454 protein-coding genes, 7 tRNA genes and 1 pseudogene (1 of these 462 only partly in view) are annotated in these 437,330 nt (G+C 68.8%); 188 read left to right on the top strand and 274 right to left on the bottom strand.

Annotated features, from left to right (window positions below; translation table 11 throughout):
- The first annotated feature begins 164 nt into the window (after positions 1-164).
- Positions 165-1,121: a glucokinase gene (locus VEC11_RS10925; RefSeq protein ID WP_464131050.1), complete on the top strand. Its 957-nt coding sequence runs from the start codon at positions 165-167 to the stop codon at positions 1,119-1,121.
- Between the two features lie 6 nt (positions 1,122-1,127).
- Here VEC11_RS10925 and VEC11_RS10920 read toward each other — a convergent pair whose 3' ends face one another.
- Complete coding sequence (locus VEC11_RS10920; RefSeq protein ID WP_464131047.1) at positions 1,128-1,910, bottom strand: SDR family NAD(P)-dependent oxidoreductase; 783 nt, start codon at positions 1,908-1,910, stop codon at positions 1,128-1,130.
- Positions 1,911-1,980: 70 nt separating this feature from the next.
- Entirely contained in the window at positions 1,981-3,096 is a 1,116-nt protein-coding gene (locus VEC11_RS10915; RefSeq protein ID WP_464131043.1) for a hypothetical protein, read from the bottom strand.
- Between the two features lie 175 nt (positions 3,097-3,271).
- On the opposite strand from VEC11_RS10915, the gene VEC11_RS10910 reads away from it, so the two are divergent.
- Positions 3,272-5,059 carry a B12-binding domain-containing radical SAM protein gene (locus tag VEC11_RS10910; protein ID WP_464131041.1) on the top strand — a complete coding sequence of 596 codons (1,788 nt, stop codon included), beginning with the start codon at positions 3,272-3,274 and terminating at the stop codon, positions 5,057-5,059.
- 54 nt (positions 5,060-5,113) lie between these two features.
- Complete coding sequence (locus VEC11_RS10905) at positions 5,114-5,350, top strand: DUF6356 family protein (RefSeq protein WP_464131039.1); 237 nt, start codon at positions 5,114-5,116, stop codon at positions 5,348-5,350.
- A gap of 18 nt (positions 5,351-5,368) precedes the next feature.
- On the opposite strand, the gene VEC11_RS10900 is transcribed toward VEC11_RS10905, so the two are convergent.
- Positions 5,369-5,653, bottom strand: coding sequence for a hypothetical protein (locus tag VEC11_RS10900; protein ID WP_464131036.1), 285 nt, complete (start codon positions 5,651-5,653; stop codon positions 5,369-5,371).
- A gap of 160 nt (positions 5,654-5,813) precedes the next feature.
- On the bottom strand, positions 5,814-7,403 hold the full coding sequence (locus VEC11_RS10895) for a phytoene desaturase family protein (RefSeq protein ID WP_464131032.1): 1,590 nt from the start codon (positions 7,401-7,403) through the stop codon (positions 5,814-5,816).
- 64 nt (positions 7,404-7,467) lie between these two features.
- Here VEC11_RS10895 and VEC11_RS10890 point away from each other — a divergent pair, with 64 nt between their 5' ends.
- Positions 7,468-8,016, top strand: a complete 549-nt coding sequence (locus VEC11_RS10890; protein ID WP_464131028.1) for a manganese efflux pump MntP — start codon at positions 7,468-7,470, stop codon at positions 8,014-8,016.
- Here VEC11_RS10890 and VEC11_RS10885 read toward each other — a convergent pair.
- Positions 8,013-8,480 (bottom strand): Lrp/AsnC family transcriptional regulator, encoded by a 468-nt coding sequence (locus VEC11_RS10885; protein WP_464131025.1) that lies wholly within the window; start codon positions 8,478-8,480, stop codon positions 8,013-8,015. The genes VEC11_RS10890 and VEC11_RS10885 overlap by 4 nt on opposite strands.
- A 120-nt stretch (positions 8,481-8,600) precedes the next feature.
- Here VEC11_RS10885 and VEC11_RS10880 point away from each other — a divergent pair, with 120 nt between their 5' ends.
- Both VEC11_RS10880 and VEC11_RS10875 read left to right on the top strand, forming a co-directional pair.
- Positions 8,601-9,947, top strand: a complete 1,347-nt coding sequence (locus VEC11_RS10880) for a S41 family peptidase (protein ID WP_464131021.1) — start codon at positions 8,601-8,603, stop codon at positions 9,945-9,947.
- Positions 9,948-10,030: 83 nt separating this feature from the next.
- On the top strand, positions 10,031-10,357 hold the full coding sequence (locus VEC11_RS10875) for a hypothetical protein (RefSeq protein ID WP_464131019.1): 327 nt from the start codon (positions 10,031-10,033) through the stop codon (positions 10,355-10,357).
- Between the two features lie 55 nt (positions 10,358-10,412).
- On the opposite strand, the gene gorA is transcribed toward VEC11_RS10875, so the two are convergent.
- Both gorA and pgi read right to left on the bottom strand, forming a co-directional pair.
- On the bottom strand, positions 10,413-11,762 hold the full coding sequence (gene gorA / locus VEC11_RS10870; protein WP_464131017.1) for a glutathione-disulfide reductase: 1,350 nt from the start codon (positions 11,760-11,762) through the stop codon (positions 10,413-10,415).
- A complete protein-coding gene (gene pgi, locus VEC11_RS10865; RefSeq protein ID WP_464131012.1) occupies positions 11,759-13,267 on the bottom strand; it encodes a glucose-6-phosphate isomerase in 1,509 nt (502 codons plus the stop codon). The genes gorA and pgi overlap by 4 nt, the downstream gene beginning before the upstream one ends.
- Before the next feature lie 76 nt (positions 13,268-13,343).
- On the opposite strand from pgi, the gene VEC11_RS10860 reads away from it, so the two are divergent.
- The 7 genes from VEC11_RS10860 (at position 13,344) to VEC11_RS10830 (ending at position 18,119) form a co-directional block, all read left to right on the top strand.
- Complete coding sequence (locus VEC11_RS10860) at positions 13,344-13,757, top strand: MarR family winged helix-turn-helix transcriptional regulator (RefSeq protein ID WP_464131009.1); 414 nt, start codon at positions 13,344-13,346, stop codon at positions 13,755-13,757.
- Positions 13,754-14,950, top strand: a complete 1,197-nt coding sequence (locus VEC11_RS10855; RefSeq protein ID WP_464131007.1) for an MFS transporter — start codon at positions 13,754-13,756, stop codon at positions 14,948-14,950. The genes VEC11_RS10860 and VEC11_RS10855 overlap by 4 nt, the downstream gene beginning before the upstream one ends.
- The gene (locus tag VEC11_RS10850; protein WP_464131005.1) at positions 14,947-15,072 is read left to right on the top strand and encodes a hypothetical protein; all 126 of its coding nucleotides are present in this window, start codon (positions 14,947-14,949) and stop codon (positions 15,070-15,072) included. Before VEC11_RS10855 ends, VEC11_RS10850 begins: the two co-directional genes overlap by 4 nt.
- A 78-nt stretch (positions 15,073-15,150) precedes the next feature.
- Positions 15,151-16,104 (top strand): signal peptidase I, encoded by a 954-nt coding sequence (gene lepB / locus VEC11_RS10845; RefSeq protein WP_464131003.1) that lies wholly within the window; start codon positions 15,151-15,153, stop codon positions 16,102-16,104.
- Positions 16,105-16,117: 13 nt separating this feature from the next.
- The gene (gene rnc, locus VEC11_RS10840) at positions 16,118-16,780 is read left to right on the top strand and encodes a ribonuclease III (protein WP_464131001.1); all 663 of its coding nucleotides are present in this window, start codon (positions 16,118-16,120) and stop codon (positions 16,778-16,780) included.
- Positions 16,777-17,670 carry a GTPase Era gene (era, locus tag VEC11_RS10835; protein ID WP_464130999.1) on the top strand — a complete coding sequence of 298 codons (894 nt, stop codon included), beginning with the start codon at positions 16,777-16,779 and terminating at the stop codon, positions 17,668-17,670. The genes rnc and era overlap by 4 nt, the downstream gene beginning before the upstream one ends.
- A 5-nt stretch (positions 17,671-17,675) precedes the next feature.
- A complete protein-coding gene (locus tag VEC11_RS10830) occupies positions 17,676-18,119 on the top strand; it encodes a hypothetical protein (protein ID WP_464130997.1) in 444 nt (147 codons plus the stop codon).
- A gap of 13 nt (positions 18,120-18,132) precedes the next feature.
- On the opposite strand, the gene VEC11_RS10825 is transcribed toward VEC11_RS10830, so the two are convergent.
- Positions 18,133-18,474 (bottom strand): GFA family protein, encoded by a 342-nt coding sequence (locus tag VEC11_RS10825; RefSeq protein ID WP_464130995.1) that lies wholly within the window; start codon positions 18,472-18,474, stop codon positions 18,133-18,135.
- The gene (locus VEC11_RS10820) at positions 18,461-19,171 is read right to left on the bottom strand and encodes an NAD-dependent deacylase (RefSeq protein WP_464130993.1); all 711 of its coding nucleotides are present in this window, start codon (positions 19,169-19,171) and stop codon (positions 18,461-18,463) included. The genes VEC11_RS10825 and VEC11_RS10820 overlap by 14 nt, the downstream gene beginning before the upstream one ends.
- Before the next feature lie 99 nt (positions 19,172-19,270).
- Between VEC11_RS10820 and VEC11_RS10815 the strand changes: the two genes are divergently transcribed.
- Both VEC11_RS10815 and VEC11_RS10810 read left to right on the top strand, forming a co-directional pair.
- Entirely contained in the window at positions 19,271-19,711 is a 441-nt protein-coding gene (locus VEC11_RS10815; RefSeq protein WP_464130991.1) for an MAPEG family protein, read from the top strand.
- A gap of 188 nt (positions 19,712-19,899) precedes the next feature.
- On the top strand, positions 19,900-20,610 hold the full coding sequence (locus VEC11_RS10810; RefSeq protein ID WP_464130988.1) for a L,D-transpeptidase family protein: 711 nt from the start codon (positions 19,900-19,902) through the stop codon (positions 20,608-20,610).
- Here VEC11_RS10810 and VEC11_RS10805 read toward each other — a convergent pair.
- The 7 genes from VEC11_RS10805 to VEC11_RS10775 all read right to left on the bottom strand — a co-directional run bounded on the left by VEC11_RS10805 (position 20,607) and on the right by VEC11_RS10775 (position 28,532).
- A complete protein-coding gene (locus VEC11_RS10805) occupies positions 20,607-21,758 on the bottom strand; it encodes a class I SAM-dependent RNA methyltransferase (RefSeq protein WP_464130986.1) in 1,152 nt (383 codons plus the stop codon). The genes VEC11_RS10810 and VEC11_RS10805 overlap by 4 nt on opposite strands.
- A complete protein-coding gene (locus tag VEC11_RS10800; protein WP_464130984.1) occupies positions 21,749-23,122 on the bottom strand; it encodes an NAD(P)H-hydrate dehydratase in 1,374 nt (457 codons plus the stop codon). Before VEC11_RS10800 ends, VEC11_RS10805 begins: the two co-directional genes overlap by 10 nt.
- Positions 23,119-23,493, bottom strand: a complete 375-nt coding sequence (locus tag VEC11_RS10795; RefSeq protein ID WP_464130982.1) for a hypothetical protein — start codon at positions 23,491-23,493, stop codon at positions 23,119-23,121. The genes VEC11_RS10800 and VEC11_RS10795 overlap by 4 nt, the downstream gene beginning before the upstream one ends.
- A gap of 13 nt (positions 23,494-23,506) precedes the next feature.
- Positions 23,507-24,229 (bottom strand): enoyl-CoA hydratase/isomerase family protein, encoded by a 723-nt coding sequence (locus VEC11_RS10790; RefSeq protein WP_464130980.1) that lies wholly within the window; start codon positions 24,227-24,229, stop codon positions 23,507-23,509.
- Positions 24,230-24,485: 256 nt separating this feature from the next.
- Complete coding sequence (locus VEC11_RS10785; RefSeq protein ID WP_464130978.1) at positions 24,486-25,244, bottom strand: 4-(cytidine 5'-diphospho)-2-C-methyl-D-erythritol kinase; 759 nt, start codon at positions 25,242-25,244, stop codon at positions 24,486-24,488.
- A complete protein-coding gene (locus tag VEC11_RS10780; protein WP_464130975.1) occupies positions 25,244-26,785 on the bottom strand; it encodes a tetratricopeptide repeat protein in 1,542 nt (513 codons plus the stop codon). Before VEC11_RS10780 ends, VEC11_RS10785 begins: the two co-directional genes overlap by 1 nt.
- Positions 26,786-26,885: 100 nt before the next feature.
- Entirely contained in the window at positions 26,886-28,532 is a 1,647-nt protein-coding gene (locus tag VEC11_RS10775; RefSeq protein WP_464130973.1) for an electron transfer flavoprotein-ubiquinone oxidoreductase, read from the bottom strand.
- 125 nt (positions 28,533-28,657) lie between these two features.
- On the opposite strand from VEC11_RS10775, the gene VEC11_RS10770 reads away from it, so the two are divergent.
- The 3 genes from VEC11_RS10770 (at position 28,658) to VEC11_RS10760 (ending at position 31,959) form a co-directional block, all read left to right on the top strand.
- Entirely contained in the window at positions 28,658-29,356 is a 699-nt protein-coding gene (locus VEC11_RS10770) for a uracil-DNA glycosylase family protein (protein ID WP_464130971.1), read from the top strand.
- Positions 29,353-31,125, top strand: coding sequence for a lytic transglycosylase domain-containing protein (locus VEC11_RS10765; protein WP_464130968.1), 1,773 nt, complete (start codon positions 29,353-29,355; stop codon positions 31,123-31,125). Before VEC11_RS10770 ends, VEC11_RS10765 begins: the two co-directional genes overlap by 4 nt.
- Positions 31,126-31,192: 67 nt before the next feature.
- A protein-coding gene (locus tag VEC11_RS10760) for an IS5 family transposase (protein WP_464130965.1) occupies positions 31,193-31,959 on the top strand; the annotation gives its coding sequence in 2 pieces (ribosomal slippage) (positions 31,193-31,517 and positions 31,517-31,959; 768 coding nt in all).
- Here the strand turns inward: VEC11_RS10760 and VEC11_RS10755 are convergent.
- Positions 31,956-32,540 carry a hypothetical protein gene (locus VEC11_RS10755; protein WP_464130962.1) on the bottom strand — a complete coding sequence of 195 codons (585 nt, stop codon included), beginning with the start codon at positions 32,538-32,540 and terminating at the stop codon, positions 31,956-31,958. The genes VEC11_RS10760 and VEC11_RS10755 overlap by 4 nt on opposite strands.
- A 103-nt stretch (positions 32,541-32,643) precedes the next feature.
- Here VEC11_RS10755 and VEC11_RS10750 point away from each other — a divergent pair, with 103 nt between their 5' ends.
- Entirely contained in the window at positions 32,644-33,720 is a 1,077-nt protein-coding gene (locus VEC11_RS10750) for a PA0069 family radical SAM protein (protein WP_464130959.1), read from the top strand.
- A 56-nt stretch (positions 33,721-33,776) separates the two neighbouring features.
- On the opposite strand, the gene VEC11_RS10745 is transcribed toward VEC11_RS10750, so the two are convergent.
- From VEC11_RS10745 to gatC, 7 genes are all read right to left on the bottom strand, one after another.
- On the bottom strand, positions 33,777-34,025 hold the full coding sequence (locus VEC11_RS10745) for a hypothetical protein (protein WP_464130957.1): 249 nt from the start codon (positions 34,023-34,025) through the stop codon (positions 33,777-33,779).
- 112 nt (positions 34,026-34,137) lie between these two features.
- Positions 34,138-34,818: an outer membrane protein gene (locus tag VEC11_RS10740; protein ID WP_464130954.1), complete on the bottom strand. Its 681-nt coding sequence runs from the start codon at positions 34,816-34,818 to the stop codon at positions 34,138-34,140.
- A gap of 117 nt (positions 34,819-34,935) precedes the next feature.
- On the bottom strand, positions 34,936-35,328 hold the full coding sequence (locus VEC11_RS10735) for a hypothetical protein (RefSeq protein ID WP_464130950.1): 393 nt from the start codon (positions 35,326-35,328) through the stop codon (positions 34,936-34,938).
- Positions 35,325-36,788: an Asp-tRNA(Asn)/Glu-tRNA(Gln) amidotransferase subunit GatB gene (gene gatB / locus VEC11_RS10730; protein ID WP_464130946.1), complete on the bottom strand. Its 1,464-nt coding sequence runs from the start codon at positions 36,786-36,788 to the stop codon at positions 35,325-35,327. The genes VEC11_RS10735 and gatB overlap by 4 nt, the downstream gene beginning before the upstream one ends.
- Before the next feature lie 39 nt (positions 36,789-36,827).
- Positions 36,828-38,009 (bottom strand): acyltransferase family protein, encoded by a 1,182-nt coding sequence (locus tag VEC11_RS10725; protein WP_464130942.1) that lies wholly within the window; start codon positions 38,007-38,009, stop codon positions 36,828-36,830.
- The gene (gatA, locus tag VEC11_RS10720; RefSeq protein ID WP_464130939.1) at positions 38,003-39,484 is read right to left on the bottom strand and encodes an Asp-tRNA(Asn)/Glu-tRNA(Gln) amidotransferase subunit GatA; all 1,482 of its coding nucleotides are present in this window, start codon (positions 39,482-39,484) and stop codon (positions 38,003-38,005) included. The genes VEC11_RS10725 and gatA overlap by 7 nt, the downstream gene beginning before the upstream one ends.
- Positions 39,481-39,768 (bottom strand): Asp-tRNA(Asn)/Glu-tRNA(Gln) amidotransferase subunit GatC, encoded by a 288-nt coding sequence (gene gatC, locus VEC11_RS10715; protein ID WP_464130935.1) that lies wholly within the window; start codon positions 39,766-39,768, stop codon positions 39,481-39,483. Before gatC ends, gatA begins: the two co-directional genes overlap by 4 nt.
- A 77-nt stretch (positions 39,769-39,845) precedes the next feature.
- On the opposite strand from gatC, the gene VEC11_RS10710 reads away from it, so the two are divergent.
- Positions 39,846-40,994, top strand: coding sequence for a DUF3089 domain-containing protein (locus tag VEC11_RS10710; RefSeq protein ID WP_464130930.1), 1,149 nt, complete (start codon positions 39,846-39,848; stop codon positions 40,992-40,994).
- Positions 40,991-41,455, top strand: a complete 465-nt coding sequence (ruvX, locus tag VEC11_RS10705; protein WP_464130928.1) for a Holliday junction resolvase RuvX — start codon at positions 40,991-40,993, stop codon at positions 41,453-41,455. The genes VEC11_RS10710 and ruvX overlap by 4 nt, the downstream gene beginning before the upstream one ends.
- Here the strand turns inward: ruvX and VEC11_RS10700 are convergent.
- Positions 41,452-41,598, bottom strand: a complete 147-nt coding sequence (locus VEC11_RS10700; protein ID WP_464130925.1) for a hypothetical protein — start codon at positions 41,596-41,598, stop codon at positions 41,452-41,454. The two genes, ruvX and VEC11_RS10700, sit on opposite strands and share 4 nt — an antisense overlap.
- A gap of 223 nt (positions 41,599-41,821) precedes the next feature.
- Here VEC11_RS10700 and VEC11_RS10695 point away from each other — a divergent pair, with 223 nt between their 5' ends.
- Together VEC11_RS10695 and VEC11_RS10690 are read left to right on the top strand one after the other, a co-directional pair.
- Entirely contained in the window at positions 41,822-42,292 is a 471-nt protein-coding gene (locus tag VEC11_RS10695; protein WP_464130922.1) for a hypothetical protein, read from the top strand.
- 50 nt (positions 42,293-42,342) lie between these two features.
- Positions 42,343-43,272 carry an aspartate carbamoyltransferase catalytic subunit gene (locus VEC11_RS10690; protein ID WP_464130919.1) on the top strand — a complete coding sequence of 310 codons (930 nt, stop codon included), beginning with the start codon at positions 42,343-42,345 and terminating at the stop codon, positions 43,270-43,272.
- A 95-nt stretch (positions 43,273-43,367) separates the two neighbouring features.
- On the opposite strand, the gene VEC11_RS10685 is transcribed toward VEC11_RS10690, so the two are convergent.
- Genes VEC11_RS10685 through VEC11_RS10675 form a run of 3 tightly spaced genes read right to left on the bottom strand, consistent with a single transcriptional unit; the run spans position 43,368 to position 46,303 of the window.
- Positions 43,368-44,921, bottom strand: a complete 1,554-nt coding sequence (locus VEC11_RS10685) for an SPOR domain-containing protein (protein WP_464130915.1) — start codon at positions 44,919-44,921, stop codon at positions 43,368-43,370.
- 25 nt (positions 44,922-44,946) lie between these two features.
- Positions 44,947-45,570 carry a hypothetical protein gene (locus VEC11_RS10680; RefSeq protein ID WP_464130911.1) on the bottom strand — a complete coding sequence of 208 codons (624 nt, stop codon included), beginning with the start codon at positions 45,568-45,570 and terminating at the stop codon, positions 44,947-44,949.
- A gap of 10 nt (positions 45,571-45,580) precedes the next feature.
- Positions 45,581-46,303, bottom strand: coding sequence for an AAA family ATPase (locus tag VEC11_RS10675; protein WP_464130908.1), 723 nt, complete (start codon positions 46,301-46,303; stop codon positions 45,581-45,583).
- 202 nt (positions 46,304-46,505) lie between these two features.
- Here VEC11_RS10675 and VEC11_RS10670 point away from each other — a divergent pair, with 202 nt between their 5' ends.
- Positions 46,506-47,486, top strand: a complete 981-nt coding sequence (locus VEC11_RS10670) for an SPOR domain-containing protein (RefSeq protein WP_464130904.1) — start codon at positions 46,506-46,508, stop codon at positions 47,484-47,486.
- Positions 47,487-47,538: 52 nt separating this feature from the next.
- Positions 47,539-47,859, top strand: coding sequence for a hypothetical protein (locus VEC11_RS10665; protein ID WP_464130900.1), 321 nt, complete (start codon positions 47,539-47,541; stop codon positions 47,857-47,859).
- Here the strand turns inward: VEC11_RS10665 and serB are convergent.
- On the bottom strand, positions 47,856-48,725 hold the full coding sequence (gene serB / locus VEC11_RS10660) for a phosphoserine phosphatase SerB (RefSeq protein WP_464130896.1): 870 nt from the start codon (positions 48,723-48,725) through the stop codon (positions 47,856-47,858). The genes VEC11_RS10665 and serB overlap by 4 nt on opposite strands.
- Here serB and miaA point away from each other — a divergent pair.
- The 3 genes from miaA (at position 48,718) to VEC11_RS10645 (ending at position 51,731) form a co-directional block, all read left to right on the top strand.
- Positions 48,718-49,665 (top strand): tRNA (adenosine(37)-N6)-dimethylallyltransferase MiaA, encoded by a 948-nt coding sequence (gene miaA, locus VEC11_RS10655; RefSeq protein WP_464130892.1) that lies wholly within the window; start codon positions 48,718-48,720, stop codon positions 49,663-49,665. The genes serB and miaA overlap by 8 nt on opposite strands.
- Before the next feature lie 45 nt (positions 49,666-49,710).
- Positions 49,711-50,688, top strand: a complete 978-nt coding sequence (gene ilvC / locus VEC11_RS10650) for a ketol-acid reductoisomerase (RefSeq protein ID WP_464130889.1) — start codon at positions 49,711-49,713, stop codon at positions 50,686-50,688.
- Between the two features lie 95 nt (positions 50,689-50,783).
- Positions 50,784-51,731 (top strand): class I SAM-dependent methyltransferase, encoded by a 948-nt coding sequence (locus VEC11_RS10645; RefSeq protein WP_464130885.1) that lies wholly within the window; start codon positions 50,784-50,786, stop codon positions 51,729-51,731.
- Between the two features lie 10 nt (positions 51,732-51,741).
- Here VEC11_RS10645 and VEC11_RS10640 read toward each other — a convergent pair whose 3' ends face one another.
- Both VEC11_RS10640 and mutL read right to left on the bottom strand, forming a co-directional pair.
- Positions 51,742-52,107, bottom strand: coding sequence for a hypothetical protein (locus tag VEC11_RS10640; RefSeq protein ID WP_464130881.1), 366 nt, complete (start codon positions 52,105-52,107; stop codon positions 51,742-51,744).
- The gene (gene mutL, locus VEC11_RS10635; RefSeq protein ID WP_464130879.1) at positions 52,107-53,879 is read right to left on the bottom strand and encodes a DNA mismatch repair endonuclease MutL; all 1,773 of its coding nucleotides are present in this window, start codon (positions 53,877-53,879) and stop codon (positions 52,107-52,109) included. The genes VEC11_RS10640 and mutL overlap by 1 nt, the downstream gene beginning before the upstream one ends.
- Before the next feature lie 141 nt (positions 53,880-54,020).
- Here mutL and VEC11_RS10630 point away from each other — a divergent pair, with 141 nt between their 5' ends.
- The 12 genes from VEC11_RS10630 (at position 54,021) to VEC11_RS10575 (ending at position 66,021) form a co-directional block, all read left to right on the top strand.
- On the top strand, positions 54,021-55,064 hold the full coding sequence (locus VEC11_RS10630; protein ID WP_464130877.1) for a rod shape-determining protein: 1,044 nt from the start codon (positions 54,021-54,023) through the stop codon (positions 55,062-55,064).
- A gap of 20 nt (positions 55,065-55,084) precedes the next feature.
- Complete coding sequence (mreC, locus tag VEC11_RS10625) at positions 55,085-56,092, top strand: rod shape-determining protein MreC (protein ID WP_464130875.1); 1,008 nt, start codon at positions 55,085-55,087, stop codon at positions 56,090-56,092.
- A complete protein-coding gene (locus VEC11_RS10620) occupies positions 56,089-56,607 on the top strand; it encodes a rod shape-determining protein MreD (RefSeq protein WP_464130871.1) in 519 nt (172 codons plus the stop codon). The genes mreC and VEC11_RS10620 overlap by 4 nt, the downstream gene beginning before the upstream one ends.
- Positions 56,604-58,550: a penicillin-binding protein 2 gene (gene mrdA, locus VEC11_RS10615; RefSeq protein ID WP_464130867.1), complete on the top strand. Its 1,947-nt coding sequence runs from the start codon at positions 56,604-56,606 to the stop codon at positions 58,548-58,550. Before VEC11_RS10620 ends, mrdA begins: the two co-directional genes overlap by 4 nt.
- Positions 58,550-59,668 (top strand): rod shape-determining protein RodA, encoded by a 1,119-nt coding sequence (gene rodA / locus VEC11_RS10610; RefSeq protein ID WP_464131220.1) that lies wholly within the window; start codon positions 58,550-58,552, stop codon positions 59,666-59,668. Before mrdA ends, rodA begins: the two co-directional genes overlap by 1 nt.
- 63 nt (positions 59,669-59,731) lie before the next feature.
- Positions 59,732-59,807 (top strand) — tRNA-Lys (locus VEC11_RS10605).
- 97 nt (positions 59,808-59,904) lie between these two features.
- Entirely contained in the window at positions 59,905-60,681 is a 777-nt protein-coding gene (locus VEC11_RS10600; protein ID WP_464130863.1) for a DUF4129 domain-containing protein, read from the top strand.
- Complete coding sequence (locus VEC11_RS10595) at positions 60,678-61,877, top strand: hypothetical protein (RefSeq protein WP_464130858.1); 1,200 nt, start codon at positions 60,678-60,680, stop codon at positions 61,875-61,877. The genes VEC11_RS10600 and VEC11_RS10595 overlap by 4 nt, the downstream gene beginning before the upstream one ends.
- Positions 61,874-62,830, top strand: a complete 957-nt coding sequence (locus VEC11_RS10590; protein ID WP_464130854.1) for an AAA family ATPase — start codon at positions 61,874-61,876, stop codon at positions 62,828-62,830. Before VEC11_RS10595 ends, VEC11_RS10590 begins: the two co-directional genes overlap by 4 nt.
- Entirely contained in the window at positions 62,827-64,140 is a 1,314-nt protein-coding gene (locus VEC11_RS10585) for a DUF58 domain-containing protein (protein ID WP_464130851.1), read from the top strand. Before VEC11_RS10590 ends, VEC11_RS10585 begins: the two co-directional genes overlap by 4 nt.
- The gene (locus tag VEC11_RS10580) at positions 64,137-65,135 is read left to right on the top strand and encodes a stage II sporulation protein M (RefSeq protein WP_464130849.1); all 999 of its coding nucleotides are present in this window, start codon (positions 64,137-64,139) and stop codon (positions 65,133-65,135) included. Before VEC11_RS10585 ends, VEC11_RS10580 begins: the two co-directional genes overlap by 4 nt.
- Entirely contained in the window at positions 65,128-66,021 is an 894-nt protein-coding gene (locus VEC11_RS10575) for an RDD family protein (protein ID WP_464130847.1), read from the top strand. Before VEC11_RS10580 ends, VEC11_RS10575 begins: the two co-directional genes overlap by 8 nt.
- On the opposite strand, the gene VEC11_RS10570 is transcribed toward VEC11_RS10575, so the two are convergent.
- The gene (locus tag VEC11_RS10570; protein WP_464130843.1) at positions 66,018-66,968 is read right to left on the bottom strand and encodes an aldo/keto reductase family protein; all 951 of its coding nucleotides are present in this window, start codon (positions 66,966-66,968) and stop codon (positions 66,018-66,020) included. The genes VEC11_RS10575 and VEC11_RS10570 overlap by 4 nt on opposite strands.
- A 14-nt stretch (positions 66,969-66,982) precedes the next feature.
- On the bottom strand, positions 66,983-67,939 hold the full coding sequence (locus VEC11_RS10565) for a zinc-dependent alcohol dehydrogenase family protein (protein WP_464130839.1): 957 nt from the start codon (positions 67,937-67,939) through the stop codon (positions 66,983-66,985).
- 49 nt (positions 67,940-67,988) lie between these two features.
- On the opposite strand from VEC11_RS10565, the gene VEC11_RS10560 reads away from it, so the two are divergent.
- Positions 67,989-68,957 (top strand): NAD(P)H-dependent flavin oxidoreductase, encoded by a 969-nt coding sequence (locus VEC11_RS10560; RefSeq protein ID WP_464130835.1) that lies wholly within the window; start codon positions 67,989-67,991, stop codon positions 68,955-68,957.
- Here the strand turns inward: VEC11_RS10560 and VEC11_RS10555 are convergent, their stop codons facing one another.
- Positions 68,958-69,608 (bottom strand): DsbA family protein, encoded by a 651-nt coding sequence (locus VEC11_RS10555; protein WP_464130831.1) that lies wholly within the window; start codon positions 69,606-69,608, stop codon positions 68,958-68,960.
- Positions 69,609-69,612: 4 nt separating this feature from the next.
- Positions 69,613-70,641, bottom strand: coding sequence for an aspartate-semialdehyde dehydrogenase (locus VEC11_RS10550; RefSeq protein WP_464130826.1), 1,029 nt, complete (start codon positions 70,639-70,641; stop codon positions 69,613-69,615).
- A gap of 97 nt (positions 70,642-70,738) precedes the next feature.
- On the opposite strand from VEC11_RS10550, the gene VEC11_RS10545 reads away from it, so the two are divergent.
- The 9 genes from VEC11_RS10545 (at position 70,739) to VEC11_RS10505 (ending at position 81,032) form a co-directional block, all read left to right on the top strand.
- Positions 70,739-72,982: a M20/M25/M40 family metallo-hydrolase gene (locus VEC11_RS10545; RefSeq protein WP_464130821.1), complete on the top strand. Its 2,244-nt coding sequence runs from the start codon at positions 70,739-70,741 to the stop codon at positions 72,980-72,982.
- A 35-nt stretch (positions 72,983-73,017) separates the two neighbouring features.
- Positions 73,018-74,340 (top strand): replication-associated recombination protein A, encoded by a 1,323-nt coding sequence (locus tag VEC11_RS10540; protein ID WP_464130817.1) that lies wholly within the window; start codon positions 73,018-73,020, stop codon positions 74,338-74,340.
- On the top strand, positions 74,321-75,769 hold the full coding sequence (locus VEC11_RS10535; protein WP_464130814.1) for a serine hydrolase domain-containing protein: 1,449 nt from the start codon (positions 74,321-74,323) through the stop codon (positions 75,767-75,769). Before VEC11_RS10540 ends, VEC11_RS10535 begins: the two co-directional genes overlap by 20 nt.
- Complete coding sequence (locus tag VEC11_RS10530; RefSeq protein ID WP_464130812.1) at positions 75,766-76,125, top strand: MmcQ/YjbR family DNA-binding protein; 360 nt, start codon at positions 75,766-75,768, stop codon at positions 76,123-76,125. The genes VEC11_RS10535 and VEC11_RS10530 overlap by 4 nt, the downstream gene beginning before the upstream one ends.
- A 127-nt stretch (positions 76,126-76,252) precedes the next feature.
- Complete coding sequence (locus VEC11_RS10525; RefSeq protein ID WP_464130810.1) at positions 76,253-77,644, top strand: hypothetical protein; 1,392 nt, start codon at positions 76,253-76,255, stop codon at positions 77,642-77,644.
- Positions 77,645-77,709: 65 nt separating this feature from the next.
- Positions 77,710-78,603, top strand: a complete 894-nt coding sequence (locus VEC11_RS10520) for a hypothetical protein (protein WP_464130808.1) — start codon at positions 77,710-77,712, stop codon at positions 78,601-78,603.
- Between the two features lie 28 nt (positions 78,604-78,631).
- Positions 78,632-79,510: a dienelactone hydrolase family protein gene (locus VEC11_RS10515; RefSeq protein ID WP_464130806.1), complete on the top strand. Its 879-nt coding sequence runs from the start codon at positions 78,632-78,634 to the stop codon at positions 79,508-79,510.
- 52 nt (positions 79,511-79,562) lie between these two features.
- A tRNA-Thr gene (locus tag VEC11_RS10510) sits at positions 79,563-79,638 on the top strand.
- A gap of 38 nt (positions 79,639-79,676) precedes the next feature.
- Complete coding sequence (locus VEC11_RS10505; RefSeq protein ID WP_464130804.1) at positions 79,677-81,032, top strand: methyltransferase regulatory domain-containing protein; 1,356 nt, start codon at positions 79,677-79,679, stop codon at positions 81,030-81,032.
- 9 nt (positions 81,033-81,041) lie between these two features.
- On the opposite strand, the gene VEC11_RS10500 is transcribed toward VEC11_RS10505, so the two are convergent.
- Genes VEC11_RS10500 through VEC11_RS10485 form a run of 4 tightly spaced genes read right to left on the bottom strand, consistent with a single transcriptional unit; the run spans position 81,042 to position 81,810 of the window.
- A complete protein-coding gene (locus tag VEC11_RS10500) occupies positions 81,042-81,239 on the bottom strand; it encodes a hypothetical protein (protein ID WP_464130802.1) in 198 nt (65 codons plus the stop codon).
- 27 nt (positions 81,240-81,266) lie between these two features.
- Positions 81,267-81,449, bottom strand: a complete 183-nt coding sequence (locus VEC11_RS10495; protein ID WP_464130799.1) for a hypothetical protein — start codon at positions 81,447-81,449, stop codon at positions 81,267-81,269.
- Positions 81,450-81,459: 10 nt separating this feature from the next.
- On the bottom strand, positions 81,460-81,594 hold the full coding sequence (locus VEC11_RS10490) for a hypothetical protein (protein ID WP_464130794.1): 135 nt from the start codon (positions 81,592-81,594) through the stop codon (positions 81,460-81,462).
- A 33-nt stretch (positions 81,595-81,627) separates the two neighbouring features.
- Positions 81,628-81,810, bottom strand: coding sequence for a hypothetical protein (locus VEC11_RS10485; RefSeq protein WP_464130792.1), 183 nt, complete (start codon positions 81,808-81,810; stop codon positions 81,628-81,630).
- A 200-nt stretch (positions 81,811-82,010) separates the two neighbouring features.
- On the opposite strand from VEC11_RS10485, the gene VEC11_RS10480 reads away from it, so the two are divergent.
- From VEC11_RS10480 to VEC11_RS10455, 6 genes are all read left to right on the top strand, one after another.
- Positions 82,011-83,255: an NHLP bacteriocin system secretion protein gene (locus tag VEC11_RS10480; RefSeq protein WP_464130790.1), complete on the top strand. Its 1,245-nt coding sequence runs from the start codon at positions 82,011-82,013 to the stop codon at positions 83,253-83,255.
- Positions 83,256-85,391, top strand: a complete 2,136-nt coding sequence (locus tag VEC11_RS10475) for an NHLP family bacteriocin export ABC transporter peptidase/permease/ATPase subunit (protein ID WP_464130787.1) — start codon at positions 83,256-83,258, stop codon at positions 85,389-85,391.
- Entirely contained in the window at positions 85,391-87,850 is a 2,460-nt protein-coding gene (locus VEC11_RS10470; protein ID WP_464130783.1) for an ATP-binding cassette domain-containing protein, read from the top strand. The genes VEC11_RS10475 and VEC11_RS10470 overlap by 1 nt, the downstream gene beginning before the upstream one ends.
- Before the next feature lies 1 nt (position 87,851).
- The gene (locus VEC11_RS10465; RefSeq protein ID WP_464130781.1) at positions 87,852-88,358 is read left to right on the top strand and encodes a cyclic nucleotide-binding domain-containing protein; all 507 of its coding nucleotides are present in this window, start codon (positions 87,852-87,854) and stop codon (positions 88,356-88,358) included.
- A gap of 80 nt (positions 88,359-88,438) precedes the next feature.
- Entirely contained in the window at positions 88,439-88,765 is a 327-nt protein-coding gene (locus VEC11_RS10460; protein ID WP_464130777.1) for a DUF485 domain-containing protein, read from the top strand.
- Positions 88,762-90,378: a cation acetate symporter gene (locus tag VEC11_RS10455; protein WP_464130774.1), complete on the top strand. Its 1,617-nt coding sequence runs from the start codon at positions 88,762-88,764 to the stop codon at positions 90,376-90,378. Before VEC11_RS10460 ends, VEC11_RS10455 begins: the two co-directional genes overlap by 4 nt.
- Here VEC11_RS10455 and VEC11_RS10450 read toward each other — a convergent pair.
- Both VEC11_RS10450 and uxaC read right to left on the bottom strand, forming a co-directional pair.
- Positions 90,367-91,692 (bottom strand): mannitol dehydrogenase family protein, encoded by a 1,326-nt coding sequence (locus tag VEC11_RS10450; protein ID WP_464130770.1) that lies wholly within the window; start codon positions 91,690-91,692, stop codon positions 90,367-90,369. The two genes, VEC11_RS10455 and VEC11_RS10450, sit on opposite strands and share 12 nt — an antisense overlap.
- Positions 91,689-93,104 (bottom strand): glucuronate isomerase, encoded by a 1,416-nt coding sequence (gene uxaC, locus VEC11_RS10445; RefSeq protein WP_464130766.1) that lies wholly within the window; start codon positions 93,102-93,104, stop codon positions 91,689-91,691. Before uxaC ends, VEC11_RS10450 begins: the two co-directional genes overlap by 4 nt.
- 50 nt (positions 93,105-93,154) lie before the next feature.
- Between uxaC and VEC11_RS10440 the strand changes: the two genes are divergently transcribed.
- On the top strand, positions 93,155-93,568 hold the full coding sequence (locus VEC11_RS10440; protein ID WP_464130764.1) for a hypothetical protein: 414 nt from the start codon (positions 93,155-93,157) through the stop codon (positions 93,566-93,568).
- Here the strand turns inward: VEC11_RS10440 and VEC11_RS10435 are convergent.
- Positions 93,565-94,572 carry a PfkB family carbohydrate kinase gene (locus VEC11_RS10435; RefSeq protein WP_464130762.1) on the bottom strand — a complete coding sequence of 336 codons (1,008 nt, stop codon included), beginning with the start codon at positions 94,570-94,572 and terminating at the stop codon, positions 93,565-93,567. The genes VEC11_RS10440 and VEC11_RS10435 overlap by 4 nt on opposite strands.
- 209 nt (positions 94,573-94,781) lie before the next feature.
- On the opposite strand from VEC11_RS10435, the gene VEC11_RS10430 reads away from it, so the two are divergent.
- On the top strand, positions 94,782-95,153 hold the full coding sequence (locus VEC11_RS10430; protein ID WP_464130760.1) for an OmpA family protein: 372 nt from the start codon (positions 94,782-94,784) through the stop codon (positions 95,151-95,153).
- Positions 95,154-95,211: 58 nt separating this feature from the next.
- Positions 95,212-95,553 (top strand): TFIIB-type zinc ribbon-containing protein, encoded by a 342-nt coding sequence (locus tag VEC11_RS10425; protein WP_464130757.1) that lies wholly within the window; start codon positions 95,212-95,214, stop codon positions 95,551-95,553.
- Between the two features lie 24 nt (positions 95,554-95,577).
- Here VEC11_RS10425 and VEC11_RS10420 read toward each other — a convergent pair whose 3' ends face one another.
- A complete protein-coding gene (locus tag VEC11_RS10420; RefSeq protein WP_464130754.1) occupies positions 95,578-95,817 on the bottom strand; it encodes a hypothetical protein in 240 nt (79 codons plus the stop codon).
- A 164-nt stretch (positions 95,818-95,981) separates the two neighbouring features.
- Here VEC11_RS10420 and cysD point away from each other — a divergent pair, with 164 nt between their 5' ends.
- Together cysD and cysC are read left to right on the top strand one after the other, a co-directional pair.
- On the top strand, positions 95,982-96,884 hold the full coding sequence (gene cysD / locus VEC11_RS10415) for a sulfate adenylyltransferase subunit CysD (protein ID WP_464131218.1): 903 nt from the start codon (positions 95,982-95,984) through the stop codon (positions 96,882-96,884).
- Positions 96,884-98,680, top strand: coding sequence for an adenylyl-sulfate kinase (gene cysC, locus VEC11_RS10410; protein WP_464130751.1), 1,797 nt, complete (start codon positions 96,884-96,886; stop codon positions 98,678-98,680). Before cysD ends, cysC begins: the two co-directional genes overlap by 1 nt.
- Here cysC and VEC11_RS10405 read toward each other — a convergent pair.
- Positions 98,677-99,024, bottom strand: coding sequence for a hypothetical protein (locus VEC11_RS10405; RefSeq protein WP_464130747.1), 348 nt, complete (start codon positions 99,022-99,024; stop codon positions 98,677-98,679). The two genes, cysC and VEC11_RS10405, sit on opposite strands and share 4 nt — an antisense overlap.
- Positions 99,025-99,325: 301 nt before the next feature.
- Between VEC11_RS10405 and VEC11_RS10400 the strand changes: the two genes are divergently transcribed.
- Entirely contained in the window at positions 99,326-100,486 is a 1,161-nt protein-coding gene (locus VEC11_RS10400; RefSeq protein WP_464130743.1) for a TIGR03032 family protein, read from the top strand.
- A 3-nt stretch (positions 100,487-100,489) separates the two neighbouring features.
- Here the strand turns inward: VEC11_RS10400 and VEC11_RS10395 are convergent, their stop codons facing one another.
- Genes VEC11_RS10395 through VEC11_RS10385 form a run of 3 tightly spaced genes read right to left on the bottom strand, consistent with a single transcriptional unit; the run spans position 100,490 to position 106,537 of the window.
- On the bottom strand, positions 100,490-100,999 hold the full coding sequence (locus VEC11_RS10395; RefSeq protein ID WP_464130739.1) for a hypothetical protein: 510 nt from the start codon (positions 100,997-100,999) through the stop codon (positions 100,490-100,492).
- Complete coding sequence (locus VEC11_RS10390) at positions 100,996-101,508, bottom strand: hypothetical protein (RefSeq protein WP_464130736.1); 513 nt, start codon at positions 101,506-101,508, stop codon at positions 100,996-100,998. The genes VEC11_RS10395 and VEC11_RS10390 overlap by 4 nt, the downstream gene beginning before the upstream one ends.
- A 13-nt stretch (positions 101,509-101,521) precedes the next feature.
- Positions 101,522-106,537, bottom strand: a complete 5,016-nt coding sequence (locus tag VEC11_RS10385; protein WP_464130733.1) for an autotransporter outer membrane beta-barrel domain-containing protein — start codon at positions 106,535-106,537, stop codon at positions 101,522-101,524.
- 224 nt (positions 106,538-106,761) lie between these two features.
- Between VEC11_RS10385 and VEC11_RS10380 the strand changes: the two genes are divergently transcribed.
- The 9 genes from VEC11_RS10380 to VEC11_RS10340 all read left to right on the top strand — a co-directional run bounded on the left by VEC11_RS10380 (position 106,762) and on the right by VEC11_RS10340 (position 115,205).
- Positions 106,762-109,053 carry a bifunctional salicylyl-CoA 5-hydroxylase/oxidoreductase gene (locus VEC11_RS10380; protein ID WP_464130729.1) on the top strand — a complete coding sequence of 764 codons (2,292 nt, stop codon included), beginning with the start codon at positions 106,762-106,764 and terminating at the stop codon, positions 109,051-109,053.
- Complete coding sequence (locus VEC11_RS10375) at positions 109,050-109,763, top strand: SDR family NAD(P)-dependent oxidoreductase (RefSeq protein ID WP_464130724.1); 714 nt, start codon at positions 109,050-109,052, stop codon at positions 109,761-109,763. Before VEC11_RS10380 ends, VEC11_RS10375 begins: the two co-directional genes overlap by 4 nt.
- Entirely contained in the window at positions 109,760-110,251 is a 492-nt protein-coding gene (locus VEC11_RS10370; protein ID WP_464130721.1) for a MarR family winged helix-turn-helix transcriptional regulator, read from the top strand. The genes VEC11_RS10375 and VEC11_RS10370 overlap by 4 nt, the downstream gene beginning before the upstream one ends.
- Complete coding sequence (locus VEC11_RS10365) at positions 110,241-111,044, top strand: enoyl-CoA hydratase family protein (protein ID WP_464130716.1); 804 nt, start codon at positions 110,241-110,243, stop codon at positions 111,042-111,044. Before VEC11_RS10370 ends, VEC11_RS10365 begins: the two co-directional genes overlap by 11 nt.
- On the top strand, positions 111,044-112,210 hold the full coding sequence (locus tag VEC11_RS10360; protein ID WP_464130712.1) for an acyl-CoA dehydrogenase family protein: 1,167 nt from the start codon (positions 111,044-111,046) through the stop codon (positions 112,208-112,210). The genes VEC11_RS10365 and VEC11_RS10360 overlap by 1 nt, the downstream gene beginning before the upstream one ends.
- Positions 112,207-112,599 (top strand): RidA family protein, encoded by a 393-nt coding sequence (locus tag VEC11_RS10355; protein WP_464130708.1) that lies wholly within the window; start codon positions 112,207-112,209, stop codon positions 112,597-112,599. Before VEC11_RS10360 ends, VEC11_RS10355 begins: the two co-directional genes overlap by 4 nt.
- Positions 112,596-114,155: an AMP-binding protein gene (locus VEC11_RS10350; protein WP_464130705.1), complete on the top strand. Its 1,560-nt coding sequence runs from the start codon at positions 112,596-112,598 to the stop codon at positions 114,153-114,155. Before VEC11_RS10355 ends, VEC11_RS10350 begins: the two co-directional genes overlap by 4 nt.
- Before the next feature lie 79 nt (positions 114,156-114,234).
- On the top strand, positions 114,235-114,693 hold the full coding sequence (locus VEC11_RS10345; protein ID WP_464130701.1) for a hypothetical protein: 459 nt from the start codon (positions 114,235-114,237) through the stop codon (positions 114,691-114,693).
- A gap of 56 nt (positions 114,694-114,749) precedes the next feature.
- On the top strand, positions 114,750-115,205 hold the full coding sequence (locus VEC11_RS10340) for a hypothetical protein (protein WP_464130697.1): 456 nt from the start codon (positions 114,750-114,752) through the stop codon (positions 115,203-115,205).
- Positions 115,206-115,213: 8 nt separating this feature from the next.
- Here the strand turns inward: VEC11_RS10340 and VEC11_RS10335 are convergent, their stop codons facing one another.
- A complete protein-coding gene (locus VEC11_RS10335; protein ID WP_464130693.1) occupies positions 115,214-115,831 on the bottom strand; it encodes a glutathione S-transferase family protein in 618 nt (205 codons plus the stop codon).
- Positions 115,832-115,930: 99 nt separating this feature from the next.
- Entirely contained in the window at positions 115,931-116,908 is a 978-nt protein-coding gene (locus tag VEC11_RS10330) for an NAD(P)H-quinone oxidoreductase (protein WP_464130690.1), read from the bottom strand.
- A 107-nt stretch (positions 116,909-117,015) separates the two neighbouring features.
- Here VEC11_RS10330 and VEC11_RS10325 point away from each other — a divergent pair, with 107 nt between their 5' ends.
- The 4 genes from VEC11_RS10325 to VEC11_RS10310 all read left to right on the top strand — a co-directional run bounded on the left by VEC11_RS10325 (position 117,016) and on the right by VEC11_RS10310 (position 121,338).
- On the top strand, positions 117,016-117,213 hold the full coding sequence (locus tag VEC11_RS10325) for a DUF1192 domain-containing protein (RefSeq protein ID WP_464130688.1): 198 nt from the start codon (positions 117,016-117,018) through the stop codon (positions 117,211-117,213).
- Between the two features lie 124 nt (positions 117,214-117,337).
- Positions 117,338-119,674: an ATP-dependent Clp protease ATP-binding subunit ClpA gene (gene clpA, locus VEC11_RS10320; protein ID WP_464130685.1), complete on the top strand. Its 2,337-nt coding sequence runs from the start codon at positions 117,338-117,340 to the stop codon at positions 119,672-119,674.
- 130 nt (positions 119,675-119,804) lie between these two features.
- Positions 119,805-120,425, top strand: a complete 621-nt coding sequence (locus VEC11_RS10315) for a glutathione S-transferase family protein (protein WP_464130682.1) — start codon at positions 119,805-119,807, stop codon at positions 120,423-120,425.
- 25 nt (positions 120,426-120,450) lie between these two features.
- A complete protein-coding gene (locus tag VEC11_RS10310) occupies positions 120,451-121,338 on the top strand; it encodes a dienelactone hydrolase family protein (RefSeq protein WP_464130678.1) in 888 nt (295 codons plus the stop codon).
- On the opposite strand, the gene VEC11_RS10305 is transcribed toward VEC11_RS10310, so the two are convergent.
- From VEC11_RS10305 to VEC11_RS10295, 3 genes are all read right to left on the bottom strand, one after another.
- On the bottom strand, positions 121,339-122,352 hold the full coding sequence (locus tag VEC11_RS10305; RefSeq protein ID WP_464130675.1) for a hypothetical protein: 1,014 nt from the start codon (positions 122,350-122,352) through the stop codon (positions 121,339-121,341).
- Positions 122,349-122,951 carry an RNA polymerase sigma factor gene (locus VEC11_RS10300; protein WP_464130671.1) on the bottom strand — a complete coding sequence of 201 codons (603 nt, stop codon included), beginning with the start codon at positions 122,949-122,951 and terminating at the stop codon, positions 122,349-122,351. The genes VEC11_RS10305 and VEC11_RS10300 overlap by 4 nt, the downstream gene beginning before the upstream one ends.
- 127 nt (positions 122,952-123,078) lie before the next feature.
- Positions 123,079-123,834 carry a Bax inhibitor-1/YccA family protein gene (locus VEC11_RS10295; RefSeq protein ID WP_464130667.1) on the bottom strand — a complete coding sequence of 252 codons (756 nt, stop codon included), beginning with the start codon at positions 123,832-123,834 and terminating at the stop codon, positions 123,079-123,081.
- Positions 123,835-123,983: 149 nt separating this feature from the next.
- On the opposite strand from VEC11_RS10295, the gene thpR reads away from it, so the two are divergent.
- Positions 123,984-124,517 (top strand): RNA 2',3'-cyclic phosphodiesterase, encoded by a 534-nt coding sequence (gene thpR, locus VEC11_RS10290; RefSeq protein ID WP_464130664.1) that lies wholly within the window; start codon positions 123,984-123,986, stop codon positions 124,515-124,517.
- Here the strand turns inward: thpR and VEC11_RS10285 are convergent.
- The 6 genes from VEC11_RS10285 to VEC11_RS10260 all read right to left on the bottom strand — a co-directional run bounded on the left by VEC11_RS10285 (position 124,502) and on the right by VEC11_RS10260 (position 128,469).
- Positions 124,502-125,173 carry an SdpI family protein gene (locus tag VEC11_RS10285; RefSeq protein ID WP_464130661.1) on the bottom strand — a complete coding sequence of 224 codons (672 nt, stop codon included), beginning with the start codon at positions 125,171-125,173 and terminating at the stop codon, positions 124,502-124,504. The genes thpR and VEC11_RS10285 overlap by 16 nt on opposite strands.
- Positions 125,170-125,451 carry an autorepressor SdpR family transcription factor gene (locus VEC11_RS10280; RefSeq protein ID WP_464130658.1) on the bottom strand — a complete coding sequence of 94 codons (282 nt, stop codon included), beginning with the start codon at positions 125,449-125,451 and terminating at the stop codon, positions 125,170-125,172. Before VEC11_RS10280 ends, VEC11_RS10285 begins: the two co-directional genes overlap by 4 nt.
- A complete protein-coding gene (locus tag VEC11_RS10275; protein ID WP_464130654.1) occupies positions 125,448-126,395 on the bottom strand; it encodes an alpha/beta hydrolase in 948 nt (315 codons plus the stop codon). Before VEC11_RS10275 ends, VEC11_RS10280 begins: the two co-directional genes overlap by 4 nt.
- Before the next feature lie 147 nt (positions 126,396-126,542).
- Entirely contained in the window at positions 126,543-127,352 is an 810-nt protein-coding gene (locus tag VEC11_RS10270; protein WP_464130651.1) for a fructosamine kinase family protein, read from the bottom strand.
- Entirely contained in the window at positions 127,349-127,999 is a 651-nt protein-coding gene (locus VEC11_RS10265) for a glutathione S-transferase family protein (protein WP_464130649.1), read from the bottom strand. The genes VEC11_RS10270 and VEC11_RS10265 overlap by 4 nt, the downstream gene beginning before the upstream one ends.
- On the bottom strand, positions 127,996-128,469 hold the full coding sequence (locus VEC11_RS10260; RefSeq protein ID WP_464130646.1) for a low molecular weight protein-tyrosine-phosphatase: 474 nt from the start codon (positions 128,467-128,469) through the stop codon (positions 127,996-127,998). Before VEC11_RS10260 ends, VEC11_RS10265 begins: the two co-directional genes overlap by 4 nt.
- A 75-nt stretch (positions 128,470-128,544) precedes the next feature.
- Between VEC11_RS10260 and VEC11_RS10255 the strand changes: the two genes are divergently transcribed.
- Positions 128,545-130,161: a spinster family MFS transporter gene (locus tag VEC11_RS10255; RefSeq protein WP_464130645.1), complete on the top strand. Its 1,617-nt coding sequence runs from the start codon at positions 128,545-128,547 to the stop codon at positions 130,159-130,161.
- Between the two features lie 10 nt (positions 130,162-130,171).
- On the opposite strand, the gene VEC11_RS10250 is transcribed toward VEC11_RS10255, so the two are convergent.
- The 13 genes from VEC11_RS10250 to VEC11_RS10190 form a co-directional block, all read right to left on the bottom strand.
- A complete protein-coding gene (locus VEC11_RS10250; protein ID WP_464130644.1) occupies positions 130,172-130,711 on the bottom strand; it encodes a superoxide dismutase family protein in 540 nt (179 codons plus the stop codon).
- A gap of 60 nt (positions 130,712-130,771) precedes the next feature.
- On the bottom strand, positions 130,772-132,085 hold the full coding sequence (locus VEC11_RS10245; protein ID WP_464130643.1) for a UDP-glucose dehydrogenase family protein: 1,314 nt from the start codon (positions 132,083-132,085) through the stop codon (positions 130,772-130,774).
- 158 nt (positions 132,086-132,243) lie between these two features.
- Positions 132,244-133,470, bottom strand: a complete 1,227-nt coding sequence (locus VEC11_RS10240) for an OmpA family protein (RefSeq protein ID WP_464130642.1) — start codon at positions 133,468-133,470, stop codon at positions 132,244-132,246.
- A gap of 196 nt (positions 133,471-133,666) precedes the next feature.
- Positions 133,667-134,164 carry a DUF2793 domain-containing protein gene (locus VEC11_RS10235; protein ID WP_464130641.1) on the bottom strand — a complete coding sequence of 166 codons (498 nt, stop codon included), beginning with the start codon at positions 134,162-134,164 and terminating at the stop codon, positions 133,667-133,669.
- A gap of 15 nt (positions 134,165-134,179) precedes the next feature.
- The gene (locus tag VEC11_RS10230; RefSeq protein ID WP_464130640.1) at positions 134,180-136,315 is read right to left on the bottom strand and encodes a phage tail protein; all 2,136 of its coding nucleotides are present in this window, start codon (positions 136,313-136,315) and stop codon (positions 134,180-134,182) included.
- 2 nt (positions 136,316-136,317) lie between these two features.
- Entirely contained in the window at positions 136,318-136,701 is a 384-nt protein-coding gene (locus tag VEC11_RS10225) for an NlpC/P60 family protein (protein WP_464130639.1), read from the bottom strand.
- The gene (locus VEC11_RS10220; RefSeq protein ID WP_464130638.1) at positions 136,685-136,864 is read right to left on the bottom strand and encodes a hypothetical protein; all 180 of its coding nucleotides are present in this window, start codon (positions 136,862-136,864) and stop codon (positions 136,685-136,687) included. The genes VEC11_RS10225 and VEC11_RS10220 overlap by 17 nt, the downstream gene beginning before the upstream one ends.
- 29 nt (positions 136,865-136,893) lie before the next feature.
- Entirely contained in the window at positions 136,894-137,709 is an 816-nt protein-coding gene (locus VEC11_RS10215; protein WP_464130637.1) for a DUF2163 domain-containing protein, read from the bottom strand.
- A 3-nt stretch (positions 137,710-137,712) separates the two neighbouring features.
- Complete coding sequence (locus tag VEC11_RS10210) at positions 137,713-139,944, bottom strand: DUF2460 domain-containing protein (protein ID WP_464131216.1); 2,232 nt, start codon at positions 139,942-139,944, stop codon at positions 137,713-137,715.
- Positions 139,945-139,982: 38 nt separating this feature from the next.
- Positions 139,983-140,555: a tail tape measure protein gene (locus VEC11_RS10205; RefSeq protein ID WP_464130636.1), complete on the bottom strand. Its 573-nt coding sequence runs from the start codon at positions 140,553-140,555 to the stop codon at positions 139,983-139,985.
- Positions 140,545-140,736 carry a phage tail assembly chaperone gene (locus tag VEC11_RS10200; RefSeq protein ID WP_464130635.1) on the bottom strand — a complete coding sequence of 64 codons (192 nt, stop codon included), beginning with the start codon at positions 140,734-140,736 and terminating at the stop codon, positions 140,545-140,547. Before VEC11_RS10200 ends, VEC11_RS10205 begins: the two co-directional genes overlap by 11 nt.
- Complete coding sequence (locus VEC11_RS10195; protein WP_464130634.1) at positions 140,729-141,046, bottom strand: gene transfer agent family protein; 318 nt, start codon at positions 141,044-141,046, stop codon at positions 140,729-140,731. The genes VEC11_RS10200 and VEC11_RS10195 overlap by 8 nt, the downstream gene beginning before the upstream one ends.
- Positions 141,043-141,450 carry a phage major tail protein, TP901-1 family gene (locus VEC11_RS10190; RefSeq protein ID WP_464130633.1) on the bottom strand — a complete coding sequence of 136 codons (408 nt, stop codon included), beginning with the start codon at positions 141,448-141,450 and terminating at the stop codon, positions 141,043-141,045. The genes VEC11_RS10195 and VEC11_RS10190 overlap by 4 nt, the downstream gene beginning before the upstream one ends.
- Before the next feature lie 48 nt (positions 141,451-141,498).
- Here VEC11_RS10190 and VEC11_RS10185 point away from each other — a divergent pair, with 48 nt between their 5' ends.
- Entirely contained in the window at positions 141,499-141,963 is a 465-nt protein-coding gene (locus VEC11_RS10185; RefSeq protein ID WP_464130632.1) for a hypothetical protein, read from the top strand.
- Here the strand turns inward: VEC11_RS10185 and gp17 are convergent.
- The 27 genes from gp17 to VEC11_RS10050 all read right to left on the bottom strand — a co-directional run bounded on the left by gp17 (position 141,960) and on the right by VEC11_RS10050 (position 160,056).
- Positions 141,960-142,346, bottom strand: a complete 387-nt coding sequence (gene gp17 / locus VEC11_RS10180) for a tail completion protein gp17 (RefSeq protein WP_464130631.1) — start codon at positions 142,344-142,346, stop codon at positions 141,960-141,962. The genes VEC11_RS10185 and gp17 overlap by 4 nt on opposite strands.
- Positions 142,343-142,558: a hypothetical protein gene (locus VEC11_RS10175; RefSeq protein ID WP_464130630.1), complete on the bottom strand. Its 216-nt coding sequence runs from the start codon at positions 142,556-142,558 to the stop codon at positions 142,343-142,345. Before VEC11_RS10175 ends, gp17 begins: the two co-directional genes overlap by 4 nt.
- A 9-nt stretch (positions 142,559-142,567) precedes the next feature.
- Positions 142,568-143,110 carry a head-tail connector protein gene (locus VEC11_RS10170; protein WP_464130629.1) on the bottom strand — a complete coding sequence of 181 codons (543 nt, stop codon included), beginning with the start codon at positions 143,108-143,110 and terminating at the stop codon, positions 142,568-142,570.
- Complete coding sequence (locus VEC11_RS10165; RefSeq protein WP_464130628.1) at positions 143,110-143,388, bottom strand: phage fiber-tail adaptor protein; 279 nt, start codon at positions 143,386-143,388, stop codon at positions 143,110-143,112. Before VEC11_RS10165 ends, VEC11_RS10170 begins: the two co-directional genes overlap by 1 nt.
- A gap of 16 nt (positions 143,389-143,404) precedes the next feature.
- Positions 143,405-143,596: a hypothetical protein gene (locus VEC11_RS10160; RefSeq protein ID WP_464130627.1), complete on the bottom strand. Its 192-nt coding sequence runs from the start codon at positions 143,594-143,596 to the stop codon at positions 143,405-143,407.
- Entirely contained in the window at positions 143,596-144,336 is a 741-nt protein-coding gene (locus VEC11_RS10155) for a hypothetical protein (RefSeq protein ID WP_464130626.1), read from the bottom strand. The genes VEC11_RS10160 and VEC11_RS10155 overlap by 1 nt, the downstream gene beginning before the upstream one ends.
- Before the next feature lie 9 nt (positions 144,337-144,345).
- The gene (locus tag VEC11_RS10150) at positions 144,346-145,506 is read right to left on the bottom strand and encodes a phage major capsid protein (RefSeq protein ID WP_464131213.1); all 1,161 of its coding nucleotides are present in this window, start codon (positions 145,504-145,506) and stop codon (positions 144,346-144,348) included.
- 59 nt (positions 145,507-145,565) lie between these two features.
- Positions 145,566-145,970, bottom strand: coding sequence for an HK97 family phage prohead protease (locus tag VEC11_RS10145; protein WP_464130625.1), 405 nt, complete (start codon positions 145,968-145,970; stop codon positions 145,566-145,568).
- Entirely contained in the window at positions 145,967-146,272 is a 306-nt protein-coding gene (locus tag VEC11_RS10140; RefSeq protein ID WP_464130624.1) for a DUF6127 family protein, read from the bottom strand. Before VEC11_RS10140 ends, VEC11_RS10145 begins: the two co-directional genes overlap by 4 nt.
- Positions 146,269-147,393, bottom strand: coding sequence for a phage portal protein (locus VEC11_RS10135; RefSeq protein ID WP_464130623.1), 1,125 nt, complete (start codon positions 147,391-147,393; stop codon positions 146,269-146,271). The genes VEC11_RS10140 and VEC11_RS10135 overlap by 4 nt, the downstream gene beginning before the upstream one ends.
- An 18-nt stretch (positions 147,394-147,411) precedes the next feature.
- Entirely contained in the window at positions 147,412-147,798 is a 387-nt protein-coding gene (locus VEC11_RS10130) for a hypothetical protein (protein ID WP_464130622.1), read from the bottom strand.
- A 9-nt stretch (positions 147,799-147,807) separates the two neighbouring features.
- Positions 147,808-149,124, bottom strand: coding sequence for a DNA-packaging protein (locus VEC11_RS10125; RefSeq protein WP_464130621.1), 1,317 nt, complete (start codon positions 149,122-149,124; stop codon positions 147,808-147,810).
- A complete protein-coding gene (locus tag VEC11_RS10120) occupies positions 149,121-149,627 on the bottom strand; it encodes a hypothetical protein (RefSeq protein ID WP_464130620.1) in 507 nt (168 codons plus the stop codon). The genes VEC11_RS10125 and VEC11_RS10120 overlap by 4 nt, the downstream gene beginning before the upstream one ends.
- 165 nt (positions 149,628-149,792) lie before the next feature.
- A complete protein-coding gene (gene chrA, locus VEC11_RS10115) occupies positions 149,793-151,169 on the bottom strand; it encodes a chromate efflux transporter (protein ID WP_464130619.1) in 1,377 nt (458 codons plus the stop codon).
- Complete coding sequence (locus VEC11_RS10110; protein ID WP_464130618.1) at positions 151,166-152,182, bottom strand: ornithine cyclodeaminase family protein; 1,017 nt, start codon at positions 152,180-152,182, stop codon at positions 151,166-151,168. The genes chrA and VEC11_RS10110 overlap by 4 nt, the downstream gene beginning before the upstream one ends.
- A complete protein-coding gene (locus VEC11_RS10105) occupies positions 152,179-152,994 on the bottom strand; it encodes a chromate resistance protein ChrB domain-containing protein (protein ID WP_464130617.1) in 816 nt (271 codons plus the stop codon). The genes VEC11_RS10110 and VEC11_RS10105 overlap by 4 nt, the downstream gene beginning before the upstream one ends.
- A 126-nt stretch (positions 152,995-153,120) precedes the next feature.
- Positions 153,121-153,429, bottom strand: coding sequence for a UBP-type zinc finger domain-containing protein (locus tag VEC11_RS10100; RefSeq protein WP_464130616.1), 309 nt, complete (start codon positions 153,427-153,429; stop codon positions 153,121-153,123).
- An 11-nt stretch (positions 153,430-153,440) separates the two neighbouring features.
- Positions 153,441-153,866: a surface-adhesin E family protein gene (locus VEC11_RS10095; protein ID WP_464130615.1), complete on the bottom strand. Its 426-nt coding sequence runs from the start codon at positions 153,864-153,866 to the stop codon at positions 153,441-153,443.
- A gap of 46 nt (positions 153,867-153,912) precedes the next feature.
- Positions 153,913-154,299, bottom strand: a complete 387-nt coding sequence (locus VEC11_RS10090; RefSeq protein WP_464130614.1) for a surface-adhesin E family protein — start codon at positions 154,297-154,299, stop codon at positions 153,913-153,915.
- A complete protein-coding gene (locus VEC11_RS10085; RefSeq protein ID WP_464130613.1) occupies positions 154,296-154,682 on the bottom strand; it encodes a surface-adhesin E family protein in 387 nt (128 codons plus the stop codon). Before VEC11_RS10085 ends, VEC11_RS10090 begins: the two co-directional genes overlap by 4 nt.
- Complete coding sequence (locus VEC11_RS10080) at positions 154,679-155,257, bottom strand: YqaA family protein (protein WP_464130612.1); 579 nt, start codon at positions 155,255-155,257, stop codon at positions 154,679-154,681. Before VEC11_RS10080 ends, VEC11_RS10085 begins: the two co-directional genes overlap by 4 nt.
- Positions 155,258-155,357: 100 nt before the next feature.
- Entirely contained in the window at positions 155,358-155,513 is a 156-nt protein-coding gene (locus tag VEC11_RS10075; RefSeq protein ID WP_464130611.1) for a DUF3309 domain-containing protein, read from the bottom strand.
- Positions 155,514-155,593: 80 nt separating this feature from the next.
- Positions 155,594-155,995 (bottom strand): DOPA 4,5-dioxygenase family protein, encoded by a 402-nt coding sequence (locus VEC11_RS10070; protein ID WP_464130610.1) that lies wholly within the window; start codon positions 155,993-155,995, stop codon positions 155,594-155,596.
- 7 nt (positions 155,996-156,002) lie between these two features.
- The gene (locus VEC11_RS10065; RefSeq protein ID WP_464130609.1) at positions 156,003-156,650 is read right to left on the bottom strand and encodes a glutathione S-transferase family protein; all 648 of its coding nucleotides are present in this window, start codon (positions 156,648-156,650) and stop codon (positions 156,003-156,005) included.
- Positions 156,651-156,722: 72 nt separating this feature from the next.
- Positions 156,723-157,931: a tetratricopeptide repeat protein gene (locus tag VEC11_RS10060; protein ID WP_464130608.1), complete on the bottom strand. Its 1,209-nt coding sequence runs from the start codon at positions 157,929-157,931 to the stop codon at positions 156,723-156,725.
- A gap of 8 nt (positions 157,932-157,939) precedes the next feature.
- Positions 157,940-158,716 (bottom strand): hypothetical protein, encoded by a 777-nt coding sequence (locus VEC11_RS10055; protein ID WP_464130607.1) that lies wholly within the window; start codon positions 158,714-158,716, stop codon positions 157,940-157,942.
- Positions 158,716-160,056, bottom strand: coding sequence for a DUF418 domain-containing protein (locus tag VEC11_RS10050; RefSeq protein ID WP_464130606.1), 1,341 nt, complete (start codon positions 160,054-160,056; stop codon positions 158,716-158,718). The genes VEC11_RS10055 and VEC11_RS10050 overlap by 1 nt, the downstream gene beginning before the upstream one ends.
- Before the next feature lie 131 nt (positions 160,057-160,187).
- On the opposite strand from VEC11_RS10050, the gene VEC11_RS10045 reads away from it, so the two are divergent.
- A complete protein-coding gene (locus VEC11_RS10045) occupies positions 160,188-162,353 on the top strand; it encodes a calcium-binding protein (protein ID WP_464130605.1) in 2,166 nt (721 codons plus the stop codon).
- Between the two features lie 17 nt (positions 162,354-162,370).
- Here VEC11_RS10045 and VEC11_RS10040 read toward each other — a convergent pair whose 3' ends face one another.
- Positions 162,371-162,805 carry a DUF6456 domain-containing protein gene (locus tag VEC11_RS10040; protein ID WP_464131211.1) on the bottom strand — a complete coding sequence of 145 codons (435 nt, stop codon included), beginning with the start codon at positions 162,803-162,805 and terminating at the stop codon, positions 162,371-162,373.
- Positions 162,806-162,947: 142 nt separating this feature from the next.
- On the opposite strand from VEC11_RS10040, the gene VEC11_RS10035 reads away from it, so the two are divergent.
- The gene (locus VEC11_RS10035; protein WP_464130604.1) at positions 162,948-163,511 is read left to right on the top strand and encodes a helix-turn-helix domain-containing protein; all 564 of its coding nucleotides are present in this window, start codon (positions 162,948-162,950) and stop codon (positions 163,509-163,511) included.
- Between the two features lie 3 nt (positions 163,512-163,514).
- Here the strand turns inward: VEC11_RS10035 and VEC11_RS10030 are convergent, their stop codons facing one another.
- From VEC11_RS10030 to VEC11_RS09980, 11 genes are all read right to left on the bottom strand, one after another.
- Positions 163,515-163,922 (bottom strand): GFA family protein, encoded by a 408-nt coding sequence (locus VEC11_RS10030; protein WP_464130603.1) that lies wholly within the window; start codon positions 163,920-163,922, stop codon positions 163,515-163,517.
- A gap of 48 nt (positions 163,923-163,970) precedes the next feature.
- Positions 163,971-164,046, bottom strand: a tRNA-Val gene (locus VEC11_RS10025).
- A gap of 123 nt (positions 164,047-164,169) precedes the next feature.
- On the bottom strand, positions 164,170-164,988 hold the full coding sequence (locus VEC11_RS10020; protein WP_464130602.1) for a hypothetical protein: 819 nt from the start codon (positions 164,986-164,988) through the stop codon (positions 164,170-164,172).
- Positions 164,989-165,040: 52 nt separating this feature from the next.
- On the bottom strand, positions 165,041-165,871 hold the full coding sequence (locus VEC11_RS10015; protein ID WP_464130601.1) for a hypothetical protein: 831 nt from the start codon (positions 165,869-165,871) through the stop codon (positions 165,041-165,043).
- Positions 165,872-166,039: 168 nt separating this feature from the next.
- A complete protein-coding gene (locus tag VEC11_RS10010; protein WP_464131209.1) occupies positions 166,040-167,512 on the bottom strand; it encodes an NAD(P)(+) transhydrogenase (Re/Si-specific) subunit beta in 1,473 nt (490 codons plus the stop codon).
- Between the two features lie 22 nt (positions 167,513-167,534).
- Positions 167,535-167,816: an NAD(P) transhydrogenase subunit alpha part 2 gene (locus tag VEC11_RS10005; RefSeq protein WP_464130600.1), complete on the bottom strand. Its 282-nt coding sequence runs from the start codon at positions 167,814-167,816 to the stop codon at positions 167,535-167,537.
- A complete protein-coding gene (locus VEC11_RS10000; protein ID WP_464130599.1) occupies positions 167,816-168,208 on the bottom strand; it encodes a hypothetical protein in 393 nt (130 codons plus the stop codon). Before VEC11_RS10000 ends, VEC11_RS10005 begins: the two co-directional genes overlap by 1 nt.
- Entirely contained in the window at positions 168,205-168,588 is a 384-nt protein-coding gene (locus VEC11_RS09995; protein WP_464130598.1) for a hypothetical protein, read from the bottom strand. The genes VEC11_RS10000 and VEC11_RS09995 overlap by 4 nt, the downstream gene beginning before the upstream one ends.
- Positions 168,585-168,956: a hypothetical protein gene (locus VEC11_RS09990; RefSeq protein WP_464130597.1), complete on the bottom strand. Its 372-nt coding sequence runs from the start codon at positions 168,954-168,956 to the stop codon at positions 168,585-168,587. Before VEC11_RS09990 ends, VEC11_RS09995 begins: the two co-directional genes overlap by 4 nt.
- A complete protein-coding gene (locus tag VEC11_RS09985) occupies positions 168,953-170,083 on the bottom strand; it encodes a Re/Si-specific NAD(P)(+) transhydrogenase subunit alpha (RefSeq protein ID WP_464130596.1) in 1,131 nt (376 codons plus the stop codon). The genes VEC11_RS09990 and VEC11_RS09985 overlap by 4 nt, the downstream gene beginning before the upstream one ends.
- A 14-nt stretch (positions 170,084-170,097) precedes the next feature.
- Positions 170,098-170,232 (bottom strand): hypothetical protein, encoded by a 135-nt coding sequence (locus VEC11_RS09980; RefSeq protein WP_464130595.1) that lies wholly within the window; start codon positions 170,230-170,232, stop codon positions 170,098-170,100.
- Positions 170,233-170,372: 140 nt separating this feature from the next.
- Between VEC11_RS09980 and VEC11_RS09975 the strand changes: the two genes are divergently transcribed.
- From VEC11_RS09975 to VEC11_RS09950, 6 genes are all read left to right on the top strand, one after another.
- Entirely contained in the window at positions 170,373-171,833 is a 1,461-nt protein-coding gene (locus VEC11_RS09975) for a sigma-54-dependent transcriptional regulator (protein ID WP_464130594.1), read from the top strand.
- A 39-nt stretch (positions 171,834-171,872) separates the two neighbouring features.
- A complete protein-coding gene (locus VEC11_RS09970) occupies positions 171,873-172,634 on the top strand; it encodes an SDR family NAD(P)-dependent oxidoreductase (RefSeq protein ID WP_464130593.1) in 762 nt (253 codons plus the stop codon).
- Positions 172,615-173,394, top strand: a complete 780-nt coding sequence (locus VEC11_RS09965) for a phosphodiester glycosidase family protein (protein ID WP_464130592.1) — start codon at positions 172,615-172,617, stop codon at positions 173,392-173,394. The genes VEC11_RS09970 and VEC11_RS09965 overlap by 20 nt, the downstream gene beginning before the upstream one ends.
- Complete coding sequence (locus VEC11_RS09960; protein WP_464130591.1) at positions 173,394-173,759, top strand: GFA family protein; 366 nt, start codon at positions 173,394-173,396, stop codon at positions 173,757-173,759. Before VEC11_RS09965 ends, VEC11_RS09960 begins: the two co-directional genes overlap by 1 nt.
- Positions 173,760-173,823: 64 nt before the next feature.
- Entirely contained in the window at positions 173,824-174,468 is a 645-nt protein-coding gene (locus tag VEC11_RS09955; RefSeq protein ID WP_464130590.1) for an SRPBCC family protein, read from the top strand.
- Complete coding sequence (locus tag VEC11_RS09950; RefSeq protein WP_464130589.1) at positions 174,468-174,818, top strand: ArsR/SmtB family transcription factor; 351 nt, start codon at positions 174,468-174,470, stop codon at positions 174,816-174,818. Before VEC11_RS09955 ends, VEC11_RS09950 begins: the two co-directional genes overlap by 1 nt.
- On the opposite strand, the gene VEC11_RS09945 is transcribed toward VEC11_RS09950, so the two are convergent.
- From VEC11_RS09945 to VEC11_RS09935, 3 genes are read right to left on the bottom strand one after another with little or no spacing between them, the layout of a single operon-like run.
- Positions 174,815-175,831 (bottom strand): proline iminopeptidase-family hydrolase, encoded by a 1,017-nt coding sequence (locus tag VEC11_RS09945; RefSeq protein WP_464130588.1) that lies wholly within the window; start codon positions 175,829-175,831, stop codon positions 174,815-174,817. The two genes, VEC11_RS09950 and VEC11_RS09945, sit on opposite strands and share 4 nt — an antisense overlap.
- 25 nt (positions 175,832-175,856) lie before the next feature.
- Positions 175,857-176,873, bottom strand: coding sequence for an LLM class flavin-dependent oxidoreductase (locus VEC11_RS09940; protein WP_464130587.1), 1,017 nt, complete (start codon positions 176,871-176,873; stop codon positions 175,857-175,859).
- Entirely contained in the window at positions 176,870-177,820 is a 951-nt protein-coding gene (locus VEC11_RS09935) for an ATP-grasp domain-containing protein (protein WP_464130586.1), read from the bottom strand. The genes VEC11_RS09940 and VEC11_RS09935 overlap by 4 nt, the downstream gene beginning before the upstream one ends.
- 98 nt (positions 177,821-177,918) lie before the next feature.
- Between VEC11_RS09935 and VEC11_RS09930 the strand changes: the two are divergent.
- Positions 177,919-179,196: pseudogene (locus VEC11_RS09930) on the top strand (L,D-transpeptidase family protein); the annotation flags it as partial.
- Between the two features lie 154 nt (positions 179,197-179,350).
- Here VEC11_RS09930 and folP read toward each other — a convergent pair.
- From folP to VEC11_RS09915, 3 genes are all read right to left on the bottom strand, one after another.
- Positions 179,351-180,415 (bottom strand): dihydropteroate synthase, encoded by a 1,065-nt coding sequence (gene folP / locus VEC11_RS09925; RefSeq protein ID WP_464130585.1) that lies wholly within the window; start codon positions 180,413-180,415, stop codon positions 179,351-179,353.
- A gap of 19 nt (positions 180,416-180,434) precedes the next feature.
- Complete coding sequence (locus VEC11_RS09920) at positions 180,435-181,568, bottom strand: DNA methyltransferase (RefSeq protein ID WP_464130584.1); 1,134 nt, start codon at positions 181,566-181,568, stop codon at positions 180,435-180,437.
- Between the two features lie 183 nt (positions 181,569-181,751).
- Positions 181,752-182,354 carry a ribonuclease HII gene (locus tag VEC11_RS09915; RefSeq protein ID WP_464130583.1) on the bottom strand — a complete coding sequence of 201 codons (603 nt, stop codon included), beginning with the start codon at positions 182,352-182,354 and terminating at the stop codon, positions 181,752-181,754.
- 152 nt (positions 182,355-182,506) lie between these two features.
- Between VEC11_RS09915 and VEC11_RS09910 the strand changes: the two genes are divergently transcribed.
- A complete protein-coding gene (locus tag VEC11_RS09910; protein WP_464130582.1) occupies positions 182,507-182,950 on the top strand; it encodes a VOC family protein in 444 nt (147 codons plus the stop codon).
- Here the strand turns inward: VEC11_RS09910 and thiD are convergent.
- From thiD to glmM, 3 genes are read right to left on the bottom strand one after another with little or no spacing between them, the layout of a single operon-like run.
- Positions 182,947-183,792, bottom strand: coding sequence for a bifunctional hydroxymethylpyrimidine kinase/phosphomethylpyrimidine kinase (thiD, locus tag VEC11_RS09905; RefSeq protein WP_464130581.1), 846 nt, complete (start codon positions 183,790-183,792; stop codon positions 182,947-182,949). The genes VEC11_RS09910 and thiD overlap by 4 nt on opposite strands.
- Positions 183,789-184,013: a DUF1272 domain-containing protein gene (locus tag VEC11_RS09900; protein ID WP_464130580.1), complete on the bottom strand. Its 225-nt coding sequence runs from the start codon at positions 184,011-184,013 to the stop codon at positions 183,789-183,791. The genes thiD and VEC11_RS09900 overlap by 4 nt, the downstream gene beginning before the upstream one ends.
- Positions 184,013-185,347, bottom strand: a complete 1,335-nt coding sequence (glmM, locus tag VEC11_RS09895; protein ID WP_464130579.1) for a phosphoglucosamine mutase — start codon at positions 185,345-185,347, stop codon at positions 184,013-184,015. Before glmM ends, VEC11_RS09900 begins: the two co-directional genes overlap by 1 nt.
- A 92-nt stretch (positions 185,348-185,439) precedes the next feature.
- Between glmM and VEC11_RS09890 the strand changes: the two genes are divergently transcribed.
- Positions 185,440-186,723: a dicarboxylate/amino acid:cation symporter gene (locus tag VEC11_RS09890; RefSeq protein WP_464130578.1), complete on the top strand. Its 1,284-nt coding sequence runs from the start codon at positions 185,440-185,442 to the stop codon at positions 186,721-186,723.
- Here VEC11_RS09890 and VEC11_RS09885 read toward each other — a convergent pair.
- The 3 genes from VEC11_RS09885 to VEC11_RS09875 are packed head-to-tail and all read right to left on the bottom strand — an operon-like array spanning position 186,720 to position 191,169.
- On the bottom strand, positions 186,720-188,111 hold the full coding sequence (locus VEC11_RS09885) for an amidohydrolase family protein (RefSeq protein WP_464130577.1): 1,392 nt from the start codon (positions 188,109-188,111) through the stop codon (positions 186,720-186,722). The genes VEC11_RS09890 and VEC11_RS09885 overlap by 4 nt on opposite strands.
- The gene (locus VEC11_RS09880) at positions 188,108-189,520 is read right to left on the bottom strand and encodes an amidohydrolase (RefSeq protein WP_464130576.1); all 1,413 of its coding nucleotides are present in this window, start codon (positions 189,518-189,520) and stop codon (positions 188,108-188,110) included. Before VEC11_RS09880 ends, VEC11_RS09885 begins: the two co-directional genes overlap by 4 nt.
- On the bottom strand, positions 189,520-191,169 hold the full coding sequence (locus tag VEC11_RS09875; protein WP_464130575.1) for a peptide MFS transporter: 1,650 nt from the start codon (positions 191,167-191,169) through the stop codon (positions 189,520-189,522). The genes VEC11_RS09880 and VEC11_RS09875 overlap by 1 nt, the downstream gene beginning before the upstream one ends.
- A 115-nt stretch (positions 191,170-191,284) precedes the next feature.
- Between VEC11_RS09875 and VEC11_RS09870 the strand changes: the two genes are divergently transcribed.
- The 5 genes from VEC11_RS09870 to VEC11_RS09850 all read left to right on the top strand — a co-directional run bounded on the left by VEC11_RS09870 (position 191,285) and on the right by VEC11_RS09850 (position 194,504).
- Entirely contained in the window at positions 191,285-191,860 is a 576-nt protein-coding gene (locus VEC11_RS09870; protein WP_464130574.1) for a nitroreductase family protein, read from the top strand.
- Positions 191,861-191,924: 64 nt separating this feature from the next.
- Positions 191,925-192,281, top strand: a complete 357-nt coding sequence (locus VEC11_RS09865) for a GntR family transcriptional regulator (protein ID WP_464130573.1) — start codon at positions 191,925-191,927, stop codon at positions 192,279-192,281.
- A 298-nt stretch (positions 192,282-192,579) separates the two neighbouring features.
- Positions 192,580-192,720: a hypothetical protein gene (locus tag VEC11_RS09860; protein ID WP_464130572.1), complete on the top strand. Its 141-nt coding sequence runs from the start codon at positions 192,580-192,582 to the stop codon at positions 192,718-192,720.
- 86 nt (positions 192,721-192,806) lie between these two features.
- Positions 192,807-193,217 (top strand): hypothetical protein, encoded by a 411-nt coding sequence (locus VEC11_RS09855; protein ID WP_464130571.1) that lies wholly within the window; start codon positions 192,807-192,809, stop codon positions 193,215-193,217.
- A 135-nt stretch (positions 193,218-193,352) separates the two neighbouring features.
- Positions 193,353-194,504 (top strand): hypothetical protein, encoded by a 1,152-nt coding sequence (locus tag VEC11_RS09850; RefSeq protein WP_464130570.1) that lies wholly within the window; start codon positions 193,353-193,355, stop codon positions 194,502-194,504.
- 3 nt (positions 194,505-194,507) lie between these two features.
- On the opposite strand, the gene VEC11_RS09845 is transcribed toward VEC11_RS09850, so the two are convergent.
- Positions 194,508-196,214 carry an acyl-CoA dehydrogenase gene (locus tag VEC11_RS09845; RefSeq protein ID WP_464130569.1) on the bottom strand — a complete coding sequence of 569 codons (1,707 nt, stop codon included), beginning with the start codon at positions 196,212-196,214 and terminating at the stop codon, positions 194,508-194,510.
- Between the two features lie 50 nt (positions 196,215-196,264).
- Between VEC11_RS09845 and VEC11_RS09840 the strand changes: the two genes are divergently transcribed.
- Together VEC11_RS09840 and VEC11_RS09835 are read left to right on the top strand one after the other, a co-directional pair.
- On the top strand, positions 196,265-197,185 hold the full coding sequence (locus tag VEC11_RS09840) for an L-threonylcarbamoyladenylate synthase (RefSeq protein ID WP_464130568.1): 921 nt from the start codon (positions 196,265-196,267) through the stop codon (positions 197,183-197,185).
- Positions 197,182-198,381, top strand: a complete 1,200-nt coding sequence (locus VEC11_RS09835; protein ID WP_464130566.1) for a threonine synthase — start codon at positions 197,182-197,184, stop codon at positions 198,379-198,381. Before VEC11_RS09840 ends, VEC11_RS09835 begins: the two co-directional genes overlap by 4 nt.
- On the opposite strand, the gene msrA is transcribed toward VEC11_RS09835, so the two are convergent.
- Genes msrA through VEC11_RS09820 form a run of 3 tightly spaced genes read right to left on the bottom strand, consistent with a single transcriptional unit; the run spans position 198,378 to position 201,614 of the window.
- Positions 198,378-198,923 carry a peptide-methionine (S)-S-oxide reductase MsrA gene (msrA, locus tag VEC11_RS09830; RefSeq protein WP_464130565.1) on the bottom strand — a complete coding sequence of 182 codons (546 nt, stop codon included), beginning with the start codon at positions 198,921-198,923 and terminating at the stop codon, positions 198,378-198,380. The two genes, VEC11_RS09835 and msrA, sit on opposite strands and share 4 nt — an antisense overlap.
- A gap of 26 nt (positions 198,924-198,949) precedes the next feature.
- Positions 198,950-200,944 carry a PAS domain-containing sensor histidine kinase gene (locus VEC11_RS09825; protein WP_464130563.1) on the bottom strand — a complete coding sequence of 665 codons (1,995 nt, stop codon included), beginning with the start codon at positions 200,942-200,944 and terminating at the stop codon, positions 198,950-198,952.
- Positions 200,945-200,948: 4 nt separating this feature from the next.
- Positions 200,949-201,614 (bottom strand): response regulator transcription factor, encoded by a 666-nt coding sequence (locus VEC11_RS09820; RefSeq protein ID WP_464130562.1) that lies wholly within the window; start codon positions 201,612-201,614, stop codon positions 200,949-200,951.
- A 397-nt stretch (positions 201,615-202,011) separates the two neighbouring features.
- Between VEC11_RS09820 and VEC11_RS09815 the strand changes: the two genes are divergently transcribed.
- A complete protein-coding gene (locus VEC11_RS09815) occupies positions 202,012-202,647 on the top strand; it encodes a murein L,D-transpeptidase catalytic domain family protein (RefSeq protein WP_464130561.1) in 636 nt (211 codons plus the stop codon).
- 4 nt (positions 202,648-202,651) lie between these two features.
- Here the strand turns inward: VEC11_RS09815 and VEC11_RS09810 are convergent, their stop codons facing one another.
- From VEC11_RS09810 to VEC11_RS09780, 7 genes are all read right to left on the bottom strand, one after another.
- The gene (locus tag VEC11_RS09810; protein WP_464130560.1) at positions 202,652-204,169 is read right to left on the bottom strand and encodes an FAD-dependent oxidoreductase; all 1,518 of its coding nucleotides are present in this window, start codon (positions 204,167-204,169) and stop codon (positions 202,652-202,654) included.
- Between the two features lie 77 nt (positions 204,170-204,246).
- Positions 204,247-205,491, bottom strand: coding sequence for a L,D-transpeptidase family protein (locus VEC11_RS09805; protein ID WP_464130559.1), 1,245 nt, complete (start codon positions 205,489-205,491; stop codon positions 204,247-204,249).
- 96 nt (positions 205,492-205,587) lie between these two features.
- Complete coding sequence (locus VEC11_RS09800; protein WP_464130558.1) at positions 205,588-205,998, bottom strand: DUF4383 domain-containing protein; 411 nt, start codon at positions 205,996-205,998, stop codon at positions 205,588-205,590.
- A gap of 120 nt (positions 205,999-206,118) precedes the next feature.
- Positions 206,119-206,565, bottom strand: coding sequence for a DUF4383 domain-containing protein (locus VEC11_RS09795; protein ID WP_464130556.1), 447 nt, complete (start codon positions 206,563-206,565; stop codon positions 206,119-206,121).
- A gap of 49 nt (positions 206,566-206,614) precedes the next feature.
- Positions 206,615-208,156 carry a putative bifunctional diguanylate cyclase/phosphodiesterase gene (locus VEC11_RS09790; protein WP_464130555.1) on the bottom strand — a complete coding sequence of 514 codons (1,542 nt, stop codon included), beginning with the start codon at positions 208,154-208,156 and terminating at the stop codon, positions 206,615-206,617.
- Positions 208,157-208,251: 95 nt separating this feature from the next.
- Positions 208,252-209,688 carry an L-piperidine-6-carboxylate dehydrogenase gene (gene amaB, locus VEC11_RS09785; RefSeq protein ID WP_464130554.1) on the bottom strand — a complete coding sequence of 479 codons (1,437 nt, stop codon included), beginning with the start codon at positions 209,686-209,688 and terminating at the stop codon, positions 208,252-208,254.
- Positions 209,685-210,479, bottom strand: a complete 795-nt coding sequence (locus tag VEC11_RS09780; protein ID WP_464130553.1) for a DUF72 domain-containing protein — start codon at positions 210,477-210,479, stop codon at positions 209,685-209,687. The genes amaB and VEC11_RS09780 overlap by 4 nt, the downstream gene beginning before the upstream one ends.
- 88 nt (positions 210,480-210,567) lie before the next feature.
- Here VEC11_RS09780 and VEC11_RS09775 point away from each other — a divergent pair, with 88 nt between their 5' ends.
- On the top strand, positions 210,568-211,656 hold the full coding sequence (locus tag VEC11_RS09775; RefSeq protein WP_464130552.1) for a saccharopine dehydrogenase family protein: 1,089 nt from the start codon (positions 210,568-210,570) through the stop codon (positions 211,654-211,656).
- A 26-nt stretch (positions 211,657-211,682) separates the two neighbouring features.
- On the opposite strand, the gene VEC11_RS09770 is transcribed toward VEC11_RS09775, so the two are convergent.
- The gene (locus VEC11_RS09770) at positions 211,683-212,441 is read right to left on the bottom strand and encodes a helix-turn-helix domain-containing protein (RefSeq protein ID WP_464130551.1); all 759 of its coding nucleotides are present in this window, start codon (positions 212,439-212,441) and stop codon (positions 211,683-211,685) included.
- Between the two features lie 264 nt (positions 212,442-212,705).
- Here VEC11_RS09770 and VEC11_RS09765 point away from each other — a divergent pair, with 264 nt between their 5' ends.
- The 4 genes from VEC11_RS09765 to VEC11_RS09750 all read left to right on the top strand — a co-directional run bounded on the left by VEC11_RS09765 (position 212,706) and on the right by VEC11_RS09750 (position 216,953).
- Positions 212,706-212,897 carry a hypothetical protein gene (locus VEC11_RS09765; protein WP_464130548.1) on the top strand — a complete coding sequence of 64 codons (192 nt, stop codon included), beginning with the start codon at positions 212,706-212,708 and terminating at the stop codon, positions 212,895-212,897.
- A gap of 140 nt (positions 212,898-213,037) precedes the next feature.
- Positions 213,038-214,669 (top strand): DUF4153 domain-containing protein, encoded by a 1,632-nt coding sequence (locus VEC11_RS09760; protein WP_464130547.1) that lies wholly within the window; start codon positions 213,038-213,040, stop codon positions 214,667-214,669.
- A 14-nt stretch (positions 214,670-214,683) separates the two neighbouring features.
- Complete coding sequence (locus VEC11_RS09755) at positions 214,684-215,388, top strand: response regulator transcription factor (RefSeq protein ID WP_464130546.1); 705 nt, start codon at positions 214,684-214,686, stop codon at positions 215,386-215,388.
- Positions 215,385-216,953: a sensor histidine kinase gene (locus tag VEC11_RS09750; RefSeq protein ID WP_464130545.1), complete on the top strand. Its 1,569-nt coding sequence runs from the start codon at positions 215,385-215,387 to the stop codon at positions 216,951-216,953. Before VEC11_RS09755 ends, VEC11_RS09750 begins: the two co-directional genes overlap by 4 nt.
- A gap of 9 nt (positions 216,954-216,962) precedes the next feature.
- Here VEC11_RS09750 and VEC11_RS09745 read toward each other — a convergent pair whose 3' ends face one another.
- The 13 genes from VEC11_RS09745 to dxs form a co-directional block, all read right to left on the bottom strand.
- Positions 216,963-217,691, bottom strand: a complete 729-nt coding sequence (locus VEC11_RS09745) for a 2OG-Fe(II) oxygenase (RefSeq protein WP_464130543.1) — start codon at positions 217,689-217,691, stop codon at positions 216,963-216,965.
- A 94-nt stretch (positions 217,692-217,785) separates the two neighbouring features.
- A complete protein-coding gene (locus VEC11_RS09740; RefSeq protein ID WP_464130542.1) occupies positions 217,786-218,316 on the bottom strand; it encodes a dihydrofolate reductase family protein in 531 nt (176 codons plus the stop codon).
- A gap of 313 nt (positions 218,317-218,629) precedes the next feature.
- A tRNA-Gln gene (locus VEC11_RS09735) sits at positions 218,630-218,704 on the bottom strand.
- A 50-nt stretch (positions 218,705-218,754) separates the two neighbouring features.
- Positions 218,755-219,834, bottom strand: a complete 1,080-nt coding sequence (locus VEC11_RS09730; RefSeq protein WP_464130541.1) for a branched-chain amino acid aminotransferase — start codon at positions 219,832-219,834, stop codon at positions 218,755-218,757.
- 43 nt (positions 219,835-219,877) lie between these two features.
- Complete coding sequence (locus VEC11_RS09725) at positions 219,878-220,687, bottom strand: pyrroline-5-carboxylate reductase family protein (protein WP_464130540.1); 810 nt, start codon at positions 220,685-220,687, stop codon at positions 219,878-219,880.
- Between the two features lie 4 nt (positions 220,688-220,691).
- Positions 220,692-221,204: a type III secretion system chaperone family protein gene (locus VEC11_RS09720; RefSeq protein ID WP_464130539.1), complete on the bottom strand. Its 513-nt coding sequence runs from the start codon at positions 221,202-221,204 to the stop codon at positions 220,692-220,694.
- Between the two features lie 99 nt (positions 221,205-221,303).
- Positions 221,304-221,600, bottom strand: a complete 297-nt coding sequence (locus VEC11_RS09715; protein WP_464130538.1) for an accessory factor UbiK family protein — start codon at positions 221,598-221,600, stop codon at positions 221,304-221,306.
- A gap of 18 nt (positions 221,601-221,618) precedes the next feature.
- On the bottom strand, positions 221,619-222,188 hold the full coding sequence (locus VEC11_RS09710) for a TspO/MBR family protein (protein ID WP_464130537.1): 570 nt from the start codon (positions 222,186-222,188) through the stop codon (positions 221,619-221,621).
- 7 nt (positions 222,189-222,195) lie between these two features.
- Positions 222,196-225,306, bottom strand: a complete 3,111-nt coding sequence (locus VEC11_RS09705; protein WP_464130536.1) for an efflux RND transporter permease subunit — start codon at positions 225,304-225,306, stop codon at positions 222,196-222,198.
- 3 nt (positions 225,307-225,309) lie between these two features.
- Positions 225,310-226,359, bottom strand: a complete 1,050-nt coding sequence (locus VEC11_RS09700) for an efflux RND transporter periplasmic adaptor subunit (RefSeq protein ID WP_464131207.1) — start codon at positions 226,357-226,359, stop codon at positions 225,310-225,312.
- A 92-nt stretch (positions 226,360-226,451) separates the two neighbouring features.
- A complete protein-coding gene (locus VEC11_RS09695) occupies positions 226,452-227,204 on the bottom strand; it encodes a TlyA family RNA methyltransferase (protein WP_464130535.1) in 753 nt (250 codons plus the stop codon).
- A gap of 367 nt (positions 227,205-227,571) precedes the next feature.
- Positions 227,572-227,970 carry a hypothetical protein gene (locus tag VEC11_RS09690; RefSeq protein ID WP_464130534.1) on the bottom strand — a complete coding sequence of 133 codons (399 nt, stop codon included), beginning with the start codon at positions 227,968-227,970 and terminating at the stop codon, positions 227,572-227,574.
- A gap of 2 nt (positions 227,971-227,972) precedes the next feature.
- The gene (dxs, locus tag VEC11_RS09685; RefSeq protein WP_464130533.1) at positions 227,973-229,901 is read right to left on the bottom strand and encodes a 1-deoxy-D-xylulose-5-phosphate synthase; all 1,929 of its coding nucleotides are present in this window, start codon (positions 229,899-229,901) and stop codon (positions 227,973-227,975) included.
- 153 nt (positions 229,902-230,054) lie between these two features.
- Here dxs and VEC11_RS09680 point away from each other — a divergent pair, with 153 nt between their 5' ends.
- Positions 230,055-230,561 carry a hypothetical protein gene (locus tag VEC11_RS09680; RefSeq protein WP_464130532.1) on the top strand — a complete coding sequence of 169 codons (507 nt, stop codon included), beginning with the start codon at positions 230,055-230,057 and terminating at the stop codon, positions 230,559-230,561.
- A 17-nt stretch (positions 230,562-230,578) separates the two neighbouring features.
- Here the strand turns inward: VEC11_RS09680 and VEC11_RS09675 are convergent, their stop codons facing one another.
- The 3 genes from VEC11_RS09675 to VEC11_RS09665 all read right to left on the bottom strand — a co-directional run bounded on the left by VEC11_RS09675 (position 230,579) and on the right by VEC11_RS09665 (position 232,444).
- A complete protein-coding gene (locus tag VEC11_RS09675) occupies positions 230,579-231,382 on the bottom strand; it encodes a DUF899 family protein (RefSeq protein ID WP_464130530.1) in 804 nt (267 codons plus the stop codon).
- 82 nt (positions 231,383-231,464) lie between these two features.
- Positions 231,465-231,926: a Fur family transcriptional regulator gene (locus VEC11_RS09670; RefSeq protein ID WP_464130527.1), complete on the bottom strand. Its 462-nt coding sequence runs from the start codon at positions 231,924-231,926 to the stop codon at positions 231,465-231,467.
- Positions 231,927-232,075: 149 nt separating this feature from the next.
- Positions 232,076-232,444 carry a MerC domain-containing protein gene (locus VEC11_RS09665; protein WP_464130526.1) on the bottom strand — a complete coding sequence of 123 codons (369 nt, stop codon included), beginning with the start codon at positions 232,442-232,444 and terminating at the stop codon, positions 232,076-232,078.
- Positions 232,445-232,571: 127 nt separating this feature from the next.
- Here VEC11_RS09665 and VEC11_RS09660 point away from each other — a divergent pair, with 127 nt between their 5' ends.
- From VEC11_RS09660 to VEC11_RS09640, 5 genes are all read left to right on the top strand, one after another.
- Positions 232,572-233,618: a COX15/CtaA family protein gene (locus VEC11_RS09660; RefSeq protein ID WP_464130525.1), complete on the top strand. Its 1,047-nt coding sequence runs from the start codon at positions 232,572-232,574 to the stop codon at positions 233,616-233,618.
- Positions 233,615-233,935, top strand: a complete 321-nt coding sequence (cutA, locus tag VEC11_RS09655) for a divalent-cation tolerance protein CutA (protein ID WP_464130524.1) — start codon at positions 233,615-233,617, stop codon at positions 233,933-233,935. The genes VEC11_RS09660 and cutA overlap by 4 nt, the downstream gene beginning before the upstream one ends.
- A gap of 125 nt (positions 233,936-234,060) precedes the next feature.
- The gene (gene rplM, locus VEC11_RS09650) at positions 234,061-234,540 is read left to right on the top strand and encodes a 50S ribosomal protein L13 (RefSeq protein ID WP_464130523.1); all 480 of its coding nucleotides are present in this window, start codon (positions 234,061-234,063) and stop codon (positions 234,538-234,540) included.
- Positions 234,540-235,223 (top strand): 30S ribosomal protein S9, encoded by a 684-nt coding sequence (rpsI, locus tag VEC11_RS09645; protein ID WP_464130522.1) that lies wholly within the window; start codon positions 234,540-234,542, stop codon positions 235,221-235,223. Before rplM ends, rpsI begins: the two co-directional genes overlap by 1 nt.
- 104 nt (positions 235,224-235,327) lie before the next feature.
- The gene (locus VEC11_RS09640; RefSeq protein ID WP_464130519.1) at positions 235,328-236,083 is read left to right on the top strand and encodes a dimethylarginine dimethylaminohydrolase family protein; all 756 of its coding nucleotides are present in this window, start codon (positions 235,328-235,330) and stop codon (positions 236,081-236,083) included.
- Here the strand turns inward: VEC11_RS09640 and VEC11_RS09635 are convergent.
- The 3 genes from VEC11_RS09635 to VEC11_RS09625 form a co-directional block, all read right to left on the bottom strand.
- Entirely contained in the window at positions 236,067-237,719 is a 1,653-nt protein-coding gene (locus VEC11_RS09635; RefSeq protein ID WP_464130516.1) for a DUF4166 domain-containing protein, read from the bottom strand. The two genes, VEC11_RS09640 and VEC11_RS09635, sit on opposite strands and share 17 nt — an antisense overlap.
- Positions 237,716-237,973, bottom strand: a complete 258-nt coding sequence (locus VEC11_RS09630; protein WP_464130513.1) for a hypothetical protein — start codon at positions 237,971-237,973, stop codon at positions 237,716-237,718. Before VEC11_RS09630 ends, VEC11_RS09635 begins: the two co-directional genes overlap by 4 nt.
- A gap of 209 nt (positions 237,974-238,182) precedes the next feature.
- A complete protein-coding gene (locus VEC11_RS09625; RefSeq protein WP_464130511.1) occupies positions 238,183-240,057 on the bottom strand; it encodes a M3 family oligoendopeptidase in 1,875 nt (624 codons plus the stop codon).
- Between the two features lie 156 nt (positions 240,058-240,213).
- On the opposite strand from VEC11_RS09625, the gene VEC11_RS09620 reads away from it, so the two are divergent.
- The 3 genes from VEC11_RS09620 (at position 240,214) to VEC11_RS09610 (ending at position 243,416) form a co-directional block, all read left to right on the top strand.
- Entirely contained in the window at positions 240,214-240,480 is a 267-nt protein-coding gene (locus VEC11_RS09620) for a hypothetical protein (RefSeq protein WP_464130510.1), read from the top strand.
- Between the two features lie 74 nt (positions 240,481-240,554).
- Positions 240,555-243,293 carry a putative bifunctional diguanylate cyclase/phosphodiesterase gene (locus VEC11_RS09615; protein WP_464130509.1) on the top strand — a complete coding sequence of 913 codons (2,739 nt, stop codon included), beginning with the start codon at positions 240,555-240,557 and terminating at the stop codon, positions 243,291-243,293.
- Between the two features lie 49 nt (positions 243,294-243,342).
- Positions 243,343-243,416: transfer RNA gene (locus VEC11_RS09610), tRNA-Gly, on the top strand.
- 28 nt (positions 243,417-243,444) lie between these two features.
- Here VEC11_RS09610 and VEC11_RS09605 read toward each other — a convergent pair.
- The 4 genes from VEC11_RS09605 to VEC11_RS09590 are packed head-to-tail and all read right to left on the bottom strand — an operon-like array spanning position 243,445 to position 249,732.
- Positions 243,445-244,866: an efflux transporter outer membrane subunit gene (locus VEC11_RS09605; RefSeq protein WP_464130508.1), complete on the bottom strand. Its 1,422-nt coding sequence runs from the start codon at positions 244,864-244,866 to the stop codon at positions 243,445-243,447.
- 11 nt (positions 244,867-244,877) lie between these two features.
- The gene (locus tag VEC11_RS09600) at positions 244,878-248,048 is read right to left on the bottom strand and encodes an efflux RND transporter permease subunit (protein WP_464130507.1); all 3,171 of its coding nucleotides are present in this window, start codon (positions 248,046-248,048) and stop codon (positions 244,878-244,880) included.
- Positions 248,049-248,078: 30 nt separating this feature from the next.
- The gene (locus VEC11_RS09595) at positions 248,079-249,338 is read right to left on the bottom strand and encodes an efflux RND transporter periplasmic adaptor subunit (RefSeq protein ID WP_464130506.1); all 1,260 of its coding nucleotides are present in this window, start codon (positions 249,336-249,338) and stop codon (positions 248,079-248,081) included.
- A 22-nt stretch (positions 249,339-249,360) separates the two neighbouring features.
- On the bottom strand, positions 249,361-249,732 hold the full coding sequence (locus VEC11_RS09590) for a hypothetical protein (protein ID WP_464130505.1): 372 nt from the start codon (positions 249,730-249,732) through the stop codon (positions 249,361-249,363).
- A gap of 126 nt (positions 249,733-249,858) precedes the next feature.
- Here VEC11_RS09590 and VEC11_RS09585 point away from each other — a divergent pair, with 126 nt between their 5' ends.
- Positions 249,859-250,473, top strand: a complete 615-nt coding sequence (locus VEC11_RS09585; RefSeq protein ID WP_464130504.1) for a TetR/AcrR family transcriptional regulator — start codon at positions 249,859-249,861, stop codon at positions 250,471-250,473.
- 61 nt (positions 250,474-250,534) lie between these two features.
- On the opposite strand, the gene VEC11_RS09580 is transcribed toward VEC11_RS09585, so the two are convergent.
- Positions 250,535-250,948, bottom strand: coding sequence for a low affinity iron permease family protein (locus VEC11_RS09580; protein WP_464130503.1), 414 nt, complete (start codon positions 250,946-250,948; stop codon positions 250,535-250,537).
- A gap of 51 nt (positions 250,949-250,999) precedes the next feature.
- Positions 251,000-251,758 (bottom strand): competence/damage-inducible protein A, encoded by a 759-nt coding sequence (locus VEC11_RS09575; RefSeq protein WP_464130502.1) that lies wholly within the window; start codon positions 251,756-251,758, stop codon positions 251,000-251,002.
- 72 nt (positions 251,759-251,830) lie between these two features.
- Between VEC11_RS09575 and map the strand changes: the two genes are divergently transcribed.
- Positions 251,831-252,655, top strand: coding sequence for a type I methionyl aminopeptidase (gene map / locus VEC11_RS09570; protein WP_464130501.1), 825 nt, complete (start codon positions 251,831-251,833; stop codon positions 252,653-252,655).
- Between the two features lie 17 nt (positions 252,656-252,672).
- On the opposite strand, the gene VEC11_RS09565 is transcribed toward map, so the two are convergent.
- Entirely contained in the window at positions 252,673-253,068 is a 396-nt protein-coding gene (locus VEC11_RS09565) for a hypothetical protein (RefSeq protein WP_464130499.1), read from the bottom strand.
- A 180-nt stretch (positions 253,069-253,248) separates the two neighbouring features.
- On the opposite strand from VEC11_RS09565, the gene VEC11_RS09560 reads away from it, so the two are divergent.
- The 6 genes from VEC11_RS09560 to VEC11_RS09535 all read left to right on the top strand — a co-directional run bounded on the left by VEC11_RS09560 (position 253,249) and on the right by VEC11_RS09535 (position 257,328).
- Complete coding sequence (locus tag VEC11_RS09560) at positions 253,249-253,626, top strand: hypothetical protein (RefSeq protein WP_464130498.1); 378 nt, start codon at positions 253,249-253,251, stop codon at positions 253,624-253,626.
- Positions 253,627-253,680: 54 nt separating this feature from the next.
- Positions 253,681-254,019: a P-II family nitrogen regulator gene (locus VEC11_RS09555; RefSeq protein ID WP_464130497.1), complete on the top strand. Its 339-nt coding sequence runs from the start codon at positions 253,681-253,683 to the stop codon at positions 254,017-254,019.
- A gap of 37 nt (positions 254,020-254,056) precedes the next feature.
- Positions 254,057-254,266 carry a helix-turn-helix domain-containing protein gene (locus VEC11_RS09550; protein ID WP_464130496.1) on the top strand — a complete coding sequence of 70 codons (210 nt, stop codon included), beginning with the start codon at positions 254,057-254,059 and terminating at the stop codon, positions 254,264-254,266.
- Between the two features lie 133 nt (positions 254,267-254,399).
- Positions 254,400-255,812 (top strand): type I glutamate--ammonia ligase, encoded by a 1,413-nt coding sequence (glnA, locus tag VEC11_RS09545; RefSeq protein ID WP_464130495.1) that lies wholly within the window; start codon positions 254,400-254,402, stop codon positions 255,810-255,812.
- 71 nt (positions 255,813-255,883) lie between these two features.
- Positions 255,884-256,516 (top strand): DUF1326 domain-containing protein, encoded by a 633-nt coding sequence (locus VEC11_RS09540; RefSeq protein WP_464130494.1) that lies wholly within the window; start codon positions 255,884-255,886, stop codon positions 256,514-256,516.
- A complete protein-coding gene (locus VEC11_RS09535) occupies positions 256,516-257,328 on the top strand; it encodes a DUF2182 domain-containing protein (RefSeq protein ID WP_464130493.1) in 813 nt (270 codons plus the stop codon). The genes VEC11_RS09540 and VEC11_RS09535 overlap by 1 nt, the downstream gene beginning before the upstream one ends.
- A gap of 18 nt (positions 257,329-257,346) precedes the next feature.
- On the opposite strand, the gene VEC11_RS09530 is transcribed toward VEC11_RS09535, so the two are convergent.
- Together VEC11_RS09530 and VEC11_RS09525 are read right to left on the bottom strand one after the other, a co-directional pair.
- Entirely contained in the window at positions 257,347-258,639 is a 1,293-nt protein-coding gene (locus VEC11_RS09530) for an MFS transporter (protein WP_464130492.1), read from the bottom strand.
- A 160-nt stretch (positions 258,640-258,799) separates the two neighbouring features.
- A complete protein-coding gene (locus VEC11_RS09525; protein WP_464130491.1) occupies positions 258,800-259,015 on the bottom strand; it encodes a hypothetical protein in 216 nt (71 codons plus the stop codon).
- A 135-nt stretch (positions 259,016-259,150) separates the two neighbouring features.
- Between VEC11_RS09525 and VEC11_RS09520 the strand changes: the two genes are divergently transcribed.
- Positions 259,151-259,327 carry a hypothetical protein gene (locus tag VEC11_RS09520; RefSeq protein WP_464130490.1) on the top strand — a complete coding sequence of 59 codons (177 nt, stop codon included), beginning with the start codon at positions 259,151-259,153 and terminating at the stop codon, positions 259,325-259,327.
- On the opposite strand, the gene VEC11_RS09515 is transcribed toward VEC11_RS09520, so the two are convergent.
- Positions 259,328-259,978 carry a S24 family peptidase gene (locus VEC11_RS09515; protein WP_464130489.1) on the bottom strand — a complete coding sequence of 217 codons (651 nt, stop codon included), beginning with the start codon at positions 259,976-259,978 and terminating at the stop codon, positions 259,328-259,330. It abuts the gene before it with no gap.
- Positions 259,979-260,070: 92 nt separating this feature from the next.
- On the opposite strand from VEC11_RS09515, the gene VEC11_RS09510 reads away from it, so the two are divergent.
- Together VEC11_RS09510 and VEC11_RS09505 are read left to right on the top strand one after the other, a co-directional pair.
- Positions 260,071-260,253 carry a hypothetical protein gene (locus VEC11_RS09510; RefSeq protein WP_464130488.1) on the top strand — a complete coding sequence of 61 codons (183 nt, stop codon included), beginning with the start codon at positions 260,071-260,073 and terminating at the stop codon, positions 260,251-260,253.
- A complete protein-coding gene (locus VEC11_RS09505) occupies positions 260,250-260,570 on the top strand; it encodes a hypothetical protein (protein WP_464130487.1) in 321 nt (106 codons plus the stop codon). The genes VEC11_RS09510 and VEC11_RS09505 overlap by 4 nt, the downstream gene beginning before the upstream one ends.
- Here VEC11_RS09505 and VEC11_RS09500 read toward each other — a convergent pair.
- The gene (locus VEC11_RS09500; RefSeq protein WP_464130486.1) at positions 260,567-261,502 is read right to left on the bottom strand and encodes a hypothetical protein; all 936 of its coding nucleotides are present in this window, start codon (positions 261,500-261,502) and stop codon (positions 260,567-260,569) included. The two genes, VEC11_RS09505 and VEC11_RS09500, sit on opposite strands and share 4 nt — an antisense overlap.
- Positions 261,502-262,704: a TIGR04063 family PEP-CTERM/XrtA system glycosyltransferase gene (locus VEC11_RS09495; protein WP_464130485.1), complete on the bottom strand. Its 1,203-nt coding sequence runs from the start codon at positions 262,702-262,704 to the stop codon at positions 261,502-261,504. The genes VEC11_RS09500 and VEC11_RS09495 overlap by 1 nt, the downstream gene beginning before the upstream one ends.
- A gap of 91 nt (positions 262,705-262,795) precedes the next feature.
- Here VEC11_RS09495 and VEC11_RS09490 point away from each other — a divergent pair, with 91 nt between their 5' ends.
- The gene (locus tag VEC11_RS09490) at positions 262,796-262,957 is read left to right on the top strand and encodes a hypothetical protein (protein ID WP_464130484.1); all 162 of its coding nucleotides are present in this window, start codon (positions 262,796-262,798) and stop codon (positions 262,955-262,957) included.
- Positions 262,950-264,353: a DUF5935 domain-containing protein gene (locus VEC11_RS09485; protein WP_464130483.1), complete on the top strand. Its 1,404-nt coding sequence runs from the start codon at positions 262,950-262,952 to the stop codon at positions 264,351-264,353. Before VEC11_RS09490 ends, VEC11_RS09485 begins: the two co-directional genes overlap by 8 nt.
- Here the strand turns inward: VEC11_RS09485 and VEC11_RS09480 are convergent.
- Positions 264,350-264,901 carry a type 1 glutamine amidotransferase domain-containing protein gene (locus VEC11_RS09480; RefSeq protein ID WP_464130482.1) on the bottom strand — a complete coding sequence of 184 codons (552 nt, stop codon included), beginning with the start codon at positions 264,899-264,901 and terminating at the stop codon, positions 264,350-264,352. The genes VEC11_RS09485 and VEC11_RS09480 overlap by 4 nt on opposite strands.
- 98 nt (positions 264,902-264,999) lie before the next feature.
- Between VEC11_RS09480 and VEC11_RS09475 the strand changes: the two genes are divergently transcribed.
- Complete coding sequence (locus VEC11_RS09475; RefSeq protein ID WP_464130481.1) at positions 265,000-266,010, top strand: DNA topoisomerase IB; 1,011 nt, start codon at positions 265,000-265,002, stop codon at positions 266,008-266,010.
- A 1-nt stretch (position 266,011) separates the two neighbouring features.
- Positions 266,012-267,160, top strand: coding sequence for a mechanosensitive ion channel family protein (locus tag VEC11_RS09470; RefSeq protein ID WP_464130480.1), 1,149 nt, complete (start codon positions 266,012-266,014; stop codon positions 267,158-267,160).
- Here VEC11_RS09470 and VEC11_RS09465 read toward each other — a convergent pair.
- From VEC11_RS09465 to VEC11_RS09455, 3 genes are all read right to left on the bottom strand, one after another.
- Positions 267,144-267,824 (bottom strand): methyltransferase domain-containing protein, encoded by a 681-nt coding sequence (locus VEC11_RS09465; RefSeq protein WP_464130479.1) that lies wholly within the window; start codon positions 267,822-267,824, stop codon positions 267,144-267,146. The two genes, VEC11_RS09470 and VEC11_RS09465, sit on opposite strands and share 17 nt — an antisense overlap.
- A gap of 160 nt (positions 267,825-267,984) precedes the next feature.
- Complete coding sequence (locus VEC11_RS09460) at positions 267,985-268,467, bottom strand: hypothetical protein (RefSeq protein ID WP_464130478.1); 483 nt, start codon at positions 268,465-268,467, stop codon at positions 267,985-267,987.
- A 128-nt stretch (positions 268,468-268,595) separates the two neighbouring features.
- Complete coding sequence (locus VEC11_RS09455) at positions 268,596-271,574, bottom strand: L-glutamate gamma-semialdehyde dehydrogenase (protein ID WP_464130477.1); 2,979 nt, start codon at positions 271,572-271,574, stop codon at positions 268,596-268,598.
- A gap of 81 nt (positions 271,575-271,655) precedes the next feature.
- Between VEC11_RS09455 and VEC11_RS09450 the strand changes: the two genes are divergently transcribed.
- Genes VEC11_RS09450 through VEC11_RS09430 form a run of 5 tightly spaced genes read left to right on the top strand, consistent with a single transcriptional unit; the run spans position 271,656 to position 275,767 of the window.
- Positions 271,656-272,111 (top strand): MaoC family dehydratase, encoded by a 456-nt coding sequence (locus VEC11_RS09450; protein ID WP_464130476.1) that lies wholly within the window; start codon positions 271,656-271,658, stop codon positions 272,109-272,111.
- Positions 272,112-272,123: 12 nt separating this feature from the next.
- Positions 272,124-272,690, top strand: a complete 567-nt coding sequence (locus VEC11_RS09445; protein WP_464130475.1) for a carboxymuconolactone decarboxylase family protein — start codon at positions 272,124-272,126, stop codon at positions 272,688-272,690.
- Positions 272,687-273,865, top strand: a complete 1,179-nt coding sequence (locus VEC11_RS09440) for an acetyl-CoA C-acyltransferase (RefSeq protein WP_464130474.1) — start codon at positions 272,687-272,689, stop codon at positions 273,863-273,865. The genes VEC11_RS09445 and VEC11_RS09440 overlap by 4 nt, the downstream gene beginning before the upstream one ends.
- A 1-nt stretch (position 273,866) precedes the next feature.
- Complete coding sequence (locus VEC11_RS09435; protein WP_464130473.1) at positions 273,867-274,343, top strand: DUF805 domain-containing protein; 477 nt, start codon at positions 273,867-273,869, stop codon at positions 274,341-274,343.
- Positions 274,340-275,767 (top strand): MFS transporter, encoded by a 1,428-nt coding sequence (locus tag VEC11_RS09430; protein WP_464131205.1) that lies wholly within the window; start codon positions 274,340-274,342, stop codon positions 275,765-275,767. Before VEC11_RS09435 ends, VEC11_RS09430 begins: the two co-directional genes overlap by 4 nt.
- On the opposite strand, the gene VEC11_RS09425 is transcribed toward VEC11_RS09430, so the two are convergent.
- Positions 275,751-276,485 carry a queuosine precursor transporter gene (locus tag VEC11_RS09425; RefSeq protein WP_464130472.1) on the bottom strand — a complete coding sequence of 245 codons (735 nt, stop codon included), beginning with the start codon at positions 276,483-276,485 and terminating at the stop codon, positions 275,751-275,753. The two genes, VEC11_RS09430 and VEC11_RS09425, sit on opposite strands and share 17 nt — an antisense overlap.
- Positions 276,486-276,540: 55 nt before the next feature.
- On the opposite strand from VEC11_RS09425, the gene VEC11_RS09420 reads away from it, so the two are divergent.
- Positions 276,541-276,617, top strand: a tRNA-Arg gene (locus tag VEC11_RS09420).
- Positions 276,618-276,776: 159 nt separating this feature from the next.
- Positions 276,777-277,370, top strand: coding sequence for a hypothetical protein (locus VEC11_RS09415; protein ID WP_464130471.1), 594 nt, complete (start codon positions 276,777-276,779; stop codon positions 277,368-277,370).
- A 27-nt stretch (positions 277,371-277,397) separates the two neighbouring features.
- Here the strand turns inward: VEC11_RS09415 and VEC11_RS09410 are convergent, their stop codons facing one another.
- Together VEC11_RS09410 and pnuC are read right to left on the bottom strand one after the other, a co-directional pair.
- Positions 277,398-278,360, bottom strand: coding sequence for an AAA family ATPase (locus tag VEC11_RS09410; protein ID WP_464130470.1), 963 nt, complete (start codon positions 278,358-278,360; stop codon positions 277,398-277,400).
- The gene (gene pnuC, locus VEC11_RS09405; protein ID WP_464130469.1) at positions 278,357-278,956 is read right to left on the bottom strand and encodes a nicotinamide riboside transporter PnuC; all 600 of its coding nucleotides are present in this window, start codon (positions 278,954-278,956) and stop codon (positions 278,357-278,359) included. Before pnuC ends, VEC11_RS09410 begins: the two co-directional genes overlap by 4 nt.
- Before the next feature lie 52 nt (positions 278,957-279,008).
- Between pnuC and VEC11_RS09400 the strand changes: the two genes are divergently transcribed.
- A complete protein-coding gene (locus VEC11_RS09400) occupies positions 279,009-280,385 on the top strand; it encodes an alpha/beta hydrolase family protein (protein WP_464130468.1) in 1,377 nt (458 codons plus the stop codon).
- Positions 280,386-280,495: 110 nt separating this feature from the next.
- Here VEC11_RS09400 and VEC11_RS09395 read toward each other — a convergent pair whose 3' ends face one another.
- The 6 genes from VEC11_RS09395 to VEC11_RS09370 form a co-directional block, all read right to left on the bottom strand.
- Positions 280,496-281,701 carry an ABC transporter permease gene (locus VEC11_RS09395; protein WP_464130467.1) on the bottom strand — a complete coding sequence of 402 codons (1,206 nt, stop codon included), beginning with the start codon at positions 281,699-281,701 and terminating at the stop codon, positions 280,496-280,498.
- Positions 281,701-282,417, bottom strand: a complete 717-nt coding sequence (locus VEC11_RS09390; RefSeq protein ID WP_464130466.1) for an ABC transporter ATP-binding protein — start codon at positions 282,415-282,417, stop codon at positions 281,701-281,703. Before VEC11_RS09390 ends, VEC11_RS09395 begins: the two co-directional genes overlap by 1 nt.
- A complete protein-coding gene (locus VEC11_RS09385; protein ID WP_464130465.1) occupies positions 282,407-284,170 on the bottom strand; it encodes an efflux RND transporter periplasmic adaptor subunit in 1,764 nt (587 codons plus the stop codon). The genes VEC11_RS09390 and VEC11_RS09385 overlap by 11 nt, the downstream gene beginning before the upstream one ends.
- Positions 284,167-285,558: an efflux transporter outer membrane subunit gene (locus VEC11_RS09380; protein WP_464130464.1), complete on the bottom strand. Its 1,392-nt coding sequence runs from the start codon at positions 285,556-285,558 to the stop codon at positions 284,167-284,169. The genes VEC11_RS09385 and VEC11_RS09380 overlap by 4 nt, the downstream gene beginning before the upstream one ends.
- A 116-nt stretch (positions 285,559-285,674) precedes the next feature.
- Positions 285,675-286,259 carry a urate hydroxylase PuuD gene (locus VEC11_RS09375; RefSeq protein WP_464130463.1) on the bottom strand — a complete coding sequence of 195 codons (585 nt, stop codon included), beginning with the start codon at positions 286,257-286,259 and terminating at the stop codon, positions 285,675-285,677.
- 53 nt (positions 286,260-286,312) lie between these two features.
- The gene (locus VEC11_RS09370) at positions 286,313-287,014 is read right to left on the bottom strand and encodes a TIGR02117 family protein (RefSeq protein WP_464130462.1); all 702 of its coding nucleotides are present in this window, start codon (positions 287,012-287,014) and stop codon (positions 286,313-286,315) included.
- A 41-nt stretch (positions 287,015-287,055) separates the two neighbouring features.
- On the opposite strand from VEC11_RS09370, the gene VEC11_RS09365 reads away from it, so the two are divergent.
- Genes VEC11_RS09365 through VEC11_RS09355 form a run of 3 tightly spaced genes read left to right on the top strand, consistent with a single transcriptional unit; the run spans position 287,056 to position 289,431 of the window.
- On the top strand, positions 287,056-288,177 hold the full coding sequence (locus VEC11_RS09365; protein WP_464130460.1) for a glycerate kinase type-2 family protein: 1,122 nt from the start codon (positions 287,056-287,058) through the stop codon (positions 288,175-288,177).
- A 10-nt stretch (positions 288,178-288,187) separates the two neighbouring features.
- Complete coding sequence (gene mtnP, locus VEC11_RS09360; protein ID WP_464130459.1) at positions 288,188-289,054, top strand: S-methyl-5'-thioadenosine phosphorylase; 867 nt, start codon at positions 288,188-288,190, stop codon at positions 289,052-289,054.
- A complete protein-coding gene (locus VEC11_RS09355) occupies positions 289,051-289,431 on the top strand; it encodes a PaaI family thioesterase (RefSeq protein ID WP_464130458.1) in 381 nt (126 codons plus the stop codon). Before mtnP ends, VEC11_RS09355 begins: the two co-directional genes overlap by 4 nt.
- On the opposite strand, the gene VEC11_RS09350 is transcribed toward VEC11_RS09355, so the two are convergent.
- The 8 genes from VEC11_RS09350 to VEC11_RS09315 all read right to left on the bottom strand — a co-directional run bounded on the left by VEC11_RS09350 (position 289,428) and on the right by VEC11_RS09315 (position 298,368).
- Complete coding sequence (locus tag VEC11_RS09350) at positions 289,428-290,732, bottom strand: amidohydrolase (RefSeq protein ID WP_464130457.1); 1,305 nt, start codon at positions 290,730-290,732, stop codon at positions 289,428-289,430. The genes VEC11_RS09355 and VEC11_RS09350 overlap by 4 nt on opposite strands.
- 21 nt (positions 290,733-290,753) lie before the next feature.
- A complete protein-coding gene (locus VEC11_RS09345; RefSeq protein WP_464130456.1) occupies positions 290,754-291,896 on the bottom strand; it encodes an acyl-CoA dehydrogenase family protein in 1,143 nt (380 codons plus the stop codon).
- Between the two features lie 10 nt (positions 291,897-291,906).
- Positions 291,907-292,281: a hypothetical protein gene (locus VEC11_RS09340; protein ID WP_464130455.1), complete on the bottom strand. Its 375-nt coding sequence runs from the start codon at positions 292,279-292,281 to the stop codon at positions 291,907-291,909.
- Positions 292,281-293,126: a TIGR02587 family membrane protein gene (locus VEC11_RS09335; RefSeq protein ID WP_464130454.1), complete on the bottom strand. Its 846-nt coding sequence runs from the start codon at positions 293,124-293,126 to the stop codon at positions 292,281-292,283. Before VEC11_RS09335 ends, VEC11_RS09340 begins: the two co-directional genes overlap by 1 nt.
- Before the next feature lie 108 nt (positions 293,127-293,234).
- Positions 293,235-294,350 carry an acyl-CoA dehydrogenase family protein gene (locus tag VEC11_RS09330; protein WP_464130453.1) on the bottom strand — a complete coding sequence of 372 codons (1,116 nt, stop codon included), beginning with the start codon at positions 294,348-294,350 and terminating at the stop codon, positions 293,235-293,237.
- Between the two features lie 108 nt (positions 294,351-294,458).
- Entirely contained in the window at positions 294,459-295,622 is a 1,164-nt protein-coding gene (locus VEC11_RS09325) for an acyl-CoA dehydrogenase family protein (RefSeq protein WP_464130452.1), read from the bottom strand.
- Between the two features lie 54 nt (positions 295,623-295,676).
- Positions 295,677-297,140, bottom strand: a complete 1,464-nt coding sequence (locus VEC11_RS09320; protein ID WP_464130451.1) for a flavin-containing monooxygenase — start codon at positions 297,138-297,140, stop codon at positions 295,677-295,679.
- Positions 297,141-297,195: 55 nt separating this feature from the next.
- Positions 297,196-298,368, bottom strand: coding sequence for a tetratricopeptide repeat protein (locus VEC11_RS09315; protein ID WP_464130450.1), 1,173 nt, complete (start codon positions 298,366-298,368; stop codon positions 297,196-297,198).
- Between the two features lie 109 nt (positions 298,369-298,477).
- Here VEC11_RS09315 and VEC11_RS09310 point away from each other — a divergent pair, with 109 nt between their 5' ends.
- Positions 298,478-299,008 (top strand): phosphoribosyltransferase, encoded by a 531-nt coding sequence (locus VEC11_RS09310; protein WP_464130449.1) that lies wholly within the window; start codon positions 298,478-298,480, stop codon positions 299,006-299,008.
- Here VEC11_RS09310 and VEC11_RS09305 read toward each other — a convergent pair whose 3' ends face one another.
- The 9 genes from VEC11_RS09305 to VEC11_RS09265 all read right to left on the bottom strand — a co-directional run bounded on the left by VEC11_RS09305 (position 299,009) and on the right by VEC11_RS09265 (position 304,657).
- Complete coding sequence (locus VEC11_RS09305) at positions 299,009-299,269, bottom strand: hypothetical protein (RefSeq protein WP_464130448.1); 261 nt, start codon at positions 299,267-299,269, stop codon at positions 299,009-299,011.
- A gap of 69 nt (positions 299,270-299,338) precedes the next feature.
- On the bottom strand, positions 299,339-300,079 hold the full coding sequence (locus tag VEC11_RS09300) for a hypothetical protein (RefSeq protein ID WP_464130447.1): 741 nt from the start codon (positions 300,077-300,079) through the stop codon (positions 299,339-299,341).
- An 8-nt stretch (positions 300,080-300,087) separates the two neighbouring features.
- The gene (locus VEC11_RS09295) at positions 300,088-300,528 is read right to left on the bottom strand and encodes a hypothetical protein (RefSeq protein ID WP_464130446.1); all 441 of its coding nucleotides are present in this window, start codon (positions 300,526-300,528) and stop codon (positions 300,088-300,090) included.
- On the bottom strand, positions 300,525-301,589 hold the full coding sequence (rutA, locus tag VEC11_RS09290; protein ID WP_464130445.1) for a pyrimidine utilization protein A: 1,065 nt from the start codon (positions 301,587-301,589) through the stop codon (positions 300,525-300,527). The genes VEC11_RS09295 and rutA overlap by 4 nt, the downstream gene beginning before the upstream one ends.
- Before the next feature lie 3 nt (positions 301,590-301,592).
- On the bottom strand, positions 301,593-302,375 hold the full coding sequence (rutD, locus tag VEC11_RS09285) for a pyrimidine utilization protein D (protein WP_464130444.1): 783 nt from the start codon (positions 302,373-302,375) through the stop codon (positions 301,593-301,595).
- Between the two features lie 11 nt (positions 302,376-302,386).
- Entirely contained in the window at positions 302,387-302,770 is a 384-nt protein-coding gene (gene rutC, locus VEC11_RS09280) for a pyrimidine utilization protein C (RefSeq protein ID WP_464130443.1), read from the bottom strand.
- A 14-nt stretch (positions 302,771-302,784) separates the two neighbouring features.
- The gene (locus VEC11_RS09275; protein WP_464130442.1) at positions 302,785-303,261 is read right to left on the bottom strand and encodes a hypothetical protein; all 477 of its coding nucleotides are present in this window, start codon (positions 303,259-303,261) and stop codon (positions 302,785-302,787) included.
- Complete coding sequence (gene rutB, locus VEC11_RS09270; protein ID WP_464131203.1) at positions 303,258-303,980, bottom strand: pyrimidine utilization protein B; 723 nt, start codon at positions 303,978-303,980, stop codon at positions 303,258-303,260. Before rutB ends, VEC11_RS09275 begins: the two co-directional genes overlap by 4 nt.
- 71 nt (positions 303,981-304,051) lie before the next feature.
- Positions 304,052-304,657, bottom strand: coding sequence for a nitroreductase family protein (locus VEC11_RS09265; RefSeq protein ID WP_464130441.1), 606 nt, complete (start codon positions 304,655-304,657; stop codon positions 304,052-304,054).
- Positions 304,658-304,872: 215 nt separating this feature from the next.
- Here VEC11_RS09265 and VEC11_RS09260 point away from each other — a divergent pair, with 215 nt between their 5' ends.
- Positions 304,873-305,103 (top strand): hypothetical protein, encoded by a 231-nt coding sequence (locus tag VEC11_RS09260; RefSeq protein ID WP_464130440.1) that lies wholly within the window; start codon positions 304,873-304,875, stop codon positions 305,101-305,103.
- 10 nt (positions 305,104-305,113) lie between these two features.
- Here the strand turns inward: VEC11_RS09260 and VEC11_RS09255 are convergent, their stop codons facing one another.
- Positions 305,114-305,872: an ATP-binding protein gene (locus VEC11_RS09255; RefSeq protein ID WP_464130439.1), complete on the bottom strand. Its 759-nt coding sequence runs from the start codon at positions 305,870-305,872 to the stop codon at positions 305,114-305,116.
- A 259-nt stretch (positions 305,873-306,131) separates the two neighbouring features.
- On the opposite strand from VEC11_RS09255, the gene VEC11_RS09250 reads away from it, so the two are divergent.
- The 11 genes from VEC11_RS09250 (at position 306,132) to VEC11_RS09200 (ending at position 314,290) form a co-directional block, all read left to right on the top strand.
- Positions 306,132-307,199 carry an AraC family transcriptional regulator gene (locus VEC11_RS09250; RefSeq protein ID WP_464130438.1) on the top strand — a complete coding sequence of 356 codons (1,068 nt, stop codon included), beginning with the start codon at positions 306,132-306,134 and terminating at the stop codon, positions 307,197-307,199.
- A gap of 115 nt (positions 307,200-307,314) precedes the next feature.
- Positions 307,315-307,494 carry a hypothetical protein gene (locus VEC11_RS09245; RefSeq protein WP_464130437.1) on the top strand — a complete coding sequence of 60 codons (180 nt, stop codon included), beginning with the start codon at positions 307,315-307,317 and terminating at the stop codon, positions 307,492-307,494.
- Complete coding sequence (locus VEC11_RS09240) at positions 307,491-307,727, top strand: antitoxin Xre/MbcA/ParS toxin-binding domain-containing protein (RefSeq protein ID WP_464130434.1); 237 nt, start codon at positions 307,491-307,493, stop codon at positions 307,725-307,727. Before VEC11_RS09245 ends, VEC11_RS09240 begins: the two co-directional genes overlap by 4 nt.
- A complete protein-coding gene (locus tag VEC11_RS09235; RefSeq protein WP_464130433.1) occupies positions 307,724-307,906 on the top strand; it encodes a hypothetical protein in 183 nt (60 codons plus the stop codon). The genes VEC11_RS09240 and VEC11_RS09235 overlap by 4 nt, the downstream gene beginning before the upstream one ends.
- Positions 307,903-308,055 carry a hypothetical protein gene (locus VEC11_RS09230; RefSeq protein WP_464130432.1) on the top strand — a complete coding sequence of 51 codons (153 nt, stop codon included), beginning with the start codon at positions 307,903-307,905 and terminating at the stop codon, positions 308,053-308,055. The genes VEC11_RS09235 and VEC11_RS09230 overlap by 4 nt, the downstream gene beginning before the upstream one ends.
- Before the next feature lie 91 nt (positions 308,056-308,146).
- On the top strand, positions 308,147-309,382 hold the full coding sequence (locus VEC11_RS09225) for an acyl-CoA dehydrogenase family protein (protein ID WP_464130431.1): 1,236 nt from the start codon (positions 308,147-308,149) through the stop codon (positions 309,380-309,382).
- A gap of 132 nt (positions 309,383-309,514) precedes the next feature.
- Entirely contained in the window at positions 309,515-310,291 is a 777-nt protein-coding gene (locus VEC11_RS09220) for an SDR family NAD(P)-dependent oxidoreductase (RefSeq protein ID WP_464130430.1), read from the top strand.
- Between the two features lie 106 nt (positions 310,292-310,397).
- Positions 310,398-311,159, top strand: a complete 762-nt coding sequence (locus VEC11_RS09215; RefSeq protein WP_464130429.1) for an SDR family NAD(P)-dependent oxidoreductase — start codon at positions 310,398-310,400, stop codon at positions 311,157-311,159.
- 12 nt (positions 311,160-311,171) lie between these two features.
- Positions 311,172-311,573, top strand: a complete 402-nt coding sequence (locus VEC11_RS09210; protein ID WP_464130428.1) for a hypothetical protein — start codon at positions 311,172-311,174, stop codon at positions 311,571-311,573.
- A 63-nt stretch (positions 311,574-311,636) separates the two neighbouring features.
- Positions 311,637-313,682, top strand: a complete 2,046-nt coding sequence (locus VEC11_RS09205; protein WP_464130427.1) for a 3-hydroxyacyl-CoA dehydrogenase NAD-binding domain-containing protein — start codon at positions 311,637-311,639, stop codon at positions 313,680-313,682.
- A gap of 125 nt (positions 313,683-313,807) precedes the next feature.
- On the top strand, positions 313,808-314,290 hold the full coding sequence (locus VEC11_RS09200; protein WP_464130426.1) for a YybH family protein: 483 nt from the start codon (positions 313,808-313,810) through the stop codon (positions 314,288-314,290).
- On the opposite strand, the gene VEC11_RS09195 is transcribed toward VEC11_RS09200, so the two are convergent.
- From VEC11_RS09195 to VEC11_RS09140, 12 genes are all read right to left on the bottom strand, one after another.
- Entirely contained in the window at positions 314,259-315,335 is a 1,077-nt protein-coding gene (locus VEC11_RS09195; RefSeq protein WP_464130425.1) for an alpha/beta fold hydrolase, read from the bottom strand. The two genes, VEC11_RS09200 and VEC11_RS09195, sit on opposite strands and share 32 nt — an antisense overlap.
- A complete protein-coding gene (locus VEC11_RS09190) occupies positions 315,332-315,835 on the bottom strand; it encodes a hypothetical protein (RefSeq protein ID WP_464130424.1) in 504 nt (167 codons plus the stop codon). The genes VEC11_RS09195 and VEC11_RS09190 overlap by 4 nt, the downstream gene beginning before the upstream one ends.
- A 63-nt stretch (positions 315,836-315,898) precedes the next feature.
- Positions 315,899-316,261: an ArsC family reductase gene (locus tag VEC11_RS09185; protein ID WP_464130423.1), complete on the bottom strand. Its 363-nt coding sequence runs from the start codon at positions 316,259-316,261 to the stop codon at positions 315,899-315,901.
- Positions 316,262-316,310: 49 nt separating this feature from the next.
- The gene (locus tag VEC11_RS09180) at positions 316,311-316,682 is read right to left on the bottom strand and encodes a hypothetical protein (RefSeq protein ID WP_464130421.1); all 372 of its coding nucleotides are present in this window, start codon (positions 316,680-316,682) and stop codon (positions 316,311-316,313) included.
- Positions 316,683-316,690: 8 nt separating this feature from the next.
- Positions 316,691-317,287, bottom strand: a complete 597-nt coding sequence (locus VEC11_RS09175) for a DNA-3-methyladenine glycosylase I (RefSeq protein WP_464130420.1) — start codon at positions 317,285-317,287, stop codon at positions 316,691-316,693.
- 7 nt (positions 317,288-317,294) lie between these two features.
- Entirely contained in the window at positions 317,295-317,663 is a 369-nt protein-coding gene (locus VEC11_RS09170) for a cupin domain-containing protein (RefSeq protein WP_464130419.1), read from the bottom strand.
- Between the two features lie 61 nt (positions 317,664-317,724).
- Positions 317,725-318,105: a VOC family protein gene (locus tag VEC11_RS09165; RefSeq protein ID WP_464130417.1), complete on the bottom strand. Its 381-nt coding sequence runs from the start codon at positions 318,103-318,105 to the stop codon at positions 317,725-317,727.
- 7 nt (positions 318,106-318,112) lie between these two features.
- Positions 318,113-319,669 (bottom strand): glutamine-hydrolyzing GMP synthase, encoded by a 1,557-nt coding sequence (gene guaA / locus VEC11_RS09160; RefSeq protein WP_464130416.1) that lies wholly within the window; start codon positions 319,667-319,669, stop codon positions 318,113-318,115.
- Between the two features lie 52 nt (positions 319,670-319,721).
- On the bottom strand, positions 319,722-320,498 hold the full coding sequence (locus VEC11_RS09155) for a DUF4097 family beta strand repeat-containing protein (RefSeq protein WP_464130415.1): 777 nt from the start codon (positions 320,496-320,498) through the stop codon (positions 319,722-319,724).
- Between the two features lie 181 nt (positions 320,499-320,679).
- The gene (locus VEC11_RS09150) at positions 320,680-321,318 is read right to left on the bottom strand and encodes a DUF4337 domain-containing protein (protein WP_464130414.1); all 639 of its coding nucleotides are present in this window, start codon (positions 321,316-321,318) and stop codon (positions 320,680-320,682) included.
- A complete protein-coding gene (locus tag VEC11_RS09145) occupies positions 321,291-321,551 on the bottom strand; it encodes a hypothetical protein (RefSeq protein WP_464130413.1) in 261 nt (86 codons plus the stop codon). The genes VEC11_RS09150 and VEC11_RS09145 overlap by 28 nt, the downstream gene beginning before the upstream one ends.
- A 152-nt stretch (positions 321,552-321,703) precedes the next feature.
- Positions 321,704-322,543 (bottom strand): winged helix-turn-helix domain-containing protein, encoded by an 840-nt coding sequence (locus VEC11_RS09140; RefSeq protein ID WP_464130412.1) that lies wholly within the window; start codon positions 322,541-322,543, stop codon positions 321,704-321,706.
- A gap of 149 nt (positions 322,544-322,692) precedes the next feature.
- Here VEC11_RS09140 and VEC11_RS09135 point away from each other — a divergent pair, with 149 nt between their 5' ends.
- The 5 genes from VEC11_RS09135 to VEC11_RS09115 all read left to right on the top strand — a co-directional run bounded on the left by VEC11_RS09135 (position 322,693) and on the right by VEC11_RS09115 (position 326,605).
- Positions 322,693-324,618 carry a hypothetical protein gene (locus VEC11_RS09135; RefSeq protein ID WP_464130411.1) on the top strand — a complete coding sequence of 642 codons (1,926 nt, stop codon included), beginning with the start codon at positions 322,693-322,695 and terminating at the stop codon, positions 324,616-324,618.
- A 65-nt stretch (positions 324,619-324,683) separates the two neighbouring features.
- Entirely contained in the window at positions 324,684-325,031 is a 348-nt protein-coding gene (locus VEC11_RS09130) for an ArsR/SmtB family transcription factor (protein ID WP_464130410.1), read from the top strand.
- Positions 325,024-325,518, top strand: coding sequence for an SRPBCC family protein (locus VEC11_RS09125; protein ID WP_464130409.1), 495 nt, complete (start codon positions 325,024-325,026; stop codon positions 325,516-325,518). Before VEC11_RS09130 ends, VEC11_RS09125 begins: the two co-directional genes overlap by 8 nt.
- The gene (locus tag VEC11_RS09120) at positions 325,515-326,177 is read left to right on the top strand and encodes a dihydrofolate reductase family protein (RefSeq protein WP_464130407.1); all 663 of its coding nucleotides are present in this window, start codon (positions 325,515-325,517) and stop codon (positions 326,175-326,177) included. The genes VEC11_RS09125 and VEC11_RS09120 overlap by 4 nt, the downstream gene beginning before the upstream one ends.
- A complete protein-coding gene (locus VEC11_RS09115; protein WP_464130406.1) occupies positions 326,171-326,605 on the top strand; it encodes an SRPBCC family protein in 435 nt (144 codons plus the stop codon). The genes VEC11_RS09120 and VEC11_RS09115 overlap by 7 nt, the downstream gene beginning before the upstream one ends.
- A gap of 46 nt (positions 326,606-326,651) precedes the next feature.
- Here VEC11_RS09115 and VEC11_RS09110 read toward each other — a convergent pair whose 3' ends face one another.
- A complete protein-coding gene (locus VEC11_RS09110; RefSeq protein ID WP_464130405.1) occupies positions 326,652-327,209 on the bottom strand; it encodes a hypothetical protein in 558 nt (185 codons plus the stop codon).
- Positions 327,210-327,377: 168 nt separating this feature from the next.
- Between VEC11_RS09110 and VEC11_RS09105 the strand changes: the two genes are divergently transcribed.
- On the top strand, positions 327,378-328,541 hold the full coding sequence (locus VEC11_RS09105) for an acyl-CoA dehydrogenase family protein (RefSeq protein WP_464130404.1): 1,164 nt from the start codon (positions 327,378-327,380) through the stop codon (positions 328,539-328,541).
- Positions 328,542-328,624: 83 nt separating this feature from the next.
- Here VEC11_RS09105 and fghA read toward each other — a convergent pair whose 3' ends face one another.
- The 14 genes from fghA to VEC11_RS09035 all read right to left on the bottom strand — a co-directional run bounded on the left by fghA (position 328,625) and on the right by VEC11_RS09035 (position 342,068).
- Positions 328,625-329,455 (bottom strand): S-formylglutathione hydrolase, encoded by an 831-nt coding sequence (gene fghA, locus VEC11_RS09100; RefSeq protein ID WP_464131201.1) that lies wholly within the window; start codon positions 329,453-329,455, stop codon positions 328,625-328,627.
- Positions 329,456-329,457: 2 nt separating this feature from the next.
- Positions 329,458-329,853: a VOC family protein gene (locus VEC11_RS09095; RefSeq protein WP_464130403.1), complete on the bottom strand. Its 396-nt coding sequence runs from the start codon at positions 329,851-329,853 to the stop codon at positions 329,458-329,460.
- 14 nt (positions 329,854-329,867) lie between these two features.
- The gene (locus VEC11_RS09090; protein WP_464130402.1) at positions 329,868-330,980 is read right to left on the bottom strand and encodes an S-(hydroxymethyl)glutathione dehydrogenase/class III alcohol dehydrogenase; all 1,113 of its coding nucleotides are present in this window, start codon (positions 330,978-330,980) and stop codon (positions 329,868-329,870) included.
- A 37-nt stretch (positions 330,981-331,017) separates the two neighbouring features.
- Positions 331,018-331,707, bottom strand: a complete 690-nt coding sequence (locus tag VEC11_RS09085; RefSeq protein WP_464130401.1) for a glutamine amidotransferase-related protein — start codon at positions 331,705-331,707, stop codon at positions 331,018-331,020.
- Between the two features lie 199 nt (positions 331,708-331,906).
- Entirely contained in the window at positions 331,907-332,515 is a 609-nt protein-coding gene (locus VEC11_RS09080) for a hypothetical protein (RefSeq protein WP_464130400.1), read from the bottom strand.
- A 32-nt stretch (positions 332,516-332,547) separates the two neighbouring features.
- Entirely contained in the window at positions 332,548-333,780 is a 1,233-nt protein-coding gene (locus VEC11_RS09075) for an argininosuccinate synthase (RefSeq protein WP_464130399.1), read from the bottom strand.
- On the bottom strand, positions 333,777-334,259 hold the full coding sequence (argR, locus tag VEC11_RS09070; RefSeq protein ID WP_464130398.1) for an arginine repressor: 483 nt from the start codon (positions 334,257-334,259) through the stop codon (positions 333,777-333,779). The genes VEC11_RS09075 and argR overlap by 4 nt, the downstream gene beginning before the upstream one ends.
- A gap of 142 nt (positions 334,260-334,401) precedes the next feature.
- Positions 334,402-335,268, bottom strand: a complete 867-nt coding sequence (gene argF / locus VEC11_RS09065; RefSeq protein WP_464130397.1) for an ornithine carbamoyltransferase — start codon at positions 335,266-335,268, stop codon at positions 334,402-334,404.
- A complete protein-coding gene (gene argB / locus VEC11_RS09060) occupies positions 335,265-336,140 on the bottom strand; it encodes an acetylglutamate kinase (protein WP_464130396.1) in 876 nt (291 codons plus the stop codon). Before argB ends, argF begins: the two co-directional genes overlap by 4 nt.
- A 118-nt stretch (positions 336,141-336,258) precedes the next feature.
- On the bottom strand, positions 336,259-337,419 hold the full coding sequence (gene argJ, locus VEC11_RS09055; protein ID WP_464130394.1) for a bifunctional glutamate N-acetyltransferase/amino-acid acetyltransferase ArgJ: 1,161 nt from the start codon (positions 337,417-337,419) through the stop codon (positions 336,259-336,261).
- On the bottom strand, positions 337,416-338,417 hold the full coding sequence (gene argC / locus VEC11_RS09050; RefSeq protein ID WP_464130393.1) for an N-acetyl-gamma-glutamyl-phosphate reductase: 1,002 nt from the start codon (positions 338,415-338,417) through the stop codon (positions 337,416-337,418). The genes argJ and argC overlap by 4 nt, the downstream gene beginning before the upstream one ends.
- Positions 338,418-338,545: 128 nt before the next feature.
- The gene (locus VEC11_RS09045) at positions 338,546-338,800 is read right to left on the bottom strand and encodes a hypothetical protein (protein ID WP_464130392.1); all 255 of its coding nucleotides are present in this window, start codon (positions 338,798-338,800) and stop codon (positions 338,546-338,548) included.
- A gap of 99 nt (positions 338,801-338,899) precedes the next feature.
- Positions 338,900-340,726 (bottom strand): DUF885 domain-containing protein, encoded by a 1,827-nt coding sequence (locus VEC11_RS09040; protein WP_464130391.1) that lies wholly within the window; start codon positions 340,724-340,726, stop codon positions 338,900-338,902.
- Positions 340,727-340,754: 28 nt separating this feature from the next.
- Positions 340,755-342,068, bottom strand: coding sequence for a metal-dependent hydrolase family protein (locus VEC11_RS09035; RefSeq protein WP_464130390.1), 1,314 nt, complete (start codon positions 342,066-342,068; stop codon positions 340,755-340,757).
- Positions 342,069-342,310: 242 nt separating this feature from the next.
- On the opposite strand from VEC11_RS09035, the gene VEC11_RS09030 reads away from it, so the two are divergent.
- The 5 genes from VEC11_RS09030 (at position 342,311) to VEC11_RS09010 (ending at position 347,351) form a co-directional block, all read left to right on the top strand.
- Positions 342,311-344,695: a TonB-dependent receptor gene (locus VEC11_RS09030; protein WP_464130388.1), complete on the top strand. Its 2,385-nt coding sequence runs from the start codon at positions 342,311-342,313 to the stop codon at positions 344,693-344,695.
- 78 nt (positions 344,696-344,773) lie between these two features.
- On the top strand, positions 344,774-346,018 hold the full coding sequence (locus VEC11_RS09025) for an FAD-dependent oxidoreductase (RefSeq protein WP_464130387.1): 1,245 nt from the start codon (positions 344,774-344,776) through the stop codon (positions 346,016-346,018).
- A 41-nt stretch (positions 346,019-346,059) separates the two neighbouring features.
- Entirely contained in the window at positions 346,060-346,398 is a 339-nt protein-coding gene (locus VEC11_RS09020) for an ArsR/SmtB family transcription factor (RefSeq protein WP_464130386.1), read from the top strand.
- The gene (locus VEC11_RS09015) at positions 346,395-346,907 is read left to right on the top strand and encodes an SRPBCC family protein (protein WP_464130385.1); all 513 of its coding nucleotides are present in this window, start codon (positions 346,395-346,397) and stop codon (positions 346,905-346,907) included. Before VEC11_RS09020 ends, VEC11_RS09015 begins: the two co-directional genes overlap by 4 nt.
- A 9-nt stretch (positions 346,908-346,916) precedes the next feature.
- Complete coding sequence (locus tag VEC11_RS09010; protein ID WP_464130384.1) at positions 346,917-347,351, top strand: hypothetical protein; 435 nt, start codon at positions 346,917-346,919, stop codon at positions 347,349-347,351.
- On the opposite strand, the gene VEC11_RS09005 is transcribed toward VEC11_RS09010, so the two are convergent.
- Positions 347,320-348,999: a M28 family metallopeptidase gene (locus VEC11_RS09005; protein ID WP_464130383.1), complete on the bottom strand. Its 1,680-nt coding sequence runs from the start codon at positions 348,997-348,999 to the stop codon at positions 347,320-347,322. The two genes, VEC11_RS09010 and VEC11_RS09005, sit on opposite strands and share 32 nt — an antisense overlap.
- An 82-nt stretch (positions 349,000-349,081) precedes the next feature.
- On the opposite strand from VEC11_RS09005, the gene VEC11_RS09000 reads away from it, so the two are divergent.
- Both VEC11_RS09000 and VEC11_RS08995 read left to right on the top strand, forming a co-directional pair.
- Positions 349,082-351,262, top strand: coding sequence for a prolyl oligopeptidase family serine peptidase (locus VEC11_RS09000; RefSeq protein WP_464130382.1), 2,181 nt, complete (start codon positions 349,082-349,084; stop codon positions 351,260-351,262).
- Positions 351,262-351,786: a hypothetical protein gene (locus VEC11_RS08995; protein ID WP_464130380.1), complete on the top strand. Its 525-nt coding sequence runs from the start codon at positions 351,262-351,264 to the stop codon at positions 351,784-351,786. The genes VEC11_RS09000 and VEC11_RS08995 overlap by 1 nt, the downstream gene beginning before the upstream one ends.
- Positions 351,787-351,844: 58 nt before the next feature.
- On the opposite strand, the gene VEC11_RS08990 is transcribed toward VEC11_RS08995, so the two are convergent.
- Positions 351,845-351,919: transfer RNA gene (locus VEC11_RS08990), tRNA-Val, on the bottom strand.
- Between the two features lie 52 nt (positions 351,920-351,971).
- Complete coding sequence (gene cpdR, locus VEC11_RS08985) at positions 351,972-352,349, bottom strand: cell cycle two-component system response regulator CpdR (protein WP_464130379.1); 378 nt, start codon at positions 352,347-352,349, stop codon at positions 351,972-351,974.
- Positions 352,350-352,462: 113 nt separating this feature from the next.
- Here cpdR and VEC11_RS08980 point away from each other — a divergent pair, with 113 nt between their 5' ends.
- On the top strand, positions 352,463-353,338 hold the full coding sequence (locus tag VEC11_RS08980) for an N-formylglutamate amidohydrolase (protein ID WP_464130378.1): 876 nt from the start codon (positions 352,463-352,465) through the stop codon (positions 353,336-353,338).
- A 256-nt stretch (positions 353,339-353,594) separates the two neighbouring features.
- Here the strand turns inward: VEC11_RS08980 and VEC11_RS08975 are convergent, their stop codons facing one another.
- Together VEC11_RS08975 and VEC11_RS08970 are read right to left on the bottom strand one after the other, a co-directional pair.
- Positions 353,595-354,389, bottom strand: coding sequence for a SapC family protein (locus tag VEC11_RS08975; RefSeq protein WP_464130377.1), 795 nt, complete (start codon positions 354,387-354,389; stop codon positions 353,595-353,597).
- Positions 354,390-354,595: 206 nt separating this feature from the next.
- Positions 354,596-356,056 (bottom strand): FAD-binding oxidoreductase, encoded by a 1,461-nt coding sequence (locus tag VEC11_RS08970; protein ID WP_464130376.1) that lies wholly within the window; start codon positions 356,054-356,056, stop codon positions 354,596-354,598.
- 91 nt (positions 356,057-356,147) lie between these two features.
- Here VEC11_RS08970 and VEC11_RS08965 point away from each other — a divergent pair, with 91 nt between their 5' ends.
- The 3 genes from VEC11_RS08965 to VEC11_RS08955 all read left to right on the top strand — a co-directional run bounded on the left by VEC11_RS08965 (position 356,148) and on the right by VEC11_RS08955 (position 358,673).
- A complete protein-coding gene (locus tag VEC11_RS08965; protein ID WP_464130375.1) occupies positions 356,148-356,600 on the top strand; it encodes a hypothetical protein in 453 nt (150 codons plus the stop codon).
- A 105-nt stretch (positions 356,601-356,705) separates the two neighbouring features.
- Positions 356,706-358,076 carry a DEAD/DEAH box helicase gene (locus VEC11_RS08960; RefSeq protein WP_464130374.1) on the top strand — a complete coding sequence of 457 codons (1,371 nt, stop codon included), beginning with the start codon at positions 356,706-356,708 and terminating at the stop codon, positions 358,074-358,076.
- Positions 358,077-358,106: 30 nt separating this feature from the next.
- Positions 358,107-358,673, top strand: coding sequence for a cysteine hydrolase family protein (locus VEC11_RS08955; protein WP_464130373.1), 567 nt, complete (start codon positions 358,107-358,109; stop codon positions 358,671-358,673).
- Here VEC11_RS08955 and tgt read toward each other — a convergent pair.
- From tgt to VEC11_RS08940, 3 genes are all read right to left on the bottom strand, one after another.
- Positions 358,670-359,794, bottom strand: a complete 1,125-nt coding sequence (gene tgt / locus VEC11_RS08950; protein WP_464130372.1) for a tRNA guanosine(34) transglycosylase Tgt — start codon at positions 359,792-359,794, stop codon at positions 358,670-358,672. The genes VEC11_RS08955 and tgt overlap by 4 nt on opposite strands.
- Positions 359,795-360,063: 269 nt before the next feature.
- A complete protein-coding gene (locus tag VEC11_RS08945) occupies positions 360,064-360,447 on the bottom strand; it encodes a RidA family protein (protein ID WP_464130371.1) in 384 nt (127 codons plus the stop codon).
- Between the two features lie 177 nt (positions 360,448-360,624).
- The gene (locus tag VEC11_RS08940; RefSeq protein WP_464130370.1) at positions 360,625-361,545 is read right to left on the bottom strand and encodes a bifunctional helix-turn-helix transcriptional regulator/GNAT family N-acetyltransferase; all 921 of its coding nucleotides are present in this window, start codon (positions 361,543-361,545) and stop codon (positions 360,625-360,627) included.
- Positions 361,546-361,642: 97 nt separating this feature from the next.
- Between VEC11_RS08940 and VEC11_RS08935 the strand changes: the two genes are divergently transcribed.
- Positions 361,643-361,924 (top strand): DUF427 domain-containing protein, encoded by a 282-nt coding sequence (locus VEC11_RS08935; RefSeq protein ID WP_464130369.1) that lies wholly within the window; start codon positions 361,643-361,645, stop codon positions 361,922-361,924.
- Between the two features lie 160 nt (positions 361,925-362,084).
- On the top strand, positions 362,085-362,261 hold the full coding sequence (locus VEC11_RS08930; protein ID WP_464130368.1) for a hypothetical protein: 177 nt from the start codon (positions 362,085-362,087) through the stop codon (positions 362,259-362,261).
- A 3-nt stretch (positions 362,262-362,264) separates the two neighbouring features.
- Here VEC11_RS08930 and VEC11_RS08925 read toward each other — a convergent pair whose 3' ends face one another.
- The 9 genes from VEC11_RS08925 to VEC11_RS08885 form a co-directional block, all read right to left on the bottom strand.
- Complete coding sequence (locus VEC11_RS08925; RefSeq protein WP_464130367.1) at positions 362,265-362,996, bottom strand: tetratricopeptide repeat protein; 732 nt, start codon at positions 362,994-362,996, stop codon at positions 362,265-362,267.
- 74 nt (positions 362,997-363,070) lie between these two features.
- A complete protein-coding gene (locus tag VEC11_RS08920) occupies positions 363,071-363,529 on the bottom strand; it encodes a hypothetical protein (protein WP_464130366.1) in 459 nt (152 codons plus the stop codon).
- Between the two features lie 5 nt (positions 363,530-363,534).
- On the bottom strand, positions 363,535-364,569 hold the full coding sequence (gene queA, locus VEC11_RS08915; protein ID WP_464130365.1) for a tRNA preQ1(34) S-adenosylmethionine ribosyltransferase-isomerase QueA: 1,035 nt from the start codon (positions 364,567-364,569) through the stop codon (positions 363,535-363,537).
- Positions 364,570-364,579: 10 nt separating this feature from the next.
- Positions 364,580-365,443 (bottom strand): peptidylprolyl isomerase, encoded by an 864-nt coding sequence (locus VEC11_RS08910; RefSeq protein WP_464130363.1) that lies wholly within the window; start codon positions 365,441-365,443, stop codon positions 364,580-364,582.
- Positions 365,444-365,499: 56 nt separating this feature from the next.
- Entirely contained in the window at positions 365,500-366,015 is a 516-nt protein-coding gene (coaD, locus tag VEC11_RS08905) for a pantetheine-phosphate adenylyltransferase (protein ID WP_464131199.1), read from the bottom strand.
- A gap of 100 nt (positions 366,016-366,115) precedes the next feature.
- Positions 366,116-367,000, bottom strand: coding sequence for a polyprenyl synthetase family protein (locus VEC11_RS08900; RefSeq protein ID WP_464130362.1), 885 nt, complete (start codon positions 366,998-367,000; stop codon positions 366,116-366,118).
- A 6-nt stretch (positions 367,001-367,006) separates the two neighbouring features.
- Positions 367,007-367,258, bottom strand: coding sequence for an exodeoxyribonuclease VII small subunit (locus VEC11_RS08895; protein WP_464130361.1), 252 nt, complete (start codon positions 367,256-367,258; stop codon positions 367,007-367,009).
- Between the two features lie 43 nt (positions 367,259-367,301).
- The gene (locus VEC11_RS08890; RefSeq protein WP_464130360.1) at positions 367,302-368,279 is read right to left on the bottom strand and encodes an MBL fold metallo-hydrolase; all 978 of its coding nucleotides are present in this window, start codon (positions 368,277-368,279) and stop codon (positions 367,302-367,304) included.
- A gap of 118 nt (positions 368,280-368,397) precedes the next feature.
- Positions 368,398-369,087 (bottom strand): DUF1013 domain-containing protein, encoded by a 690-nt coding sequence (locus VEC11_RS08885; protein WP_464130359.1) that lies wholly within the window; start codon positions 369,085-369,087, stop codon positions 368,398-368,400.
- Between the two features lie 167 nt (positions 369,088-369,254).
- On the opposite strand from VEC11_RS08885, the gene VEC11_RS08880 reads away from it, so the two are divergent.
- The 4 genes from VEC11_RS08880 to VEC11_RS08865 all read left to right on the top strand — a co-directional run bounded on the left by VEC11_RS08880 (position 369,255) and on the right by VEC11_RS08865 (position 374,697).
- A complete protein-coding gene (locus VEC11_RS08880; RefSeq protein ID WP_464130358.1) occupies positions 369,255-369,791 on the top strand; it encodes a hypothetical protein in 537 nt (178 codons plus the stop codon).
- Between the two features lie 57 nt (positions 369,792-369,848).
- Positions 369,849-371,339: an AMP nucleosidase gene (locus tag VEC11_RS08875; protein WP_464130357.1), complete on the top strand. Its 1,491-nt coding sequence runs from the start codon at positions 369,849-369,851 to the stop codon at positions 371,337-371,339.
- Between the two features lie 192 nt (positions 371,340-371,531).
- Complete coding sequence (locus VEC11_RS08870) at positions 371,532-374,159, top strand: TonB-dependent receptor (RefSeq protein ID WP_464130356.1); 2,628 nt, start codon at positions 371,532-371,534, stop codon at positions 374,157-374,159.
- An 88-nt stretch (positions 374,160-374,247) separates the two neighbouring features.
- A complete protein-coding gene (locus VEC11_RS08865; protein ID WP_464130355.1) occupies positions 374,248-374,697 on the top strand; it encodes a cytidine deaminase in 450 nt (149 codons plus the stop codon).
- Here VEC11_RS08865 and VEC11_RS08860 read toward each other — a convergent pair.
- Positions 374,694-375,644, bottom strand: a complete 951-nt coding sequence (locus VEC11_RS08860) for an isopenicillin N synthase family dioxygenase (RefSeq protein WP_464130354.1) — start codon at positions 375,642-375,644, stop codon at positions 374,694-374,696. The two genes, VEC11_RS08865 and VEC11_RS08860, sit on opposite strands and share 4 nt — an antisense overlap.
- Before the next feature lie 31 nt (positions 375,645-375,675).
- The gene (locus VEC11_RS08855) at positions 375,676-376,284 is read right to left on the bottom strand and encodes a TetR/AcrR family transcriptional regulator (RefSeq protein WP_464130353.1); all 609 of its coding nucleotides are present in this window, start codon (positions 376,282-376,284) and stop codon (positions 375,676-375,678) included.
- 101 nt (positions 376,285-376,385) lie between these two features.
- Between VEC11_RS08855 and VEC11_RS08850 the strand changes: the two genes are divergently transcribed.
- Positions 376,386-377,141 carry a nitroreductase gene (locus VEC11_RS08850; RefSeq protein ID WP_464130352.1) on the top strand — a complete coding sequence of 252 codons (756 nt, stop codon included), beginning with the start codon at positions 376,386-376,388 and terminating at the stop codon, positions 377,139-377,141.
- 42 nt (positions 377,142-377,183) lie between these two features.
- Here the strand turns inward: VEC11_RS08850 and VEC11_RS08845 are convergent, their stop codons facing one another.
- From VEC11_RS08845 to VEC11_RS08835, 3 genes are read right to left on the bottom strand one after another with little or no spacing between them, the layout of a single operon-like run.
- Positions 377,184-378,662, bottom strand: coding sequence for a NupC/NupG family nucleoside CNT transporter (locus VEC11_RS08845; RefSeq protein ID WP_464130351.1), 1,479 nt, complete (start codon positions 378,660-378,662; stop codon positions 377,184-377,186).
- 57 nt (positions 378,663-378,719) lie between these two features.
- Positions 378,720-379,289 carry an LOG family protein gene (locus VEC11_RS08840; protein WP_464130350.1) on the bottom strand — a complete coding sequence of 190 codons (570 nt, stop codon included), beginning with the start codon at positions 379,287-379,289 and terminating at the stop codon, positions 378,720-378,722.
- Positions 379,286-380,290, bottom strand: a complete 1,005-nt coding sequence (locus VEC11_RS08835; protein ID WP_464130349.1) for an adenosine kinase — start codon at positions 380,288-380,290, stop codon at positions 379,286-379,288. The genes VEC11_RS08840 and VEC11_RS08835 overlap by 4 nt, the downstream gene beginning before the upstream one ends.
- A gap of 64 nt (positions 380,291-380,354) precedes the next feature.
- On the opposite strand from VEC11_RS08835, the gene VEC11_RS08830 reads away from it, so the two are divergent.
- Together VEC11_RS08830 and VEC11_RS08825 are read left to right on the top strand one after the other, a co-directional pair.
- Complete coding sequence (locus tag VEC11_RS08830; protein ID WP_464130348.1) at positions 380,355-380,996, top strand: queuosine precursor transporter; 642 nt, start codon at positions 380,355-380,357, stop codon at positions 380,994-380,996.
- A gap of 16 nt (positions 380,997-381,012) precedes the next feature.
- A complete protein-coding gene (locus tag VEC11_RS08825; protein ID WP_464130347.1) occupies positions 381,013-382,650 on the top strand; it encodes an alkaline phosphatase family protein in 1,638 nt (545 codons plus the stop codon).
- Here the strand turns inward: VEC11_RS08825 and VEC11_RS08820 are convergent.
- Genes VEC11_RS08820 through VEC11_RS08805 form a run of 4 tightly spaced genes read right to left on the bottom strand, consistent with a single transcriptional unit; the run spans position 382,647 to position 389,521 of the window.
- The gene (locus VEC11_RS08820; RefSeq protein ID WP_464130346.1) at positions 382,647-384,197 is read right to left on the bottom strand and encodes a pectate lyase; all 1,551 of its coding nucleotides are present in this window, start codon (positions 384,195-384,197) and stop codon (positions 382,647-382,649) included. The two genes, VEC11_RS08825 and VEC11_RS08820, sit on opposite strands and share 4 nt — an antisense overlap.
- Positions 384,194-385,189, bottom strand: coding sequence for an alpha/beta hydrolase (locus VEC11_RS08815; RefSeq protein ID WP_464130345.1), 996 nt, complete (start codon positions 385,187-385,189; stop codon positions 384,194-384,196). Before VEC11_RS08815 ends, VEC11_RS08820 begins: the two co-directional genes overlap by 4 nt.
- Entirely contained in the window at positions 385,186-386,553 is a 1,368-nt protein-coding gene (locus tag VEC11_RS08810; RefSeq protein ID WP_464130344.1) for a pectate lyase, read from the bottom strand. Before VEC11_RS08810 ends, VEC11_RS08815 begins: the two co-directional genes overlap by 4 nt.
- Entirely contained in the window at positions 386,534-389,521 is a 2,988-nt protein-coding gene (locus tag VEC11_RS08805; protein ID WP_464130343.1) for a TonB-dependent receptor, read from the bottom strand. Before VEC11_RS08805 ends, VEC11_RS08810 begins: the two co-directional genes overlap by 20 nt.
- Before the next feature lie 311 nt (positions 389,522-389,832).
- Between VEC11_RS08805 and VEC11_RS08800 the strand changes: the two genes are divergently transcribed.
- A complete protein-coding gene (locus VEC11_RS08800) occupies positions 389,833-391,191 on the top strand; it encodes a pectate lyase family protein (protein WP_464130342.1) in 1,359 nt (452 codons plus the stop codon).
- On the opposite strand, the gene VEC11_RS08795 is transcribed toward VEC11_RS08800, so the two are convergent.
- From VEC11_RS08795 to kduI, 3 genes are all read right to left on the bottom strand, one after another.
- Positions 391,188-392,621: a carboxylesterase/lipase family protein gene (locus VEC11_RS08795; protein WP_464130341.1), complete on the bottom strand. Its 1,434-nt coding sequence runs from the start codon at positions 392,619-392,621 to the stop codon at positions 391,188-391,190. The two genes, VEC11_RS08800 and VEC11_RS08795, sit on opposite strands and share 4 nt — an antisense overlap.
- Positions 392,606-393,358, bottom strand: a complete 753-nt coding sequence (gene kduD, locus VEC11_RS08790) for a 2-dehydro-3-deoxy-D-gluconate 5-dehydrogenase KduD (RefSeq protein ID WP_464130340.1) — start codon at positions 393,356-393,358, stop codon at positions 392,606-392,608. The genes VEC11_RS08795 and kduD overlap by 16 nt, the downstream gene beginning before the upstream one ends.
- 124 nt (positions 393,359-393,482) lie before the next feature.
- Positions 393,483-394,325 carry a 5-dehydro-4-deoxy-D-glucuronate isomerase gene (gene kduI, locus VEC11_RS08785; RefSeq protein ID WP_464130339.1) on the bottom strand — a complete coding sequence of 281 codons (843 nt, stop codon included), beginning with the start codon at positions 394,323-394,325 and terminating at the stop codon, positions 393,483-393,485.
- Between the two features lie 77 nt (positions 394,326-394,402).
- Here kduI and VEC11_RS08780 point away from each other — a divergent pair, with 77 nt between their 5' ends.
- Entirely contained in the window at positions 394,403-394,747 is a 345-nt protein-coding gene (locus tag VEC11_RS08780; protein ID WP_464130338.1) for a hypothetical protein, read from the top strand.
- Here the strand turns inward: VEC11_RS08780 and VEC11_RS08775 are convergent.
- Positions 394,744-395,805: a LacI family DNA-binding transcriptional regulator gene (locus VEC11_RS08775; protein WP_464130337.1), complete on the bottom strand. Its 1,062-nt coding sequence runs from the start codon at positions 395,803-395,805 to the stop codon at positions 394,744-394,746. The genes VEC11_RS08780 and VEC11_RS08775 overlap by 4 nt on opposite strands.
- 88 nt (positions 395,806-395,893) lie before the next feature.
- Between VEC11_RS08775 and eda the strand changes: the two genes are divergently transcribed.
- The 5 genes from eda (at position 395,894) to VEC11_RS08750 (ending at position 401,452) form a co-directional block, all read left to right on the top strand.
- Entirely contained in the window at positions 395,894-396,514 is a 621-nt protein-coding gene (gene eda / locus VEC11_RS08770; RefSeq protein ID WP_464130336.1) for a bifunctional 4-hydroxy-2-oxoglutarate aldolase/2-dehydro-3-deoxy-phosphogluconate aldolase, read from the top strand.
- An 81-nt stretch (positions 396,515-396,595) separates the two neighbouring features.
- The gene (locus VEC11_RS08765) at positions 396,596-397,384 is read left to right on the top strand and encodes a 2-keto-4-pentenoate hydratase (RefSeq protein WP_464130335.1); all 789 of its coding nucleotides are present in this window, start codon (positions 396,596-396,598) and stop codon (positions 397,382-397,384) included.
- Between the two features lie 27 nt (positions 397,385-397,411).
- The gene (locus VEC11_RS08760; RefSeq protein WP_464130334.1) at positions 397,412-398,698 is read left to right on the top strand and encodes an MFS transporter; all 1,287 of its coding nucleotides are present in this window, start codon (positions 397,412-397,414) and stop codon (positions 398,696-398,698) included.
- Positions 398,699-398,747: 49 nt separating this feature from the next.
- Entirely contained in the window at positions 398,748-399,887 is a 1,140-nt protein-coding gene (gene lldD, locus VEC11_RS08755; protein ID WP_464130333.1) for an FMN-dependent L-lactate dehydrogenase LldD, read from the top strand.
- Positions 399,888-399,979: 92 nt separating this feature from the next.
- Positions 399,980-401,452 (top strand): CYTH and CHAD domain-containing protein, encoded by a 1,473-nt coding sequence (locus VEC11_RS08750; protein WP_464130332.1) that lies wholly within the window; start codon positions 399,980-399,982, stop codon positions 401,450-401,452.
- Between the two features lie 139 nt (positions 401,453-401,591).
- Here the strand turns inward: VEC11_RS08750 and VEC11_RS08745 are convergent, their stop codons facing one another.
- From VEC11_RS08745 to VEC11_RS08725, 5 genes are all read right to left on the bottom strand, one after another.
- On the bottom strand, positions 401,592-404,315 hold the full coding sequence (locus VEC11_RS08745; protein ID WP_464130331.1) for a TonB-dependent receptor domain-containing protein: 2,724 nt from the start codon (positions 404,313-404,315) through the stop codon (positions 401,592-401,594).
- A gap of 37 nt (positions 404,316-404,352) precedes the next feature.
- On the bottom strand, positions 404,353-405,924 hold the full coding sequence (locus VEC11_RS08740; RefSeq protein ID WP_464130330.1) for a hypothetical protein: 1,572 nt from the start codon (positions 405,922-405,924) through the stop codon (positions 404,353-404,355).
- A 182-nt stretch (positions 405,925-406,106) separates the two neighbouring features.
- Positions 406,107-406,844 (bottom strand): PDZ domain-containing protein, encoded by a 738-nt coding sequence (locus tag VEC11_RS08735; RefSeq protein WP_464130329.1) that lies wholly within the window; start codon positions 406,842-406,844, stop codon positions 406,107-406,109.
- A gap of 44 nt (positions 406,845-406,888) precedes the next feature.
- Complete coding sequence (gene phoB, locus VEC11_RS08730) at positions 406,889-407,584, bottom strand: phosphate regulon transcriptional regulator PhoB (RefSeq protein ID WP_464130328.1); 696 nt, start codon at positions 407,582-407,584, stop codon at positions 406,889-406,891.
- Positions 407,585-407,676: 92 nt separating this feature from the next.
- Positions 407,677-409,731 (bottom strand): malate synthase G, encoded by a 2,055-nt coding sequence (locus VEC11_RS08725; RefSeq protein ID WP_464130327.1) that lies wholly within the window; start codon positions 409,729-409,731, stop codon positions 407,677-407,679.
- Positions 409,732-409,804: 73 nt separating this feature from the next.
- Between VEC11_RS08725 and VEC11_RS08720 the strand changes: the two genes are divergently transcribed.
- Positions 409,805-411,028, top strand: a complete 1,224-nt coding sequence (locus VEC11_RS08720; protein WP_464131197.1) for an NAD(P)/FAD-dependent oxidoreductase — start codon at positions 409,805-409,807, stop codon at positions 411,026-411,028.
- On the opposite strand, the gene VEC11_RS08715 is transcribed toward VEC11_RS08720, so the two are convergent.
- From VEC11_RS08715 to VEC11_RS08700, 4 genes are all read right to left on the bottom strand, one after another.
- Positions 411,025-414,246 carry an autotransporter outer membrane beta-barrel domain-containing protein gene (locus VEC11_RS08715; RefSeq protein WP_464130324.1) on the bottom strand — a complete coding sequence of 1,074 codons (3,222 nt, stop codon included), beginning with the start codon at positions 414,244-414,246 and terminating at the stop codon, positions 411,025-411,027. The genes VEC11_RS08720 and VEC11_RS08715 overlap by 4 nt on opposite strands.
- A gap of 229 nt (positions 414,247-414,475) precedes the next feature.
- Positions 414,476-416,917: a TonB-dependent receptor gene (locus VEC11_RS08710; RefSeq protein ID WP_464130323.1), complete on the bottom strand. Its 2,442-nt coding sequence runs from the start codon at positions 416,915-416,917 to the stop codon at positions 414,476-414,478.
- 22 nt (positions 416,918-416,939) lie between these two features.
- Positions 416,940-417,902, bottom strand: a complete 963-nt coding sequence (locus tag VEC11_RS08705; protein WP_464130321.1) for a FecR family protein — start codon at positions 417,900-417,902, stop codon at positions 416,940-416,942.
- Between the two features lie 36 nt (positions 417,903-417,938).
- On the bottom strand, positions 417,939-418,463 hold the full coding sequence (locus tag VEC11_RS08700; protein ID WP_464130320.1) for an RNA polymerase sigma factor: 525 nt from the start codon (positions 418,461-418,463) through the stop codon (positions 417,939-417,941).
- A 269-nt stretch (positions 418,464-418,732) separates the two neighbouring features.
- Between VEC11_RS08700 and VEC11_RS08695 the strand changes: the two genes are divergently transcribed.
- A complete protein-coding gene (locus tag VEC11_RS08695) occupies positions 418,733-419,431 on the top strand; it encodes a Crp/Fnr family transcriptional regulator (RefSeq protein WP_464130319.1) in 699 nt (232 codons plus the stop codon).
- On the opposite strand, the gene VEC11_RS08690 is transcribed toward VEC11_RS08695, so the two are convergent.
- The 9 genes from VEC11_RS08690 to paaK all read right to left on the bottom strand — a co-directional run bounded on the left by VEC11_RS08690 (position 419,420) and on the right by paaK (position 429,222).
- Positions 419,420-420,874 (bottom strand): tetratricopeptide repeat-containing protein, encoded by a 1,455-nt coding sequence (locus VEC11_RS08690; protein ID WP_464130318.1) that lies wholly within the window; start codon positions 420,872-420,874, stop codon positions 419,420-419,422. The two genes, VEC11_RS08695 and VEC11_RS08690, sit on opposite strands and share 12 nt — an antisense overlap.
- 20 nt (positions 420,875-420,894) lie before the next feature.
- Positions 420,895-421,560 (bottom strand): hypothetical protein, encoded by a 666-nt coding sequence (locus VEC11_RS08685; RefSeq protein ID WP_464130317.1) that lies wholly within the window; start codon positions 421,558-421,560, stop codon positions 420,895-420,897.
- Positions 421,561-421,624: 64 nt separating this feature from the next.
- Positions 421,625-422,338 carry a hypothetical protein gene (locus VEC11_RS08680; RefSeq protein ID WP_464130316.1) on the bottom strand — a complete coding sequence of 238 codons (714 nt, stop codon included), beginning with the start codon at positions 422,336-422,338 and terminating at the stop codon, positions 421,625-421,627.
- A gap of 1 nt (position 422,339) precedes the next feature.
- Positions 422,340-423,911 carry a toll/interleukin-1 receptor domain-containing protein gene (locus VEC11_RS08675; protein WP_464130315.1) on the bottom strand — a complete coding sequence of 524 codons (1,572 nt, stop codon included), beginning with the start codon at positions 423,909-423,911 and terminating at the stop codon, positions 422,340-422,342.
- 237 nt (positions 423,912-424,148) lie between these two features.
- Entirely contained in the window at positions 424,149-424,550 is a 402-nt protein-coding gene (locus tag VEC11_RS08670) for a VOC family protein (protein WP_464130314.1), read from the bottom strand.
- Between the two features lie 129 nt (positions 424,551-424,679).
- Positions 424,680-425,618, bottom strand: a complete 939-nt coding sequence (locus tag VEC11_RS08665; RefSeq protein WP_464130313.1) for an alpha/beta hydrolase — start codon at positions 425,616-425,618, stop codon at positions 424,680-424,682.
- Positions 425,619-425,628: 10 nt separating this feature from the next.
- Positions 425,629-426,705 carry a CaiB/BaiF CoA transferase family protein gene (locus tag VEC11_RS08660; RefSeq protein ID WP_464130312.1) on the bottom strand — a complete coding sequence of 359 codons (1,077 nt, stop codon included), beginning with the start codon at positions 426,703-426,705 and terminating at the stop codon, positions 425,629-425,631.
- Between the two features lie 2 nt (positions 426,706-426,707).
- Positions 426,708-427,868, bottom strand: a complete 1,161-nt coding sequence (locus VEC11_RS08655) for an acetyl-CoA C-acetyltransferase (RefSeq protein ID WP_464130311.1) — start codon at positions 427,866-427,868, stop codon at positions 426,708-426,710.
- Positions 427,869-427,929: 61 nt separating this feature from the next.
- Positions 427,930-429,222 (bottom strand): phenylacetate--CoA ligase PaaK, encoded by a 1,293-nt coding sequence (paaK, locus tag VEC11_RS08650; protein WP_464130310.1) that lies wholly within the window; start codon positions 429,220-429,222, stop codon positions 427,930-427,932.
- 130 nt (positions 429,223-429,352) lie between these two features.
- Between paaK and VEC11_RS08645 the strand changes: the two genes are divergently transcribed.
- Positions 429,353-430,234 (top strand): alpha/beta fold hydrolase, encoded by an 882-nt coding sequence (locus tag VEC11_RS08645; protein ID WP_464130308.1) that lies wholly within the window; start codon positions 429,353-429,355, stop codon positions 430,232-430,234.
- Between the two features lie 44 nt (positions 430,235-430,278).
- On the opposite strand, the gene VEC11_RS08640 is transcribed toward VEC11_RS08645, so the two are convergent.
- On the bottom strand, positions 430,279-431,745 hold the full coding sequence (locus VEC11_RS08640; protein ID WP_464130307.1) for a UxaA family hydrolase: 1,467 nt from the start codon (positions 431,743-431,745) through the stop codon (positions 430,279-430,281).
- A gap of 89 nt (positions 431,746-431,834) precedes the next feature.
- On the opposite strand from VEC11_RS08640, the gene dacB reads away from it, so the two are divergent.
- Positions 431,835-433,286 carry a D-alanyl-D-alanine carboxypeptidase/D-alanyl-D-alanine endopeptidase gene (gene dacB / locus VEC11_RS08635; protein WP_464130306.1) on the top strand — a complete coding sequence of 484 codons (1,452 nt, stop codon included), beginning with the start codon at positions 431,835-431,837 and terminating at the stop codon, positions 433,284-433,286.
- Between the two features lie 277 nt (positions 433,287-433,563).
- A complete protein-coding gene (locus VEC11_RS08630) occupies positions 433,564-436,407 on the top strand; it encodes a TonB-dependent receptor domain-containing protein (protein ID WP_464130304.1) in 2,844 nt (947 codons plus the stop codon).
- An 83-nt stretch (positions 436,408-436,490) separates the two neighbouring features.
- Here the strand turns inward: VEC11_RS08630 and VEC11_RS08625 are convergent, their stop codons facing one another.
- Positions 436,491-436,745, bottom strand: coding sequence for a hypothetical protein (locus tag VEC11_RS08625; protein WP_464130302.1), 255 nt, complete (start codon positions 436,743-436,745; stop codon positions 436,491-436,493).
- A gap of 148 nt (positions 436,746-436,893) precedes the next feature.
- Positions 436,894-437,330, bottom strand: the final stretch of a protein-coding gene (locus tag VEC11_RS08620) for an ATP-dependent DNA ligase (protein ID WP_464130301.1). 610 nt of this gene lie beyond the right edge of the window; only the last 437 of its 1,047 coding nucleotides appear in the window; its start codon lies beyond the right edge, outside the window — the gene reads right to left on this strand; its stop codon occupies positions 436,894-436,896.

The raw sequence follows: 437,330 nt of genomic DNA, 5'->3' as shown, positions 1-437,330 counted from the left end.
GGACGATGACGGTGGCCATGGCGTTTTGTCGGCGACCGTTCCGGCGGCGTCAAGACGCGACGACTTAATCTCGCGCAGGCATTTCCCGTTTCGCCACAGCCCCTTCCCTGCCCGTGCACGCTCGGATAGAGCCGCGCGATGACCCCGCAAGTCAGGCGTTCTCGATGAGGATCGTCGCCGGCGACATTGGCGGCACCCATGCCCGCTTCGCGCTCGCCGGGCTTGCGCCCGGCCGCCCTCCGCGGCTCGGCGAGATGCGCAAATACCGGACGCGCGACAGTGCCGGCCTCGCCGAGACCTGGGCCCGCTTCGCCCAGGATTGCGGCGGCAGCCTACCGGACGCGGCGTCGCTGGCGGTGGCGGCGCCGATCGAGGGCGACACGCTGACCTTCATGAATTCGCCGTGGCGGCTCGACCGGTTCGGCCTGAAGGCCGAGCTCGGCCTCGACAAGCTTCTTCTTCTGAACGACTTCGGCGCCGTTGCTCATACCATTTCGATGACGCCGGGCGAAGAATTCACGGCTATTTGCGGCCCCGGCGACCTGCCGGAGCAGGGCATTGCCAGCGTGATCGGGCCCGGCACCGGGCTCGGCGTCTCGCTGCTCGACCGCAGGTCCGGAGTCTCCGTGATCGAGACGGAGGCAGCCCATATCGGCTTCTGCCCGCTCGACCCCGAGGAAGAGGAGCTGGCCGATTTCCTGATCGCCCGCTACGGGCGCGCCTCGGTTGAGCGGGTGGTGTCCGGGCCCGGCCTGATCGACATCTACCAATTCCTCGGCGGCGGCGGGGCGCCCGATCCGAACCAGGCCGGCCTGCTCTGGGATGCCGCCATTGCCGGCAGCGACCCGCTCGCCGGGCGCGCACTCTCCATCCTCGTCCGCGCCTTCGGAGCAGCGGCCGGCGACATTGCCCTCGCCCATGGCGCGATGGGCGTCGCGCTCACCGGCGGCCTCGCCAACCGGATCGCGCACCTGCTGAAGAGCCCGCCTTTCGAGGCGCGCTTCACCGCCAAGGGCCGCTACCGCGAGCGCATGCAGCGCACGCCGGTCCGGCTGCTGACCTTCGCCGAGCCGGGTCTGCTCGGCGCCGCGGTCGCCTTCCAGCGCGAATTCGGCGCCTAGGGCCGCCTAGCGCGGCGCCATCCGGATCGCGCCGTCGAGCCGCACATATTCGCCGTTCAGATAGACACTCTCGGCCATGAACACGGCGAGCCGGCCATATTCCGCCGCCTGGCCGAGCCTTTTCGGGAAGGGCACCTGCGCGGCGAGCGCGTCCTTCACGTTTTGCGGCATCATCGCCACCATCGGCGTCTCGAACACGCCCGGGAGGATGGTGTTGACCCTGATCCCCTCGCCCATCAGGTCGCGCGCGATCGGCAGCGCCATGCCGAGAACGCCGGCCTTGGAGGCGGTATAGGCGGCCTGGCCGATCTGCCCGTCCTGCGCGGCGACCGAGGCGGTGTTGATGATCAGGCCCTTCTCGCCGTCGGCCATCGGTTCGGCATCGGCCATGCCGGCGGCCGAGGCGGCGAGCACGCGGAAGCTGCCGATCAGGTTGATCTGGATGGCGAGCTCGAACTGGTGGATCGGATAGCGCTTCACCGCGCCCGTCTCCTTGTCGCGGCCGACCGTCTTCATCGCATTGGCGACGCCCGCGCAATTGACGCAGATCCGCTCCTGGCCATGCGCCGCGCGCGCCCTGGCGAAGCCCGCGTCGACGCTCTCGTCGGAGGTCACGTCGACATGGCAGAAGATTCCGCCGATCTCCGCGGCGACCTTCTCGCCCTTCTCCGCATCGCGGTCGAAGATCGCGACCTTCACGCCCTTTTCGGCGAACGCCCGCGCCGTCGCCTCGCCGAGGCCGGAGGCGCCGCCGGTGACCACCGCGGCGATATTGCTGTCGAGTTTCATCTCTTGCTCCCTGAATGCGTCGCCGCGCTCCTGGACGAAGCGCCGCCCGGGAGCAAGCTGTGCGGTCGCCTCAGCCGCCGATCCGCATCCGCACCAGCTCCTCGGGCGAGCGGCGGCCGGGGCCGTTGGCCCGGCGGATGAAATCGGGGGTCACCCCGTGGATGCGCATCCGCACGATCTCCTCTGCGGCGATGTCCGCATAGCCGAGCCGGTGGAGCTCGCTCACATAGGCTTCATCGACGCCATGGTCGCGCATCCGCACGATCTCGTCGGTGCCGAAGCGATAGCCCGCGCTGCGCAGGGCCACGACGAAATCCGGCCGGACGCCATGGTCGCGCATCCGCGTCAGCTCGACCGTCGGAATGTCGCGAATGCCGGCCTGGGCCAGGGCGCGGATATAATCGGGCGTGACGCCGTGGTCGCGCAGCCGGATCATCTCCTCGGTGGAGAGCCGGCGATAGCCGAGCTGCCTGAGCTCGCCGACATAGTCCGCCGAAACGCCATGATCGCGCAGGCGGACGATTTCCTCGGCCGGGATGTCGCGGACGTCGTGACGGGCCAGCCCTTCGATATAGTCGGGTGTGACGCCGTGATCGCGCATGCGGATGAGCGCGGCGAGCCGGCCCACCCGGTAATTATGGCCGCCCATGTCGCGCAGATAGGCGAGCGTGACGCCATGATTGCCGGCCTGCGCCAGGTCCGTGGCAGTGGGCGTGTCGTAGCGCTGGCGCTGCAGCTCATCGAGGTAGGCATAACCGATATTGTTCAGGGTCATCGAGAATTGCTCGTCGACACTCGGCCGGCCGATGCCGCGCTCCGCAAGGGTCGCGGCGAAGCGCTCGTCGGCGAGGAAGCTGCATTCGCCGGTCCCCCGGCCGCGCCAGGCGGTGCCTTGGCAGGCGAGCGTGCCGGCGTCCCGGGCGACCCGGAAGCGGACCGGGCCGCTCTCGCCATCGAGCCGGTCGACGCCCAGGCCCTCGAGCATGGCAAGGTCGACCGTGCTGCTGCTGCGCCAATGGCTGTTGGCCGAACGGCGGCTGATCTCGAACTGGACCCGGCCGGGCGTGCCGCTCGGCGCGATCGTCCAGCTGAGCGTTTCCGCGGACCTGACAGCGGTGTCCGCGGGCTGGGCCGGACCGGCAGCCGGCACGAGGAGCAGGAGGGCGATGGCGAGGCTCGAGCGCATGATTGAATCTCCCCTGAGTCGGCGTTGGCCATGCAAGGAGCGCGCCAGGGAAGCGCCTCTCTTGGGGGAGCCGGTGGAGCCTCCGCGGCGTTCGCGAGCGGACAGCGCAGGCGTCCGGTTTCGGACATTATCGGCGCTCTAGGACTCCGGAGCGAAAACGCCTATGCCCTTGGCCATGCGGGAGAAGACCGAGCAGTTCGACTTCTACATGATCAAGCCGTCGCATTATGACGATGACGGCTACCCGATCGTCTGGTGGCGGACGATCCTGCCCTCCAACTCGCTGGCGGCGCTGAACGGCCTCGCCCGCGACGCCGACCGGCGGCGGGTGCTCGGGTCCGACGTCACCTTCAACCTGGTGCCGATTGACGAGTGCAACCAACATGTCGTGCCGGCGAAGATCGTGCGCGAGATCCGCAGGCGCGGGTCGAAGGCGCTGATCGGGCTGGTCGGCGTCCAGTCCAACCAGTTCCACCACGCGCTCGACCTCGCGCGCGAGTTCCGCGCGGCCGGCCTGCCGGTGGTGATCGGCGGCTTTCACGTCTCGGGCTGCCTCTCCATGCTGAAGGAGATCCCGCCGGAGATGCAGGAGGCGCTCGACCTCGGCTGCTCGCTCTTCGCCGGCGAGGCCGAGGAGGGCCGGCTCGACCAGGTGTTCCTGGATGCGTGGCACGGCGAGCTGAAGCCGATCTACAATTACCTCAAGGACCTGCCGAACATCGCCAACGTCCCGGTCCCATGGATGCCGAAGGAATCGCTGGAGCGGAATTCGGGGCAATGGTCGAGCTTCGATCTCGGCCGCGGCTGCCCGTTTCAGTGCAGCTTCTGCACGATCATCAACGTCCAGGGCCGCAAGAGCCGCTTTCGCACCGCCGACGATCTTGAGGGGATCATCCGCGAGAATCTGGCGCAGGGCATCAAGGCCTTCTTCATCACCGACGACAATCTGGCGCGGAACAAGGATTGGGAGAGTTTCTTCGACCGGCTGATCAAGCTGAACGAGGAGGAAGGGCTGAAGGCCAATCTCACCATCCAGGTCGACACGCTCTGCCACCGCATCCCGAACTTCATCGACAAGGCGAAGCGCGCCGGGGTGATGCGCGCCTTCGTCGGCCTGGAGAATATCAACCCGGACAATCTGCTCGCCGCGAACAAGCGGCAGAACAAGATCACCGAATATCGCCACCTCTTCCAGCAATGGCACGAGCGCGGCGTGTTCACCGTCGCGGGCTACATCCTCGGCTTCCCCGGCGACACCAGGGAGTCGATCCTGCGCGACATCGAGATCATCAAGCGCGAGCTGCCGATCGACATCCTCGAATTCTTCTTCCTGACCCCGCTGCCGGGCTCCGAGGACCATCTGAAGCTGCACCGGGCGGGCGCCTGGATGGATCCCGACCTCAACAAATATGATCTCCACCACCGCGTCTCGCATCACGACACCATGAGCGACGCGGAATGGGAGGAGGCCTATCGCGCCGCCTGGGACGCCTATTTCACCTGGGAGCATATGGAGACGGTGACCCGGCGCCATGCCCGGCTGAAGGGCGGGCGGCCGAAGAAGGCGCTCCAGTACATGGTCGAGTTCAAGTTGCTCTACGACAATGAGGGCGTGCACACGCTCGAGGGCGGCGTGATCCGCCGCAAGCGCCGCAAGTCCCGCCGCCCGACCATGAAGCGCGAGCCGGCTTTGCTCTTCTACCCCAAATTCGCCGTCGAGAGCGCGCGCAAGGCCTGGAGCTACTGGCGCGGCTTCCGCAAGGCGAAGGCGCTGCTGCAGACGATCGTCAACGATCCCGCCCGCTGGGACTATGACGACCTCGCCACCCGCCCGCTCTGCCACAACGAGCTCGAGGCGCTCGACCTGTTCCACGAGACCCGCGGCGGCGAGGCAGCGGTCGCGAAGCAGCAGCGGCAGGAGGCATTGCTCGAACAGGTGAAGGCGAGCCACGCGGCCGCCTGACTGGAACCGCAGCGCTCAACACGCTATGGCCCATGCGAGCGAGCGAGGCACCCAATGGCAGGCAATCCCTTCACCAGTCACCCCAAGGAAGTCGGCGAAACCTATGGCCAGCATTTCGGCCATGCCGCCTGGTTCGGGGTGCGCATGATCGGCGGCGGCCTGGCCTGCCTGGTTCATGCCGTGTTTCCGTTTCTGTGCGTCAAGACGGGCAGCCAGACGATGAACCGGCTGCATGCGAAGCTGCACGGCCGCGCCGAAAAGGCGAATTGGGAGCGCCACCCGATGATCTGATCCGCGCGCGGCGCGGGCCTAGAAGCGCAAGGACAGCCCGACGGCGGCGATGCCCCGGTGGCGGCGGCCGATGTCGGCCGTGCGCGAGATGGGCTCGGTATGGGTGCGTGGCCGCGCGGGCTCCGGCACGGAGAAGCGGCCGACACCGAAATGCATGTTGCCGGCCAGCGGCAGCCCGAGCCGGCCTTCCTGCATCGGTCCCGGCGGCGCGCGCCAGATGCGCGCGGGCGGAGCCTCGGCGCGGTGCTGGCTGTCGGCCTGCCGCGGTGCCGGCTGCGCCACGGCGGCTGTCGCCGTGAGCATCAGCAGGACCGGACCGGAGCACCAGCAGCGCATCGTCTGAACCCTTGGGCGTCTCGCCTCGTCGATTGGTGCGCAGTCAAGCGCCGCCCGAAATTACGGGTTCCAATCGTTACCGACCCGATCCGCCGATGGTCGGTGAACCGACCCGGGGCCGCGACGGCTAGAGCTTCAGCTTCCGCCGGTCGGCGAGCACCGCCCGCGCCGCATTGTGGCCCGGCGCGCCGGTGACGCCGCCGCCGGGATGGGCGCCGGCGCCGCAGAGGTAGAGCCCCTTGAGCGGCATGCGGTAATCGGCATTGCCGAGCATCGGCCGGTTCGAGAAGAGCTGGTCCAGTCCCATCTTGCCATGGAAGATGTCGCCGCCGATCAGGCCGAAACGGCGCTCCAGGTCCAGCGGCGAGAGCGCCAGCCGGCCGATGACGAGCTGCCTGAAGCCCGGCGCGTAGCGGTCGACATGGGCGATGATATGGTCAGCCGCCTCGTCCCGGCGCGCGTCCCAGCCGCCTTCCACCTGATAGGGGAAATGCTGGCAGAACAGGCTGGCGACATGTTGGCCCTCCGGAGCGAGGCTGTCGTCCAGGGTCGAGGGGATCAGCATCTCGACCACCGGCTCGCGCGACCAGCCCTCGCTGCGCGCGGTCAGGAAGGCGCGGTCCATATAGGAGAGCGAGGGCGCGATGATGATGCCGGCCGTCATATGGTCGCCCTGCCCCGGAAGGCTGGTGAAGCTCGGCAGGCCCGACAAAGCGACGTTCATCCGGAAAGTGGCGGATTCGCTCGCCCAGTGGGTCATGCGCCGCGTCGTCTCCGGCGAGACCGCGCCCTCGGGAAGCAGCTCGGTGAACAGCCTTTTCGGATGGACGCCCGAGACGACGGCCTTGGCGCGCCAGGTCTTGCCGCCTGCCACGACGCCGACGGCCCGGTCGCCCTCGACGATGACCTCCTCGACCGGCGCCTCGAGGACGATCTCGACGCCCTCCTCGCGCGCGGCCTTGGCCATCGCCTGGGTGATCGCGCCCATGCCGCCGACCGCATGGCCCCAGGCGCCCTCCACGCCCGCGGCCTCGCCGAAGACATGGTGGAGCAGCACATAGGCCGAGCCCGGCGCATAGGGGCTGGCATAATGGCCGACGACGGCGTCGAAGCCGAACAGCGCCTGGACGAGTTCGTGGCTGAAATAGCGGGTGAGAATGTCCGCTGCCGACTTGGTGAAGAAATCGACCAGATGGCGCTGCTGCTCCAGCCCCAGCCGGCCCACGCCGCCGCCGAGCTTGAGGAGGGCGAACAGGTCGCCGAGCCCGCCGCCGGCATTGGGCGGAGCGCGCAGCAGCCACTGGCGCAGCACGCCGACGACACCGTCAAGCGCGGCGGAATAGGCGTCGTAATTCTCGACGTCCTGCGGCGAATGGCGCGCAATCTCGCGCCGGGTCAGCCCGTCCCGCCCGAACAGCAGATAGTCCGCGCCCTCGGTCGGCAGGAAATTGTCGATTCTACGGAGCATAACCCTGAGGCCATGCTCGTAGAGCCGCATGTCGCGGATGATCCGGGGGTTGAGCAGGCTGACCGTGTAGCTCGCCGTCGAGTTGCGGAAGCCTGGATGGAATTCCTCCGTCACCGCCGCCCCGCCGACGACGAGTCGCGTCTCCAGCATCGTCACCTTCAGCCCGCGCTGCGCGAGGTAGAAGGCGCAGGTCAGGGCATTGTGCCCCGCCCCGATGATCAGGATGTCGCTCGTCCGCGTCTCGGTCATTACGGGCCTATCGCCGGTCGCGTGCTTGACTTCAAGGCCGTGCCCCTCTTGGAGGGCCGCGCCGATGATCGCCCTCGCCCTCCTCGCCCTCGCATTGGCCATGGACGCCTTCGCCGCTGCGCTTGCGCAGGGGGCGGCGGGCGCCGGGCGCGGGGCGGCGCTCCGGATCGGGGCGGCCTTCGGCTTCGCGCAGGGCGTCATGCCCCTGCTCGGCTGGGGGCTGGGGCTCGCTTTCGCCAGGGTATTGCAGGCGGTCGATCACTGGCTCGCCCTCATCCTGCTCTCCGCGCTCGGCCTGAAGATGCTGCGCGAGGCCTTTGGCGACGGCGAGGGCGCGCCGAGGCAGCTGTTCGGCTGGGCCCTGTTCACCTGCGCGATCGCGACCAGCATCGACGCGGCGGCAGCGGGGCTCACTTTGCCGGCGCTCGGCGTGCCGATCCTGCTCGCCGTCGCCGCGATCGGCGCGACCACGGCGATCCTCTCCTGGGGCGGGGTGCTCGCCGGCCGGGCGGCGGGGGCGCGGCTCGGCCGCTATGCCGGGGTCGCGGGCGGGCTGATCCTGATCGGCATCGGCGTGAAGATCTTCGTCGAGCACCAGTTCCTGGGAGGCTAGTCCTCGAGCGGCACTGCCAGGGTCGCCTTCACCCGGCTCTTCACGAACGTGGTCTCGAAGCGGCGGACGCCGGGCTGCTCGAGCAGCCGGGAGGCGAGCGCGTTATAGGCGTCCATGTCGGGCGCTACGACCAGGATCAGGATGTCGAAGGCGCCGGCGAGGTTGAGCACCAGCTGGACGTTCGGGCTGGCCGCGAGCCGCCGCCGGACCGCGTCCACCTCGTGCGGGGCGTGGCGCTCGAGCTGGATGTTGACCACCGCCTGCAGCGGATGGCCGGCCGCTTCCTCCGAGATCAAGGAGACGTCGGCGATGACGGCGCCGTTGCTCCTGAGCCGCCTGAGGCGCCGCGCGATCGCCGAGGGCGAGCGCCCGACCTGCTCGGCGAGCCGGTCGGCGGTCTGCAGATTGTCGCGCTGCAGGCAGGCGAGCAACTGCCTGTCCAGTCGGTCCAGCTTTGCCCGCATCCGCACCCTACCCCTGCAAACTTGCCAGAATCTGGCAAGACATTGCCCGTCTTTGCCCGAAATCGCCGGATGACCCAAGCCATAAGGCGGCTGGGGATTGTAAGCGTGGGAGCATCGACTATGCGGCGTTCGTCCGTCCTGGCCTTCTCGGCCGCCATTATCCTGTCAGCAGCCCTAGGGGCGGCCCAGCAGCCCGTCCGGGTCCCCGCGGGCGCCGCATCCGCCGCCGAGGCGCCGCTGCCGCCGCTCGACAGCCGCGCCGTCGTCGCCGACGTCCGCCGCGTCATCGCCGAGCGCTACGTGCTGCCCGAGCGGCGCCCGGCCCTCGACACGATCCTCGCGCGGGGCCTCGCCTCCGGTCGCTACAACGTCACCGATCCGGCCGAGCTGGCCCAGCGGATCAATGCCGACCTGGAGACGGCCGGCCGCGACCGCCACCTCAATTTCAGTCTCAACCCCCGCCAGGCCGCGATGCTCGCCGCCGGCCGCGCGCCCCAGCCGGACAATAGTGGCTATGAACGCCAGGTCCGCGCCGCCAATCACGGCGTCTCGGAGCTCCGCGTCCTGCCCGGCAACGTCCGCTACATGGCCTATGACGGCTTCATGTGGATCGGCGACGAGAGCGCCGCCGCGCTCGAGACGGCGATGCGCTTCCTCTCCGGTGGCGATGCGGTGATCATCGATCTCAGGCGCAATGGCGGCGGCAGCCCGCAGGCGGTGCAATATATCGTCAGCCATTTCCTGCCCGCCGGCCGGCCGCTCGTCACCTTCCACATGAACGGCAGCGCCTCGCCCGACCGCCTGGAGACGCTGGCGGAGCTTCCCGCCGGGCGCATGGTCGGCAAGCCGCTCTACGTGCTGATCAGCGGCGGCACCGCCTCCGCCGCGGAAGAATTTACCGGTCATGTCGGCGGCTACCGGCTCGGCGAGTTGATCGGCGAGAATACGGCGGGCGCGGGCTTCCGCAACGATCTCGTGCCGATCCAGGGCCGCTTCGTGCTCAGCGTCTCGGTCGGCCGCGCCGTGCTCGCTTCGACCGGCAGGGACTGGGAGGCAGTAGGACTGGCACCGACCGTGCCGGCCACACTCGCTGCAGCGCTCGATACGGCTCATGCGCTCGCGCTGCGGCGCCTTGCCGAAGCCGCGCCGGCGCCTGACCGGCCCCGGCTTGCCGCCCTGGTCGAGGCGATCACCGCCCGCGGTGAACGTCGAACGCCGGCCTTGCCGCTTGCCGCTTATGCCGGAAGCTATGGCGAGCAGCGCGTCGTCCTCGACGGCGACCGGCTTTACGTGCAGCGTGGACAACGCATGCGCGTGGCGCTGATCCCGTTGGGCGGCAACACGTTCGCTTTCGACAACAATCCTGGCATGCGGGCCGAAGCGGAGATCGAGGGCGACCGCGTGGTCGCTTTCGCGGTGGGCCCGGCCGGACAACCGCCGCAGGGTCGTTTCGCCCGCAACCCCTGAGACGGCCCGCGCCGATTTAACCCATTGCGGCACCGGGGAAACCGTATAAGCAGAGCGCTCCAAGAGTGGGGAGCAACCAAGTTATGAAGAAGCTGATGATGGCCGGCGCGCTGCTGGCCGCCGCCTTTACCGCGACGGCCGCCTGGGCAGCCGCCCAGGATTTCACGCTGAAGAACCGCACCGGCCACGTGATCGTGACCCTGAACGTCTCGCCGTCCAACTCCAACAACTGGGGCCCGGATATTCTCGGCCAGGAAGTGCTCGGCGACGGCGAGGATGCCGATGTGAGCTTCGACCGCGACGAGGATCAGTGCATGTGGGACATCCGCGTCACCTATGACGATGGCGACGTGAACGACGAACGCGGCATCAACCTCTGCGAGACCACGGAGGTTACCTTCACCGCCTGACGGGCTGAAGACGGCTTGAAGGGCCCTGCCGGCGACGGCGGGGCCCTTTTTCGTGTCAGCGCATCAGCACCAGCTCTTCCGACATGGTCGGGTGCAGGGCGACCGTCTCGTCGAACTGGCTCTTGGTCAGCCCGGCCTTGACCGCGATCGCGGCCACCTGGAGGATTTCCGGCGCGTCGGGGCCGATCATGTGGATGCCGACCACCTTCTCCGTCTCCTCGTCCACGATCAATTTGTAGAGCGAGCGCTCGTTGCGGCCGGCCAGCACGTTCTTCATCGGCCGGAAATCCGAGACATAGGTCTTGTAGGTGCCGAGCTTGTCGCGCGCCTGCCCTTCGCTGAGCCCGACGGAGGCGATGGGCGGATGGCTGAACACGGCCGAGGGGATGTTGGTATAATCCACCCGTGTCGGCTTGTTGCCGTACATCGTGTCGGCGAAAGCCTGGCCCTCGCGGATCGCGACCGGCGTGAGCTGCACCCGGTCGGTGACGTCGCCGATCGCATAGATGCTCGGCACGGAGGACTGGTTGTCGTCGTCGACCAGGATCGCGCGGTTCTTGCCGAGCTTCACGCCGACCTTTTCGAGCCCCAGCCCTTCCGTATTCGGCGATCGGCCGACCGCCCAGAGCAGGAGGTCAGCGTCGATCGGGCTGGAGCCCGCAAGATGGATGCGCAGGCTCCCGTCCTTGCGCTTCACGATCTTCTCGAAGGGGGCGTTGAACTTGAAGTTGATGCCCTTGGTCAGCGAGATTTGCAGCAGGCGGTCGCGGATCTGCTCGTCATAATGGCGCAGGATCCGGTCGCCGCGGTTCACGATCGTCACCTCGCAGGCGAATTCGTGAAGGATGCCGGCGAATTCGTTGGCGATATAGCCGCCGCCGGCAATCACCGCCCGCTTCGGCACGGCATCGAGATGGAACATCTCGTTGGAGGTCACGCCATGCTCGGCGCCCGGTACGTCCGGCACGGCCGGCCGCGCGCCCGTGGCGACGAGGATGGTCGCGGCGGTGAGCTTCGAGCCGTCCGCCAGCGTGATCTCGTTCGGCCCGGTGATGACCGCGCGCTGCTGGAAGATCTCGACCTCGTTGCGGTCGAGGATGTCGGTGTAGATCCCTTCCAGCCGCTCGACCTCGGCCAGCACATTGTCGCGCAGGGTCGGCCAGTCGAACCTGCAGCTCTTCACCCGCCAGCCGAAGCGCCGCGCATCCTGCAGGTCCTCGGCGAAATGCGCGCCGTAGACGAGCAGCTTCTTCGGCACGCAGCCGCGGATCACGCAGGTGCCCCCCATCCGATATTCCTCGGCGATGGCGACGCGGGCGCCATGGGCGGCGGAGACCCGCGCCGCGCGCACCCCGCCCGAGCCCGCGCCGATGACGAAGAGGTCGTAATCATAGGCTTTGGTCATTCGGTTTCGTCTCCAAAGGCGCGGCGCAGCAATGCTGCCGTGGACGCGTCGAAATCCGAGGCGCTCTGGTGATCGAGCTGCTTCGCCATCGCCTTGCCCAGCTCGACGCCGAACTGGTCGAACGGGTTGATGCCGAGCAAAGCGGCGTTGGCGAAGGTGCGATGCTCGTAGAAGGCGATCAGGGCGCCGAGCGTCGCGGGATCGAGCCGGTCGAGCAGGATCGTCGTCGAGGGCCGGTCGCCCGGATAGAAACGATGCGGATCCTCCGCGTCCCGCCCCGCCATCAGGGCAGCGCCCTGGCCGAAGGAGTTGAGCAGCAGCTGCCGGTGATGCTCGGGATCCAGCCGGTCGCCGGGCTCGACCGCGGCGACGAACTCGACCGGCACGAGATGCGTGCCCTGGTGGAGCAATTGGAAGACCGCATGCTGGGCGTCGGTGCCGACGCCGCCCCAGGTGATCGGCGCCGTCGCCCGCGTCACCGGCCGGCCGTCAAGCCCGACCCCCTTGCCGTTCGATTCCATCTCCAGCTGCTGGAGGTAATCGGGGAGCAGCCGGAGGCGCTCGTCATAGGCGAAGACGGCGCGGGTCTCGGCGCCGCGGATGTTGGCGTAGTAGCGGTCGACGAAGGCGGCGAGGACGGGCGCATTGGCCGCGAGCGGCGCGAAGCGGAAATGGCGGTCCATCGCCGCCGCGCCCTCGAGCAGGCTCTCGAACGCATCCCAGCCGAGCGCGAGCGCCGCCGGGAAGCCGATCGAGGACCAGAGCGAATAGCGGCCGCCAACGCTCTCCGCGAAAGGCAGGATCCGGGTCTCGTCCACGCCCCATGCGATCGCCTTGTCCGGTGCGGCGGTGAGCGCGACTACCCGGCCGTAGGGATCGTCGACGCCGGCCTCCTCCAGCCATTGCAGCGCCGAGGCGGCGTTCAGCATCGTCTCGGTCGTCGTGAAGGTCTTGGAAGCGATCGCGATCAGAGTCGCGTGCGGGTCGAAGCGGGCAAACGCCTCCTCGAGCGCGACGCCATCAACATTGGAGACGATCGCCGTATCGTAGCGCCCGGCATCCCTGCCCAAGGCATCAATCAAGAGCTTGGGTCCCAAAGCCGAACCACCGATGCCGATATGGAGGACATGCCGCACCGGCCCGAACGCCTCCGCCTCGATCGCATCGATCAGGGCGCGCATGCGGGTGTGCAGGCCCTGGGCATGGGCGACGCTCTCCGGCGCCCCCTGCCCGCGCTCGGCCGTATGCCCGGCGGCGCGGCCCTCGGTCGGGTTGACGGTTGCGCCCGCGAACAGGGCGTCCCGCCGTGCCGCCAGGCCGGTTTCCTCGGCGAGCCCGAGGAAGGCGGCCAGCGTGTCGTCCGAAAGATGCGTCTTGGCGAAGTCGAAATGCACGCCGGCCTCGCCGAGACTCAGCCGTTCGACGCGGTCCGGCTCGGCGACGAACAACTCCTGCAGCATCGGTTGCGGGGCGGCGGCGAGGCGAGTCCAGGCGGTTTCGGTCATGACGGGCGTGTATCTAGGGATGTGAACCGGCCCTGCCTAGCTTGACTGGCAGAATATACGTGCATATACACGCAAAATGCTCAGCACGACCTGCGCCTGCAACAAGCTCCGCCGCTCGGCGCGCATCCTGGGCGGCGTCTATGACGAGGCGCTCGCCCCGCTCGGGCTCAGCGTCGCCCAATTCTCGCTGCTGCGCATGCTGGAGCGCGCCGGACCCTGTTCGCTCACCGAATTCGGGGCGGCGACGGGTTATGACCGGACCACGCTCAACCGCACGCTCGCCCCGCTCGAGCGGGCCGGCCTCGTCGCCTGCTGCTGCGGCGACGACAAACGGACGCGGATCGTCGAGATCACGCCGGCGGCGCGAGCGGTGATCCGCAAGGGGCGGCCGCTTTGGGAAGAGGCGCAGGCGAAGGTCGACGCCGCGCTCGGCGGCGAGCGGGACAGGCTGTTCGGCCTGCTCGACCGCATAGAAGGATTGCGTGCATGACCATGAAGCGCCCCTGGATCGTGATCGCCTGCGCGGCTTTCATCGTCACCCTGGCGATGGGCGTCCGCCAGGCCTTCGGCCTGTTCCTGCCGCCGATGAGCATCGAGCTGGGCATCGACCGCGGCACGTTCGGCCTCGCCATCGCCATCTCCAACCTTGTCTTCGGCCTCGCCCAGCCCTTCATCGGCGCGCTCGGCGACAAGCATGGCGCGGGCCGCGTCGTCTTCTTCGGAGGCCTGCTCTACGCTCTGGGCCTGCTCGGTTCGGCCTGGGTCGGCAGCGCGCTGGGCCTGCACCTGACCCTGGGCTTCGTCGTCGGCGTGGCGCTGGCGGCAACGACCTTCGTCGTCGTGCTCGGCGCGGTCGGCCGCGTCGTCCCGCCCGAGCGCCGCTCGCTCGCCTTCGGCATCGTCACCGCCGGCGGCTCGCTCGGCCAGTTCCTCGTCGTTCCCTTCGCCGCGAAATTGCTCGGCGACCTCGGCTATCATCTCGCTTTGATCGTGCTCGCCGGCCTGGTCGCCCTCTGCGCGGTGCTGGCGCTCGGCGTCGCCGGCAAGCCCGCCGCCCCCGCGGCGGCGGAGCCGCGCCAGTCGCTGAAGGAAGCGCTGCGCGAAGCCGCGGGCAATCGCTCCTACTGGCTGCTCAACGCCGGCTTCTTCGTCTGCGGCTTCCACATCGCCTTCATCGCCACCCACTTCCCTGCCTATCTGGCCGACCAGGGGCTGGGCCTGACCGTCGGCGCGACCGCGCTTGCCCTGGTCGGGCTGTTCAACATCTTCGGCTCCTATCTGTTCGGTCTCTCGGGCGACTTCTGGAAGAAGCATTATGTGCTGTCGGGCCTCTACGCCGCGCGGGGCGTCGCCATCGCCCTGTTCCTGGTGCTGCCGCTGACTTCCACGACCGCGCTCGTCTTCGCCGCGATCATGGGCTTCCTCTGGCTCGGCACCGTGCCGCTGACCTCGGGCCTGGTCGGGCAGATTTTCGGCGTGCGCTATCTCTCGACGCTCTATGGCATCGTCTTCCTCTCCCATCAGGTCGGCAGCTTCTTCGGCGCCTGGGCCGCGGGCTGGCTCTTCGATCGCACGGGGAGCTACGACGCGGCCTGGACCGCCTCGATCCTGCTCGCTTTGTTCGCGGCCTTGGTCCACCTCCCGATCCGCGACGTGCCCGTCGCAAGGCTGCGGACCGCATGAGGCGGCACGCTGTCTGGCTGGCGCCGCTGGCGCTGCTGCCGTTCGGCGCCCTGGGCCTCTGGCTCTGGGCGGACCAGGCCACGACGATCTGGCTGACGGGATTTTTCGCCGCCTGCCTTTGACCTTAGGCGTGTTAGCTCCATATAACACCTGGAACGGCGGTGCTTGACCGGCCGGGAAGCCCAAGCGAAAGCAGCGCCATGGACGAGACCACGCCAAGACCCGCCACCGAGCCGGCCGGCACGCCCCCCCGTGAGCCCTTGGCGCCCGAGCCCGTGGCCGCCGAGCGTGCGGCCGACGGCGCTGCTCCCGCCGCGCCGGCCAGGCCGGTCAAGGTGAAGAAGGAGGAGACGTGGTGGGACACGATCCGCTTCCTCATCTACCTGTTCCTGGGCGCGGTGCTGCTCCGGACCTTCCTGTTCGCGCCCTTCTCGATCCCCTCGGGCTCGATGCTGCCCAACCTGCTGGTCGGCGACTATCTGTTCGTGTCGAAATGGTCCTATGGCTATTCGCGCTATTCCTTCCCCTTCCACCCGATCGACTTCCAGGGCCGCATCCTGGGCGGCGTGCCGGAGCGGGGCGACGTCGTCGTCTTCCGCCACCCGACGACCGGCGAGGACTGGGTGAAGCGTGTGATCGGCCTGCCCGGCGACACGATCGAGGTGCGCGGCGGCCAGGTGATCCTGAACGGCCAGCCGATCCCGCGCCAGCAGATCGACGCGTTCGACCTGCCGGTCAGCCCGAACAGCCCCTGCCGCCCCGCGCAGAGCGTGCGCGTCGACGCCGCCCATCCCGACATCGTGGTGCGCGAGGAGGGCCGGCCCGACGGCGCCCATTGCCTCTATCCGCGCTTCCGCGAGACCCTGCCCGGCGGCCGCACCTACGAGGTGCTCGACCAGGGCGAATCGATCGGCGACAATTTCGGCCCGATCACGGTGCCGGCCGGCCATCTCTTCATGATGGGCGACAATCGCGACGATTCGATGGACAGCCGCTTCTCCACCGACCAGCTCGGCGTCGGCTTCCTGCCGATCGACAATGCGCTGGGCCGCGCCACGATCGGCTTCTGGTCGACCGACGGCTCGGCCGAATGGCTGAAGCCCTGGACCTGGTTCACCGCCGCGCGCTGGAGCCGGATCGGCGGGACCTACTGATGGCCTGCCGCTGATGGAGAGGCTCGAGGCCTGGCTGGAGGAGAAGCTCGGCCACAGGCCCGTCAATCTCGGCCTGTTCGAACGCGCCCTCACCCATGCCAGCCATGGCGAGGACAATTACGAGCGGCTCGAATTCCTCGGCGACCGCGTGCTCGGCTTCACCATCGCCGACTGGCTCTACGGCCTGTTCCCGGACGAGCCCGAGGGCAAGCTCTCGCGCCGGCTCAACGTCCTCGTCTCGCGCGGCACCTGCGCGGAGATCGCCCGCGAGCTCGAGGTCGCGCCGCACCTGACGCTCGGCAAGCAGGCCCTCGCCGACGGGGCGTTCGAGAGCGACAACATCCTCGGCGACACGGTCGAATCGCTGATCGGCGCGCTCTGGCTCGACGGTGGGCTGGAGGCGGCGCGCCGCTTCATCCGCGCCGCCTGGGCGGACCGCGTCGACAGCCGCGACAAGGCGCCCAAGCATCCCAAGTCCGCGCTGCAGGAATGGGCGGCGGCCAACAACCGCAAGCCGCCGGCCTATGAGATCGTTGGTCGCTCGGGCCCCCATCACGCGCCGACCTTCGTCGTGAAGGTTTCGATCAAGGGCGTGGGCGACGCGGAGGCGGAAGGGCTCAACAAGCAGGAGGCCGAGACCGCCGCGGCGGAGGCGCTGCTGGAGAAGCTCGCATGAACCAGCGTTTCGGCACCGTCGCCGTGGTCGGCGCGCCCAATGCAGGCAAGTCGACCCTGGTCAATGCTCTGGTCGGCCAGAAGGTCGCTATCGTCACCCCCAAGGCGCAGACCACGCGCACCCGGCTGATGGGCATCGCGATCGCGGGCGACAGCCAGATATTGCTCACCGACACGCCCGGCATCTTCGAGCCGAAGCGCCGGCTCGACCGGGCGATGGTCGCAGCCGCCTGGGGCAGCGCGCAGGATGCGGACCTGATCGCGCTCGTCGTCGATGCCGCCGCCGGGATCACGCGCAACATCTCCGCCATGCTCGACCGGCTCGCCGAGCGGCGAGAGCCCAGGATCCTGGTCCTCAACAAGGTCGATCTCGTCCGGAAGGAGGAGTTGCTGGTCCTCGCCACGCAGTTCGGAGAGCGCGGCAGCTTCGAGGAAATCTACATGATCTCCGCCTCCACCGGCGACGGCGTCGCCGAGCTGAAGGCGGCGCTCGCCGCGCGCGTGCCCGAAGGCCCCTGGCATTTCCCCGAGGACCAGGTCTCCGACGCCACCGACCGGATGATGGCCGCCGAGATCACCCGCGAGCAGCTCTACCATCAGCTCCACGCCGAGCTGCCTTATGCGAGCGCGATCGAGACCGAGAAATATGAGGAGCGCAAGGACGGGTCGATCGCCATCCACCAGCAGATCCTCGTCGGCCGCGACAGCCAGAAGGCGATCGTCCTTGGCAAGGGCGGCGCCCGCATCAAGCAGATCGGCGAGGCCGCCCGCAGGGAGCTGGCCGAGGCGTTCGGCCGCAAGGTCCACCTCTTCCTGCACGTGAAGGTGAATCCCCGCTGGGAGGAGGATCGCGGCCTCTATCGCGAGATCGGACTGGACTGGGTGGAGTGAACGGGATGACCACTTTCCTGCCTTTCCTCGCCTCGCTCGCCGCCGCCATGCAGCCGGCGGAGCAGGCGCCGAACGTCACGCACGGCATTTTCTACGCGCAGGAAAACGGCCGGCCAGAGATCAGCGAGACCAATGTGATCCCGCTCCGGACGGGCCAATGCTATGGCTGGGCGCTCCGCGTCGAGCCGGAGCAACGCAGCGTGACGATCCGCGAGGTCTTCGAGCTGCCGGCTCCGGGCAACTGGAACGTTGGGAACCAGATGTCGGCGGTCGCGCGCAATGCGCGGACGGCGGTGACCGAGTTCGAGGCGCCGCTGGGCGAGGGGCTGATCACGCACGGCTGGTGCGTGGCCGAGGGCGATCCGGCGGGGCCGCACCGGATCCGTGTCTATCATGGCGAGACCTTGTTGCACGACTTCCGCTTCACCGTCCGGGCAGACAGCCATTGAGCGGGGCGCACCGCTACCAGCTCGCGCCGTCGATCAACCGGCGCGGCAGCGGCTCCCACACCGCCGGATCGAACAGGCGCAGGTTGACGCCCATCCGCTCATAGGCGGGATCGCGCGGCGACCAGTGGCTGGTGCAGCCGCATTGCCCGCAATGCCAGGTGGTCAGGGTCGCGTCGCCCTGGACGTAGCCGACCAGCCGCGCGTCGGGATCGCGGACTTCGACCTGGTCCGGCCGGTAATAACCCCAGAGACCGCCGAGGCGCCGGCACATGGAGCAATTGCAGCTGCCGAGATCCTCGGGCGGTCCGGGCAAACTGACGCGGACGGCGCCGCAATGGCAACTACCCTCGATCATCCAGCATCTCCTCCACCCAGGCCGGCACCAGCTCGCCTGCCCTGCCGATCCGGCTCTCGTTGAACAGATAGGAGCCGAGGCTCGGCTCCAGGTTCATCTCCAGCGTCCGGGCGCCGACATATTTCGCGGTCTGGACGAAGCCGGCGGCGGGATAGACGTTGCCGGAGGTGCCGATCGAAACGAACAGGTCCGCCTCCATCAGCGCGCGATCGATCCGCTCCATCTCGTAGGGCATCTCGCCGAACCAGACGATGTCGGGCCGGACCTGACCCGGAACGCCGCATTCCGGGCACATGGCATGGCCGCCCATGCCGCCCTCCCAGGCCATGCGCGCGTCGCAGGCGCGGCACCAGCCGGACTTGAGCTCGCCATGCATGTGCAGCAGCCGCTTCGCCCCGGCCCGCTCGTGCAGGTCGTCGACATTCTGCGTGACGATCAGCAGCCCGCCCGGCCATTCCGCATCGAGCCGGGCCAGAGCGCGGTGCGCCGCATTGGGCTCGACCCGCGCCAGATTCTCGCGCCGCGCATCGTAGAAGCGATGGACCAGCACCGGATCGCGGGCGAAGGCTTCGGGCGTCGCGACGTCCTCGACCCGATGCCCCTCCCAGAGCCCGTCCGGCCCACGGAAGGTGGCGAGCCCGGACTCCGCCGAGATGCCGGCGCCGGTCAGAATGACGATATTGTGGATCTCGCGCATCGCCCGATCCTAGGCGGCGCGGCGGCCGTCGAGAAGGCCGGTTGCAGCGCCGGTCGTTCTGGCGCACCTTCCCGCCTTCTCCGGGGGGAGTCACGACACATGCAGCATATCCCGATCCTCGCGCCCGTGGTGGCGCTCGTCGACTGGACGCTCGTCATGCAGATCTGGATGTACGCCACCCGCCTGCCGGCGATGCGGCGCATGGGGATCGACCTCAAGGGCCGGCGCGGCGGCCGCGGCGCGCAGCTGGACGGCGTGCTCGCGGACGAAGTCCAGTGGAAGGCGCATAATTACAACCATCTGCTGGAACAGCCGACGCTCTTCTACGCAATCGCGCTCACGCTTGCCCTGACCGGCGGCGGGCTGAAGTGGAGCCTGTGGCTGGCCTGGGCCTATGTCGGCCTGCGCGTGCTGCACAGCCTGATCCAGGCGACGAGCAATGTCGTGCGCTGGCGCTTCCTGGTCTTCTCGCTGGCGTCGCTCGTGCTGCTCGCCCTGACCGTCCACACCGGGATGATCCTGCTGCATCTCTACGGCTGACGATTCGCGTCGGCCGGCGCTTCGGCTCTGCAATTCGTCGCGCCAGCGCGTCATTTCGTCGCTGCAACACAAGTTAAACGACAAGTCGGAGGCCTTTGACGCGGCGCAGCAGCGCGCTGCGCCGGGATGATTATTGCCCACTCCCAAGACGAACGGGCCGGAAGCCCGACGTCTCAGGGAGAAGTAAGATGAAGTTCGCCAAGACCCTTTCCATGTGCGCCAGCGTGTTCGCGCTGACCGTCGTCGCGCTGCCTGTCGCCTCGTCGGCACAGCAGCAGGCCGAGCCTGCGCCGGCCGCGCCGATCGTCGCCCCCGACGCCGCCGCCCAGACGGCGGGTGCCGGCCTTGTGCAGCCTGCGGTCGTCCAGATCGAGGCCGAGCGGCAGGCGCAGCAGCGCGCCCAGCTGGTCGCCGACGCGGCCGACCTGGATCCGGGCGAGTTCGTGTTCCGGCCGGAGCTGGCGCCGACGGGTGCCGTCGAGATCGTGGTGAGCATTCCGCAGCAGCGCGCCTACATCTATCGCGCCAACACGCTGATCGGCGTGAGCACCGTCTCGACCGGCATGCGGGGCCACCGCACGCCGACGGGCCGCTACCCGATCATGGAGAAGCGCCGCACGCACTTCTCCAACCTGTACAACAATGCGCCGATGCCCTTCATGCAGCGGCTCACCATGGGCGGGATCGCGCTCCACGCGGGCCAGATCCCGGGTTACCCGGCTTCGCACGGCTGCGTCCGCTTCCCCTACGAGATGGCGCGCAACGTGTTCGGCGTGACCCAGGTCCGCTCGGTGGTGCACATCATCGCTGACTCGCCGACGCCGGAGACCGCTCTGCAGGTCGCCCGTGGCGAGCGTCCGCGGATGCCGATGGAAGAGCCGGTGCGGGGTACCCGCTAAGGCCTGACGAAAGCGGCGGCCAGTTCCACATGGGTTGACCAGCGGAACTGGCCGACCGGCTTCACCCAGAGGAGCCGGTAGCCGCCGTCGACAAGTTCCCTCGCGTCCCGCGCAAAGGTGTTGGGATTGCAGGACACGTAAGCGAGCCGGGGCACAGTGGACGCGGCCAGATGTGGCGCCAGCTCCTTTGCCCCGGCTCGTGGCGGATCGAGGACGACCGCTTCGAAGCGGTCCAGCTCGGCCACGTCGAGCGGCCTCCTGAACAGGTCGCGATGGTCGGCGAATATGCCGCGCCCCGCCCCCTTCAGGGCCAGCACCGCATCCCGCGCGCCTTCTGCCGCATAGACCTTGCCGGAGAGCGCCAGCGCGAAGGTGCCGAGACCGGCGAACAGGTCGGCGATGATCGCCGCATCCCCCACCGCCTCGCGCACCGCCGCGACCAGGGCCGCCTCCCCCTCTGCCGTCGCCTGCAGGAACGCCCCGTGGGGCAACGCGACTGGCGTGCCCGAAAGCGTGATCGTGACGGGCTCCGGCTCCCAGAGCGTCTGCGGGCCGTACCCGTCGTCCAGCGCGAGCCGGGCCAGCTTCTGGTCCCGCGCGAAGGCGATCATCGCCTCCGTCGCTTCGAGGCCCTCGACGCTGACGCCTTCGAGCATGAGGTCCACGCCCTGGTCGGCCAGGGTCATCGTCACGCCCGCCCGCCCCTTGAGCAGCCGTCGCAGCGGCGCGACCAGGGCGAACAGCTCGGGGCGCAGGATGTGGCATTCGCGCATGTCGACGATGCGGTGGCTCGCCTCGGCGTTGAAGCCGATCAGGCCTCCGGCCGCCTTCAGCGACGTTCGCCGCCTGCTGCGCGGGGGGGACAGGTGGGGGTCGAGAATGTCCGGGGCCGACAGGCCCTGCTGGGCAAGCGCCGAGGCGATTCGGTCCTTCAGGAAATCGGCATAAGTCGCATCGTCGACATGCTGGAGCTGGCAGCCGCCGCATTCCGGGAAATGCCGGCAGGGCGGCGCCTGATGGTGCGGGCCGGGCGCGACCTCGCCGGTCTCCGTAACGCTGTCGCCCGGCGCGGTCAGCGGGAAGAAGCGCCCGCTCTCCGTCACTCCGTCCCCGCGCGCGGCGAGGCGGACGATCGTCTCTACAGGCATTCGGTCCGCGCCGCCTGCAGCCGCACGAGCAGATCGTCGGCAATCAGGCCGGGGCCGGCCTGCTCGGCCGCGCGCTTGTGCAGCCAGACGCCGGCGCAGGCCGCCTCGAACGCCGGCAGTCCGCCCGCGCGGATTGCCGCGATCGCCCCGGCGAGCACGTCACCCGTGCCCGCGCTCGCCAGCCAGTGCGGCGAGGCGGCAATGGCGGCGCGGCCATCGGGCGCTGCGACGACCGTGTCGGGCCCTTTGTAGACGATGACGGCGCCGCACCAGGCGGCGGCCGCGCGCGCCTGCTCGACCTTGCTGCCGGAGCGCTCCCCGAACAGGGCGCGGAACTCGCCCTCATGCGGGGTCAGGATCGCGTCACGCAGGTCGGCCGGGCCTCTTTCCCCGAGCAGCCGCAAGGCGCCCGCGTCCAGCACCAGCGGATGCGCCGTGCCGAGCACCGCCTCGAGCAGCCCCTGCGCCTCGCCGTCGGCAATCAGGCCGGGACCCAGCAGCAGCGCGCCGATGCGCGGATCGTCCAGCCGGGCCAAAGGGTCGCCGGGCGTCTGGACCACGGCCGCGGACACACCGTCGACGAGCTTGCGGGCCTGCAGCCGCACCGCGCCGGCGCCGGTTCTTGCCGCGGCCTCCGCCGCCAGCACGCTCGCCCCCGGCATGCCACCCGCAATGACCGTCACCAGTCCGCGCGAGAATTTGTGGGCGTCGGGACCGGGCGCGGCCAGCGCCGGACGGCCGATCTCCACGAGGCGGCTCGCCGCCTCGATCCCGATATCGGCGATCACCAGCCGGCCCATGTGCCGCGCGGCAGGCTGCAGCAGATGCGAGGGCTTCAGCGTCTGGAAGGTAATGGTGAGATCGTAGTCCGGGACGGCGGAGAGGATCGCGCCGTCGTCGGTCGCGGCGCCGCTCGGCAGGTCGACGGCAATACGAACACCGGCCCGCGCGGCCAATCGGCCCAGCACCTCCGATATGCCGGCATCGAGCGGCCGGGCGAGCCCCGTTCCGAACAGCGCGTCGACCAGCAAGTTGGCCGGACCGGCCTGCATGAGGCTTTCGACCGGACCGGTCCAGCTCGCCCGCGCCGCCATCGCCGCCGGCGTTTTCGGCTCGCCCAGCGCCGCCACCCGCACCGGCACGTCGCGCGCGGCGAGCTCGCGGGCGATCACATAGCCGTCCCCGCCATTATTGCCCGGTCCGCACAGGACGAGCGTCGGCAGCGGCCCGGCGAAGCGCCAGATCGCCTCGGCCGCGCTCTTCCCTGCCCGCTCCATCAATTCCTCGACCGGCGTCCCCGCTTCGATCGCAGCCTCCTCCGCAGCGCGCATCTCGGCCGCCGTCAGGATGGTTCGACCGGTCATTGCGTGCCGGCGGGCAGGCGGAAGCGGTCGCCACCAATCTCGACTTCGGTGCCGGCCGGACCGCGCGGGGTCACGTTGGCCGCCTCGGCCCCGTCGGCCGCGCTGATCCGCCCGTCGCGGCCGACCAGCAGGCGGCGGAAGCCCCCGTCGGCCTTGCGGATGGTGAGGACCCGGCCGCGCGGGCCTTCCGCGATCTCCACCGTGCAGGCCCGTTCGAACGCCGCCGCGCCGGCCGGCCGGCACTCGATCCGGTTGTCCGGCTCGCCCGCCGGCGGCGCGGCGGCGCCGTTGGTGGGGCTGGCGGGCGGATCGGCAGGCGCGCCGCCGCATGCGGCGAGCAGGAGGAGGGCGGCGAGGAGCAGGGGTCTCATGGCGCGGTCCTTATCATTTCCGCCGCAACGCTTCGAGCCGCCGCGCCGCTTCCTCTCCGGCCAGCATGGCGTCGAAGCGCGCATCCATGTCCGCATCCTTGCGCACATTCTCGGCCGCGAGCGCAATCGCCTGCTTGAGCGCCCTCAGGCTTTCGGGGTCATTGGCCAGGATCGCCTCGATCACCTCCGTCTCGCTGCGGCTGTGATAGTCGGCAAGCCCGATCTCGACGGCCTCGCCGCCATAGACCTTGCCGGCGGTGAACAGCATCCGCGCCGCATGGCCCGGGCCGATCAGGGCGACCAGCCGGTGCACGTCCTCCTGCGGGTAGGAAATGCCGATCTTGGCCGGCGTGATCGCAAATTCCGAGACGTTGGCGGCGACGCGGATGTCGCAGGCGATGGCGAGCGCGACACCCGCGCCGTAGCAGGCGCCCTCGACGACAGCGAGTGTCGGGATGGCGAGGCCGCGCAGCGCATCGAGCGCCGTGCGCATGTCCTCGCGGAAGCGGGCGACCGCCGGCTCGTCGCCGCGCATCGCCGGAAAGTCGCCGAGGTCGGCGCCGGCGCAGAAGGCGCCACCCGCGCCTGTCACCACCAACATCCGGACGTCGCTTTCCGCGACCCGCCCGATCGTGTCCGTCAGCTCCGTCCAGCCCGCCGCCGGGATCGCGTTGCGGGCCTCGGGCCGGTTCAGGGTCAGCCGGGCATGTTCGTCATTGCGCTCGAGCAGGAACATGGGCGGGACATGCCGCGCAGCTTGCCGTTTGTCGCGAAAAAAAGGCCGGGCGCCATTTACGCGGCAGCCCGGCCCGAAATGATCCGCGGCGGCCCGTCCGGTGGAGGCGGGCGGCCGCGGGCGAATGTCGGCGCGCGCATACAGCCCCCGCCTCGACCCGTCGCGATTCCGGAGGCAAGGGCCGTGCCAGAACGGATTCCTGCGGGACTCGATGGTTAATTGTGCGGAAGGCCTGTGCCGGGCCGGGACTCGCGGGTCAGCGAAGCCTGGTTTGGGACAACCACCAGCCCGGTTTCAGGGCGGCGATCCGGGCCGCATCGGCGTCGCGCGCGGCCTCGTTTCCATAGAGGCCGAAACAGGTCGCGCCCGAGCCGGACATGCGGGCGATCCGCGCGGCCGACAAAGCTTCCAGAACCACGCCGATCTCCGGGACCAAGGCCCGCGCGGGCGCCTCCAGGTCGTTGCGGCCGCTCTCCCAGTCGCCGAGCGGGCCGCGGTCCACGCCGTCCCACGCCCTGAACACGGGGCCGGTGGGCAGCGGGGTATTGGGGTTCACGAGCAGGACGGGCGTGCCCGAGAGACCGGGAATTGCCACCGCCTCGATCGCGTCGCCGCGCCCCTCGCCGCGCGCGGTGCGGCTCAGCAGGCAGGCGGGCACGTCGGCGCCGAGCGTCGCGGCGATCTCCATGGATCCGCCGAACATCCGCAGCAGGGCTGCCGCATCGGCCGAGCCGCCGCCGAGGCCCGCGGCCGCCGGCAGGCGCTTGTCGAGCGTGACCGCCGCAACGGCGCCGACCGCACGCGCGGCCCGAAGCACGATATTGTCCGCTTCACCGTCGAGCGCGGCGGCGAACGGCCCGCTCACCTCGAGGCTGAGCGCCTCCGCCGGTTTGGCCGCCACGACATCACCGTCCTCGCAAAAGGCGAACAAGGTTTCGATCCGGTGATAGCCGTCCGCCTCCCGCGCCCGCACGTGCAGGGCGAGGTTGAGCTTCGCATAGGCGATCTCGCGCATCAGCGGGCGGCAAGCTCCGGCGTCAGCCCGCGCTCCATCTTTGCTGTGATGCGCGTCGCGACCGCGCCTTCCGCATAGACCGAGGCAGCGCGCCAGGCGAAGCGGGCCTCGACGCGGCGACCGGCGGCGAAATAGGCATCGCCCAGATGCTCGTTGATCTCGACGTCCGCGGGCTCGGCCTGGGCCGCCTGCTCGAGCAGCGGGATCGCCTCGGCGAGCTGGCCCTTGTGGTAGAGCGCCCAGCCGAGCGAATCGGTGATCGCGGCATTGTCAGGCGCCAGCCGGTGCGCCTCGCGGATCAGGCGCTCCGCCTCCGCCGTCTCCTCGCCCCGGATCAGCAAGGCATAGCCAAGATAGTTGAGCACGAACGGCTGTTGGGGCGCGAGCGTATAGGCTCGTCGCAGCGCGTCGCGCGCGCCGGGCCAGTCGCCCGCCTGGTCGAGCGCGCCGCCCCGCATCAGCTGGAGCTGCCATTCCTCCTGGCCCTCGTCGCCGCCACGCCGGGCGAGCGCACGGCCAAAGGCGTCGGCCGCCTCGCGCTGGCGGCCGAGCTGGCTGTAGATCTGGCCGAGCCGCAGCCAGTCGCCCTGGCGCGCGGAATCGGCCTCGGCGGCCTGCCGGGCGAGGCGGAGCGCAGTCTCCTGCTCGCCGCCGTCGACGAGCAGGCGGATGCGCGTGTCCCGCGCGGCCAGCGCGAAGGGATCCTGCGCCGGGATATTGTCGAGCACCTGGACGGCGAGCCGGTGCTGGTCCTGCTGGGCGAGCAATTCCGCCGTCACCAGCCAGGCCTCAGCGCTCTGCGGGTCGAGCCTCGTCGCGAGCCGGGAGAAGAGCGTGCCGAGCTGGCTCATCTCCTGTCCGCCCAGATCGAGCGCGAGCCGGACCATGAGCTCGCCGACCCCGGCCTCGGCGCTCCCGAGCGCGCCCGGCAGCGGCCGGTTCGCCTGGATCAGCGCCCGCGCCGCGCGCGCGGCGGGCGTCTCGACGTCGAGCATCAGGAGGGCCGCCTCGCGCTGGCGGCGGCTGGCGAGCAGGGCGGCGCCGGCGATGCGCAGCCGCACCGCCCGCGGGCCGGCCGAGCGCGCGGCGGTCAGCATCTCGGCCTGGCCTTCCGGCCGGCCCATGGCGAGCAGGAGGATGGCGCGATGCTCGGCGGCATAGCCGGCGGCGGGGCCGCTCGTGCCGCCGGCGCTGAGCGCGGCGAGCGGGTCGCCCTGGCGCGAGCCGAAAGCCAGCCAGGCGCGCAGCACCGGCACCGTGAAGGCGAGGCTCTGGTCGCGCTCGATCGCGTCGATCTGCGCCCGGGCGGCGCGCCAGTCGTGCGTCCGGAAGGCCTCGGCGACGAGCAGGAAGCGGGCATCGGCGAGCAAGGCATTCTGCCGCTCCAGCGCCCGCGCGCTGTCCAGCGCGAGCCGCCAATTGCCCGAGCGGACACCATGGCCCATGGCTTGGCCGGCGATCGTCCGGTCGTCCGGCGCGGCGGCGAGCGCGGCGGCATAGCGCGCCCCCGCCTGGTCATAGGCGCCCTGCGAAGCGGCCATGCGCGCCTCGGCATAGGTGACGAGCGGCGAGCCGCGCTCGACCCGGGCGGCGGCTGGCGCGGCCAGCGCGAAGCCGGCGAGAGCGATGCCGGCGAGAAGCCTACATGTTGGGATAGTTCGGCCCTCCTCCGCCTTCCGGCACGACCCAGTTGATGTTCTGGGTCGGATCCTTGATGTCGCAGGTCTTGCAGTGGACACAATTCTGCGCGTTGATCTGAAGGCGCGGTGAACCGCCTTCCTCGACGAACTCATAGACGCCCGCCGGGCAGTAACGTTGCTCCGGCCCCGCATAGTCGGCGAGGTTCACCTCGGTGGGGATCTCCGGGTCCTTCAGCGTGAGGTGGACCGGCTGGTCCTCCTCATGATTGGTGTTGGAGAGGAACACCGAGGAGAGCCGGTCGAAGCTGATCACGCCATCGGGCTTCGGATAGTCGATCGGCTGGACGAGATCCTTCCGCCAGAGCCCCTCATGATCAGCATGGTGCTTCATCGTGAACGGCAGCCCGATCCTGAGCGTCCGCATCCACATGTCGGCTCCGGCGAGCAAAGTGCCGAGCGAGCTGCCATATTTGGCGACGAAGGGCTCGACGTTGCGGACCTTCTTCAGCTCTGTGGCGATCCAGCTGCTCCGCACCGCGGGCTCATAATCGGCGAGCACGTCGCCCGCCCGATCCGCCGAGATCGCGGCGAAAGCGGCCTCGGCGGCCAGCATGCCGGACTTCATCGCCGTATGGCTGCCCTTGATCCGGGGCACGTTAACAAAGCCGGCGGCGCAGCCGATCAGGGCGCCGCCGGGGAAAGCGAGCTGCGGTACGGCCTGCCAGCCGCCCTCGTTGATCGCCCGCGCGCCGTAGGAGACCCTTTTGCCGCCCTCGAGGAACTGGCGGATCGCCGGATGCTGCTTCCAGCGCTGGAATTCCTCGAAGGGCGAGAGCCAGGGATTGCGATAGCTCAGCGCCACCACGAAACCGATCGCCACCTGTCCGTTCGCCTGGTGATAAAGGAAGCCCCCGCCCCAGGCGTCGTCGAGCGGCCAGCCCTGGGTGTGGATTACCCGCCCCGGCTCATGCTTGTCCGGATCGATGTCCCAGAGTTCCTTGAGACCGATGCCGTAGGTCTGCGGCTGGGCGTCCTTCTCGAGTTCGAAGATCCGCTTCAGCTCCTTGGTCAGGTGCCCGCGGGCGCCCTCCGCGAAGAAGGTGTAGCGGCCGTGCAGCTCCATGCCGGGCTGGTAATCGGGCTTGTGCGTGCCGTCTCTCGCCACGCCCATGTCGCCGGTCGCGACGCCCTTCACCGAGCCGTCCTCGTTGAACAGCACCTCGGCCGCGGCGAAGCCCGGGAAAATCTCGACGCCGAGGGCTTCCGCCTGCCCGGCGAGCCAGCGGCAGACATTGCCGAGGCTGGCCGTGTAGGTGCCCTTGTTGTTCATGAAGGGCGGCATCAGCGCGTGCGGGAAATTGTACTTCTTCCGCGCGGTCAACACCCAATGCTCGTTCTTTGTCACCGGCACATTGAGCGGGCTCTCCAGCTCCTTCCAGTTCGGCAGCAGCTCGTCGATCGCCTTCGGATCCACGACCGCGCCCGAGAGGATATGGGCGCCGACCTCGGAGCCCTTTTCGAGGATGCAGACGCTGAGCTCGCGCCCGGCTTCGTTCGCAAGCTGCTTCAGACGGATGGCCGCCGCCAGCCCGGCCGGGCCGGCGCCGACGATCACCACGTCATAAGGCATGGACTCGCGTTCGGACATCGCTCTCTCCCAACACTCCCGTCGTCGCAGGGAGCCAACGACTGGCAGATAAACGGCGATCAACCGGTTGACCAGTCCGGGCCCGGCGGAGTCAAAGGGCCGGGTTCGCAGGGGAGCGGGTGGGTATGAGTTCGCGCTGGGCGGAAAGCGCCCTGTCCTGGTGGGAGGAAGCCGGCGTCGATACGGTCGTCGGCGAGCAGCCGCGCGACTGGCTCGCGGCGCCCGCGCTCGCCGCTGCAAAGGCCGCCGAGCCGGCACCGGCAGCGGCGCCCGCCGAAGCCTTCCCCGACGACCTTCCCGCTTTCCAGGCCTGGCTGGCGGCGACCGATGCCATCCCCTTCGCCTCGCCTGCGATGCGGCGCGTGGCACCGATCGGCGACCCCGCCTCCGGGCTGATGGCGATCACCGACCTGCCGAGCGCGGCGGGCGAGCTTTTCGGCGGCGAGGCGGAGGCGCTCCTCGACCGGATGCTCGCGGCGATCGGCTGGAGCCGCGAGACGATCTATCTCGCCCCCTTCTCGCCGATCCGGCCGCCGTCGGGGCGGATCGACAAGGCCGGGGTGGAGCTGCTGACCCGCGCGATGCGCCATCATGTCGGCCTCGTCGCGCCCAGAGCCCTGTTGATCTTCGGCGACGCCTGTTCGCGGGCGCTGCTCGGCATGACGATGACGCAGGCCCGCGGCCGCTGGCACGAGGTGGAGACGCCTGCGGGCCCGGTCCGGACCCTCGTCACCCTGCGCCCGCAGGAATTGCAGGTGCAGCCCAAGCTCAAGGCCCATGCCTGGGCCGATCTGCAGCTGCTGATGGAGGAACTGAAGGCATGAAAAGGCTCGCGGCGCTTCTCTGTGCCGGCCTCATTTACGCCACCGCGCCTGCTCCTGCGCCCGCTCTGGCGGCGACGGACGACCGGGCCAGCGCGAGCCGGGCCTTCGCGGCGCCCGCCCAGCTCTCCGAAGCCGAGCGGGAGAATTACCGCGCCATCTTCGCCGCGCTCCGCGCCCGTGACTGGGCGCAAGCCGCGGGCCGGCTGGACGAGATGCGGCCCGGGCTGCTGCACGATTTCGCCCGCGCCCAGCTTTTCACCATGCCGGGCTCGCCCCGCGTCGAGGGCGGCCCGCTCGTGCAATTGCTCGGCCGCGCGCCGGACTTGCCCCAGGCGGCGACCCTCGCCCGCCTCGCCGGCACGCGCGGCGTCGAGGAGCTGCCCGCCATCCCCGAAGCGCAGCGCCTCTACGGCCTGCCCGGCCAGCCGCGCCGGGCCCGGCCACGCCCCGTCCGCGGGGATGCGGTCGCCGACCAGCTCGAGCCGCTGATTTCGCCGCTGATCCGCGACGACAAGCCGGTCGAGGCGGAAGCCTTGCTCGCGACGCGCAGCGCCGAGCTCACCACGGAAGCGCGCATCGCCTTCCAGCAGCGCATCGCCTGGGTCTATTATCTGAACGGCAATGACCGCGACGCGCGGCGGATCGCCGACCTCTGCCGCACCGGCAGCAGCGATTTTGCGCTCCAGGCCGAATGGGTGGCCGGCCTCGCCGCCTGGCGGATGGGCGATTATGCGGACGCCGCGCGCCACTTCGCCGACGTCGCGACGCGGTCGACGGATGTCGAGCTTGCCGCCGCCGGCCATTATTGGGCTGCCCGGGCGGACACGGCCGGCGGCCATCCCGACCGCGTGCAGGCCCGGCTGCGCGCCGCCGCGCGTCATGGCGAGACCTTCTATGGCCTGCTCGCCCAGAGCGCGCTCGGCATGCACGGCCCGCCCGCCGACATGACCACCTTCACCGAACGGGACTGGCACGCGCTTCGCGACGTGCGCAACGCCCGCATTGCCATTGCCCTCAGCGAGATCGGCGAGAGCCAGCTGGCGTCCGACGTCATCCGCCATCAGGCCCGGATCGGCAATCCGCGCGACCATGAGCCCCTGATCCATCTCGCCGCCCGGCTGAACCTCACCGCGACGCAGATGTACCTCTCGCACAACGGGCCGCGCGGCGCGCATTTCGGCCCCGCGGAGCGCTATCCGACGCCGTCCTGGCGGCCGGCCAATGGCTGGCGCGTCGACCAGGCGCTGGCCTTCGCCCACGCGCTGCAGGAATCGACCTTCCGCCCGGACGTGACCAGCCCGGCCGGCGCGCGCGGCCTGATGCAGGTGCTGCCGGGGACCAGCCAGTGGATGGCGCGGGTCAATGCCGGCGCCCGCACCGCCGATCCGTCGCGGCTGTTCGATCCGGCGACGAACCTGGAATATGGCCAGACCTTCATGGAATATCTGCGCGACTATTCGGGCACGGGCGGGCTGCTGCCCAAGGTGATCGCTTCCTATAATGCGGGGCCGGCGCCGATCGCGGCCTGGAATACGCGCTACGACCAGAGCGATCCCCTGCTCTACATCGAGTCGATCCCCTATTGGGAGACGCGCGGCTACGTACCGATCATCCTCAGGAATTACTGGATCTACGAGGATGAAGGCGCGGACCGCAGCAGCAGCCGCCGCGCCCTCGCCGCCGGTCTCTGGCCCCGTTTCCCCGGCCTGCCCGGTCCCACCGCGGTACGGATCGCGACGCAGCGCGATGTGGCGATGACCGCCGACTAGAGTCTGTACTCATAAAGCTTGCTGATTTGTTTGAGGCTTGATTCAAGGTTGCTGGGAGGAGCCTTGGATGGGACGCTATGATTTGAGCGAGGCGGAGTGGCGGCTGATTGCGCCGTTGCTTCCGGACAAGCCGCGCGGGGTAGCGCGGGTCGATGACCGGCGGGTGATCAACGGCATTTTCTATGTGCTTCGGACCGGCTCGCCGTGGCGGGATCTGCCGGAGCGCTACGGGCCGTACACGACGGTGTACAACCGCTATAATCGCTGGGCGAAGGCGGGCGTGTGGTTGAGGATGTTCGAAACGCTGGCGGCCCGGTCACCCCAGTCGATGCATCTGATCGACAGCTCGATCATCCGGGCTCACCAGCATGCGGCCGGCGCAAAAAAGGGGGCCCGGATCACGCCATCGGCCGTTCTCGTGGCGGACTGAGCACGAAGATCCACGCCGTCGTCGACCAGGACGGCCTGCCGGTACGGCTGCTGCTCTCGGCCGGCCAGGCCTCGGACATGGGGGCTGTCCCTGAGCTGCTCGCCGGCCTGCCGACGCCGATGACTGTGGTCGCCGACCGGGGATATGACAGCAACGCCGTGCTCGAGCTGATCGCCCGATCCGGCGCCCGGCCCAGCATCCCGAGCTGCTCGCGCCGGGTGGTAAAGCGATCGGTCGACCCCGCAATCTATCGCCAACGCAATCTGGTCGAGCGGTTCTTCTGCAAACTCAAACAGTTCCGCCGCGTCGCAACCCGCTTCGACAAGCTCGCCAGAAACTTCCTCGCCGCCGTCGCACTCGCCTCAACACGACTCTGGCTCAAAGCTTATGAGTCCACGCCCTAGGCCGCGTCGAACAGGGCGTAGGGGATCGTCGTCCGCTTCCAGGCAGCGCCGAAATGCCGCTTCGCCAGATCCTGCGCGAGCGCGATGAAGGCCGGCCATTGCGCCGGGTGAATCGTCTGGCAGCCGAGGCTCGAGGTCGTGGTCCAGCCGCCTCGGTGAATGTTGATCCCGAACAGGCCGCTATCCGGGTAAGGCGGGTCGCCGTCGCGCAGCACCGTGACCGGCCCGCCAGTCTGCACCAGCGCCAGATATTGGCCGCGATGCAGGCCGAAGCGATGCGCGAACCACAGGCCCGGCTGCAGCACCGCCATCCCCTTGCCGGCGCCCGTGCCGCGCCCCTTGCGCGCGCGGCTCGGATCGGTGTTGCCGTTCCAGGCGGCATAGCCGAGCGGCGAGGAGAGGAAGAGGGCATCGTCGTAGATGCCGCGATCGTTGATCCCGGGCAGGCCGAGCGTGTTGCGGTAATAGCCGCGAATGCCCGCGACGAAGAATGGATGACGTTGCCGGTCGAGGCCCAGCTTATCCACCTTCGCATGGAGCTCGCGCTGGCTCATATGCGGCTTCGAGGCGGGCACCTGCATGTTCGTTTCTCCAACCAATAGGAAGCGAACAACGCCTATATGGTTAAATCCTACATTGAAATATGTTCTTGCTTTGTTCGCGTCAACGGCCTAGCTTTTCGCCATGACCCGGCCCGACGTCCGTCCCGGCCGGGGCGCGCCCGAGAACCGCACCCCGGACCGCTTCAACCTGCCCGTTCGCGAGGCCGACGGGGACTGGCTCGATGCCCGGGACGAGGTGGACGGCGCCCTTTCGCCGCTGCGCACGACGGTGACGGTCGAGCATCCGAAGACGATCATCAGCCGCAACCAGTCGCCCGACGTGGGGTTCGATCGCTCGATCAATGCCTACAGGGGATGCGAGCATGGCTGCATCTATTGCTTCGCGCGGCCGACCCACGCCTTTCACGATCTCTCTCCCGGTCTCGACTTCGAGTCGAAGCTCTTCGCCAAGCCGGACGCCGCGAAGCTGCTCCGCGCCGAGCTCGGCAAGCGCGGCTACGAGGTCCGCCCGATCGCGATGGGGACGAACACGGATCCCTACCAGCCGATCGAGGGCAAATGGCGAATCACCCGCTCGCTGCTCGAGGTGCTGGCGGAGACGAAGCATCCGGTGACGATCACCACCAAATCGGACCGGGTGCTGATGGACCTGGATCTGCTGGGGGAGATGGCCAGGGACGGCCTGGTCGGCGTCGCGCTGTCGGTCACCTCACTCACTCCGGAGATCGCCCGCACGCTGGAGCCGCGCGCGCCGGCGCCGCGCAAGCGGCTCGCAGCGGTGAAGGCGCTGGCCGACGCCGGAGTGCCCGCCTGGGTCTCGATCGCGCCCGTCGTCCCGGCGATCACCGATCATGAGCTCGAGCATATCGTCGAGGCCGCCGCCGAAGCCGGAGCCCTCGGCTGCTTCTACCTGCCGGTGCGCCTCCCCTTCGAGGTCGCGCCGCTCTTCCGCGCCTGGCTGGACGAGCATTTCCCGGACCGGGCCGGCAAGGTGATGGCGATCATCCAGTCTTTGCGCGGGGGAAAGGACAATGACCCCAACTTCTTCAGCCGGATGCGCGGGCAAGGGCCTTGGGCCGCTTTGCTCAGGACGCGCTTCGAGCGCGCGATCCGCAAGCATGGCCTCAATGTCGAGAAGCGCCCCCTGCGCCGCGACCTCTTCCAGCCGCCGCAAGGGGCACAATTGCGCCTGTTCTGAGGGATTCTGGAAGGGCGGCCTCGCACAGGGGGAAAAGCGAGGGCCGCCCTTCCAGGTCAGGCGGCGAGCGCTTCGGGCGCGCGCCAGCTGTTTCTGAAGAGCCCCGTGCCGGTCATCCCGCCTTCGACGAGCGGCAGCGCCGTGGTGCAGAAGGCGCACTCGGCAAGCAGCCGGCCGACGATCCAGTGGCTGCGGCCGCAACCGGGGCAATGATTGGTCTGGCCGGCCCGGTAGACCGCGTGATAGCCGCGGAACACCGGGTCGTGGGGAAAGGCGTCGCGAAGGCGCCGGGCTCTGGTCAACATCGTCAATCTCCTGTTGCGCCTGTCCATAGACGCAAGCCCCACGCTCTTCCTCATGCCGTCGACGAATTGATCAGGTGCGGCGACCCGTCGACGAAGCCCTCGTCCGGCGCGACTAGAAGCGCAGCCCCAGGCCCGCGGTGACCTGGTTGCGGCGGGTGCGGATGCCGACGGCGAGGTCGTCGTCCACCGGGTTGACCGTCTCGAGCCGGTCGTAGCGCGTGCGGACATATTCGACGCGGCCGTACAGATTCGGCGTGAAGGCCATTTCGAGCCCGCCGCCATAATGATAGCCGCCTGCCGTGTCGGCGATCACCCAGACCGGGCTCGCGCCAGCATCGACGTCATCGTCATAGGCCAGGCTGTAGCGGCCGCGCGAATAGCCGCCGCGGCCGTAGACGAGCAGATTGCCGGCGACGACGACGCCCGCCCGCGCCCCCGCATAGAGATTGCGCCCGCTTTCCAGGCAGCCGAGATCGTCGCCCGCAATCTCCAGGCAGGTCGCGCTGCTGCTATTGTCCACACCGGCATAGGCGCCGACCACGATGGGCCCGAGCTGCACGTCATAGCCAAGCTCCGCGCCGTAGCCCAATTTGTCCCGGCTCGAGGAGACGGTGATCGTCTCGTCGGTGTCGTCGGGATCGGTCATCGCGATCCGCCCGCCGAAACTGTCCCAGCCGGCCCGGGCCTCGAAGCGGACGCCGGTGAAATTGGGGCCTTCCTCCTGAGCAGCGGCCGGCGTGGCCGCGACGCTCGCCGTGGCCGCAAGCAGGACGGCGAAAGCACTGGTCTTCATTCTGAACTCCTGAACTGTTCTTGCGCGCAAAGACCCCGGCTCAGGGGTGGAGGAGCCGGGGCCTGCCAATGAGACGGCACGGCGCGCGAGGACCCGCAGTTCAGGAAATGCGCGCCGTCAGTCCCTCAGGAAGTCCGGCCGCATCCGCCAGCCAAGAGCCAATGCGCCCAGGAAAACGAGCAGGATCGCGCCGGCCTGCAGCAGAGGCAGGAACATGAGGCCAAGCGGTCCGCCCCACAGCAACTGGGCGATCACGGACAGAATCAACGCGATTTCGAGCGCCAGGAAGGCGCCCGCGCCGGCCCGGGTGGAGGACGCGCCGACAAAGGCGGCAGCGACCAGGCTCGGCGCGGCCACCCAGAGGAGTCCGGGCAACCCGATCAGGATCTCCCTGGCCACGCCCCCGGCAAGTGACGAGCGGACCAGTTCGGCGAGGAGCCCGAGCGCAAAGATCAGGGCGAGAAATGTGGCCGCCCGATCGAAAGACCGGAGAGCGGCAGGCCGGGTCATCCCAGCGCCTTCTTCAGCAATTCGTTGACCACCGCCGGATTGGCCTTGCCCTGCATCGCCTTCATCGTCTGGCCGACGAAGAAGCCGAACAAAGCCTCCTTGCCGGCGCGATACTGTTCGAGCTGGTTCGGGTTGTTCGCGAACACCTCGGCGATCACCGCCTCGATCGCGCCGGTGTCGGAGGTCTGCTTCAGCCCCCGCGCCTCGACGATGGCGCCCGGATCCTCGCCGGTCTCGAGCATGATCTCGAAGACCTGCTTGGCGAGCGTGCCGGAGAGCGTGCCGTCGGCGATCAGGCCGAGCAATTCCCCGCCCTGCGCGGGCGTGACCGGGCTCTCCTCGATGCCCCTGCCGAGCCTGTTGAGCGCGCCGAACAGCTCCGAGGTCACCCAGTTGGCGGCGCGCTGCGCGTCGGGCTTGCCGGGCGAGGCGAGCAAGGCCTCGAACCAGCGCGCCGTCTCGACCTCGGCGGTCAGCACGGAGGCATTGTAGGTCGAGAGGCCCAACGCCTCCTCGTAGCGACGGCGCTTGGCGTCCGGCAGCTCGGGCAGGCTCGCGCGGCACTCTTCCAGGAAGGCGTCGCTGAGCTCGACGGGCAAAAGGTCCGGATCGGGGAAATAGCGATAATCGTGCGCATCCTCCTTGGAGCGCAGCGAGCGGGTCTCGCCCCGGTCCGGATCGTAGAGCCTCGTCTCCTGCACGACCGCGCCGCCGTCCTCGATCAGATCGACCTGGCGACGCGCTTCATGCTCGATCACGGCCATGATGAAGCGGACGGAATTGACGTTCTTCGTCTCCGTGCGGGTGCCGAACTTGTCGCCGGGCTTGCGCACCGAGACGTTGACGTCGGCGCGCATCGAGCCCTGTTCCATATTGCCGTCGCAACTGCCCACGTAGCGCAGGATCGAGCGCAGCTTGCGGACATAGGCGCCGGCCTCCTCGGGCGAGCGCATGTCGGGCCGCGACACGATCTCCATCAAGGCCACGCCGGTGCGGTTCAGGTCGACATAGGAGAAATTCGGATGCTGGTCGTGCATCAGCTTGCCCGCATCCTGCTCGATATGGATGTGCTCGATGCCGATCGTCTTGGTCGCGCCGCCCTCCAGGTCGACCTCGATCGCGCCCTCGCCGACGATCGGGTGGTAGAGCTGGCTGATCTGATAGCCCTGCGGCAGATCGGCGTAGAAATAATTCTTCCGGTCGAAACGCGACCAGGCATTGATCTCGGCATTGATCGCCATGCCGGTCCGCACCGCCTGGCGAAGGCATTCCTCGTTCGGAACGGGCAACATGCCCGGAAAGGCAGCGTCGACGAGCGCAACCTGCGTGTTCGGCTCGGCGCCGAACGCGGTGGCGGCACCGGAAAAGAGCTTGGCCTCGGAAACGACCTGGGCATGGACCTCCAGCCCGATCACCACCTCCCATTCGCCCGTGGCGCCGTGGATGCGATACTCACTCATCATCTCGTCCTATCAGAAGCGGAATGGCGCCTTGCACGCCTACATCGTCGGCGCAACCCGTTCGGCGCCGGCCAGCGGGCGATGCGCGATCCGCTCGGCCCGGCGGCGCGAGGCTTCGCGGAAAGGCAGCTCGATCCAGCGATAGGTGAGCGACGCGGCGAGGACAACCGAAGCGAGCGCGGCGATCACCAGCAGATCCGGCAGCGGACCGCTCCCGCCGATCACCTGCACCAGGCCGCCCTCGATCGGCCGTTCGGCGATCAGGGGCGCGCCGAGCCAGCGGCTGCCATAGTCCAGCCCGTTCAGGAATAGAAGCAGCACGAACGAATGCACCATGTAAATCGAATAGGACCAGGTGCCGAGCGCACGGAACGGACGGGTTCGGAGCAAGGCGCTGGCCGCGCCGGCCTCCCGCGCGAAAACGAGGATCACGCCGGCGAACAGGAAAGGGCTGAAGAAGAGCCAGGGCCAGGCCGGCAGCAAGGCGATCGCGGCGGCGCAGAGGCCTAGGGCGACCAGCTCAACTGCCGTGCCGCCCGGGGCGCGCCACCTTTGGTGAAGGTCGAAGGCGAGCATGCCGAGCGAGAAGCCGAACAGGCAGCGCACCAGCGCCAGCCAGCCGCCACCGCCGAGATCCTCGCGGCCAAGGCCGAGAAACAGCAAGGGGGCAACGAGCACGAGCGCGACGAGCAGCAGACGGAACCGCTCCTTGAGCAGGACGAGCCCGAGCGCAGCGATGAGATAGGTCCACAGCTCGGCGGCGATGCTCCACGCCGGGCCGTTCCAGCTCAGGCTCGCCCCGGGGACAAAGATCTGCACGAGGCCGATTTGGGCGGCGAGGAACGGAAGCGAGCGACTGGCGTCGAATGGCCCGCGGCCGGTATTGCCGCGCACATCGAAGGCCAGCATCGCGAGCTCGAACGCAACGAGTGCGGCGAGCATGAACAGGTGCAGCGGGTAGAGGCGGCCGACGCGGAGCAGCAGATAGGCACGCAGAGGAAAGCCGCGGCGCAGCTTCTCGCCATAGGCGGCGGCGATAACGAACCCGCTGAGGACGAAGAAGAAGTCGACGAACAGCCAGCTCCGGCGGACCAAAGCCGCATTGGTGATCAGACCCGTCGAATGCAGATGGAACAGGACGACGCCGCAAGCGGCAATGCCGCGCAGACTGTCGAGGGCCTCGTAGCGCTTGCCGCGCGACGCAGCCGGCCTGTCTACCACCAGGCCTCGGCGCGGTGGGTGAAGCCGGCGCGTTCCTCGAAGGCCAGAGCGGCGTTCAGCACGCTTTGCTCGTCGAGCGCGCGGCCGATCAGCTGCAGGCCGAGCGGCAGGCCCTGCCCGTCCAGGCCGGCAGGCACCGAGATTGCGGGCAGGCCGGCGAGGCTCGCCGGGACCGCGAACACGTCGTTCAGATACATGGCGATCGGGTCGGCCAATTTCTCGCCGAGCCCGAAGGCGGCGCTCGGCGCGGTCGGCGTAAGCAGGAGGTCGACATCCTGGAAGACCGCGTCGAAATCGCGCGCGATCAGGGCGCGGACCTTCTGCGCCTGGTTGAAATAGGCGTCGTAGAAGCCGGCGGAGAGCACATAGGTGCCGATCATGATCCGCCGCTTCACCTCTGCGCCGAAGCCGGCGGCCCGGGTCGCCTCGTACATGTCGTTCAGCCCGCCCTGCTCGGGCTGGACGCGCAGGCCGTAACGCACGCCGTCATAGCGGGCGAGGTTGGACGAGGCCTCGGCCGGGGCAATGATGTAATAAGCGGGCAGCGCGTATTTCGTGTGCGGCAGCGAGACCTCGACGATTTCCGCCCCGGCATCGCGCATCCGGGCGATGCCCTGCTCCCAGACCGCATCGATCTCGGCCGGGACGCCGTCGATCCGGTATTCCTTAGGGATGCCGATGCGCTTGCCGCGGATGTCGCTGGAAAGCGCGGCCTCCCAGTTCGGCACCGGCAGATCGAGCGAGGTCGCGTCCTTCGGGTCGAAGCCGGCCATCGCCTCGAGCAGGATCGCGCAGTCGCGCACGTCGCGCGCCATCGGCCCCGCCTGGTCGAGCGAAGAGGCGAAGGCGACGATGCCCCAGCGCGAGCAGCGGCCATAGGTCGGCTTGATCCCGGTGATGCCGGTGAAGGCCGCGGGCTGGCGGATCGAGCCGCCCGTGTCGGTGCCCGTCACGCCCGGCGCCAGCCGCGCCGCCACCGCCGAGGCCGAGCCGCCCGAGCTGCCGCCCGGCGTCAGCGCGACATTGCCGCCGTCGTTGCGCCGCCAGGGCGAAAGCACGTTGCCATAGGCGCTGGTCTCGTTGGACGAGCCCATGGCAAATTCGTCCATGTTGAGCTTGCCGAGCATGCCCGCGCCGGCGGCGAACAGGTTGCCCGAGACGGTGCTCTCATAGACCGGCTTGTACCCTTCGAGGATGCGCGAGCCGGCCGTCGTCTGCACGCCCTTCGTGCAGAACAAATCCTTGATCCCGAGCGGCACGCCCGAAAGCGGCTTCAGCGTGCCGGCGGCACGGTCGGCATCGGCGGCATCGGCCGCAGCGAGCGCATGCTCCGGCGTCTCGACGACGAAGGCATTGAGCGGCCGTCCCGCCTCGACCGCACCGATATAGGCCTGGGCCGCCTCGCGGGCGGAAAAGCTTCCCGCCTTCACCCCGTCGCGGATCGCCGCGACGCCCAGCTCGGTGATGCTGGTCATTCGATCACCTTCGGCACGGCGAAGAAGCCATGCTCGGCAACCGGTGCGTTGGCGAGCACCTCGTCGCGGCGGTCGCCGGAGGTGACGACGTCGTCGCGCAGGCGCAGATGATTGGGGATGACCGCGGTCATCGGCGCGACGCCCTCCACATTCACCTCGCCGAGTTGCTCCACCCAGCCGAGAATGTTGGAAAGCTCCGGCGCAAGCGCGTGCACCTCGGCATCGCTCACGGCAATGCGGGCGAGCTTCGCGATATGGCGAACCTTGGCTTCGTCTACGGACATGCGGCGCGGCTAGCATCCCTGCTGCACTGCGGCAAGGCGGCTTGCCAGACGGCGCCGCTTCGGCTTGAGGGGCAAGGATGGAAAAGCCCCGCAAGAGCTGTGCGACCAAGTTTCTCTATTTCGTCGCCATCTGCATCATCCTCGTCATCGCGGGCGCCTTTGCCTATCGCTTCTTCGAGAAGCAGCTGATGCGCTGGGCCCTGGTGCCCGGGACCGAATATCGCGACGTACCGCTGCCGCAGGGCGCGAATTACGGCCAGGCCGGGATGTGGATCGCGCGGCCGGACATCGCGAACAATCCCTCGCTCTGGCTGCCCACCGGCGTCCAGCGCAGCAATGCGCCGCCTCGCGCTTCCATCTTCTTCGTCCATCCGACGAGCTTCACCGAGCGCAACGCCTGGAATGCGCCGCTGGACCATGGCGAATCGCGCAACCTCGCCGACCTGTTCGTCCGCAGCCAGGCCAGCGCCTTCAATCATGTCGGCCAGATCTGGGCGCCCCGCTACCGGCAGGCGACCTTCGGCGCCTTCCTGACCAACAATGAGGATGCGAGGCAGGCGCTGGACCTCGCCTATCGCGACGTCGTCGCGGCCTGGGAGGAATTCCTGCGCGAGGCGCCGGCCGACCGGCCGATCATCCTCGCCGCCCACAGCCAGGGCAGCATGCATCTGATGCGCCTGCTGCAGGAAAGGATCCGGAACGGCCCGGAAGCGGCGCGCGTGGCGGCGGTCTATCTCGTCGGCTGGCCGGTCTCGCTCTCCGCCGACCTGCCGGCTTTGCCCTTCCCGGCCTGCCAGAGCGCCGGGCAGGCGCGCTGCGTCCTCTCCTGGATGAGCTATGCCGAGCCCGCCGACTCGAGCCAGATCCTCGACGTCTGGGACGAGACCAATGGCCCGCGCGGCGCCCGCCGCGGCACCGAGATGCTCTGCACCAACCCGCTCACCGGCGCGCGCGGCGGGGAGGCCGCCGGCGCGGACCGCAATGCCGGGACTCTGATCCCGAACGAGCAGATGACCGAGGCGACGCTTCGGCCCGGCGCGGTGGCGGCGCGCTGCGGCCCGCGCGGCATCCTCCTGATCGGGGAGCGCGACGGCCTGCCGGAAATGGGGCCCTATGCGCTGCCCGGAAACAATTTCCACGTCTACGATTACGCCCTGTTCTGGGCCAATGTCCGCGCCGACGCCGCGCGCCGGCTGGCGGCGCTCGAACGGGGCCCGGCGCGGTGATCACCGTCGCCGCGGCAGACTTCCGGGATGCGCTGCCGCAGGGCGGCCGGTTGCTCGGGCTGGACGTGGGCACGAAGACGATCGGCACGGCGCTCTGCGACGCCGGCTGGACGATCGCCACTCCCGCGGCGCTAATCCGGCGCACCAAATTCTCGAAGGACCTGGAGGCGATGCAGGCGTTGGCGAAGACGCAATGCGTCGCCGGCCTCGTGATCGGCCTGCCGCTCAACCTCGACGGGACGGACAGCCCGCGCACCCAGTCGGTCCGCGCCTTCGCCCGCAATCTGGAGAAGCCGCTGGCGCTGCCGATCCTGCTCTGGGACGAGCGCTGGTCCACCCAGGCCGTGACCCGCACCCTGCTCGACGCCGACGCCAGCCGCGCGCGGCGCGCCGAGCTCGTCGACAAGATGGCGGCCGCCTATATCCTCCAGGGCGCGATCGACGCGCTCTGCATGAACTAGCGCGCCCCACTCTCGTCGGATTCGGCCCGGTCGCCCTCATCGGCGGCCTGCGGCTCGCGGTCGCGCTGGTCGCGCCCCGCCGGAACGCCGAACAGGCCCAGGCTCAACAGGAGCGTCCTGTCCTCGGCACGATCGCACGCCATCTCACTCACTCCTCAATCGAATCTCCGGCCGGCTGGAATCCCTCTTGCCGGAACGCAAAGACTGTTCTGCGAAACCGCCTTATGCGTCGACCAAGCTGAACCGGGCGTGGAACGATCGTGCAGCTTACCGACAGGTTCGGCGAGGGGCGGTCGCCGCAATCCTCTCTTGCCAAACCCCCGGGGGCCGATATCCCCGCGTCACCACTTTTTGGGGGAAAGAAAGATGAAGACGATTTCACTGACCGCGCTGCTGCTGGCTTCCGCGCTCGGGCTGGCGGGCTGCAACCGCAGCGCCGCGCCCGCTGCCAACAATGCCGCGGCTGAGGCGCCCAAGCCGGCGGAGAGCAACGCGCCGGCGCCCGCAGCGAATGCGGCCGAGGCCGAGGAAGAAGGGGGCGAGACCGCTGCTCCGACGGCAAGCGTCGGCACGGCCCGGCAGAATTTTTCCGTGGTCAACACGACCGGTCATGTCGTGATGACGCTCAACGTCTCGCCGACCAGCGAGAGCGAATGGGGTCCGGACATCCTCGGCAGTGACGTGCTCCAGTCCGGGCAGACCGCGCAGGTGGTCTTCGACCGGGCCGAGAGCCAGTGCAATTACGACCTCCGCGTCACCTATCAGGATGGCGACACATCCGAGATGCGCAACGTCAATCTCTGCCAGACGGCGACGGTCAATCTCGTCGACCAATAAGGCTTTGCCTGCTTGAGCCCGGGGGTGGGGCGCGATAGGGAGCGGCTTTAATGACCGCATCCTTCCCCCACCCTCACCTGCTCAGGATCGAGGGCCTCTCCGCCGCCGGCATCAACCTGATTCTGGACGAGGCCGAGCCCTGGCTCGCCTTCAACCGCGGCGCGCGCAAGGCCGACAAGCGCCTCGCCGGCCTCACCCAGATCAACGCCTTCTTCGAGAATTCGACGCGCACGCTTTTTTCTTTCGAGATTGCGGGAAAAAGGCTCGGGGCGCAGGTCTCCAGCTTCCACCCTGCCGCCTCCAGCGTCCGCAAGGGCGAGAGCCTCAGGGACACGGCGCTGACCCTGAACGCGATGCGGCCGGACGTGCTGGTCATCCGCCACGAGGCCGAGGGCGCCGCCGCGGACGTCGCCGCGATCATGGACTGTCCGGTGATCAATGCCGGCGACGGCACGGGGGAGCATCCGACCCAGGCTTTGCTCGACGCGCTCACCATCCGCCGGCGGCTCGGCCGGATCGAAGGGCTGAAGGTCGCGATCTGCGGAGACATCCTGCACAGCCGCGTCGCCGGCTCCAACATGCGCGCTCTGCCTCTGCTCGGCGCCGAGCTGAGGCTGGTCGGGCCGCCGAGCCTGCTGCCTCGGGATACCGGCCTTCCGACCTATACCGATCTCGACGAGGGCATAAGCGGCGCCGACGTGGTGATGATGCTCCGCATCCAGCGCGAGCGGATGGAAGAGGCATTTCCCGACACGCTCCAGGACTATCACTCCGAATATGGCCTCACCCGCGCCCGGCTCGACGCGCAGGCGCCCGGCGCGCTCGTCATGCATCCGGGACCGATGAACCGGGGCGTGGAGATCGAGGGCGCTTTGGCCGACGATCCGGAGCGTTCGGCGATCCTCGACCAGGTCGAGGCCGGCGTCGCCGTCCGCATGGCCTGCCTCGACCTCCTCACCCGGGACCGACGCGAGGGCTGAAAGCGGAAGAAGAAAGAAGGAAAGAAATGGGGCGGCGGAACATTGGCCTGTCCCACCGCCCCTCAGAGGGGACCCGAAGGTCCTGGGAGATTCCGTCAGGCGTCGCGCCGGCGCGGATCGCTGTAGCGCGCGGCCCAGCGGATCGAGGCGTCGCCGGCCGTCGCCCGGACGAAGCAGACGCCGCCATGGCTGCGGATCTGGCCGCAGAGCCGCTGCGCGTCGAGCGTCGTGGCGAAGCCCGAGATGGAGACGCGGTGCAGCGTCTGGCCGCGATGGCTGAAGGTGGTGGTCAGCGGCCGCCGGTGCTCGAGGCCGTAGCGGGCCGAAACCTGCTGCCAGCCGCGCTCGGCACTGGCATCGCTGCGGAAGGCGCCGAGCTGGACGACGACGGGCGCGTTGCCGGTGCGGACGTCGGCGCCGATACGGAAGCTCGAGCGCGGCAGCGCGCTGACCGCGGCGGCGCGGATGTAGGCGGCGCGGCGGGCCCGCGGCGGCTGGGCCGACGCGACCGGCACGCGCGGGGTGGCGAGGGTCGGAGCGGGCGCGGGCGCAGGCTGGAAGGCGGGTGTCCGGGTTTCGGCGGCGGCGGCGACGGCCAGTTCGGCATCATCGGCCAACTGCTCGACAGGAGCCCGGGACCGGACCGCGACGGCGTGCGGACGCAGGCGGACGACGCGCGGCGCGGGTGCCGGCGCCAGCGCTTCCGGCGCTTCGGCCAGGGCCTCTGCCTGATAGGATTCGGCCGGCGCCCAGAAGGCCGGCGCCTCGGCAGGCCGCTCGGCGGCGGCGACGACGCCCTCGACCGGGGCGAGCGGCTCGGCCGGCGCGAAATTCGCGCGGGACGGGGTCGATACCTGGGCGACCTGGACGGCATTCTCGCCCGGCACAACCGGTTCGGTCTCGCCAAGCGCGACCTGGACCGGACGGCCCCGATCCGCACCCGGCGACACGCCGAGCAGGGTCGCGACCTGGGTCGGGCCGCTGCCGGGACGGACCATCTGCGCCCATTGCGCCATGCGCCCCTCGACCTCCGACGGGGGAATGTCCTGCGACGCGATCGCGCGGGCGCGGTTCCAGTCGCCGGCAAAGGCATGAGCAAGGGCGAGATTCTGGCGCGTGCGCGGCGTCGCCATGGGCGAGCGCGCGGCGGAATCGAGCAGTTCGACGGCGCGTTCGGCGCGGCCGGCCAGCGCATAGGCCAGGCCGACATCGGCGGCCGGCGCACGGCCGGCAATATTGTCGAGAATGCCGACGGCAGCGGCCGGTCGGCCCTGCGCGATATGGATCAGCGCGACGCTGAGCGCGGCACGGTTGTTGGACGGATCGAGCTCGACCGCCTCGGCATAGGTCGCACGGGCGGAGGTGAAGCGGCCGCTGCGCAGATAGGCGTCGGCGAGCAACATGCGATAGCCGACGTCGCGGGGCGAAGCGGCGACGGCCCGCTCCAGCAAGGTCGTGGCCTGGGCCAGATCGCCCTGCTGCAGCGCGCGCCCGGCCTGATCGAAGAGCTGGCGGGCCTCCCGGTCGCCCGGACCATCGGCCCTGACCGTGCCGTTGCGGCGAACCGCGCCCGACGGAGCCGCGACGCTGGTCATCGTCATCGCGACCATCACGGTCGAGGCGGCGAGCTTGAAGGCGGTCCTGTTCATCTTTCTGGCCTCTTCGTGGATTCGGTCAGTTTCGTTTGGCCTTCGCGGACACGGCCCGCTCGGCCAGGGCTTCGACTTCAGGAATGGAGGCAAGCAAAGCGTCGAGCGCGCCGGTGACGATCTGCTGGGCCGACTGGCCGGTGACCGCCGTGGCGAGCCGCAGGCGGAGGTGGCGCTCCCCGTCCAGGCGCAGGGTGAAGGCGGCCTTGCGGCCCTCGTCCTGCTTCGCCCTGGGTGCGGGGCGCTTCGGCAGCGGCACGACATGGGCGCGGGGCTTGGCAACCTGCACCTCGATCGGGGCAGGCTCGACCTCGGTCTCGGCCTCGACCTCTTCCTCGACCGCTTCGGCCGGGAAGCTCTCCGCGATCGCGCGCTGCTGGGCGACGACCTCGGGTTCCTCGACCGCCTCCTCGCTGCGGGGCAGCTTGGGCGCGGGGGTCAGCGCCGAGATCGAGCTCGGCACATGCTCGGGCAGGTCATCCTCAAGCTCCTCCACCGGCGGCGGAACATGGCCGCCCATGTCGTTCCAGCCGAGATCCTCGAGGCCGGTATGATAGCCCTGCGGCCGCATTGCGGGCCGGGCGGTGCCCTTGCGGGCCAGCAGGCCCGAGGAGAGCGAGGCGTAGCTGCGTTCGCTGTTGTTGATCATGCCGCCCTCCTCACTGACCGACGACGCGGCGGCCGAAACCGCCGGCCTGAGGACGGGCGACGAGGCCCTGCGGCACCGGCCCGCCCGGAGCGGCGAAGACCGTGCGGCGGAAATTCTTCTCGAGCCGGTCGGCGACGTAGTCCCAGAGCTCGGCGACCTCGCGGGCCGACTTGCCGTTGGGATCGACCTCCATCACCGTGCGGCCGTCGATCATCGAGGCGGCGAAATCGGTGCGGTGGTGAAGCGTGACCGGGGCCACCGTGCCGTGCTGCGAGAGCGCGACCGCGGCCTCATAGGTGATCTTCGCCTTGGGTGTGGCCGCATTGACGACGAAGATGAGCGGCTTGCCGGCGCGATCGCAAAGATCGACCGTGGCGCCGACGGCGCGCAGGTCGTGCGGGCTCGGGCGCGTCGGAATGACGACCAGCTCGGCGACGTTGATCACGCTCTGGATCGCCATGGTGATGGCCGGCGGGGTGTCGATCACCGCCAGGCGGAAGCCCTGCTGGCGAAGCACCTCCAGGTCGGCGCCGAGGCGCGCAACCGTGGTCTGCGCGAAGGCCGGCATCTCGTCCTCGCGCTCGTTCCACCAGTCGGCGAGCGAGCCCTGCGGATCGATGTCGATCAGGCAGACGGGACCGTAGCCGGCACGCTGCGCCTGCACGGCAAGGTGGCCGGACAGGGTCGTCTTGCCCGAGCCGCCCTTTTGCGAGGACAAAGCCAAAACCCGCATGTATCTTTCCTCAATTCCCACGCTTCGGACGGCGGTTTGCGCCCCCGCATGCTAAAATCTGGTTAATGCGCGGGTTGGGAATCGATGGGCTGCAAGAGAGAGCGGCGCTTGGCGGATGGGCCGATATCTATGCTAATAAGGCGTTAACCATCGGCTTCTAGGGTCGGTCGCTGAATTGCATTCGACCGGAGGGGATAGAGTCATGATCACCGCCAAGCGTCTCTGGCTTCTCGCCACCGCCGCCGCGCTCGCCGGCACCGGCCTCAATGCCGCCATCGCCCAGCCCGCGGGCAGCGACGTGCGCGCCGGCATCGACGCCTGGGCCGCGCAGAATTACGAGGAGGCGATCCGGATCTGGCGCCCGCTCGCCGACCGGGGCGACGCCGACGCCCAGTATAACCTCGCCCAGGCCTATTTCCTCGGCCGCGGCGTACCGCAGAACATGGTGCTCGCCGAGCAATGGTATCAGCGCGCCGCCCGCCAGGGCCATCCGGAAGCGACCGCCAATTACGGCCTGCTCCTTTTCCAGAACGGCCGCCGCCAGGAGGCGATGCCCTATGTGAGCCGCGCCGCCGAGGCGGGGGACCCGCGCGCGCAATATGTGCTCGGCACCGCCCTCTTCAACGGCGACATTGTCGAGCGCGACGCGCCCCGCGCCTATGCCCTGATGAGCCGCGCCGCCGCGCAGAACCTGCCGCCCGCGGTGAGCCAGCTCGCCGAGATGGAGCGCCTGCTCAGCCCGCAGGACCGCGCCCGCGGAGTCGAGCTGGCGCGCGAGATGCGCACCGCGCCGCCGCCCATGCAGATCGCCGCCCGGCCGGCCCAGGATCCGGCCCGCACCCAGACGCCGCCGCGCGCCCGGCCGCGGCCCCTCCAGGACCCGCCGGTGCGCACCGCCACCGCTCCGACGCCGCGGCCGCGGCCGCCGGCGCAGACCGCCGTCCGTGCGAGCTCCGTCGCCACCGTCGGCGGCCGCTGGCGCGTGCAGATCGGCGCGTTCAGCAACGAGGCCAATGCGCGCCGTGCCTGGAGCGCGGCCGCCGGCCGGCTGCCGGGCCTGCGCCCGTCCTTCGTCCGTGCCGGCACGGTGATCCGGGTGCAGGCGGGGCCGCTCGCCGACCGCGCCGCCGCGCTCCGCGCCTGCGCGCGTGCGGGCAATGGCTGCATTCCGGTCGCGCCTTAACCTTATCTTTGCCGACGCCTGTTAACCCGGCTCCCGAACGGGGGAGACGGAGATGGGTGCAGCGGCAAGCCTGGAAGGACGCAGCAAGATGGCCTCGCGCTGGCGGCGCCGGCGCATGTGCGTGCTGATCGCCGAAAATCCCTGCCCCGCCGCTTTGCGCCAGGTTTCCGCGGCCGGCGCCTTCCTCGAGACCAACGCCCGCCCCGTGCTCGGCGCCAGCGTCGAGCTGCACCATCCGGAAGCGGGCGCGATCGAGGCGGAGGTATCGAGCCTCGCCGACGACGGCATCGGCCTTGCCTTCATCACCTCCGAGCGCAGCGTTGCCTTCGCACTGGCCGCCATCGCCGCCGACATGAGCCGGCCGGCGGCCTAGTCCGCGGCCCATTCCTTCACCGGATAACCCTGCGCGAACAGGATCGCGCCCAGGTCGTTCGCGTCGATCCGCGCGTCCGCCGCCGCCGCCGCGGCCGGCTTCGCGTGATAGGCGATGCCCAGCCCGGCTTCCTGCAGCATCGGAATATCGTTGGCGCCGTCGCCCACGGCCAGGGTGTCGACAAGCGGAATGCCTCGCGCCTGCGCCACCTCCAGCAAGGCCTGCCGCTTGCCCTCCGCGCCCAGGATCGGGCGGCCGACCGTTCCGGTGAGGACGCCGTCCGCGACGTGGAGCGCGTTCGAGCGCACCGCGTCGAAGCCGATCGCAGCGGCGACGCGGTCGGCGAACAAGGAGAAGCCACCCGAGACCAGCAGGCAATAGCCGCCATTAACGCGCATGGTGCGCACGAGCGTCCGCGCGCCGGGGGTGAGGCGAACGCGCTCGTCGTGGCAGCGGTCGATCACCCCTGCCTCCAGCCCCTTGAGCAACGCCACGCGGGCGTCGAGCGCGCTTTCGAAGTCGAGCTCGCCGCGCATCGCCCGTTCGGTGACCGCCGCCACCTCGGCCTTCACCCCGGCATAATCGGCCAGCTCGTCGATGCACTCGACGCTGATCATCGTCGAATCCATGTCGGCGACCAGCAGCCGGCGGCGGCGCCCCTCGCGAGGCTGCACGACGACGTCGACTCCGGGCATCAGTCCCTCGAGTGCGCCGCGGGCTTCGCCGGGATCCGGCCCGAGCAGCAGGTCGCAGGCCCGCTCCGGCTCGACCCATTCCAGCCCCGCGCTGCCGCCCAGCGCATCCTCCGCCGCCGAAATATCGCCGCGCGCGAGCCGCTCCTTTGCTATCAGGGTCGCAATGAACATGAGCCCCGCCGAAAAACCACCGCTCGCGCTCATCGCAGGGCCGACCGCCAGCGGCAAGTCGGCGCTTGCCCTGGCGCTCGCAGAGCGGACGGGCGGCGTGGTGATCAACGCCGACAGCGCGCAGGTCTATCGCGACCTCAGGATCGTCTCGGCCCGGCCGGGCCCCGAGGAGGAGGCGCGCGCGCCGCACCGGCTCTACGGCTATCGCGACGGCGCCGACGCCTGCTCGACCGCGGACTGGGCGGCCGATGCGCGCAAGGAGATCGAGGCGGCTCACCTCGCCGGCCGCCTGCCGATCCTTTGCGGCGGCACCGGCCTCTATCTGCGCACCTTGATCGAGGGGATCGCCCCGGTGCCCGAAATCGATCACGGCATCCGCAAGGCGGTGCGGGCGATGGCGCCGGGCGAGGCGCACGCCGCTCTGGTGGACGAGGATCCCGAGGCGGCGCGGCGGCTGCGCCCCGGCGACACGACCCGCACCCAGCGCGCGCTGGAGGTGGTCCGCTCCACCGGCCGGACGCTCAGGGCCTGGCAGGCGGAGAAGATCGGGGGGATCGGCGACACCGTCTCCCTGCGTCCTCTCATCCTGCTGCCGCCGCGCGTCTGGCTGCACGAACGCTGCGACGAGCGTTTCGATAAAATCTTTTCTGATGAGGGGATTGAAGAGATCAGTTCACTGTTGGCGCGAAGGCTTCCTGCGCTCGCCCCGGTGATGCGGGCGATCGGCGTGGCCGAGATTGCCGCCTTTCTTCATGGCGAGCTAGACCGCCCCCGGGCGCTGGCCGCCGGCAGGATCGCCACCCGCCAATATGCGAAGCGCCAATATACCTGGTTCCGCCGCCAGCCGCCTGCCGAATGGCCGCGCTTCGAGAGCCCGCCGGACTCCCTATCCGTTCGGGCTGAGCTTGTCGAAGCCCTGTCCTTCTCCTACGCCCGGTGAGAAAGGCGGCCCTTCGACGAACCCAGGGCGAACGGTGATAGCCCTATGAAAGTCTATCTCGATGCCGACACCGATCCCGGCCTGATCCGCGCCCGGCGGGTGGCGGTGATCGGCTATGGCAATCAGGGCCGCGCCCAGGCGCTGAACCTCAGGGACAGCGGCGTCTCGGTGACCGTGGCTCTGCCGGCCGATTCCAGGCGGCGCGAGAAGGCGGCGGACGAGGGCTTCGACGTCATGACGTCAGCCGAAGCGGCGGCGGGCGCGGACCTTATCGTCCTCCTCGCCGCCGACGAGGATCACGGGCGCATCTATGCGCAGGAGATTGAGCCCAACCTCCGTCAGGGGGCAGCTCTCCAATTCGCCCATGGCCTCTCGATCCGCTTCGGCCTGATCGCGCCGCGCGCCGATCTCGACGTCCTGCTGGTCGCGCCCAAGGGGCCGGGCACGGCGCTCAGAGCCGATTATCTGGCCGGCTCGGGGCTGATCTCGCTGTTCGCGGTCGCGCAGGATGCGAGCGGCGGGGCGGAGGCCCTCGCCCTCTCCTACGCTGCGGCGATCGGCAGCGGCCGGGTCGGCATCCTCCCCACCAGCTTCGCCGAGGAATGCGAGGCCGACCTGTTCAACGAGCAGGCCGTGCTCTGGGGCGCGATCCCGGAGCTGATCCATGCCGGCTTCGAGACTCTTGTCGCCGAGGGCTTCTCTCCAGAAATCGCTTATTTCGAATGCCTTACCGAGGTGAAGCTGCTAGCCGATCTCATCTATGCGCGCGGCATAGCTGGGATGCGCGAGGCGATCTCCAACACTGCCGAATTCGGCGCGCTCCAGGGCGGCCGCCGCATCGTCACCGAAGAAACCCGCGCCGAGATGCGCCGGATCCTGGCCGAGGTCCGCGCGGGCGCCTTCACCGAGAAATTGCTCGCCGACGCGCGGGCCGGCTATCCGCGGCTCCGGGCCTCGCGCGCCGACGCAGCCTCGCATCCAATCGAAGACGTCGGCCGCAAGCTGCGGAATCTGAAAGCCTGATCGATCCGATCGCGCTTCGTCTTCTTGCTCTAAATTAGGACGGGCCTTCTGCGACAAACCTGTTACACTCCTTCCTTCGGCGCGAGGGGGGACAGGTGCCGGACGGGGAAATCTGGAGCCAATATTGGCGCTACGACCGCATTGCCTCGTGCTTCGACGGGGCGGGCCGGACCAATTATCCCGGGGAGATTGCCGGCGGCTGGCGCGCCTTTTTCGCCGACCTGCCGGCGGGCGCCTGCATCCTCGACCTCTGCACCGGCAACGGCGCCGCAGCCCTGCTCGCCGCCGAGGATGAGCGCGCCGCGCGAATCGTCGCGGTCGACCAGGCCGATATCGATCCGCCCGCCTTCGTCAGCCGGCATGCGGCGCTCTACGCCAGGATCGAGTTCCGGAGCGGCACCGACGTGGCGGCGCTGCCGTTCGGCGACGGCGGCTTCGACGCGGTGGTGAGCCAATATGGGATCGAATATTCCGATCTCTCCCGCTCGCTTCCGGAAGCGGCGCGGATGGTCGCGCCCGGCGGTCGGATCCGCTTCGTCGTCCACGCGGCCGACGGCGTGGTCGTGCGCGACTCGAAGGCGGTGATCGCTGACGCCGATCTCCTGCTCGGCGAGATCGACCTTCCCGGCCATGCCGCCCGCTGCTTCAAGGCAGTGTGCGCGGTCGAGCGCGCCGGCGGCGACGCGGCGCTTGCCGAAAAAAGCTTCGCCGCCTTCCAGGACGCTTTGGTTCGCGTGGCCGGCCATGTGCCGCGGGCGTCGGACCGGACCATGTTCCGCAATTCCGGCGCCGTCCTCCTCGACAGCTACCGGCGACGCAGCCATTTCGATCTCGCGCAACTGCTCGGCAAGGTCGAGCAGGTCCGCTCCGAGATCGTCGCCCATCGCGGCCGCCTGGTGGCCATGGTCAGATCGGCGCTCGACGCGAAGGCCGCGGCCGGGCTCGCCGACCGGCTCGGCGCCCTGGGCGGCGTCGCCGCCAGCCGCCCGCTCGAAACCGAGGCCGGCCTGATCGGGCATGTGATCGCAGCGCGCTTTCCCTAGCGGGCCGCAATCAGGGGTCGGCGCGCGCAGCGAGCTCGCCGGTGAGGAAGGTGGGAATCTGCCGGGGCGGCGAACCGATGCCGAACAGGGCCAGGACTAGGAAGACGAGCAGGAAGCCGACGAACAAAGGCTCGCGATAGGGAATGCGCTCCAGCTCGCCGAGCAAGGCGCGCGCCTCGGCCGCCTCCTCGGCATGCACCCTGAGCGCCACACCGCCGAGTGCCGTGACGATCGTCGGATCGGCCGCCGCATGGCCGAGGCTGATCGGCTGCACATGGATGTTCGCGTGGCCGAACCTCGAGAGGAGCAGGGCCAGGTCCGACGGATTATAGACGAAGGCCACGGTCTCGAAGCGATCGGACGCCGGTCTCGCCATCACTTGCGCCCGAACAATTTCTCGATGTCGCCATGGGCGAGCTTCACCCAGGTCGGACGGCCGTGGTTGCACTGGCCGCTATGGGGCGTGACCTCCATCTCGCGGAGCAGGGCGTTCATCTCGGCGACCGAGAGGATGCGGCCGGCGCGGACCGAGCCGTGGCAGGCCATGGTCGCGGCGACGAGGTCCAGTTTCTCCTTCAGGCTCAAGGCGCTGTCGAAGGCGGCGAGCTCGTCGGCAAGGTCGGTGACCAGGCCGCGGACGTCACCGGCGCCGAGCATGGCCGGCGTCGCACGCACCAGGATCGCCCGTGGGCCGAAACGCTCCAGCTCGAGCCCCATCTCCGCCAGCTCGTCGAGCCGCGCCTCGATCCGGTCGCAGGCCGGCTCGTCCAGCTCGACCACCTCGGGCAGCAGCAGGGTCTGCCGCGCGACCCCGCCATTGGCCATCGCCCGGCGCATCCGCTCGAGCACCAGGCGCTCGTGCGCCGCATGCTGGTCGACGAGCACCAGCCCGTCCTCCGCCTCGGCGACGATATAGGTGGCGGCGACCTGGCCGCGCGCGACGCCGAGCGGGAAGCTCTGCGCCTGCGGCACCGCGCCGACGGCCGGCTCGGCGCGGGCCTGAAGCGGCGCAGCATAGTCCTGGTGGCGGTCGCGGACGAGCGTCGCGGGTGCCGCGCCCAGCCAGCTCGCCTGCCCCGGCACCGGCGCCGGGAAGCTCGGGCTGCGCACCGGCTCCGCCTGCCAGTTGCCCAGGGCCGCCGCGCTCGGCCGCTGGGCGCTGCGGTGCCCGGCCTCGTCCAGGGCATGGCGAAGGCCACCGACGATCAGCCCGCGTATGCCGCCCGGATCGCGGAACCGGACCTCGGTCTTCGCCGGATGGACGTTCACGTCCACCTCGTCGCCGGGCACGTCGATGAACAGAGCCAGCACCGGATGGCGGTCGCGGGCCAGCAAATCCTGATAGGCCGCGCGCACTGCCCCGATCAGCAGCCGGTCCTTCACCGGCCGGCCGTTGACGAACAGAAATTGGTGATCGGCGATGCCGCGGTTGAAGGTCGGCAGGCCGGCGACGCCGCCGAGCTGCACCGGACCACGCGCATAGTCGATCGCGAGGCTGTTCGCGGCCAGCTCGCGGTCGGTCAGCGCCGCCACCCGCGCGGGCCGGTCCTCGCCGGGCTGGACGTGGAGCGTGCGCCGCCCCTCATGCTCGAACGTGAAGCCGATGTCTGGCCGCGCCATGGCGAGCCGTTTCACCACATCCAGGCAGGCCGCATATTCGCTGCGCTCCGAGCGCAGGAACTTGCGCCGCGCCGGGACCCTGGCGAACAAATCCTCGACGGTGACCCGCGTGCCGGGGGGCAGCGCCGCCGGCCCCTCCGCCGCCAGCCGGCCATTGTCGACGATGCGCGACCAGCCGTCGGCGCCGCGCACCCGGCTTTCGATCGTCACGCGGGCCACGCTCGCGATGCTCGGCAGGGCCTCGCCGCGGAAGCCCAGCGTCGCGACCTCGTCCAGCGAGTCGGTCGGCAATTTGGAGGTGGCGTGCCGCTCCAGGGCCAGCGCGATCTCGTCCGGGGCCATGCCGCAGCCGTCGTCGGCCACCTCGATCCGCCCGATTCCGCCCTGCGCCAGACCGACCGAAATCCGCGTCGCGCCGGCGTCGATCGCGTTCTCGACCAGCTCTTTCAACGCACTGGCCGGTCTTTCCACCACTTCACCGGCTGCGATGCGATTGACGAGATGCTCGGGAAGGCGGCGTATTGACATGCCTCAACCTCTATACGATGCGGCCTTGACCCGCGAGACAAGTCTTTGGTGGACCGGGGGCGCGGGCCCATCCTATAGGAAAAGTTTCGGGAATCAGGCCGTCGCACGGCCGCCCGCTCAGCCAGGCGAGCTACAAAGATTATGGGCGTTTTCAATTTCCTGCGATTTCCCTCCCACGACATGGCGATCGACCTCGGCACCGCGAACACGGTGGTCTACGTGCGCGGCCGCGGCGTGGTCCTCAACGAGCCGTCGGTGGTCGCGATCGAGACGGTGAACGGCGTCAAGCGGGTGAAGGCAGTGGGCGACGACGCCAAGCTGATGATGGGCAAGACCCCGGACCAGATCGAGGCGATCCGGCCGCTGCGCGACGGCGTCATCGCGGACATCGACGTCGCCGAGCAGATGATCAAGCATTTCATCCAGAAGGTGCACGGCAAGCGCCGCTTCCCGCGCTGGCCGGAAATCGTGATCTGCGTGCCCTCCGGATCGACGTCCGTCGAAAGACGCGCCATTCGCGACGCCGCCTCCAATGCCGGCGCCCGCCAGGTCTGGCTGATCGAGGAGCCGATGGCGGCCGCGATCGGCGCCGACATGCCGGTGACCGAGCCGATCGGCTCGATGGTCGTCGACATCGGCGGCGGCACCACCGAGGTCGCCGTGCTCTCGCTGCGCGGCCTCGCCTACACCACCTCGGTCCGCGTCGGCGGCGACAAGATGGACGAGGCGATCTCCTCCTACGTCCGCCGCAACCACAATCTGCTGATCGGCGAGGCCACCGCCGAGCGGATCAAGAAGCAGGTCGGCGTCGCCAAGGCCCCGGCGGGCGGCGCGGACGGCGAAACCGTGCACATCAAGGGCCGCGATCTCGTCAACGGCGTGCCCAAGGAGATCACGATCAACCAAAAGCAGATCGCCGAGGCGCTCTCGGAGCCGGTCGGCACGATCGTGGAGGGCGTGCGCATCGCGCTCGAGAACACCGCGCCGGAGCTGGCCGCCGACATCGTCGACCAGGGCATCGTCCTGACCGGCGGCGGCGCCTTGCTCAAGGGGCTGGACGAGGTGCTGCGCGACGAGACAGGCCTGCCGGTCACGGTCGCGGACGATCCGCTGACCTGCGTGGCGCTGGGCACAGGGCGCGCGATGGAAGAGGAAGTCTTCCGCGGCGTCCTCCAGACCGCTTAGGGCGAAGGTAGGGGCGGGCGATGGCGCCGCCGGGCAAACGGCGCCCCGGTTTTTCCCGCAGGGCGCAATATGGGGTCTTCATCGGCTATGTGATCGCCGTGGCGGGCTGTCTCGTCGCCGTGCTCCTGCTCGCCATCGCGATCATCGATCCGAAGGGTTTCCAGGCGCTGCGGACCGCGGCGGCGGATGTGACCGCGCCGATCAGCAGCGCCGGCCGCTCCGTCGTCGGCTTCTTCAGCGGCATCGGCGACACGCTCAGCAACTACTGGAATGCGGGCGCGCAAAATGCCGACCTGCACCGGCAGCTGGAGGAGGCGCAGCGCGAGCTGAACAGCCGCCGGGCGCTCGAATATGAGAATCAGCGCCTGCTCGCCTTGCTCGGCCTCGCCCGGCAGACCGACGACGAGGTGACCACGGCGCGGATCACCTCCTCCTCCTTCCAGTCCCCGCGCCGGCTGGCGACGCTCGCGGCCGGCAGCGGCTCCGGCGTGACCGTGGGCATGCCGGTGCGCAATGCCGACGGGCTGATCGGCCGGGTGCTGGAGAGCGGCCGCTGGGCCTCGCGCGTCCTGCTCGTCACTGACGCCGCCTCGAACGTGCCGGTCCGCTTGGTGCGCGACGGCACGCCGGCCCTGGCGGTCGGCCGCGGCGACGGCACGATCGAGCTGCGCACGCTGGAGGTCGGCCAGATCCCCTTCCGCCGCGGCGACATCCTCGTCACCTCGGGCGCCGGCGGGCTGTTCCCGCCCAACATTCCGGTCGCGACAGTGATCGGGCGGGAGGGCGAGCGCGCCATCGCCCGGCCGATCGCCGATCCGGGGAGGCTCGATTTCGCGATCGTCCAGCGCATCCACCAGCCCGCGGCTGACGGGGCGCTCGACGCCGCGCGCCCGGTCGCGCCAGCCGCGCCCGTTCCGGCTCCGCCGCAACCGGCCCCCGCGACGCGCCCGGGCCAGCAGAACGATCCGCGCTACCAGCCAGCGCTGCAGCAGCAGAGCCCGGCGCTCAACGCGGCGGCCGGCCGATGAGCAGGATCGCCGGCTCCGAGACCGAGGTCGTGATCGGCGATCTCAGGCGCCGCTTCGTCCCGCTCACCTCGACGATCTTCGCGATGCTGCTCGGCCTGCTGCCGATCGTCACCTCGAGCCTCTGGGTCCCGAACCTCGCCTTCCTGATCCTGATCACCTGGCGGCTGGTCCGGCCAGAAATCTGGCAGGCGCAGGCCGCGCTCGGCTTCGGCCTGCTCGCCGACCTGATCGTTCCCGGCGCGCCGCTGGGCCAGTCCATGCTGCTCTGGACGATGATCTTCCTCGGCCTCGATTATGCCGACCATCTGCTCGGCGTGCGCGACTATTGGCTGGACTGGACGCTCGCCACCGCCTGCATCCTCTTTCACACGGCGGGCGTGTGGTACATCGCGTTGCTCATGGGCGCCAGGGTGAGCATCCTGGTCATGCTTCCCCAGCTGATCCTTTCGATCCTCGCTTATCCGCTCATGGCGCGGCTCGTGCTGCGGCTCGATCGCTGGCGGCTGTCGCGATGAGGCGAAGACGGAAATTGTTCGGCGGCGGGCCGCCGCCGACCGAGTTCAGCCAGGCGCAGAGCTTCTCGCGCCGGTCCTTCCTGGTCAACTCCGCGCAGACCGGCGTCGCCGTGCTTCTCGCCGCGCGCATGGGCTATATCGCGATCGGCGAGAATGAGCGCTATCGCGGCCTCGCCGAATCCAACCGCGTGCATACCAGGCTGATCCCGCCCCGCCGCGGCTGGATCGTCGACCGCCACGGTCAGCCGATGGCGATCAACCGCGCCGACGTGCGCGTCGATCTCATCCCCGACTTTATCCAGGACAGGGAGAAATTGCTCGCGGACCTCGCCCGGATTCTCGCGCTGCCGCCGGCGGAGGTGCAGCGCATCCGCGCCGAGCTCGAGCGCGACCAGGGCTTCCAGCCCGTCCCGGTCGCGGAGCATCTGAACGCGCAGCAATATAATATGGTCAAGGTGCACGAGCCGGACCTGCCCGGCGTCTCCGTGCTCGAGGGCTTTGCGCGCTTCTATCCGGAGGGCGCCGCGGTCGGCCATCTGCTCGGCTATGTCGGGACGCCCAACCGGCGCGAATATGAGGCCGAGAACCGCAACCCGCTGCTGATCACGCCAGGCTACAAGGTCGGCAAGGAGGGCCTCGAGAAGGTGATGGAGCAGCGCCTGCGCGGGCGCCCGGGTCAGGCGCGGGTCGAGGTCACCGCGCGCGGCCAGCTCGTCCGCCAGCTGCAGACCCTGCCCGATGTCGCCGGCGGCGCCCTGCACACCACGATCGATGCGGGGCTGCAGAGCTTCGCCGCCCGCCGGCTCGGCGAGGAATCGGGCAGCTGCGTGATCCTCGACTGCGCCAGCGGCGATGTCCTCTGCATGGCCTCGATGCCGGCCTACGACCCCAATGCCTTTTCCGACGGCATCAGCCATGCGGAATGGGACATGCTCTCCTCCGATCCGCGCCATCCGTTGATCAACAAGACGATGAACGCGCTCTACCCGCCGGGCTCAACCTTCAAGCCGGCCGTGGCGATGGCGCTGATGGAGGCGGGGGTCGATCCGGACGAACGGGTGAACTGCCCGGGCGGTTATCAGCTGGGCAGCCGCCGCTTCGGCTGCCTCGGCAGGCACGGCCCGATGAACCTGCACACCGCGATCGCGCGGAGCTGCAACACCTATTTCTACACCATGGGACGGCGCATCGGCATCGACCGCTTTGCGGCGATGGCGAAGCGCCTGGGCCTCGGCCAGCGCTTCAACGAGTTGCCGGTCGTCTCGCAGAGCTACGGCACCATCCCCGATCCGGCGTGGAAGCAGCGCCGCTATCATCAGGACTGGAGCCAGGCCGACACGCTGAACGCCGCCATCGGCCAGGGCTATGTGATCCTCAATCCGCTGCAGCTCGCGGTCATGGCCGCGCGCATCGCGTCGGGCCGCGACATCCAGCCCCGCCTCATCCTGGAGCGGCGCCCGCAATCGCCGGTCCTGCCCTTCGCGGCGACCAGCTTCGAGGCAGTGCGCTCGGGCATGGACGAGGTCGTCAACGGCGCCGGCACCGCCGGGGCGAGCCGCCTCCCCTTCCCCGACATCCGCATGGCCGGCAAGACCGGCACCGCGCAGGTCCGCAACATCGTCGACGCCAGCCGCGGCCGCGCCGGCGCCGCCTGGCGCTACCGCGACCACGGCCTGTTCGTCTTCTTCGCCCCGGTCGGCGCGCCGCGTTATGCGGGGTCGGTGGTGATCGAGCACGGCCTTGGCGGCGCCCGGGCCGCGGCGCCGGTCGCCTGCGACGTGCTCACCTATCTGTTCGACAAGGACCGGGCGATGGAGCGGCTGCGCGCCCATGAGGCCGGCTGGGGCGGCACGCTCGCCGAACGCACCGCCAGGCGCGCCGCCGAATGGGCCAACCGTCCGCCCGGCGCGCCGCCGCCGCCGCCGCCGCCGGTGCCCCTCTGATGGCGCTCGCCTTCGTCCCCAAGCCGATCGCGCGGCTGCCCTGGACGGCCCTGATCCTGGTGATCTCGATCGCCTCGATCGGCATGGTCGGCCTCTACTCGACCGCGCCCGGCGGCAATGGCGGGCTGATGCCCTATGCGCTGCCGCACGCGATGCGCTTCTCCATCTTCCTGGTGATGGCGCTCGCCATGTCCTACGTGAAGCCGGAGCGGTACAGCGAGTTCGTGTTCGTCGCCTATGTCGGCGTCATCCTCATGCTGTTCGCGGTGATGGTAGTCGGCGAGGTCAATGGCGGCGCCCGGTCCTGGCTCAACCTCAAGCTGATCCGGATCCAGCCTTCGGAGCTGATGAAGCCGGTGCTGGTCATCGTGCTGGCCCGCTTCTACGCCGGCGTGCCGCCGCGGGAGATCAAGCGCTGGTCGGCGATCTGGCCGGCCGCCTTGATGGTCGGCTTTCCGACGCTCATCATTCTGATGCAGCCCGATCTCGGCACTGCGATGCTGATCACCTGCTGCACGATCCTCATGATGTTCCTCGCCGGGCTTTCGCTCTGGCTGTTCATCGGCGGCCTCGCGGCGATCGCGGCCGCGATGCCGATCGTCTTCTCCCTGATGATGCCGCACCAGCGGGAACGGGTCCTGATCTTCCTCAATCCCGAGGCGGATCCGCTCGGCGCGGGCTATCACATCACCCAGTCGAAGATTGCGATCGGCTCGGGCGGGCTGTTCGGCAAGGGCTTCCTGAACGGTACCCAGGCGAGCGGCGACTTCCTTCCCGAGCCGCACACTGATTTCATCTTCGCCGCGATCGCCGAGGAATGGGGGCTGGTGGGCGGCCTGTTCCTCATCCTCCTGTTCGCCTTGCTGCTCCGCTGGGGCATGCGCGTGTCGCGGGATGCGCGGACCCGGTTCGAGAAGCTGGCGGCCGCGGGGATGACGGCGACCATCTTCTTCTATGCCTCGATCAACCTGCTGATGGTGATGGGCCTTGCCCCCGTCGTCGGCATTCCGCTCCCGCTCGTCTCCCATGGCGGCTCGGCAATGATGACGGTGATGATCTGCCTCGGCGTGCTGATGTCGATCGACCGCAACACCCGCCGGGACGAGTGGCGTCGCTGACGCGTCTGGACGGTTGCAATCTCGGCGCGGGGACACTAGATGCCCGCCTTCGCCGCAAGGTACGGACGCATAGCTCAGTTGGTAGAGCAGCTGACTCTTAATCAGCGGGTCCCAGGTTCGAGCCCTGGTGCGTCCACCACCCTCCCCTGATCACACCAGCCGATTCAGCCGAGCCGGTTACGGCTTGCGCTCGCGCCGGGGCTGCCTAGACTTGCCCGAGGGGGTGAGCGGGTTTCATGACGGTCGCGCAGGACGGAGTGGACGGCGGCGAGGCGGCCCGCCAGCTGGGTGACGCGCACCGCCAGCTGCTCACCGACAATTCGATCCAGTTCGAGCTGCCGACCGGGGGCTATGGGCCCGGCGACCGGCAAGTGCCGATGCCGAACTCGCCGCCCGCGGCGCCGACCGCGGATCCCTCGCTGGCGCCCCCGCAAGCGGCGCCGACCATCCAGGGCGACCCCGCCGCCGCGCCGCCCGCGCCGGCCAGCGCGCCGGATCTCTCGGCTTCAGGCGGCAGCAGCGGGCTGGACGGGGTGATGCAGGTCTTCCTCTGGATCGCCGCCGGCATCGCGCTGGCGATCCTGCTCTACTGGCTGTTCGCCTTCTTCTGCGACCGCGGCCTCGGCGGCCGCGAGGGCCGGCCACGCAAGCTCCGCGAGGCGAAAGGCGAAGGCGAGGCCTGGCGGCCGGAGGAAAGCCTGGCCACCGAGCTGCTCGACGAGGCGGACGTGCTGGCGAGCCAGGGCCGCTATGACGAGGCGGCGCGGCTGCTACTGCATCGCTCGATCGGCGAGATCCATGCCCACCGTCCGGACCTCGTCAGGCCGGCTTTGACCAGCCGCGACATTGCGGGCCATCCGCTGCTGCCGAGCGGGCCGGCGGCGGCCTTCGCGCGGATCGCGGCGCTGGTCGAGCGCAGCTTCTTCGCCCGCCGCGCGCTCGGCCCCGACGACTGGCAGGATTGCCGTACCGCCTATCGCGAATTCGCCTTCGCCGAGGGCTGGCAGGGATGAAGGAGCGCAGTCCCTTCAATCCGAAGATCGTCTACGGCCTGATCGTCGTCGGCATCGCCGCCTTCGCCGCGATCATCTGGGTGATGGCCTATGGCGGGCCGGAGCCGCGGCAGCAGAAGGAGCTGAGCCGCGCGCAGATGATGTCGCCGGCCGCGGTCGGCTTCAAGGGTCTGGTCGAGCTGGTCGGGCAGGTCCGCCAGGCCTATGTGATCAACAGCACGGCGGAGCTCGATTTCGACGATCTGCTGGTCCTCGCCATCGACGAGAACAGTCGCTCGGAAGATCTGAGCTGGGTGCGGCAGCGGCGGGCGGCGCGGCCTACCCTGATCATCCTGCCCAAATGGCGCACGGTCGCGAACCGGCGGGGCGGCGACTGGGTCACGGCGATCGGCCCCGGCGCCGGCAACCGCCTGGCCATGCAGCTCGGCTACCGGCTCGCGATCAGGGACAATGTCCCGCCGGGCAGTCGTGCCACCGGCACGAACTTCCTGGTCGGCACCGACATGGTCGCGCCGGCGCTGCCGCAGGTGATCGAGGGCGAAGGCCTTGTGCCTTTGCTCACTCTGCCCAATGGCGGCGCCCTGCTCGCCCAGATCGAGGGCCGCCCGCATTACATCCTCGCCGATCCGGACCTGCTCAACAATCACGGGATCAGCGATCCGGCGCGGGCGAGCGCGGCGATCGCTTTGCTCGACGCGCTGAACGCCACCGATGCGCAGAGCATCAACTTCGCGACCTTCACCGATGTCGCCGCCGTGGCGCGCGAGAGCGCCAGCCTGCTGCGGCTCGTGCTGGAGCCGCCCTTCCTGGCGATGACGCTGGCGCTGATCGTCGCCGCTCTGCTGGCGGGCTTTCACGGCGCGATCCGCTTCGGCCAGCCGCGCCGCGAGGAACGCACGATCGCGCTCGGCAAGGCGGCACTCGTGGAAAACAGCGCCGGCCTGATCCGGCTGGCCCGCCGCGAGGTGCATATGAGCACCGCCTATGCCGAGTTCATCCAGCAGGAAACCGCGCGCGCAGTCGGTGCCCCGCCCGAGCTGTCCGGCGAGGCGCTGGACGAATATCTCGACCGCCTGACGCGGAGCGGACCGACCTTTTCGGAGCTGGCGACCGCCCTGGAGAAGACCAGGGACCGCGAGTCCATGGCCGCTGCAGCGCGGGCCTTGTTTCAATGGAAGAAGGACATCATCCGGTGAACGCGACAGACGTGAAAGAGCTTGCCGACGGCATCCGGCGCGACGTGGGCCGGGCGATCGTCGGCCAGGACGATGCGGTCGAGCTGATGCTCATCGCGCTGCTCGCCTCTGGCCACATCCTGCTGGAAGGTCCGCCCGGCACGGCCAAGACCTTCCTCGCCCAATGCTTCGCGCGCGTGCTCGGCCTTGATTTCGGCCGCATCCAGTTCACCCCGGACCTGATGCCGGGCGATATCCTCGGCTCCAACCTGTTCAACTTCCAGACCAGCCAGTTCACGCTCACCCGCGGCCCGGTCTTCTGCGAATTGCTGCTCGCCGACGAGATCAACCGCACGCCGCCGAAGACGCAGGCGGCCCTGCTCGAGGCGATGCAGGAGCGGGCGGTCACGATCGACGGCGAGACGCACAAATTGCCCGATCATTTCATGGTGATCGCCACCCAGAACCCGATCGAGCAGCAGGGCGTCTATCCGCTGCCGGAGGCGCAGCTCGACCGCTTCCTGTTCAAGCACCGCGTCGCCTATCCCTCGGCCGGGGAGGAGGCGAAGATCGTCGCCAGCCACGGCGCCCGCTTCGGCGCCCCGCGGCCCGAGGAATGGGGGATCGAGCCGAACGTGCCGCCCCGGCGCGTCGCCGAGGCGGTCGCCTTCGTCGCGCAGATCCCGATGGTCGAGGAGGTGGTGAACTATGTCGTCGGCTTGGTCCGGGCCACCCGCGAGGCGCCCGATCTCGAGGCCGGCGCGAGCCCGCGCGCCGCGGCGATGCTGGCCGGCGCCGCCCGCGCCCGCGCCGCGCTCGACGGCCGCGACTATGTCCTGCCCGACGACGTCAAGGCGCTGGCGCTGCCGGTCCTGCGCCACCGTGTGATCCTCTCCGCCGCCTCGGAAATCGAGGGCCGGCCGGTCGAGGGGGTGATCAACCGGCTGATCGAAGAGACCGGAGCGCCGCGTTGATCTACCCGAGCCGCCGCTTCATCCTCGCCGCCGCCGCGGTCGCGCCGGCGGCGCTGATGATCGGCGTCTATGCGCCCGCCTGGTGGACGGCCGGGCTCGGGCTGCTTGTCCTGCTCTTCCTGCTTGCCGCGCTCGACGCGGTGCTCGGCCCGGCGGTGCGCCATGCCGAGCTCGGCTGCGGCACGCCTTATGCGGTTGCGGTCGGCGAGACGTTTCCCGTCTCGCTCTGGGTCCGCTTCGTCCGGCGCGCGCCGCGCAAGGCCTGGTTCGCGATCGGCACCGAGGGGCCGATCGCGGCGCCCGAAGGCTTGCGCGCGCGGGGAGCGATGGAGAGAGACGAGGGCGCGGCCGACGTCGCGCTGACCGCCGAGCGGCGCGGGACCGCGAACGTCACGATGATCTGGCTGCGCTGGCGCGGCCCGCTCGGGCTCGTCTGGAAGCAGCGCGCCCGCGCGCTCGACCAGGCCGTGCTGGTCGTCCCCGACATCCGGCCGGTGCGCGACAAGGGCATCCAGATGGCCAATCGCGAGGCGCTCTACGGCCAGAAGGCGCAGCTCCAGGTCGGCGAAGGGGCCGAGTTCGAGGCGCTCGCCGCCTACCGCCAGGGCATGGACCGGCGGGCGATCGACTGGAAGCAGTCCGCCCGCCACGCCTCACTGATCGCCAAGGAATATCGGACCGAGCGCAACAACAATATCGTCATGGCGCTCGACGCCGGCCGGGCCATGTCCGAGCCCTTCGCCGGCCAGCCGCGCATCGACCGCGCCGTCTCGGCCGCTTTGCTCACCGCCTATGTCGCGCTCAAGGATGGCGACCGGGTCGGCTTCTTTGCCTTCGATTCCAGGCCGCGCGCCTCGAGCAAGCCGATCGGCGGGCCGCGCGCCTTCTCCACCCTGCAGCGCGTGGCCGCGGGCATCGACTATTCGGCGAGCGAGACCAATTATACGCTCGGCATCTCGACGCTCGCGGCCGGGCTCAACCGCCGCTCGCTGATCGTCATCTTCACCGAGTTCGCCGACACGATCAGCGCCGAGCTGATGCTCGCCGCGGTCGGCACCCTGCTGGAGCGGCACCTCGTCCTCTTCGTTGTGCTTCGCGACGAGGAGCTGGAGGCCTTCGCCGCCGCCGAGCCGCAGGCGCCCGAGGACGTCAGCAAGGCCGTGGCCGCCGCCGGCCTGCTGCAGGAGCGGCGGCTGGTGCTGACCCGCCTGCGCCATCTCGGCGTCCATGTGCTGGAGGCGAGCGCGGCGGAGACCGGCCCGGCCTTGGTCAGCACCTATCTCGGCTTCAAGCGGCGGGGCATGCTGTGACCGCGCTCACCAATCCCCGCACCTTCCGTGCCGCCCGCGAGCATGAATGGGGCCAGCTCGAGGAGATCCTCCGCCGGGCCGAGGAACGGAGCGTGCGCGCGCTCGACGACGAGGATCTGCGCGCTCTGCCCGTCCTCTATCGCGGCGCCCTCTCCTCACTGTCCGTGGCGCGCGAGACCTCGCTCGATCTGGAGCTGGTCACCTATCTGGAGGGGCTGTGCGCCCGCGCCTATTTCTTCGTCTATGGCGTGCGGACACCGCTCAGGAGCCGGATCGCCGCCTTCTTCGCGCGGGACCTGCCGCGGGCGATGCGCAGCCTCTGGCGCGAGACCCTGATCACCCTGCTGCTGACCGCGATCGGCGCCTTGGCCGGCTATCTGCTCGTCATGTCCGATCATGGCTGGTTCGACGCATTCGTCTCGTCTGAGCTCGCGGGCGGCCGCGATTTCTCGGCCTCGACCGAATTCCTTCGAAACGCGCTCTACGACGATGGCGGCGAGAACCCGCTCTCGGTCTTCGCCGCCTTCCTGTTCACGCACAATGCGCAAATCTCCCTGCTCTGCTTCGCGCTCGGCTTCGCCTTCGGCGTGCCGACCATCATGCTCCTGATCATGAACGCCACGATGCTCGGAGCCATCTTCGCGCTCTACGCCTCGCACGGCCTCACCTTCGCGCTCGGGGGCTGGCTCTCGATCCACGGGACCACCGAGATCTTCGCCATCATTCTCGCCGCGGCCGCCGGCCTAAGGATCGGCTGGAGCGTGGTCTTCCCCGGCGAGAAGACCCGCCTCGCCGCGGCCGCCGTGGCCGGCCGCACGGCGGCGCTGGCCATGGTCGGGGTTGTGCTGATGCTGCTCTGCGCCGGCCTGCTCGAAGGCTTTGGCCGCCAGCTGATCGTCGAGGACTGGGCGCGCTATACGATCGGCGGGATCATGCTCGCCTTCTGGTGCGCCTATTTCTACCTGCCGCGGCGGAGGCCCGGCGCCGATGGTTGATTGGGCGATGCGCAACCGGGCCGAGCAGTCCTGGCGCCGGACCCTGATCACGCCCGAGGGCGTCGACCTCAACCTGCGCCTCGCGGACGCCTGGCAGCGGCTGGGCGCCTTCCTGATCGACCTGCTCGTCATGGTCGGCATGCTGGCCCTGCTGCACCTGGTCCTCGCGATCATCCTCTCGATCACCGGCCGGAGCGGCCGCGAGGTCAGCGCGATCCTCTATCTGCTCGGCCTGTTCGTCCTCAGGAATTTCTACTTCATCCTGCAGGAGGTCGGCCCCCGCGCCGCCACGATCGGCAAGCGCGCCACGGGCCTCCGGGTCGTCGCGCGCAGCGGCGAGCGGCTGACCGCCGACCGCGTCATCGCCCGCAATCTCATGCGGGAGATCGAATTCTATCTGCCGGTGAGCTTCGTGATCGGCGACCTCGCCCGCGGCGAGGCGGACTGGCTGCTGGCGCTCGGCGGCATCGCCTGGGTGCTGATCTTCGTGCTCTTCCCCTTGTTCAACCGCGACCGGATGCGGATCGGCGACCTGCTCGCCGGCACTTGGGTGGTGCGCGCGCCCAAGCGCGATTTGCAGGGCGATGTCGGCAATGTCTGGGAGGGTTCGCCGCAATTCCGGTTCACCGACGCCCAGCTCGACGTCTACGGCGTGTTCGAGCTGCAGACGCTGGAAAAGGTGCTGCGCGATTCCAGACCCGAGGCGATCGTCCCGGTCGCCGGTGCGATCCGCCGCAAGATCGGCATGCCCGACGATGGCGAGGGGCACGATTACGCCTTCCTCACCGCCTATTACAACGCGGCCCGCGCGCGGATGGAGCGGGGCCTGCTGTTCGGCAAGCGCAAGCTCGACAAATATGACACGGGCAGCGGGACCGGCGGCTAGGCCGGCTGCAGCGCTTCGCCCAGGATCCGCTCCGCCTCGGCGAACAGCGCCGGATCGACCACCGCATCGGAAGCGGCCGCATTCTCGCTGACCTGCTCGGGCCGCGAGGCGCCGATGATCGCCGACGCGACGTTCGGTTCGCGCAGTACCCAGGCGAGGGCGAACTGGGCGAGGCTGAGGCCCGCTTCGGCCGCCATGGGCCGCAGCCGCTGCACCGCCTCGAGCACCGGCCGCGCCAGCAGCCGGTCCATCCAGCCACCCATCTCCTCGCTGGTCGCGCGGCTCCCCGCCGGCAGCGGCGCATCCGGGCGATATTTGCCGGTGAGCACGCCCTGGCCGAGCGGCGACCAGACGATCTGGGATATGCCATTGGCTTTGCAGAGGGGGATCACCTCGCGCTCGGGCTCGCGCCAGAGCAGGCTATATTGCGGCTGGCTGGAGACGAAGCGCGTCACGCCGGTCATGTCGATCGCCGCCCTGATCTTGTCCGCGGGCCATTCGGAAAAGCCGATATAGCGCGTCTTGCCGCTCGCCACAGCGCGGGTCAGCGCCTGCATCGTCTCCTCGAGCGGCGTCTCGTCGTCGTAGCGGTGGCATTGATAGAGATCGACATGGTCGGTGTTCAGCCGCCGCAGCGACGCGTCGAGCTGCTTCTCGATCTGGGCGGCGGAAAGGCCCCGGTCGCTGTCGGTCATCGGGAAGAAGAGCTTGGTGGCGAGGATGTAGCTTTCCCGCGTGCGCCCCTGCAATGCGTCGCCGAGGAAGCTCTCCGCCGCGCCGCGGCCATAGATGTTGGCGGTGTCGATGAAATTGATGCCGACCTCGAAGGCGCGCTCTAGGCAGGCGCGCGCAGCATCCGCCTCCACGCCGACCCCATAGGTGAGCCAGGAGCCAAGGGAGATGTCCGAGACTTCGAGGTCGCTCGCGCCCAGTTTCCGATATTTCATGTCATGCGCCTCCTTCAGGGGACCAGCACCGCGGCGCCCTCGATAGAGCCGCAGCGCAGCAGGTCCAGCGCTACATTGGCCTCGGCCAGCGGAAAAACGCGCGTTTCGGTCCGGATGCCGAGCGAAGCTGCGAGCGGCAGGAATTCGAGCCCGTCCGCCCGTGTAAGGTTCGCCACGGAAAGGATGCTCCGCTCGCCCCAGAGCGCGGCATAGGGAAAGGCGGGAATGTCGCTCATATGGATGCCCGCGCAGACGACGCGGCCTCCCTTCACCACCTGACGGAGCGCCTCGGGCACGAGAGCACCCACGGGCGCGAACAGGATGGCCGCGTCGAGCGGCTCGGGCGGCGCCTGCCCCGAAGCCTGCGCGGAGGCGCAGCCCAGGGACAAGGCGAAGGCCTGCGCCTTTTCGTCGCCGGGGCGGGTGAAGGCATGGACCCGCCGGCCCTGCCGCACCGCCACCTGCGCCAGGATATGAGCGGCCGCGCCGAAGCCGTAAAAACCCAAAGCCTCGCCCGCGCCGGCGAGGCGGAGCGCGCGATAGCCGATCAGCCCGGCGCAGAGCAGGGGCGCGGCCTCGACGTCACCAAAAGCGTCGGGAATGGGGAAGCAGTAGCGCGCGTCCGCCACGACATGGGTGGCGAAGCCGCCGTCGCGGGTGAAGCCGGTAAATTCGGGCGCGTCGCAGAGATTCTCGCGGTCCGAGCGGCACCAGCGGCACTGGCCGCAAGTCTGGCCCAGCCATGGCACGCCGACCCGCTCCCCGCTCCCGACGACGCGGCCCACGATCTCGTGACCCGGAACGATCGGCAGCGGACCTTTGATGTCGCCGTCCACGACGTGCAGGTCCGTCCGGCAGATGCCGCAGGCGGCGACCTCGATCAGCAGTTCGCCGGGGCCCGGCACCGGCAGCGGCCGCTCCACCAGGCGGAGCGCCGCGCCCGGCCGGTCGAGCTGCATCGCGCGCATCATGGGGCGCAATCTAGTTTGTGTTCCCTCGGCTTTCCATTACGCAGACGGCATGAGCCTTCCGCCCCTCTTCGACCGCCTGCGCCTTCCCGCGATCGGCGCGCCTTTGTTCATCGTCTCCAATCCGGACCTGGTCATCGCCCAGTGCAAGGCCGGGATCGTCGGCTCCTTCCCGGCGCTGAACGCGCGCCCGCAGAGCCTGCTCGACGAATGGCTGCACCGGATTGACGAGGAGCTCGCCGCCTGGGACCGCGACCATCCCGAGGCGCCGGCCGCGCCTTATGCGGTCAACCAGATCGTCCACAAATCGAATATCCGGCTGATGGAGGACATGGCGACCTGCCAGAAATGGAAGGTGCCGATCGTGATCACCTCACTCGGCGCTTTGGTCGAGGTGAATCAGGGCGTGCATGGCTGGGGCGGGATCACCCTGCACGACATCATCAACGACCGCTTCGCCCGCAAGGCGGTCGAGAAAGGCGCCGACGGGATCATCGCCGTGGCCGCGGGCGCGGGCGGCCATGCCGGGCGGCTCTCGCCCTTCGCGCTCATCCAGGAGATACGCGACTGGTTCGACGGGCCTTTGATCCTCTCGGGCGCGATCGCCACCGGCCGCGCCATCCTCGCGGCGCAGGCGATGGGCGCCGATCTCGGCTATATCGGCTCGCCCTTCATCGCCACCCGGGAGGCCAATGCAAGCGAGGCCTACAAGCAGGGCATCGTCGAGGGCCGCGCCGCGGACATCGTCTATTCGAGCCTGTTCACCGGCGTGCACGGCAATTACCTCCGCAAGTCGATCGAGCTGGCCGGCATGGACCCGGACAATCTTCCCGAAGGCGACATCAAGACGATGGACTTTGGCACCGGCGACGGCGCCAAGGCCAAGGCCTGGAAGGACATCTGGGGCTCGGGCCAGGGCATCGGCGCGATCGACGCGGTGCTGTCGGCCGCGGATTATGTCGCCCGGCTGATCACCGAATATGCCGAGGCGAGGACCGAATTGCTGACCAGGGTCGGATAGTCAGCCCCGCGGGGCGAGACCCGCCTGCTGCATCCGCCAGAGCGCGACATCGATCCGGTCCTGGCCGAAAAAGGGCTCGCCCGCGAAAACCAGGGTTGGGACGCCCCAATGGCCCGCGGCTTCCAGCGCGGCCTGGTTCGCGGCCACTTCCGCGTCGAGCGCATCCGCGTCCGCGTCCGCCTCGGCGTCCAGCTCGGCGAGGTCCAGCCCGGCTTGCGCCGCGGCGCCGGCGAGATGGCCGCCTTCGTGCCAATTCTCGGTCCCGCCCCAGATCAGCCGCGCCGCCTCGGCGCAGAAAGCGAGGCTCCGCCCCCGGCGCGCCGCCGCCTGCCCGAGCCGGACGAGACGGAAGATATGAGGCTGGTCCGCCGCGATCCGCCGCGTCGCCAGGTCCTGCACAATGGGGTCGGGCCGCGGCGCCGCCAGCGGGATGCCGTGATATTGGGCGAGCCGCACCACGTCGCGAAAGGTGTAGGCCAGCCAGTTGGGATGATTGCGCTCGAAGAAGTCCGGCTGGCGGATGGCCAGCGGGTAGACGGGCCTGAGGTCGATCTCGAGATCCCAGGCCTCGGTCATCGCCCGGTAGCGGCCGATGGCGAGCCACGAATAAGGGCTGCGGAACGACCAGTAGAGATCGGCCCGCAGCGTCAAGGACTCAGGCCGCCTTCTTGAGGTGCCGCCGGCCGAGCAGCTCGGCGATCTGCACCGCGTTCAGCGCGGCGCCCTTGCGGAGATTGTCGGAGACGCACCAGATGGAGAGGCCGTTCTCGACGGTCGGGTCCTCGCGGACGCGGCTGACGTAGGTCGCATATTCGCCGACGCATTCGACCGGGGTGACGTAGCCGCCGTCCTCCTGCTTGTCGACGAGCATGATCCCGGGGGCCTCCCGCAGGATCTTGCGGGCTTCCTCGGCGGAAATCTCGTTCTCGAACTCGATGTTGATCGCCTCCGAATGGCCGACGAAGACCGGGACACGCACGCAGGTCGCGGTCACCCTGATCTTCGGATCGAGGATCTTCTTGGTCTCGACCACCATCTTCCATTCCTCCTTGGTCGAGCCGTCGTCGAGGAAGCTATCGATGTGCGGAATGACGTTGAAGGCGATCTGCTTGGTGAACTTCACCGGCTCGGCCGGGTCGCCGACGAAGATATTGCGGCTCTGCTCGAACAATTCGTCCATGCCGGTTTTGCCGGCGCCGGAGACCGACTGATAGGTCGCGACCACCACGCGCTTGATCTTCGCCGCGTCGTGCAGCGGCTTCAGCGCCACCACCATCTGCGCGGTCGAGCAGTTCGGGTTCGCGATGATGTTCTTGCGGCGGTAGAGGTCGATCGCCTCGGGATTCACCTCGGGCACGATCAGCGGCACGTCCGGATCCATGCGGAAGTGCGAGGCATTGTCGATTACCGTGCAGCCGGCGGCCGCAGCCCTCGGCGCATAGACTTTCGACACGTCGGAGCCCGCGGCGAACAAAGCGATGTCCCAGCCGGCAAAGTCGAAATGCTCGATGTTGCGGACGCGCAGCTCCTTGCCGCTGTCGCCATAGTCGATGACGTCGCCGGTCGAGCGGGGGCTGGCCACGGCGGCGATCTCGTCGGCGGGGAATTCGCGCTCGGCGAGGATGTTCAGCATCTCCCGCCCGACATTGCCGGTCGCGCCGACGACGACCACCCGATAACCCATTGATATTCTCCGTCAGGGATGGCGCATAAGCTTCTCTCGCGCAGCGCCCGCTTAGCGGATATGGCATGGGGCGCAAGCAAGACAAGGGAGGGGGCGGATGCGGCAGGCGGGGATATTGCTGGCGCTCGCCCTCGCCTTGCTCGCGGCCATGGCGCTGAAGGGCGCTTTGCTCGTCCTCCCATCCCCGCCCGCAGCGGAAAGCGCCACCAGCTTCGACGCCAACCGCGCGGTCGCGCGGCTCCAGCGCATCCTGGGCGACCAGCGGCCGCATCCGGTCGACACCGATGCGGGCGACGCCGTCCGCGAGCGGCTGATCGCCGAGATGCGCGCCGTCGGCCTGGAGCCGCGCGTCACCGACGATTTCGTCTGCAACGGCCGGCGCGGCTCGGCGGTGAGCTGCGCGCGCGTCCGCAACCTGGTCGCGACCCTGGGGCCAGCCGAAGGGCGGCATCTGCTGCTCGTCAGCCACTATGACAGCACGGCCGCCGGCCCGGGCGCGTCCGACGACGGCATTGGCGTCGCCTCGATGCTGGAGGTTGCGCACCTGTTGCGCAGCCAGCGGCTGAACCGGCCCGTTACCTTCCTGTTCAACGAGGGCGAGGAATCCGGCTTGCTTGGCGCCCGCGCCTTCCTCGACCGCGACCCGCTCGCCGCCCGGGTCGACATCGCCGTGAACCTCGAATCCCGCGGCGTGAACGGTCCGGCGATCATGTTCGAGACGAGCCGGCCGAACGGCGCCGCAATCGCGCTCTACCGCACGGCGGTCTCCCGGCCTGTCGGCAATTCGCTCTCCACCGACCTCTACGGCCTGATCCCCAATTCCACCGACGTCGCGGTGTTCGACGAGCGGCCCTGGACGATCCTCAACTTCGCGGTGATTGGCAACGAAACCCGCTATCACAGCGCCGGCGACGAATTCGCCGCCCTCGACCGCCGCAGCGTGCAGCATATGGGCGACCAGCTCGAGCAGGTGACCCGCACCGTGGCTCAGGAGGGTGCGCCCGCCGCCGAGGGCGAGCGGCTTTATGCCGATATTGGCGGCTGGGTGCTGATCGTGCTGCCGATGATGTTCGGCCTCATCCTGCTCGGCCTGCTCTTCCTGTTCTTCGCCGTGGAGACCTGGCGGCGGCGCGCCTTCGCCCGACCGCTGCTCGCCATGTTCGCGGCCCTGATCCTGTCCGGCATGCTCGCCTTTGCCGGCCATTTCATCCTCAACCTGATCCGCGCCGGCGATTACTGGCGGGCCTGGCCGATCGTCGCGACCACCGCCGTCTATGCCTCGGCGCTGGCGGCCTGCGCGATCGGCCTGCTGCTGGTCGCCGGCACAGCCGAGCGTACCAGGCTGCGCGCCGCCTTCTGGCTGTTCTTCACCGCTCTGGGCGGGTCGATCTGCTTCATTGCGCCGGGGGCCGCCATCTACTTCCTGCTGCCGCCTCTGGTCGTGGCGCTCGGCATGGTCGGCAAGCGCTGGCACCCGAAAGCCGAAGCAGTCGGTGCCGTGCTCGCCGCGCTTCTCCTTTACCTGACTTTCGGCCCCGCCATCGCCTTGTTCGAGGAATTGATGAGCGCCGGCCCGATCTGGATCTTCGCGCCGCTGGGTACCCTCGTTATGCTTCCCGTGCTGATCGAGCTGGCGCCTGCATTGTCCCGGCTGCGTGCGCTCTTCGCAGTGGCGGGCGCGCTCGACCTCGCAATCCTGGGCTGGCTCGTCGCCGGCTTCACCCCCGCCTACAGCGCCGACAAGCAACAGCTCTTCACCATCGAATATGTCTGGGACCCGTCAGCCAACAGCGCCCGTTTCGCGGTCAACAATGACAGCGCCCCGGTTCCCTATGCGGCGGACTGGCAGCGCACCGAATTTCCTTGGACAACAAGACGGCGTTGGGCCGCGCCCGCGCCGAGACCTCGGGACCTCGGCAGGATGACTCCGCCGGCCTTTACCTTGGTCGGCCGGGAGAACAGGCCGGACGGGCTGCTGCTCCGGCTCAGGCTCGCAATGAACGGCTCTGAGAGTGCCGCGCTCATCGCGCCCGCGGAAGCGAGGCTAAAAGCGGCGGGCGCGCCCGGTTCCATCCGTCCCTTTGCCGATAATGCCGGGCGAACCTTCGTCCGCTGTGCGGGGAGAGGCTGCGACGGCGCCGAGATCGATATCCTGCTGCCTGGTCCGGAAATCGTCCACTTCACTGTGGTCGGCAGCCGGTCCGGACTGCCGCCGGAGGCCCAAGCGCTCGTACGTGCGCGCCCTGAAAATGCCCGGCCGCAATATGGGCCGGATGCCACGATCCTGCTCGACCGCTTTAGTTACCTGCCGCAAAGGCTCACGTCGCCGCCCGTGCCGTAGGTGCCAAGGCGGATGAAATAGGCTAATCGCCCGGCGTGGCCGATCTTTTCCAGACCGACGAGCAACAACCCGCGGCGCCCCCGCCCGGCGAGAATGCGCCGCTCGCCGACCGCCTGCGCCCGCAGGCGCTCGACGAGGTGGTCGGCCAGGAGCATCTGACCGGGCCGGACGGCGCGATCGGGCGGATGGTCGCCGCGGGCAAACTCGCCTCGATGATCCTCTGGGGACCGCCGGGCACCGGCAAGACCACGATCGCCCGCCTGCTCGCCGACGCGGTCGGGATGCACTTCGTCGCGATTTCGGCTGTCTTCTCGGGCGTTGCGGACCTCAAGAAGGTGTTCGCCGAAGCACGCGACCATATGAGGATCGGCAAGCAGACCCTGCTCTTCGTGGACGAGATCCACCGCTTCAACCGCGCCCAGCAGGACGGCTTCCTGCCCTATGTCGAGGACGGGACCGTGGTGCTGGTGGGCGCCACCACCGAGAATCCGAGCTTCGAGCTGAACGCGGCTCTGCTGTCGCGCGCGCAGGTGCTGATCCTGAACCGGCTGGACAATGCGGCGCTCTGCAAGTTGCTCGACCGGGCCGAGGCATTGATGGAGCGCCCCCTCCCCCTCACGCCCGAGGCGCGCGACGCGCTCGTCGCCACCGCCGACGGCGACGGCCGCTTCCTGCTCAACCAGGCCGAGACCCTCTTCTCGATCGAGATCCCGGAACCGCTGGCGCCGGCCGGGCTTGCCGCCCTCCTTCACCGCCGCGTCGCCGTCTACGACAAGGACCGGGAGGGGCATTACAACCTCATCTCCGCCCTGCACAAAGCGATCCGCGGCTCCGACCCGCAGGCCTCGCTTTACTATCTCGCACGCATGCTCGTGGCGGGCGAGGAGCCGCTCTATCTGCTCCGCCGCCTGACCCGCGCCGCCTCGGAGGATATCGGCCTCGCCGATCCCAATGCCCTGGTCCAGTGCCTCGCCGCCAAGGACGCCTACGATTTCCTCGGCTCGCCGGAGGGCGAGCTCGCCATCGTCCAGGCCTGTCTCTATCTCGCCACCGCGCCCAAATCGAACGCCGCCTACATGGCGCAAAAGGGCGCCTGGCGCAGCGCGAAGGAGACGGGCTCGCTGCTGCCGCCGAAGAACATCCTCAATGCGCCGACCAAGCTGATGAAGCAGATCGGCTACGGCAAGGGCTATCAATACGATCATGACGCCGAGGGCGGTTTCTCCGGCGACAATTACTGGCCGGAGGAAATGACCCCCCAGACCTTCTACACGCCCACCGACCGCGGCCTCGAGAAGCGCATCGCCGAGCGCATGGCCTGGTGGGAGGAGCAGCGCCATGCGAAGAAGGACGACTAGCCTTCTCCTCGCTCTGCTGCTTGCGGCCCCCGCGTCGGCGCAACAGCCGGCGCGCGAGCCGACCAGCTACGACCGCGCGATCGCCGCCGGCTACAAGGCGCTGACCCTCTGCAGCGCGATGTTCAATGGCACCGGCCGGACGCAGGCGCAGATCGAGGCGCTCGAGCTGACCGGCATCTATCCCGAATATGACGCGATCGTGCCGACGCTGAGGGCCGAGGTGCATAGCTTCATGACGAGGCCCGGGGACCGGCGGCAGTCACCCCAACGCCATGCAGCCGTCGTCGAAGTTCCCTTTGACCAGTCGGCGCCACCTCGCCGCGCAACTTGGCAAGTCGATCGAGGCTGTACGCTCGAGCCTATCGGACAATATCGGGAGGAATCGCCGGGCATGGTCACCGTGCTCGACATGCCGCCCGCTTTTGCCGGCAGCCGGGATGACCGGCCCTGGCCGGCGGGCGACCGCATGCGCTCCGTCCGGACATCACGGTTTCTAGCCGCGGTGGAGGGAAAGGCGTTCGACGGCGCGAGTTACGGTGCTGGCCGCACCACCGCGACGATCATCGTCCATGATGGGCGGATTGTCGCCGAACGTTATGCGGCTGGGTTCGGCATTCATACCGCACAGCGGACATGGTCGGTAGCCAAGAGCATCGCCGGAACGCTGATCGGCATGGCGGTCGGCGACCGTACGCTCGGCGTCGGGCATAGCGACCGGGTTCGTATTCCCGAGTGGCGAGACAGCCGCGGCAACATCCGGTTGGACGATTTGCTGCGCATGGCCAGCGGCCTCTACAGCGCCACCGCAGGCAACCGCACCGATGCCGTTTATTTCGGCGGCACCAGCGTCACCGACGAAATCGCCTACTGGCCACGTATCGCAGAGTCCGGGACGCGCTTTCGCTATGCGAATAACGACATCCTCGCCGCAGTCCGGGTCTTGCGCGCCGCGCTGAATAACGACGACGCCTACGCCGCTTTCCCCCGCTCCCGCCTCTTCGCCCCGCTCAGCATGACCCGCACCGTCGCGGAGACGGATCACCAGGGCAATTTCATCCTCTCCAGCCAGGTCTGGTCGACCGCGCGCGACCTCGCCCGGCTCGGCCAGTTCTGGCTGCAGGACGGCGTGTGGGAGGGGCGGCGCCTGCTGCCCGAGGGCTGGATGGCCTATATGACGCGCGCCTCCGGCCCGCAGCCGGCCAGCGGCCCGGGCTATGGCGCGACGCTCTGGCTGTTCGGGCCGGGCCAGGGCCTGCCCGCGGGCTCCTACGCCGCGCAGGGCAATCGGGGCCAATATGTGATGGTGGTGCCGAGCCGCCGGCTAGTGATTGTCCGCCGCGGCGAGGATGCAGCCGGCACGCGCTTCGACATCGCCCGCTTCACGGCCGACGTGATCGCGGCGCTGCCGGCAGAAGGGGCGAGACGATGACCGGGCGGATCGACAGCTGGGAGAAAGCGGTCGCCTATGCGCTGTCGCTGCCGGATACAATGCTGTCGACCAGCTACGGCAAGCCGGCGGTCAAGGTCGCCTCGAACGGCCGCGCCTTCCTCTACACCGGCCACGAGGACAAGACCTCGTTCGGCATTGCCATCGACCTTGATACGGTCGAGATACTGAAGGAGACGGACCCCGACACCTTCTGGCAGACGCCGCATTACGAGGGCTGGCCGGCGGTGCTGGTGCGCTTCGACAGCGCCGATCAGGAGCGCGTCCGCCACATGATCGAACGCTCGCGCGACTGGACGGCGGCCAAGCCGAAGGTGAAGCCGCGGAAGAAGAAATAGCAAGCCGGCCGGCAGGGCGGACCGCCTGTCCAATTGAACTTTCCCCGTCGCCAGAATAAGATCGTTCATCCCGCAAGGATCCATGTAAAGTAGCGGCAGGCGTACCGAACTTCCCGAGGGAGGTATCATGGCACGCAAACCCCGGCCGGCGAATCAAGGCGCCGACGCTTCCGATATTGCGGCTTGTTGTTGTTCCGATCAGGACAGTCTGCGCGCCTGGGTCGAATTCGGCGCGCGCGAACTGGCGCCCTGGCCGACGCTCGAGCCGGGCACCGCCAACGCGCTTGGCGACCTCGTCGAGGCCGACGCCTGGTTTCGCGGCCTCGCCGACGGATCGGTGCGCTGGTCGAGGCGCGGCATGGCGAAACGGGCGCGGCTCATCTTCGATCATCCGCTGAAGGCGTCTTTTCCCTTCCTGTTCCCCGGAGAGCGGGAGCCGTCCGGAGAAGAGGCCGCCCGCTTCGAGGCGGCGGAGGCGAGTTATGGGCTTCGGGTCAGCGACGGGGCCCGCAGCCTGTTCATCCAGAACCATTTCGGCGTGGAGCTGCTGTCGGCGCGTATCGATCCCGAGGGCCGGCTAAACCTCTGGTCACTGCGCATTCTCGGGCTGCTGCCGCACGAACTGCTGTTCCTCGACCCCAATCGTGCGGCCCTTTTGCGCATCATGCTCACCTCCCGTTTTTTCGCCGGCGCCGGGGCGCTGGCCGACGCCGATCTCGACCCCGCCTTTCCGACCGCGGATCGGCCGAACCTCCAGCGGCTGGCACGCCTCACGCGCTTCTGTTCGGTGGCGTCCACCAACGGCTGCGGCCCGGAGGGGTTCGATCCGGTCCCCGACCTTGCCTATCAGGCCTGCTGCGATGCCCATGACACCTGCTATGCCCGCGGCGGCACCGAGCAGGATCGGGCACGGTGCGACGAAACGCTTGCCCGCTGCATCGAGGCGGTTGGCGGCGGTCCGCTGTCGCCAAACGGCTTCGCGGTCGGCGCAATCGCAACACTCTATTATGTATTCGTCACTCTGTTCGGATCGCTGATCTTCAACTACGGCCCAAAGGGGGATGCAACGACGGCGCCGGACAAGATCGCCGGTCCTCCGGCCGGTCACCATCCGCAGGGCGGCGACTGTCACTGGAACCTGATGTTCCTGCACCTGACCATCAGTGGCGCGCCGAGCGGCGGCCAGAAGATCCAGCCGGAAATCATCCCCGATTTCGAACGGCAGATCCGCACCAATCCCGGCAATCTCAGCAAGATCCGCTTCCCCGAAATCACGATCGACAAGGATGGGATCCGCCGCTTCAGCTCGGCGCCGCTGCCCTCGAAATTCGGTGTCACGGCCTGCCGTGAATCGGTGATCCTGCCTGTCCTGGTAAAGGACGTGCGCTCAACGATCGGCGCGCAGAAACATATGAAGTTCACCTGTGACGGCAGCACCTATGCTTTCTCGATCACCCTGAAGCTCGGCGACGCGAGCGTCGCATTCGACTTCGAAATCAGAACGAGGTGCGCGACCTAGGCCTGGCCCCTTTTGTTTTCGGGCGGCGGGCGCCAAAGCGGCGGAATGGTGCCCCGGAAGCAGATGTGATGCCGTTTTTCGAGCGTTTCGCAGCGATCGACTGGTCCGGCGCGAAGGGCAGGAAGCATAAGGGCATCGCCATCGCGCTCTGCGACGCTGGCCCTTCGACTGCCTGCAAGGCAGGCGCTCAGGACGGACTGCCGGCGCCGCGTCTGCTCCAGCCCGGCTATGTCTGGTCGCGAGCCGAGGTGCTGGCCTGGCTGCTCGCCGCGGCGGCGGAACGGCCGACCCTGTTCGGCTTCGACTTCAGCTTCGCGCCGCCGATCGCCGAGCGGGGCGAATATCTTCCCGGCGAGCCAGGCGTCCCGGCGGATGCGCGATCCTTCTGGGCCTATGTCGACCGCGTCTCGGACGACGAGGATCTCGGCGCCGCCAGCTTCCTGGAGCGCGTCCATCGACGCCATTTCTATTTCGGCGCGGCGGACGGGACCAAGGCCGATTTCGTCCGCTTCCGGCAATGCGATGCGCGGCTAAACGAACAGGGCGGGCGTAAGACCGCGAGCGCCTATGACGCGATCGGGGCGGCGCAGGTGGCCAAAGCGAGCTTCTCGGGGATGCGGCTGCTCCACCGGCTCGACGGCCGGGTGCCGATCTGGCCGATGGATCCGCTGCCGGAGCAAGGCAGCGCGGTCGTGGAAATCTACACGCGCATCTACCTCCGCCGCGCTGGCCTGCCCGGGGCGAAGCTGCGCTCGCGGGCTGGGCTCAACCTCGCCCTGGCGGCGCTGGGCAGCGCACCGGCGCGGCTGCGCTTCGAGCCGAACGATCATCAGACGGACGCCATGGTGACGGCGGCGGGCATGCGCGCGCTGGCCGCGGAGGAGCCGAACGCCTTCACCCCGCAGGGCCTGACGCCCGCTCTGGCGCACACCGAAGGCTGGACGTTCGGGGTGACCTGACGCAGTCTCGGCGCGGGAGGATCGCCCTATGTGCAGCAAGGAGGAAGGCTGCGGACCAGACGCCGCGCGGCGGGCATTCCTGGCCGGGTCGTTGGGCCTCGCCGTGGCCGGCGTCGCCGGTCCCGCAACGGGTCAGCCGACGCCCGCGCCCCCATCCCCGCCGCCGCCGACCCGGGTGCTCGACGACCCGCGCGCCGAGCATGGCCCGGTTACCTTCACGCATAATGGCCAGCCCGGAATCGGCGGCTATCTCGCCCGTCCGCGCGCCGAGGGCGTCTATCCGGCGGTGATCGTGATCGCCGGCAACCGGATCAGCGAGGAATATATTCCCAATACCTGCGCGGCGCTGGCGCTCGCCGGCTATGTCGGCCTTGCGCCCGACATCTTCCACATCGTGCCAGACACCGCCCAGACGCTCGACGCGATGCGGGCGGCCAGCGCGAACCATAATGACAGCGACGTGCTGAACGACCTGCAGGCGGGGATCGAATATCTCCGCGCCCAGCCCTTCGTCCGCAAGAGCGGCCTGGGGACGCTCGGCTTCTGCTATGGCGGGCGGATGGCGATGCTGCTCGGCGCCCGCTCGCGCGAGGTCGATGCTGTCGTGGCCTATCATCCGGGCCCGGTCACCGCCGAGGAGATTGCGCGCCTGTCGGTCCCGGTCCAGGTCCATTGCGGCACCGCCGACCGCAACGTCCCGCTCAGCCAGATCCGGGCGCTCGAGGCGATGCTCCGCGCGCAGCGCACGCCGGTCGAGCTGCACCTCTATGACGGCGCCGACCACGGCTTCCTCGCCTATACCAGGCCGCCGCGCTACGATCCGGTGGCCGGCGCCCTCTCCTGGCAGCGCAGCGTGGCCTTCCTCAACCGGCAGCTGCCCGTCTCGGCACGGCAGGCCGCCGGTTGAACGGGCTGGACGTTCACGGTTCCTTGGACCATTTGGGCGCATGGGGCGCCGCGCCGGGTTAGCTCAGCTGGTAGAGCAACCGCCTTGTAAGCGGTAGGTCGTCGGTTCGAGTCCGACACCCGGCACCACCATTGCGCAGGGCGCTGCCTCGGTCATATTGCCCGCCATGGGACGGGATCGCGCAAAGGCCCGGGGCACGATCGAAGGCTATGTCCTCGACGGCCAATATCCCAGCAATCTGCACCGCGAATTCGCGCCCAACTGGATCGACGCGATGCTGCGGCACAAGGGGGTGGCGCCGCCGCGCGCGCCCGGCGCGCCCTTCGCCCTGATGGACCTCGGCTGCGGCGACGGGCTCGGTCTCGTCCTGATGGCGGCGGCGCATCCGGAAGGGCAGTTCCAGGGGATCGAAGCCCAGCCCGGGCTGACCGAAGGCGCTGCGAAGATCGCGCGGGAGTGCGGGATCGGCAATGTCGGCTTCCGCTCACTGCGCTTCGCGGACCTGGCCGATCCGGCAGAGCCGGGCTTCGACTATGTGACCGCGCAGGGCGTGATGAGCTGGGTCGATGCGGAGAACCAGGCCCATGTCCGCCGGATCGCCGCCTTGCACGTGCGGCCCTGCGGGGTCGCCTGTCTCGGCTACAACACGCTGCCGGGCTGGAAGGACGCGCTCGCCTTCCAGCAAATGGTCCGCCAGTTCGCCGATGCGGAAACCGGAGATGCGGTCGCCCGCTTCGACGCGGCGCTGGCGCGGATCCGGGCGATGAGCAAAGCCGGGGCGCCCGCTTTCTCCAGAGCGTTCATGGCCTGGATCGACAACCTCCGCGCGACCCTTCCCGCGGGCTATTTCCCGCACGAATATCTGAACCGCCACTGGACCTGCTTCTGGGCGGCGGAGATGATCGAGGCGATGGCGGGCGCGGGCTTCGTCCTCGCCGCGCCCGGGCGGGCCGAGCAGCTGCGCGAGGATTATGCGCTGAAGAAGGCGCAGCGCCGCCAGCTGGCGGCGATCGCCGATCCCCTTGCCCGGGCGACCGCGGCGGACATCTTCACCAACGCCTGCTACCGGGTCGACATCTACGCGCGGGCGCTGCGGCCGCTGGACGAAAGCCGGGCGTCCAGGCTCGACGGCTGGTGGGCGGCAACCGTGGCTGCCGCGGACGCCGTCTATGAATGCCGGACGCCGGCCGGCCGGCTCGTCTTCGACAACGGCGCGGCGCGCGCGGTGCTGGCTGGCCTGGAAGCGGGCCCGGCGACGCTGCACGCGATCGCGAGGAACTTTGCGGGAACCGCCCAAGAGGTGCTGGACGCGGCCGATGCGCTCCTCGTCGCCGGCCATATCCTGCCGGCCGGCCCGCCCGCCGACACGCCCGGCGCAGCCGCGCTGAACGGGCTTATCCGGGCAAGTGCCGGCGCGCCGGGCGCCATAGATGCGCTGGCCGGCGCCCACGGCCCGATGCCCGTCGCGCCGCGCGACATGGGGGACGCGGCGACGCTCCGGCGCCTCGGGATCGGCGACTGACCGCCGGGCTCAGACGCTGCCGTCGCCCGGCTTGGTCGGAGTCGCGTTCAGCGTGCCCTGATTGACCGTGGTCGTGCCCGTATAGGTGTTGGTGGCGCCCGATGATCTGTTCGCCGACTCCCGCACCTTCTGGATCGCCGGCAGACCGCCGCTCGCATCCTCGAGCGCATTGTCCTCGATCACCTCGGGTTTCTTCTTCTCGGTCATCTCGTCTCTCCTGGTCGTCGCCGGGTGTCAGCCTTGCGGCTTGGTCCCGTCTGTAATGGTGCCGTCGGTGATCGTGGGGTTGGTCGTGGCCGACGAACGGTTGGCGGCGTCGCGCACCTTCTGAACGGCGGGCAGGAGCAGGCCGATGCCGGCATTGGTTTCGTCCAGATCGGCGTCCTCGATCAGTTCGGGTTTCTTTTCTTCAGACATGTCCATCTCCTCAATCGAGCGTTCCCGGGCCGATCTTGATCAGCGGCGGGGGCGGGGGTGGCGGCGGCGGCGCGGGCGCTCTGCCGGCGCCGGCCACGTCGAGATCCGTATCCTTGATTTCCTTTGGCTTTTTCTTGTCCGCCATGACGGCTTCCTCATTGTCGGCGCGGATGCGGGCTCAGTTGGTGTTGCTGCCGCCGAACGCCAGCGTGCCGGTGCCGGTCTTGGTCAGCGTCGCCGGCTGCGGGTCCGGCTGGGCGGCCGCCGCTTCGCGCACCTTCTGGATCGCCGGCAGCAGGCCGCCGCTGGCCTCGTCCAGCTGGGCGTCCTCGATCAGCTCGGGATTTTTCTTGTCGGCCATGTTCGTCCTCCGTCTGCACCGGGGGCCGTCAACGCAGGCGCGCTCATGGCATGGCGAGAGCGCTGTCGCTGCGCGACAGCCCCCGCCAAGCCATCCTGTATCAGCTTCTCCATCCCGGCGCCAGAACGAGTCGGGCTTGCCAGCGCCGGGCAAATCGGACAGTCCGATGAGGCGAAGCGCGCAAGACGGAGGGCTGCCCGATGGCCGAGTCCATCTATCGCAAGGCGGCGCTGGATCGCATGGCCAGCCCGGAGCGGCTCGACGCGCCGCTCACTCTGGTCGGCCGGCCGTCATGGCTGCTGCTCGGCGCCTTCGCCGTCGCCATCCTGACCGCCATCGTCTGGGCCTCGGTCACCCGGGCGCCGGTCAAGGTGAGCGCGCAGGGAATTCTGATCAACCGGACGGGCCTCGCCGAGGTCGTCGCCGGGGACGAGGGGCGGATCGTCTCGCTGCTCGTCGCGCCGGGGGACAATGTGGCGGCCGGCCAGCCCGTCGCCACCATCGCCCGCACCGAGCTGACCCGCGAGCTGGACGAGGCCCGTTCCCGGCTCGCCCAGGCGCAGGCGCGGCTCGAACGGCTGCGCGGCTTCTACGGCGACCAGGGCGAGCAGAGGTCGGGGGCCGACAGCGTGCGCCTCGCGACCATTGCCGAGGCGAGGCGCGTGCTCGTCGACCGCACGCGCTATCTCGAGCAGAAGGCCAGCCGCATGGCGCCTCTGGTCGAGCGCGGCTTCATCCAGCGCGACCGGTTGGTCGAGGTTCAGATCGAGCTGGCCGACGTGCGCGAGCGTATCTCCAATCTCGGCGAATCCGCCATCCGGGTCCGGATCGACGCCAATGAGCGCAGCGGCACGGCCGGGCTCGCCCTTCTCGACGAGCAGCGCAACGTCGAGGAATTGCAGCGGCTGACCCAGCGGCTCAGCGCCCGGCTCAGCGACGAGGAAGTGATCCGCTCGCGCCATGCCGGCCGGATCACCGAGGTGAAGGTCAGTGCCGGTGACGTGATCGCCCGCGGCTCCGCGATCGCCACGATCGCGCCGCCCGACGACGGCCGCAGCCTCGTCGCCTTGCTCTACGTCCCAGCCGCCGACGGCAAGAGGATCGAGCCCGGAATGAGCGCCGAGATCGTGCCGACCACGGTCGAGCGCGCCGTCTACGGCCACATACCGGGCCGGGTCATCTCGGTTGCGCCTTTGCCCTCGACGCCGGAGGGGATGCGCCGGATCCTGCGCAACGACCAGCTGGTCCAGGAGCTGGTCGCGGGCGGGGCGCCGATCGAGGTCCGGATCGCGCTCGACCGCAGCGCGGGCAATGCCAGCGGCTTCGCCTGGTCCGCCTCCAGCGGCCCACGCAACCGGATCAGCGCGGGCTCGATCGTCCGCGGCCAGGTCGTGGTCGACCGGAGAGCCGTGATCGGCTGGCTGCTTCCGGGGGCTGGCGACTAGGTGGCGAGCCGCCGGCGCACGCCCTCGATCCTCCAGCTGGAGGCGGCGGAATGCGGGGCCGCCGCGCTTGCCATCGTGCTCGGCTATCATGGCCGGTTCGCGCCGCTGGACGAGCTCAGGACCCTCTGCGGCGTGTCGCGCGACGGCTCGAAGGCGTCGAGCGTGCTCCGCGCCGCCCGCTCGCTCGGGCTCGAGGCCAAGGGGATGAAGGCCGAGCCCGAGCAGCTCGCCCAGCTCGACCTGCCGCTGATCGCCTTCGTCAACTTCAACCATTTCGTGGTGGTCGAGGATCTCGATGCCGGCCACGTCTGGATCAACGACCCGGCCTCCGGCCGCCGGCGCGAGACGCTGGCGGAGTTCGAGGAGAGCTTCACCGGGGTCGCCCTCACCTTCAGGCCCGGCCCCGATTTCCAGCCCGGCGATACCCGCCCCAGCCTCCTCGACTCCCTGAAGGGCCGCTACGAGGGCGTGCGGAGCGCGCTCTGGTTCGTCTTCCTGGTCAGCCTGGCCCTGGTCATCCCGGGGATCGTGCTGCCGGTCTTCAGCCGGATCTTCGTCGATTATGTGCTGATCCGCGCGCTCGACGACTGGCTCTGGCCGCTGGTCATCGGCATGGCGCTCACCGCCATCGCCCGCTTCGTGCTGCTGCAGCTGCAGACCCACAGCCTGCTCAGGGCCCGGATGCGGATGAGCCTGCAGACGGGCCGGGCGCTGATGGCGAAATTGCTCGAGCTGCCGGTCAGCTTCTTCGAGCAACGTTATTCGGGCGAGGTCGCGGACCGGCTGCGCCTGAACGAGACGCTCTGCGACCTGCTGACCGGCCGCCTGGCCCAGGCAGGCGTGAACCTGGTCAGCGCGGCCTTCTTCCTGGTCGTCATGCTCTTCTACAATGTCGGGCTGACCCTCGCGGTGCTCGCCCTCGCTTTGCTGAACGCGGCGGTGCTGATCCTCTCCAACCGTTTCCTCTCCGAGCGCTACCGCAAGATCTCGATCGACGAGGGCAAGCTCGCCGGCGCGCGCGTCGCCGGCCTCAGGGACATGGAGACGTTCAAGGCAAGCGGCGGCGAGGACATGCTGTTCGCGCGCTGGACCGGGCTCACCATGGCCGCGCAGAACGGCCAGCAGCAGGCGGCCAGCGTCAACGCCTGGATCGCGCCGATGCCGGCTCTGATCGGCGCGCTGATTACCGTCACCATCCTGATCTGGGGCGGCTTCGCGGTGATGGGCGGCGAGCTCACCCTGGGCGGCCTCGTCGGCTACCAGACGCTCGCCGCCAGCTTCGTCGCGCCGGTCGCGGCTTTGGCCGGCTTCGGCGCCGAGCTCCACCAGATCCGCACCTATACGAGCCGGCTGGACGACGTGATGGGGCAGCGTTCCGACCCGCGCTTCAGCACGGTGCCGGCGGCGGTCGCGGCGCTGCCGCGCGGTGCCGTCCGGCTCGACCAGGTCAGCTTCGGCTATGCGCCGCTGGATCCGCCGCTCATCGACGGCCTCTCGCTCGACCTCGCGCCCGGCACGCGGATCGCTCTGGTCGGCGCGTCCGGCTCCGGCAAGTCGACGGTCGGCAAGCTCATCGCCGGGCTCGAGCAGCCCCGCGCCGGCGCGGTGGAAGTCGATGGCAGGGCCCTGCTCGACTGGCCGCGCGAGGTGCTGGCCCCGCGGCTCGCTTATGTCCGCCAGGACGTGATGCTCTACGAAGGCACCGTCCGCGACAATCTGACGCTCTGGGATGACACCATCGCCGAGCCGGACATGATCCGCGCCGCCAGGGATGCGCAAATCCATGCAGTCATCGCCGCGCGCCCCGGCGCCTATGACGCGGCGATCCTGGAAGGGGGCGGCAATTTCTCGGGCGGCGAGAAGCAAAGGCTCGAGATCGCCCGCGCGCTCGCCACCGATCCCGCCGTGCTGATCCTCGACGAGGCGACCAGCGCGCTCGACCCGATCAGCGAGCACAAGGTGATGGAGGCGGTGCGCAGGCGCGGCATCACCTGCATCCTCATCGCCCATCGCCTGTCCGCGATCCGCGACTGCGACCGGATCGTCGTGCTCGACAAGGGCAAGGTCGTCGAGGAAGGCGATCATGCGCGCCTCATCGCCTCGGGCGGCATCTATGCCAAGCTGGTGGAAAGCTGATGGCGCGGCCGCTCTCCGTCCCGGTCGGCGCCCCCTGCGCGCTGCCCTCGGGCACCCTGCCCTGGCGCGTGATCGAGGGACAAATCGAGGTCTATCTGGTCAGCCCCGAGCGGCGGCGCCTGATCGCCCTGGTCGAGACCGGCCGGCACGTCTTCCCGCTGCCCGACGGCCCGCTCCAGCTCAGCCTGGTCGCCGTCGAGGCAGCGGCTTTGGTCGAGGAGGCCGGCGACCATCCGGACAGCGCCGCCTGCTGGCTCGAACAAATCTGCGAGGCCGCTTGCGTCCCCGCGCCCGCGCTTGGCGGGGACGCGATTCCCGCCTTTACCGCCTCGCTCGACGCCTGCTTCGCCTCCGCCGACGCAGCGCGCGACGCCCGGCTCAGCGCACGCCTCGCCGGGAGCGCGGAGGATCGTACCGATGGCGAGGCGGGCCTGGCCGGCGCCCTTGCCACCGCGGCTGCCCAATTCGGGCTCGCCGAGGATAGACGCGTGCGTCGCCAGGAGGCCGACGACTTCCTGTCGGCGCCGGCCGCCGCCCGCCGCTTCGGCTTGCGCGCGAGCCGGGTGATCCTCGGCCCCGCCTGGCATCGCGACGATGTGGGCGGGCCGCTCCTGCTGCGCACCCACGAGGGCGAGGCCTTGCTGGCGCGCTGGGGAAAGGGTGCCTGGAGAGATTCGTTCGGGGAACGCATCCCGCCGGAGACGATCGACGGTCTCGCCTTCCGGCTCTACGCGCCGATCGCGACCGATCTCAGCCGCTTCGGCGGCATGGCCCGCAGTGTGCTTCAGGGCCTGCGCGCCGAGCTCTGGCCAATCCTCGGCGCCGGCCTCGGCGCGGCGCTGCTCGGCCTGCTCGTCCCGATCGCGACCGCCTGGATTTTCGACGACATCGTCCCCGGCGGCGCCGGCGGCCTGCTGGTCTCGGTCGGCCTGGCCCTGTTCGTCGCGGCGTTCGTCTCGGCGGCCTTCGCGACCGTGCGGACGCTGGCCGTGACCCGCGTGGCCGGCCGCGGCCAGCTCAATATGGCGGCCGGTCTTGCCGATCATGTGCTGCGGCTGCCCGCGCGCTTCTTCAAGACGATGCCGGCCGGCGATCTCAACCAAAGGCTGGCGAGCCTCGCCGGCATCCGCGCCCTGGTGCTCGACATCCTGCTGACCGCCGGGCTGACGCTGGCCTTCGCGCTCGTCTATCTGCTGCTGCTCTTCAGCTACGAGCTGCGGATCGCCCTTGCCGGGCTGGCGCTCACCCTGGTCTTCATCGCCGCGCTGGCGGTCAGCCGCGCGCTCCGCGCCCGGCCGCTGCGCGAGGCCGCCGAGCGCGACGGCAAGCTCGCCGGCCTGACCTTCGAGATTCTCGACGGGCTGCCCAAGCTGCGCTCCGCGGCCGCGGAGCCGCGCGCGCTCGCCCGCTGGAGCCGGCTCTATGCGGCCGAGCGCGATGCCACCGCGGCCGGCGAGCGGATCGGCAATCATTTCCACAGCTTCACCGACGCCTGGCAGATCGTGACCCTGATCGGGCTGTTCGCGGTCGCGGCCCTGCTCGCCGCCGAGCAGGTTCCCCCGGGAAGGTTCATCGCCTTCCTCGCCGCCTTCGCGATCTTCCAGGCGTCGCTCACCGCCTTTTGCGATTCCCTGTTCGCGATCTACACCGCCCGCCCGCTCGCCGAGCGCATCCGTCCGATCCTCGACGAGCCACCCGAGGCTGGGCTCGGCCGGGCCGATCCGGGAAAGCTGACCGGCGACATCCAGGCGAGCGGTCTCAGCTTCACCTATACCGTCGGCACCGCGCCCCTGATCGACGATCTCGGCTTCTCGCTCCGCTCCGGCGAGCATCTCGCCATTGTCGGGGGCTCGGGCTCCGGCAAGTCCACCATCCTCAGGCTGCTGCTCGGCTTCGAGCGGCCGTCCACCGGCTCGCTCACCTATGACGGCCAGGAGTTGGCCAGCCTCGATCCGGCGCGGGTGCGCGCGCAGATCGGCGTGGTGCTGCAATCGAGCCAGCTCTTCGCCGGCACGATCCACGAGAATATCCGCGGGGCGAGCGGGGCGAGCCTCGAACAATGCATGCGCGCCGCCGAGCAGGCGGGGCTCGGCCCCGACCTCAAGCTGATGCCGATGGGCCTGCACACGATGATCACCGAGGGCGCCGGGACATTGTCCGGCGGCCAGCGCCAGCGCATCCTGATCGCGCGGGCCCTGGTCATGGAGCCCGCCATCCTGTTCTTCGACGAGGCGACCAGCGCGCTCGACAATGCCACCCAGGCCGTGGTCGCGCAGACGCTGGACCGGCTGCACGCGACCCGCGTGACCATCGCCCACCGGCTCTCGACGGTGCGCAATGCCGACCGGATCGCGGTGCTCGAACGCGGCCGCTTCGTCGAGACCGGGAGCTTCTGCGAATTGATGGCGAAGGACGGCGCCTTCGCCGCCCTCGCCCGCCGCCAGCTGCTGGAGGATTGAGATGCGAAAGGCCCTCTACATCCTGGGCGACCTCGAGGACGGCGACATCCTCTGGCTGTCGCGCAACGGCGTAGTTCGCGCGCTCGCGCCCGGCGAGGTGCTGATCCAGGCGGGGCGCGCCGTGGCCGACCTGTTCTTCGTCACGGAGGGGAGCCTCGCCGTGACTGCGGGCAACGGCCAGCGCCTCGCCACCCTGGCGCTCGGCGACGCGGTCGGGGAGATGTCGTTCGTCGAGAAAAGGCTGCCGGGCGCCACCGTCACCGCGCTCGACCAGGTGCGCGTGCTGGCCGTGCCGCGCGAGGCGATCCTGGCCGCGTTCGAGCGCGACAGCGGCTTCGCCGCGCGCTTCTACCATGCGCTCGCCGTCTTCCTGTCGGACCGGCTCCGCTCGGCCACTTCGCAGGACGGCGACGGGGACGAGCTGGACGAGGCGATCCTCGACACGGTCTCGCAGGCCGGCGAGCGGTTCGTCAGGCTCGTCGCCCTGCTCGAGGGACGGGAGCGATAGACGGCTCACCGCAGCCGCGCTTGCCGCGGCGCCCGATCCGGTGCAGCCTCCCGCGGAATCAAGACCATAAGGGGAGAGTGATGGCGGAGCAGGAGGACGGCGGCGCGGCACGCTATGAAGAGATCCTCGCCGATCCGCGCTACCAGCGCCTGCTGAAGCGCCGCGGGCGTTTCACCTGGACGCTCAGCATCATCATGCTCGTCGCCTATTTCGGCTATGTGGCCCTGATCGCCTTCGACAAGCCCCTGCTCGCCCGGCCGCTCGGCGGCGGCGTCACCTCGCTCGGCATCCCGGTCGGCGTCGGCATCATCCTGCTCGGCATCCTCCTGACCGGCATCTACGTGCGCAGAGCGAACCGGGAGTTCGATCCCCTGGTCAAGGCGCTGCGCGACGGAGAGGCGGAATGAGCGGCGGCGCCAACTGGCCCGCCATTGCGATGTTCGCGGCCTTCGTCGCCTTCACCTTGCTGATCACCGCCTGGGCGGCGCGGCGGACGAAGACCCGCGCGGACTTCTATGCGGCGGGCGGCGGCGTGTCCGGCTTCAAGAACGGGCTCGCCATTGCCGGCGACTATATGTCCGCAGCCTCCTTCCTCGGCATCTCCTCGCAGATTTTCGGCGTCGGCTATGACGGGCTGATCTATTCGATCGGCTTCCTGGTCGGCTGGCCGATCATCCTCTTCCTGATGGCGGAGAAGCTCAGGAATCTCGGCAAATATACGTTCGCGGATGTCGCCTCCTTCCGCTTCGCCCAGCCGCCGGTCCGGATGTTCGCGGCCGTCTCCACGCTCGCGGTCGTGCTCTTCTACCTGATCGCGCAGATGGTCGGCGCGGGGCAGCTGATCAAATTGCTGTTCGGCCTCGACTATCTCTACGCCGTGGTGATCGTCGGCGTGCTGATGACGCTCTACGTGCTGTTCGGCGGGATGATCGCGACCACCTGGGTGCAGATCATCAAGGCGGTGCTGCTGCTCGGCTGCGCGACCTTCATGGCGCTGGCGGTGATGGTCCAGTTCGGCTTCTCGCCCGAGGCGCTGTTCGCCCGCGCGGTGGAGGTGAAGGGCCAGATCGCCGCCTCGACCGGGCTGAGTCCCGAGGCGGCCGCGGCCAGGGGCCTGTCCATCATGGGCCCGGGCAACTTCCTGACCGATCCGATCTCGGCCATTTCGTTCGGCATGGCGCTGATGTTCGGCACCGCCGGCCTGCCGCATATCCTGATGCGCTTCTTCACCGTGCCCGATGCCCGCCAGGCGCGCATCTCCGTGCTCTGGGCCACCGGCTGGATCGGCTATTTCTACATCCTGACCTTCATCATCGGCTTCGGCGCGATCGTGCTGGTCGGCACCAACCCGGCCTGGGTCGACGCCGCGGGCGCGCTGCGCAGCGGCAACATGGCGGCGATCCATCTCGCCGAGGCGATCGGCGGCAACCTCTTCCTCGGCTTCGTCTCGGCCGTCGCCTTCGCGACCATCCTCGCAGTCGTGGCCGGGCTGACTTTGTCCGGCGCCTCTGCGGTGTCGCACGACTTCTATGCGACGGTGATCCGCAAGGGGCAGGCCAATAGCGACGAGGAGTTGCGGGTTTCGCGCGCGACGGTGCTCGTCCTCGCCTTGCTCGCCATCATCCTCGGCATCGCCTTCGAGAAGATCAACGTCGCCTTCATGGTCAGCCTCGCCTTCGCGCTCGCCGCGTCCGGCAATTTCCCGGTGCTGATCCTCTCGCTCTTCTGGAAGGGCTGCACGACGCGCGGCGTGGTTGCGGGCGGGACCGTCGGCGTGCTGCTCGCGCTCGTGCTGACGATCCTCTCCAAGTCGATCTGGGTCGACGTGCTGCACAACAGCAGCGCCATCTTCCCCTACATGTCGCCGGCCATCTTCTCGATCCCGGCCGCCTTCCTGACGATCTGGCTGGTGTCGGTGCTCGACAGGAGCCCGCGCGCGGCGGTGGACCGGGAGGGCTATCTCCACCAGCGGATCCGCTCGGAGACCGGGATCGGCGCCGCGGGCGCGTCAGGCCACTAGGACCGCCCGCGCCCCCTGCTCGACCAGCCGGCGAAGTTGCCGGGTGAGCGCCCCGACGAAGCGCGGATCCGCGGCGAGCGGCGGCGGGAAGATCGTCTCGATGCCGAGCAGCGCCCGGACCTGCGCCTCGGGATCGTGCAGGCCTGCGAGGCGGCGCGCGGTTTCGCCGGCGAGCGGGTCGTCGACGGTGAAGGCGGTGCCGGCATCGGTCCGACCGCTCTGCCAGCGCATCCAGCCAGCGACCGCGAGCGCCAGCGCCTCGATCCCCTGGCCGCGCGCCAGCCGCACGGCGATCGGGGCGAGCAGCCGCTGCGGCAGCTTCTGCGAGCCGTCCATCGCGATCTGCACGGTCCGGTGCTGCAGGCCGGGATTGGCGAAGCGGGCGAGCAAGGCAGCGCGATAGCCGTGGAGATCGAGGCCGGCGGGCGGGTCCAGCGTGGTTTCCGCCTCGTCCTGGAGCGCCTCGACGAAGGAACGTCCGCCGGGCAGGGCCATGACCTCGTGGACGAAGGCGATGCCGGCCAGCCCGCCCAGCCAGGCGATGCCGCTATGCGCGCCGTTGAGCAGGCGCAGCTTCGCCTCCTCCCAGGGGCCGATGTCGGCGGCGAGTTGCACCCCTGCCGCCGCGAAGTCCGGCCGCTCGCCCGGCGCGAACCGGTCTTCGATGACCCACTGGGTGAATGGCTCGGTCTTCACCATCGCCCGGTCCTCGAGCCCGATCCGCGCCGCGAGCGCGGCGATGTCCGCCTCCTCGGTGGCGGGGACGATGCGGTCGACCATCGTCTGGGGAAAGGCGCAATGCGCGGCGATCCAGTCCGCGGCATCGCCCGCCGCCGCGAGCACTGCCTCGCGCAGCACCGCGCCGTTCCGCGGCAAATTGTCGCAGGAAATGACGGTGATGCCGTCCGCCCGCCGCGCCAGCGCCTCGGCCAGGATGGCCGGGGCGCGGCTGCCGGGGCGATAGCCTTTCTCGGTGATCGTCAGCGTCACGAGGCGCGTCGCCGGCGCGGCGATCCGGGCGACCAGGTCGGGCGCGTCGAGCAGCACCTCGCGCACCGCGCCGATCATGCGCACCTCTTCTCCCGCGACCAGCGAATAGAGACAATCCTGCGGCACCATCGCGTCGCGCACCGCGGGCGAGCGCAGGGAGGCGCCGGTCACGCCCCAGCCGAGCGCTTCGAACACCGGCGCCTGGTGGGCGCGATGAAAGGCCCCGAGGCCGAGATGGACCACGCGCGGTTCCGGACGCGGGCCGGGCTGCCCTACCCAGTCCGGAAGCAGCGGCAGCGTCGCCTCGCTGAGCCGCGGCGTCACAGCCTGTAGGCCGCCTTCACCAGGTCGTAGGCCAGGGCCCGCGCCACCTCGTGCGCCTCGTCCTCCTCCAGCCGGCCCTCGGCCACGAGCCGGGCGAGGAAGGCGCAGTCCATCCGCCGCGCGACGTCGTGCCGGGCCGGGATGGAGAGGAAGGCGCGGGTATCGTCGTTGAAGCCGACCGTGTTGTAAAAGCCGGCCGTCTCGGTTGCGCGCTCGCGGAAGCGCCGCATCCCTTCCGGGGTGTCGTGGAACCACCAGGGCGGGCCGAGCCGCACCGCGGGATAATGGCCCGCCAGCGGCGCCAGCTCGCGCGCATAGACGTCCTCGTCGATCGTGAAGAGGATCAGCGTCAGCCGCGGGTCGTTGCCGAAGCGGTCGAGCAGCGGCTTCAGCGCGCGGACATATTCCGTCGCCGCCGGAATATCGGCGCCCTTGTCGCGGCCGAAGCGGGCCAGCACCGCCTCATTATGGTTGCGGTGCACGCCCGGATGGAGCTGCATCACCATGCCGTCGTCGAGGCTCATCCGCGCCATTTCGGTCAGCATCTGACCGCGAAAGAGCTCAGCCTCCGCGGCCGTGAAATCGCCGCGCAAAACCTTGGCGTAGAGCGCCTCGGCGTCGGCGCGCGGGAGATCGGCGGTGAACGCGCTCGGATGGCCGTGGTCGGTCGAGGTCGCGCCCATCTCGCGGAACCAGGCGCGGCGATTCTCGTGCCCCCGCAAATAGCCGGCGAAGGTCAACACATCCTCCCCGGCCAAGGCGGCAAAGGTCTCGAGATGCTGCGCGAAGCCGGGGAAATCCGGGTCCATCACCGGATCGGGCCGGTAGGCGGTGACGACGCGCCCGCCCCAGCCGCTCGCCCGGATGGCGCGGTGGTGGTCGAGCGAATCGGTCGGGCTCTCGGTGGTGGCGAGCAGCTCGATGCCGAAGCGCTCGAACAAGGCGCGCGGGCGGAAGGCGTCGGTCCTCAGCGCCGCGTCGATCGTCTCGTAATAATGGTCGGCGGTGGCGGGCTCGAGCCTGACCCCAAGGCCGAACACCTCCGCGAACACCCAGTCCAGCCAGAGCCGCGAGGGGGTGCCGCGGAACAGATGATAATGTTCGGCGAACAGGCGCCAGATCCTGCGCGGATCCGTCTCGGTCGGGCTGCCGTCGACGGTCGGCACGCCCAGGGCCTCGAGCGGCACGCCCTGCGAATAGAGCATGCGGAAGACATAGTGATCGGGGACGATCAGCAGCGCCGCCGGATCGGGAAACGGCTCGTCATAAGCGAACCAGGCCGGATCGGTATGGCCGTGCGGGCTGATGATCGGCAGGTCGCGGACCGGCGCGTAGAGCGCGCGGGCGATGTCCCGGGTGCGCGGCTCGGCCGGGAACAACCGGTCGGGATCGAGTTGCAGCGTCCTGGTCATCGGCCTATCATCCTATGACACCGGTGTCTCCCGCAAGCGGAGATTGCGCCATGCCCAGACTCAGCCCTGTCCTTCTCGCCGGCCTGCTGGCCATCGGCGCCGGCGGCGCCCTAGGCGGAGTCGGGGCCGAGCAGAAAGCCGAACGGGTCGGCGACACACGGGCCTGTATCCCCAACGGCGCGATCGTCAGCCGGGTGGTGGAGGATGAGCAGACCCTCAGCTTCGAGCTGCTGGGCGGTCGGCGCTACCGCAACCGCCTGTCCGGCCCCTGCCCGGGCCTCCGCCAGGCCGGCAGCGGCTTCGGCGCGCTCGGCTTCGAGGTGCATGGCAGCAGCCTGTGCCGGGGCGACCTGCTCCGGATCGTCGATACGGCCCGCGGCGAGACCTCGAACATCCGCACCGCCACCGCCTGCCCGCTCGGCGCCTTCGAGCGCCTGCCGGACCGCGAACTCCCCCGGCGCTAGCGCCGCACGTCCAGTTCGCCCGCAAGAAACGCATCGATGTCGCGCTGAGCGAACAAGCTCGCATCGCCCGGCAGGCTGTGCTTGAGGCAGGTGAGCGCAAGGCCGGCATGGACGGTACGGTCCAGATCCTGCCCGCTCAGCATGCCGTGCAGGATGCCGGCGGCGAAGGCGTCGCCCGCGCCGATCCGGTCGACGATCCCCGCCACCACTTTCTCCCCGGTCTGCGCCCAGCCCTCACGCCCGTCGAGCCGGGCGGCGATCCGGTGGGTGTCCGCATCGGTGACGTGGCGAGCGGTGGAGGCGATCAGCGTCAGGCCCGGAAAGGCCGCGAACGCCGCCTCGGCCGCCTCGCGCCGCCGCTCCGGCCCCTCGCCGCTGAAGTCGCGCCCCAGCAGCAGCGAGATGTCGCGATGATTGCCGAAGAGGATGTCCGCCTGGTCGACCAGCGCCTTCAGGATGGCGGCCGGGTCGCCGTCCCAGCGGCTCCAGAGCTGCGCCCGGTAATTGCCGTCGAAGGAGATGGCGACGCCCTTCGCCTTTGCCGCCGCCGCGGCCGCCCTGGCCGCATCCGCGGAGCGGGGGCCGAGCGCCGGCGTGATGCCGGACAGGTGCAGCAGGTCCGCGCCGGCGAGCAGCGCGTCCCAGTCGAAATCCTCCGGCCCCGCGCGCGCGAAGGCGCTGCCGTCCCGGTCGTAGACGATCTCCGACGGTCTGAGCCCCGCGCCCGGCGACAGGAAATAGAGGCCCATCCGCCCCTCCCCCGTGCCGACCCCCGCCGTATCGACGCCAAAGCGCCGCAGCGCGCCCGCCGCGGCGTCGCCGAGCGCATTGGCCGGCACCCTGCTCACCATCGCCGTCTCGTGGCCGAGCCGGGCCAGCCCCACCGCGACATTGGCCTCGGCCCCGCCGACATGGACGTCGAGCCGGCCGCTCTGCAGCAGCAATTCCCGCCCCGGCGCGGTCAGGCGCAGCAGCAGCTCGCCGAAGCAGATGATCTTGCCCATCGTCCCTCCCGTTCGCGGCGGTTCTAATCCATCGCCCGGCAAAAAGGTAACCGGTTTCCGCACAGGCTGCGGGAAGACGCACGTTGCGTCAGGGCCCCGGCATCCTATGTAGGCGCATGGCCTTGCTCGGACTCGCCCTGGCATTCCTGTTTCAGACGGCAGCCCCGTCCGCGCCAGCGCCCGCTCCCGCGCCGCAGGCGACACGGCCCGTGCGTCCCCGGCCCTGGCCGGAAGCCGGCCCGTCGACCGTCTATTTCGCGCATGGCAGCGCCCGCGTGGAGGGTGAGGGAGTCGCCGTCGTCAACTCCATGGCGGACGATTACCGCCGCAACGGACGGGTGACCGTCGAGGTCCTCGCCAATGCCGATCATAGCGGCTCCCAGGCGGCCAATATGCGCCTCTCCCAGCGCCGCGCCCGCGCGGTTGCCGATGCGCTCGTCAGCAATGGCGTCCCCCGTGCGGTGATCGTGCTGCGGCCCGTCGGCGAAGGCGCGCCGCAGGTCATGACGCCGGACGGCGTGCCTGATCCGTTCAACCGCTATGCGCGGATCATCTTTCCGGTGCCGCCGCCACCGCAATGAGCCTCGCGCCGCAGAGGCGCCTCTCCCCCAGAATCCATTTGAATCCCAGGAGTTTGTAATGACCAATGCCGCCGTTGGAATGCCCTGCCCTGTCTGCAAGGTCCCGCTCGTGATGAGCGACCGCCAGGGCGTCGAGATCGACTATTGCCCGCAATGCCGCGGCGTCTGGCTCGACCGGGGCGAGCTCGACAAGATCATCGAGCGCAGCGCGACCCAGGATGTCGGCCCCGCGCCGCAGGCCGCCCCCGCCCCGCAGGCGCCGGTGCCCGGCGTGCAGCGCGCGCCGGACCCCTATGCGGGCCGGCCGGCTTATTATGGCGACGATGACGGGCGGCGCCATCATGGCCAACACGGCCATCACCGGCGCCGCAAGTCCTTCTTCGAGGAACTGTTCGACTAGGGCAGCGCGGCCTCGCCGCCTGCCTTACGGGCTGACGGGGTTGTTCAAATCGTCATCGTCGTTCGAGGTGAACAGGATGGCGGCGGCGAGCACGCCGAAGATGATGACCGCCGGGAGAATATAGCCGTCGCCATCCAGGCCGCTCGGCTCGTTCAGCTGTGCGCCCACCGGCGCCAGCGACAGCGGCGCGGCGGACTGGGCAAGCACAGGCGCGGACATCATCGACAGGCTGATCGCGGCCGCAAGCGGCTTGGTGAAACGCATCTCTTCTCTCCCAACGAAACGGGTGCGTAACAGAACGCTCTGTTACATAATCAGAAATTTCCGCCGCCCGAATTTGTTCCGCCGCGCCTGCCGCGGACGTGCTTTCCCGGTTGACCTGTGCCCCGCACAGCCTGCACGACGCGTCGGGGACGACGGGGAGGACATTGCCGGGCGACGACCATCTGAGCCGGCTGGAGGCCGAGGCGATCCACATCATCCGCGAGGCCGTGGCCGAGGCGGAGCGCCCGGTCATGCTCTTCTCGGGCGGCAAGGACAGCATCGCCATGCTGCATCTGGCGCGGAAGGCCTTCTTCCCGGCCAGGCCGCCCTTCCCGCTCCTGCACGTCGATACGGGCTGGAAATTCGCCGAGCTCTATGAATTGCGCGACCGGCTGGCGGCGGAGGCGGGCATGGACCTCATCGTCCACCGCAACCCGGACGCGGAGGCCCGCGGCATCAATCCGTTCGACCATGGCGCGGCGCTGCACACCGAGCTCTGGAAGACCGAGGGGCTGAAGCAGGCGCTGGACGCGGGGCGGTTCGACCTGGCCTTCGGCGGCGCCCGGCGCGACGAGGAGATGAGCCGGGCGAAGGAACGGATCTTCTCGGTCCGCTCGGCGAGCCATGGCTGGGATCCGAAGCGGCAGCGCCCGGAGCTCTGGCAGCTCTACAACGGTCGCCGCGCCCCCGGAGAAACGCTCCGCGTCTTCCCGCTCTCGGACTGGACCGAGCGCGACATCTGGGCCTATGTCGCCCGCGAGCGGCTCGCCGTCGCCTCGCTCTATTTCGCCGCCGATCGGCCGACCGTGGTCCGTGACGGCACCCTGATCATCCTGGATGACGCGCGCTTTCCCTTCGCGGACGGCGAGGCTGCGGTGACGCGCCGGGTCCGCGTGCGGACGGTCGGCTGCTGGCCGCTCACCGGCGCGGTCGAGAGCGACGCCGCCACGATCGAGGCGGTGCTCGCGGAGATGGCGCGGGACGGCAGCTCGGAGCGCTCCGGGCGGCTGATCGACAGGGACCAGCCCGCCTCGATGGAGCGCAAGAAGCGGCAGGGCTATTTCTGATGGCGTCCACCCTGCTCCGCTTCCTGACCTGCGGCTCCGTCGACGACGGCAAGTCGACCCTGATCGGCCGGCTGCTGCACGATTGCCGCGCTTTGCCGGCGGACAAACTGGACGGAATCGAGGATTTCTCGCTGCTCGCCGACGGGCTCGAGGCCGAGCGCGAGCAGGGCATCACCATCGACGTCGCCTATCTCTATTTCGAACGCGGCGAGCGCCGTTTCATCCTCGCCGACACGCCCGGCCACGAGCAATATACGCGCAACATGTCGACCGGCGCCTCGCGCGCGGACCTTGCCATCGTGCTGGTCGACGCGAGCAAGGGCGTGCTGACCCAGACGCGGCGCCACGCCACCATCGCCAGGCTGCTCGGCATCCGCAGCTTCGTCCTGGCGGTGAACAAGATGGACCTGATCGGCTTCGACCAGGCGCGGTTCGAGGCGATTATTGCCGACTTCGCCGCCTTTGCGGAGACGATCGGGATCGAGCGCTTCACCGCCATTCCGGTCTCGGCGCTGGAGGGGGACAATATCACGGCGCCCTCGCTGCGGACGCCCTGGCATGACGGCCCTGCCCTCCTGCCCTTCCTGGAGACGGTCGAGCCCGCGCAGGGGCCGAGCATCGCCGGCCTGCGCCTGCCGGTGCAACAGGTGATCCGCGACGGTGGCGCGCGTGTCTATGCCGGCCTGATCGCGGCCGGCAGCGTCCGCCCCGGCGACGCGGTCAGCATCGCACCCGCAGGCACCCGCGCCACGATCGCCCGGATCGCGACGATGGACGGCGACCTCGACCGCGCCGAAGCGGGCCAGTCCGTCGCGCTCGGCTTCACCACCGAGGTGGATTGCTCGCGTGGCGACATGATCGTCGCGGGCGAGGCGCCGCAGCTCGCCGACCAGTTCGAGGCGACCCTCATCTGGATGGCCGAGGAGGCCTTGCTGCCTGGCCGGCAATATCTGCTGAAGCTGGGCACGCAAACTGTCTCCGCGACGGTGCAGGAGCCCAAGTACAAGATCGGCATCGACACGATGGAGCAGTTGGCGGCGCGGACGCTGGCGCTGAACGAGATTGGCGACGCCGTCGTCCATACCGCGCGGCCGATCCTCTTCGAGCCCTATGAGCAAAGCCGCGCATTGGGCGGCTTCATCCTGATCGACCGGCTGACCGCGGCCACGGTCGCCGCGGGCCTGGTCCGCTTCGCGCTGCGCCGCGCCGGGAATCTGCACGAGCAGGCGCTCGCCGTGACGCCTGAGCGACGCGCCGCGCTGAAGGGGCAAAGGCCGAAACTGCTCTGGTTCACCGGCCTCTCGGGTGCCGGCAAGTCGACCATCGCCAACCTGGTCGAGCAGAAACTGCACGCGCGCGGGCACCACACCTTCCTGCTCGACGGCGACAATGTCCGCCTCGGCCTCAACAAGGATCTGGGCTTCACCGCCGCCGACCGCGTCGAGAATATCCGACGCGCCGGCGAGGCGGCGAAATTGATGCTGGACGCGGGCCTCATCGTGCTCACGGCCTTCATCAGCCCGTTCCGCGCCGAGCGGGCGATGGTGCGCGAGCTGGTGCCGGACGGCGACTTCCTCGAAATCTTCGTCGACACGCCGCTCGCCGAGGCGGAACGGCGCGACGCGAAAGGCCTCTACAGGAAGGCGCGCGCCGGCAAGCTGGTCAACTTCACCGGCGTCGATTCCCCCTACGAGGCGCCGGAAGCGCCCGAGATCCGCATCGACACGATGGTGATGGACGCCGAGGCGGCGGCCGACCTGATCGTCCGCCGGCTGCTGGACGGGCAGGCCAGTTAGTCGAACGTGAAGTCGGGGAACCAGTAGAGCCGCAGCTGGCGGCCGTCGGGCATGTGCCCGATCAGGTTCAGCTTCGTCGTTGGCCAGACCGCCTTCTTCGTCCAGCTGCGCAAATATTCGCTCTCGATCACCGCGCCCATGCCGCCGATCCGCTCTTCCGGATGATCCGTCGCCCAGTCCTCGATCACTTCCCGGGTGAGGATGGTGAGCGCATTGGCGAGGTGCGCACGGCGATGCTCGGGGTCGGTGGCGGAGCGCAGCATGGCGATCCGGACGCGGACCTGCTCGATCCGGGCGACGACGAGCGTGGTGACGGCGACGAGCCGGTCATCCCGATAGGCCATGGTCGCGAGCTGCTTTGCGCGGAGCGCCGGGTCGACGCCGGACGGCAGCAGGTTGAGCCGCGTCCAGAAATCGATCGCGTCCGCCTCGAACCTGGGGTCGTCGCGGTGCCAGGCGGCGTGCAGGTCGTAGCCCGCCGGATTGACCCGGATTTGGAAAGGCGGAATGGCGGAAAAACCGCCATTTCCGCGGTACCGCGAACCGGGACGGGAAAGGCGCCGTGGCCGCGGCAGACGACCCGCCCGCCTGTGTTGAACGGCCGCGAATAAGCGTTAGGATCGCCGCGCAAGCGACGGGGGGACAATGGCGAAGGGCAAGAACGGCGCATCCGGGGGCGAAGCCGGGGCATCGCCCGACGTCGCGGTCGAGGAAGCCCAGGCCGCGCCGCAGCCGGCCCAGCCCGCGGCCGACCAGACCCGGATCAGCGTGTCCCGCGGCTTCGGCAACTGGCTGGTCCGCGCCAATTGCAGCCTTGCTTTTACCTCCTACCAGACCGGCCAGCTCTTCCTCGTCGGCATGCTGCCAGGCGGCCAGGTCAGCTTCCACCAGCAGAATTACGTACGGGCGATGGGCGTGCACGCGACGCCGCAGCGTCTCTATGTCGGCTCGCTCTTCCAGGTCTGGCGCCTCGAGAACGTGCTCGCCCCGCACGAGCGCGCCAACCAGCATTTCGACCGGCTCTACGTGCCACGCAACGCCCAGACGACGGGCGATGTCGACGTGCACGAGCTCAATGTCGACAGGGCCGGGCGGGTGATCTTCGTGAACACCAAATTCTCCTGCCTGGCGACGATGAGCGTGACGCACGGCTTCAAGCCGCTCTGGAAGCCGCCATTCATCTCCCGGCTGGCCGCGGAGGATCGCTGCCATCTGAACGGCCTCGCCATGGAGGACGGGTCGCCTGCTTACGTCACCGCAGTCAGCCGCTCGGACATGATCAACGGCTGGCGCGACCGGCGCCACGAGGGCGGCGTGCTGATCGACGTGCGCGACGACCGGATCGTGACCGACCAGCTCTCCATGCCGCACAGCCCGCGCGCGACGCCGGACGGCGTCTATCTGCTGGACAGCGGCCGCGGCCAGATCGTCCGGGTGGATCCTGAGACCGGCGCCCGGACCGACATCGCCTTCTGCCCGGGCTTCCTGCGCGGGCTCGCCATCCACAACGGCTATGCGATCGCCACCGTCTCGCTGCCGCGCGACGGCGCCTTTTCCGGGCTGGCGCTGCAGGACGAGCTCAGGAAACGGGACGGCGAGCCCTGGTGCGGCGTCTGCATCGTCGACCTCAGGAGCGGCGACTTGGTGGAATGGATCCGGCTGAACGGCGCGATCAAGGAATTGTTCGACGTGGCGGTGATCCCGGACGTGCGCTGCCCGATGGCCCTCGGCGTGCAGTCCACCGACATCCAGAGCCTGATCTCCTTCGATCCCGAATTCGGCCCGCTGTCCGCACCGGCCGGCTGACCGTCAATAATAATCGGTGCGGTAGTCGTCGAACCAAGAGATGCGGAGCTGGCGGCCGTCCGGCCCGTAGCCGGCGAGGATGAAGCGGGTCTGCGGCCAGTAAGGCTGCCTGCTGCGCTCGGCGAGCTCTTCGCCCTCCACACAGGCGCCGAGGCCGGCGATCCGCTCGCCCGGATTGTCGCGCGACCAGCGCTCGAGCAGATCCCGGGAATAGAGGGTCAGCGCCAGGGCGACATGGCTGCGCCGGAAGTCGGGATCGACGGCGCCACGCAGCATCGCCAGCCGCGCCCGGACCTGCTCGACCGGCTCGATCGCCGCAGTCTGGACGCCGGCCAGCCGCTCGCCCCGATAGGCGACGGCGACCAGCTCCGCCGCGCGCTGCCCGGGCGCGACGTCCGGCGGCAGGAGCTCCAGCCGCCGCCAGAAGGCGATCGCGTCCGCCTCGATGCGCGGGTTGCGCAGCCGCCAGGCCGGGCGCAGCTCGAATCCGGGAGCTATCTCTTCCGGCCTCATGATTCGATCCGGTAATGATCGAACCAGACGACACGGACCTGCTTGCCGTCATGCGTGTAGGCGACCAGCGTCCAGCCGAAATAAGGGCCCCACGGCATGCGCGCCGCCTCGCCCCATGCGCCAGGCTCGACGAAGCCGATGAGCCCGGCGATCCTCTCGTTCGGATTCGCCTTCGACCATTGCTCGAGCATCGTCATCGTCGGCAGGGCCAGCGCGACCTGGGCGTGGGTTCGTCGGAATTCAGGCGCGGTCATGCTGCGCATCACCAGGAAGCGGGCGCGCAGGAAATCGATATATTCCACGACGCCGGTCGCGACCGCGGCGATCTGGCCTTCGCTATAGGCAGCGGCGGCCAGCTGTTTGGCCCGGTCCTCCGGCCGCACCTCCGGGGGAAGGATGTCGAGCCGCGTCCACATCTCGATGGCATCGGCCTCGATACCGGCATCATTGCGCTGCCAGGCGATGCGAATGTCGAACCCGGCGACCGACAGCGCGCCCTCTTCAGCCACCGCGTCCCCGCGCTCAGAAGCGCAGGCGGATGCCCGCGCGGCCGCCAATGCCGTCGCGCTCGCCGCCGAAGTCCAGCTCGCCGCGCGCGAAGGCCTCCAGCCGCCCGGTCGAGTAATTGAGGCCGGCGGTGATCTCGCCATAGGTGCCGGGCGCGTCCTGGGTGAGGGTGAGCGACGGCCCGAGCGTGAAGGTCGCGCTGTTGTCGCCCGAAAATTCCTCGACCGCATAGATGCCGACGAAGGGCGACCAGGTGCCGCCGCTCGCCGAGCGGAACTCGCCGCCGACCCGGAGGCCGATTGACCCGCGGAAGCTCTCGATGTCGTCGAACGACACGGCGGCGCCCGCCACCGTATAATCGTCGATGTCGACGTTCACCCAGGTCAGACTGACCGCCGGCTCGAAGAAGACGTTGCCGCTGCGGAACCGGTAACCGGCGACGCCGCGCAGGCCCCAGGCGGTGGCGTCGAACTCGGCCAGCAGGTTGGCGCCCGGCGTCGCGTCGACGTCGACCCAGTCCACCTTGGCCAGCGCGTTGAAGAAGAAGCCGCTCTCCGCGTGGAAGGCCGCATAGGCGGCGAGGTTGTAGCCGTCCATCTCGACATTGTTGAAGCTTGCGTCGAACTCTGCCTCGGACTTGCCGTAGCCGAAGCTGAGGCCGAGGATGGTGCCGCCCGCCTGATAGTCGAGGCCGGCCTGGACGCCGATATAATCCTGCTCGTAGCTGGTGTCGAAGACGGTGGTCGCGCCGCCGCCGACGAAGCTCTGGCTCGCCTCGCGGTCGACATTGCCGCCCACCACCTGGACCCAGCCGTTGAACCGGCCGCTGCCCGTGAGATGGTTGGCATGCACCGTGCCCGCGGGCTCGAGCCCGTCGCGCGCCGCCTCCAGCTGGGCGGTGATCGCGTCGGCGCTGTTGTACCAGAAATTGGTCAGCATCTCGGCCTGCTCGACCGTCTCGAACACGGGCTGGTCGGGCAGCGCCTGGAGCAGGAAATTGTTGTTCGGCCCGTCGAACAGCAGGTTGAGCCGGATATAGGGGACGTTCTGCGCGCCGCCGGCCAGGGTGAAGGCGGTGGCGCTCGTGCCGGCCGCGGCATCGACCACCAGCGTGCCCGTCAGGTTGAAGATGGGCGGGCTCAGGATGTTGGCATCGATGATCGTGGAGCCGGTCGCCGCGCCGGTGAACAGCACGTCGGCCGTGGTGGTGGCGAGGTTGACGTCGAGCTGCAGGCGGCTGCCCGCCGTGCCGACATAGGCGCCGATCACGTTCAGCGAGTCGCCGACCGCCCCGTCGCGCATGTCGATCCGGCCGGTGGCGAGATTGTTGAACGTCTCGAGCCCGGTGAAGCTCACCGCGCCACTGGTCGAGCGGACCTGGCCGCTATTGTTGAACACATCGGTGCCGGCGCCGAACAGGCTGTCGCCGATCGCGTCGAACGTGCCGGCATTGTTGACGACGTCGGCATTGTCAGTGAGGTCGATGCGGCCGCGGATCGTGCCCGCCGCGGTCGTCGCCACCGTCGCTGCGCCGCCCGTGGCCTGGACCGCGAAGCCGCCGCCCGTCGAGACGACGAGGCCGCGGACCGTGACATTGCTCGCGGTCGGGGAGGTGATGTTGATGGCGTCGCCCGCGGCGGTGACATTGGTCGCGTCGACGGTGGCAGCGCCGGCCGTCGTGATCGCTCGGATGCCGATCCCCGTGGTCGTCGTGGTCCCGGTCGTGGTGACCAGAATGTTCGCGTCCGAGATCGCATTGATGCCGATCGAGTTCGCCCCGGTGGTCGTGACGTTGCCGGAGGTGATGGTAACGGCACCGCCGGCCTGGCCGCGGATCCCCGTCGCGCCCGCCCCGCTCGTGGTGACGTTGCCGCTCGTGATCGTCACGGTTCCGGCGCCGGAGACGCCGCTGATGCCCGTGGAATTGCTGGTGACCGCGGTGCTGGTGACGGACACATTGCCGTTGCCCTGGGCGAAGATGCCGAGGGATCCGGCGCCGCTGGCGGTCACTGTGCCGCTGGTCACGGTAACACTTCCGCCCGACAGGGCACGGATGCCGTCGCTGCCCGCGCCGGTCGTCGTGATCCCGGTGCTGGCGACCGTGACGTTGCCTGTGCCATAGGCCGCAATGCCGATCGCAGTGGCACCGCTGGTATTGATCGTGCCGCTGGTTACGCTGAGCGTGCCCGCGCCGCTCTGGATCGCGGCGATGCCGACCCCGGAAGCGCCGGTGGTGGTGATCGACGTCGAGCTGATCGTCACGTTGCCGGCGACCGAGCCGACGGCGAAGATGCCGAAGCCAGCGGCCCCGGTCGTGCGGATCGCGCCGGTGCTGGTCACCTGGATATTGCCGGTGTCGGTATAGGCCGCGATGCCGTCGGCGACGGTGCCGGCGGTGTTGATCGCGCCGCTGCTCGTGATCGTGACGTCGCCGACCTCGGCCATGCCATAGAGGCCGTCGCTGTCGAGGCCGGCCGTCGTGATCGCGCTGCTGCTGGTGATCGTGACATTGCCCGAGCCGAAGGCATTGCCCTCGATGCCGGTCGCATTGTCACCAGCCGTGTTGATCGCGCCGCTGCTCGTGATCGCGATGTTGCCGACCGTCGTATAGGCGTCGATGCCGTCGCTGGCCGCGCCGGTCGTATTGACCGGCCCGGTGCTGGTGATGGTGATGTCGCCCTGGTAGCCGAAGGCGTTGATGCCGTCGCTGTCGGTGCCGGCCGTGCTGATCGCGCCGCTTGTGATCGTCGTGTCGCCGAAGAAGTTGGTCGTGTAGATCCCGCTCGCGCTGGTGGCGCCCGTGGTGGTCACGCTCGTGCTGTTGACGACGAGATTGCCGTTGATCGCCAGCGCAATGATGCCGTCGGCACCGTCGCCCGTCGTGTTGATCGTGCCGCTGGTGACGGTGACATTGCCGTTGCCCGAGGCCGCGATGCCGACCGCGCCGGCCCCGGTTGTGCTGACCGTGCCGCTGGTGATCGTCGTGTCGCCGTCCACCGCAAGGGTGAGGATGCCGGCCGCACCGGCGCCCGTCGTTGTGACCCCCGTGCTGGTCACCGAGACGTTGCCGGCGGTGTTCACCGACCCGTATATGCCGAACGCGCCATCCCCCGTCGTGCCCACCGTGCCGCTGGTGATCGTGACGTTGCCGGTGTCGGCCCCGCCATAGATGCCGACGCTGCCGACCCCCGACGTGCTGACCGTGCCGCTGGTGACGGTGACGTTGCCATGGAGCGAATAAGCGTAGATGCCGACGCTGTTCGCGCCCGCGGTCGAGACCGCGCCGCTTTCGACCTCGACATCGCCATAAGCGATCGCGCCGATACCGGTCGAGTCGATGCCCTGCGTCGTCACCGTCTCGCTGTGGATCTCGATCGTGCCGCCGGTCGCGTTGGTACCGAGGCCGGCAAGCGCGACGATGCCGTCCGCATTGGTCCCCGAGGTCGCGACCGCGCCGCTGTCGATATAGATGTCCCCGCCGCCATTGGTCTGGCCGCCGCTAAGGGCGAAAAGGCCGGTCGAGTTCGCGCCGCTCGTCGTGACGTTGACGCTGTGCAGGTCGATATAGCCATAATAGGCGTTCACGCTGATGCCGATCGAATCGGCACCCGAGGTGACCACCGTCCCGCTGATGACGCGCGCATCGGTGAAGGCATTGGCGATGATGCCCGGGCTGTTCGCGCCAGCGGTCGTGGCGGTATTGCTGGTGATCTGGACCCAGCCGTTCGCCGAGGTGCCCTGCACGGCAGGGCTGTTGACGCCGCCCGTCATGCTGGTCCCGCTGACCACGGTGACGCCCGGGCCGACGCCGATCACGTTCTGCGGTCCGGGGGGCGCCAGCATCGGCGCACCCGGGGGGCCCGGGGGGGCCGGGGGCGGCGGCACGAAGCCGGTCTGGACCGCGGAGACGCCGGGCGAATTGTCGCCGGTCGTCTGGACGGTTCCGACGTTCACCGCCACCGTGCCGGCGCCGGTGACGGAGACGGCCGGACTGTTGTCGCCGCCGGTAAAGATGGAACCGATGTTCAGATAGACGGAATCGGCCACGCCCGTGACGGAGACGGCGGGGCTGTTGTCGCCCAGCGTGCTGACCGAATCGAGGATGATCGACACCGACGTATCCGCCGTCGAGGGGAAGATCGGGTTGGTGACGGTCGCCAGCACGCCGATGCTCCCGAGGCCCTGTGTCGCCACGGAACCGCCGGTGATCTCGATCGTGCCGCCCGTCGAGGTCGCGATAATGCCCGGGCTACCGTCGCCCAGGGTAGCAAGCGTGCCCACGTCGATCGAGATCGGCCCGGCTTCGCCGGAGGTCAGGCCGGCGCTGGCAGTGGCCAGGATGCCGGGCGAATTGAGTCCGGTGGTGAGCACGTTGCCGCTGCTGACGGAAACCGAGCCGCCGCCGTATTTGCCGCCGACCGTGGCGATGATGGCCGGGGAGTTGTCGCCCTGGGTGATCACGCCGTTGGTCGTCACGCTGACCGCGCCGACGGCGTAGGACGAGCCGCTCGAGGCGCCCGCGATCACGCCGGGCGAGCTCGTACCGAGCGTCGCGACCTGGTCCGCGACGACCTGCGTGCCGCCGCGGCTCTGGGCAAAGATCCCGGGTGAAAGGTTGCCGATGGTCAGCACGTCGTCGACGCCGGCGTAGACCGTGCCCGACGCCGATGTGGCAAAGATGCCGGGCGTCCCGTCCAGCGTCGAGTTGATGAAGGTGCTGGTCCGTCCCTCGATGCGCAGGTCGACGCCGGGGACGCCGGCGCTCGTCTCTACGCCCTGGCCGACGAGCGTGCCCGGTTGCAGGACGATGGTCAGATCCTCGACGGCGCCCGGATAGTTGATCCCGCCCGGATAGGGATTGCCGGCGGGCGTGCAGGTGACGGTGCTGCCGGGCCCCGGCGGCGGGACACCGCATTCCTGCTGTGCCATCGCGGCCGACGGCAGGGCAGCATAGACCAGCAAGCTGGTGCCGATCAGCAGCGCCTTGCGCCGCGCCCCCGCGATGCGGGAGGCCCTTTCGCTGGAATTCAAGGAAAAAACATCGCCCTGAACCGGCATGAAAGCCTCCCACCGTTCATTGTCGCCAGAATCAAACGTCCCGGCGCTGTTTCGGGGGGTTAACGGATCGACGGCAGCTTGCCTAGTCGAATTGGCGGAAAACCGCGGAAATTCTGTCGAATATTTAAACATTGTTACGAGGACTTGACCTTGTCCTCTCACAGGATAGTTTAGTCCTAAATCAATCGGAGGACGGGATGCGGATTGCGTGCCTCGGCGGCGGGCCGGCCGGACTCTATTTCGCCATCTCGATGAAGCTGCGCGATCCCGCGCACCGGATCGACGTCTTCGAGCGCAACCGCCCCGGCGACACGTTCGGCTGGGGGGTCGTCTTCTCCGACCAGACGGTCGAGAATCTGATGGCCAACGACCCGGTCTCCGGCGCGGTGATCAGCGGGGAATTCGCGCACTGGGACGATATCGAAGTCCATATCCACGGCCAGACGATCCGCTCCTCCGGCCACGGCTTCATCGGCATCGGCCGCAAGCGGCTGCTCAACATCCTCCAGGAACGGGCGCGCGCGCTCGGCGTCGGGCTTCATTTCGAGCATGAGGCGAGCGCCGATCTCGCCGACTGGGCCGACTATGACCTCGTCATCGCCGCCGACGGCGCCAACAGCCGCATCCGCGATCGTTATGCCGACCATTTCGGCGTGGACGTCCAGGTCCGCCGCAACAAATTCTTCTGGTTCGGCACGGCCAGGATATTCGAGGCCTTCACCTTCGCCTTCGAGCAGACCGAGGCCGGCTGGGTCTGGGCGCACGCCTATCGCTTCGACGACGACCTCTCGACCTTCATCGTCGAGATGGACCCGGAGACCTGGGCGGGGCTCGGCCTCGATGCGATGGACCAGCCGGAGGCGATCGCGCTCTGCGAGCGGATCTTCGCCCGCTATCTGGACGGGAACGCGCTCGTCTCCAACGCCACCCACCTGCCCGGCCCGCAGGCCTGGCTGACCTTCCGCCGCATCGTCTGCGAGCGCTGGGACTACGGCAAATTGATCCTGCTCGGCGACGCCGCCCATACCGCCCATTTCTCGATCGGCTCGGGCACCAAGCTGGCGCTGGAGGATGCGATCAAGCTGGCGGAGGTGCTGAACCGGCCCGGCCTCGGCCGCGACGCCGCGCTCGCCGAATATCAGGCGGAGCGGAACCTCGAGGTGCTGAAGCTGCAGAACAGCGCCCGCAACTCCACCGAATGGTTCGAGACGCTGGACCGCTATCTCCATTTCGAGCCGATCCAGTTCGCTTATTCGCTGCTCACCCGCTCGCAGCGCGTCAGCCACGAGAATCTGCGCCTGCGCGACCGGGACTGGCTCGAGGGCGTGGAGCGCTGGTTCCTAGCGAAGGCGCGCGGCCGCCCCGCGAACGACCCCGCCCCGCCCATGTTCGCGCCTTTCCGCCTCAGGGAGATGGAGCTGGCCAACCGCGTCGTCGTCTCTCCCATGGCCATGTATTCTGCGAAGGACGGCCTGCCGGACGACTTCCATCTCGTCCATTACGGCGCGCGGGCCCAGGGCGGCGCGGGCCTGCTCTATACGGAGATGACCTGCGTCTCCCCCGAGGCACGGATTACCCCGGGCTGCACCGGCATGTACGCGCCGGAGCATGTGGCGGCCTGGCGAAGGATCGTCGACTTCGTCCATGCCAACAGCCAGGCCAGATTCTGCCTGCAGCTCGGCCATAGCGGCCCCAAGGGCAGCACCAGGGTCGGCTGGGAGGGCTATGACGTGCCGCTGGACAGCGGCAACTGGCCGGTCATGGCGGCGAGCGACGTGCCCTGGAGCCCCGACAACCAGGTGCCGCGCCCGGTGACCCGCGCGGACATGGACCGGGTGATCGGCGAGTTCGTCGCGTCGGTCCGGATGGGCCTGGAGGCGGGGTTCGACATGATCGAGCTGCACGCCGCCCACGGCTATCTGCTCTCGAGCTTCATCACCCCGCTGACCAACAAGCGCACGGATGAATATGGGGGGAGCCTGGAGAACCGGCTGCGCTTCCCGCTGGAGGTGTTCCGGGCGATGCGGGCGGCCTGGCCCGAGGACCGGCCGATGTCTGTCCGCATCTCGGCCAATGACTGGATGGGGGAGCTCGGCATCCGGCCCGACGACGCGGTGGAGATCGGCCGCGCCTTCTGGGCCGCCGGCGCCGACCTGATCGACGTCTCCGCCGGGCAGACCTGGGCCGATTGCCAGCCGATCTACGGGCGCATGTTCCAGACCCCCTTTGCCGACCAGGTCCGCAACGAGGGCCGCGTCACGACCATGGCGGTCGGCAACATCTACGAGCCCGACCATGTCAACTCGATCCTTGCCGCCGGCCGCGCCGATCTGGTCGCGCTCGCCCGGCCGCACCTGATAGATCCGAGCTGGACGCTCCGCGCCGCTGCGCAGCAGGATTATCGCCGCGTCGCCGTGCCGCCGCCCTATCTTGGCGGCATGGCCCAGCTCGCCCGCAACCTGCAGCGCGAGGCGGAGCTCAAGGCATGAGGCTGGCCGGGCAGCATGCGATCGTCACCGGCGGCGGCACCGGCATCGGCGCCGCCATCGCCGCGGCGCTGGAGGCCGAAGGCGCGGCCGTCAGCCGGGTCGGCCGCAGGCCGGAGAAGCTGGGGCCAAACGGCGTCGCCGCCGACGTGACGGACCGGGCGCAGGTCGACGCCGCCTTCGCCGCCGCACGGGAGCGCCACGGCCCGGTCGCGATCCTCGTCAACAATGCCGGCCAGGCGGGGGGCGAGCCCTTCGCCCGGATCAGCGCCGAGCTCTGGCGGGATCGGCTGGCGGTCAATCTCGACGGCGCCTTCCACTGCTGCCAGGCCGCCCTCGCCGACCTGCTGGCCGCGGAACGGGGCCGGATCGTCACCATCGCCTCGACCGCGGGCCTGCGCGGCTACGCCTATACCGCGCCCTATGTCGCGGCGAAGCACGGCGCGGTCGGGCTGATGCGCGCTTTGGCGGTGGAATTCGCGAAGACCGGGCTTACCGCCAATGCCGTCTGCCCCGGCTTCACCGACACCGACCTCGTCGCCGGCGCCATCGCGAACATCCAGGCGAAAACCGGCCGCAGCGAGGCCGAGGCGAAAGCGGAGCTGGCCCGGCTCAACCCCTCCGGCCGGCTGATCGCGCCCGCCGAGATCGCCGCGCTGGTGCTCGAGCTCGTCCTCTCCGAGCGCAATGGCGAGGCGGTGGAGCTCGCATGACCGAGGCCGTGGCGATCCGCGAGAAGCATGACGGCGCGCTCGACGGCGGCGCCGGCGTCCGGCTCTGGCTCAGATTGCTCTCCTGCACGATGGCGATAGAGAAGGACGTGCAGCGCCGGCTCGGGCGGCAGGGCGCGACGCTTGCCCGCTTCGACGTGCTCGCCGCGCTCGACCGCGAAGGCGACGGCATGACCATGGGCGCGCTCTCCCGCGCCCTGCTCGTCTCCAACGGCAACGTCACCCAGCTCGTCCAGAAGCTGGCCAGGGACGGGCTGGTCGCGATCGCCCCCTCCCCGTCCGACCGGCGCGCCTCGATCGTCCGGCTCACACCCAGGGGCCGGACGGAGTTCGATGGCCTCGCCGCCGCCCATCAAGACTGGATCGACGGCCTGCTGGCGGCGATGGATGCGGAAAGCCGCGAAACCCTCTATCAGGCGCTTGGCGCGCTCAAGCGATCGATCGCGAAAGGACAGCAGCTTGGATCCTGAAGCTTTCAGCCCCGCGCATTTCCAATGGGATTATGCGGACGGCGTCGCCACGGTCACGCTGAACCGGCCCGAGCGGAAGAACCCGCTGACCTTCGAATCCTATGCCGAGCTGCGCGATACCTTCCGGGCCCTGGTCCATGCGAAGCAGGTCAAGGCGGTCGTCGTCGCCGGCGCGGGCGGCAATTTCAGCTCGGGCGGCGACGTCCACGAGATTATCGGCCCGCTGACCGAAATGGAGATGCCGGGTCTGCTCGATTTCACCCGGATGACCGGCGATCTGGTCAAGGCGATGCGCGCCTGCCCGCAGCCGATCATTGCCGCGCTGGAAGGGGTCTGCGTCGGCGCCGGCGCGATCGTCGCCATGGCCTCCGACATCCGCATCGCCGCGCCGGGGACGAAGACCGCCTTCCTGTTCACCCGCGTCGGCCTCGCCGGCTGCGACATGGGCGCCTGCGCGATCCTGCCCCGCATCATCGGTCAGGGCCGCGCCTCGGAACTGCTTTTCACCGGCCGGGTAATGAGCGCCGAGGAAGGCGAGAAATGGGGCTTTCACAATAAGTTGGCGGACGCTCCTCTGGCCGAAGCGCAGGCGCTCGCCCGGAGCCTCGCCAGCGGCCCGACCTTCGCCCACGGCATCACCAAGACGCAGCTCAATACGGAATGGGCGGTGAGCCTGGAGACGGCGATCGAAATGGAGGCGCAGGCGCAGGCGATCTGCATGGCCACCAACGACTTCCGCCGGGCCTTCGAAGCCTTCGCCGAGAAGCGCCAGCCGGAATTCCGGGGCGACTGATGGCCGACCGGAGCTTCCTCGACTGGCCCTTTTTCGATGACGAGCACAGGCGGCTCGCCGCCGACCTTGAGAAATGGTGTGAAGCCGAGCTCGGCCATGGCCATGGCGAGGACGTGGATGCTGCATGCCGCGCTTTGGTACGCAAGCTCGGCCAGGGCGGCTGGCTCCGCTATTGCGTCCCGGCAGCCTGGGGCGGCGTGCACGAAAATCTCGACGTCCGCTCGCTCGCCCTGATCCGCGAGACCCTCGCCCGCCATGACGGCCTCGCCGATTTCGCCTTCGCCATGCAGGGCCTCGGCTCGGGCACGATCAGCCTGTTCGGCTCCGAAGCTCAGAAGCAATCTTATCTTCCGGCGGTCGCCCGCGGCGAAAAGATCGCGGCCTTCGCGCTCACCGAGCCGACGTCCGGCTCGGACGTCGCCAATCTGGAGACGCGGGCCGATGCAGACGGCAACGGTTACGTGATCGACGGGGCCAAGACCTACATCTCGAATGGCGGCATCGCCAATTTCTACGTGCTCTTCGCGCGCACCGGCGAGGCGCCCGGCGCGAAGGGTGTCTCCGCCTTCATCGTCGATGCCGGGACCACCGGCCTCGACGCGAGCGAGCGGATTCAGGTGATCGCCCCGCACCCGCTGGCCATGCTGAAATTCACCGCCATGCACTTGCCGGCCGATGCCCTGCTCGGGACGCGCGGCGAGGGCTTCAAGCAGGCCATGGCGACGCTGGACGTGTTCCGCACCACCGTTGGCGGTGCCGCGCTCGGCTTCGCCCGCCGCGCGCTCGACGAGGCCACGCAGCGCGCCCTCACCCGCAAGTCGATGGGCGCCACGCTTGCCGACAATGCGATCGTCCAGGCCCTGCTCGCCGAGATGGTGCTGGACGTCGATGCCGCCGCCTTGCTCGTCTACCGTGCCGCCTGGGTCCGCGACGTCCAAGGCCGGCGCAACAGCCGCGAGGCCGCGCTCGCCAAATTGCAGGCGACCGACGGGGCCCAGGCCGTGATCGACAAGGCGGTGCAGATTTTCGGCGGCCTCGGCGTCACCGTCGGCGTTCCGGTCGAGAGCCTCTACCGCGAGATCAGGGCGCTGCGCATCTACGAGGGCGCATCCGAGGTGCAGAAGGTGGTGATCGCCCGCAACCATCTGGCGGAGTTCGGCCGATGAGGACTCTGCTGCCACCCGGCTGGCCCCGCCCCAAAGGCTATGCGAACGGCATTTCGGCACGCGGCCGGCTGATCGCTACGGCGGGCGTCGTCGGCTGGAATGCGGAGGAGCAGTTCGAGACGGACGATCTCGCGGGCCAGTTCCGGCAGGTGCTCCTCAACACGCTCGCCATCCTCGCCGAGGACGGCGCCGGCCCGGAGCATATCGTCCGCATGACCTGGTACGTCACCGACATCGAAGCCTATCGAAACGGCCTTGCCGGCATCGGCGCCGCCTGGCGGGAGCTGATCGGCCGGAACTATCCCGCCATGGCCGTTGTCGGCGTCACGGCCCTGGTCGAGCCGCGCGCGAAGATCGAGATCGAGACGCTCGCGGTGGTGCCCGAATGACCGACAATTTCATCCGCGACCTTCTGCCGCCGCCCGAGGCGCAGCCCGAATTCCTGTTCACCCTCCCCGAGCTCCAATATCCCGAGCGCCTGAACGCCGCCGTCGAGCTGATCGACCGGCAGGATCCGGACGCGCTCGCCGTGATCAACGACGCGGGCAGCTGGACCTTCGGCGAGATGAAGGATCTGTCGGACCGGATCGCCCGCCTGCTGGTCGAGCGCGAGGGCCTGGTTCCCGGCAACCGCGTCTTCCTGCGCGGCCCCAACAATGCGATGCTGTTCGCCTCATGGCTCGGGGTGCTGAAGGCGGGCGGCGTGGTCGTCACCACGATGCCGATGCTCCGCCCAGGCGAGATCGCCACGATCCTCGAGCGCGCGCGGATCAGCCACGCCATCGTCGACGCCCGCTTCCGCGCCGATTTCGACGCGGCCGGCGGCACCGGGTCGATCATCGCCTATGACGGCGACAACGGCTTTCCCGGCCTCGAGGAGATCGCGCCGGGCTTCACCCCGGTCGACACCGGCCGCGACGACGTCGCCCTCGTCGCCTTTACGTCGGGGACGACCGGCAATCCCAAGGGCTGCGTCCATTATCACCGCGACATCCTCGCCCCCGCCGACAGCTTCGCCCGCCATTTGCTGGCGCCCGCGCCCGGCCAGCGCTGGGCCTGCTCGGCGCCGATCGCCTTCACCTTCGGGCTGGGCATGCTGCTGATTTTCCCCTGGCGCTTCGGCGGCGCCGCGGTGACGATCGAGACGCCGGGACCGGGACCGCTGCTCGACGCCATCGCCCGCCACAAGGTCACCAATCTCGCCACCGCGCCCACCGCCTACAAGGCGATCCTCTCCATGCTGAACGGGCATGACATCTCCACGCTCAGGACCTGCGTCTCGGCGGGCGAGCATCTGCCCGCGGCGACCTGGCAGGCCTGGCAGGCGAAGACCGGGATCGCGATCGTTGACGGCATTGGCGCAACCGAGATGATGCACATCTTCATCTCCGCCTCGGGCGACGACATCCGCCCGGGCGCAACCGGCAAGGCGGTGCCCGGCTATGTCGCGACCGTGCTCGACGAGGACAACCGGCCCATGGCCGAAGGCACCGGCCGCCTCGCCGTGAAAGGGCCCACGGGCTGCCGCTACTTCGACGACTCGCGCCAGGCCAATTATGTCGTCGACGGCTGGAACGTCACCGGCGACACCTACCGCAAGGATGCCGACGGCTATTTCTGGTACCTCGCCCGCTCCGACGACATGATCATCTCCTCGGGCTACAATATCGCCGCGCCCGAGGTGGAGAATGCGCTCTATGCGCATGAGGCGGTGCAGGAATGCGCGGTGGTCGGCATCCCCTGCGAGGAGCGCGGCCAGAAGGTGAAGGCCTTCGTCGTCCTGGCCCCCGGCTGGGCGCCGGACGCGGGGACCGTGACCGCGCTGCAGGACCATGTGAAGGCGGTGATCGCGCCGTACAAATATCCGCGCGAGGTCGCGTTCGTTGAGGCGCTGCCGAAGACCGCGACCGGTAAATTGCAGCGTTTTGCGCTGCGCGAGCTCTAGGCCGGCAAAAGGCCACAATTCCTCCCACGGCCCGCCGCAATTCGGGTCGAGCGTCGCCACCATAACGGGAGGAAAAACAATGAAAAAACTGCTGATCGCAGCGCTTGTCGCGGGACAGATTCTGGGCGCCGCCGCGCCCGCCATGGCCCAGGGCTCCGGCACCAGCCGCGACCTGGAGACGGGCGCGTTCGGCGGTGTCCGCCTGCGCATCCCTTTTGGCGGCTCCCGGGACGAGCGGGCCAGCGCCAGCCTGGCCTTCGCGCCGACCATGCGCGCCGAATATAGCGACGGCCGCGCCCGCACCCATATCGGCGAGGGGTTCGAATTCGGGGTGAACGACCGGGGCACCGTGCGGTTCTCGCTGGCCGGGACGCCGGTCAACCGGCTGGTCCAGGGGCGGGGCGGCCCGGAGGGGCGGCGCATGGGCGTCTCGACCCTTGGTTGGGTCGCGATCGGCGCCGGCACCGTGGTCGTGCTGGTCGGCGGCTTCTACTGGTGGCTGATGGAGGAATCCGAGTGCGACCCGGGCGAGTGCTGACTCGCGCCTGATCGACACGCGGCGGACCCGAATCCGCCATTGGGGGAAGATATTCGATGAAGAAATTGCTGATCGCCGCGCTCGTCGCGGGGCAGACCTGCGCTGCCACCACGCCCGCTTTCGCGCAGGGCTATGCACCGGCACACGACACGGAAATGGGGATGTTCAGCGGCGTCCGGATCCGCATCCCGTTCGGCGGCGGCGCCCGGGCGCCGATCCGCGCCGGCCTCGCCTTCGCGCCGACCGCCCGCACCGATTATCAGGACGGCCGCGTCCGCACCCGGATCGGCGAGGGCCTCGAATTCGGCGTCAACGGCCGCGAGCCGCTGCAATTCTCGCTGGCGGGAACGCCGGTCAACCGCCTCGCCCAGGGCCGCGCCGGCCCCGACGGGCAACGGCTGGGCGTCTCGACCATCGGCTGGATTGCGATCGGCGTCGGCGCCACCCTCGTAATCCTGGTGACCGCCACCGCGATCTGCATGTCCGATTCGGAGTGCAATCCCAGCGAATAGGGGGCCGGTCAGGCGTCCATCGGCACGTAATCCGGCAGGGCCTCGACCCGCTTCAGCCAGGCTCGCACCGCTGGACGGTCCGTCAGGCTGAAGCCCCCGCCCTCGGCGACATGAGTGTAGGCGTAGAGCGCGATGTCGGCGAGCGTCACGCTGTCGCCGACCAGCCAGTCGCGGGTGGCGAGATGCTCGTCCAGCAGCGCCAGCGCCGCCTCGCCGGCAGCCTTCTTGGCGGGGAATTGCGCGCGCTGCAGCTCGCTCCAGTTCGCCTCACCGATCCAGCCGTGCCAGAAGCGCAGGGTCGCGACATTGGGCTCGTGATTATATTGTTCCCAGAACAGCCAGCGCAGCATGTCGGCCCGGTCGAACCGGTCCTCGGGGATCAGCCAGGTGCTGTCGGCGAGGTAGCAGCAGGCCGCGTTGCTTTCCGGGATGAAGCGGGCGCCGTCCTGCAGCACGGGGATCCGGCCGTTGGCGTTGACGTTCGCCAGGAAGTCGGCCGTCCGGGTCTCGCCGGCCATGATGTCATATTCGCGCCGCTCCAGCGCCAGGCCGAGCAGCGCCGCGGTCAGCCTGACCTTGTAGCAATTTCCCGAGGCGGCATATTCGTGAAGGACCAGGTCGCTCATTCATCATTCTCCCCTCCCGCGCCCATGCCAGCGGCGGCAGGGCCGGTCCAAATGAATGAAGCGGCCGGCGCATAAGCGGCCTTTATCGCCGCTCCCGGCTCAGACGGTCAGGACGATCTTTCCGACATGCTCGCCCGCCTCCATCAGCCGGTGCGCCTCGGCCGCCTCGGCGAGCGGGAAGGTCGTGTGAATGACAGGCTTCAGCCGTCCTTCCTCGACGAACGGCCAGACGCTGCGCGCAATCTCATCGGCGACCAGCGACTTGAAGGCGACCGGCCGGGGCCGCAGCGTCGAGCCGGTCAAGGTCAGGCGGCGCATCATCAGGCTGGCGATGTTGATCTCGGCGCTGGCCCCGCCCTGGACCGCGATCGAGACATGACGGCCGTCCTCGGCCAGGCAGTCCAGATTGCGCGGCAGATAGTCGCCGCCGACCATGTCGAGGACGATATTGACCCCCCTCCCCTCGGTCAGCCGCTGCACCTCGGCGACGAAGTCATGGGTCCGGTAGTTGATCGCCTCGGCGGCCCCCAGTTCCAGCGCCCGCGCGCATTTCCCGTCGCTGCCGCAGGTGACGATGATCCTGAGGCCGAACAATTGCCCCAGCGCGATCGCCATCGTGCCGATGCCGCTGGTGCCACCATGGACGAGCACGGCCTCGCCCTCCATCGCATAGGCACGCTCGAACAGGTTGCTCCAGACGGTGAACAGGGTCTCGGGCGTGGCCGCCGCCTCGACCATATTGAGCGTGGCCGGCACGGGCAGACACTGACCGACCGGCGCAGTGCAATATTCGGCATAACCGCCGCCTGCGACGAGCGCGCAGACCGGCTGGCCGACCAAAGCCTTCGGCACCTCCTCGCCGACTGCGGCGACGATGCCCGCCACTTCCAGCCCCGGGATCGAGGGCGCGCCCGGCGGCGGCGGATAGAGGCCGCGCCGCTGGATCACGTCCGGGCGGTTCACGCCCGCCGCCGCGACCCGGACCAGCACCTCGCCTGTCTCCGGCTTCGGCACCGGCCGGCGAACCGGGATCAGCACCTCCGGTCCGCCCGGTCCGGCCGGGTCGATCGCGCTCATTTCCTCTGGCATTTCTTCCGGCAACGCCGTCATTCCCCCGGTCCGTTTCGTCGCAAAGCCCCGGCGGGTTTATTGACTTGGGCGTGCCGTCGGTCAACGCTGCAGCCATGGATCTCGATGACCTGTTTCCGGACAAGCCGGACGATCCGCTGACGCTGCTGACGAAGCAGGACCTCGATCCCCTGTCGGTCGAGGAGCTGAGCGCGCGGATCGAGATCCTGGAAGGCGAGATCGCGCGGGTGAAGGCAAAGCTGGACGCCTCGATCAGCTTCCGCGCGAGCGCCGACGAGCTGTTCAAGCGATGATCCTGCGACGTCCTCGCGGCGGCTGGAACAGCCCCCGACGGTCGGACGTCTTGATCGTGGCCGGTCGAAACCCGAAATTAACCATGTGGCCCCACGGTAGTCGGGGGTCCTGAGGAGTACATCAATGCCTTCATTCGCCCGCGAGCTCGAACAGACGCTCCACAACGCCCTCGCCGAGGCGAGCGGCCGTCGCCATGAATATGCGACGCTGGAGCATCTCCTGCTCGCCCTTATCGAGGATGTTCACGCCGGTCGCGTGATGGAGGCCTGCGGGGTCAATACGGGCGAACTGCGCGATGCGGTGCGGCATTATCTCGACAACGAGCTCGAGGCGCTGAAGGTCGACCAGGAGACGGACCCCTCCCCGACCAGCGGCTTCCAGCGCGTCGTCCAGCGCGCCATCCTCCACGTCCAGTCCTCGGGCCGCGACGAAGTGACCGGCGCCAACGTGCTCGTCGCGCTCTTCTCCGAGCGGGAGAGCTATGCGGTCTATTTCCTGCAGCAGCAGGACATGAGCCGGCTCGACGCGGTGACCTATATCTCGCACGGCGTCGGCAAGGGCGAACCCAGCCAGGCGCAGCCCTCCGAGACGAAGAGCACCGACGAGCCCAAGACCGAGGAAGGCAAGAAGAAGCCGGAATCGGCGCTCAAGCAGTTCACCGTCAACCTCAACGAGAAGGCCGAGGAAGGCCGCGTCGATCCGCTGATCGGCCGGGGGCCCGAGGTCGACCGGACCGTCCAGATCCTCTGCCGCCGCTCGAAGAACAACCCGCTCTATGTGGGGGATCCCGGCGTCGGCAAGACCGCCATCGCCGAGGGCCTCGCCCGCAAGATCGTCGAGGGCGACGTCCCCGACGTGCTGAAACCCGCCATCATCTATTCGCTCGACATGGGCGCGCTGCTGGCTGGCACCCGCTATCGCGGCGATTTCGAGGAGCGGCTGAAGGCGGTGGTGAACGAGCTGGAGAAGCTTCCCCACGCCGTCCTGTTCATCGACGAGATCCACACCGTGATCGGCGCCGGCGCCACCTCCGGCGGCGCGATGGACGCCTCGAACCTGCTCAAGCCGGCCCTCTCCAACGGGGCGATTCGCTGCATCGGCTCGACCACCTACAAGGAATTCCGCAACCATTTCGAGAAGGACCGGGCCCTGCTCCGGCGCTTCCAGAAGATCGACGTCAACGAGCCGACGCTCGACGACACGATCAAGATCCTCGGCGGCCTGCGCTCGGCCTTCGAGGAGCATCACAGCGTCAAATACACGCCCGACGCGATCAAGGCGGCGGTGGAGCTCTCGGCCCGTTACATCAACGACCGCAAGCTGCCCGACAAGGCGATCGACGTGATCGACGAGGTCGGCGCGATGCAGATGCTGGTGCCCCCGTCGCGGCGCAAGAAGACGATCACCGTAAAGGAGATCGAGGCGGTCATCTCGACCATGGCGCGCATCCCCGCGAAGAGCGTATCCAGCGACGACAAGAAGGCGCTGGAGCATCTCGACAAGGATCTGAAGCGCGTCGTCTTCGGCCAGGACAAGGCGATCGAGGTCCTCTCCTCGGCGATCAAGCTTTCGCGCGCGGGCCTCCGCGATCCCGACAAGCCGATCGGCAACTACCTCTTCTCCGGCCCGACCGGCGTCGGCAAGACCGAGGTGGCGCGCCAGCTCGCCTCGATCATGGGCATCCCGCTGCAGCGCTTTGACATGTCCGAATATATGGAGCGCCACTCGGTCAGCCGCCTGATCGGCGCCCCGCCGGGCTATGTCGGCTACGACCAGGGCGGCCTGCTGACCGACGCGGTCGACCAGCATCCGCACAGCGTGCTCCTGCTTGATGAGATCGAGAAGGCGCATCCGGACCTGTTCAACATCCTCCTCCAGATCATGGACAATGGCCGGCTCACCGACCATCACGGCAAGACGGTCGATTTCCGCAACGTGATCCTGATCATGACCACCAATGCCGGCGCCGCCGACATGGCGAGCGAGGCGATCGGCTTCGGCAACCTCACCAAGGAGGATGCCCAGGACGAGGCGGTGAAGCGGATGTTCACGCCAGAATTCCGCAACCGGCTCGATGCGATCGTGCCCTTCGCCTATCTGCCGACCGAGGTCGTCGCCCGCGTCGTCGACAAGTTCATCCTGCAGCTCGAACTCCAGCTGGCGGATCGCAACGTCCATATCGAGCTGGACGACGAGGCCCGCGCCTGGCTGACCCAGCGCGGCTATGACAAGCTCTACGGCGCGCGGCCGATGGGGCGCCTGGTGCAGGAGAAGATCAAGCAACCGCTCGCCGAGGAATTATTGTTCGGCAAGCTCGTCCATGGCGGCGAGGTCAAGGTCCGTATCAAGGACAATGCGCCGGGCTTCGAGATCGCCTCGGCGCCGCCCAAGCCGCCCAAGGGCAAGAAGAAGGCCGGCGGCAAGACCAAGCCGGCGGACCAGACGGAAGAGCAGGCTTAGGCAAAAGGCCCTCCCCTCGCGGAGGGCCTTTTCGCATCGGCGGTCCGCCCTTTCGGCAAGGCCGGCGGGACTCCCGCTTTGCCGCGCAGGGGTCTAGGCTCGGCCGACCCCCAACGCCGGAGCAGCCGCCATGACCGACCTCGTCTTCTACACCAATCCCCAGTCCCGCGGCCGCGTGATCCGCTGGATGCTGGAGGAGGTCGGGGCGCCCTACGAGACCAGGGTTGTCGACTATGCGGTGATGAAGGGGGCCGATTATCTCGCCATAAATCCGATGGGCAAGGTCCCCGCCATCACCCATGGCGGCGAGGTGGTGACGGAGACGCCGGCGATCTGCGCCTATCTCGCCGATGCCTTTCCCGAGGCCGGCCTGATCCCGCCCGCGGGCCACCGGAAGCGCGCCGCTTATTATCGCTGGCTGTTCTTCGCCGCCGGCCCGGTCGAGGCCGCGGTCACCAACAAGGCGCTCAAGATCGAGATCAATGAGGAGCAGAGCCGCTTCGTCGGTTATGGGAATTTCGACGCCGCGATCGACGCGCTCGAGCATGCGCTGCGCCCCGGCCCCTATATTTGCGGCGACCAGTTCACCGCCGCCGACCTCTATCTCGGCTCGCAGATCGGCTATGGCATGCTGTTCGGGACGATCGAGAAGCGCCCGCTGTTCGAGGATTATTTCGCCCGCATCCAGGCCCGGCCGGCGGCGATCCGGGCGCGCGAGCTGGACGACGCTTTGATGGCGCCGGCCGCCTGATCCGGCCGGGGAACGGGAGGACGCCATGAAACGGGATGTCGAGCGCCAGGCGATCGATCTCTACGACCGCTTCACCCACGAGGGCATGGACCGCCGCGTCTTCATGGCGAAGCTGACCCGCATCGCCGGCAGCGCCGCCGCCGCGAGCGCCCTGCTCGCCGACGTCGCCTGCAAGGCGGAGAGCCAGCCGCAGGTCGCCGTCGACGACAGTCGCGTGAATGGCACGGAACTGACCTGGGAGCCGCGCCCCGGCCGCCATTATCGCGGCTATCGCGTCATACCCACGATGCAGGACCGGCGCGGGCTGCTGCCGGTGGTCATGGTCATCCACGAGAATCGCGGCCTCAACGACCATATCCGCGATGTCGCCCGCCGCTTCGCCCTGGCCGGCTTCGAGGCCGTGGCGCCGGACTGGCTGAGCCCGGCCGGGGGCACGCCCGCCGGCGACGATGATCGGGCCCGGACGATGATCGGCCAGCTCGACATGGCGGAGACGGTGGCCGATGGCGTCGCGACGATCGGCTGGCTGGGCACGGGACGGGGCACCGAGCGCAAGGTCGGGATCGTCGGCTTCTGCTGGGGCGGCGCGCTGGTCGACCGGCTTGCCGTGGCCTCGGGCGAGACGCTCTCGGCGGCAGTTTCCTATTATGGCCCCGCCCCTGCTCCGGTCGAGGCGGCGCGCGTGCGGGCGCCGATGCTCATTCACCTTGCCGGGCTGGACAATCGGGTGAATGGGACGGCGAAGCCGTTCGCCGCCGCGCTCCAGGCCGCGGGCCGCCAAGTCACTCTGGTCGAGCATCCGAACGTCGATCACGCCTTCAACAACGACACCTCGGCCGCGCGCTACAATCGCGAGGCGGCGACGCGGGCCTGGGAGCAGACGCTGGCGTTCTTCCGCCAGCACCTGCGCTGATCAGAACGAGGTTTCGCCCTCGCGGCTCGGCCCGCCCGACGCCTCGGGGCCGGTTGCCGGCTCGCGCTCCACCTGCTCCTGGCGTGCCTGCCAGCGCTCGCGGCGGGCCTCCCGCCAGCGGCGGAAGCGCTCCTGCCGGACCGTCCTTTCCTCCTCCGTGAGCGGCGACATGCCGGCCTGACGCTGCGCGCGCCATTCCCGCATTCGTTCGCGCCGGGCGGCGCGCTCTTCGGGGGTGGGCGGCATGCCGGCCATGCGCCGCTCCCGCCATTCGCGCATCGCGGCGCGCTGCCCGGGGGTGAGCGGAAGGCCGGCGCGCTGCTGGGCGCGCCAGCGCCGCATCCGGTCCTGCTGGGCGACGAAGGCTTCCCGTCCCTCCGGCGTGGCGAGCGCCGCCCGCCGCGCCTCCCGGCGCGCATGCTGGCGCTGCAGCCACTCGGCGCGCTGCTCGGGCGTCGCTTCCTGCCAGCGTTCGGCGCGGCGGCGCAGGCGACGCTCGATCCGGTCGGCGCCGGGCGTAGGCAGGCCCATGGCCCGCCGCGCATCGATGATCCGCTGCGCGATGAACAGCCGGCGCCACGGCCCGGGCTGCCGGTACAGGGCGTCCTCGGGCTTCGGCCCGGCCGCGGCGGTCTGGACCGGCGCAGCGGGCGTGGCAGCAGGCCCGGCGGCGCGGCGCGGCGGCTCCGCCTGCTTCGGCTCAGGCGCCTTCTCCTCGGCGAAGAAGACCGCGGCGATCTTCTGCGGGATGGGCACGCCGGCGAGCGTGGCAGCGACGGCGCTGGTGAAGACCAGGCCCAGCCCGACCGTCCCGGCGAGCAACGGCCGCCGCAGCCAGCGCCCGCGCCGGTCCCGCCGGGCGGCGGCGCGGCGGGCATGCGCCACGCGCGGCTCCTGCGGCGCCGCGGCGGCCGCCTCGAGCACGCGCGCGGCGAGACCGGCCGGAACCGGCGGCGCCGGCGGCAGGTCCCGCAGCAGCGCGTCCAGCCGCGGATCGGGGGCGCGGCCGCTCATGCCCCGGCGCCTTCCAGCAGGCCCAGTCGGGCGAGCCGCTGGCTGAGCCCCTGACGGGCGCGCACCAGCAGGGATTCCAGCGCCTTCACGCCGATCCCGAGGATCGAGGCCGCCTCGGCATTGGAGACGCCCTCATGATAGGTGAGGATGATCGCCGCGCGCTGACGGTCCGGCAAAGCGAGGATCGCCTCGTGCACGGCCGCCCGGCGCCGCTCGGCGTCGATCATCGCGTCGGCCGGCGGGCCGTCGTCGGCGCGCTCGGGCAGACCCTCGTCGCTCAGCGTCCGCGGCCGGCGCAGGCGGTCCAGGCAGGCATTGGTCGCGATCCGACGGAGCCAGGCGCCGAGCCCGCCGCCCGAGGGCTGCCAGCCCCTGGCGTTGACCCACAATTTGACCAGGCTCTCCTGCACCACATCCTCCGCTTCGCCGGCATCGCCGAGCATCCGCCAGGCGAGCGCGTGGAGCATCGGCATATGCCTTGCTACCAGCCGCTCGAAGGCCATGGCGTCGCCCGCGCCGACGCGCGCCATCAGCGCGCGCTCGTCCTCCTCGCCGGCCACGGGCGGCGGCGCCTCCTCACGCTCAAGGCTCCTCGTCAACACATGCACACTTCCGCGGACGGCAGGGCTCTAACGAGGATAGGCGCAAAACCCTTCGCGCACAGGCGAAAAGAAAAGGCCCGGCGTTTCCGCCGGGCCTCTCCTGTTCGACTCTGCCGATCTCGGCCTATTCGCGGCTGCCGAGGAAGCGCAGCAGGAAGAGGAACATGTTGATGAAGTCGAGATAGAGGTTCAGCGCGCCCATGATGGCGGCCTTGCCGAGGAACTCGGTGCCCTGCAGCTCGAAGTAGATGCTCTTGATCTTCTGGGTGTCATAGGCGGTGAGGCCAGCGAAGATCAGCACGCCGATCGCCGCGATCACCAGGCTGAACGTCTCGCTCATAAAGAAAATGTTGACGATCGAGGCGACGAGCAGCCCGACCAGGCCCATGAGCAGGAAGGTGCCCATGCCCGAGAGGTCGCGCTTCGTCGTATAGCCGTAGAGACTGAGGCTCGCGAAGGCCGCGGCCGTCGCGAAGAAGGTCAGCGCGATCGACCCGTTCGTATAGACCAGGAAGATCGTCGACAGCGACGCGCCGAGCAGGACCGCATAGGTCCAGAACAGGAATTGGGCGAGGCCCTCCGAGATACGGTTGATGCCGAACATCAGCCACAGCACCACGCCGAGCGGTGCAAAGGTCACGATCCAGCCGAGTCCGCTCGGGCTGATCGTGTTGCTTATCGCATTATAGGAAACCAGCGAATAGACCGCGCTGGTATTGCCGACCAGCAGCGCGACGATGCCGGTCAGCAGGATGGCCGAGGTCATGTAATTGTAGACCCGAAGCATATGGGCCCTAAGGCCTGCGTCGACCGCCACGCCCGTCGCGGTCGTGGAGCTACTCGGCGCTGCGCCGAATTGCGGATCAGACCAATTAGCCATCTCAAACGTCTCCCATCCCCGGCGAAATGCCGTGTGAAGCGGAATATCGGGCCAATCGGGGTCCATTTCAAGGAAAACCGGACGCTGGAGGAGCGACCAGGGCGCCGGTTAACGATGATTTTTGGGGCTGGCGCTGCTAGGCCGAGCCGATGCACCGCCTGTTCGTGGCAATCAGACCGCCCGCTCCCATTCGCCAGCTCCTCCTCGCCGCCATGGGTGGAATCAGCGGCGCCCGCTGGCAGTCGGAGGCGCAGCTGCACCTTACCTTGCGCTTCATCGGGGAGGTGGACCGGCATCGCGCCGGCGACGTCCACGCGGCGCTCGGCGGCGTGTATCATGCACCCTTCCCGCTCGCGCTCAACGGCATCGGCCATTTCGAGCGGCGCGGCTTTCCCGATGCGGTCTGGGCCGGCGTCACCCCGCACGAGCAGGTGAAGGCGCTTCACAACAAAGTCGACGCCGCTTTACTGCGCGTCGGCGTGCCGCCCGACGAGCGCGCCTTCCTGCCGCACATCACCATTGGCCGGCTCAAACGCAATGCCGGCCCGATCGGCAATCTTCTCGAGGAAGCGGGCGGCCTCTCCAGCCCGCCTTTCACGGTCGACAGCTTCGCCCTGTTCGAAAGCGACCTCACCCACGAGGCCGCGGTCTATTCGGTGGTGGAGCGCTACTCGCTTGGCTGATCGCGCCGCACGCGGCGCCAGAGAATGAAGGAATGGACGACCGGCACAACCACGCCGATCGCGATGCCGACGCCGGCGACGATGCCCAGGGCGACCGGCGGGATCGGCAGCAGCGCCGCGAGGACCATCGCCAGGCCGGCCGCCACCATCAGCTTGCCGGCCAACCGGTTGCTCTTGATCCAGACCTCCTCGTCGTCGAGCGTCCACGGCGTCCGCAGCCCGACCAGATACATGCTGCGCGACTTGCCGAGCTGGTTGCCGATCAGCACCAGCACAAGCCCCACGGCACCGGCGATGACCCTGTTGACCGGAACGTTCCAGCCCAAAGCCGTCGCGGCGAGCACGAACATGATCACCCAGGCGATCACCAGCAGGACCGCCCAGGCCCACAAATAGGGGCCCTGACTGCGCGCCAGATTCTTCCGCCGGGGTTCGATCGCCGGCAGAAAGTGAAAGAGGAGCGAGAGGATGGCGGTCATTCCCGCCGGCATCAGCAACGCGACCCACTTGCCGGCGAAGGCATCGGGCTCGCCCTGCAGGTTCCAGTGGATCGGCAGCCGGACATCGGCCGCCAGCGTGGCGCCGAGCGCGACGGCCACCGCGACCAATGCCCCTCCTGACAGGATCGAGGCGATGGTGAGCCCCTTGCGTGTCATTTCGTGTCTCCTTTCTCATCGCTCCCGCCGATCCGGCCCATGAAGCCGAGCAGCACCTCCTCGAGCGTAGACAGGTTGATCGAATAGATGATCGTCGTGCCCTGCTGGTCGGCCTGGATGAGTCCGGCCTCCTTCAGCTTGGCGAAATGGCCCGACATGGTGGGCTTCGAGACCTCGAAGGCGTCGGCGATCTCGCCGGCGCTCTTCGAGCCCTTCTTCAGCATCTCCAGAATGGCGCGCCGCGTCGGGTGGGCCAGTGCCTCGAATACGGCGTTCATCGCGCGCGCACGAAGTCCGCAATCGCCTCGGTCACGCCCGGGGCAAGCGGCAGGCCTGGATCGGCATAGGTCGCGACATTGGCTGCCCGGTCAGCCGTGGCGACCGTTTTCAGCACATGGTTGACCTCGGGAAGCAGGACCAGCCGGGCGGCGGGGTTGGCCGCGGCCAGGCGGCGCGCATCGGCCTCGCCCACATGCAGGTCCCGCTGCCCCTGCACGATCAACACCGGCTCTCGCGCCGTCGCGATCAACCGCGCTGGATCGTAGGAGAGAAGGCTGATCATGATGTCCTGGATGGGCGGCGCGAACAGCGGGAGCAGGCGAGCGTCCATGCCGGTCACATCGACGCGCCGGCCCGCCTCCAGCGCGGCGATCGCCGGCAGCGCCTGGTCGAGCACGGGCGACAGCTGCGGGCTGGCTCGAATCTGCTCGCGGATCACCTCTCCCATCGGCCGCCCGCCGGCGCTGACCAGGATCAGTCCGCACAGATCCTGCGGATTCTGGCCTGCCACCAGCGCGACCAGACCGCCCTCGCTATGGCCGAGCAGCCAGACGCAGCGGGCACCGGTCCGTGCCCGCGCGGCGCGCGCCCACTGGCGTATGTCGGCGGCATAGTCGGCGATCGTTGCGGCATTGGCCGGGCCCGCGCCGGCGCTGCCGAGGATGCCGCGCTTGTCGATCCGGATAGTGGCGATGCCGCGCGCCGCCAGGCTCTCGGCGAGCAGCCGGTAAGGGGCGGCCCTGATCCCTGCCATCGAATTGTTGCCGTTGCGGTCGATCGCTCCCGAGCCTGGGATGATGAGGACGACGGGCGCGCCCTGCGCCCCGGCAGGAGTCAGCAGGGTTCCGCGCAGCGGCCCGGATGGACCGGGCGCATCGATTTCGGCGGAAACCGGCGCTGCGGTCAGGCTTGCTGCGGCCAGCATTGCGCTCAAAGGACCCATCACCCTCGCCTTTCCGATCTGGTTGTTTCGGTATTTAGGCAAATACCAAAATACTGCTCCGGAGTCAAGCGCGCTATCGTTTGGACTGCCGCGAGCCGGCAGGCCCCGCGTTGGGGAATGGGCGGTCGGGGGTTCGTCGGAAGCGCTTCAGACGCCGGCAGCGCTCAGCAGCCGATCGACCATCTGGTAGTAGCTCGGGCCCCAGAGGCGAACATGAGCAAGCGCCGGAAAGAGCTGATAGAGGGGCTGGCGCTCTTCCCAGCCCGGCTCGAGCGAGCCGTAGGCTTCGCGGAACGTGTCGGGAGGGTTGCAGAACAGGTCCAGCATTGCCAGGTCGACCTCGGCATCGCCGTAATAGCAGGCGGGATCGATCAGCCCGACCAAATGGCCGTCGCGAACCAGCATATTGCCGGTCCACAGGTCACCGTGCAGCAGGGCGGCCGGGGGCTGGGCCGGCAGCAGGTCGCCAAGCCGCCGGGCCAGCCGCTCGACCCGCTCTCGCCAGGGCCGGTCGAGCAGGCGCGCCGTCGCCACGAGTCGCTGCTCACCCCAGAAACGCGGCCAGTCCCTCCCCTCGCGATTGTCGAGCGTAACCGTGCCGATTGCATAATCGACCGGCCAGCCGAAGCTCTCCCCGATGTGCGCGTGCAGCCGGGAGATCTGCCTTCCCACATCGGCCCATGCGCGAGCGCTGAACACGCCATCATTCTCGATGTGGTGGAGCAGCAATATGCCCTCATGCTCGCCTTCAATCGCCGGCGCCGGCAGACCCGCCGCGAGAATGGTGCGCAGCATCGCTGCCTCGGCCCCGATCGCCGGGCCGCTTTTCGCCACCGAGAGCGATTCGTCCGCGCGCCGGACCAGCAGCACCTCGGATACGCTCTCGGCGACAAGCGACTCCAACCGGCTTTCCGGCAGGCCGGTCAGTTCGGCCACGCGCTGCGAGAAGACGGTCATTCCTTCGGGAAATACCGGAACCAGGGCTCGGCCTCGCGCAGCACCCTGGCGACGCTCGGCCGCGCCTTCAGCCGCTCGAGCAGGGCCAGCGCATGGGGCCAGCGCCCTTCGAACGGCTCCACCTTGTCGGCGTAGAAGAGCGCGGGCATCGCTGCGCAATCGGCGAGTGTGAACTGCTCGCCCGTCGCCCAGTGTTTGTCGGCGACATAGGCGTCGACCATGGCCATGGTCCGCCTCAGCAGCTCGCGCTCCTCCGCCACGCCGATCGCAAATCTTTGCTCCGGCGGCCGGATCCGGTCGAAGACGATCCGCTGCATGGGATGCTGGACGTAAAGGTCGTAGATCCGGTCCCAGAGCCGCACCTCATGGGCCTGCTCCCAGTCCTCGGGCACGAAGCGCGTTTCCCCACGATGGTGGTGATCCAGCCACTCGATGATGATGGTGGTTTCCGCGAGCACCCGGTCGTGATGCTCGTCGACGAGGACCGGCATTTTCCCGACCGGCCAGAGCGCGCGGAACGCCGCGACCTCCTGAGGGTCCTGCAGGTTCAGCTGCTTCGGCTCGAACGCGGTCCCGTTCTCATAGAGCGGGATCAGCACCTTCCAGCAGAAGGAGGAGAGCGGGTGATAGTGAAGCGTCAGGCTCATGCCGCCTCCTGTCTTGCCAATTTGTCGGCGAGCGCCCGTGCCGCCTGGGTCACGTCACGCCAGGTGACGTCGAAATGGCTGTCGTCGCCATAATAGGGATCGGCGACCGCCTCCCCCTCCCGTCCGGGCACATGATCGAGGAGGAGGGAAAGGCGGGCGCGGCTTCCGGCCGGCTGGATCGCGCGGAGGTCGGCGAGATTGTCCGCGTCCAGCGCCAGGATATGGTCGAAGGTCTCGAAGTCCGCGGCGCTGACCTGGCGGGCCCGCAAATGGGAGATATCGGTGCCATTGCGCCGCGCTGCCGCGATCGCACGCGGGTCGGGCGCCTCGCCCCGGTGCCAGTCGCCGGTCCCCGCGCTGTCGGCGTCCGCGTCCAGCCCGAGCCGCGCCGCCTCCGCGCGGAACGCCGCCTCGGCGAGCGGGGAGCGGCAGATATTGCCGAGGCAGACGAAGAGGACCTTCACCGTCATTTGGCTCAGCCTTGTTGCCAAAGCGCCCCGCTCTGCTAGCCAAGAGCAAACAGAAGCACAATCGGAGGGGAGCCGATGTCTGAAGCGGTCGAGGAGACCTCGCCGTCGGCCAGGGCGCGTGTCAGCGGCTATGCCTGGTACGCCTTGTTCGTCCTCGTCCTCGTCTACATCGTGAATTTCGTGGACCGGCAGATCATCTCGATCCTCGTCGGGGACATCCAGCGCGACCTGAAAGTGTCTCCGGCCCAGGTCGGGTTTCTCTACGGGACCGCCTTCGCCGTCTTCTACGCCCTCTTCGGCATCCCCCTCGGGCGTCTCGCCGACAGCTGGTACCGCGGCCGCCTGATGGCCATGGGCCTCGCGCTCTGGTCGTCGATGACCGCATTGTCCGGCTTCGCGACCAGCTTCACCATGCTCGCCGCGGCCCGGATCGGCGTGGGGATCGGCGAGGCGAGCGCCTCGCCCGCGGCCTATTCGATGATCTCCGACAGCTTTCCCAGGGAGCGGCGCGCCACCGCCCTCTCCATCTATTCGAGCGGTCTCTATATCGGCGGCGCCCTCAGCCTGCCGATCGGGGGCTTCGTCGTCGCGAGCTGGAACCGCGCCTATCCGGTGGCGGCCCAGGCGCCTTTGGGTCTTGCCGGCTGGCAGGCCGCCTTCCTCGCCGTGGGCATTCCCGGCCTCCTCCTGGCGCTCTGGGTGCTCACCCTGCGCGAACCGCAGCGCGGCGCCTCGGACGGCATGCCGCAGCCCGTCGTCCGGCCCAATGCCTGGCGCGAGTTCGGGAGGGAGCTGTTCGCGATCCTGCCGCCTTTCACCCTCTTCAATGCGATGCGGATGAAGGGGGCGCTACTGCCCAATCTCGGGATGCTGGCTTTGGTCGTGGCGGTAGGCTGGTTCCTGGCGTGGCTCACGCGCACGCCGGCCCAGTGGATAGCCTACGGCCTTGGCGTCTACGCCATCTTCTCCTGGGTGCAGTCGCTGAAGCGGCGCGACCCCCCGACCTTTGCGCTGATCTGGGGTTCGCGCACCTTCATGCTGCTCGCCGTCACTTTCGGCAGCATCTCCTTCGTCACCTATGCGACCAGCTTCTGGCTGCCTTATTATGTCGAGGAGCATTTCTACGGCGGCGCGGCCATGCCGGCGCGCTACCTCGCCGGGCTTACGGCCAAGGCCGAGGTCGGCCTCATCATCGGCACGACGGCCGCCGTCTCGGCCGCCGCCGGCGTAATCCTCGGTGGCTATCTCTCGGACCTGTGGCGGCAGCGCGATCCGCGGGGGCGCATCTTCATCAACATGCTGTCGGTGCTGCTGCCCATCCCGATCGTCGCCTTCCTGCTGACCACGAACGATCTCGCCGCCTTTTACTGGGTGAACCCGATTGCCCACATGCTGGCCTCGGCCTGGGTCGGCGCGGCCGTGGCGACGCTGCAGGACCTCGTCCTGCCGCGCATGCGCGCGACCGCCGGCGCCACTTATGTGCTCGGCACGACGATGGTGGGCCTCGCTCTCGGCCCGTATTTCGCCGGCCAGGTGATCGGGCTGACCGACCACAATATCGCGCTCGGCATTGCCGCGCTCTACTTCATGCCGGTGCTGACCCTGACCGGGCTTTGGCTCGGCGCTCGCAAGATCGCGGACCTGGAGGCGACCAAGATCGAGCGAGCCCGCGCGGCGGGGGAACCCGTCTGACCGCCCACGCCTAGCGGGCCGCGAACACCCCGCAGGCGATCCGCGCGCCGCTATTGCCGCTGGGATCGGTCCGCTCGTCGTCGGCGGCGGCATGGACCACCACCGCCGTGCCGTCCACGTCGAGCAAGGGATTGGCGCCCGCGGCCGTGCCGGCGGGTACGGCCACGTCGAATTCGACCCGGCCGGTGCCGTTGGCGCGAACCTCGAGATTGGGCAGGTCGCCGAGATGCGGGCCTTGCGGATTGTGCCGGCCATGCTGCCTGGCGGCGGGATTCCAGTGCGGCCCGGCGCTGGCGAAATCCGGCGCCTCGCAGCGACCGGTCTGGTGCAGGTGCACGCCATAGGTGCCCGGCGCAAAACCGCGCACATCGATCCGCACCCGCACGATCCCGTCCTGGCGGGCCGCCGTGGCCGTCCCCACCATCTGATTCTGCGCGTTGCGCAGGCTGGTCCCTGCCCGTCCTGCCGGCGCATCGTGCTGCGCGGCTACGGCGGATGCGGCGAGCATCGTCCCGAAAACGGCAAACAGGGCAAATCGCAAACGCACCATCGAAAACTCCTCTTACGCAACACGAACGACCAATCGCTGCCGGGGTTGCCCGACCACCGGTCAGGCGCGCGGCGGCCGGCCCACGCCATGCCAGGCGAAGCCCGCCTCCTCCACCTCCTCGGGCGGGTAGATGTTCCTGAGATCCACCAGGATCTTCTGCCGCATCGAGGCGGCCAGCCGGTCGAGATCGAGCGCTCGCAGCGCATCCCATTCGGTGACCAGCACCACCGCATCAGCGCCCGCCGCCGCCTCATAGGGGCCGCGGCAGAGCTGCACGTCCGGCATGATCGGCCGGGCCTGCTCCATGCTCTCGGGATCGTAGCCGCGCACCGTCACGCCGGCATCCTCGAGTGCCTGGACGATCGCGATGGACGGCGCGTCGCGCATGTCGTCGGTATTGGGCTTGAACGCGAGGCCGAGCAGCGCGACGATCTTCCCGCGCGGCTCGTCGCCCAGCGCCTTCAATACCTTGCGGCCCATGGCCCGCTTGCGCGCGTCGTTCACCTTCACCACGGCCTCGACAATGCGCAGCGGGCTCTGCGCATCCTCGGCCGTCTTCAGCAGCGCCACCGTATCCTTGGGAAAGCAGGAGCCGCCATAACCGGGCCCGGCATGGAGGAACTTGGAGCCGATCCGGCCGTCGAGCCCGATCCCGCGCGCGACGTCCTGGACATCGCCGCCCACGACTTCGCAAAGGTCCGCCATTTCGTTGATGAAGGTGATCTTCGTCGCGAGGAAGGCGTTGGCCGCATATTTGGTCAGCTCCGCCGACCGGCGCGAGGTGAACAGCAGGGGCGCCTTGTTGAGATAGAGCGGCCGGTAAATCTCCCGCATCACCTCGATCGCGCGCTCGTCTTCCGCGCCGACCACGATCCGGTCTGGATGCTTGAAATCGGCGATCGCGGCACCCTCGCGCAGGAATTCGGGATTGGAGACGACGGAGACGCTGGCCTCGGGCGCCACTTCCCTGAGGATCCGCTCCACCTCGTCACCCGTGCCGACGGGGACGGTCGACTTGGTGACGACCACGGTCGGGCCGTCGAGCAGCTCGCCGATCTCGCGCGCGACGCCATAGACATAGGAGAGATCGGCATGGCCGTCGCCGCGTCGCGAGGGAGTGCCGACCGCGATGAAGATCGCCTCGGCGCCCTCCACTCCCTCGGCGAGCTCCGTCGTGAAGCCGAGCCGGCCGGCCGCGACATTGCGCGCCACCAGCTGGTCGAGGCCGGGTTCGAAGATCGGCATGACGCCTTGCTCGAGCGCGCCGATCTTCGCCGCGTCCCTGTCGACGCAGACGACGTCGTGGCCGAAATCCGAGAAGCAGGCGCCGGAAACCAGGCCGACATAGCCCGTCCCGATAATCGCGATGCGCATTCAATTGGGTCCTGATGCCGAAGTTGGGGGCCCGTTACCAAAGCCGGTCCGCGGCGAACAGGGGGTTTGGCGGCGCCCGCCACGCGCAAAGAAAAGGGCCGACCCGAAGGCCGGCCCAATCTCTTGATCGATCCGCCGCCTTGGCGGCGAACCCCTTCTTACCAGCCGGAGCCGGGGCCGAAGGTGATTTCCACGCGACGGTTCTGCGGCTCGCGCACACCGTCGGCCGTGTCGACCAGCGGCCGGCTCTCGCCGAACGCCTCGGTCGTGATCGAGCCGTCGGGAACGCCGCGGCCAGCCAGGTAGGAGCGCACATTGTTGGCGCGCCGCTGCGACAGGCCAACGTTGTAGGCGTCCGAGCCGGACCGGTCGGCGTGGCCGGCCAGGGTCACCGACGCGCTGCCGGTCTGCGCATAGGCAGCGGCGGCATTGTCGAGGATCGCGGCGGCAGCCGGGGTGATCTCGTCCTTGTCCCAATCGAAGAAGACGATGAACGGTCCCGGGGTCGGCGGACGCGGGCATTCCTCGGTGGCGAGGATGACGGCGCCGTTCGGGCACTGCTTCGTCTCGGGCGGCGGCGGCGGAGCCGGCGGGGCCACGCAGACACCCGAGGCATCGCGCGTCCAGCCGTCCGGGCAGGGCGGCGGCGGCGGCGGCGGCGGCTCCGGCGCGCCGAAGTTGAAGGTGATGCCGCCGAGCAGCGAGTGCGAGCGGAACCGCGACTCGGACTCGAAGCCGCGGAAGTCCACGGTGCGGATGTTGTCGGCGTTGAAGAAGCGATAGCGGACGGTGATGTCCACATTGTCGCTGATCGCCTGCCGCAGACCGGCGACGACCTGCCACGCAAAGCGCGTGTCGCTGTCGTCGATGGCCGCACCCTGGTTCGAGAAGGCGCGCACGTTGTTATAGTCGATCCGGGCAAGGCCGACACCGCCGCCAACGAAGCCGCTGACGCCGTCATCGTCGCCGAAATCGAGCATGCCGTTGATCATGAAGCTGAGCGCGCTGGACCGCCCACCGCCCGCAGGCGAGATGTCGGGCGTGATCGCGGTACCGGGCGGCGGCGCGCCGTTGCCCGGCAGCTGGACCGAGGTCTCGATGTCGTCGACGCGGGCCCGCTTGTAGGCGACTTCCGCCTCGATGCGGAACGCGCCGAGATCGTAACCGACGAAGAGCGCGGCATCATAGCCGTAGTCGTGGTTGAGCACGATCTGGCTCTGGCCACCGCCCGCCGGAACGACCGGCTGGAGACCGAAGTCGAACCCGATATCCTCGACGATGGTCGCGCCGAAATCGCCCCCGACGTACCATGCGCCATCTCGCGCAAGTGCCGGCGTGGCGAGCACGGTAGACGACAGCGCCACAACAATGGCGAGCTTCCGCATAATCTTCCCCTTTCTTCAGCGTCCCAAGCGGGATCGACCCAAAACTCTTACGGTAAGCGGGGTTTCCACGCAAGCGCGCTTCGCCCCTCACCTGTTGCTGAAAAGCCGCAGCCCATCCGGAAGATGAACGACAGATGACCAGTCAGCACCGAAACGATCCCTAACCGCCTCGGTTTCACCGGAAAAGAGAAGTTTTTCATTCAATCAAACCATGTGTCCTTAGTGCAACAATGACTGCGTCCACCGCGGCCCTTGCTTCTGCGTCAATTATCGTTCCACCTGAAGGGCTTGGCACGGTTTCGAGGCGCGCTCCGACGACCTGCTGGCCGCCAATGGTTAACGCCGAAACAGGCCATTCTCCATCGCTCCACGCGCTGCCGGACCAGCGCATCGGATAACCTGAATCAGTGTTCCAGACGATCATCCCGGGAACCGGGCTGACGAACCGCCAGCCGCCGGCGGTCCAGCAGGCCAGATTGTCGGCTTGGCCCGCCCATGCGCCGCCTGCTCCGGCCGACACGATCCAGCACTCGCCGACGGCCGGCTCCGCAGGCACGAGAGCGGTGGGATCGCCGGTGACGGAAGCGTGCAGTACCGCATCGACCCGGGTGAGGGCCTCGTTGTGATAGGCTTCTTTCTGGACCTGCCCCGGCAGGATGAATGGCAAGGCGAATCGGGCGCTGCTTTCGGTCATCGCGATCTCCCTGGATCAGTCGAGGGTGAGGGAAGCGGCCCTGGAGACGGCGAAGCTTCCCGCCTGGCTGATGGTCAGCGTCAGCGGGCCGGGGCCGTCGGCGGCGCGTTCGGCTGCCGTATATGAATGGCCGGGCGCGCTCGTCTCGACGATGCGCTCGAAGCCGGGCCCGGCGAGGACCAGATGATAATGCTCGGCTTCCTCGCCGAGCGGCGCGTCGGTGCCGTCTGTCCAGGTCCAGCCCTGCCGGCTGCGCCTGACCCAGGAAATCGCCAGGTCGCCTCCGGCCGTTTCCAGGGCGCGGAGGTGAATCGGGCTCGGCGGGCGAAGGACTTCGATACCGACGACCCGCGAGACCGCCGGCGTGTCGGGGGGATCGCCGACGCCGCTCGCGAGCACCTGGGCCAATGCGCCGGCGGGCATTTCGATCGCGGCCAGCGTCTCGCGCGCGATCAGGGTGAAAGCCTCCCCGGGTCCATGGCTCCCGGCCGCCCATTCCGTTCCCCGCCGGCCGCGCAGCAGGCGGGACAGCCGGAAGCGCCGGTCGCCGAGCGGTTCCGCCACGCCGAACTGGATCAGCTCCTGGCCGATCGCCGCGAGGTTCGCGCCGGCCGCCAGCGCGTCGTCGCTCCGGCCTTCGAGCTGCATCGCTTCGTTCACGAGCTCGACCTCGACCGATGACCTTGTGTCGAACAGGGCGGACCCGGCGGGCGCCAGCGTTCCCAGCGTCACGCCCATCACGGCCGGGCCGGCGGTCGCGCTGTCCTGCCAGCTGGTCCCGCCGTCGAAGCTGGTCGAGAGGCTGGCGCGGCGCCAGCCGCTGCTCTCGCCGGCGGCCGCCACATAGAGCAACGGCTTGGTCTCGGTGCCGTCGCCGAGGGGCAGATCGAGCAATTGGAGGACGGTCGGGCCGTGCGGCAGATCGATCTCCGCGGTCGGTCGCCCGGGGCTCGCGGCGAGCTCCGGTGGGCCTCCGGCAGGCACGCGCACCAGGTTCAGTGTGACGTTCATCTCGCCAATCACCTGGCGCTCGACCCTCCAGAGCCCGGCCTGGCCCTCGACTTCGACATGGCTTCCCGGGCGGAGCGGCGCGTGACGCCACCCCGCGACCGCCCTGCCGCTGACCCGTCCGGCCCAGAGCGAGGCCAACCGGAACGCCGCGAGCGCCTTGGCCTCCCCGGCCTGGAGAACGGCGGCGAGCGAGCGACGGTCGACGCTGCGGCCGCCGTCCCTGAGCGCGCGCTGCAGGCCGGTCTGATAGTCGCGCGCCGCATCGTAATAGACGATCGCCACTTCGCCGGGCACGGCGCCCTGCCCATGCCTGACGACCTCCATGCGCTCGCTCAGGGCCTCGGCCGGCAGGAGGAGCGGCGCGCCTGCGCCGGCGCGCAATTGCTGGGTTTCGCCGTCGTCCGACAGCGACAGCGGCACGACCTCCGACAGCCCCTCCAGCACATCGCGCAGGCTGTCCCCCGTCGCGGCATAGCCGAGCAGGGCCGGCGTCTCTCCCGCCTCGATGCCGCCCTCTGCCTGTTCCACGGCCACGGCGCCGATCGGCACCGGCGCGCCGTCGGCCACGACCTCGAAGGTGAGGGAAGGGATCCGGTTGCCGAAATCCTCGAGTTGCATGTCCTCGAACACGACATAGCCAATGCCGCGAAAGGCCGGCGCATTCGCCGCCCCTTCCGCCGCAACGATCAGCGGATCCGCGGGCTGATCCTCTTGCCCCTGATGGAGGCGGAATCCCGTGGCGCTCTTGAGGTCGCCGGCGGCCCCGCGCAGCAGCTTGCCGTCCGCCCAGATGCGCCCGACCGACAGGATAGCGCGCGCCGACAGCGCCACCGCGAAGCTCGCCGAATAGGAATAGCTGGTGACCTTCGGTCTTCCCTTGCCGCCGCTCGTCGACTTGTGCTCGACGAGATCGGTCGCCCAGATCACCGTCCCCGCGACCCGCATCGTACCGAAAATCTTCGGGATCTGGGTGCCGTAGGAGGAGGTCTGAAGGCTTAGGTCGCCGAGCCGCGGCCCCTGCCGGGCCTTGGGCGCGAACAGGATGTTCTGGTCGACCTGCTGGCCGATCATCGCCCCGATGGCGCCGCCGATCGGCCCGGCGACGAGCGTGCCGACTGTGGTCAGGATCAGGGTCGCCATGGTCAATATCTCCAGATGCCGAGCACTGGCCAGGGAAGCGGCAGCGGCCGTTCGACGACGCGTCGCAGGCCGGCGTCGCCATGGATCAGGCCGGTGCCGGTGAAGAGGCCGAGGTGCAGCTGCCCCGGGCCGGGCGAGAGGACGAGCACGTCGCCCGCCGACGCGCTCCCGACCGGGCTCAGCCCGGCCGCTGCCAGTTCCTCAGCCAGCCGCCGGGCCGATCCGCCGCGCAGCGCATAGTCGCGCGGCGCATTGCGGGCGCCGATCGCCAGCGCCACCAGGCCGATGCAGTCGACGCCCTCTGCCGGGCTTCGCCCCTGCGCCAGGAAGCGGGTGCCGACCAGCGCCCGTGCCCGGGCGACGATCGCGTCAGCCTGCGAGGGCATCGCTGCCCTGGCCGTCCTCGGGCGCGGGCGGCTCCGGCGCCGGCGGGACCTTCTTCTTGAACTCGAGCGTCGAGCCGTCGACCTCGATCCGCACGAGCGCGGGCAGGCTCTGGCAGCCCGCCAGGCCAAGCAACATGATTCCGATGCCAGCAAGACGCCGCATGGTCCTTCTCCTTCTTGGGTGGGTGATTTTCAGGCGCCGGGATAGCGCGTCAGCAGATCGATCCCAGGCAGATGGGGCTCGCCCCTGAAGTTGAGCACGTTGCCGAACCGGCCCGAGCAGGTAGCCAGCTGCTTGTCGCAGCCCTCCACGATCTCGACGAGGTCCCCCGCTGCCGGCGCATGAGCCGGCGGCTCGTGGAGCGTGAGCAGCGCGCCGTCAGAGCGGAGCACCGGGCTCTCCAGCCCGCTGTTCGCTCCCCCCAGCCAGCGCAACCGGCCGCCGCCATATGCGTTGCCGGCGCCGCCCTCGGCGACCTCGACCATGTCCGGACCGGTGACCGCCACGATCCGCGTCAGCCGCGTCCGCCCGGCCAGGTCGACACGGCACCTTTTGTCGCCGAGCCTTGCCCGGCACTCGGGCGAGGTCTGCTCGGCCACGGGCAGATCGAGCCGCGCCGCCGGCCCCCGCAATTCCGCCTCGAAGGCCTCGGCCTTGATGGAGACCTCGCCAAGCTCCCCGCGCGCGATCGGGAATTGCTCGCCTTCGGGCGCCTCCCAGTCGATCATGAACACGAACACCGCGGCGCCGTCCCAGCGCCCGGCCGCCAGGTCGCCGGCGGTGATGGCATCGCCGGTCAGCGCCCCCTTGATGTCGAGCGCGTCCGCCCGCAGGCCGTCCGAGATGCTGATCGCCGAGGGCAGCATGCCCGGCGCAGCGCGATAGACCAGCCCCGCCCGCGTCAGGTCGCGGTCATGGGTGGTAAAGCCGAGCGCGATCCCGTCCCGCCGCTCCAGCCGCCAGCAAATCGCGATGGTGGCGAGCGCGCGCTCCAGGAAGGCCGCCATTCTCTATTCCCGGATCTCGATCAGGGGAACGGAGGGCGCCTCGCCGGCCATGAAGGTCGTGCGATTGAGGCTCAGCCGGTCCTCGGCAAAGCGGACGGGCACGTCGAAGCGATAGCCGGCGCGTATCACGGCGCCTTCGGCCGGCGGCACAGCGAATGCGATCACCCCTTTGTCGGCGAGCGTCCAGCCGCTCTCCAGCGCCTCGCCGTCCACCGACACGAGCACCGTCCCCGGCACCGGCCGCGTGATCCGCCGCGCCTGTGCGCCATAATGTTTGACCAGCGGAAAGTCGGTCCGCACGCCGTCGCCCTCGCCGAGCGATTGGTCTATCGCCGCGGGCGCGCCCGTCATCCCGTTCGAGCTGTGGTCGAAGGGATCCTGCAGCCGGAAGCCGACCGCCGCGCCCCGTCGCGCCCGGAAGAAGGCGAGCAGCGCCTGCAGGTCCGTCTCGCTCCTCACCCCCGGCCCGGCATCGAAGCTGAGCCGCGCGTCCGCCCATTCGGCATTGCGCTGCTCCATGCCGCCCGCCGTGGTCACGATCGCGGTGCGGAAGGCCGGCTCGACCGCCACCTCCCGGCCGAGCGCGAGCGGAAACGATAGATCGTCGAAGGCGTTCATCTCGATCTCCCCGATCCGGAAGTGCACGAAGCCGTCGCGGAGCACCTGCGGCAGCGCCCAGGCGAACACCGCCGCCGTCCCGCGCGAGGTCGCCAGGTCCGCCGCCGCCGCGATCCGCGGCCAGAGCGCACCCGCGTCGCCCGGTTCCCGAACGAAGCCCGCGAAATAATGCTGGTCCGCGACGGGATAGCCGAGCCGATCCGCCATCGCTTCCGCGGCCGCTCCGGTCGCACCGGTGCCGCCCGCGGCCACCCATTCATAATCCTCGAGCTGCAGCACATCGAAGGCCGGGGCCGCCCAGCCGAGCGGCACATTGGCCCGCTTCACCTCAATGCCGTCGAGCACGCTCGGCAGGTAGACGAGCAGCAGGCATTCTGCCGCCGGCGCCTCCTCCCGCACCGCGGCGCAGAGCGCGGCGGTCGAGGCCGCCAGCACCGCGCCGGCCGAGTCGAGCGTCGCCCGCTGGGCCGCGTCCAGCGCGGCACGCACGTCGGCAATCGGGACTGGCGCGAAAGCAGCCACTGCCGCCGCATCGTACAGGCAGATTCGCCCCTCCGGCATCACCCACCACCAGGGCTCGCCGACCTGGAACCGGACCGGCTGTCCCGCGGTCACGGCCAGCCCGACGAATGCCCGCGCCACATCTTGCAGCCAGGCCATCGCCGCGTCACTGGCCGGCGAAAGCAAGGCCGAAGGCGGCTCCCACCCGGTCAGCGCCGGGTCGCCATTTTCCGCCCTTTGCTTCCATTCCTCAGGGCAATGCGCGTCGAGCAATTCGTAGCTGAGCGAGAGGATCACGCCGAAGCCGATCGCCTCCGCCCGCGCCAGGAAGTCCGCGTGCCAGGCCGCGCAGGGCCCGTTCAGCCCGCCGGTGACGAGCCCCTCCGCATCCACGCGGAAATAGTGGCTCATCCCCACATAATGATTGATCAGCGCCCGGTAGCCGAGCCGCAGCGCATTGTGCAGCACCCGGGCCGGGGTCAGATGATAGAGATCGTCATAGCCGGTCGCGATCCTCAACTGATGCCCGGGCACGATCGCATCGCCGATGCCCAGCACGGAGCCGGAGCCGTCGCAGGTGATCTCGCTGAGCTCGGCCCAGCCCTCGGCCGGCGCATCCAGCGCCGCATCGCTCGCATCGTAACCGGGCGCGACCAATGAGACGAACAACCGGTCGACATCGCCGGCCCAGACGGGATCCTCCATCTCCCAGCCACCCGCCAGCGCGTCGAAGTCCAGGCTGATTGCGGCATCTTCCGGACCGCCCTCCGCATAGTTCCAGAGCCGCACGAACCAGCTCCGCGCCGCGCCCGCTTCGTCCCGCCCCTCGATCGTCAGCGTCGGCCCGTGCACCGCGTCCAGCGGCTTCAGCCCGGCCGACCGCCAGCGGAAGCGAAGCTGGCAATGCCGGAAGTCCCGCCGCGTCTCATAGGCCAGCAGCGCATGGTCCCACCGGTCCTCCGCCTCCCAGATCAAGCCGGCCAGCTCGTCCTTCCGATAGAACAGCGTCTCGACCCTGAGCGCCTGCGGGCCGGTGGTGACCGCCGAGGCCATCATCGGCCGCGGGAAATTGACGCTCCAGTAGCGGGCATCGAAGCGCTTCACCGTCCCGAGCATCTTCGCGCTGCCCGGCGGCGCCAGCCAGTGTCCCACGCTCAATCCTCCGCGCGCAGCAAGGCCTGCCGCACCGCCCGCGCCACCTGCCGCCCCGACGCCTTCAGCGCCTGCGCCTCGCCGGCCGCCGGCGCGTTGATCGTGATGCTGAGCCGCACGTCCCGCCCGCCGCTCGCGCGCTGCGTCTCGATCCGGCCGCTCGCCGTCGGCACGAACAGCTCCGGCCCGCGCTCGCCGACCAGATAGGCCCGCCCCGGCGAGACAGGGCCGCCGATCGCCTTGCCCGGCGCGCCGAGCAGAGTGGTGAACAGGCTGCCCAGGTTGGTGATCAGGCCGCCCATGCCGCCCTTCCAGAACAGGCTGTCGAAGCCGCCCCGGATCGCCGCGCCGGCGATCTCCGCCATCGCCGACAGCGCCACGCGCCGCAGATCCTCGAAGCCGAGCTTGCCCGTCCTGAGCGCGCGGACCAGCGCATTCTCCAGCATCCGTCCCGCCTGGTCGGCGCCGGCGGCGAACGGCCCGGCCAGCTCCGCCTTCATCGCCGCCACGTCGCGCGCGAACATCTGCGTGTCCGCGCGCACCGATACCAGCAAGGTCTCGATCTCATCCGCCATCGGGAAATCTCTCCTCGAGCCGCGCGAGCTCGTCTCTCGTCATCGGCGCCGGCCCGCCGCCCGCGAGCGCGGCCAGGACCGCCGCCAGCTCAGCCGGCGTCGCCTGCCAGAATTCCTCGGGCCGCCAGCCGAGCACGGCGCCCGCCAGACCGGCGAGCCGGGCCGCGGCCTCGCTAAACACGCCCCTGCAGGATCTGCCCGAGCAGGACGCGCAGCGCCGGCGCCGCCCTGGCGAGGCCGGTTTCCGCGATCGCCTGGCCAATCCGCTCCCGCGTCACCCCGTCCGGCCGCTCGGCCGCGCAATGGAAGAAGAGGCTCGCCATCTCGCCGATCCCGAGCTGTCCTTCCGCCGCCCGCTCGACCAAACCGAAGAGCGGCCCGAGCTCCGCTTCCGCCTCGATCAATGCTGCAAAGCTCGGGCGCAGCAAAAGCGGCGCCCCGCCGACCATGATCATGGCCTCGCCGCGGGCCGGATTGGCGCTCCTGCTCATGCCGCCACGACCGCGCCGGAGCTCTCCAGGTTCAGCGCATAGGTGCGCTCGCCATTGTGGTCGCCCGCATAATCGAGCCGGGTGATCAGGAAGCGGCCGCGCATCGTCTCGCCGCTCTCGAAGCTGAGCTCGTAATCGTCGATCAGCCCGGCCAGCGCATTGGTCTTCAGCCGCGCCTCGGCCGCGGAGCCGGTGAAGATGCCGCTGCCTGCCACGGACACCGACCGGACCCCGGCCCCGGAAAGCAATTCGCGCCAGCCGCCGCTGTCCTTGCTGGTGACGTTCACGCCCTCGCCGTTGACCGAGAGCTGGGTCGTGCGCATGCCGGCGACCGTCGCATAATCCGGCGGGTCGCCGCCGTCCCCGACCTTCAGCAAAAAGGCGCTTCCTTTTTCCGCGCTCATGCCGCATTCTCCTTATTCTTGAGACTCTTGGATGGATGGGAAATCGACATGATTTCATCTGTTCTCGCCGTCGCCATGGCTGCCTGGATGCAGCCCGCCGACACGACCCGCGCCAGCCGCGAGGCCTTTACCGGCTGCCTCCGAACCTATGTTGATCGCGCGCAGCAAAACCGCATGACGGCGGCCGACTTCCAGGCGGCCTATCCGCAGCAATGCACGGCGCAGCAGACCGCCTATCGCACGGCGATCATCGCCCGCGAGCGGGCGTCGCGCATGAGCCAGGCGGATTCCGAGGAATCGGCCACTATGGAGATCGACGACGCCCGGACGAACTTCGCCGAGCGTTTCGAACCTGCGTCCGGCACCGCGACCGCCGCCGCCTCACCGCCAGCAACTGCGCCCGCGACCACGCCGACGGCCACGGCGACTCAAGCCGCCGCCACCACGCCGGCGACAACGCCCTCGGCGACGCCCGCCGCGACTCCGGCGGCGCAGACGACGCCGCCGCGCTAGGCCTTCAGCAGCCGCGCGCGATACTCGATTGCTGCAGTCCATGCTGCGCCCGTCTCGCGCAGCATCGAGCCGCGCAGGAAGACCAGGTTGACCAGCCGCCAGCCGGGCAGATCGGGCCCGATGCCGCCGGCTGCGGCCTCCGCCGCCGCCGCCAGGCCGCGCAACCGCGACGGCCGTTCGCCCTGGTCGCGGAGCAGGATCGAAAGCCGCAGCTCGCGGCCGATACCGCTCTTGTGGCTCCAGTCGCTTTCCGGCCCCGCCTCGACCGTCGCATAGGGAAAGGCAGCGCTCAGCGGCGTTCCGTCATAGACCCCGTTCAGCCCCTCCACCGTCCGCAATACCGTGAGCGCCGCCTCGGCCAGCGCCTGCCCCGCCCCGCTCATTTCAGCAGCCCCGCGATCGTCCAGCGAAGGCTGGCGTCGAGCACGATCCGCTGGCCCAGCCCGGGGCCGGAGAGCAGCACGCCCTCTTCGGTCGGTTCGACGAGAATGTCGCGCGGCAGGAGCTCGCGCAGCTGCGCCGCAAGCGCCGCCTTCCTCTCGCCGGCGCGCATTTCCGCGGCCCGCGCCGCGCGGGCCTCCAGTCGTTCGAACATGTCCGGATCCTATTTGAGCCGCAGCCGCCGCCACGGCCGCCAGAGCGCGGTTACCGCGGCGGGCACCTCGACCTCGCCGGTTTCGCCGCGCCGCAGATAATATTGCGCGGCCAGCCTGACGACGCCGTGCCGCAGCATCTCCGGCACGCCGTTCCAGTCGGCCGCCATGCCGACCCGATAGGCCACGCGCAGCCGCTGCGTGTCGGCCGCAGCAAGCAGCCGCACCCAGCCTTCGCCGCCGGCATCGATCTCCGCCGCATAATTCCCTGCAGCCAGCGCCGTCGCCTCGCCCGCCTCGTCGATCGCCGCGACGCCGTCGATGCTGCGCACCGGTCCGGCGTTGAGCCGGATGCGGGCGGTGGAGGCCGCCACCATTTCCTCCACCGCCCGCTCGATCAGCGCCCGCCCCGTAAAGGCCTCGCAGAGATCCGCCGCCGCCCGCACCAGGCCGGCAAGCAGCGCATCCTCGTCGCTGACCGAAATTCTCAGGAACGCCTTCACCTCCGCCAGGGCGACGGGCAGCGGCGGCGTCTCGCTCGCGACGGCGCCCATCACCGCGGCTCCACGCGCAGCGTGATCGAGCGGACGTCGGTCGTCCCGTCCGAGAAGGTCACCCGGTTCGAGACCGTATAGCTGTGGCCGGTCAGCCCGCCCGCGAGCCGCGCCGCGGAGCGGCCGGGCTCGAAGCTGGTCTCCTCGGCCGCGATCCCGCCCGCCTCGTCCGGCTCCACCGTCCAGAGGCTCGCCTCGATCGTCTGGCCGTCCAGGTAGGGCGACCAGTCGATCGCATAATCCACCCGCGCATGCGGGTCCTTGAGATAGAAGCTCATCTGCTGTGGTCCTTGGTCAGGGCCGCGTCGCTGTTGCCGGCCCGGTCGGCGCCGCGCTGGCGCCCGTCTCATCCTCGACGCGCATTGCCGCGGCCCGCCCCCAGGCGGGGACCGGCGCCTCGGCGAGCCGCGTCCGCCCCGGCTCGCTGCCGAGCAGGCCGAACCCGTCGCGCGCCAGCGGCCTCGCCGCGATCGGCCGGCCCAGCATCAGGTCGGGCCGATCAGGCCGTGGGTGATGAGGTCGTCGATCAGCGCCTTCACGCGCTGCGCGAGCTGCGCCGTGGTCACCGTCGAACTGTCGAACGTCGCGCGCGAGACCGCACCGGTCGCCGCGCTCCAGCCCGGCACCCGGTTGCCGACCACCTTCACGCCGTCCACCCGGTAGGCCCCGCCCACATCGGCATTGCCGGTAACCGCCAGGCTGCCCAGCCCGCTCGCGGTGCCGCCGGTGATCGCCACCGCGCTCGCCGACTGGGTCGCCATCGAGCCGAGGCCCAGATTGGTCCGCGCCGCCGCCGCGCTCGACGCGCCGGTGCCGCCATGGCTGATCGCGAGGTCGTTGCCGAGGCTGAGCTCGCTGACCGAGACCGGACCGGCGAAGGCGGCGCCGGCCAGGTCGGCCTTGGTCGCGAGCGCCGTCTCCAGCCCCGCGAACCAGGCCGAGGCCACGGTCAGCGCCACCGTCTTGAGGCCCGTCGAGAACGCCACTGCGGCCCCGCCGGCCGACGAGGCGAGCGGGGTGCGCACTAGCGCGCCGCCGCCCAGCTCGCCCTCGCCCGTCTCCCACTCCTCCGGATGCGTGACGCCGAGCACTGCATAGTGAAAACGCATGCCCGGCGGCACCAGGTCGAAGCCGCGATGCCCCGGCAACGGGTCGCCAAGCAACAGGCTGCCCGCGCCCGTATCATGGCACGCCACCCGCACCAGATCGGCGAAGAACAGGGCCATGACCGCCTCCTAGGCCGCGAACTTCAGCAGCTTGATCGCTTCCGAGTTCATCACCTGCCCGCCGACCCGCTTGGTCGCGTAGAAATGGACGAAGGGCTTGTTGGTGAAGGGGTCGCGCAGGATCTGCGTCTCCGCCCGCTCGGCGATCAGATAGCCGGCCTTGAAATTGCCGAAGGCGATGGCGAGCGCATCCGCGGCCACGTCCGGCATGTCCTCGGCCTCGACGACCGGATAGCCGAGCAGCGTATCGGGCTGGCCGGATACCAGTCCCGGTTGCCAGATGAACGCCCCGTCCGTGGTCTTGAACTTGCGGATCCGCGCCGCGGTCGCCGAGTTCATCACGAACACCGCGCCCTGCCGGTAGGGCGGGCGCAGCGCCTGGACGAGGTCGATGAGCTTGTCCTGCGGATTGCTCGCCGGGAAGCCGCCGTCCACGCCGGTCTCCAGATATTGCAGGGTTCCGAAATCGCGGTCGCCGTCCGCCTCGTCGCTGTTCGGCGCGGCGAGGAAGCCCTTCGGCTTGTTCGTCCCGTTGCCCGAGACGAACGCCGCGCCTTCCGCCCGCGCGAACTCGGTCGCGATCTCGTTCGCCAGCCAGGCCTCGACGTCGAACGCCGCATCGTCGAGCATCGCCTGGCTCGCCGCCGGATTGGCGTAGAGCTCGCCGAAGGGCGGCGCGATCTCGTTGAACAGGGGCGTGTCCGTCTCCGGCCGCGCCGCCGTCTCCGCGACCCAGCCGCTTTCCGTTCCGCCCGTCGTGACCAGCTTGCGATAGCCGGCAGTGCCGACCTTCACGACATTGGCGATCGCCCGGATCGGCGAGATCGCGGTCAATGCTCGCTCGATCTCCGCGTCGATCTCCTGCGGCACCGCATAGCCGCCGGCGGCGTCGGTCGCGCCGCTCACCGCCTTCAGCTCGACCCCGGCTTCCAGGCCCTTGCGGAGATAGCGCTCGACGAAGGGCGAGGCCTCCGCCTTCGCCCCCGACAGCGCCGGCCGCGCGCCCGCAATCGCCTGCGCGTCCACCCGCGCCTTCAGCGCCGCCACCTCGCCGCGCAAGGCCGCAACCTCCTCATCCTCCCGCTCGAGCGCCTCGAACGACGCCTCCAGCGCATCCGTCTTCACTTCCAGCATCTCCGTCTCCTCGGTTGAATTTTGCGCACAGCACATCGCCACCCGGTTGCTCTCCAGGCGCCAAAGCGTCTCTCAATCTCTGGATTTGCGACCGGCTAAGGTCTCTCCGCTTCCTCCAGCGCGTGCACCCGCGCCTTGGGCTGCATCGGGAAGGTCACCAGGCTCACCTCCACCAGTTCCACCGCCTTCAACTCCCGCGGCCCCTCGCCCGTCGCTTCGCGCACGCGGTAGCCGAAGCTCAGCCCGCGCACCGTCCCTTCCTTCAGCAGGGCCGCCGCCTCGCGCCCCGCGGCGCCGTCCGACAGCCGTCCGATCACGCGCAGCCCGCGCCGGTCCTCCTCAAGATAGTCGATCCGCCCGATCGGCCGCCCCGGCGCATGCTGCCAAAGCAGCGGCACCGCCCAGCCCCGTTTCAGCGAGGCCGCGAACGCCCCCGGCCGCACCACGTCGCCGCCCCGGTCGGGCCGGTCGAAGATTGCCGCATAGCCCGCGAACCTCATCGCCCGATCCAGCCCATCTTTACCGCCATGCCGGCGACGAGAAGCGCCAGCAGGATCCGCACCGTCCAGGCGACGATCGCCTTCCAGGCCGAGCGCTTGGCGTCCCGCCAGGCCCGCAGCAATTCGCGCAGATCGTCCATGTCGCGCCGCGCATGCTCGTCCTTCAGCCCGAGCGCAGCGAGCGCCCGCTCGGCCCCGGCCCCGCTCGCCTCCTCGATCAAAGCGCGCAGGGTAACCATGTCCGCGCCCTGCCGCTCCGCCTGGGCGAGCAGCAGCGCGAGCGTCGCATTGTGATCGGTCATGCCGCCGCTCCTTCCGGCCGCGGTGCGAAGCCCAGCATCTCCCTTTTCTCCGCGTCGGTCAGGAACTTCGCGGCGTTCAGCTGTCGCCAGAGCCGTTCGCGCTCCCCGGCCAGCGCGCCGACCTGATCCACGTCGACCTGCAATTTCAACCCCGGCCACCAGGCCGCCAGCGCATCCGAGACCGCGCGCAATATCCGGTCCGCCATCGGCAGCACCGCCTGCCGCCACAAGGCCCGGTTCGCCTCGCGATAATTGGCATAGGTCACGTCGCTCGGCAGGCCGAGCAGCAGGGGCGGCACGCCGAACGCCAGGGCGATCTCCCGCGCCGCCCCGGCCTTCAGCCCGATGAAGTCCATGTCCGCCGGCGTCAGGCTCATCGCCTGCCAGCGAAGCCCGCCCTCGAGCAGCAGCGGCCGCCCGGCATTGTCCGCGCCCGAAAATTGCGCCTCCATCTCCGCGCGCAGCCTGTCATATTGCTCGCCCGACAGCGCCGCCCCGTCGCCCGGATCGTAGACCAGGGCGCCCGACGGCCGCGCCGCGTTGTCGAGCAGCGCCTTGTTCCAGCGCGCCGCGGCATTGTGCACCGCGATCGCGCCCGCCGCCGCCGCAAGGCAGCCCAGCCCATAATGGTCGTCGAGCGGGTGCGCCGCCCTGACGTGCACCACGCCCGGCCGGCCGAGCCCGTCGCGCGCCGCGATCCGGCGCTTCGCCTCGCCGACCTTGTAGCAATAGGCCGCCGGCCAGCCCGCCCCGTCCGCCTCGACGGTCACCCGCTCGGGCCGCAGCGCATAGAGTTCCGCGGGCTGCCCCTCCGCGTCCTGCAGCACCTGCATGAAGGCATTGCCGTGCAGCAGCAAATAGGTCGCCGCTTCCTCGAGCAGGTGCGGGCTCAGCAGCGCCCCCGCGTCCGGCCGCGCCTCATTGGCGAAGACCGGCGCCCAGGCGATGCTCTCCGCCACCAGCCGCACGCATCTCTGCGCCACCGGATTCTGGAGATAGGCCTCGCGCACCTGCGCCTCGTAGGAACGCGGCCAGGGCTCCGCGGCGAACGCATGCCGCCAGCCCGCCAACAAAAAAGGCCGCCCGATCGCCCGGGCGGCCTTGCGACCGAACCATTTCATGTCTCTCTCCGAAAAGTGTCAGCCGGTCTCCGGCCCGAACAGCAGCCGCGCCACCGGCCGGGTCAGCGCCCAGAGCAGACCCCAGGCCGCGCCCACGATGAGCGCGCCCGGCACCAGCGCCACGATCTCGCCCCAGCTCTTGTCCGACAATTGCATGAACGGCAGCGCCAGCACCGCCGTCGCCCCCGGCCCCGCCGCATAGATAAGCGCGCCGCGCCCGCGCCGGTCCAGCCCGCGCTCCAGCGGCGCCAGCAGCAGCGCCGACACCAGGGCACCCGGCACGAGGATCGCGAGCAGGTAATAAAGCAGCAGCCACATCTCCGGATTGCCCGACCAGGCCACGACCGCCGCCAGCCCGGCCAGCACGATCGCGAACTGCAGGATGATTCGCACCAGCACCCGCATCGACCGCCCCTACAACCCCCTGACCCTCGGCTTCCTTAGCTTCCCCAGCAGCAATTCCGCCAGCGCCCAGACCATCGCGTCCGCCCGGTCCGGGCTCCGCCCCGGCCCCTCATAAGAGTCCAGAGTGATCCCGCAGAGCTCGTCCTCCAGTTCGGGAAACGCCCCGGCGAACTTCGCCCGCCCGGTCTCGAACTGCGCCGCCACCGGCTCCGCCCGCCGGCCCTTGCCGAACCGCGCCCGCACCGCCCGCACCGGCAGTGCGACGTCCACGCTCCTCAGCACGCTCGCCACCATCTCCCCGCCCTGGTTGGTCTCGACGACCACCCGGTCCGCCGCCCACGCCACCGCTGCCGCGGCCACTTCGCGCGCCCAGCCTTCGGGCGAGAGCCCGCGCACCGAGCGATCGTCGAGCACATAGCCAAGCCCGTCCCCGCCGAGCCCGCAAACCACGATCCCGCACGCATCCCCCTCCGCCGAGGCCGGCGGATCGACGCCGATCAGGATGCGCTTCAGTTCGCCGGGCGCCGGCGCCCGGCATTGTTCGATCAGCGCCCGCGTCCAGAGCGCCCCCGCCACGTCCTCGATCAGCTCGCCGTCCAGCTCCTGCCGGCCGAAGCGGGTGCCGCGATATTCCGCCTCCATCGCCGCCCGGAAATCCGCAGGCGTCGCCAGATTGTCCGCGGTCCGCCCGCGCACCACGATCACCTTCTCGTCCGCGACCAGCCTGCGCAGCAGCGCGATCGGCCGCGGCGTCGTGGTGATCAGCGCCCGCGCCCCGGCGCTGCCGCGCAGGCCGAGCATCAGATTCCGCCAGGTCGCTTCCGGATGGCACCATTTCGCCAGCTCGTCGCACCAGGCGAAATCATGCTCCGGCCCGCGCAGCCCGTCCGGATTGGCGCCGGAATAGACCTGGGCGGTCGCGCCGCTGGCGAACTCCACCAGCCCGCGCGTCGAATAGAAGATCACATCCTCCGCCGCCCGCGCCACCGCGAACAGACCGCTCGTCCCGCGGATCATGACCCGCTCGACCTCGGCCGGCGTCGCGCCGACCAAAGCGAAGCGCGCCGCCGGCCGCTCCCGCGCCAGCGCGCTCACCCATTCCGCCCCGGCCCGGGTCTTGCCGAAGCCGCGCCCCGCCAGCATCAGCCAGACGCGCCACTCGCCGGGCGGCGCCATCTGGCCGTCATGCGCCCAGTGCGGCCAGTGCTCGACCACCGTCCTCAGCTCGGGGACCGTCAGCTGCCGCGCGAAAAAGCGATGATCCTCCTCGTCATAATCGTCCGCCAGTTCGTGGAGCAGCGCGATCAGCCTCTGCTCGGCATTCATGCGGCGGGGCGTGCCGCCCGGCGGCGCTTCATCATGCCCATCAGTTTCACGAATGTCTCGACGAGCTCGTCCTTGCTGACGCTCCTGGGCCGCGGCCCGCCCCGCCGTCCGCGTGCCTCCTTCTTCGCGCGCCGGAAGCTGAGATAGGCCAGCGCCACCTGCGGGTCGAAATTCTCGAGCGGCGCCTCGGCAGGTTCGCCATCCTCCCGCCGGGGCGGCAGCTTGCCGCCGGTCTGGGCGAACAAGGCGACCCTGGCTTCCAGGCTTCTCTCGAATTCTTCCTCGGCCGCGTCCATCTGCGCCGCGAACGCGACGTCGACCGCGCGCAGATTGCCGGCGGCCCGTGCGCTCTTGCCCGCCGCGGCGGCGGCAGCGGACTGGTCCCCGGTGATCCGGTAATGGTCGATGAAAGTCGCGATGTCGCGCCTGGTCCAGCCGTCGCTGCGCCGCTTGCGCAGTCGCCCGGTCTTCCTCGACAGATATTCGTCCCGCTCCTCAGCCATCGTCCGACTCCCGTGCCTCAGCCCAAACGGAAACGGGCCCCGCAGAGGGGCCCGTCTCTCCCGGCGAAGACCGGGGTCCGAATCAGCTACATTTGTCCAGCTTGTGATAATAGTGCCATATCAGCGCGACGCTGTCAAGCATTTTTAACCGATACGGTACACTCTCTAGATTGCGCCCCGCGCCGCCGCCCAGGCGATGCCGGCAAGCCCGCAGCCGAGAAGCGTCCACAGCGCGCCGACGCGAAAGCGGAAGATGGCCAGGCATGCCGCGGCAGTCAGGACCAAAGCCGGCAGGTTCAGGCTCCCCGGCACCGGCAGGTCGAACGCGACCGGCCCCCAGGCGACCGCCTGCGTCGCCCCGAACAGGCTGTGGAGCGCAAACCACAGGGCGAGGTTCAGGATCACCCCGACGATCGATGCGCTGATCGCGGTGAGCGCGGCGGAGACGGCGCGGTTCGCCCGGATGCGCTCCGCAAACGGTGCCCCGAGGAAGATCCAGAGGAAGCACGGTACGAAGGTCACCCAGGTGGTGAGCATGCCGCCCAGCGTGCCCGCCAGCATCGGGTCGAGCCCCGCCGCCTGCCGCGACGCGCCCATGAAGCCGACGAACTGGGTCACCATGATCAGCGGCCCGGGCGTGGTCTCCGCCATGCCGAGCCCGTCCAGCATCTCGCCCGGCTGCAGCCAGCCGAAGCCGCCGACCGCCTCCTGCGCCACATAAGCGAGCACCGCATAGGCGCCGCCGAACGTGACCACCGCCATTTGCGAGAAGAACAGGCCGATCTCGCTGTACACATGGTCCGGCCCGAGCAAAGCGAGCAGCAGCACGACCGGCGCCAGCCAGAGCAGGAGCAGGATCGTCGATACGGGCAGCGTCGAGCGGAGGCCCGCGCGCGCATGGGCGGGGATCTCGTCGCCGAGCAGGGTGACGACCTCCTCTTCCCCGCCTGGGCTTGCCGGCCCGTGCCCCGCGGCGGCGAAGGCCCGGGCGCCGGCCCGGCTCGCCAGCCAGCCGATCAGCCCGGCGGTCAGCACGATGACCGGAAAGGGCAGGCCGAAGAAGAAGATGGCGACGAACGCTGTCGCCGCCAGCGCCTGCAGCGCCGCATTCTTCAGCGTCCGGCCGCCGATCCGCCGCACCGCGTCGAGGACGATGGCGAGCACCGCCGCCTTCAGCCCGAAGAAGAGCGCCGCCACCGCCCCCACATTGCCGTACAGGGCGTAAAGCCAGGACAAAGCCATGATCGCGACGAAGCCCGGCAGCACGAACAGGGCGCCGGCGATCAGCCCCCCCTTCGTCCGGTGCATCAGCCAGCCGATATAGGTGGCGAGCTGCTGCGCCTCGGGCCCCGGCAGCAGCATGCAATAGTTGAGCGCATGCAGGAAGCGCGCCTCCGACAGCCAGCGTTTCTCCTCGACGATGATCCGGTGCATCACCGCGATCTGCCCGGCCGGCCCGCCGAAGCTCAAAGCCGCGACCCGCGCCCATGTCCACACGGCCTCCGCCAGGGGCACGCCATGGCCGGGTGGCGGGCCGGTCATGCCGCCGCCAGATCGATCGACGGCAGCCCCTCCCGCCGGCACGCCCGCTGATAGAGAAGAGCGGCCGCCGCGGCATCCTGCAGGCCGGTGCCAGTGGAATCGAACAAGGTGATCTGGTCCGGCGCCGTGCGCCCCGGCGTGCGGCCGGCGACCAGGTCGCCGAGCTCGCCATGGACGGCCGCCCGGGTCATCGCGCCGGCCATGATGGCATGGTGCAGGTCCCCCATCACCTCGCACTGGTCCAGCCGGTCGGCGACGACCCGCGCGCCGGCCATCAGATCGGGCGCGATCTCGCTCTTGCCCGGGCTGTCCGCGCCGACCGCGGCAATGAAGGTGCCGGGCGCGACCGAGCTCCGGTCCAGGAACGGAAGCGTGGCCGTCGTGCAGGTGACGATCAGGTCGCACCGGCGCGCGGCCTCGAAGTCGGCCACCGCCTCGATGGTCACGCCTGCGACAGCCCGCCCCGCCAGCGCCCGGGCCCGTTCCGGAACCCGATCGAGCGCATAGACGCGCCGAACCGGCAGCACCTCCCGCATTGCCTCGAGATGCGCCGCCCCCTGCTCGCCGCAGCCGCAGAGGAAGAGGCACCCGGCCTCCGCCCGCGCCAGATAGCGCGCGGCAAGCGCACTGGCGGCGGCCGTCCGCCGCAGCGTGACCTCCGCCGAGTCCATGATCGCGAGCAGGCTCCCGGTCTCGCCGTCGCAGAGCAGGATCGCGCCCTGGATGGTCGGCAGGCCGCGCAGCGCCGGGTTTGCCGGGAAATTGCCGTTGAGCTTGAGGGCGACGAACAGCCGCCCCTCATGCGCGATCGCCGCGCCCTTGGCGTGAAAGGCGCCCGCCCGGCCCTCGATCGTCATCGGCGCCGGTGCCGCGCCCGTCCCCTCCGCCGCCGCCCGAAAGGCCGCTTCCGCCGCCGCCAGCCAGTCGCCCGGCCCCATCAGCGCACCGATCTCCCGCCGGGACAGCAGGATCGCTGCGGAAGCCGGGCGCCCTCCCCCGAGGGCGGCGCTCACGCCTTCACCCGGGCTTTGGGCGAATGGGAGACCCAGTCGTGCGTCTCGTCGACCGCGTCGCGGCACCAGCGGAACAGCGCGTCATAGACGATCATCCCGGCCTCGAGCTGCTCCAGGTCGTCCGCATGCATGCGCGACAGGCCGAGCGAGACGGCGAGCAGGCCGGCCGCCTGCGGCGCGAGCTCGGGCCGGGCCGTGTCGGCGCCGCGAACGATCGTCGCCAGCCGGGACAGCGCCGGCATCCCCGACAGCCCCAGTTCCGCGATCATCGTGTCGAAGCTGCACTGGTCTCCGCGGTGGCTCCAGAACACGCCGTCCACGTCGAACGGCGCCGCGTCCAGCCGCTCGCCGACCGCCGGGACCTCGTTCGGCGCGACGAACAGGAAGATGCCGGCGGGATCGACGAAGCGGCGGATCAGCCAGGGACAGGCGATCCGGTCCACCTTCGGCCTTGCGCGAGTCACCCAGCGCGTCCGGCCGCCGGCATCGCGCGGCGGCAGCACCGCCTCGCGGACCAGCGGCAGGCCCGCAGCCGCCCAGGCGGCCATGCCGCCCTCGAGGATTTCCGCCCTGATCCCGGCCTGGCGGAGCCAGGCGGCGATGGCGGGGCTCGCTTCGGCGCCGTCTCGGCAAATGACGATCGCCGAAGGCGCGGCGATCACGTCGGCCCAGTCCGAAACCCGGTGGGCGTCCCGCCGCCGGGCGCCGGGAATGAAGTCGCCCGACTCGGTGAGATCGATGAGCGCCGGGCAGGCAGGCGTGCCGATCAGGCGGGCGAGCTTGTCGGGGGTGATGGCGTTGATCGTGGGCATGGAGCGTCCTTTCAAACCGGAGGACGCGATGCTTCAGCCTGTCGCCTCATGGGGAGATCGCATTCCCCATGAGGCGATTAGATGCGCGGGCGGCGGCGCTGTCAAGGGAGCGCCCCGGCCCGACCCTCACACGAACCGCGGAATCGGGCGCGGGTGCGGCGTCTTCCGGTCGCTGAGGTCGAACGCCACCTCGTCCACCCAGCACCAGCCCCAGCCTTCCGGCGGATCGTAGCCCTCGATCACCGGATGGCCGGTGGCATGGAAATGCGCGCGCGCATGGCGGTTGGGGCTGTCGTCGCAGCAGCCGACATGGCCGCAGGTCCGGCAGAGCCTCAGATGCACCCACCAGTCGCCGCTCTTCAGACATTCCTCGCAGCCGTCCGCGCTGGGCGCGACCTCGGCCACCAGCCGCACGTGCGGGCAGGCGTCGGCCACCGGGCTTTTCCTCAGTTCCCCGGGGCCGGGGCCGGCGCGGGCGCAGCCGGCGCGGGCGCCGCGGCCGGGGCCCGGCAGGCCCGCTCGAACAGGGCGCGCTGCATCGGATCGCGGCCGACCGGCTGGGGTTCGTCCCCGCCAAGCGAGCGGTCGAGGCTGCCGTCCGCCTTGTAGAGGTCGACGCCCTCGAGCGTCGCCGTGCGGGCGCGGCAGTCGAGGGTGAAGGCGATCACCGCGCTAACCACCCCGTTCGGGTCCGGCGCCGCGCGCAGCGTGCGCATTCTGAGCGAGACCCGGTCGCCGGTCCGGGCGATGCTGGCCGGGTCGACGCTATGGGTCAGGCCGTTGTGCGCCGCGCCGAGCGGCTCCCACTGGACGGCGCCCGGCGCGGGCTGGGCCTGCAGCAGCACGGCGGCGGCCAGGATCGGGATGGTCATGCGCTTACTCCTTCGGTATCGGCCCCTGCCTCTTGCCCCCCGAAATCTAGCGCGCCGCCCCCGCGCAGAGCCGGTTGCGCACCTGCGCGTTGGGCGAGGTCGGGCCGATCGGCACGTCGCGCAGCTGGCTGGCCGGCGTCTGCAATGTGCCGATGAACCGTCCGCGTGCGTCGTAGATGTCCGACGCCTCGGACCGGACCGTGTTCGCCCGGCAGTCATAGACATAGCGCATCACGCCGGCCGCCGGCGCGCCGGCCGGCGGCCGGATGAAGCGCAGCCGCACGACCGCGCGGATGCGGGTCCCCTGCCGCTGCACGCTCTGCGGGTCGAGCGCATATTCGGCCTGCGCGTTGCGGCCGATCACCTGCCAGCGCGGCAGGGTCGGCGCCGGCAGCAGCTGCATCGCCATGGCGAGAAGCACGGCGGAGGTCATTGTCCCTGCCTCCCGCAGACCTGCGCGCGGACCGCTGCATTGGGGCTGTCCGGCCGGATCGGCTCGGCCCGCTGCTCGGCGGCCGGCACGAGCGCGTTCAGCATCAGCCGCCCCTCCAGGTCATAGCCCTTCACCTCGATCGCCGTCGCCGTCCCGCCCGCGCAGTCGATGGCCAGCGTGCCGGTGACGATCCGCATGCCGTCCGCGCCGGCGGTCGGCAGCCGGCCCCGGATCCGCACCCGGACGCGGCTGCCCTCGGCGCGGACGCTCGCCGGATCGAAGGCGGTGTCGATCCCGCCATGCACGCCGAGGCTTTGCCAGGCGGGCTCCGGCTCCGTGGCAGGCGCCGCGGCCTGCAGCAGCAGGGCGAGCAGCGCGCTCAAAACAGCGCCACCAGAGCGAAGCCGCCGATGATCGCGGCGAGCAGCAGCCAGCCGACCAGGGTCAGCCTTTTCTCGATGAAGGCCTGCACCGGCTCGCCCCATTTCTTCAGCAGCCAGGACAGCAGGAAGAAGCGCGCGCCCCTTGTGATGACGGCGCAGAGCACGAACAGCGGGAAGTTGAACGCCGCGAAGCCGCTGGCGATCGTCACCAGCTTGAACGGGATCGGGGTGAAGCCCTTGAGCAGGATGATCGCGGCGCCATAGGTCGCGAAGAAGTGGCGGAACTCCTCGACCCCCTTCTGCATGCCGTAGAGCCGGATCAGCAGCTGGCCGAGGCTGTCATAGAGGAAATAGCCGATCGCATAGCCCAGGATGCCGCCCAGCACGGACGTGACCGTGCACACCGTCGCGATCCACCAGGCCTGGTCGCGCCGGGCCAGTACCATTGGCACGACCATCACATCGGGCGGAATCGGGAAAAAGCTGGATTCGGCGAAGGAAACCGCCCCCATGTAGCGCACCGCGTGGCGGTGCCCCGCCATGCGCAGGGTCCAGTCGTAGAGCTTGCGGAACATTTGGGTGAGGGAATCCCGGCCGTGATATGTCCGCGAGCCATAGCCGGGGCCGGGGTCCGCACTCAAGGCCGCAGGTGGCCGGCGCGGACCCCGGAGGGCGTCAGAGTCGGCCCATGAGGGCGAGGACGACCACGATCACGAGGATCAGGCCGAGCAGCCCCGACGGTCCGTAACCCCAGCCGCGGCTATAGCCCCAGGTCGGCAGCGAGCCGAGCAGGATCAGGACCAGCACGATGATTAGGATGGTACTAAGCATGACATCCTCCCTGTGATGTGGCGGCGTAACGAGCCGCGGCACCAAAGGGTTCAGCAGGTGGGTTTTTCTTCGCTCGTGCCCTAGGGCTCGAGGCTCGGCGCGGTGTTCGGCTCGCCCGCCCCCTCCGGCTCGTCCTCCCCCTCCGGCAAGGCCGCCTCGTGAAGCGGCAGCGCCGGCCCGATCCAGAGTGCGTCGCTGAGATGGTCGCGACGCTGGTTGGCGGTATTGGGGTGAACCAGGATCGAAAGCCCCTCATGGTTGAGCATCAGCCAGGGGACGAGCGTCGCGAACAGCTCCGTCGCGAAGGCGATCTGGAACATCGGCCCGTCGTGCGGACCGACCGCCTTGGTCCACCAGGTGCCGAGCCGGACCGCGAAGCGTGCGGCCACGCCTTCGCGCACCCGCCGCGCGGCTTCCTCCTGACCCGGCCCGAAATAGACATGGGCGTGATAGGAAGCGATCTCGGCGACGGGACGGGCCATGGCGAGATCAGGCGGCCGTCCGCTCGAGGAAGCGCGCTTCCTGCTCGATCATCGGCGCGAAGCTCGGCCGGGCGAGCAGCCGTTCCACATAAGCGAGCACCTTCGGGTGACGCGCCGGATCGATCGCGACGTTCAGATGCTTGAGGTTCGCGAACGGGCTTGCGACGCTGATGTCCGCCAGCGTCAGCCGGTCCTCCACCAGATAGCCGCTCTCCGGGATCACCCGCTCGAGATAGTCGAGCAGGGGTGGCAATTCCTCGCACTCGGCCTTGCTCGCGATCTCCTCGTCCCCGGGCACACCCAGGAAGCGAGGCCCGACAATGCGGTTGAAGAACATCTTGCCGCCGCAAGCGAACAGGATCGTATCCGAATATTCGTCGAACCAGATGGTCCGCGCCCGCGACCGGGGCTCGGTGGGGATCAGGTTCGGCTCGGGCCGGATCGCGTCCAGATAGGCGACGATCGCGCTGGAGTCGGAAATGGCGAAATCGCCGTCGCGGAAGCCCGGCATCTTGCCGAACGGGCTGGCCTCGCGGAAGGCGGGATCCTGGCTGCCGGGCGCGACCGGCATCACTTCCAGCTCGATTCCCTTCTCCGCGGCGAAAGCAACCACCTTGCGGACGAAGGGCGACAGCGACGACCCGTAGACGATCATGACGGCGACTCCTGAAGGTCGGTTTCTATCGGCAACGCTTCTAGCGCCGCGGCCCGCCGGCCCTCAAGCGCTTCATCGCGCCGGCGGGCCCAGCAACGGGCTTCGCGTCCGGGCCCTGATGTCGCGCTGCCAATATCCCTGGCAGGGCAAGTCGGTCGGCTGCCTCCGACCCGCCGCGACGAGCCGGCGCAGGGCCTCGACATGTGCGCGGCCCGTCTGCACGATTTCGTCGAACGAGGCCCCTTCGCGGGCGAAGCCGGCGAGCAGCTCCAGCCCCCGCTCCTGGTCCGCTAACGCCTCCTGCAGATGCCCGAGCTTCGCCTGCGCGCAGGAGCGGATGAAATAGGCATAAGGATAATCGGGCTGGCTCTCGAACCCCTGGTTGATCTCGGCCAGGGCCTCCGCCGCGCGGCCGAGCAGGTGCAGGGTCCAGGCGCGGTGGTAGCGATAGCGCATGCCCTCCACCGGACCGTGCGCGTCGAGCGCGGCCAGCGCTTCGGCATAGCGCGCCTGGCGGCGGAACAAGGCGCCGGTGCGGACCGCGACGTCGAAGGCCTCGCCCGGCCAGCGCCGGCCGATCGCGCGATAGACGCCCAGCGCTTCCTCATAGCCGCCAAGGTCGGCCAGCAGGCGCGCGGTCGAGTGAAGCGGCTCCGCATCGTCCGGCGCGGCGGCGGCCCACGCGCGATAGTCGGCGAGCCCCTCGAAGGTGATCCGGTCATAGGCCTCGCTTGCCCATGGCAGGTCGTTGGCCAGCGTCTCCGCGGCCAGCCCGCGCGCTTCCAGCGCCATCGGCCGCAGGCGGGGGTTCAGGCCCGGGGCCGCGAGCGCGGCGGCAAGCGAGCGCCGCGCCGCCGCCGGCGCGTCAGTCGCCTCGGCCATGCCGCGGACCAGCGCCGCTTCCCCCGGTCCGAGCGACGGTGCCGGCCGCTCGGGGCAATTGAGCGCCTCGTCGCCGAAGCTCGCCCCGTTTCCGACCGAGAGCGAGCAGAGCGAATATTCGACATAGTCGCCCGCCGGATCGGGCCGTCCGGTCGTAACGTCGTAGCGGATTCGGAAGGCGACGCCGCGCTCCGCGGCCGCGGCCAGCAGGCGGACCAGGGTCGTCCTCTGGCTGTCGCTGGCCGGGAGCCGGAAGCGCATCCGGCTCTGCGCGAGGCGGATCCAGCCGCCCGCCTCCTCGTTCCCCTCGCCGAGATAGCCCGTCTCCGCGAAAATCCGGCCCGGCGGCGGGCTTGGCTGCGGCGCAGCCTGGAAGGCGGCCAGGGCCACGGCAAACATGACAAGCCTCATCGCGACGGACAGCCCTCGAAATGCGCGCTCAGCAAACGCCGCCACTCGGCCGCGCCGCCGTCGCTGATCCGCGTCAGCCGCAGGCGGAAATCGCGATGCTCGCTATGGTTGGGAATGCCCCATGACGCCTCGACGATGTGCCCGTCCACGGCGTCGAACCAGATCGGCCCGCCGCGATTGCCGAAGGCCGGACCGCCGGCCTCGAAGCGCAGGGCGCGGCGGCCGCCCCGCCGCTCGGCGCGGACGAAGCGAAGCTCGGCGCGGCCCAGATAGCGGAGCGGATTGGCGCCGTCGTCGGGCCAGAGCAAAGGCATACCGAAGCTGAAATTCGCGCGGCGGTTCGGCCGGTACTGGGCGGTGATCGTCAGGCTGGCGAGGTCGAAATCGTAAATGTGCCACGGCGTGTCCGCCACGTTCAGCGTCAGCAGGATCGGGCCGTTCGGCGTGTCCACGCGCCCGTCCAGCCGCCGCATCGCGGCGTCATAGCTGAGCACCGCAAACTCCTCGCGCTGCGCATTCGGCCGGAGCCGGCCGCCGCCGAGCCTGGTCGCATAGCCGCGCTCCAGATCGAGGTCGGCGGTCACATAGGCGGCGTTGTTGCAGCGGCCGCGCATCTTGGCCACGCCGATTTGAGTCCGGCTCTCGCGGTAGACGTGGATCGTCTCCGCCTCGGCGCCGTCACGATCGGAGCGGACATAGGTGTAGATGCGGCCGATATGATCGGCGGCGGCCGGGACCAGGGCCAGGGCGGCGGCGACGGCGAACAGGCCCATCAGCCCCCCGCCTCCTTGCGCCGCCGCATTGGCTGCGGCTTCAGATAGGTGAGGCTGCGCCACAGCCATTCGACCGGCCCGAATTTGTAGAGCTTCAGCCAGACCGAGCTGAAGACCAGTTGGAAGGCCCAGATCGCGAAGACGACATAATAAAGCTGGTGCCGCTCCAGCTGGCCGTAATTGCCCATCAGGATGAAGATCACGAGGCAGATCGCCGAGTGCATCAGATAATTGGTGATCGCCATCCGCCCGACGGCGGCGAAGCCGCGGCGGAGCCAGCGCAGCCAGCCGCTGCGCACGAACAGCAGCAGCAGCCCGAGATGGCCGATCGTCATGCCGAGCCGGCCGAGATCATAGGTCGTCGACACCTCGGCGAAGGCGAGCGCGCTGAAGCCGTGGTCCATGATATATTTGGTCTCGAGCGCGTTCGTCGCCAGCCCGATCGCATAGCCGCCGAGCATCATCGCCACATAAAGCCCGGTCCGCCGCTCCAGGGTCAGCACGCCGAGCCGGAACAAGGCCATGCCGATCAGCATCATCCCAAAAATATCAAAAAAATATCTATATAGACCATAGGTTTGATAAATAACGTTGATGCCAGCCATATAGGCGAAGGCGTGCTCGTAGTTCGTGGTATAGTTGCGGATCTTCCTGGCGATCGCATCGGCGCTCGAAATATATTCCGACTGCTCCTGCTCCCATTCTGAAATCGCCGTCTCCTGCGCCTCGGTCAGCTCCGCCCCGGCATCGCGCGCCGCCGCCGCGGCCGGATAGGGCTCGTAGAGCGCCAGCGTGGCCCGCGTCTCGTTATAGTTCCACACCGCCCCGGCCAGCAGCGCGCCGACTCCGAGCAGCAGCATCCACTTCGCCGCCAGCTTGCGGAAGGCGTAGAGGAACAGGGCGACGATCCCGTAGGAATAGAGAATGTCGCCGTGCCAAAGCAGAAGAAAGGCATTCACCATCCCAAAGCCGACCAGCCACAAATTGCGCCGCACGTAGATGTCCGCGGCATCCGCCCGTCCCTGCGCCTCGAGGCGCGACGTGAACAGAATCACGCTGGCCCCGAACAGCATCGAGAAGAGCGCCCGCTGCGTGCCTTCGAAGCCGATCTCGGTGATCACCCAGGTGACGAGGTTGACCCCGGTCGCCCCGCCTGAATTTTGCGGGTTGGTGTAGGCGTCGGGCAGGCCGAAATCGATGATGTTCATCAGCAGGATGCCGCAGAGCGCGACGCCGCGGACGAAATCCAGCGCCTCGATCCGCCGGGCGGCCGGAGCGGCCTGCGCCGGTGTCTGTCGCGGCGGCATGGCTTCGTCCCCAGTCGCCGCAATCGTCGCCATCTGAAGCCCCCTCCCGATGCAGGCCTCGTTGTCGCGCCGAATCCGCCCCCGGGCAAGCCTTGCCTCTTCGACATTTGTCGCCGCGGCTGCTTCGCATTATGGTCAGGCTTCCAGCGTGGAGGAGAGATGGCATGCCTACCTTCAACGGAACGCCGGACGACGATTTTCTGGTCGGCACCAGCGGCGACGACGATCTTCACGGCTTCGACGGAAATGACGGCCTGTTCGGCCTCGAGGGCAATGATCTGCTGGACGGCGGCAACGGCCACGATTTCATGCGCGGCCAGGAGGGCAATGACCAGATTTTCGGCGGCGCGGAGGACGATTATCTGGACGGCGGCGAAGGCGACGACCTCCTCGACGGCGGTTCCGGCATCGACCGCGCCTCGTTCGCGGTCGGCGCGACGGTCGGTGTTGTCGTCGATCTAAACATTGTCGGCGTCGCCCAGAATACCGGGCACGGCTTCGACACCCTCGTCGGCATCGAGCACCTCTCCGGGACTCGCTTCAGCGACATCCTTACCGGTGACGGCGGCGACAACTGGCTCTGGGGCGGCTCGGACGGCTCGGGCATAACCGGCGACGACATCATCGCCGCGGGCGGCGGCAACGATCTCGTCGAAGTCGGCACGGGCAACCACAATCTCGACGGCGGCACCGGCACCGACACCCTGTCGCTATGGGGCAACAATACCGACATCACCGCCGCCGGGGTGACCTTCAGCCTGCAGCTCCAGGGCTCGGCCCAGGCCACCGGGCAGGGGATGATGAACGCCAGCGGCTTCGAAAATCTCTCCGGCTCGATCCACGCGGACGTCCTGACCGGAGACGGCAATGACAACGTCATCGCCGGCGACCTGAGCGACGATCAGCTTTCCGGCGGCAATGGCAGCGACACGCTCTATGGCGACGGCCGGATCATCGCCGACACGCACGACACCGGCGGCTCGGGTCCGATCACTACCTATGCCGACATCACCCTGATCGATCCGCTGCTTGTCTCGGGCAACGACACGCTCGAAGGCGGCGACGGCGATGATTCCCTGCATGGCGGCGGCGGCTCGGACACGGCGAGCTATGCCTCGGCCGGCGGCGCAGTGTTCGTCGATCTGGATTTCGGCGGCGCCTCAGGGGCCGCTGGCGAGGACACCTTCTCCGGCATCGAGAATGCGATCGGCTCGGCCTTTAACGATGGCCTGCTCGGCGATGGCGGCGACAATGCGCTGGCCGGCCTCGCCGGGCATGACTTCCTGCGCGGTTTCGGCGGCAACGACACGCTCAAGGGCGGTGACGACGATGACTTTCTCAACGGCGGCGTCGGCGACGACATCATCGACGGCGGCGCCGGGATCGACCGGGCGGCGTACAGCACGGGTGCGGTCGCAGGGGTCACCGTCGATCTCAACATTGTCGGCGTCGCCCAGAATACCGGCAGCCAGGGCTTCGATACCCTGATCGGGATCGAACACGTCTCCGGCACCCGCTTCAGCGACGTGCTGACCGGCGACGCCGGCGACAATTATGTCTGGGGCGGTTCCGACACGTCGGGAGTCACGGGCGATGATATTCTCAGCGCCGGTGCTGGCAACGACCTCGTCCAGGTGGGCAACGGCAACCATGATGCAAATGGCGGCATCGGTACTGACACCTTGTCGTTGCACGGCAACGGCACCGACATCACCGCCGCCGGCGTCACCGTCTCGCTCGCCCTCCAGGGCATGGTGCAGGCGACCGAACAGGGGATGATGACCCTGAGCGGCTTCGAGAATCTCTCCGGCTCGGCCTTCGACGATTTCCTCGGCGGCAATGGCGGCGACAATCTCCTCGCCGGCTTTTCCGGCGCGGACGGTCTCAGCGGCGGCGACGGCGCCGATACGCTCTACGGCGACGGTGTGGTGATCATCGACACCCATGATACCGGCGGCTCGGGCCCGATCGTCGTCTATGCCGACGTCGCCGATCTCGCGGTTCCGGAACCGGGCGGCAACGACGTCCTCAATGGCGGCAAGGGCGACGATTTCCTGTGGGGCGGCGGCGGCGACGACGTGCTGACCGGCGGCAAGGGCGGCGACACGTTCGGCTTCGGGCCGGGCGACGGCGACGACCGCATCACCGACTTCGAGAAGAACAAGGACACGATCCTCTTCGAGGGCATCGCCGGCGTCGACGATTTCGGCGATCTCACCTTCACCAAGGTGGGCAGCGACGTGCTGGTCACCTGGGGCACAACGGATTCCATCCTGCTCGAGGGCGTCAAGCTCAACCAGATCCACGCCTCGGACTTCATGTTCGGATAGCGACGGGGCCACGCCGCTCATTTGAGCCGGTAATGGTCCGCGAGCCGGTCGAGCGCGATGGTCAGCACCACCCGCCCGGCCCGTGCCGGCCAGCCGAGCGCGCGCTCGGCCTCGCGCATGCCCTCGCCGGCGCAGACGACGCGCCACAGGACGTCGCTCAACCCTTCCCCGACCGCCGCGACCGCCGCCTCGAACCGCCGTTTCGCGGCGAGCTGCACCAGGGTCGGCGCCGGCGCTTCCGGCGCGCCGCGGGCTGCCCGCCCGGGCGGCGGCGCGTCCCAGCGCATCGTCACCGACGGCGCCAGGCAGGCCAGCTCCCAGTCGCCGCGCAACGTCTCCCCGGCCTCGAACTGGCGCCCGCTGACCAGCCCGCGCGCCTTCAGCCAGCCGAGCGGCGATTCGGCGAGATTCACCGTTACCGAGCGCGCCGGGCGCAGGCCGCGCGGCGCCATCCGCGCCTGGCCATCGCGCGGCAGTGGCCGCTCCGCCAGCAATCGGGTCCGTCCGCTAGTCCGCGCCTTTGCCATGAGTTCCACTTGCCATCTGGATAAATCTGTAGGAAAGTACGAACCGATCCGGTTTGGAGTTAATTTCATGATCACCCGCATCCGCGAGGTCCGCCGCGCCCGGAAGCTCACCCTGCAGGACGTCGCCGACCGCTGCGAGCCGCCGACCACGCCGCAGACGATCGGCCGGCTGGAGACAGGCACGCGCACCGTCTCGGTCGGCTGGCTGAACAGGATCGCGAAGGCGCTCGGCGTCGAGGCGGCCGATCTCGTCACCCTGCCCGAGCGCGAGGATGTCCCGGTCGCGGCGATCCTCGACCATGAGGGCGCGCACGCCCCCCGCCGCGAGGGCGTCGCCGTGCCGCCCCGGCCGGCGCCGGACATGGTCGCGATCCTCGTCCAGTCCTCCTCGGGCGACTATCGCAGCGGCGACGAGATCTGGCTGAACCGCCTGGCGCCGGAGGATTATGTCAGCGCGCTCAACCGGGACGTGCTCGTCCCCCGCCCCGCGGGTCGCTACGTCTTCGGCCGCCTGATCGGCCGCGAGGGCACGCGCATCCAGATCCTGCCATTGGGCGCCGGCGGCAAGCAGCAGGTCTTCGACGATCCGCCCTGGGCCGCTGTCGCCGCGAAGCTGATTAGGAGCCTCTGACGCTCAGAGGTGCCGCGTCTCCGCCGGCTCGTTCCACCAATTGTTGTTCAGCCCGTCCGCGTAGCGGACCGGCGCCGCCAGCAGGTCCGCCGGGTCGAGATCGTCCAGCGTCGCCACAAAGACGGAAACATAGTCGCCGCCGATCGCCTCGACATAGCCATGGCCGTACACCGAAACGCCGCACCTCGAGCAGAAACGGTGATGGCCGGACATCGTCCCGAACTGATAGTCGCCGAGCTGGTCCTCACCGGAGAGCAGCCGGAAGTCGGCCGGCTTGATGCCCGCGCCCCACATCCTTTTCTTCGCGCAGATCGAGCAATTGCACTTGCCCGTACCCTGCTCGAGATCGATGTCCGCCTCGTAGGTCACCGCCCCGCAATGGCAGCTGCCATGATAGGTCTTCCTGGCCATGATACTCCTCCGGCTGGCTTGCCAGCCGAAGCCCGTCCGGGCGTAGGCTGGTGGGCGCTGACGGGCTCGAACCGCCGACATCTTCCGTGTAAAGGAAGCGCTCTACCAACTGAGCTAAGCGCCCTCGCGCCAGCCACTGCCACCAACCTGGGCAGGGGGCAAGCGCGGCTCCCTGACGTCCGCGCTTCAGCCCCTCGGTCTCTCACAGAATCGCAATGCGTCACCGCGCCGAGGACAGGCCCCTGTCTCAGGCCGGCAAGGGCGAGAGGCTTCGCGCTTCGTGCAGCCAGGCGCCAAGCGCCCGCCAGGTCGCCTCCGCGAGCTCGATATGGACTCGGCGCCTATCCTCCGGATCGGCGGCGCGCACGACCAGGCCGCTGTCGGTCAGGACCCCGATCCAGCGAAGGGCCGTCGTGGCCGGCACGGCGGCGGCGATACAAAGGCTCGAAACCGCCACCTTCTTTCCTTCCAGCCGCGCCGCCATCAAATCGAGCAGCATGTCCCAGGCCGGATCGGCAAAGAGATCGGCGTCGAAATAGTGCGTTCGCAGCCGGCGGGAGCGGATCATCGCACGGATGAAGGCAGCATCTGCGCGCGTCGCTTGCACCTCCCCGGCTGTGTCCGCACGCGGCTGCAGGACGGAGAAATGGCGCTCGCGCCGGCTGTCATGCAGGCGCGCCTCCCGCCTCCTGGCGGCGCGGGCGACGGCGGCGGCTCGCTCCTCCTCGCCAGCCTCGCAAAGCTGCTCGATGTCACTATGGGCTGCTCGCGCTGCGACGAGATCGATCAGCGCCAGGGGCGCCGAGATGACGGCACCGCGCGCGCCCCGTTCCGCTTCCGCCATCGCCAGGTCGAGGACCGGAATAGCGGCGTCGCCGGACGCTTCATGCTCCAGCTCGATCAGCAGGCTCGCGCCCGGCGTCAGCGCCGGCTCCGGCCCCGCGCCGATCAGGATCGCCGATACGGTTCGGCAGCCGGCCGTACCGGCCGTTCGCCGCATCCGCGCCAGCCCCGCCTCAGTATCGGCGAAGATATGGACGCCGGGGCTGGCTGAATAATCGGTCATTTCGCGGGCATGATGCCGCAACTGCCCAATATCCGCCAGTATTTGTCGCTGGTCAGGAAAAGGTCTCGCTCAGTCCCTCTTCGTCGGCGGTCAATTCCTGCACGGCGGTCGCCGCGGCGCCGCCCAGCATCGCGGCGCCGATCGCGCCCTGCAATCCAGCCAGCACCCAGCCGATGATGATCGGAGCGTCGATCGTGCCGGCCGCGATTTTCTGAAACTGCGCCAGGGATGCCAGGTCCGCTTCCGGCGAGTTGAAGCCGTATCGGAAAGCCGCCGACAGATAGTCCGGCTCGGTCACGAAGGAGGTGGCGATGCCCAGGGCCAGCAGGACGAGGAAGACGATAAAATAGGCGGCATACAAGGTCCAGAACCGGCCATCGCTGAGCCTCCAGCCGTCCCCGATGGCGAAGGTCTGCTCCTTCATGGTGAGCGGAAAGCTCAGCGACAGCTTTGTCCCGAAATAGGAGCAGGCGATGAAGCCGAGGATGATCAGGACCAGCTGCATGCTCGTCGAGCCGCCCGCGCCGGCGCCCGCCATGAACAGCCCGAGGAAGATTCCGAGGACGATAATGACGACGCCGAAGATGATCCCGTAGAGCACGAGCAGCAGGAAGTACCTGATCTCGTCCATCCCGAGCCTGAGCCAGCCGGGCCCGCCCTCCGTTGGCCGGATGATCGCTCGTTGCACCGCCGCGTAGAGGATCGTGCTGACGATGGCGCCGACAATGCCCACGAGCATCGACTGGAGGAAAAAGGACGTCTGGAGCGACTCGAGGGAGGCTTCACCCCTCATCGCAGCATCGATGAGACCCTGGACGTTTGCCGCCATCCAGATGCTCGTCCCGATCGTCGCGGCCAGCTGGATGATCGTCCAGATCAGCATGGCGCCGGGTCGTTCCTTGACGAGACGAAAGCCACCCTCCAGCAACGAACCAACTGTCACGGCATGTCCCCCTCGCTATTCGCCCACCTCCGGCCGGGCAATTTGTCGGCAAGCCGGAACAGGCCGCGGCCTGTTCCAACGACTTTAGGGCATGTTTCGTCCGCGCGACTAGCCCAGCGACTTCACGATCTCTTCCACCATCTTCTTGGCATCGGCGAGCAGCATCATCGTGTTGTCGCGGTAGAAGAGCTCGTTGTCGACGCCCGCATAGCCGACGCCGCCCATGGAGCGCTTCACGAACAAAACGGTCTTCGCCTTTTCAACGTCGAGCACCGGCATGCCGTAGATGGGCGAGCTCTTGTCGGTCTTCGCGGCCGGATTGGTGACGTCGTTGGCGCCGATCACGAAGGCGACGTCGGCGCGGCTGAACTCGGCGTTGATGTCCTCGAGCTCGAACACCTCGTCATAGGGCACGTTCGCCTCGGCCAGCAGTACGTTCATATGGCCGGGCATGCGGCCCGCCACCGGATGGATCGCGAACTTGACCTCGACCCCTTCCTCTTTGAGCAGGTCGGTCATCTCGCGCAGCGCATGCTGCGCCTGCGCCACCGCCATGCCGTAGCCCGGGGCGATGATCACCAGCTCGGCCTGCTTCATCAGGAAGGCTGCATCCTCGGCCGAGCCGCGCTTCCAGGGCCGGTCGATTGCCGCGCCGCCGCCGGACGCCGCGGCTGCGTCGCCGCCGAAGCCGCCCGCGATCACCGAGATGAAGCTGCGGTTCATCGCCCGGCACATGATGTAGGACAGGATCGCGCCCGAGCTGCCGACCAAAGCGCCGGTGATGATCATCGCGCTGTTGTGCAGGGTGAAGCCCATCGCCGCCGCGGCCCAGCCCGAATAGGAGTTGAGCATCGACACCACGACCGGCATGTCCGCGCCGCCGATCGGGATGATCAGCAGGAAGCCGATCGCGAAGCTGAGCGCGGTGATCGTCCAGAAGATCCACTGGCTCTGGTCCTGCGTGAAATAGCCGACCAGGCCGAGGATCGCGGCGAGCGTGCCGAGATTGATGAAGTGCCGCATCGGCAGCAGGATCGGCTTGCCCGACATGTTGCCGTTGAGCTTCAGGAAGGCGATCACCGAGCCCGAGAAGGTGATCGCGCCGATCGCGACGCCGAGCCCCATCTCGATCCGGCTGCTGATGTGGATGAGCCCGTCCGGCTCGGCGATGCCGAAGGCGAGCGGGTTCAGGAAGGCGGCCGCGCCGACCAGCACCGCGGCCATGCCGACGAGGCTGTGGAAGGCGGCGACGAGCTGCGGCATCGCGGTCATCGCGATCCGCCGCGCGGTCACCAGGCCGATCACGGCGCCGACGGCGATCGCGCCCAATATCTGCCCGGCCGTCGCCCAGTCGATATTGTCCAGGAGGCCCGCGCCAGGTCCGCCGGGCAGGAAAGGCCGGTAATGGACGAGCGTGGTGATCAGTGCGAGCGCCATCCCGAACATGCCGAAGCGGTTGCCCCGGCGCGAGCTTTCCGGGCTCGACAGGCCTCTCAAGGCCAGGATGAAACAGACGCCCGCGACCAGATAGGCGAGCAGCACCCATGCGGGCGTCGCCGCCGCGGCATCGGGCAAGGTCACATGTCCCCCCTGAACGGCCACCTCAGCGCTCCTTCTTCTTGTACATGGCGAGCATGCGCTGCGTGACCGCGAAGCCCCCGAAGATATTGACGCTGGCCATCGCCACCGCCGCCAGGCCAAGCCATTTGGCGACCGGCGCCCCGGTCGCGGCGCCCGCGATCAGCGCGCCGACGATGATCACCGAGGAGACCGCATTGGTCACCGCCATGAGCGGCGTGTGCAGCGCCGGGGTCACCGACCAGACCACATAATAGCCGACGAACACCGCCAGCACGAAGATCGACAGGATCGAAATGAAGTCCATCAGCTTTCCCCCTCGGCCTGCAGGCGGAACCGGGTTTCAAGTAGCCTGAGCAGGCGCGTGTAGCGCTGCCGCCATTGCGGGTCGTAGACGACGCCGCAGGCGACGCGCGGCGCATAGATCTGGCGCGCCTCGTCCAGTTTGTCGGCGCCGTAGCGGCCGACCAGCACGCGTGTGACCGCTTCCTGCCGCACCGAGAAGTCGCGCTCCCAGTCGGCCAGAGCGAGGTCCGGATTGCGGCCAAGGCAATAAGCCTCCTGGTCGATCGCGGCGCGGCGGAAGACGTGCATCGAGCCATAGACGCTGAGGTCGTTGGCGCGGCTCCAGCCGGTCCCCGGTGCGGTCGAGCAGGCACCGAGCGCCAGCAGGGGAAGGATGAAGAGCAAGCGCTTCATGGGCGGTACTCCGCGATCCGCCCGGCCAAGGTGTCCAATCTGCGGCTATAGGCCATGAGCGCCGATGCCTGCGGCACCGCGCCCGCCTCGCAGGGCCGGCCCGGCGAGACGCGGCGCATCGCGGCCGCGTCATTCTCGCCCAGCCACACCGCATGGCCCGCCCCACTCTGCGCGGCCAGCCGCTTCAATTCCTCGTAGCGCTGGGCCTCGATCGGGGGCGTCCGCCCCGCCGGACAGGTGTCGAGCAGGTCCCGCGCCAGCACGGCGAGATAGGTCGCCCGGCGCACCGGCTCTTCCTTCGAATTTCGTGGTTCGGGCCGCCGCTCGCAGCCGGGCGCCAGCAGGATCGCCGCCGACAGCATGCCCGCCGTCGCCCTCACGGCGCACCGTCGGCTAGGTTGCGCTCGACCAATACGATCTTATCCTCATAGCCGAAGAGAAGAGCGGACGAGCAATCCCTGCCATCTGCCGCCGACTCGTTGCCCCGCCGATCGAGGACGCCCGCTCCGATGAGCGCGGCAAACCGGGTTCGTGCTGCCTCGAAACGGGCGTTCAAATCGCGCGTTCGCTCCGGCGCCATGCGAAGACAATCGGCCGCCACCGCCATGTCGTGAAAGGCCCGCGCCCGGAAGAAGTTGAATAGCGTCTGCGGATGCTCCCGCACCGCCCTTTGGCCGTCGGTCTCGGGTGCGGACGCGGCAGGCGCACCCGCTTGCAAAATCAGCGACAGTAACGCCGCCGCAATCATGCCTTCAGCCGCTCGCTGACGACCTCGCCGCCCTTGGTGAGCCGGATGCCCAGGACGATTTCGTCATCGTCGGGGAAGACCGGCGCCTTCTTCTCGGCATCCCAGAAGGCGGACAGGAAATTGAAGATGTTGCGCGAGAAGAGCGCGGAGGTATCCGCGGCCAGCCGGCTCGGCACGTTGCGGTGGCCGACGATCTTGACGCCGTGCTTCACCACCACCTCGCCGGCGACCGCGCCCTCCACATTGCCGCCCTGTTCGACCGCCAGGTCGACGATCACGCTGCCCGGCTTCATCGTCTGCAATTGCGCGTCCGAGATCAGCCGCGGCGCCGGGCGGCCCGGGATCAGGGCGGTGGTGATGACGATGTCCTGCTTGGCGATATGGCTGGAGACGAGCGCCGCCTGCGCGGCCTTATACTCGTCCGACATCTCGGTCGCGTAGCCGCCGGCGCCCTCGCCCTCGATCCCCTTCACGTCCTCGACGAAGATCGCCTTGGCGCCGAGCGACTGGATCTGCTCCCTGGTCGCCGAACGCACGTCGGTGGCGGACACCTGCCCGCCGAGCCGGCGGGCGGTCGCGATCGCCTGCAGGCCCGCGACGCCAACACCCATCACGAACACCTTGGCGGCGGAGACGGTGCCGGCGGCGGTCATCATCATCGGGAAGGCGCGGCCATATTCGGCCGCCGCGTCGAGCACCGCCTTGTAGCCGGCCAGATTGGCCTGGCTGGAGAGGATGTCCATGCTCTGCGCGCGGGTGATGCGCGGCATGAACTCGAGCGCGAGCGCCTCGATCCCGGCCTTGGCATATTCGTCGACGCGCTCGCGCTTCCCGAAGGGATTGAGCGCGGCGATCAGCCAGGCGCCCTTCTTCATGCCGGCAAGCGCCTTGGGGTCCGGACCCTGCACGGCGAGGACGGCGTCCGCGTCCTTCAGCGCGTCCTTGCGGTCGGCGACGATCGTGGCGCCCGCCGCTTCATAGTCCGCATCCGCGATGGAAGCGCCCTGGCCGGCGCCTGCCTCGACTGCCACGCTGGCGCCGAGGGCCACATATTTCTTGACCGTCTCGGGCGTCGCGGAGACCCGAAGCTCCCCTGCTTCGGCTTCTTTCAGGACCGCGATCTTCACCCCCCGGTCCCCTTCTAGTTCGAGATGATCAGGATGACGATGAAGCCGGTGATCAGGCTCAGGATCGTCCCCCATTTCATCATGAAGGTGAACCGCCGATAACTTCCCAAATGCGACCGGACTTCCTTGGTGGCTTCGTCAGTGGCCATGCGCCGCAATCCTCCTGTTTGGCTGGTTCCCTAGCAAGGCCGGGGCACGGGGGGCAAGGCGCGAAAGCGGGCGCGGCGCCTTAAGCCCGCCTTTACTCATGTTGGGTTATCCCGCCTGTCCCGAAACGAGAGAGACGAGAATGCGGGCGGATCCGAACCGTTGCCTGTTGCTGATCGACGACGAGCCCGCCCAGCGCCGGCTGGTCACCGCCATCGGCGCGCGTGCCGGCTGGTGGGTGCGCGGCGCCACCGATTTCGACGGCGCCCAGCTCATGCTCGAGGATCCGCAGGAGCCGAAATTCGATGCGATCCTGCTCGATCACTGGCTGCCCGGCGACGAAGGCACGGACCTCATCCGCCGCATCCGTGCCTTTCGCCCCGAAATCCCCCTGCTCATCCTGACCGCGCAGAACGACGTCCATGTCGCCGTTGACGCGATGCGGGCCGGCGCCAGCGACTTCATCGTCAAGCCGCTCGCTCCCGAACGGCTGCTTGCGGCGCTCAACACCGCGACCGACCGCCGCAAGTCGACCGGCGAGCTGCGGCCCTTGTCCGAGAAGATCAGCAAAGCCCTGGGCTTCGAAGAGATTGTCGGCTCCGCGCCCAAGTTCCGCGCCGCGCTCGCCGTCGCCGCCAAGGCCGCCCGCGCCCGCGTCTCCGTCCTGATCGAGGGCGAGAGCGGGTCGGGCAAGGAGATCATCGCCCAGGCGATCCATGCCGCCTCCCCGCGCGGCAAGAAGCAGCTGCACACCGTCAATTGCGGCGCCATTCCCGCCAATCTCGTCGAGTCGGTCCTGTTCGGCCACGAGAAGGGCGCCTTCACCGGCGCCTTCGACCGCCATATCGGCCGCTTCGAGGATGCCGACGGGTCGACCATCTTCCTCGACGAGGTCGGCGAGCTGCCGCTCGACACGCAGGTGAAATTGCTCCGCGTCCTCGAGACGGGCGAGATCCAGCGCGTCGGGAGCCGCATCACCCAGACGGTCGACGTGCGCATCATCGCCGCGACCAACCGCCGCCTTTCCGAGGAGGTCGCCGCCGGGCGCTTCCGCGAGGATCTCTACTACCGGCTCAACGTCGTCCACGTGCCGATTCCGCCGCTCCGCGACCGGCAGAGCGACATTCCCGCCCTCGCCCGCCACCTGCTCGCGCGAATCGCCGAGCAACCGGGCATGCGGCACCTGTCGATCACCGACGACGGGCTGGCGATCCTCTTGTCCTATGGCTGGCCCGGCAACGTCCGCCAGCTTCAGAACGCCCTCTTCCGCGCCGCCGTGCTCTGCGAGAGCGACGCGCTGACCGCCGCGGACTTCCCCCATATCGCCAACGAGGCGGCCTGGGGCCGGCGCTCGGACGATTATCACGCCAAGCCGCTCAACGGCCAGTCGCAGACCTCGGCCATGGCCCACGGCCCCGGCGTCACCCTCTATGCCGCAGACGGCAATCTGCGCCCGCTTGAGGAGATCGAGGCCGACGTCATCCGCCTCGCCATCGGCCATTATCGCGGCCGCATGACCGAGGTCGCCCGGCGCCTGGGGATCGGGCGGTCCACGCTCTACCGCAAGCTCGGCGAGCTCGGGATCGGCGACATCGCCGCCTAGGCCCTCCCCTTGTGGGGACGGGCCTGATACAGCCGGCCCATGCCCGACTTCACCGACGCAATCGCCCTCATCACCGGCGCCGCCTCCGGCATCGGAGCGGCCACCGCCACCCGCCTTGCCAATGACGGCGCGCGCAAGCTGATCCTCGTCGATCTGGACGAGGACAGGCTCCGTGACTTCGCCTTCTCCCTGCCCTGCGAGCGGCAGGTCCTGATCGGTGACGTGACCGACGAAGCTTTCTGGTCGCAGGCCGACCTGACCGGCCTCACCCATGCGCTCGTCAATGCGGGGGTCGGCGCGGGCGGGCCGATCGAGGAGCTGAGCTTTGCCGAATGGCGGCGGGTGCTCGCGATCAACCTCGACGGTGCCTTCCTGACCTTGCAGGCGGCAATGCGGGCGATCCGCGCGAACGGCCAGGGCGGCGGGATCGTGCTGACGGCTTCGGCCGCGGGGGTGAAGGCCGAGCCCGGCATCGCTGCCTACGGCGCCTCCAAGGCGGCGGTCATCCATCTCGCCCGGATCGCCGCCAGGGAGGGCGCAGCGGCCAAAATCCGCGTCAACGCCATCGCCCCCGGCGGAGTGGAGACAGACATCTGGAAGAGCGTTCCCTTCTTCACCGACCTGGTTGAGCAGACCGGCAGCGAGGAGGCCGCCTACAAGGCCATGGCCGCCATGGCGACGCCGCTCGGCCGGTACGCCAAAGCGGAAGAGATGGCGGAGCAGATCGCCTTCCTCCTGTCGGATCGCGCCGCCTATACGACGGGCGCCTGCCTGGTCAGCGATGGCGGCTATTCGCTCTAGCCTGTTCGCCTTTCTGCTGCTCGTTGCCTGCGGCCCGGAGTCGCCGAAGGCGGTTCCGGCACAGGAGAGCCCGACAGCCGCGGCCTGTTCGCAGCGGGATTTTGAAGGCTCGACCTTTACCGTCTGCCGCTACGACCGCCGCCGCGACGAGATCGTGCTGATCCTCGACGGTCCGCGCGGGCCGTTGCGCAGCTTCGACGCGTTCGAATCCCGATTGGGTTCCCGCGCAGGCCGGCTCCGCTTCGCGATGAACGCCGGCATGTATGGCGAGGACGGCCGGCCGATCGGCCTCTACGTCGAGGACGGCCGCGAGCGCCGCGCGATCAACCGGCAGCGCGGGCCCGGCAACTTCCATTTGCTGCCCAACGGCGTCCTCACCATTGCCGCCGACGGCCGAACCGCGGTGCTGCCCTCTGGTCGTTATGCCTCGAGCAGCCGGCCGCGCTGGGCGACCCAGTCCGGCCCGATGCTGGTGATCGACGGCCGCTTGCATCCCGCCATCCAGGACAATGGCCCCTCGCTCCACATCCGCAACGGGGTCGGCGTCGACAGCGCCGACACCGCCTGGTTCGTCATCTCCGAAGACGCAGTGTCCTTCGGGCGCATGGCGCGTTTCTTTCGCGACGTGCTCCATTGTCCCGACGCGCTCTATCTGGACGGTTCGGTCTCCAGCCTGTGGGACCGCCCCGGCGGGCGCCGTGACCCCAGAACGGACCTTGGACCGTTGATTGCCGTCTTCGAACGCGAACGGAGGGAATGATGCCCTTTCAGGGAAGCTGCCATTGCGGGCTGATTGCCTATGAGGTGAACGAGGATCCGCCGACCGAGGCAATGGAGTGCAATTGCTCGATCTGCCGGCGCCGGGCCGCGCTCCACCATTTCACCACGCCCGACAAATTCACCCTGAAGACGTCGCGCGACGACCTCAGCACCTATCGCTGGAACAAGGACAATATCGCCTTCCATTTCTGCAGCAATTGCGGCTGCGCCCCCTTTGCGGAGGGCCAGGGCCCGAACGGGCCGATGGTCGAGATCAACCTGCGCTGCGCCGAGGACCTGGATCCGGCCAGCCTGAAGATCAATCCGTTCGACGGTGCGCACATGATCCCGGGCCCGGTCAAATAACGGCTTTGACTTATATAAGCTAGTATCGATATACGGCACCCGACTCGCAATCGGGAGAGGCCGCATGCACTTCGACGTCCCCCGCCATATCGGCGCAATGATCCGGAAGGTCGTCCCCGGCGAAAGAGATGGCCAGCCGACCCGCAAGGTGGTCGCGGGCCGCAGCTTCGCCACCGACATCGACGATGCCTGGGACGCCCTCACCAGCGCCGAGCGCATTCCGCGCTGGTTCTCCCCGGTGGAAGGCGAGCTGAGGCTCGGTGGCCGCTACCAGATCAAGGGCAATGCCGGCGGGACGGTCACAGAGTGTGCGCCGCCGCGCCGGCTCGCGCTGACCTGGGAATTCGGCGGCAACACCTCCTGGGTCTATGTCACGCTCAGCGAAGAGGAAGGCGGCTCGACCTGGCTGCAGCTCGAGCATGAGGCGATGATCGATCCGCAGTCCGAAGGCTTCTGGGCCCAGTTCGGGCCGGGCGCCGTGGGCGTGGGCTGGGACCTCTCCTTCCTCGGCCTCGCCGAGCATGTCGAGAATGGCTGGGACAAGCCGCCGGAAACCGACTCCGAATGGACGAAGACCGACAATTACAGGAGCTTCGCCCAGGCCAGCAGCGACGCCTGGCGCGACGCCTCGATCGCCTATGGCACTGATCCGGCCGCGGCGACGGAGGCCGCGGATCGCACCGCTCACTTCTATAAAGGCGGCACCTGATGCACGCCTTCGACGTGCTCGGCGATCCCGTCCGCCGCCGCATCCTGGAGCTGCTGGCTGAGGGCGAGCAGGCGTCGGGCGAGGTCGTTGCGGTGATCGGCCGCGAATTCGGGATCAGCCAGCCCGCCGTCTCCCAGCATCTGAAAGTGCTGCGCGAGGCGGGTTTCGCCACGGTCCGGGCCGAGGCCCAGCGCCGGCTCTACGCGGTCGACTCGAAGCCGCTGCGCGAGGTCGACCAGTGGCTCGATCGGTTCCGCGCCTTCTGGGAGCCCAAATTCGAGGCGCTCGCCACGGAGATCGCCCGCGGCAAGCGCAAGCGCCGGCTCGAAGCGGAGCGCGACAAGGCCTAGCGCCGGGCGCCGCGCTCCACACCGTGCAGGAAGCGGATCAGGCCGGCAAAATAGGCCTCCTGGTCGTCATACATGGCCATGTGACTGCCTTGGGGCAGATAGAGATACTGGCCGTGCGGCAGCCGGTTGGCCATCGCCCGCATCCAGTTCGGGTCCATGGTGTCGTAGCGGGCGCCGATCACCAAAGTCGGCACGGTGATCCGGTGCAGGTCCGCGCTCCGGTTCCATTCGACCAGCCGCCCGCTAGCGCCGAGCTCGCTTGGTCCCTGCATCAGCGTGTAGAGATGGTGATTGAGGTGGGCGAAGGAACGGGTCACCGGCTCGGGCCACTGGTCGGCCGGCCGCCTGAGGATGTGCCGCTCATAATGCATCGGCATCAACGTCTGCATGTAGCGCGGATCCTGGGTCTGCCCGCTCGCCTCCAGCTGCTGGACGAGCGCGAGCTGGGTATGGTCCATGGCCGGCATCAGCACGCGCCGCGCATAATCATTATAGGCCGGGATCGAATCCATCATGTTGGAGATGATCAGGCATTTGAGATTGGCCTGGTGCGCCAGCGCATATTCCATCGCCAGCATGCCGCCCCAGCTGTGCCCGAGCAGGCAGAAATTGCTGCGATCGAGACCGAGCGCGCGGCGGACCTGCTCGACCTCGTCGACGAAGCGATCGATCGTCCAGAGGCGGTCGTCATTGGGCTGGTCGGAATAGGCCGAGCCCAGCTGATCGTAATAGATATATTCGATGCCCTCCGCGGGCAGGAAGCTGTCGAACGCCTCGAAATATTCGTGCGTCGCCGCCGGCCCGCCGTGCAAGAGCAGCACGCGCAGCCGCGGATTGTTGCCGACCCTTTTAGTCCAGACGCGGAAATTGCCGTGCGGCGTGGTGATCGGGATCATGCGGACGCCGCCGCTCCAGGCCTCGGCGCGGCCGGTCCGGTTGTAATAGTCGGCACCGGGCGCCGCCGCTGCGGGCGCAGCACACAGCAAGGCGATGATCAGGACGAGTATGCGCATCGGAGTCCCCCTCTCCTCTGGATGCTCAGCCGTTTATCACCTCCGCGGCGAAACGGTCCATCTCCTCGGCCTGCGGGCTCATCTGGAGCAGCAGCAGATCGAGCCCCGCCGCTTCATAGTCGGCGATCCGCGCCTTCACTTGCGCCGGCGTTCCGACGAGGTTCGGCCTCAGCCCGCGGTTCGACACCGAATATTCCTGCAGCTTCAGCTCCCGCTCCAGCTCGGTCCCGGACAGCCACTGCTCGAAATTGTCGAAGCCCGCCGGCGGCTCGGGCGGCAGCGCGGTGATCCGGGCAAGCTCGGCCTGCGCCTCCTCCTCGGTGTCCCGGACGATCGCATAGGCGGCCATGCCATATTGCATGGGCGGTCGGCCGGCTTTCTCCCGCCTCGCCTTCATGTCGGCGATCTTCGGCGCGATCGCCTCGGGCGGATCGCCGTGCATGACATAGGCGTCGCACTGGGTGGCGATCATCGTCTTGGCCGCTTCGCTCTCGCCGCCAGCATAGATGGTCGGCCGCCGCACCGGCTTGGGCTCGCAGATCGCGTCCTGCAGCGCATAGCGTTCTCCGGCATAGGAGAAGCGCTGCTGGGTCCAGAGCCCGTCCACCACGTCCAGCCATTCGCGGGTCCGCGCATAGCGGTCGTCATGCTGGTCGAATTGCAGGCCATATTGCCGCGCCTCGTCCGCCCACCACGAGGAGACGACGTTGAGCGCCAGCCGCCCGCCCGAGATCCGGTCGATATTCGCGGCCTGCTTCGCGAACAGCGCGGGGTGATGGAAATTGGGCCGCACCGCGACCATCAGCTCGATCCGCTCGGTCACCGACGCCAGTGCCGCCGCCGTCGACCAGGCGTCGAGCGCCGGCTCGGTCACGCCCTTGATGTCGTTGAGGTTCAATTCGGCGATCAGTGTGAGGTCCCAGCCCGTCTGCTCGCTGCGCTGCGTGAGCCTTTTCACATAGTTCCAGCTCGCCTCCATTCCCTCGTCGGGCACGTTGCGCAGCCAGCCGCCGAAGACGGGCATCCAATAGCCGTATCTCACCTCTTCGCCTCCGTGATCGCAGCCTCGAGGAAATCGACCAGCCGCTCGTGCGGGTCCCAGCCGAGCACGTCCAGCGGATTTGCGACGAAATTGGAGAGCGCGTTGATGTCGTAGAAGCGCGGCACCCCGTCGCGCGCGTCGATCACCACCTCGATCCCGCCGACGTCCAGCGCCATCCCCTGCGCGATCCGTTCGGCCGCCTCGACCAGCTCGGGCCCGGGATCGACCGCCGCCATGCGCACCGTCTCCCGCCCCGGCGCGGCGACGCAGGCGTCGGCCGGGCACAGATCGAAGCTTCCGCCGGTCTCCACCTCGATCGCATAGAGAAAGCGCCCGCCCAGTGTCTCCAGCCGGATGATCCGCCCGCCTTCGGCCGGCACATAATCCTGGACCAGGAGGACCCTGTCGACGCTCTCCGGCAGGAATCGTTCGGCGACCGCCTCCGCCAGCGCGGCGCGGTCGTCATAGCGCACGATCCCGGCGCCCGAGCCACCGACATTGGCCTTGAGCAGCAACGGAAAGGCCATGCCGTCGGCGGCCGCCAATATCTCCTCCCGCCGGTGCACGACCCGCGTCTCGGGAATGGCGAGTCCAAGGCCGGCGATCAGCGACAGCTGCCGCGCCTTGGAGCTGTCGACGGCCAGGATCTCCGGCCCGTTCAGCACCGTCGCGCCATTGGCCCGCCAATGGGCGAGCAGGCTCTGGGCATAGAAGATGCCGTGCTCGGGCTCGCGCAGGAATCCCGACTGGGCGACGCGGCTCAGCACGACCGGCGCTGGCACGCTCTTGTCCGCCGGGTCGAAGCTGTGATCGGTCAGCCGAATCGCCCGGTACGGCACCGAGCGTCGGTCCAGCGCGGCGAACAGCGGCTCGAACCACAAAGGATGCTCGTAGAGGATGGCGAGATCGGGCGTCACCGCCTCCCCCATATCGAGCCGGGCCGCCAAGGAAAGAGAATCCCGCCGCGCTGCGTCAGTTCGGCACAGGCCCAGTCCCGGCTGTCCCGCTGTTGGACCTGGCGCGCGCCTTCGCCTATTTTCCCCCCATGCCTTCTTTGGGTCGCCTCCTGCGCGCCGCCGGGCTCGCTTTCGGCTTCTGGGCCGTCGCGGCCTACGGCTCCCCGCCGCAGCCGGCGCCGCTCCGCGCGGCCGCGGCGACGGGCACCCCTGCCTTCGAGCCGGGACCCGAATTGCTCTCCTTCTACGCCGAGCGCGACTTCCACCCGCTCTGGACCGACGGCGCGGACCAGGCTCTGCTCAACCTGCTGCCGCCGCGCCCCGACGTCGTCGCCGCGCTCAACGCGATCCGCCCCGGCGACCGCCGCGCCCGGCTGCGGGCGGACATGATGCTGAGCCAAGCCTTCCTCGACGCGGCGCGAGAGAGCGCCCGGCCGCCGGAGCGCAACGCGATGCGCTATATCGACCCCGGCCTCGCGCCGATGGCGGCCGGGGACAGCGCGTCGCTCTACGCCCTCGCCGCCGCGCCCTCGCCAATCGCCTTCGCGCGCGCCCGCCTGTCCCGCAACCCGGCCTATGACGGCCTGGTTCGCGGGCTCGCCGCCTGGCGCGCGCGTTGGGCCGGTCTGCCCCAGATCCAGGTCGCCGCGAACCGGCCGGACCAGCTCCGCCAGCGCCTCGGCCTCGCCGCCAATGCCGATCCCGGGCCCAAACTCCGCGCCTTCCAGCAGGTGCACGGCCTCGCCGTCACCGGCCGCGCTGATGCCGCCACCATCGCCGCGCTCAACCGCGGCGCCGCCTATTACGAGCGGGTGATCCTCGCCAATATCGAGCGGGCCCGCGCCATCCCCGCCGTGCAGGGCCGCTACGTCCTCGTCGACACCGCCTCCGCCCGGCTCTGGATGATCGAGGACGGCCGGATCCGCGATTCGATGCTCGTGATCGTCGGCAAGCGGGCAATGCCGACGCCCGAAATGGCCGGTCTGATCCGCTATGCCGCGCTCAACCCCTATTGGAACCTGCCGCCGGACCTGATCCGCAAGCGCGCCCGCAACGCCGCCGCCCGCGGCCCGCGCGTGCTCACCGACGAGCGGCTCCAGGTCCTCTCCGACTGGACCGACCAGGCGCAGACGCTCGATCCGCGGCGGATCGACTGGCGCGCCGTTGCCGCGGGCCGCCGCCTCGTCAACATGCGCCAGCTGCCCGGGCCGCAGAACATGATGGGCCGGGTCAAGTTCATGCTGCCCAACGATCTCGGCGTCTATCTGCACGACACCCCGCACCGCGAGCTCTTCGCCCGCGCCGACCGCCGCGAAAGCTCGGGCTGCGTCCGGCTCGAGGATGCGCTGCGGCTCGGGCGCTGGCTGTTCGACGGGACGATGCCGCAGCCGAACGGGACGCCCGAGCAGCGCGTCGACCTGCCCCGGCCGATCCCGGTCTACATCACTTATCTGACCGTGCTGCCGACCGGGGACGGCCTCGTCTTCCAGCGCGACGCCTATCGCCGCGATCCCGGCGCTCCTAGAGATTCGGCGTCAGCGCCGCGTCGCGCGAGCCTCGCCACACGCGCAGCGCCTGCAGCGTCTCCGGCACGTCATGCACGCGCAGCAGCTGCACGCCCTGCCCCGCCGCCTGCAGCGCGAAAGCCAGCGAGCCGGCCAGCCGCCGGTCGGGCGGGGCCTCGCCGGCCAGCGCCCCGATCGTCCGCTTCCGGCTCGCGCCGAGCATGACCGGACAGCCGAGCCCGTGCAGCAGGGCCAGGCCGTTCATCAGCTGCAGATTGTGCTGCACGTTCTTGCCGAAGCCGAAGCCCGGATCGACGATGATCCGCTCGCGTGCGATCCCCGCCGCTTCCGCCGCCTGAATGCGCGCCTCCAGCCAGTCGTAGATTTCAAGCAGGACGGGGCGGTCGTAGCGCGGGTCGTCCTGCATCGATTCGGGCGGCCCCTTATGGTGCATCAGCACGACCGGGCAGCCCGCCCTGGCAACGACCTCGAGCGCGCGCGGATCCCAGGTCAGCCCCGACACGTCGTTGATCATCCGCGCGCCCGCGCCGACGGCCTGCTCCATCACCAGCGCCTTGCGTGTGTCGACCGACACCGCCGTTCCCGCCATGGCCAGCCGCCGGATCACGGGGAGCACGCGCGCCGCCTCGTCGCCTTCCCACACCGGCCTGGCGCCGGGCCTTGTGGATTCGCCGCCGACATCGACGATGGCAGCGCCGGCCGCGGCCATGTCGTGCCCCGCGGTTACCGCCGCCTCGGTCTCCTCGTGGACGCCGCCGTCGGAGAAGCTGTCGGGCGTCACGTTGACGATGCCCATGACCTGGGGCTGGTCCAGCCGCACGACCCGCTCGCCGAGCTGGAGCGCCGCGCGGGGCGCGGTCAGCCGCTCCCAGACGAGCCGCTCCGCGTCGTCCAGCCGATCCTCGATCCCCTGGACGGGCACCAGCTCGACACCCTCGTCCCGGACGATGTCCACGCTCGCGAAGAAGACCAGGCCTCCGGCCAGCCGCGCGACCTTGCCGTCATGGCCGAACGGCGCGTCGACGAAGCCCGTGGGGCGAAGATAGGTCCTGCCGGTCATGCGCCCCTCCTAGGGGAAGTCAGGCCTGATGCGCAGCGAGATATTCCTGCCTGAGCGCATCGATGGGCACGAGCGCGCCCTCCCGCTCCACGTGCCAGAAGGTCCAGCCATTGCACGCCGGCGCCCCCTGCACCGCGGCGCCGATCTTGTGGATCGAGCCCTGCTGGCCGCCATGCTCGACCGAGGCGTCGGCCAGCACGCGCGCGCTCCAGCGACGTTTCGAATCGGTAAGAAAGCTGCCGGGCACGATCTGCCCGCTCTCGACCAAAGTCCCGAACGGCAATTTCGGCTGGCTGGCGCGCGAGGCCATCACCTTCATCGCGCTCTCGTCCAGCTCCAGCGTGGAATCGATCCGCTCGCGCGCGACGCGGATGTAGCGGCTCTCGCGCTCGATCCCGATCCAGTTGCGCCCGAGCCGCCGCGCCACCGCCCCGGTCGTCCCCGTGCCGAAAAAGGGATCGAGCACGACGTCGCCCTTATTGGTGCAGGCGAGCAGCACCCGGTAGAGCAAGGCTTCCGGCTTCTGGGTCGGATGCGCCTTGGCGCCGCCGTCCTTCACCCGCTCCTGCCCGGCGCAGATCGGCAGCACCCAGTCGGAGCGCATCTGCAGCTCGTCGTTCAGCGCCTTCATCGCGCGATAGTTGAAGGTGTAGCGGCTCTCCTCGCTGCGCGACGCCCAGATCAATGTCTCGTGCGCATTGGTGAAGCGGGTGCCGCGGAAATTGGGCATCGGGTTGGACTTGCGCCAGATGATGTCGTTGAGAATCCAGTAGCCCTGGTCCTGCATCGCCGCGCCGACGCGGAAGATGTTGTGATAGGAGCCGATTACCCAGAGCGTGCCGTCGGGCTTCAGGATGCGCCGCGCCTCCGCAAGCCAGGCCCGGGTGAAATCGTCATAGGCCTGGAAGGTGTCGAACTTGTCCCAGTCGTCGTCACAGGCGTCGACCCGGCCGCCCTCCGGCCGGAACAGCTCGCCGCCGAGCTGGAGATTGTAGGGCGGATCGGCAAAGATCATGTCGATGCAGGCGTCGGGCAGGCCGCGCATCGCCGCCACGCAATCGTCCTGGAGGATCTGGCCGAGCGGCAATTGCGGCGCGGCATCCGCCCCCTTTTTCGGCCGCACAGCCGCGCCCAGTCGCCCCATCACGCTCATTCGATCCGCCCCCGGCAAAGTTATCCACATGCTGAGTCATGCGGAGTCCGCGGTCAAGTTCAGAGACTTGCACAACATGGTTAACAGCGCGTTAGGGGCGCGCGGAACGAAAGGAGTCTTCGCTACATCTGGTAGCGGACCAGGCTCTTCAGACTCAATCTGAAGTGGTGTGGCCCGAAAGACTCAAAGCTGGAGCGAAAGCTGGCGGACCGGCGCGAAGCTGCGCCGGTGCAGCGGCGTCGGGCCGAGCTCGCGCAGCGCCCGCTGATGCTCGGGGGTCGGATAGCCGACATTGCGCTCCCAGCCATAGCCGGGCCATTGGCGCGCATGCTCGGTCATGATCCGGTCGCGCGTGACCTTGGCGACGATCGAGGCGGCGGCGATCGAGCGGCATTTCGCATCGCCGCCGACGATCGCGACCGAGGGCCGCTCCCAACGCGGGCAGCGATTGCCGTCGACCAGCACCATCGCGGGGTCGATGCCGAGCGCGTCCACCGCCCGCGTCATTGCCAGCATCCGCGCCCAATAGATGTTGATCGAGTCGATCTCCTCGACGCTCGCCATGCCGACGCCGACCACCGCGACCTTGTAGAGCCGCGTACAGATCGCCTCGCGCACCGCCGCCGGCAACGCCTTGCTGTCGTCGATCCCGCGCGGGAACTTCTCGCGGTCCAGGATCACGGCCGCCGCGACCACCGGCCCGGCGAGCGGCGCGCAGCCCGCCTCGTCGACCCCGGCGACCGGGTCGGGATGCACCTTCTCGAGCTTGAAGCAGGGCCGCGCCATCGGGTCCAGGATAGAAAGCCCGCGCTCGTCATTCCAGCGAAAGCTGGAATCCCGCTTTTCTTTCCTGTGGATAGGTCAAATCACCCGTTCGGGCGATAGGCGAGGACCCGCGCGCCGGGTAAATTGGTCCTCAGTCAACGAAGGGGCAGCTCATGAAACTCGCGCACATTCTCTTGTCGGGACTCATCCTCGCGGCGGCGACGCAAGCACCTCCCGCGGCGCCGCGGAACGACCTCGGCAATTTCTCGGTCAGCCTCAACGTCCGCGACATCAACGCCTCCAGGGCCTTTTACGAGAAGCTCGGCTTCGTGCAGGCGTTCGGCAATCCGGCGCAGCGCTGGGTGATCATGCGCAGCGGCACCACCAGGATCGGCCTCTTCCAGGGCATGTTCCCGCGCAACGCGCTGACCTTCAATCCGGGCTGGGACGGGGATGGCAACCCCACCGGCGCCTTCGAGGACGTGCGCGCCATCCAGCGCCGGCTGCGTGCGGCGGGTCTCGACGTCGGCGCCGAGATCACCAGCGCCAGCGGCCCGGCCCATTTCGCGGTCACCGACCCGGACGGCAATCCGATCCTGTTCGACCAGCACCGCTAGGGGCGGATGACCTCGAAAGGGGCGACGCCGAGGCCATGACCCATCGGCCCGTGGCCCGCGCCGAAGCCCGGGGCGGCGAGCATGGCCTCGCGGACGTAGCGGCGGGCGACCGTGACCGCCTCGCCGATCCTGAGTCCCCGTCCCAGCAGGGTCGCGATCGCACTGGCCAGGGTGCAGCCGGTGCCGTGACTATGCCGGGTCTCGATCCAGGGGTCTGACCATGTATCGGCCGCGCAGGCGCCGCTCCGAAAGGGCGTCACGAGGATGTCCTGGATGACGCCGCTCAAAAGGTGCCCGCCTTTCGCCAGAACGAGCGTGCCAAGGCGGCTGGCCAGGTCCATGGCCGCTTCCTTCATTTGCTCGGCATCGTCGATCTTCCGCCCGGTCAATGCCTCCAGCTCGGGCAGGTTCGGCGTCACCAGGGTCGCACGCTTCATCAACAGCTCGAAGGCGGCGATCGTCTCCTCGTCGGCGAGCACCGCGCCCGACGTCGCCACCATCACCGGATCGAACACGACCTGCATCGACGGTGCGCTCGCATGGCCCGGCCGTTCCGGATCGAGCCGCTCGGCGACGGCCCGCGCCGTGGCCGCATCGCCGATCATCCCGATCTTCACGACATCGACGCCGATATCGCTCACCACCGACTCGATCTGCGCCAGCACCATCTCCGCGGGCACCGGCATCACCGCCTGCACGCCAAGCGTATTCTGCGCCGTGATCGCGGTGATCGCGGTCATCGCATGGCCGCCGAGCATGGTAACCGTCTTTATGTCCGCCTGGATGCCCGCCCCGCCGCCGCTGTCGGAGCCGGCGATGATCAGGATGCGCGGCGTCGTCACCGCGGGCCCTTGCGCTCCGTCGAAGCGGGATGACGTTCAAGCGCGGCGCCGACGCGCATCGGCCGTTCGAGCAGGTCGCCGCCGCAATTCGGGCATTTTTCCTCCAGCGCGTCGGCGCAGCGATCGCAGAAGGTGCATTCGAACGAGCAGATGAAGGCGCCGTGCCGGTCCGCCGGCAGATCGCGGCCGCACCGCTCGCAATCGGGTCGCATGTCAAGCATCAGGCCGCCTTCACCTCCTCGCAAATCTCGTTGACGATCCGCGCAACGAGCGCCTCGTCCTCGCCTTCCGCCATCACCCGGATGACCGGTTCGGTGCCGGACTTGCGGATGACGAGCCGGCCCTTGTCGCCGAGCGCCGCCTCGCCCGCCGCAATCGCCGCCTTGACCTTGTCGGCCTCCAGCGGTGCGCCGCCGCCATAGCGGACGCTCTTCAACAGCTGCGGCAGCGGCTCGAACAGTTTCAGAAGCTCGCTCGCCGGTTTGTCCTGCGCGACCAGCTCGGCGAGGATCTGCAGGCCCGCGACCAGCCCGTCGCCCGTGGTCGCATATTCGGACAGGATGATATGGCCGCTCTGCTCGCCGCCGACATTATAGCCCCGGGCGCGCATCGCCTCGAGCACATAGCGGTCGCCGACCTGGGTGCGCTCAAGCCTGAGGCCGAGCTCGTTCATGTAGCGCTCCAGGCCGAGATTTGACATGACGGTGGAGACGATGCCGCCGCCGCGCAGCCGCCCGCGCCGATGCCAGGAGGAGCCGATCAGCGCCATCAGCTGGTCGCCGTCGATCGACTCGCCCTCCTCGTCGACGACGATCAGCCGGTCGGCGTCGCCATCCAGAGCGAGGCCGATGTCGGCGCCCGAGGCGACCACCGTCTCCTTAAGCACGGTCGGATCGGTCGAGCCGCAGCCGTCATTGATGTTGAGGCCGTTCGGCTCGACCCCGATCGCGATCACCGTCGCGCCAAGCTCCCAGAGCGCGGAGGGCGCGACCTGGTAGGCGGCGCCGTTCGCGCAATCGATCACCACCTTGAGCCCGTCCAGACGGAGATGCTTGGGGAAGGTGAGCTTGGCGGCGTGGATGTAGCGCCCGCGCGCGTCCTCGATCCGGCGCGACCGCCCGATCTGCTCGGCCGGCACCAGCCGCGGCTCCTGCTCGAGCAGGGCCTCGATCGCCATCTCGTCCTTGTCGGAGAGCTTGTAGCCGTCGGGTCCGAACAATTTGATGCCGTTGTCGACGAACTTGTTGTGGCTGGCGGAGATCATCACGCCGAGGTCGGCGCGCATCGAATGGGTCAGCATGGCGACCGCCGGCGTCGGAACGGGGCCGACCATCACCACATCCATGCCGACGCTGGTGAAGCCGGAGACCAGAGCCGTCTCCATCATATAGCCCGACAACCTCGTATCCTTGCCGATCACTACCCGGTGGCGATGCTCGCCGCGCAGGAAGTGGGCGCCGGCCGCCTGACCGATCCTTTGCGCCATCGCCGCAGTCATTGGCGCCTCGTTGGTCCGCCCCCTGATCCCGTCCGTGCCGAAGAATTTCCGCGTCATCTATGGTTGAGCCCTGACGTTTTTCCTTGCCGTCCTACCGGCGGCCATCAAGATAGGCCAGATAGTCCTATATTTCGTGAAGGGCGACGCTTTTGAAACTCTCCCAGCCGACGCGGATTCTGCTCGCCCTCATCCTCGGCCTCGCCATCGGCATCGTCGCCATGTCGACCGGCCAGCCCTGGACCGAACGGGCGGCCGGCATTGCCGAGCCGATCGGCGGGCTCTGGCTGAACGCGCTGCAGATGACGATCGTGCCCCTGGTCGTCTCGCTGATTATCACCGGCATCGCCGGCGCGGCCGAGGCGGCGCGCGCGAGCCGGCTGGCGACGCGGGCGCTGATCCTGTTTGCCTCGCTGCTGCTCGCCTCCTCGATCCTGGCCGCGATCCTGACGCCCGCTTTGCTCAACCTGTTCCCGCTGCCGACCGACGCCGCAGCCAGCCTGCAAAGCGCGCTCGCCGGCGCGGAGCCGCCCGGCGCAACGCCGAGCTTCGCGGATTTCCTCCGCTCGCTCGTGCCCTCCAACCCGATCGCCGCCGCCTCGTCGAACGGCGGCGTGCTGCCGCTCATCGTCTTCATGCTGGTCTTCGCCTTTGCCATGACCCGGCTGGAGGAGAAGCCGCGGGCGACCCTGGTCCGTTTCTTCAAGGCGATCGCCGACACGATGCTGATCATCGTGAACTGGGTGCTCTGGATTGGCCCGATCGGCGTGTTCGCGCTTGCTTTCGTGGTCGGTGCGCGGGCCGGGGGCCCGGCTTTCCAGGCGCTGATCCATTATGTCCTGATCGTGACAGCCGTCGGCGCGGTGGTGTGGCTCGCGGCCTGGCCGCTCGCCATGCTGGGCGGACGGGTCGGGCCGGTGCGCTTCACGCGCGCGGTGGCGTCAAGCCAGGCACTCGCCTTCTCGACCCAATCCTCGCTCGCCTGTCTGCCGGCGATGCTGAAGGCCACGCACAAGCTCGGCGTGCCGGTCAGCGCCTCGGGCATCGTCCTCCCCATGGCAGTCGCGGTGTTCCGCGCGACGGGCCCGGCGATGAACCTCGCCGTGGCCATCTATATCGCCTACTGGTTCGGCTATGAGCTCACGCCGACCCACCTCGTGCTGGGCGTGCTTGCCGCCGCGACGACGACGATCGGCGCCGCCGGCATCCCGGGCCAGGCGACCTTCTTCACCTCGATCGCCCCGATCTGCCTCGCTATGGGCCTGCCGATCGCACCGCTCGCCTTGCTGATCGCGGTCGAGACCCTGCCGGATATCATGCGCACGCTCGGCAATGTCAGCGGTGACGTCGCCGTCACCACGGTCGTCGCGAAGCGCTCAGGCTTCGACGACGCGCCTGAAACCAGGGAAGATGAACTGCTCGAACGCGGCGCCTAGCGCGGATCGTAGCTATGCGGGAGGTTGCCCTCCTGCGGCCTGCGGTAGCGGTCCCTGAGGCGGGTCTGGCGGTTCTCCAGATTCTGGCGGACGCCGTCGATCCAGACCGCGTCAACATTGCTGTCAAGCTCCAGCGGGTCGCCGTTCCAGATCACCACGTCGCCGCGCCTGCCGGGCCGTAGCGAGCCGATCTCGCCGCCCAGGCCCAGCACCTCGGCCGGCGCCGAGCTGATCGCCTGGAAGGCCTGGCTCCAGGTCAGCCCGGTGGCGCCCGGAATCCGGGTCAGCGCGACGAGGTTACCGGCATATTGGGTGGAAACGCGCACCTGCCGCGCCTCATCGTCATTGATCATGCCGATCGCGACGGTGACCCCGGCGGCGCGGAGGCGCCCGATATTGGACTGGGTGGCTGAAAGCTGCTCGAAGCTCGCCGGCAGGTCGTTCAGCGCGTTGGCGATCACCGGCACGCGCGCCGCCGCGATCTCCCGCGCCACCCGCCAGCCCTCGGTCGCGCCGACCAGGACGAGGCGCAGGTTCGGGAATTCGCGGCGCAGCGCGATCACCTGCAGGATGTCGCTGGCCCGTTCGACATGGACGAGCAGCAGCTGCCGCCCCTGCAGGACCGGCACCAGAGCGGCCGCGTCGAAGCGGGTGAGCAAAACGTCGTCGGAACGCTGGGCGCCCGGCAGCAGATAGGGATTTTCCGCCACGTCCTCCGGCGGCGCGGTCTGCGGCCCGCGGGTCGTGGCGCCCGCCGAGCCCCGCGCGCCGATCGGCGCCCTCAAGTCCCGCGCCTCGCGCAGCGCATTGCGGAGCAGCACATGCGCCGCGGCGCGGCTGCCGCCCGCGTCCCGCGCGCCCGTCTCACCCAGCTCGACGAACTGGAAGAGTCGCGCCCGGGTGATCGGCTGCATGTCGCCGCCGAGGTCGATGACCGCGCCCTGCCCGGCGAAGATCGAGCGGGCGGTCGACGGCGAGACGACCGCGCGGGTCACGCCAGCAGCGCGGCTGACCTGCACCGCGGCCGCTTCCGGATTGATCGCCGGCGCGACGTCGATCGCGGCGTTGAACGGCGAGTTGTTCGCCTCCGTGTCGTTGGTCGGATCGACCGCGTCGACCTCGACCAGGCCGATCCGCGAGAAGCCCGCGACCACGCCCGGCGTCACCCATTTGCCGCGCGCGTCGATCACCTGCGCGCCCGCCGGCACCGCGACATTGGCGCCGGCCGCGACCACGCGCCCGTCACGGATGACGACGGTGCCGCCGTCGATCGGCTCGGAGCCGTCGCCGACCACGACGCGCCCGCCGGTGATGGCGACGGTCTGGGCCGCGGCCGGCAGGGCGGCGAAGGCGGCGATCCCCGCCAGCAGGACCGAGAGCCGCTTCACTTCGTGTCTCCCTCGCCGGGCTGGCCGAGCTCGAAATCGCTGACCGGACGCAGCCGCGGATTGTTCATGTCGTACATCATCGCGCCGTCGATCCAGACCTGCTGCGGCCTTGTGTAGACGCTGAACGGATTGCCGTTCCAGAGCACGACGTCCGCTCTCTTGCCGGAGCGCAGGCTCCCGGTCTGGTCGGCGATGCCAAGTGCCGTCGCCGGATTGATTGCCAGCCAGCGCCAGGCGACTTCGTCGGGAATCTGCAGGCCCATGCGCCGGCCGTCGGCGAGTGCCTTGGCCGCCTCCTGGTTCAGGCGCTGGATGCCGTTGGCGTCGTCCGAATGGACGATCGCGCAGGCGCCGGCATTGTGGACGAGCGGGATATTCTCGTTGATCGCGTCATAGGCTTCCATCTTGAAGCCCCACCAGTCGGCCCACATCGCCGCGCAGCTGTTGCTGGCCTGGAGCAGGTCCGCGATCTTGTAGGCCTCCACCGCGTGGTGGAAGCTGGCGATGTGGAAGCCGAACTCGCGGCCCATGTCGAGCATGATCGCCATCTCGTCGGCGCGATAGCAATGGTTGTGGACCAGCATCCGCCCTTCCAGCACCTCGACCAAAGTCTCCATCTGGAAGTCGCGCGCCAGATTGGGGTCGCGGGCGCGGCGCTCGCGATATTCGACGGCGCGCTGCCAGGTGGCCCGGAACACCGCGACATTGCCCATCCGGGTCTGCGGCATGGTGTTGCGGCCGCCATAGACGCGCTTCGGATTCTCGCCGCACGCAATCTTCAGCCCGCGCGGCGCGCCGGGGAAGCGCATCGACATGACGGTGCGGCCGGGCACGTTGCGCACGGTGACGCCGCGGCCGCCGAACAGGTTGGCCGAGCCCGGCAGGATCTGCAGCGTGGTGATGCCGCCATTGGCGAGCGCGCGGCTGAAGCCGGGATCCTGCGGCCAGACGCTATGCTCGGCCCAGACCTCGGGGCGCACCGGGTTGGTGATCTCGTTGCCGTCCGAATGGGCGTCGACGCCGGGGCTCGGATAGTCGCCGAGATGCGAGTGGACGTCGATCACGCCCGGCGTCACCCAGCGGCCGCGGCCGTCGATCCGCACCGCCCCTTCCGGGATGGGCGTGTCGGGCCCGCCCACCGCCTGGATTCGCCCCTCGGCCATGACCACGGTGCCGTTCTCGATCCGCCCGCCCTCGCCGTCATAGACGGTGGCGCCGGTAATCGCGGTCGGCACGGATGGATAGGGCCGGTAGGTCGACGGATAGGGGTCCGCCGGCGGCTGGTAGCGCGGCACGGAGGACTTGGCGGGCGGATCGGAGGCGGCCTTGGGAGCCGCCCCCTGATTGGCGCAACCGAAGAGCAGGATCGCGGCGGCGGTAGCGGCAAAAGCCGCGAACCCGCCCCGCATCAGCGGGTTTCCTTCGCGATGTCCACGCCCGCCGCCTGCGGCTCGGCCAACTCGGCTTGGCCAGCCAACTCCTCGTCCTTCAGCGTGTCGAGGTGCATCCACTTCTTCACAATCGGGCTGAGCAGCAAGACTACGACTCCGACGCCGATGGCGATCCAGCCGACCATGTTCCAGACGCTGAGTGTGGTCGCCTGCACCATCTCGCCACTATGTCCGCCGGTCGCCTCGCCGATCTTGCCGGCCAGGAAATTGCCGACTGCAGTCGTGTAGAACCAGGCGCCCATGATGAGTGACGCCATGAACGAGGGGGCAAGCCGGTTCATGGCGCTGAGGCCGACGGGCGACAGGCAGAGTTCGCCGGTCGTCGCGAGGAAGTACAGAATGAATACCCAGATAATCGGCGTCAGGAAGACCACGGTGCCGTCGGCGAGCCGACTTTCGATCCCGAACGCGTTGGCGCCCCATACAAAGACAGTTAGCGACGCGCCGACCTGCAGCAGTCCGAGGCCGAATTTCGCCGGCGCAGACGGCTCAAGCCCCCGCCTGGCGAGTGCCACCCACATGCTCGCGAAAAGCGGTGCAAGGAGGATGATGTAGGTGGGGTTGATCGCCTGGAAGAGCGATGCCGGGATTTTCGTGTCCGCGAATTTGTCTGTGTACAGGTTTATCGATCCGCCGGCCTGCTCGAACAATGCCCAGAATACCGGGTTCAGTGCGATCAGAAACAGGATCGCGAAGATCCGTTCGCGCGGAATCTTGTCAAGCTTGAAAGCTTGGTAAAGGACGTAGCCGAGCAGCAGGATGCCCGCGACCAGCAGCAGCATCTGGATCACGTCGCGATTCTGGATGAGGACCCAGATCACCGCGATGGAAGCGATGCCAATACCATAGAGCATGAACTCGGCCTGCCGCGACAACGGGCGCGCGGGTTCGCCGGCCCCATTCAGCAACTTCTTGCCCAGGACGAAGACGATCAGGCCGGTGAGCATGCCGATGCCCGCCAGGCCGAAGCCGTAGCCCCACCCGACCTTCTGGCCGAGATAGCCTACTAACAACGTGCCGATCGCCGCGCCGGCGTTAATGCCCATGTAGAAGATCGTATAGGCGCCATCGCGACGGACATCGGTGCGCGGATAAAGCTGCCCCACCATCACCGAGATGTTCGCCTTCAGGAAGCCCGAGCCCACGATGATGAAGGCGAGCGCCGCCCAGAAGACATTGATGGTCGGGTCGCTCTGGCCGCCGTCGCCCTCCACAGCCATCAAGCCGTGGCCGATGGCGAGCAGGATGCCGCCGAACAACACGGCTTTGCGTTGGCCGAGATAACGATCGGCTACATAACCGCCGAGCACCGGCGTAATGTAGACGAGCGCGCCATATGCCCCAAGCACGCCGTTGCCGACGGACTCAGTGTAGAGCCAATGCTGGACGAGGTAGAAAACAAGGATGGCGCGCATGCCGTAGAAAGAGAAGCGCTCCCACATCTCGGCGAAGAACAACATGTAGAGGCCTTTGGGGTGCCCGAAGACCTCCTTCTTTCGGCTGGCGGCAATGGCCAGACCGCCGGCTAAGAAGGCGGCGAGAACGGCGATCGCGGCGGCGACGATCCAGTCCTCCGCGGCCCATGCTGACATCGGTTTGAGATTCATGATGGCACCACCCTTGGAATTTTCTGATTATCCGAACGGTCGGTCACCCTAGCGGCCAAAACGGTTCTGTGAAGCCGATTGTTGCAGGCCTTCCCGGCTGTTAGGCGCATCCGCCATGTTCAACGACCTTTCCTCCCCGCTCGCCTTGCTCCACAGCCGCCGCTCGGCGCGGCCCCGCGACCTCGTCGCGCCCGGCCCCGACGCAGACCAGCTGCGCGAGATACTCGGCCTTGCGATGCGGGTCCCCGATCATGGCAAGCTCCATCCCTGGCGCTTCGTCCACGTGCCGCAGGACCGGCGCGCCGACTTCGCCGCCCTGCTCGACCGCGCCTATCGCGCCGACAATCCCGCGCCCGGCCGGCTCGAGCTGGAGGCGAACGAGCGCTTCGCCCACCAGGCGCCGGAGCTGATCGTCGCTTTGTTCAGCCCGACCGAGGGCCACAAGATCCCGGTCTGGGAGCAGCAACTGAGCTGCGGGGCCGCCTGCTTCAACCTGGAGCTCGCCGCCATCGCCAGCGGCTTCGCTGCCGGCTGGGTCACCGGCTGGGCCGCCTATTCGCCGATCGTCCTCGCCGCCTTCGGCCAGCCACCCGAACGGATCGCGGGGTTCCTGTTCCTTGGCACGTCGAGTCAGGCGTTGGAGGAGCGAGCGCGGCCTGAATATGACGCGGTTGTTTCGGAATGGCGGTGAGCCAAGCCCTTGGTTTCAAAGGGGTGCTACAAACTCCTTGACCCCGCTGGTGTATTAGTACAGCATGACGCCCATGAGCAACGAAGACCGCCCCGTCTATCTCCGCCTCCGTGACAATATCGCCGCCATGATTCTCGATGGCCGCGTGCGCGACGGCGATCCGCTTCCCTCGGTCCGCAGCCTGGCCGCCGATTACGGCGCCAACCCGCTGACCGTCGCCAAGGCCTATCAAACCTTCCAGGAGGAAGGGCTCGTCGTGGTGAAGCGCGGCGTGGGCATGTTCGTGGCGGCCGGCGCGGCCGACCAGCTGCGCACAGCGGAGCGCAAGGACTTCCTCGAGAATCGCTGGCCGGACATCGTCTCGCACATGCGCCGCCTCGGTCTCGACGCCGACGACCTGGTCGAGCGCGCGCTCGCCTGATCGCTTTGTTGGATACATGTTGGATTTGACCCGGCACAATCCGGCCGGCTCTTTTCCATTGTCTGACCGCCTGCGCAGGGCCCTTCACCGGCATCGAGCCATGTGCAGAGGGCTGATTTGCCCCGGACGTATCGTCAACTTTGTCAACTTCCGACCCCCGGCAACGCGATTCCGGCGGAATTCCGCCCCATTCATCGACGAACCCGACAAACGGCGCGACGGGCGTTGTTGCCCCGAAACGAGTCGATTCGGTACATCTTCTCCACCGGCCAGGGCGCCGGGACGAAAGGACCAGAAGATGCATCCGATCCGCGCATTCATGTTCTCGCTGACCTGCGGGCTCGCCCTGCTGTTCAGCGTGCGCGGGCTTTATTTCGCGATGCAGCCGGCGCCGGATCAGCGGGTCGGGAGCGGTCCGATCGAGGTGCCGACAGCTTGACCCGTTCGCCGCGTCGCGCCGCACGCCGCTTGATTTGGCTCTCATCCTCGCGCACCATGCAGCTTCAAGCTTGAACGGAGATGGCGATGCGCCTGTTCGGCCTTGCCGCCCTGTCGATCTTCCTGGTGGGCGCCGCTCCCGGCGGCCGCATCGCGAACGTCCCCGGCGACATTCCCTACAGCTGCGGCGATGGCCATGTCGCTCGGATCACCTACGAGAACGGGGGCTGGTTCGTTCGCGCCAAGGCGAAGCTTGTCTGGCACGACCGCACGGTCCGGTTGCAGGCGAGCCCGCCGACCTACGGGCTGCGCTACGTCAGTGCGGACGATGCCGCAGACCCGATCCTGGTCTGGACCGCACGGGGCGAGGAAGCCTGGATCAGCGAGATCGCTCGTAACGCCGCGCCGAACGCGCCCGAGCGCGAAGTCGCCCGCTGCACGAGGGTGCGCGAGGGTAGCGCGGCGCCCGCCCATGCCGAGGGCGGCGAGCATCATTGAGCCGTGCCGGTGTGGCGCATTTGCCGCACCTTCCGGCCCGTTCAGCGCCAGGACATTGACTCCCTGCTGTAATTTTGGCCCTAGCCCCTATTTGGGGTACTGGGATTGAGGGCTCGGAGCGGGTCGGGCGACGCAATGAAGAAGCATTGGGTGAGTTTGCTTGGCGGTGGCGCGCTGCTGGCGGCAATCGCGCCGTCCGCTTCGGCGCAGAATATGACCGCCGCGCCGGCGCCCGCGCCCGCGCCCGCGCCGGTCCCGCCACCCACGTTGAACTCGCCGCAGCTGCGCGATTTCTCGCTGCAGCCCCGCCAGCGGATCGTCACCCAGCCGGTCCCCGTCCAGACCCAGCCCCCGACGGTCAGCGCGCCGCCGCCCACGGCAACCCGGCCCCCGGCAACTCAGCCCAGTGCCGGCCAGCCGCGCCCGGCCGCCGACGCGCGCCGCCCGGCCGTGCCGCCGCCCGCTGCGACGCAGCCGGTGCGGACCCAGCCGACGACTCAACCCGCGCCAGGCCCGGTCACTGCGCCGGCGCCGACCGACGCCGCGCCGCAGCCCGCGCCCGAGCAGCCCAGGGCCGAGCCGGTCCCGGTCAACGAGATCGGCGGCGGCTTCCCCTGGTATTACGGCATTCCCCTCGCCTTGCTGGCGTTGCTGGTCTTGGCCTATGTCCGCCAGCGCCGCCGCAGCCGGGCGATCCACGAGGCGGCCGCGATTGCCGAGGAGGAGCGCGCCGCCAAGGTCATAGAGACGGCGCGGCCGGAGCCGCAGCCGCGGCCCTGGCTGGAGCTGGACCTGAAGGCCGAGCGGCTGTCCTCCACCACCGCCGAATGCCTGGTCCAGTTCGAGCTGGAGATTACCAACAGCGGCGCCGCGCCGGCGCGGAACCTGCGGATCGACGTGAAGATGTTCAACGCCGGCGAGCAGCAGGACCAGGAGATCGGCGCCTTCTTCAAGATCGCCGGCCGCGAGAGCACCAAGTGCAACCTGCCCGGCATCCGCGCCGGCCAGACCGGCGCGATCCGCGGCGAGGTCGCGATGTCGCGCGAGGAGATGCGCGCGGTCGTGCTCGACAACCGCTACCTCTTCATCCCGGTGATCGCGGTCAACGCGCTCTACGATTATGGCGACGGCCGCACCGGCCAGACCTCCAAATCCTATGTCGTCGGCCGCGAGCTCGAGCAGGAAGGCCAGAAGAGCGAGAAGATGGGCGCCTTCCGCGTCGACCAGGGCCCGCGCATCTGGCGCACGGTCGGCCAGCGCCAGCACAGGCTCGCGCGGCGGGTCTGACCGTCAGGCGGCGGTGAGCGCCGCCTCGTCCACCGAATAGAGCACCTCCGCGCTGGCCAGCGCCGCGGCCTTCAGCCCGCACGCCTCCGGCACCATCTGGTCGAGATAGAAGCGCGCCGCCGCCCGCTTCATCGCCGCGAAGGCCGGATCGCCGTCATACCCGTCCAGCGCCGCCAGCTGCCGCGCCATCAGCCAGCCCGCCACGGCGGTGGAGAGCATGGTCAGGAAGGGATAGGACGCCGCCAGCCGGTCGTCCGGCGCGGCGCCGAGGAGCGCCCGGCCGACCGCTCCGCAATCGTCGACGAGCGCCATCAGCGCCTGCTCATCCACGGCTTCCGCCCTGATCTCGGCCAGCAGCCGGGCGAGCACCTCGCCGCCCCGCATCGCCAGCTTGCGCCCGACCAGGTCCGCCGCCTGGATGCCGTTCGTGCCCTCGTAGATCGGCGCGATCCGGGCATCGCGAAAATGTTGGGCAGCGCCGGTCTCCTCGATGAAGCCCATGCCGCCATGGATCTGCACGCCGAGGCTCGTCACCTCCACGCCCACGTCGGTGCCATAGGCCTTGCAGAGCGGAGTCAGCAGATCGGCCCGCGCCCGCGCCGCCTCGTCGCCGAGCGTGGCCCGATCGGTTTGCCCCGCCGTGTAGTAGACCAGGGCACGTGCCGCCTGGGTCAGCGCCTTCATCCTGAGCAGCATGCGCCGGACATCCGGGAACTCGACGATCCGCGCCGGCCGCCCTTCGCGGCTGCCCTGCACCCGCTCCAGCGCATAGGCGACCGCCTGCTGCATCGCCCGCTCGCCGATCGAGACGCCCTGCAGGCCGACATTGAGGCGGGCATTGTTCATCATCGTGAACATCGCCGCCATGCCGCGATTCTCCTCGCCGATCAGCCAGCCGGTCGCCCCGCCCTCGTCGCCATAGGCCATCACGCAGGTCGGCGAGGCGTGGATACCGAGCTTGTGCTCGATCGAGACGCAGCGGACGTCGTTTCGCGCTCCGTGGGGCATGATCTTCGGCACGAGGAACAGCGAGATGCCCTTCGTCCCCTGCGGCGCGCCCGGCGTGCGGGCGAGGACGAGGTGGACGATATTGTCGGTGAGATCGTGCTCGCCATAGGTGATGAAGATCTTCTGGCCGGTGATCCGCCAGCTGCCGTCGCCAGCCGGCTCGGCCCGGGTCTTGAGCGCGCCGACGTCCGAACCCGCCTGCGACTCGGTGAGGTTCATCGTCCCGTTCCATGCGCCGGTGACGAGCTTCGGCAGCCATTGCGCCTGCAGCTCCGGCGAGCCGTGATGGACGAGGGCTTCCACCGCGCCCGGCGAGAGCATCATGCAGAGCGAGAGCGCCATGTTGGCCGAGCCGAGATCCTCCATGAGCACGGTCGCGAGAGTCAGCGGCAGCCCCTGCCCGCCATAGTCCACCGGACCGGCCAGCGTGCCCCAGCCGCCCTCGACATAGGCCTGATAGGCCTGACGAAAGCCGGGCGGCATCGTCACACCATCAGGCGACCATCTCGCGCCGACCTCGTCGCCCGTGCGGTTGAGCGGCGCGAACTCGCCCGCGGCCAGCGCGGCGGCGCCGTCGACGATCGCCTCGACCACGTCCGCGCTGGCCTCGGCGAAGCGGTTGTGCCCCGCCAGCTCGTCCATTCCGACGACATGCCGGAGGAGGAACTTCTGCTCGGTCGTCGGCGGCGTGTAGGTCGACATCGGGGCTCCGGATGGTTGCGCGGGCGTCATGGCGGCTATAGCGCGGCGGCGTGAGCGCGCAAAACACCGCCATCATTGCCTACGGGCCAGAGGCGATCGCCGAGGCGGCGCGCCTGATTGCGGCGGGCGAGCCCGTGGCCGTGCCGACGGAAACCGTCTACGGCCTCGCCGCCGACGCAACCAATGGCGAGGCGGTCGCGCGCATCTACGAGGCCAAGGGCCGCCCGAACTTCAATCCGCTCATCGTCCATGTGAGAGACGCCAGCCAAGCCGCCGAAATCGCTTTGTTCGAGCAGCAGGCGCGGGAATTGGCCGAACGCCACTGGCCCGGCCCCCTGACCCTGGTGCTGCCGCTTCGCGAGGGCGCGCCAATTGCGTCGCTGGTCACCGCAGGGCTGCCGACGATCGCGATCCGCGCGCCGGCGCATCCCGCCATGCAGGCCCTGCTCGACGCGGTCGGCCGGCCGCTCGCCGCGCCCTCGGCCAATGCCAGCGGCCGGATCAGCCCGACCCGGGCAAGGCATGTCCTCGCCAGCCTCGGCGGCCGCATCCCTCTGATCGTTGACGGCGGACCGACCGCGCTCGGCCTGGAATCGACGATCGTCGCGCTGACCGGGGGGCCACCCCGCCTGCTCCGCCCCGGTCCCGTCGACCTTGGGCTGGCCCTGGCGAACGAAGGACGGATCGAGGCGCCCGGCCAGCTCGGCAGCCATTATGCGCCGGCCAAGCCCCTCCGCCTGGACGCCCGCGGGGCCGGGGCAGACGAATGGCTGATCGGCTTCGGCCCAGTACCGGGCAACAGCTCGCTCAGCGGCTCGGGCGATCTGCTGGAAGCGGCGGCCAACCTGTTCGAAAGGCTGCACGAAGCCGAGGCGTCGACGGCCTCCGGGATCGCCGTGGCCCCGATCCCGGCGACCGGCCTCGGTGCCGCGATCAACGACCGGCTTCGCCGCGCGGCGGCGCCGCGATGAGGTGGGACGCCAATCTGACAGCCGAGCGCCCCACGTTCGTCACCCATCTCGAATGTTCGGGCTCGGGCGCGCGTTACGAGCCTGACCGGCTCCACGGCCTGTCCAACGCCGGCAAACCGCTGCTCGTCCGCTACGATCTCGAAGCTGCAGGGCAGGTGCTGACGAGGGAGAGCCTGGCCGCGCGTCCCGCGGACATGTGGCGCTGGCGCGAACTGCTGCCGGTCCGCTGTCACGAGCACATCGTCAGCCTGAGCGAGGCCGCGACCCCGCTGGTCCGGCTGCCGGCTATCGAGCGCCGGCTCGGCCTTGCCGGACTGGTCGTCAAGGACGAGGGACAGCTGCCTACCGGCTCGTTCAAGGCGCGCGGCATCGCCGTCGCGGTGTCGATGGGGAAAGCACTGGGCGTCAAGAACGTCGTGATGCCGACCAACGGCAATGCCGGCGCCGCGCTCGCCGCCTATGCCGCGCGCGCCGGGATGGGGGCGCGGATTTTCTGTCCGCAGGACACGCCGGAGATCAACCTGCGCGAGATGGCCATGCATGGCGCGCGGGTCGAGCGGATCGACGGCCTGATCGATGATTGCGGCGCGCTCGCCGGCGAAGCGGCGCGGCAGGACGGCTGGTTCGATCTCTCGACCCTGAAGGAGCCGTATCGGATCGAGGGCAAGAAGACGATGGGGCTGGAGCTCGCCGAGCAGCTCGGCTGGCGGCTGCCGGACGTGATCTTTTACCCGACCGGCGGAGGCACCGGCCTGATCGGGATGTGGAAGGCCTTCGCCGAGCTCGAGGCGATCGGCCTCATCGGCCCCGGCCGCCCGCGGATGGTGGCGGTCCAGGCGCAAGGATGCGCGCCGATCGTGGAGGCCTGGCGGCGCGGCGAGGATCAGGCGCCCCGCTGGGACGATGCCAGCACGATCGCCGCGGGGATCAGGGTGCCGCGCGCGATTGGCGACTTCCTGATCCTGCGCGCGGTCCGCGAAAGCAGCGGCTTCGGAATTGCCGTCGCCGACGCGGACATCCTTGCCGAACGCGATCGCGCGGCGCGGGAAGACGGGATGCTCCTCTGTCCCGAAGGCGCGGCCACGCTTGCCGCCTGCGTCCGGGCACGCGCGCAGGGACTCGTCGGGCCCGACGACCGGGTCGTCCTGTTCAACTGCGCGAGCGGACTCAAATATCCGCTTCCGGCGCCCGCCTAGGCGGTCTCGTCGGCCTTCAGCCGCGCGAGGAAGCTCTTGCGCAGCTTCTGCAGCTTGGGCGGGATGACGGCCAGGCAATAGGGATTACGCTGCCCCTCATTCTCCCAATAATCCTGGTGATAATCCTCGGCCGGCCACCAGGTGCCGGGCTGCTCGATGGTCGTCACGATCGGCGCCGGCCAGCCCGCGCCGGCGCGCTCGATGCCGCGCCGCGCCGCCTCTTCCTGCGTGGCGTTCAGCGGAAAGATGGCCGAGCGATATTGCGTGCCGACGTCATTGCCCTGCCGGTTGAGCTGGGTCGGATCGTGGGTCGCGAAGAAGATGTCGAGCAGGTCGTCATAGGAAATCTGATCGGGATCGTAGGTTACCCGGATCGCCTCGGCATGACCGGTGTCGCCGCCGCAGACCTGCCGATAGGTCGGCCGGTCGACATGGCCGCCAATATAGCCGCTCTCGACCGTGGTGACCCCGATCAGGTCCTTGAACACGGCCTCGGTGCACCAGAAGCATCCGCCGGCCAGGATTGCCTGTTCTTCCGCCACGTCTCGTCTCCTTGTCGCTGCCCGCTCTAGATAGGATTCGGAGCCGCAACCTTCAAACCTGCCGCCCTTCCCTTCGCCCGCGGCAGGCTGAACACGAAGCGTGCGCCGCCCTCCACCCGGTTCTCGGCGCGGATCGTGCCGTCATGCGCCTCGATGATAGTCCGGCTGATCGGCAGCCCGAGCCCCATGCCCCCGCTCTTCGTGGTCATGAACTCGGAGAACAGATTTTCCATATCCCCGGCGGCGATGCCGGGCCCGGTATCGGCCACCTCGACCTCGACCATCGCGCCGGCCGGGCGCGTGACGATCGACACCTCCCGCCGCTCGCATTCCGCCATCGCCTCGACCGCGTTGCGCACGAGATTGATCAGCACCTGCTGGATCTGGATCCGGTCGACCTTCACCCAGGCCGCCTTCGGGTCGAGCGCGAGATGATAATCGAGGCGCAGCGCCGCCTCGTCGACAAAGGCCAGCACGCGGGCCTCCTCGATCAGCTCGGGAAGATGCTCGGTCTGCACCGAGACCTTGCCGCGCGCCACGAGATCGCGGAGCCGCCGCAGGATCTCGCCCGCCCGCAGCGACGCCGATTCGGCGCCATCCAGCGCCTCGATCAATATCTCGCGCGGAACGTCCGGACGCTCGGCCATGCGCTTGGTACCGCTCAGGAAATTGCCGATCGCGGCGAGCGGCTGGTTGAGCTCGTGGGCCAGCGTCGAGGCCATCGTGCCCATGGCGGACAGCCTGGAGACGTGGATCAGCTCCGCCTGCATCCGACGGATCTCGGCCTCGGCCCGGTGGCGCTCCGTCAGATCCTGCATTGCGCCGACGGCCCGCACCGCCTCGCCCCGGGCATCGCGGATGATGAAGCAGCGGTCGAACACATCGGCATAATTGCCGTCGTCCCGGCGGAACCGGTAGGTCCGCGACCAGCGCGAGGCACCGCTGCGGATCGCCTCATCCATGCTCTCGACCAGCTCCGCCCGCTCGTCGGGGTGCAGACGGTCCGCCCACCAGGCCCCTGACGTGCGGCCCAGCGGCCCGCCCCCGACGCCAAGCACCAGGGCCGCATTCTCGCCCCAGTCGATCGTGCTCTCGACGAGGTCGCAGTCCCAGATGGCGTCGTTGGTCGCCTGGGCGGCGAGACGATAACGCTCCTCCGCCTCATGCTGGGCCAGGCGCGCCTGCTCCTGTTCGTCTATGTCCTCGGTCACCCCGTACCAGCGCAGGACCTGCCCGGCCTCGTCCAGCTGCGGCGCCGCGCGGACCATGGCATAGCGATAGCTGCCGTCCCTGATCCGCATCCGGAAGCGGGCATGGAAGCGCTTGCCGGTGGCGACCGACTCGGCCCAGCGCGCCAGCAACTCCTCGCGGTCATCAGGATGAATGGACTCGGTCGGCTCGCCCTCCCTGCCGGCAAGGCCCGTCAGCTCCCGGAAGCGATCCGACAGGATCAGCCCGGTTCCATCCGCCTCGGCCGTCCAGGCGATCTGCTGGCTCATCTCCAGCGTGTTACGGTACATAAGCTCGCTCTCGCGCAGGGCCTCCTCGGCGGCCCGGCGCGCATCCTCGCTGCGCGCTTCCTCCTCGATGTCCTCGGTCGTCCCGTACCAGCGCCGGATCGTCCCGTCCTGGCCACGGTCGGCCACGGCGCGCGAGCGTGTCCGCCGATATTCGCCGTCGGCGCGCAGCACGCGGAACTCCGCGGCATAAAATTCGCCGGTTTCGACGCAGCCCTCCCATTGCGCGCGGACACGGGCGCGATCGTCGGGGTGGACGACGCCGAGCCAGCCGTAGCCCAGGCCATGCCCGGCGCTCATCCCGGTGAGCACGACGAAGGGATTGTCGAGGAACAGCATGTTCCCCGCCGCGTCCGCCAGCCAGACCAGGCGTCCGGCCAGCGCCGCGGAATGGCGATACATGCGCTCGCTCTCGCGCAGCCTCGCGAGCTCGTTTTCCAGCCTGGCCTTATCCGCCTCGAGGACGGCGATCCTGTCCTCCGAGGCGGCGTCTGGCCCGGTCATCGATTCAGTGGGCTTTTTCGGTCGCTGGCTGAATGCCGGCTTCCAGCGCCAGGGTCAGCGCTTCGGCCAGGCTGGACGCGCCCAGCCGGTCCATCATGTTGCCCCTGTGCATTTCGACCGTGCGCAGCGAAATGCCCAGCGACTGGGCGATCTGCTTGTTGGACTGGCCCGCGACCAGCGCCGCAAGCACCTCTTTCTCGCGGGCCGTGAGCAGCGCCGCGCGCTCGTGCGCCTCGCGCCGCCGCTTGCCGCTCGCCGCCCGCTCCTCGAGCAAGGTGAACGCCTGCTGAAAGCAGCTGAGCAGGGCCTGTTCGGAAAAGGGCTTCTCGACGAAATCGACCGCGCCCATCTTCATTGCGCGCACCGCAATCGGCACCTCGCCATGGCCCGTCATCACCACGACCGGCCAGTCGATATTGCGCTCCTTCAGCGCTTCCATGACGTGGAACCCGTCCATCTGCGGCATCCTGAGATCGAGCAGGACACAGCCGGGCTCGAGGTCCGGGAGCGCCTCGAGAAAGTCAGCGCCGCTGCCATAAGGATGCGACCTGATCTCGGCGGCACCGAGCATGAAACTCAGGGAACGGCGAACATCGCGGTCGTCGTCGACCACGTATACGTAATGCGATTTCAGCGTATCGTCCTCGGCAAGTATCTCGATCGCCCCCATGGAACTCACATGGGTCCATAAGACGCGAAGCGCAACCGATTCTGATCCGGATCGGGTTAAGATTACGATAGCGCCGCCTTGGCCCCCGCTACCGTCACGCCCGCGAATCAACCTGACCGGAGCGAGGGGGCGGATTCATCGTGCCCTCGCAACGCTTCGTCGCCGTTACGAACCACCCGTTAACCGTTGCAGCTTCACAATGACGGAAATGGCTGCATGGGAGTGCGGCGAACGGCTGCCCGGCCACGATGAACCGAGTCAGCGAAGCCGGACACCCTGTTGAGGGGAAAAAGGAAACTACCTAGGCTTTGGGTGCACCGGGGAAGGGTATTTCATGTCAGTATCGCGTCGGACCGTTATCAAGGCTGGAGCTGCCGGCGCTGGCGCGCTCGTGCTGATGCCGTCCGTACTCAAGGCGCAGACCGCCGATCCCTACCGGACCCGCCCCGACCGTTACATGGACGGCCCGCCGCGGCCGTATGCCAGCGCGCCGGCGACCGCCCGGCCCTATGCCGATCCGGTGATCGATCCGCGCCTCGTCGCGCGCGCCCGCGCCTCGTTCGACCGGCACCGCAACTCGCTTCGGCATATCGACATCGTCGGCATCGCCGATTTCTCCAAGTCCTCGGGCGAGTCGCGCTTCTATCTGCTGGACACCAATAGCGGCCGGGTCACCCGCCACCTCGTCGCGCATGGCCGGGGTTCCGATCCCGAGCATAGCGGCTTCCTGCAGCGCTTCTCCAACGTCCCGGGCTCCGAGGCGACCTCGTCGGGCGGCTATGTGACCACGCTTTATTATCCGGGCCGCTATGGCCGCGCGATGCGCGTGCGCGGGCTCGACTACACGAACAGCAATGCGGAATCGCGGGCGATCGTGATCCACTCGGCCTGGTATGCGGAGCCGCAGGTCGCGGCGATGCAGGGCCGCATCGGACGGTCCGAAGGCTGTTTCGCCTTTTCCTATCAGAGCCTCCAGGAAGTGCTCGCCCGCCTGGGCCCCGGCCGCTTCCTCTACGCCGACCGCCTCGTTTAAGGCCCTAGGCGGTCGTTTCCGTTTCAGCGCCGATCTCGGCCGGTTCCAGCGGGCTGACCGCCGGCCCGTGCAGGACGCTGCCGTCGAGCGCGAAGCGCGAGCCGTGGCAGGGGCAGTCCCAGGTCCGGTCGGTCTCGTTCCAGCCGACGATACAGCCCATATGCGTGCAGACGGCCGAGCAGGCGTGCAGCCGGCCGCTGTCGTCCCGGTAGGCGGCGACATTGTTTCCGTTGATCTTCATCACCGCCCCTTCGCCCGCGGCCAGCGACTCCAGGTCGTGCGGCTTGCGCCTGATGTAACCGCCGATCAGATGGGCGGCGGTTTCCGCCGTTCCCCTGGCGAGCTCCGCCGCGCCCGCGACCGGCTTCACCCGGGTCGCGTCGAACAGCTTCAGCCAGTCATTCTCCTTGCCGTCGACCAGGTCCGTGATCAGCATCGCCGCGGCGGTGCCGGTGGTGATCCCCCAGGCGTTGAAGCCCGTGGCGACGAGATAGCCCTCGCCGAGCGAGGAGGACCAGCCAATGAACGGGGCATGGTCCATCGGAGTGTAATCCTCGTTGGTCCAGCGCCAAGCGGGCTGCACGCCGAAATGGCTGAAGGCGAACCGCTCGAGCTGATCGAAGCTGTCGCGCTCCTGGTCGACATGGCCGTGCTTGAACGAGGGACCGGCGAAGATCAGCCAGTCATCACCGGCCTGGTCGCGATGCCCGCGGACCGAGAAATGCGGCGCCTCGACATTGATATACATGCCCTGCGGCACCCGCCCCGGCTCGCAGCGGCCCATGATCACCGGGTGCATGTGCGGGAAGTTCTCCGCGAAGAAGAGGCCGGTCTTGCCGAGCGGCAGGTGGGTGGCCATCACGACATGGCGCGCACGCACGCGGCCGGCCTCCGTTTCGATCCGGTGCGGATCCCAGTCGGTTACCCGCGAGCCCTCGAAGATGTGGCAGCCCTCTCCCGGGATGCTCTGCGCGAGACCCTTAAGATAGCGGACCGGGTGGAATTGCGCCTGATTGTCCCAGCGCATCGCCGCCTGGACGCTGAACGGCAGCCCGGTGTCTCGGGTCAGCGAGGCGGGGAGGCCGAGGCGCGCGGCGAGATCCGCCTCCTGCTCGATCCTTTCGACCTCGTCGGGGTCGCGGGTCCACACGAAGGCCGGGCGCGTCTCCAGCGCGCAGTCGATGCCGTGCCGTTCGGCCAGCTCGCCGATCATCCCCAGGCCGGCCTCGTTCGCGTCGGCATAGCGGCGGGCACCGTCATGGCCGAACTTCTTCTCGATGACCGTGTAGGCGATATTGTGCTGGGAGGTGATCTTGGCGGTCGACTTGCCGGTCACGCCTTCGCCGATGCGCCGGGCCTCGACCAGGACAACCTTCAGCCCCCGGTCGCGCAGCAACCGGGCCGTGGTGACGCCGACGATGCCGCCGCCGATGATCGCGACATCGGCCTCGATGTCACCGCTCAGCGACGGAAAGGCGATTTCGGGCGCGGTGGCGTTCCAATAGGATCGATGCTCGGCCATGGCGGCCTCCGGCTGTTTTGCTCAGCCGGAAAACCCCCGCCGGCGCAGGCCGTTCCGCCCGGACCTGGCAGGGGAGGTCAGTTTCCGCCGCTGCTCGCCGTGGCAGTCGCGGCCGGAGTCCGCGCCGGACCCGCCCGGTTCAGCGCGACGCGGACCGGCGTGTCGCGGCCGTAGAGATCGTTATAGCGTACGATATCGCCGTCGGTGGTCGCCGCCGCGGTGAAATAGGCGATGTAGACCGGCACCGGCTGGGCGAGCCGCTGGGTCTGGTTGCGGCCGGTCGCGATCACGTCGTCGATCCGGTCGCGGTTCCAGCCGTCGGTCGACTCCAGCAGATGGGCGGCGAAGTCGCGCACATTCTGGGTGCGGATGCAGCCATGGCTGAAGGCGCGAACCGCGCGGCCGAACAGAGCCTGGGACGGCGTGTCGTGCAGATAGATGGCGTGCGGGTTCGGCATTTCGATCTTCAGCCGGCCGAGCGCGTTGCGCGGCCCAGGCGGCTGGCGGACGCTGATGCTGCCGTTGGCGCCCCGCGTCACCTGATAGCCGGCGCCGAAGCTGGTCGTGCGGACGATGCTCTGCGGCACGTTCCACCACGGGTTCATCGTGACGGCGGTGATCGTGGCGCTGAGCTGCGGCGTGGGCGTGCGCACGGCGCCGACCACCGCCCGGTGACGGGCCGTGACCCGACCCTCGTCGATCAGGGCGGCGGTAAAGGCGGGGACGTTGACCAGGACGTGGCGCGCACCCAAGTTGCGCGGCATCCAGCGCCAGCGCTCCATGTTGGTGCGGATGAGGTCGCGCCGCGCCGTGTCGTCAGGCGCGGTGTTGGCGAGAGCGCGCTTCAGGCCGGCATATTGCGGATGGGTCGGGAGCAGGCCGTTCAGCGCCTCGGCGACGCCGCCCCGCGTGGTCACCTGCGTCAGCAGCTGCCGCCTCGCTTCCTCGGTCAGCCCCGCATCGGGCATGAACCAGTCGACGCGGCTGCGCCCGCGCACGCGGCCGCCGCTGAGGTCGGTCGCCAGCTGCAGGAAGATCTCGCTGGCAACGGGGGTGACCTGCGCACGGTCGCCGGTCTCGATCGCGGCGGCGAGCCGGTCCGGACCGTAGGCCGCGGGGCTAAGGCCATCGACCCCGACATTGCGCACATATTCGAGCAATTCGCGCGCATCGTTCAGGCGCCAGCTGACCGGCGCCGGGGGCGGCGCCGGCGTGACGACCGGGGGCTGCTCCTGGTCGAGGGCGGCGGCCTGGATGGCGCCCGGCATGGTCGGCGAAGCCAGCAGAACGATGAGGGCTGCGTTGCGAAGCGACTTGATCATGCCGCCCTTGTAGGCAAGCGCCCGGCTCCGCGCTAGACGGATTTGCAGGTCTCGGACGAGCGGGTGGCCCGGCGCGAGCGCCGGGCCACGTGCATTTCAGGCCGTCCGGCCCTTGTTCGCGAAGCCGAAATAGGCCGCGATGATCCCGAGCGCGGCGTGCAGATAGACGTCGTTGCCGTAGATCGGAATGTAGCCGAAGGTCGTCTCCGTGGCGGAGATGAGGCCGAGCACCGCGAGCAGGATGTAGATGATCGCGACGCCGCGGGCATAAGTGACCGCCCCGGCGGCCGAACGCGAAGCCAGGAGGCCCCACAGGCCGAACAGGATGTGGACGGCATTGTGCAGCACATTGACCGGGAACAGGCCCAAAAGGTCGCCATAGCCGTTGGTCATGGTCACGTTGTGGCTTCCCGCTGCGGGCGTATGGGTCATGCCGGGCACGAAGCCGAGCGCCCCCACCGCAAGAAACACAAGGCCGAAGATCAAAGCGAATGTACGCGTGCTCATCCCAGCTCTCCCTCCTGTATCAAATCGTTCTGACGCAACTCGATAACGGGCCGGAACCTACCCCCGTGCGGCGGGGCAGGCGAGTCATTTCGGCGATGTTCCGCGGAAGACGGGACGGGTTCAGACCCGGTCGGCGCCGCGCGCGGCCCAGCCGAAATAAAGCCCGCCGAGCGCGATCAGCCCGTGCAGCCAGACATCCTTGGCGTAGAGCGGGAGCAGCCCGAAGCCCGTCTGGAGGGCGGGCAGCAGGCCGGCGATGGCCAGCAGCGCATAGATGAGCGCGACGCTCCGCGCATAGATCAGCGCGCCGCGCCAGGAGCGCGCGGCGGCAAGGCCCCAGAGGCCGAACAGGATGTGCACGACATTATGCGCCGTATTCACCGGGAAGAAGCCGAACAGCATGTCGTCGCCGGTGCCGAGAATGGCCCCGCCGTGCGGCGCCGGCGCGACGACATTGTCGGCGAGCGTCGCACCGGTCTCCGGATGCGAGAGGAAGGGCAGGAAGCCCGCAATCCCCGCCAGTACGAAGAAGAAACCGAGAAGGAAGGCGAACCGGCGCGTGCTCATCCGCCGAGCTTATTCAGCCGGCGCGCAAGTGTCACCCGCTGGATGCCGTTCAGGCGGCGTTGGAGATGGTGGTGTCCGGATCGTGGGCGGCAAGGAAGCCGCCGATCGCGTCGGCCGGCATCGCCGGCGCATAGAGGTGGCCCTGCAGGCCGTCGCAGCCGGCCTCGAGCGCGATCTGCTCTTCCTCGCTGCTGGAAATGCCCTCGGCCACGACCTCGAGATCCATGGCATGTCCCAGGGTCACCGCAGCGCGGATGATGGCGACGCTCTGGTCGCGCGCGGCGGTGTCGATGAACGAGCGGTCCAGCTTGATCTTGTCGACGGGGAATTTCCGGAGGCAGGACAGCGAGGAATAGCCGGTGCCGAAATCGTCGAGGACGATGCGGAAGCCGTCGCGGCGCAGCTCCTGGATGGTCTGACCGCAGAGCGTGCCGTGCTCGATGAACAGGCCCTCGGTGATCTCCAGCTCGAGCTGGGTCGGCTCGACGCCTTCCTCATGGGCGATCGCGCGCAGCGACGCGGCGAAGCGCGGCGCGCGGAACTGCACGGCGGAGAGGTTGACGGCGATGGTGAGGTCCGGCCAGCGCCGCGCCATCTTGCAGGCGTCGCGGAAGCTGTGCTGGCCGAGCTCGTCGATCACGCCGCATTCCTCGGCGATCGGGATGATCTCGCTCGGATTGACCTGGCCGAGCGTCGGATGGTCCCAACGCACCAGGCCTTCGAGCGCGGTCACCTTGCCGCGACCGTCGAAGATCGGCTGATAGTGGAGATCGAGCCCGCGCCCTTCGCGCAGCTCGGCGCGCAGCGTCGATTCGATCTGGTCGCGGCGCTGGACGTCGGCATCCATCGCCTCGGTGAACAGGCGGAAGCAATCCCGACCCGCCGCCTTGGCGCGGTACATGGTGATGTCCGCCTTGCGCAGCAGCTCGGAAGCTTCGGACACTTCCCTGGTCGCGAACACTGCGCCGATCGAGACCCCGACCCGCGCTTCCCGGTCGCCGATCAGAAACGGCTTGCGGATGACCGAGATGATCCGCTCGCAGAGCCGGCGGACGTCGGCCTCGCCCTTCGGGCTCACCTGCACGATGGCGAATTCGTCGCCGCCGATGCGGGCGACGGTGTCGGTCTCGCGCAGCAGCGAGCGCAGCCGCTCGCCCACTTCCTGGACGAGCTTGTCGCCGGCATTGTGGCCGAGCGTGTCGTTGACCTGCTTGAAGCGGTCGAGGTCGAGCATCAGCAACGCGACCTGCTCGCCGGAGCGGCGATAGCGGGTCAGCGCCTGGGAAAGCCGGTCCTCCAGCAAGGCGCGGTTCGCCAGCCCGGTCAGCTGGTCGTGCAGGGCCTGGTGCTGGGCGTTCGCCTCGCGCGCCTCCAGCTCGTCGACGAGGTCGACCAGCGACTTGTAGAGGAAGGACATGACGAGGATGACGGCCACGGCGGAGGTGAGCGCGATCGGCCAGATCGAGCCGAACAGCTCGACCTGCGAATTCGTATTGTCCTTGACGATACTGACGGTAGCGAAGTTCGTAAGTACGAGCGTCGCCACCGCGGCAGACACGATCGGCGGACCGATTTTGCGCGAATACCTCACTTAGGTCTCCCCCGGGGCGCGGAGGAAATACCAGCCTACCGGTTAATAAATTGCTCAGAGTCGTGAGGGGAATTTGTGCTTAACGCGCGCCCCTCTCACGCCTCCGGAATGGAGAAATCGACTCCCTGGGCCAGCGGCAGCTCGCGGCTGTAATTGATCGTGTTGGTCGCGCGTCGCATATAGGCGCGCCAGCTGTCCGAGCCGCTCTCGCGGCCGCCGCCCGTCTCCTTCTCGCCGCCGAACGCGCCGCCGATCTCGGCGCCGGAGGGGCCGATATTGACGTTGGCGATGCCGCAGTCGGAGCCCGCGGCCGAAAGGAAGGCCTCGGCCTCGCGCAGGTCGGTGGTGAAGACGGAGGAGGCAAGGCCTTGCGGAACGGCATTCTGCAGCGCGATCGCCTCGGCGAGATCGGTATAGCGCAGCACATAGAGGATCGGCGCGAAGGTTTCCTTCACCATCACCGCGCTCTGCCCGGGCATCTCGACCAAAGCGGGCCGGACGTAGCAGCCCTCGAGTGGCTCGCCGCCATGGACGGCGCCCCCCTGCCCCTCCGCCTCGGCGAGCGCCGCCTGCATGCCCTCGACGGCCGCGGCGTCGATCAGCGGCCCGACCAAAGTGCCCGCGTCGAGCGGATCGCCGACCTTCGCGCTCGACCAGATCGTCTTCAGGCGCGGCACCAGGCGGTCGTAGACGTCGGCATGGACGATCAGGCGGCGCAGCGTCGTGCACCTCTGCCCGGCCGTGCCCATCGCGGCGAAGGCGATGGCGCGTTCCGCAAGCTCGAGGTCGGCACTCGGCGCGACGATCATCGCATTGTTGCCGCCCAGTTCGAGCAGGCTGCGTCCGAAGCGCGCCGCGACCCTTGGCCCGACCTCGCGGCCCATGCGTGTCGAGCCCGTCGCCGAGACGAGGGGAACGCGCGGATCGTCGGCCAGCGCCTCACCGACCTCGCGCCCTCCCTGCACGACCTCGAGCAGACCCGCCGGCGCGTCGCCGAAGCGCGTGACGGCGCGGGCGAAAAGCGCGGCGACCTGCTCGGCGCAGAGCGGAGTCTTTTCGGACGGCTTCCAGACCACGGAGTCGCCGCAGACATAAGCAAGGCATGCATTCCAGGCCCAGACCGCGACGGGGAAGTTGAAAGCCGAGATCACGCCCACCACGCCCAGCGGATGCCAGGTTTCCATCATCCGGTGGCCCGGCCGCTCGGTGGCGATGGTGAGGCCGTAGAGCTGGCGGGACAGGCCGACCGCGAAATCGCAAATGTCGATCATCTCCTGGACCTCGCCGAGGCCCTCGGAGAGGATTTTGCCGCATTCCCGGCTGACGAGGCGCCCGAGCTCGTCCTTCTCCTCGCGCAGCACCTCGCCGAACAGGCGGACGAGCTCGCCGCGCTTCGGCGGCGGCACCAGCCGCCAGGCGAGAAAGGCGTCGTGCGCCCGGCCGATCGCGGCCTCGACGGCAGCATGGTCCGCGACCGCAACGCTGCCCAATACCGCGCCGTCGACGGGCGAAATCGACTCCAGCCGGCTCATGCGAGCCGCTCCGTGAGCGCCTCGGCGGCGGCGGGGTTGCGGACCTTGTCGCCGGCAATGAAGAAGGCGAAGACCTCGCGCGGCATCCTCGGTGCCAGCGCCTCGGCGACATAAGCGAGCCCCTCCGGGCTCTCGCCCTTCGCCCAGCCCCGCGCCACTTCGGCCCAGCGGTCCAGGGCCGCAGGCGAATAGCCGGCGGGCTCCGCCGCCTTCGCCTGCTGCAGCCGCGCATAGACGAAGTCGGCGGTCAGATCGGCCATTTCCGGGTAGCTTTCATGATCGGCGAAGACGATCGCGACATTCGAGGCGCGGGCCAAAGCGACAAACTCCTTGTTCTTGAAACTTTCGTGGCGGGCTTCGATCCCGTGCCGCAGGGCGATGCCGTCGCGGCTCGTCGGCAGCAGCATGAGGAACTCGCGGATCTCGTCCGCGTCGAATTTCTTGGTCGGCGCCAGCTGCCAGAGGATCGGGCCGAGCTTGTCGCCGAGTTCGGTGAAGCCCTGGGCGCAGAACTTGCCGATCGATTCCGCCGCCTCGCCCAGCTTCTTGCGGTTGGTGCAGAAGCGCGAGGCCTTCAGCGCGAACTTGAAACCGTCCGGCACGCTGGCCGCCCATTTGGCGAACGTCGCCGGCGACATGCTGCTGTAATATGTGGCGTTGACCTCGGTGGCATTGAGCCGCGTCCCCAGATGCTGGAGCTGCTTCGCCTTCGGCAAGCCGGCGGGATAAAAGGTCCCCCGCCAGGGATCGAAGTCCCAGCCGCCAATGCCGACATGAATCGCCGCTGCCATGGCGCCTCCTTAGGGGCTTCCCGGCGAGTCGACCAGTGAAGCGCCGGCCCCGGGTGGCATTCTGCGGTTTCCACGTTACGCTCGCGACATGAAAGACGTACTTCTGGTCGGCGGCGGCAAGATCGGCGCCATGATCATCGAATTGCTGGCGAACAGCGGCAGCTATGGCGGCAGCAACGACTATCGCGTCATTGTGGCCGACCGGTCCGGGGACGCCTTGCGCAGGGTCGTCCGCCATGAGCGGGTGGAGACGCTGGCGCTGGATGTCGCCGACGAGGCGGCGTTGGCCCGCGCGCTCGCCGGAAAGTTCGCAGTGCTCTCCGCCGCGCCTTATTCGGTCACGCTCGCCATCGCGAAGGGCGCGGCCAAAGCGGGCGTCCATTATTTCGATCTGACCGAGGACGTCGCGACGACGCACCAGGTGCTCGAACTCGCCAGGACGTCAACGGCGGTGATGATGCCCCAATGCGGGCTGGCGCCGGGCTTCATCTCGATCCTCGGCATGCATGTCGCCGGGCCGTTCGACGAGCTGGAGGAGCTGCGCCTGCGGGTCGGCGCCCTGACGCAATTCCCGACGAACGGCCTCAAATATAATCTGACCTGGTCCACCGCCGGACTGGTCCACGAATATCTGCAGGGCTGCGAAGCGGTCGTCGACGGCAACCAGCGCATCGTCGAGCCGCTCGAAGGCCTCGAGACCTTCCCCCTCGACGGCATCGATTATGAAGCGTTCAACACGTCAGGCGGCCTCGGCACGCTTTGCGAGCGTCTGAAGGGGGTCCGGCACCTCAACTACAAGACCGTGCGCTATCCGGGCCATTGCGCGATCCTGAAGCTGCTGATCCACGACCTGAAGCTCGGCAGGGACGAGAAACTGCTCGTCAGGATTTTCGACGAGGCCCTGCCGGTTTCCTATGACGACGTCGTGCTCATCTTCGTCAGCGCGATCGGCCGGATCGACGGTCAGCTTCGGCAGAAAAGCGCGGTCCGGAAGGTCTATGCCCGCGAGCTGAACGGGCAGCATTGGAGCGGGATCCAGATCACCACCGCCTCGGCGATCTGCGCGGTGCTCGACATGGTGCGCGAAGGCATCTTGCCGCAGTCCGGCTTCATCCACCATGACGAGGTCGATTTCGACCGGTTCATCCGCAATCGCTTCGGCAGGCATTACGCCTGAGCCCCGCGACACCTCGCCTGCACCGCTCAGCCGGCGTGGATGCCGGTCGGAAAGCGGGCGAAATCGGCCTGCGTCACGTTGTCGATCTCCGCACGGCACGTCGCATAGGCCGGATGGGCCGGGTCGATCCGCCCGTAAACGGGCGTCATCCCCTCGTCGAGCCTCAGCAAGGCGATCGGGCAGGCGGCCGGGACGAGCTGGGAGCCGTTGCCGACGAGCAGGGTGGTCAGCACACCATAGAGCGAGCCCTTGATGGTCGGGCGGCCGAGGATCGCCAGCCGATACTGGCCCTCCTCGCTGGTGACCAGATAGATATGGCCGGAGATGTGCGGCATCGAGACCTGGCCGTGCTGGGCATGGGCGTCGCCCCGCTCGCCTTCGGAGAAGGTGAGGCAGGAGCAGGCAGGCTCCCAGGCGATGGTCGTCAGATAGGCAAAGATGCCGGGATCGCCGCGGAAGACCGGGCGCAAGGTCCAATAGCGGCCCTCGAGCCAGCGCACTGCGCCATGATTGTAGCCGCCGAGCGCGTCCGGCGCGGATTCGCTCGGGTGCGGCTGGGCCGGCATGCCGCCGCGCAGCGAGATGCCGAGCGCCTCTTCCAGCCGGATGACCGTGGCCAGAGTGAAGGAGCGGCGGCCGGCCAGCGCCTTCTCCAGGGTGGAGATGCTGATCCGGGCGAGATCGGCAAGCGCCTGGCGCGAGATGCGCCGGCGGGCGAGCTCCTCGCGCACCTTCTGCGCGATCTCCTCCGCGGCCTGTTCGCCCAGCCAATCTCCCTGCAACACGCTACGCCCCTCGCCCGTTCCGCACCTATCCGCACATATCCGCACGCGCTTGCAATTGCCAGCCGCCTGCCGCCGCTTTTGGCGGAACGCGGCCAAAGAATCGGGACAATGATCGTAGAAATACGGGGGGACGGGGCGTAATCGGCCAGCATCGAACGACGGAGTCCTCTCGATGCTCGCCCCGATCCCCTGGTCCTTCCGCCGCCGGCCTGGCCCGACTCCGCTCGGCGCGACCAAGCGCACGGTCCGTTCGGGGGAATGAGAATGCACCTCTCCCCGTTCGACGACCTGGACAGAGGCACAATCCGCGATCGGCAGCGCTCATCGCGCCGGATCGGCGAGATTCTCTCCTTCCTGTTCCTCGTCTCGGTGGGCATGGTCGCGACTGCGACGAGCGTGCGCGCTGACGCCCTGCAGCAGGCCGACGCGCCGATCGGTATCGCCGCAACGCGCTGACCGCGGGCGGAGTCCGCCCGGCGCCCCGCTCCCCGCCTGCACATTTTCTGCACGACATCAGCGCCGCGGCGCCATGGCGCCCGGACCAGGGCTGAACCTGCTTCTGCCATTGGCCGTCCCGACTGACCAAGGGGACGAACATGGCCGATAAGGACGGTACGCCGCGGCGCGCAGTGCGGGACTGGAGCTTTCTCCACAAGCTGATCGGGACGCTCGCGCTCGCCGGGATCGCGCAGGGCCTGTTCGTCTTCCAGCGCGGCGGCTCGACGATCGGCGGCTTCGCCCTGCTGCTGCTGCTGGTTGTCGTGCTGCTCCGTCCCCTGCTCTGGCGGAACCGCGGCGCGCGGCTGGCGCTGGCGGCCGCCGGCTTCTTCGCTTTGGTCCTCGCGGCCGATCCGGGCTTCCTCGCCTTGCTGCTTTACTGGACGATGCTGACCCTGGCCGTCTTGCTCACCAGGGCCGGGCGCTTCGGAAATGGGTGGCGGTGGGTGCAGAGGATGATGCTGCATGGCGTGCTCAGCCCCTTCGCGCCGTTGCGCGACCTCGTCATCCTGAACCGCACGCGCAGCCGCCGCGCGGGCGGCTTCGGGCGGATCGCGCTGGCGCTCGTCCTGCCGGTGCTGGGCACGATCCTCTTCCTGGCGCTGTTCGCGGCCGCCAACCCGCTGATCGAGAATTTCCTGATCCGCATCGATGCCACGCTGAGCGCGGAGTCGGTGGCCCGCCTGATCTTCGCGGGATTCATTTTCCTCGCCGTCTGGAGCCTGCTGCGTCCGCCCCGCCTCACCTTCGGCTTCGCCGGCGCGACGCCGCCCCTCGCGGCGGCGGGACCGCTGCCCGGCGTCACGCCGGCCTCGGTCACGCTCTCGCTGATCGCCTTCAACCTGGTGTTCGCGGTGCAGAACGGGCTGGACATCGCCTTCCTGTGGAGCGGCGCGCCGCTGCCGGGCGATCTCACCCTCGCCGGCTATGCGCATCGCGGCGCCTATCCCCTGATCGCCACCGCCTTGCTCGCCGCCCTGTTCGTGCTGGTGACGCTGCGGCCGGGCTCCGACACCGCGCGCTCCCGCGGCGTGGCGCTGCTCGTCACCCTGTGGATCGCGCAGAACCTGCTGCTCGTCGCCTCCACCATCTACCGGACGGTCGACTATATCGAATCCTATTCGCTGACCGTGCTGCGCATCTCGGCCCTGATCTGGATGGGGCTGGTCGCGATCGGGCTCGTGCTGGTCTGCTACCGGCTGCTGCGCGGCAAGAGCGGGGCCTGGCTGATCAACGCCAACATGCTCGCTGCCTTGCTCGTGCTCGGCGCCTCGACCTGCGTCGATCTTGGCGGGGTGGCGGCGGGCTGGAACGTGCGGCACGCCCGCGAGGTGGGCGGGCGCGGCGTCCAGCTCGACTTCTGCTACCTGCGCGAGCTCGGGCCGTCCGCGCTGCTGCCTTTGCTGGAGCTGGAGTCCCGGCCCGGTCTGCCGGCGGCGTTCCGCGGGCGGGTCACGGCCTTGCGCGCCCGGCTCATGGACCATCTCGAGGTCCGGCAGGCCGACTGGCATGGCTGGACATTGCGCGGCGCCACTCATCTCGCCGCGGCACGGAGCATCGTCGAGCAACAGGATCTGCCGACCGGGCGCGGGTCCGCGCCGGATTGCTCGCCCCAGGGAGTCGAGCTGCCGCCCCGGCCGGTCGTCGAAATGAATGCGGTCGACGCGAACCTCGCCCTCCCGGAGGAGAATGGCACGGCCGCCCCTTTGACAGAGAACGCTGCCCGGTGAATGAGATGTACGCGATGAGCCACAAGATCCTGATCGTCGACGACGATCCGCATATCCGCCAGGTCCTGGCCTTCGCGCTCGGCAAGGCGGGGATGCAGACTGCCGAGGCGGGAGACGGCGAAAGCGCGCTGGATGCGATCGCCGCCCAGCGGCCGGATCTGGTCGTGCTCGACATCAACATGCCGCGGATGAGCGGGCTCGACGTCTGCCGCAAGCTGCGCGCCGCCGACGATTTGCCGATCCTCTTCCTCTCCTCGCGCGACGACGAGATCGACCGGGTGCTCGGCCTGGAGCTGGGCGGCGACGATTATGTCGTGAAGCCCTTCTCGCCGCGCGAGGTGGTCGCCCGGGTCAGCGCGATCCTGAAGCGCGGCGGCCGCGCGCTGGAGGAGGCGGGCGCGCTCCGCCCGGTGACGCACGGCAAGCTCCGCCTCGACCCGCAGAGCTGGGAAGCGCAATGGGACGGCGCCCCGGTCTCGCTCACCGTCACCGAATTCCAGCTGCTGCTGCTGCTCGCCAGCCTGCCGGCCCGCGTCTTCACGCGCGACGCGATCATCGACCGGCTGCACGGCCCCGGCTTCGCGATCACCGACCGCACGATCGACAGCCATATCCGCAATCTCCGCCACAAATTCGCCTCGGCAGGCGGCCCCGATCTGATCGAGACGCGCGCGGGGATCGGCTACCGGATCGGGCCCTGCCGGGGCGGAAGCGCTTGATCGGCCGGATCAAGGATTTCCTGAAGCGCCACTGGCCGCTGCTGCGGCTGCGCACGATCCTGCTGATGACCTTCCTCTTCGTCGCGGCCTTGCCGGGGGTCGGCGCGGTCTTCCTGCGCGTCTACGAAAACACGCTCGTCCGCCAGACCGAAGCGGAGCTGATCGCCCAGTCCATGGTGCTCAGCAGCGCCTATAAGAGCTTCTGGACGCCGGACGGCCAGGTGCCGTTTCCGGCCGAACCGCCGGTCGTCGAGCGCCCGACCATCGACCTCAGCAGCCAGGAGGTGCTCGGCGAGCAGGCGAACCCGGTCGCGGCAGGGCCGGTTGACCCCCGTGCCGCGGCAGTCGCCGCCCGGCTGCGCCCGATCGCTTCGGACGCCGCGCGGAGCGCCTTCACCGCGATCCGCATCCTCGACGCCCGGGGCCGCGTCGTGATCGGCCGGGACGATGTCGGCCTCAGCTATGCCGCTCTGCCCGAGGTGCGGGAAGCGCTGGCCGGGCGGACCGCGACGGTGCTGCGCCAGCGCGGCGACTATCATCCGATCTATTGGGCCGAGTTCCTGAGCCGGGCGGCGGGGATCAGGGTTCACCATGTCCGCCCGGTGGTGCTGAACGGCCAAGTGATCGGCGCGGTGATGCTCTCGCGAAGCCCGCGCGGCCTGTTCGTCGGCATCTATCAGGATCGCGGCCGCATCCTGCTCGGCATCGGCCTGATCTTCGGCACGCTCGTCATCCTCGCCGGCCTGCTCTCGCGCGGCATTGCCAGGCCGATCGAGACGCTCAGCGAGGCAACCCAGAAAGTCGCGCGCGGCGCCGTGACCGTCCCCGATCCGCCGGCCACGGCCGCGGTCGAGATCCGCGCGCTCTATGAGAATTTCGCCTCGATGGCCGAGCGGATCGAGCGCCGCTCCCGCTATCTGCGCGACTTCGCGGCCGCCGTGAGCCACGAGTTCAAGACGCCGATCGCCGGGATCAGCGGCGCGATCGAATTGCTGCAGGACCATGAGGGCTCGATGAGCGAGGAGGAGCGCCGCCGCTTCCTCGCCAATGCCGCCGCCGACGCGGCGCGGCTGTCGCTATTGCTCGAGCGCCTGCTTCACCTCGCACGGGCCGACATGGCCGTGGCGGCCGAAGATGCCGCGACGGGCGTCGAGGCGCCGCTGCGCGAGATGGCCGATGCGATGCGGGGCGAGGGATTCGCGGTCGAGGTCGAGGCGACGCCCGGCCTTCCCCGCGCGGCCGCGGCCGCCGAGCTGATCGAGACCGTCCTCCAGATCCTGATCGAGAACAGCCGGCAGGCGGGCGCGACCGAGGTCCGGATCGCCGCCGAGCCGCGCGGCGACCGGGTGGCGATCCGCATCGCCGACAACGGCTCCGGCATCCCGCCCGCCGACCGGGAGCGGATCTTCGAGCCCTTCCACACCGGGAGGCGGGAGCAGGGCGGCACCGGCCTCGGCCTCTCGATCGCGCGGTCGCTGCTGGCGTCGTCCGGGGGGACGATCAGCGCGCTGCCGGCGGAGCGGGGCGCCTGCTTCGAGGTGGAGCTGCCGGCCGCTGCCGGGTGATCGCGGCGTTCAGGCCGCGTCGTGAAAGATGATGCCGAGCGTATGGCGGCGGCCGGACCGCAGCCGGCTGACGCCGTGCCGCATCTTCACCCGATAGTCGCCGCGGCCGCCCCTGACCGGCCGGTCGTTGACCGCGAAAATCACCGCATCGCCCTTGCGCAGGGGAACGACCTCGGCGCGGGACTGCATGCGCGGTCGCTGCTCGGTCAGCACGAACTCGCCGCCTTCGAAATCCGTGCCCGGATCGGACAAGAGGATCGCGACCTGCAACGGGAAGACCTGGGCACCGTACAGATCCTGGTGCAGGCAGTTATAGTCGCCGGGACCGTAGCGGAGGAGCAGGGGCGTCGGCCGCATCTGGCCCGCTTCGCGGCACGCCGCGATGAACGCCGCATGGTCGCCGGGAAAGCGCGCCTCGAGCCCCATGCGCGCGTTCCAGTCATTGGCGACACCCGCGAGGCGCGGGTAGAGCGCGGTCCTCAGCGCCGCCACCAAGGGTGGCAGCGGATAGGCGAAATAGCGATATTCGCCGCGGCCGAAGCCGTGGCGCGCCATTGCCACCGTGCTTCGGAAGCACGGGTCGCGATCGTAGAGCCGCGCCATGGCGTCGCATTCGCCGGGAGTCAGCAGGCTGGCGAGGACGGCGCAGCCGCCGGCCTCGAGATCGGCAGCGACGCCGTTCCAGTCGATGCGGCCGATCCGGTCGGCCACATCTGTCTGTGCACGAACCTCATTCATCACGATCGCCTCCGGCCGTTGCCGGGCCTTTATCGGCGATCGTCGCGAAGGCCGCGCTCCGCTGCTTGCGCTCGAACCGGATGGCGAGGCGTAATCAGGCGGGGACGTAGCTCAGCCTGAGCACATTCTCGTCGATCCGGTCGCTGCCCGTCAGGCGGAGCGGCGGCCTCGACGCGGCGAAATAGGGCGTGCCCGCCCCGAGAACGACGGGATGCAGGTAGATCCGATACTCGTCGATCAGGCCAAGCTCGGTCAGGCTCCGTGCCAGGTCCGGCCCGGCCACCTCGATCTCGCCCTCGCGCTCGGCCTTCAGCGCCCTGATCGCGCTTTCGAGATCGCCTTCGACAAGCGCCGCGTTGGGGCCGACCGTGGGCGAAGCGCGCGAGACGACCCATTTCGGCTGGCGCCGCCACGCCGCCGCGAAAGCCCGCTCGTCCGCGCCCCAATCGGGCTGGTCGTCATCCCAATAGCGCATGATCTCGTACATCTTGCGGCCGTAGATGCTGCCCGCCTGCCCCTGCGCCTCCTCGATGAAGTGGCGAAACAAAGTCGGGCTCGGCCCGAAGGCCATATGGTCGACATAGCCGTCGAGCGACTGGTTCATGCCGAAGACGAGCCTGGCCATATCCACACCTTTCTACCTGCACAGCATGCACTTCTGCTTGCATGATGCAATCAGTTCTGGAGCCGGGAAGCGCCTCTCGACGAGCATAGTCAGAAATGCCTCTTGGCGAAGGCGCGTCTTCGCAGTCACTCCTCAACGTCATCGGTACAGCCGACATAGTGCCGCTTCGGATTCGAGGCTCTGCAAGACATAGACATATTGCGTCATGAGGTTCGTCCGCCTCCGCCAAGGCTACGGCGGGACAGCCTAGGCTTGCTTCGCCCAAGAACCGAGACTGGCTTGCCAAGCCATAGCTTGCGAAGCAAGCGCAGGCTGGCTGGGGCGGCAGGATTCGAACCTGCGAATGCCGGTACCAAAAACCGGTGCCTTACCACTTGGCGACGCCCCAGCAGGCGTGAGGGCGGGCTTATAGCTCGCTCGCCCTCCAAGGAAAGAGGGTCAGGCGATCTCCTCGACCCATTGGTGCGGATCGGGTGCCGTGCCGCGCTGGATGGCGACCAGCTTCTCGCGGATGCGCTGGGTGACCGGGCCGACCGACTGGCCGCCGATCGCGAATTCGCCCTCGGCGCCCTTCACGCTGCCGATCGCGGTGACCACGGCGGCGGTGCCGCAGGCGAAGGCCTCGGTCAGCCGGCCGCTCTCCGCATCGGCATGCCATTGCTCGATCGCATAGGGCTCCTCGCGCACCTGGAGCCCCATGTCGCGGGCGAGCGTGATAATCGAATCGCGGGTGATGCCGGCGAGGATGGTGCCGCCGAGCGGCGGGGTGGCGAGCGAGCCGTCCTCGAACACGAAGAAGATGTTCATCCCGCCCAATTCCTCGACCCAGCGGCGCTCGACCGCGTCGAGGAAGACGACCTGGTCGCAGCCGTTCCGGATCGCCTCGGCCTGGGCGATGAGGCTGGTCGCGTAATTGCCGCCGCATTTGGCGGCGCCGGTCCCGCCGGGGCCGGCGCGCGTATATTCGCGCGTCACCCAGAGCGACACGCTCGGCGCGCCCTTGAAATACGAGCCCACCGCTGAGGCCATGACGATATAGAGGTAGCGGGCCGCCGGCTTCACGCCGAGGAAGACCTCGCTCGCGAACATGAAGGGACGAAGATAGAGCGCGCCGTCCTCGCGTTGTGGCATCCAGCCGATATCGGCCCGGACCAGGGCACGGACGGATTCGAGGAACAATTCCTCGGGCAGATCCGGCATCGCCATGCGCCGCGCCGAGGCATTGAAGCGGCGGGCATTGGCGTCGGGCCGGAACAGGGCGGCGCCGCCGTTCGGGCGCGGATAGGCCTTCAGCCCCTCGAAGATCTCCTGCGCATAATGGAGCACGGACGAGGCCGGATCCATGGTGAGTGCCTGGCGCGTGGTGATCTTCGCGTCGTGCCAGCCGGTCCCCTCGTCATATTGCGCGATCGCCATATGGTCGGTGAAGACGCGCCCGAAGCCGGGATCGATGAGCTGCCTGGCGCGCTCCTCTGCCGGGACCGGATCGGGATTCGGTTCGAAGGCGAACATGGACATGGCGCCACGGCCTAGAAGGCGGCGCCGGGAAGGTCAAACCGGCTCAGTCCCGCCGCGCCTCGGCGGCCATTTCGAGGCTGCGGCGGCGCGCAGCCGCGAGCGTGCGCATGATGAGGTCGTCCAGCTCCGCGTCGAGCACGAGCAGGCCGGCCTCGGTGGTCCCGTTCGGACTGGTCACTTCGCGCGCCCGCTCGGCGAGGCTGGCGCTGCCGGTCCCGGCAAGCGCGGCCGCTCCTTCAACCGCCGCCCGGGCGAAGCCGAGCGCCTGTGCCTCCGGCAGGCCGAGCGCCACTGCGGCCTTCGCCAGCGCGTCGATGAACCGGTAGGTGAAGGCGGGGCCGCTGCCCGACAGGGAGGTGACCAGCTCGAAGGCGCGCTCATCCTCGATCCATTCGGCATGGCCGAGCACCGCCATCAGCCCGGTGACCAGCGCGCGCGCCTCCAGATCGCCATGACCGTGCAGGCCGATCACACCCCGGCCGATGCGCACCGGCAGGTTCGGCATGGCGCGGATGATGTTGCGCGGCGCCCGGAAGCGGTCGCGCAGCGAGGCGAGCTCGACGCCGGCGAGGATCGAGACGAGGATGGTTTCCGGATCGAGGATCGGCGCGAGCTTCTCCGCGACGGCGTCGAGCTGCCAGGGCTTCACGCCGAGCAGCACGATCGCGGGCACCTCGTCCTCGGGCCAGGTCGTGGTGACGCGCACCTCCGCCTCGACGGCGCGGCCGCTCGGCCGGACGACGCTGACATGGGCGGGATCGACGCCCTGCTCCAGCCAGCGCGCGAGCATCGCCCCGGCCATATTGCCGCAGCCGGCCAGCCAGAGCGGGCCGGGCAGCAGCGAATCTGTCACGGGATCAGGCCTCGCCCTGCGTCTCGATGAGCGCGGCGGCGATGGCCTCCTGGGGCGTCTTGTCGGCCCAGAGCACGAACTGGAAGACCGGGTAGAAGCGCTCGCACTCCTCGATCGCGGCCTCGACCAGGGTCTCGGCCTGCTGCAGGCTCAACGTCCCGCTTTCCTCGCCGCCCTCGAGCAGGGCGGCATGGCGGAAGAGGACGAGGCCCGAGGCCGACCAGAGCTCGAAATGGCCGAGCCAGAGCTGCTCGTTGACCAGCCCGATCGTCTCATAGGTGGCGGCGCGCTTGTCCTCCGGGACGCGGATATCGGGCAAAGCGAGGAACTGCAGGACCTGGTCCTCCGCGCGCCAGATCGCGCGCAGCTCATATTGCGTCCAGCTGCCCTGGAAGGAGGAGACGATCTCGTCCTCGCCGCCCCGCTCATAGGCCCAGCCCAAAGCGCTGAAATAGGTTTCGAGCATGTCGATCGGGGCGCTCGCCTCGCGCTCAAGCTCGAATTCATCCATGTTCATTGCCAGAAATCAGTCCCGGTTTGTTCCATCGGAATCTGCCCGTGCCGCTCCAAAAGCGCAAGCGACTGTGGAAGAGACGGTTAACAAAGCTGTGGATTGTCACACAGCAGGGCGGGAACGCCCTTTCCCGGCCGCCGGTTTCGCCGCGGCCTTGCCGGCCCTGCCCTCGAGCGCATCGAGCCGCGCCTTCAGCGCCTCATTCTCCTCGCGCGCGGCGGCGGCCATCGCCTTCACCGCCTCGAATTCCTCGCGCGAGACGAGGTCGAGCCCGCCGATCCATTCGCGCGCCCGGTCCTGGACGGCGGCCTGGGCCTCGCGGGTCATGCCGGCAATGGTGCCGGCGGCACCGTTCATCACCTTCACGAAATCGTCGAACAGGCGGTTCTGGGACTGCATTATGTCTTCCCCGGCGGGCTAGATGGTGTTGGAGCTGACATCGATATTGATCGTCTGCTGGCCCGGTACAAGGGTCTCGGCCTCCGGATTCAGCTCCATGATCTTGTAGTTGAGCGCGGTCGCGAACATCAGCCAGCCGAGATAGGGATAGAGCAGAAGGGCGGCGACGATCCGGATTTTCCACAGGGCGAAGATCAGGCCGATCGTGCAGACGATCATCGCCGCGATCAGCGACAGGCCCACCGTGACCTTGTGCATGCCGAAGAAGACCGGCGACCAAGCGAAGTTCAGGGCCAGCCCCAGGCCGAACAGGATGATCGCCCGCTCCCGCTTCTCGGCGCCCCTGGCGTGGAGCAGCATTGCGAGCGAGAGGCCGATTAGGATGTAGAGGATCGTCCAGGCCGTGCCGAACACCCAGCCGGGCGGCGTGAAGCCCGGCTTCCGCAGCGCTGCGAACCAGGGATTCGAGTAGCCGGAATTGGACAGATAGCCCGAAAGCATGCCCAGGAGCAGCACGGCGGGCACGGTGAACAAAGCATAGCGCAGGAAGCTCATCCGCAGCTCGGACTTCGAAGCGATTCCGGTCATCTGACTCCTATTCGGCCGGCTGCGGCTCGGGCGCGGGGCCGGTGAGCTGGCCCTCGAGCTTGCGGGTAACGGCGAGCGGCGAGCCCGTAAAGCGGGCGAGGCGCGAATAAAGAAGCGGAATAAGAAAAAGCGTAATCAGCGTCGCGATCGCCACGCCGAACACGATCACGACGCCGATCGCGACGCGCGCCGCCGCGCCGGCGCCCCCCGCGAGCATCAGCGGCACCGCGCCCGCGCAAGTCGCGATCGAGGTCATCAGGATCGGTCGAAGCCGCCGGCGCGCCGCCTCGCGCACCGCCGTGTCGATGTCGCGGCCCGCGTCGCGCAACTGGTTGGCGAATTCGACGATCAGGATGCCGTTCTTGGCGGCGAGGCCGACCAGCATGACGAGGCCGACCTGGCTGTAGAGGTTCATGGTCTGGCCCATAACGGCCAGCCCGACCAGCCCGCCTGCGACCGCCAGCGGCACGGTGGTGATGATCACCGCCGGGTGGACGAAGCTTTCGAACTGCGCGGCGAGGAGCAGGTAGACGATGAGGATGGTGAGCAGAAAGACGAAGTAGATCGAGCCGCCCGCCTCCTTGAACGCCTGACTCTCGCCGCGATAGCCGACGGCGAGCACTTCGGGCGACTGGCCGGCGGCAGTTTCGAGGAAGGCGAGCGCCTCCCCGAGCGAATAGCCCGGCGCGAGCCCGCCGGAGAGAGTGATCGCCCGCAGCTTGTTGTAGCGGCCGAGATCGCGCGCGCCCGCCGCGCCCTCCGTGCGCACGAGATTGGACAGCGGCACCAATGTCCCCGTCCGGCTGCGGACATAGATCTGCGCGAGATTGTCCTGCGTGGTCCGCGCATTCTGCTCGGCCTGGACGACCACACGATATTCGCGGCCCCGGTCGGTATAGGTGGTAACGCGCCGTGAGCCCAGCAGGGTTTGCAGCGCGTTCGAGACGTCGGCGACTGAGACGCCGAGATCGCCGGCTCGCGCGGTATCGACCCGGATACGCAGCTGCGGCTTGTTCTCCTTATAGTCGCTGTCGAGATTGACGATGCCTGGATTGTCGGCGGCGGCGGCCAGGATGCGGTCGCGGACCCGCGCCAGATCGTCATAGGTCGCGCCGGCGATCACGAAGTTGATCTGCTGGCCGCGGCCCCGGTTGAGCGAGTTGCGCACCTGCGCATTCCCGCGCACCGCGGGCACCTGCCCGATTTCCCGGTTGATCGCGCCCGCCACGTCCGCCGTGGTCGTCGTGCGCTCCTCCCACGGGCGGAGGAAGACGACGAAGCTGCCGCTGTTGAAGTCGTCGCTCTGGCCGAACCCGCCCGGCACCCGGGTGATCAGCGAGCGGACCGCGCCCTGGCCGACCATCGGCAGCAACCTTGCCTGCACCTGCTCCGCATAGCGGGTCATCTGGTCGTAGCTCGTGCCCTCCGGCGCGGTGATGTTGACTTGGATGATCCCCGCATCTTCGGCGGGCACCAGCTCGGTCTGGCGCGTCGTGTAGAGAAAGCCGGCGCCGCCGAGGAAAAGGAGCACGACGATGACAGGAATGAGAGGCTTCCTGATCACCCGGTCGAGGCCGCCGGCATAACGGCCCTCGAGCGCGCGGAAGCGGCGGTCGACCCAGCCGGCAAGCCTCCCCCTTTTCTCGCGCTTCAGCAGCTTCGAGCAAAGCATTGGTGCGAGGCTGAGCGCGAAGAAGCCGGAAAAGGCGACGGCGCCGATCATCGCCGCCGCCAGTTCGCGGAACAGCAGGCCGGTCTGGCCCGCAATGAACATGATCGGCACGAACACCGCGCAGACCACCATCGTCGTCGAGATAATCGCGAAACCGACCTGCCGCGCGCCGTTGAAGGAGGCGGCGAGCGGCGGCTCGCCCTCCTCGATGCGGTGATAGATATTCTCCAGCACGACGATCGCGTCGTCGACGACGATGCCGATGGCGAGGACGAGCGACAACAAAGTCAGCAGATTGATCGAGAAGCCGAGCAGCCACAGCACCGCGAAGCTCGCCAGCAGGCAGAGCGGCACGGTGACCGCCGGGATCAGCGTCGCCCGCCAACTGCCGAGGAACAGATAGATGACGAGCACGACCAGCACCGCCGCCTCGGCAAGCGTGTGCCAGACCCCCTCGATCGCCCGGCTAATGAACTGGCTGTCGTCCGAGCCGACGGTGATCGTCATCCCGTCGGGCAGGGTGGACCGCACCTGGTCGGCCATGGCGCGGGAGGCATCGGCGACGGCCAGCGTGTTCGCACCCGACTGGCGGACGATCCCCAGGCCCACCGCCTGGCTGCCATTGAGCCTGAACGAGGAATAGGGATTTTCGGGGCCCTGCTCGACACGGGCGACATCGCCGAGGCGAACCAGATAGCCGTCGCTGCCCCGCCCGACCACCAGGGTACGGAATTGTTCGGGCGTCGCGAAGGCCCGGTCCACCCGAAGCGTCACATTCTGCTGGGCCTCAAGGCGCCCGGCAGGCAACTCGACATTCTGCCGGCTCAGCGCGGCCTCGACGTCGGCGGGGGTCAGGCCAAAGCCGGCAAGCCGCTCGGGCTGAAGCCAGATGCGCATCGCCGGCCTGGCATCGCCGCCGATGAACACCCGGGCGACGCCGTCGATCGAGCTGAACCGGTCAGCGAGGTTGCGGTCCACCCAGTCGCTGAGCTGCAGCGGCGTCCACCCGGGCCGGGACACGACCAGGAACATGATCGGGCTCGCATCGGCATCGACCTTGCGGACGACCGGCGGCTCGATGTCGTTCGGGAGCTGGCTCGCTGCCGCGCCGACGCGGTCGCGCACGTCGTTCGCGGCGGCCTCGATATTGGTGCCGGCAGCGAACTCGATGGTGATCTGCGACTGGCCGTCCTGGGAGCGCGAGGTGATGGTCTGCAAGCCCGGAATGCCGGCAAGCTGATCCTCGAGCACTTCGGTGATCCGGGTCTCGATCACATTGGCGGCCGCGCCGACATATTGGGTCTGGACCGACACCACAGGCGGATCGACGTCCGGATATTCGCGGACCGACAAGGCGAAGAAGCCGACGATCCCGACCACGGCCATCAGCATCGCCATCACCGCCGCGAAGACGGGCCGCTTCACCGAAAGATCGGAGAGCTGCATCGCCTAGCCGCTGCCGCGGGCCCGCTGTCCGCCCCCGCCGCCGGGACGGTCCTGCCCCTCGAGGCGCACCTGCATCCCGTCGGTGACCTTGATGATGCCCTCGGTCACGACGCGCTGGCCGGGCCGGAGCCCCGAGACGATTTCGACGCGCCCGTTCTGGTGCGCCCCGGTCCGCACCTCGGTGCGGCGGACGCGATTGCCCTCGCCGACGACAAACACATAACGCGAATCGCCCTCACCCAGCACGGCGAGTTCGGGCACCGACAAGGCGGAGCGGGTCGAGCTCTGGATCGCGACGCTCATCATCATGCCGGGACGCAGCGCCCGGTCCGGATTTTGCAGGTGCGCGCGCACCGTCACCGCTCGCGTGTTCGGATCGATGACGGGATCCACGGTGCGGATCGTGCCGTTGAACGGCCGGTTCGGCCAGGCCGCCGAATTTGCCTGGATGGGCAGGCCTTCGCGGATGGCGGCGAGCATCGTCTCCGGCACCGTGAAGTCGAGCTTGATCGTGGAGATGTCGCTCACCGTCGCGATCGCCGTGCCCTGGCTGGCGATCGCGCCGACCGAGATGTTGCGCAGGGAGACCCAGCCCGAGAAAGGCGCGCGGACGACGCGGTCCCCGATCTGCGCCTGCACCTGCTGCGCCTGCGCGCGCGCCGCGGCGGCGGCGGCGACCTGGGTGTCGTAGCTGGAGCGGGTCGCGAAGCCGCGCTGCTTGAGCTCGGAGACACGCTGCAGCTGCTGCTGGCTCTCGCGGAGACGGGCATTGGCCTCGCTCAACTGCGCGCTCTGCTCGGCCTGGCGCAACACCGCGACGACCTGGCCGCGCTGGACGAAGGCGCCGTCGTCGAAGTTGAGCCTGACGATCCGCTCGGTGACCGGGGCGGACAAGGTGACCTGCTCGTTCGCCCGCGCTGTGCCCACCGCCTCGATCCGGTCGGCGAACTCCATCGGCGTCGCCGCCTCGGCCTTGACGAGCGGCGCCTGCCGCCCACCGCCCGTCTGCCTGGCGTCGCCGCCGCCGCAGGCCGCGAGCAAAGCCGCGAGCATCGGGATGAGAAGCTTCCTGGTCACGCCTGGCTCTTTACTCCTGATCGAGGGTCAATGCCCAATTTTGGCGGCGTGTCGAGAGGGGCTTTGTCTCAAAGTGTCTCAGCCTGCTCGGCTTTCTCGGCGCCGATCAGAAACTCGACATTGCCCTCCGGGCCGGTGATCGGGCTCGGCGTGATGCCGGCCACGCGCCAGCCGCGGCTTTCGAGCCAGGCCGCAACCGCGTCGCACACACGCTCGTGCACCGCCGGGTCGCGGACCACGCCGCCCTTGCCGATCTCGTGGCGCTCCGCCTCGAATTGCGGCTTGATCAGGGCGATGAGCCGCCCGCCGGGCCGGGCGAAGGCGAGCGCCGCGTCGAGCACCTTGGCCAAGCCGATGAAGCTCGCGTCGCAGACGACGAGGTCGAGCGGCTCGGTGACGATCGCCTCGGTCAGGTAGCGGGCATTGGTCTTCTCATGGACGACGACCCGCGGGTCGTTTCGGAGGCTCCAGGCGAGCTGGTTGGTCCCGACGTCCACCGCAAACACCTTCGCCGCGCCGCGCTGCAGCAGCACGTCGGTGAAGCCGCCGGTCGAGCTGCCGACGTCCAGGGCCACAACGCCGGCCGGGTCCCAGCCGAAATGGTCGAGCCCGTGCGCCAGCTTGATCCCGCCGCGCGACACCCAGGGATGGTCCCTGCCCCGCACCTCCAGCGCCGCGTCGTCCGCCAGCGGCTGGCCGGCTTTCTCCACCTTCCGCTCGCCCGCATAGACCAGGCCGGCGAGGATCAGCGCCTGCGCCTTGCTGCGACTCTCGGCGAGCCCGCGGTCCACGAGGAGCTGATCGGCGCGGCTCTTGCTCATGGCGACAGGCAATGGCCGAAACGCCGTCCCGATCAAGGACTAAGGTAGAACTACCATATCGACCCGGCCGCCGCCCGGCGTCATAGCGGCCGCGCTCGAGAGCCAGAGGGGGCATCAGGTCAATCGAGCGGGGCCCCGCCGTTTATCCCCTTTTACGGTGGGGCCCCTCCTCTCTTCCCGGCCGCGGACCGTCAAGTTGAAGTTCGGCTGGTGCGAAGCGTTCGATCGCTTCCCAAATATCTTCGATAGCCTGATCGAGGCCGGTGGTCATCATCGTGATGTCGCCATAACCGAGGTTCCAACCCCGGCGGAAAAGTCTGGCCCGCCATGTCGATCCGGGAAACGCTGCCGGGTCGTGGAGATACAGTCACAAGTGGCGCTTGAATGCGAAGTTGGGAAGGTGCTGTGTCTCTATGCTGATCCGCAGGATCGCCTCCCAAGGAATAGTGTTGGGGGACCAATGGCGCATGAATATTCCGCGCTGCCCGACAACAATCTGAGCCTCGGGATCGAAAAGACCGCGTGCAATCAGCGCGCCGACCAAGCCGGAGAAGAGGGCTGCCGGCCAAAGCACAAACTCCCAGCCAGCCTTTGGCCTCAGCCCATAGGCTTCCGGACCGAAGACCGCCACGAAGACGATGAGAACACAGGGCAGAAGAAGCAGAACATGCTTCCAAAGGGAATTACGGGCAACGAAAGCCTTCATGGTCCGATCTGTCGAGCCGTCCGGATCGCCCGGCAAATCTCCCGCCGCCTGATCGGACATCACTACGCCCGCGCGCCTTCCTCGAGCCCTGGACTGTTGTGGCGGAGCGCCTTCAGGACCGTTTCCACGATCGCATCGGCGTCGAGGCCGGCTTCGGCATATTGCTTCTCGGGCTTGTCATGGTCCTGGAAATGATCAGGCAGGCGCATGGTGCGCAGCTTGAGACCGGAGTCGATCAGGCCAAGGTCGCTGGCGAGGGTGAGGACGTGGGCGCCGAGGCCGCCGATCGCGGCTTCCTCCACCGTCACCGCGACCTCGTGGGTGGTTAGCAGGCGGCGGATCAATTCCTCGTCGAGCGGCTTGGCGAAGCGCAGGTCGGCGACGGTGGCGGAGAGGCCTTTGCCGTCCAGCGCATCCGCGGCCTTCAGCGCCTCGGCGAGGCGGGTGCCGAGCGAGAGGATGGCGACCTTCTTGCCCTCCCGCACGATCCGGCCCTTGCCGATCTCCAGCAGTTCAGGCGCCTGCGGCAAGGGCACGCCGACGCCATTTCCGCGCGGATAGCGGACCGCGATCGGGCCGTTGTCGTGCTCCTGCATGGTCTTCACCATATGCATGAGCTCGGCCTCGTCCGCGGCGGCCATGACAACCAGATTGGGCAAAGTCGCGAGATAGGTGACGTCGAAGCTGCCGGCATGCGTGGCGCCGTCAGCGCCGACCAGCCCGGCCCGGTCGATCGCGAAGCGCACGGGCAGGTTCTGGATCGCCACGTCGTGGACGACCTGGTCATAGGCGCGCTGCAGGAAGGTCGAGTAGATCGCGCAGAAGGGCCGCATGCCCTGGGCGGCGAGACCGGCGGCGAAGGTTACCGCATGCTGTTCCGCTATTCCGACATCGAAGGCGCGGTCGGGGTGGGAGGCGGCGAACCTGTCCACGCCGGTGCCGGACGGCATGGCCGCGGTGATCGCGCAGATCCGGGGATCGGCGTCGGCGAGCTTCGCCAGCGTCTCGCCGAACACGTTCTGGTAAGCCGGCGGGCCGCCGCCGGCACCCTTGTCTTGCTTGCCGGTGACGACGTCGAACTTGACGACGCCATGATATTTGTCGGCCGCGGCCTCGGCCGGGGCATAGCCCTTGCCCTTCTTGGTCACGACATGGACCAGCATCGGCCCTTCGGCCGCGTCGCGGACATTTTCAAGGATCTTGACCAGCCGCTCGACATTGTGACCGTCGACCGGGCCGACATAATAGAAGCCGAGCTCCTCGAAGAGCGTGCCGCCGGTCCAGAAGCCCCGCGAATATTCCTCCCAGCGCTTGGCCATCACATGGAGCCGCTTGGGCAGCTTGCGCGCCACCTTCTGCGCGATCCGGCGCAGGCCCAGATATTTGCGCGAGGAAACCAGGCGGGCGAGATAATGGGAGAGCCCGCCGACCGGTGGCGCGATCGACATGTCGTTGTCGTTGAGGATGACGACCAGCCGATTACCGGCGGCCTGAGCGTTGTTCATCGCCTCATAGGCCATGCCCGCGGACATGGCGCCGTCGCCGATCACCGCGATCGCCTTGCCGGGCTTGTCGGCCAGCTTGTTCGCCACCGCGAAGCCCAAAGCTGCCGAGATGGACGTGGAGCTGTGCGCGGCGCCGAACGGGTCGTACTCGCTCTCGCTCCTTTTGGTGAAGCCGGAGAGGCCGCCGCCCATGCGCAGCGTGCGGATGCGGTCGCGCCGGCCGGTGACGATCTTGTGCGGATAGCATTGATGGCCGACGTCCCAGACCAGCCGGTCCGCGGGCGTGTCGAAGACATAGTGAAGCGCGACGGTCAGCTCGACGACGCCGAGCCCCGCGCCCAGATGCCCGCCCGTCACCGAGACGGCCGAGATCGTCTCCGCGCGCAGCTCGTCGGCGAGCTGGCGGAGCTGATCCTTCTCCAGCTTGCGGATGTCGGCGGGGACATCGACGGTGTCGAGCAGGGGGGTGACGGGGCGATCACTCATGGCGGCGCATGTAGTCGCCCGGGGGCCCGATGTCGAATGTTGATCCGATGCAGAGGCCGTTGACGGCGGCGCGTTTCCGAGTTGAATGATCAATCAAATAGGATGGCGAGTCGGTCCGACTTTCGCGCTTGCCGGATAGAGAGGGACGGGGCGATGAATGTTCTCATCTTGCTGGTCGCGGTGGCCCAGCCCGGGGCGGGCACGGCCGGTCCGCCCGCCGAATTCGGCTGGTTCCGCGAGCTCGCCGGCGCCTGCTGGCAGGGCGACCATCCCGGTTCGATCATGCGGGACCGGCAATGCTATTCGGCGCAGTTCGGCCGCTTCATGCGCGGGACGATCCGGATCACCCGGCCGCGCGACGGCCAGAGTGCGCCGGCGCATCATGGCGATTCCGTCTTCGCCTGGGATGCGGGACGGCAGCGGCTGATCTTCTATTTCTGGGGGAGCGACGGCCAGCACGGGGTCAGCGAGGGCTATTATGAGGGCGACGCGCTGATCTTCGAGCAGCCGCCGACCTCTGGCGGCCAGCCGGTGGGGCGGCGGACCATCTGGCGCCGGGTGGATGCCGATCATTTCCGGGTGACGGTGCAGATGCGCAGCCACGCGATCTGGACCGACCGTTTCACCGTCACCTACGAGCGGAGCGGCGCGGGCGACTAGAGCGCGGCGGCGATCGTTCAGGCGGCGGGCATCGCTTCGGCCCCGGCGAGCGCCTTCGCCGGACCGGCCTTGCCGGGATCGCAATGGGCATGGTCGCGATAGCGGTCGGATTTGGGGCGCCCGCGCGGCGTCAGGTCGAGGAACCCCCAGAACGGCTCGACCGTCCCCAGGTGGCGCGGATCCTGGTCCGGCTCCATAAGCGGTTCGTACAGCAGCTCCGACGCCCAGCTCAACCGGATCACCCCGTCTGCGTCGCGCTGGAAGATCGTCAGGATCGGCTGCTGCTCCCCCTTCTCGTCCTCGCCGTGGAAATCGCGCTTGAAGTCGTTGCCCGCGGCGGAGACGAGCGTGATGTTCCGCCAGCCGCGATCGCGGGCAAAGGCCATGACATGCTCGATCGGCGCCTTCGCCACGGTCGCGAAGCTGATGTCCGCGCCTTCCAGATAGGGCAGCACGCAGTCCCACTGGTCGAGCAGCAGGGTGCAGGACGGGCAGGGCCCCGCCCCGAGCGGCAGCGCCGCGACCGACGCGCCCGCCATCCTGGGCCGGTCGTCGCCGGAATCCCGGGGGAACATGTAATGATAGAATAAGAGCGTATCGCTGCCCTTGCGGAACAGCTCCGAGAGCCGGACCTTGATCGGCTGGCCGTCATCGTCCCAGGCGTCGAACAGATAATCGTCCGCCACGACCGGCCCGGGCGGCAGCGCCCGCCGCTCCGCGGCAACGGCTTCCAGCTCGCGCCGGAGCGCCGCCTCGCGCTTCAGCAGCGCGTTGCGGGCTTTGCGATAGTCCGGCGATTCATTGGGAAAGGTCACGACCATGGCCACACTCCTGGGGGGGGTCGTGACAGCAACGTCCTGAGCGAAAAATGTCTCCGTCCGGTCCGCGGAGCGGGGTGGCGGACTAATTGTCCGAGCAATCCTCGCAGCGGCCGCGGACCTCGATCACCGGGCGCTGGGCGGTGAAGCCCGCCGCCTTCGCGGCGTCGCGGACGCCGCCGGTCAATTTGTCGTTGTCGATATGCCTGGCCGATCCGCAGCTGTCGCAGATCAGGAAGATGCAGTCGTGCAGGCAGTCTGGATGGTCGTTGGCGATATAGGCGTTGGCGCTTTCGACCCGGCGGGCGAGATTGGCGCCGACGAACAGGTCGAGGATCCGGTAGACGCTGTTCGCGGCGACCCGGCGGCCCTCGTTCTGCGAGACCTTCTCGGCAATGTCATAGGCCGAGGCGGGCTTGTCGAAGCTGGCCAGCGCGTCGAATACGGCAGCGCGCATCTGCGTCCACTGCTCGCCCGAGCGTTCCATGGTCGACTTGGCGGCCTCGACGAGGTCCGCGCCCTGATGGGAATGGTGCACGTGAGCCATGGGGACGATGTAATGTCTCAACGGGAGAGGGACAAGTTCGGAGCGACGGGTCGGGCGTCCGCCGTGCTCCGGCGAAGGCCGGAGCGTTGGGCGGGACTCACGGCTGGTGGAACCTCGCAGCGCTCCGGCCTTCGCCGGAGCACAGATGGTCAGATCACCGCGCGGCGGTTGAGGTCGTGGCCGAGGGCGAGCAGCAGCACGCCGAAGACGGAATAGACCACCTCTTCGGTACCGTGATGCAGGGTCAGCGAGCCGGCCATGGTGCCGAGCCCGAGCGCGCCGATCGCCGCCGGCAGCATGAAGCCATGCTCGCGGATGCCGCGGCCGAGGCCGAGCACGCCGAGCAGGATCGCCAGCACCAGCCCGATCTCGTGGATGCGCGGATCGAGCAGCACGCCGCCGGCCGCGGAGAGCACCATGACGAGCACCGCGCTCGCCACGCAATGGACGAGGCAAAGCCCCGACAGGCCGATGGCCAGCCGGTCGACATTTCCCTGTCTGCTCAGGCTCGGAAACACGGACGACTCCTTGTGCGGGAATCCCTATAGGCATTCCGCGGTTAAGTTACAATATAACAACGCTGCTGTTTTTCCGGTTCCGCCGACCCGTTGGCATTCCGGCAACACTCGGCCATAGGGCGCGGCCATGGCCATTGCCCTGTTCCAGCGCCCTGCCGAGCCTTTGCCGCGCCCGATCGCCATCGAGCGCTGGCTGCTCGCCGTCGCCTGCCTCGTCTTCGTGATGGTGATCGTCGGCGGGATCACCCGGCTTACCGAATCCGGCCTGTCGATCGTCCGCTGGGAGCCCTTGTCCGGCGCCATCCCGCCGCTCGGCGACGAAGCCTGGCAGCAAGCCTTCGAGCAGTACAAGGCAAGCCCGCAATATCTGCAGATCAACAGCGGCATGACCCTGGCCGACTTCAAGGCCATCTATTTCTGGGAGTTCGTCCACCGGCTGCTGGCGCGGCTGATCGGGCTGGCCTTCGCCTTGCCGCTGCTCTTCTTCTGGTGGAAGCGGGCGATTCCCGCTGGCTATGGCTGGAAGCTGGCCGGGATTTTCGCGCTCGGCGGGCTGCAGGGCGTGATCGGCTGGTGGATGGTCGCCTCCGGGCTCGTCGACCGGCCGGACGTCAGCCATATCCGGCTCGCCGTGCATTTGCTCATGGCCCTGCTGATCTTCGCCGCGACGCTCTGGGTCGCGGGCGACATGCGCGGCCTCGCCCGCAGGCCGGAGGCGCCGGCGGCGCGCATGCCCCTGCTCGGCATCTGGACGCTCTCCATCCTGTTCCTGCAGTTCATGTTCGGTGCCTATGTCGCCGGGCTCGACGCGGGCCAGTATTTCAACACCTGGCCGCTGATGGGGACCGAGCTCTATCCTTATGGCTATGAGTGGCTGCAGCCGGCGCTGCGCAACTTCGTCGACAATCCGATCACCGTGATGTTCGTCCATCGCTGGCTCGCTTTCCTGGTGGCGGCGCTCGCGCTCTGGCTGGCCTGGCGGGCGTTCCGGCGGGGGCTCTGGCTGGAGGCGTTCATGGTCGCCGGCGCGGTGGTTGCGCAGCTCCTGCTCGGCATCCTCACCGTGCTTTCCGGCGTCCAGCTCGACATCGCGGTCGCGCATCAGGGCATGGCAGTGCTGCTGCTCGGCGCGGTGCTCACCGCCGCGCATGCTTTGGGGGAGCGGAAGGCGTGAGCCGGATCGTCAGCGTCTATGCGGTCTTCGCGGACGCGAATGAGGCGCAAAGGATCGCGCGTACCGTAGTCGAGGAAAAGCTCACCGCCTGCGCCAATATCCTCGGCCCTTGCCATTCCATCTATCGCTGGCAGGGCGCCGTCGAGGAGGCGGACGAGGTCACCGCCATCTTCAAGGCGCGGGCGGACCAGGCAGAGGAACTGACGGCGCGGATCGCGGCGCTGCACAGCTATGAGGTGCCGGCGATCGCGGTGTGGCCTGTGGAGAGCGCCTGGCCGGCTTATGCGAACTGGGTCGAAGCGGAGGGCGGCGACTAGGAGGTATTATTTTACCTCTCGCGAAACGCCCGCTTTTCCTTGACTTTCCGGCCCATCTCCGCCATCTGGCCGCCATCGCGCGGCTGGCAATGGCCGCGCTCATTTGTTTTCAAGAGGTATAGCCCATGAAGGCGCTGATGAAGACCACGCGGTCGGCGAAGCCGCGCGAGGTCGAGAAGAAATGGCATCTGATCGATGCCGACGGGCTGGTGGTCGGGCGGCTCGCCACGATCGTCGCCAACATCCTGCGCGGCAAGCACAAGCCGAGCTACACCCCGCACGTCGATTGCGGCGACCATGTCGTCATCATCAACGCGGACAAGGTGCGCTTCACCGGCAAGAAGCTGGCCGACAAGGTTTATTACAAGCACACCGGCTATGCGGGCGGCATCAAGTCGATCACCGCCGGCAAGGTGCTGGAGGGCCGCTTCCCGGAGCGCGTGCTCGAGAAGGCGATCGAGCGGATGATCCCGCGCGGCCCGCTCGGCCGCGACCAGATGCGCGCGCTGCATCTCTATAACGGCACCGAGCATCCGCACGGCGGCCAGAACCCCGAGACTCTCGACGTCGCGTCGATGAACCGCAAGAACAAGGTGGGTGCCTGATGTCCGACAATCGTCAATCTTTGGCCGATCTCGCCAAGCTGACCGAGGCCGAGCCCGAGGCGCCCGCCGCCGAGCCGACTGCCGAGGAAGCCGCCGCTCCCGAGGCTGAGGCCGCCGGGGCCGCTCCGGCCGAAGCTGAAGCAGCTGTCGAGGAGGCTCCGGCCGCCGAGACCCCCGCCCGCTCCGTACGCGACGACCGCCGCGGCCACGACAAGGGCGAGGATGAGAACAAGGACGGCGTCCTGACCCAGGGTCCGCAGATCCAGGCGATCCTGCGCGAGCAGCAGCTCGACAAGCAGGGCCGCGCCTATGCCACCGGCCGCCGCAAGGACGCGGTCGCCCGCGTCTGGCTGAAGCCCGGCACCGGCAAGATCACGGTCAACGGCCGCGACCAGGAGGTCTATTTCGCCCGCCCGACGCTGCGCCTGATCATCAACCAGGTGTTCGACGTCGCCGATCGCGTTGGCCAGTATGACGTGGTCGCCACGGTCACCGGCGGCGGCCTTTCCGGCCAGGCCGGCGCGGTTCGCCACGGCATCTCCACGGCGCTGACCCGCTACGAGCCGGCGCTGCGCACCACGGTGAAGCGCGAGGGCTTCCTCACGCGCGACCCGCGCGTCGTCGAGCGCAAGAAGTACGGCAAGGCCAAGGCCCGCCGGAGCTTCCAGTTCTCGAAGCGCTAGGATCCCACCCCCTTCCCCCCTCCCGCGTGCGGGAGGGGATCAAGGGGTGGGCGAAAGGGCGGTCCGGGTTTCCGGGCCGCCTTTTTCTTTGCTAGGCGCGGTCCATGCCCCTCGCCTTCACCCGCGCCGTCAGCCCGCGCCTCGCCGAGTGCGAGACGACGCAGGCGGAGCGCGTCGACGTGCCCCGGGCGGTCGAACAGCATGCGGCCTATGAGCAGGCACTGCGCGATGCCGGACTCGAGGTGCGGCGGCTGTCGCCGCTCGACGACTTCCCGGACGGCATGTTCGTTGAGGACACGGCGCTGCTGCTCGGCGAGTATGCGGTGATCCTGCGGCCCGGCGCGGCCTCGCGCGCCGGGGAGACGGACTCCACGGCGGCCGGCCTGGCCGACGCCTTCACGCTGCACCGCCTCGATACCGGCCATGTCGACGGCGGCGACGTGCTGCGGATCGGACAAACACTTTACGTCGGCATCTCCACCCGCACCGACCTCGCGGGCATTCGCGCGCTTGGCGAACTGGTCGCGCCGCTCGGCTATCGGGTGGTGCCGGTCCCGGTCGCCGGCGGGCTGCACCTGAAGAGCGCGGCGACCTGCGTGCGCGACGTGCTCATCCACAACCCCGCCTGGGTTTCGGCGCACCATTTCGAAGGCGCGGCGCCGCTGGCCGTCGCGCCCGGCGAGGAACTGGGCGGCAACGTCCTGCTCGCCGGCGAGACTTTGCTTACCCCGGCCGACAGCCCGCGCACCGCCGAGGCGCTGGCCGCCCGCGGCTTCCGCACCGTCACGCTCGATATCTCGGAGATGCGCAAGGCCGACGCGGCGCTCACCTGCATGAGCCTGATCAGCGAACCGGCCTGAGCCAGCCCGTATAATGGACGATGCAGCCGATCAGCGGGAAGCTGAGGCGGACGTCGAAATGGAAGCGCTCCCCGGCCTCCCATTCGCGCGCGGCGATCCGGGGGGCGAGGAACAGGGGCAGGCGGATGCCGAAGGCGCTCCAGCGTTTCAACGTCATGGTGAGGCCGTCTTCCGTTCCCGCAAGCGCGAAGCCGAAGCGCATCGGCCCGAACCGCTCGACCGCGAGGCCCTTCCTCTCCGACAGCTCGCTCGAGAAGAGATGGCCGCCGAAATCGCGCGTCCAGCGCTCCCGGCCGTCCCGTTCGGCGAAGGACACGTGCAGCCTGTGGGTGCCGGCGGGCGGGAATCGGGCGATCGCCCCCAGCAGCCGGGCGAACAGGTTCCGGCCGCGCTCGACCTTCCCCTCCCCCGCCGCGCCGGCATCGCCGTGCAGGTCGTGAATCGCGCGGACCAGCGGTGGCAAGGTGGCGAAGGCCGGCCCCATGATGCGCGCGTAAAGGACCGGCGGCAGCGTCCGCTCCTCGATGTCACCGCCGACCGCCAGCCATTCCAGCGCCTGATCGAACCGTTCAAGCTCGAGCAAGGCCTCGGGCGTCCGGGCGCCGGGCCGCAAGACGCCGCCGAACAGGGCCTCGACGAGCAAGGCGGCGGCGAGGGTCGGAACTTCCGGGCCGTTGTCATCGACCGCGACGATGGTCCAGCGCCGCTCCACCGCCTGCTCTCCGCGCCGCCCGATGAGCGTAACGGTCATGCCGGAGCTGTCCTGGCCCAGCCGGGCCGTGGCCCGCTGCAGCGGCAGCAGGAGCCCGGCGAGACCGCCAAGCGAGGTCAGCCAGCCCCAGCGAACCGGCCAGCCGAGCAGCCAGAGGGCCCGCATCTGGAAGCCGAGATCGTTGCCCGCGCGAAAGGTGACAGCCGGGCGGCCCGGGAGCATGGCGGGCAGCAAATCGTGATCCGGCACGTCCGCGAGCGCAACCTTGCGCCGCGGCGCAAAGATCCCGACGCCGCGGAGCGCAAAGAGCCCTGCGCGCATCTCCACCTTGCGCATCTCGCTCCAGCCCCGCGCGCGCTCGTCCCAGCGCCCGCCGCGCCAGAGCCGCACCGGCCGGCCGACATAGGAGAGGATCGCCCTGCTCACCGAGGCGCCGGCGGTGGTCCGCGCCGAAGCACTGAGCGCGATCTCCACCTGGTCGACCCGGTCCAGCCCTTCGGCCAGCTTGCGCGCCACTGCTCCGGTCAAGGCCGGCGCGGTCGAGGCGCCGGCGATCACGGTCACGCCCGCCGCCCGCGCCGCGTCGTCGAGCGCGCCGATCCCGGTCACGAAGTCGCGCGCGTCGGCGAGATCGAGATAGGGGATGAAGGCAGCGATGCAGGCCTCGGGCACGTTATAGCCACTGTCCTGGAACGGGCCGGCCGCATCGATCACCAGATCGGGCGCAAGGGCTGCCAATACCGGCGCGAGGTCGCCCTCACGATCCGCCACCACGCCTTCGGCGTTGCTGAGCGTCGCCGCGAATCGCAGCGCTTTCTCGACGCTGCGCCCGGCGACCAGCACCTGATGCCCGGCCGCCGCCAGCCGCCGGGACAGGCGCGCCCCGAACCCGCCATAGCCGCCGATCACCAGGATCCGCTTCACTCATCCTCCTCCGGTTCCGTCCAAACCACGCTCGCCACGCAAAAGGCAGCGCCTCCCGCCAGCCCGAACAGGCCGCCCCAGACGCCGAGGCCCGGGCCGAGCCAGAGCGTCGCCGGAAGCGCGCCGATCAGGCCCGCGGCGACGAGCACCGTCATCGGCTCGATCCGCCAGCCGACCATGCGCAGCAGACCGTAGAGCGGGAGCGCCAGCAGCACCACATGCGCGCCGGCGAAGCATTTGCGCGAGCAGATCACCTGCGGGAAGCCGCGTCGGCGGCCGTAGAGGCGGGCCCAGTGCTGGCCGCCGCCCGCCGCATCCTCGGTGACGCTGATCGCGACAATCGTGGGAAGTTTGAGAATCCGTCATTGCGAGGTGCGAAGCGACGAAGCAATCCAGCCGGGGCCGCGGCCGCACTGGATTGCTTCGCTGCACTCGCAATGACGAGCCGGGCTCAGACTCTCGCTTACGTCCGCTGCGCCAGCAGCCTCTCCGCTTCGTCCAGCACCCGCCCGAACTCGGTGATCAGCGCGCGATACGGGGTGGGCGTGGTCATATCGAGACCCGCGCGGCGCAATATCTCGGTCGGATAGTCCGAGCCGCCGGCGCGGAGCGCGTCGAGATAGCGCTCCCGCTCCGCCTGGCCGCCGTTCAGGATGCTCTGCGAAAAGAACACAGCACCGGAAATCGAGGTAGCATACTGGAAGACGTAGAAGTTGCGGTAGAAGTGCGGGATATAGGCCCATTCCATCGCGTAGAGCGGGTCGATCTGCATCCCCGTGCCGTGATATTTGCGCAGCAGCTCCAGATAGAGCTCGGTGAAGCGCGCGCCCGAGAGACCCTGGCCCGCCTCCGCGAGGTCGTGAATCCTGAGCTCGAACTCGGCGAACATGGTCTGGCGGAAGAAGGTGGAGCGGAAGCCTTCCATGCGCTGGCCGAGATAGAAGAGCTTCTCCTCGGGCGTGCGGGCATTGGCGATCATGTAATGGTAGAGCAATTGCTCGTTGCCGGTCGAGGCGAGCTCGGCGGTGAAGGTCGCATAGCCCGCCGTCTCGAAGGGCTGGCGCGACTTGGAGAGCAGGGTGTGGATCGCATGGCCCCATTCATGCGCGTAGGTAGTCAGGCCCGAATAATCCTCGGCGAGGTTCAGCAGCAGATAGGGATGAACATCATAGGCGGCGCCATTCATATAGGCGCCGGACGCCTTGCCCTGCCGGGGGAGCGGATCCATCCAGCGCGCCGCCGTGCCTTGCGCGAGCAGCCGGCCATATTCCGGTCCGAGCGGGCGCAGCGCCTCGAGCGTGACCGTGCGCATCTCGGCAAGCGTGAAGCGGCGGTCGTTGCGCACCAGGGGCGGATAGATGTCGTAATAATGCAGGTCCGGCAGGTTCAGCATGCGCTGCCGGAGGGCGAAGTAGCGGTGCAACGTCGGCAGGCCCTCGTTCGCGACCTGGACCAGGGTGCGGTACACGCCCTCCGGGATATTGTCGTCGGACAGGGCCGCCTCCAGGCTGTTGCGGTAGCGGCGCGAGCGGGCGGTAAACATGTCGCCCCTGACCTTGGCGGCGAGCGCCGCGCCGAGCGAGCTTTCGAACGGCTTGTAGCTCGCCCAGAAGCGGTCGAAGACGAGCTTGCGGTCCGCGCGGTTCGCGCCCCCGCGATTGTTCGCATAGCCCTGGTCGTCCAGGCGCAGGGTCTGGCCGGTGGACAGCGTCACCTCGGGGCGAGGAATGTCCGATGAGGCGAGCTGGTCGCGAATGTCGTTCGGACCGGCGAGCACGCTGCCCGAAGATGCAAGCACGCGCTCCGATTCCTCGCTCAACGTGTGCGGGGCGCGGCGCAGGATATTGGAGAGGTAGAAGCGGAACTTGCCGAGACCCGGCTCGGCCGCGAGATAGCGCTCGATGGTCTGCTGGCCGATCGCAAGGATCTCTGGCTCGACCCAGGCGGTGGCCTCGCCAAAGGCGGTGAACACGTCCTGCGCCTGCTGCTTGCGCTCCTGGTTCGGCGCGACCCGCAGGTCCTCGTCCGCCTTCAGCGAGGCGTAGATATACAGCCTGAGCAGCTTGCGGACCGTGTCGGAATTGGTCTGCAGCGCGGTCCGGAGCGAAGCCGCGTCCCGGCCGAGCGTGCCGCGGAGCTGCGGCAACCGGGCGATCTCCGCCTGGATAGCCGTCTTGTCGGCCGCCCAGGCCGAGTCATTGGGATAAAGGTCGGTGAGGTCCCACGCCGCCCCCGCGGCCGGCGCTGCGGCCTGCGCCAAAGCGTTGAGCGAGCCCCCCTTTACGAAGGCGAGCAACGCCGCCCCGGTCAGCATCAGATTGCGCCGAGAAACTTCCATATGTGTGGATCCCTCACCCCTGGCCGCACTCGCGCGCGGCCGCACCTTTGTCCCCGCCGGTCTTCTTCCCGCCGCCGCGACGACTGGCAAGATGCGTTCGACGAAACGCTTCATCGCGGCATCGCCTGTCAACATTTCTCTGCTATGTGGCTGGAGATGCGCATCATTCTACTCCTCGCCGCCCCCCTCCTGCTCGGCGGCTGCCTCGTCAGGACCGCGGCCGACATCGTCACCCTGCCGGTGAAAGCCGCCAGCGCCGGAGTCGACGCCCTGACCACCAGCCAGGCCGAGGCCGACCAGCGCCGGGGGCGCGAGATTCGCGAGGCGGAGGAGCGCGAGGGCCGCAAGGCCCGGCGCCGCGAGCGTGAGGAACGGCGCCGGCGCGAGCAGGCGGAGCAGGAGGCGGAGGACCCGCAGCCTTGATCCCTTCGCGGCAACAGGCGCGAAGGCCGCCCCTTTCAAACAAATCTTAAGACGCAGCCTGTACGGCACTGCCGATGGCGGGGCTTCGGCGAAAGATCGATCCTGAACTGGGGGAGGCGGAAAATCGCCCGTCCCTCGGCCATCTGTTCACTCGCGACTTCGCCCGCATCGACGACGAGCAGCTCGAGAGCGCGGCGCGCGAGCGCATCCGCGCGCTCGACCATGTCCCGGCCTTCCTGCTCGGCGTCCACCTCGTCTGCGTGGCGACCTTCCTGGTCGGGCTCGGCAATCCCGCCAATCCTGACCCCGCCTTGCTCGCGCCGCTCGGCGCGCTGATCCTCGTCGATTTCGGGCTCTGGGCCTGGCTCTGGCGGCGGCCGCCGTCGCGCTTCGCGCCGCACCAGGCGATTCGCGGCGCCGCGATCTACAGCCTCGTCGCCTACGGCCTCTGGTGCGCCGCCTCCATCGCGGCGGGCGCGGGCCAGGCGCAGAATCTGCCACTGGTCGACATGGCCATCAGGGGCGGCGTGCTCGTCATCCCGATCGCCTTCCTCGCCTATCCGGCGCTCGTCGCCCTGGGCTGCCTCGGCTTCGCGGCCAAGATCTACTTCCTGTCGCACGACCTCGTCGGCGCCATGGTCGCGGTCCTGCTCTCGCTCCTGCTCATCCGCCTCAGCCTGCAGCGCTCGGCCGACCATCTCGCCCAGCTGCGCCGGCGCACCGCAATGGACTGGCACGCGCAGCGCGCCGCCCGCTTCATCGAGGAATTCGAGCAGGCCGGGCGCGGCTGGTTCTGGGAGACGAGCGCGCGCGGCGCCCTCTCCTACGTCTCCGAGCAGCTGGCGGCCGACCTTAAGACCCCGGCCGCCGACCTGATCGGCAAGAATTTCATCGACCTGATCGGGCTCGACGACCGGCGCGGCTCCGAATCGTCGGAGCGCACTTTGGGCTTCCATCTGTCGACCCGGCTGCCGTTCACCGACATCAACGTCCGCGCCAACACCACCGCGGAGATCTGGTGGTCGCTCTCCGGCACGCCGAGCTTCGACGAATATGGCCGCTTCCTCGGCTTCCGCGGGATCGGCACCGACCTCACCCAGCAGCGCCGCTCCGAAGAGGAGATCAACCGCCTCGCCAAATATGATTCGCTGACCAACCTCCCGAACCGGATGATGATGCGGCGCACGCTGGACGAGACGCTGCAGAAGAAGGGCGATGTGATCGGCGGCGGTTGCGCGCTGTTCCTGATCGACCTCGACCGCTTCAAGAACGTCAACGACACGCTCGGCCATCCGGTCGGCGATGCGCTGCTCAAGCAGGTGGCGCAGCGCCTCACTTCGGTGATCAACAAATTCGGCCAGGTCGGCCGCCTCGGCGGTGACGAATTCGAGGCGGTGCTGCCCGGCCAGCATGATGACGGCGCGCTAAGCGACCTCGCCAACCGGCTGATCCAGCAGGTCTCGATGCCCTATTTGATCGAGGGACATAATATCTCGATCGGCGCCTCGGTGGGCATCGCGCTGGCTCCCTCCGAAGGATGCTGCGCGGACGCGCTCATCCGCAATGCCGATCTCGCTCTGTATGCCGCCAAGTCGGCGGGCCGCGGCACGTTCTGCTTCTTCGCGCCGGAGATGCATTCCGAGGCACAGGACAGGCAGACGCTCGAGGCAGACCTCCGCAAGGCGATCGCGCGCGGCGAGCTGCAGCTGCAATATCAGCCGGTGGTCAACGCGCAGACCGAGGAGCTTTCGGGCTTCGAGGCGCTGGTCCGCTGGCACCACCCGACCCGCGGCGTCGTCTCACCCGCCCTGTTCGTCCCGCTCGCCGAGGAAGCAGGCCTGATCCTCTCGATCGGCGAGTGGGTGCTGCGGACCGCCTGCCTGGAGGCGGCGAAATGGCCCGAGAATATCCGCGTGGCCGTGAACCTCTCGCCGATCCAGTTCGTCGAGCCGACCCTGCCGGCGACGATCATGTCCGCCATCGCCAATGCCGGCATCCAGCCGCGCCAGCTGGAGCTGGAGATCACCGAGGGCGTCTTCCTCGCCGAGAATGACGCGACCGACGACATGTTCGCCAAGCTCAAGGGGATCGGCGTCCGGCTCGCGCTCGACGATTTCGGCACCGGCTATTCGTCGCTCGGCTATCTGAAGAAGGCGCCGTTCGACAAGATCAAGATCGACCAGAGCTTCGTGCGCGGCGCCGCCAAGTCGGGCAGCCGCAACGCCGCGATCATCCGCGCCATCGTCACGCTCGCCGAGAGCCTGTCGATGGACACGACCGCCGAGGGCGCGGAGACGCATGACGAGCTCACCATGATCCGCGAGCTCGGCTGCTCCCACATCCAGGGCTATATTTTCGGGCGGCCGATGAACCCCGAGGATGCGGGCCGGCTGGCGGCGGAGAACAAGGCGGTCACCGCCGACGGCTTCCAGTTCAACCGGCCGCCGCGCCAGGGCATCCTCAAGGTCGCCAGCCTGCAGTTCAACGGCATGTCGATGCCGGTCCGCGTGCGCAACATCTCCACTGGCGGCGCGCTGCTGGAGTGCGATCGCATGCTGCCGGTGGAATCCAAGGTCCAGCTCGACCTCCCCGGCTGCGGCAATCTCGGCGCCGAGGTGCGCTGGTCCGAGGCCAAAAGGATGGGCGTCCAGTTCGAGGACGAGTTCGACCTGCGCCGCCTGTCGCCGGGCAAGGGCGCCGGCTTCGGCGCCAAGTTGCCGCAGCAGGGCTATACCAACCTCAGATATGCCGACGCCGCCGCCAACAAGCAGGCCCTCTCCGCCGGCGACCTCCGATACGGCCGGGGCGGCTGAGCAGCGCCCCTTGCGGAGCGAAAGGGCCGCCGCTAGATCGGCCCGGCGCGCGGGTGTAGCTCAATGGTAGAGCAGAAGCTTCCCAAGCTTACGACGAGGGTTCGATTCCCTTCACCCGCTCCAGGCTTCCAGCCTTGACCCGACGTATCGGTCAGGCCGCCTCGGGCTGGCCATCCACCTGCCAGCCTCCGCCAAGCGCGCGGAACAGGTCGATCTGGACCGTGACGACGCGAGCGTCGGACTCGGCCAGGGCGGCTTCGGCCGCGGCGAGGGTCCGCTCCGCGTCCAGCACCGCGAGCGAGTCCGAGCGGCCCTCGCGCAGGCGCAGCCTTTCCAGCTCGGCAGCGCGGGCGGCGGCGTCGCGGGCCGCGGTGAGCGCGGTCCGGCGGTCGAGCTCGTGCCGGTAGGCCGAGAGCGCGGTCTCGGTTTCCTGCAATGCGGTCAGCACCGTGCCGTCAAAACGGGCCAAAGCCGCGTCGCTCGAGGCTTCGGCGGCGCGGATGCGGGCGCGAACGGCCTCCTGATCGGTGAAGGACCAGCTGATCAGCGGCCCGAGCAGCCAGCGCAACGGGCCGCCCGTAAAGAGATTGCCGAGCGAGGGGCCGGTCGCGCCGACGCCGCCACCCAGCGTGACGCGGGGATAGAGGTCCGCTGTGGCGACGCCGATCCGCGCGGTGGCGGCGGCGAGACGGCGGTCGGCTTCGCGGATGTCCGGGCGCCGCGCCAGCAGCTGCCAGCCGTCGCCGACAGGTATCGGCCGGTCGAGCCTGAGGACAGTCCGGCGCGCGCCCGCCGCGGGGGACAGTGCGGCGGGCGCGCGGCCGGTGAGCGTGGCGAGGCGGAAGAGTGCCCCGTCGCGCTCGGCCCGCAGCGGCGACAGGGAGGCGCGCTGCTGCTCGGACAGTGAGGTGACGCGGGCGACGTCGAGACCGGTGCCGCGGCCCGCTTCGAAGCGGCGGATGGTGACCTGGCGGGTGCGTTCGATCAGCTGCAGGCTGTGCTCGGCGACCTCGAGCCTCTGGGCCGCCGCGGCCGCATCGGCATAGGCGCGGGCGGTCTCGGCGGCGACGATGGTCTTCACCGCGTCACGCGCCGCCTCCTCGGCGGCAGCGTCGGCGCGCCCCGCCTCGATCGAGCGCGTCACGCGGCCGAACAGATCGACCTCGTAGGCGACGTTGAGCCCGGCGTCGAACTGCCAGTCCTCGCGCTGTCCGCCAGGCGCGACCTGAGTCTCCGGCACGCGGCCATAAGTGGCGCCGGCACTCACCCCCACCTGCGGCAGCCGTCCGGCACGGGTCTCGCGCAGCAGCGCCCGGGCCCGCGCGAGATTGGCGGTGGCGACGCGCAGGTCCGTATTGCGGGCGAAGGCATCCGCGATCAGCTGATCGAGCACCGGATCCTGATAGAGCCGCCACCAGCCGGGCTCGGGCTCGGCCAGGGTGAAGGCCGGGTTGCCGGCGCCGATGAATGCGCCGCCCGCCGCGGCGGGGGTCTGCGGACGGGCATAGTCCGGCCCGACCGTGCAGGCGGCGAGCGCGAGCGAACTCGCCAGGGGAAGGAGTAGCTTTTTCATCGCATGGACTCTCATTCGGCCGGGACGAGGACCGGATCCTGCTCGGGGCGCCGGCGCCAGGGCAGCTGGTTCCTGATCGCGCGGCACGCGACATAGAAGGTCGGGGTGAAGACGAGGCCGAAGAAGGTCACGCCGATCATCCCGAAGAAGACTGCGGTGCCCAGCGCCTGGCGGAGCTCCGCGCCCGCCCCGCTCGCGAACACCAGCGGCATGACGCCGAGGATGAAGGCGAAGCTGGTCATCAGAATCGGGCGGAGCCGGCGCCGGGCCGCCTCCACCGCCGCCTCGATCGCGCTGGCGCCGCGCTCCTCGGCCTGCTTGGCGAATTCGACGATCAGGATCGCATTCTTCGCGGCGAGGCCGACCAGCACGATCAGGCCGATCTGGGTCAGGATATTGTTGTCCATGCCCCTGAGGTTCACGCCCGCCATTGCCGCCAGCAAGGTCATTGGCACGATCAGGATCACCGACAGCGGCAGCATCAGGCTTTCGAACTGGGCGGCGAGCACCAGGAAAACAAAGACAACAGCAGCAGCGAACACGAAGATCGCCACATTCCCCGCCGCCTTCTCCTGGAAGGCGAGGTCGGTCCACTCGGTGGCGAAGCCGGCCGGGAGATTGGCCGCGAGCCGCTCCATCGCCGCGATCGACTGGCCCGACGAATAGCCGGGCGCGGTCTCCCCGCCGATGTCGATCGCCGGGAAGAGGTTGTATCGCATCACGCGGTACGGGCCGGTCCGGTTCTCGAGCGTCGCCACCGCCCCGATCGGCACCATCTGGCCGCTGTTGGAGCGAGTCTCCAGCCGGGCGATGTCGCTGAGGTCGTCGCGGAACGGGGCGTCGGCCTGCGCGGTCACCCGGAAGGTGCGGCCGAGCAGGTTGAAGTCGTTCACATAGGCCGAGCCCAGATAGACGTTCAGCGCTTCGAACACGCGCGGGGGGGGTACGCCGAGCATGTCCGCCCGCACCCGGTCGATGTCCGCATAGACGCGCGGCGTCGCGATGTTGAACAAGGTGAAGACCTGGGCGAGCCCCGGCGTCTGGTTGGCCGGGCCGATGATCCCGCCCGCCGCCTGCTCGAGCGCCGCGAAGCCGTGATCGGCGCGGTCCTGCACCATCAGCTTGAAGCCGCCGCCCGTGCCGATGCCCTGAATGACCGGCGGCGGCACAACGAAGACCATCGCCTCGTTCGTGCCGGCGAGCGCGGCGCGCATGTCGGCGATGATCGCATCGCCGCTGCGCCCTTCGGCAGCACGCTCCCGATAGGGCCTGAACGTGATGAAGGCGGCGGCGGCGTTGGGCGCCTGGGTGAAGGTCGCGCCGTCGAAGCCGGCGAACATTACCGCGTCCTGCGTGCCGGGCACGCGCAGCAGCCGCTGCACATTGTCCCGCAGCACCCGGTCGGTGCGGTCGATCGAGGCGCCGGGCGGGAGCTGGAAGACGGCGATCGCATAGCCCTGATCCTGCGCCGGGATGAAGCCGGACGGAGTGATCGTGAACAGGCCGAACGTCGCTGCGACCAGGGCAGCATAGACGGCAAGCACACGCTTCGGCCGGCGCACCAGCCGGTCGGTGATCGCGGCATACCAGCTGGCGAGCCGCTCGAAGCCGGCGTTGAACCTGTCACCGGCACGGGCAAGGAGGCGGCGCCAACGGGGGCCGGGCGCCGCCTCCGCCTTCGGCCTGGGCAGCAGGGCTGCAAGGGCCGGGGAGAGGGTGAGGGAAAGCAGGAGCGAGATCAAAGTCGCGGCCGAGATCGTCACCGCGAACTGGCGGTAGAATTCGCCAGTGATGCCGGTGAGGAACGCGGTCGGGATGAACACGGCGCAGAGCACGAGGACGATCGCGACAAGGGCGACCGAAACCTCGTCCATCGACCGGAACGCCGCCTGGCGCGGGCTGAGCCCTTCCTCCAGGTTGCGCTCGACATTCTCGACGACGACGATGGCGTCGTCGACGACGATGCCGATCGAGAGCAGGAGGCCGAACAGCGAGAGCGTGTTCAGCGAATAGCCGAGGGCCGCGAGCACCGCGAAGGCGCCGATCAGCGAGACGGGGATTGCAACCAGCGGAATGATCGCCGCGCGCCAGCTCTGCAGGAAAACGAGGATGACGAGGACGACGAGAAGAACGGCCTCGATGAACGTCTCCTGCACCGCATGGATGCTCTCGTCGATGAACTCGGTCGGGTTCCAGATGATCCGGTGCTGCAGCCCCGGCGGGAAGCTGTGCGAGGCGGCCTCGAGTTCGCGCTTCACGCCTTCGGCGGCGGCGAGCGCGTTGCTTCCCGGCCGCTGGGTGACCGCGAGGATCACGCTGTCCTGGCCGGAAAGATAGGCGATGAGACCATAATCCTCGGCGCCGAGCTCGACCCGGGCGACGTCCGACAGCCGGGTGACACGCCCCTCGGCGTCGGTCTTCACGACAATGTTCGCGAACTGCTCAGCCGTGGTGAAGCGGCCCTGCGTTTCGACGTTAAGCTGATAGGCAGCGCCCGTATCGTAAGGCGGCTGGCCGACCGAGCCCGCGGCCACCTGCACGTTCTGCGCACGCAGCGCCGCCACGATCTCGCCGGCGGTCAGGTTGCGCGACGACGCGCGGCCGGGATCGATCCAGACCCGCATCGCATAGTCGCGCGCGCCGAACACCTGCACGTCGCCGACACCGTCGATCCTCGCCAGGCGGTCCTTGAGCTGCGTCAGCACGTAATTGGACATATAGGCGCGGTCGAGCGAGCGGTCCGGCGAGACGAAATTGACCGCGAGCAGGAATGCCGGAAGCGACTTGCGCACCACCACGCCGGTGCGCCGCACCTCTTCCGGCAATCGCGGCTCGGCCAGCGCCACGCGGTTCTGGACCAGCACCTGCGCGGCGTCGAGATCGGTGCCGAGCCGGAAGGTGACGGTGATCGTCAGCCGGCCGTCACCGGTCGACTGGCTCGACAGATAGAGCATGTTGTCGACGCCGTTGATCTCCTGCTCGATCGGCGCGGCGACGGTGGCGGCGATCGTCTCGGCGGAGGCGCCGGGATAGGTGGCGCTGACCGTCACCGTCGGCGGCACCACCTCCGGATATTGGGAAACGGACAGGCTCGACCAGGCGAAGGCGCCAATGAGCGTGATCACCACGGCGATCACCGCCGCGAAGATCGGCCTTCGGATGAAGAGATGGCTGAAACGCATTGCCCTGTTCTTTCTGTTTCGCCGGACGGCTCAGCCTGCGATCGTCGCCGAGGCGGCCGCAGGGGCGGGATAGGCGCGCGCCGGCGCCGCGGCCGGCATGGTGATGCGGGTGGTCCGGACATTCACGGGCGTGCCGGGCCGGGCGTACTGGACGCCCTCGACGATCACGCGATCCGTGGGCCTGAGGCCGGCGCGGATGGAGCGCAGCGTGCCGATCCGGGCACCGAGCTCGACCGGCCGAACACCGACCTTCCCGTCGGCTTCGACCACCAGCACGATCTTGCGCGCCTGATCGGTCTGCACCGCGGCATCCGGGATCAGCAGAGCATTGCGCGGTCCGCCCGCGGCGAGGCGCATATTGCCGAACATGCCCGGGGTCAGGAACAGGTCCGGATTGGGGAGCACGGCGCGCCCCCGGAGCGTGCCCGAGCCGGCGTCGATCGCGTTGTCGGTGAAGTCGACACGGCCGCGATGCCTGTAGTCGGTCTCGTCCTGCAGGCGGATCTGGACCTCCGAAGCGGCGGTCCCCGCGCGGCGGGCGCGGAGCGCGAGCGCCTCCGAGCCGTCATAGGCGAAGTAGATCGGATCGAGGGCGAGCACGGTGGTCAGGAGCGACTCGTTCGCCGCAACGATGTTGCCCCGGTCGATGCGCCGGTCGGAGGCGCGGCCGGTGATCGGCGCGGTCACCCGCGTGAATTCGAGATCGAGCTGGCGCTGGCGGACCACCGCCTGCGCCGCGGCGACCGCCGCCCCGGTCGAGCGGACCTGGGCACGGAGCGATTCTACCTCCTCGCGCGAAACCGCCTCGTCGTCGACCAGGCGGGCGGCGCGGGCATATTCACTGTTGGCGAGCGCAACCGCGGATTGCGCCGCCGCCAGCCGGGCGCGGGCCTCGGCCAGGGCCGCCTGATAGGGGCGGGGGTCGATGGTGAAGAGCAATTGCCCGCGCCGGACGAGGTCGCCGTCGCGGAAGTGCACGCCGACCAGCTGGCCGGAGACGCGCGGGCGGATCTCCACCGACTGGCTGGCCTCGAACCGGCCCGTATAATCGTCCCACTCGGTGATCGTGCGCTGCAGGGGCTGCGCAACCGTCACCGTTGCGGGCGGCGGCGTATCCGCCTGCGCGGGCGCGCCGCCGAAGAACTTGAACCCGGCGAAGCCGAGAATGGCGACGAGGAGCAGGGCGATGCCGAGCCTGGCGCGCGTGGAAAGGCGGCGCGGGGTGGCCTCGGGCGCGTCGCCGTCGGCGAGGGGCGCGTTCTGCTCGTCCTTGGGGAAGCTGTGATACATGGCAATGGCTCTCGAATTGGGGTCAGCGGGCGGCGGCGCGGCGCTGCACCGCGCGCGCCTGGAGCAGGGAGAAGCCGGCATTCAGGAAGGTCTTCACCTCCTCGGCGGGAAGGCGACCGTCGCTCACGCGGGAAAGCACGGCGAAGCGGCGCAGCGCCTCCAGCCGCTCATTGGCGAGCGGATGCGGCAGCTTGAACCCGAACCAGCGCTCGAAAAAGCGGCGGAAGCGGGTGGGCGGACCGATGCTCGCCACCGGATCCGCCTCGGCCAGCGCGATCACCCTGAGCTCGAGCGGGTCGAATCGGTCCTGGTCGAGCCCGTCGGCGGCCGTTTCTGGCGATTCGGTGTCCCCATGGTGCAGGGTCGCTGGTGCGCCCAAGGAGCGGTATGCCATTGATTTTCTCCTTGAAATCGGTCAGGACAAACCCAGATAAAGAATGTTACTGACCGGTACGTTGCGTTGTGATACGTACCGTTCAGTTACATTTCGTCAAGGGCCTGGGCCGGAAAAAATTTTGGGATGAGGAAGCTCGACATTCTTACAGGCTCCGACAGCGGCTGCAGCGAGCCACGCAAGAAGGCGGCGACGCGCATCTTCGAGACGGCACGGGACCTGTTTTACCGCAGGGGAATTCGTGCGGTGGGCGTTGACGAGATCGTCTGCCAGGCCGGCGTCACCAAGCCCAGCCTCTACCGCAGCTTCGACTCAAAGGACGATCTCGTCGCCAAATGCCTCGAGAGCTTTGCTGCCGAGGGCATGGCGGAGATCGACGCGCGGATCGAGGCGGCGGGTCCCGAGCCGCTCCCGCGGCTGAAGGCGCTCATCGCCCATTATGCGGAGGAAATGGCCAACCCGGGCTTCCGCGGCTGCCCGATGTCCAATGCGGCGGTGGAATTCCCCGAGGAGGGCCATCCCGGCCGGCTGGTGGTCGAAAGCTGCAAGACAGCCGTGCGCGAGCGCGTCGTCGGCCTGACCCGTGCGCTCTCCGTCGACGATCCCGAGGCGCTGGCCGATGGTCTCATCCTGCTGATCGAGGGTGCATTCTCGGCGCATCATGTCTTCGGGTCACAGGGGCCAGCCAGTGCGTTCAGCCGAGCGGCCGAGCGGCTGATCTCCTCGCATCTGAAGGTCTAGATCCTTCCGGGCGGAAGCTGACCGGGCTTACGACGAGGCGTCGGTTCGCCCGCCCCGCGGCTCACCGGCGCGAGAGCAGCTTCTTGAGCGATTCTCCGGCGGCAGCCCTGTCGCCACGTCCCTTCGCACCGGCTTCCTTCTCGAGCGCGCTCCTGATTTCCTCGAGCTGCTTCTCGGACAGATGCTCGATCCCGATAAATTCTGCGCGCGCCTTGCCGACGGCCCGCAGCAGCTCGTCGAGCTTGGCCTGCATCGCCGCCGCGTCCCGGTTGGTGGAGTTCTGGATGAGGAAGACCATCAGGAAGGTGACGATCGTGGTGCCGGTGTTGATCACCAGCTGCCAGGTGTCGGAGAACGCGAAGACCGGGCCGGTCACCGCCCAGACGATGATCGTGCCGAGGGCGAGCACGAAGGCGAGCGGCTGGCCGCTGGCGAAGGAGATCATGCTCGCGAACCAGGTGAACAGACGGTCCATCTTTCCCCTCCGAAACGAACTGCAACAAAGCCCCTTCTCCAGGCTTTGTTCCTAAATCTCCTCGCCCGCCACCGGCAGCCCGGCTTCCTGCAGCCGCCGCAGGAGATCGGAGGCACACGCCTCCAGCGCGCCCTCGTCCGTGCTGCGCACGACGAAATTGGCGCCCACCTTGCCGTCGCGAAAGAACGGATAGGAGCCGATCTGGCAGGCCACGTGCGCGCGCTCGGTCTCGCCGAGCAGATCGGCAACCTCGCTTTCCGGCGCCCAGCAGCCGATCGTGCGCGAGAGCAGAGGCCGGCCGCCCTCGAGCTGCCCGGACAATGCCTCGAGCATCAGCGTCGCGATGTGCGGGACGCCGGCCAGGATGAAGACATTGCCGATGCGGATGCCCGGCGCGCCCGACATCCTGTTCTCGATCAGCTCGGCCCCTTCAGGGACGCGGGCCATGCGGAGCCGCGCCTCGGTGACGCCGCCCCGCGTCGCATAGTAGCCCTCGAGGATCGCCCGCGCCTTCGGGTGAACGACGACCGGCACGCCGAGCGCCGCGGCGATCGCGTCGACGGTGATGTCGTCATGCGTCGGCCCGATCCCGCCAGTGGTGAAGAGATAGTCGTTGCTGGCGCGGAGCGCGGTGACCGCCTCGCCGATCGCCGCCATGTCGTCGGCCACGACGCGGACCTCCGCCAGCCGGATTCCCTGCAGGTTCAGCCAGGTGCCAACCTGGGCGATGTTGCGGTCCTGCGTCCGGCCGGAGAGGATTTCGTCGCCGATCACCAGGAGGCCGGCCGTCCAGATCCGATCGGAGGTCATGAGGACGCTCTACCGGCTCCGCCCGGCGCCGTCATGGGTGCAAATTTAAGGGAGGCTCGCTATATCGCCGCCATGGACGACATTCTCCTCGACCGCGACGCGGACATTATCGGCCGCCACGGCCCGATCAAGCTGCACGGGCCCATGGGCTTTGCCGGCATGCGCGCCGCCGGGCGCTGCGCCGCCGAGATTCTCGACGCGCTGGTTCCCCATGTCGTTCCCGGCGTCACCACCGGCGAGATTGACGAGATCGTCTTTGCCGAAATGCGCGTGCGTGGCGCGATCCCGGCGACGCTCGGCTACCGCGGCTATACAAAGAGCTGCTGCACCTCGATCAACCATGTGATCTGCCACGGTATTCCGGGCGACAAGGTTTTGAAGGACGGCGACATCGTCAACATCGACGTCACCCCGATCCTCGACGGCTGGCACGGCGACACCAGCCGTATGTTCCTGGTCGGCGACGTCGGCATCAAGGCGAAGAAGCTGGTCCAGGTCACCTATGAGGCGATGATGCGCGGCATCGCGCAGGCGAAGCCGGGCAACCGGATGGGCGACGTCGCCCACGCCATCCAATCCTATGCCGAGGGGCATCGTTATTCGGTCGTGCGAGACTTTTGCGGCCACGGCCTCGGCCGCGTCTTCCACGACGCGCCGGAGGTGGTCCATGCCGGCCGCCCCGGCACCGGGCCGGAGCTGCTGCCGGGCATGTTCTTCACGATCGAGCCGATGATCAACATCGGCAAGGCCGCGGCCAAGGTGCTCGACGACGGCTGGACCGCAGTCACCCGCGACCGCAGTCTCTCGGCCCAGTTCGAGCACAGCGTCGGCATCACCGAGGACGGCTGCGAGATCTTCACGAAGAGCCCGAAAGGCTATGACGCGCCGCCTTATTGAGGCGCGCCGCCCGATTTTCAGTCTCCGTTGCGCACCCGGCGATAGGGCACGAACTCGCCCAGAAAGACGACGCCGGTGAAGTTGCGCGACGCACGGTCGACCATGGTCACCGTGTCGACGTTGCACAGCCGCGTGCTGGGCGTCCGGGTCACCATCGTGTCCCACTGGTTGAGCTGGTCCGCGCCATTCTCCGGCCGGTTCACATAGATCACGCTGCCGGCGTCGTAGAGGATCGCCGTGTCGGTGATGATCCGCGAGCTACGGATGCGGTGCAGGTCGATGCACTGGACCGGCTCGCCGGCGACGCGGCCTTGGAGCGCGCGGGCGAGCTCCGCCTCGCGGTCCTGCGGCTTGGCCTGCGCGACACCGCCCAGCAGGAGCGTGCCGGCAAGGAGGGGGATGAGCTTGCGCATGATGGCCTCACTTTCCTTTGAGCGCCTCGATTGGGCGCTCTCATCTCACAAGACGTCTGAACGCGCGCTGACCCGCATCAGATGCGCGTGGCTGGGCAAATATATAATCCACCGGCACGTGATTTGCGACCTTCCGGTGCGCGTAATCTTTTGGAAGGTGGATCGGCTATGCTGAGCGCCATGCGAGTCGCGCGCAAAGCTGCCCTTCTCGGACTACCGGCCCTGCTCGGCCTGGCGGTCGGCGGGTCGCTGGTCCTGGCACAGCAGCCACAGCGGAACGTCGGCCTCAGCGATGCCGAGCGCGCCCAGTGCCTGGCCCGGCACGGCCGCGTCCTGATCGCCGGCTTTTCGGGGAACGAGGTCTGCGCCCTCCCCTATGCCGATGCGGGCCGCCGCTGCACCAGCGGCAGCCAATGCGCCGGCGACTGCATGTATGACGGGCCGGCGCCGCGGCCGGGCCAGCGCGTCACCGGCCGGTGCGAGGCCCTGCAATATGGCTTTGGCTGCCGGACGACGCTCGAGAACGGGCGCATCGCCTACGCAATCTGCACCGATTGACCGCTTGCCTCGCCGCCGGTCGCGACTAAGGGTGTGCCAGGGACGGAGGCAGGCGTGAAGAAGGTCGAGGCGGTCATCAAGCCGTTCAAGCTCGATGAGGTGAAGGAGGCGCTGCACGAGGTCGGCGTCTCCGGCATCACAGTGATCGAGGCCAAGGGCTTCGGTCGGCAAAAGGGCCATACCGAACTCTATCGCGGCGCCGAATATGTGGTCGATTTCCTGCCCAAGGTCCGGCTCGAGGTGATCGTCGAGGACGGCCTCGTCGAGCGGGTGGTCGAGGCGATCGCCAATGCGGCGCGCACCGGCCGGATCGGCGACGGCAAGATCTTCGTCTCCCCGATCGAGGAAGCGATCCGCATCCGCACGGGCGAACGGGGCTCGGACGCGATCTAGGCTCCGGGTGCAAACGACCCTAGGATTTCGGACTACCGTGGAAGACCCCCGCCTCGCCTCCATGTCGCCCGACGAGCTCAGGCAGGCGATGCATACGCTCGGCTACCGCACCCAGGCCGACCTCGCCGCGGCGATCGGGGTCAGCCGCCCGGCGGTCAGCCTCTGGCTCGACGGCAAGGTCGGCGTGCCGCGGCCTGTCGCGATGCTGCTGCGCATGCTAATCTCCGCGCAACGGCGGCCCTTCTAGGGCGCAAGCTGCCGCCCACGTGAAATATTCACCTCCGCGAGTCCGTCGCTGGACGGCGCCGCATCGCCTTGGGATGGAAGCGCCAGCGAGCGGGCGGCGATTCTCGCCACCGGGCCGGGCATAGGGGCTGATCATGGCGAACGACGCGGGCGCGATTCTGAAGGCAATCAGGGACGGCGAGATCGAATGGATCGATCTCCGCTTCACCGATCCCAAGGGCAAATGGCAGCATCTGACGATGTGCAGCGGCGTCATCGGCGAGGACGAGCTCACCGACGGCCTGATGTTCGACGGCTCCTCGATCGCCGGCTGGAAGGCAATCAACGAATCGGACATGATCCTGAAGCCGGACCTCGACGCCTGGTATGTCGACCCGTTCAGCGCGACGCCGATGGGCATCCTCTTCTGCGACATCGTCGACCCGGGCACGGGCGAGCTCTACGCCCGCGATCCCCGCTCGACCGCCAAGCGCGCCGAGGCCTATCTGAAGGCGACCGGCCTCGGCGACACGATCTTCGTCGGGCCCGAGGCCGAATTCTTCATGTTCGACGACGTCCGCTTCGAGGACGGCTACAATGCGTCCGGCTTCTCGCTCGACGACATCGAGCTGCCGACCAACAGCGCCACCAAATATGAAGGCGGCAACCTCGCCCACCGGCCGCGCGCCAAGGGCGGCTATTTCCCCGTCGCGCCGGTCGACAGCGCCACAGACATCCGCGGCGAGATGGTCTCGACCATGCTCGAAATGGGCCTGCCCATGGACAAGCATCATCACGAGGTCGCCGCCGCGCAGCACGAGCTCGGCCTCACCTTCGGGACGCTGGTCGAGACCGCGGACCGGATGCAGATCTACAAATATGTCGTGCACATGGTCGCCCATGCCTATGGCAAGACCGCGACCTTCATGCCGAAGCCGATCAAGGCGGACAACGGCTCGGGCATGCACACCCATATGTCGATCTGGAAGGAGGGCAAGCCGCTCTTCGCCGGCAACGGCTATGCCGGCCTCAGCGAAATGTGCCTCTATTTCATCGGCGGCGTGATCAAGCATGCCAAGGCGCTGAACGCCTTCACCAACCCGACGACGAACAGCTACAAGCGCCTGGTCCCGGGCTTCGAGGCGCCGGTGCTGCTGGCCTATTCCAGCCGCAACCGCTCCGCCTCGTGCCGCATCCCCTATGGCGCCGGCGAGAAGGCGAAGCGCGTCGAGTTCCGCTTCCCGGACGCCCTGGCCAATCCCTATCTCGCTTATTCGGCTTTGCTGATGGCCGGCCTGGACGGGATCCAGAACCGCCTCCATCCCGGCGATCCGATGGACAAGAACCTCTACGACCTGCCGCCGCAGGAGCTGGTCAACGTGCCAACCGTCTGCGGCTCGCTGCGCGAGGCGCTGCTCGCGCTCGACGCCGACCGCGCCTTCCTCACCCGCGGCGACGTGTTCAGCGACGACCAGATCGACGCCTATATGGAGCTGAAATGGGAAGAGCAGCTCCGCTGGGAGACGACGCCGAGCCCGGCCGAATACGACATGTATTATAGCGGCTGAGCACTGCTCCCTCGCCCCGTCCCGCCCGCCATGCTATGGAGAGCGCCCTGACCGGGCAGCGGACACAGAGCATGACCTATTGGGAGATGAAGGGACGGCAGCTGACCAATTGCAGCTGCGACTATGGCTGCAACTGCCAGTTCGGCGGCCTGCCCGACAAAGGGCATTGCCACGCGGTGACCGCCATTCGCATCGACGAGGGCCGCCACGGCGACACCGACCTGTCGAGCCTGACGATCGGCGCGGTGTTCAAATGGCCGGGACCGATTCACGAAGGGCGTGGCGAGGCGGTCGCGTTCGTCGACGAGCGCGCCAGCGAGGCGCAGCGGCAGGCCCTGCTGACGATCATGACGGGTGGCGACACCGATCCGTTCGCGACGATGTTCGCGGTCTTCGCCTCGACCGTGGAGACGATGCACGAGCCGCGCTTCGTGCCGATCGAGTTCGACGTCGATGTGGAGGGCCGCAAGGGCAGGCTGCACATCCCCGGTGCCGTCGAGATGGATGGCGAGCCCATCAAGAGCCCCGTGGACGGCAGGGAGATTCGCGCGCGCATCCACATCCCGGACGGCTTCGAATATGAATTTGCCGATATTGGCTCGGCCTCGAGCCATTCGCCGGGACCGGTGCCGGTCGAGCTTCGCGACAGCTATGGGCAGTTCGCGCATCTCCACCTGAACAGCCACGGAGTCGTGCACGGCTGATGGGCCGGCGGACGGAAGCCGCGCTGCGCCGTCATCGCGCTGCGTCGGTCGTCGCCCTGGCGGTTCTGGTCCTGATCGCCTGGACCTGGCTCGCGACCGGCGCCGGCATGGCGATGGGCACCCATTTCAGGCTGGCGCTGTTCCCCCACCTCGATGAGCCGATGGGGGGCATGGCGATGGGCGACATGGCGCAGAGCTGGAGCGTCGGCCGGATCGGGCTGATCTTCTCCATGTGGTGGGTGATGATGATCGCGATGATGATCCCGGCCGCCGCCTCGACCATCCTCCTCTATACGCGGGTCGCCGCCCGTGCCGCTCCGCCCGGGGCGCCTGCGCCGCCAACCAGCCTGTTTCTGGCCGGCTATCTCCTCGTCTGGGGATTGTTCTCGGCCGCCGCGACGGCCCTGCACTTCTGGCTCGAACGGATCGACCTGCTCGCGCCGCAGCCAATGGGCTCGGCGAGCCGTTGGCTGTCGGGCGGGCTGCTGGTCGCGGCCGGGCTCTACCAGCTCAGCCCGGCCAAGTCTGCCTGCCTGTCGCGCTGCCGCTCCCCCGCCGAATTTCTGTCGCGTCACTATCGGCCGGGGCGCGCGGGGGCCTTGCGTCTCGGGCTGATCCACGGCGCCTGGTGTGCCGGCTGCTGCTGGCTGCTGATGACATTGCTGTTCGTCGGCGGCGTCATGAATCTCGCCTGGATCGCCGCCCTGACCCTGCTCGTCGCCGCGGAGAAATTGCTTCCCCATGGCAGGGCGGTCGCACTGATCGGCGGGCTGGTGCTGCTCGCCTGGGGTATCGCGACGTTGCTGATCTAGCAATCCGGACGCGACCCCCTAGTCCTCCAGGATCAGGCTGTGCCGCTTCGTGTCGCGCATGCGGAGATAGACGATCAGCGACAGGCCGATCATGCCGGCGACGTACCAGTAGAAGGCGCGTTCCATCCCCTGGTCCTTGAACCAGAGCGCTACATATTCAGCGGTGCCGCCGAACAGGGTGTTGGCGAGCGCATAAGGCAGCGCGACGCCGAGCGCGCGGATGTGGGCCGGGAAGAGCTCCGCCTTCACCACCGCGTTGATCGAGGTGTAGCCGGTCACGATCAGCAGCGCGGCGAAGACGAGGGCGAAGGCGGCCCAGGGGCTACTCACATTCTCCAGCGCGGTGAAGATCGGGACGGTGAGCAGTACGCCGAGGACGCCGAAGGTCACCATGACGGGCTTGCGGCCGACCCGGTCCGACAAGGCTCCCGCCGCGGGCTGCAGGCACATGAACAGGAAAAGCGCCGCGGTCATCACCTGGCTCGCCGTCTCGCGGCCGAAGCCGGAGGTGTTGACCAGGAATTTCTGCATGTAGGTCGTGTAGGCGTAGAAGGCCAGGGTGCCGCCGGCGGTCAGCGCCATCACCAGGAAAGCCTCCTTCGGATGGTCGCGGAACAGGTTGAGGCTGCTCGAGCGGGGCTTGTCCCCGGCCGCCCTCGCATTGGTGAAGCTCTCCGTCTCCGAGAGGCGGCGCCGGATATAGAAGACGACCACCGCCAGCACTGCACCGATGCCGAAGGGGATGCGCCAGCCCCAGCTTTCCAGCGCCTGCTCCGACATGGAGAATTGCAGGACCAGCAGCACGGCGAGCGCGATCAGCTGGCCCGAGATCAGGGTCACATACTGGAAGCTCGAGAAGAAGCCGCGACGCTTCGCCCCCGCCATCTCGCTGAGATAGGTCGCGCTCGCCCCATATTCGCCGCCGACGCTGAGCCCCTGCATCATCCGCGCGACGACGAGGATGGCCGGAGCGAGCCAGCCGATCTCGGCGTGGCCCGGCGTGACCGCGATCAGCAGCGAGCCGAAGCACATCAGGGTGACGCTGAGCGTCAGCCCCGCCTTGCGCCCCTTGCTGTCCGAATAGATGCCCATCAGCCAGGCGCCGATCGGCCGCATCACGAAGCCGACCGCGAACACCGCGGCCGAGCTCATCAGCTGCGCGGTCTGGTCGCCTTTCGGAAAGAAGCTCGGTGCGAAATAGAGGGTGAAGGCGGCATAGACGTACCAGTCATACCATTCGACCAGATTGCCGGCCGAGCCGCCGATGATATTGCGCAGGCGATGGCTGCGGGCGTCCTTGGCGAGCTTCATCCGCGCAGGTTAGGCGGAAGCCGAGCCATCCGTAAATCCTTCCCGGAATGGTCTTCTTCTCGCCGTGTGCTCCGGCGAAGGCCGGAGCGTTGCGCGATAAGCCACCGCGCTGCACCCAACGCTCAGGCCTTCGCCGGAGCACGAGGATTGTGCGACGATCCTAGTGAATCGTGGCGCCGCCCGAGTCTTCGGCGGTGAGCAGGTTGATCATCCGCTCGATCTGGCGCCAGCGGCAGAAATGCACGACGTTGCCCAGGCCCCGGCTGTGGTTCGCCCGGGCCGCCGCCTCGAAGGCCGCATGGTCGCCGAACTGGGCGATCAGTTCCGCCGCCTCGGCTGCCGCCGTGGCGTCGGGAAGGTGCACATATTGCTGCACGTCTTTCCTCGGGTGTTTTGTTCTTGATGCGGGTTTAGCAGAGGGGTCGTTGCCAAAGCCGTGACGGGCATCGTCAACGCGCCGTAAACTCTATTTGGGCTGGCCCCGCGGCGGCGGCGCTGTCATGAGGCGCGCATGGCCTCCAATTCCAAAGCGCCGCTCGCCGGCGGCTTCCTGCTCTGCCTCTGCCTGCTCGCCGGTGCCCTCGCCGGCGTCTTCCTCGGGCAGCCGAGCATCGGCTTCCTGGCCGGGGCCGGTGTCGGCCTGGTCATCCTCATCCTGCTCTGGCTCTGGGACAGGCGCCGGACCTGATCAGCCGATCCGCCGGGCCGCCCACACCACCCGGCCGACCACCTCCACCGCTGCCGGATCGCAGTCCGGCCAGCCCGGATAGGCCGGATTGTCCGAGCGGATCGACAGCGTGCGCGCCGCGGGATTGAGCGCCAGCCTCTTCACCACCAGAGCGCCCTCGATCCTCAGCACGTAGATGCCGTCGCGCAGCCGCGCCGCCGCATCGCCCCGGTCGACGAGAATGTCGTCGCCGTCCGCCAGCGTCGGCGCCATCGAATCGCCGGCGACGCGGATGATCGAGAGCTGGTCCGGCGCGCCGCGCGCCACCCGCCTGAGCCAGGCGGGGTCGAAGGCGATGTGGCCGCCGCCCTGTTCGTCGCCGTCGAAGGCGCCGGCGCCCGCCGCGGCGTCGACGTCGAGCCGGGGCACCGGCCGCAAGCCGGCGCCGGCCCCCGGCTCGGCCCCGGGCGCGCCGAGCGCTGCCTCCTCCACGCCGAAATAGCGGGCGAGGATGCGCCGGTCCGCCTCGGCGAGCCGCCGCGGCGAGCCGCGCTTGATGAATTGCTGGATGTAGGCGGGATTGCGGCCGATCAGCCGGGACAGGCCGGCATAATCCTCGCCCCGTTCCTTGATCAGGCGCGCCAGCGCCGCCCTGCCGTCCACCTCGGCCATATTGCTCCTATACGGATAGGATTTTTCCTAGACAAGTAGGAAATGTCCTCCGACTGTAAGAACAGAACAAGAACACCGATTCGGAGGTCAAGATGCATCTGATGCGCCGCATCCAGCTCTATCTGCAGCGGGCCGAGATGGCACCGACCCGCTTCGGCCGGGAGACCGTCGGCGATCCCCGCCTGATCTCGGACATGAAGAACGGGCGAGAGCTGCGCGATGCCACGATCGCGCGGATCCAGGCCTGGCTCGACGCGCAGGAGAAACAGCCGTGAGCCTGACCGCGGCAGGCGCGGAGCTGCAACGCGCGCTCCGTGCCGGGTTCGGCGCGCTGGGCGCGGCGGTCACGATCCAGGTGGCGAGCCGGCCCTGGGCGAGCATCACCTTTGCTGGCGAGCGCCATCGCCTGACCCTGCGCCTGCCGGGCCCGGGCGCGCAGGCGGCGGTCGATTCGTTCCTCGCAGGGCTGGAGGAGCGGGAGTTCGCCCTGCGCGGCCATATCCTGGCCGACATCGAGGCGGCCGGCATCGAGCGGGAGGCGGATGGCCAGATCCGCCTGACGCTGGAGGCCCTGACGGTCGAGGAGTCCTAGGACGCGCGCGCGGCCAGCCGCCGCAGGCTGGCGATGGCGGACTGCAGCCGATCCTCTGCTTCCGGTGCTTCCGGGAAGACCTGCGGCGGCGCGGCGGGCATTTCGGCGGAAGGCTGAGCGGCAGGCGCTTCGGGCGTCTCGGGGAATACCTGCGGGGCCTGCGCTTCGGCCTGCTCGGGGAAGACCTGGGGCGGCGACGCCGGCGCCGCCGGCGCCGGCGCGCGGCGCTTCGCCAGACCCTGCTCCAGCCGCTCCATCAAGTCGGCGATGCTCGACGGCATCTCGGCCGCGGCGGCGGGCTGCGGCACAAGCACCGGCGGGGTTACCGGTTCGGGCTCGGGCGCGGGTTCCGACCCGGCGACGACTTCGGGCTCGGGTTCCGGCTCGGGCTCCGGCCACGCTTCAGCAACCGGTTCCGGCAAGGGCTCGGGCTCGGGCTGCCAGGCGGGCTCGGGCTCGGGCTCGAGGGCGGGCGCGCCCACCGGCTCGGCCTCGTCGAGCCACAGCGGAGTGGCGGCGCGCGGCGCCCGCGGCGGGGCCGGCTCGCCGAGGTCGCGGGCGGCGGAAATGGGCCGGGGCGGCGGCGCGTCGGGATGGCCATCGCGGCGGCGCACGCGTGGCTGCGCGTCCTCGCCCGTCTCCGCATCGCCGTTCAGCCCGCTCCTGTCGAGCAGCCGGAGCAGCAGGAAGACAAGGCCGAAGACCAGGACCGCGCCGACCACGGCGAGCCCGACCCGGGCCGTGAGGCCGAGCGGCGGCTGCGCGGCGGAGAGGATCGTGGGCAGGCCGGTGGCCACCACGGCGCGCGAGAGCAGGTCCTGCGGCACCGCGAAGGCGGCAAAGGCGGCGGCGAGCGCGGACAGGCCCGCCACCGGCAGATCGAGTGCGTTGCGCCCGCCGCGGAACAGGGATTTGGAGGGCTTTGATGCCATCATAAAGCCTTGCCGGTAAGCCGTTGGTAAACCGGGGCATAACGCGAAATGTTTGACGACCAGTTACGCTCCTGCTCGACGAAGCGGCGGGCGGTGTCCCGGCGCCGGTCCCATTCGCCCCGCCGCTCGAACAGGTTAGCCAGCGCCTCGGCCAAAGCGGCGGGGTCGCCGGCGGGGAACAGGGTCCCGGTCACCTCGTCCTCGATCAGCTCCCGATGACCGCCGACATTGGAGGCGGCGACGAGCTTGCGCTGCGCCATCGCCTCGAGCGGCTTGAGCGGCGTCACCAGTTCGGTCAGCCGCATCGCCTTGCGCGGATAAGCGAGGATGTCGATCAGGGCGTAATAGCGCTCGACCTCGTCATGCGGGACACGGCCGACGAAGCGGATCCGGTCCTTGACCGATGAGGCCTCGGCCTGCGCCTTGAGCTGCTCCTCCATCGGCCCGCCGCCGACGAGCAGCAGCTGCGCCTTGGGCCGCTTCTCCACCAGCGCCGGCATGGCGGCGATCAGATCGTCCAGCCCCTCATAATCGTAGAAGGAGCCGATGAAGCCGACCGTTTCGGCATCGGCGAGGCCGAGGCTCTTCGCGAAGGCGGCGTCGGCGGCCGGCGGGCTGCCGAACAGCTCCATGTCGACGCCGTTGGGGGAGATGATGATCTTCCCGGCATCGATGCCGCGCCGGATCAGGTCCTGCCTGAGGCCCTCGCAGATCACCGCCACCGCGTCAGCGCGGCGGGCGGCATAGGTCTCGATCAGCCGGGTCAGCCGGTAGCGGGCGGAGCCTTCGCGGCCGGTGCCGTTGCCGACCGCGGCATCCTCCCAGAAGGCGCGGATCTCGTAGACCAGGGGCAGGCCACGCCGCTTCGCCACCGGCAAAGCACCGAGCGCGGTCAGCACCGGGCTGTGGGCGTGCAGCTGGTCCGGCCGCCAGTCCTCGACCAGCCTGTCGAGCCGGTCGGACAGGGCCCGGATCTCACGCCACTCGCCGAGCGGCGCCGGCGCGGGCTCCGGCCTCGGCGTGCGGTAAAAGGTGATGCCGTCGATCAGCGCCGGATCGGGCCCCTCCCCCGCATGGCGCGGGCCGGTCAGGCAGGCCACCTCCCAGCCCATGGCGAGCTGCGCCTTGACGATGGCGCGGGTGCGGAAGGCGTAGCCGCTGTGCAGCGGCAGGCTGTGATCCAGAACGTGCAGGATGCGCATGGCCGGGCAAATAGCCCGACAGGCTTAACGCCGCGTCAATTGCATCCTGCTAGGGCGTCCCGATGCGGGACTTGAGGATGCCGGCCGCCGGATGATCGACAATTTCGCCATCGCCCTGACCCATGGGCTCATGCTGCTTGCGGCATGGCGGCTGCTGTCGCGTCCGGACCTCGAGGACGATGCCGCCCGGCAGGGCGACAGGCGCGGCTGGGCGAGCTTCGCGCGGCGGACGGAGGACGACGCGGATGCGTGACCTCGCCCTCACCGGCTTCATGTTCGCGATCATGCTGCTCGCGCTGAAGAAGCCGTTCCTGCTCATCCCGCTCTACATGTACGTTGACACCGTCTCGCCGCAGCGCATCACCTATTTCACCCTGAACCGGGTGCCGATCTCGATGATCGTCGCGGCGCTCGCGATCGGCGCCTGGCTGGCGGCGGACAAGAAGGAATGGCGGTTCGGGCCGCGGCAGGGGCTGATCCTCACCTTGCTGCTCTACGTCACCTGGACGACCCTGCATGCCGACATGCCGGTCGAGGCCTGGGTGAAGTTCGAATGGGTATGGAAGGCCTTGCTCTTCGCCATCTTCCTGCCCTTCACCCTGCGCACGAAGCTTCGGGTCGAGACCTGTCTCCTGTTCCTGACGCTGTCGGCGGCGACGATCGTCATCGTCGGCGGGATCAAGACCGTGGCCGGCGGCGCGGGCTATGGCGTGCTGAACCTGATGGTCGACAATAATAGCGGCCTCTACGAGAGCAGCACGATCTCGACCGTAGCCATCGCCCTGATCCCGCTCATCCTCTGGCTGATGAACTACGGAACGATCTTCCCCGGCATCCGCACCATGGCGCTCGCCGGGGGCCCGCCGCGGGGCCTGCTGAACGGGCCGCTCCCGGTGAAGCTGTTCTGTGCCGCCCTGATCTTCGCCTGCCTGCTGATGCCGATCGGGACGGAGGCGAGGACCGGCCTGATCTGCATCGGCGTGCTCGGCATGCTGCTGCTGCGCGACGCGAAGCGGCGGCTGCTCTATATCGGCGCGGCGCTGGCGCTGGGCGCGGCCGCGATCCCGTTCCTGCCCTCCTCCTTCACTCAGAGGATGGACACGATTCAGGGCTTCAAGGCGGACGAATCCGCGGGCACGCGCCTCGCCGTCTGGGGCTGGACCTGGAATTATGCGCTCGAACATCCGGGCGGCGGCGGCTTCGAGGCCTATCGGCAGAACCGGATCCAGGTGAACATGGTGAACCCGGACGCCGCGGAAACCGGGGTCGTCGCCATCCAGAGCGTCGCCGACGAGGGCCGCGCCTATCACAGCGCCTATTTCGAGATGCTGGGTGAGCAGGGCTTCTTCGGCCTCATCCTCTTCCTGCTGATTCACGGGATCGGCGTGGTCCGAATGGAGCTGATCCGCAGGCGTTACCGGCGCGTCGAGGGGGAGGACGCCTGGATCGCGCCGCTCGCCACCGCGTTGCAGAATTTCCAGCTCATCTATCTGGTCGGCGCCCTGTTCGTCGGCATCGCCTACCAGCCCTTCGTCTACCTGATGCTGGCCACGCAGATCGGCTTCGACGCCTGGCTGACCCGCCGCGAACGGGCGCGGAACGCGACCAAATGGGTCAGCGCGCCGCGCCCGGCCGAAGGGACCGCCTAGGCGGGTTCCTCCGCCTCGACCTCGACGGTTTCCACCAGACGGATGAAGGCGTCGGTGAAGGCCGGGATGTCCTCCGGCTTGCGGCTGGTGACGAGATTCTCGTCGGTGACCGCTTCCTCGTCGACGACGTCGCCGCCCGCATTGGCGAGGTCCGTGCGGATCGAGGGCCAGCCGGTGACGGTCCGGCCCTGGACGATGTCCGCCTCCACCAGCAGCCAGGGGCCGTGGCAGATGGCGCCGATCGGCTTGCCGGCATCGTCGAAGGCGCGGACGAGATCGACCACCGCGTCGTTCATCCTGAGCCGGTCCGGACTGGCGACGCCGCCGGGCAGCAGCAGGGCGTCGAAATCCGCCTCGTCCATGTCGTCGACCATCGCGTCCGGCCGGATCAGGGCGCCCTTGTCGCCCTTGATCTCCTTCGTCCCGGGCGCAGCGAGCACCACCTCCGCGCCGGCGGCGAGGAGCCGCTTCCTCGGCTCGAGCAACTCGGAATCCTCATAGCCGTCCGTGGCAAGGATCAGAATTCTGGAATTGGCGATGTCCGGCATTTTGCGACCTCCTCAAAGCATCCCCTGTCGACGGGTGAACCGCCCCGCTCTGCACCCGTTCCGGAACGAAGCGGCAATGCGTGGCTTTTAGAGGGTCCATGACCGGACCGAGCCAGCTCACTTATGTCGACAGCAGCAAGCCCGGCATCACGCGGCGTCGCCAGGGCCGCTACTGGCAATATTTCGATGCGAAGGGAAAGCGGATCACCGACCGGGACGAGATCGACCGGCTGAACCGGATCGGTCTTCCTCCGGCCTATCGCGACGCCTGGTTCTGCCCGAACCCGAACGGCCACATCCAGGCGATCGGCTATGACGACAGGGGCCGCCGGCAATATCGCTATCACAACGGCTTTCGCGAGAGCCAGGAGGCGGCCAAATATGAGCGCTGCCGCGAGTTCGGGAAGGTGCTGCCGAAGCTGCGGCGGCGCGTCGCGGCGGATCTGAGGAAGCGCAGCCTGAGCCGCGACACCGTGGTCGCGGCGGTGGTGCGCCTGCTCGACACGGGCTGCATCCGCGTCGGTAACGAAGCCTATGCGCAATCGAACAAGAGCTATGGCGCGACCACGCTCAGGAGCCGCCATGCCAAGGTCGCCGGCCGGACCGTGAAGATGCGCTTCAAGGCCAAGAGCGGGATCGAGCGGGACTTGCGGATCACCGACGCCACGCTCAGCCGGATCGTGAAACGCTGCCAGGACCTGCCCGGCCAACACCTGTTCCAGTATCTGGACGAGGACGGCACGCCCCACCCCGTCAGCTCGACGGACGTGAACGACTATATCAGGAAGGCGACCGGCGAGGACTTCACCGCCAAGCATTTCCGTACCTGGAGCGCGAGCGTGATCGCCTTCGAGCAGATCTGTGCGGCCGGCGAGGAGGGCGTCGGCCTGAACGCCTTGCTCGAGCCGGTGGCAGAGGCTTTGGGCAACACGCCCGCGATCAGCCGCAAATCCTACGTCCATCCGGCCATCGTCGACGCGGTCAAGGAAGCCCCGCCCCGACGGCTTGCCTTGCATTGTCCGCGCCCCACGAAATATCTGTCGAGCGCCGAGCGCGGGCTGATCGCCTTCCTCGGCCGCAGGACGACCCGGAAACGCAAGGCAGCATGAGATGAACGACAACAGCTCGCTCGGCTTCCAGGCCGCCCAGATCTGGAACGACACCACGGCCTGGTTCTCGAACCACAGCCTGCAGATCCTGCTCGGCATCGCCGCCGGCACGGTGATCTTCCTTTTGCTCTACGGCGTGAAATGGCTGGGCGTGCGCATCTGCGGCACCGACCCGACCCAGACCCACTGGCGCACGATCATCGGTCGCGTGCTGGCGCGGACCCGGATCTGGTTCATGGCCGCGGCCGCGGCGCGGCTCGTCACCGGCTATTCGCAGGCGCCCGAGCTGGTCCACACCACTGTGGGCGTGATCTTCACCGTCCTCGCGACGCTGCAGGTCGCGCTCTGGGTGCGCGAGATCGTCCTCGGCGTGATCGAGCATCGCGCCGGCGGCCTCGAGGAATCGAGCAGCCTCGCCAGCGCGATGGGGATCATTCGCCTGCTGGTGACGGTCGCCATCTTCGCCATGGCCACGATCGTCGTGCTCGACAATCTGGGCGCCAACGTCACCGGCCTGATCGCCGGCCTCGGCATCGGCGGCATCGCCATCGGCCTGGCCGCCAAGGGCATTTTTGACGACCTCTTCTCCGCCCTCTCGATCATCTTCGACAAGCCGTTCCGCCGCGGCGATTCCGTGCGCTGGGACCAGACCTCGGGCACGGTCGAGCAGATCGGCCTCAAGTCGACTCGGGTGCGCTCGACGACCGGCGAGGAGGTGGTGATCTCGAACACCAACCTGCTCAACAAGGAGCTGCACAACCTTCAGCGTCTCAACCGGCGCCGGATCATGCAGGTCTTCGGGGTCGTCTACCAAACCTCGCCGGAGGTTTGTGCGCGAATCCCGGCGATCGTGAAAGAGGTCGTGGAGTCCGTCGAGAAGTGCGTCCTCGTGCGCTGCGGCATGACCGGCTACGGCGCCTCGAGCCTGGATTTCGGCCTCGAGTTCGACGTGAAATCGGAGGTCTGGCAGAAGGTGTTCGACGCCCGCCACCAGGTGCTGGTCGCCCTGCTCAAGCGGTTCAACGACGAACGGATCGAGTTCGCATACCCGACCACCACCAACTTTACGGCGGCGCCGGACGGGACGATGATCATGCCCTATCCCGACGTGCAGCCGGTGAAGCGCGTCGACCTCAGGGACGACGAATAGCAGCCTCGACCCGGACCAGCGCGATCGCCACCCGGTAGCGCCGATGGTACCAGCGCCAGCGGCTCAGCCGCGCGCGGAGGCTCTTCGGCCGGGCAAAGCCGATCAGGACGAAGCCGAGGGTGCGGGCGAGCTCGCGCCAGACCGTGGAGCCGCGCGCGGCGATCTCCTCACGGTAGGTCCGGCCATCCACCTCCTCGGCCAGCAGCAGCGCGCTGCCCTGGAAACCGGCGGCGAGCGCCTTCGGTGTCGGACGGTAGCCGGTGTCGATCGGATCGGCATGGTAGGGGAAGCTCGAGGGCACGGTCGCAAGGATCAGGCCGCCCGGGCCGACAATCTCCTCACAGGCCGCGGCGACCGCGGCGCGATCCGTGACATGCTCCAGCATGTTCGCGATCAATAGCGTGCGGAAACCCCGCTTCTTCAAATCAGTGCGCACGGCCGGATCCAGGATGTCGCCGGCGAGGTCGACGCCCTCCGCCTGCTTCAGATCGCTGTGGAAGACGGCAACGCCCGCATTTCGCAGCGGCGCGAACAATTCGCGCTCGATATGCGGCTTCGTCTGCACACGAAAGGCGCCGGTGGAGGAGCCGAGGTTCAGCAAGGGCGAGATCTCGCCCTGGGCAAGCAGGATTTCCCTGAGCCGGATCGCCTCGGCCTCGAACATGGCCCGAAAAAAGTCACGCCCCCGACGGGTTCGTCAAGGGCGCAACAGGTGGGGAACGCTTCACAGGCAGAATTATGGGGACAGCCCCTCCCTTCCAATCCGCCATTGACGCAGGCGGATGCGGGGGGAGGGAGGAAGAAAGGGACTGCCCCCAAGAGCGTCAGGCGGCCTCTGCGAGACCTCGCGCCTGCAGCATCATCTTCCAGTTCTCGATGGTGATCGCGCCGGTATATTCGCGCTGCATCTCCTCGGTCAGGACCTCGATCATCTGGCAATCCTCGGCGAAGATCTCGATCACACCGAACACGCCGCCGCGCTTGCGATACTTGGCGGCGTAGCCGTAGCGGTCGCAGAGCGTGTAGATCTCGGCCTCGCTCTTCGCCGTCGCGATCGCCATGTGCGTGGCGTTGTGACGGTGCGGCGCGACGCGGACACCGGCCGCGTCATTGTCGCCCGCGACTGCGTGCAGCTCGGTGCCCCGCGGATAGATTTCGATCATCGTCGCCCGGTCGTCGCCGGCCAGAGCGGCCCAGCTGCCCGGCGTCACCGACGGGAAAGGCAGCGCCTCGCCGTCCCAGATCTCGGCGAAGAATTGCGCCATGCGCTGGGGATTGTCGGCTTCGATCGACAGGTGGAACAGCATGCGGATACTCCCTGAACTCCGGTTCGACGGGGCAATTAGGCGGGGAGCGGCGCAGGCGTGAGCGCGCCGCGACGAAGCCCGGCGAGGCTTCGACGCGGCGACGAAAGCGACCTTTGGTGCGACGAAGGCTAGAAGCCCACGTCCTCCAGGCTCAGCAAGGTGGCGTTCCCGCCGGCGCTGGTCGTGTCGGTGCTGGTTACCCGTTCGGCGCAGAAGCGCGGCAGATAGTGCGGGCCGCCGGCCTTAGGGCCGGTGCCGCTCTGCCCCTCGCCGCCGAACGGCTGGGAGCCGACGATCGCGCCGATCATCGAGCGGTTGACGTAGAGATTGCCGACCGTGCCTTCGGTCTCGACCGTCTCGGCGGCGCGGGCGATGCGGCTGTGCAGGCCCATGGTGAGGCCGAAGCCGGAGCTGTTCACCCGGCGCACCGTCTCGGCGAGCGCGCCGCCCTTCCAGGTAGTGACGTGGAGCAAGGGCCCGAACCACTCCTCCTTCAGATCCTCGATCGCGTCGAGCCGAATCAGGGTGGGCGGGACGAACAGGCCCCCGGCCGACACCGGCACCGTTTTCAGGATCCGGTCCTTCATCGCCTCGCGCCGGCCCATGAGCTTGTCGTAGCTCGGCCGGTCGATCACCGGGCCGACATCGGTGCTCGGCAAAGCGGGATCGCCGACGATCAGGCTGTCCATCGCCCCCATCAGCATCTCCAGCGTCCGCTCGGCGACATCCTCCTGCAGCACGAGCAGGCGCAGGGCCGAGCAGCGCTGGCCGGCCGAGCGGAAGGCCGAGGTGATCACGTCCTGAACCACCTGCTCGGGCAAAGCGGTGGAATCGACGATCATCGCGTTGATTCCGCCCGTCTCGGCGATCAGGGGAATGATGTTGCGGTCGTCATCGGCGACGAGGGTACGGGCGATGGTCTTGGCCGTGGCCGTCGAGCCGGTGAAGGCGACGCCCGCGATGCGGACGTCCTCCATCAGTTTCTGGCCGAGGTCGCGGCGGCCCGCGGCGAGGATGAGCGCGTCCTCGGGAATCCCCGCGGCATGGGCGAGGCCGACCGCATAAGCGGCGATCTCCGGCGTCTGCGAGGCCGGCTTGGCGACCACGGCATTGCCGGCCGCCAGCGCAGCGCTGACCTGGCCGAGGAAGATGGCGAGCGGGAAGTTCCAGGGCGCGATGCAGACGAAGACGCCGCGGCCCGCCATGCGCAGCACGTTGCGCTCGCCGGTCGGCCCGGGCAGCTCGAACGGCTGCAGGCCGGTGCGCGCCTGGTTGGCGTAATAGCGGCAGAAGTCGACGGCTTCGCGCACTTCGGCGATCGCGTCGGGAATGGTCTTCTTCGCTTCCTGCACGCAGATCCGCATCAGCATGTCGCGGTCTTCCTCGAGCAGGTCGGCGAGCCGCTCGAGGCACTGGGCACGCGCTTCGATGCTGCGGCGCGACCAGTCGTCGAAACCCCTGAGCGCCCGGCTTACCAGCTGATCGGCCGGGTCGCTCGGCATCGGCGAGAAGTCCAGCGGCGCCGCGACCGCCTTCGCGACCCGCTCCAGCTCCGGCCGGTCGTTGAGGTCGAGCCCCTCGCTATTGCCGCGCGTGGGCTGGAACAGGTCCTTCGGCAACGGAATCGAGGGATGCCGTGTCCCGCCCACCGCGGCGATCTTCTCGACCGGATCGGCGAGCAGGTCCTCGTCGGTCAAATTCTCGTCGGCGAGCTGGTGGACGAAGGAGGAGTTGGCGCCATTCTCCAGCAGGCGCCGGACCAGATAGGCGAGCAGGTCGCGATGGCCGCCGACCGGGGCGTAGATGCGGGTGTGATAGCCCTGCTCGCGGACCAGATTCTCGTAGAGTCCCTCGCCCATGCCGTGCAGGCGCTGGAACTCGAAGTCGCGGCTGTCGCCCGCCCATTCGAGCAGGGTGGCGACGGTCAGCGCATTGTGCGTGGCGAAGGCCGGCCAGATGTGCTTCGCCTCCAGCATGTCGCGCGCGCAGGCTAGATAGGAGACGTCGGTGGCGGCCTTGCGGGTGAAGAGCGGGTAGTCGCTGAGCCCCTGCTCCTGCGTCCGCTTGATCTCCGTGTCCCAATAGGCGCCTTTGACGAGGCGCGCCGCAATCCGCCGGCCGGTTTTCTCGCCGAGCGCATTGGCCCAGGCGATGGTCGGCCGGGCGCGCTTGCCATAGGCCTGGATCGCCATGCCGAGTCCGTCCCAGCCCTTCAGCGCCGGCAGGCCCGCGACCGCAGCGATGATATCGAGGCTCATCTCCAGCCGCTCGGTCTCCTCGGCGTCGATGGTGAAGGGGATGCCGAAGCCCGCGGCGAGCGTCGCCAGCGCCTCGACCTGCTCGATCAGGGCAGGCACGCAGCGCTCATATTGGGCAACCTCGTAGCGGGGATGCAGCGCGGAGAGCTTGACCGAGATGCTATGGCCGAGCTCGGCAGACTCGCCGACCGCGCGGATCGCATCCTCGTAGCTCTGATAGTAGCGCTCGGCGTCCGGGAAGGTCCGCGCCGCCTCGCCGAGCATGTCGAAGCTCGCGGTGAAGCCCCTGTTCTCGCGCTTCTTCATCCGCGCGATCGCCTCCTCGATCGTGCGCCCCATGACGAAGATCTCGCCCATCATCCGCATCGCCGCGCCGACGCCGGTGCGCACGAAGGGCTCGCCGGTGCGCGAGATCAGGCGGCGCAGCGCGCTCGCATGCTCGCTGTCCGAGGTCAGCGCGCGGCCGATGACCAGGCCCCAGGTGGCGGTGTTCACGAGGGTGGAATTGGCCTTGCCCTTGTGCGCGCGCCAGTCGCCCTCGCCGAGCTTGTCGGCGATCAGGCTGTCGGCGGTGTCCGGATCGGGCACCCGAAGGAAGGCCTCGGCGAGGCTGAGCAGGGCGACGCCCTCCTGCGTATTCAACCGATATTCCTGCAGGAACTGGTTCACCCAGCCGCGCGACTGGGCGTCGCGAAGCTCGGTCAGCATCGCCTGGGCCCGGGCCTCGACCCGCGCCCGCGAATCGGCGTCCAGCGCGGCACGCTTCAGCAACGGCGCCAGCACCTCCGGCTCAGGCGCGCGAAGCAGGCGGCGTATCTCGGTTCGCGCGGTTGCCGTAGCGTCCGCCATGTCCGTCACTCCAAGGGCTTGTCTGTGGCCGCCGCGCGGCCCTATGCCGAGCGCCGATAACGCGAGAAACAGGGAGGCTCAATGCCGGTCGCCACCATCGAGGAGATCCAGGCGCGGGTCGGGACCGAGATCGGCGTGTCCGACTGGATCCTCATCGACCAGGCCCGGATCGACGCCTTTGCCGACGTCACCGAGGATCATCAGTTCATCCATGTCGATCCGGAGCGGGCGAAGAAGACCCCGTTCCGCGGCACCGTGGCGCACGGCTTCCTTACCCTGTCGCTGCTGAGCCGGATGGCGGACGGCGTCATGCTGCACCCGGAAAGCATGCGCATGGCGGTCAATTACGGCTTCGAGAAGGTCCGCTTCATGGCGCCGGTCAGGTCGGCCAAGCGCATCCGCGGCCGGTTCAGGATGCTCTCCGCCGAGGAGAAGCGCGCCAGCCAGTGGCAGATCACCTACGAAGTGACGGTCGAGATCGAGGACGAGGACAAGCCAGCCCTGGTCGCCGACTGGATCGGCTACATGTTCATCTGAGAGACCCTGCAGATGTCCCGCATCGCGCCGCTGACAAAACCCTATCCGGAAGCGTTCGCCGCCGCGATGACCGCCCTGATGCGCGGCGCTGAGCCGCTGGTCCTGTTCACGACCCTGGCGAGGCACGAACGAGCCTGGAGCAAGTTCAGTGCCGGCTCGCTGCTCGACAGGAACAGTCCCCTTTCGCTGCGTCAGCGGGAAATCGTGATCGATCGAACCACGGCAAAATGCGGGTGCGAATATGAATGGGGCGTCCACGTGGCCGGCTTTGCCGCGCGCGCGGGCCTCGACGATGCACAAATCGCAGCCACGGTCCGCAGCGACGCCCGGGATATGGTCTGGAGCGCCGACGAGCAGGCGCTGGTCGGCACGGTCGACGCGCTGCTTGACCGCAAGAAGCTGACCGACGCCGAATGGGCACGCCTCCGCGATCATTTTGACGAAGCGCAGAGTCTGGAGATCATCCAGCTGGTCGCTTTCTATCACGGGGTTGCCTTGATCTGCGGAGCGCTCGACCTGCCGCTTGAGACCAATGCCGCCCGTTTCCCGCCGGCTACAGAAGAAGGACAGCTGCCATGACCCGCGACGCCGTCATCGTCTCCACCGCCCGCACCGCGATCGGCAAGGCCTATCGCGGTGCCTTCAACGCCACCTTGCCGCCGACGCTTGCCAGCCATTCGATCCGGGCGGCGGTCGAGCGGGCGGGGATCGACCCGGCCGAGGTCGAGGATTGCATCATCGGCGCCGCGCTGCCGCAGGGCGGCCAGGCGACGATCGGCCGCACGGCAGCGCTGCGCGCGGGCCTCCCCGTCACCACCGCGGGCATGACCATCGACCGGCAGTGCTCGTCGGGCCTGATGGCGATCGCCACCGCCGCCAAGCAGGTGATTGTCGACCGGATGGACGTGATCGTCGCCGGCGGCGTCGAATCGATCAGCCTGGTGCAGACGCCGGAGATCAGGCTCGGCGGCGATCCCGAGCTCGTCGCGATGCACAAGGATGTCTACATGCCGATGATCGGCACCGCCGAGGTCGTCTCGCGCCGCTACAATATCGGCCGGGAGGCGCAGGACGAATATTCGCTCCAGTCGCAGCAGCGCACCGCCGCCGCGCAGGCCGCCGGCAAGTTCGACGACGAGATCGTCCCCGTCACCGCGACGATGGACGTCAAGGACAAGGCGACCGGCGAGGTTTCCAAGCGCGAGGTCACCATCACCAGGGACGAGGGCAACCGGCCCGAGACGACGCTGGAGGGCCTCGCCTCGCTGCAGCCGGTCATGGGCCCGGGCAATTTCATCACTGCCGGCAATGCGAGCCAGCTCTCCGACGGCTCCTCGGCCTGCGTCATCATGGAGGCGGGGATCGCGGCTCAGAAGGGGCTCACGCCGCTCGGCCGCTATGTCGGCATGTCCGTCGCCGGCACCGGGCCCGACGAGATGGGCATCGGCCCGGTCTTCGCGGTGCCGAAATTGCTCGACCGGTTCGGCCTGAAGACGGACGATATCGGGCTCTGGGAGCTGAACGAGGCCTTCGCCGTTCAGGTCCTCTACTGCCGCGACACGCTCGGCATTCCGAACGACCGGCTGAACGTCAATGGCGGCTCGATCTCGGTCGGCCATCCTTATGGCATGTCTGGCGCGCGGATGACCGGCCACGCCCTGATCGAGGGCAAGCGCCGGGGCGTCAAGTATGTCGTCGTCACGATGTGCATCGGCGGCGGCATGGGAGCCGCGGGGCTGTTCGAGGTGTTGTAGGATGATGAGTGCGGTCGCATTCTCGGTGCTTCCCCTGAAGCGCTACGCCGAGTTTCGCGGCCGCTCCACGCGTACCGAGCTGATCGCTTTCTACCTGCTCGTGCTGACCGTTACCGTGCTGCTCGGCTGGGGCGGCACGGCAATCAGTTTCCACGCCCAGCAATGGGTGTCTAGCGGGCTCGCATTGCTCCTTTTCTGCCCGTCGGTCGCGCTCGCGGTCAGGCGCCTGCACGATTCCGGCCGCAGCGGTTGGTGGCTGCTGGTCGCCCTTCCCTTCCTGGTCGCGTCCGCCTGGGCGTTCTTTGCAAGGCCGGGCCCCTGGGCGATCCAGACCCACCTCGAATTCCCCTGGTGGATTGACGTCCCGCTCGGCCTCACCGGCGCAGCCCTGGCGATCCTGTTGCTGCTGGACGATGAGCCGGGCCCCAATCGCTTCGGCCCCAATCCGCGCTATGGCCCTGCGGGAGAGCCTGCCTGAGCTTCCCCCTCGCCCATTGGTTCGCCGAGCGGCACGGCCTGACGACCCGGGGCGGGCAGGCGAAACATCCGGCGCTCGTCCTCACCACCTGCATCCTTGCCTCGAGCCTGTCCTTCATCGACGGTTCGGTGCTCAACGTGGCGCTGCCCGCGATCGGGCAGAGCTTCGAAGCGCAGACCGCCGAAGTGCAGTGGGTGATGAACGCCTTCACCCTGCCGCTTTCCGCGCTGCTGCTGCTCGGCGGCGCGGCGGGCGACCTTTACGGGCGGCGGCGGGTGATGCTGCTCGGCATCTTCCTGTTTCTGGTCGCGTCGCTGTTCTGCGCGGTGGCGCCGAGCCTCCCTGTCTTCCTCGCCGCGCGCGCGCTGCAGGGGGTCGGCGCGGCGATGCTGCTGCCGAACAGCCTGGCGACCCTGAGCGCCTCCTTCTCGGGCGAGAAACGCGGCCGGGCGGTGGGGACCTGGGCGGCCGCGGGCGCGATCGCCGGCGCGGTGGCGCCGCTGATCGGCGGCTGGCTGGTCGACGGGCTCGGCTGGCGCTTCATCTTCCTCCTGAACCTCCCCTTCGCGGTCGCGGCCATCGCCCTGGGCTGGCTCTACGTGCCCGAGAGCCAGAACGAGCAAAGGCCGGCGCCCGACTGGCTCGGCGCGACGCTCGCCACCCTGGGGCTCGGCGCGCTCACCTTCGGGCTCACCGCCTGGTCGTCGACCGACCAGGTCGGCACCGGCGCGGGCGCGACCATGGCCGCGGGCGCGCTCATCCTCGTCCTGTTCTTCTGGGCGGAGGCGCGGCGTGGAACCAGGGCGATGGTGCCGATGCATCTGTTCGGCTCGAAGCAGTTCGTCGGCCTGACCGTGTTCACCTTCGCGCTCTACGGGGCCTTGAGCGGGCTGATGCTGCTCCTGCCCTATACGCTGATCGAGGCGCTCGATTATCCCGCGACCATGGCCGGGCTCGCCGTCCTGCCCTTTCCGATTATCGTCGCCCTGGGCTCACCGCTCATGGGCCGGCTCGCCGCCCGCATCGGCCCGCGCTGGCCGCTCACCGTCGGCCCGATCATCGTCGCGGGGGGCTATGCGCTGGGCATTCGCATCGAGGCCGGCGGCGACTATCTCACCACCGTCCTCCCCTCGATCCTCGCCGTCTCGCTCGGCATGGCAATCGCGGTTGCGCCTTTGACCACCGCCGTGCTCAGCGCGGTCGACGAGCATCATGTCGGCACCGCGTCCGGGATCAACAGCGCGGTCTCCCGGGCGGGCGGGCTGATCGTCACCGCCTTGCTCGGCGCCGCCATCTCGCAGCAGGGTCTCGGTCTCGTCGCCGCCCTGCACGAGGCGGCGCTGATCGGCGCCGGCCTCGCTCTCCTGTCCGCGCTGATCGCCTTCGCGACCTTGGGCTCGATGCGCGTCAGACCTTCGCCCTGAACGGGGTGAAGTCGGTCGCCTCGTCATAGACGTCGACCCCTTCGCGCCGCTTGAGCCAGCCGACCACCGCATAGGTGACGGGCGTCAGGATCACCTCCCAGGCGACCTTCAGGCCCCATTGGGTGAGACCGAGCTCCACGACGGTCGCCAGGTCCATCACGCCGAGGAAGGCGACGGGGTAGAAGATCAGGCTGTCGACCCCCTGCCCCGCCACGGTCGAGCCGATCGTGCGCGTCCAGAGCATCCGGCCCTTCGTCATGATCTTCATCCGCGCCAGCACGTAACTGTTCACGAACTCGCCGGCCCAGAAGGCAATGATCGAGGCGAGCACGATCCGCGGCACCTGGCCGAAAATCTGCTCATAGGCCGCCTGGCCCTGCCAGCCGCTCGACGGCGGCAGCGCCACGACCACCAGCGACATCACCGCCATGAAGATCAGGCCGCAAAAGCCGGCCCAGATGCAGCGGCGCGCGCGGGCATAGCCATAGACCTCGGTCAGCACGTCGCCGATCACATAGGAAAGCGGGAAGAAGAGAATGCCCGCCCCGAACGCCCATTCCGTGCCGCTCGGCAAGGTGATGGCGGCGATCTTGCCCGCACCGATCACGTTCGACAGCAGCAGGATGGCGACGAAGGCCGCCATCACGAAATCGAAATGGCGCAGGGGGCGCCCCGCCAGCGCGCCGGCGTCCACGCTCTGAATCTGTTCCCCGCCCATTTGCATCCGATAGCGCGGTTCCGATCTTTACCAAAGCGCGCTATCGGGGCGGCACGCGCCCGTAGCTCAGTTGGATAGAGCACGAGCCTTCTAAGCTTGGGGTCGCAGGTTCGAATCCTGCCGGGCGCGCCACCCATAATCCCTTGCTTTCCATGGTTCCTGGTGGACCGCCGCCATCGCTCCCGTCGGGAGAACCGCCGCCGGCAAAGCAGGCTCGACTGATCGTGCAAACTGAACGTTTCGCGGCGTCAGGCGTTGGTGAAAGCGATAGAAATTGCCCATGTTGCAGACATGAAAACCGGAAACATGAAGTTCATCTCGTCCGCGGTCGCCGCAGCTTTCTGTTTGTCGGCCAGTCCCTCGGTTGCCGCGCTGTCGGAAATGGCGCCGCGGCGGTCCGCGGCCGAGATCGCCGTTGGAACGACCATCGTCGATGACGCGGGCAACCCGGTCGGCAACATCGTATCGATTCAGGGCACCGACGTCGTCGTCCGTACCGATCGCCATGACGCGCGGATCCCGCGCAGTTCTCTCTGGGTGAATCGGGACAGGGTTATCTTGAGCATGACTCGTGCTCAACTCAACGCGGCCGTCGAACGGCTGGCTCCGCCCCCGCCGCAGCAAGCCGCCTCCCAGCCCGTGCAGCTCGCGCCCGGCGTCGTGGTCCGCGGCAGCGGGGGTGCAGTGGCCGGTACGATCGAAGCGGTCGAGCAGGACCGCATCGTCCTCCGCCTCACCACGGGGCAGACGGCGAGCATCCCGCGCTCGGCGGTGGGAGCCACCGCCGAAGGTGCGATCATCAGCATCACGGCGGAAGAACTGCAGCGCAGGCTCCAAGCGGCTGCACCCAGCCCCGCCGCCGCGACCTCCACCGCCACCGAATAGTCAGCTTCGAACCCGCGGGCGCTGCCTTCAGGGCCTCAGCTCCTCCACGGCGGCGATCGCGGTGGCAAGCCGCGCGTCGTTCTGTCCGCTGAGCCTAACCCAGGTCGCGCCGGCGTCCTCCAGCACCCGGATGCACGCGTCCATGAAGCGCTGCCGGTCGGCGGGATCGGGGAAATAGCGGCCGCCATCCTGATGCCACGGGATGTCGATGTCGGTCAGCAGGTAGAGGTCCGCCTTCCCGAAATCATCGAACAGGCCGTCGGGGACATGGCCGAGGAGCATCAGTGACCAGGCGGCGGTGGTGAGCGCGTCGGTGTCGACGACCAGCCTGCGGTTGCACCAGGGCAGGGCCGCGCGGGTCATTGCGCTCTGTGTGCGCCCGATCGTCACCAGCCCTGCATCGTCGAGGTCGGTCCCGTACAGTTCGCAATGGGCACGGCCATATTCGGGCACCCAGAGCGTGTCGAAATGGGCGGCGAGCGGGGCGGAGAGCGTGCTCTTCCCCGTGCTTTCCGGGCCGTGCAGGCAGATGGTCCGCGCAAAACAAGCGCGCACCGGTGGCGGGAGGCTCTCCCAATGCGCCCAGGGATCGGCGCGGACCGCGGTGCCCGACAGGTCCGGATAGAGGCGCGGGGCCACGGGCGTGAAGGCGGCACCCACCTCCTTGGCGAGGCGAAGGCCGTAATCCTCGCCGGCGAAAACCATGTCGATCGGCTCGGGATGCGCCGCCCGCACGATGCCGCGCCAGATCGGCCAGAAATCCGGGCTCTCCTCCGGCGCCTGCGGCACGACGGCGTCGTGGCCGATCACCCGGCAATCGGGGAACATTTCCTTCATCCAGGCGAGGCGCAGCGGCCCCGGGACCGGATCGTCGGGCAGCCAGCAGACGAGGATGGTGAGCCGGTCGACCAATTGCCGCGCCGTCTCGCACAGATGCACATGGCCGAGATGCGGGGGCATGAACTTGCCGAGGACGAAGCCGTGCCTCATGCCGGCCCCCCCTGCGCCACGAGCTTGCGCCGCCAGTCGATGAAGCCGATCACGCACATGACGAGGAAGACGGCATAGAGGGCGGCCGTCGGTTTCAGATCCTTGCTGAGGTAGAGTCCGATGGCGACGATGTCGGCCAGGATCCAGAGGAGCCAATTCTCGAGCTTGCGCCAGGCGAGCAGCAGCTGGGCGGAAATGCTCATCCCCGCGATGGAGGCGTCGACATAAGGCGCGGCGGCGTTGGTCCAGGTGTCCATCACGAAGCCCAGCGCCAGGCTCATGGCGGCGGTCGCCGCGACGCAGACCGCGCGCTCGCCGGGCCGGAGCAGGCCGACCTGGACCTCGCCGGCCGCCTGCCTGGCCCTGACCCACTGCCACCAGCCGTAGAGCTGCACCACGAAGAAGAAGACCTGCAGCAGCATGTCGCTGTAGAGCCGCTGCTCGAGGAAGACGAAGAAATAGAGCGTCACCATCGCCAGCCCGAACGGGTAGTTCCAGACGCTGCGCAGGACGAGCAGCCCCACGTTCATCAGACCCAGCCCCGCCGCCACCCATTCCCAGCTTTCCATGGGCGCGACGCTAGAGGCGCGACGCATTTCCGCAAGCGCGATCAAGCAGCGCCCGCGCCCGCCTTGCTAGAAGCGGCCGATGATCAGACTGCTCTCCAGCGCCATGGCGCTCGCCCTCCTCGCCACGCCCGCCGCCGCTCAGCTGCCCCGCCGCGCCCAGCTCGGCATCGTCATGCCGCCCGCCCGCCAGCAGGGCCAGGGCGCGGTCGTCGCCGAGGTCGCGCCGGGCGGCACCGCGGCGGCGCTCGGCCTCCGCGCCGACGACGTGATCGTGCGGGTGAATGACACGCCGGTGGCGCGGCCGCAGGATCTCGGGCCGACGCTGTCGCGCTTCTTCGGGGGCACGCCGATCCGGCTCACCGTCCGACGCGGCGGGGGCGAGCAGGTGCTGCGCGGCGCCGGCGTCGAGCGGCCGCGCGATGCCTATCCGGGCGCGCGGGTCGATTATGGCGCCGTCCCCTTCCGCGGCGGCCGGCTGCGCGACATCCTCGTCACCCCCGAGGGCGTCGCCAACCCGCCCATCGTCTACCTGCTGCAGGGCTTTTCCTGCGTCACCATCGAGAACGAACTCTATCACCGGCTGATCGAGGAGCTGCTGAAGGACGGGATCGGCTTCTACCGGGTCGAGAAAGCCGGGATCGGCGACAGCGCCGGCGGCGTGAACTGCGTCGACATCGATTTCGCGACCGAGCTGGACGGCTTCCGCAGCGCCTACAATCATCTCATCCAGGCGCGCGGGGTCGATCCGGACCGGATCTTCATGCTCGGCCATTCGATGGGTGGCTTCCAGGCGCCCTTCCTCGCCGCGGAGCGGGCGCCGCGCGGCATCGCCATCTTCGGGGCGGGGCTCAGGAACTGGGCGGATTACAATCTCGACCTTGTCCGCTTCCAGTCCTTCCTCCTCTTCGGCCAGGATCCTGCTGCGGCCGCGGTGCAGGCGGAAAATTATCGCGAGCTCTTCCGCCGCTTCTACTTCGGCCGCGAAGCCCCCGCCGCCATCGCCGCCGGCAGCGCGGCCAACGCGCAGGCATTGCGCGAGGCCATGTCGTGGGACGGCGGCGAGCGCGTGCTCGGCCGGCACTACAAGTTCACCCAGGATCTGGCGCATCAGCCGCTCACCGCCGCCTGGCGCGACGCGCGGACCAACGTGCTCGCCATGTACGGGGAGGCGGACATCGTCGCCCTGTTCGACGAGGATCACCGCGTCATCGCCGAGATCGCCAATCATTACCGGCCGGGCAGCGGCCGCTATGTCGAGATCGCGCGCACCGGGCATGGCATGGACGTCTCCGGCGACCGGCAGGAGCTGCGGCGGCGCGTGGTCGCGACCGGCAACCTCGCCTTCGGCGCGTTCAACCCCGAGGTCGCACGCGTGCTCGCGGGCTGGATAAGGGAGGCGATGGCGCGGCCGGCCTGGCGGACGGTGACACCGGCCGCACCAGCGGCCGGGGGCTAGGCCACCCACGTGCTCCGGCGAAGGCCGGAGCGCTGGCCGGAAGGGATGACGGGCGTCTCGCAACGCTCCGGCCTTCGCCGGAGCACATGTTTCCTATCCACGCGAGCGGCTCATTCGTGGCGCAGCGCGTCGATCGGGTTGAGGGCCGCCGCGCGGCGCGCGGGGAAATAGCCGAAGACGATGCCGATCAGCGCCGAGACACCGAAGGCGATCAGGTTGATCTGCACGTCGAACAGGAACGGCACCTGGATGAGCGGCGCCAGCGCGATCGTCGCGCCGAGCGCGATCAGCAGCCCGATCAGCCCGCCCAGGCAGGCGAGCACGACCGCTTCGACCAGGAACTGCATCAGCACTTCCTTGCCGACCGCGCCGATGGCGAGGCGGATGCCGATCTCGCGGGTCCGCTCGGTGACCGAGACGAGCATGATGTTCATGATGCCGATCCCGCCGACGATCAGGCTCACCGCCGCGACTGCGCCCATAACAGCAGTGAGGATGCGGGTCGTTCCCTGAAGCGTTTCCGAGATCTGGCGGGTGTCGAAGATGTTGAAATTGTCCTCCGCCCCGCGCCGGATGTGGCGGCGCTCGCGCAGCAAATTGGTGATCGCAGACTGGACCGACTGGCTGTCGTAGGAATCGTCCACCGCGACCATGATGAAGCGGATGTCGCGATTGCCGGTGAAGCGGCGCTGCACCGCCTTGATCGGCATCAGCACGACATCGTCCTGGTCCTGGAAGCCGCCCTGCCCGCGCGCCGCGAGCGTGCCGATCACCTCGCAGCTGAGGTCCTTCACCCGCAATTGCTCCCCGACCGGCGCCTCGTTCGGGAAGAGATTGCGCTGCACGGTCGAGCCGATGATGCAGACCGCCTTGCCGGACTGCTCCTCGGCATCGTTCCAGATCCGGCCGTCGCTGAGCCGCCATTGCTGCGCGATGAAGAATTGCGAGGTCGTGCCGTTCACCGTCGTCTGCCAGTTGGCGGCATTGTGCACGGCGAGCACCGAAGCCTGCGCCTGCGGTGCGACCGCGCGGACGCCGGCAATCTGCTCCTGGATCGCCTCGACGTCGGCCATCTCGAAGTCGGGCGCCTGCTGCCCGCCGCCGCCGCGGCCGAAGCCCTGGCCGGGGCGGATCTGCAGGATGTTGGCGCCGAGGCTCGAGATCTGCTCGGCGACCGCGGCCGTGGCGCCCTTGCCGAGCGTCACCATCGTCACCACCGCGGCGACGCCGATGACGATGCCGAGCACGGTCAGGAAGGACCGCAATTTGTGCCGGCTGATTTCGCGGGCAGCGAGGATGACCGTGGTGAAGAACATCAGGCCGTCACCCCCGTCCGATGCTCGTTCTGCTCGATGCTCTCGATCAGGCCGTCGCGGAAATGGACGATGGTGCGGGCATAAGCGGCCATGTCCGGCTCATGCGTGACCATCAGCACGGTGATCCCGCTTTTCTCGTTGAGCTCGGTGAGCAGCTCCATGATCTCGACCGAAGTCTTGCTGTCCAGATTGCCAGTCGGCTCGTCCGCCAGCAGCACGTCCGGATTGGTCACGATCGCCCGGGCGATGGCGACGCGCTGCTGCTGGCCGCCGGACAGTTCGGCGGGCGTGTGATCCCACCATTTGCCGAGCCCGACCTTCTCGAGCGCGGCCATGCCGGCCTCGCGGCGCCTGGCGCGCTCCTCGCCCCGGTAGAGCAGAGGCAGCTCGACATTCTCCAGCGCGTCGGTGCGGGCGAGCAGGTTGAAGCCCTGGAAGACGAAGCCGAGATAGCGGCGCCGCAGGAGCGCGCGCTGGTCGCGGTCTAGCGTCTCGACCGGCACGCCCTTGAACCGGAACGAGCCCGAGGTGGGGACGTCGAGGCAGCCGAGGATGTTCATCGCCGTCGACTTTCCCGACCCGGACGGGCCCATCACCGCGACGAAGTCGCCCTCGCGGACGTCGAGGTCGACGCCCTTGAGCGCCTGGAAGGCCATCGCGCCATTGCCGTAGGTCTTGGTCACCCGGCGGAGCGAGATGATCGGCTCACCGGCCATCGGGCGCGCCGCCCTCCGCGCCGCGTTCCCGCCGGCGCCGCTCCCGCCGTTCGCGCATCGCCGCGCGCTGCTCCGGTGTAAGACTTTCCAGATAGGCTCTGCGCTGCTCCGGCGACATGTCGCGCATGCGCGGCCGGCCGGCCGGGCCACCCTCGGCCTGCGGCCGCGCCGGTGGCGCTGCCGACGGAGCGGTCGGCGCGGCCGGAGGCGGCGGCGTCTGACCGGAGGCCGCGGGCGTCGCAGGGCCGGGCTGGGCCTGGTTGGTGGCGGGAGCGGCCTGGTTGGCGGGCTGGGCCTCATTGCCGTCGCCGCCGCGATTGCGGCCGCGCCGGCCTTCGCCCTTGCGCTCGCTCTTCTCCTGCACCTGGCCCGGCGCGAGGCGGGAGGTGATCACCTCCTGGCCCTCGCGCAGGTCGCCGCCGACGACCTCGGTCACCGAGCCGTTGCTTTCGCCGACGACGATCTGGACGGGCTGCGGCTGGCCGTCGGCGCCGAGCACATAGACAGTCTGGCGGCTGCCGCGGCCGATCGTGACCTCGCGTCCGCCGCCCGCGCCGCCACGCCGGCCGCGGCGGCCGCCGCGCGGCACGAGCACGCTCGCGGCGCCGCTCTGCTCCCGACTCGCCGCCGCCGCATCGCGCTCCGGCGACCAGCGCAGGGCCGCGTTCGGCACCAGGATCACGTTGCGGCGCTCGGCGGTCACGATCTCCGCAGTCGCGGTCATGCCGGGACGCAGCAGCATCTCCGGATTGGCGACCGAGAGGATCGCGGTATAGGCGATCACCGTGTTGGCGGTGCTCGCCTGGGCGTTGCTCGCGCTGGAGCCCGAGGTCGTCGAGCCCGAGGCATTGGCGCCGACGTCGACGCGGAGCACGGTCGCCTGGAAGGTCCGGCCCGGATAGGCGTCGACGGTGAAGCTCGCGCTCTGGCCGGCGCGCACCTGGCCGACATCGGCCTCGTCGACGCGCACCTCGAGCTTCATCTGGCTGAGGTCCTCGGCGATGGTGAACAGGGTCGGCGCCGACAGCGAGGCGGCGACGGTCTGGCCCGGATCGACCTGGCGGGAGAGCACGATGCCGTTGACCGGCGAATAGATCGTGCCCTTGGAAAGATTGGTCTCCGCGGTCGAGAGCTGCGCGCGCGCCTCGGTCACGCCCGCCTGGGCGGCGCGGACGCCGGCAAGTCCGCGCTGGTAGGTGGCACGCGCCGCATCCAGCTCGGTGCGGGAGGGCACGCGGCCGCCCGAAACCCGGAACACCTCTTCCTGCCGGGCAAGGTCGGCGCGGTTCTGGGCGACGGTCGCGGCAGCAGTGGCGACCTGCGCCTGCGCGGAGGCAAGGCTCGCCTGCGCCTGGGTGACGGTGTCCCGCAGCCGCGCCGTGTCGAGCCGGGCGAGCGGCTGCCCCTGCCGCACCGGGTCGTTATTGTCGACGAAGACCTGCGCGACGAGGCCGGACTGCTCGGAGCCCACCTGCACCTCGTTGGTCGGCTGGAGATTGCCCGTCGCGGTGACTGTGACCTGCAAATTGCCGCGGCGCACCGTCTCGGTCGCATAGCCCGCCTCGCCCTCGCCGGCGAAGCAGCGCGCGAGCAGGAAGATCAGGGCGGCGATCAGGACGATGCCGAGAATGAAGAGCGGGCGCTTGTACCAGGGCCTGGGCGCCGGGGCGCCGAGGAAGACCTCGAGCTCCTCGCTGTCGGGCTTCCGGCTTTCGGGCGTCGCGGTCGGATCGGTGCGGGGCGTGTCGGTCATCTGGTCGTCCGGATGTCAGGGGCGGCATTGGCGTCCCAGCCGCCGCCGAGCGCGCGGTAGAGCTGGACGAGGGCGAGCGATTCGTCGGCGCGACTGGAGGCGAGGCCGTCGCGGGCGGAGACGAGACGGCTCTCGACGTCGAGCAACTGATCGAAGCTGGTGAGGCCGGAGCGGTACTGGATGCGGGCGAGGATGGCGCTGTTGTTCGCCGCCTCCAGCGCCGTCTCGAGCTGGACCTGGCGCGCGCGGGCGGCGTTGAGCGCGGCGAGCGCATTCTCGACATCCTCGAGCGCGGTCAGCACGGACTGGCGGTAGGTGGCGAGCGCGCCTTCCGTCGCGGCCTGCTGCGAGCGGAGCTGGGAGCGCAGGCGGCCGCCGTCGAACAGGGTCTGGTCGATGCCGGCGAGGATCGTGCCGGTGATCGCGCTGAACAGGCCGCCCAGCGAGAAGGCCGAGGTGCCGATATTCCCGGACAGGCGCAGCCCCGGATAGAGCTGCGCCTGGGCGACGCCGATCCTTGCGGTGGCGGCGGCGAGCGCGCGCTCGGCGGAGCGCACGTCGGGACGCTGGCGGAGCGTGTCGGCGGGGATGCCGGCGGCGACGTCGCGCGGGCCCCGCGGCACCGGCTTCACCTGGCCGAGCTCGGCGGTCAGCGTGCCGGGCGCGCGGCCGGTCAGCACCGCGATCCGGTAGGTGGCGCCGGCGAAGCTCTGCTCGAGGCCGGGAATCACGGCAGCCGCCTGGGCACGGGCGGCGCGGGCCTGTTCGGTGTCGAGCGAGGAGACGAGGCCGGCCTGCAGGCGCCACTGGGCAATCTGCAGATTGTCCTCGGCAATGGCGAGATCCTCGCGGGCCAGCGCGAGCCGCTCCTGGGTCAGCCGCGCCTGGACGTAGTTGGTCGCCAGCTCGGCGGTGATCGCGACGCGCAGCGCCTCGCGGTCGTACCAGACGCTCTCCGCGTCGGCGCCGGCCGCCTCGATGCCGCGGCGGATGCGGCCGAACAGGTCGATCTCCCAGGTGGCGTCGGCGCCGACGCTGAACGTCGTCCGGTCATTGCCGGCGCCGACCGACCGCCCCACGCTGCCCGAGGCGCCGACGGTCGGCACCAGCCCGGCCCGCGCCTGCACCAGCGACTCGCGCGCCTGCACCAGCCGGCTGGAGGCGACGGCGAGATCGAGGTTGGACGCGCTCGCCTCGCCGATCAGCCGCGTCAGCAGCGGATCGTCAAACTGCTCCCACCAGCGCGAGAGGTCCTGGCTCTCCTGCGCGCTGCGCTGATACCAGCTGTCGGGAACCTGCAGCGAGGAGGGCGCAGGCGGGCGATAATTCGGGCCGAGCGTGCAGGCCGAAAGGGCAGCGACGGACAGGACGACGGCGAAGCGGCGCATGAGACCCCAATGAGCGGCCGCTGTCTCCGAAGTGTGTTGGGCGCGGCGGGACTTTGTCCCAAATTGTCGCCGCGCCCGAATGTTCCTTAGCCGATATGAAAAGCCTGCCCCCGCGCTCACATCGGCCGGTGCGCCCCCATGATCATGCAATAGAGCATGGGCAGCGACAGGATCAGGTTGGTCCGCGAGGCCATCATCGCCAGGCTCGCCGCCTTCGCCTTGCGGGCGTCGTCGACGGTGACGATGCCGAGCGCCTTCTTCTGGTTCGGCCAGATGACGAGCCAGACATTGAGGAACATGATGAGGCCGAGCCACATGCCCGTGCCGATCACCCGATAGCCTTCGGAGAAGCCGAGCGCGCGGCCGGCATCGCCGGGCACGCGCAGCTCGATGATCAAGAGGCCGAGGATCACGGTGAGCAGCGCCGAATAGCGGAACCAGAACAGGGCCGCCGGCGCGATATATTTGGTCACGCCCGGCTTCAGCTCGGCCGGGACCTTCGGCATGGTCGGGATCTGCACGAAGTTGAAATAATAGAGCAGGCCGATCCAGAGGACGCCCGCCCAGACGTGCAGGAAGCGCAGCACCTCCACCCAGTAGGACTTGTCCATCCCGCCCTGGTGGAAGCCGACCATGGCGCCGATCAGCAGCAGCAGGCCGATCAGCAGCGCCAGGTGAAAATTGCCGAGGATCTTTGCCATTTCGATTCCCCCAAACCGGATGTCGTTGCGCCTCTCTAACGTAACATTGCCGCTCAATCGAGCCGCCACATCACGCTCTGCTCGAACGGCGTCCACAGGCCCATGCGCACGCCTGCCGCCCGCAGCGCCGCGCCGGTCCAGGCATTGCAGTTGAAGAACATCGAGAAGCCGCCATTGCCCTCATAGAAGGTGTCGGCGTCGGTATAGCCGCCGGGCACGTGGACCGGGGCACCATCCCCGTCATGTCGGAAGCTCGAGCGGACATAGGCGGCGAGACGTCGATACTGGTCCGGGGAGAGGCGGATCGGCCGCTGCCAGTCGGTGCGCTGCGGCCGGTCGACATGCTCGACATGGACGAGCGTCGTGTCCCCGCCGAACATCGCGCGGACGGCGACGCTCAGCGAGAGATCGCCCCAGGTCGGCGTGTTCAGATAGAATTCGCGCGCGCCATAGCCGACCGCGACATGATCCGCCCGGCCCCAGCGCGGATCGCGGACATGCGCGGGGTCGGCATAAGGCCGCCAGTCGGCCTCGGCATTGACCTTGGGCATGACGAGATCGGTGTGGATGCCGTTGGAGCGGACGAAGATCACCACCCCGCCCTCGCCCGGCTGGCGGAAGGCAACGTTGGCCGGGACGAGGCCGAGGAGGAGCGCGACGAGGAAGTAGAGCAACGGCAGCGCGACGATCCCCGCCACGACGCGCAGCGTCCAGATCAGCGCCTTGCGCCCGCGTGCCTTCCAGACCGGCGTCATGGCCTTGTGCTAGCGCGGCCTTTCCCCGAGACAAAGACGCGATGCGCGACCAGCTGCGCCAGATGTTCCACGCCGGGATCGCGGCCTGTCACCCCGAAACGGTGCTGCCGCCGCATCTGCCCGCGGAAAGGCCGCGCGTCGTGCTCGCGATCGGCAAGGCCGCCGGCGCGATGGCCCGCGTTGCCGAGGCCCGTTATCCGGGCGTCGGCGGGATCGCCGTCGTGCCGCATGGCTGGGATGCGGACCTCGCGACGATCGAACTGCGCCATGCCGGCCATCCCGTGCCCGACGAACACAGCGTCGAGGCGGCGGAACGGCTGCTCGAACTGGCCGACGCGGGCGGCGCCCTCGTCCTGCTGAGCGGTGGCGCCTCTGCTCTGGCCAGCCTGCCCGGCGAGGGGCTGACGCTCGCGAACAAGCAGGCGATCACCGGCGCCCTTCTCCGCGCCGGCGCGCCGATCGGCGAGCTCAACTGCGTCCGCCGCCACCTCTCGCGGATCAAGGGCGGGCGCCTGCCCGCCGCGCTCACCCTCGCCATTTCCGATGTGGTCGGCGACCGGCCCGAGGATATCGGCTCCGGGCCAACCGTGGCCGACCCGACCACGGTGGCGGACGCTCGGGCAATCCTCGATCGCTACGGCCTGGACGCACCGCTGACCGAGACGGCGAAGGCGGTCCCGGGCGAATTCCGCCTCGTCGCGAGCGCGGCGGATCTGCTGGCCGCGGCGGCGGCCGATGCGGAGCGGGTCGGCTACCGCCCGGTCCTGCTCGGCCAATGCGCGGGCGAAGCGCGCGACCTGGGCCGCGCCCACGCCGAAATCGCGCGCACGCTCCCGCCCGGCAGCGCGCTCATCTCGGGCGGGGAGCTGACCGTCACCGTGACCGGCACGGGCCGCGGCGGCCCGAATCTCGAATATGCGCTGGCCGCGGCAACGGGCCTCGGCGATCGGCCGGACATCCAGGGGCTGGCTGCGGACAGCGACGGGCTCGACGGCAATAGCGGCGCGGCCGGCGCCTTCTTCTCCGGCGCGGATGCGGCCGGCGCGGGGGCGCTCGCCACGAATGACAGCGCTGGCTGGTTCACATCCGCCGATGGCCTGTTCGCACCCGGCCCGAGCGGGACCAACGTGAGCGACTTGCGGATCATCCTCGTCGGCCCCTAAGGCACCTGGCATGAGCGAGTGGGTGATCGGCATTATCGGCGGCTCCGGCCTCTACGCGATCGAGGCGCTGGAGGAGGCGCAATGGCTCGCCGTCGACTCGCCTTGGGGGACGCCGTCGGACGAATTGCTGATGGGCCGGATCGAGGGCGTGCGCTTCGTCTTCCTGCCCCGCCACGGCCGCGGCCATCCGCTCCCGCCCTCCGCGCTCAACGCCCGCGCCAACATCGACGCGCTGAAGCGGGCGGGCTGCACCGACCTGCTCGCCATCTCGGCGATCGGCTCGCTCCGCGAGGAGATCCCGCCGGGCCATTTCGTCGCGGTCGACCAGTTCATCGACCGCACCTTTGCGCGGGAGGCGAGCTTCTTCGAGCCGGGCTTCGCCGCCCATGTCTCGATGGCCGATCCGGTCTGCCCGCGCCTCTCGGCCCTGGCGGCGGACGCGGCCGAGGCGTCAGGCGCGCCGGTGAAGCGGGGCGGCTGCTACGTCGCGATCGAGGGCCCGCAATTCTCGACCCGGGCCGAGAGCCGCATGTTCCGCGCCTGGGGCGGCGACGTGATCGGCATGACGGCGATGCCCGAGGCGAAGCTCGCCCGCGAGGCGGAGCTGCCTTATGCCCTGCTGGGCATGGTCACCGATTATGATTGCTGGCGCGAGGGCGAAGCGGTCGACGTCGCGGAGATCGTCGCGCGGTTGCACGACAATGCGGCGACGGCGCGGCGGCTGGTGGTCGAGCTCGCCCGCCGGCTGCCCAGGGAGCGCACTCCCTCGCCGATCGACACCAATCTGGACCAGGCCGTGATCACCGCGCCCGAAGCCCGCCAGCCGGCGGCGATGGCGAAGCTGGATGCGGTCTGCCGCCGCTACTTCGCCCGATGAATCCGCCGCCGCCTTATGCCGTTTATCTAGGCGTCCGGACCGAGGAAACCGGGGGCGAGCTGCTCTTCGTCATGCCGTTCGGGGAGCGGGTGACGGGACGGCCCGGCTATCTGCACGGCGGCGCGATCGCCGCCCTGCTCGAATTCGCGGCCTTCGGGGCTTTGTTCGAGGCGCTGGGCGAGGAGCGGCCGCAGGTGAAGCCGGTCAACGTCACCGTTCAATATATGCGGGGCGGCATCAACCACGACACCTGTGCCGCGGCCCGAGTGACCCGGCTCGGCAAGCGCGTCGCCAATGTCGAGGCGCATGCCTGGCAGCTCGACCGGGCGAAGCCGATCGCCGCGGCGCAGATGAACGTGCTGCTTCGGCGCACCTAGCGGCGGCGCATCACCGCCTCGGCCGCGACCACCATCGCCTCGACGCCTGCGGTCACCGCGGGCTCCGGCGCGATCCGGAACAGGGGCGAATGGTGACCGGGCGCATTGGCAAGCTGCTCACGCGGCGTGCCGCCGACGCTGAAATAGACGCCCCTGACGCCATGCTCCGGCGCGACGAAATAGGCGAAGTCCTCGGCGCCCATACCCTCGCGCTGTTGGGTGATCAGCCGTTCCGCCCCCATCTGGCCGGCAATCGCGTCGCGGACGATCTGCGCGGTCGGGCCATGGTTGATCGTGGCCGGGGTCGTTTCCGTGCGCGAGCGGGTGACGACCGGGAGCCGGTCCTCCGGAACGCCCATGGCGAGCGCGGTGCCGCGCGCGACCCGGTCGATGCCATCAAGCAGGCGCTGCCTGATCGCCGGATTGTCGGCGCGTACGGTAAGGCCCAGGTCGACCTGCTCGGGTATGATGTTGTTCTTCACGCCGCCCCGGATCGTGCCGACGGTGACGACGGCGCCCTCCAGCGGGTTGATCGACCGGCCGACCATGGACTGGAGCGAGATGACGATCTGGCTGGCCACGACCACCGGATCCACCCCGAGATGCGGCGAGGCGCCATGCGTGCCGACGCCGCGGACCTGAATGGTCACCGTATCGGCGCTGGACGAAACGATCTGCAGCGGCACCTCGATCCGCCCTGCCTCGATCTCCGCGGCGACGTGGAAGGCGAGCGCGACATCCGGCTTGGGGAAGCGCGTGTAGAGCCCGTCCTCGATCATCGCCCGCGCGCCCGAGATGGTCTCCTCGGCGGGCTGAGCGATCAGCACGAGCGTGCCTTGCCAGCGCGACCGCCGGGCGGCCAGCTGACGGGCTGTGCCGACCAAAGCGGTGATGTGCACGTCATGGCCGCAGGCGTGCATGACCGGCTGCTCGGTGCCGTCGGGGCCTACCTGCCGTGCGCGGGAGGGATTGGGCACACCGGAGCGCTCCTCGATCGGCAAGCCGTCCATGTCGGCTCGCAGCAGCACGGTGGGCCCTGCGCCGTTGCGCATGATTGCGACCACCCCGGTGCCGCCGACGCCGGTCGTCACCTCATAGCCGAGCGCGCGCAGCTCCTGCGCCATACGGGCGGAGGTCTGCACCTCACGGCCGGACAGCTCCGGATTGCGGTGGAAATGGTCGAACAGGCTGGAGAGGTTGGTGCTGAAGTCCCGCGCGATCGCGTCGTGCAGCGCCCGGTCCTGCGCCCGGGCCGGCGTCGCCAGCGCGAGCAGGCTCGCAGCGATCATCAATTTCCGCATGACTTCCCCCTTTGAAATCGTTCACCCGCCGTTCTTGATCGTCTCGCGCGCAATGACAAGCTGCTGGATCTGGCTTGTGCCCTCGTAGATGCGGAACAGGCGCACGTCGCGATAGAGCCGCTCGATGCCGTAATCGGCGATATAGCCGGCGCCCCCGAAAATCTGCACGGCGCGGTCCGCCACCCGGCCGACCATCTCACTGGCGAAATATTTGGCGGCGGCGCATTCCAGCACGATCGGATCGCCGGCATCCTTTCGAGCCGCCGTCTCCAGCACCAGCGCGCGCGCCGCAAGCGCCTCGGTCTTGCTGTCGGCGATCATCGCCTGGACGAGCTGGAAATCGGCAAGCGGCTTGCCGAACTGCCTGCGGTCGCTCGCATAGGCGACGGCATCGGCGATCAGCCGTTCGGCGACGCCGACGCAGACCGCGGCGATGTGCAGCCGGCCGCGGTCGAGCACGCGCATCGCGATCCTGAAGCCCTCGCCTTCCGCGCCCAGCCGGTTCGCCACGGGCACCGGCGTCTCGTCGAAATTCACGTCGCAGACATGGGCGCCCTGTTGGCCCATCTTCTTCTCGGGCTTGCCGACCGACAGGCCGGGCAGGTCAGCCGGCACCAGGAAGGCGGAGACGCCGTGCGCGCCCTCGCCCGCGGTCCGCGCCATCACCGTGAACAGGCTCGCCTTGTCGGCATTGGTGATGAAGCGCTTGCTGCCGGAGAGCAGGTAAACATCGCCGTCACGGACCGCGCGGGTCTGGACCGAGGCGCTGTCGGAGCCCGCGCCCGGCTCGGTGAGCGCGAAGCTGGCGACGATCTCGCCGCTGGCGATGCGCGGCAGCCATGCGGCCTTCTGCGCGTCCGAGCCCGCCATGACGAGGCCTTGGCTGCCGATCCCGACATTGGTTCCGAATACCGAGCGAAAGGCCGGCGTCGTCCGTCCGAACTCCAGCGCGACCCGGACTTCCTCGCTCATGGTCAGGCCGAGGCCGCCAAACTCCTCCGGGATGGAGAGCCCGAACAGCCCCAGCTCCCGCATCTCGCGGACGATGTCTTCGGGGACCTCATCCTCCTCCGCGACCTTTTCCTCCAGCGGGCGGAGCCGCTCCGCGACGAAGCGGCGGACGGTGTCGAGCAGGGCGCCGAAGGTTTCGGGGTCGAGGGCCAAGGCGATCTCCTCAGGGATCCTGGAAGCCGAGCGGGCGCAGTCGCACGCCCCGCGGTTCGGTGCTGAAGACGAGTCCGCCGCCGCGTGTCGAACGGCCCGGAATATAGTCGATCGTCGCCGTGCTGGTCTCGCCGCCGGGCAGCGCGCCCTCGATGGTGACCTGGGCCGCGGTGACGGGCGAGCGGTTGTGCGCCTCGAAGCGGACGAGCCAGCGGCTGCCCACCTGCTGCTGCTCGCGGACCACCACCTCGATGTCGGGCGCCATGCCCGCGCTGCCATTGAACGCATCGCGCGCGATCACCGCGACGACCCCGAGCGTCAGCAGCAGCCCGATTGCGGAGGCTATCCACTCGAGCACTGGCGGCTTCGTCTTCGCTTTCGCCATCAGACCACCAGCCGCGCGATCGCCGCGCCGAGGGCGCCCGGAAAGGCGATCACCGCCATGGTTGCCGCCACCTGGTCATAGGCCGTGCCATCGACCCGCCCGAACGTCCAGAGCACGAACAGGCCGACGGCGAGCGCGATACCGTAGCCCGGGATGGTGTAGGCGAGAAAGGTCCTGACCGCCCCGTGCCCTTCCGCGCGCTCTTTCTGACCCGCGAAGCCGACCCGGTAGACGAAGAGGTGGAGCAGCAGGAGGGATACGACGACCAGTACGAGCAGGTGCCAGGTGGACATGAGATAGGCGATGAGCTGCATCTCCTCGGTCGGCGCGACGTTGAAGGCGAGGAAGAGCGCCCCCGCCGCCATCAGAAAGAGCTGGCCGCCATAGGACGCCTCCCGCACCGCCTCCTTCTCATCTTGCGGTTCCGCGCCGCCGCCGCTGAGCTGCTTGCGCGCGATCATCGCGCCGAAGCTCATCGGCACGCTCTGGATCGCGATCTTCCCGGCGATCTCGTCGGCCGGCATGGCGGGGCCGATGATCGCGAATAAGGCCAGGACGGCGGCGGCGCCGAGGATGCCGACGCCGCAGGCCGCGAAGGCGTCCATCACGTCTTCGAACAGGCTGTCGGTCCGCTCAAAGCCGCCGAAGCGCGACAGGCCGACGAGGATGACGAAGTTGACGAGGAGGAACGCGACGAGCCGGCCGGGATGGAGCGCGATTCCGAGGAACCACATTTCCATGGTCATCAGCAGCGGCAGGCCGAAGATGATCGCCCCGGCAAAGGCGCGCGCGAGACCCTTCGCATAAGCGAGGTCCGGGCTTGTCGATCCGGCGCTTGTCGTCACACCTCCTCCGTCACGCTGGACTCGTTTCAGGGCCCAACTCTCCACCCGCCCGGCGGTTCGCAACTGGAGGCTGAAGCAGGTTCGGCACGACGAGAATTGCCCTCCCCCTCAGTAGCCCTTCATCCGCGCCAATTTGTCCGCGTGGTAATTGGCGTCGCCGAACAGCTCGTTCAGCACCCGGTCGCGCTTCATGTAGAGGCCGATATCATATTCGTCGGTCATGCCGATGCCGCCATGCATCTGCACGCCCTCCTGCACCGCGAGCTGGGAGGCGCGGCCCGCCTTGGCCTTGGCGACGGAGACCATGGCCTCCGCATCCGGGCTGCCCTCGTCGAGCAATTGCTGTGCCTTGAGCGTCGCCGCGCGGGCGATCTCCAGCTCGGAATAGAGATGGGCGGCGCGGAACTGCAGCGCCTGGAACTCGCCGATATATTTGCCGAACTGCTTGCGCTGCTTCAGATAGTCGACGGTCATCTCCATCGAAGCCGAGCCGACACCGACCAGCTCGGCCGCGGCACCGGTGCGGCCAGCGTTGAGCGCCCGGTCGAGGATCTCGGCGCCGCCGCCGACCTCGCCGATTACCGCGTCGGCGTCGACCTGCACGTCCGCGAAGGTGAGCCGCGCGCCGATGGTGGAATCCGCGAGCCGGACGCCCTCGACGTCGAGTCCGCTCGCGCCCTTCTCGACCGCGAACAGGGTAAGGCCCTCGTCGGTCTGCGCGGCGACCAGGGTCACATCGGCCGAAGCGCCCTGCACCACGAACTGCTTGCGGCCGGTCAGGCTGAAGCCGTTGCCGGAGCGCTCGGCGCGCATCTCGATCGCGTCCGGTCGGTGCTTCGGCCCTTCGTCCACGGCGAGGGCGGCGATCGTATCGCCGGCGATGATGCCGGGATACCAGCGCTCCCGCGCCGTACTGCCCTTCAGCGCCTCCACGAAGGCGACCGCGCTGACCAGGAAGGGCGAGGGGGTGAGGTTCCGCCCGATCTCCTCGAGCACGATCCCCGCCTCGACATGGCCGAGTCCGAGCCCGCCATCCGCCTCGTCAATCAGGATGCCGTTGAAGCCCAATTCGGCGAACTGCTTCCACAGGCCGTGGCCAAAGCCGTCGCTGCAGCCCTTGTCACGCCAGTGACGCAGCTGCTTCGCAATCGCGCCTTCCTCGGCCATGAAGCTGCGCGCCGTCTCCTGCAGCATCGCCTGGTCTTCGGTGAGATAGAGGGGCATCAGATCCCGGTCCTTCTGTCGTCACCCCAGCGAAGGCTGGGGTCCAAGCTGTCTTTGCGTCTCAAGTGCCGTCTGGATCCCAGCCTCCGCTGGCATGACGGTGGAAAGTCAGGCTCCCGGCAAATCGAGAATCCGTTTCGCGACGATGCCGAGCTGGATCTCGCTGGTGCCGCCCTCGATCGAATTGGCCTTGGTGCGGAGCCACTCGCGGGCCGCCTTGCCCTTCTTCGAGCGGTCGCTCTCCCATTCGAGCGCGTTCGAGCCGCCGGCGGCCATGGCCAGCTCGTGCCGGGCCTTGTTCAGTTCGGTGCCGGCATATTTCATCATCGAGGGCTGGGCCGGATGCGCCCTGCCCGCCTTCAGCTCGTCGATGAACTTCTCGGACATGGCGCGGAAGGCGAGCTGGTCGACGTCGAAACGGGCGACCTCGGCGCGCAGCAAGGGATCGTCCGCCAGCACTTCGCCGAACGCCTCGCCAAGCGAATCGCTTTGCCCACCGAGACCCATCCCTGAAATCATCTCGCGCTCATGGCCGAGCAGATATTTGGCGACGTCCCAGCCCTTGTTGAGGGTGCCGACCAGCTGGTCCTTGGGCACCTGCACGTCGTCGAAGAAGGTCTCGCAGAAAGGCGAATAGCCGGAGATGAGCAGGATCGGCTTGGTCGAGACGCCCGGGCTGGCCATGTCGAACAACAGGAAGCTGATCCCCTGATGCTTGGGCGCCGCAGGATCGGTGCGGACGAGGCAGAAGATCCAGTCGGCCTTGTCGGCATAGCTCGTCCATATCTTCTGGCCGTTGACCAGCCAGTGATCGCCCTTGTCCTCGCACCTGGTCTGCAGGCTGGCGAGGTCGGAGCCGGCGCCGGGCTCGGAATAGCCCTGGCACCAGCGGATCTCGCCGCGGGCGATCTGGTTCAGGTAGTGCTTCTTTTGCGCCTCATTGCCATATTTGAGCAGAGCCGGGCCAAGCATCGAGATGCCGAAGCTCATCAGCGGGTTGCGCGCATTGATCCGCGCCATCTCCTGGCGGAGGATCTTGGTCTCGGCCGGGGAGAGCCCGCCGCCGCCATATTCGGTCGGCCAGTCCGGCACGGTCCAGCCACGCGCGGCCATGACCTCCATCCACTGCTTCTGGGCCTCGTTCTTGAAGACCGGATTGCGGCCGCCCCAGCAGGCGTCGCTCTCGTCGCGCATCGGCTCGCGCATTTCCGGCGGGCAGTTCGCCTCCAGCCAGGCGCGCGTCTCGCTGCGGAACGACTCAAGGTCCGACATGGCGGCCTCCCTCTCCTTTACGTAAACGTCAGGTGCCGCGCTCCGCTTTCGGAGTCAACCGGCCTTCCTGAACTCCATGACCCCGTCCGTAACCGTGCCCAGACCGAGCGCCGCGAAGTCCTTGAAGTAATTCTGGTAGACGCGCCAGGGCGGCGCCGTCCCCTGCCCCGGGAGGCTGGCGGCGGCGCGCTGGACGTAGCCCGAGCTGAAATCGAGCATCGGCTGGCGCTCGATCCCGGCCGCGGGCAGGCGCGGCACGCAGATATCGAGGCCCTGCGCGTCCATATGCCGGACCAGCCGGCAGAAATAGCGCGCGGTGAGGTCGCATTTCAGCGTCCAGGAAGCGTTGGTGTAGCCGAAGGAGAGGACGAGATTCGGCACGTCCGACAGCATCATCCCCTTGTAGCTGATATGCTCTGCCGGGTTCACCGGCACGCCGTCGACGGAGATGGCGATGCCGCCGAGCACCTTCACGACCAGGCCCGTCGCGGTGACGACGATGTCCGCCTCCAGCTCGGCGCCCGAGGCCAGCCTGATCCCGTGCTTCGTGAAGGTGTCGATCGTGTCGGTGACCACTGAGACGCGGCCCTCGCGCATCGTCCGGAACAGGTCGCCGTCCGGGACCAGGCAGACGCGCTGGTCCCAGGGATTATAGGCCGGCACGAAGTCGGCAATGTCGCGGTCAGGCAATTGCTCCCCGACCCATTTGAGCAACAGGGCCCGGACCTTGTCCGGCCGCTTCCGCGAGCGCTGGAAGAAGAGCATGCCGAGCAGCACGTTCTTGAGCCGGATCGTCCGCGCCGCCGCGCGGGCCGGAAGCAGGCGCTGCAGCCGCCGCGCGATGCCGTCCTCCGAGGGCCGGGCGACGATCCACGAGGGCGAGCGCTGCAGCATCGTTACGTGCGCCGCGGTCTCGGCAAGCGCCGGAACGAGCGTCACCGCGGTCGCGCCGCTGCCGATCACGACGATGCGTTTGCCTGCATGATCGAGATCCTCGGGCCAGAATTGCGGATGGACGAAGCGGCCCTTGAAGCTTTTCTCGTCCGGCCATTCCGGCCGGTAGCCATTCTCGTAATCGTAATAGCCGCTGCCGAGATAGAGGAAGCGGGCCCGGTAGCGTCTCGGGCCGTCCGGCGTCTCGGCCTCGACCGTCCAGCGCGCCTCGGCAGACGACCATTCGGCCCTGGTCACCCGGTGGCGGAAGCGGATCCGGCGGTCGATCCCGAATTCAGCGGCCGTCTCCTCGACATAGGCGCGGATGTCGGCGCCGTCGGCGATCGACTTCTTTCCGGTCCACGGCCGGAACGGGAAGCCCAAAGTGTACATGTCGCTGTCCGAGCGAATGCCGGGATAGCGGAACAGGTCCCAGGTCCCGCCGATCCGCTCGCGCCCCTCGAGGATCGCATAGCTCTTGCCGGGGCAGCGCTTCTGCAGGTGCCAGGCGCCATCGATGCCCGAAATTCCGGCGCCGACGATCAGGACGTCGAGTTGTTCGGTCGGGAGCGCTGGGTCGGGCATGAAGCGAGGCTAGGGAGCGGGGAGCGCCGCGGCAAGCCGTGCTACGCCCGTCGTGTCAGTTCGAAAGCGGCAGGCCGTAATCCTCGGCATAGACGCGGCCGATCCCCGGCTCGATCGCCAGCGCGCGGGCGATGTCGGCCCGCCCTTCCCGTTCGCGCCCCAGCCGCAGCGCCGCGAGGCCGCGCCCATAGAGCAGCTCGGGATTGGCGCGGTCGCGGCGCATCGCCCGGTGGAGGCGGGTCCAGGCGTCGCGGAAATTGCCCTGCCGCAGGCTGACCAGAGCGCGGGTGTGGAGCGTATCGATATCGTCCGGATCAATGGCGAGCGACGCGTCGCAATGCGCGCGCGCCCGCTCCGGCGGCTCGCCCGCCAGCAGGAGGTTCCAGCACAGGCTGTTCAGCGCCGAAGCATCGCCCCGCGCCAGCCGCTCCGCCTCGGCGAAATCGGCGGCAGCCCAGCCGCGATTGCCACGGGCCGCATAGACGCGCGCCCGGCGGGCAAGGGTGGCTGCGCTGTTCGGGTTCAGCTCGTACGCCCGGTTGAAATCGGCCAGGGCGCCGTCCCAGTCCCGCTGCGCCATGCGCGCGGCGCCGCGCGCATAAAAGGCGTGCGGATCACTCGATGGATAGCGGAGGGCAATGTCATAATCGGCAAGCGCGCGCAGCGGATCGTGCCGGACCATGAAGGCGTTGCCGCGCCCGATCCGGGCGGCGCTGTCGTGGGGATTGATCTCGATCGCGGCTGAATAATCGGCGAGGGCGCCCGCATAATCGTGCAGCATGTAGCGCGCATTTGCACGGCCGATCAGATAGCCGACATAGCGCGGATTCGGCCGCAGCGACGCCTCATAATCGGCGAGAGCGCTGCGATAGTCACGCGCGGCGTAGAAGGCGTTGCCGCGCCGGAAAAGAGTTTCGGCATGGCCCGGGCGCAGCCGCAGCGCCCGGCTGTAATTGGCGACGGCGCGGCGATGGTCTCCCAGGCGGAGCTGCTCGTCGCCGCCATTAATATAGGCATTGGCGAAATCGTCGCTGCTCCATCGCCCCGCGCGGACGGCCGCCGTACAGCGGCGCACCATTTCCGCCGGGGACTGAACGTCGAGGACGCGGCAGGGCGTGCTCCACCAGCTGTCCTGGGCGGCCGCGGGTGCGGCGAGCGACAAGAGGCAGAAAGCGAGCGCCGACGCTGCGCGGCATCCTGCTCCCCGGAAAGGCACGGCGATGCGCATGAGGCAAGGCTAGGCAGGGGTGGAGACGAGGGCAAGCCTGGCGGGTGCGTTGCCCGTCGCCGGTCCCGGCCCTATGCAGGGCGCCGACTCCAGCCCGCACGGAGCGAACATGTCCGAGCCCGCCGATCCTGTCCTCCACTACCTTCCCTATGAGCGCTTCCTTGACGAGGTCGAGACGCTGGCCAGGGCAATCGAGGCTGACGGCTGGACGCCGGATTTCCTGGTCGGGATCGGGCGGGGCGGGCTGGTGCCGGCCGCCTATCTTTCCCACCGCACCGGCATCCAGATGCTTTCCGTCGACCACAGCTCCGGCGAGGTCGGGTTCGGCGACGAGCTGCTCGACAAGCTGGCCGCGAAGATCAGGAGCGGCAGCAACATCCTGATCGTCGACGACATCAACGACAGCGGGGGCACGATCCAATATCTGCGCGGCGCGCTCGAGGCGAAGGTGGATGGCGCGCAAGGGCTGCGCGTCGCGGTGCTGGTGCACAATATCCGCTCGCGGGCGAAGGCCGAATATCACGGCTCGGAGATCGACCGCGACCAGGACAAGAGGTGGTACGTCTTCCCCTGGGAAGCGGTCGCGCCACGCGCGACGCTCAAGGTGGAGGCGCTGGCCGTGCCGGAGCGGCTCGCCTGATCAGCGCCCGAAGCTGACCTTGTTGGTTTGGATGCGGTCGATCGTCCGCCGCTGCTCCTGGCGGGCGGCCTCGACTTCGGCGGGGTTGCGGCAGGTACGGATCGTATTGATCCGGCTCCCGGGCTCCGGCCGCAAGGTGCAGGTGCGCCTGGATTCCTTGTTGACCTTCTGCTGCTGGGTCTGGGCCTGGGGTTCGGCACCGTTGACCGCGATCGGCACGGAGACGACGGCGAGGGCCGCAAGCATGACGCGAACTGACATGATCCTTCTCCTCATCGGCGCAGCCCAACCGTCCTGAAAATACCGCCGAAACGCCCCCGGCGCAACGGCTTAGGTGCAAAGCGACAGGAAGGCGATTTCCGTGACGGTGCCGCCCTCAACCGGGGACGGCAGCTGCTCGGGCTCGGAATAGTCGCGCTCCTCGACCACCGCGCCGGTCGAATCGTAGAGCCGATGCGCGAGCGGGCGAATGATCCGGGTCCGGCAATCGATCCGCAGCCGGTAGGCATGAAGGCTGGTCCCGGCCGGCGGCGGATCGATCATCCGGAACCAGGCAACCCGCGCGCTCTCCTCCTGCTCGAGCGAAGCCCCGTCGACCGCGATCGACTGGCCGGAAGGCGCGGCGCCGAGATTGAGCCAGACCGGCGGTCGCGGCGTCGCCGGCAGCGGCCCGCCGGTCGCGGGCGGCGCGGGCACGGGCGGAGCTTCCGCGATCCGCGGCGCGGCCTGGACGCGGCATTCCTCATAGGCGCGCCTGATCGCGGTCTGCACGTCGGGATCCCTGAGCCCGCCGGCCGCCCAGAGGAAATCGCGCGGGCTGAACCGGTCGGGGTCGTAATAGGGCCGCTCGACATTGCTCGTGGCGCGGACGAGAAAGCGCAGCTGGCGCGGCCTGAGGGTCTGGCCCAGCCGGTCGCCGACGCAGGTGATTTCGGGCAGGCTGAAGCCGTAGCGGATCAGCTGGGGCCGCACGATGGAGGCGCGCGGCCCGACATAGTCGCGCAGCTGCCCGGCGCAGCCGGCGAGCGAAGCGAGCGGAAGCAGGAGAACAAGTTTAGGCAGGCGAGTCATGGAGTCCCTTATGCCTTGGGCAATGGCTTCGACACCAGCCGTCCGAGCCACATCCCGCCGAGCGCCGAGACCAGATAGGTGACCGTGTGCGGTCCGCTGTCCGGCACATAATATTCGCCGGCCACGCCGCGCGACCACCAGATCCGCCAGAAGAACAGTCCGATCGCCAAGGCCAGGACGAGCGCGGAGAGGAAGATGCGGGTTGCCAGCGCGACTGCCGCCGGTCCGCTTCCCATATCCTCCTTGCCCGTGATCCAGGCCGCCGCGCCCGCCATGGCGAAGAGGCCCGCGAACACGCCGAGCACGAACCAGATCGCATAAGGCAGGGCGGCGCTATAGCCGCGGATCGGCGCGACGTCGAAGATCGTGCAGGCGACGACGCCGATGATAACGCCAATCCCAAGGCAGACCAGGAACACGACTGCCGTCTTGAGGAAAATGCCGATCATCCCGCCTGCCGGCATTTCATCAGCGGCTGGATGCGGGTGCCGTAATCGTCCGTGCCCTTGATGAAATCGTCGAAGGTCAGCAGCACGCCGCCCGTGTTCGGCACGGTCGCCACTTCATCCAGCATCCGCGCGATGCTTTCGTAGGAGCCGACCAGGGTCCCCATGTTCAGGTTAACCGCGCTCTCGCGGTCGGCTAGCTGGCGGACGTTGGTGGTGGTCGAGGTCTTGTCGGCCGCGCCCTGGAGCCCGAGCCAGGCGACCGCCTCCTCGTCGACGCCCTCGCGATACCAGATCCACTTCTCCATCGCCTCTTCGTCCGTCTCGGCGGCGATCACCATGAACAGGGCATAGATGCGAACGTCGCGCCCGGTCTTCGCGGTGGCCGCCATCAGCCGCTCGTTGTTCGAGGCGAAGGCCTTGGGCGTGTTGACTCCCTTGCCGAGGCAGAAGGCATAGTCCGCCCATTGCGCCGAGAAAGCGAGGCCCTCGTCCGAGGAGCCGGCGCAGATGATCTTCATGTCGCCCTTCGGCTTCGGGAGGACGCGGCAATCGTCCATCTGATAATATTGGCCTTTGAAGTCGGACTGGCCGGTCGCCCAGAGCTCGCGCAGGATATGGGCATATTCGCCGAGCATCGTGTAGCGGTTGCGGAAATGCTCGTCGCCCGGCCAGACGCCCATCTGGCTGTATTCGGGCCGCTGCCAGCCGGTGATCAGGTTGAGCCCGAAGCGGCCGCCACTGATGTCGTCGATCGTGTTGCACATCCGCGCGCAGAAGGCGGGCGGGATGACCAGGGTCGGGCAGGTCGCGTAGATCTTGATCTTCTCGGTGACCGCCGCGAGCCCGGCCATCAGGGTGAAGCTCTCAAGATTATAGTCCCAGAAGCGGGTCTTGCCGCCGAAGCCGCGCAACTTGATCATCGAGAGCAGGAAATCGACCCCGTAGCTTTCGGCGCGGAGCGCGATCTCCCTGTTGAGATCGAAACTCGGCATATATTGCGGGCTGTTCTCCGAGATCAGCCAGCCATTGTTGCCGATCGGCGTGAAGATTCCGACTTCCATGGTCTAGTCCCCCAGAAATTCGAGCAGGTGGCGGTTAAAGCTGTCGGGTTCGGTGACGTTGCAGGCATGGCCGCCGCGCATCCGCTCGAGCCGGGCATGCGGCAGGCCGCGCTCCAGTTGCTCCGAGCAGAGATCGGGGACGAGCATGTCGTCCTCCGCGGAGATCAGCAGGACCGGCGTCTCGATCTCGCCGAGCCGGTCCTCGATGTCGAACGCGGCCAGCGCGCCGATCCGCGCCTCGACATTGGCCGCGCCCTGGAACTGGGCGATATACTCCGCTTCCGCGGCCTGGAGCCGGTCCCAATGTTCCGAGATCCAGCGCGCCGGATAGAGGAAGAGCGGCTGGGCGCGGACGAAAGCGACGACGCCGCTATGCTCGAGCAGAGCGAGCCGGGTTTCCATGCAGCGGACGAAATGCGGATCGGGCCGGGCGAAGGCGTTGACCAGGACCAGCGAGGCGAGCCGCTCCGGATGGCGCAGCGCGAGCGAAAGGCCGATCACCCCGCCCGCGGCATGGCCGACCAGGCTGGCGCGCGCAATGTCGAGCCCGTCCAGCAGCGCCAGCACGTCGTCCGCCATGTCCTCGACGTCCAGCCCGGCGGGCAGCGCCCGGTCGGAGCGGCCTGTGCCGCGATGGTCGTAGAGGATGACGCGGTGACGCTCCGCGAGCGCCGCCAGATTGGAAGTCCAGTAAGCCGCCGTGCCCCCGAGCCCGGGCGAAAGGACCACCGGCGGCCCGTCCGCGGGGCCGTGCTCCTCCCAGTAGAGCCCGCCAGTGTCCGGCATCTACGCGCCCATCAGCCGAGATGCGCCACGGACGCGATCTCGACGACGAGGCCCGGCTTCACCAGGCCGCACTGGATGCAGTAGCGGGCCGGCTTGTCGCCAGGGAAATACTCCGCATAGACGGCGTTCATCGCCGCATAATGAGCCCAGTCGGTGAGGAAGATATGGTTGAAGGCGACGTCGGCCAGCGATGCCCCCGCCGCCTCCAGGGTGATCCGGATCGTCTCCAGCACATGGCGGGTCTGCGCCGCGGCATCGTCCGGATGGAGCACGCTGCCGCCCTCGCCAAGCGCCAGGGTGCCCGAGACGTAGATCGTGTTCCCCGCCCTGGTCCCCGCCGAATAAGGCGCGATCGGCTTCGGAAACTGGGCGGGGTTGATCGGTTCGAAGGGCATTCGATGGTCCTCTTTCAAAGCTGTCCGGGTATTTCGGGATAATTGATCAGGCAGCGGCCGCCGGTCAGCCGGACGATGCGCGCATGGTCGACCGAGCCGACCCATTCATGCTCGAAATTCCCGACCCGAAAGCCGAACGGACGGGCGCGCAGAAATCCCCTGATCCTGACACCGACATAGGCATTGCGCGGCCGTGCGGCCCGGCGGCTGAGCGGGCCGAAGCCGTCCCGGCCAAGCACCACCGCGAGGGTGGCCTCACCGTCGTCGGCACACATGAGCCGGTTCGTCCCGTCGTCCTGGGTCCGCATTTCGCCGGTCAGGGCGTTCAGCGTCGGCGGGCCGCCCGGCCGCCGCATCAGCACGACATAGGCGTCGAACTCGACCCAGCGGCCGTCCAGCGCTGCCGACAGGTCCATGAAATGGTTGAGACTGAAGGGCATAGGCGCAGCGGCCTGCCAGGTGAGGAGCGCAGCGGCGAGCGCGCCGATCATTCCGGCAGCTGCCCGAACGTGCCGCAGAAATCGGCGACGGTGGAGACCCAGCCGAAAAACTTCTCGACATTGTAGACGCTGGCCTGCTGCATCATCTCCGGCCCGAGATGGTGGGTCGCGTCCTCCAGCATCACCCCGAAATATTCGAGGTGGAAGCCGTCGCGGAGCGTGCTCTCGACGCAGACATTGGTGGCGATGCCGACGAAGACGATGTTGCGGATGCCACGGGCGCGCAGGGTGGAATCGAGCTGGGAGTTGAAGAAGGCGGAATAGCGGGTCTTGTGCAGGACGATGTCGCCAGGCTGCGGCGCCAGCGGTCCTACCAGCTCGTAATCCCAGCCGCCCCTGGCGAGCAATTGCCCCTGCAGCTCCGGCCGCGCCCGCATCGTCTTCAGCGCGTTCGACTTGTGCCAGTTGGGCGAGCCCGGCCCGCCCGCCTCGACATAGTCGGCGTCCCAGCCATTCTGCAGATAGACGATGGTGACGCCCGCCTGCCGACCCGTCTCCAGCACCTTGGCGATCTGGCCGATGGTCCCCGCGGCGCCGGATATGTCGAAGCCGGCCAGATCGACATAGCCGCCCTTCGAGGCATAGGCGTTCTGCATGTCGATGACGACGATCGCCGTCTCCTCGACGGAGACGCGCAAGGGCTCCGGCCGCGCCGGCAGGGTCACCGTCCGCCCGCGCCCCGACCCCGTCTCGACCGCCGTGCCGCTCATCGGCAAAGTCTGGGCCGAAACGACCCGCGGCACAAGCCTTCCTCCCTTGGTCATCGGTTTGTCCGCCCGGCTCAGGCGGGAAAGTCCCCGGCAAAGGCGAAGTCGGCGACGGGCTTGCGGGCCGAGGGGACCTCGCGGGCCTTGAGCTTCTCGTCGAGCACGTCGAGCGAGCCCAGGCGGCCGATCACACAGGCGGCGTCGACGCGGAAGCGCGCCGGCACCTTCAGCTCCTCGCGCACCTTGTCCCACTCCACACCCGACATGCCGTGCGCATGATAGCCTAGCAGGCTCGCCTGCAGCGCCATGCTTGCCCAGGCGGCGCCGGTGTCGAAGCTGTGCGTGTGCGCGCAGGAGGTCTGGCCCGGCTTCGTCTCCATCAAGGTGTCGGAGCAGAGATAGATCAGCACCGAGGCATTGTGCGCCCAGCCCTGGTTCCAGGGGATCAGCAGGGACAGGAACCGCGCCCAGTCCGCGCTCTCCCGCTTCGCGTAGAGCAGTCGCCAGGGCTGGTAGTTAAACGCCGACGGCGCCCAGCGCGCCGCCTCGAAGATGGTCATCAGGTCGGCATCCGGGATCACCGACCGGTCGAAGGCGCGGGGCGACCAGCGGCGGACGAAGATCGGGTCGACCGGGTGATCGGGGTGGCGGGCGGCGGTGGGATCGGGCGGGCTGCTCATGGGGACGAGGGGCAGCGCCTGAAGGGCGCGGGAGTCAAGTCCTTCGGCCAGAGCCTCCTCAAAACCAATCTGACGGCGCGGGCCATTTTTGTGATCTCAATCAGTGTGACGCCCCCGCCAGCGTGGTACAGAGGACCATCGCCCGCCCGGTGATCGGCACGGCGGCGACTGAGAGACGAAGCGTCGCGCTCCCGCTACTATCGAAGGACGCGCCCATGCCCGATTATCGTCTCTACCGGATGAACCCGCACAGCGGCCATATCGACGGGGTCGAGGAATTCCATTCCGGCGACGATGTCGAGGCGATCCTGCTCGTGCAGAACCGGCCGCGGACAGTAACCGTCGAGCTGTGGTGCGGCGGGCGCAAGGTGACCCGGCTCGACGCGGCGCCGGAAACGGCGGCGTCGGCGCCCGCCTTCCTGCCGGAGCAGCAAGCGGTCGCCTGAACTCGCCACGTCAGGTGGCAGCCGCCAGTGCCACTGTGAAGCGGGCGCCGCCTTCGGCCGGATTCTCCACCTCCAGGCGGCTGCCATGTGCCTCGGCGACCGCGGCGGCGATGGCGAGGCCGAGCCCGGCGCCCGGCCCGCCGGGCGGATCGGCGAGGCGGGCCAAGGCCACGGCATTGAGGCCCGGACCGTTGTCGGTGACGCTCAGCAGCACCGCCCCGTCCGCGGCGGCTTCGGCGCCGATCTCGATCCAGCCGTCCGCGCGCCCGGCCAGCGCCTCGCAGGCATTGAGCAGCAGATTGAAGAGCAATTGCTCGAGCTGAATCCGGTCGACCTTCACGAACAGGCCGAGCGGCACCTCGGTGGTGATCCCGACCCGGTCGCGGCGCTCGCCGATCATCAGGATCGCCCGCTCGACGATGGTGCGCAGATTCTCCCGCCGGCCGCTGATCCGGCCGTTGATGACGAAGTTGCGCGTGCGGCGGATGAGCTCGCCGGCCTTCAGCGTCTCCTGGCCGGCATGGTCGAGCATCGCCAGCAGGTCCTCGTGCCCGGCGCCGAGCGCGCGCAGCCGCCGGGCGCAGGCGGAGAGATAGTTGGTGGCGGCGGCCAGCGGCTGGTTCACCTCGTGGACCAGGGTCGCGGCCATGCTCGCCGTGGCGGCGAGGCGCAGCCGCGCCTCGGGCGAGTCGAGCAGGCAGTTGCGCGCGGCCAGCGGCCAGGCGCGCCTGATTGTGGTCAGTTCGGGGTCGGGGGCTTCGGGGGGCATCGGCAGGTCAGACTCCACAACGCATCACGGACATCACTCGACAGACGGCGCCGGCGCGGCGCGCCCGCAGGCTGACACCGTTATCAATCCAGGCGGGTCTGGCGCCCGACATTGACTTTGGCCGGGCGGGCGCGGAGGATCGCCCTACGGCATCCACCGGCCCACCGACTTGTCAGTTCGCGACAGTAATGTTGCAGTTCGCGCCACTGGCCGGTCCGCAACCGGCAGACATGGCCCGCATTCGGGGGAGGAGTCCAAGGTGGACGGCCAGGTCCACACCCAGACCCTGACCAATTATTTCGAGGTCGCGCGCTTCTGCGGACTCGACCCCTACAGGATGCTGCGCCGCTTTCGGATCAGCCCGGCGATCCTTGACGACCCCGACGCCACCCTCCCCTCCAACGCGGTCGCCGACCTGCTCGAGGCCAGCGCCGAGGAGAGCGGCTGCGAGAGCTTCGGCCTGCTCATGGCCGAGTGCCGGACCCTGTCCAGCCTCGGTCCGCTCAGCCTGCTGCTCGCCCACCAGGGCACGGCGCGCGACGTGCTCGAGGCGCTGGTCGAATATCAGGGCGTGCTGAACGAGGTGATGTCGCTCGATATCGAGCATGTCGCGGACGCGGAGAAAGGCGGGCTCGCCATCGTCCGCGCCGGCTTCATCGGCGGCTATGACGGGCGGCAGGCGATCGAACTCTTGATGGCGATCATCTGCCGGACGGTGAGCGAGGTGGTGAGCGGGCGCTGGCATCCGGACCTCGCTTATTTCTGCCATGCCGCGCCCGCGGACTTCAGCCATCATATGCGGGTCTTCCAGTGCCCGCTCGTCTTCGACGCCGACTTCAACGGCCTGGTCTGCTCCGAGGCGGCGCTCGACGCGCCCAATCCGGCGGCGGAATCGGCAATGGCCCGGCACGCCAAACGCTATCTCGACATGCTCGTCCCCGATCCGGCGGACGGCTCGGTCGGCGAGCGGGCGCGGCGCTCGCTCTATCTGCTGCTGCCCGCGGGCCGGGCCAGCCTGGAGCAGGTCGGCGCCAATCTCGGCATCCACCCGCGGGCGCTGCAGCGCCACCTGGAGCGCGAGGGCCGGACCTTCGCGATGCTGCTCAACGAGGTGCGGCGGGAATTGGCCCTGCGCTACCTGGCGAGCCCCACGCACAGCGTGGGATCGGTGGCGCAGATGACCGGCTATGCGACGCCGAGCTCCTTCTCGCGCTGGTTCGCGGCGGAGTTCGGGGTGTCGCCGGCGGCGTGGCGGGCGGAGGAGCGGGCGGAGGCGGCGGACCAGGGCCACTTGCCCCGCAGGCGACCGACAGGGCAGAGCGAATAAAGTCGCCAATGCCCGGCCTCTCTGATAGGACTTATCCATCACCTGCTCTTCCGACAGCAAGCGCCCGTGACTGAGAGACATTGCCGCTCTCGCTTGCACAACAAGGTGATCCGACATGGAAAAGACCTATTGGCTACGTCGCCAGCGTGCGGCCGTGACCGCTGCGCGCCTGGCGAAGACCGCTGAAAGCCGCTTGATTCATTACGACCTGGCAGGCCGATATGGCCTGCGCGCGGCCTTTGGCCAGGAACGCCCGGCGACACTCGTGCAAGCTTCATGCGGAGCCGGCCGATGAATACGTTCCGGCGCAAGCGCAGCGAACCGGTGCTGAGCCGCGACGAAAGCGTTCGCCAGGGGCGCGCGGTCCGGGTCGCGCAGGACGCCCTCGGCGATGTCGAGGCGGTGCGCGCCTTTCTCAATTGCCATCATAACGGGCTCGACGGCCGGCCGATCGATCTCGCGGTGGAGAGCGACGATGGGCTGGCTCGCGTCGAGGCCGCGATCGCTGCTACGAGGCCGGGGCCATGATTGGCGCCCGTCCGCCGCGGGTTGCCTTCGACGACGTGGGCGATGCCGAAGAGCAGCTCGTTCGCCTCGGCATCGTCAGGGTGACGAGCGAGCATTTCCAGGTGGGCCCCTATCGCTACACCAGCCTTGCGGACGCCAAGGCGCAGGCCGAGCGCGCCCGTGCCGAGGGCGGCGAATGAGCCTCCACGATTGGCTCGGCACGCATGCCCCCGACCTTCGCGGCAGCCATTGGGAGGGCGGCCGTTTCGTGACCCGCTGCACGATCTGCGGCAAGGCCATGGTGAAGCTTCCCGGTCTGAGCTGGAAGCTCAAGGCGAAGCGGACCTAGGGGCGGGGATCGCCCCCTTGCCCCGCTCCCCTCCTTTCTGGCACCCCTTATCCACAGCCGCAGCGCGGGGTAACGAAGGGGTAGAGCCGGCATGGATTTTGACCTTACGGAACGGCAGGCTTTTTACCGGGACCGGGTGCGGGGCTTCATCGAATCGCATGTCCGGCCGCGAGTCGGCGATCATGAGGCGCAGCTGAACGCGGGGGATCGCTGGCAGCCCATCCCCGTCATCGAGGAGCTGAAGCCGCAGGCCAGGGCGGCGGGCCTCTGGAACCTGTTCATGCCGCCGGGCCAGGCGCTGCGCCATGTCGACGAGAGCTTCGAATTCGAGGGGACGCAGCTCACCAATCTCGAATATGCGCTCTGCGCCGAGGAGATGGGGCGCATTCCCTGGTCGAGCGAGGTCTTCAACTGCTCCGCGCCCGACACCGGCAATATGGAGGTGCTGCACCGCTACGGCACGCGGGAGCAGAAGGAGGAATGGCTCCGGCCGCTGATGAACGGCGAGATCCGCTCGGCCTTCCTGATGACCGAGCCCGGAGTCGCCTCGTCCGATGCCACCAATATCGAGTGCGACATCGCGCGGGACGGCGACGATTATGTGATCAACGGGCGGAAATGGTGGTCATCCGGCGCGGGCGATCCGCGCTGCAAGGTCGCGATCCTGATGGGGAAGACCGACCGCGAGGCGGACAAGCACCGGCAGCAGTCGATGGTGCTGATGCCGATCGACGCGCCTGGCGTGAGCGTGCTCAGACACCTCACCGTCTACGGCTATGACGACGCGCCGCACGGCCATATGGAGATCGTGCTGGACAACGTGCGGATTCCCGCCTCGGCGATGCTCCTCGGCGAGGGGCGCGGCTTCGAAATCGCGCAGGGGCGCCTGGGGCCGGGACGCATCCATCATTGCATGCGCACGATCGGCGCGGCCGAGGAGGCGCTGGCGGCGATGGTCAGGCGGCTGCAGTCGCGGGTCGCGTTCGGCAAGAAATTGATGGAGCACAGTATCTGGGAGCAGCGCGTGGCGCGGGCGCGGATCGACATCGACATGTCGCGTTTGCTCTGCCTCAAGGCCGCAGACCTGATGGACAAGGCCGGCAACAAGGCCGCCCAGGCCGAGATCGCGATGATCAAGGTGCAGGCGCCGAACATGGCGCTCAGGATCATCGACGACGCCGTGCAGGCGCATGGGGGGGCCGGCGTGTCGCAGGATTTCGGGCTGGCCTCGAGCTGGGCCGGGATCAGGACGCTGCGGCTGGCCGACGGGCCGGACGAGGTGCACAACCGGGCGATCGCGCGGATCGAGTTTTCGAAGCATGGATAAGCTCCTCCCCGGCACGGGGAGGGGGACCGTCGGAACGACGGTGGAGGGGGCCCTTCGCCCCGCAGCACGAGTGGAGGGCCCCCTCCACCAAGCTGCGCCTGGCCCCCCTCCCCGTCCCGGGGAGGAGCAAGAATGAATCTCTTCGACCTGACCGGGAAGGTCGCGATCGTCACCGGCTCGTCGCGCGGGATCGGGCGGGCGATCGCCGAGGCTTTGGCCGATCATGGCGCGAAGGTGGTGATCTCCAGCCGCAAGGCGCCCGCCTGCCAGGAGGTCGCCGACGCGATCAACGCCAGGCATGGCGACGGCAGCGCGATCGTGGTCCCGGCGAGCATTTCCTCCAAGGAGGAATTGCAGGCCCTGGTCGACGAAACACGGCGGCAGCTGGGCCGGATCGACGTGCTCGTCTGCAACGCCGCCTCCAACCCCTATTACGGGCCGATGGCGGGGATTTCGGATGAGCAGTTCCGCAAGATCCTCGACAATAACGTGCTCGCCAACCACTGGCTGATCGCGATGGTCGCGCCGGAAATGCTCGAGCGCAGGGAAGGCTCGATCATCATCGTCAGCTCGATCGGGGGCCTGAAGGCGTCGACCGTGATCGGCGCCTATAATGTTTCGAAAGCGGCCGACTTCCAGCTGGCGCGCAACCTCGCCGCGGAGTTCGGACCGAGCCAGGTCAGGGTCAACTGCATCGCGCCGGGGCTGGTGAAGACCGACTTCGCCAGGGCGCTCTGGGAGAATCCGCAGACGCTCGCGGCGGTCACCATGCACACGCCGCTGCAGCGGATCGGCGAGCCGCACGAAATTGCCGGCGCCGCCGTCTTCCTCGCCTCGCCCGCCTCCACCTTCGTGACCGGGCAGGCGATCGTGGTAGACGGGGGCTCGACGACGGGGGTTGGGTTATGATGGTCCCCACAGGCCGTCACCCCAGCGGAGGCTGGGGTCCATGTTGCCTTCGGGTCTCCAAATCCGCTTGGATGCCAGCCTTCGCTGGCATGACGGGAGAAGGTGAATGACAGGGCGGCTCGAGGGCAAGGTCGCAATCGTCACCGGGGCGGCGTCGGGGATCGGCAAGGCGACGGTGGCCCTGTTCCGGCAGGAGGGCGCGACGGTGATCGCGGCCGACGTGACCGCGGGCGAGGGCGTGCTCGCGGCGGATGCGGGGACCGAGGCGGACGTGGTCCGGCTGGTAGAGCTGGCGACGGGAGAGCATGGCGGGCTCGACATCTTCTTCGCCAATGCCGGCATTTCAGGCGGGCTCGCCTCGATCTTCGAGCAGAGCCCGGAGGACTGGCAGGAAATTCTTCGCGTGAACCTGATCGGTCCGTTTCTGGCGATTAAGCACGCCGCTCCGGCGATGAAGGCGCGCGGCGGCGGCTCGATCATCGCCACTGCCTCGGTCGCGGGCCTGCGCGCGGGCGCCGGCGGCCCCGCCTATTCCGCCTCCAAGTCGGGCGTGATCAGCCTGGTCGAGGTGGCGGCGACCCAGCTCTGCGGCGCGAACATCCGGGTCAACGCGATCTGCCCCGGCCTGATCGAGACCGGCATGACCAGGGGCATTTACGACATGGCGCGCTCCTCGGGGCGCGAGGACATGATCGGCCATCTCAACCCGATGAAGCGGGGCGGCGAGCCGGTCGAGATCGCCCAGGCGGCCCTGTTCCTCGCCTCCGACGCGGCGAGCTATGTGAACGGCCATGCCCTCGTCGTCGACGGCGGCCTCTCCTGCTCGCACCCGCATTATCGCCAGGAATATGGCCGCACGTCCTTCTGAGGAGGTTTGGCGATGAGAGCGATCCCTGTCCTGCTCGCATCGGCCCTCACGGCCGCACCCGCCTTTGCCCAGGCGCCGCGTTTCCCGGTCCCGCTGAACGCGACCGAAGGCTATGGCGCCTGCTCAACCGCCCGGATCATGAACATTGCCGGCCGGGGCGCCTACGCCTCGGTGCGCTCCGGCCCGTCCAGCCGCCAGCGCGAGCTGGGCCGGCTCCCCATCGGCCGGGACGTCTATGCCTGCGTGCGGCACGGCAACTGGTTCGGCATCCTCTACGAGCGCCGGCCCGGGGAGCGGCGCTGCGCCCGGGTGCTGGAGCCGCAGCGCCGGACGACCAACTATCGGGGCCCGTGCGGCTCCGGCTGGGTGCACTACAATTATCTCGGCGGCTATGCCGACTTCATCAGCCCCTGAGCCGGCCGGGTCAGGTTGACGTAAACGTAAAGAGACGCCATCGCCATCCGCGAAGGAGATCATATGACCAGCCCCATCTCGACCCGCATGCATGGCGACGTGCTGATCGTCACCTCCAACAACCCGCCGGTGAACGCGCTCGGCCATGCGGTCCGCGAAGGGCTGGTCAAGGCGATCGGGCAGGCCGACGCGGATGCCGCGGTGAAGGCGGTGGTGATCATCTGCGAAGGCCAGACCTTTTTCGCCGGCGCCGACATCACCGAATTCGGCAAGCCGATGCAGCTGCCCATGCTGCCGAGCGTCGTCGACATCATCGAGAATTGCACCAAGCCGGTGGTCGCGGCGATCCACGGCACTGCCTTCGGCGGCGGCCTTGAGGTCGCTTTGGCCAGCCATTACCGGGTAGCGGTGCCCTCCGCGAAGCTGGGCGTGCCCGAGGTGAAGCTCGGCCTGCTCCCGGGCGCCGGCGGCACGCAGAGGCTGCCGCGCGTGGCGGGCGTCCCCAAGGCGCTGGAAATGGCCGCGACCGGCAATCCGATCGGCGCGAAGGAGGCCTTTCAGATCGGCCTGGTCGACCGGCTGATCGAGGGCGAATTGCTGCCGCATGCGGTCGCCTATGCCGAGGAGGTGCGCGAGGTGCGGCCGCTGCCCAAATCCTCTGCGCGCGACGAGAAGCTGGAGGAGGCGCGCGCCAATCCCGGCCTGTTCGATATGTTCCGCAAGGCCAATGCCCGCAAGTTCAAGGGCTTCGACGCGCCCGAATATAATATCCGCGCGATCGAGGCGGCGGTGGCCAAGCCCTATGTGGAGGGGGTGCTCGACGAGCGCCGCCTGTTCATGGAGCTGATGACCGGCACGCAGGCGCGGGCGCAGCAATATTTCTTCTTCGCCGAGCGCAAGGCGGCAAAGATCGAGAACGTCCCCGAGGGCACGCAGCCGCGCGCGATCCGGCGGGTCGGCGTGATCGGCGCGGGCACGATGGGCGGCGGCATCTCGATGAACTTCCTTTCGGCCGGCATCCCGGTGACCATCGTCGAGATGGCGCAGGAGGCGCTCGACCGCGGCACCGGCGTGATGCGCAAGAATTACGAGGCGAGTGCGGCCAAGGGGCGGATCACGGCCGACCAGGTCGAGGGCGCGATGGGCCTGCTGAAGCCCTCGCTGAGCCTCGAGGACCTCGCCGATTGCGACCTGATCATCGAGGCGGTGTTCGAGAATATGGACGTGAAGAAGGAGATCTTCACGAAGCTCGACAAGATCGCGGGGCCGGGTGCGATCCTTGCCTCCAACACCTCCTATCTCAACATCGACGAGATTGCCGCGGTGACGTCGCGGCCGCAGGATGTGGTCGGGCTGCACTTCTTCTCTCCAGCCAATGTGATGAAGCTGCTGGAGGTGGTGCGCGGCGCGAAGACGGCGCCCGACGTGCTCGTCACCGCCATGAAGATCGCCAAGAAGATCAGGAAGGTCGCGGTGGTCGCCGGCGTCTGCCACGGCTTCATCGGCAACCGCATGCTGATGCCGCGCCAGGTCGAGGCGATGAAATTGCTGCTGGAGGGCGCGACGCCGCAGCAGATCGACAAGGTCCATGTCGAGTTCGGCATGCCGATGGGCCCGTTCCAGATGTCGGACCTCGCCGGCGTCGACATCGGCTGGCACCGCGACCCGACCCGGATCGAGAATATCCGCGACGCGCTCGCCGCCGAGGGCCGCTGGGGGCAGAAGAAGGGGGCGGGCTTCTACGATTATGACGAGAAGCGCACCCCCTCCCCGTCCCCGCGCGTCGCCGAGATCATCGAGGAGTTCCGGCAGAAGACCGGCACGCCGCAGCACGCGATCGACGACCAGGAGATTATCGAGCGCACGCTCTACACGATGGTCAATGAGGGCGCGAAGATCCTCGAAGAAGGCATGGCGCAGCGCGCCTCCGACATCGATGTGGTCTGGGTCTATGGCTATGGCTGGCCGGTCTATCGCGGCGGGCCGATGTTCTGGGCCGACACGGAGGGGCTGGCGAAGATCGTCGCCGGGCTGGAGAAAAACGGCTTCGAGGTGTCGAAGCTGCTCCGCGACAAGGCCGAGAAGGGCGAGAAGCTCTCGAAGGACTGAGCGGTTCTTCGATACGCGGCTTCGACAAGCTCAGCCGCTGCTCAGTATGAGCGGTTGAGTTTAAGCACGATCCGCTCATCCTGAGTAGGCATTGAGCCTGCCGAAATGCCGTATCGAAGGACAATATGAAACGCGCCACCGCTCTGCTGCTGCTCCTCCTCGCCGCCTGCGCGCGGGCGCCCAGCTATGATGCGGCCGCGGAGGAGCGCGCGATCCGGCAGGTGATCGCCGACATGGAGCAGGCGTGGAACCGCGGCGATTTCCGCGGCTACATGGCCGGCTTCAAGAATCCCGACGTGGTCTTCGTCTCGCGCGGCGAGTTCCAGCGCGACTGGCAGGGCACGCTCGACCATTATGTCCGCGACTATGGCGGCGATCCGGGGCGGCGCGGGCGGCTGCATTTCTTCGACATCCGCGTCGAGATGCTCGGGCCGGACGCGGCGCAATTGATCAGCCGCTACCGGCTTGAAGGCGGCGGGCACCCGCAGGACGGGATCAACACGCGGCTGTTCCGCAAGGTGGAGGGCCGCTGGGTAATCGCCCTCAACCATGTGAGCTCGCGGGAGGTCTCCCCGGCTAATTCTCCGTCCGCCGCAGCAAATCGATAAGCGCGTCCTTCCAGAACCGCGCCCAGGTATGCGTCCCGTGCCCGCGCGTGTCGGCGCTGCGCGGGATCAGGATGTAGCGGGCGCTCGGCATGCGGCGGGCGGCGGCTTCGGCCACGCCATATTCGGGCGGGTTGATGAAATCGTCGGCGCTGTTCACCCAGGTGATCGGCGCGCGGATCCGCTCGAGGTTCGGCAGCGGATCGTAATTGCGGCTCGATTCCAGCTGGTAGATCAGGTCGTTGGCGTCGCGGCTGGCGAGGTCGCGCTCGACGCGGCCGGCGAGATAGGCGTCGGCGTCGTCGCGGGTCGGATATTCGCGCTGCAGCCAGAGCGGCGCCATGCCGGCGACCTGGAGGATCGAGACGGCGGTGCGGAGGCCCATGGCCGGCTGAGCGGTGTAATTGCCTTCCTGCCAGGCGGGATCGGCGCGGATGCCCTGGACCGCGAGCTGGCGCCACATCCGGTTGTGCCCGGCGATCTGGGTCGGCAGGCAGGCCAGGGGCATCATGGCGCGGGCGAAATCGGGATGGGTCTCGGCCCAGACGAAGATGTGCATGCAGCCCATGGAGGTGCCCATGATGAGGCGCAGGCGCGCGACGCCGAGGCGCCGGAGCAACTGGCGCTGCGCTTCGACCATGTCGTCATAATCGTAATGGGGGAAACGCATGCGCAGGCCGTCGCTCGGCCTGGAGGAGCGGCCATGGCCGATATTGTCGGGGAGGATGACGTAATAGCGGCCGACGTCGAGCGGCTGGCCCGGGCCGTAAAGCTCATTGGCGAACTGGGGCACGATGAACTGCCGGCCGGAGCCGCCGGTGCCGTGGAGAACCATCACCGCATTGACGATATTGCCGGCCGCGTCCCGGCGCGGCGTGCCGAGCGTGGCGTAATGCATGCGCAGCTCGGGCAAGGTCTCGCCAGAGCGGAAGCGGAAATTCGGCAGGGTGACGTCGCCCTGCGTGATGATCGCCGCCCAGTCCACCTGCTGCGCCGCGGCGGGAGCCGCGGCGAGTAGCAGGGCGAGCAAGGCGAGCAGCCGTCTCATCGGCCGCTGAGCGCGCCTTCCTCGAGCCGGCGGCGGGCGGCGGCGCGGTCGGCCTCGGACAGGCCTTCCCACCAGGCCTGTGCGGTGCCGGCCTCGTTGCGCGCGGCGGTGATCCGTTCGATCTCGGTCGGCCCGCCATTTTCGGGGATGTTGGCGCGGACGACGGAGACCTCGACGGTCACCGGCCGGCCGCGATTGGCGTCGAGGAACATGTCGATCGGCTCCCGGCCCGGCTGGGCGCGGATCGTCTCGCGGCCGGGCACGTCGATCTTCGCCCAGAGATAGTCGCCCATCTCCCAGCCGCTGAAGGTGCCGGAGACGGTCTCGCTGCGCAGCACCGGCTCGGCGGCGGCGGTGCCGTTGTTCACGGGCGCGCTCTCATTTGCGCCGGGCGCCGGCGCGGCGGCGTTCGCGGCATTGCCGGTGGCGGCGTTGTTGGCGGTGCTCCCGCTGCAGGCGGCCAGCGACAGGGCAATGAGTGACGCAAGGGTCGTGCGCATCGTCAGTCTCCCCCCTTCATGTTCGCCGCGAAGCTCCGCCATTTGCGCAGGCCGCGCAAGGGCTCAGTTGGCGCCCGGGATCGCAGTCGCCCAGGCCGCGGCGTCGAAGCCGAGCAGGCGCCGGTCGCCGAGATCGAGCAAGGGCCGCTTGATCATCGAGGGCTGGGCAAGCATCAGCGCCACCGCTTTGTCCTCGTCCAGGCCCGCCTTGTCCGCGTCCGGCAGTTTGCGGAAGGTGGTGCCGGCGCGGTTGAGCAAGTTCTCCCAGCCCAGCTCCGCCGCCCACGCCCGCAGGCGGGGCTCGTCGATTCCGGTGAGCTTATAGTCGTGAAATTCATAGGCGATGCCGCGTGCGTCCAGCCAGGCGCGGGCCTTCTTGATCGTGTCGCAATTCCTGATGCCGTACAGTGTCAGGCCCACCAACATCCTCCCCAAGCCGAATGGCCGGCTCGCATTTCCGTGATTGACGCCCCGTCTATTGCGGCCGGGCCGGCGCCTGCGCTGCGCCGCATACCTCCCGGGCCAATGTCTCCAGGAAGCTGCCCACGACGACCGCCCGAAACGGCGTGGAGGTCTCGTTCCGGCTCTGCTCGGCGCCCTCCGGGGAATAAGTGACGATGCCGAGCACGCGGGCCTCATAGGCCGCGCAGCGCAGCTCCATGTTGCTCAGCGTGTAGGAGCCTTCCTCGACAAAGCGCAGCCTGACGCGGGTGATTGGCCCGGCGCGAACCACCGAGGCCGCATCGTAGGAGGTCTGCCGGCCGTTGCCGGAGGTGCCGAGCGACCGCCAGTCGGGCTGGGCGGCGGCCTGGGCGAGCAAGGCGAGCAGGAGCGCGAAGTGAGCCATGCCGCCTCTTACCGACCGGAGCCGAACCTGGGCAATGGCTTTCCCGCCGCCTGCTGCCGCCGGAAGCAGCCGGCCATATGATCGTCGACGATGCCGACCGCCTGCAGCCAGGCGTAGACGATGGTCGGCCCGACGAACTTGAAGCCGCGGCCTTTGAGGTCCCTGGAGATCGCTTCGGAAAGCGGGGTCGTCGCCGGCAGGCTGACGCCGTCGCCGCGGACCACCTCGCCGCCGGTGAAGGACCAGCAATAGGTCGCGAAATCCTCACCCCGGTCGCGCATCTCGCAGAAGAGCCGCGCACCCCTGATCGTCGCCTCGATCTTGGCGCGGGCACGGACGATGCCGGGATCGGCAAGCAGCCGCGCGACGTCGGCCTCCGTGAAGCGCGCCACCTTGTCGGGATCGAAGCCCGCGAAGGCGGCGCGGAAGCCCTCGCGCTTGCGCAGGATCACGATCCAGGCAAGCCCCGCCTGGAAGCCCTCCAGCATCAGCGCCTCCCAGAGCAAACGGGAGTCACGGACGGGCACGCCCCATTCATTGTCGTGATAGGCCTGGTAGAGCGGGTCGGCGCCCACCCAGGCGCAGCGTTGCGGCTCGCCGGCCACGCCTGCCTCAGTCCCCGGTCGGAACCACGCCGGCTTTCTCGATCATCAGCACGACGGTGCGGCCGCGGGCATGGGGGAAATGCATCACCCCGGCGGGGACGGTGAAGGCCTGGTTGGGCTTCAGGCTGATGGTGCGGTCCTCCAGCTCGATGTCGAGCTGCCCTTCGAGGACCATGAAGAACTCGTCCTCGCCGTCATGCTTGTGCCAGTGGAAATCGCCCTCCATGACGCCGAGCCGCACCCAGGTGTCGTTGACCGCGCAGAGCGTGCGGTTCCACCAGGGAGTCTGGGCGTCCCCCACCGCCGCCACGTCGAACTGCTCGCCATTTGCGAACATGATCCCGTCCGTGTCGATATCGTAGCGCGTTTCGCTCATTACTGCCTCCCTCATTTCCCCCTATCGTGCCTGTGCGCCCGGAATCTACTCTGCAGGTCGACTATTCCCAAGTCGTCGCGCCTTTTGGAAAGCCGTCGCGCTGGACACGTACAACACAAAAGCGCTGGCCGGTCGGCGCGCGCATGACGACCCAGCGCTCCAGGCGCCTGTCGACCGTCGCACCGAGCTTCTCTAGCCGCGCGACCTCTGCCGGAATGTCATCGGTTTCGATGTCGAGATGGATACGGCTTTCGTGGTCAACGCGTTGGACCTGGACGCTGATCTCGTCGGGCGGAGTTTCGAGCATAACGTAGTTGCCGCGGGTTCCCGGATGATCGGGATCGATGCGGCGGCCCAGCGCCCCGGCCCAGAAACGCGCAGCCGCGTCGATGTCCTCGACATTGCAGTCGATCAATATGCCATTGATGCGCGAGCGGTGCATGTCGAGCTCACTCCCATTCAATCGTCCCCGGCGGCTTGGACGTGTAGTCGTAAACCACCCGGTTGATCCCCCTGACCTCGTTCACGATCCGCGTCGCCACTCTACTCAGGAACGCCGCGTCGAAAGGGTAGATGTCGGCGGTCATGCCGTCGGTACTGGTCACGGCGCGGAGCGCGCAGACATGGTCGTAGGTGCGGTGGTCGCCCATCACGCCGACGGTGCGGACCGGGAGCAGGACGGCGAAGGCCTGCCAGATGGCGTCGTAAAGGCCGGCATTGCGGATCTCCTCGAGGTAGATGGCGTCCGCCTTGCGGAGGATATCGCATTTCTCCTGGCTGACCTCGCCGGGGATGCGGATGGCGAGGCCGGGGCCCGGGAAGGGATGGCGGCCGACGAACGCCTCGGGCAGGCCGAGTTCGCGGCCGAGGACGCGGACCTCGTCCTTGAACAATTCCCTGAGCGGCTCGACCAGTTGCATGTTCATCCGTTCAGGGAGGCCACCGACATTGTGGTGGCTCTTGATCGTCACCGAGGGACCGCCGGTGAAGCTGACGCTCTCGATCACGTCGGGATAGAGCGTGCCCTGGGCGAGGAAGTCGGCGCCGCCGAGCTTCTTCGCCTCGGCCTCGAAAATGTCGATGAAGGTCTTGCCGATCAGCTTGCGTTTGGCCTCGGGCTCGTCGAGCCCGGCGAGGCCGCCGAGGAAGGCTTCGGAGGCGTCCACATGGACGAGCGGGATGTTGTAATGGTTGCGGAACAGGGAGACGACCTGCTCCGCCTCGCCGAGCCGCATCAGGCCGTGATCGACGAAGACGCAGGTGAGCTGATGGCCGATCGCCTCGTGGATCAGCACTGCCGCGACGGCGCTGTCGACGCCGCCGGAGAGGCCGCAGATCACCCGGCCCTGCCCGACCTGGGCGCGAATATCGGCGATCTTGGTCTGGCGATATTCGGCCATCGTCCAGTCGCCGGGCAGGCCGCAGACGTGGCGGACGAAATTGGCGAGCAACTTGCCGCCGTCCGGCGTGTGCACGACCTCGGGGTGGAACATCAGGCTGAAGAAGCGGCGCTTCTCGTCGGTGGCGATCGCATAGGGCGCGCCCTCCGAGCTGGCGACGACGCTGAAGCCCTCGGGCAGAGCCTCGACGCGGTCGCCATGGCTCATCCAGACCTGGTGGGTCTCGCCTTTGTGCCAGAGGCCGTCGAAGAGGACCGAGTCGCCCGTAATCTCGATGAAGGCGCGGCCGAATTCGCGCTGGTCGGAGGGCGCGACGCGGCCGCCCAATTGGTGGGCCATGGTCTGCTGGCCATAGCAGATGGCGAGGATGGGCAGGCCGGCGTCGAAGAAATGCTGCGGCGCGCGCGGGCTGTCCTCCCACATCACCGAGGAGGGCCCGCCGGAGAGGATGATGCCCCTGGGTTTCAATCGCGCGAACGCCTCGTCGGCGCGGTTGAACGGGGCGATCTCGCTATAGACGCCGGCCTCGCGCACCCGCCGCGCGATGAGCTGGGTCACCTGGCTGCCGAAATCGACGATGAGGATGGAATCGGTGTGGGCCGTCATGGCCGGGCGATAGAAAGCACGCCCGGCTTTGTCGAGGCCGCCCGTCTCCGGTTCATTTGCCGATCAGTTGCACCTCGCCGGCGATCGACGACAAGGAGACGGCGGGGCCGCCCGCCCCCACCCGCGCCCGGTAATTCCCGTTCCCGCTGCGCTGGATCGAAACGACCGGCGAGTTTGTAGAGACGCGGCCGATGATGCTCGAGATGCTGACATCGGCACCGGCGCCACGGTGGAAACCAAGCTCGATCGGGCCGGTGACGCTGGCGATGCTGATCCCGCCCGGACCGATGCGACCGAGCGTCATGGTGAGGCCCTGCGCAAGGCTGGAAAGATCGGCCGAGCGCACGTCAGCGACGGTGACATGGCGGGCGATGCTTTCGAGACGGAGCGTGCCGTCGAGCGGTCCGATGCTGACGGTGCCGGCAATCTGCGTCAGGGTCAGATCGACCCTCCGCGGCAACACCAGGCGGACCTCCTGACGGTCGCGGAGCGTGCCACATTCGGGGGTCCGCTCCTGCACGTGCGCGATCACCAGTCGGGCGCCCCCGCCCCTCACTTCAGTACGGTAACAAGCGAGCTCCGCCGGCGTCGCCGCCATTCGAACGATGTGGACCTCGGCGCGGCTGCCCCCGCCGGTGACAACCGTCACGGGCCCGGCGATCCCCGACACGCTCACCAGGGCCTGGGGATCGAGCGGGACGGTTCGCTCGATTTCCTCGCGCGCCGGCATCGCCTGGCCGGCCTCGTTGGTCACCGGACTGGCCTGCCCGGCGCCGGGCGCCGAAGGCGCAAGCAACGCGCCAGCCATCGTCATCAGGACTTGCAGCATGACCCCTTCTCCCGCGGCAAAAAGCCGGCCCGACTTTCGAAGCAAAGTCCATGCCATGCACGCTCTCTCGGAACGCAGCCTGGACATGGTGGCCTGTCGTGTCCGGAACCGGACAGAACGTCCGGAACCGCGCAGTTGTGCACGATGTCCGTCGACCCGTCGTCAAAGGCGGGCGCAGGGGCTAGATCGGCAAGGGGAAGAGCAGGAAGAAGCCGTTCACCACCAGCAAGGTGCCGACCAGGCCGAGCCCGACCGCGGCGATCAGCACGATCCGGTTGAGCGCCAGGATCGCAACCGAGCCGAGCACCAAAGCGAGCTGCAGCAGGACCTCGGCCAGGTCGAAATTGCTGTCCTGCGCCGAGGCGACCTCGCGGGCCGCCTCATAGGCCTGCGCCTGGGCGCGGAGCTGGCGCTTGCCCTCGCCGCGCAGCAGGTCGTTCGGCGCTTCCGGATCGGGCTCGGATTCGTAGCGGGCGATGGTGGCGCGATGCTCGGCCAGCTGCCGCTCGATGCGGGCACGCTGGTCGGGCGCGAGGCCCGGCTCCACGAGGTCGCTCTCGAGCTCGGTGATCGCGATCTCATAGGCTGTCTGGCGCATATTCTTGGCCTGGAAGAAGGCCCAGGTGTCGCTGGCCTTGATGTTGTTGAAGATCATCTCGTCGGTGGCGTTGCCACCGCCGAGGCCGCCCATCGCCAGCACCGCCGCAAGAATTGCGATCAGGAGGGCGGCCCGGTTGCGGAAGCGCGTCGCCGGATCCTTCGCCTCGCTGTGCTCCTCGGAAACCTCGCCGATCATGTCGGCGGCATCGGCGGAATCCATGGCGTCCCTCCCCTTTGCGCCGAGCCAGCCTTAGCCCTGGCGCGGCGGATGTCGAGCGGCTTGCCTGGCCGAACGGGCTTGACGGCGCGGCGCATCGCCGCGGCGACCGCGAGCGCGCTGCGCAGGCCGAGCTTTTCGCGAAGCATGGCGAGATGCGTGCGAATGGTGTCGCGGGAGACGCGCAACCGCGTTGCGATCTCGTCCGCGCCGAGGACGCACAGGCCGTTTACCATAACAGGCGGATCGGCTTTGCGCCCGAAAACTCATCCGATCGGAAGAGGCGGGGCCCCGGTCGTCAACCTGTCAAGAGAGCGAGAGCAGCTGAAATTCGGGAGCGGGAAAAATGGGCCCAGCCAAGCCGCGTCGGCGCGTCCGCAGGGGTGGCTCAGCGGGCCGGCCGCGCCGCGCCCGCCCGGAACAGGGGCAGCACCGCCGCATAGAGCTCGTTGGGGGTCACGGTCGCGCCCTGCCCTCCCGCCCGGGTGAGCTGGGCGCGCTGCGCCGCGGACGGGACGACGGTGTAGAGGAAGAAGGGCGTGCGGTCGTTTCGACGGCGCATCTCCCGCACCAGGTCGAGGCCGTCCAGCGGCCTGCCGTTGCGGTTCATGTCGGAGATGACCGCGCGATATTCATACATCGCGAGCAGCGCCAGCGCCTCCTCGCTGGTCCTGATCTGATAGACGGCGATCCCGTTGCGCTCGAGATGCTGCTTCTCGCGGGCATTGTTCTGCGGGTTGTCGTCCACCCAGAGGATCCGGCCAAGGGCATTGGCCGGCTCGCCGCGAACGAGCGGCGGCTCCGCCTCGGGCGCACGCGAAAACGCGCCGAGCGCCACCGCCGCCACAGCGCCCAACCCCAGCGCGCCTGCCCCGGCTGCCAGCCCCAGGCCGAAGCGTCCGAACCGGCGTCGGGCGGGTTGGGGAAGCGAGCCGACTTCGGGATCCACGGCAAGCCGGTAGCCGTAGCCATGGACGGTCTCCAGCGCCCCGCCATCTCTGCCAAGCGCGCACCGCAGTCGCCCGATCGCCTTGGCGAGCGAGTTTTCGTGAACGACGCGGGCCGGCCAGCCGGCCTCCAGCAGGCGGTCCTTGTCGACCTCCTTGCCGGCCTCGGCCAGCAGCATCTCGAGGATGGCGAGACTGGAGCGGTCGAGCGGGACGCGCTGGCCGGCGACCGACAGCGCGCCGCGCGCTGCGTCGAATTCGACTTGGCCGAAACGCGTCACGCAACGGTCCATAAGTCACCCCGGACCGTTATGCCTTCGGCGCCGCGCCAAGTCGAGACGGAGCCGTTTTCAGAATTTTTCAGACTTGGGGAAAGACCTTGCCGGCCGCTGCTGCCTACGATGCCTCCTCGCATCGAAGGAGAATGGCGATGAAGGGGACCCTCCGCTCGATTCTGTTGGGCACGACCATGATCGCGGCGGCGACGGCGTTGCCGAACGCCGCGAGAGCATTCGCCGTAGCGCCGCTCAAGAGCTATGCTGAGTCCCTGCTCGGTCCAACCTCGATGCTGCTCGTGCTCGTCTCTGCCTGGACCCAGGAAGACCAGTTCTCCACGTACCGAAGGGGTCTCGGCGAATCCGTGGCCGAATTTCGCTGGAGCTCCGCCGAGAGGGAATTCTGGCGCCTTTGCGAACACAACGACTTGGCGGGGCTGCGGGAACAATTCACGATGCTGGAAAGGCGTTCCGGGCAAATCCGCGCCGACGCGCTCGCCGCAGGCGGCGAAGGCAGCAGCTCCGCCCAGGCCCGCAGCGTCAGCGGGCGTATTCTGATGCGGTTGGGGGTTTTGCGCAGATGGCTTCCGGTCTGCGAGCGCCAGATCCGGGCGAGAATCGGCGATGCGAGCGAATCGGCGTCAGCTCCTGCGCAGCCCGGCGCGCCGCCAGTTCCCTCGCCGCCCGACCCGCAAGGACTCACCGTCTGGGATCGGGACAGGCTGTATCGGGCAGAAGCTGACCAGGACGCAGATATCGTCGATGAGCAGTTGGTCGGTCTTGAGGATGTCCGTGTTGCCGGCGACTGCGACCGGTTCCAGGCGGAAGTCGCGCGGCTGAGGTCGCTCACCCTCGAAGCCGATGAGCGCAACCGGCTGCACATGATCGTTCTGCGAGGTTGTCCCCCCACAGCCGTCGGCACCGCGGCCGGGCCAAGCGGTTCGGCTGGTACATCGCCGCCGGCCGCGGCGCCGCCGGATGCCGACGACGTAGACAGCATCATCGACGATCCCGATGCCGGCCTTCGCTCTCAAGGGCTCGCGCCGCAGCAGCGGCCACCGGCCAGCGCCGCATCGCCGCGAGCTCCGGACGGTCCGATTGGCAACATGCCGCAGCAACCTGATGCGAACGTGCTGTGGGGAGACTATTTCTACGTCGCGGGCCACATGGGCGAGTCCGATGTCCCGCAAACCGGCATCGGTGTCACCCGCGCCGGTGCGCCTGGCGTGGCGCCGGAGACCGACGCCGGAACGACAGGCGACAGAGTCAGCACGGTCGGATTCGAGGGCGCCTTGGGATTCGGCGAATTCCGTGTGCACGTCGGCTATTCCGAAGGTGACGCCAGCACTTCGTTCGACGTCCAGCCTATTTCGGGCGGCTTCAACGGCGCCGTGTTCGGCGCGTTGTCGCCGGCGGGCAGCTCGGGAATCGGCGCCAGCTCGGTTACGCTGGCCGGTCAGACCGAGGTCGACCTGTCGCGATTCCGGATCGGGGCGGACCTCGAGGTCGCGCAGCCGGCTCCGGCGACGCGTATCTTTCTCAGCTTCGACTATTTCCGCGACGTCCGGACCTACTCCTCCTCGTTGACCGGGGCGACCGGCGGCGTCCAGTTCTCGCAGGAACGCGACCAGCGAGTCCGCGACCATGCTTTCGGCCTCGGAGTCGGCGCCGAAACCCGGATTCCCTTCGGCAGCGCGACCGACGGAGGCAAGGGGCTTTCGCTGCGACTGGATGCGCGCGTCCAGGCCTATCTGCTCGACAGCGACCTGCGGTCCATCGAGCACAATATCTCCAACTTCGGTCCGGTGTCCGACCGAGACTTCACGATCGAGATCGAGGAAAGCGAAAGCGATATCGGGGTGGCGGCCGCGGCGAGCGGCGAACTGGACTACGCGCTGACCCGCGGCTTCGCGATCTTCGCCGGCGGATCGGTCGAATATCGGAGCCGGGTCGGCGGGGTCTTCAACCCCAATTCGGGCGACCAGGTCTTCTTCGATGGCCTCACCACCGGGCTGACCAGCAATGACTTCTGGAGCTACGGGGCACGTATCGGGATCCGGGTCGCCTTCGGTCGACGCTGAGGAGAACAGTTAAGCGCTGACTGAAGTGTCTTGACAGGAGATGCGGCGAATCGTTAGTTAAGCACATGCTTAACGAATCGGCCCGGCTCGATCTCGCCTTCCAGGCACTCGCGGACCCGACGCGACGCGGGATGCTGGCGCGGCTTTCACGCGGGCCGGCGAGCGTGTCGGAGCTGGCCCGCCCCTACCGGATCTCGCTGCCGGCGGTGCTGCAGCATCTGCAGCATCTGGAGGCGAGCGGCCTGGTCCGGTCCGAAAAGCAAGGGCGGGTGCGCACCTGCCGGCTGGAGCCGAAGGCGCTGAGCGCCGCGGAGCAATGGATCGCCGAGCAGCGCGAACTCTGGGAGGGCCGGCTCGACCGGCTGGAAGAATTTCTCGAAGAACTCAAAGCCAAGGAGAGTGAGAATGAGTGACCTTGATCTGGTGCTGGAGCGCACCCTCAACGCGCCCCGCGACCTGGTGTGGAAGGCCTGGACCGATCCGGAGCTTCTGAAGCGCTGGTTCGCCCCCAAGCCCTATGAGATCAGCGAGATCGAGATGGAGCTGAGGCCCGGCGGCGTCTTCCGCCTCCGCATGGTCGGTCCCGACGGCTTCGACACCGGCCATGGCAATCCCGGCTGCATGCTGGAGGTCGTCGAGGGCGAGAAGCTGGCCTGGACCAGCGCGCTCGGCCCCGGCTACCGCCCCGCCGAGATGGGCGAAGGCTGCGAATCCTTTCCGATGACGGCGATCGTCACCCTCGCCGATGCGGGGGACGGCAGGACCCTCTATCGCGCGGTCGCGCTGCACAAAAGCATGGGCGATCGGGACATGCACGAGCAGATGGGCTTCCAGGAGGGCTGGGGCAAATGCGCCGAGCAGCTCGAGGAGCTCGCGCAGGAGCTGGGAGCGACGGCGTGAGGAAGCTGGTCGCCGCCTTCTTCGCCAGCCTGGACGGCGTCATCCAGGCGCCGGGCGGGCCGGAGGAGGATCCGACCGGCGGCTTCGCGCATGGCGGCTGGAGCTTCCATCATTGGGACGGGGTGATGGAGGAGCATATGGGCGAGAGCTTCTCCAGGCCCTTCGACCTGCTGCTCGGACGCCGGACCTACGACATCTTCGCCGCCCACTGGCCCTATACCGACGAGGAACCGGCGGGCCTGTTCAACAACATCACCAAATATGTCGCGACGTCCGAGGCCGGGCCGCTGGCCTGGCAGAACAGCGTGAAGCTGGAGGGCGACGTGCCGGCGGCGGTGGCGCGGCTGAAGCAAGGGGATGGGCCGGACCTGCTCACCCAGGGCAGCGCGGTGCTGGTCCGGAGCCTGCTCGCCGCGGGCCTGGTCGACGAGCTCAGCCTGATGATCTTCCCGGTGCTGCTTGGCCGCGGCAAACGTTGGCACGGTGAGGATGTGGAGGCCGGGGAATGGGAGATGCTGTCCAGCCGCACCTCGACGACGGGCGTGATCCTGAGCCGCTACCGGCCGAAAGGCCCGGTCACCACCGGCTCGTTCGCGCACAGCGAGCCGAGCGCGGCGGAGCGGGCGCGGCGCGCGAAGATGGAGGCAGGCACATGGTGAAGGAAACCCGCACGGTCAGCGTCGAGCGGCGCATCGCCGCGCCCCCGGAGAAAGTGTTCGACGCCTGGCTCGACCGGGACGGCCTCGGCCAATGGCTGTTCCGGACGCCCGGCGGCACGACGGAGCGGGTCGAGGTCGATCCGCAGGTCGGCGGCCGCTTCCGCGTCGACGAGCGCCGCGACGGAAATTTGGCCGAGCATCATGGCGAATATGTCGCGCTGGACCGCCCGCACCGGCTCGCCTTCGATTTCTGGACGAGCTTCAGCGACGAGCGGACGCGGGTCACGATCGAGATCGCGCCGGACGGCAACGGCTCGCTGCTGACGCTGACCCATGCGGGCGTCTGGACGGATTACGAGGACCGGACCCGGCAGGGCTGGACGATGATCCTGGAGAGCCTGGAGCGCTGGATTGCGCGCCATCCTTAGGCAAAGGAATGGGGACAGTTGCTAGCAACTGTCCCCGTCAACTTCCCTAGCAGCGAGTCGCCTCGCGACCGACCAGGGCGCCGATCGCGCCGCCGATGATCGCGCCGGTCGTGCCGCTGCCGCGGCCCCGATAGCGGTAACGCCGGCCGTCGCGGCCGATCTCGCGGCCGATCAGGGCGCCGGCGGCGCCGCCGACGATCGCGCCGGCCGTGCCGTCGCCGCAGCGGTCGCGATAGCGATACCGGCTGCGGTAGCCGCGCGGATAATAGCCGTCATAATAGCCGCCATAGTAAGCCGGATAGCCATAGCCGTAGCCATAATAGCCCGGATAACCGTAGCCATAGCCGTAGCCCGGATAGCCGTAATAGACGCTCACGCGGGTGCGCGGGCGATAATAACGGCCGCGATAGCGGCGATAGTCGCGGCGGTGATAGCGCCGGCCGTCGCGGCGATAATCGTCGCGGTAGCGGCGGCCGTCGCGATAGCCGTCATAGCGGTCGTAATAGCCGTCGCGATAGCGCGACTGCGCGCTCGCTTCGGTCGGCGCCAAGGCGACGGTCGCGCTGAGCGTCACCGCGGCACCGAGGATGAATGTCCTGAACATTGCAGGCTCTCCACTTCTCACGGGTATTCGGGCGAAATACGCCGCCCGGACGAATCGGGTTTCCGCCAATGCGCCTGAGCGGGCGATGAACAGGATGGTTAACCTTTCCCGAGGGGTGACGTGGCGTCAATCTTGCTTCGCGCGCCGCTTTGCGCCCACAAACACCGCATGAGTGACCCCGCCTTTCCGCAGCCCGCCTTCATGGCCGACGAGGAGATCCGCATGTTCGCGGACTCGGTCGGCAAGTTCCTCGACCGCAACGCGCCGCCGGAACGAGTCGCGAAATGGCGCGAGGAGGGCATGGTCGAGCGCGCCTTCTGGCGCGAGGCGGGCGCGGCCGGCCTGCTCGGGGTCAGCGTGCCCGAGGCCTATGGCGGCCCGGGCGGCGACTTCCGGCACGACGTGGTCGTCGCCGAGACGATCATCCGCAAGGGCGTCGAGGGCTTCGCCGCCGGCCTGCACAATGTGATCATCACGCCCTACATCCAGGCGCACGGCACCGAGGGGCAGAAACAGAAATGGCTGCCCAGGCTCGCCAATGGCGAGCGCGTCGCCGCGATCGCGATGAGCGAGCCGGGTGCGGGCTCCGATTTGCAGTCGGTCCGTACGACCGCGCTGCGCGACGGCAACGGCTACCGGATCAACGGCGCCAAGACCTTCATCTCCAACGGCCAGGTCGCTGACCTGATCGTCGTCGTCGCCAAGACCGACCCGAGCGAGGGCGCGAAGGGGGTCTCGCTGCTCGTCGTCGAGACCGACGAGGTGGAAGGCTTCCGCCGGGGCAAGAAGCTCGACAAGGTCGGGCTCGACGCGCAGGACACGTCCGAATTGTTCTTCGACGACGTCTGGGTGCCGGCGGAGAATCTGCTCGGGCTGGAGGAGGGCAAGGGCTTCTACCAACTGATGGCGGAGCTGCCGCGCGAGCGGCTGCTGATCGCGATCGGCAGCGCGGTGGCGATGGAGCGGGCGCTCGAGGAGACGATCGCCTATGTGAAGGAGCGCAAGGCCTTCGGAAAGCCGGTGATCGACTTCCAGAACAGCCAGTTCGTGCTTGCCGATTGCAAGGCCAAGGCGGTGGTCGCACGCGTGTTCGTCAACGACTGTATCGAGCGGCTGCTGAAAGGCGAGCTGGACGCGACCACGGCGGCGATCGCCAAGCTCTGGGTCTCGGAGGCGCAGGGCGAGCTGGTCGACGCCTGCCTGCAGCTCCATGGCGGCTACGGCTATATCAACGATTATCCGATCGCCCGCATGTGGCGCGACGCCCGCGTGCAGCGCATCTATGGCGGGTCAAGCGAGATCATGAAGCTGCTGATCGCGCGGTCGCTCTAGTTTCGTGGTCCGGCGAAGGCCGGACCGCGGGACGGAAATCGCGAGTCTCCCCACGGTCCGGCCTCCGCCGGACCACATGAGCGCTAAAGCCGTTCGGCTTGCCAGCGCAGATGGTCGGCCATGAAGGTCGAGATGAAGTAGTAGCTGTGGTCGTAGCCCGGCTGCATCCGCAGCGTCAGCCCGATCCCCGCCGCGGCGCAGGCGGCTTCGAGCAATTCGGGCCGCAGCTGTTCGGCGAGGAAGGAGTCGGCGTCGCCCTGGTCGACGAGCAGCTCCGGGAGATGCGCGCCGTCCTCGATCAGGGCGACCGCATCGTGCCGCCGCCAGGCGCCACGATCCCCACCCAGATAGCGGCCCAGCGCCTTCTCGCCCCAGGGCACCTGCCCCGGCGCGACAATAGGCGCGAAGGCGGAGACGGCGCGGTAACGGCCGGGATTGCGCAGCGCGAGGATCAGCGCGCCATGGCCGCCCATCGAATGGCCCATGATCCCCTGCCGCTCCATGTCGGCCGGAAAATTCTCGGCGATCAAGGCGGCCAGCTCCCCGGTGACATAGGAGTACATGCGGTAATTGGCGGCAAAAGGCGCCTCGGTCGCATCGACGTAGAAGCCCGCGCCCTGCCCGAAATCATAGGCCTCGTCGTCCGGCACGTCCTCGCCGCGCGGGCTGGTGTCGGGGGCGACGAAGATGAGGCCAAGCTCGGCGCAGGCGCTGCGATACTCGCCTTTCTCGGTGACGTTGGCGTGGGTGCAGGTCAGCCCGGAGAGATAGAAGACGACCGGCAGCTTGCCGATCCGCTCCGCCTGCGGCGGCACGAAGACCGAAAAGGTCATCGGCGTTCGGGTCTCGCGGGAGTCGTGGCGGTAGACGCCCTGCGTCCCGCCGAAACACTTGTTCGTTGAGAGAGTCTCCAGGTTCACTGGCCGGGCCGATGGATGGCGCAGAGCTTGTTGCCGTCGGGATCGCGGACATAAGCGAGGTACATCGGACCGAGCGCGCCCTCCCGGAGACCGGGCGGGTCCTCGATCGAGCGGCCGCCATTGGCGATGCCGGCGTCATGGAAGGCCTGGACCTGCTCGGGCGATGCGCAGCTGAAGCCGATCGTGCCGCCATTGGCGAAGGTCGCGGCCTCACCGTCGATCGGCTCGCTGATGCAGAAGACGCCGCCATTGTGACGGTAGAAGAGCCGGACATGGCCGCTGCTCGCGACGTTGCGGAACGGCTCCCCCGCGCCGAGCGTGCCGAGCACCGCGTCGTAGAAAGACTTGGACCGCTCGATGTCGTTCGATCCGACCATGATGTGGCTGAACATCTTCTTCCTCCCGCTCAGTAGACGACGACCGAGCGGATGCTCTCGCCCGCATGCATCAGGTCGAAGCCCTTGTTGATCTCGTCGAGGCTGAGCACGTGGGTGATCATCGGGTCGATCTCGATCTTTCCCGCCATGTACCAGTCGACGATCTTCGGCACGTCGGTGCGGCCCCTGGCGCCGCCGAAGGCGGTGCCGCGCCAGTTGCGGCCGGTGATCAGCTGGAAGGGCCGGGTCGCGATCTCCTTGCCCGCCTCGGCGACGCCGATGATGATCGACGTGCCCCAGCCGCGGTGGCAGGCCTCGAGCGCGGTCCGCATCACCTCGACATTGCCGGTCGCATCGAACGTATAGTCGGCGCCGCCGTCGGTCAGCTCGAGCAGCTCGGCGATGATCGCCGCCCGGTCCTTGTCGCGGGCGTCGACGAAGTGGGTCATGCCGAACTTGCGGCCCCATTCCTCGCGCGCCGGATTGATATCGACGCCGACGATCCGGTCCGCGCCCGCGAGCTTCGCGCCCTGGATGACGTTGAGGCCGATGCCGCCGAGGCCGAAGACGACGACATTGTCGCCGACCTGGACCTTCGCCGTGTTGATCACCGCGCCGACGCCGGTGGTCACGCCGCAGCCGATATAGCAGCAGGTCTGGAAGGGCGCGTCCTCGCGTATCTTCGCGACCGCCACCTCGGGCAGGACGGTGAAGTTCGAGAAGGTCGAGCAGCCCATATAATGGTAGATGGGCTCGCCCTTGTAGCTGAAGCGGCTGGTCCCGTCCGGCATCACCCCCTTGCCCTGGGTGGCGCGGATCGCGGTGCAGAGGTTGGTCTTGCCCGAGAGGCAGCTTTTGCACTGCCGGCATTCGGGCATGTAGAGCGGGATGACATGGTCGCCCGGCTTCACCGAAGTGACGCCCGGACCGACCTCGCGGACCACGCCCGCGCCCTCATGGCCAAGGATCGAGGGGAAGATCCCCTCGCTGTCGAGCCCGTCCAGCGTATAGGCGTCGGTATGGCAGATGCCGGTCGCCATGATCTCGACCAGCACCTCGCCGGCCTTCGGACCCTCGAGGTCGAGCTCGACGATCTCGAGCGGTTGCCTGGCGGCAAAGGCGACGGCGGCACGGGTCTTCATGAGCTTCTTGCCTCCCCTCAGGATTCGTTTGCGCCGCTTATAGCCCCGGCGGCGCGCTCAGGAAGCGATTGATCCACGCCCCGATGCGGCCGCTGTCGTTGGGCGCATCGAGCGAGGCGATGGCGGCATCGACCTCCGGGATGCGGTCGCGGCGGCTCTCGTAGAGCGCGGAGGCGAAGGCCGGCGACATTTCCGGGTGGAACTGGAAGGAGATCGCCATGCCGTCGCGCCAGGAGAAGCCCGCATAAGGCGTGAACAGGGAGGAGGCGATCAGCTCGGCGTCGGGCGGCGGCTGCACGACCTGGTCCTGGTGCGAGGCGGGCGCGGAGACGAGCGGCACCTCGTCCATCCAGGGCTCGTGGCGGACGATCGGATAGGAGTGCAGCCCCACGCCCCAGCCGCGCTCGGATTTCTCGACATGGCCGTCGAAGGCTTCGGCCATGATCTGGTGGCCGAAGCAGATGCCGACCAGCTTCGCCCGCCCCTTCGCCAGGCGGAGGAAGGTCTTGAGCGGATCGATCCAGGGCAAATCGTCATAGACCCCGGCCGAGGAGCCGGTGATGAGATAGGCACTATGACGCTCCACCGCGGGCGGCAGCTCGCCGGCGCGCACCTCATAGGTCGTCGCCTCGGTCCCGAGCAGCCGCTCGAACATCGCCGGATAATGGCCGAACTCGGCGAGCAGAGCGGGCGGCGGCGCGCCGGCTTCAAGGATGGCGAGGCTCATCGGGCCCGGGCCTGAATGATGCAAAGGTGACGAATGTCACGAATGTCACATGGAAACGCCGGGGGGCATCCCGCCCGGCCACCCATGGCGCACGCGGCGCCGCGCTGGAAGAGGCGGGGTGGGTGATACAAATCGCGGGCCATCATGAAAGGCTGACAGGCCAAATCCTAAATATACCCAATAAAACGGTGCCGGTGCGTCAGGGCCCTGCGCTCCGCCAGGAAAAGCGGCGCGTCCGCCGGTTGTATGACAGGATCTCAGCATGGTCGCATTCGAGGCAGGAGCTGACGACGAGGCGGTTTCCGTCTGCGCGCAGGGCGATGAACGGCGTCCAGTCCGGGAAGCTCCGGATATAGACGACGCGCGGCCGCCGCTGGCTCTGGTCCACGAGCAGGAGGAAGGGCGCGGCCTCGCCGTTGCAGGTGCGATAATTGCCAACGAGCGCAAGCACGGGCGCGCCTGTCATCCGGGTGGTTGCGCGAAAAATGTTGCCGTCCGGGCCGCCCAGATATTGCCGGATCTCCGCGCTGACCGCGGGGTCGGTCGAGGCGAAGGAAGCGGCCGTGAGGGGATCGGCGGCGCACCAGCGCGGCCCGGCGCGGCCCTGCGCGTTGTTGAGCTGGGCAAGCGGCAGGCCCGCGACCGAGGAGCCGTCCGGGCGGCTCTCCATGTCGAGAATCCAGAAGGCGCTGTTGGCAGGCCCTTCGGCAGGCGGCTTCACGGTGACGAACGGATCCGCGGCCAGTGCGGGCGCGGCCGCGAGGCCGGCAAGCAGCAAAGCTGCGATCGAGCGGCGGAGCAGAGCCATGGGCGGAGGATATCCGAACCGCCGCGGCCTGGCTACCGGCCCCGCCGCTCCCGCTTCGCTGCGATGCGGAGGCGCAGGGCGTTGAGGCGGATGAAGCCGGCGGCGTCGCGATGGTCGTAGCCCGACTGGCCCTCCTCGAAGGTGACGAGATCCTGGTCGTAGAGGGACAGCGGGCTGTCCCGGCCGATGACGATGGCATTGCCCTTGTAAAGCTTCATCCGGACCGTGCCGGTGACATGCTCCTGGCTCTTGTCGATCAGCGCCTGCAGCATTTCCCGCTCGGGCGAGAACCAGAAGCCGTTATAGATGAGCTTCGCGTAGCGCGGCATGAGCTCGTCCTTGAGATGCATGGCGCCGCCGTCGAGGGTGATCGACTCGATGCCGCGATGGGCGGCGAGCAATATGGTGCCGCCGGGCGTCTCGTAGACGCCGCGCGACTTCATGCCGACGAAGCGGTTCTCGACCAGGTCGAGCCGGCCGATGCCATTGTCATGACCGAGCTGATTGAGCTTCGTGAGCAAAGTGGCGGGCGACAGCCGCTCGCCGTCGATGGCAACGGGATCGCCCTTCTCGAACGCGATCTCGATCACCGTCGGCGTGTCGGGCGCGTCCTCGGGCGCGATGGTGCGCTGGTGGACATATTCGGGCGCCTCGACCGCCGGGTCCTCGAGCACCTTCCCCTCGGAGGAGGAGTGGAGCAAATTGGCGTCGACCGAGAAGGGCGCCTCGCCTTTCTTGTCCTTGCTGATCGGGATCTGGTGCTTCTCGGCGAAGTCGATCAGGGCCTCGCGGCTGGCGAAGCTCCATTCGCGCCAGGGGGCGATCACGCGGATGTCCGGCTCCAGCGCATAATAGCCGAGCTCGAAGCGGACCTGGTCATTGCCCTTGCCGGTCGCGCCGTGACAGACCGCGTCGGCACCGACCTGGCGGGCGATCTCGATCTGGCGTTTGGCGATGAGCGGCCGGGCGATCGAGGTGCCGAGCAGATACTGGCCCTCATAGACGGTGTTCGCGCGGAACATCGGGAAGACATAGTCGCGGACGAACTCCTCGCGGAGGTCGTCGATGAAGATGTTCTCGGGCCTGATGCCGAGCAGTTCGGCCTTGCGGCGCGCCGGCTCCACCTCCTCGCCCTGGCCGAGATCGGCGGTGAAGGTCACGACCTCCGCGCCATATTCGGTCTGCAGCCATTTCAGGATGATCGAGGTGTCGAGGCCGCCCGAATAAGCGAGGACGACCTTCTTCGGCTTGGGCAAGGAGCTCATGCGTAAGTAACTTTCTCTTGGCCCATCATGCGCTGGAGGCGCTTGACGAACAGGGATGTCGTGGTGCCCTCCCGGACGGCGATGAACAAAGTGTCATCGCCCGAGACGGTGCCGGCAATCTCCGGAAGCTGCGCATGGTCGAGGGCGGAGGCGACGAGGTGGGCCGAGCCGGGCGGAGTTTTCAGGACGACGATCTGCCCGGTGGCCTCGACCGACAGCACGAACTCGCTGACGAGGCGCTGCAGCCGGCCCGCGCTCCAGTCCGCCGCGCCCAACTGGTCCGGCAAGGCGTATGAGAGCACGCCGCCGCGCTTCAGCTTGACCGCGCCGAGCTGCTCGAGATCGCGGGAGACCGTCGCCTGGGTGACCGCGAAGCCGAGGTCCTTCAGCTTCTCGGTCAGCTCCTCCTGGCTGACGAAGGCGCCCGAGCGGATCAGCTCGGCGAGGCTGCGCAAGCGCCGGGTGCGGGTGTCGGTCATGCGACGCTCCTCCCCGGAACGGGGAGGGGGACCGCGGCGCGAAGCGGCGTGGTGGAGGGGGCCCGGAGGGTGGCACGGAGCCCCCTCCACCAAGCTGCGCTTGGTCCCCCTCCCCGTCCCGGGGAGGAATTGAAGGTCCCGGTCATCTCACCCCCGCCAGCCAGGCCAGGGCGCCGCGTGCCGTATGCATGCGGTTCTCGGCCTGCCGCCAGACCGCGCTCCTCGGGCTCTCCATCACCGCGTGCGTCACCTCCTCGCCGCGGCGGGCGGGGAGGCAGTGGAGGAACCAGGCATTGCCGGCCCGCGCCATCAAGGCTTCGTTGACCTGGTAGGCGGCGAAGGCCTGGCGCCGGGCCTCGGCCTCCTCGTCCTGGCCCATCGAGACCCAGACGTCGGTATAGACGAACTCGGCGCCCTCGACCGCCTCGGCCGGATCGGCGACCTGGCGCACGCCATAAGGCGGGTCGCTCAGCCGATAGCCGTCGGGGCTGGCCAGGGTGAGCTCGGCGCCGACCGCGACGCAGGCCTGGGCGAGCGAGCGGGCGACATTGTTGTCGGCATCGCCGATCCAGGCGATGCGCGCTCCCTCCAGCCGGCCGAGCAATTGCTTCACGGTCAGCAGGTCGGCGAGCGCCTGGAAGGGATGATCGCGGTCGGAGAGCAGGTTGGCGACCGGCACCTCCACCGCCCCCGCCATCCTGACGAGGTGGCGATGGTCCATGACGCGGGCGCAGATGATGGCGTGATAGCAGGCGAGCGTGCGGGCGACGTCCTCGGCGCTCTCGCGCGTGTCGATCCCCACCTCCTCCTTCTGGATATAGACGGGATGGCCGCCGAGCTGGACGACCGCCATCTCGGTCGAGTTGCGGGTGCGCGCCGACGGCTTCTGGAAAACCAGCGCCACCCCCTTCCCTTCCAGCGGCCGGCCGAGATCGGTCCGCTCGGACAAAGCGAGGATCTCCGCGACCGCGCCCTCCTGCAGGTCCGCGATGCTCAGCAGATCGGTCATGCCTCTTCCCCCAGGGTCACCATGGTGCCGATGCCCTGGTCGGTCAGCACCTCGATCAGCAGTGCGTGCGGCACGCGGCCGTCGATAATGTGCGCGGATCCGACACCGCCCTCGACCGCGTCGGCGCAGGCGCGCAGCTTCGGGATCATGCCCGCCGACACGCTCTCATGTTCGATCCGGTCGCGCAGCTCGGCCGAGGTCAGACGCTGGATCAGGCTGCTTTCGTCCTTCGGGTCCTCGAGCAGGCCCGGCGCGGCGGTGAGATAGACGATCTTCTCCGCGCCCATGGCGACGGCGATCGCCATCGCCGCCTCGTCGGCATTGATGTTGTAGGGCTGGCCCGACGGGTCGGCGCCGACCGTCGAGACGACGGGGGCGAGGCCCTGGTCGAGCAGGCCGTGCAGGCGCTCGGCGCGGACCTCGGCGACGTCGCCGACGAAGCCCAGAGCGGGATCGCGCGGCCTGGTGATGAGCAGCCCGCCATCCTCGCCCGCGACGGCGACGGCGACCGGATCCCTGGGCGATTCCTTGTTGATCGTCGCCACCAGGTTCCGGCTGACCTCGCCCACCAGCACCATGCGGACGAGGCGCAACGTCTCCGCATCGGTGACGCGCAGGCCGTCGCGGAACTCCGGCTCCTTGCCGACCTGCTTCATCATCGCGTCGACCTGCGGGCCGCCGCCATGGACCAGCACGCAGCGCACGCCGACGGAGCGGAGCAGCAGCACGTCCTGGGCGAGCGCGCGGTCGAGCTCGGCGTCGATCGCTGCGCCGCCCAGCTTCACGATCACGGTCTTGCCGCGGAAGCGCTGGATATAGGGCAGGGCCTCGACGAGGATCTGCGCGGTGCGGGCGGGGCCGATAGCGTTCATGATGTGACCTTCCCCGTCACCCCAGCGGAGGCTGGGGTCGAAGCGGACGTCACGCCGGATGAAGACTCGGCTGGGATGCCAGCCTTCGCTGGCATGACGAAGAAGGAGGCAGAGCGCGTCATGACGTGACCGAATTTTCCTTGATGTAGCCCGGGCCGAGATCGATCCCGATCACCTGCGCGGTGCCCGTACCCGAGCCGAGATCGACCTCGATCTCGATCCGCTCGTTCCGCATGTGCGCGGCGACCGCGGCTTGGTCGTGCGCGATCTCGATGCCGCCGCGCGAGACGGTGATGGCGCCATAAGAAACGGCGCTCCTGTCGCTGTCGAATTCGACTCCCGCGGAACCCGCGGCGCCAAGCAGCCGGCCCCAATAGGGGTCGGAGCCGTACCAGGAGCATTTGACGAGATTGTTCTCGGCGATGTTCTTCGCGGCGATCCGCGCCTCCGCGTCGGAGGCGGCGCCGGTGACGCGGAGCATCACCATCTTGGTCATGCCCTCGGCGTCCTTCGCCATCTGCAGGGTGAGATCCTCGCAGACCCTGTGCACCGCGTCGGCGAATTCGGCGAGATCCGGTTTCCCGGCCCGGCCGTTGGCGAGCAGGATCACGCTGTCATTGGTCGAGGTCGCGCCGTCCACGTTCAGCGTGTTGAAGGTGCGGTCGGCGGCGTCCTTGAGGATGCGCTGCAGGTCGTCGCGGGAGACGTCGGCGTCGGTGGTGAGGTAAGCGAGCATGGTCGCCATGTTGGGCGCGATCATGCCGCAGCCCTTGGCCATGCCGCCGAGCGTGAAGGTCGAGCCCTTCACTACCGCCTCCTTCGGCACATGGTCGGTGGTAAGGATGCCCTTGGCGGCGTCGTGCCCGCCCGCGACCGAGAGCCTTTTCGCGAGCTTCGGCGTCGCCGCGAGGATCACGTCCATCGGCAGGCGCGTGCCGATGATCCCGGTCGAGGAGACGAGGACATAAGCCTTGTCGATGCCGAGCGCCGCGGCCGCCGCCGCGCTCATCGCCTCGGCATCGGCCATGCCTTCGGCGCCGGTGCCGGCATTGGCATTGCCCGAATTGACGATCACGGCCGCCGCCTTGCCGCCGCTCGCGGCGAGCCGGGCGCGGTCCAGCAGCACGGGCGGCGCGACGAACTTGTTTCGGGTGAACACCCCCACCGCGGTGACGGGCTTGCCGTCGTCCGTGGCGATCAGCGCCATGTCATATTTGCGGTGCTTGATCCCGGCATGGCAGCCGGCGGCGACGAAGCCCGGGGCGGCGGTCACGCTCACGGCCAGACTCCGACCCTGGCGAGCCCGGCATCCTCGTCGAGGCCGAGCATCAAATTCGCGCACTGGATCATCTGGCCGGCGGCTCCTTTCACGAGATTGTCGAGCGCCGCCAGGGCGAGCACCCGGCCGGTGCGCGCGTCATAGCGGGCGGTGAGATGGACGGCGTTCGAGCCGAGGGTCCATTTGGTCGAGGGCGCCCTGTCAGAGACGTGGATGAAGGGCTCGCCCGCATAAGTCTCTCTCAACGCGGCAAGCGGGTCGCAGGCCCCCCTGGCGATGGCGGTGCAGGTCGCGAGGATGCCCCGGTTCATCGGCGCTAGGTGCGGCGTGAACAGGATCTTCCCGCCCAGCTCCATCTCCATCTCGGCCGTGTGCCGGTGGTTGAGCAGGCCATAGGCGTTCATATTCTCGTCGACCGTGTTGAAATGGGTAATGTCCTTGAGGCCTTTGCCCGCCCCGCTGACGCCCGAGGCGGCGTCGACCGTGATCGTGTCGGGATCGATGAGGGGAAGCAGCGGCCTGAGCGCCAGGATCGCCGAGGTCGGGTAGCAGCCTGCGGCCGCCACCGTCCTCGAGCCGGCGATCGCGTCGCGGTGCAGCTCCGGAATGCCGTAGACGAAGCGGCCCATGAGGTCGGGCGCCTGATGCGGCTCCTTGTACCAGCGTTCATAGCTGGCCGCGTCGTTCAGGCGAAAGTCGGCGCCCAGGTCCACGAAGGGGATGCCCCGCGCGATCATCTCTGGCGCGACCGCCTGGCTGTGGCCATGGGGCAAGGCCGCGAAGACCAGATCGGCGCCGTCCAGCGCCGCCGGCTCGAACCGCTCGACCCGCGCGTCGGGATAGCCGAGCGCGAGATGGGGATGCACGTCGGCCAGCGGCATGCCGGCCTGGCTGTCCCCGAACAGGCGCGTGGGCGTGAGATGGGGGTGCGCAGTGCAGAGCCGCAGCAGCTCCGCGCCGACGAATCCCGAGGCGCCAAGGATCGCAACGTCAACCATCAGGCTGCCTATATGCAATCTCTTGCATAATTATTCAACAACGAATCAACCGTTCCGGAGCAAAATCCGCTGAAAATAAAAACGCCCCGGCAAGCCGGGGCGTTTCAATCCGGAAAACCCGGAAGCGGTTACGGGCTCTCGGGGCCCTCATCGTCGCTGGTCAGCTCGATGATGCCCCAGATGATGAGGCCGAGCACGACGGCGCCGATGAGATAGATGCCGATGCCGTTGCGATCGTCGAGCGCGCTGGCCTGCGGGGCCACGGCACCCGCGCGAACCGGCGCGTTACTGAGGCTCAGCGGCTGCGCGGTCTGGGCGACGGCGGCGCTACTTGCGGTGAGAACCGACACGGCGACGACTGCCGCCAATTTCCTAGAAAGCATTACAACCTCCCACACATATGAGTTCGGAATTCCCACCGACCCCCGACGCTCAATAGTCAATTTTCGTTTTGGTTCCACGTCTTTTTTTTGAAGTTTCGGTTAAGCGAGCCGGGCGCGCGTCCAGTCCGCCACGACCGTCGCCAGCACCTCCAGTGGCATGTCGCTGTTCTGGAGGACGGCATCGTGGAAGCCCTTGAGGTCGAAACGGTCGCCGAGCCGGGCCCGTGCCTCCTCGCGCAGCCGCACGAACTCGTTATGGCCGACCTTGTAGCTGCAGGCCTGGCCCGGCCAGACCACGTAGCGCTCGATCTCGCTGGTCGAGCTCAGCTCGTCGAGACCGACATTCTCCATGAAATAGCGGATCGCCTGCTCCCGGCTCCAGCCCCTGGCATGCATGCCGGTGTCGGTGACCAAGCGGGCGGAGCGGTACATGAAGCTCTGGATCATGCCGAGCTTGCCGATCTGGTAGTCGGCATACATGCCCATCTCGTCGGCGAGCTGCTCGGCATAGAGGCCCCAGCCCTCGCCATAAGCGGCGATCCCGATATTGCGGTGAAGCAGCGGGATGGACTGGTTCTCGATCGCAAGTGAGCCCTGCCAGAGATGGCCCGGTATCGCCTCATGATGGTTGAGCGTCGGCAGCGCCCATTTCGGCCAGGAGCGGGTGTCGCGCAGGTTGATGTAGAAGGCGCCGGGCCGCGAGCCGTCCAGGCTCGGCCCCTGCGCATAGCCGCGCGGCGCGCCCAGCTCGATCGCCGGCGGGACGCGCTTGATCTCCATCGGCGAGCGCGGGATCGTCGCGAAATAATCGGGCATGCGCGCCTTCACCCGGTTCATCCAGGCGGTGAGGTCGGCGATGATCTGCGCGCGGCCCGCCTCGGTATTCGGGTAGAGATGGCGGTCCTGCCGGCTGAGCGCGGTGATCCGCGCGCCGACGCTCCCCTGCGTGAGACCTTCGGCGCGCAGCAGGGGCTCGGCCTGGGCGCTGAGCTCGGCGATCTGGCGCAGGCCGGTCTCGTGCACCTCGTCTGGGCTCATGCCGGTCGACGTGTGGTAGCGCAGGCACTGGGCGTAGAAGGTGGCCCCGCCGGGCAGCCGGCTCGCCGCCGGATTGTGGCCGGCGCCGCGGCGCAACTCGGTCAGCAAGGCAAGCTGCCGGTCGAGCGCGGCGGCGAGGCGGCCGTCGACGATCGCGGTCGCCTGGCGCGCCCAGTCGCCCTCGATATTCTTCTCGCGGGTCCGGCGGACCAGCGACTGGACGAGATCGGCCCGCTCGCCGCGCTGCCCGCGCAGCGACCGCGTCTGGGCGATGGTCTTGTCGAGGATGAAGTCGGGCGGGACCACGCCGCGGCCCGCATCGGCCCGGCTATGCTCGACCTCGAGATCGATGTTGCGCGCGAACGCCTCCAGCCGGGCGACATAGGCGTCGGCATCGGCCCTCGTCTCGATCTTGTGCTGGCTGTCGAGGAAGTCCGGCACGCTCTGGTAGGAGCCGGTCAGCTGCGAGAGCACATAGGGCACCGGATAGCCGTCGAACGTTCCCCAGGGCGTGCGCGACACCTCCTCGACCCGCTCGCCGAGCCAGAGGACCGAATCCAGGAAGGCCTTGTCCCGCCCGGTGAGGCCGCCGCCGGCCATCCGCCGCAGCACCGGCAATTGCTCGACCAGCGGCCGGTAGCCGCCCAGCTTGCCGGCCGGGCCCGACGGGCTCAGCCTGCTCTTGAGATCCGCATTGGCGCCGGTGTCGAGGCCCAGGCCGGTCGCCAGCTCCGGGCTCCCGCGCAGCATCGCCTGGAAGATCCGGTCGTAGAGCTGGCGGGCGTCGCCGGGGCCGGAACGGGGGACTACGGCACAGCCGCCGAGGGCCAGCGCGCCTGTCGCCGCGGCGCTGCAGAGCAGGAACTGGCGGCGGTCGAAACCTGTCATCGATACTCTCCCTGTTATCTCATTCTTCTTATTCCGCGCGATGGACGCGCCCCCTCGCCATCACGAAGCTCATCTGCCGGAGTACCCCGACGTCGGCCAGCGGATTGCCACGGACGGCGACGATGTCGGCGCTCTTGCCGGGCTCGATCGTGCCGGCCTCGCCCGAGATGCCGAGCAGGTCTGCGGCGTTGACCGTCGCCGCGACGATCGCGGCCATCGGATCCATGCCGTGCTGGACCATCAGCAGGAACTCGTCGGCATTGCGGCCGTGCATCGAGACGCCGGCATCGGTGCCGAAGGCGATCCGCACACCCGCGGGAAAGGCGCGGCGCAGCGCCTGGCCGGTGATCCCGATCCGCCAGCGTATCTTCTCCAGCACCTCGCCCTGATAGGCGTTCGGATTGGCGGCGAGCCGCTCGCGATAGCCGTTCACCGTCGACAGGGTGGGGACGTAATAAGCGCGGCTCTGCCGGAACAGGCGGATGCTCTCGTCGTCCATCAGCGTGCCGTGCTCGATCGAATCGGCGCCGACGCGCAGCGCGAGGTTGATGCCGTCGGCGCCATGGGCGTGGACGGCGACCTTCTTGCCGTAGAGATGGGCGGTCTCGACAATCGCCCGCGCCTCGTCCTCCAACATCTGCGCGCCGAGGCCGAGGCCGATCCGGCTGTTCACGCCGCCTGTGGTGGCGATCTTGATGACGTCGACGCCGCGGGCGATCTGCCGGCGCACCGCACGGCGGCAATCGTCGGCCCCGTCGCAGGTCGAGCCGGCGCTGCGCAGTGCCTCGTGAAACTCCTCGCGGACGCCGAGCGTGTCGTCCATATGGCCGCTGGTCGTCGAGATCGAGGTGCCGGCATCGACGATCCGCGGGCCCACCGCCCAGCCCCGGTTGACCGCATCGCGCAGCGCCAGGGTGATCCCGTCCGGCGAGCCCAGGTTGCGAACCGTGGTGAAGCCCGCGTCCAGCGTCTTGCGGGCGTTCCAGGCGGCCTCGTAGCTGCGCAGCGCCGCGCTGTCAGTGAAGTCGGCGAGCTGGCCCTCGACGCCGGCCCGGTCCGAGACCAGGTGGACATGGCTGTCGATCAGCCCGGGCAGGACGAAGCGGTCAGAGAGGTCGATCAGCCGCCCGCCCGCGGGCACCGGCGCGAAGCCGTCCTGCACCGCCTCGATCCGGCCGCCCCGGACGATGATGCTCGCCCGTTGCCGCGGGGGCCGCCCGGGCCGGTCGAGCAGGGTGCCGGCATGGATCACGATGACCGGCTCGGCGGCCGGCGGCTGCGCGGAGGAGGAGAGCGGGAGAAACAGGGCGAACAGCAGCGTCAGGATCAGGGTGGGGCGCAAGGCTGGGTCCTCCGGCAAAAGCGCGGGGACGATAGCGGATCGCCATCCTCCGCCAAGTGCGAAACGACGAACGACGCGGGCGCGCGCCGCGCCGCAAGGTCAAGGGGCCGTTAAGCTATTGTTGCGCCGCAGCAACAGTCTGATCCAGATTGTTGCGTCATAGTTACAGCGCCATTGTGGCGAGTCCGCGCGCGGGGTTATCAGTCTTTCGTTCTGCCAGAGAAACCATTGCAGGAGTTTTCATGCCCCGGACCATGCTGAACCGCCGCGCCGCGTCTTTCACCGCCGTGTCGCTGCTGGCCCTCGCCTCCGCCACGCCCGCCTTCGCGCAGGACGAGCCGGCTCCCGCAACGCAGGATGAGCAGGAAGTCGTGGTGACCGCGACCCTGCGGGCGCAGAATCTCCAGGACATCCCCTTCTCGATCAACGCGCAGACCGAGGAAGACATTCGCCGCTCGGGCGCGACTACGATTGAAGACCTCTCGCGCAACGTCGCGGGCCTGCAGATCCAGAATCTCGGGCCGGGCCAGAGCCAGGTCGCCGTCCGCGGCGTCGCCGCCGGCCAGATCGTCCGCGACCAGCCGGGCGTGAAGGAGCAGGTCGGCGTCTATCTCGACGACAGCGTGATCTCGCTGTCGCTGTTCACCCCCGACCTCGATCTCTACGATCTCAACCGCGTCGAGACGCTGCGCGGCCCGCAGGGCACGCTGTTCGGTTCGGGCTCGGTCGGCGGCACGATCCGCTACATCACCAACCAGCCCAGCCTGACCCGCACCGAGGGCTCGCTGGAAGCCAACATCAACCTGCTCGACGGCGGCGACATCGGCGGCGCTTTGCGCGGCATGGTCAACCTGCCGGTCGGCGAGGACGTGGCAGTCCGCGCGGTCGGCTATTACACCCGTTATGGCGGCTTCATCGACGCGGTCGGCCCGGCCGGCGGCGAGAATGTCAATGACGGCTACCGGGCCGGCGGCCGTATCGCCATCCGGCTGCAGCCGGCGGACAATATCACGATCACGCCGCGCATCCTCTACCAGGAGATCGACGCGAACGGCTTCAACCGGCAGGAGGTGTACAACCTCTACTCGAATCCGTTCACCAATCCGCCGCGCGTCTTCAACGAGCGCGAGCAGTATCTGCTGCTGCGGGAGAATTTCAGGGACCGTACCTTCATCGCCGACCTCAACATCGCCGTCGAGCTCGGCGACGTCACCCTGACCTCCATTTCCTCCTACGTGAACCGCGATCTCACGGTCAGCCGCGACGCCAGCGCGCTCACGGGCTCGGTCTCGGTCGACCTCGGCTTCTCCAACGCCGCGGTCAATCTGCCCTCCAACCTCGTTGACACGACGGATCTGGAGACCTTCACGCAGGAGGCCCGGCTGGCGACGAACAGCGACGGGCCCTTCAACTTCGTTGCGGGCATCTTCTACGCCCACACCGCACGCTTCTACCGCCAGCGCCTTCCCACACCGGGCTATGACGCGGCGACCGACGCTGCGCTTGGCGCCGGTACCGCCGCGGCCACGCGCAACGGCTTCCCAGCGGATTCGCCCTATAATGCGGACCTGCCTTATTCGATCGACCAATATGCCGCGTTTGCCGAGGCGACTTGGGACATCACCTCCCAGCTGCACCTCACCGCGGGCGGCCGCGTCTACGACTTCTCGGAGACGCGCCGGTTCAAGTCGGGCGGCCTCTTCTCCAACCTGGACAACCGCGTCGACGAAACCTCGTCGAGCGGCTTCAATCCACGTTTCATCCTGAGCTACGAGCCGGCGGAGAATATCCGGATCAATGCCCAGGCCTCGAAGGGCTTCCGGCTCGGCGGCGTCAACGACCCGCTGAACCTGCCGCTCTGCACGCCGACCGACGCGGCCCTGTTCGGCGGCTTCCAGTCCTATGAGGACGAGACGCTCTGGAACTACGAGGTCGGGGTCCGTGGCCGCCGTGGCGGCGTCAGCTTCGCCGCTGCCGCCTTCTACACCGACATGAACAACCTGCAGGTCACCCTCGATGCGGGCTCCTGTTCGTCGCGCATCGTCTTCAACGTGCCCGAGGCGCACAGCCAGGGCCTGGAGTTCGAGCTGTCGGCCGAGCCGGTCGAGGGCCTGAACTTCTCGGTCAACGGCACCATCCTGGAGGCGGAGTTCGACACGACGCTGCCGGGCGTGCTGGCGGCGACCACCGGCATCCGCGACGGCAACCGCCTGCCGTCCGTGCCGAAGTTCCAGCTCTCGGCGAGCGCGAGCTACGAATTCCCGGTCGCCGACAATGCCCAGGCCTATGTCGGCGCGTCGTTCCAGCATGTCGGCAGCCGCTACACGCAGCCGAGCGACCAGGAGAACAACCCGCGCACCTTCGTCCACGGCCTGCCGTTCAACGGCGCTCCGGCCAATGCGGCAACGGTCATCGACCTGCGGCTTCCGTCCTACGACTACATCAACCTCTCGGCGGGGGTCGACTGGGACAACGGCTTCGGCGTGATGGTCTACGTCACCAACCTGACCGACGAGAATGCGCTGCTCTCCTTCGACCGCGAGCGCGGCGGGCGGGCGCGGCTCGGCTTCAACGTCGGCCAGCCCCGCACGTTCGGCATCACGCTCCGCAAGCGCTTCGGCAACTGACGGACGCGTTGACAGGCTGACCTGAACAGGCGACCCCTCCCCGGAAACGGGGAGGGGTTTTCTGTTTCCGGAGAAGCCATGGCCGAGATGACCCGCCGTTCGCTGATCCTGACCGGCGCCGCTGCCGCCGCTACGCTCCCGGGTTCGCTCCGGGCGCAGTCGCCGCGCAGCGGCCGCTGGGACGCCGTCGTCATCGGCGCCGGCGTGTTCGGCGCCTGGACCGCGAAGAAATTGCAGGAGGCCGGCAAGCGCGTCCTCCTGCTCGACGCCTGGGGGCCGGCCCATGCCCGCGCTTCCTCGGGCGGGGAATCGCGGCTGATCCGGGCAGGCTATGGCGCCGACGCCATCTACACCCGCATGGCCTGGGAATCGCTGCCCGAGTGGCGCGCTTTGTCTGGGCGCGCCGGTCTGCCGATCTTCCACGAGATCGGCGTGCTGTTCTTCGCGCCCCGGATCGACGACTATTTCCGCGGGGCGATCGAGGCCCATCGGCAGCTCGGGCATCCGATCGAGGTGCTGGACGGTGCCGCGCTCAGGCGGCGCTTCCCGTCGATCGACTTCACCGGCATCGACGCCGGCCTATACGAACCGGGCTTCGGCGCGCTGATGGCGCGGCGCGCGGTGCAGACCCTGGTCGCCGAGTTCGTCCGGGCCGGCGGCGAATATCGGCAGGAGGCGGTGCAGCCGCCCACCGACGCCCCGGTGCGCGATACGATCCTCACCGCGACCGGCGAGATCATCACGGCCAATGTCTTCGTCTTCGCCTGCGGCCCTTGGCTCGGCAAATTGTTCCCCGATCTGCTCGGCCGGCGGATCTTCCCGACGCGGCAGGAGGTATTCTTCTTCGCGCCCGAGGCCGGCGACACCAGCTACGCGCCCGGGCGGCTGCCGGGCTGGGCCGATTTCAACGACGGCGACATCTATTACGGCTTCCCGGACCTGGAGGGCCGCGGCTTCAAGATCGCCCATGACGCGCATGGCGCGCCCGTCGATCCCGACACCAATGACCGCGCCTTCTCCCGGCAGGCGCTGGCCGACGTGCGCGCCTTCATGGCCCGCCGCTTCCCGCGCCTTGCCACCCGGCCAATGACCGAGGCGCGCGTCTGCCAATATGAGAACAGCTCGAACGGCGATTTCCTGATTGACCTGCACCCGCGCTGGGAGAGCGTGGTGCTGGTCGGCGGCGGCTCGGGCCACGGCTTCAAGCACGGGCCTGCGGTCGGCCGCTACGCCGCCGAGCTCGCGCTCGGCCGGCTGGCCACGCCCGAGCCACGCTTCAGCCTCGCCACCAAGGCCGAACAGGCCAACCGCGCCGTGCACTGAGCGGATTGACATATCGGGTAAACCCGATGTATTGACCGGCCATGGCCAGGCCGTCCCTCGAATCGTCTCCGTTCGGCGCGATCGCGCATCCGACCCGCCGCGCGGTGCTCGACCTGCTGCGCAGCGGCGAGCGGAGCGCCAGCGCGCTGCGCACCACGCTGGCGCCCAAGGCGAGCCAGCCGGCCTTCTCGGAGCATCTCTCGGTCCTCGCCCGCGCCGGCCTCGTCCGGGCCCGGCCGCAGGGGCGGGAGCGCATCTACTCCCTGAGCGCGAAGCCGCTCGCCGAGGCCTTCGACTGGCTGAAGCCCTATGAGGAATTCTGGGACGAAAGGCTGGCGAAGCTCGGCGACTATCTGGACCGGAAAGCGAGGCCCCAATGAAGTCCTTCCGACGGACCGCGACCTACAAGCACGGGATCGAGGATTTGTGGACCGCGCTCACCGATCCCTATGCGCTCGCCGAATGGCTGATGCCGGTCACCGCCTTCGAGCCGAAGGTCGGCAGCAAGTTCCGCTTCCAGTTCGATCCGGAGCGGCTCTGCCCGTCGGGGATCGTCGACTGCGAGGTCGTCGAGGCCGAGCCGCCGCACCGCCTCGCCTGGTCGTGGCAGCACCGCGCGGCCGAGGGCGAGAAACAGGCGCCGCCGATGCGGGTCGAATGGACGCTGACGCCGGTCGCGGGCGGCACCAGGCTCGAGCTGGTACAATCCTATGAGGGCCAGCCCTGGAAGATCACCTTCGCGATGGGCGTGGGCTGGCGCTTCTACCTGCGCATGTTCCTCCCAAAGGCGCTGAGGAACGTCAGCGAAGGCGCCTTCCGGAGGGGCGCGATCCCGCTGAAGAAGCGGTCGTACAAGGCGACGAACCTGCCAGAGGACGTCATCGTTTAGGAGGAGAGGATGAAGCGGCGCGATTTCCTGCTCGTTCCCGCGGCTGCGCTCGGCGTCATGGTCGCGAATGTGGCGATCAGCTTCGCCATGGTCTGGGTCTATTCGACCTTCATCAGACCGGGCCAGCCGCTCTCCCATTATGAAAGCTTCGCTGGCGCGGCCGCGCCGATCGGCAGCGTCGTGGCGGGCATGCCGTTGATGCTCCTCGCCGGTTATCTGCTCGGAAAGGGACGCGAGAAGCGCGGCGCCCTGCTCGCGGCCGGGGCAACCGCCCTGGTCTATATCCTTCTCGACCTCGCGATCCTGATCGGCGCACATGCGGTCGGCTCGATCTGGTTCTGGGCGGCGCTTTCCTGGGGGACCAAGCTGGCGGCGGCCTTGGCCGGCGCGGCGCTTGCGCTTCACCCGGGGGCTAGCGCCGCAGCTGCGCCGTCCGTTCCCTGACCGCGCGGAACTCCGAGGCCCGGCGCCACTGCGGCCAGGCGCGGCTGTTCGCCAGGTCCATGCCGATCCGGTAGGCGAGCGAGACGTCCTGTGCGGCGCCGCGCAAGTCCCAGCCGGGGGACCATTCGTCGCAGGTCTGGTGATAGCAGCGGGCGGTAAACTCGCTCACCCAGCGGTCGCCGGCTTCCCGGCCGCCGGTCACCAGGTCCGCGCCGCCGCCAAGCGCCATCAGCAGCAGGACCGGCACGCCGCGCTTGGCGAGCGGGAAATGGTCGGCGCGGTAGAAGAGGCCGCGCTGCGGCTGTGCGTCGGGCGTGACCCGGCGGCCCTGCAGGGCGGCGTGCCGCGCCATGAGGTCCTCGAGGTCGCTCTGCCCCTGCCCGATCAGGATCACGTCGCGCGACGGACCGGCCGACTGCAGCGTATCGAGCGTCAGGTTCGCGACCATGTGGTCGGCCGGATAGAGCGGATTGGCGGCATAATATTCGGAGCCGAGCAGCCCCCTCTCCTCCGCGGTCCAGGCGGCGAAGAGCAGGGTGCGCTGCGGGCGCGGGCCCGCTTTGGCCAGGCGCGCGATTTCGAGCAGGCCGGCGATGCCGAGCGCGTCGTCGTGCGCGCCGTTGCGGATCGTGTCGCCATTCGCGTCGGCGGGGCCGGCGCCATAAGCGTCCCAGTGGCCGGAGAACATGACCGTCTCGTTCGGCCGCCGCGCGCCCGGCAGGCGGGCGATGACGTTGCGGCTTTCGACATGCTGGACCTGCGCGATCAGGCTGGTCGAGAAGGTCGCCCCGAGGTCGATCGGGCGGAAGCCGGCGACGCGGGCCTGCCGCTTCACGGCCTCGAAGTCGTGCCCCGCGCGGCGCAGGAGGTCGACCGCGACCTGACGCTGGATCCAGCCCTGCAGCAGCACCGGCGGACGCGCGCCCGCTGCGAGGCGCACCGCATAATTCTCGCCGGCCGGCGCCTGCACCGTGTTCCAGCCATAGCCGGCGCCCTCGGTCTCGTGGATCACGAGCGCGCCGATCGCCCCGCGCCGCGCCGCTTCCTCGAACTTGTAGGTCCAGCGGCCATAATAGGTCATCGCCCGCCCGCCGAAGCGGCCCGCCACCGCATCCCCCGCCGCCGCCTCGAAATCCGGGTCGTTGACCAGGAAGACCGCGATCTTGCCGCGCAGGTCGACATTGCCGAAATCGTCCCAGCCGCGCTCCGGCGCGGTCACGCCGTAGCCGACGAATATCATCTGCGCATTCTCGATGCCGACGACCGGCACGTCGCGCACGGTGCTGACGTAGATGTCCGCCGGAGAGCGCAGCGTCAGCCGCTCGCCGTGCGTCGCGATCGTGAACTCCGCGCGCTCGGGCACGCGCGTGCGGATCAACGGAACGGTCTGCGTCCAGCCGCCATGCTCGCCGCCCGGCTCGAGCCCGAGCACGCGGAACTGCTCGATCAGCCAAGCGATCGTCCGCGTCTCCCCCTCGGTGCCGGGCGCGCGGCCCTGGAGTTGGTCCGAGGCGAGCTCGCGCGTCCATTCGGAGAGCCGCTGCGGCTCGACCGGTGCGAAGGAGGCGGGCGAGGCGGGATCGGCGGCCTGGCTGCCCGCCATGGCGGGCAAAGCGAGGGCGAGGAGCGGAAGCAGGAGCTTGTGCATGGGGCGTCTCATTGGCGCTTTTCGCGGAACGCACAAGCTTGCTAGATGACGCACCGCTCAAGCTCGAAGGTGCCCTCCGCCCATGCGACTGCTCCCCGCTTTGCTCTTCATTCCCTTCGCCACGGCCGCTCTGGCAGGGTCGATTTCTTTGGCTCAGCCCGCCCCGCTCCAGAAGATCGTCTATCCGGCGACGCAGCGCGGCGACACGGTCGAGACCCAGTTCGGCGAACGCATCGCCGATCCCTACCGCTGGCTCGAGAATGACGTCCGGCAGGATCCGAGGGTCCGCGACTGGGTGACCGCGCAGAATGCGGCGACCAACGCCTTCCTGACCCAGCTCCCCGGCCGCGCGGCGATCCGCGCCCGCATGACCCAGCTCTACAATTACGAGCGCTTCGGCATGCCGGAGAAGGCCGGCAATTTCTATTTCTACACCCGCAATGACGGCCTGCAGAACCAGGCGGGCCTCTATGTGCGCGAGGGGATCAACGGGACGCCCCGCATCCTCATCGATCCCAACAACTGGTCCGGCGACGGCGCCACCGCGCTCGGCGAATGGGATCCGTCGGAGGACGGGCGCTACCTGCTCTACGGCATCCAGGACGGCGGCACCGACTGGCGGATCCTGCGCGTCATCGACGTCGCCACCGGCCGGCAGCTGCCCGACGAGATACGCTGGGTGAAATTCTCCAACATCGACTGGGCGAAGGACGGCTCCGGCTTCTTCTACTCGCGCTTCCCGCAGCCCAATGCGGCGAGCCAGTTCCAGTCGCTCAACGAGAATCACAGCATCTACTTCCACCGGCTCGGCACCCCGCAGAGCCAGGACCGGCTGGTCTATGCGACGCCGGACCGGCCTCGCCAGTCGAACAACGGCGAGGTCTCGGAGGACGGAAAATGGCTGATCGTCACCTCGTCGGAGGGCACGGACGCCCGGCACGAGATCAGCCTGATCGACCTCACCGACCGCAATGCGCGGCCGCGCCGGATCATCACCGGCTTCACGCATGAGTGGGACTATCTCGGCAACAGCGGCGACGTCTTCTACTGGCGCACCAACGAGGGCGCGCCGCGGCAGCGGATCGTCTCCACCGACGTGTCGCAGCCGACTCTGACGATTCGCGAGCTCGTGCCGGAGGACGCGGCGACCCTGGACGACGCCTCGATCGTCGGCCGGCAGCTGATCGCGGAATATCTGGTCGACGCGAAAAGCGAGGTCCGCACCTTCACGCTGGACGGCCGCCGCACCGGCACGATCCGCCTGCCCGAGGCGATCGGCAATGCCGGCGGCTTCAGCGGCCATCAGGACAGCAGCGAGACCTTCTACAGCTTCACCAGCTTCGCCCGCCCCACCGCGATCTACCTTTATGACAGCGCGACCGGGCGGACGACGCCCTTCGCCGAGCCGCGCGTGGCCTTCAACCCGCGCGACTTCACCGTCCGGCAGGTCTTCTACACGTCGCGCGACGGCACGCGCGTGCCGATGTTCCTGGTCCACCGCCGCGGCCTTTCCCTGCGCCGTCGGCACCCGACCCTGCTCTACGCCTATGGCGGCTTCAACGCGACCGAGCTACCCCGCTACCAGCCGCGCTGGATGACCTGGGTGGACATGGGCGGCGTGCTCGCCGTGGCGAACATCCGTGGCGGCGGCGAATATGGCCAGGCCTGGCACGATGCCGGCCGCCGCGCCAACAAGCAGAACGGCTTCGACGACTTCATCGCCGCCGGCGAATATCTGATCCGCCAGCGGATCACGAGCAGCCGGCAGCTCGCCGTCGAGGGCCGCTCGAACGGCGGGCTGCTGGTCGGCGCGGTCGTGAACCAGCGGCCGGACCTTTTCGCCGCCGCTTTGCCCACGGTCGGGGTGATGGACATGCTGCGCTTCGACCGCTTCACCGCAGGCCGCTACTGGGTGGACGATTACGGCTATCCCAACCGCGAAGCGGACTGGCGCGTGCTCAGGGCCTATTCGCCCTATCACAATATCCGCAGCGGCGTGCGCTATCCGCCCGTCCTCGCCACGACTGCCGACACCGACGACCGCGTCGTCCCCGGCCACAGCTTCAAGTACATCTCCGCCATGCAGCATGCCGATCCCAACGGCGCGCCCCACCTGATCCGCATCGAGACGCGCGCCGGCCACGGCTCCGGCAAGCCGACCGACAAGCAGATCGAGGAGTTCACCGACATGTACGCCTTCATCGCCCATTTCACGGGGATGCGGGTGCCGGCGGTGGCGCCGGCGCGGCGGGCCAGGCGCTGATGGGCGGGCGGGCGCTGCTGGCCGCCCCGGCGCTGGCGGGGGCGCCCCTGTTCATCGCGCCGGATCGAAGCGTCGAGGCGGCGCAGGTGCACGACGCGCCGGGCAGCCTCTGCGCGACCAACGAAGTCGTGATCTTCCACTGCGCCGTCGGGCGGAAGATGCTCTCGGTCTGCGGCGGCCGCCGGCCGATGCCGCACGCGCAATATCGCTTCGGCACGCCCGGCGACATCGAGCTGGCCTTCCCCGGTCCCGACCAGAGCGGCCTTTCCTGGGCGCGCGAGGCCTATTCGGGCGGCGGCGCGCTGCAGATCGGCTTCTCGAATGGCGGCTACGACTATGCCGTCTACAGCCGGACGGTGCGGACCGGCTTTCGCGGCCGCAACAACCCGCATTTCTCGGACGGAATCATGGTCCGGCGCGGCGGCCGGCTGCTCGCGAACCGGTCCTGCACGAGCGAGGTCCGCGGCGACGCCCGGCCGGAGGAATTCATGCCCGAGGGCCGGATGACGGCTTGGCCCGACTAGGCCGCCGCGCATGAAAAAGGCCAGCAACCCTTTGGGGGCACTAGCCTTTTTGCGTAACTGGTGGGCGTGGCAAGGATTGAACTTGCGACCCCTGCGATGTCAACACAGTGCTCTACCACTGAGCTACACGCCCATAAGGAGCGCGCCATGTAGCGAGGGGTAAGGCGCGGCGCAAGCCTGCCGGATCACAATCTGCCGTGCTGGTCCTCGGTCATGAACATGCGCTCCACTTCGGCGACCAGGTCACGCAGGTGGAAGGGCTTGGAGAGGACCTTGGCATCGGGCGTCTTGCGTCCCGCCTTCAGCGCGACCGCGGCGAAGCCGGTGATGAACATGACGCGGATATCGGGCGCGATCTCGGCCGCTTTCTGGGCGAGCTCGATGCCGTCCATCTCGGGCATGACGATATCGGTGAGCAGCAGGTCGAACGGCTCGCTCTCGAGCAAAGGCAGCGCCGCGAGGCCGTTGTCCACCGCGACGACATGATAGCCGGTCCGCTCCAGCGCGCGGGCCAGATAGACCCGCATCGATTCGTCGTCTTCCGCGAGCAGGATCCTGATCATCGTTCGCTTATTCCCTTGGCGGCGCGGTTATGCGCGAAGGATGCACGTTTTGCCATATGCCACGGCGCCCCCGATTGCACCTGTCCCGGAGCGGGCCTAATCAGGGAACGGACATGACCGAGTCCCCTCTCCCCCCTTTCTTCCGGATCGGGCCCGAACGGCCCGCTTCGCCCGTCATCCTGTCGGTACCGCATGCCGGCCGCGATTATGGGCCGTACCTGCTGAACGCCACCCGACTGCGCAAGGACGTGCTGGAGACGCTGGAGGACAGGCTGGTCGACCGGCTGATCTGGCGCGCGACCGCTTTGGGCATGACCGCCTTCGTCGCCCGCGCGCCCCGGCTCGAGATCGACCTGAACCGCGAGGAACGGGAGATCGACCCCTCGCTGATCGCGCCCCCGCTCGCCGCGGGCGGGCTCGTCCAGTCGGCGCGGACGCGGGGCGGCCTCGGCCTGATCCCGTCGCGGATCACCGGCTCCGGCCCGATCTGGCGCGAGCGCATCCCGCGCGCCGAGCTGGAGCGGCGGATCGCGACCATCCACCAGCCCTATCACGCGGCCCTGTCCGACGCTTTGGCCACGGCCCGGCAACGGTTCGGCGATGCGGTGCTGCTCGACTGCCACTCCATGCCGCCGCGCCACCGGCCGGACAATGACGGCGCCCGCCCGGCGACGATCGTGTTCGGCGACCGGCACGGCACGACGATCGACGGCGACCTGCTCGACGCGGCGATGACGGCCTCCCGCGCCATGGGCTACCGCACCGCCTGTAACGCGCCTTATGCGGGCGGCTATATCGTCGCCCGGCACGGCAAGCCGGCCGCGGGCGTGCATGCCCTGCAGCTGGAGATCGACCGCTCGGCCTATCTGGATGCGGATCTGAAGACGCCGGGGCCTGGCTTCGAGGGCATGGCGCGGCTCATCGCCGGGGTCGCCAAGGCGATCGAGCAGAGGCTGCTCAGCGGCCAGCAGGCGCTGGCGGCGGAATAAGAGCCACTCACGCGCACAAAAAAATGACCGCCTCACGTTTCCGTGAGGCGGCCAGGTTCAGGGAGGTGCGGTCCCCGCTTGCGAAAGGGACCGCGTAGCGCCGGCGTAAAGGGGGGGTACGGCGGCGCTGAACCCAAGATAATGAGCGTTAATCCCGTTTCAAGAGGAAACGGGCCAAAATTTTTCCGAGCAATAACAGCCTGTTCCCCGGCTCCGGCCGGGGTCAAGCCTTGCCCGATTCAGGCTGGTCGCAGCCTCAGGCGTTGCCCTGCGGGGCCAGCGCCGCCGACTGCTCGGGCACCTTGCCCTGCTGCATCTGCCGGCCGAAGACCTCGCGGATCAAGGGCAGCGAGAAGAGGTGCGCGACGATCAGCGGCATGATGCCGTTCTGGTTGATCTTGCGCAGCGCGTCCCCGTTCAGGTCGCGGAACTTCTCCTCGTCGACCATCCGGAAGCCCCGGTAGAGGAAGGGCTGCGGCGCGTCGTTCGGCTGGATCGTGACCTCGCCGTCGATCAGCAGGCCCAGCTCGCCCAGCTCCTTGATGAAGGCGCTGGTGCGCTGCGCCGCCACCTCGAAGTCCTCGCAGAATTTCAGGATGCCGTTCAGCGTCTGGCTCGGCTTGTCGCCGTCGAACAAGGGCTCGCCCTCGATATTCTCGCCGATCAGGTCGCTCGACGGATCGTAGCAGAGCGACAGCTCCTCGGCGCTCTGGTCGAGCTTGGCGAGGAGATAGGGATAGCGGCGGACATAGGCCGGGATGTAGACCGGATTGTGCGGCATGCCGTCCTCGTTGACGAAGACGTTGACGCCCTCGTTCAGCCCCATCAGCGCCAGCGGCACCGGATTGTCGCCGGCCGAGAAGACGATCGGATAGTGGCGCTGCGCGGTGATGAACTCGTCGATGGTCAGCGGGATCGCATTGGCCGTCGCGAGATAGGGCGCGCGGTCGGCCGGGCGGACCTTGAAGTTGGAATGGATCGTGCTCGAGAGCGGCGCCAGGTTGTTGTAAAAGACCGGCAAATTGGGCGGGGGCGGCGGCAGGGTCGCCATATCTGATTCTCCATGACTTTTCGGGAGCGGCCCTTGAGACCGCACGGAAACCGGGGCCACCGTCTATTGGTGAACGTGGCCTTGTGCAAGACTCTCCTCGCGCGGACGCGAAAGACCAAAAGAGTCATCCCGGTGAAAGCCGGGACCTATGAAAGCCGCTTCATTCAGATGGCGAGGGCTTCGTGCTCCGACCACGGTCTCCGGGTTCACAGGTCCCCGCTTTCGCCGGGATGACTCGAAGCTTCGAAGGGCACCAGCTTGCCCGGATTCATGATCCCCTTCGGGTCGAGCGCTTGCTTGATCGCGCGCAGCGCGTGCAGCCGCGCCGGGTCGGCGAGCCGGCCGAGCTCGGCCAGCTTCATCTGGCCGATGCCGTGCTCGGCCGAGATCGAGCCGCCGGCGCGGGTGACGAGGTCATGGACATATTGGCTGACCGCCTCGCCTTCCGCCTCGAGCCAGGCCGGCCCCGCGCCTTCGGGGGCGCGGACGTTGAAATGGACATTGCCGTCGCCGAGATGGCCGAAGGCGTTGACACGCGTGCCGGGGAAGCGCGCCTCCACCGCCGCGGCCGCCTCGGTCATGAACCCCGCCATCGCCTCCACGGCGACCGAAATGTCGTGCTTCGTCGCCGGGCCGTCCTGTTTCTCCGCCTCGGAAATGGAATCGCGCAGGCGCCAGAAAGCCCCGGCCTGCGCCTCGCTCGCCGCGATCACGGCATCGGCGGCGATGCCCGTCTCCAGCGCCGAGCGCAGCCCCTCGTAGAGCAGGGGCTCGGGGCCGGGCGCCGACATGGGCGAGACCGCCTCGATCAGCACGTTCCAGGGCGCCGGTGTCGCCAGCGGCGCGCGCGTCCCCGGGACATGCGCGAGCACCAGCTCCAGCGCGCTCCGCGGCACCAGCTCGAAGCTCTCGATCGCCTCGCCCATGGTCGCCTCGAGATGACGGAGCAGCGTCATCGCCTTCGGCGCGGTCTCCACGCCCACCCAGGCCACCGCCCGCTCACCGATGGCGGGCACGAGCCTCAGGCTGGCGGCGGTGACGATGCCGAGCGTGCCTTCCGCCCCGATCAGCAGCTGCCGCAGATCATAGCCGCGATTGTCCTTGCGGAGCGCGGCCAGGCCCTCGAACAGGCTGCCGTCCGGCAGCACCGCCTCGAGCCCGAGCACGAGCGCGCGCATCGGCCCGAAGCGCAGCACCTGCGTGCCGCCCGCATTGGTGGAGACGAGCCCGCCGATCGTCGCCGAACCGCGCGCGCCCAGGGTCAGGGGAAAGCGGCGGCCGACCGCCAGTGCCTGCTCGTGCAGCTCGGCAAGGATCACGCCGGCCTCGCAGACCGCGATGCCGGCTGCGGCGTCGAGGCTGCGGATCCGGTTGAGGCGGGCCGTCGAGACGAGGAATGAAGTCCCCGAAGCGTCGGGCGTCGCGCCGCCGACCATCGACGTGTTGCCGCCCTGCGGGACGAGCGGGGCACCGGCCGCGGCGCAGAGCGCGACGATCCCCGCGACCTCCGCTGTGCTCGCCGGCGAGAGCAAGGCGGCCGCCTTGCCATGATAGCGGCCGCGCCAGTCGCTGAGCCGGGGCACCAGCGCGGTGGGATCGGTGCTGAACCCCTTCGGACCCAGCAGGTCCCGCAGCTTGCCGAAGAGGGCGTCCCGATCATAGACCATGGCTTGCGGATAATATGAGCCGGAGGGGCGGGCAAATTAATCCCATGTTCAAGCTGGCCCGTCGATGCCGGGGCACAATGAAGGTTCGGACATGATCCGGGTGGCCGGTGCCGCCCTGCTTCTGCTTGTTTCCACCGGGAACGGCGACGATCAGGCGCGCCAGCCGCCGCCGCGACCCGGCGTGACCGTCCACCAGCAATTCATCATCCGCGTCTCCCCCATTCCCCGTGCCGGCAACCGCATGGGCAATATCCGGCAGAACGTCGCCTGGCAGGAGGAGCGCGGCCCGCGCTGCATCCCGGTCCGCCAGATCCTCGGCGCCGCCCAGATCGGCCAGGAGAGCATCGACCTGGTGCTCAGGGACGCGACCCGCATCCGCGCCCGGCTGGAGCGACGCTGCGTCGCCATGGATTATTATTTCGGCGTCTATGTGCGGCCCAATGCCGACGGCATGATCTGCGCCGACCGGGACGAATTCCGCGCCCGCTCGGGCGGCTCCTGCGGCATCGAGCGCTTCCGCCTGCTGCGCCCGCGCGAGCCCTAGGGCCGACCGCCGCACCGCTGATTCCTTGACATTGACGCGCCGCGCGTACAGGTGCTCGCGCGTGAAACGCCCGTGCCACAAGCGGGCGCCAATCCCGGACAGACAATGACCTTCGCCGATCTCGGCCTCTCAGACGAATTGCTCCGCGCGGTCGCGGAGTCGGGCTATGACGAGCCCACGCCCATCCAGCGGCAGGCCATCCCGTCCGTGCTGATGATGCGCGACATCGTCGGCATCGCACAGACCGGGACCGGCAAGACCGCCGCCTTCGTGCTGCCGATGATCGACATTCTCGGCCAGGGCCGCAGCCGCGCCCGCATGCCGCGCTCGCTGATCCTCGAGCCGACCCGCGAGCTGGCCATGCAGGTCGCGGAGAATTTCGAGAAATACGGCAAATATCACAAGCTCAACATGGCGCTCCTGATCGGCGGCACCAACATGGCCGACCAGATCAAGAAGCTGGAAAAGGGCGTCGACGTGCTGATCGCCACGCCCGGCCGGCTGATGGACCTGTTCGGCCGCGGCAAGATCCTGCTCACCGGCTGCGACCTGCTCGTCATCGACGAGGCTGACCGGATGCTCGACATGGGCTTCATCCCGGACATCGAGGAAATCTGCTCCAAGCTCCCGAAGAACCGCCAGACCCTCCTGTTCAGCGCGACCATGCCGCCGGTGATCAAGAAGCTGGCCGACAAGTTCCTGACCAATCCCAAGCAGATCGAGGTCGCACGGCCGGCGCAGACCAACACGCTGATCGAGCAGCGCCTGGTGCGGGTCGATTCACGCAAGAAGCGCGACACTTTGGCCGACATGCTGCGGAGCGACGACGTCCGCACCGCGATCGTCTTCTGCAACCGCAAGACCACGGTGCGCGAGCTCACCACCAGCCTGAAGCGCGGCCATCTCAAGGTGGGCCAGATCCATGGCGACATGGAGCAGCGCGACCGCATCGCCGAGCTGGAGCGCTTCAAGGCCGACGAGATCAACATCCTGATCGCCTCGGACGTCGCCGCGCGCGGCCTCGACATCAAGGGCGTCAGCCACGTCTTCAACTATGACGTGCCCTGGCATCCGGACGATTATGTCCACCGCATCGGCCGCACCGGCCGCGCAGGCAAGACCGGCACCGCCATCACCCTCGTCACCCGGGAGGATGCGGAGTCGATCGACAATATCCAGAAGCTCACCGGCACGAAGATCGCCGAGCTGGACGGCGGCAAGGCAGAAAAGCCGGCCCGAACGGACAGCGGGCGGGAAGAGCGCGAGGAGCGGGAGGAACGCCCGCGCCGGGGCCGCGAGGAGCGCGAGGAGCAGGAAGAACGCCCGCGCCGGGGCCGCGAGGAGCGCGCGGAAAAGCGGAAGCCCGAAACGCGCGAGCGCCCGCCGCGGCGCGACCGGCGCGACGAGCCGGAGGCGGACGACGGCGGCTGGAACGGCCCGGTGCCGAGCTTCCTTGGCAAGGGCTTCGGCGGCTGAAATGCGCCGGGGCGGAGGTCCGATCCGGTCATGAGGCCGGACCTGTCCCGCATCGTCCTGCTGCCGATCGACGTGCAGCGCGGCTTCGACGATCCCAGCTGGCCGGTGCGCTGGAACACGGCGATGGAGGCGAACGGCCGCGCCCTGCTGGCGCACTGGCGGACAGCCGGCGCACCAATCGTCCATGTCCGCCACGATTCGGTGCAGCCCGGCTCCACGCTGGCACCCGGCCATTGGGGCAATGATTTCCGCGAAGGTTTCGAACCGCTCGAGGGCGAGCCCGTGGTCTCGAAAAGCGTCAACTCGGCCTTCATCGGTACCGACCTCGACCTGCGGCTGCGGCGGCTCGGCGCGGAGGGCATAATTGCCTTCGGCATCTCTACCGACATGTGCGTGTCGACCACGATCCGCACCGGCGCGAACATGGGCTGGGCGATGACGCTGGTCGCCGATGCCTGCGATTGCTTCGACCTGCCTGACGGCAATGGGGGCGCCATTCCGGCGCGCACGATCCAGGCCGCCCACGTCGCGACGCTCGGCGCAGAGTTCTGCAAGGTGGTTTCGACCGCCGACCTGATCGGCGGCGCCTCGCCCTAGGAGACCGCCGGTCCTTTGTACCGGTCGCGAAAAGCCGCCGCATAAGCGGCGAGCCGGCCCTCCGCGATGGCGGCGCGCAACTCCTGCATCAGCCGCTGGTAGAACCAGAGATTATGCTCGGTCATCAGCATCGCGCCGAGAATCTCGCCCGAGCGGACGAGATGGTGAAGATAGGCTTTCGACCAGGGCGCGGTCGGCGAATCCGGATCGAGCGGCGCCTCGTCCTCGGCGAACTTCGCGTTGCGGATGTTGAGCGGGCCGTCCCGGGTGAAGGCCTGGCCGGTGCGGCCCGAGCGCGTGGGCAGCACGCAATCGAACATGTCGATGCCGCGCTCGACTGCGCCGACGATGTCGTCCGGCTTGCCGACGCCCATCAGATAGCGCGGCCGGTCTTCGGGCAGCTGGCCCGGCGCATAATCGAGGCAGGCGAACATCGCCTCCTGCCCCTCCCCCACGGCGAGGCCGCCCACCGCATAGCCGTCGAAGCCGATCCCGGTCAGCGCCGCCGCCGAGGCCTGACGCAGGCCCTCGTCCAGCCCGCCCTGCTGGATGCCGAACAAGGCGCCCTCGTTGCCGAGCGCGTCGAAGGCCTCGCGCGACCGGCGCGCCCAGCGCATCGAGCGCTCCATTGCCACGACCTGCGCGTCGCGGCTTTCCGTGGTCTTGATCAGCTGGTCGAAGGCCATGACGATGTCGGAGCCGAGCAGGGTCTGCACTTCCATCGAGCGCTCGGGCGAGAGCATGTGCCGACTGCCGTCGAGATGGCTGGCGAAGGTGACGCCCTCCTCGCTGAGCCTGGAGAGTTCCGAGAGGCTCATCACCTGATAGCCGCCGCTGTCGGTCAGGATCGGCCGCTCCCAGCCCATGAATTGATGCAGCCCGCCGAGCCGCGCGATCCGCTCGGCGCCGGGGCGGAGCATCAGGTGATAGGTGTTGCCGAGAATGATGTCGGCGCCCGAGGCGCGCACGTCGGCCGGCTTCATCGCCTTCACCGTCGCCGCGGTCCCCACCGGCATGAAGGCGGGCGTCCTGATCTCGCCGCGGCGCATGGCGAGCGTGCCGGTCCGAGCCTTGCCGTCGGTGGCGGCGATGGAGAATTTGAAGCGCGGGTGGTCGGCCATGACCGGCCCTTAGCGGCTCGCCGCGCGACGATTCAAGCAAGCGCTCCGGACCGCCGACCTACCTCACCTTGATGATCTCGCCATGCGCGAGCCGATCCAGGGCGCTCGGTGACCCTCACGCTTGCTTGGGCGCGTCCGCTGGCAGCAAGGTCTGCGCGGCATAGGCGAACAGGAAGAAGGGCAAGGCGGAATTGACCACGCCTGTGATCACATAGTGCTTCCAGTCCTGCAGCGCATCGCCGCGGAGCGCTTCGCGGAAGCGAAGGCGGCTAGGCCGCCGCGACGACCTCGATCTCAAGCAGCCACGCTTCGTCAAATAGGCCGCATATTATGACGGTGAGCGCCCGCGTACGCGCGCCCATGACCTCGGTGCGGATGGCGCGATTTTCGACCGCGTATTTGCGGTCCGAGAGAAAAGTCGTGGCCTTAACGACATTATCGAGCGTCATGCCGACCTCCGCGAGCTGCGCCTCGATGTTTCTCCAAATGAGCCGGCTTTGTTCGGCGAAGGAGCCCGGCACGGCGCCGTCGCGCGTCACCGGAACCTGGCCGCTGAAATACGCAAAGCGTGTCGCGCCGCTGACCTCGACGACTTGCGCATGGCCGACGGCGGGCTGCGGAGCGTCGGCGGCGTTGTGTGATGTGATTTTCATTATATGCAACATCCTTTCGAGCCCAACTTCGTGCGTTAGATCCAACGCCTCCTGCGGCCAACGTCACCGTCAAGCTTCGTCGACGGGTGGATTCCGTGCGAGGATTCTCGTCACTTCGTGAGCGTGCCGCGGAACCCGACCCGCGTCTTGATCCGCCCGCACAAATGTATCAGTGCGTCAGTACTGTGGCGCGCAGCCGTTGAGCGCCAACTCCCAGGTTTCGCCCTGCTCGGGCTTGCCGAATTCGTGATGGACCTCGGTTGAGACGATGCGGAAGCCGGCCGCCTCGTAGATGCGCCGCGCGGGGGCGAGCACGGTATGCGTCCAGAGCCGGATCCGCTCATAGCCGGCTTCCCCGGCGAAGCGGACGCATTCGTCGACCAAGGCGCTGCCGATACCGAGCCCCCGCGCCCAGGGCTCGACATGGAGCAGGCGGAGCTGGCCGACATTGTTGCCGGCATCGACGAGCAGCACGGCGCCCGCCATCATGCCCGCCCGCTCGGCGACCCAGCATTGCTCGCGGCCCGGCTTGAAGTCGCGCAGGAAGGCGGTGGTGACCTCGCCGAGCAGGATCTCCATCGGCCGCCCCCAGCCATAGGGCTCGTAGAGGATCGCCTGGCGCGAGGCGATGAGCGGGAGGTCGCCGGCGCGGAAGGTGCGGATCCGCCAAGGCGCGCTGCCGGCGCTGAGCAGGCCGGTCACCGTCTCCAGCGCGGCGATCAGACTGTCCTGCTCGCCGCCGCTCAGCCCCTCGAGCCGGGCGGCGGTCTCCGCCCGGGTCCGGGCGTTCAGCGCCTCGAAATAGGCGCGGCCCGCCCTGGTCAGGCTGATCGGCCGCCGCCGTGCATCCTCGCCCCGCCCCCGCTCGATCCAGCCCCTCGCCTGGAAGCGGCGCAGGATGCGGCTGACATAGCCGGCGTCGAGGCCGAGCTCGGCCTGCAGCTCCGCGGCGAGCGGGGCCTCGCGATTGGCGATCTCGTAGAGCAGGCGCGCCTCCACGAGCGAGAGGTCGCTGTCCATATAATGGGCGTCGAGCGCGCCCGCGAAGCGCGTGTAGAAGCGGTTGAACGCCCGCACCGCCGTGATCGCCTGCTCCATGGCGGCATTTGCGCGAAATTAGTTGACTATGTCAACTATCCTTTTGCCGCACGGCCTGCCTCCCTACGTTCGGCACGAACCCCAGAAGGAGCCCCCCATGGTCAAGGCAGTCTGGAATGGCGCGACCATCGCCGAGAGCGACGACACAATCGTCGTCGAGGGAAATCATTATTTCCCCCGCGCGGCGGTCGACGCCGCCTTGCTCCGGCCGAGCGACAGCCACACGATCTGCCCCTGGAAGGGCACGGCGAGCTATTACAGCCTGGTCGTCGACGGCGCGGAGAACAGGAACGCGGCCTGGTATTATCCCGAGCCCAAGCCCGCCGCCGCCGGGATCAGGGACCGGATCGCCTTCTGGAAGGGCGTCCAGGTCTGCTGAACATCTACGGCGCCCGCATCGATGGTGACAGCGGCCATTCCCTCGCAGGTCATTGCGGCTGGCGGCTGCGCGGCTAGGCTGAAGCGATGCTCGACCGACTTGCCTGGTTGCTGCTGGCGCTGCTGCATCCGCCGCGATCGTCCTGAGCTGCCTCTGGGCGATGGCCGATCCGCGCGTGCGCCGCCTGGCGAGCGTCGCCTGCGCGCTCTCGATGCTGTCCTTCCTGCTGCTCTACTGGCTGGCAGGCGCGCCGCCGGCGCTCCGTACGATCGCTCTCGCCGACCTGCTCTTCTTGCCGGTCCTGGCGTTCGCGGGCTGGCGCGCTTTCTCCGCCTGACGCTCAGGCAACCGGCACGTTCCGCTCCGCGTCGAGATCGCGGAAGCGAACGCGGTGGTTGGAATGACCATATTCGCGAAGGATCTGGTTGGCGCGGCTGGCCGCCTGCGCCGTCGTCGTGGAATCGAGCCCATATTCGGTGGCCGCCTGCTCCGCCCGGCTGTCGCCAAGCGTGGCCGCCACATACATCCATGCCAAGCCCTCCACCCGGTTCTCAGGCACGCCTTGGCCGAGGGTGTGGAGCAGGGCCATACCATAGAAGCCGCCGGCCGCGCCGAGGCGCGCCGCCTTGAGATAATAGAGTCGGGACTGCGCATAGTCGCGGGCGACGCCGCGGCCGTTCGCATACATCACGCCCATGCTGGCATTGGCCTCCGGGCTGTCCTGCGCGGCAGCGCGGCTGATCCAGCGAAACGCCTCGACAGCATCCTCGGCGACGCCCTCGCCCATATCCAGCATCACGCCGAGCCGCCATTGCGCCTGCCGGTGGCCGCGCTCGGCCGCCTGGCGGTAGAGGCTGACGGCGCGGGCCTTGTCCTCCCTGACATGCCGCCCTTGGTCGTAGAACCAGGCCAGAAACTCGATCGAGTCGAGGTCGCCTGCGCTGGCATTCCGTTCGACCAAGGCGAAGGCGGCGGCTTCGTCGCCTTGGTCCATGAGCTGCCGGGCCTGATCCGTGGCCGGCGAGGCCGCAACCAGGAGCAAGGCTAGCGAAGCAAGCAAGGTCACGCGCATGCCTGTCTCCCCGAAGGAAAGCGTCGGGCGCTTGTTATGTCACGAAGGAATGCGCCCGCCTATCGGCCAAAAGGTCAGCCGGTCGGGACGAAATGCTGGCGCAGGAAGCGGTTCCAGCCTTTCTTCGTCCGGTTCTCGACCGCGAAGTAGAAGCCCGGCCCGTCCTCCTCGACCGGCCAGTAGAGGAAACGGGCGACGCCGGCGGGCATCTGCGCCTCGAAGGCGATTGCCCCGGGATGGACATCGCTGCCGTCGGCGAGACGGCCCGACGAATGCTTGCCGTCGTTGGTGAAGGAAAAGAAGGCGAGCGCACCGTCCTCGCACGCCCCGAAAAAGGCGGTTTCCAGATAGTCGCGCCCGGGTCCGACCTCCCAGCACGCCTCGAGCCGGATCCAGCCCTTGCCAAAGGCAGCGAAGGTCCGCCTGCAGGCCATGTTCGAGGCGGGCGTGCCGCCTTCCCCCTGCTGCGTCCGCCACGTTCCGAGCAAAGGCTTCAGCGGCCCGAGCAGGCCCCGTCCCTTATTCCAGGCCATGACAATCATCCCCCCGGCAGCAGCAGGCTCGCATCCCCATAGGAATAGAAGCGGTAGCCCTGTTCAATAGCATGGGCATAGGCTCCCTGCATCGCCTCCAGCCCCATCAAGGCCGAGACCAGCATGAACAGGGTCGAGCGCGGCAGGTGGAAGTTGGTGAGCAGGCCGTCGATCGCGCGGAAGCGATAGCCGGGGGTGATGAAGATGGCGGTGTCGCCCTCGAACGGCCGGATCAGGCCAGCCGCGTCGGCGGCGCTTTCGAGCAGGCGAAGCGAGGTGGTGCCGACCGCGATGAGCCGCCCGCCGGCCGCCCGGGCCGCGTTGAGACGGTCGGCGGTGGCGGGGTGGATCCGCCCCCATTCGGCGTGCATGACATGATCCGCCGTGTCCTCCGCCTTGACCGGCAGGAAGGTGCCCGCGCCGACATGGAGGGTGAGCGTCTCACGGCCGATCCCCGCCTCTGCGAGTGCCGCCATCAGCGCCGGGGTGAAGTGCAATGCGGCGGTGGGCGCGGCGACCGCCCCTTCCTCGCGCGCGAACATGGTCTGATAATCGTCCCGGTCACGCGCATCGGCCTCGCGCCTGCCCGCGATATAGGGCGGCAGCGGCATCCGCCCGGCCCGCTCGAGCAGCAATTCGACCGGCTCCTCGCCCGCGAAGGTCAGCAGGAAGGCGCCGTCCGCGCTGCGCTCGCTCGCCACCGCTGCCACGCCCGCGCCGAACTCGATCCGGTCGCCTTCCCTAAGTCTCTTCGCGTTGCGGATGAACGCCCGCCAGGCGCGCGGCCCCTCGCGCTTGTGCAACGTGGCGCCGATCCGCGCCTCCCCCCGCCGCCCCTCGAGCTGGGCCGGGATCACGCGGGTATCGTTGAACACCAGCACGTCACCGGCGCGCAGCAGGGCCGGCAAATCACGCACCTCATGGTCGGCGAGCGCCCCGCCGGCGCCGACGCGAAGCAGCCGCGCCGCATCGCGCGGGCTGGCGGGCCTCAGCGCGATGCGGTCGGACGGGAGCGCGAAGTCGAAAAGGTCGACGCGCACGCGCCGGCGGTTACTGGCCCCGCCGCTGCCGGGGCGGCGCGCCCTCGGCGCGGACCGGTTCGAGCGGACGGTAGGTGGGCGGCTGCGGCACGGCGGGCCCGACGCCGTTGCGGGTGGCCGCGGTCGGCGCGGCGGTCGCCGCGACCGAAGCCAGCCGCGCCGTCTCCGCCTGAATCTGCTCGGCGGTCATCGCCGGCACGTTCTCGGAGCCGAGGCTCGCGCGCAGGATGCGGCTCGGCTGCGCCGGCGGCTCGCCCCGCTCGATCCCGTCGACATAGTTCATGCCGCTGACCACCCGGCCGAACACGGTGTAGGTCCGGTCCATCTGCAGACGCGGCACGAACATGATGTAGAACTGGCTGTTGGCGCTGTTCGGGTCCTGGGCACGGGCCATGCCGACCGCGCCGCGCAGGTGCATGCCGCCGTTGAACTCGGCCGGCACGTCCGGCAGCGTCGAGCCGCCCATGCCGCTATTCTGCGGGTCGCCGCCCTGGGCCATGAAGCCCTCGATCACGCGGAAGAAGGCGAGACCGTTGTAGAAGCCCTGGCGGGTCAGCGTCTTGATCCGCTCGACGGTCTGCGGCGCCACGTCCGGACGCAGCTGGATCACCACGCGGCCGCCGGTCGACAGATCCAGATTCCAGGTATTGTCGGCCTCGAGCGGCGGCGGCGGCGGTGCTGTCCGCGGCGCCGTGGCGGTCGGCTGGGTCTGGGCCGCCGGCTGGGCCGGGGCCTGCGCGGCCGGCGCCGGGGCCTCGGCCTGAGGCTGCTGCGCGGGCGCAGGGGCGGGCGCGGGCTGCGCCTCCTGGGCTGCGAGCGGAGCGGAAAACATGAAGCCGCACAGACCGGCGGCGAGAGCGAACAGACGCGACATTGAATTTAACCCCGATTCCCGATTTGTCCTTGCTCTAGAGCCACTAGAGCCGTCTCTCAAGCCTTGGCGCCGCCCTTCCGGCCGATATGATCCACGCGCTGGCGCACTTCGTCGGCCACAGCGGGGGTGACGAAGCGGGAAATCTCCCCGCCATAAAGCGCGATTTCCTTGACCAGCTTGGACGCGATCGGCTGCAGCGAGACGTCGGCCATCAGGAAGACGGTCTCGATATCCGGGTTCAGCTGCTGGTTCATCCCCGCCATCTGATATTCATATTCGAAGTCGGCGACGGCGCGCAGGCCGCGCACGATCATCGAGGCCCCCTGCGCCTCGGCGAAGTCCATCAGCAGGGAATCGAAGGCGACCACGCTGAGCGTCGCGCCGTCCTTCACCGCCGCCATCTCGCGCTCGACCATGGCGAGCCGCTCGGCGACGGTGAACATCGGCGACTTGCTGGGATTGGTGGTGACCCCGATGACCAGCCGGTCGACCAGATGCGCGGCGCGCCGGATGATATCCATATGGCCGAGCGTGATCGGATCGAACGTGCCGGGATAGACGCCAGTGCGCATCATGCTTCTCTCTCGTCATTCCAGCGCAGGCTGGAATCGAGGCGGTCCCGCCGTCCCGAAATCCGTCCGGACCCCAGCCTGCGCTGGGGTGACGAAATAATCAATGGTCCCGCTCGACCGCGAAGCGCGCCACTGCCCGGAGCAGCTCCGCATCCTCGCCGAAGCCGTGGAGATGGGCGATGGCCTGCTCGACCAGAAGGTCCGCCTGGCGCCGCGCCCGCTCGGGCCCGAGCAGCGAGACGAAGGTCTGCTTGCCCGCCGCCCTGTCCTTGCCGACCCGCTTGCCGGCCTTCTCCTCCTGCCCCTCATGGTCGATCAGGTCGTCGGCGATCTGGAAGGCGAGGCCGACGTCGCGGGCATAGCCCCGGAGCCCGGTGCGGCCGTCGACCGGCGCCCGTCCCATGATCGCGCCCGCCTCGACGCACCAGCCGATCAGGGCCCCCGTCTTCAGCTGCTGGAGGCGGGTGACGGCGGGGAGGTCGAGCCCCATCTCGCCGGCCTTGAGGTCCATCATCTGCCCGCCCGCCATGCCGGCCGGCCCGGCCGCGCGGGCGAGCTCGACGACCAAGTCGGCGCGGACGAACGGATCCTCGTGCGTCGCCTCGTCGGCGAGGATCTCGAAGGCCAGGGCGTGGAGCGAATCCCCCGCCAGGATCGCGGTCGATTCCTCGAAGGCGCGGTGCAGGGTCAGCTTGCCGCGCCTGAGGTCGTCATCGTCCATGCTCGGCAGATCGTCGTGGATCAGCGAGTAGACGTGGATGCACTCGACCGCGAGCGCGACCCGCATCGCCCGCGCGCGGTCGACCTTGAACAGGTCGCAGGCGGCGACGACGAGCAGGGGCCTGATCCTCTTGCCGCCGCCGATCGCCGCATAGCGCATCGCCTCGTAGAGCCGCGCCCGCGCATCCTCGGGCACGGGCAGCAGCGCATCGAAGGCGCGGTCGATGCCGGCGCCGACCTCTTCGAGCGCGGCGGTGAGCGGCATGCCCGCTCAGTCCGCGCCGAAGGGAGCCGTACCCGTCGGCGCGCCGTTGGGCCCCAGCTGGATCTGCTCGATCCGCGCCTGCGCCGCCTTCAGCCGCGCCTCGCATTGCTGCTTGAGCCGGTCGCCCTCCTCGTAGAGCCGGATCGCTTCGTCGAGCGCCGCTTCGCCGCTCTCCAGTTTGCGCACGATCTCCTCGAGCCGCTTCAGCGCGTCCTCGAACGAGAGGGCGGAGACGTCCTGCGGTGTCTGGTCAGCCATGGCCGGTGCTTTGATCCGGTCGGGCCCGACGGTCAAGCCGCGGTCAAGCCGCCGCCCGGTACCAATAGGCCCCGTCGCGCACCTCGCGGACAGCACGACCGGTCACTTCGAGATGGCGGAGGTGCGCCATCGCCTCGCCCGTCGCGAGGCCGTAGACGCCGTCGCCGATCGCGCGGCCGAACAGGACCGGGAAGCAGTCAACCGCGCGCTTCGGTTCGGCCAGGTGGGCGTGGAGCGCGTCGAGGCGGCCGGCATGGCCCGTCGCCAGCGCGTCGAGGCGGGCGTGGAGGCCGGTAAAGGGTTCGCCATGGGCGGGCAGGACCAGCAGGTCGTCCGGCAATTGGCGGAGCTTCGCGATCGAGGCCAGCCACTCGCCGAGCGGATCCGCCTCCGGCTCGCTGAGGCTCAAGGAGACGTTGGAAGTGATCCGGGGCAGCACCTGGTCGCCCGCGATCATCAGCTTGCCCGCGTCGTCGACCAGGCAGGCATGTTCGGGCGAATGGCCGGAACCGGTCACCACCCGCCAGGTCCGGGCGCCGACCTGCACCAGGTCGCCGTCCTGCAGCCGCACCATCGCCACCGGGATCGGGCTCACCATTGCGGCGAACCGCCCCCAGCCCCTGGCGGCCTCGGCCTCGATCCTTTCCTCGCTCCACCCGGCGGCGCGCCAGTAGGCGAAGGCCTCGGGCGGCGGCGCGTCGCGCACGTCGGTGGTCAGCATGCGGCCGAACAGCCACTCGCCCCGCGTCATCCAGAGCCGCACGCCGAACCTTTCGGCCAGCCAGCCGGCAAGGCCGAGATGGTCGGGATGGAAATGGGTGCAGATCACCCGGGTCACGTCGCGCCCGGCCAGCGGCCCGGCGAACACCGCCTCCCAGGCCTCGCGCGCGGGCGGGATGTTGAGGCCGGTGTCGACGATGGCGACGCCGCCTTCGTCCTCGAGCAGCCAGAGGTTGATATGGTTGAGCGAACCGGGGACCGGCGAGCGCGTCCAGCCGATGCCCTCGGCGAGCGGGATCACGGCCCCGTATTCGGGCCCGGTCCGGCCGAGCGGATAGGTCAGCCCCTTGTGCGAATAGGGCGCGTCGACCAGCGACGCGTCGGGCGCCGCCGCTTCCGCCGCGGGCGGGGAAGCGGGGTCAGCTTTTGAAGAGGTTGTCAGCGTTCAGTTCCGTCTCGGCCTCTACTTCGCCGCTCTCCGCGGCGAGCGCCGCCTCGGCCTCGCGGGCCTGGGCCTCGCGCTCGGCGCGCAGCTCCTCGAGCAGCGCCTCGCGGTCGGTGTCGAGGCGGGCGTCGGTCGGCGCCTCGGCGCCGCGCGCCTTGGCCGCCTTGGCGACCGCAGCGTCGAGCTCGCGCTGCGAGGTGAGGCCCAGGGTCACCGGATCCTTGGGCTGGATGTTGGCGATGTTCCAGTGCGTGCGCTCGCGCAGTGCCTGGATGGTCGACCGCGTCGTGCCAATCAGCTTGCCGATCTGGCCGTCGGAAAGCTCGGGATGATTGCGCAGAAGCCAGGCGACGCCGTCCGGCTTGTCCTGCCGCTTGGAGACCGGAGTATAGCGCGGACCCTTGGTGCGCACCGCCTGGTCCGGCTCCTTCTGCATCTGCAGCCTGTAGTCGGGATCGGCCTGCCCCCGCTCGATCTCGTCCTGCGTCAGCTCGCCCGAGCGCAGGGGATCGCGGCCGGTCAGCTTTGTGGCGGCGGTATCGTCGGCGATCGCCTGCACCTCCAGGATGTGCAGGCCGCAAAATTCGGCGATCTGCTGGAAGGTCAAAGCGGTGTTGTCGACCAGCCAGGAAGCGGTCGCATGGGGCATGAGCGGCTGGGCCAATTGGTCCTCCAGAAATGATAAGGGCCGCCCCTTCACGGAGCGGCCAGCTTCGCGAAACGATTTAGGGGAGGCGTCGATCCGAAGCAACCCAAAGCTTCGTCTCCATCTACGAAGGTTGCCCGATGCCGCGGCTCCGCCTATTTCGGCGCGCAAGGAGTTAATTTCCAATGCTGTTCGCCGCTTTGGCCGCCATGCTTGGCTGGGCGGCGCCCGACACGCCGCCGGACCCGTTCGAGCCGCCTTTGCCGCGGCCGATGGCGGTCGAGACCGTGCGCGACCCGATCACCGACGATCTGCGCGTGCAGGCGACGCTGCGCGACCAGGACCGGCGCCTGACCCTCGCCTGCGATCCGCACGATTTCGAGTTCATCCGCGTCACCTTCACCTCCAACCGCTGGCTGGTGCGCGGCAATTTCATCACCCGCGAGCGGCCGCTCATCTACCGGTTCGACGACAACCGGCCGGTCCGGCTGGTCTGGATCGTGAAGGACCGCGAGGGGCGCCTGGCGGGCCGAAACCGGGTCGGCGACTTCCTGCGCGGGCTGATCGACGCCGACGAGGTCGTGTTCCGCACCCGCGACGTCGAGAGCAACCGGATCCTGCTCCGCTTCCGCATCGTCGGCGCGCGCGAGGCGGTGGACCAGCTGCTGCGCCAGTGCGGCGAGACCGAGCTGCACAACCGGATCTTCAGCCCGCCGCAATAGTCCGGGGAGCCGCCCGCGGTTTGACAGGAGGCGTCCGGAAGCGGAAATGGCCTCTGCATGAACAAAGAAAAGAACGAAAAAAACACGGGGGGAATCACCAAAGTCGAGGATATTCCGCGCGTTATCGAGGCGCTCCGGGACATTTATGACGAATCGGTCGCCAACCTCCGCAACGCCCTCGCCCGTTACCTGAAGACCGGCGAGCGCCCCGATCCCAAGGCGCGGGCCCAGGGCCTGTTCGCCTATCCCGAGCTCCGGCTCGACTATCGCTACACGAGCATCGAGGCGGTGCCGCCGCGCGCCTTCGGCCGGCTCAACCAGCCGGGCCTCTACGCGACCAGCGTGTCGCGGCCCCACCTGTTCCGCAAATATCTGACCGAGCAGCTCACCTATCTGATCAACGATTATGACGTGGAGGTCTCGGTCGGCCGCTCCGCCAGTGAGATCCCCTATCCCTATGTGCTGGACGGCACGGACGACCTGAGGCTCGACGGCGCGCAGGCGGCGGATCTCTCGCTCTGGTTCCCGACCACCGAGCTTTCCCATATTGGCGACGAGCTCTCGGACGGCGCCTGGCTGCAGCCGGTCGGGGCGCCGCGCCCGCTCTCCCTGTTCGACGGTCCGCGCGTGGATTTCAGCCTGGCGCGGCTCCGCCACTATACGGGCACGCCCTCCGAGCATACGCAGCGCTACCTGCTGTTCACCAACTATGTCCGCTATGTCGACGAGTTCGTGCGCTGGGCGGTGGACGAGCTGAACAAGCCGGACAGCCCCTATCGCGCGCTCTCCGCCGCCGGCGGGGTCTATGTGACCAGGGACACGCCCGACGCGGTCGCCGCGGTGATGGAGGGGGGCTGGCGGCGCCACCAGATGCCCGCCTACCATCTGATCGCCACCCGTGGCGAAGGGATCAGCCTGGTCAATATCGGCGTCGGCCCCTCCAACGCCAAGACGATCTGCGACCATCTGGCGGTGATGCGGCCCGAGGTCTGGCTGATGATCGGCCATTGCGGCGGCCTGAGGCCCAGCCAGTCGATCGGCGATTATGTCCTCGCCCACGCCTATCTGCGCGACGACCATGTCATGGACGACGTGCTCCCCACCGAGGTGCCGATCCCGGCCATCGCCGAGATTCAGCAGGCCTTGTTCGACGCCGCGATCGAGATCACCGGCGAGGCGCCGCAGGAACTCAAGCAAAGGCTGCGCACGGGCACCGTCGTCACCACCGACGACCGCAATTGGGAGCTGCGCTTCACGCTCTCCGCGCTGCGCTTCAACCAGTCCCGCGCCGTCGCGATCGACATGGAATCCGCGACCGTCGCCGCCCAGGGCTATCGGTTCCGGGTGCCTTACGGGACCTTGCTCTGCGTCTCTGACAAGCCGCTGCACGGCGAGATCAAGCTGCCGGGACAGGCCAATGCCTTTTACGAGCGGGCGATCAGCCAGCATCTGCGAATCGGTATCGAGACGCTACGCATCCTGAGGCGCGAGGGCGCCGCCCTCCACTCACGGAAGCTGCGGGCCTTCGATGAACCGCCTTTCCGCTAGCGCCTGGCGAATGCCGTAGAAACCGCAGATTTCCGCCAGTTTCTCCGACGGCCAATTCGCAGCTGCAGCATTCGCGCAACGCTTTGAAAAGATTCTGCGACCAGCCGCCCAGAGAGTCTTTGAACCGTCAAAAAGCGGGCGCTATAGGCGATTATCCAGGCGAAGTTACCGTCTCTCGGGGGAATCAAATCCATGAAGAAAATCGCACTTCTTTGCGCAACCACTGCGTTCGTGCTGCCCGGCTATGCCATGGCGCAGTCGACCGGCACCATCGCGACGGAGGAGGACAGCACCGTCGTCGTCACCGGCAACCGCACCCGCGACGTGAACGGCATCACCGTTCCCGATACCGCGAAGGCCCAGGGCGTGCTCGGCCAGGAGCTGATCCAGACGCAGGCGCCGGGTCAGTCGATCCTGCAGACTGTCAACCTCGTCCCCGGCGTGAACTTCACGAACGCGGATCCCTACGGCTCCTCGGGCGGCAACCTCCGCATCCGCGGCTTCGACGGCAACCGCGTCTCGCTGACCTTCGACGGCATTCCGCTGAATGACTCGGGCAATTATGCGATCTTCTCCAACCAGCAGCTCGATCCGGAGCTGATCGAGCAGGTCAACGTCAACCTGGGCCAGACCGACGTCGACAGCCCGACCGCCTCGGCGGCCGGCGGCACCGTCAACTATCGCACGATCCTGCCCTGGCGCGAGATCGGCGCCCGCGCCGCCGGCTCGATCGGCGATTTCGACTATCGCCGCATCCACGTACAGCTGCACAGCGGCGAATGGTGGGAGAATGGTCCGCGCGCCTTCATCGCCTATTCCAACGCCCGCAACGACCTGTTCCGCGGCCCGGGCGAGATCTACAAGCAGCAGGTCAACGCCCGCATCTACTATCCGCTCGGCGCAAGCGGCGACTTCGTCTCCATCTCCGGTCACTACAACCGGAACCGCAACAACTTCTATCGCAACCCGTCGTTCAACGACCTCCGGAACACCGCTTTGCCCGGCGGCCAGGTGGGCATCCTCGGCACCGCCGTCGTCCCGGCCGTGGACACGACGATCCCGATCGTGCCGGTGGAAGTCGGCGCCAATTACAGCGAGCAGCAGTGGGACGCGATCTTCGCGTTCAACAACTTTGCCACCTGCACCCGGGCCTCGGAGCCGGGCGGCGCCGGACGGCAGGACGACAATGGCGGACCGCTGCCGAACGGCACCGGCGCCCAGCTTGGCGGCGGCGCAAACAACGTCCTCAACACGTCGAGCTGCTCCAACTTTGCGGGTGTGAGGATCAATCCGTCCAATACGGGCAACATCCGCATCAACGGCCGCTTCACGCTCGCCGACAACCTGATCCTGACGGTCGATCCCAGCTATCAGTATGTGCTCGCCAATGGCGGCGGCTCGACTGCCATCAACGAGAACGACATCCGCGTGCGCGGCGGCACGCCGGCCTCGCCGGGTGTCGACTATAATGGCGACGGCGACTTCCTGGACCGCATCCGGTTCTACACGCCGAACAACACCAACACGCATCGCATCGGCGTCACCGCGTCGCTGATCTGGGACGTGGCGGAAAATCATCGTCTGCGTTTCGCCTACACCTTCGACCGGGCCCGGCATCGCCAGACCGGCGAGTGGGGCTTCCTCGACGCCGACGGCAATCCGGAGAGCCCGTTCAGCGGCCGCAACGCCACGCCCGTGCTCGACGCGACCGGCTTCCAGTTCCAGCAGCGCGATCGTCTCTCGATCGCCATGCTCCACCAGGTTGCCGGCCAGTATATCGGCCGCTTCTTCGACGAGCGCCTGCGCGTCGAGGTCGGTCTGCGTGCACCGTTCTTCAGCCGCGATCTGGAGCAGCGCTGCTATACGGAGGCCCGTGGCGCCGGCTTCGCCTATTGCACCAGCGAGGCGGCGGCCACGCTGCGCATCATCGGCCCGAACGATCCGGTGCCGGCCGCCGGCGCGACGCCTTATTATGCCCCGTTCGAGGCGGAGTATAAGTTCGACGCGCTGCTGCCGAACATCGGCCTGGTGTACAATTTCGGCGGCGGCTTCAGCGCCTTCGCCTCCTACGCCAAGGGCTTCTCGGCGCCGCGTACCGACAACCTGTACCGCGCTCCGATCGTGGAGATCGATCCGGAGAAGACCGACGCGTTCGACTTCGGCGTCCGTTTCTCCCGGAGCAACGTCCAGGCGCAGGCCACCGGCTGGGTCATCAACTACTCCAACCGGATCGTGACCTCGTTCAACCCGGAGCTGGGCATCTCGATCGACCGCAACGTCGGCGAGGTGAAGAGCTATGGTCTCGACGCGGCCGTCGCCTGGCAGCCGATCCCGGAGCTCAGCCTGTACGCGCTCGGCTCGTACATCCATGCCGAGCTGCAGGACAATGTGAACATCAGCGCGCCGGCCGGCACCAATTGCGGCAGCTCGCCCACCAGCGTTCCGGTGGGCTGCGCCCCGACCGCGGGCCGGATGGTTCCGGAAACGCCTGAATGGTCCTTCGGCGGCCGCGCCCAGGCGAACCTCGGGCCGTTCACCTTCGGCGTGCAGGCCAAGTGGGTCGATGTCCGCTTCGCCACCGACGTCAACGACATCCTCGTCGACGACTATACGGTCGTGGACGCGGATATCCGCTTCGACCTCGGCTCGGTCGGCCTGCCGGACAGCTTCGTCCAGTTCAACGTGACGAACCTGTTCGACGAGCGCTACTTCGGCAACATCAGCACCCAGATCAACGGTGCCGGCAACCCGAACTTCTCGACGGGCTCGCCGCAGACCTTCATGCTGACGCTGAACCTGGCGTGGCGTGCGGGCCGCTGACCGGCTGACTGACGACTGATTGGGGGCGCCGCGGGCCAGGCTCGCGGCGCCCCTTCTCTTTGCGCGCGATGCGATTAAGCTCGTCCGGATGAGCAACGACCCACTCGTCGAGCGCGCGCGCGAAGCGGCGCTCAAGGCCTATGCCCCCTATTCCAGGTTCAGCGTCGGCGCCGCCGTCGAATCCGTGGACGGCGAGATCGCGCTCGGCGCCAATATGGAAAATGCCTGCTACCGGCTCGGCATCTGCGCCGAGATCAGCGCGCTGACTGCGGCGCGCCAGGCCTTCGGGCTCGACCGGGTGAAGCGGATCGCGGTCGCCGGCGGCCATGTCGGCGCGGACGGCCGGCTGACCGGCGCCGGACCCGTCACCCCCTGCGGCGGCTGTCGCCAGGCGATCTACGAGGCGGCGGACCTCTCGGGAATCGACATCGAGGTGATCTCGTCCAACGGCGACGGCACCGAGACCATCGCCAGCACGATCCGCACCCTGCTCCCGCACGGCTTTGGCCCGGCGAGCCTGGCGGATGCCGGTGACTAGACCAGCTTGATCTCCCTGAGCCGCTCCTGAAGATACTCGTCGGCCGTGATCGGCTCCGGATAGAGGTTCGGCCGCTCCGCGCTGATGCAGTTCGGCAGGGTCTCGATGCAGAAATCCGAGCGGAAGTGGAGGAAGAAAGGCATCGAGTAACGCGAGACGCCGCGCCGCTCGGGCGGCGGGTTCACCACCCGGTGGGTGGTCGACTTCATCACATTGTTGGTCAGGCGCTGCAGCATGTCGCCGATATTGACCGCGAGCGCGCCCGGCGGCGGCGTCACCGGCAGCCAGTCGCCGTCCTTGTCGAGCAGCTGCAGCCCCGCCTCCTCGGCGCCGAGCAGCAGGGTGATCGTGTTGATGTCCTCGTGCGCCCCGGCGCGGACATTGGGGCCGTCGCCCGGGATCGGCGGGTAATGGAGCAGGCGCAGGATCGAATTGCCGTCCCTGACCGTGTCGACGAAATAATCGTGCGGCAGGTCCAGATAGCGGGCGATCGCCTCCAGCAGCTTGGCGCCGGTCGCGTCGAAGGCGGCGAACAGCTCGAGGAAGGTGGCCTTGAAGGACTCGACCTCCTCCGGCCACACATTGGGCGGCATGCTGTCCTCATATTTGTGCCCGGGCGGCAGCTCGCGCGCCACGTGCCAGAATTCCTTGAGGTCGTAATTCACCGCGCCCTTCGCGGTCTCGATGCCGAACGGCGTGTAGCCGCGGGCGCCGCCCTTCCCGGCAAGGTGGTAGCGCCGCTTCACCTCGTCCGGCAGCGCGAAGAAGGCCCTGGCCTTCTCCTCGGCGCGGTGGATCAGGTCGGCCGGGATGCCGTGATCGGCGACGATGGCGAAGCCGTAGCGTTCGAACGAGCGGCCGAGCTCCTCGGAGAAGCCCTCGGGATCGCGGTCCGCATCGAGCAGCGAGACGGAGGCGACGGATTTTGCGGGTGCGAGCGTGTCCATCCCCGCCTTTTAGTGCAATGCGGCGTCTAGCTCAAACCGGGGCGATCCCGCGCCGGAACAGGGCCGCAATGCCGGCCGCGTCGCGCTCCGTGTCCCAGTCGAGCTGCGGGGCGACCTGGAGCCGGCCGAGCAGATAGCCGAGATTGAGGCTGATGAAGCCATGTGCGAGCAGGCGCGTATCCGCGAAATCCGCAATTTCGCCGGCTGCCTTCAGCGCGTCGAGACATTGGACCAAAGGCTGCCAGATGCCGGCGCGCCAGGTTTCGGCGTAGCGCATCTTGAAGCCCTCGTTCTGGATGATCTCCATCAGGAAGAGACGGCCGACATGCGAGCGGGTCGTTGGCGATTCGAGCCGCTCGGCGATCAACCGGCGATGCCAGCCCTCGAACGCGTCCAGCGTCAGCGGCGGATCGGTCATGAGATCGGCGAAGCGCGATCGTGCGACCTGCGTGGTGGCGACCATGTCGAGCACGGCGGTCAGCAATCCCTCCTTGCTGCCGAATTGCTTGAACAGGGTCCGCTCGGTGCTGCCGGCCCGCTCGGCGATCTCGCGGGTCGTCAACGCGGCGATGCCCTTTTCCGTGATCAGCCTCGCCGTGGCCTGCAGCAAAGCCAGCCTTTTCGCCTCTCCGCGCTTCATTTCACTCACAAAACAGTCCCTTGCGGAAAAGTATAGTGCATACTTTACATCTGGTGCGAATCAAAGTATAGTCCTTGCTATACAAGCGCAAGGAGGTTCCAATGTTCGCCGAATCCAGGCTCTCTGCCCGCCCCTGGCTGACGGCGCCGCTCGTCGACGAGACGATCGCGTCACGCCGCGCCATCCGCCGCTATCTCCCGCAGACGGTGCCGGTCCGGGCCGTGCACGACATATTGGAGATCGCCCGGCACGCGCCGAGCGCGAGCAACATCCAGCCCTGGCGCTGCCATGTGCTGACCGGCGCAGCGCGCGACCGGCTGGTTGCGGAGGCGCTGGCCGCCTTCCGCGCCGACGGGCCGCGGGCGCTGTCCAGCGAGTATGAATTCTACCCCGCCGAGCTGCCCGAGGCCTTCCAGGGCCGCCGCGCCGCCTTCGGGGCAAAGCTGGGCGGTGCGCTCGGCATCGCGCAGGCGGACATCGCCGCGCGGCTGCACGTCATGGCCCGGAACTTCATGTTCTTCGAGGCGCCGGTCGGGATCATCTTCACCATCGACCGCCGGCTCGAGCGGGCCAGCCTGCTCGATTATGGCTGCTTCCTGCAGAACGTGATGTTCGCGGCCCGGGCGCGCGGCCTCGACACCTGCCCGCAGCAGACCTGGGCGATGATGCACCGCGTCATCCGGCCGGTGCTCGGCCTCGGCGAGGAGGAGATGGTGGTCTGCGGCATGGCGATGGGCTTCGCCGATCCGGAGGCGCCGGAGAACATGCTCGGCCTGGCCAAGGAGGCACCGGCGCGGTTCGCGGCCTTCTACGAGGAGCTTGCGGACGAGGAGGAACTGCTCTGCGTCGCCGCATGACGGCGCGGGGAAAGCTCCAGCCCGACTGCTTCGACAACGGGCCTATTGCGCGTTGACGGCGTTCGCCGCCGCGGGTGCCTGGGCGCTGGCCTGGTTGGCGGCTGCCGGCGCTGTGGCGGCTCCGTTCGCAGCCGCCGGCGCGGCCGCGGCAGCCGCGGGCGGCGGCGGCGGCGCGGTGGTCGGCACTGCGGTCGCCGTGAGGATCAGCCCGGCAAGCGCCGCGCTCATCAGGTTGGAGAGCGAGCCCGCGAGCAACGCCTTGAGTCCGAGTTTGGCGATCATCGGCCGCTGGTTGGGCGCGAGCCCTCCGGTCACGGCCATCTGGATGGCGATCGAGCTGAAATTGGCGAAGCCGCACAGCGCGAAGGTCACCACCGCAACCGTGTAGGGCGAGAGCGTTCCCCGCGCCTGCCCGAGATCGATGAAGGCGACGAATTCGTTCAGGACCACCTTGGTGCCGAACAGGCTGCCGGCGGCGGCTGTCTCGTTGCCGGGCACGTTCAGCATGTACATGACCGGCTGGAAGATCTTGCCGATGATATATTGGAAGCTGAGGTCTGGCTGATTGAACCAGCCGCCGATGCCGCCGAGAATGCCGTTGGCGAGCGCGACCAGGGCGACGAAGGCGAGCACCATCGCGCCGACCGCCACCGCCAGCTTGACGCCGGTCGCGGCGCCGTTGGCGGCCGCCATGATGACGTTCGCGGGCCGCTCCTCGCCATGGTCGTCCTCGCCCACCGGCTCCGGCTCGACCCCTCGCGCCGCGGGATCGTCCGGCATGATCATCTTGGCCATGAGGATGCCGCCCGGCGCCGACATGAAGCTCGCCGCCAGCAGATAAGGCAGGTAATATTGCGCCTGGTTTCCAAACATCGCGGCATAGGCCAGCAGGATTGTGCCCGCGACGCCCGCCATGCCCACGCTCATGATGCAGAAAAGCTGCGAGGGCGTGAGGTTCGCGAGATAGGGACGGATCACCAGCGGGCTTTCCGACTGGCCGACGAAAATGTTGGCGGCCGAGCCAAGCGATTCCACGCGGGTGATGCCGGTCACCAGCCGGATCGCGCCGCCCACCCATTTGATGATGAGCTGCATGATCCCGAGATAGTACAGGATCGAGATCAAGGCGGCGAAGAAGATGATCACCGGCAGGGCCGAGATCGCAAAAGCATGTCCCGCGTTGGTGCAGCCGAAGCTGGTCGTTGCCGCCACGCTTTCCGCGGTCACCGGCGCCCCGTTGTTCACGTCCGGAACGGCAAGCAGGCAGGCATCATTGGCCAGACCGCCGAAAATGAAGCTGGTGCCGGCATGGGCATAGCCGAGCAGGCTGGTGACGCCGTTCGACATCGCACCGATCACATTCTGGCCCCAGGTCGTGCCGAGGACCATGGCGGCGAGCGCGGCCTGCAGCGCGAAGGCCGCGCCGACGACCCTGAGATTGATCCATTTCCGGTTCGACGAGAAGGCGAGGGCGATGAGGAGGATCAGCAGGATCCCGCCGATGCCGATAACATATTGCATGCCCGCTTCCCCCCGGAGATTCTCGGTTTTGTCACACCATGAAGCGGTGCGCGGGAATTACCAGACCATTTTGGCTTCGGTCGTCCCGACCGCGGCGCCGAGCTGGTCGATCGCGTCGTCGATCCCGTCGGCGATCAGCAATTGAGCGCGGCGCGCCGGCGACATGAAGCCGCTGACCGTGACATGGTCGAGGAAGGTGATCATCGAATCCCAGAAGCCGTCGACATTGAGGATGGCGAAGGGCTTGGCGTGGTAGCCGAGCGCGTTCCAGCTCCAGGCTTCGAACAGTTCGTCGAACGTGCCGACGCCGCCCGGGATCGCGACGAAGGCGTCGGTCAGCTCGGTCATCAGCGCCTTGCGCTCGTGCATGTTGGCGACGAGGTGGAGCTCGGTGCAGCCGGTATGCGCGACCTCGAGATCGACCAGGGCCTGCGGGATTACGCCATAAACCTCGCCGCCCGCCTCGAGCACCGCGTCGGCGACCACGCCCATCAGGCCGAGCCGGCCGCCGCCATAGACGAGGCCGATGCCGCGCCGGGCCATTTCCAGGCCGAGCGCGCGCGCCGTTTCGGCGAAGCGCGGGTTGGTGCCCATGCTCGAGCCGCAGTAGACCGCAAGGCGTTTCACAGGGTCGCCACCAGTTCCTTCAGGTCGCTTTCCGGGCGCGAGCCGAAATGGGAGATCACCTCGGCGGCGGCGATCGCGCCCAGCCGGAGCGAATCCTCCAGGCTGCGGCCCGTCGTCTGCCCGACCAGGAAGCCGGCGGCGAACAGGTCGCCGGCGCCGGTCGTGTCGACCACGCCCGAGCCGATCCGGGCAATGGGTACGGTGACCCGCCGCCCGTGCTCCACGGCGAGCGCACCCTCTTCGCCGCAGGTGACCACAACCAGCGGAACCTTCGACTGGATCGCCTCGATCGCGGTCTCGCGGTCGCCGGCATCGGCCAGCGCCTTGATCTCGTTCTCGTTGGCGAACAGCATGTCGATCGCGCCGCTGTCGAGCATTGCGATCATTTCCTCGCGATGGGCATGGATGCAGACGATGTCGGAAAGCGTGAAGGCGACCTTCCGGCCGGCCTCGTGGGCGATCGCCATCGCCCGCTCCATCGCCGCGCGCGGCCCTGCCGAGCGCCAGAGATAGGCTTCCAGATAAAGGATCGCCGCACCCCTGATCTGTTCCGGATCGAGCACGTCGGCACTCAGCTCGTGCGAGGCGCCGCGATAGGTGCTCATCGTGCGCTGCGCGTCGGGGGTGATGAGGATGAGGCAGCGCCCGGTGGGCAGGCCGTCGGCCTTGGGCGGCGTATTGAACTCCACCCCGAGCGCCCGGATATCGTGCGAGAAGATCTCGCCGAGCTGGTCGTCGGCGATCTGCCCCACGAAGCCGGCACGGCAGCCCAAAGCCGCGACCCCGGCCATGGTGTTCGCGGCGGAACCGCCGCTCGTCTCCCGTGCCTGGCCCATGCGCGCATAGAGTCGGGTCGCGCCCTCGGTGTCGAGCACCTGCATCGAGCCTTTGACGAGCCCCTCCTCGGCCAGGAACGAATCCTCGGCGCTGGCCTTCACGTCCACCAGCGCGTCGCCGATCGCCAATACGTCCAGCCGGGTCCCAGTCACAGACGGAGCCATGACGGGATTGGAGGGCGACGAAAAGCCCCTTTTTGCGTCGCTGGAAACCGGTTACGCATCATCAATGAGCACAGCCCCCGCCAAGCCGGCCCTGAGCCGCTCCCTCTTCGTCTTCTCGGTCTTCTACGGCGGCATGGTGACGATCGCCGGCGTGCTCGGCGCCAAGCAGGTCGCGCTCGGGCCGCTCGCCGTCGAGGCCGGCATCTTCCCCTTCCTGATCCTCGTTGCCCTGTCGAGCTCGGTCGCCGAGCTGCACGGCAAGGAGGCGGCGAACAAGCTGCTGCGGTACGGCTTCATTCCCCTGATCGTCGCCATCCTGCTGACCCTGATCATCCTGCGGCTGCCGACCGACGAGAATATGTACCCGCCCGCGAAGGAGGCCTTTCCGATCATCCTCGGCCAGAGCTGGCGGATGATGGCGGCGGGGATCGTCGCCTATGGCGTCTCGGTCACGCTCAACATCTGGATCTTCTCCAAGCTCTCCGGCACGACCGGTCGCTTCGCCGCCCTGCGCGGCTTCATCGCCGCGGCCCTGTCGCAGATCGTCGATACGTTGATCTTCATCACCGTCTCTTTCTACGGCGAGCGGCCGATCGGCGAACTGATGCTCGGGCAGATGCTGGCGAAGGTGGTGCTGTCGGCGGTGCTGGTGCCGCTGATCATCATCGCCTGCGTCGCCATCGGGAGACGCCTCGACCGCGCCTGATTTCGGGGGGGAAAACATGAAGCTGAAGCTGCTCGCCGCCCTGCTGGCCCTCGCCGCCACGCCCGCGGCGGCGCAGCGCAGCCCGTCACCCCCGGCGCGGCCGCGGCTCGTCATCGCCATCTCCGTCGACCAGTTCTCCGACGATCTCTTCGCCGAATATCGCGGCCTCTATCAGGGCGGCCTGAGGCGCCTGTCGCAGGGCATGGTCTTCCCCGCCGGCTATCAGTCGCATTCGTCCACCGAGACCTGCCCGGGCCACTCCACCATCCTCACCGGCGCCCGGCCGGCCCGCACCGGCATCATCGCCAACAACTGGTACGACCAGGGCGCCGCGCGCACCGACAAATATATCTACTGCTCGGAGGATGAGAACGTCCCCGGCTCGACCTCGGAGAACTATACCGTCTCCCCCCTCCATCTGCGCGTGCCCACGCTCGGCGACCTGATGCAGCGCGCCGATCCGCGCAGCCGGGTCGTCGCCGTGGCGGGCAAGGACCGGGCGGCGGTAATGATGGGCGGCCACAATCCCACCCAGCGCTGGTATTGGGGCGGCCGCGCCTTCGTCAGCGACCGGCAGGGCCGCGAGCCGGGCGCCGTCACCCAGGCGAACAACCGCATCGCCACTGCGCTCACCCGCCCGCGCGAGGCGATGACGCTGCCCGATGCCTGCGCCGGCCGCAGCCGCGACATCGCCGTGCCCGGCCGCGCCTCGCCGGTCGGCAGCGGCCGCTTCGCGCGCGGCGAGAATGACCGCTCGGGCTTCCGCGCCTCGCCGGATTTCGACCGCGAGACGCTCGCCATCGCCGAGGGCATTCGCGACGAGATGCGGCTCGGCGAGGGCCCGTCGACCGACCTTTTGATCATCGGCCTCTCCGCGACCGATTATGTCGGCCACGGCTTCGGCACACGCGGCAGCGAGATGTGCATCCAGGTCCTCGCTTTGGACCGCATCCTCGGCGAGTTCTTCCAGGACCTGGACCGGCAGAATATCGACTATGTCGTGGTGCTGACTGCCGACCATGGCGGCCTCGACCTGCCCGAGCGCGCCGTGCAGATGGCGGGCGGCGGCGCGGCCCGGGTCGATCCGGCGCTGAACGCCACCCGGATGAGCGAGGCGCTCGCCCGCCGCCTCGGCGTGCCCGGCCCGGTCATTCTCGGCGACGGCTCGTTCGGCGACATGTGGGTGGTGCGGAGCCTGTCCCCGCGGCTTCGCACGCGCGTTCTGGCCGAGGCCATCCGCACCTATCGCGCCCATCCGCAGGTCCAGGCCGTCTTCACCCGTACCGAGCTGCTGGCGACGCCCAATCCTGCCGGCCCGCCGGACAGCTGGACCCTGATCCAGCGCGCCCGCGCCTCCTTCGACCCGCGGCGCTCGGGCGATTTCTACGTGATGCTGCGCCCACGCATCACCCCGATCGCCGACCCGAGCCGCGGCTCGGTCGCGACGCATGGCAGCGTCTGGGACTATGACCGGCGCGTGCCGATCCTGTTCTGGCGGCGCGGCATGACCGGCTTCGAGCAGCCGCTGGCCGTGGAGACGGTCGACATCATGCCCAGCCTCGCCGGCCTGATTGGCCTGCCGCTGGCGCCGGGCAGCGTGGACGGGCGGTGCCTGGACCTGATCGCCGGGCCGGAGACGAGCTGCCCGAACTAGCGGCGGCCCTCGAGCGCGCCGATCAGCCGGGCCATGTTCGCGATATAGGTCGCGGTGGAGATGCCGGTCGCGGGCCTGGGATCTGGATAAGGCGAGGTGTCGGTCTCGTCGCCGACCTGGGTGGTGCCGAAGTCGCCGGGCGCCACGCGCCGGCGGCCGGGGCCGCGATACGGATGGCTGGTCATGGTCAGCGGCGACGGCCACCAGCCCTCGGCATTCAGACCGCGGACGACTTCCCTTGGATCCAGCCGCGCCGCGCCCGTGAAATCCGAACCGGCGGCGATCCCCCCGAGGATGAAGAAGCGCGGGAAAGGCCGCCGCTCGAGCAAAGGCGAGCCGCGCGTCGCTTCCGCCACCGGCATGGCGGCGAGCCGGTCATGCTCGCGCCGCAGCCGCTCCAGTTCTATCGCCCGGAACTGCGAATAATGGGCGATCGGGCGGGCCGGATCATGGTCCTGCCAGTAGCGCCCGTTGACCACGTTGGAGCCGCGCCGGTGATTGTAGAGGGGCCGGTTCGTCCCGAGCTCCACGAAGGTCGGGAAGCGCCGGTCGTGCGGGCCGATATTGGCCGGCAGGCGCACCGAGGTCAGCCAGTCCAGCGCTTCCGGGATGCGCGCGAGGAAGCGGCGATCGCCGGTCAGCCGGTAGAAGTCCATCAATTGCTCGACATTGGTCGCGGTCGTGTGGGTGACAAGCGCCCGTGGCTCGTAGCTCCGCGCGCCCGCTACATTGAGGCGAAGGTCATATTGCAGCCCCCAGCCGGCCTGCGGCGCGCGGCCCTGGGTGGTCAGGAAAATCTCCATCCCGCGCCGCGCCGCGCGCAGCAGCGCCGGCCGCTCCAGCGCCTGCCCGGCCATGATCAGGAAGCGGATATTCTCCCTGGCGACGTCGTCGTTGAAGGTGATGTAGCGCTGATAGGCGGGATAATGCGGGTCGTAGGGCCAGCGCTGCGGCCAGCCGCCGTTCGGATATTGGCTGCGCCGGATGAAGGCGATCGCGCGCTCCAGCGCCGGCCGGAAGCGGGCCTCGTGCCGCACCATGTAGAGGCGAAGCAGCAGCTGCATGGACTCCGCCGTGCCGGCATCGTCGAACGTCGCATTGTCGGAATAATGCTGGAATTCCTCGAGCCGCCAACCGTTGCGGCCGATCCGCTCGTACCAGCGCCGCGCGGCCGCCGGGCCGCCGGTGTGAATGAAATAGTTCCAGCCGCCGCTCCGGTGCTGGCCTGCGATCAGCGCCCCGGCGGCCCGCGCCGCCGCGTCGTAATAATAGGCATCGCCGGTGGCGTTAAAGGCGTCGAGGAAGATGTGGCCCATCGTCGCCGTCCCCGGCGCCTGCACCCAGAGCATGCCGGGCTCCGCCTCCATCTCCCCCCAGCGGCGGGACAGGTCCGGCAGGTAGGTCCAGACATAGCCGCCATGATCGGCGACATGCTCAACCATATATTCGGTGGCGCGGCGCATCGTCCGCTCGATCTCGGCGCGGCTCTGCGCCTGTGCGGCGGCGGGAAGCACGAGCGCCAGCACGGCGAGCAGACGCAGGATCATGGCCACAGCCCCCGGTAGCGGCCCCAGGCCAGAAACAGGCCGGGCCAATGTTCGACGGACTTGCCGCGCGCCAGCCTGAGGCCGAAGCCGTGGCCGCCGTCGGGGAAGAGGTGCATCTCGGCCGGAATCCCCCGCGCGCGCAAGGCCGCATGCAGCAGCAGCGTGTTGGCGACCGGGACCGACGCGTCGTCCTCCGCGTGCAGCAGGAAGCAGGGCGGCGCATCGGCCGGGACGTTGAGGTGCGGGGAATGGGCGCGCTCCAGGGCCGGCGAGGCGTTGTCGCCGAGCAAATTGCGGCGCGAGCCGGCATGGGCATGGGGCGCGCTCATCGAGATCACCGGATAGAGGGGCGCCGCCGCATCCGGCCGGGCGGACAGCGCGTCGATCGCGTCGTCGGGCGGATAGACCTGCGTCGCGAAGCGCGTCAGCAGGTCCGCGCAGACATGCCCGCCCGCGGAAAAGCCGATCGCGCAGACCTTCGACCGATCCAGCCCGTATCGCCCCGTCCTGTGGCGGATCAGCCGCATCGCCCGCTGCGCGTCCGCCAGCGCCACGTTGGGCCCCGCCAGCGCCCAGCCCTCGCCCGGCAGCCGGTAGAAGAGGACGAAGGCGGTGATCCCCTGCGCCGCGAGCAGGCGGGCCATCTCATAGCCCTCCTTGTCCACCACCACCCAGGAATAGCCGCCGCCCGGCATGATCAGAACCGCCGCGCCGTTCGGCCGGGCCGGCCGGAAGACGGCCATGCGCGGCTGCGAGATGCCAAGCACGATCCGGTCGTTATAGGCGGGATCGGTGCTCCTCTCGCGCACCGTCTCGACCAGCGCCGCGGCCGCCATCTCCGGCGGTCCCGGGTCCCAGAGGTCGATCGTCTCGTCCGGCTCGGCGAAGACCAGAGGGCGGCCCGGCCGCGCGACGGGCGGCGGCGTCTGCGCTGCGGCGCCGGAAGCGAGCGCCGCGAGCGAGCCGACCAGCATGGCGCGACGGTCGATCACCGCAGTACTGCGGCCGCACGCGCGGCGAGCCAGTCCTCGAGGTTCGTCAGGCCGTCGCCGTCCCGGTCGGCATTGCCGTCGCCGCGCGCCGGATCATGGCCGTGCGCGCGCTCCCAGGCGTCGGGCATGCCGTCGCCGTCCGTGTCGGCCTCGGGACGGCCGGACGCCAGTTCGGGCCAGCCGCCCACCTCCTCCTGGCTGTCGATATGGCGGCCCGTGCGGCGGCGGACGCTCTCGATCACCCGGGCGTCGGCAGCGTCGCGGGGCCAGGCGCCGGCGCGGGCCAGCACGCGCGCCGTTGCGGACGGCGCGGGGTCGGCGGCGACCGGAGCGACGTCGACGGGGCCGCTCAGCCTGTAGCCCTCGGGCAATGTGCCGGTGACGAGCGACCAGGGGTCGGCCGGAACCACGCCGTTCATGCTGTTGCCGGAGAAAAACGCCCGCGCCAGCCGGTTGCGCTCGCGGAAGGCCATGGCGCCGCCGCTGTCCGGCCCCGCGAGATAGGCATTGTCGATGAAATTGTAGCGGATCAGGCTGGCCTCATCCTCATTGTAACCGGCAAAGCCGCGCCCCCAATTGTAGAAGAGGTTGGAGCGGAACTCCATGAGCGGCCCCTCCGGATCCGCCGCCGGCCCGGCGTAATTGCCGGGCCGCGGCATGCGCGCGGCGTGGTGCGCCCAGAGATTGTGGTGGAAGCTGACCCGGGCGCCGCGGCCGCCGCGGATCAGGCTGCCATAGCCATGCTCGCCCTTGCCGTGGTGGGAGCGGCGCAGGGATTCGGCGATGATCGACCATTGCACGGTGAGGTCCCAATAGCCTTCGCCGCGGTCGTAGCGGGCCGAGGCCGACAGGGTCTCGTCGACCGACCAGCTCGCCGAGACATGGTCGAGGATGATCCGCCGGCCGCCCCTGATCCAGACGGAATCCCCCTCGCCCGGCGTCCGGTCGCCGCGGCGGACGCGGAGGTGGCGGATGACGACGTCGTCGGCATGGACGATCAGGGTGCCGCCGCCGAGCGCGATGCCGCCGCCCGGCGCGCTCTGCCCGGCAATGGTGACGCGCGGCTCGCTGATGACGAGGTCGGACTGGAGCCGGATGGTCCCTGCCACATCGAATATGACAGTCCGCGGTCCCCGCGCCGCGACCGCCGCGCGCAGGCTGCCCGCACCGCTGTCGTTCAGATTGGTGACCCGGATGACGGCGCCGCCACGCCCGCCGGCAGCGAAGCGCCCGGCGCCCTCTGCACCCGGAAAGGCCAGGGTCTGCGCGGAAGCCGGGCTGGCGAGGACGAGCAGGGGAAACAGGAAGGCCGCCCTGGGACGGCGGCCTTCCCTCCCCCCGGAGTCAGAAGCGGACGCGCGCACCGATATAGAATTGGCGTCCGGTATGATGGACGACCGACGGGCTGTTCCGGTCGCGGTCGACGAACTGGTCGTTATATTCGTCGGTGAGATTGATCGCCTCGGCGGTCAAAGTGATGTGGTCGTTCAGCTGGAAGGAGGCCGAGGCGTCGACGTTGAGCGTCGAATTCTTGCCTTCCACGTCGTTGGCGACATTCTGCGCCGGCACACGCTGCAGATAGTCACTGCGATAGGAGACCGAGCCGCGGATCGAGAAGCGTCCGTCGTCATAATAAAGCGTCGCGTTCCAGCTGCGCGGCGACAGGTTGATGAGGTCGTCGCGGATCGGTGCCGGATTGGTGGCCGAGGTCACATAGGCGATCTTCGATTCCACATAGGTGAAGTTGAGGATCGCGCCGAGATTGCTGAGCGGCCCGGGCAGGAAGCGGAAGGGCTGCTGATAATTGATCTCGAAGCCCTTGAGCGGCCCGCCCTCGGTGTTGATCGGCGCCGTCACCAGGAACAGCTCGTTGCCGGTGAAATTGGCGGGCAGCAGGCTCAGCGGCAGGCCGGTCTGGTTGAACGGGATCTCGGTCCTGAGGCTTTGGATGAAGGTCCCGATGTCCTTGTAAAACAGGCCGATCGAGAGCAGCGAATCCCGCGCGAAATACCATTCGAAGCTGGCATCCACGGTGGTCGCCCGGAACGGATCGAGGAACGGATTGCCAGTCGTGATCGAGAGCTGCCCGGTCGTATTGATCGAGCCGCCCGGCGAGAGGTTGCCGAGCTGCGGCCGCGCCATCACCCGCGCGGCGGCGAGGCGGATCACGAAATTGCTGGTGACGTCGAGGCTGAAGTTCGCCGAGGGCAGCCAGTCGTCATAGGAGCGGTCGACGACGGTCAGGGTGCCGCCGCCCAGCGCCTGGTAACCCGCCGCCCGGAGGTCGGTCCTGACATAGCGCAGGCCGATATTGCCGCGGAACGGACGGCCGAACAATTCGGTCCGGATGTCGACCTGCACATAGGCGCCGACATCCTCCTCGCGCACCGCGCGGTTGTTGCCGCGGGCATTGCCGTTGGTGATGCTCGACAGGGTGAAGTCGCCGGGCCCGCCCGCATTTCCGGACTTCAGGCAGTTGCAATAGATGTCGTAGAGCGTGGCGAGCGCATTCAGGTCCGGGATCAGCCAGCTGCTGATCCCGCCGCCGCTGTCGAAGCCGGTAAGCAGGGTCGTCACGTCGGCGAGCGTCGTCCCCGCCGGGAGCGCCAGGATCGTGTCGTTCTGGTTGACCCGGCGGAATTCGAACGTCTCGAAATCATATTCGCGGTAGAAGCCGCCGGCCTTGAGGACCAAAGTCTCCGGGATCATGTCCCAGGCGACGTCGCCGCGGAAGGTCGTGAAGCTGTTGTCCGCGCCCTGCGGCCGGATGCGGATTTCCGACGGGGTGATGTTGGACGGCGTAACGCCCGGGGGCGTGCCGATGATCTGCCAGCCGCCCGGCCCCGCACTGCTCACGTCGAACGGATAGGTAATCGTCGGCCGGCCGCGGCTGTTGCGGAAGTCGATCGTGTAGCCGTTGACGTTCGGCGCATCGAGCGTGGTCGTGGTCTGGAACGGATTGCGGAAGTTCGAGGTCGAGCGGCCAGCGAGCCAGGAGAAGCGCAGCCGGTCGGTGATCTGCTGGTCCCACTGGATCTGATATTGCCAGAATTTGGTGTCGAGCTCGTCGAAGCGGGATTCCGAGCGGATGTCGACGCCGTTGAACACGCCGTAGAGCAGATTGCCGTTCGCGTCATATTCGGCCTGGACGACGCTGGTCTGCGGCTTGCCGCCCTGCGCCGCCGTGCGGCTGAACGAGATCGCCTCGAGGAAGTCCTCCTGGCGGGTCGCCTGCAGGCGCGCGTGCAGGACGTCGACGGTGAACAGCGCGCCTTCCCAGGGCCGGGCCTGGAGCGCGAGGGTGACGCCCAGGCGCTGCTGGTCGTGGGTCAGCCGGCCGTAGCGCGGCAGGCGGGGATGGACGTTGGTGGCCAGCGAGGCCTCGTCATATTCGGCCTGGTTGCCGGGCGTGTTCGGCAGGCGCGGGGTCGTCGTGAAACCCGGGATGTTCGGGTTGCCGCCGCAATTGGCGCCGCCCGAGGTCGGGTTGAGCGGGACATGGCCGACCGGCGAGCAGAAGCCGCCGACGCTGTTGCCGCCGTCCCAGCGGACCGAGCTGAAGCCCTCCTCGAACAGGTTGCGCTCGCTATAGGCGACCGAGGCGAGGATGCCGATCGTGCCGTCCGCGAAGGTGTTGGAGACCAGAAAGGCACCGCGCGGGCTCCACTCGTCGGCCAGGTCGTTGAACACCATCTGGCCGCTCGCCGACATCACGAAGCCGTTATAGTCGAAGGGCCGCCCGGTCTGCAGGTCGACCGTGGCGCCGAGCGAGCCCTCGTCCACCTCGGCCGAGGCGCTCTTGCGCACGGTCAGCCGGCTGAACAGCTCGGACGCGAAGATGTTGAAGTCGAAGGCGCGGCTGCGGTTCGCGCCGCCCGAGCTGTCGGTGCCGCCCGTGGTGGCGAGCGCCTCGAGCTGGTTGAGGCGGACGCGGGTGAAGTCGCCGCCGAGGCCGCGCACGGTGATCTGCCGCCCCTCGCCCGCATCGCGGTCGATGGCGACGCCCGGAATGCGCTGCAGCGATTCCGCGAGATTCTGGTCGGGGAAGTCGGCGATGTCCTCGGCGACGATCACGTCGACGATGCCGGTATCCTGCCTTTTGGCGTTGAGCGCCGCGGTCAGCGACTGGCGGAAGCCGGTGACGACGACCTCATTGCCCTCGTCCTGCGCGGGATCGGCGGCGCCGGCGTCGGGCTGCAGGGCGTCCGCAGCCGGCGCGGGCTGGGCCACCGTATCCTGGGCTGCGGCCGGCGTGGCGGCGAGCCAGGCGGCGCTGCCGAGCAGGCCGAGGAGAATGCGGGTGCGCGGCGTGGTGTCCAGCTTCGAAATCATGTCCGATCCTTCCAAACCGGACGCGCTTGCACGCGTCCCCCCTCCCGATGTGTCACGACCCGCACGGGCCCTTTCAAGCTCCGGAGAGCTTGTGACACCGGTGTCTATCCGGGCCCAAAAAAAGCCTGCGCCATGTCCGCGCCGAAGGATGGAGGTGTGAACGGGCCTCGGGTGGCCGCCCCTTTCTCCCTCTCCCTCGCGCTGCGTTTGCCGCAGTCGCCTTTTCCGGTTCCCCGATGAAGTAACCGGTGTCATAAGGACTTTGATCCGGAAGCGGCCCGCTGTCAAGACCGCCCGGCGGGAGGCTGGCAATGGCGCTGATCCGCGTGGTTTTTCTGATCCTTGCGCTGCTGCCGGGGGCCGCCCTCGCGCAGCAGCAGCCGGCGGCGCGGGCCTTTCCCGGGGCGGAAGGCTGGGCCGCGCAGACGCCGGGCGGGCGCGGCGGCCGGATCATCCGCGTCGCCAGTCTCGACGCCGCCGGCCCGGGCTCCTTGCGCGCCGCGCTGGAGGCCCGCGGCCCGCGCATCGTCGTCTTCGAGGTGGCCGGCGTGATCGACATGGGCCTCGCCACCTGGACGATTTCCGAGCCCTTCCTGACCATCGCCGGCCAGACCGCCCCCTCCCCCGGCATCACCCTGATTCGCGGCGGCATCGACATCCGCACCCATGACGTGATCGTCCGCCACATCCGCATCCGCACCGGCGTCGCCGGCCAGGCGCCGCGCTCGGGCTGGGAGGCCGACGCCTTGTCCACAATCGGCGCCTGGAACGTGATCGTCGACCATTGCACCTTGACCTGGGCGCTGGACGAGAATCTCTCCGCCTCCGGGCCCCGCTTCACCGGCAGCACGGTGGCGGAATGGCGGCGCGGCACCAGCCACAACATCACTTTCTCCTACAATCTGCTGGCCGAGGGGATCGCGCACGGCTCCCACCCCAAGGGCGAGCATTCGAAGGGCTCGCTGATCCACGACAACGCCACCGGCATCCTGATCTGGCGGAATATCTACGCCCACAATTACGAGCGCTCGCCCTTGCTGAAGGGCGGCGTCCATGCCGCGATCGTCAACAACCTGATCTTCGATCCGGGCGCGCAGGCGATCCACTACAATCTGATGGACCTCGAATGGGGCGAGCATCCGCACCAGCTCGGCGAGCTCAGTGCGGTCGGCAATGTGCTGCGCGGCGGCTTCTCGACGCGCGCGGACATCGCCTTCCTCACCATCGGCGGCGTCGGCGACCTGCGCTATCACGGGCGCGACAACATCGCGGTCGACCGGCAGGGCCGCCCGGTGCCGATGTTCGGCCGCTACACGACCAGCCCGGCGCGGATCATCCAGGTGCCGCGCCCGGTCATCTGGCCTGCGGGCCTTCCCGTCCTCCCCGCCGGCCAGGTCGAGACCCATGTGCTGCGCCATGCCGGCGCCCGCCCCTGGGACCGCGACCCGCACGACATCCGCGTGATCTTCGACGTCGCCGAGGGCCGCGGCGAGATCATCGACGACGAGCGCCAGGTCGGCGGCTATCCCCGCGTCGAGCCGGTCCGCGCGCCCTTCGTCGAGGCGGACTGGGACCTGGCGACGATGGAGCCCCGCTCGGGCCGCTATCCGGGCCAGCGCGACGCCGTCCAGCAGCCGACCACAAGGCGGGATGCGGAGATGCGGCGCTAGGTCCCCGGCTGGATATAGGGGATGCGCGCGAACAGCTCGCGCTCGGCGCGGCGCGGGTCGCTCACCATGCGCGAGTTGCGGTCGAAGATCATCGTCTGGCGTCGTGGCAGCGTGTAGGCCGGCCAGCCCGGATTGCCGGTGCGGGCGAAGCGCAGGAAGGCAGCCATCATCGCCTCGCTGACCGGCCTCCCGCCGGCATCATATTCGGTGCCGAACACCAGAGGGATGTCGGCCGTGTGCCGCGCCGGCGGATAGTCGAGCTGATAGACGAAGGCGGGAGCGCCGGCGCGGGCGCGCTCCTCGGCCTCGATCACCTGTGCGCGCCAGCTCCGCCCGGCGGTGGTGGCGGCGAAGAAGACCTGCTCGGGTGAATAGGAAGGGTAGAGCCGCCGATATTCGGCGACGACCCATTCGGGATGGGCGTCGACGCGCAGCTCATCGGACATCCGCACCGCGAGATTCTCCCAGCTCAGCCCGGCAAGCTTGGGATGATCCGGCGCGAAGAAGCCCCGCGTCTCCTCCCGCGTATTGCCGAGCAAAAGCGGGATCTGGTTCGACTGCGGATTGGCGTCGGGCCAGAAGGGGTGGCGGGTCAGCCATTTCATGTCGAGCACCGGCCCGAAATAGACGCCGCCGCCGAGATAGGGGTCGCGGGCGCCGAGCCCCTCGACCAGCCGCGCGACCGGCATGGCGAGCAGGTCATCGACGGTGCGCGCGCCCACCGCCTGCATGAAGACCTGCGCCCGCTGGGTCGCATGGAGCGGGCCGGAGACGGTCACCTGCTGGCCGCTCATCGTCGCGGCGCGGTGGAACAGGCCGGCGGCGGCCGGCATGCCCATCAAGGTGGCGATCTTCGCGCCGCCGCCCGACTGGCCGAACACCATCACCCTGGCCGGGTCGCCGCCGAACGAGCCGATGTTGGCGCGGATCCAGCGCAGCGCCAGGACGAGGTCGAGCTGGCCGGCATTGCCGCTGTCCGGGAAGGGCGGGTCGAGCCGGGCGAGATAGAGATAACCGAAAGCGTTCAGCCGGTGCGAGACCGTCACCACGACGACGTCGCCGTGCGCGGCGAGCCGCTGTCCGTCGAGCCAGGGATGATGCGGGGTGCCGGTGGAATAGGAGCCGCCGTGGAAATAGACGAGGACCGGACGGCGCCGCCCATCCCGGCCCGGCGTCCAGATGTTGAGGCGCAGGCAGTCCTCGCTGCCCCCCTCCCCGACCGCGCCTGCCTGCGGCGCCGGGGGCCCGTAAGTCCCGAAATTGGGAGGGCCGGGCTCCGGCCGGGGCGCTCGGAAGCGCTCCGCCCGGCCGTAGCGGATGCCGAGATAGGTCTGGACCGGGCGGTCCTCGGGCGCGCGCTGCGCCATCAGCAACGGTGCGGCGGCAAGCCCCGCCAACACCGGGCGGCGGCCGATCAGCGGCCCAGCCACCCGCCGTCCACGGCCAGCACGTGGCCGTTCACATAGTCCGCCGCCGGGGAGGCCAGGAACACCGCGGCCCCGGCAATGTCTCTCGGCTCGCCCCAGCGCCCCGCCGGGATGCGCTCGAGGATCTGCCGGTTGCGGGTCTCGTCTGCCTGCAAAGCGGCCGTGTTGTTGGTCGCGATATAGCCGGGCGCGATGGCATTCACGTTGACGCCGCGGCCCGCCCATTCATTGGCCAGCGCCTTCGTCAGCCCCGCCACGCCCGATTTGGCGGCGGCGTAGCTCGGCACGCGGATGCCGCCCTGGAAGCTGAGCAAAGAGGCGATGTTGACGATCTTGCCGGCGCCCTGACCGAGCATGTGCCGCCCGGCCGCCTGGCAGAGAAAGAAGAGCGACTTGAGGTTGGTGTCGAGCACCGCGTCCCAGTCCGCCTCGGAAAAGTCCGTCGCCTCGGCGCGGCGGATGATGCCGGCATTGTTGACGAGAATGTCCAGCCGCCCGAACGCCCCGACGGTCTCGTCCACGACTTGCTGGACCGGGGCCGTCGTCGACAAGTCCGCCTCGATCAGCACCGTGCGGCGCCCCGCTGCCGCGATCTGCGCCGCGGTCTCGTTTGCCCGCGAACGCCCCGCCAGCGCCACGTCCGCGCCCGCCTCAGCCAGCGCCATCGCGATCGCCCGGCCGATCCCGGTATTGGCCCCGGTGACGATGGCCGCCTTGCCGGTCAGGTCGAAAGAACTCACCGCCTGTCCCCCCACTCCGTTCGCCCTGAGCCTGTCGAAGGGCTGTCCTTCTTTGCTGGAGAAGAAAAGGACAGGGCTTCGACAAGCTCAGCCCGAACGGTGCTTGTTGTCACGGGCGCGCCCCTCAAGCCAGCTGGCAGATGTCCAGCACGTTCATGTCCGTATAGTCCTGATTCTCGCCGGCCATCGCCCAGATGAAGGCATAGGCCCTGGTGCCCGAGCCCATATGGATCGACCAGACCGGCGAGATCACCGCCTCCTCGTTCTGGACGACCAGGTGGCGGGTCGCCTCGCCCTCGCCCATGAAGTGGAAGACGCGGTCCTTCGCCAGGTCGTCCAGCTCGAAATAGAAATAGATCTCGCTGCGCCGCTCGTGGATGTGCGGCGGCATCGTGTTCCAGACGCTGCCGGGCTTCAGCACGGTCAGGCCCATGACCAGCTGGGCGCTGTCGCAGACGCCGGGGATGACGAGCTGGTAGATGGTCCGCTCGTTCGATTCCTCGAGGCTGCCGCGCTCCAGCTTATTGGCCTGGGCGATCTCCAGCTTGCGGGTCGGGCAGCTCTTATGTGCGGGGCAGGAGGCGAGGTAGAAGCGCGCGCCCGCGCCCGCGAAGAGCACCTCCGCCGCGCCCATGCCGACATAGAGGCAATCCTTGTTGCCGAGGCTGAAGACCTCGCCGTCGACGGTGACGGTGCCGTCGACGCTGCCGACATTGACGATGGCGAGCTCGCGCCGCTCGAGAAAGGGATGGCCCGCGGCCGACGCGGGCTCGGTCTGCGCGGGAAGATGCACCGCCCCGCCGCCCACCTGCACGCCGCCGATCACGAAGCGGTCGGCATGGGTGTAGTTCAGCACGCATTCGCCCTCGCGGAACAGGCCGGAGATCAGATAGCGGTCGCGCAGCTCCTCATTGCTCACGCACTCCATCATGTCCGGATGCGTTGCGTAGTAGGTCCTGTCGAACATCCGACTCTCCTGTGGGCTTTGCCGCTTGGTAACCGGTGTCAGTCGGCAGTTCAATCGGATCGTGCTAAGCTGAACCGGTGACCGAGACCGTAACGCTTTGGCGTCCCGTCGGACCTGAGGAACTGGCGCTGATCCGCGAGAGCGAGATGCGCGCCTTCCCGCCGCGTCTGCCCGAGCAGCCGATCTTCTACCCTGTGCTGAGCGAGGACTATGCCGTGAAGATCGCGCGGGACTGGAACGTGCCGGCCAGCGGCGAGGGCTTCGTCACACGGTTCGAGGTGCGGAAGGACTTTCTCGACACTTATCAGGTACAGGAAGCCGGCGGCCGCGCGCATCTCGAATATTGGATCCCGGCGGAGGAGCTGGACGCCTTCAACGCCGCCATCGTCGGCGAGATCGAGGTCGTCCGGGAATTTCCTTAAGAGGCGGATGGCGGCGGCGCCACGCTGGCGCGCTTCACCAGCATCGAGGGCAGCTCGCTCGGCTGCTCGCCCGCCGCCTGGCCGCCGACCATGTCGCCGACCAGCTTGCGCGCCGCCGAGCGGGCCATGGAGACGATCGGCCAGCGCACGGTGGTCAGCGGCGGCCAGATATGGGCGGCGATCGGGGTGTCGTCGAAGCCGATGACGCTGAGCTCCTCGGGCACGGCGATACCGCGCTCGCGCGCGGCGAAGACGACGCCGGCGGCCATTTCGTCGTTCGAGGCGAAGATCGCGGTCGGCCTGGGGGACAGATCGAGCAGCCGCTCGGCCGCGGTGACGCCGGTCTCGAACGTGTAATTGCCGCGCGCAATCAGGCTGCGCGGCAGGGTGCGGCCGGCGGCCTCCAGCGCATCCTCGAAGCCGAGCCGCCGCTCCCGCGCCGAGCGGAAGCCGTCCGGCCCCTCGATCAGGCCGATCAATTCATGGCCCTGCTGGATCAGGAAGTCGGTCGCCTCGCGCACCGCCTCGCGGTCGTTCGAGGCGACCATATGGGCGCCGTCGTCGAGCTGGGCCGAGCCCATGCGCACGTAGCGGCAGCCGACCTCGTCGCAGAGCCGCGCGAGCGCGTCATTCTCGCTGATCGGCGGCAACAGCACGACTCCGAACAGCCGCTGCCGCTCGAGAAACGTTCGCACGTCGTCCAGCATGGCCGCCGAGTTGCGGTCCACCGGCCGGACGACCATTTCGAACTCGGTGCCCGCAAGCGCCTCGAGGATGCCCTGCTGGACGTTCAGGACCATCTGGGCGTTAGGATTGTCGTGAATCAGGCCGACCAGGAAGTTGCGGCGCAGCGCCAGCGCCCGGGCCTGGGGGTTGGGGACGTAGCCGAGCTCGCGAATCACCTTCTCGACCCGCTCGCGCGTCTCGTCGTTGAGCAAGGGCGAGCGGTTGATCACCCGGCTGACCGTCTTCTTGGACACGCCGGCAAGGCGCGCGACGTCGTTGATCGTCGCCCTCGCCGTCTGCGTGCCTTTAGCCACCTTGCCCTTCGCTCCCATGGCGCAGGATTAGCGCGCCCTTGCCCGCAAAGGCGAGCGGCTTTAATCTGACACCGGTTTCCATGATGCTCAAGGCAAAGTGACACGGGTGCGGACGATCGACGACATCATGGCGCTGACGCCCGTCATCCCGGTGCTGGTCGTCGACCGGGTCGAGGATGCGCTGCCGATCGCCGAGGCTTTGGTCGAGGGCGGCCTGCATGTGCTCGAAGTGACGCTCCGCACGCCCGCGGCGCCCGACGCGATCCGCGCGATGCGTCAGGTGCCCGGCGCGGTCGTCGGGGCGGGGACGGTGCTCGATCCACGCCAGCTCGCCGAGGCGCTCGACGCCGGCGCGGAATTCATCGTCAGCCCCGGCCTGACCGAGCGGCTGGGCGAGGCGGCGGCCTCGGCGGGCATCCCCTTCCTGCCCGGGACGAGCAATACGGGCGACATCATGCGCGCCCGCGACCTGGGCTTCACGCGCCTCAAATTCTTCCCGGCCGAGGCGGCCGGCGGCCTGCCGGTGCTGAAGGCGCTCGCCGCCGTCTTCGGCGAGGTCCGCTTCTGTCCGACCGGCGGCATCACCCAGGACACTGCCCCCGCCTGGCTGGCCGAGCCGGCCGTCGCCTGCATCGGCGGAAGCTGGCTCGTGCCGCGCGGCCAAGCCGTTGATCCGGAAGCGATAAAGGCGGGCGCCCGCGCCGCCGCCGCGCTTCGGCCCAGCTGAAAATGTCGTCGGCTGTATCGGCCCGGTTGCTTATGACACCGGTTTCCATTACCACCAAAAGAAAAGCCGTTTGGAGAGCGCGTGACCCTCGTCGATGACCGCAGCCGGATCGCCGGCCGATTCCTCGCCGCGCGCCGCGCCGCCGCCGGGCTCGATTCCTATCCCGGCGACTTCCCCGCCAGCCTCGACGAGGCCTATGCCATCCAGGACGCGGCGATCGCCGCCTGGGGCCGCCCGGTCGTCGGCTGGAAGGTCGGCCGGGTGCCCGAGCAACTGATCGACCTGTTCGGCACCGACCGGCTTGCCGGCCCGATCTTCGACGAGGCGGTGGACGGGGCCGAGATGCCGGTCTTCGCCGAGGGCTTTGCGGCGGGCGAGGCCGAGTTCCTGCTGCGGATCGGCGCCGCGCCGCCCGCCGGCAAGACCAGCTTCACGCTCGCCGAGGCCGCCGAGCTGATCGACGCCGTCCATGCCGGCATCGAGATCGCCAGCTCGCCGCTCGGCACGATCAACGAGATCGGCCCGATCGCCGTCGTCTCCGACTTCGGCAACAATAACGGCCTCGTCGTCGGCGCGGAAATCCCCGACTGGCGCAGCAGCGGCTTCGAGCAATGGGAGGTGACCTGCCGGATCGGCGGCGAGGTCGCCGGCCGCGGCCGGGCCGCCGCCTTCCCCGACGGCGCGATCGGCGCCGCGCGCTTCCTGTTCGAGCTGATGGCGCGGCGCGGCATCCAGCTCACGCCCGGCCAGTGGATCTCGTCCGGCGCCGTGACCGGCGTGCATCGCGCCAGGCCCGGCCAGGCGGTGGAGGCCCGGTTCAGCGAGGCGCTGGCGGTGACCTGCAGACTGGTGGCGGCGAGGCCGGAATAAGCGACGACAGGCGGGAGGGAGAGCGGGATGACGGACTCGGGCAGGGAGACGGTCCGGCAGGCGGCCGAAAGGGTCGGTCGCGTCCGCTGGGGCATCTGTGCGCTGCTCTTCTTCGCAACCACGATCAACTATATCGACCGGCAGATGATCAGCGTCCTCAAGCCGACGCTGCAGGCGGAATATGCCTGGACCGAAACCGACTATGCCAACATCGTCTTCGCCTTTCAGCTCGCCTACGCGATCGGCTATTTCATCTTCGGCCACATGATCGACCGGCTCGGGGCACGCCTCGGCTACTCGCTTGCCGCCGGCATCTGGGGCCTCGCCGCCATGGCGACCTCGGCGGCCCGCGACATCATGGGCTTCATGGCCGCCCGCTTCGCCCTCGGCCTCGGGGAATCGGGCAATTTCCCCGCGGGCGTGAAGGCCGTCGCCGAATGGTTCCCGAAGCAGGAACGGGCCTTCGCGATCGGGATCTTCAACGCCGGCGCCAATATCGGTGCGATCCTGACGCCGATGCTGGCGCCGTTCCTCGTCTATTATTTCGGCTGGCGGGCCGCCTTCCTCGTCACCGGCGCCCTGGTCTTCATCTGGCTCGCCGTCTGGTGGACGGTCTATCGCCGGCCGCGCGAGAAGGCGAACCTGTCGGCCGCCGAGCTCGCCCATATCGAGAGCGATCCCGCCGATACGCCCGGCAAGGTGCCCTGGCTCAGCCTGCTCAAGCATCGCCAGACCTGGGCCTATGCGGTCGGCAAGTTCATCATCGATCCGATCTGGTGGTTCTTCCTCTTCTGGCTGCCCTCCTTCTTCGCCAGTCAGCACGGGCTCGACCTGATGACCTTCGGCCCCGCCCTGGTCGCAATCTACATCATCTCCGACATCGGCTCGGTCGCCGGCGGCTGGCTCTCCTCGGCGCTGATCAAGCGCGGCTGGAGCGTGAATGGCGGGCGCAAGACGGCGATGCTCGTCTGCGCGCTCTGCGTCCCGCCGGTGATGTTCGCGCCGTTCGTCTCGAGCGTCTGGGGCGCGGTGCTGCTGATCGGCCTCGCCACGGCCGCGCACCAGGGCTTCTCGGCCAATCTCTACACCCTCCCGTCCGACCTGTTCCCGCGCAAGGCGGTCGGCGCGGTGATCGGCATCGGCGGCACGATCGGCGCGATCGGCGGCATGTTCATGGCGAAGTTCACCGGCTGGGTGCTCGATTCGACCGGCAGCTATGTGCCGATGTTCGTGATCGCCGGCTCGGCCTATCTGGTCGCCCTGCTGGTCATCCATCTGCTGGTGCCGAGGCTGGAGCCGGCGCCGGTCGACTGACCCGCGGCGGGGAAATTGCCCGGGCGCGCGCGGCCACTATAGTCGCCCGATGCGCATCGCCTCCGTCGCCGATTTCCGCGAGGCCGCCCGGCGGCGGCTGCCGCGCTTCCTGTTCGACTATATCGACGGCGGCTCCTATGCCGAGGTGACTTTGCGCCGCAACGTCGCCGACCTTGCCGAGGTGGCGCTCCGCCAGCGCGTGCTGCGCGACGTTTCCGCGCTCGATCTCTCGACCGAGATCCTCGGCCAGAAGCTGGCTTTGCCCGTCGCGCTCGGCCCGGTCGGCCTCTCCGGCATGTATGCGCGGCGCGGCGAGGTGCAGGCGGCGCGCGCGGCGCAGGCGGCGGGCGTCCAGTTCACCCTCTCCACGGTCAGCTGCTGCTCGCTGGACGAGGTCGCCGCCCGGACGGACAGGCCGATCTGGTTCCAGCTCTACATCACGAAGGATCGCGGCTTCACGCGGGAGATGCTCGCCAGAGCGGCGGGCCATGGCTGCCCGGTGCTCTTCTTCACCGTCGACCTGCCCGTCCCCGGCTCGCGCTATCGCGACGTCCATTCCGGCCTGCACGCGCCGCCCGGCCCCGCCAGCCAGGCGCGGCGCCTGCTGCAGGCGCTGGGCAAACCGGGCTGGGCCTGGGACGTGGGCGTCAGGGGCCGCCCCCATTCGCTCGGCAATGTCGCACATCTGTTCGACCGGCAGACCAACCTGCTCGACTTCCTGAAATGGTCCGCGAACAATTTCGACGCGACCCTGACCTGGAAGGACATTGAGGGCCTGCGCGCTTCATGGCCCGGCAGGTTCGTGATCAAGGGCATCCTCGATCCCGAGGATGCGCGCGCCGCGGCCGATGCGGGAGCGGACGGCATCGTCGTCTCCAACCATGGCGGGCGGCAGCTGGACGGCGTGATCTCGACGGCGCGCGCCTTGCCGGCCATTGCCGACGCGGTCGGCGACCGGCTCGCCATCCTCGCGGACGGCGGCGTCCGCTCCGGCCTCGACGTCGTGCGCATGCTGGCCCTGGGCGCGGACGGCGTCCTGCTCGGCCGGGCCTGGGCCTGGGCGCTGGCGGCTGAGGGCGGCGCCGGCGTGGCGCGGCTGCTCGAGATCATCGAGGCGGAGATGCGCGTCGCCATGGCGCTGACGGGGACGACGAAGGTCTCCGGGATGGACAGGTCGATCCTCGCCTGAGGGCGGTCTCCGCGAGCTGACACAAAAACTAATCTAAATTGTAACAAAGCTATGTAATCCAGCCACCGGGGGAAGCGCTCGGCGGGGAAGCCATGTCGGACGAAGTCGAGCTGAAATTCGACGTCGCGGCTGCGGATTGCGAGGCGCTGAAGGCGAGCGCGCCGCTCACCGGCATCACGCCTGAAATCACCGAAGCGGACACCGTCTATTACGACACCAGGGACGGCTTCGTTCGCCGTTCCGGCTATTCGCTCCGCGTGCGCAAGGCGGGCGGGCGCCACATCCAGGCGGTCAAGCACAAGCCGGCCGCTGCGGCCGGCCTGTTCCGGCGACGCGAATGGGAAACGGACGTGCCGGGCTTTGCGCTCGACGATGCGGCGCTGGCAAAGACGCCGCTCGGCAAGCTTCTGGAAACCGAGGCGACCGGACCGCTGAAGCAGCAGGTCCGCTCGACATTCCGCCGGACGATCTGGCTGGTCACCCGCAAGGACAGCGTGATCGAGGTGGTGCTCGACGAAGGCAAGGTCGCGGCCGGCAAGGCCGAGGCGCCGCTCTGCGAGCTCGAGCTCGAGCTCAAGTCTGGCAAGCCGCGCGCCTTGTTCGCGCTCGCCGGAGAGATCGGCGCGGCGCTGCCGCTCCGGCTCGGCGTCCTCAGCAAGGCAGAGCGCGCCTATGTGCTGGCCGAACGCAGGTTCGGCGAGGCGGCACGGGCGGAACCCGTCGTCCTGCCGGTGCCGGTCACCGAGGGGGCCGCCTTTCGCGCCGTCGCCCAGGCCTGTCTGCGCCACTATCGGCTCAACGAGATGGTCCTGCTCGAGCAGCGCGACGCCGATTCGCTCCATCAGGCCCGGATCGCCCTTCGCCGTCTCCGCTCGGCCCTGTCGCTCTTCCGGCCGACCGTCCGCGGCAAGGACTATCCCGAGCTCCGGGAGGAGCTTGGCTGGCTGGCCGGCCAGTTCGGCGACGCCCGCAACCTGGACGTCCTGCTTGCCGGCGAGGAGGGCCTCGGCGCGGAGGAGAATGTGCGCGAGCGGCTGCTGAAGGCGCGGGCCAAGGCCTATGACAGGGTCGAGGCGGCTCTGGGCTCGGACCGGGTGCGCGCATTGATGCTCAACCTGTCGCTCTGGATCGAGGCCGGAGCCTGGCGCTTCCGCGACCGTGCAATGCGGGATCTCCCCGGCCTCGCCGCCGAGCAGCTCAGCCGGCAATGGCGGCGCGTGAAGCGCAATGGCGAGAAGCTCGGCAAGGCCGGCGCCGAGGATCGCCACCGCCTGCGCCTCGACGTGAAGAAGTTGCGCTATTCGGCCGAATTCCTTGCCGGCCTCTCGGCAAAGCGGCCGAAGCTCGCCCGCCGCGACCGCTTCGTGACCGCCCTGAAGGATCTGCAGGAAAGCCTCGGCGACCTCAACGATGCCGAAGCCGCGCAGGCGATCACCACCAGGCTCGCGCCCGGCCTGCGCGGCAATGCCCGGCGCCTGCGCCGCAAGGCCGCCGCCGCCGAGGCCATCGCCGCGGCGGAAGAAGCGCTGAAGGTTGCGGGGGAAGCGGCAGGATATTGGGAGTAAGGAGGTCGGGCTGACACGCCTCGCTCCGTTCGCCCTGAGCCTGTCGAAGGGCTGCCCTTCCTTGGGAGAGGAAGAGAAAGGCGGGGCTTCGACAAGCTCAGCCCGAACGGAAAGGGAGGCGGGAGCCTCCCTCCCAATCTCAGAAATGCACCGTCGCCCCGAGGCTGAAGCTCGTGCCGACCCGGTAGGAATTGATGTCGATCCGATTGTCCCCGGCCCGCTGGAATTCCTCATAGTCCCGGCCGAAGAGGTTGCGCGCCTCGAACTTGAATTCGACGCGGTTGCCGAAGATCGGCGCCTCCTGGCGCAGCACGAAGTCCAGCCTGAGCCCCGGCCGTTCGATGATGTCGGGCTGGCGGAGCAGGCCCTGGATCGGGCCGCGGTTGGTGACCCGTTCGCTGGCATAGCTGAGCAGGAAGGTCGCCTGGCTGACGCTTTCCGTATCCTCGATGCCGATCTGCAGGTTGACCAGATGGTCGGACTGGCCGGTCAGCGGCGCGCCATCCTGGAACAGCAAATTGGCCGCCACCGGCTGCAGGTCCGGACCGACGATCGTCGAGCCGTCCGCGGTGATCTGCGACCTGGTGTAGGTGTAGTTGGCGATGAAGAGCAGCCGCCGGCTGTCCCAGAAGCTGCCGCCCAGGGCCGTCAGGGGCAGATGCGCCTGCACCTCGACCTCGGCGCCGTACAGCTCCGCCTCGGGGGCATTGGCGAAGCCGGTGCGCAGCTGGCCGCCGCCCGCAAAGAAGGCGGCCGCCTCGATGGGATTGTCGATCTTCTTGTAGAAGCCCGCAACCGAGAGCCGCTGGCCCGACGCGAAATAATATTCGTAGCGCGCCTCCGCGTTGAACAGCTCGCTGTCCTGCAGGAAGGGGTTGCCGGTGAATTCGCGGTCGGATTCGAAATCCTGGTAGATTTGCGGTGCGAGCTCGCGGAATTGCGGCCGGGCGATCGTCTTCGACGCGTGCAGGCGGAGCTGCATGTCGGGCAGGAACTGCCAGGTGACCGTCGCCGCCGGCAGCCAGTAGCTGTTGGCGATCCTGGTCGGCGCGACCAGGCTGCCCACCGGCTGCACGTTCTGGTCGCCATCCTCGTAGCGGGCGCCGACCGTGGCGCGCAGGGTATCGGTGATCTCCGCCTCGACCTGGCCGTAGAGGCCGTGGACCGTCAGGTCAGCGACATAGGAAGCCGTACCCTCCGCGCCCGAAATGTCGCGGAGCTGGATGTTGAAGGTGTAGATGTTGAAGTCGGAGAGCAGGAAGTCCGGCCGCTCCTGCGCCACCGCGAGCGGCAGCGCGCCGTCGGGCCGGAAATACTGGAACTGGAAGCGCGAGGCCGAACGCTCGGTGCGGGTATAGTTATAGCCCGCCGAGACGGTGACCGGCACCGGTGCCTCGAACCGGTAGGCGAGATCGATCCCGCCCGACCAGACGTCCTCGGTCAGGTCGCTGAAGGCGACCGTCGCCGACTGGCCGGCTGAAGTGAGGTTGTTGATATAATCGTCGACGTCGCCCGGACCCGAGGTCGCGGGATTGTTGTCGCCCAGATAGACGTAGGAAATGTCCCGCTCGTAGGGAGATTCGCGCTGCGAATTGGCCCAGGCGCCGCGCAGGTCCACGCTGAAATTGCCGAAGCGGAACTCGCCGACCAGCTGCGTGGTGATCAGCTGCCGTTCGAACCAGTAGCTGTTCTGCTCCATGACCGAGGGCGGCAGCGCCGGATCCTGGTCCTGGACCGACCTGTTGAAGCCGGCCGCCAACCGGCCCTGCTTCAGCGAGTCGCGGATGTAGAGATTGGTCCAGCGGATCCGGTGCGGCCCGAATTCGGCGCCGAGGCCGAGCATGGCGTTGACGATGATCCGGTTGTCGGTGGTGACTCGCCGGAAGCTGGTCTGCGGCGTTCCCGCCAGGCCGGGGTCGAGCGAGGTCTGCTGGAGCGCGTCGCGCGAGCGCCAGCCGTTCGAGTAGCCGGCCGCGGCGATGAAGCCGATGCGCCCGCCCCTGATCTCGGTCGAGGCGCCGCCGCTGACCTCGCCGGAGCCGTTATAGGGCGTGTCGGTCATGCGCTGCAGCAGGGTGGTCGGCGCGTTGACCAGGCTGGCGGCGAAGTCGCGGCGCTCGGCATCGGTCGTGCCGTTGAACGTGCCCGCGACCATGACGTTGCGCAGCGCGGCCGGGAAATCCCTGGTGCCGTCGTCGAAGCCCGACCAGTCGCTGTCCGAGCCGAAATAGGAATAGCCGATATGGCCGGTCGTCTCGGTGTCGCCGCTGACCGAGGCACTGACGTCGAGGAAGGCCTCGCGCGGCACGGCCGGGGTGGTGAGGTTGATCACGCCGCCGCCGAACTCGCCCGGATAATTGACCGAATAGCTCTTCTGGACGAGCGAGGAGGCGATCACGCCCGTCGGGAAGATGTCGAGCGGAACCACGCGGCGCAGCGGCTCCGGGCTGGGCAAGGGCGAGCCGTTCATCAGCGCCAGCGAGTAGCGGTCGCCGAGGCCGCGGACGAAGACGAAGCCGTTGCCGACCACGGAGAGGCCGGTGACGCGCTGCAGCGCGCCCGCAATGTCGCCCTCGCCGGTGCGGGCGATGTCCGCGCCGGAGAGGACCGAGACGACCTGCGGCGTCTGCCGGATGATGCTGTTCGGCCCCCTGGTGCCGGTGACGACGATGTCGGCACCGGGCGCGGAGACTTCCACGTCCTGGCTGGCATCGCCTTCCGGCTGGGCGGCGTCTTCGGCGGCCGGGGCCTCGTCCGCCGGCGCCTCGGCCTCGGCGGCCGGCTGCGCCTGGGCAAAGGCAACCCCCGGCGCGACCAGCGCCGTCGTGAAAAGCAGGCCCGCGTAAGTCAGTGTCCGGTTCATTCTCGTTCCCCCCGTCATGGTTGGCGTGGGTTCGCGATCAGGCCGGCGTGACCGAGCAATTGCCGCCCGTGCCGCCGAAGGCGACGTAGGACGCGGAGCAGGTCCAGTTCTGGTACCAGGTGTCCCCGGCATTCTGGACCGCGCCGATCCAGGTCACCGCGGTGAGCCGGTTCGGGGCCGCCGCATTCGGCTGGCCCGCGCCGGCGAAGCTGTCGGCGTTGAACGCGGTCGGGTCGGTCGCGGGGACCGCCGCCTCGTTGCCGCCGTTGATGAAGACGCTGGCGAGCGACGGCGTATAGGCCGAATTGTTGTTGTTCGTGCCGGTGCCGAATGCGGTCGCCGTCTCGGCCTGCAGATTGCCGTCATTGGCGAACGGATTGGTGCAGGACATCACCACCGAGCGGAAGACCGGCGCGCCGAGATCCTGCAGGGCCGCGTCGGCCGCGCGGGTCGTCGTGCCGGCGGTGCCGTCAATGTCGAGGCAGTTGGTGGTGCCGACGACGACGCTGTTGAGCAGGGCGTAGTCGGCGCCGCCGCGGATCAGCATCGTGTTGAGGCCCTGGACGGTGGAGCGCTGCACGAAGGTGGCGTTGGAGACGCGGGTATATTGCCGCGGCAGCGCGTCCTCGTTGCCGTTCGAGTCGGCCTCGATCATCGAATCGCCGTTCGAGCTGTCGCGCTGCACGCCGATCACGAACTGGATCGTGCCGCGATAGCCGAGGTCGGTGTCGAGCCCGTCATCGTCCGCGCCGGTGATCACGATATGCCTGAGGTTCGGCCGGCCGCCGAAAATCTCGATGCCGTCGTCCGAGCTGTTGTGGATCTGGACGTGATCGATCGCGGTCAGCTGGCCGACGCCGCCCAGCGTGAGGCCCTGGAGCTCGTTACCCGGCGCGATCCCGAAGCCCGAATAGCGGATCTGGACATATTGGAAGCTGCCCGAATTATCGTTCGGCGAGGCGCCGCCATAGAGCGCGCCGGTCGTGCCCTCGATCACCTGCTGGCAGTTGGCGGAGCCGCCCGGGACCGCGGTGTTGCAGTCCGAGATCGGGGCGCGGCCGAGGATGATGATGCCGCCCCAGAGGCCCTGGCTGGCGTCGGTCGTGGTGCCGAGCAGATTGTTGCGGGCGGTGAAGATGATCGGGCTGGTCGGCGTGCCGATCGCGCTGATCCGCGAGCCGCGATTGACCACCAGATAGTCGTTGCCGGCGGAGGCGAAGAGCAGGGTGCCGGCCTGGATGGTCAGGGTCACGCCCTGGCAGCCCGCGAGCGGCGCGGCCGTGTCGCCGCCGCAATCGGTGCCGACATTGACCGGCCCCGCGATCGAGTAGGCGACGCCCGGCGCGTTCTGGATCGTGGTGTCGACGGTGAAGCGGGTCGGCAGCTCGCAGGCGCGGCGGGTGCCGACGACGCCGCGGTCGATATAGCCGCCGGCCGGGCAGGCGGCGGCGGGGGTGCCGCCGCCGGCGGGCGGCGGGGGCGGCGGCGCGGGCGGGGTCGGCGCCGGGACGACGATCGTGCCTTCGCCGGGCGAGGCGACGTCGGTGGGTCCGCAGGCGGCCAGGGGAAGCAGGGTGGTGACGAGGAGCAGGGCACGGAATGTCGACATGATAACCCCCGATTGGCGTTGCGGGCGACTCGACAGGGTGGCCGCCTTCGCCTTGCCAGCTAGGGGTGGTGGATGATGGTTTTGTTACAGAAACGACGCAATTATACGTTTAATTTCCGTAACTTAAGCGTCACGTCAACGACGCCGTTCCGTCATCTGGATGTCATGAACCGGGCGTTCGCTCAGCCCGGCGCGAGGGTCAGCTGGAGCCGGCGCCCGCCCCGTTCGACCTCGAGCCGCGTCTGCGAGGAATTGGCGATGTTCCAGGCCAGCTCCTGCAGCCGTTCCTCGTCGAAATTGGCGCCGTTGACCGAGACGATGACGTCGCCGGGCCGGATGCCGGCGCGGGCGAGCGCGGGCATCTCGACGTTCGAGCGGACCGTATAGCCGGTCACCCTCCCGCCCGCCATGCGCGGCGCGAGGCCGAGCCGGTAGCGCAAAGTCTCCTCGCTGTGCCCCGCCTCGCCGGCCGCCAGGGGCGCTCGTGCCGCGGCCGCCGCGGCGGACGGATCGGCCCGGGCGACGCCGTCGAAGCCGAGCCGGACCTCGCCGCCCGCGCCCTGGAAGACGGCGTGGCTCTGCTCGATGCGGACCAGGGTCAGCCCCGGCACCGCCTCGCGCCCGACCGGGACCAGCCGCTGCCCGCCATTGGCCGTGGAGATCACCGCGCCACTGGCGAGCAGGCCGTGCAGCCGCAGTTGCGAAAGGTCGGCGGCCGGCACCACGGGCGCGGGCGCCGCGGCGACCGGGACCGGCACGGGCGCGGCCGCGGGCGGTGGCGCCGCGACCCTTGCCGCCGGGCCGGGCGGCGGCGCCTCGCCGCCGCCGCGCAACAGCAGTGAGACGAGGACGAGGATGACGAGCGCCAGCGCGACCTGGATCAGGCGCTTCTCGCGATGGCTGAGGCTGCGTGCGGCCATGTCGTCCCGATCACTCCCCGGTGGAGGAGCGCCACTCTAGCACATCAGCCGCCATCGTCGTCGAGGGCATAGCCCGCGGAGCGGACCGTGCGGATCAATTCGGGCTTGCCGCCGATGTTGATCGCCTGCCGGAGCCGGCGGATGTGGACGTCGACGGTGCGCAATTCGATGTCGCGGTCGCGCCCCCAGACCGAATCGAGCAGGCGCGCCCGGCTGAACACGCGGCCCGGATGTTCGAGGAAATGGCGCAGCAGGCGGAATTCCGTCGGCCCGAGCGGGATCGTCTTCCCGGCCCGCTTCACCTTGTGGCTGACGATGTCCATCTCGAGGTCGGCGAACTTCAGCACCTCGCCGGCCAGCGCCGGCCGCACGCGGCGGAGCACGGCGCGGACCCGGGCGACCAGCTCGCGCGGGCTGAACGGCTTGGTGACATAATCGTCCGCGCCGGTCTCGAGCCCTCGCACCCGGTCCGCCTCCTCGCCGCGGCCGGTCAGCATGATGATCGGCACGTTCGCCGTCTCCGGCGCGCGGCGGACGCGACGGCAGACTTCGAGCCCGGAAATGCCCTCGATCATCCAGTCGAGCAGGATGATGTCGGGCGGCGTCTCCGCGGCCAGCAGCAGCGCCTCGTCGCCGTCCGGCGTGTGCGAGACGCGGAAATCCTCGCGCTCGAAATGCCATTTCAGCAGGTCCGCCAGCGCCGGATCGTCCTCGACCAGCAGCAGATTGCCATTCATCATCCGGGCGGCCCTCCCAATCCGCCGAGGCGGCTATGAGACCCGGCTATAGCGGTTTGCGGGAGGTTCCATGACAGGAATATGACAGTTTCGCGTCACTGCGCGGGGCAGAAGCCGAGTGCCTTGGCCCTCAGCCTGAAGGCATGAAGCAGGGGCTCGGTATAGCCGTTCGGCTGCGCCGCGCCCTCGAAGACCAAAGCGCGGGCGGCCTGGAAGGCGAGGCTCGTCTCCTCGTTGCCGCTCATCGGCCGGTAATAGGGATCGTCCGCATTCTGGGCGTCGACGCAGGCGGCCATGCGGCGCAGCGCGGCCTCCACCTCGTCCGCCGTGCAGACGCCGTGCAGCAGCCAGTTGGCGATATGCTGGGAGGAGATGCGCAGGGTCGCGCGGTCCTCCATCAGGCCGACATCGTGAATGTCAGGCACCTTGGAGCAGCCGACGCCCTGGTCGATCCAGCGCACGACATAGCCGAGGATGCCCTGCGCATTGTTGTCGAGCTCGGCGCGGACCTGCTCCGGCGTCCAGTTCCGGCCGGTGGCCAGCGGGACCGTCAGCAAGGCCTCGAGCGGCGGCACCGCCTCGCCGGCCAGCTTGGCCTGCCGGGCGAAGACGTCGACCTGGTGATAATGGAGCGCGTGCAGGGTCGCTGCGGTCGGGCTCGGCACCCAGGCGGTGTTCGCGCCGGCCTGCGGATGGCCGATCTTCTGCGCGAGCATGTCGCCCATCAGGTCGGGCGCCGCCCACATGCCCTTGCCGATCTGCGCCTTGCCGGAAAAGCCGGCGGCGAGGCCGATGCGGACGTTGCGGTCCTCATAGGCCTTGATCCACTGGCTGCCCTTCATCTCCGCCTTGGGGATCATCGGCCCGGCGCGCATCGAGGTGTGGATCTCGTCGCCGGTGCGGTCGAGAAAGCCGGTGTTGATGAACACGATCCGATGGCGAAGCGCGTGGATGCAGGCGGCGAGATTGGCGGAGGTGCGCCGCTCCTCGTCCATCAGCCCGACCTTGACCGTGTGGCGGACGAGACCGAGCAGATCCTCGACCGCGTCGAACAACGCGTTGGCGAAGGCCGCCTCCTCGGGCCCGTGCATCTTGGGCTTCACGATATAGATCGAGCCGGCGCGGCTGTTGCGGAAGCGGCCGAGGCCCTTGAGGTCGTGGAGCGCGATCAGGCTCGTGACGATCGCGTCGAGAATGCCCTCCGGCGCCTCCGAACCGTCGGGGAGATGGACCGCCGGCGTCGTCATCAGATGGCCGACATTGCGCACGAACAGCAGCGCGCGGCCCGGCAGCACGAACTCGCCATAGACGCGGTCCGCGTTCAGCGCCCGGTCGACGGTGCCGCCGCCCTTGGCAAAGCTGGCCCTGAGGTCGCCCTTCATCAGGCCGAGCCAGTTGCGATAGGCGGCGACCTTGTCCCCGGCATCCACCGCCGCGACGCTGTCCTCCAGATCGACGATCGTGGTGAGCGCGCTTTCCAGAAGCACGTCGGCAATGCCGAGCGGATCGTCCCGGCCGATCGGATGGTCCGCGTCAACGACCAGCTCGACATGGAGGCCGTTGTGGCGAAACAGCAGGGCTCCGTCCTTGCGCGCGACCAGGGCCGGATGATCGCCGCCGCCAACCGCTCCCTCCCAGCCGGGCAAAGTCTCGTCGAGGAAGGCGCGGGCACGCGCGATCACCTGCGCGCCGCGCTCGGCATCATAGCCGGGGCCGCTCGCCTTTCCCGGCAAGGCATCGGTTCCGTAGAGCGCGTCGTAGAGGCTGCCCCAGCGCGCATTGGCGGCGTTGAGCAGGAAGCGGGCGTTGAGCACGGGTACCACGAGCTGCGGGCCGGCGATCCGCGCCACCTCGTCGTCGACATTCTCCGGATCGATGGTGAAGGGCGGCGGCTCGTCGGCGAGATAGCCGATCTCCCGCAGGAAGGCGGGATCGCCGCTTCGCGCAGGCTCGGCGTCGATCCTCGCCTGAAGCGCGTCGCGGATCGCGAGCAGCCGGCGGTTTTCCGGGCTGAGCTTTGCGAAGATGCCGGCGACACCGGTCCAGAAGGCCCCGGCCTCGAGACCCGTGCCGGGAAGCGCCTCCTCCTCGAGGAAGCGTGCGAGCGGCTCCGCGACCCGGAGCCCGTTGCGGTCGACCATCTGCTGCATCGCTCCAGCATTGGCCGCGCGCCCTGCGCCGCGCAATTGAAATTCCGGCAGGCGCGCCGCAAGGAGCGGGATGATGACGCGTTACGACGTCCTGATCGTGGGTGGCGGCCATGGCGGCGCGCAGGCGGCGATCGCCTTGCGCCAGAACGGCTTCGCTGGCTCGCTGGCCATCGTCGGCGCGGAGCCCGACCCGCCCTATGAGCGCCCGCCATTGTCCAAGGATTATCTGGCCGGCGAGAAAGAGTTCGAGCGGCTGCTGATCCGCCCGGTGTCCTTCTGGGCGGAGCGCGAGGTCGCCTTGCTGCTGGGCCAGCCGGTCGTCGCCGTGGACCCGGCGGCGAAGCGCGTGACTCTCGCCGACCGCGGGTCGCTCGGCTACGGAACACTGATCTGGGCGACCGGCGGCCAGCCGAAGCGCCTTGCCTGCGCCGGCTTCGAGCGAGTCCATACGATCCGCGACCGCCGCGACACCGATCGGCTGCTCGCCGAGCTGCCCGAGGTGAGGCGCGTCGCCGTGATCGGCGGCGGCTATATCGGGCTGGAGGCCGCGGCGGTGTTGCGCAAGCTCGGCCGCGAGGTCGTCTTGCTCGAGGCGCTCGGCCGCGTGCTCTCGCGCGTCGCCGGCGAGCCTGTCTCGCGCTTCTACGAGGCCGAGCACCGCGCCCATGGCGTGGACGTGCGCACCGGCACGGGCCTGGACTCGGTCGTGCCCGAGGGTGTGAAGCTCGGCAGCGGCGAGATCGTCCGCGCCGATCTGATCGTTGCCGGCATCGGCATCGACGCCGCGACCGGCCCGCTTGCCGAGGCCGGCGCCGAGACCGGCAACGGCGTCCATGTCGACGAATATTGCCGGACCAGCCTCGCGGACGTCTATGCGATCGGCGACTGCGCCGCCCATGCGAACCGCTTCGCCGGCGGCGCGCGCATCCGCCTCGAATCCGTGCAGAACGCCCACGACCAGGCGAACGTCGTCGCCGCCGCGATCATGGGCGCGCCCCAGCCTTATAGGGCGACGCCCTGGTTCTGGTCGAACCAGTATGACCTGAAGCTGCAGACCGTCGGCCTCTGCCAGGGTCATGACGATCTCGTCGTCCGCGGCGATCCCGCGGCGCGCAGCTTCTCGGTCGTCTACCTGAAGCGGAACCGCGTCATCGCGCTCGACTGCGTCAATGCGGTCAGGGACTATGTCCAGGGTCGCAAGCTGGTCGAGGCCGGCGCTGCCCCGGACAAGGCGGCGCTGGCGGACCCGGCCGTCCCGCTCAAGGAGCTGGCCGGCCAGGCCCCGCCGGTCGCCTAGAAGCCGAAGCCGAACGACACCCGGAACGCCACCGAGGCGCGGCCGCTCTGCTCCTCCGCCGAAAGCTCGGCGCCGAGCACCGTCCCGTCGCTGCCGCCGATCACGCGCAGCGCCCCGGTCCAGCCGTCGGTGCGCGCCTCCGGCTCCAGCGTGAACGGATCGCCGCCCTCGAAGCGGGCGACGGTGGCGCCGAGCGACCCGCCCAGGATCTGGCGGCGGCCGCCCTCGATCTCGGTGCGGATCCAGGTCCGACCCTCTTCGGCGCTGCCGAAATTGAGCCCGGCCGCGAGCGTGACGGTGCCCGCCAGCTCGTCGCTGTCGCGGTCCTCGACGACGAGGTTGAAGCCGTCGCCGCCGCCCGTCTCGGTATAGCCGTCCTCGCTCAGCTTGTAATAATCGATCGATGCGGCGGGCCGCAGCGAGAGTCGGCCCATGCGCAGCTCATAGGACAGGCCGGCCGAGGCGGAATAAAGCTGGCCGTTCCAATTGCCGGCTGCCGTGCGGGTCACCGCCTGGCCCTGCTGATCGAGTCCGGCGAAGTAGCGCAGGCCCGTGAAGTCGATCATCGCTGCCGAGGCGCGGGCAAAGGCGTTGAAGCCGCCGCGCCGCAGCCGCCAATAGGCCGCGAGCTCATATTGGTCGGAGCGGACCTGATTGTCGTTGTCGCCATTGGCGTCCTTGCCCGCCAGATAGGCGAGGCTGAGGCCGAGATTGCCCGCGCCGCCGAGCTGCAGCTCCGCGCCGCCGGCCGCGCCCCAGCCCGAGACGTCGAAGGCGGCGGTCGAGCCGGTCTCCTTCGACGTGCCCCAGGCCGCCTGCTGCAGCCAGAAACCCCAGCCCTGCATGTCGAGCACCGCCGGATTGGGATCGGCGAGGAAGCGGGCGGTGGCGCGCGAGGCCACGGTCACCGTCTCGAAGACGCCGCCGGCATGGTTGGGCAGCATCTGGGCCATCGCCTCCTGCGCCGCCTCGCGGTCGTGCATGCCGAGGAAGACCGAGGCGATCTCCTCGTCATTGTCGAGCGATTCGAAGATCGCGTCATAGGCGCGCGTCGCCGAGCCGTTCAGGCCGAGATCGGCGGCGGTGCGCCGGCTGATCACGAGCGCGACCTCGTTGGCGCCGCTCTCCACCGTCCCGCGGAACAGGATCGGCAGGCTGGCATCGTCGAAGGCCAGGTTCGCGCCGCCGGTCACCGAGCCCGCCTGCAGGAAGGAATAGCGGCCCGGCGAGGCGGTGATGCTGTTGAGGCGGACGGCGAGCTTCGTCCCGGTGCCGAAGGCGGCATTGCCGGCGACGACATAATTGGTGCGGACGCCCGTCTCGGTGTTGATGTCGATCCCGAGGCGGCTGTTGGCCCCGAGGGTCAGCGAGGCGAGCTGGACGTTGCCGGTCTGCGCTGCCTGGAAGGTGCCGCCGGCCACGTTCACGGCGAGGCCGGCGCTGTTCAGCAGCTGCGCGTCGAAGCGGGTGCCGTTGCCGATCTCCAGCAGATCCGCGCCGCCGCCGAAATCGGCGATTCCGGTGAAGACGGAGGTGCCGGTCAGCGCCAGCCGGTCGGCGCCGGCGCCGAACTCGGCGCGGCCGGCGAAGCTCCCGGCGCCGCTGAGCAGCAGCCGGTCGTCGCCATTGCCGAAGCGCGCGGTGCCGGCGACCGAGCCTGCCGTCACGTCGAGCAGGTCGTTGCCGCCGCCGAACAATATGTCGCCCTGGATCTGCGGCGTCTGCGCGGTATCGCTCACCCGATACTGGCGGACGGTCGCCCCCGCATTGTTGCCGGACAGGTCGATCGCGACGCGCTTGCCGTTGCCGCCCGTCGCGAGGTTGGCGATGACGCGGCCGCCATTCTCGACCAGGCCGACGCCGCCAGTGCGGTCGACGATCGCGCCGACATCGGCATCCTTGCCGCCGGTCGCCTCGATCAGGCCGGTATTACGGACCGCCACGACGCTCGCACCCTGGTCGATCTGGATGCCGCGCACGACATCCGCGGCGTCGGGACCACCGGCGGCGCGGATCGCGCCGCTGCTCCGGATCTCGGGCACGCTGGCGCCGCTGCCGATACGGATCGCCTGCGCGCTGCCGCCGTTGGACGAGGCCGTGACCGCACCGGTGACGGTCATGCCGCCCGCAATGGTGACGTTGCCGCCGAGGCCGCCGATCACGAGGCCGTTGCCGTCGACATTGGCATAGACGCCATTGCCGCCGATCGCGCCGTCGATGATCAGGCCGTGGCCATTGGCATTGCCGGCCACCGCGCCGACGCTGACGGGACCGTTAGCCGCGCCGATCTGGACGGCCGGGGCGGCACCGTAGGAGACGATCTGCGCGGCGCCCTCCTCGCTGTCCTTGATGCCGTCATCGTCCTCGTCGTCGTCGTTCTTGTTGGCGTCCGCTGGCGGGACGGCAAAGCGGATGCCGCCGCTGACATCGCCCTGGATGCGGATCGCCGGGCCGCCCTGCAGCAGGTCGTCGGCGTCGAGCTTGGTGGCGTCGGCGGGGGCCTGGATGCTGCGATAGCCGCTGGCGGTGACCGTGCCCTGAAAGGTGAGCGCGCCGGCTATGTCGCCGTCGAGCGAGACGCCGACCGCATTGGCGCCGCGCACGTTGACGCCGCCGGCGATGCGGGTGTTGCCAGCGATATCGGTCGCGCGGATGCCGACGCTGTTGTCGCCGGTCACGTTGATCGTGCCGCTGTTCGTGAAGGTGCCGTTGAGGCGGCTGTCCAGCGCGATGCCCGCACTGGTGTTGCCTTCGATCGTGATCGTCCCCGAATTGACAACATTGCCCGTGAACGTGCCGCCGGGGGCGATGCGGATGCCGAAGCGGTTGCTGCCCTGGGCGAAGGGGCCGTCCAGGTCGCCGTCCTTGTCCGCGTCGGCCGGCGTGTAATTCTCGTCGATCGTGATCGTGCCGCTGTTGGTGATGCCGCCGGTGAGGCCGGACATCGCCAGGATGCCGGTCGCGTTGTTCGCGCCCTGGATGGCGAGCGCGCCCGCGCTGGTCACCGTATTGCTGCTGTCGAGCGTCACCGCGGTGCCGCCGGTCAGGGTGATGCCACCTGCCGTGGTGATGGTGATATTGTCGGCCGCGCCGTTGGTCGCCGTGGAGGTGCTGAGCGGGGCGGTGATCTTGGTCTCCACTTTCCGCTCGGCCTGGGCCTGGGAGACCGCGACGAGCGCAAGCGGGGTGAGGCAGGAATAAGCAAGCAGGCGACGCATACCGGATCTGTCCTTTTTTCGCGGCTGGTCCCCGGCCCGGGCGGGCGGGGTTCATGCCGGTAAGGACGGCGCGGCGTTGCGGGACCCGCAGCGGATTCCCCAAAATAGTCATCCCGGCGGAAGCCGCGACCCATTAACTCCGAGATTGGGATGGTCGACGAGGTCCCCGTCACCCTCCAACAGCCCTGTTCATGGTCCCGGCTTTCGCCGGGATGACTCCGAGGGTCAGCTAGAAGGCGAACTGCCAGCCGAGCCGGATGGCGCGCGGCCTGAGCGGCGTCACCTGCGGATTCTGGATCAGGGTGAAGGGCGAACCCATGGCGAAGCGGTTGCCGGCCTCGTCCAGCAGGTTGGTGACGTTGAGCGTGATCGCGTTCGGGCCATGCTCAAGCCTGGCGCTGAGGCCGATATCCGTCACTTCGCCCTGCCTCTCCCCCAGGATCGGCCCCACGCCGAGGACGGAATCGCCCACATAGCGGATCGAGCCGCCGAGCCTGAGGTCGAGATCGGGTGCGAGCGCGAGCTGATAGTCGATCGCGGCACGTGCGCCGATGTCGGCGACATTCGGGAGGGGGAAGTCCGGCTGTATCATGATCCCGGGGAAGGGATCGACGACCCGGCTGTCGTTGAACAGGGCCGCCGCCTCGAGGCTGAGGCCGGGCAAAGGCCGCCAGCCGGCGCGCAGCTCGAACGAAAAGATCCTGCCGTCGCCGATATTCGCGGTGGTCGGGAAACCGAAAAGCGAGACGGTATCGGCCTGGATGTCCCGCCAGCGCGTATAGGCGAAGGAGGCGGAGACGTCGAAGGCCCCGGCCCCGCTGCGGCCGTAGCGCAGGCCGGCCTCGAAGGAGGAGAGATTGTCGTTGCGGAAGCGGCGGATGATCATGTCGCCGGCCGGCGTGACGACGTCGGTCGGAGCGCCGCCCGCGGTGAGGCGGAAGACATTGCCCTCGACCGAGAGCCCGCCCGGCCGGAAGCTCTCCTGGTAGCGCGCGAAGGCCAGGAGGCGGGGCGCGGCCTCCCACGCCAGCGCCACGGACGGCAGCAGGGCACTTTCGTTGCGGCTCGCGTCGGCGGCCCGGCTGGCATCGACGGAGCCGAACAGCGGCTGCAGCACCACGGCCGACGCGTCCAGCGAATTGCCCGAGAGATGCGAGCGGCTGAACCGGAGCCCGGCGGTGATCGTGAAGGTCGGCGAGAGCGGCAGGCTGGCCTCGCCGAACAGGGCCAGCTCCTCGATGCCGTTTTCCACGCCGGCGAGCTGCTGCGGCGCGTCCACGGGCCCGGCGGAGCGGCGCTGGCGGCTTCGGTTCGAAACGATGCTGCTGCCGATCACCCAGCTCAGGCCGCCGGCGGTCTGGCCGGAGAGGCGGCTCTCGGCCGAGAGGAGCCTTACCCGCGTGTCCTGCGCGTAGAATTGCGGCGGCAGGTTGAACACCGTCGAATCGTACAATTCGTCAATGTCGTGATGGACCCAGCCGAAGGCCGTGGTGAAGCGCGTCCGCCCCCAATCCTTCGAGACGACGAGGTCGGCGAGCAGATAGTCGCTGCCGAACGGCTGGGCGATGGCGCTTTGCCGGGTCAGCGGCGGGGCGCCGCGATCGGCATATTGCCCGTCACGGCCGCGGATGCGCTGCCCGCTGGCGCCCGCGTCGACCGTCCAGCCGTCGTCCGTCTCCAGCCTGAGCGAGGCGCGGCCGCCAAAGGTGCGGACCCGATTGACGTCGTCCAGACCGCGCAGGCGGTCGTCGATATAGCCGCCGTCCTGCACGGCATAGCCGACCAGCCTGACGGCGAGCCGGTCCTCGACGATCGGCAGGTTCAGAACGCCGGCAAGATCGGCGCCGGGATCGCCATGCTGCGTCGCGGTCGCGCCCGCGGAGATCATCCCGCCGGCCCGGTCCGTGCGGGGCCGGTTGGGCATGATCCGGATCACCCCACCGAGCGAACCGGCGCCGTAGAGCGTGCCCTGCGGCCCTTCGAGAATCTCGATCCGGTCGATGTCGAACAGCCTGAGGTCCGGATCAGGCGCATTATAGTTCAGCCTGGTCTCGCCCAGATATTGTCCGGCTGTGGCCTGGGTAGGGCCGCTGAAGCTCGAATCGGCGATGCCCCGGATGAACAGCTTGTTGCGCCCCGGGCCGAGGTGCGTGGAGGCGACGCCCGGCAGGCGCGCGACGAGCGCCTCGCTACCGCGCGGCGCGTATGCCAGCTCGGGATCGTCGCCGCCGAGGATGTCGACCCCGCCCGGATAGGCGGAGAGCGGCATCGGCCGCCGCGCACCGACGACCAAAACGGCCTGCTCCTCAGCCGGCTCGGGTGCTGCCGCGAGGATGACCGGTGGCTGCGCTCGCGCCGGGCGGCGTGCGATCCGCAGCTGGGGCCGCTGCGCCGGCCGGCGGACGATCCGGTAGCTGCCCGGCCCGACCCGGACGAAGCGCGCCTCGCTGTTCGCGAGCATCCGCGCCAAAGCCTGCTCGACGGTCAGCCGGCCGCGCACCGCCGGCACCCGGCTGGCGGCCAGTGCCGGATCGGTGACGCCGATGCTGACACCGCCCTGCCGCCCGAGCGCGACGATGGCATCGCCGAGCCGCCCGCCGGGCAGGTCCAGCGCACGGCTCTGGACGGCTTCGGCCGGCGTCGCGGCGAATGCGGCAAGTGGAATTGTCAAAAGGCCGCTTGCGAATATGGTCCTAAGGCGTCCCACTGCTCCCCACCGTCAGTATCCAGCCATCCCCCGACCGGCCGGCGCTGACCCCCAAAAGCGATGCGGCGCGGCGCACGGCCGCACCCTTGTCCGGATCGAGCATGATCACGCCCGTGAAGCTCTGCTGCGCCACGGACGGGCTCGCCCGCACGCTGACGCCCAGATTGCGCGTGAGATCGCCGGCGATCTGCCCGACCGTCGCCGAGCGGTAGCTGAGCCGCCCGGCGCGCCAGCTGCCGACCGCGTCGGGCTCGGTGCGCGACACCACCGGCCGCGCTTCGGCGGCGGCGCGGCGCAGGTTCATGCCCGGCGACAGATTGACCGCGGCGCCGCCCGGATCGAACAGCACCCGGCCCTCGGACACGCCGACCTCGACCGCGCCACGCTCGGCGACGACGTTGAAGGTCGTACCGAGATCCCGCATCCGCGCGCCGCCCGCCTCGACCTCGAAGGGACGGGTCTCGTCGTGGACTACGGTGAACAGGGCCTCGCCGCGCTCCAGGCTCGCGAAGCGCGCATTGTTGCGGTCGAGCTGGATGCGGGTCGCGCCGTTGAGATCGATGCGGCTGCCGTCGGCGAGGTCGATGCGGCGATGCTGGCCGGGCCCGGTCTCCACCGCATAGAGCGCGGCGCCGGCGGGAAGGGTGGACCAGGCGACCATCCCGGCCACAGCGGCGGCAGCCGCGCTCCAGCCCAGGAACCGGCGCCGGTCGGGGCGGTAGACAGGCGCGGCCGCCGGCGTCCAGGCGGGCTGGACGGGGCGCGGCGCCGGCGCCAGCTCTTCCGCCGCGAGATCGGCGAGCGCCACCTCGTCATAAGCGGTCAGATGTGCGGGATCGGCCTCCAGCCAAAGGGTGAAGGCGTCCCAGTCCTCGGCGCCCGCATCGCGCAGGCGCACGACCCAGGCAATCGCCTCTTCCTCGATACGCTGCACGTCCCTGTCCGTCATTCACGCCCCCTTGGCAGAAAGACGCCGCCGCTCCGCTCAACCCGCATCGAACGTCCTCCTCAGCTCGACGAGTGCGCGATAGGCCTTCTGCAGGTGCTTCTCGACCGCGCTGAGGCTGATGCCGAGCTCGTCGGCGATGTCCCGCTGGCTGCGGCCCTCGATCCGGAAGCGGCGGAAGACATAGTCGGTCCGCTCGCCCAGCGCCTTCAGCGCCGTGTCAGCCGCGTCGAGCTGCTCGCGGGCGATCAGCACGCGTTCGCCCGACGGCAGTTCGGAGACGCCGAGCGCGCCACCGCTCACATCGTGCCACTCATGGTCGCGCTTCTGTCCGCGCAGCTCGGCCCGGCGCCGGTCCAGCATCAGGTTGTTGGCCGCCCGATAGAGATAGGCCAGGGGATCGGCGATCGGGCCGCTGGCCGCCGCCGACGCCTTGATCCACATGTCCTGCAGCAAATCCTCGGCGCCCTCGCCCGCTCCGCGCGCGCGCAGGAAGCGCAGCAAGGCAGCGCGATTTTCCATGAACACGGCTTCGAGGCCGCTGGTCGTCATCTTCGTGGCCATGGCGGGGGTGGGGGAGCGAGGCCCCCTAAAGGGCTTCGCCGCGCCTGTCCATGACGGCCGCGGCACAAATTCGACGAATGCGGGTGCGGGTTCGGCGAGGCGGCGGCGTCTCAGGTTGCGAGCGCCCCGGAGGTCCCCCACCAATCCCCGCCGGGGGCTCACCCCCTCCCCGTCCGTCAGGCTCGGCGTTGAAGTTCCTGGCGGACGGGGTCCTTTTTGCCGTCCGACCCATATTCCGTCCGACCGGTTTTCTCGGCTATTGTCCGCGGATGCCGGGGGCGGGATCAGCGCAAGACGAGGAGGGCACGGGCGAGGGCGTGCAAGAATTGCTGTGCGGCGTCTTTGACTGTTCGCCCGATCTGGCCGCGCAGATCTTCATGCGCGGGCGGCTGCGTGACTTTCCGGTGCGCACCGCGATCGTTCGGCAGGGCGACCGCATCTCGACGCTCTACATCATCGCGGCGGGCCGCGCCCATGCCATCGTCTATTCGCTCGACGGCCAGATCGTGCTGCTCCACGAGTATCTGTCCGGCGATTTCTTCGGCGTGGTCAGCCCGCCTTATTCGGCGATCCACGACGCCGACGTGGTCGCGGTGGACGACGTCTCCTCCTTCCTGCTCGACGGCAGCGTGCTGGCTCTGCTCGCCGAGCAGCATGGCTGTATCGGCCTCGCCCTGCTCCGCGCGATGGTCGACCGGCTGCAACAGACCCAGTCGCGCATGTACGAGCATGTCGCTCTGTCCGCGGTCGGCCGCGTCCACGCCGAATTGCTGCGCCGCGCGCGGCAGAGCCCCGATCTCGCCATCCGCCCGGTCCCCGTGGTGGCGGACCTGGCGCTGCAGGTGGCGACCACGCGGGAGACCGCGTCGCGCGCGGTCAACGCGCTGGAGCGGCGCGGCATCATCCGGCGCGACGCCGACCGGCTGATCGTGGTCGCGCCGCACCGGCTGGAGGAATTAATTCTCTGAAGGGACTGCCGTTGCGAGCGCGTAGAGCCCGATCGCCGCACCGCCGTCGAATGCCTGCAACTCGCCGATCCAGTTGATTCCGGCGGCGCCGGCTGCAGCCGCGAGCAGCGCTGCGAAGTCGTGCGACACGCACAGGGTGTCGGGCGGAATCGCACCGGCGATCTCACGCACGATCGCCGTCCCCTCCTCGGTCGGCCTCGAAACGCCGGAAAAGGGATCGCGAATGCATGGAATCAGGCCGTGATGCGCCGCGATGCGGAGCGGCATCCGCCCCCGCAGCGCGGCGTAGATCGCGCGTGCCGCGGTCGCAGCGGTCTCGGGTTCCGCATAGCCGACCAGGATATCGTCGCCGTCCAGCCGGGGGGGCAATGCCGTCGCCCCGGCGGCGTCGATCGCCGCGCCCACCTGCGCGAGCCGGTCCTCGAAAGCGGCATCCCCACCCGTACCGACGCTGACCGCAAGCAGCGAGAGCTCCGGGCGGCGCGGATCGGCGGGGATGTCCGCGGGCAAGACGACCTCCAGCGGGCTGACCAGATTCAGCGCCTCGCTCATGAGCCGTTCGGCGTTCAGCAGCGCAGCGCCATGGGCGATCCGTCCGGCAAGCGAAGTCCTTGCGGCATCCGGCGGTCCGTCCGCAGGACGTACCTGCATCACCGTCTCGACGGCAGCCAGAACCGCATCGACGCGCCCGGCGGGAAGCGGCAGCGTTTCGCGCCCGGCCGGAAGCACGAGGTGCAGTGCAACTTCCGCCTCCAGCAGGGCCTCGGCGACCGAGAGATCGGCTTCATCGACCAGCGGCCCGAAAGCGAAGCCGACCCGCTCCCGCGTCACCTGCCGAAGGAGTTCGGGCGCAGGATCGCCACCGGTCCCCGACCAGGAGAGCGAAGGCGGCGGCCGCAGCAGGTCGAGCCAGGCGGGATCGCCGCCCAGCTCCTGCTCGATCGCCACGAACTGGCGCAGCGTCGAGCCGTGGTCCTCCCAGGCCCGGGGCGCGGCTGCCACCGCCGCGGCGAGCGCGTCGCGTGCCTCCTCTCGCCGGCCGAGCAGCAGCAAGGCCTCCGCCTCGGTGGCGGCCCGGTAGTAAGGCGTCTCCGGCTCGTCCGGCTCGGCGGCGATCCGCTCCAGTACCTCGCGCGCGATCTCCTCGGCCTGCCCCCGGTCGCCCGACAGCAGGGAAAGCGTCGCGGCGTTGATCAGCGGATAGGTGGCCGGCTGCAGCGCGGCCGCCCGCCGGTAGGCCTCGGCCGAGCGGAGATAATAAGCGCGCCGCGCCTCTCCTTCGGCGCGCAGCGCATGATCCTTCAGCAGGCGTCCCCGGACGGTCAGCGCGGCGGGATCGGCCTCGTCCCGGTCGTAGCCAGCCGCGCAATATTGCGCCCAGGCATGATCAAGCGCCCCCGCGCGGGCGAGGGCGATGATCGTGGAGAGGGGGACGGCGGTCACGCGACTCCTATACCGAAAACTCATAGGGTGAGCGCAAGATAGGATACCATCGAGGGATGTATTCCGCCGTGCGTGTACTGCGACATGGGATGCAGGTGCGATTCGTTCGGGAAAATCCATGGCGCCGCCCGTCGGAAAGGATCGATAAGGTTGAAGGTGAAGGGAAGCGTCAGGACCACTGGATGGTGCTCGTGCAGCTCTTCGTCATGGTCGCGGCGGCTCAAGCCCTTCCCATCATGGCCGCCCAGGCCCCGCACGAAGTCCGAATTCCGAACCGCATCTGTGTCGCATGAGAAGGATGCCCAGAGCCCGCCGCCATCATAGCCCAATTCGAAATCCGTCAGAAACGCCTCACCGGTGTGGAGATTCAGCGGTAGCGGGACGAAAGGCTCATCGACGAACTGGAGACGCTGCTCGTTCATCCGCCGCGCGTTGAGCACGAACGCATAAGTGCAATGCCCCGATCTGGTTTCGGAAATGTCGAGATAGCGTTCCGGACCGCCGTAGCCCCGCCCCGGCCGGTTGCCGCCCGTCGGCAGCCTCCCATCGCGCACGGCATCGCGGACGACGTCTTTCGGATCGCGGCCGCCCGCCGGAGTCGTGACGTGATAATTGTAGACCGCGTCATCATTGCCATCGCCAGCAATCTCATAAAAGCGGACGACTCCGTCTTTTGGACTAGCCATTTTCTCTACCCCTTTGGTTGTTGCGATGCGCGGGCTGCCCCGGCTCCGGGCCGGAATGACGGGCTCAGAGCGGAACGCTTAGATAGGCCGCGGCCGATGGATGAATGCCGCCATGGGTGAGCCTCCCTCGGGCAACCTTGGCCCCGCCGCCAACCTTTGGGCTCTCAGCATCGGCCCATTCGTCCATGAACGGACCACCATGCCCGTCATCATCGTCCCCCGCACCGGGAATGACCCAGGGGGAGGCCATCAAGAGGGGATCGATGACGTTGAAGGCGAAGGGTATGGTCATGATGTAAGGCGGATGGTGCATGGGCAGATCGGGGATGCGGGTCGCGAGGTCGGCGCGGCGGACCGCGCTCAGATCGCACCAGAAGGATGCCCAGCGTGCGCCTTTGCCAGCTTGATTATTATAAACCCGAGCGCCCTTCAGAAAATCATGATTGGCGCCGGCGTTCATCTTCAGCATTGGGAAAGGGTCTTCTCCTTCCTTGAACAGCAATCTTTGCTGCCCGTCGACGACCGCATTCAGGTAAAAGGCGTAGGCGTAAATGCCGTCCCCCCGCCCCTCGCGAATGTCCAGATACCGCTCGGGGCGCATTGGGTTTCGCTGCGGCCTGCGACCACCGCGTGGCAAGGTCCCCGCATTGGCGATACGCTGGATGTCAGCCTCGTATCCGTCCCGCGTCACCGGCACATCCACCTGATATTTGTAGGCGGCCCAATTGCCCGGGCCACCGGCGATTTCGAAGAACGAAATGTGCGTTGGTATGGTCATTTCAGTGCCTCCCTGCCAAGGATTCCGCGAGCCGCCTTTCGTATCCTGCCCAGACGGCATTTCGCCGATCATGCCTGACCAGCCATTGGCTGAGGTCGCGGGCGGCGGTCAGATATCGGCGCGCCGATTGGCGCTCGCCCCGGGCGCGCAAGGTTTCCGCGAGGCTGACGTAAATCTCCATGCGCTGCTCCCCCAGCTGAACGTTCCGCGGATGCCTGTGGTAGAGGCTGCGCATGAGCATCAGATAGGCCGCCTGCGTGCGGCGCCAGGGCTCGACATGTCCCGACGCGCGCAGCGCCTCCCCCAGCCAGAACAGATGGAAGACGAGGTCGTAGGAGGCGCTGGCATCGCCTGGACGCAGCGTCGCCAAGCGCTCGCTGTGATGCACCGCGCGGCGGCAATGCTCCAGCACGGCGGCCTTGTCTTCTCCGAGCCTGAGCATGATCACGCCGATATTGCCCTCGGCGTAGGCGGCAAGCCGCAGCCAGCCCGGATGATTCTGCCCCCAATCCGCGATCGAGGCGAGCAAGCGCCGGGCGGAGCGAAAACCCGCAGCGGCCTCAGGAGGATTGCTCCGGACGGCAAGCAGGGCCAGCCGGTTCTCGCTCGCCGCATGCGCGAGGATACGCTCCGGATTGTTCGGATCGTTCTCGAGGAGGGTTTCGGTTGTCCGGTGGAGGGCTTCATAGCGCGCGCGCGCACCCCGGAGATCGCCGGCATTCTCGTCATCTTCGCCCATGACACCGATAACCCGCGCGCGCCGCTCCAGGCTCTCGTCGGACAAATTCTCCAGCCGTCCCTGTGCACCATAATAGGCCATTGCGCGCTGGTTGAGCCTGGTCATGATGTCGAGACGTCCGACGTCCTTGAGGTCCTGCCGCAAATCCGTAAGCATGAATTCGACCAAGCCCTCGGCTTCGGCCTGCTGTCGCGCTGCTTCGCGACTTGAATTGAGTGCGATCAGTGCCATCACGGCCATCACTAGCATCGCCGCCACCGCCCCCGCCGTGACCGCCATCACGCGCCTCACCCGCCGGCTCGCGTCCCGCTGGACGAGGTCGTCCAGCCCCAGCCCGGTGATCCCCGCGACCAGCTTCAGGAGGCCGAGCCGCTCGCCGTCGCGGTGGCGCCTCAGGTCGGTCGCGAGGGGCTCGTGGCCTTCGCCGCGATAGGCGCGCAGCAAGGGCGGGAAGCAGTCGGGCGGGTCGCCGTCGAGGATGGCGGCCAGGATCGGGCGGTCCGGGTGAAGCTCGCGGAAGACCCTGATCTCCTCCTCGACCCAGAGCGAGCCCACGGCATGCGGCGAGCAGAGGATGATCAGGGCGCCGGACTGGGCGAGCGCGGCGCGGACGGTCTCGCTGAGGTCGGCGGCGGCGGGCAGCTCCTCGCGGTCGCGGAAGATCGGCCAGAGGCGCGCCGGCACCGGGCCCGCGGGCGTCTCGCGGCCGATCAGCCGCCGCGGGATGCGATAGGCTTCGAGCCGGCGGTGCAGCCGGCCGGCGGCGGCGGCGTCCCGGTGACTATAGCTCAGAAAGGCGCGGTAGCGGACCTCGCCCCCGTCCCGATCGCCCATCTTTCCCCCCGTGCGGACCGGCGATGGCTCGATCCGTTGGCCGAGGCGAAGGTGCCAGAATCATTGTGGATTCGCAAGACGAGTGCAGGTCAGCCATGTTCATCCGTGGAACTCGTTCGCGGCCGATCCAGATCAGGCGGCCAAGCGTGCCGCGCGACATCATTCCCGCTGCCATTTCGTGATTTCGGATTTAGGCGCGACGCAGAAAAGAGCCCGCACGGCCCTGTGAAACGCGGCCTAATAGCCGCCGGAATAGACGATGATGCGAATGCCGTTCGGATCGGTCAAATAGAGATAGCGGCTGCCCCAGGGACGGTCGACCGGTCCTTCACAGGCATAGCGACCCGCAATTTCCGCCCGGAAGTCATCGGCATCGTCGGTGCGGAATTGCAGGCTGAGGCCACCGAAGTCGGCGCCGGCCGGGCCCGCATATATTTCGAGAAAGGCTTCCTCGGCGCCGCCGGCAAATCCCAGTATCGCGCCCTTGTCGTCCGGCTCGTCCCACTGCTCGACCAGCGCGAGGCCGGGCAGGCCGGCATAATAGGCCAGCGTCTCCTCGTAGCGCGGCGTGATGATCTTGGTCTTCAGCGCGTGCAGCCGCACGATCCGCTCCCCGTCGGTGCATATGGTGAAGCACATCTGTAGAGGTCGGGAAGAGGCCGCGATACAGGCCATGGGCGAGCAGTGGTGCGCCCAGGACCGATGCCCGCCAAGCTCATCCGGGAAGAATAGGGTCCGATGCGGAAGCCGGATCTCTTCGCATCTTCTCTACGCCGCGAGGAAGCGCGCGAGCGCGGCATGGCTGTCGCGCCGCGCCTGCTCGGCGACCGCCGCGCCCGCCATCATGTCGAAGGCGTGGAAGGCGCCCGGATAGACGTGCAGCTCGGTCGGCACGCCGGCGCGGACCAGCCGCCGCGCATAGTCCACGTCCTCTTCCAGGAAGAGATCGAGCGCGCCGGTGCCGATGAAAGCCGGCGGCAGGCCGGCAAGGTCCGTCGCCCGTGCGGCCGCCGCATAAGGCGAAACGCCCTCCCCGCCGGGCGCCTGGCCAAGCAGGCTGCTCCAGCCGAACCGATTGTTATGCGGGTGCCAGAGGAATTCCCCGGCAAAGGGATGGGGCTCGCTCGTGCAGGTCCGGTCGTCGAGCATCGGATAGATCAGCTGCTGGAAGGCGAGCCGATACTCGCCGCGGTCGCGGGCCAGCAAGGCGAGCGCCGCGGCAAGGCCGCCGCCGGCGCTCTCGCCCATCACCCCGATCCGCCCCGGATCCACGCCGAGCGCTTCCGCATTGGCGAAGGTCCAGGCGAGCCCGGCATAGCAATCCTCGAGCGGGCCCGGGAAAGGCGCCTCCGGCGCAAGCCGGTAATCGACCGAGACGATCGCGCAGCCGAGCTTCGCGGCGAGCGGCCGGTGCACCGGCTCCATATCCCTGGCCGCGCCGAGCACATAGCCGCCGCCATGCATATGATAGATGCAGGGCATGGGTCGCGCCGCCTCCCGCGGCCGGTAGACGTGGAGCATTATTTCCGGCGCCCCCGCCGGCCCGGGCACCGCGATCCGCTCCAGATCGACACCGCTCTCCTCGATCGGCGGCAGCGGCAGCACGCGGTTGCGCACCTCCTCCAGATTGTCGTGCGACAGCAGGACGCTGGGGAACAGGTCGAGGAACGGCGCGAGCTCCGGATCGACGAGATGCTGGCTGCTCATCCCTGGTTCCTCATCCGCCCAGCAGGGCATCATTGTCGGCGCCCGCGTCGGGCGGCGGCCGCGGCGGGTCGCTCGGCGTCGCGGAGAAGCGCGGCGCCGGCGCCGGCTGGGTCATGCCATCCACCTCGACAAAGGCCCCGCGCGCGACATTGTGCGGATGGCCGGGCGCCTCGGCAAGCGAGAGGACCGGCGCGAAGCAGACGTCCGATCCCTCGAGCAGCGCGCACCATTGGTCGCGCGTCTTCGTCCGGAAAATCTCCGCCAGCCGGGCCGACAAGGCCGGCCAGCCGGCGGGGTTCAGCTGCGGGCGAAAGTCCGGATCGTCGGCGAGGCCGAGCTTCTCCAGCAGCAAGGCGTAGAATTGCGGCTCGATTGCGCCGATCGCGACATATTTGCCGTCGGCGGTCTCGTAGCTGTCGTAGAAATGGGCGCCGCCGTCGAGGAGGTTGACGCCGCGCTCGTCCCGCCAGCGTGCCGTGGCGCCGAGCCAGCGCAGCATGCCGGCGAGCAGGGACGAGCCCTCGGTCATCGCCGCGTCCACTACCTGCCCCGGCCCGCCATTCCTCACCGCCACCAGGGCGGCCGCCATGCCGAAGGCGAGGAGCATGCCGCCGCCGCCGAAATCGCCGGCATAATTGATCGGCGGGACCGGCTTCTCCCCTGCCCTGCCGACAGTGTGCAGCACGCCCGAAATGGCGATGTAATTGATGTCGTGGCCCGCGGCCTGCGCCAGCGGCCCGTTTTGTCCCCAGCCGGTCATCCGCCCGTAGACCAGCTTCGGATTGTCGGCCAGCAGGACGTCCGGCCCCAGCCCGAGCCGCTCCATCACCCCGGGCCGGAAGCCCTCGATCAGCCCGTCCGCCGTCCGGCAGAGCGCCCGGGCCTGCGCGGCTCCCTCCGGCGTCTTGATGTCGAGCGTGACCGAGCGGCGCGAGCGCAAGGCCGGATCCGAACGGTCGAGCGTCGCGCCCGGCCGGTCGATCCGGATCACCTCGGCGCCATGGTCCGCAAGCATCATCGCCGCGAACGGGCCCGGGCCGAGCCCGGCAAATTCGATGATCCGGACGCCGGCGAGCGGCCCGGCCACGGCTAGAGCGCTTCGATGATGGTGACGTTGGCGATGCCGCCGCCCTCGCACATCGTCTGCAGGCCGTAACGCCCGCCGCGCTTGCGCAGCGCATGGACCAGGGTCGCCATCAGCTTGGTGCCCGAGGCGCCGAGCGGGTGGCCGAGCGCGATCGCGCCGCCATTGACGTTCAGCCGCTCGGGATCGGCGCCGACATGGCCCAGCCAGGCGAGGGGCACCGGCGCGAAGGCCTCGTTGACCTCGTAGAGATCGATCTCGCCGATCGGGAGACCCGCCCGCTGCAGCGCCCTGTCGGTGGCGAAGAGCGGCTCCTCCAGCATGATCACCGGGTCGCCGGCGGTCACCGTCAGGTTCACGATCCGCGCCAGCGGGGAGAGGCCATGGTCCCGCAGCGCCCGGCCGGAGACGATCATCACCGCCGAGGAGCCGTCGCAGACCTGGCTGGCATTGCCGGCGGTGATCGCCCCGCCCTCGACCAGGGTCTTGAGGCTCGCCAGGCCTTCCGCGCTGGCGTCCCAGCGAATGCCCTCGTCGACCTTGTGGACGTCGGGTCCGGTCTCCAGGTCCACGTCGAGCGGCAAGATCTCGTCAGCGAAGTCGCCGCGCTCGGTCGCCGCGGCGGCACGCCGATGGCTTTCGAGCGACCAGGCGTCGAGCTGCTCCCGGCTGAAGCCGTATTTCCGGGCGATCATCTCGGCGCCGGTGAACTGGCTAAAGCTGGAAACTCCGAACCGCTCCAGCACCTTGTCGCTGAACGGCTTCGCGCCCGTGCCCGGCAGGATGGTGATCCCCATCGGCACCCGGCTCATGCTCTCGACGCCGGCGGCGATCACCACGTCCTGCGTGCCGGACATCACCGCCTGCGCGGCGAAATGGATCGCCTGCTGCGAGCTGCCGCACTGGCGGTCGATCGACACGGCGGGCACGCTTGCCGGCAGCGTCGAGGCGAGCACGCTATTGCGGCCGATATGCAGGCCCTGCTCGCCCGCCTGGCTGACGCAGCCCATGATCACGTCGTCGACCGCAGCGGGGTCGATGCCGCTGCGTTCCACTGCGGCGGAGAGGATCGCGCCGCCCAGATCATTGGGATGCCAGCCGGCCAGGCGGCCGTTGCGCCGCCCGCCCGCGGTCCGCACCGCTTCGACAATATAGGCTTCCGCCATCTCTGCTTTCCCCTCACTCCCGGCCGGTCAGGCGACCATAAGGCGATTCCGGCCGGCGTTGCTAGCCGCGCGGCCTGCGATCGACGACGCGCTGCGCCTTGCCCTGCGAGCGGGCAATGCCGCCCGGCGCCTGCAGGACGATCTCGACGCTGATCCCGATCACGCCCTTGATCCGCTCGCCGAGCGAGGCCGCATCGCGCCTGGCCTGGTCGGCCGCAGCGTCGGTGCGCGGCTCCACCTCCAGCTTCACCACGTCCAGCCGCTCCGGCCGGCTGAGCTCGATCCGGAAATGCGGGGCGAGCGCCGGGCAGGCGAGGATCTGCTCCTCGATCTGGGTCGGGAAGAGGTTGACCCCGCGCACGATCAGCATGTCGTCGCAGCGCCCGGTGATCCTGGCGATCCGCCGCATCGGTCCGTTCGTGCCGGGCAGCAGCCGGGTCAGGTCGCGCGTCCGGTAGCGGACGATCGGCATCGCCTCCTTGGTCAGCGAGGTGAAGACCAGCTCCCCCTCCTCGCCGTCCGGCAGCGGCTCGCCGGTCCCGGGATCGACGATCTCCGGGTAGAAATGATCCTCCCAGATGGTCGGCCCGTCCTGTGTCGCCGCATATTCCTGGGCGACGCCGGGGCCGATCACCTCCGAAAGGCCGTAAATGTCGACGGCCTTGATCGCGAAGGCCGCCTCGATCTCGCGCCGCATTGCCTCGGTCCACGGCTCCGCGCCGAAGATGCCGATGCTGAGCGGGGAGGCGCGCGGGTCGAGCCCCTGCCTTCGATATTCGTCGAGCAAAGCGAGCATGTAGCTCGGCGTGACCATGATGATATCCGGGCGGAAATCCTCGATCAGCTGGACCTGCTTCTCGCTCTGACCGCCCGACATCGGGACGACGGTGCAGCCCAGGGCCTCCGCGCCGTAATGGGCGCCCAGCCCGCCGGTGAAGAGGCCGTAGCCGTAAGCGACATGGACGAGCATGCCGGGCCGCCCGCCGGCGGCCCGGATCGAGCGCGCGACCAAAGCCGCCCAGGTCTCGATGTCCCGCTTCGTATAGCCGACCACGGTCGGTTTGCCGGTCGTGCCCGAGGAGGCGTGGATGCGCGCCAGCCGCTCCCGCGGGACTGCGAAGAAACCGAACGGATAGGCCTCGCGCAGATCGGCCTTGGTGGTGAAGGGAAAGCGGGCAAGGTCTGCGAGCGACTTGAGGTCGTCCGGCTGCACGCCCGCCGCCTCGAACTTCGCCCGGTAGCGTGCATTGCCCTCATATGCGTGGCGCAGCGACCAGCGCAGCCGCTCCAGCTGCAGGGCGGCCAGCTCCGGCCCGTTCAGGCGGGCATTTGGATCGCGTTCGTCCTGGTTCATCACCTGACCGTAACGAGGCCTCCGTCCATACCAAAGTCTTATCCCCGCAACAGGTCGAGGCCTATACTCCCACCCTGCCCCGGCGACTCGCTTCCTCACTCCCCGCTCGCCTCGCGCAAGGAGACGCACCATGGGTTACATCACGACCACCGACGGTACCGCAATTTTCTACAAGGACTGGGGCCCGCGCGACGCCCAGCCCATCGTCTTCCATCATGGCTGGCCGCTCAGCGCCGACGACTGGGACAACCAGATGATGTTCTTCCTCCAGCAGGGTTATCGCGTGATCGCCCATGACCGGCGCGGCCATGGCCGCTCGGGCCAGAGCGACGGCGGCAACGAGATGGACACCTATGCGGCCGACGTCGCCGCCCTGGTCGCGGCGCTCGACCTGCGCGATGCCATCCATGTCGGTCATTCGACCGGTGGCGGCGAGGTCGCCCGCTACGTCGCCCGCGCCGAGCCGGGCCGGGTCGCGAAGGCGGTGCTGGTCGACGCGGTGCCGCCCGTCATGGTGAAGAAGGAGTCCAACCCCGGCGGCACGCCGATCGAGGCGTTCGACGGCTACCGCGCCGCGCTCGCCGCCAATCGCGCACAGCTCTACATCGATATCCCCGCCGGTCCGTTCTACGGCTTCAACCGGCCCGGCGCGACGGTGTCGCAGGGCCTGATCGACAATTGGTGGCGGCAGGGTATGATGGGCAGCATCAAGGCCCAATATGAGTGCATCAAGGCCTTCTCCGAAACCGACTTCACCGAGGACCTCAAGGCGATCGACGTGCCGGTGCTCGTCATCCACAGCGAGGATGACCAGATCGTCCCTTATGCGGATTCGGGGCCCCTGTCGGCGCAGCTGCTGAAGAACGGCACGCTCCGCACCTACAAGGACCTGCCGCACGGCCTGTGTCAGACCCACCCCGACGTTGTGAATGCCGACCTGCTCGCCTTCATCCGCGGCGAGCCGCTGAGTGACGATGTCGTGGTGCGGCCGGCCATCCCAATGAATGCCTGAGTGAAGGGCGCGGAAGTCCCTGGCGGGCTTCCGCGCCTTCTTTCCTACAAGGTCACCCCCCGCTTCCAGAGCGCGATCTCGCGCTCGTCATTGCGTTCCGCGGCGGTTTCCCGCCCGGAGGCAACGGCGCGGATCGTCTCCAGCAGGGCCTCGGTCGACGGGTCAAAGCCTTCGTCGAGCACCCGGCCAGCGTCGAAGTCGATCCAGCCCGGCTTGCGGCGGGCGAGGTCGCTGTTCGAGGCGATCTTGATCGTCGGCACGGGGAAGCCGAGCGGCGTGCCGCGGCCGGTGGTGAAGAGGATCACGGTCGCCCCCGCGGCCGCCAGCGCCGTCGAGGAGACCGCGTCATTGCCCGGCGCCTCGAGCAGGGTCAGGCCGGGGCGGCTGGCCCTGGCGCCGTAGGAAAGCACGTCCGTCACGACCGCATGGCCGCCTTTCTGCACGGCGCCGAGGCTCTTTTCCTCCAGCGTGGTGATGCCGCCGGCCTTGTTCCCCGGCGACGGATTCTCCGCGAGGCCCTCGCCATAGCCCGTAAAATAGGCCTTGAAGCCATTCACCAGCCGCCCGATCGCCGCGAACACCGCCTCGTCGGCCGCGCGCTCCATGAGCAGATGCTCGGCGCCGAAAATCTCGGGAATCTCGGTCAGGATCGCTGTGCCGCCCGCCCTGGTCACCGCGTCGCTCATCCGGCCGACCAGCGGGTTGGCGGTGAGTCCGGAAAAGCCGTCCGAGCCGCCGCATTTGACCCCGAGGACCAAAGCCGAGAGCGGCACCGGGGCGCGCTTCGCCTGCGCGGCGGTCTCGACCAGCGCGTCGACCAGCGCCAGTCCTTCCTCGATCTCGTCGCCCGCCGCCTGCGCGCCCAGCGCGCGGACATTGGCGCCGTCCGCGATCCCCGGCAGCAATTCGCTCAGCTGGTTGGATTCGCAGCCAAGGCCGAGGATCAGCACCCCGCCGGCATTGGGATGGCTGGCGAGCGAGGCGAGCAGGGCGCGCGTCCCGTCCAGGTCGTCGCCGAGCTGCGAGCAGCCGAAGGGATGGGCGAAGGCGTGGATGCCGTCGACGCGCCCGGCATGGCGGACGGCCGCGCGCGCGGCGATCTTCTCGGCGATGCGGGCGACGCAGCCGACGGTCGGGATCACCCAGATCTCGTTGCGCGTGCCGACCCGGCCGTCGGCGCGGCGATAGCCGAGGAAGCCCTCGGCCGCCTCGGCCCCGGCCGGCGCGCCGTCTGTATGCGGCTGCCAGGCATAGTCGCCGCGCTCGCGCAGCGCCGTTGCGAGATTGTGCACGTGGACATGGTCGCCCGCCGCGATGTCGGTCAGCGCGCGCCCGATCGGGAAGCCGAACTTGCGCACCGTCTCGCCGGCGGCGATCGGACGCAGCGCGACCTTGTGTCCGCTCGGGACCGGCTCCGCAACCCTGACGCCGGCATCCTCCCCGGCCGCGAGGTCCCGCAGCGCCACGGCGACGTCGTCGCGCGGATCGACCCGGAACAAGGCTGAAGTCATGCGGGCGGGCTACACGATTTCGGCCGGCGCCGCGCCCTGTTTTCTGCGCGACCGTTTCGCCCTAGGCTGGTCTCGAGGCGGGAGGGTCGATGACAATCTTACGAACGGCAATAGCGGCGCTCGCGCTCGGCGCCGCGCCGCCAGCGGGCGCGCAGCCGACGAGCCGGCCGCTCACGCTGCAGCAAAGCGTCGAGGCGCAGCTCCGCCAGGCAGGGCCCGGCATCCGCTTCGGCCTGGCGGTCGCGACCGAGGACGGCCGGGAGCTGGTTGCGGTCGCCCCGGATGCGCGCTTCATCCCCGCCTCGAACACCAAGCTCTTCACCACGGCCGCCGCCTTCGCGACCCTGGCCGGTCTCGACCGCCCCGACGCGGCCGGCGGTGCTTCGGTCGCGCTTGAGACAGAGCGCGGCTCGGCGCCCGACGTCGTGCTGGAGGGCTTCGGCGACGCACGGCTGTCCAGCGCCCCCGACTGCGCCGTCAATTGCCTCGCCGCCCTTGCCGACGCGGTGGCGGCGCGGACCCGCCGCGTGCGCAACGTCATCGGCGACGACAGCTTCTATCCGGACCAGCGCTGGAGTCCGGGGATGAGCTGGAACAACATCCCGACCTGGTCCGGAACCGCCATTTCCGCGCTCACCCTCGACGATAACGAGCTCGTCCTGCGGATCACGCCGGGCGCCGTCGGCCAGCCGCCGGCCGTGGCAGCGCTGCCTTATTACACGATCGACAATCGCGCCGTGACGGTCGAGGCGGGCGAGACCGACCTCGCCTATGACCGATTGCCGTTCAGCAACGTCCTGCGCCTGACGGGCACGATCGTCCGGGGCGCAGAGCCGCAGCGCATCCGGCTCGGCATCGACGACCCGGCTTATTATGCGGCCTGGCGGCTCCGCGCCCTGCTCGTGGCGCGGGGCGTGCGCGTCTCCGGCACTGTCAGCGCGCATCACCGGCCGGTCGGCCCGGCCGCCGCACCGCCGCCCGCCCGCCGGATCGAGCGCGCGTTGCTCCTCCGCCTCGCGCCGCCGCCGCTGGTCGAGGATCTGCGCGTCATCAACAAGGCGAGCCAGAACCTCCATGCCGAACTGATGCTCCGCCGGCTCGGCCGGCAAAATGGCGGCGGCCTGATCGCCGACGGCCTTGTCGTGGTCCGGGCGATGCTGGCGCGGGCCGGCCTGCGCCGCACCGACTACGATTTTTCCGACGGCTCGGGCATGTCCACCTACAACCGGGTCACGCCGCGCGGCACGGTGACCCTGCTGCGCTGGGCAGCCGGCCAGCCCTGGGGCGCCGCCTGGCGGGCCACCTTCCCCGTCGCCGCCGTCGACGGGACGCTCGCCCGGCGCTTCCGCGGCACGGCGCTGGAAGGCCGGCTGTTCGCCAAGACCGGGTCGCTCAACGCCACCTCCGCCCTGTCGGGCTATATGGTCGCGCGCAGCGGCCGCACCCTGATCTTTTCCATCTATGCCAATGACGTACCCGACGGGGCCAGCGCCACGCCGGCGATGGACGCCGTCCTCGTCCAGATCGCCGAGCGAAACTGACACACTCGGCTCGTCGACAGTTTCGCGTCCGGGGGGTGACAGACTTGTGATTTGATGCAAACCTGATCGTCTTGGGCTTTGGGGGGCAATCCAAATGTCAGATTCGACGTTCAGAACATTCCTGGTTTCCGGCACTGCTTTCATCGCGCTGACCATCGGCGCTGCACAACCGGCTTTCGCACAGGGTACGGATGCGCAGGAAACGCAGCCTGCCACGACTCCGACGGGTGCCGCGGCGCCTTCCCAGGATCAGGAGGGTGAGGGCAACAACGTCTTCGTGACGGGTTCGCGCCTCCGCCAGGATCCGAACAACAGCGCCTTGCCGCTCCAGATCATCACCAACCAGGAGATCACGCGCAACGGCATCAGCAGCCCGGAGCAGCTGATTTCCTTCCTGCCCAGCAACGCCACCGGCCCGGACAATCTCGCGTCCAACGCCGACGTCGTCACCGGCGCCCAGCGCGGCACCAACGGCCTGTCCTCGGCCAATCTGCGCGGCCAGGGCAATTCGGCGACCCTCGTCCTGCTGAACGGCCGCCGCGTCGCCGCGCACGGCCTCCAGGGCTCCGCGGTCGACGTCAACCAGATCCCGTTCTCGGCGATCGAGCGGATCGAAATCCTGAAGGACGGCGCCTCGGCCATTTACGGCACCGACGCGATCGGCGGCGTGATCAACTTCATCACCCGCACCGATTTCGAGGGGATCAGCGTCCAGGGCTTCTCCGACATTACCGAGGAGGGCGGCGGCAATATCTACAGGCTCTCCGGCATCGTCGGCTATGGCGACCTCGACGAGCAGGGCTTCAACGTCATGGCCGCGGTCTCCTACAGCTGGAACCGCATCCTGCGCGGCTCGGACCGCGATTTCGTCAACGGCAACCAGCCCAATCGCGGCCTTTCGATCGACACGCGCGGCGCACCGGTCGCATCGATCTTCAACATCGCCGCGAACCCCAATCAGTTCCCCGCCGGCACCTTGCTCACCGGCCTGACGCTGACGCTGCCCAACGGCGCGAACGGCGCCGCCGGCGGCATCAACATCCTCGATCTTCCGGGCGGCGCCGGCTGCGAATCGGTGGACGGCGGCATGGCCTATGACGAGGTCCTCTGGGCGGTGGCGACCGCGCAATATGCCTGCTCGTGGGACACCGGCCGCGCGGCTGTGATCCAGCAGCCGATCCAGACGCTCACCTATTATGGGCGCGGCGTCGTCCGCCTGGGCGAGGCCCACGAAATTTCGCTCGAGATCACCGGATCGGATGCCGATTCGTCCAAGCAATTCTCCGCCAACCAATATTCGTCCAGTGCCACGACCCTGCCCTGGGCCTATCCGCTCAATCCGATGACGGCGGCGACGTACAACCAGGTGTTCAATGCGATCCGGGCGGCGTTCCCCAATCCCGCGCAGCAGGCGGCGCTCGACGCGCGCTACGGACGGCCGATCGCCGGACGCTGGCGCTGCATCGCCTGCGGCCCGCGCGAATATGAGACCAACACGAGGACCTTCCGCGCCGCGCTCGGCGTCGAGGGGCCAATTTTCGAAAACTGGACCTATCGGGCCGGCGCCTCCTATGCGCGCAGCGAAGCCCAGTCGGTGCTTGGCACCGGCTATCATTTCCGCGGCGTGTTTACCGCCAACGATCCGAACACGCCGATCGACGACCGCGGCGCCTATGATCCGCGGGCGCCCACCGCGCCGGGCGCCGCCGGCCCGGGCATTATCGGCCTGCTCAACTCGGGCATCCTCAACCCGTTCAGCGAAACCCAGACTGCGGAAGCGCTGGCCGCCCTTGATGCCGTCTCGGCCGAGGGGACCGTGCTTTATGGCGGCCGCTATGAAGTGCGCCAGTTCGACGCGGCGCTCTCGGGCACGCTTTTCCAGATGGGCGGGCGCGACGCGCAGCTCGCCGTGGGCGTCGACTATCGTCGGGAGAGCTACGAGTTCAACGGCTCGGCCGCGGCCGCGCTCGACCAGCCCGACATCTTCAACGTGGCGTTCGACAATATCAACGCTCTGACGCCCAAGCACCGCACGGTGAAGGCGGCTTATGCCGAGGCTTTGTTCCCGGTCCTGCCGGGCCTCGACATCATCCTCGCCGGCCGCGTCGATGATTATACCGGCTTCGGCTCGACCTGGAATCCGAAGATCTCGACCCGGTTCCGCCCCGCAGACTGGATCATGTTCCGCGGCTCCTACGGGACGGGCTTCCGGGTGCCGACGTTCAACCAGATCTTCAACGGCACCACGATATCGCCCAATCCGGGCAACACGCTCGTCGATCCGACCCTGTGCCCGCAGGGCACGGTCAACGGCCCGCAGCCGCAATGCGCCCCGATCACCCCGGATTCGCTGAGCGGCGGCAATCTGACCCTCGAGCCGGAAACCTCCGAGCAGTTCACCATGGGCGTGGTCTTCCAGACCCCGGGCTCGAACCCGTTCCGGTTCAGCCTGGCGATGGATTATTGGAGCATCGCGGTCGACAACACGATCGGCACGATCACCATTCCGCAGCTCCTGGCGAACATCAACGCCTTCCCCGAGCGGATCCAGCGTACCAACGGGATCATCACCGGCGTCGACCTTCGGACGGGCAATTTCGGTTCGCGGCGGACGCAGGGCATCGATTTCGCGCTGCGCGCGTCGTGGGACGGCCTGGGCGGCATCTTCAACACCGGGCTGGACGGGACCTATCTGCTCGAGAAGCGCGAGAAGCTGCTGCCCAACCTGCCTTATACGGACCTGATCGGCGTCTTCACCCTCACCGGCGATCTCGGCCTGCGCTGGAAGCACAATGCGTTCATCAGCTGGCGGAACGACGACTGGAACTTCACGCTGACGCAGATTTTCCGGAACGGCTACCGGAACCAGGCCTTGCCGGGCTCGGCGGCGCGTCCGGATTTCAATCCCCGGGTCAGCGACTACATCATCTACAATTTCTCGGTCACTTATACCGGCCTCGAGCATGTCAGGCTGACCGCGGGCGTCCGCAACGTGTTCGACCGGGATCCGCCCTTCGCGATCACCTATGACAGCAATACCGGCGCGGGCAGCTCCTGGGAGCCGCGCGTTGCGGATCCGCGGGGCCGGTCGTTCACGATTGCGGCGGAGTTCACCTTCTAGGCCTCAACGCCGGCTTCGGCCAAGGGAAAGGCGGCGGTCGCGAGACCGCCGCCTTTCTGTTTTCTTGCCGTCCGGCGTCCGCTTTACGGGCTCGTCGGAAAGTCCGTCTCGTCGTTCGTGAGCTCGATGATGCCCCAGATGATCAGGCCCAGCACAACCGCGCCGGCGATCCAGAGGCCCGGGCCTCTCAGCTGGCCCGAATCGCTCATGTTCGCGCCGGCTCGCTCGACATTCGCAGCGCCGGCCAGGCTTAAAGGCGCCGCAGATTGCGCGGCCGCAGCGCTGCTGATCGTCAGCGAAAGCGCCGTCAGCAATGTCCCCGTCAGTTTCAAACTCATGGAATTCCTCCCAGGCCACATCAGGGCCGCCGCCGCTTGATCCTCGTTAACCGCCTGAACAGCCTTTGGATTTCACGCCGGTGACCGGGACTCTCGCTAACCGAGCGGCGCCAGTCTGTCCAATAGTTCGGCGGGCGCGACCGCCATGTCAGCCGGCGAAACCGAGCTGCGAGGGCGCGATCGGCGGGGCGAGCTGCTCGAAGGTGCACTGCCGCGGATCCTTGTCCGGCCGCCAGCGCAGGAAATGCGTGCCGTGCCGGAACCGGCCCCCCGTCACCTGGTCGTAGAGTATCTCGGCGACCAGCTGCGGCGCGAGCGGCACCCAGGGCGTCTCGCGGCCCGCATTCCAGCGGCTCGGCCCGCCCGGGGCCTTGCCGGTGAACCCCACCCCGCCCGAAAGCGGCGCGACGGTGGCGACAAGCGCAGTCTTTTGCGCGCGGCTGAGCCCGGAGACGAAGCCGACATGGTCGAGCAGGCCTTCCTCGTCGTAGAGGCCGAGCAGGAGCGAGGCGATCGCCTCGCCGCCTTCCTCGTAGCGGACGCCGCCGACCACGCAGTCCGCGGTCCGCCTTTGCTTCACCTTGA

Origin of the sequence: Allosphingosinicella sp. (genome assembly GCF_035626655.1) — a bacterium.
Lineage (GTDB): Bacteria > Pseudomonadota > Alphaproteobacteria > Sphingomonadales > Sphingomonadaceae > Allosphingosinicella.
This window is presented reverse-complemented; position numbering and strand designations above follow the sequence as displayed.

Excerpts from the sequence above, each read along its gene's own strand:
- VEC11_RS10925 (WP_464131050.1), top strand. The coding sequence starts at position 165 with ATGAGGATCGTCGCCGGCGACATTGGCGGCACCCATGCCCGCTTCGCG.
- VEC11_RS10920 (WP_464131047.1), bottom strand. The coding sequence starts at position 1,910 with ATGAAACTCGACAGCAATATCGCCGCGGTGGTCACCGGCGGCGCCTCC.
- VEC11_RS10915 (WP_464131043.1), bottom strand. The coding sequence starts at position 3,096 with ATGCGCTCGAGCCTCGCCATCGCCCTCCTGCTCCTCGTGCCGGCTGCC.
- VEC11_RS10910 (WP_464131041.1), top strand. The coding sequence starts at position 3,272 with ATGCGGGAGAAGACCGAGCAGTTCGACTTCTACATGATCAAGCCGTCG.
- VEC11_RS10905 (WP_464131039.1), top strand. The coding sequence starts at position 5,114 with ATGGCAGGCAATCCCTTCACCAGTCACCCCAAGGAAGTCGGCGAAACC.
- VEC11_RS10900 (WP_464131036.1), bottom strand. The coding sequence starts at position 5,653 with ATGCTCACGGCGACAGCCGCCGTGGCGCAGCCGGCACCGCGGCAGGCC.
- VEC11_RS10895 (WP_464131032.1), bottom strand. The coding sequence starts at position 7,403 with ATGACCGAGACGCGGACGAGCGACATCCTGATCATCGGGGCGGGGCAC.
- VEC11_RS10890 (WP_464131028.1), top strand. The coding sequence starts at position 7,468 with ATGATCGCCCTCGCCCTCCTCGCCCTCGCATTGGCCATGGACGCCTTC.
- VEC11_RS10885 (WP_464131025.1), bottom strand. The coding sequence starts at position 8,480 with ATGCGGGCAAAGCTGGACCGACTGGACAGGCAGTTGCTCGCCTGCCTG.
- VEC11_RS10880 (WP_464131021.1), top strand. The coding sequence starts at position 8,601 with ATGCGGCGTTCGTCCGTCCTGGCCTTCTCGGCCGCCATTATCCTGTCA.
- VEC11_RS10875 (WP_464131019.1), top strand. The coding sequence starts at position 10,031 with ATGAAGAAGCTGATGATGGCCGGCGCGCTGCTGGCCGCCGCCTTTACC.
- gorA (WP_464131017.1), bottom strand. The coding sequence starts at position 11,762 with ATGACCAAAGCCTATGATTACGACCTCTTCGTCATCGGCGCGGGCTCG.
- pgi (WP_464131012.1), bottom strand. The coding sequence starts at position 13,267 with ATGACCGAAACCGCCTGGACTCGCCTCGCCGCCGCCCCGCAACCGATG.
- VEC11_RS10860 (WP_464131009.1), top strand. The coding sequence starts at position 13,344 with ATGCTCAGCACGACCTGCGCCTGCAACAAGCTCCGCCGCTCGGCGCGC.
- VEC11_RS10855 (WP_464131007.1), top strand. The coding sequence starts at position 13,754 with ATGACCATGAAGCGCCCCTGGATCGTGATCGCCTGCGCGGCTTTCATC.
- VEC11_RS10850 (WP_464131005.1), top strand. The coding sequence starts at position 14,947 with ATGAGGCGGCACGCTGTCTGGCTGGCGCCGCTGGCGCTGCTGCCGTTC.
- lepB (WP_464131003.1), top strand. The coding sequence starts at position 15,151 with ATGGACGAGACCACGCCAAGACCCGCCACCGAGCCGGCCGGCACGCCC.
- rnc (WP_464131001.1), top strand. The coding sequence starts at position 16,118 with ATGGAGAGGCTCGAGGCCTGGCTGGAGGAGAAGCTCGGCCACAGGCCC.
- era (WP_464130999.1), top strand. The coding sequence starts at position 16,777 with ATGAACCAGCGTTTCGGCACCGTCGCCGTGGTCGGCGCGCCCAATGCA.
- VEC11_RS10830 (WP_464130997.1), top strand. The coding sequence starts at position 17,676 with ATGACCACTTTCCTGCCTTTCCTCGCCTCGCTCGCCGCCGCCATGCAG.
- VEC11_RS10825 (WP_464130995.1), bottom strand. The coding sequence starts at position 18,474 with ATGATCGAGGGTAGTTGCCATTGCGGCGCCGTCCGCGTCAGTTTGCCC.
- VEC11_RS10820 (WP_464130993.1), bottom strand. The coding sequence starts at position 19,171 with ATGCGCGAGATCCACAATATCGTCATTCTGACCGGCGCCGGCATCTCG.
- VEC11_RS10815 (WP_464130991.1), top strand. The coding sequence starts at position 19,271 with ATGCAGCATATCCCGATCCTCGCGCCCGTGGTGGCGCTCGTCGACTGG.
- VEC11_RS10810 (WP_464130988.1), top strand. The coding sequence starts at position 19,900 with ATGAAGTTCGCCAAGACCCTTTCCATGTGCGCCAGCGTGTTCGCGCTG.
- VEC11_RS10805 (WP_464130986.1), bottom strand. The coding sequence starts at position 21,758 with ATGCCTGTAGAGACGATCGTCCGCCTCGCCGCGCGCGGGGACGGAGTG.
- VEC11_RS10800 (WP_464130984.1), bottom strand. The coding sequence starts at position 23,122 with ATGACCGGTCGAACCATCCTGACGGCGGCCGAGATGCGCGCTGCGGAG.
- VEC11_RS10795 (WP_464130982.1), bottom strand. The coding sequence starts at position 23,493 with ATGAGACCCCTGCTCCTCGCCGCCCTCCTCCTGCTCGCCGCATGCGGC.
- VEC11_RS10790 (WP_464130980.1), bottom strand. The coding sequence starts at position 24,229 with ATGTTCCTGCTCGAGCGCAATGACGAACATGCCCGGCTGACCCTGAAC.
- VEC11_RS10785 (WP_464130978.1), bottom strand. The coding sequence starts at position 25,244 with ATGCGCGAGATCGCCTATGCGAAGCTCAACCTCGCCCTGCACGTGCGG.
- VEC11_RS10780 (WP_464130975.1), bottom strand. The coding sequence starts at position 26,785 with ATGGCCGCTTCGCAGGGCGCCTATGACCAGGCGGGGGCGCGCTATGCC.
- VEC11_RS10775 (WP_464130973.1), bottom strand. The coding sequence starts at position 28,532 with ATGTCCGAACGCGAGTCCATGCCTTATGACGTGGTGATCGTCGGCGCC.
- VEC11_RS10770 (WP_464130971.1), top strand. The coding sequence starts at position 28,658 with ATGAGTTCGCGCTGGGCGGAAAGCGCCCTGTCCTGGTGGGAGGAAGCC.
- VEC11_RS10765 (WP_464130968.1), top strand. The coding sequence starts at position 29,353 with ATGAAAAGGCTCGCGGCGCTTCTCTGTGCCGGCCTCATTTACGCCACC.
- VEC11_RS10755 (WP_464130962.1), bottom strand. The coding sequence starts at position 32,540 with ATGCAGGTGCCCGCCTCGAAGCCGCATATGAGCCAGCGCGAGCTCCAT.
- VEC11_RS10750 (WP_464130959.1), top strand. The coding sequence starts at position 32,644 with ATGACCCGGCCCGACGTCCGTCCCGGCCGGGGCGCGCCCGAGAACCGC.
- VEC11_RS10745 (WP_464130957.1), bottom strand. The coding sequence starts at position 34,025 with ATGTTGACCAGAGCCCGGCGCCTTCGCGACGCCTTTCCCCACGACCCG.
- VEC11_RS10740 (WP_464130954.1), bottom strand. The coding sequence starts at position 34,818 with ATGAAGACCAGTGCTTTCGCCGTCCTGCTTGCGGCCACGGCGAGCGTC.
- VEC11_RS10735 (WP_464130950.1), bottom strand. The coding sequence starts at position 35,328 with ATGACCCGGCCTGCCGCTCTCCGGTCTTTCGATCGGGCGGCCACATTT.
- gatB (WP_464130946.1), bottom strand. The coding sequence starts at position 36,788 with ATGAGTGAGTATCGCATCCACGGCGCCACGGGCGAATGGGAGGTGGTG.
- gatA (WP_464130939.1), bottom strand. The coding sequence starts at position 39,484 with ATGACCAGCATCACCGAGCTGGGCGTCGCGGCGATCCGCGACGGGGTG.
- gatC (WP_464130935.1), bottom strand. The coding sequence starts at position 39,768 with ATGTCCGTAGACGAAGCCAAGGTTCGCCATATCGCGAAGCTCGCCCGC.
- VEC11_RS10710 (WP_464130930.1), top strand. The coding sequence starts at position 39,846 with ATGGAAAAGCCCCGCAAGAGCTGTGCGACCAAGTTTCTCTATTTCGTC.
- VEC11_RS10700 (WP_464130925.1), bottom strand. The coding sequence starts at position 41,598 with ATGGCGTGCGATCGTGCCGAGGACAGGACGCTCCTGTTGAGCCTGGGC.
- VEC11_RS10695 (WP_464130922.1), top strand. The coding sequence starts at position 41,822 with ATGAAGACGATTTCACTGACCGCGCTGCTGCTGGCTTCCGCGCTCGGG.
- VEC11_RS10690 (WP_464130919.1), top strand. The coding sequence starts at position 42,343 with ATGACCGCATCCTTCCCCCACCCTCACCTGCTCAGGATCGAGGGCCTC.
- VEC11_RS10685 (WP_464130915.1), bottom strand. The coding sequence starts at position 44,921 with ATGAACAGGACCGCCTTCAAGCTCGCCGCCTCGACCGTGATGGTCGCG.
- VEC11_RS10680 (WP_464130911.1), bottom strand. The coding sequence starts at position 45,570 with ATGATCAACAACAGCGAACGCAGCTACGCCTCGCTCTCCTCGGGCCTG.
- VEC11_RS10675 (WP_464130908.1), bottom strand. The coding sequence starts at position 46,303 with ATGCGGGTTTTGGCTTTGTCCTCGCAAAAGGGCGGCTCGGGCAAGACG.
- VEC11_RS10670 (WP_464130904.1), top strand. The coding sequence starts at position 46,506 with ATGATCACCGCCAAGCGTCTCTGGCTTCTCGCCACCGCCGCCGCGCTC.
- VEC11_RS10665 (WP_464130900.1), top strand. The coding sequence starts at position 47,539 with ATGGGTGCAGCGGCAAGCCTGGAAGGACGCAGCAAGATGGCCTCGCGC.
- miaA (WP_464130892.1), top strand. The coding sequence starts at position 48,718 with ATGAACATGAGCCCCGCCGAAAAACCACCGCTCGCGCTCATCGCAGGG.
- serB (WP_464130896.1), bottom strand. The coding sequence starts at position 48,725 with ATGTTCATTGCGACCCTGATAGCAAAGGAGCGGCTCGCGCGCGGCGAT.
- ilvC (WP_464130889.1), top strand. The coding sequence starts at position 49,711 with ATGAAAGTCTATCTCGATGCCGACACCGATCCCGGCCTGATCCGCGCC.
- VEC11_RS10640 (WP_464130881.1), bottom strand. The coding sequence starts at position 52,107 with ATGGCGAGACCGGCGTCCGATCGCTTCGAGACCGTGGCCTTCGTCTAT.
- mutL (WP_464130879.1), bottom strand. The coding sequence starts at position 53,879 with ATGTCAATACGCCGCCTTCCCGAGCATCTCGTCAATCGCATCGCAGCC.
- VEC11_RS10630 (WP_464130877.1), top strand. The coding sequence starts at position 54,021 with ATGGGCGTTTTCAATTTCCTGCGATTTCCCTCCCACGACATGGCGATC.
- mreC (WP_464130875.1), top strand. The coding sequence starts at position 55,085 with ATGGCGCCGCCGGGCAAACGGCGCCCCGGTTTTTCCCGCAGGGCGCAA.
- VEC11_RS10620 (WP_464130871.1), top strand. The coding sequence starts at position 56,089 with ATGAGCAGGATCGCCGGCTCCGAGACCGAGGTCGTGATCGGCGATCTC.
- mrdA (WP_464130867.1), top strand. The coding sequence starts at position 56,604 with ATGAGGCGAAGACGGAAATTGTTCGGCGGCGGGCCGCCGCCGACCGAG.
- rodA (WP_464131220.1), top strand. The coding sequence starts at position 58,550 with ATGGCGCTCGCCTTCGTCCCCAAGCCGATCGCGCGGCTGCCCTGGACG.
- VEC11_RS10600 (WP_464130863.1), top strand. The coding sequence starts at position 59,905 with ATGACGGTCGCGCAGGACGGAGTGGACGGCGGCGAGGCGGCCCGCCAG.
- VEC11_RS10595 (WP_464130858.1), top strand. The coding sequence starts at position 60,678 with ATGAAGGAGCGCAGTCCCTTCAATCCGAAGATCGTCTACGGCCTGATC.
- VEC11_RS10575 (WP_464130847.1), top strand. The coding sequence starts at position 65,128 with ATGGTTGATTGGGCGATGCGCAACCGGGCCGAGCAGTCCTGGCGCCGG.
- VEC11_RS10570 (WP_464130843.1), bottom strand. The coding sequence starts at position 66,968 with ATGAAATATCGGAAACTGGGCGCGAGCGACCTCGAAGTCTCGGACATC.
- VEC11_RS10565 (WP_464130839.1), bottom strand. The coding sequence starts at position 67,939 with ATGATGCGCGCGATGCAGCTCGACCGGCCGGGCGCGGCGCTCCGCCTG.
- VEC11_RS10560 (WP_464130835.1), top strand. The coding sequence starts at position 67,989 with ATGAGCCTTCCGCCCCTCTTCGACCGCCTGCGCCTTCCCGCGATCGGC.
- VEC11_RS10550 (WP_464130826.1), bottom strand. The coding sequence starts at position 70,641 with ATGGGTTATCGGGTGGTCGTCGTCGGCGCGACCGGCAATGTCGGGCGG.
- VEC11_RS10545 (WP_464130821.1), top strand. The coding sequence starts at position 70,739 with ATGCGGCAGGCGGGGATATTGCTGGCGCTCGCCCTCGCCTTGCTCGCG.
- VEC11_RS10535 (WP_464130814.1), top strand. The coding sequence starts at position 74,321 with ATGCGAAGAAGGACGACTAGCCTTCTCCTCGCTCTGCTGCTTGCGGCC.
- VEC11_RS10530 (WP_464130812.1), top strand. The coding sequence starts at position 75,766 with ATGACCGGGCGGATCGACAGCTGGGAGAAAGCGGTCGCCTATGCGCTG.
- VEC11_RS10525 (WP_464130810.1), top strand. The coding sequence starts at position 76,253 with ATGGCACGCAAACCCCGGCCGGCGAATCAAGGCGCCGACGCTTCCGAT.
- VEC11_RS10515 (WP_464130806.1), top strand. The coding sequence starts at position 78,632 with ATGTGCAGCAAGGAGGAAGGCTGCGGACCAGACGCCGCGCGGCGGGCA.
- VEC11_RS10505 (WP_464130804.1), top strand. The coding sequence starts at position 79,677 with ATGGGACGGGATCGCGCAAAGGCCCGGGGCACGATCGAAGGCTATGTC.
- VEC11_RS10500 (WP_464130802.1), bottom strand. The coding sequence starts at position 81,239 with ATGACCGAGAAGAAGAAACCCGAGGTGATCGAGGACAATGCGCTCGAG.
- VEC11_RS10495 (WP_464130799.1), bottom strand. The coding sequence starts at position 81,449 with ATGTCTGAAGAAAAGAAACCCGAACTGATCGAGGACGCCGATCTGGAC.
- VEC11_RS10490 (WP_464130794.1), bottom strand. The coding sequence starts at position 81,594 with ATGGCGGACAAGAAAAAGCCAAAGGAAATCAAGGATACGGATCTCGAC.
- VEC11_RS10485 (WP_464130792.1), bottom strand. The coding sequence starts at position 81,810 with ATGGCCGACAAGAAAAATCCCGAGCTGATCGAGGACGCCCAGCTGGAC.
- VEC11_RS10480 (WP_464130790.1), top strand. The coding sequence starts at position 82,011 with ATGGCCGAGTCCATCTATCGCAAGGCGGCGCTGGATCGCATGGCCAGC.
- VEC11_RS10470 (WP_464130783.1), top strand. The coding sequence starts at position 85,391 with ATGGCGCGGCCGCTCTCCGTCCCGGTCGGCGCCCCCTGCGCGCTGCCC.
- VEC11_RS10465 (WP_464130781.1), top strand. The coding sequence starts at position 87,852 with ATGCGAAAGGCCCTCTACATCCTGGGCGACCTCGAGGACGGCGACATC.
- VEC11_RS10460 (WP_464130777.1), top strand. The coding sequence starts at position 88,439 with ATGGCGGAGCAGGAGGACGGCGGCGCGGCACGCTATGAAGAGATCCTC.
- VEC11_RS10455 (WP_464130774.1), top strand. The coding sequence starts at position 88,762 with ATGAGCGGCGGCGCCAACTGGCCCGCCATTGCGATGTTCGCGGCCTTC.
- uxaC (WP_464130766.1), bottom strand. The coding sequence starts at position 93,104 with ATGACCAGGACGCTGCAACTCGATCCCGACCGGTTGTTCCCGGCCGAG.
- VEC11_RS10440 (WP_464130764.1), top strand. The coding sequence starts at position 93,155 with ATGCCCAGACTCAGCCCTGTCCTTCTCGCCGGCCTGCTGGCCATCGGC.
- VEC11_RS10435 (WP_464130762.1), bottom strand. The coding sequence starts at position 94,572 with ATGGGCAAGATCATCTGCTTCGGCGAGCTGCTGCTGCGCCTGACCGCG.
- VEC11_RS10425 (WP_464130757.1), top strand. The coding sequence starts at position 95,212 with ATGACCAATGCCGCCGTTGGAATGCCCTGCCCTGTCTGCAAGGTCCCG.
- VEC11_RS10420 (WP_464130754.1), bottom strand. The coding sequence starts at position 95,817 with ATGCGTTTCACCAAGCCGCTTGCGGCCGCGATCAGCCTGTCGATGATG.
- cysC (WP_464130751.1), top strand. The coding sequence starts at position 96,884 with ATGGCGTCCACCCTGCTCCGCTTCCTGACCTGCGGCTCCGTCGACGAC.
- VEC11_RS10405 (WP_464130747.1), bottom strand. The coding sequence starts at position 99,024 with ATGGCCTATCGGGATGACCGGCTCGTCGCCGTCACCACGCTCGTCGTC.
- VEC11_RS10400 (WP_464130743.1), top strand. The coding sequence starts at position 99,326 with ATGGCGAAGGGCAAGAACGGCGCATCCGGGGGCGAAGCCGGGGCATCG.
- VEC11_RS10395 (WP_464130739.1), bottom strand. The coding sequence starts at position 100,999 with ATGAGGCCGGAAGAGATAGCTCCCGGATTCGAGCTGCGCCCGGCCTGG.
- VEC11_RS10380 (WP_464130729.1), top strand. The coding sequence starts at position 106,762 with ATGCGGATTGCGTGCCTCGGCGGCGGGCCGGCCGGACTCTATTTCGCC.
- VEC11_RS10375 (WP_464130724.1), top strand. The coding sequence starts at position 109,050 with ATGAGGCTGGCCGGGCAGCATGCGATCGTCACCGGCGGCGGCACCGGC.
- VEC11_RS10370 (WP_464130721.1), top strand. The coding sequence starts at position 109,760 with ATGACCGAGGCCGTGGCGATCCGCGAGAAGCATGACGGCGCGCTCGAC.
- VEC11_RS10360 (WP_464130712.1), top strand. The coding sequence starts at position 111,044 with ATGGCCGACCGGAGCTTCCTCGACTGGCCCTTTTTCGATGACGAGCAC.
- VEC11_RS10355 (WP_464130708.1), top strand. The coding sequence starts at position 112,207 with ATGAGGACTCTGCTGCCACCCGGCTGGCCCCGCCCCAAAGGCTATGCG.
- VEC11_RS10350 (WP_464130705.1), top strand. The coding sequence starts at position 112,596 with ATGACCGACAATTTCATCCGCGACCTTCTGCCGCCGCCCGAGGCGCAG.
- VEC11_RS10345 (WP_464130701.1), top strand. The coding sequence starts at position 114,235 with ATGAAAAAACTGCTGATCGCAGCGCTTGTCGCGGGACAGATTCTGGGC.
- VEC11_RS10340 (WP_464130697.1), top strand. The coding sequence starts at position 114,750 with ATGAAGAAATTGCTGATCGCCGCGCTCGTCGCGGGGCAGACCTGCGCT.
- VEC11_RS10335 (WP_464130693.1), bottom strand. The coding sequence starts at position 115,831 with ATGAGCGACCTGGTCCTTCACGAATATGCCGCCTCGGGAAATTGCTAC.
- VEC11_RS10330 (WP_464130690.1), bottom strand. The coding sequence starts at position 116,908 with ATGAGCGCGATCGACCCGGCCGGACCGGGCGGACCGGAGGTGCTGATC.
- VEC11_RS10325 (WP_464130688.1), top strand. The coding sequence starts at position 117,016 with ATGGATCTCGATGACCTGTTTCCGGACAAGCCGGACGATCCGCTGACG.
- clpA (WP_464130685.1), top strand. The coding sequence starts at position 117,338 with ATGCCTTCATTCGCCCGCGAGCTCGAACAGACGCTCCACAACGCCCTC.
- VEC11_RS10315 (WP_464130682.1), top strand. The coding sequence starts at position 119,805 with ATGACCGACCTCGTCTTCTACACCAATCCCCAGTCCCGCGGCCGCGTG.
- VEC11_RS10310 (WP_464130678.1), top strand. The coding sequence starts at position 120,451 with ATGAAACGGGATGTCGAGCGCCAGGCGATCGATCTCTACGACCGCTTC.
- VEC11_RS10305 (WP_464130675.1), bottom strand. The coding sequence starts at position 122,352 with ATGAGCGGCCGCGCCCCCGATCCGCGGCTGGACGCGCTGCTGCGGGAC.
- VEC11_RS10295 (WP_464130667.1), bottom strand. The coding sequence starts at position 123,834 with ATGGCTAATTGGTCTGATCCGCAATTCGGCGCAGCGCCGAGTAGCTCC.
- thpR (WP_464130664.1), top strand. The coding sequence starts at position 123,984 with ATGCACCGCCTGTTCGTGGCAATCAGACCGCCCGCTCCCATTCGCCAG.
- VEC11_RS10285 (WP_464130661.1), bottom strand. The coding sequence starts at position 125,173 with ATGACACGCAAGGGGCTCACCATCGCCTCGATCCTGTCAGGAGGGGCA.
- VEC11_RS10280 (WP_464130658.1), bottom strand. The coding sequence starts at position 125,451 with ATGAACGCCGTATTCGAGGCACTGGCCCACCCGACGCGGCGCGCCATT.
- VEC11_RS10275 (WP_464130654.1), bottom strand. The coding sequence starts at position 126,395 with ATGGGTCCTTTGAGCGCAATGCTGGCCGCAGCAAGCCTGACCGCAGCG.
- VEC11_RS10270 (WP_464130651.1), bottom strand. The coding sequence starts at position 127,352 with ATGACCGTCTTCTCGCAGCGCGTGGCCGAACTGACCGGCCTGCCGGAA.
- VEC11_RS10265 (WP_464130649.1), bottom strand. The coding sequence starts at position 127,999 with ATGAGCCTGACGCTTCACTATCACCCGCTCTCCTCCTTCTGCTGGAAG.
- VEC11_RS10260 (WP_464130646.1), bottom strand. The coding sequence starts at position 128,469 with ATGACGGTGAAGGTCCTCTTCGTCTGCCTCGGCAATATCTGCCGCTCC.
- VEC11_RS10255 (WP_464130645.1), top strand. The coding sequence starts at position 128,545 with ATGTCTGAAGCGGTCGAGGAGACCTCGCCGTCGGCCAGGGCGCGTGTC.
- VEC11_RS10250 (WP_464130644.1), bottom strand. The coding sequence starts at position 130,711 with ATGGTGCGTTTGCGATTTGCCCTGTTTGCCGTTTTCGGGACGATGCTC.
- VEC11_RS10245 (WP_464130643.1), bottom strand. The coding sequence starts at position 132,085 with ATGCGCATCGCGATTATCGGGACGGGCTATGTCGGCCTGGTTTCCGGC.
- VEC11_RS10240 (WP_464130642.1), bottom strand. The coding sequence starts at position 133,470 with ATGCGGAAGCTCGCCATTGTTGTGGCGCTGTCGTCTACCGTGCTCGCC.
- VEC11_RS10235 (WP_464130641.1), bottom strand. The coding sequence starts at position 134,164 with ATGACCGAAAGCAGCGCCCGATTCGCCTTGCCATTCATCCTGCCGGGG.
- VEC11_RS10230 (WP_464130640.1), bottom strand. The coding sequence starts at position 136,315 with ATGGCGACCCTGATCCTGACCACAGTCGGCACGCTCGTCGCCGGGCCG.
- VEC11_RS10225 (WP_464130639.1), bottom strand. The coding sequence starts at position 136,701 with ATGCCCTCGCAGGCTGACGCGATCGTCGCCCGGGCACGGGCGCTGGTC.
- VEC11_RS10220 (WP_464130638.1), bottom strand. The coding sequence starts at position 136,864 with ATGCGGCGTCTTGCTGGCATCGGAATCATGTTGCTTGGCCTGGCGGGC.
- VEC11_RS10215 (WP_464130637.1), bottom strand. The coding sequence starts at position 137,709 with ATGGCGGCCTTCCTGGAGCGCGCGCTCGCCACCATCGCGATTTGCTGG.
- VEC11_RS10210 (WP_464131216.1), bottom strand. The coding sequence starts at position 139,944 with ATGCTCGGGACGGTGAAGCGCTTCGATGCCCGCTACTGGAGCGTCAAT.
- VEC11_RS10205 (WP_464130636.1), bottom strand. The coding sequence starts at position 140,555 with ATGGCGGATGAGATCGAGACCTTGCTGGTATCGGTGCGCGCGGACACG.
- VEC11_RS10195 (WP_464130634.1), bottom strand. The coding sequence starts at position 141,046 with ATGAGCAGGAGCGCCAATCCGGCCCGCGGCGAGGCCATGATCATGGTC.
- VEC11_RS10190 (WP_464130633.1), bottom strand. The coding sequence starts at position 141,450 with ATGAGCGCGGAAAAAGGAAGCGCCTTTTTGCTGAAGGTCGGGGACGGC.
- VEC11_RS10185 (WP_464130632.1), top strand. The coding sequence starts at position 141,499 with ATGATTTCATCTGTTCTCGCCGTCGCCATGGCTGCCTGGATGCAGCCC.
- gp17 (WP_464130631.1), bottom strand. The coding sequence starts at position 142,346 with ATGAGCGGGGCGGGGCAGGCGCTGGCCGAGGCGGCGCTCACGGTATTG.
- VEC11_RS10175 (WP_464130630.1), bottom strand. The coding sequence starts at position 142,558 with ATGTTCGAACGACTGGAGGCCCGCGCGGCGCGGGCCGCGGAAATGCGC.
- VEC11_RS10170 (WP_464130629.1), bottom strand. The coding sequence starts at position 143,110 with ATGGGCGCCGTCGCGAGCGAGACGCCGCCGCTGCCCGTCGCCCTGGCG.
- VEC11_RS10165 (WP_464130628.1), bottom strand. The coding sequence starts at position 143,388 with ATGAGCTTCTATCTCAAGGACCCGCATGCGCGGGTGGATTATGCGATC.
- VEC11_RS10160 (WP_464130627.1), bottom strand. The coding sequence starts at position 143,596 with ATGCTGGGCCGGCCGATCGCGGCGAGGCCGCTGGCGCGCGACGGGTTC.
- VEC11_RS10155 (WP_464130626.1), bottom strand. The coding sequence starts at position 144,336 with ATGGCCCTGTTCTTCGCCGATCTGGTGCGGGTGGCGTGCCATGATACG.
- VEC11_RS10150 (WP_464131213.1), bottom strand. The coding sequence starts at position 145,506 with ATGTGCTGTGCGCAAAATTCAACCGAGGAGACGGAGATGCTGGAAGTG.
- VEC11_RS10145 (WP_464130625.1), bottom strand. The coding sequence starts at position 145,970 with ATGAGGTTCGCGGGCTATGCGGCAATCTTCGACCGGCCCGACCGGGGC.
- VEC11_RS10140 (WP_464130624.1), bottom strand. The coding sequence starts at position 146,272 with ATGACCGATCACAATGCGACGCTCGCGCTGCTGCTCGCCCAGGCGGAG.
- VEC11_RS10135 (WP_464130623.1), bottom strand. The coding sequence starts at position 147,393 with ATGAAATGGTTCGGTCGCAAGGCCGCCCGGGCGATCGGGCGGCCTTTT.
- VEC11_RS10130 (WP_464130622.1), bottom strand. The coding sequence starts at position 147,798 with ATGCGGGTGCTGGTGCGAATCATCCTGCAGTTCGCGATCGTGCTGGCC.
- VEC11_RS10125 (WP_464130621.1), bottom strand. The coding sequence starts at position 149,124 with ATGAATGCCGAGCAGAGGCTGATCGCGCTGCTCCACGAACTGGCGGAC.
- VEC11_RS10120 (WP_464130620.1), bottom strand. The coding sequence starts at position 149,627 with ATGGCTGAGGAGCGGGACGAATATCTGTCGAGGAAGACCGGGCGACTG.
- chrA (WP_464130619.1), bottom strand. The coding sequence starts at position 151,169 with ATGACCGGCCCGCCACCCGGCCATGGCGTGCCCCTGGCGGAGGCCGTG.
- VEC11_RS10105 (WP_464130617.1), bottom strand. The coding sequence starts at position 152,994 with ATGCCCACGATCAACGCCATCACCCCCGACAAGCTCGCCCGCCTGATC.
- VEC11_RS10095 (WP_464130615.1), bottom strand. The coding sequence starts at position 153,866 with ATGACCATCCCGATCCTGGCCGCCGCCGTGCTGCTGCAGGCCCAGCCC.
- VEC11_RS10090 (WP_464130614.1), bottom strand. The coding sequence starts at position 154,299 with ATGACCTCCGCCGTGCTTCTCGCCATGGCGATGCAGCTGCTGCCGGCG.
- VEC11_RS10080 (WP_464130612.1), bottom strand. The coding sequence starts at position 155,257 with ATGTTCCGCAAGCTCTACGACTGGACCCTGCGCATGGCGGGGCACCGC.
- VEC11_RS10075 (WP_464130611.1), bottom strand. The coding sequence starts at position 155,513 with ATGCTTAGTACCATCCTAATCATCGTGCTGGTCCTGATCCTGCTCGGC.
- VEC11_RS10070 (WP_464130610.1), bottom strand. The coding sequence starts at position 155,995 with ATGGCCCGTCCCGTCGCCGAGATCGCTTCCTATCACGCCCATGTCTAT.
- VEC11_RS10065 (WP_464130609.1), bottom strand. The coding sequence starts at position 156,650 with ATGATCGTCTACGGGTCGTCGCTGTCGCCCTTCGTCCGCAAGGTGGTT.
- VEC11_RS10060 (WP_464130608.1), bottom strand. The coding sequence starts at position 157,931 with ATGTTTGCCGTGGCCCTGGCCGCCTTCCAGGCTGCGCCGCAGCCAAGC.
- VEC11_RS10055 (WP_464130607.1), bottom strand. The coding sequence starts at position 158,716 with ATGGGCCTGTTCGCCGTCGCCGCCGCCCTGGCCCTGGTCCCGGCCGCC.
- VEC11_RS10050 (WP_464130606.1), bottom strand. The coding sequence starts at position 160,056 with ATGGCGACGATTGCGGCGACTGGGGACGAAGCCATGCCGCCGCGACAG.
- VEC11_RS10045 (WP_464130605.1), top strand. The coding sequence starts at position 160,188 with ATGCCTACCTTCAACGGAACGCCGGACGACGATTTTCTGGTCGGCACC.
- VEC11_RS10040 (WP_464131211.1), bottom strand. The coding sequence starts at position 162,805 with ATGGCGCCGCGCGGCCTGCGCCCGGCGCGCTCGGTAACGGTGAATCTC.
- VEC11_RS10035 (WP_464130604.1), top strand. The coding sequence starts at position 162,948 with ATGATCACCCGCATCCGCGAGGTCCGCCGCGCCCGGAAGCTCACCCTG.
- VEC11_RS10030 (WP_464130603.1), bottom strand. The coding sequence starts at position 163,922 with ATGGCCAGGAAGACCTATCATGGCAGCTGCCATTGCGGGGCGGTGACC.
- VEC11_RS10020 (WP_464130602.1), bottom strand. The coding sequence starts at position 164,988 with ATGACCGATTATTCAGCCAGCCCCGGCGTCCATATCTTCGCCGATACT.
- VEC11_RS10015 (WP_464130601.1), bottom strand. The coding sequence starts at position 165,871 with ATGCTGATCTGGACGATCATCCAGCTGGCCGCGACGATCGGGACGAGC.
- VEC11_RS10005 (WP_464130600.1), bottom strand. The coding sequence starts at position 167,816 with ATGGACTTCATTTCGATCCTGTCGATCTTCGTGCTGGCGGTGTTCGTC.
- VEC11_RS10000 (WP_464130599.1), bottom strand. The coding sequence starts at position 168,208 with ATGAAGCGCTTGCTCTTCATCCTTCCCCTGCTGGCGCTCGGTGCCTGC.
- VEC11_RS09990 (WP_464130597.1), bottom strand. The coding sequence starts at position 168,956 with ATGATTGCGGCGGCGTTACTGTCGCTGATTTTGCAAGCGGGTGCGCCT.
- VEC11_RS09980 (WP_464130595.1), bottom strand. The coding sequence starts at position 170,232 with ATGGCCACTGACGAAGCCACCAAGGAAGTCCGGTCGCATTTGGGAAGT.
- VEC11_RS09975 (WP_464130594.1), top strand. The coding sequence starts at position 170,373 with ATGCGGGCGGATCCGAACCGTTGCCTGTTGCTGATCGACGACGAGCCC.
- VEC11_RS09970 (WP_464130593.1), top strand. The coding sequence starts at position 171,873 with ATGCCCGACTTCACCGACGCAATCGCCCTCATCACCGGCGCCGCCTCC.
- VEC11_RS09965 (WP_464130592.1), top strand. The coding sequence starts at position 172,615 with ATGGCGGCTATTCGCTCTAGCCTGTTCGCCTTTCTGCTGCTCGTTGCC.
- VEC11_RS09960 (WP_464130591.1), top strand. The coding sequence starts at position 173,394 with ATGCCCTTTCAGGGAAGCTGCCATTGCGGGCTGATTGCCTATGAGGTG.
- VEC11_RS09955 (WP_464130590.1), top strand. The coding sequence starts at position 173,824 with ATGCACTTCGACGTCCCCCGCCATATCGGCGCAATGATCCGGAAGGTC.
- VEC11_RS09950 (WP_464130589.1), top strand. The coding sequence starts at position 174,468 with ATGCACGCCTTCGACGTGCTCGGCGATCCCGTCCGCCGCCGCATCCTG.
- VEC11_RS09945 (WP_464130588.1), bottom strand. The coding sequence starts at position 175,831 with ATGCGCATACTCGTCCTGATCATCGCCTTGCTGTGTGCTGCGCCCGCA.
- folP (WP_464130585.1), bottom strand. The coding sequence starts at position 180,415 with ATGACCGGCAGGACCTATCTTCGCCCCACGGGCTTCGTCGACGCGCCG.
- VEC11_RS09920 (WP_464130584.1), bottom strand. The coding sequence starts at position 181,568 with ATGAGCGTGATGGGGCGACTGGGCGCGGCTGTGCGGCCGAAAAAGGGG.
- VEC11_RS09915 (WP_464130583.1), bottom strand. The coding sequence starts at position 182,354 with ATGGCGCGGCCCTGCTTCAAGCTCGAGAAGGTGCATCCCGACCCGGTC.
- VEC11_RS09910 (WP_464130582.1), top strand. The coding sequence starts at position 182,507 with ATGAAACTCGCGCACATTCTCTTGTCGGGACTCATCCTCGCGGCGGCG.
- VEC11_RS09900 (WP_464130580.1), bottom strand. The coding sequence starts at position 184,013 with ATGCTTGACATGCGACCCGATTGCGAGCGGTGCGGCCGCGATCTGCCG.
- glmM (WP_464130579.1), bottom strand. The coding sequence starts at position 185,347 with ATGACGCGGAAATTCTTCGGCACGGACGGGATCAGGGGGCGGACCAAC.
- VEC11_RS09880 (WP_464130576.1), bottom strand. The coding sequence starts at position 189,520 with ATGCGGGGCGGGTTCGCGGCTTTTGCCGCTACCGCCGCCGCGATCCTG.
- VEC11_RS09875 (WP_464130575.1), bottom strand. The coding sequence starts at position 191,169 with ATGAATCTCAAACCGATGTCAGCATGGGCCGCGGAGGACTGGATCGTC.
- VEC11_RS09870 (WP_464130574.1), top strand. The coding sequence starts at position 191,285 with ATGTTCAACGACCTTTCCTCCCCGCTCGCCTTGCTCCACAGCCGCCGC.
- VEC11_RS09865 (WP_464130573.1), top strand. The coding sequence starts at position 191,925 with ATGACGCCCATGAGCAACGAAGACCGCCCCGTCTATCTCCGCCTCCGT.
- VEC11_RS09860 (WP_464130572.1), top strand. The coding sequence starts at position 192,580 with ATGCATCCGATCCGCGCATTCATGTTCTCGCTGACCTGCGGGCTCGCC.
- VEC11_RS09855 (WP_464130571.1), top strand. The coding sequence starts at position 192,807 with ATGCGCCTGTTCGGCCTTGCCGCCCTGTCGATCTTCCTGGTGGGCGCC.
- VEC11_RS09850 (WP_464130570.1), top strand. The coding sequence starts at position 193,353 with ATGAAGAAGCATTGGGTGAGTTTGCTTGGCGGTGGCGCGCTGCTGGCG.
- VEC11_RS09845 (WP_464130569.1), bottom strand. The coding sequence starts at position 196,214 with ATGTCGACCTACACGCCGCCGACGACCGAGCAGAAGTTCCTCCTCCGG.
- VEC11_RS09835 (WP_464130566.1), top strand. The coding sequence starts at position 197,182 with ATGAGGTGGGACGCCAATCTGACAGCCGAGCGCCCCACGTTCGTCACC.
- VEC11_RS09825 (WP_464130563.1), bottom strand. The coding sequence starts at position 200,944 with ATGACCGGGCCAGACGCCGCCTCGGAGGACAGGATCGCCGTCCTCGAG.
- VEC11_RS09820 (WP_464130562.1), bottom strand. The coding sequence starts at position 201,614 with ATGGGGGCGATCGAGATACTTGCCGAGGACGATACGCTGAAATCGCAT.
- VEC11_RS09815 (WP_464130561.1), top strand. The coding sequence starts at position 202,012 with ATGCCGTCCGTACTCAAGGCGCAGACCGCCGATCCCTACCGGACCCGC.
- VEC11_RS09810 (WP_464130560.1), bottom strand. The coding sequence starts at position 204,169 with ATGGCCGAGCATCGATCCTATTGGAACGCCACCGCGCCCGAAATCGCC.
- VEC11_RS09805 (WP_464130559.1), bottom strand. The coding sequence starts at position 205,491 with ATGATCAAGTCGCTTCGCAACGCAGCCCTCATCGTTCTGCTGGCTTCG.
- VEC11_RS09800 (WP_464130558.1), bottom strand. The coding sequence starts at position 205,998 with ATGAGCACGCGTACATTCGCTTTGATCTTCGGCCTTGTGTTTCTTGCG.
- VEC11_RS09795 (WP_464130556.1), bottom strand. The coding sequence starts at position 206,565 with ATGAGCACGCGCCGGTTCGCCTTCCTTCTCGGTTTCTTCTTCGTACTG.
- amaB (WP_464130554.1), bottom strand. The coding sequence starts at position 209,688 with ATGAGCCGGCTGGAGTCGATTTCGCCCGTCGACGGCGCGGTATTGGGC.
- VEC11_RS09780 (WP_464130553.1), bottom strand. The coding sequence starts at position 210,479 with ATGGCAGCGGCGATTCATGTCGGCATTGGCGGCTGGGACTTCGATCCC.
- VEC11_RS09775 (WP_464130552.1), top strand. The coding sequence starts at position 210,568 with ATGAAAGACGTACTTCTGGTCGGCGGCGGCAAGATCGGCGCCATGATC.
- VEC11_RS09765 (WP_464130548.1), top strand. The coding sequence starts at position 212,706 with ATGCACCTCTCCCCGTTCGACGACCTGGACAGAGGCACAATCCGCGAT.
- VEC11_RS09760 (WP_464130547.1), top strand. The coding sequence starts at position 213,038 with ATGGCCGATAAGGACGGTACGCCGCGGCGCGCAGTGCGGGACTGGAGC.
- VEC11_RS09755 (WP_464130546.1), top strand. The coding sequence starts at position 214,684 with ATGAGCCACAAGATCCTGATCGTCGACGACGATCCGCATATCCGCCAG.
- VEC11_RS09745 (WP_464130543.1), bottom strand. The coding sequence starts at position 217,691 with ATGAATGAGGTTCGTGCACAGACAGATGTGGCCGACCGGATCGGCCGC.
- VEC11_RS09740 (WP_464130542.1), bottom strand. The coding sequence starts at position 218,316 with ATGGCCAGGCTCGTCTTCGGCATGAACCAGTCGCTCGACGGCTATGTC.
- VEC11_RS09730 (WP_464130541.1), bottom strand. The coding sequence starts at position 219,834 with ATGTCCATGTTCGCCTTCGAACCGAATCCCGATCCGGTCCCGGCAGAG.
- VEC11_RS09720 (WP_464130539.1), bottom strand. The coding sequence starts at position 221,204 with ATGAACATGGATGAATTCGAGCTTGAGCGCGAGGCGAGCGCCCCGATC.
- VEC11_RS09715 (WP_464130538.1), bottom strand. The coding sequence starts at position 221,600 with ATGCAGTCCCAGAACCGCCTGTTCGACGATTTCGTGAAGGTGATGAAC.
- VEC11_RS09710 (WP_464130537.1), bottom strand. The coding sequence starts at position 222,188 with ATGACCGGAATCGCTTCGAAGTCCGAGCTGCGGATGAGCTTCCTGCGC.
- VEC11_RS09705 (WP_464130536.1), bottom strand. The coding sequence starts at position 225,306 with ATGCAGCTCTCCGATCTTTCGGTGAAGCGGCCCGTCTTCGCGGCGGTG.
- VEC11_RS09700 (WP_464131207.1), bottom strand. The coding sequence starts at position 226,359 with ATGCTCGCGGCTTTGCTCGCGGCCTGCGGCGGCGGCGACGCCAGGCAG.
- VEC11_RS09695 (WP_464130535.1), bottom strand. The coding sequence starts at position 227,204 with ATGAGCAAGAGCCGCGCCGATCAGCTCCTCGTGGACCGCGGGCTCGCC.
- VEC11_RS09690 (WP_464130534.1), bottom strand. The coding sequence starts at position 227,970 with ATGTCCGATCAGGCGGCGGGAGATTTGCCGGGCGATCCGGACGGCTCG.
- dxs (WP_464130533.1), bottom strand. The coding sequence starts at position 229,901 with ATGAGTGATCGCCCCGTCACCCCCCTGCTCGACACCGTCGATGTCCCC.
- VEC11_RS09680 (WP_464130532.1), top strand. The coding sequence starts at position 230,055 with ATGAATGTTCTCATCTTGCTGGTCGCGGTGGCCCAGCCCGGGGCGGGC.
- VEC11_RS09675 (WP_464130530.1), bottom strand. The coding sequence starts at position 231,382 with ATGGTCGTGACCTTTCCCAATGAATCGCCGGACTATCGCAAAGCCCGC.
- VEC11_RS09670 (WP_464130527.1), bottom strand. The coding sequence starts at position 231,926 with ATGGCTCACGTGCACCATTCCCATCAGGGCGCGGACCTCGTCGAGGCC.
- VEC11_RS09660 (WP_464130525.1), top strand. The coding sequence starts at position 232,572 with ATGGCCATTGCCCTGTTCCAGCGCCCTGCCGAGCCTTTGCCGCGCCCG.
- rplM (WP_464130523.1), top strand. The coding sequence starts at position 234,061 with ATGAAGGCGCTGATGAAGACCACGCGGTCGGCGAAGCCGCGCGAGGTC.
- rpsI (WP_464130522.1), top strand. The coding sequence starts at position 234,540 with ATGTCCGACAATCGTCAATCTTTGGCCGATCTCGCCAAGCTGACCGAG.
- VEC11_RS09640 (WP_464130519.1), top strand. The coding sequence starts at position 235,328 with ATGCCCCTCGCCTTCACCCGCGCCGTCAGCCCGCGCCTCGCCGAGTGC.
- VEC11_RS09625 (WP_464130511.1), bottom strand. The coding sequence starts at position 240,057 with ATGGAAGTTTCTCGGCGCAATCTGATGCTGACCGGGGCGGCGTTGCTC.
- VEC11_RS09620 (WP_464130510.1), top strand. The coding sequence starts at position 240,214 with ATGCGCATCATTCTACTCCTCGCCGCCCCCCTCCTGCTCGGCGGCTGC.
- VEC11_RS09615 (WP_464130509.1), top strand. The coding sequence starts at position 240,555 with ATGGCGGGGCTTCGGCGAAAGATCGATCCTGAACTGGGGGAGGCGGAA.
- VEC11_RS09605 (WP_464130508.1), bottom strand. The coding sequence starts at position 244,866 with ATGAAAAAGCTACTCCTTCCCCTGGCGAGTTCGCTCGCGCTCGCCGCC.
- VEC11_RS09600 (WP_464130507.1), bottom strand. The coding sequence starts at position 248,048 with ATGCGTTTCAGCCATCTCTTCATCCGAAGGCCGATCTTCGCGGCGGTG.
- VEC11_RS09595 (WP_464130506.1), bottom strand. The coding sequence starts at position 249,338 with ATGTATCACAGCTTCCCCAAGGACGAGCAGAACGCGCCCCTCGCCGAC.
- VEC11_RS09590 (WP_464130505.1), bottom strand. The coding sequence starts at position 249,732 with ATGGCATACCGCTCCTTGGGCGCACCAGCGACCCTGCACCATGGGGAC.
- VEC11_RS09585 (WP_464130504.1), top strand. The coding sequence starts at position 249,859 with ATGAGGAAGCTCGACATTCTTACAGGCTCCGACAGCGGCTGCAGCGAG.
- VEC11_RS09580 (WP_464130503.1), bottom strand. The coding sequence starts at position 250,948 with ATGGACCGTCTGTTCACCTGGTTCGCGAGCATGATCTCCTTCGCCAGC.
- VEC11_RS09575 (WP_464130502.1), bottom strand. The coding sequence starts at position 251,758 with ATGACCTCCGATCGGATCTGGACGGCCGGCCTCCTGGTGATCGGCGAC.
- map (WP_464130501.1), top strand. The coding sequence starts at position 251,831 with ATGGACGACATTCTCCTCGACCGCGACGCGGACATTATCGGCCGCCAC.
- VEC11_RS09565 (WP_464130499.1), bottom strand. The coding sequence starts at position 253,068 with ATGCGCAAGCTCATCCCCCTCCTTGCCGGCACGCTCCTGCTGGGCGGT.
- VEC11_RS09560 (WP_464130498.1), top strand. The coding sequence starts at position 253,249 with ATGCGAGTCGCGCGCAAAGCTGCCCTTCTCGGACTACCGGCCCTGCTC.
- glnA (WP_464130495.1), top strand. The coding sequence starts at position 254,400 with ATGGCGAACGACGCGGGCGCGATTCTGAAGGCAATCAGGGACGGCGAG.
- VEC11_RS09540 (WP_464130494.1), top strand. The coding sequence starts at position 255,884 with ATGACCTATTGGGAGATGAAGGGACGGCAGCTGACCAATTGCAGCTGC.
- VEC11_RS09535 (WP_464130493.1), top strand. The coding sequence starts at position 256,516 with ATGGGCCGGCGGACGGAAGCCGCGCTGCGCCGTCATCGCGCTGCGTCG.
- VEC11_RS09530 (WP_464130492.1), bottom strand. The coding sequence starts at position 258,639 with ATGAAGCTCGCCAAGGACGCCCGCAGCCATCGCCTGCGCAATATCATC.
- VEC11_RS09520 (WP_464130490.1), top strand. The coding sequence starts at position 259,151 with ATGGCCTCCAATTCCAAAGCGCCGCTCGCCGGCGGCTTCCTGCTCTGC.
- VEC11_RS09515 (WP_464130489.1), bottom strand. The coding sequence starts at position 259,978 with ATGGCCGAGGTGGACGGCAGGGCGGCGCTGGCGCGCCTGATCAAGGAA.
- VEC11_RS09510 (WP_464130488.1), top strand. The coding sequence starts at position 260,071 with ATGCATCTGATGCGCCGCATCCAGCTCTATCTGCAGCGGGCCGAGATG.
- VEC11_RS09500 (WP_464130486.1), bottom strand. The coding sequence starts at position 261,502 with ATGGCATCAAAGCCCTCCAAATCCCTGTTCCGCGGCGGGCGCAACGCA.
- VEC11_RS09495 (WP_464130485.1), bottom strand. The coding sequence starts at position 262,704 with ATGCGCATCCTGCACGTTCTGGATCACAGCCTGCCGCTGCACAGCGGC.
- VEC11_RS09490 (WP_464130484.1), top strand. The coding sequence starts at position 262,796 with ATGATCGACAATTTCGCCATCGCCCTGACCCATGGGCTCATGCTGCTT.
- VEC11_RS09485 (WP_464130483.1), top strand. The coding sequence starts at position 262,950 with ATGCGTGACCTCGCCCTCACCGGCTTCATGTTCGCGATCATGCTGCTC.
- VEC11_RS09480 (WP_464130482.1), bottom strand. The coding sequence starts at position 264,901 with ATGCCGGACATCGCCAATTCCAGAATTCTGATCCTTGCCACGGACGGC.
- VEC11_RS09475 (WP_464130481.1), top strand. The coding sequence starts at position 265,000 with ATGACCGGACCGAGCCAGCTCACTTATGTCGACAGCAGCAAGCCCGGC.
- VEC11_RS09470 (WP_464130480.1), top strand. The coding sequence starts at position 266,012 with ATGAACGACAACAGCTCGCTCGGCTTCCAGGCCGCCCAGATCTGGAAC.
- VEC11_RS09465 (WP_464130479.1), bottom strand. The coding sequence starts at position 267,824 with ATGTTCGAGGCCGAGGCGATCCGGCTCAGGGAAATCCTGCTTGCCCAG.
- VEC11_RS09460 (WP_464130478.1), bottom strand. The coding sequence starts at position 268,467 with ATGCTGTTCCACCTGTCGATCGAAGCCGACAATCCCCAGCGCATGGCG.
- VEC11_RS09455 (WP_464130477.1), bottom strand. The coding sequence starts at position 271,574 with ATGGCGGACGCTACGGCAACCGCGCGAACCGAGATACGCCGCCTGCTT.
- VEC11_RS09450 (WP_464130476.1), top strand. The coding sequence starts at position 271,656 with ATGCCGGTCGCCACCATCGAGGAGATCCAGGCGCGGGTCGGGACCGAG.
- VEC11_RS09445 (WP_464130475.1), top strand. The coding sequence starts at position 272,124 with ATGTCCCGCATCGCGCCGCTGACAAAACCCTATCCGGAAGCGTTCGCC.
- VEC11_RS09440 (WP_464130474.1), top strand. The coding sequence starts at position 272,687 with ATGACCCGCGACGCCGTCATCGTCTCCACCGCCCGCACCGCGATCGGC.
- VEC11_RS09435 (WP_464130473.1), top strand. The coding sequence starts at position 273,867 with ATGATGAGTGCGGTCGCATTCTCGGTGCTTCCCCTGAAGCGCTACGCC.
- VEC11_RS09425 (WP_464130472.1), bottom strand. The coding sequence starts at position 276,485 with ATGGGCGGGGAACAGATTCAGAGCGTGGACGCCGGCGCGCTGGCGGGG.
- VEC11_RS09415 (WP_464130471.1), top strand. The coding sequence starts at position 276,777 with ATGAAAACCGGAAACATGAAGTTCATCTCGTCCGCGGTCGCCGCAGCT.
- VEC11_RS09410 (WP_464130470.1), bottom strand. The coding sequence starts at position 278,360 with ATGAGGCACGGCTTCGTCCTCGGCAAGTTCATGCCCCCGCATCTCGGC.
- pnuC (WP_464130469.1), bottom strand. The coding sequence starts at position 278,956 with ATGCGTCGCGCCTCTAGCGTCGCGCCCATGGAAAGCTGGGAATGGGTG.
- VEC11_RS09400 (WP_464130468.1), top strand. The coding sequence starts at position 279,009 with ATGATCAGACTGCTCTCCAGCGCCATGGCGCTCGCCCTCCTCGCCACG.
- VEC11_RS09395 (WP_464130467.1), bottom strand. The coding sequence starts at position 281,701 with ATGTTCTTCACCACGGTCATCCTCGCTGCCCGCGAAATCAGCCGGCAC.
- VEC11_RS09390 (WP_464130466.1), bottom strand. The coding sequence starts at position 282,417 with ATGGCCGGTGAGCCGATCATCTCGCTCCGCCGGGTGACCAAGACCTAC.
- VEC11_RS09385 (WP_464130465.1), bottom strand. The coding sequence starts at position 284,170 with ATGACCGACACGCCCCGCACCGATCCGACCGCGACGCCCGAAAGCCGG.
- VEC11_RS09380 (WP_464130464.1), bottom strand. The coding sequence starts at position 285,558 with ATGCGCCGCTTCGCCGTCGTCCTGTCCGTCGCTGCCCTTTCGGCCTGC.
- VEC11_RS09375 (WP_464130463.1), bottom strand. The coding sequence starts at position 286,259 with ATGGCAAAGATCCTCGGCAATTTTCACCTGGCGCTGCTGATCGGCCTG.
- VEC11_RS09370 (WP_464130462.1), bottom strand. The coding sequence starts at position 287,014 with ATGACGCCGGTCTGGAAGGCACGCGGGCGCAAGGCGCTGATCTGGACG.
- VEC11_RS09365 (WP_464130460.1), top strand. The coding sequence starts at position 287,056 with ATGCGCGACCAGCTGCGCCAGATGTTCCACGCCGGGATCGCGGCCTGT.
- mtnP (WP_464130459.1), top strand. The coding sequence starts at position 288,188 with ATGAGCGAGTGGGTGATCGGCATTATCGGCGGCTCCGGCCTCTACGCG.
- VEC11_RS09355 (WP_464130458.1), top strand. The coding sequence starts at position 289,051 with ATGAATCCGCCGCCGCCTTATGCCGTTTATCTAGGCGTCCGGACCGAG.
- VEC11_RS09350 (WP_464130457.1), bottom strand. The coding sequence starts at position 290,732 with ATGCGGAAATTGATGATCGCTGCGAGCCTGCTCGCGCTGGCGACGCCG.
- VEC11_RS09340 (WP_464130455.1), bottom strand. The coding sequence starts at position 292,281 with ATGGCGAAAGCGAAGACGAAGCCGCCAGTGCTCGAGTGGATAGCCTCC.
- VEC11_RS09330 (WP_464130453.1), bottom strand. The coding sequence starts at position 294,350 with ATGCCCCTCTATCTCACCGAAGACCAGGCGATGCTGCAGGAGACGGCG.
- VEC11_RS09325 (WP_464130452.1), bottom strand. The coding sequence starts at position 295,622 with ATGTCGGACCTTGAGTCGTTCCGCAGCGAGACGCGCGCCTGGCTGGAG.
- VEC11_RS09320 (WP_464130451.1), bottom strand. The coding sequence starts at position 297,140 with ATGCCCGACCCAGCGCTCCCGACCGAACAACTCGACGTCCTGATCGTC.
- VEC11_RS09315 (WP_464130450.1), bottom strand. The coding sequence starts at position 298,368 with ATGCGCATCGCCGTGCCTTTCCGGGGAGCAGGATGCCGCGCAGCGTCG.
- VEC11_RS09310 (WP_464130449.1), top strand. The coding sequence starts at position 298,478 with ATGTCCGAGCCCGCCGATCCTGTCCTCCACTACCTTCCCTATGAGCGC.
- VEC11_RS09305 (WP_464130448.1), bottom strand. The coding sequence starts at position 299,269 with ATGTCAGTTCGCGTCATGCTTGCGGCCCTCGCCGTCGTCTCCGTGCCG.
- VEC11_RS09300 (WP_464130447.1), bottom strand. The coding sequence starts at position 300,079 with ATGACTCGCCTGCCTAAACTTGTTCTCCTGCTTCCGCTCGCTTCGCTC.
- VEC11_RS09295 (WP_464130446.1), bottom strand. The coding sequence starts at position 300,528 with ATGATCGGCATTTTCCTCAAGACGGCAGTCGTGTTCCTGGTCTGCCTT.
- rutA (WP_464130445.1), bottom strand. The coding sequence starts at position 301,589 with ATGGAAGTCGGAATCTTCACGCCGATCGGCAACAATGGCTGGCTGATC.
- rutD (WP_464130444.1), bottom strand. The coding sequence starts at position 302,375 with ATGCCGGACACTGGCGGGCTCTACTGGGAGGAGCACGGCCCCGCGGAC.
- rutC (WP_464130443.1), bottom strand. The coding sequence starts at position 302,770 with ATGCCCTTCGAACCGATCAACCCCGCCCAGTTTCCGAAGCCGATCGCG.
- VEC11_RS09275 (WP_464130442.1), bottom strand. The coding sequence starts at position 303,261 with ATGATCGGCGCGCTCGCCGCTGCGCTCCTCACCTGGCAGGCCGCTGCG.
- rutB (WP_464131203.1), bottom strand. The coding sequence starts at position 303,980 with ATGAGCGGCACGGCGGTCGAGACGGGGTCGGGGCGCGGGCGGACGGTG.
- VEC11_RS09265 (WP_464130441.1), bottom strand. The coding sequence starts at position 304,657 with ATGAGCAGCCCGCCCGATCCCACCGCCGCCCGCCACCCCGATCACCCG.
- VEC11_RS09260 (WP_464130440.1), top strand. The coding sequence starts at position 304,873 with ATGCCCGATTATCGTCTCTACCGGATGAACCCGCACAGCGGCCATATC.
- VEC11_RS09255 (WP_464130439.1), bottom strand. The coding sequence starts at position 305,872 with ATGCCCCCCGAAGCCCCCGACCCCGAACTGACCACAATCAGGCGCGCC.
- VEC11_RS09245 (WP_464130437.1), top strand. The coding sequence starts at position 307,315 with ATGGAAAAGACCTATTGGCTACGTCGCCAGCGTGCGGCCGTGACCGCT.
- VEC11_RS09240 (WP_464130434.1), top strand. The coding sequence starts at position 307,491 with ATGAATACGTTCCGGCGCAAGCGCAGCGAACCGGTGCTGAGCCGCGAC.
- VEC11_RS09235 (WP_464130433.1), top strand. The coding sequence starts at position 307,724 with ATGATTGGCGCCCGTCCGCCGCGGGTTGCCTTCGACGACGTGGGCGAT.
- VEC11_RS09230 (WP_464130432.1), top strand. The coding sequence starts at position 307,903 with ATGAGCCTCCACGATTGGCTCGGCACGCATGCCCCCGACCTTCGCGGC.
- VEC11_RS09225 (WP_464130431.1), top strand. The coding sequence starts at position 308,147 with ATGGATTTTGACCTTACGGAACGGCAGGCTTTTTACCGGGACCGGGTG.
- VEC11_RS09220 (WP_464130430.1), top strand. The coding sequence starts at position 309,515 with ATGAATCTCTTCGACCTGACCGGGAAGGTCGCGATCGTCACCGGCTCG.
- VEC11_RS09215 (WP_464130429.1), top strand. The coding sequence starts at position 310,398 with ATGACAGGGCGGCTCGAGGGCAAGGTCGCAATCGTCACCGGGGCGGCG.
- VEC11_RS09210 (WP_464130428.1), top strand. The coding sequence starts at position 311,172 with ATGAGAGCGATCCCTGTCCTGCTCGCATCGGCCCTCACGGCCGCACCC.
- VEC11_RS09205 (WP_464130427.1), top strand. The coding sequence starts at position 311,637 with ATGACCAGCCCCATCTCGACCCGCATGCATGGCGACGTGCTGATCGTC.
- VEC11_RS09200 (WP_464130426.1), top strand. The coding sequence starts at position 313,808 with ATGAAACGCGCCACCGCTCTGCTGCTGCTCCTCCTCGCCGCCTGCGCG.
- VEC11_RS09195 (WP_464130425.1), bottom strand. The coding sequence starts at position 315,335 with ATGAGACGGCTGCTCGCCTTGCTCGCCCTGCTACTCGCCGCGGCTCCC.
- VEC11_RS09190 (WP_464130424.1), bottom strand. The coding sequence starts at position 315,835 with ATGCGCACGACCCTTGCGTCACTCATTGCCCTGTCGCTGGCCGCCTGC.
- VEC11_RS09185 (WP_464130423.1), bottom strand. The coding sequence starts at position 316,261 with ATGTTGGTGGGCCTGACACTGTACGGCATCAGGAATTGCGACACGATC.
- VEC11_RS09180 (WP_464130421.1), bottom strand. The coding sequence starts at position 316,682 with ATGGCTCACTTCGCGCTCCTGCTCGCCTTGCTCGCCCAGGCCGCCGCC.
- VEC11_RS09170 (WP_464130419.1), bottom strand. The coding sequence starts at position 317,663 with ATGAGCGAAACGCGCTACGATATCGACACGGACGGGATCATGTTCGCA.
- VEC11_RS09165 (WP_464130417.1), bottom strand. The coding sequence starts at position 318,105 with ATGCACCGCTCGCGCATCAATGGCATATTGATCGACTGCAATGTCGAG.
- guaA (WP_464130416.1), bottom strand. The coding sequence starts at position 319,669 with ATGACGGCCCACACCGATTCCATCCTCATCGTCGATTTCGGCAGCCAG.
- VEC11_RS09155 (WP_464130415.1), bottom strand. The coding sequence starts at position 320,498 with ATGCTGCAAGTCCTGATGACGATGGCTGGCGCGTTGCTTGCGCCTTCG.
- VEC11_RS09150 (WP_464130414.1), bottom strand. The coding sequence starts at position 321,318 with ATGGATTCCGCCGATGCCGCCGACATGATCGGCGAGGTTTCCGAGGAG.
- VEC11_RS09145 (WP_464130413.1), bottom strand. The coding sequence starts at position 321,551 with ATGGTAAACGGCCTGTGCGTCCTCGGCGCGGACGAGATCGCAACGCGG.
- VEC11_RS09135 (WP_464130411.1), top strand. The coding sequence starts at position 322,693 with ATGAAGGGGACCCTCCGCTCGATTCTGTTGGGCACGACCATGATCGCG.
- VEC11_RS09130 (WP_464130410.1), top strand. The coding sequence starts at position 324,684 with ATGCTTAACGAATCGGCCCGGCTCGATCTCGCCTTCCAGGCACTCGCG.
- VEC11_RS09125 (WP_464130409.1), top strand. The coding sequence starts at position 325,024 with ATGAGTGACCTTGATCTGGTGCTGGAGCGCACCCTCAACGCGCCCCGC.
- VEC11_RS09115 (WP_464130406.1), top strand. The coding sequence starts at position 326,171 with ATGGTGAAGGAAACCCGCACGGTCAGCGTCGAGCGGCGCATCGCCGCG.
- VEC11_RS09110 (WP_464130405.1), bottom strand. The coding sequence starts at position 327,209 with ATGTTCAGGACATTCATCCTCGGTGCCGCGGTGACGCTCAGCGCGACC.
- VEC11_RS09105 (WP_464130404.1), top strand. The coding sequence starts at position 327,378 with ATGAGTGACCCCGCCTTTCCGCAGCCCGCCTTCATGGCCGACGAGGAG.
- VEC11_RS09095 (WP_464130403.1), bottom strand. The coding sequence starts at position 329,853 with ATGTTCAGCCACATCATGGTCGGATCGAACGACATCGAGCGGTCCAAG.
- VEC11_RS09090 (WP_464130402.1), bottom strand. The coding sequence starts at position 330,980 with ATGAAGACCCGTGCCGCCGTCGCCTTTGCCGCCAGGCAACCGCTCGAG.
- VEC11_RS09085 (WP_464130401.1), bottom strand. The coding sequence starts at position 331,707 with ATGAGCCTCGCCATCCTTGAAGCCGGCGCGCCGCCGCCCGCTCTGCTC.
- VEC11_RS09080 (WP_464130400.1), bottom strand. The coding sequence starts at position 332,515 with ATGGCTCTGCTCCGCCGCTCGATCGCAGCTTTGCTGCTTGCCGGCCTC.
- VEC11_RS09075 (WP_464130399.1), bottom strand. The coding sequence starts at position 333,780 with ATGAGCTCCTTGCCCAAGCCGAAGAAGGTCGTCCTCGCTTATTCGGGC.
- argR (WP_464130398.1), bottom strand. The coding sequence starts at position 334,259 with ATGACCGACACCCGCACCCGGCGCTTGCGCAGCCTCGCCGAGCTGATC.
- argF (WP_464130397.1), bottom strand. The coding sequence starts at position 335,268 with ATGACCGATCTGCTGAGCATCGCGGACCTGCAGGAGGGCGCGGTCGCG.
- argB (WP_464130396.1), bottom strand. The coding sequence starts at position 336,140 with ATGAACGCTATCGGCCCCGCCCGCACCGCGCAGATCCTCGTCGAGGCC.
- argC (WP_464130393.1), bottom strand. The coding sequence starts at position 338,417 with ATGGTTGACGTTGCGATCCTTGGCGCCTCGGGATTCGTCGGCGCGGAG.
- VEC11_RS09045 (WP_464130392.1), bottom strand. The coding sequence starts at position 338,800 with ATGCTTTCTAGGAAATTGGCGGCAGTCGTCGCCGTGTCGGTTCTCACC.
- VEC11_RS09040 (WP_464130391.1), bottom strand. The coding sequence starts at position 340,726 with ATGACAGGTTTCGACCGCCGCCAGTTCCTGCTCTGCAGCGCCGCGGCG.
- VEC11_RS09030 (WP_464130388.1), top strand. The coding sequence starts at position 342,311 with ATGCCCCGGACCATGCTGAACCGCCGCGCCGCGTCTTTCACCGCCGTG.
- VEC11_RS09025 (WP_464130387.1), top strand. The coding sequence starts at position 344,774 with ATGGCCGAGATGACCCGCCGTTCGCTGATCCTGACCGGCGCCGCTGCC.
- VEC11_RS09020 (WP_464130386.1), top strand. The coding sequence starts at position 346,060 with ATGGCCAGGCCGTCCCTCGAATCGTCTCCGTTCGGCGCGATCGCGCAT.
- VEC11_RS09015 (WP_464130385.1), top strand. The coding sequence starts at position 346,395 with ATGAAGTCCTTCCGACGGACCGCGACCTACAAGCACGGGATCGAGGAT.
- VEC11_RS09010 (WP_464130384.1), top strand. The coding sequence starts at position 346,917 with ATGAAGCGGCGCGATTTCCTGCTCGTTCCCGCGGCTGCGCTCGGCGTC.
- VEC11_RS09005 (WP_464130383.1), bottom strand. The coding sequence starts at position 348,999 with ATGCACAAGCTCCTGCTTCCGCTCCTCGCCCTCGCTTTGCCCGCCATG.
- VEC11_RS09000 (WP_464130382.1), top strand. The coding sequence starts at position 349,082 with ATGCGACTGCTCCCCGCTTTGCTCTTCATTCCCTTCGCCACGGCCGCT.
- VEC11_RS08995 (WP_464130380.1), top strand. The coding sequence starts at position 351,262 with ATGGGCGGGCGGGCGCTGCTGGCCGCCCCGGCGCTGGCGGGGGCGCCC.
- cpdR (WP_464130379.1), bottom strand. The coding sequence starts at position 352,349 with ATGATCAGGATCCTGCTCGCGGAAGACGACGAATCGATGCGGGTCTAT.
- VEC11_RS08980 (WP_464130378.1), top strand. The coding sequence starts at position 352,463 with ATGACCGAGTCCCCTCTCCCCCCTTTCTTCCGGATCGGGCCCGAACGG.
- VEC11_RS08975 (WP_464130377.1), bottom strand. The coding sequence starts at position 354,389 with ATGGCGACCCTGCCGCCGCCCCCGCCCAATTTGCCGGTCTTTTACAAC.
- VEC11_RS08970 (WP_464130376.1), bottom strand. The coding sequence starts at position 356,056 with ATGGTCTATGATCGGGACGCCCTCTTCGGCAAGCTGCGGGACCTGCTG.
- VEC11_RS08965 (WP_464130375.1), top strand. The coding sequence starts at position 356,148 with ATGATCCGGGTGGCCGGTGCCGCCCTGCTTCTGCTTGTTTCCACCGGG.
- VEC11_RS08960 (WP_464130374.1), top strand. The coding sequence starts at position 356,706 with ATGACCTTCGCCGATCTCGGCCTCTCAGACGAATTGCTCCGCGCGGTC.
- VEC11_RS08955 (WP_464130373.1), top strand. The coding sequence starts at position 358,107 with ATGAGGCCGGACCTGTCCCGCATCGTCCTGCTGCCGATCGACGTGCAG.
- tgt (WP_464130372.1), bottom strand. The coding sequence starts at position 359,794 with ATGGCCGACCACCCGCGCTTCAAATTCTCCATCGCCGCCACCGACGGC.
- VEC11_RS08945 (WP_464130371.1), bottom strand. The coding sequence starts at position 360,447 with ATGAAAATCACATCACACAACGCCGCCGACGCTCCGCAGCCCGCCGTC.
- VEC11_RS08940 (WP_464130370.1), bottom strand. The coding sequence starts at position 361,545 with ATGGAGCAGGCGATCACGGCGGTGCGGGCGTTCAACCGCTTCTACACG.
- VEC11_RS08935 (WP_464130369.1), top strand. The coding sequence starts at position 361,643 with ATGGTCAAGGCAGTCTGGAATGGCGCGACCATCGCCGAGAGCGACGAC.
- VEC11_RS08930 (WP_464130368.1), top strand. The coding sequence starts at position 362,085 with ATGGCCGATCCGCGCGTGCGCCGCCTGGCGAGCGTCGCCTGCGCGCTC.
- VEC11_RS08925 (WP_464130367.1), bottom strand. The coding sequence starts at position 362,996 with ATGCGCGTGACCTTGCTTGCTTCGCTAGCCTTGCTCCTGGTTGCGGCC.
- VEC11_RS08920 (WP_464130366.1), bottom strand. The coding sequence starts at position 363,529 with ATGGCCTGGAATAAGGGACGGGGCCTGCTCGGGCCGCTGAAGCCTTTG.
- VEC11_RS08910 (WP_464130363.1), bottom strand. The coding sequence starts at position 365,443 with ATGTCGCGTCTGTTCGCTCTCGCCGCCGGTCTGTGCGGCTTCATGTTT.
- coaD (WP_464131199.1), bottom strand. The coding sequence starts at position 366,015 with ATGCGCACTGGCGTCTATCCCGGCACGTTCGATCCGATCACGCTCGGC.
- VEC11_RS08900 (WP_464130362.1), bottom strand. The coding sequence starts at position 367,000 with ATGCCGCTCACCGCCGCGCTCGAAGAGGTCGGCGCCGGCATCGACCGC.
- VEC11_RS08895 (WP_464130361.1), bottom strand. The coding sequence starts at position 367,258 with ATGGCTGACCAGACACCGCAGGACGTCTCCGCCCTCTCGTTCGAGGAC.
- VEC11_RS08880 (WP_464130358.1), top strand. The coding sequence starts at position 369,255 with ATGCTGTTCGCCGCTTTGGCCGCCATGCTTGGCTGGGCGGCGCCCGAC.
- VEC11_RS08875 (WP_464130357.1), top strand. The coding sequence starts at position 369,849 with ATGAACAAAGAAAAGAACGAAAAAAACACGGGGGGAATCACCAAAGTC.
- VEC11_RS08870 (WP_464130356.1), top strand. The coding sequence starts at position 371,532 with ATGAAGAAAATCGCACTTCTTTGCGCAACCACTGCGTTCGTGCTGCCC.
- VEC11_RS08865 (WP_464130355.1), top strand. The coding sequence starts at position 374,248 with ATGAGCAACGACCCACTCGTCGAGCGCGCGCGCGAAGCGGCGCTCAAG.
- VEC11_RS08860 (WP_464130354.1), bottom strand. The coding sequence starts at position 375,644 with ATGGACACGCTCGCACCCGCAAAATCCGTCGCCTCCGTCTCGCTGCTC.
- VEC11_RS08855 (WP_464130353.1), bottom strand. The coding sequence starts at position 376,284 with ATGAAGCGCGGAGAGGCGAAAAGGCTGGCTTTGCTGCAGGCCACGGCG.
- VEC11_RS08850 (WP_464130352.1), top strand. The coding sequence starts at position 376,386 with ATGTTCGCCGAATCCAGGCTCTCTGCCCGCCCCTGGCTGACGGCGCCG.
- VEC11_RS08845 (WP_464130351.1), bottom strand. The coding sequence starts at position 378,662 with ATGCAATATGTTATCGGCATCGGCGGGATCCTGCTGATCCTCCTCATC.
- VEC11_RS08835 (WP_464130349.1), bottom strand. The coding sequence starts at position 380,290 with ATGGCTCCGTCTGTGACTGGGACCCGGCTGGACGTATTGGCGATCGGC.
- VEC11_RS08830 (WP_464130348.1), top strand. The coding sequence starts at position 380,355 with ATGAGCACAGCCCCCGCCAAGCCGGCCCTGAGCCGCTCCCTCTTCGTC.
- VEC11_RS08825 (WP_464130347.1), top strand. The coding sequence starts at position 381,013 with ATGAAGCTGAAGCTGCTCGCCGCCCTGCTGGCCCTCGCCGCCACGCCC.
- VEC11_RS08820 (WP_464130346.1), bottom strand. The coding sequence starts at position 384,197 with ATGATCCTGCGTCTGCTCGCCGTGCTGGCGCTCGTGCTTCCCGCCGCC.
- VEC11_RS08805 (WP_464130343.1), bottom strand. The coding sequence starts at position 389,521 with ATGATTTCGAAGCTGGACACCACGCCGCGCACCCGCATTCTCCTCGGC.
- VEC11_RS08800 (WP_464130342.1), top strand. The coding sequence starts at position 389,833 with ATGGCGCTGATCCGCGTGGTTTTTCTGATCCTTGCGCTGCTGCCGGGG.
- kduI (WP_464130339.1), bottom strand. The coding sequence starts at position 394,325 with ATGTTCGACAGGACCTACTACGCAACGCATCCGGACATGATGGAGTGC.
- VEC11_RS08775 (WP_464130337.1), bottom strand. The coding sequence starts at position 395,805 with ATGGGAGCGAAGGGCAAGGTGGCTAAAGGCACGCAGACGGCGAGGGCG.
- VEC11_RS08760 (WP_464130334.1), top strand. The coding sequence starts at position 397,412 with ATGACGGACTCGGGCAGGGAGACGGTCCGGCAGGCGGCCGAAAGGGTC.
- lldD (WP_464130333.1), top strand. The coding sequence starts at position 398,748 with ATGCGCATCGCCTCCGTCGCCGATTTCCGCGAGGCCGCCCGGCGGCGG.
- VEC11_RS08750 (WP_464130332.1), top strand. The coding sequence starts at position 399,980 with ATGTCGGACGAAGTCGAGCTGAAATTCGACGTCGCGGCTGCGGATTGC.
- VEC11_RS08745 (WP_464130331.1), bottom strand. The coding sequence starts at position 404,315 with ATGAACCGGACACTGACTTACGCGGGCCTGCTTTTCACGACGGCGCTG.
- VEC11_RS08740 (WP_464130330.1), bottom strand. The coding sequence starts at position 405,924 with ATGTCGACATTCCGTGCCCTGCTCCTCGTCACCACCCTGCTTCCCCTG.
- VEC11_RS08735 (WP_464130329.1), bottom strand. The coding sequence starts at position 406,844 with ATGGCCGCACGCAGCCTCAGCCATCGCGAGAAGCGCCTGATCCAGGTC.
- phoB (WP_464130328.1), bottom strand. The coding sequence starts at position 407,584 with ATGATGAATGGCAATCTGCTGCTGGTCGAGGACGATCCGGCGCTGGCG.
- VEC11_RS08725 (WP_464130327.1), bottom strand. The coding sequence starts at position 409,731 with ATGCAGCAGATGGTCGACCGCAACGGGCTCCGGGTCGCGGAGCCGCTC.
- VEC11_RS08720 (WP_464131197.1), top strand. The coding sequence starts at position 409,805 with ATGACGCGTTACGACGTCCTGATCGTGGGTGGCGGCCATGGCGGCGCG.
- VEC11_RS08715 (WP_464130324.1), bottom strand. The coding sequence starts at position 414,246 with ATGCGTCGCCTGCTTGCTTATTCCTGCCTCACCCCGCTTGCGCTCGTC.
- VEC11_RS08705 (WP_464130321.1), bottom strand. The coding sequence starts at position 417,902 with ATGACGGACAGGGACGTGCAGCGTATCGAGGAAGAGGCGATTGCCTGG.
- VEC11_RS08700 (WP_464130320.1), bottom strand. The coding sequence starts at position 418,463 with ATGGCCACGAAGATGACGACCAGCGGCCTCGAAGCCGTGTTCATGGAA.
- VEC11_RS08695 (WP_464130319.1), top strand. The coding sequence starts at position 418,733 with ATGCCGGGGGCGGGATCAGCGCAAGACGAGGAGGGCACGGGCGAGGGC.
- VEC11_RS08685 (WP_464130317.1), bottom strand. The coding sequence starts at position 421,560 with ATGGCTAGTCCAAAAGACGGAGTCGTCCGCTTTTATGAGATTGCTGGC.
- VEC11_RS08680 (WP_464130316.1), bottom strand. The coding sequence starts at position 422,338 with ATGACCATACCAACGCACATTTCGTTCTTCGAAATCGCCGGTGGCCCG.
- VEC11_RS08675 (WP_464130315.1), bottom strand. The coding sequence starts at position 423,911 with ATGGGCGATCGGGACGGGGGCGAGGTCCGCTACCGCGCCTTTCTGAGC.
- VEC11_RS08670 (WP_464130314.1), bottom strand. The coding sequence starts at position 424,550 with ATGTGCTTCACCATATGCACCGACGGGGAGCGGATCGTGCGGCTGCAC.
- VEC11_RS08665 (WP_464130313.1), bottom strand. The coding sequence starts at position 425,618 with ATGAGCAGCCAGCATCTCGTCGATCCGGAGCTCGCGCCGTTCCTCGAC.
- VEC11_RS08655 (WP_464130311.1), bottom strand. The coding sequence starts at position 427,868 with ATGGCGGAAGCCTATATTGTCGAAGCGGTGCGGACCGCGGGCGGGCGG.
- paaK (WP_464130310.1), bottom strand. The coding sequence starts at position 429,222 with ATGAACCAGGACGAACGCGATCCAAATGCCCGCCTGAACGGGCCGGAG.
- VEC11_RS08645 (WP_464130308.1), top strand. The coding sequence starts at position 429,353 with ATGGGTTACATCACGACCACCGACGGTACCGCAATTTTCTACAAGGAC.
- VEC11_RS08640 (WP_464130307.1), bottom strand. The coding sequence starts at position 431,745 with ATGACTTCAGCCTTGTTCCGGGTCGATCCGCGCGACGACGTCGCCGTG.
- dacB (WP_464130306.1), top strand. The coding sequence starts at position 431,835 with ATGACAATCTTACGAACGGCAATAGCGGCGCTCGCGCTCGGCGCCGCG.
- VEC11_RS08625 (WP_464130302.1), bottom strand. The coding sequence starts at position 436,745 with ATGAGTTTGAAACTGACGGGGACATTGCTGACGGCGCTTTCGCTGACG.